The organism is Flavobacteriales bacterium (genome assembly GCA_016712535.1).
In the GTDB taxonomy this organism is placed as follows: Bacteria; Bacteroidota; Bacteroidia; order Flavobacteriales_F; family PHOS-HE28; genus PHOS-HE28.
In genome coordinates this window covers 1268775-1730147 of sequence record JADJQW010000002.1, presented here as the reverse complement: position 1 = coordinate 1730147, position 461373 = coordinate 1268775, and the positions used below count along the sequence as shown (strand labels likewise).

General features: G+C 62.6%; 383 protein-coding genes, 3 tRNA genes, 1 other RNA gene, 3 pseudogenes and 1 riboswitch (2 of these 391 running past the window's edge). Of the genes and pseudogenes, 167 read left to right on the top strand and 223 right to left on the bottom strand.

Translation table 11 applies throughout. The features are described 5' to 3' along the window. The 3 genes in view from IPK70_07080 to IPK70_07070 are tightly spaced (at most 13 nt apart) and all read right to left on the bottom strand, a layout consistent with a single transcriptional unit that may run on beyond the window. Positions 1–572: the beginning of an O-antigen ligase family protein gene (locus IPK70_07080; GenBank protein ID MBK8226922.1), read on the bottom strand. 778 nt of this gene lie to the left of the window's left edge; the window shows 572 of its 1350 coding nt (coding positions 1–572); the start codon lies at positions 570–572; its stop codon lies beyond the left edge, outside the window. 13 nt (positions 573–585) lie between these two features. Further along, entirely contained in the window at positions 586–2235 is a 1650-nt protein-coding gene (locus IPK70_07075) for a CotH kinase family protein (protein MBK8226921.1), read from the bottom strand. Between the two features lie 3 nt (positions 2236–2238). Continuing rightward, positions 2239–2637 carry a hypothetical protein gene (locus tag IPK70_07070; GenBank protein ID MBK8226920.1) on the bottom strand — a complete coding sequence of 133 codons (399 nt, stop codon included), beginning with the start codon at positions 2635–2637 and terminating at the stop codon, positions 2239–2241. A 157-nt stretch (positions 2638–2794) separates the two neighbouring features. Between IPK70_07070 and IPK70_07065 the strand changes: the two genes are divergently transcribed. The 8 genes from IPK70_07065 (at position 2795) to IPK70_07030 (ending at position 10812) form a co-directional block, all read left to right on the top strand. After that, a complete protein-coding gene (locus tag IPK70_07065; protein MBK8226919.1) occupies positions 2795–4231 on the top strand; it encodes an MBOAT family protein in 1437 nt (478 codons plus the stop codon). Between the two features lie 6 nt (positions 4232–4237). After that, positions 4238–5179 (top strand): hypothetical protein, encoded by a 942-nt coding sequence (locus tag IPK70_07060; GenBank protein ID MBK8226918.1) that lies wholly within the window; start codon positions 4238–4240, stop codon positions 5177–5179. A gap of 66 nt (positions 5180–5245) precedes the next feature. After that, positions 5246–6127, top strand: coding sequence for a T9SS type A sorting domain-containing protein (locus IPK70_07055; GenBank protein ID MBK8226917.1), 882 nt, complete (start codon positions 5246–5248; stop codon positions 6125–6127). Beyond that, on the top strand, positions 6124–6918 hold the full coding sequence (locus tag IPK70_07050; GenBank protein MBK8226916.1) for a hypothetical protein: 795 nt from the start codon (positions 6124–6126) through the stop codon (positions 6916–6918). The genes IPK70_07055 and IPK70_07050 overlap by 4 nt, the downstream gene beginning before the upstream one ends. Continuing rightward, the gene (locus IPK70_07045; protein MBK8226915.1) at positions 6900–7688 is read left to right on the top strand and encodes a hypothetical protein; all 789 of its coding nucleotides are present in this window, start codon (positions 6900–6902) and stop codon (positions 7686–7688) included. The genes IPK70_07050 and IPK70_07045 overlap by 19 nt, the downstream gene beginning before the upstream one ends. A gap of 6 nt (positions 7689–7694) precedes the next feature. After that, a complete protein-coding gene (locus IPK70_07040; GenBank protein MBK8226914.1) occupies positions 7695–8480 on the top strand; it encodes a hypothetical protein in 786 nt (261 codons plus the stop codon). A 27-nt stretch (positions 8481–8507) separates the two neighbouring features. Beyond that, positions 8508–9941 (top strand): MBOAT family protein, encoded by a 1434-nt coding sequence (locus IPK70_07035; protein ID MBK8226913.1) that lies wholly within the window; start codon positions 8508–8510, stop codon positions 9939–9941. A 1-nt stretch (position 9942) separates the two neighbouring features. Further along, positions 9943–10812 (top strand): hypothetical protein, encoded by an 870-nt coding sequence (locus IPK70_07030; protein MBK8226912.1) that lies wholly within the window; start codon positions 9943–9945, stop codon positions 10810–10812. A 2-nt stretch (positions 10813–10814) separates the two neighbouring features. Here IPK70_07030 and IPK70_07025 read toward each other — a convergent pair whose 3' ends face one another. Both IPK70_07025 and IPK70_07020 read right to left on the bottom strand, forming a co-directional pair. Then, positions 10815–11948: a glycosyltransferase family 4 protein gene (locus IPK70_07025; protein ID MBK8226911.1), complete on the bottom strand. Its 1134-nt coding sequence runs from the start codon at positions 11946–11948 to the stop codon at positions 10815–10817. A gap of 7 nt (positions 11949–11955) precedes the next feature. Then, positions 11956–12903 (bottom strand): GDP-mannose 4,6-dehydratase, encoded by a 948-nt coding sequence (locus IPK70_07020; GenBank protein ID MBK8226910.1) that lies wholly within the window; start codon positions 12901–12903, stop codon positions 11956–11958. 67 nt (positions 12904–12970) lie between these two features. Here IPK70_07020 and IPK70_07015 point away from each other — a divergent pair, with 67 nt between their 5' ends. Beyond that, positions 12971–13906: a glycosyltransferase family 2 protein gene (locus IPK70_07015; GenBank protein MBK8226909.1), complete on the top strand. Its 936-nt coding sequence runs from the start codon at positions 12971–12973 to the stop codon at positions 13904–13906. Here the strand turns inward: IPK70_07015 and IPK70_07010 are convergent. From IPK70_07010 to aroC, 11 genes are read right to left on the bottom strand one after another with little or no spacing between them, the layout of a single operon-like run. Continuing rightward, the gene (locus IPK70_07010) at positions 13890–16043 is read right to left on the bottom strand and encodes a glycosyltransferase (protein MBK8226908.1); all 2154 of its coding nucleotides are present in this window, start codon (positions 16041–16043) and stop codon (positions 13890–13892) included. The genes IPK70_07015 and IPK70_07010 overlap by 17 nt on opposite strands. Continuing rightward, complete coding sequence (locus tag IPK70_07005; GenBank protein ID MBK8226907.1) at positions 16040–16522, bottom strand: UDP-N-acetylglucosamine 2-epimerase; 483 nt, start codon at positions 16520–16522, stop codon at positions 16040–16042. Before IPK70_07005 ends, IPK70_07010 begins: the two co-directional genes overlap by 4 nt. After that, positions 16497–17129 carry a UDP-N-acetylglucosamine 2-epimerase gene (locus IPK70_07000; protein MBK8226906.1) on the bottom strand — a complete coding sequence of 211 codons (633 nt, stop codon included), beginning with the start codon at positions 17127–17129 and terminating at the stop codon, positions 16497–16499. The genes IPK70_07005 and IPK70_07000 overlap by 26 nt, the downstream gene beginning before the upstream one ends. Then, positions 17126–17695, bottom strand: coding sequence for a serine acetyltransferase (locus tag IPK70_06995; GenBank protein MBK8226905.1), 570 nt, complete (start codon positions 17693–17695; stop codon positions 17126–17128). Before IPK70_06995 ends, IPK70_07000 begins: the two co-directional genes overlap by 4 nt. After that, positions 17692–18636 (bottom strand): glycosyltransferase family 2 protein, encoded by a 945-nt coding sequence (locus IPK70_06990; protein MBK8226904.1) that lies wholly within the window; start codon positions 18634–18636, stop codon positions 17692–17694. The genes IPK70_06995 and IPK70_06990 overlap by 4 nt, the downstream gene beginning before the upstream one ends. Before the next feature lie 15 nt (positions 18637–18651). After that, entirely contained in the window at positions 18652–19668 is a 1017-nt protein-coding gene (locus tag IPK70_06985) for a glycosyltransferase family 2 protein (protein MBK8226903.1), read from the bottom strand. Between the two features lie 25 nt (positions 19669–19693). Then, positions 19694–20695 (bottom strand): glycosyltransferase family 2 protein, encoded by a 1002-nt coding sequence (locus tag IPK70_06980; GenBank protein MBK8226902.1) that lies wholly within the window; start codon positions 20693–20695, stop codon positions 19694–19696. Then, entirely contained in the window at positions 20692–21693 is a 1002-nt protein-coding gene (locus IPK70_06975) for a glycosyltransferase (protein ID MBK8226901.1), read from the bottom strand. Before IPK70_06975 ends, IPK70_06980 begins: the two co-directional genes overlap by 4 nt. A 6-nt stretch (positions 21694–21699) precedes the next feature. After that, positions 21700–22425: a class I SAM-dependent methyltransferase gene (locus IPK70_06970; protein MBK8226900.1), complete on the bottom strand. Its 726-nt coding sequence runs from the start codon at positions 22423–22425 to the stop codon at positions 21700–21702. Then, a complete protein-coding gene (locus tag IPK70_06965; protein ID MBK8226899.1) occupies positions 22422–23498 on the bottom strand; it encodes a glycosyltransferase in 1077 nt (358 codons plus the stop codon). The genes IPK70_06970 and IPK70_06965 overlap by 4 nt, the downstream gene beginning before the upstream one ends. A gap of 22 nt (positions 23499–23520) precedes the next feature. After that, positions 23521–24660: a chorismate synthase gene (aroC, locus tag IPK70_06960; GenBank protein MBK8226898.1), complete on the bottom strand. Its 1140-nt coding sequence runs from the start codon at positions 24658–24660 to the stop codon at positions 23521–23523. Positions 24661–24727: 67 nt separating this feature from the next. On the opposite strand from aroC, the gene IPK70_06955 reads away from it, so the two are divergent. From IPK70_06955 to IPK70_06930, 6 genes are all read left to right on the top strand, one after another. Further along, positions 24728–26005: an imidazolonepropionase gene (locus IPK70_06955; protein MBK8226897.1), complete on the top strand. Its 1278-nt coding sequence runs from the start codon at positions 24728–24730 to the stop codon at positions 26003–26005. Next, complete coding sequence (locus IPK70_06950) at positions 25968–26759, top strand: CPBP family intramembrane metalloprotease (protein ID MBK8226896.1); 792 nt, start codon at positions 25968–25970, stop codon at positions 26757–26759. Before IPK70_06955 ends, IPK70_06950 begins: the two co-directional genes overlap by 38 nt. Before the next feature lie 80 nt (positions 26760–26839). After that, positions 26840–28288 carry a serine/threonine-protein phosphatase gene (locus tag IPK70_06945; GenBank protein ID MBK8226895.1) on the top strand — a complete coding sequence of 483 codons (1449 nt, stop codon included), beginning with the start codon at positions 26840–26842 and terminating at the stop codon, positions 28286–28288. Between the two features lie 75 nt (positions 28289–28363). Continuing rightward, positions 28364–30121: a DUF349 domain-containing protein gene (locus tag IPK70_06940; GenBank protein ID MBK8226894.1), complete on the top strand. Its 1758-nt coding sequence runs from the start codon at positions 28364–28366 to the stop codon at positions 30119–30121. Beyond that, positions 30118–30552 carry an acyl-CoA thioesterase gene (locus IPK70_06935; GenBank protein MBK8226893.1) on the top strand — a complete coding sequence of 145 codons (435 nt, stop codon included), beginning with the start codon at positions 30118–30120 and terminating at the stop codon, positions 30550–30552. Before IPK70_06940 ends, IPK70_06935 begins: the two co-directional genes overlap by 4 nt. Continuing rightward, positions 30549–31094, top strand: coding sequence for a hypothetical protein (locus IPK70_06930; GenBank protein MBK8226892.1), 546 nt, complete (start codon positions 30549–30551; stop codon positions 31092–31094). The genes IPK70_06935 and IPK70_06930 overlap by 4 nt, the downstream gene beginning before the upstream one ends. Here the strand turns inward: IPK70_06930 and IPK70_06925 are convergent. The 6 genes from IPK70_06925 to IPK70_06900 are packed head-to-tail and all read right to left on the bottom strand — an operon-like array spanning position 31091 to position 37485. Then, positions 31091–31396 (bottom strand): hypothetical protein, encoded by a 306-nt coding sequence (locus IPK70_06925; protein MBK8226891.1) that lies wholly within the window; start codon positions 31394–31396, stop codon positions 31091–31093. The genes IPK70_06930 and IPK70_06925 overlap by 4 nt on opposite strands. Then, entirely contained in the window at positions 31393–31671 is a 279-nt protein-coding gene (locus IPK70_06920; GenBank protein MBK8226890.1) for a hypothetical protein, read from the bottom strand. The genes IPK70_06925 and IPK70_06920 overlap by 4 nt, the downstream gene beginning before the upstream one ends. Continuing rightward, positions 31668–33071 carry a radical SAM protein gene (locus IPK70_06915; GenBank protein MBK8226889.1) on the bottom strand — a complete coding sequence of 468 codons (1404 nt, stop codon included), beginning with the start codon at positions 33069–33071 and terminating at the stop codon, positions 31668–31670. The genes IPK70_06920 and IPK70_06915 overlap by 4 nt, the downstream gene beginning before the upstream one ends. Continuing rightward, a complete protein-coding gene (locus tag IPK70_06910; GenBank protein MBK8226888.1) occupies positions 33064–33783 on the bottom strand; it encodes a prolipoprotein diacylglyceryl transferase in 720 nt (239 codons plus the stop codon). Before IPK70_06910 ends, IPK70_06915 begins: the two co-directional genes overlap by 8 nt. Positions 33784–33792: 9 nt before the next feature. Next, positions 33793–36681 carry a gliding motility-associated C-terminal domain-containing protein gene (locus IPK70_06905; GenBank protein ID MBK8226887.1) on the bottom strand — a complete coding sequence of 963 codons (2889 nt, stop codon included), beginning with the start codon at positions 36679–36681 and terminating at the stop codon, positions 33793–33795. 9 nt (positions 36682–36690) lie between these two features. Then, the gene (locus IPK70_06900; GenBank protein ID MBK8226886.1) at positions 36691–37485 is read right to left on the bottom strand and encodes a hypothetical protein; all 795 of its coding nucleotides are present in this window, start codon (positions 37483–37485) and stop codon (positions 36691–36693) included. 62 nt (positions 37486–37547) lie between these two features. Here IPK70_06900 and IPK70_06895 point away from each other — a divergent pair, with 62 nt between their 5' ends. Continuing rightward, positions 37548–37883, top strand: coding sequence for a DHCW motif cupin fold protein (locus IPK70_06895; GenBank protein ID MBK8226885.1), 336 nt, complete (start codon positions 37548–37550; stop codon positions 37881–37883). 91 nt (positions 37884–37974) lie between these two features. Here the strand turns inward: IPK70_06895 and IPK70_06890 are convergent, their stop codons facing one another. Continuing rightward, a complete protein-coding gene (locus IPK70_06890) occupies positions 37975–39057 on the bottom strand; it encodes an iron-containing alcohol dehydrogenase (protein ID MBK8226884.1) in 1083 nt (360 codons plus the stop codon). A gap of 94 nt (positions 39058–39151) precedes the next feature. Between IPK70_06890 and IPK70_06885 the strand changes: the two genes are divergently transcribed. Continuing rightward, positions 39152–41557: a CotH kinase family protein gene (locus IPK70_06885; protein ID MBK8226883.1), complete on the top strand. Its 2406-nt coding sequence runs from the start codon at positions 39152–39154 to the stop codon at positions 41555–41557. A 108-nt stretch (positions 41558–41665) separates the two neighbouring features. Beyond that, positions 41666–43713, top strand: a pseudogene (locus tag IPK70_06880) (dihydrofolate reductase). Positions 43714–43859: 146 nt separating this feature from the next. On the opposite strand, the gene rocD reads toward IPK70_06880, so the two are convergent. The 4 genes from rocD to ffs form a co-directional block, all read right to left on the bottom strand. Further along, positions 43860–45131 (bottom strand): ornithine--oxo-acid transaminase, encoded by a 1272-nt coding sequence (rocD, locus tag IPK70_06875; GenBank protein ID MBK8226882.1) that lies wholly within the window; start codon positions 45129–45131, stop codon positions 43860–43862. 29 nt (positions 45132–45160) lie between these two features. After that, complete coding sequence (locus IPK70_06870) at positions 45161–46279, bottom strand: hypothetical protein (GenBank protein MBK8226881.1); 1119 nt, start codon at positions 46277–46279, stop codon at positions 45161–45163. 107 nt (positions 46280–46386) lie between these two features. Then, positions 46387–46812 (bottom strand): large-conductance mechanosensitive channel protein MscL, encoded by a 426-nt coding sequence (gene mscL / locus IPK70_06865; protein MBK8226880.1) that lies wholly within the window; start codon positions 46810–46812, stop codon positions 46387–46389. 81 nt (positions 46813–46893) lie between these two features. Further along, positions 46894–46992, bottom strand: an RNA gene (gene ffs, locus IPK70_06860) — signal recognition particle sRNA small type. Positions 46993–47064: 72 nt separating this feature from the next. Between ffs and IPK70_06855 the strand changes: the two genes are divergently transcribed. Together IPK70_06855 and IPK70_06850 are read left to right on the top strand one after the other, a co-directional pair. Further along, positions 47065–47874, top strand: a complete 810-nt coding sequence (locus IPK70_06855) for an SDR family oxidoreductase (protein MBK8226879.1) — start codon at positions 47065–47067, stop codon at positions 47872–47874. Between the two features lie 3 nt (positions 47875–47877). Then, positions 47878–48762, top strand: a complete 885-nt coding sequence (locus IPK70_06850; GenBank protein MBK8226878.1) for a bestrophin family protein — start codon at positions 47878–47880, stop codon at positions 48760–48762. Here IPK70_06850 and IPK70_06845 read toward each other — a convergent pair. From IPK70_06845 to IPK70_06765, 17 genes are all read right to left on the bottom strand, one after another. Then, on the bottom strand, positions 48751–50181 hold the full coding sequence (locus tag IPK70_06845; protein MBK8226877.1) for a dicarboxylate/amino acid:cation symporter: 1431 nt from the start codon (positions 50179–50181) through the stop codon (positions 48751–48753). The genes IPK70_06850 and IPK70_06845 overlap by 12 nt on opposite strands. Positions 50182–50238: 57 nt before the next feature. Beyond that, on the bottom strand, positions 50239–51372 hold the full coding sequence (locus tag IPK70_06840) for a glycosyltransferase (protein MBK8226876.1): 1134 nt from the start codon (positions 51370–51372) through the stop codon (positions 50239–50241). An 8-nt stretch (positions 51373–51380) separates the two neighbouring features. Continuing rightward, positions 51381–52310, bottom strand: coding sequence for a glycosyltransferase (locus IPK70_06835; protein ID MBK8226875.1), 930 nt, complete (start codon positions 52308–52310; stop codon positions 51381–51383). Next, positions 52198–53466, bottom strand: a complete 1269-nt coding sequence (locus IPK70_06830) for a glycosyltransferase family 2 protein (protein MBK8226874.1) — start codon at positions 53464–53466, stop codon at positions 52198–52200. Before IPK70_06830 ends, IPK70_06835 begins: the two co-directional genes overlap by 113 nt. Positions 53467–53471: 5 nt before the next feature. Next, positions 53472–54485 carry a sulfotransferase gene (locus IPK70_06825; protein ID MBK8226873.1) on the bottom strand — a complete coding sequence of 338 codons (1014 nt, stop codon included), beginning with the start codon at positions 54483–54485 and terminating at the stop codon, positions 53472–53474. A gap of 32 nt (positions 54486–54517) precedes the next feature. Beyond that, positions 54518–55477: a glycosyltransferase gene (locus IPK70_06820; GenBank protein ID MBK8226872.1), complete on the bottom strand. Its 960-nt coding sequence runs from the start codon at positions 55475–55477 to the stop codon at positions 54518–54520. Further along, on the bottom strand, positions 55474–56223 hold the full coding sequence (locus tag IPK70_06815) for a class I SAM-dependent methyltransferase (protein MBK8226871.1): 750 nt from the start codon (positions 56221–56223) through the stop codon (positions 55474–55476). Before IPK70_06815 ends, IPK70_06820 begins: the two co-directional genes overlap by 4 nt. Positions 56224–56371: 148 nt before the next feature. Further along, the gene (locus tag IPK70_06810; GenBank protein ID MBK8226870.1) at positions 56372–57637 is read right to left on the bottom strand and encodes a phosphotransferase; all 1266 of its coding nucleotides are present in this window, start codon (positions 57635–57637) and stop codon (positions 56372–56374) included. Beyond that, positions 57634–58197: a GNAT family N-acetyltransferase gene (locus IPK70_06805; GenBank protein MBK8226869.1), complete on the bottom strand. Its 564-nt coding sequence runs from the start codon at positions 58195–58197 to the stop codon at positions 57634–57636. Before IPK70_06805 ends, IPK70_06810 begins: the two co-directional genes overlap by 4 nt. A gap of 182 nt (positions 58198–58379) precedes the next feature. After that, positions 58380–59327, bottom strand: a complete 948-nt coding sequence (locus IPK70_06800; protein ID MBK8226868.1) for a hypothetical protein — start codon at positions 59325–59327, stop codon at positions 58380–58382. Then, on the bottom strand, positions 59324–60025 hold the full coding sequence (locus IPK70_06795; protein MBK8226867.1) for a WbqC family protein: 702 nt from the start codon (positions 60023–60025) through the stop codon (positions 59324–59326). Before IPK70_06795 ends, IPK70_06800 begins: the two co-directional genes overlap by 4 nt. Next, positions 60022–61149, bottom strand: coding sequence for a DegT/DnrJ/EryC1/StrS family aminotransferase (locus IPK70_06790; GenBank protein ID MBK8226866.1), 1128 nt, complete (start codon positions 61147–61149; stop codon positions 60022–60024). Before IPK70_06790 ends, IPK70_06795 begins: the two co-directional genes overlap by 4 nt. 14 nt (positions 61150–61163) lie before the next feature. Further along, positions 61164–62135 carry a sulfotransferase gene (locus IPK70_06785; protein MBK8226865.1) on the bottom strand — a complete coding sequence of 324 codons (972 nt, stop codon included), beginning with the start codon at positions 62133–62135 and terminating at the stop codon, positions 61164–61166. 6 nt (positions 62136–62141) lie between these two features. Further along, positions 62142–62984: a sulfotransferase gene (locus IPK70_06780; GenBank protein MBK8226864.1), complete on the bottom strand. Its 843-nt coding sequence runs from the start codon at positions 62982–62984 to the stop codon at positions 62142–62144. Continuing rightward, positions 62984–64246 carry an ABC transporter ATP-binding protein gene (locus IPK70_06775; protein ID MBK8226863.1) on the bottom strand — a complete coding sequence of 421 codons (1263 nt, stop codon included), beginning with the start codon at positions 64244–64246 and terminating at the stop codon, positions 62984–62986. Before IPK70_06775 ends, IPK70_06780 begins: the two co-directional genes overlap by 1 nt. Beyond that, positions 64243–65124, bottom strand: a complete 882-nt coding sequence (locus IPK70_06770) for an ABC transporter permease (GenBank protein MBK8226862.1) — start codon at positions 65122–65124, stop codon at positions 64243–64245. The genes IPK70_06775 and IPK70_06770 overlap by 4 nt, the downstream gene beginning before the upstream one ends. Further along, positions 65121–67544, bottom strand: a complete 2424-nt coding sequence (locus tag IPK70_06765) for a polysaccharide biosynthesis tyrosine autokinase (protein MBK8226861.1) — start codon at positions 67542–67544, stop codon at positions 65121–65123. The genes IPK70_06770 and IPK70_06765 overlap by 4 nt, the downstream gene beginning before the upstream one ends. A gap of 171 nt (positions 67545–67715) precedes the next feature. Here IPK70_06765 and IPK70_06760 point away from each other — a divergent pair, with 171 nt between their 5' ends. The 6 genes from IPK70_06760 (at position 67716) to IPK70_06735 (ending at position 71817) form a co-directional block, all read left to right on the top strand. Further along, positions 67716–67922, top strand: coding sequence for a hypothetical protein (locus IPK70_06760; protein MBK8226860.1), 207 nt, complete (start codon positions 67716–67718; stop codon positions 67920–67922). Between the two features lie 2 nt (positions 67923–67924). Beyond that, positions 67925–68473: an archaeosortase/exosortase family protein gene (locus IPK70_06755; GenBank protein MBK8226859.1), complete on the top strand. Its 549-nt coding sequence runs from the start codon at positions 67925–67927 to the stop codon at positions 68471–68473. Further along, positions 68452–68988 carry a hypothetical protein gene (locus IPK70_06750; protein ID MBK8226858.1) on the top strand — a complete coding sequence of 179 codons (537 nt, stop codon included), beginning with the start codon at positions 68452–68454 and terminating at the stop codon, positions 68986–68988. Before IPK70_06755 ends, IPK70_06750 begins: the two co-directional genes overlap by 22 nt. A 62-nt stretch (positions 68989–69050) precedes the next feature. After that, positions 69051–69695, top strand: coding sequence for an OmpH family outer membrane protein (locus IPK70_06745; GenBank protein MBK8226857.1), 645 nt, complete (start codon positions 69051–69053; stop codon positions 69693–69695). 5 nt (positions 69696–69700) lie between these two features. Beyond that, positions 69701–70249, top strand: a complete 549-nt coding sequence (locus IPK70_06740; GenBank protein MBK8226856.1) for a DUF4924 family protein — start codon at positions 69701–69703, stop codon at positions 70247–70249. Next, positions 70249–71817, top strand: a complete 1569-nt coding sequence (locus IPK70_06735) for a hypothetical protein (GenBank protein MBK8226855.1) — start codon at positions 70249–70251, stop codon at positions 71815–71817. The genes IPK70_06740 and IPK70_06735 overlap by 1 nt, the downstream gene beginning before the upstream one ends. On the opposite strand, the gene IPK70_06730 is transcribed toward IPK70_06735, so the two are convergent. The 8 genes from IPK70_06730 to IPK70_06695 all read right to left on the bottom strand — a co-directional run bounded on the left by IPK70_06730 (position 71818) and on the right by IPK70_06695 (position 81073). Further along, a complete protein-coding gene (locus IPK70_06730) occupies positions 71818–73992 on the bottom strand; it encodes a right-handed parallel beta-helix repeat-containing protein (protein MBK8226854.1) in 2175 nt (724 codons plus the stop codon). It lies immediately after the preceding gene. Further along, on the bottom strand, positions 73976–75571 hold the full coding sequence (locus IPK70_06725) for a CotH kinase family protein (GenBank protein ID MBK8226853.1): 1596 nt from the start codon (positions 75569–75571) through the stop codon (positions 73976–73978). The genes IPK70_06730 and IPK70_06725 overlap by 17 nt, the downstream gene beginning before the upstream one ends. Continuing rightward, positions 75568–75975, bottom strand: a complete 408-nt coding sequence (locus IPK70_06720; protein MBK8226852.1) for a hypothetical protein — start codon at positions 75973–75975, stop codon at positions 75568–75570. The genes IPK70_06725 and IPK70_06720 overlap by 4 nt, the downstream gene beginning before the upstream one ends. Positions 75976–76058: 83 nt before the next feature. Continuing rightward, positions 76059–76565: an ABC transporter ATPase gene (locus IPK70_06715; GenBank protein ID MBK8226851.1), complete on the bottom strand. Its 507-nt coding sequence runs from the start codon at positions 76563–76565 to the stop codon at positions 76059–76061. Between the two features lie 143 nt (positions 76566–76708). Beyond that, positions 76709–77500: a (Fe-S)-binding protein gene (locus IPK70_06710; protein ID MBK8226850.1), complete on the bottom strand. Its 792-nt coding sequence runs from the start codon at positions 77498–77500 to the stop codon at positions 76709–76711. A gap of 106 nt (positions 77501–77606) precedes the next feature. Next, complete coding sequence (locus tag IPK70_06705; GenBank protein MBK8226849.1) at positions 77607–78935, bottom strand: (Fe-S)-binding protein; 1329 nt, start codon at positions 78933–78935, stop codon at positions 77607–77609. After that, on the bottom strand, positions 78932–79966 hold the full coding sequence (locus tag IPK70_06700; protein MBK8226848.1) for an MCE family protein: 1035 nt from the start codon (positions 79964–79966) through the stop codon (positions 78932–78934). Before IPK70_06700 ends, IPK70_06705 begins: the two co-directional genes overlap by 4 nt. 9 nt (positions 79967–79975) lie before the next feature. Beyond that, a complete protein-coding gene (locus tag IPK70_06695; protein MBK8226847.1) occupies positions 79976–81073 on the bottom strand; it encodes an N-acetylmuramoyl-L-alanine amidase in 1098 nt (365 codons plus the stop codon). Between the two features lie 205 nt (positions 81074–81278). Between IPK70_06695 and IPK70_06690 the strand changes: the two genes are divergently transcribed. Both IPK70_06690 and IPK70_06685 read left to right on the top strand, forming a co-directional pair. Continuing rightward, entirely contained in the window at positions 81279–83735 is a 2457-nt protein-coding gene (locus IPK70_06690) for an LPS-assembly protein LptD (protein ID MBK8226846.1), read from the top strand. A gap of 163 nt (positions 83736–83898) precedes the next feature. Next, entirely contained in the window at positions 83899–84444 is a 546-nt protein-coding gene (locus tag IPK70_06685) for a DUF2628 domain-containing protein (protein ID MBK8226845.1), read from the top strand. Between the two features lie 36 nt (positions 84445–84480). Here IPK70_06685 and IPK70_06680 read toward each other — a convergent pair whose 3' ends face one another. Together IPK70_06680 and IPK70_06675 are read right to left on the bottom strand one after the other, a co-directional pair. Further along, complete coding sequence (locus IPK70_06680) at positions 84481–86532, bottom strand: M3 family metallopeptidase (protein MBK8226844.1); 2052 nt, start codon at positions 86530–86532, stop codon at positions 84481–84483. A 447-nt stretch (positions 86533–86979) separates the two neighbouring features. Further along, on the bottom strand, positions 86980–87777 hold the full coding sequence (locus IPK70_06675) for a hypothetical protein (protein MBK8226843.1): 798 nt from the start codon (positions 87775–87777) through the stop codon (positions 86980–86982). 236 nt (positions 87778–88013) lie between these two features. Here IPK70_06675 and IPK70_06670 point away from each other — a divergent pair, with 236 nt between their 5' ends. Next, positions 88014–88436: a hypothetical protein gene (locus tag IPK70_06670; protein ID MBK8226842.1), complete on the top strand. Its 423-nt coding sequence runs from the start codon at positions 88014–88016 to the stop codon at positions 88434–88436. 157 nt (positions 88437–88593) lie between these two features. Here the strand turns inward: IPK70_06670 and IPK70_06665 are convergent, their stop codons facing one another. From IPK70_06665 to IPK70_06655, 3 genes are all read right to left on the bottom strand, one after another. Beyond that, positions 88594–90996, bottom strand: a complete 2403-nt coding sequence (locus tag IPK70_06665; protein ID MBK8226841.1) for a M48 family metalloprotease — start codon at positions 90994–90996, stop codon at positions 88594–88596. A 260-nt stretch (positions 90997–91256) separates the two neighbouring features. After that, positions 91257–93290, bottom strand: coding sequence for a tetratricopeptide repeat protein (locus IPK70_06660; GenBank protein ID MBK8226840.1), 2034 nt, complete (start codon positions 93288–93290; stop codon positions 91257–91259). Between the two features lie 349 nt (positions 93291–93639). Next, entirely contained in the window at positions 93640–95253 is a 1614-nt protein-coding gene (locus IPK70_06655) for a PKD domain-containing protein (GenBank protein ID MBK8226839.1), read from the bottom strand. Positions 95254–95673: 420 nt separating this feature from the next. Between IPK70_06655 and IPK70_06650 the strand changes: the two genes are divergently transcribed. Continuing rightward, positions 95674–96309: a hypothetical protein gene (locus IPK70_06650; GenBank protein MBK8226838.1), complete on the top strand. Its 636-nt coding sequence runs from the start codon at positions 95674–95676 to the stop codon at positions 96307–96309. Between the two features lie 124 nt (positions 96310–96433). Here the strand turns inward: IPK70_06650 and IPK70_06645 are convergent, their stop codons facing one another. From IPK70_06645 to IPK70_06610, 8 genes and pseudogenes are all read right to left on the bottom strand, one after another. Further along, the gene (locus IPK70_06645; protein ID MBK8226837.1) at positions 96434–97588 is read right to left on the bottom strand and encodes a phage tail sheath family protein; all 1155 of its coding nucleotides are present in this window, start codon (positions 97586–97588) and stop codon (positions 96434–96436) included. 295 nt (positions 97589–97883) lie between these two features. After that, entirely contained in the window at positions 97884–100316 is a 2433-nt protein-coding gene (locus IPK70_06640) for a hypothetical protein (protein MBK8226836.1), read from the bottom strand. Between the two features lie 436 nt (positions 100317–100752). Continuing rightward, a complete protein-coding gene (locus IPK70_06635) occupies positions 100753–101871 on the bottom strand; it encodes a hypothetical protein (protein ID MBK8226835.1) in 1119 nt (372 codons plus the stop codon). 3 nt (positions 101872–101874) lie between these two features. Beyond that, positions 101875–102060: pseudogene (locus IPK70_06630) on the bottom strand (helicase). A gap of 20 nt (positions 102061–102080) precedes the next feature. Continuing rightward, a complete protein-coding gene (locus tag IPK70_06625) occupies positions 102081–102911 on the bottom strand; it encodes a hypothetical protein (GenBank protein ID MBK8226834.1) in 831 nt (276 codons plus the stop codon). A 144-nt stretch (positions 102912–103055) separates the two neighbouring features. Next, positions 103056–103778 carry a hypothetical protein gene (locus tag IPK70_06620; protein MBK8226833.1) on the bottom strand — a complete coding sequence of 241 codons (723 nt, stop codon included), beginning with the start codon at positions 103776–103778 and terminating at the stop codon, positions 103056–103058. A gap of 162 nt (positions 103779–103940) precedes the next feature. Further along, complete coding sequence (locus tag IPK70_06615) at positions 103941–104456, bottom strand: hypothetical protein (protein ID MBK8226832.1); 516 nt, start codon at positions 104454–104456, stop codon at positions 103941–103943. A gap of 378 nt (positions 104457–104834) precedes the next feature. Continuing rightward, positions 104835–105230, bottom strand: a complete 396-nt coding sequence (locus IPK70_06610; protein MBK8226831.1) for a hypothetical protein — start codon at positions 105228–105230, stop codon at positions 104835–104837. A gap of 958 nt (positions 105231–106188) precedes the next feature. Between IPK70_06610 and IPK70_06605 the strand changes: the two genes are divergently transcribed. From IPK70_06605 to IPK70_06580, 6 genes are all read left to right on the top strand, one after another. Further along, entirely contained in the window at positions 106189–106806 is a 618-nt protein-coding gene (locus IPK70_06605; GenBank protein MBK8226830.1) for a fibronectin type III domain-containing protein, read from the top strand. Positions 106807–107060: 254 nt separating this feature from the next. After that, positions 107061–108071, top strand: coding sequence for a LamG domain-containing protein (locus tag IPK70_06600; protein ID MBK8226829.1), 1011 nt, complete (start codon positions 107061–107063; stop codon positions 108069–108071). Positions 108072–108429: 358 nt separating this feature from the next. After that, positions 108430–108879 carry a hypothetical protein gene (locus IPK70_06595; GenBank protein MBK8226828.1) on the top strand — a complete coding sequence of 150 codons (450 nt, stop codon included), beginning with the start codon at positions 108430–108432 and terminating at the stop codon, positions 108877–108879. A 12-nt stretch (positions 108880–108891) separates the two neighbouring features. After that, the gene (locus tag IPK70_06590) at positions 108892–109440 is read left to right on the top strand and encodes a cupin domain-containing protein (protein MBK8226827.1); all 549 of its coding nucleotides are present in this window, start codon (positions 108892–108894) and stop codon (positions 109438–109440) included. 206 nt (positions 109441–109646) lie between these two features. Continuing rightward, positions 109647–109883, top strand: coding sequence for a DUF433 domain-containing protein (locus IPK70_06585; protein ID MBK8226826.1), 237 nt, complete (start codon positions 109647–109649; stop codon positions 109881–109883). Continuing rightward, positions 109883–110233 (top strand): DUF5615 family PIN-like protein, encoded by a 351-nt coding sequence (locus tag IPK70_06580; GenBank protein ID MBK8226825.1) that lies wholly within the window; start codon positions 109883–109885, stop codon positions 110231–110233. The genes IPK70_06585 and IPK70_06580 overlap by 1 nt, the downstream gene beginning before the upstream one ends. A 137-nt stretch (positions 110234–110370) precedes the next feature. Here IPK70_06580 and IPK70_06575 read toward each other — a convergent pair whose 3' ends face one another. The 7 genes from IPK70_06575 to IPK70_06545 form a co-directional block, all read right to left on the bottom strand. Next, entirely contained in the window at positions 110371–113100 is a 2730-nt protein-coding gene (locus tag IPK70_06575) for a DNA gyrase/topoisomerase IV subunit A (protein MBK8226824.1), read from the bottom strand. A 7-nt stretch (positions 113101–113107) separates the two neighbouring features. Beyond that, positions 113108–113527 (bottom strand): hypothetical protein, encoded by a 420-nt coding sequence (locus IPK70_06570; protein MBK8226823.1) that lies wholly within the window; start codon positions 113525–113527, stop codon positions 113108–113110. Continuing rightward, positions 113524–114243 carry a hypothetical protein gene (locus IPK70_06565; protein ID MBK8226822.1) on the bottom strand — a complete coding sequence of 240 codons (720 nt, stop codon included), beginning with the start codon at positions 114241–114243 and terminating at the stop codon, positions 113524–113526. The genes IPK70_06570 and IPK70_06565 overlap by 4 nt, the downstream gene beginning before the upstream one ends. Positions 114244–114251: 8 nt before the next feature. Continuing rightward, on the bottom strand, positions 114252–116162 hold the full coding sequence (locus IPK70_06560) for a type IIA DNA topoisomerase subunit B (protein MBK8226821.1): 1911 nt from the start codon (positions 116160–116162) through the stop codon (positions 114252–114254). Between the two features lie 168 nt (positions 116163–116330). Next, entirely contained in the window at positions 116331–119300 is a 2970-nt protein-coding gene (locus tag IPK70_06555; protein ID MBK8226820.1) for a fibronectin type III domain-containing protein, read from the bottom strand. Between the two features lie 262 nt (positions 119301–119562). Then, positions 119563–120039, bottom strand: coding sequence for a phosphohydrolase (locus IPK70_06550; GenBank protein ID MBK8226819.1), 477 nt, complete (start codon positions 120037–120039; stop codon positions 119563–119565). A gap of 91 nt (positions 120040–120130) precedes the next feature. Further along, positions 120131–124582 carry a PKD domain-containing protein gene (locus tag IPK70_06545; protein MBK8226818.1) on the bottom strand — a complete coding sequence of 1484 codons (4452 nt, stop codon included), beginning with the start codon at positions 124580–124582 and terminating at the stop codon, positions 120131–120133. 339 nt (positions 124583–124921) lie between these two features. On the opposite strand from IPK70_06545, the gene IPK70_06540 reads away from it, so the two are divergent. Continuing rightward, complete coding sequence (locus IPK70_06540; GenBank protein ID MBK8226817.1) at positions 124922–126589, top strand: DEAD/DEAH box helicase; 1668 nt, start codon at positions 124922–124924, stop codon at positions 126587–126589. A 243-nt stretch (positions 126590–126832) separates the two neighbouring features. Here the strand turns inward: IPK70_06540 and IPK70_06535 are convergent, their stop codons facing one another. Next, positions 126833–127774, bottom strand: coding sequence for a hypothetical protein (locus IPK70_06535; protein MBK8226816.1), 942 nt, complete (start codon positions 127772–127774; stop codon positions 126833–126835). 451 nt (positions 127775–128225) lie between these two features. Between IPK70_06535 and IPK70_06530 the strand changes: the two genes are divergently transcribed. Beyond that, positions 128226–129533 carry an alkaline phosphatase family protein gene (locus IPK70_06530; GenBank protein MBK8226815.1) on the top strand — a complete coding sequence of 436 codons (1308 nt, stop codon included), beginning with the start codon at positions 128226–128228 and terminating at the stop codon, positions 129531–129533. Positions 129534–129570: 37 nt separating this feature from the next. Then, positions 129571–129903: a four helix bundle protein gene (locus tag IPK70_06525; GenBank protein ID MBK8226814.1), complete on the top strand. Its 333-nt coding sequence runs from the start codon at positions 129571–129573 to the stop codon at positions 129901–129903. A 321-nt stretch (positions 129904–130224) separates the two neighbouring features. On the opposite strand, the gene IPK70_06520 is transcribed toward IPK70_06525, so the two are convergent. Continuing rightward, positions 130225–130704 (bottom strand): winged helix DNA-binding protein, encoded by a 480-nt coding sequence (locus IPK70_06520; protein ID MBK8226813.1) that lies wholly within the window; start codon positions 130702–130704, stop codon positions 130225–130227. Positions 130705–131029: 325 nt separating this feature from the next. Here IPK70_06520 and IPK70_06515 point away from each other — a divergent pair, with 325 nt between their 5' ends. Beyond that, the gene (locus tag IPK70_06515; GenBank protein ID MBK8226812.1) at positions 131030–131767 is read left to right on the top strand and encodes a hypothetical protein; all 738 of its coding nucleotides are present in this window, start codon (positions 131030–131032) and stop codon (positions 131765–131767) included. A 6-nt stretch (positions 131768–131773) separates the two neighbouring features. Here IPK70_06515 and IPK70_06510 read toward each other — a convergent pair whose 3' ends face one another. The 3 genes from IPK70_06510 to IPK70_06500 form a co-directional block, all read right to left on the bottom strand. Further along, entirely contained in the window at positions 131774–132214 is a 441-nt protein-coding gene (locus tag IPK70_06510) for a DUF983 domain-containing protein (protein ID MBK8226811.1), read from the bottom strand. Positions 132215–132369: 155 nt separating this feature from the next. Next, complete coding sequence (gene msrA, locus IPK70_06505) at positions 132370–133038, bottom strand: peptide-methionine (S)-S-oxide reductase MsrA (GenBank protein ID MBK8226810.1); 669 nt, start codon at positions 133036–133038, stop codon at positions 132370–132372. 104 nt (positions 133039–133142) lie between these two features. Further along, positions 133143–133215 (bottom strand) — tRNA-Gly (locus IPK70_06500). 459 nt (positions 133216–133674) lie between these two features. Here IPK70_06500 and IPK70_06495 point away from each other — a divergent pair. The 3 genes from IPK70_06495 to IPK70_06485 all read left to right on the top strand — a co-directional run bounded on the left by IPK70_06495 (position 133675) and on the right by IPK70_06485 (position 135029). Beyond that, positions 133675–134361: a response regulator transcription factor gene (locus tag IPK70_06495; protein MBK8226809.1), complete on the top strand. Its 687-nt coding sequence runs from the start codon at positions 133675–133677 to the stop codon at positions 134359–134361. Between the two features lie 36 nt (positions 134362–134397). Further along, positions 134398–134472, top strand: a tRNA-Pro gene (locus tag IPK70_06490). A gap of 365 nt (positions 134473–134837) precedes the next feature. Continuing rightward, on the top strand, positions 134838–135029 hold the full coding sequence (locus IPK70_06485) for a hypothetical protein (protein MBK8226808.1): 192 nt from the start codon (positions 134838–134840) through the stop codon (positions 135027–135029). 103 nt (positions 135030–135132) lie between these two features. On the opposite strand, the gene IPK70_06480 is transcribed toward IPK70_06485, so the two are convergent. From IPK70_06480 to IPK70_06470, 3 genes are all read right to left on the bottom strand, one after another. After that, positions 135133–135948, bottom strand: coding sequence for a class D beta-lactamase (locus IPK70_06480; protein ID MBK8226807.1), 816 nt, complete (start codon positions 135946–135948; stop codon positions 135133–135135). A gap of 84 nt (positions 135949–136032) precedes the next feature. After that, the gene (locus tag IPK70_06475) at positions 136033–137547 is read right to left on the bottom strand and encodes a sulfatase-like hydrolase/transferase (GenBank protein MBK8226806.1); all 1515 of its coding nucleotides are present in this window, start codon (positions 137545–137547) and stop codon (positions 136033–136035) included. 195 nt (positions 137548–137742) lie between these two features. Next, positions 137743–138504: a DUF3575 domain-containing protein gene (locus IPK70_06470; protein ID MBK8226805.1), complete on the bottom strand. Its 762-nt coding sequence runs from the start codon at positions 138502–138504 to the stop codon at positions 137743–137745. Between the two features lie 163 nt (positions 138505–138667). On the opposite strand from IPK70_06470, the gene IPK70_06465 reads away from it, so the two are divergent. Together IPK70_06465 and IPK70_06460 are read left to right on the top strand one after the other, a co-directional pair. Continuing rightward, the gene (locus IPK70_06465; GenBank protein MBK8226804.1) at positions 138668–139060 is read left to right on the top strand and encodes a rhodanese-like domain-containing protein; all 393 of its coding nucleotides are present in this window, start codon (positions 138668–138670) and stop codon (positions 139058–139060) included. Between the two features lie 11 nt (positions 139061–139071). Beyond that, positions 139072–139536, top strand: coding sequence for a hypothetical protein (locus IPK70_06460; GenBank protein MBK8226803.1), 465 nt, complete (start codon positions 139072–139074; stop codon positions 139534–139536). Positions 139537–139592: 56 nt separating this feature from the next. Here the strand turns inward: IPK70_06460 and IPK70_06455 are convergent, their stop codons facing one another. The 9 genes from IPK70_06455 to IPK70_06415 all read right to left on the bottom strand — a co-directional run bounded on the left by IPK70_06455 (position 139593) and on the right by IPK70_06415 (position 150090). After that, positions 139593–140333, bottom strand: coding sequence for a hypothetical protein (locus IPK70_06455; protein ID MBK8226802.1), 741 nt, complete (start codon positions 140331–140333; stop codon positions 139593–139595). Between the two features lie 91 nt (positions 140334–140424). Then, positions 140425–141483 (bottom strand): hypothetical protein, encoded by a 1059-nt coding sequence (locus tag IPK70_06450; GenBank protein ID MBK8226801.1) that lies wholly within the window; start codon positions 141481–141483, stop codon positions 140425–140427. Next, positions 141470–143908 (bottom strand): hypothetical protein, encoded by a 2439-nt coding sequence (locus IPK70_06445; protein ID MBK8226800.1) that lies wholly within the window; start codon positions 143906–143908, stop codon positions 141470–141472. Before IPK70_06445 ends, IPK70_06450 begins: the two co-directional genes overlap by 14 nt. A gap of 43 nt (positions 143909–143951) precedes the next feature. Further along, a complete protein-coding gene (locus IPK70_06440; protein MBK8226799.1) occupies positions 143952–144953 on the bottom strand; it encodes a DUF4349 domain-containing protein in 1002 nt (333 codons plus the stop codon). Positions 144954–145020: 67 nt separating this feature from the next. Further along, the gene (locus tag IPK70_06435) at positions 145021–146175 is read right to left on the bottom strand and encodes an endonuclease/exonuclease/phosphatase family protein (GenBank protein ID MBK8226798.1); all 1155 of its coding nucleotides are present in this window, start codon (positions 146173–146175) and stop codon (positions 145021–145023) included. A gap of 98 nt (positions 146176–146273) precedes the next feature. After that, positions 146274–147167, bottom strand: a complete 894-nt coding sequence (locus IPK70_06430; GenBank protein MBK8226797.1) for a rhomboid family intramembrane serine protease — start codon at positions 147165–147167, stop codon at positions 146274–146276. 18 nt (positions 147168–147185) lie between these two features. Further along, on the bottom strand, positions 147186–147956 hold the full coding sequence (locus IPK70_06425) for a rhomboid family intramembrane serine protease (GenBank protein MBK8226796.1): 771 nt from the start codon (positions 147954–147956) through the stop codon (positions 147186–147188). Continuing rightward, positions 147956–149782, bottom strand: coding sequence for a DNA mismatch repair endonuclease MutL (mutL, locus tag IPK70_06420; GenBank protein ID MBK8226795.1), 1827 nt, complete (start codon positions 149780–149782; stop codon positions 147956–147958). The genes IPK70_06425 and mutL overlap by 1 nt, the downstream gene beginning before the upstream one ends. Then, a complete protein-coding gene (locus IPK70_06415; GenBank protein MBK8226794.1) occupies positions 149770–150090 on the bottom strand; it encodes a hypothetical protein in 321 nt (106 codons plus the stop codon). The genes mutL and IPK70_06415 overlap by 13 nt, the downstream gene beginning before the upstream one ends. Before the next feature lie 57 nt (positions 150091–150147). Between IPK70_06415 and IPK70_06410 the strand changes: the two genes are divergently transcribed. Beyond that, positions 150148–150609 (top strand): low molecular weight phosphotyrosine protein phosphatase, encoded by a 462-nt coding sequence (locus IPK70_06410; GenBank protein MBK8226793.1) that lies wholly within the window; start codon positions 150148–150150, stop codon positions 150607–150609. After that, positions 150590–151318 carry an SAM-dependent methyltransferase gene (locus tag IPK70_06405; GenBank protein MBK8226792.1) on the top strand — a complete coding sequence of 243 codons (729 nt, stop codon included), beginning with the start codon at positions 150590–150592 and terminating at the stop codon, positions 151316–151318. Before IPK70_06410 ends, IPK70_06405 begins: the two co-directional genes overlap by 20 nt. Here the strand turns inward: IPK70_06405 and IPK70_06400 are convergent, their stop codons facing one another. The 6 genes from IPK70_06400 to IPK70_06375 all read right to left on the bottom strand — a co-directional run bounded on the left by IPK70_06400 (position 151319) and on the right by IPK70_06375 (position 156643). Then, a complete protein-coding gene (locus tag IPK70_06400) occupies positions 151319–152755 on the bottom strand; it encodes a hypothetical protein (GenBank protein ID MBK8226791.1) in 1437 nt (478 codons plus the stop codon). It lies immediately after the preceding gene. 33 nt (positions 152756–152788) lie between these two features. Further along, positions 152789–153619, bottom strand: a complete 831-nt coding sequence (locus tag IPK70_06395) for an FKBP-type peptidyl-prolyl cis-trans isomerase (GenBank protein MBK8226790.1) — start codon at positions 153617–153619, stop codon at positions 152789–152791. A 38-nt stretch (positions 153620–153657) separates the two neighbouring features. After that, complete coding sequence (locus tag IPK70_06390) at positions 153658–153888, bottom strand: FKBP-type peptidyl-prolyl cis-trans isomerase (GenBank protein MBK8226789.1); 231 nt, start codon at positions 153886–153888, stop codon at positions 153658–153660. Between the two features lie 270 nt (positions 153889–154158). Then, entirely contained in the window at positions 154159–155184 is a 1026-nt protein-coding gene (locus IPK70_06385) for a bifunctional oligoribonuclease/PAP phosphatase NrnA (protein ID MBK8226788.1), read from the bottom strand. 41 nt (positions 155185–155225) lie between these two features. Further along, the gene (locus IPK70_06380) at positions 155226–155744 is read right to left on the bottom strand and encodes a hypothetical protein (protein MBK8226787.1); all 519 of its coding nucleotides are present in this window, start codon (positions 155742–155744) and stop codon (positions 155226–155228) included. Positions 155745–155752: 8 nt separating this feature from the next. After that, the gene (locus IPK70_06375) at positions 155753–156643 is read right to left on the bottom strand and encodes a hypothetical protein (GenBank protein ID MBK8226786.1); all 891 of its coding nucleotides are present in this window, start codon (positions 156641–156643) and stop codon (positions 155753–155755) included. Between the two features lie 173 nt (positions 156644–156816). On the opposite strand from IPK70_06375, the gene IPK70_06370 reads away from it, so the two are divergent. Continuing rightward, entirely contained in the window at positions 156817–157236 is a 420-nt protein-coding gene (locus IPK70_06370) for a nucleoside-diphosphate kinase (protein ID MBK8226785.1), read from the top strand. 120 nt (positions 157237–157356) lie between these two features. On the opposite strand, the gene IPK70_06365 is transcribed toward IPK70_06370, so the two are convergent. Together IPK70_06365 and IPK70_06360 are read right to left on the bottom strand one after the other, a co-directional pair. Continuing rightward, the gene (locus IPK70_06365; GenBank protein MBK8226784.1) at positions 157357–159633 is read right to left on the bottom strand and encodes a tail fiber domain-containing protein; all 2277 of its coding nucleotides are present in this window, start codon (positions 159631–159633) and stop codon (positions 157357–157359) included. Positions 159634–159675: 42 nt separating this feature from the next. Continuing rightward, the gene (locus tag IPK70_06360; protein ID MBK8226783.1) at positions 159676–160791 is read right to left on the bottom strand and encodes a hypothetical protein; all 1116 of its coding nucleotides are present in this window, start codon (positions 160789–160791) and stop codon (positions 159676–159678) included. A 626-nt stretch (positions 160792–161417) separates the two neighbouring features. Between IPK70_06360 and IPK70_06355 the strand changes: the two genes are divergently transcribed. Further along, entirely contained in the window at positions 161418–163319 is a 1902-nt protein-coding gene (locus IPK70_06355) for a hypothetical protein (protein ID MBK8226782.1), read from the top strand. Here IPK70_06355 and IPK70_06350 read toward each other — a convergent pair whose 3' ends face one another. Then, positions 163320–169385 carry a PKD domain-containing protein gene (locus IPK70_06350; protein MBK8226781.1) on the bottom strand — a complete coding sequence of 2022 codons (6066 nt, stop codon included), beginning with the start codon at positions 169383–169385 and terminating at the stop codon, positions 163320–163322. It abuts the gene before it with no gap. A gap of 126 nt (positions 169386–169511) precedes the next feature. After that, complete coding sequence (locus IPK70_06345) at positions 169512–170162, bottom strand: alpha/beta hydrolase (GenBank protein MBK8226780.1); 651 nt, start codon at positions 170160–170162, stop codon at positions 169512–169514. Between the two features lie 82 nt (positions 170163–170244). On the opposite strand from IPK70_06345, the gene IPK70_06340 reads away from it, so the two are divergent. Beyond that, positions 170245–171018, top strand: a complete 774-nt coding sequence (locus tag IPK70_06340) for a T9SS type A sorting domain-containing protein (GenBank protein ID MBK8226779.1) — start codon at positions 170245–170247, stop codon at positions 171016–171018. On the opposite strand, the gene hutH is transcribed toward IPK70_06340, so the two are convergent. From hutH to IPK70_06325, 3 genes are read right to left on the bottom strand one after another with little or no spacing between them, the layout of a single operon-like run. After that, positions 171019–172506 carry a histidine ammonia-lyase gene (gene hutH, locus IPK70_06335; GenBank protein ID MBK8226778.1) on the bottom strand — a complete coding sequence of 496 codons (1488 nt, stop codon included), beginning with the start codon at positions 172504–172506 and terminating at the stop codon, positions 171019–171021. It lies immediately after the preceding gene. A 43-nt stretch (positions 172507–172549) separates the two neighbouring features. Continuing rightward, entirely contained in the window at positions 172550–173089 is a 540-nt protein-coding gene (locus IPK70_06330) for a hypothetical protein (protein MBK8226777.1), read from the bottom strand. Between the two features lie 34 nt (positions 173090–173123). Beyond that, positions 173124–174464: a histidine--tRNA ligase gene (locus IPK70_06325; GenBank protein MBK8226776.1), complete on the bottom strand. Its 1341-nt coding sequence runs from the start codon at positions 174462–174464 to the stop codon at positions 173124–173126. A gap of 214 nt (positions 174465–174678) precedes the next feature. Here IPK70_06325 and IPK70_06320 point away from each other — a divergent pair, with 214 nt between their 5' ends. Beyond that, a complete protein-coding gene (locus IPK70_06320) occupies positions 174679–175266 on the top strand; it encodes a heme-binding protein (GenBank protein ID MBK8226775.1) in 588 nt (195 codons plus the stop codon). 52 nt (positions 175267–175318) lie between these two features. On the opposite strand, the gene IPK70_06315 is transcribed toward IPK70_06320, so the two are convergent. Continuing rightward, entirely contained in the window at positions 175319–175534 is a 216-nt protein-coding gene (locus tag IPK70_06315) for a hypothetical protein (GenBank protein MBK8226774.1), read from the bottom strand. Between the two features lie 39 nt (positions 175535–175573). Here IPK70_06315 and IPK70_06310 point away from each other — a divergent pair, with 39 nt between their 5' ends. The 5 genes from IPK70_06310 to IPK70_06290 all read left to right on the top strand — a co-directional run bounded on the left by IPK70_06310 (position 175574) and on the right by IPK70_06290 (position 182810). Then, entirely contained in the window at positions 175574–176659 is a 1086-nt protein-coding gene (locus IPK70_06310; protein ID MBK8226773.1) for a T9SS type A sorting domain-containing protein, read from the top strand. A 111-nt stretch (positions 176660–176770) separates the two neighbouring features. Next, positions 176771–179014 (top strand): T9SS type A sorting domain-containing protein, encoded by a 2244-nt coding sequence (locus IPK70_06305; protein ID MBK8226772.1) that lies wholly within the window; start codon positions 176771–176773, stop codon positions 179012–179014. An 87-nt stretch (positions 179015–179101) separates the two neighbouring features. Further along, entirely contained in the window at positions 179102–180646 is a 1545-nt protein-coding gene (locus IPK70_06300; protein MBK8226771.1) for a T9SS type A sorting domain-containing protein, read from the top strand. Positions 180647–181237: 591 nt separating this feature from the next. Beyond that, positions 181238–181340, top strand: a riboswitch (SAM riboswitch). A gap of 66 nt (positions 181341–181406) precedes the next feature. Beyond that, on the top strand, positions 181407–181931 hold the full coding sequence (locus IPK70_06295; GenBank protein MBK8226770.1) for a hypothetical protein: 525 nt from the start codon (positions 181407–181409) through the stop codon (positions 181929–181931). Positions 181932–182060: 129 nt separating this feature from the next. After that, entirely contained in the window at positions 182061–182810 is a 750-nt protein-coding gene (locus IPK70_06290) for an N-formylglutamate amidohydrolase (GenBank protein MBK8226769.1), read from the top strand. A 161-nt stretch (positions 182811–182971) separates the two neighbouring features. Here IPK70_06290 and IPK70_06285 read toward each other — a convergent pair whose 3' ends face one another. The 3 genes from IPK70_06285 to IPK70_06275 all read right to left on the bottom strand — a co-directional run bounded on the left by IPK70_06285 (position 182972) and on the right by IPK70_06275 (position 185132). Further along, entirely contained in the window at positions 182972–183343 is a 372-nt protein-coding gene (locus IPK70_06285; protein ID MBK8226768.1) for a type II toxin-antitoxin system VapC family toxin, read from the bottom strand. Beyond that, complete coding sequence (locus IPK70_06280; GenBank protein ID MBK8226767.1) at positions 183333–183524, bottom strand: hypothetical protein; 192 nt, start codon at positions 183522–183524, stop codon at positions 183333–183335. Before IPK70_06280 ends, IPK70_06285 begins: the two co-directional genes overlap by 11 nt. 126 nt (positions 183525–183650) lie before the next feature. Continuing rightward, on the bottom strand, positions 183651–185132 hold the full coding sequence (locus IPK70_06275; protein ID MBK8226766.1) for a DUF2779 domain-containing protein: 1482 nt from the start codon (positions 185130–185132) through the stop codon (positions 183651–183653). Between the two features lie 80 nt (positions 185133–185212). On the opposite strand from IPK70_06275, the gene IPK70_06270 reads away from it, so the two are divergent. The 3 genes from IPK70_06270 to IPK70_06260 all read left to right on the top strand — a co-directional run bounded on the left by IPK70_06270 (position 185213) and on the right by IPK70_06260 (position 187235). Further along, positions 185213–185890 carry a hypothetical protein gene (locus tag IPK70_06270; GenBank protein MBK8226765.1) on the top strand — a complete coding sequence of 226 codons (678 nt, stop codon included), beginning with the start codon at positions 185213–185215 and terminating at the stop codon, positions 185888–185890. A 312-nt stretch (positions 185891–186202) separates the two neighbouring features. Next, positions 186203–186487 (top strand): hypothetical protein, encoded by a 285-nt coding sequence (locus IPK70_06265; protein ID MBK8226764.1) that lies wholly within the window; start codon positions 186203–186205, stop codon positions 186485–186487. Positions 186488–186863: 376 nt separating this feature from the next. Further along, a complete protein-coding gene (locus IPK70_06260) occupies positions 186864–187235 on the top strand; it encodes a hypothetical protein (GenBank protein MBK8226763.1) in 372 nt (123 codons plus the stop codon). Between the two features lie 158 nt (positions 187236–187393). Here the strand turns inward: IPK70_06260 and IPK70_06255 are convergent, their stop codons facing one another. From IPK70_06255 to IPK70_06225, 7 genes are all read right to left on the bottom strand, one after another. Further along, a complete protein-coding gene (locus tag IPK70_06255; protein MBK8226762.1) occupies positions 187394–187762 on the bottom strand; it encodes a hypothetical protein in 369 nt (122 codons plus the stop codon). 625 nt (positions 187763–188387) lie between these two features. Then, positions 188388–189257 carry a hypothetical protein gene (locus tag IPK70_06250; GenBank protein MBK8226761.1) on the bottom strand — a complete coding sequence of 290 codons (870 nt, stop codon included), beginning with the start codon at positions 189255–189257 and terminating at the stop codon, positions 188388–188390. Positions 189258–189664: 407 nt separating this feature from the next. Beyond that, complete coding sequence (locus tag IPK70_06245) at positions 189665–190543, bottom strand: glycerol kinase (protein MBK8226760.1); 879 nt, start codon at positions 190541–190543, stop codon at positions 189665–189667. Between the two features lie 25 nt (positions 190544–190568). Further along, complete coding sequence (locus IPK70_06240; protein ID MBK8226759.1) at positions 190569–191444, bottom strand: helix-turn-helix domain-containing protein; 876 nt, start codon at positions 191442–191444, stop codon at positions 190569–190571. Next, positions 191395–192699: a hypothetical protein gene (locus IPK70_06235; GenBank protein ID MBK8226758.1), complete on the bottom strand. Its 1305-nt coding sequence runs from the start codon at positions 192697–192699 to the stop codon at positions 191395–191397. Before IPK70_06235 ends, IPK70_06240 begins: the two co-directional genes overlap by 50 nt. A 50-nt stretch (positions 192700–192749) precedes the next feature. Further along, positions 192750–193088, bottom strand: a complete 339-nt coding sequence (locus tag IPK70_06230) for a hypothetical protein (protein MBK8226757.1) — start codon at positions 193086–193088, stop codon at positions 192750–192752. Between the two features lie 137 nt (positions 193089–193225). After that, positions 193226–193879, bottom strand: a complete 654-nt coding sequence (locus IPK70_06225) for a hypothetical protein (GenBank protein ID MBK8226756.1) — start codon at positions 193877–193879, stop codon at positions 193226–193228. A 231-nt stretch (positions 193880–194110) separates the two neighbouring features. Between IPK70_06225 and IPK70_06220 the strand changes: the two genes are divergently transcribed. Continuing rightward, positions 194111–194869 (top strand): hypothetical protein, encoded by a 759-nt coding sequence (locus tag IPK70_06220; protein ID MBK8226755.1) that lies wholly within the window; start codon positions 194111–194113, stop codon positions 194867–194869. Between the two features lie 3 nt (positions 194870–194872). On the opposite strand, the gene IPK70_06215 is transcribed toward IPK70_06220, so the two are convergent. The 5 genes from IPK70_06215 to IPK70_06195 form a co-directional block, all read right to left on the bottom strand. Beyond that, on the bottom strand, positions 194873–195139 hold the full coding sequence (locus tag IPK70_06215; protein ID MBK8226754.1) for a hypothetical protein: 267 nt from the start codon (positions 195137–195139) through the stop codon (positions 194873–194875). A 608-nt stretch (positions 195140–195747) separates the two neighbouring features. Beyond that, positions 195748–196017: a hypothetical protein gene (locus IPK70_06210; protein MBK8226753.1), complete on the bottom strand. Its 270-nt coding sequence runs from the start codon at positions 196015–196017 to the stop codon at positions 195748–195750. Positions 196018–196146: 129 nt separating this feature from the next. Then, positions 196147–198141: an N-6 DNA methylase gene (locus tag IPK70_06205; GenBank protein ID MBK8226752.1), complete on the bottom strand. Its 1995-nt coding sequence runs from the start codon at positions 198139–198141 to the stop codon at positions 196147–196149. Positions 198142–198147: 6 nt separating this feature from the next. Then, a complete protein-coding gene (locus IPK70_06200; protein MBK8226751.1) occupies positions 198148–200526 on the bottom strand; it encodes a DEAD/DEAH box helicase family protein in 2379 nt (792 codons plus the stop codon). Between the two features lie 936 nt (positions 200527–201462). Next, a complete protein-coding gene (locus IPK70_06195; protein ID MBK8226750.1) occupies positions 201463–202059 on the bottom strand; it encodes a hypothetical protein in 597 nt (198 codons plus the stop codon). 765 nt (positions 202060–202824) lie between these two features. Between IPK70_06195 and IPK70_06190 the strand changes: the two genes are divergently transcribed. Continuing rightward, positions 202825–203442: a fibronectin type III domain-containing protein gene (locus tag IPK70_06190; protein MBK8226749.1), complete on the top strand. Its 618-nt coding sequence runs from the start codon at positions 202825–202827 to the stop codon at positions 203440–203442. A 328-nt stretch (positions 203443–203770) separates the two neighbouring features. Here the strand turns inward: IPK70_06190 and IPK70_06185 are convergent, their stop codons facing one another. The 6 genes from IPK70_06185 to IPK70_06160 form a co-directional block, all read right to left on the bottom strand. After that, positions 203771–207937 carry an ATP-binding protein gene (locus IPK70_06185; GenBank protein MBK8226748.1) on the bottom strand — a complete coding sequence of 1389 codons (4167 nt, stop codon included), beginning with the start codon at positions 207935–207937 and terminating at the stop codon, positions 203771–203773. Positions 207938–208455: 518 nt separating this feature from the next. Continuing rightward, positions 208456–210888 carry a hypothetical protein gene (locus IPK70_06180; GenBank protein ID MBK8226747.1) on the bottom strand — a complete coding sequence of 811 codons (2433 nt, stop codon included), beginning with the start codon at positions 210886–210888 and terminating at the stop codon, positions 208456–208458. 208 nt (positions 210889–211096) lie between these two features. After that, the gene (locus tag IPK70_06175; protein MBK8226746.1) at positions 211097–213829 is read right to left on the bottom strand and encodes a CotH kinase family protein; all 2733 of its coding nucleotides are present in this window, start codon (positions 213827–213829) and stop codon (positions 211097–211099) included. A gap of 395 nt (positions 213830–214224) precedes the next feature. Beyond that, positions 214225–216441, bottom strand: a complete 2217-nt coding sequence (locus tag IPK70_06170) for a hypothetical protein (GenBank protein MBK8226745.1) — start codon at positions 216439–216441, stop codon at positions 214225–214227. A gap of 563 nt (positions 216442–217004) precedes the next feature. Continuing rightward, entirely contained in the window at positions 217005–217457 is a 453-nt protein-coding gene (gene tnpA / locus IPK70_06165) for an IS200/IS605 family transposase (protein ID MBK8226744.1), read from the bottom strand. Positions 217458–217911: 454 nt separating this feature from the next. Next, the gene (locus tag IPK70_06160) at positions 217912–218556 is read right to left on the bottom strand and encodes a hypothetical protein (GenBank protein ID MBK8226743.1); all 645 of its coding nucleotides are present in this window, start codon (positions 218554–218556) and stop codon (positions 217912–217914) included. Positions 218557–218748: 192 nt separating this feature from the next. Between IPK70_06160 and IPK70_06155 the strand changes: the two genes are divergently transcribed. After that, complete coding sequence (locus IPK70_06155; GenBank protein MBK8226742.1) at positions 218749–218943, top strand: hypothetical protein; 195 nt, start codon at positions 218749–218751, stop codon at positions 218941–218943. Positions 218944–219036: 93 nt separating this feature from the next. On the opposite strand, the gene IPK70_06150 is transcribed toward IPK70_06155, so the two are convergent. Continuing rightward, positions 219037–220056 (bottom strand): hypothetical protein, encoded by a 1020-nt coding sequence (locus tag IPK70_06150; protein ID MBK8226741.1) that lies wholly within the window; start codon positions 220054–220056, stop codon positions 219037–219039. 351 nt (positions 220057–220407) lie between these two features. On the opposite strand from IPK70_06150, the gene IPK70_06145 reads away from it, so the two are divergent. Together IPK70_06145 and IPK70_06140 are read left to right on the top strand one after the other, a co-directional pair. After that, positions 220408–220707, top strand: coding sequence for a DUF1761 domain-containing protein (locus tag IPK70_06145; protein MBK8226740.1), 300 nt, complete (start codon positions 220408–220410; stop codon positions 220705–220707). A 39-nt stretch (positions 220708–220746) separates the two neighbouring features. Beyond that, complete coding sequence (locus IPK70_06140; GenBank protein MBK8226739.1) at positions 220747–221229, top strand: acyl-CoA thioesterase; 483 nt, start codon at positions 220747–220749, stop codon at positions 221227–221229. A gap of 6 nt (positions 221230–221235) precedes the next feature. Here the strand turns inward: IPK70_06140 and IPK70_06135 are convergent, their stop codons facing one another. Together IPK70_06135 and IPK70_06130 are read right to left on the bottom strand one after the other, a co-directional pair. Continuing rightward, complete coding sequence (locus IPK70_06135) at positions 221236–221643, bottom strand: hypothetical protein (GenBank protein MBK8226738.1); 408 nt, start codon at positions 221641–221643, stop codon at positions 221236–221238. Between the two features lie 71 nt (positions 221644–221714). Further along, the gene (locus tag IPK70_06130) at positions 221715–222713 is read right to left on the bottom strand and encodes a choice-of-anchor L domain-containing protein (protein MBK8226737.1); all 999 of its coding nucleotides are present in this window, start codon (positions 222711–222713) and stop codon (positions 221715–221717) included. Between the two features lie 409 nt (positions 222714–223122). Here IPK70_06130 and IPK70_06125 point away from each other — a divergent pair, with 409 nt between their 5' ends. The 3 genes from IPK70_06125 to IPK70_06115 all read left to right on the top strand — a co-directional run bounded on the left by IPK70_06125 (position 223123) and on the right by IPK70_06115 (position 227127). Beyond that, a complete protein-coding gene (locus tag IPK70_06125; GenBank protein ID MBK8226736.1) occupies positions 223123–224571 on the top strand; it encodes a Do family serine endopeptidase in 1449 nt (482 codons plus the stop codon). A 170-nt stretch (positions 224572–224741) separates the two neighbouring features. Then, positions 224742–225605, top strand: a complete 864-nt coding sequence (locus IPK70_06120) for an RNA polymerase sigma factor RpoD/SigA (protein ID MBK8226735.1) — start codon at positions 224742–224744, stop codon at positions 225603–225605. Between the two features lie 67 nt (positions 225606–225672). Continuing rightward, entirely contained in the window at positions 225673–227127 is a 1455-nt protein-coding gene (locus IPK70_06115) for a glyceraldehyde-3-phosphate dehydrogenase (GenBank protein ID MBK8226734.1), read from the top strand. A gap of 467 nt (positions 227128–227594) precedes the next feature. On the opposite strand, the gene IPK70_06110 is transcribed toward IPK70_06115, so the two are convergent. The 7 genes from IPK70_06110 to surE are packed head-to-tail and all read right to left on the bottom strand — an operon-like array spanning position 227595 to position 234431. Further along, positions 227595–228221 (bottom strand): hypothetical protein, encoded by a 627-nt coding sequence (locus tag IPK70_06110; GenBank protein ID MBK8226733.1) that lies wholly within the window; start codon positions 228219–228221, stop codon positions 227595–227597. Then, complete coding sequence (locus IPK70_06105; protein MBK8226732.1) at positions 228221–229708, bottom strand: ComEC/Rec2 family competence protein; 1488 nt, start codon at positions 229706–229708, stop codon at positions 228221–228223. The genes IPK70_06110 and IPK70_06105 overlap by 1 nt, the downstream gene beginning before the upstream one ends. 27 nt (positions 229709–229735) lie before the next feature. Beyond that, the gene (locus IPK70_06100) at positions 229736–230938 is read right to left on the bottom strand and encodes a class I SAM-dependent rRNA methyltransferase (GenBank protein ID MBK8226731.1); all 1203 of its coding nucleotides are present in this window, start codon (positions 230936–230938) and stop codon (positions 229736–229738) included. 1 nt (position 230939) lies between these two features. Beyond that, positions 230940–232148: a SpoIID/LytB domain-containing protein gene (locus IPK70_06095; protein ID MBK8226730.1), complete on the bottom strand. Its 1209-nt coding sequence runs from the start codon at positions 232146–232148 to the stop codon at positions 230940–230942. 33 nt (positions 232149–232181) lie between these two features. Further along, the gene (gene lpxB / locus IPK70_06090; protein ID MBK8226729.1) at positions 232182–233336 is read right to left on the bottom strand and encodes a lipid-A-disaccharide synthase; all 1155 of its coding nucleotides are present in this window, start codon (positions 233334–233336) and stop codon (positions 232182–232184) included. Then, on the bottom strand, positions 233336–233665 hold the full coding sequence (locus IPK70_06085; GenBank protein MBK8226728.1) for a hypothetical protein: 330 nt from the start codon (positions 233663–233665) through the stop codon (positions 233336–233338). Before IPK70_06085 ends, lpxB begins: the two co-directional genes overlap by 1 nt. Beyond that, complete coding sequence (gene surE / locus IPK70_06080) at positions 233652–234431, bottom strand: 5'/3'-nucleotidase SurE (protein MBK8226727.1); 780 nt, start codon at positions 234429–234431, stop codon at positions 233652–233654. The genes IPK70_06085 and surE overlap by 14 nt, the downstream gene beginning before the upstream one ends. A gap of 101 nt (positions 234432–234532) precedes the next feature. Here surE and IPK70_06075 point away from each other — a divergent pair, with 101 nt between their 5' ends. The 3 genes from IPK70_06075 (at position 234533) to IPK70_06065 (ending at position 235894) form a co-directional block, all read left to right on the top strand. Then, positions 234533–234910 carry a hypothetical protein gene (locus IPK70_06075; GenBank protein MBK8226726.1) on the top strand — a complete coding sequence of 126 codons (378 nt, stop codon included), beginning with the start codon at positions 234533–234535 and terminating at the stop codon, positions 234908–234910. 235 nt (positions 234911–235145) lie between these two features. Beyond that, a tRNA-Leu gene (locus IPK70_06070) sits at positions 235146–235232 on the top strand. 56 nt (positions 235233–235288) lie between these two features. Next, positions 235289–235894 carry a hypothetical protein gene (locus IPK70_06065; GenBank protein MBK8226725.1) on the top strand — a complete coding sequence of 202 codons (606 nt, stop codon included), beginning with the start codon at positions 235289–235291 and terminating at the stop codon, positions 235892–235894. Here the strand turns inward: IPK70_06065 and IPK70_06060 are convergent. Then, complete coding sequence (locus tag IPK70_06060; GenBank protein ID MBK8226724.1) at positions 235885–236808, bottom strand: peptidoglycan DD-metalloendopeptidase family protein; 924 nt, start codon at positions 236806–236808, stop codon at positions 235885–235887. The genes IPK70_06065 and IPK70_06060 overlap by 10 nt on opposite strands. Positions 236809–237072: 264 nt before the next feature. Between IPK70_06060 and IPK70_06055 the strand changes: the two genes are divergently transcribed. The 5 genes from IPK70_06055 to IPK70_06035 all read left to right on the top strand — a co-directional run bounded on the left by IPK70_06055 (position 237073) and on the right by IPK70_06035 (position 243110). Further along, positions 237073–238824, top strand: coding sequence for a lysophospholipid acyltransferase family protein (locus tag IPK70_06055; protein MBK8226723.1), 1752 nt, complete (start codon positions 237073–237075; stop codon positions 238822–238824). A gap of 200 nt (positions 238825–239024) precedes the next feature. Next, positions 239025–240245 carry an isocitrate dehydrogenase (NADP(+)) gene (locus IPK70_06050; protein MBK8226722.1) on the top strand — a complete coding sequence of 407 codons (1221 nt, stop codon included), beginning with the start codon at positions 239025–239027 and terminating at the stop codon, positions 240243–240245. A 34-nt stretch (positions 240246–240279) separates the two neighbouring features. Further along, positions 240280–241704 (top strand): hypothetical protein, encoded by a 1425-nt coding sequence (locus IPK70_06045; protein ID MBK8226721.1) that lies wholly within the window; start codon positions 240280–240282, stop codon positions 241702–241704. A 111-nt stretch (positions 241705–241815) separates the two neighbouring features. Continuing rightward, positions 241816–242481, top strand: a complete 666-nt coding sequence (gene fsa / locus IPK70_06040) for a fructose-6-phosphate aldolase (protein ID MBK8226720.1) — start codon at positions 241816–241818, stop codon at positions 242479–242481. Positions 242482–242489: 8 nt separating this feature from the next. Beyond that, positions 242490–243110: a threonylcarbamoyl-AMP synthase gene (locus IPK70_06035; protein ID MBK8226719.1), complete on the top strand. Its 621-nt coding sequence runs from the start codon at positions 242490–242492 to the stop codon at positions 243108–243110. On the opposite strand, the gene IPK70_06030 is transcribed toward IPK70_06035, so the two are convergent. Genes IPK70_06030 through IPK70_06020 form a run of 3 tightly spaced genes read right to left on the bottom strand, consistent with a single transcriptional unit; the run spans position 243107 to position 246306 of the window. Beyond that, the gene (locus IPK70_06030; GenBank protein ID MBK8226718.1) at positions 243107–244102 is read right to left on the bottom strand and encodes a PHB depolymerase family esterase; all 996 of its coding nucleotides are present in this window, start codon (positions 244100–244102) and stop codon (positions 243107–243109) included. The two genes, IPK70_06035 and IPK70_06030, sit on opposite strands and share 4 nt — an antisense overlap. Then, on the bottom strand, positions 244102–244341 hold the full coding sequence (locus IPK70_06025) for a hypothetical protein (GenBank protein ID MBK8226717.1): 240 nt from the start codon (positions 244339–244341) through the stop codon (positions 244102–244104). The genes IPK70_06030 and IPK70_06025 overlap by 1 nt, the downstream gene beginning before the upstream one ends. A 27-nt stretch (positions 244342–244368) precedes the next feature. Further along, positions 244369–246306 carry a S9 family peptidase gene (locus tag IPK70_06020; GenBank protein MBK8226716.1) on the bottom strand — a complete coding sequence of 646 codons (1938 nt, stop codon included), beginning with the start codon at positions 246304–246306 and terminating at the stop codon, positions 244369–244371. Between the two features lie 119 nt (positions 246307–246425). Here IPK70_06020 and IPK70_06015 point away from each other — a divergent pair, with 119 nt between their 5' ends. From IPK70_06015 to IPK70_06005, 3 genes are read left to right on the top strand one after another with little or no spacing between them, the layout of a single operon-like run. Continuing rightward, on the top strand, positions 246426–246896 hold the full coding sequence (locus IPK70_06015) for a DUF4920 domain-containing protein (GenBank protein ID MBK8226715.1): 471 nt from the start codon (positions 246426–246428) through the stop codon (positions 246894–246896). Between the two features lie 55 nt (positions 246897–246951). Beyond that, a complete protein-coding gene (locus IPK70_06010) occupies positions 246952–247662 on the top strand; it encodes a phosphatase PAP2 family protein (GenBank protein ID MBK8226714.1) in 711 nt (236 codons plus the stop codon). Beyond that, positions 247659–248585 (top strand): isoaspartyl peptidase/L-asparaginase, encoded by a 927-nt coding sequence (locus IPK70_06005; protein ID MBK8226713.1) that lies wholly within the window; start codon positions 247659–247661, stop codon positions 248583–248585. Before IPK70_06010 ends, IPK70_06005 begins: the two co-directional genes overlap by 4 nt. 10 nt (positions 248586–248595) lie before the next feature. Here the strand turns inward: IPK70_06005 and IPK70_06000 are convergent, their stop codons facing one another. From IPK70_06000 to IPK70_05985, 4 genes are read right to left on the bottom strand one after another with little or no spacing between them, the layout of a single operon-like run. Then, positions 248596–249714: an AI-2E family transporter gene (locus tag IPK70_06000; GenBank protein MBK8226712.1), complete on the bottom strand. Its 1119-nt coding sequence runs from the start codon at positions 249712–249714 to the stop codon at positions 248596–248598. 42 nt (positions 249715–249756) lie between these two features. After that, positions 249757–250041, bottom strand: coding sequence for a DUF3817 domain-containing protein (locus IPK70_05995; protein ID MBK8226711.1), 285 nt, complete (start codon positions 250039–250041; stop codon positions 249757–249759). Positions 250042–250064: 23 nt separating this feature from the next. Then, a complete protein-coding gene (locus IPK70_05990; protein ID MBK8226710.1) occupies positions 250065–250559 on the bottom strand; it encodes a TPM domain-containing protein in 495 nt (164 codons plus the stop codon). Positions 250560–250561: 2 nt separating this feature from the next. Then, positions 250562–251431: a cyanophycinase gene (locus tag IPK70_05985; protein ID MBK8226709.1), complete on the bottom strand. Its 870-nt coding sequence runs from the start codon at positions 251429–251431 to the stop codon at positions 250562–250564. Between the two features lie 172 nt (positions 251432–251603). Between IPK70_05985 and cphA the strand changes: the two genes are divergently transcribed. Continuing rightward, positions 251604–254267: a cyanophycin synthetase gene (gene cphA / locus IPK70_05980; GenBank protein ID MBK8226708.1), complete on the top strand. Its 2664-nt coding sequence runs from the start codon at positions 251604–251606 to the stop codon at positions 254265–254267. Between the two features lie 987 nt (positions 254268–255254). Here the strand turns inward: cphA and IPK70_05975 are convergent. Both IPK70_05975 and IPK70_05970 read right to left on the bottom strand, forming a co-directional pair. Then, positions 255255–255530, bottom strand: coding sequence for a hypothetical protein (locus IPK70_05975; GenBank protein MBK8226707.1), 276 nt, complete (start codon positions 255528–255530; stop codon positions 255255–255257). Between the two features lie 301 nt (positions 255531–255831). Then, positions 255832–256740, bottom strand: a complete 909-nt coding sequence (locus tag IPK70_05970) for a T9SS type A sorting domain-containing protein (protein ID MBK8226706.1) — start codon at positions 256738–256740, stop codon at positions 255832–255834. Positions 256741–256855: 115 nt separating this feature from the next. Here IPK70_05970 and IPK70_05965 point away from each other — a divergent pair, with 115 nt between their 5' ends. Then, on the top strand, positions 256856–257161 hold the full coding sequence (locus IPK70_05965) for a phosphoribosylpyrophosphate synthetase (GenBank protein MBK8226705.1): 306 nt from the start codon (positions 256856–256858) through the stop codon (positions 257159–257161). A gap of 103 nt (positions 257162–257264) precedes the next feature. On the opposite strand, the gene IPK70_05960 is transcribed toward IPK70_05965, so the two are convergent. Further along, on the bottom strand, positions 257265–257750 hold the full coding sequence (locus IPK70_05960) for a hypothetical protein (protein ID MBK8226704.1): 486 nt from the start codon (positions 257748–257750) through the stop codon (positions 257265–257267). A 136-nt stretch (positions 257751–257886) separates the two neighbouring features. Here IPK70_05960 and ppsA point away from each other — a divergent pair, with 136 nt between their 5' ends. Further along, positions 257887–260343 carry a phosphoenolpyruvate synthase gene (gene ppsA / locus IPK70_05955; protein MBK8226703.1) on the top strand — a complete coding sequence of 819 codons (2457 nt, stop codon included), beginning with the start codon at positions 257887–257889 and terminating at the stop codon, positions 260341–260343. 5 nt (positions 260344–260348) lie between these two features. On the opposite strand, the gene IPK70_05950 is transcribed toward ppsA, so the two are convergent. Then, complete coding sequence (locus IPK70_05950; protein MBK8226702.1) at positions 260349–261278, bottom strand: NAD(+)/NADH kinase; 930 nt, start codon at positions 261276–261278, stop codon at positions 260349–260351. Beyond that, positions 261278–262294, bottom strand: a complete 1017-nt coding sequence (locus IPK70_05945) for a membrane protease subunit, stomatin/prohibitin (GenBank protein MBK8226701.1) — start codon at positions 262292–262294, stop codon at positions 261278–261280. Before IPK70_05945 ends, IPK70_05950 begins: the two co-directional genes overlap by 1 nt. A gap of 230 nt (positions 262295–262524) precedes the next feature. Between IPK70_05945 and IPK70_05940 the strand changes: the two genes are divergently transcribed. Further along, positions 262525–263025 (top strand): hypothetical protein, encoded by a 501-nt coding sequence (locus tag IPK70_05940; GenBank protein ID MBK8226700.1) that lies wholly within the window; start codon positions 262525–262527, stop codon positions 263023–263025. A gap of 18 nt (positions 263026–263043) precedes the next feature. After that, positions 263044–263670: a hypothetical protein gene (locus IPK70_05935; protein MBK8226699.1), complete on the top strand. Its 627-nt coding sequence runs from the start codon at positions 263044–263046 to the stop codon at positions 263668–263670. A 145-nt stretch (positions 263671–263815) separates the two neighbouring features. On the opposite strand, the gene IPK70_05930 is transcribed toward IPK70_05935, so the two are convergent. Together IPK70_05930 and IPK70_05925 are read right to left on the bottom strand one after the other, a co-directional pair. After that, positions 263816–265240 carry a hypothetical protein gene (locus IPK70_05930; GenBank protein MBK8226698.1) on the bottom strand — a complete coding sequence of 475 codons (1425 nt, stop codon included), beginning with the start codon at positions 265238–265240 and terminating at the stop codon, positions 263816–263818. Positions 265241–265272: 32 nt separating this feature from the next. Beyond that, the gene (locus IPK70_05925) at positions 265273–266091 is read right to left on the bottom strand and encodes an alpha/beta hydrolase (protein MBK8226697.1); all 819 of its coding nucleotides are present in this window, start codon (positions 266089–266091) and stop codon (positions 265273–265275) included. A 57-nt stretch (positions 266092–266148) separates the two neighbouring features. Here IPK70_05925 and IPK70_05920 point away from each other — a divergent pair, with 57 nt between their 5' ends. Together IPK70_05920 and IPK70_05915 are read left to right on the top strand one after the other, a co-directional pair. After that, positions 266149–266568, top strand: coding sequence for a GNAT family N-acetyltransferase (locus IPK70_05920; GenBank protein MBK8226696.1), 420 nt, complete (start codon positions 266149–266151; stop codon positions 266566–266568). A 40-nt stretch (positions 266569–266608) separates the two neighbouring features. Further along, positions 266609–266824, top strand: a complete 216-nt coding sequence (locus IPK70_05915; GenBank protein ID MBK8226695.1) for an RNA-binding S4 domain-containing protein — start codon at positions 266609–266611, stop codon at positions 266822–266824. Here the strand turns inward: IPK70_05915 and IPK70_05910 are convergent. Together IPK70_05910 and IPK70_05905 are read right to left on the bottom strand one after the other, a co-directional pair. Further along, on the bottom strand, positions 266821–267768 hold the full coding sequence (locus IPK70_05910) for a CPBP family intramembrane metalloprotease (GenBank protein ID MBK8226694.1): 948 nt from the start codon (positions 267766–267768) through the stop codon (positions 266821–266823). The genes IPK70_05915 and IPK70_05910 overlap by 4 nt on opposite strands. Positions 267769–267770: 2 nt before the next feature. Beyond that, positions 267771–268865, bottom strand: coding sequence for a hypothetical protein (locus tag IPK70_05905; protein ID MBK8226693.1), 1095 nt, complete (start codon positions 268863–268865; stop codon positions 267771–267773). Positions 268866–268908: 43 nt separating this feature from the next. Between IPK70_05905 and IPK70_05900 the strand changes: the two genes are divergently transcribed. The 5 genes from IPK70_05900 (at position 268909) to IPK70_05880 (ending at position 273331) form a co-directional block, all read left to right on the top strand. Next, positions 268909–269442: a pyridoxamine 5'-phosphate oxidase family protein gene (locus IPK70_05900; GenBank protein MBK8226692.1), complete on the top strand. Its 534-nt coding sequence runs from the start codon at positions 268909–268911 to the stop codon at positions 269440–269442. After that, positions 269439–270185 (top strand): alpha/beta fold hydrolase, encoded by a 747-nt coding sequence (locus IPK70_05895; GenBank protein MBK8226691.1) that lies wholly within the window; start codon positions 269439–269441, stop codon positions 270183–270185. The genes IPK70_05900 and IPK70_05895 overlap by 4 nt, the downstream gene beginning before the upstream one ends. Positions 270186–270188: 3 nt before the next feature. After that, complete coding sequence (locus IPK70_05890) at positions 270189–270737, top strand: GNAT family N-acetyltransferase (protein MBK8226690.1); 549 nt, start codon at positions 270189–270191, stop codon at positions 270735–270737. A gap of 111 nt (positions 270738–270848) precedes the next feature. Beyond that, positions 270849–272900: a T9SS type A sorting domain-containing protein gene (locus tag IPK70_05885; protein MBK8226689.1), complete on the top strand. Its 2052-nt coding sequence runs from the start codon at positions 270849–270851 to the stop codon at positions 272898–272900. Between the two features lie 20 nt (positions 272901–272920). Continuing rightward, positions 272921–273331 carry a hypothetical protein gene (locus tag IPK70_05880; GenBank protein ID MBK8226688.1) on the top strand — a complete coding sequence of 137 codons (411 nt, stop codon included), beginning with the start codon at positions 272921–272923 and terminating at the stop codon, positions 273329–273331. A 3-nt stretch (positions 273332–273334) separates the two neighbouring features. Here the strand turns inward: IPK70_05880 and IPK70_05875 are convergent, their stop codons facing one another. Beyond that, on the bottom strand, positions 273335–273784 hold the full coding sequence (locus tag IPK70_05875) for a hypothetical protein (protein MBK8226687.1): 450 nt from the start codon (positions 273782–273784) through the stop codon (positions 273335–273337). A 68-nt stretch (positions 273785–273852) separates the two neighbouring features. On the opposite strand from IPK70_05875, the gene IPK70_05870 reads away from it, so the two are divergent. Beyond that, the gene (locus IPK70_05870; protein MBK8226686.1) at positions 273853–274854 is read left to right on the top strand and encodes a tryptophan 2,3-dioxygenase; all 1002 of its coding nucleotides are present in this window, start codon (positions 273853–273855) and stop codon (positions 274852–274854) included. Here the strand turns inward: IPK70_05870 and IPK70_05865 are convergent. From IPK70_05865 to porQ, 3 genes are read right to left on the bottom strand one after another with little or no spacing between them, the layout of a single operon-like run. Next, a complete protein-coding gene (locus tag IPK70_05865; protein ID MBK8226685.1) occupies positions 274851–275654 on the bottom strand; it encodes a hypothetical protein in 804 nt (267 codons plus the stop codon). The two genes, IPK70_05870 and IPK70_05865, sit on opposite strands and share 4 nt — an antisense overlap. An 8-nt stretch (positions 275655–275662) precedes the next feature. Then, positions 275663–276364, bottom strand: a complete 702-nt coding sequence (locus tag IPK70_05860; GenBank protein MBK8226684.1) for a (d)CMP kinase — start codon at positions 276362–276364, stop codon at positions 275663–275665. Positions 276365–276403: 39 nt separating this feature from the next. Further along, on the bottom strand, positions 276404–277444 hold the full coding sequence (gene porQ / locus IPK70_05855) for a type IX secretion system protein PorQ (protein ID MBK8226683.1): 1041 nt from the start codon (positions 277442–277444) through the stop codon (positions 276404–276406). Positions 277445–277752: 308 nt separating this feature from the next. Between porQ and IPK70_05850 the strand changes: the two genes are divergently transcribed. The 4 genes from IPK70_05850 (at position 277753) to IPK70_05835 (ending at position 284253) form a co-directional block, all read left to right on the top strand. Beyond that, the gene (locus tag IPK70_05850; protein MBK8226682.1) at positions 277753–279204 is read left to right on the top strand and encodes a hypothetical protein; all 1452 of its coding nucleotides are present in this window, start codon (positions 277753–277755) and stop codon (positions 279202–279204) included. A 9-nt stretch (positions 279205–279213) separates the two neighbouring features. Continuing rightward, positions 279214–281373 carry an outer membrane beta-barrel protein gene (locus IPK70_05845; GenBank protein ID MBK8226681.1) on the top strand — a complete coding sequence of 720 codons (2160 nt, stop codon included), beginning with the start codon at positions 279214–279216 and terminating at the stop codon, positions 281371–281373. Between the two features lie 251 nt (positions 281374–281624). Further along, complete coding sequence (locus tag IPK70_05840) at positions 281625–282614, top strand: hypothetical protein (GenBank protein ID MBK8226680.1); 990 nt, start codon at positions 281625–281627, stop codon at positions 282612–282614. Positions 282615–282708: 94 nt separating this feature from the next. After that, entirely contained in the window at positions 282709–284253 is a 1545-nt protein-coding gene (locus tag IPK70_05835; protein ID MBK8226679.1) for a hypothetical protein, read from the top strand. Between the two features lie 157 nt (positions 284254–284410). On the opposite strand, the gene IPK70_05830 is transcribed toward IPK70_05835, so the two are convergent. After that, entirely contained in the window at positions 284411–286045 is a 1635-nt protein-coding gene (locus IPK70_05830) for a PKD domain-containing protein (protein ID MBK8226678.1), read from the bottom strand. 297 nt (positions 286046–286342) lie between these two features. Here IPK70_05830 and IPK70_05825 point away from each other — a divergent pair, with 297 nt between their 5' ends. Further along, on the top strand, positions 286343–287515 hold the full coding sequence (locus tag IPK70_05825) for a hypothetical protein (GenBank protein MBK8226677.1): 1173 nt from the start codon (positions 286343–286345) through the stop codon (positions 287513–287515). A gap of 119 nt (positions 287516–287634) precedes the next feature. Here IPK70_05825 and IPK70_05820 read toward each other — a convergent pair whose 3' ends face one another. Further along, positions 287635–289602: a hypothetical protein gene (locus IPK70_05820; GenBank protein ID MBK8226676.1), complete on the bottom strand. Its 1968-nt coding sequence runs from the start codon at positions 289600–289602 to the stop codon at positions 287635–287637. Positions 289603–290357: 755 nt separating this feature from the next. On the opposite strand from IPK70_05820, the gene IPK70_05815 reads away from it, so the two are divergent. From IPK70_05815 to IPK70_05785, 7 genes are all read left to right on the top strand, one after another. Continuing rightward, on the top strand, positions 290358–291620 hold the full coding sequence (locus tag IPK70_05815) for a SprB repeat-containing protein (GenBank protein ID MBK8226675.1): 1263 nt from the start codon (positions 290358–290360) through the stop codon (positions 291618–291620). Next, positions 291620–294568 (top strand): T9SS type A sorting domain-containing protein, encoded by a 2949-nt coding sequence (locus IPK70_05810; GenBank protein MBK8226674.1) that lies wholly within the window; start codon positions 291620–291622, stop codon positions 294566–294568. Before IPK70_05815 ends, IPK70_05810 begins: the two co-directional genes overlap by 1 nt. Positions 294569–294571: 3 nt before the next feature. Further along, entirely contained in the window at positions 294572–296137 is a 1566-nt protein-coding gene (locus tag IPK70_05805) for a T9SS type A sorting domain-containing protein (protein MBK8226673.1), read from the top strand. A gap of 212 nt (positions 296138–296349) precedes the next feature. Continuing rightward, positions 296350–301989 carry a hypothetical protein gene (locus IPK70_05800; GenBank protein ID MBK8226672.1) on the top strand — a complete coding sequence of 1880 codons (5640 nt, stop codon included), beginning with the start codon at positions 296350–296352 and terminating at the stop codon, positions 301987–301989. Between the two features lie 96 nt (positions 301990–302085). Then, positions 302086–302529: a KTSC domain-containing protein gene (locus IPK70_05795; protein MBK8226671.1), complete on the top strand. Its 444-nt coding sequence runs from the start codon at positions 302086–302088 to the stop codon at positions 302527–302529. Positions 302530–302622: 93 nt separating this feature from the next. After that, on the top strand, positions 302623–304575 hold the full coding sequence (locus IPK70_05790) for a PQQ-binding-like beta-propeller repeat protein (GenBank protein MBK8226670.1): 1953 nt from the start codon (positions 302623–302625) through the stop codon (positions 304573–304575). 179 nt (positions 304576–304754) lie between these two features. Continuing rightward, on the top strand, positions 304755–305600 hold the full coding sequence (locus IPK70_05785; protein MBK8226669.1) for a T9SS type A sorting domain-containing protein: 846 nt from the start codon (positions 304755–304757) through the stop codon (positions 305598–305600). Between the two features lie 75 nt (positions 305601–305675). Here the strand turns inward: IPK70_05785 and IPK70_05780 are convergent, their stop codons facing one another. From IPK70_05780 to IPK70_05770, 3 genes are all read right to left on the bottom strand, one after another. After that, on the bottom strand, positions 305676–306188 hold the full coding sequence (locus tag IPK70_05780; protein ID MBK8226668.1) for a hypothetical protein: 513 nt from the start codon (positions 306186–306188) through the stop codon (positions 305676–305678). 132 nt (positions 306189–306320) lie between these two features. Continuing rightward, positions 306321–307643, bottom strand: coding sequence for a glycosyltransferase (locus tag IPK70_05775; protein MBK8226667.1), 1323 nt, complete (start codon positions 307641–307643; stop codon positions 306321–306323). Positions 307644–307662: 19 nt separating this feature from the next. Continuing rightward, on the bottom strand, positions 307663–308700 hold the full coding sequence (locus tag IPK70_05770) for an NAD-dependent epimerase/dehydratase family protein (GenBank protein MBK8226666.1): 1038 nt from the start codon (positions 308698–308700) through the stop codon (positions 307663–307665). A gap of 112 nt (positions 308701–308812) precedes the next feature. Between IPK70_05770 and IPK70_05765 the strand changes: the two genes are divergently transcribed. Then, entirely contained in the window at positions 308813–309418 is a 606-nt protein-coding gene (locus IPK70_05765) for a hypothetical protein (GenBank protein MBK8226665.1), read from the top strand. A gap of 202 nt (positions 309419–309620) precedes the next feature. Then, positions 309621–310208: a T9SS type A sorting domain-containing protein gene (locus IPK70_05760; protein MBK8226664.1), complete on the top strand. Its 588-nt coding sequence runs from the start codon at positions 309621–309623 to the stop codon at positions 310206–310208. Positions 310209–310256: 48 nt separating this feature from the next. Here the strand turns inward: IPK70_05760 and IPK70_05755 are convergent, their stop codons facing one another. Further along, the gene (locus IPK70_05755) at positions 310257–311363 is read right to left on the bottom strand and encodes an MBL fold metallo-hydrolase (protein ID MBK8226663.1); all 1107 of its coding nucleotides are present in this window, start codon (positions 311361–311363) and stop codon (positions 310257–310259) included. A gap of 110 nt (positions 311364–311473) precedes the next feature. Continuing rightward, positions 311474–312826, bottom strand: coding sequence for a hypothetical protein (locus IPK70_05750; protein ID MBK8226662.1), 1353 nt, complete (start codon positions 312824–312826; stop codon positions 311474–311476). A gap of 108 nt (positions 312827–312934) precedes the next feature. Between IPK70_05750 and IPK70_05745 the strand changes: the two genes are divergently transcribed. Further along, entirely contained in the window at positions 312935–313954 is a 1020-nt protein-coding gene (locus IPK70_05745; protein ID MBK8226661.1) for a ThuA domain-containing protein, read from the top strand. On the opposite strand, the gene IPK70_05740 is transcribed toward IPK70_05745, so the two are convergent. The 3 genes from IPK70_05740 to IPK70_05730 are packed head-to-tail and all read right to left on the bottom strand — an operon-like array spanning position 313941 to position 317467. Then, entirely contained in the window at positions 313941–315341 is a 1401-nt protein-coding gene (locus IPK70_05740) for a hypothetical protein (protein MBK8226660.1), read from the bottom strand. The two genes, IPK70_05745 and IPK70_05740, sit on opposite strands and share 14 nt — an antisense overlap. A 27-nt stretch (positions 315342–315368) precedes the next feature. Next, positions 315369–316325: a glycosyltransferase family 2 protein gene (locus tag IPK70_05735; protein MBK8226659.1), complete on the bottom strand. Its 957-nt coding sequence runs from the start codon at positions 316323–316325 to the stop codon at positions 315369–315371. Positions 316326–316348: 23 nt separating this feature from the next. Beyond that, positions 316349–317467, bottom strand: a complete 1119-nt coding sequence (locus tag IPK70_05730) for a hypothetical protein (protein MBK8226658.1) — start codon at positions 317465–317467, stop codon at positions 316349–316351. Positions 317468–317622: 155 nt separating this feature from the next. Here IPK70_05730 and IPK70_05725 point away from each other — a divergent pair, with 155 nt between their 5' ends. The 4 genes from IPK70_05725 to IPK70_05710 all read left to right on the top strand — a co-directional run bounded on the left by IPK70_05725 (position 317623) and on the right by IPK70_05710 (position 322168). Then, positions 317623–319338 carry a hypothetical protein gene (locus IPK70_05725; protein MBK8226657.1) on the top strand — a complete coding sequence of 572 codons (1716 nt, stop codon included), beginning with the start codon at positions 317623–317625 and terminating at the stop codon, positions 319336–319338. 92 nt (positions 319339–319430) lie between these two features. Beyond that, positions 319431–319922: a YajQ family cyclic di-GMP-binding protein gene (locus tag IPK70_05720; protein ID MBK8226656.1), complete on the top strand. Its 492-nt coding sequence runs from the start codon at positions 319431–319433 to the stop codon at positions 319920–319922. A 3-nt stretch (positions 319923–319925) separates the two neighbouring features. Next, a complete protein-coding gene (locus tag IPK70_05715) occupies positions 319926–320858 on the top strand; it encodes a DUF3667 domain-containing protein (GenBank protein ID MBK8226655.1) in 933 nt (310 codons plus the stop codon). A 47-nt stretch (positions 320859–320905) separates the two neighbouring features. Further along, on the top strand, positions 320906–322168 hold the full coding sequence (locus IPK70_05710) for a hypothetical protein (GenBank protein ID MBK8226654.1): 1263 nt from the start codon (positions 320906–320908) through the stop codon (positions 322166–322168). 170 nt (positions 322169–322338) lie between these two features. Here the strand turns inward: IPK70_05710 and IPK70_05705 are convergent, their stop codons facing one another. The 10 genes from IPK70_05705 to IPK70_05660 form a co-directional block, all read right to left on the bottom strand. After that, the gene (locus IPK70_05705) at positions 322339–323064 is read right to left on the bottom strand and encodes an NRDE family protein (GenBank protein ID MBK8226653.1); all 726 of its coding nucleotides are present in this window, start codon (positions 323062–323064) and stop codon (positions 322339–322341) included. Positions 323065–323098: 34 nt separating this feature from the next. Further along, positions 323099–323422, bottom strand: coding sequence for a hypothetical protein (locus tag IPK70_05700; GenBank protein ID MBK8226652.1), 324 nt, complete (start codon positions 323420–323422; stop codon positions 323099–323101). Positions 323423–323472: 50 nt separating this feature from the next. Next, the gene (locus IPK70_05695; GenBank protein ID MBK8226651.1) at positions 323473–324207 is read right to left on the bottom strand and encodes a hypothetical protein; all 735 of its coding nucleotides are present in this window, start codon (positions 324205–324207) and stop codon (positions 323473–323475) included. Next, positions 324197–325117: an endonuclease/exonuclease/phosphatase family protein gene (locus tag IPK70_05690; protein ID MBK8226650.1), complete on the bottom strand. Its 921-nt coding sequence runs from the start codon at positions 325115–325117 to the stop codon at positions 324197–324199. The genes IPK70_05695 and IPK70_05690 overlap by 11 nt, the downstream gene beginning before the upstream one ends. Next, positions 325114–325593, bottom strand: coding sequence for a hypothetical protein (locus IPK70_05685; GenBank protein ID MBK8226649.1), 480 nt, complete (start codon positions 325591–325593; stop codon positions 325114–325116). Before IPK70_05685 ends, IPK70_05690 begins: the two co-directional genes overlap by 4 nt. Beyond that, positions 325590–327149, bottom strand: coding sequence for a DUF4173 domain-containing protein (locus tag IPK70_05680; protein MBK8226648.1), 1560 nt, complete (start codon positions 327147–327149; stop codon positions 325590–325592). The genes IPK70_05685 and IPK70_05680 overlap by 4 nt, the downstream gene beginning before the upstream one ends. 3 nt (positions 327150–327152) lie before the next feature. Then, complete coding sequence (locus IPK70_05675) at positions 327153–327440, bottom strand: transcriptional regulator (GenBank protein MBK8226647.1); 288 nt, start codon at positions 327438–327440, stop codon at positions 327153–327155. Further along, positions 327437–328111: a hypothetical protein gene (locus IPK70_05670; protein ID MBK8226646.1), complete on the bottom strand. Its 675-nt coding sequence runs from the start codon at positions 328109–328111 to the stop codon at positions 327437–327439. Before IPK70_05670 ends, IPK70_05675 begins: the two co-directional genes overlap by 4 nt. A 69-nt stretch (positions 328112–328180) precedes the next feature. Then, entirely contained in the window at positions 328181–328885 is a 705-nt protein-coding gene (locus tag IPK70_05665) for a ZIP family metal transporter (protein MBK8226645.1), read from the bottom strand. Continuing rightward, positions 328882–329610, bottom strand: a complete 729-nt coding sequence (locus IPK70_05660) for a methyltransferase domain-containing protein (protein ID MBK8226644.1) — start codon at positions 329608–329610, stop codon at positions 328882–328884. Before IPK70_05660 ends, IPK70_05665 begins: the two co-directional genes overlap by 4 nt. A gap of 127 nt (positions 329611–329737) precedes the next feature. On the opposite strand from IPK70_05660, the gene IPK70_05655 reads away from it, so the two are divergent. Both IPK70_05655 and IPK70_05650 read left to right on the top strand, forming a co-directional pair. Further along, positions 329738–330304 carry a hypothetical protein gene (locus IPK70_05655; GenBank protein MBK8226643.1) on the top strand — a complete coding sequence of 189 codons (567 nt, stop codon included), beginning with the start codon at positions 329738–329740 and terminating at the stop codon, positions 330302–330304. 11 nt (positions 330305–330315) lie between these two features. Then, positions 330316–330708 carry a DUF1987 domain-containing protein gene (locus IPK70_05650; GenBank protein MBK8226642.1) on the top strand — a complete coding sequence of 131 codons (393 nt, stop codon included), beginning with the start codon at positions 330316–330318 and terminating at the stop codon, positions 330706–330708. Here IPK70_05650 and IPK70_05645 read toward each other — a convergent pair. From IPK70_05645 to IPK70_05625, 5 genes are all read right to left on the bottom strand, one after another. Beyond that, positions 330705–333770, bottom strand: a complete 3066-nt coding sequence (locus tag IPK70_05645) for an ATP-binding cassette domain-containing protein (protein MBK8226641.1) — start codon at positions 333768–333770, stop codon at positions 330705–330707. The genes IPK70_05650 and IPK70_05645 overlap by 4 nt on opposite strands. A gap of 87 nt (positions 333771–333857) precedes the next feature. Then, positions 333858–334280, bottom strand: a complete 423-nt coding sequence (locus IPK70_05640; protein MBK8226640.1) for a hypothetical protein — start codon at positions 334278–334280, stop codon at positions 333858–333860. A 2-nt stretch (positions 334281–334282) separates the two neighbouring features. Beyond that, positions 334283–335176 (bottom strand): hypothetical protein, encoded by an 894-nt coding sequence (locus IPK70_05635; GenBank protein MBK8226639.1) that lies wholly within the window; start codon positions 335174–335176, stop codon positions 334283–334285. A 90-nt stretch (positions 335177–335266) separates the two neighbouring features. Continuing rightward, complete coding sequence (locus IPK70_05630) at positions 335267–336595, bottom strand: sugar MFS transporter (GenBank protein MBK8226638.1); 1329 nt, start codon at positions 336593–336595, stop codon at positions 335267–335269. A 78-nt stretch (positions 336596–336673) separates the two neighbouring features. Then, on the bottom strand, positions 336674–336835 hold the full coding sequence (locus tag IPK70_05625) for a hypothetical protein (GenBank protein ID MBK8226637.1): 162 nt from the start codon (positions 336833–336835) through the stop codon (positions 336674–336676). A 117-nt stretch (positions 336836–336952) separates the two neighbouring features. On the opposite strand from IPK70_05625, the gene priA reads away from it, so the two are divergent. Beyond that, the gene (priA, locus tag IPK70_05620; GenBank protein ID MBK8226636.1) at positions 336953–339403 is read left to right on the top strand and encodes a primosomal protein N'; all 2451 of its coding nucleotides are present in this window, start codon (positions 336953–336955) and stop codon (positions 339401–339403) included. A 2-nt stretch (positions 339404–339405) separates the two neighbouring features. Here priA and IPK70_05615 read toward each other — a convergent pair whose 3' ends face one another. Genes IPK70_05615 through panB form a run of 3 tightly spaced genes read right to left on the bottom strand, consistent with a single transcriptional unit; the run spans position 339406 to position 342393 of the window. Further along, positions 339406–340818, bottom strand: coding sequence for a T9SS type A sorting domain-containing protein (locus IPK70_05615; GenBank protein ID MBK8226635.1), 1413 nt, complete (start codon positions 340816–340818; stop codon positions 339406–339408). A gap of 18 nt (positions 340819–340836) precedes the next feature. Next, positions 340837–341520 carry an RluA family pseudouridine synthase gene (locus IPK70_05610; GenBank protein ID MBK8226634.1) on the bottom strand — a complete coding sequence of 228 codons (684 nt, stop codon included), beginning with the start codon at positions 341518–341520 and terminating at the stop codon, positions 340837–340839. A gap of 54 nt (positions 341521–341574) precedes the next feature. Further along, positions 341575–342393: a 3-methyl-2-oxobutanoate hydroxymethyltransferase gene (gene panB, locus IPK70_05605; GenBank protein ID MBK8226633.1), complete on the bottom strand. Its 819-nt coding sequence runs from the start codon at positions 342391–342393 to the stop codon at positions 341575–341577. Positions 342394–342516: 123 nt separating this feature from the next. On the opposite strand from panB, the gene IPK70_05600 reads away from it, so the two are divergent. Continuing rightward, positions 342517–343605, top strand: a complete 1089-nt coding sequence (locus IPK70_05600) for a DUF4249 family protein (GenBank protein MBK8226632.1) — start codon at positions 342517–342519, stop codon at positions 343603–343605. A gap of 163 nt (positions 343606–343768) precedes the next feature. Then, positions 343769–345670 (top strand): molecular chaperone DnaK, encoded by a 1902-nt coding sequence (gene dnaK, locus IPK70_05595; protein MBK8226631.1) that lies wholly within the window; start codon positions 343769–343771, stop codon positions 345668–345670. Positions 345671–345765: 95 nt separating this feature from the next. On the opposite strand, the gene IPK70_05590 is transcribed toward dnaK, so the two are convergent. Continuing rightward, positions 345766–346509 carry a hypothetical protein gene (locus IPK70_05590; protein MBK8226630.1) on the bottom strand — a complete coding sequence of 248 codons (744 nt, stop codon included), beginning with the start codon at positions 346507–346509 and terminating at the stop codon, positions 345766–345768. A 33-nt stretch (positions 346510–346542) separates the two neighbouring features. Then, the gene (gene nhaC, locus IPK70_05585) at positions 346543–347991 is read right to left on the bottom strand and encodes a Na+/H+ antiporter NhaC (protein MBK8226629.1); all 1449 of its coding nucleotides are present in this window, start codon (positions 347989–347991) and stop codon (positions 346543–346545) included. Between the two features lie 268 nt (positions 347992–348259). Here nhaC and IPK70_05580 point away from each other — a divergent pair, with 268 nt between their 5' ends. The 15 genes from IPK70_05580 to IPK70_05510 all read left to right on the top strand — a co-directional run bounded on the left by IPK70_05580 (position 348260) and on the right by IPK70_05510 (position 374315). After that, on the top strand, positions 348260–348598 hold the full coding sequence (locus tag IPK70_05580; GenBank protein ID MBK8226628.1) for a hypothetical protein: 339 nt from the start codon (positions 348260–348262) through the stop codon (positions 348596–348598). Positions 348599–348624: 26 nt separating this feature from the next. Continuing rightward, complete coding sequence (locus IPK70_05575) at positions 348625–354273, top strand: T9SS type A sorting domain-containing protein (protein MBK8226627.1); 5649 nt, start codon at positions 348625–348627, stop codon at positions 354271–354273. A gap of 296 nt (positions 354274–354569) precedes the next feature. Then, positions 354570–354905, top strand: a complete 336-nt coding sequence (locus IPK70_05570; protein MBK8226626.1) for a hypothetical protein — start codon at positions 354570–354572, stop codon at positions 354903–354905. Between the two features lie 45 nt (positions 354906–354950). Next, positions 354951–363815 carry a T9SS type A sorting domain-containing protein gene (locus IPK70_05565; GenBank protein ID MBK8226625.1) on the top strand — a complete coding sequence of 2955 codons (8865 nt, stop codon included), beginning with the start codon at positions 354951–354953 and terminating at the stop codon, positions 363813–363815. A gap of 341 nt (positions 363816–364156) precedes the next feature. Beyond that, the gene (locus IPK70_05560; GenBank protein ID MBK8226624.1) at positions 364157–365035 is read left to right on the top strand and encodes a transketolase; all 879 of its coding nucleotides are present in this window, start codon (positions 364157–364159) and stop codon (positions 365033–365035) included. Between the two features lie 21 nt (positions 365036–365056). Further along, the gene (locus IPK70_05555) at positions 365057–365485 is read left to right on the top strand and encodes a hypothetical protein (GenBank protein ID MBK8226623.1); all 429 of its coding nucleotides are present in this window, start codon (positions 365057–365059) and stop codon (positions 365483–365485) included. Then, positions 365419–366270 carry a VWA domain-containing protein gene (locus IPK70_05550; GenBank protein MBK8226622.1) on the top strand — a complete coding sequence of 284 codons (852 nt, stop codon included), beginning with the start codon at positions 365419–365421 and terminating at the stop codon, positions 366268–366270. The genes IPK70_05555 and IPK70_05550 overlap by 67 nt, the downstream gene beginning before the upstream one ends. Then, on the top strand, positions 366182–366541 hold the full coding sequence (locus tag IPK70_05545) for a hypothetical protein (GenBank protein ID MBK8226621.1): 360 nt from the start codon (positions 366182–366184) through the stop codon (positions 366539–366541). Before IPK70_05550 ends, IPK70_05545 begins: the two co-directional genes overlap by 89 nt. 33 nt (positions 366542–366574) lie before the next feature. Then, on the top strand, positions 366575–367525 hold the full coding sequence (locus IPK70_05540) for a transketolase family protein (GenBank protein ID MBK8226620.1): 951 nt from the start codon (positions 366575–366577) through the stop codon (positions 367523–367525). A gap of 60 nt (positions 367526–367585) precedes the next feature. Continuing rightward, entirely contained in the window at positions 367586–368173 is a 588-nt protein-coding gene (locus IPK70_05535; protein ID MBK8226619.1) for a sigma-70 family RNA polymerase sigma factor, read from the top strand. Further along, positions 368166–368630: a hypothetical protein gene (locus IPK70_05530; GenBank protein ID MBK8226618.1), complete on the top strand. Its 465-nt coding sequence runs from the start codon at positions 368166–368168 to the stop codon at positions 368628–368630. The genes IPK70_05535 and IPK70_05530 overlap by 8 nt, the downstream gene beginning before the upstream one ends. After that, positions 368627–369133: a hypothetical protein gene (locus IPK70_05525; GenBank protein ID MBK8226617.1), complete on the top strand. Its 507-nt coding sequence runs from the start codon at positions 368627–368629 to the stop codon at positions 369131–369133. Before IPK70_05530 ends, IPK70_05525 begins: the two co-directional genes overlap by 4 nt. 32 nt (positions 369134–369165) lie before the next feature. Further along, positions 369166–370377 carry an aspartate aminotransferase family protein gene (locus IPK70_05520; GenBank protein ID MBK8226616.1) on the top strand — a complete coding sequence of 404 codons (1212 nt, stop codon included), beginning with the start codon at positions 369166–369168 and terminating at the stop codon, positions 370375–370377. A gap of 198 nt (positions 370378–370575) precedes the next feature. Then, complete coding sequence (locus IPK70_05515) at positions 370576–373467, top strand: T9SS type A sorting domain-containing protein (protein MBK8226615.1); 2892 nt, start codon at positions 370576–370578, stop codon at positions 373465–373467. A gap of 95 nt (positions 373468–373562) precedes the next feature. Beyond that, positions 373563–374315 carry a hypothetical protein gene (locus IPK70_05510; GenBank protein ID MBK8226614.1) on the top strand — a complete coding sequence of 251 codons (753 nt, stop codon included), beginning with the start codon at positions 373563–373565 and terminating at the stop codon, positions 374313–374315. 576 nt (positions 374316–374891) lie between these two features. Here IPK70_05510 and IPK70_05505 read toward each other — a convergent pair. From IPK70_05505 to IPK70_05495, 3 genes are all read right to left on the bottom strand, one after another. Then, positions 374892–378755: a T9SS type A sorting domain-containing protein gene (locus IPK70_05505; protein ID MBK8226613.1), complete on the bottom strand. Its 3864-nt coding sequence runs from the start codon at positions 378753–378755 to the stop codon at positions 374892–374894. 129 nt (positions 378756–378884) lie between these two features. Beyond that, positions 378885–380825 carry a hypothetical protein gene (locus tag IPK70_05500; GenBank protein MBK8226612.1) on the bottom strand — a complete coding sequence of 647 codons (1941 nt, stop codon included), beginning with the start codon at positions 380823–380825 and terminating at the stop codon, positions 378885–378887. A gap of 32 nt (positions 380826–380857) precedes the next feature. Next, positions 380858–381595, bottom strand: coding sequence for a copper homeostasis protein CutC (locus IPK70_05495; GenBank protein MBK8226611.1), 738 nt, complete (start codon positions 381593–381595; stop codon positions 380858–380860). A 59-nt stretch (positions 381596–381654) separates the two neighbouring features. Here IPK70_05495 and IPK70_05490 point away from each other — a divergent pair, with 59 nt between their 5' ends. Both IPK70_05490 and IPK70_05485 read left to right on the top strand, forming a co-directional pair. Next, the gene (locus tag IPK70_05490) at positions 381655–383559 is read left to right on the top strand and encodes a sensor histidine kinase (protein MBK8226610.1); all 1905 of its coding nucleotides are present in this window, start codon (positions 381655–381657) and stop codon (positions 383557–383559) included. Positions 383560–383646: 87 nt separating this feature from the next. Next, positions 383647–384879, top strand: coding sequence for a DEAD/DEAH box helicase (locus IPK70_05485; GenBank protein MBK8226609.1), 1233 nt, complete (start codon positions 383647–383649; stop codon positions 384877–384879). Here IPK70_05485 and IPK70_05480 read toward each other — a convergent pair. Beyond that, positions 384876–385451: a peptidylprolyl isomerase gene (locus IPK70_05480; protein MBK8226608.1), complete on the bottom strand. Its 576-nt coding sequence runs from the start codon at positions 385449–385451 to the stop codon at positions 384876–384878. The two genes, IPK70_05485 and IPK70_05480, sit on opposite strands and share 4 nt — an antisense overlap. 259 nt (positions 385452–385710) lie before the next feature. Between IPK70_05480 and IPK70_05475 the strand changes: the two genes are divergently transcribed. From IPK70_05475 to IPK70_05445, 7 genes are all read left to right on the top strand, one after another. Further along, the gene (locus IPK70_05475; protein MBK8226607.1) at positions 385711–386880 is read left to right on the top strand and encodes an acyl-CoA dehydrogenase; all 1170 of its coding nucleotides are present in this window, start codon (positions 385711–385713) and stop codon (positions 386878–386880) included. A 135-nt stretch (positions 386881–387015) separates the two neighbouring features. Then, entirely contained in the window at positions 387016–387795 is a 780-nt protein-coding gene (locus tag IPK70_05470; GenBank protein ID MBK8226606.1) for a polysaccharide export protein, read from the top strand. 1 nt (position 387796) lies between these two features. Next, positions 387797–390127: a polysaccharide biosynthesis tyrosine autokinase gene (locus IPK70_05465; protein MBK8226605.1), complete on the top strand. Its 2331-nt coding sequence runs from the start codon at positions 387797–387799 to the stop codon at positions 390125–390127. A gap of 8 nt (positions 390128–390135) precedes the next feature. Continuing rightward, positions 390136–391479 (top strand): flippase, encoded by a 1344-nt coding sequence (locus tag IPK70_05460; protein MBK8226604.1) that lies wholly within the window; start codon positions 390136–390138, stop codon positions 391477–391479. Beyond that, a complete protein-coding gene (locus IPK70_05455; GenBank protein MBK8226603.1) occupies positions 391476–392747 on the top strand; it encodes a hypothetical protein in 1272 nt (423 codons plus the stop codon). Before IPK70_05460 ends, IPK70_05455 begins: the two co-directional genes overlap by 4 nt. Next, positions 392734–393726, top strand: coding sequence for a hypothetical protein (locus IPK70_05450; GenBank protein MBK8226602.1), 993 nt, complete (start codon positions 392734–392736; stop codon positions 393724–393726). The genes IPK70_05455 and IPK70_05450 overlap by 14 nt, the downstream gene beginning before the upstream one ends. A 19-nt stretch (positions 393727–393745) precedes the next feature. Beyond that, a complete protein-coding gene (locus IPK70_05445) occupies positions 393746–395023 on the top strand; it encodes a hypothetical protein (GenBank protein MBK8226601.1) in 1278 nt (425 codons plus the stop codon). Between the two features lie 43 nt (positions 395024–395066). Here the strand turns inward: IPK70_05445 and IPK70_05440 are convergent, their stop codons facing one another. Continuing rightward, on the bottom strand, positions 395067–397805 hold the full coding sequence (locus tag IPK70_05440; GenBank protein MBK8226600.1) for a T9SS type A sorting domain-containing protein: 2739 nt from the start codon (positions 397803–397805) through the stop codon (positions 395067–395069). Between the two features lie 525 nt (positions 397806–398330). On the opposite strand from IPK70_05440, the gene IPK70_05435 reads away from it, so the two are divergent. After that, a complete protein-coding gene (locus IPK70_05435; GenBank protein MBK8226599.1) occupies positions 398331–399335 on the top strand; it encodes an NAD(P)-dependent oxidoreductase in 1005 nt (334 codons plus the stop codon). A gap of 13 nt (positions 399336–399348) precedes the next feature. Here IPK70_05435 and IPK70_05430 read toward each other — a convergent pair whose 3' ends face one another. Then, entirely contained in the window at positions 399349–399873 is a 525-nt protein-coding gene (locus tag IPK70_05430; GenBank protein ID MBK8226598.1) for a hypothetical protein, read from the bottom strand. 27 nt (positions 399874–399900) lie between these two features. Beyond that, positions 399901–400449, bottom strand: a complete 549-nt coding sequence (locus tag IPK70_05425; GenBank protein ID MBK8226597.1) for a 1-acyl-sn-glycerol-3-phosphate acyltransferase — start codon at positions 400447–400449, stop codon at positions 399901–399903. 316 nt (positions 400450–400765) lie between these two features. Here IPK70_05425 and ftcD point away from each other — a divergent pair, with 316 nt between their 5' ends. Continuing rightward, on the top strand, positions 400766–402427 hold the full coding sequence (gene ftcD, locus IPK70_05420) for a glutamate formimidoyltransferase (GenBank protein ID MBK8226596.1): 1662 nt from the start codon (positions 400766–400768) through the stop codon (positions 402425–402427). Between the two features lie 15 nt (positions 402428–402442). Here ftcD and IPK70_05415 read toward each other — a convergent pair whose 3' ends face one another. Next, complete coding sequence (locus IPK70_05415; protein ID MBK8226595.1) at positions 402443–403060, bottom strand: hypothetical protein; 618 nt, start codon at positions 403058–403060, stop codon at positions 402443–402445. Positions 403061–403179: 119 nt separating this feature from the next. On the opposite strand from IPK70_05415, the gene IPK70_05410 reads away from it, so the two are divergent. After that, a complete protein-coding gene (locus IPK70_05410; protein MBK8226594.1) occupies positions 403180–404166 on the top strand; it encodes an ATP-grasp domain-containing protein in 987 nt (328 codons plus the stop codon). Here the strand turns inward: IPK70_05410 and rdgB are convergent. The 5 genes from rdgB to IPK70_05385 are packed head-to-tail and all read right to left on the bottom strand — an operon-like array spanning position 404151 to position 407977. Further along, on the bottom strand, positions 404151–404735 hold the full coding sequence (gene rdgB / locus IPK70_05405; GenBank protein MBK8226593.1) for an RdgB/HAM1 family non-canonical purine NTP pyrophosphatase: 585 nt from the start codon (positions 404733–404735) through the stop codon (positions 404151–404153). The genes IPK70_05410 and rdgB overlap by 16 nt on opposite strands. A gap of 35 nt (positions 404736–404770) precedes the next feature. Further along, positions 404771–405706 carry a glycosyltransferase family 2 protein gene (locus IPK70_05400; protein MBK8226592.1) on the bottom strand — a complete coding sequence of 312 codons (936 nt, stop codon included), beginning with the start codon at positions 405704–405706 and terminating at the stop codon, positions 404771–404773. Beyond that, positions 405703–406440, bottom strand: coding sequence for a class I SAM-dependent methyltransferase (locus IPK70_05395; protein MBK8226591.1), 738 nt, complete (start codon positions 406438–406440; stop codon positions 405703–405705). Before IPK70_05395 ends, IPK70_05400 begins: the two co-directional genes overlap by 4 nt. Then, entirely contained in the window at positions 406437–406859 is a 423-nt protein-coding gene (locus IPK70_05390; protein ID MBK8226590.1) for an FdtA/QdtA family cupin domain-containing protein, read from the bottom strand. Before IPK70_05390 ends, IPK70_05395 begins: the two co-directional genes overlap by 4 nt. Continuing rightward, on the bottom strand, positions 406856–407977 hold the full coding sequence (locus IPK70_05385) for a DegT/DnrJ/EryC1/StrS family aminotransferase (GenBank protein MBK8226589.1): 1122 nt from the start codon (positions 407975–407977) through the stop codon (positions 406856–406858). Before IPK70_05385 ends, IPK70_05390 begins: the two co-directional genes overlap by 4 nt. Before the next feature lie 122 nt (positions 407978–408099). On the opposite strand from IPK70_05385, the gene IPK70_05380 reads away from it, so the two are divergent. Then, positions 408100–409626 carry a hypothetical protein gene (locus IPK70_05380; protein ID MBK8226588.1) on the top strand — a complete coding sequence of 509 codons (1527 nt, stop codon included), beginning with the start codon at positions 408100–408102 and terminating at the stop codon, positions 409624–409626. On the opposite strand, the gene IPK70_05375 is transcribed toward IPK70_05380, so the two are convergent. Continuing rightward, entirely contained in the window at positions 409584–410411 is an 828-nt protein-coding gene (locus IPK70_05375) for a class I SAM-dependent methyltransferase (GenBank protein MBK8226587.1), read from the bottom strand. The two genes, IPK70_05380 and IPK70_05375, sit on opposite strands and share 43 nt — an antisense overlap. An 89-nt stretch (positions 410412–410500) precedes the next feature. On the opposite strand from IPK70_05375, the gene IPK70_05370 reads away from it, so the two are divergent. The 7 genes from IPK70_05370 to IPK70_05340 all read left to right on the top strand — a co-directional run bounded on the left by IPK70_05370 (position 410501) and on the right by IPK70_05340 (position 418249). Next, positions 410501–411385, top strand: coding sequence for an FkbM family methyltransferase (locus IPK70_05370; protein MBK8226586.1), 885 nt, complete (start codon positions 410501–410503; stop codon positions 411383–411385). Between the two features lie 76 nt (positions 411386–411461). Then, positions 411462–413015, top strand: a complete 1554-nt coding sequence (locus tag IPK70_05365) for a hypothetical protein (GenBank protein ID MBK8226585.1) — start codon at positions 411462–411464, stop codon at positions 413013–413015. Next, complete coding sequence (locus IPK70_05360) at positions 413012–413683, top strand: hypothetical protein (protein MBK8226584.1); 672 nt, start codon at positions 413012–413014, stop codon at positions 413681–413683. The genes IPK70_05365 and IPK70_05360 overlap by 4 nt, the downstream gene beginning before the upstream one ends. Before the next feature lie 31 nt (positions 413684–413714). Next, positions 413715–415061, top strand: coding sequence for a polysaccharide biosynthesis C-terminal domain-containing protein (locus IPK70_05355; GenBank protein ID MBK8226583.1), 1347 nt, complete (start codon positions 413715–413717; stop codon positions 415059–415061). Positions 415062–415203: 142 nt separating this feature from the next. After that, entirely contained in the window at positions 415204–416250 is a 1047-nt protein-coding gene (locus IPK70_05350) for an acyltransferase (GenBank protein MBK8226582.1), read from the top strand. Next, the gene (locus IPK70_05345) at positions 416247–417386 is read left to right on the top strand and encodes a glycosyltransferase family 4 protein (protein ID MBK8226581.1); all 1140 of its coding nucleotides are present in this window, start codon (positions 416247–416249) and stop codon (positions 417384–417386) included. Before IPK70_05350 ends, IPK70_05345 begins: the two co-directional genes overlap by 4 nt. Beyond that, positions 417383–418249, top strand: coding sequence for a glycosyltransferase (locus IPK70_05340; protein ID MBK8226580.1), 867 nt, complete (start codon positions 417383–417385; stop codon positions 418247–418249). Before IPK70_05345 ends, IPK70_05340 begins: the two co-directional genes overlap by 4 nt. Positions 418250–418255: 6 nt before the next feature. On the opposite strand, the gene galE is transcribed toward IPK70_05340, so the two are convergent. From galE to IPK70_05320, 4 genes are read right to left on the bottom strand one after another with little or no spacing between them, the layout of a single operon-like run. Then, on the bottom strand, positions 418256–419296 hold the full coding sequence (gene galE / locus IPK70_05335; GenBank protein ID MBK8226579.1) for a UDP-glucose 4-epimerase GalE: 1041 nt from the start codon (positions 419294–419296) through the stop codon (positions 418256–418258). Beyond that, the gene (locus IPK70_05330) at positions 419286–420491 is read right to left on the bottom strand and encodes a glycosyltransferase (protein MBK8226578.1); all 1206 of its coding nucleotides are present in this window, start codon (positions 420489–420491) and stop codon (positions 419286–419288) included. The genes galE and IPK70_05330 overlap by 11 nt, the downstream gene beginning before the upstream one ends. Next, entirely contained in the window at positions 420488–421936 is a 1449-nt protein-coding gene (locus IPK70_05325; GenBank protein ID MBK8226577.1) for a hypothetical protein, read from the bottom strand. The genes IPK70_05330 and IPK70_05325 overlap by 4 nt, the downstream gene beginning before the upstream one ends. A gap of 55 nt (positions 421937–421991) precedes the next feature. After that, positions 421992–422906: a class I SAM-dependent methyltransferase gene (locus IPK70_05320; protein MBK8226576.1), complete on the bottom strand. Its 915-nt coding sequence runs from the start codon at positions 422904–422906 to the stop codon at positions 421992–421994. Between the two features lie 161 nt (positions 422907–423067). Here IPK70_05320 and IPK70_05315 point away from each other — a divergent pair, with 161 nt between their 5' ends. After that, on the top strand, positions 423068–424030 hold the full coding sequence (locus IPK70_05315) for a glycosyltransferase family 2 protein (GenBank protein MBK8226575.1): 963 nt from the start codon (positions 423068–423070) through the stop codon (positions 424028–424030). 112 nt (positions 424031–424142) lie between these two features. Then, complete coding sequence (locus tag IPK70_05310) at positions 424143–424766, top strand: methyltransferase domain-containing protein (protein ID MBK8226574.1); 624 nt, start codon at positions 424143–424145, stop codon at positions 424764–424766. 9 nt (positions 424767–424775) lie between these two features. Here IPK70_05310 and IPK70_05305 read toward each other — a convergent pair whose 3' ends face one another. Beyond that, on the bottom strand, positions 424776–425237 hold the full coding sequence (locus tag IPK70_05305) for a 23S rRNA (pseudouridine(1915)-N(3))-methyltransferase RlmH (GenBank protein ID MBK8226573.1): 462 nt from the start codon (positions 425235–425237) through the stop codon (positions 424776–424778). Positions 425238–425322: 85 nt separating this feature from the next. Between IPK70_05305 and IPK70_05300 the strand changes: the two genes are divergently transcribed. The 7 genes from IPK70_05300 to IPK70_05270 all read left to right on the top strand — a co-directional run bounded on the left by IPK70_05300 (position 425323) and on the right by IPK70_05270 (position 433223). Then, entirely contained in the window at positions 425323–425721 is a 399-nt protein-coding gene (locus IPK70_05300) for a DUF4783 domain-containing protein (GenBank protein ID MBK8226572.1), read from the top strand. Next, positions 425718–426566 (top strand): carboxylating nicotinate-nucleotide diphosphorylase, encoded by an 849-nt coding sequence (gene nadC, locus IPK70_05295; GenBank protein MBK8226571.1) that lies wholly within the window; start codon positions 425718–425720, stop codon positions 426564–426566. The genes IPK70_05300 and nadC overlap by 4 nt, the downstream gene beginning before the upstream one ends. Positions 426567–426569: 3 nt before the next feature. Further along, the gene (locus tag IPK70_05290) at positions 426570–427529 is read left to right on the top strand and encodes a YihY/virulence factor BrkB family protein (GenBank protein MBK8226570.1); all 960 of its coding nucleotides are present in this window, start codon (positions 426570–426572) and stop codon (positions 427527–427529) included. 38 nt (positions 427530–427567) lie between these two features. After that, entirely contained in the window at positions 427568–430804 is a 3237-nt protein-coding gene (locus IPK70_05285) for a M1 family metallopeptidase (protein MBK8226569.1), read from the top strand. 6 nt (positions 430805–430810) lie between these two features. After that, complete coding sequence (locus IPK70_05280; protein MBK8226568.1) at positions 430811–431230, top strand: DUF2147 domain-containing protein; 420 nt, start codon at positions 430811–430813, stop codon at positions 431228–431230. 335 nt (positions 431231–431565) lie between these two features. After that, positions 431566–432246: a class I SAM-dependent methyltransferase gene (locus IPK70_05275; protein MBK8226567.1), complete on the top strand. Its 681-nt coding sequence runs from the start codon at positions 431566–431568 to the stop codon at positions 432244–432246. Continuing rightward, positions 432243–433223 (top strand): glycosyltransferase, encoded by a 981-nt coding sequence (locus tag IPK70_05270; protein ID MBK8226566.1) that lies wholly within the window; start codon positions 432243–432245, stop codon positions 433221–433223. The genes IPK70_05275 and IPK70_05270 overlap by 4 nt, the downstream gene beginning before the upstream one ends. On the opposite strand, the gene IPK70_05265 is transcribed toward IPK70_05270, so the two are convergent. The 12 genes and pseudogenes from IPK70_05265 to IPK70_05210 all read right to left on the bottom strand — a co-directional run bounded on the left by IPK70_05265 (position 433203) and on the right by IPK70_05210 (position 446483). Further along, a complete protein-coding gene (locus IPK70_05265; GenBank protein ID MBK8226565.1) occupies positions 433203–434699 on the bottom strand; it encodes an oligosaccharide flippase family protein in 1497 nt (498 codons plus the stop codon). The genes IPK70_05270 and IPK70_05265 overlap by 21 nt on opposite strands. A gap of 46 nt (positions 434700–434745) precedes the next feature. After that, the gene (locus IPK70_05260) at positions 434746–435513 is read right to left on the bottom strand and encodes a class I SAM-dependent methyltransferase (protein MBK8226564.1); all 768 of its coding nucleotides are present in this window, start codon (positions 435511–435513) and stop codon (positions 434746–434748) included. Between the two features lie 34 nt (positions 435514–435547). Then, a complete protein-coding gene (locus tag IPK70_05255) occupies positions 435548–436834 on the bottom strand; it encodes a glycosyltransferase (protein ID MBK8226563.1) in 1287 nt (428 codons plus the stop codon). A 6-nt stretch (positions 436835–436840) separates the two neighbouring features. Continuing rightward, entirely contained in the window at positions 436841–439705 is a 2865-nt protein-coding gene (locus tag IPK70_05250) for a hypothetical protein (protein ID MBK8226562.1), read from the bottom strand. 15 nt (positions 439706–439720) lie between these two features. Then, positions 439721–439951 (bottom strand): hypothetical protein, encoded by a 231-nt coding sequence (locus IPK70_05245; protein MBK8226561.1) that lies wholly within the window; start codon positions 439949–439951, stop codon positions 439721–439723. A gap of 33 nt (positions 439952–439984) precedes the next feature. Continuing rightward, entirely contained in the window at positions 439985–441034 is a 1050-nt protein-coding gene (lpxD, locus tag IPK70_05240) for a UDP-3-O-(3-hydroxymyristoyl)glucosamine N-acyltransferase (GenBank protein ID MBK8226560.1), read from the bottom strand. Between the two features lie 3 nt (positions 441035–441037). After that, positions 441038–441595, bottom strand: coding sequence for a DUF2911 domain-containing protein (locus IPK70_05235; GenBank protein MBK8226559.1), 558 nt, complete (start codon positions 441593–441595; stop codon positions 441038–441040). 2 nt (positions 441596–441597) lie between these two features. Then, positions 441598–441963, bottom strand: coding sequence for a hypothetical protein (locus IPK70_05230; GenBank protein ID MBK8226558.1), 366 nt, complete (start codon positions 441961–441963; stop codon positions 441598–441600). A 29-nt stretch (positions 441964–441992) separates the two neighbouring features. Next, positions 441993–442769, bottom strand: coding sequence for an SDR family oxidoreductase (locus IPK70_05225; protein MBK8226557.1), 777 nt, complete (start codon positions 442767–442769; stop codon positions 441993–441995). A gap of 9 nt (positions 442770–442778) precedes the next feature. Then, complete coding sequence (locus IPK70_05220) at positions 442779–442928, bottom strand: hypothetical protein (protein MBK8226556.1); 150 nt, start codon at positions 442926–442928, stop codon at positions 442779–442781. Between the two features lie 71 nt (positions 442929–442999). Continuing rightward, complete coding sequence (locus IPK70_05215) at positions 443000–444994, bottom strand: hypothetical protein (protein ID MBK8226555.1); 1995 nt, start codon at positions 444992–444994, stop codon at positions 443000–443002. A 275-nt stretch (positions 444995–445269) separates the two neighbouring features. Continuing rightward, a pseudogene (locus IPK70_05210) lies at positions 445270–446483 on the bottom strand (HD domain-containing protein). A 296-nt stretch (positions 446484–446779) separates the two neighbouring features. Between IPK70_05210 and IPK70_05205 the strand changes: the two are divergent. Next, a complete protein-coding gene (locus IPK70_05205; GenBank protein ID MBK8226554.1) occupies positions 446780–448333 on the top strand; it encodes a PglZ domain-containing protein in 1554 nt (517 codons plus the stop codon). Positions 448334–448408: 75 nt separating this feature from the next. Continuing rightward, on the top strand, positions 448409–448831 hold the full coding sequence (gene tsaE / locus IPK70_05200) for a tRNA (adenosine(37)-N6)-threonylcarbamoyltransferase complex ATPase subunit type 1 TsaE (GenBank protein MBK8226553.1): 423 nt from the start codon (positions 448409–448411) through the stop codon (positions 448829–448831). A gap of 14 nt (positions 448832–448845) precedes the next feature. On the opposite strand, the gene IPK70_05195 is transcribed toward tsaE, so the two are convergent. After that, positions 448846–450720, bottom strand: coding sequence for a T9SS type A sorting domain-containing protein (locus tag IPK70_05195; GenBank protein ID MBK8226552.1), 1875 nt, complete (start codon positions 450718–450720; stop codon positions 448846–448848). Between the two features lie 151 nt (positions 450721–450871). Here IPK70_05195 and IPK70_05190 point away from each other — a divergent pair, with 151 nt between their 5' ends. The 3 genes from IPK70_05190 (at position 450872) to IPK70_05180 (ending at position 453614) form a co-directional block, all read left to right on the top strand. Continuing rightward, positions 450872–452092, top strand: a complete 1221-nt coding sequence (locus IPK70_05190) for an alanine dehydrogenase (GenBank protein MBK8226551.1) — start codon at positions 450872–450874, stop codon at positions 452090–452092. Positions 452093–452128: 36 nt separating this feature from the next. Further along, the gene (locus IPK70_05185) at positions 452129–452761 is read left to right on the top strand and encodes an ABC transporter ATP-binding protein (protein ID MBK8226550.1); all 633 of its coding nucleotides are present in this window, start codon (positions 452129–452131) and stop codon (positions 452759–452761) included. Between the two features lie 154 nt (positions 452762–452915). Further along, positions 452916–453614 (top strand): FKBP-type peptidyl-prolyl cis-trans isomerase, encoded by a 699-nt coding sequence (locus IPK70_05180; protein MBK8226549.1) that lies wholly within the window; start codon positions 452916–452918, stop codon positions 453612–453614. Between the two features lie 70 nt (positions 453615–453684). Here IPK70_05180 and IPK70_05175 read toward each other — a convergent pair whose 3' ends face one another. Beyond that, positions 453685–453966, bottom strand: a complete 282-nt coding sequence (locus IPK70_05175) for a DUF551 domain-containing protein (protein MBK8226548.1) — start codon at positions 453964–453966, stop codon at positions 453685–453687. Positions 453967–454448: 482 nt separating this feature from the next. Between IPK70_05175 and IPK70_05170 the strand changes: the two genes are divergently transcribed. Continuing rightward, positions 454449–455438 carry an IS110 family transposase gene (locus IPK70_05170; protein MBK8226547.1) on the top strand — a complete coding sequence of 330 codons (990 nt, stop codon included), beginning with the start codon at positions 454449–454451 and terminating at the stop codon, positions 455436–455438. Positions 455439–455511: 73 nt separating this feature from the next. On the opposite strand, the gene IPK70_05165 is transcribed toward IPK70_05170, so the two are convergent. Both IPK70_05165 and IPK70_05160 read right to left on the bottom strand, forming a co-directional pair. After that, positions 455512–457038 carry a hypothetical protein gene (locus tag IPK70_05165; GenBank protein ID MBK8226546.1) on the bottom strand — a complete coding sequence of 509 codons (1527 nt, stop codon included), beginning with the start codon at positions 457036–457038 and terminating at the stop codon, positions 455512–455514. A 66-nt stretch (positions 457039–457104) separates the two neighbouring features. Further along, positions 457105–458175: an alkane 1-monooxygenase gene (locus IPK70_05160; protein MBK8226545.1), complete on the bottom strand. Its 1071-nt coding sequence runs from the start codon at positions 458173–458175 to the stop codon at positions 457105–457107. A 141-nt stretch (positions 458176–458316) separates the two neighbouring features. Between IPK70_05160 and IPK70_05155 the strand changes: the two genes are divergently transcribed. Together IPK70_05155 and IPK70_05150 are read left to right on the top strand one after the other, a co-directional pair. Continuing rightward, complete coding sequence (locus tag IPK70_05155; protein ID MBK8226544.1) at positions 458317–459213, top strand: hypothetical protein; 897 nt, start codon at positions 458317–458319, stop codon at positions 459211–459213. Positions 459214–459432: 219 nt separating this feature from the next. Then, positions 459433–459732, top strand: coding sequence for a response regulator transcription factor (locus IPK70_05150; protein MBK8226543.1), 300 nt, complete (start codon positions 459433–459435; stop codon positions 459730–459732). A 27-nt stretch (positions 459733–459759) separates the two neighbouring features. On the opposite strand, the gene IPK70_05145 is transcribed toward IPK70_05150, so the two are convergent. The 3 genes in view from IPK70_05145 to IPK70_05135 are tightly spaced (at most 17 nt apart) and all read right to left on the bottom strand, a layout consistent with a single transcriptional unit that may run on beyond the window. Then, positions 459760–460578 (bottom strand): hypothetical protein, encoded by an 819-nt coding sequence (locus tag IPK70_05145; protein MBK8226542.1) that lies wholly within the window; start codon positions 460576–460578, stop codon positions 459760–459762. Positions 460579–460595: 17 nt separating this feature from the next. Further along, complete coding sequence (locus IPK70_05140) at positions 460596–460907, bottom strand: M48 family metallopeptidase (GenBank protein MBK8226541.1); 312 nt, start codon at positions 460905–460907, stop codon at positions 460596–460598. Further along, on the bottom strand, positions 460907–461373 hold the final stretch of the coding sequence (locus IPK70_05135; GenBank protein ID MBK8226540.1) for a hypothetical protein. The gene runs 1294 nt beyond the window's last position; the window shows 467 of its 1761 coding nt (coding positions 1295–1761); its start codon lies off the right edge, out of view — the gene reads right to left on this strand; it ends in the stop codon at positions 460907–460909. Before IPK70_05135 ends, IPK70_05140 begins: the two co-directional genes overlap by 1 nt.

Sequence of the window (461373 nt, the reverse complement as noted above, 5' to 3'; positions counted from 1 at the left end):
CCGAAGATGCCCCTGAAACGGCCCATCACGTGCGAGTACTTAGGGCTCATCCATTGCAGCACGAAGCCGAACAACAGGATGAGCACCATGAAGAACACGAGGTTGCGGAAGAAGGGCCAGCCCTGCCGCCGGTAGCAGTACAACACGAAGTTGGGCACTACCAGGAACATGAGCGCGTAGCTGATGGTCTTCTGCAGCGCCATGAACAAATTCGTGCTGAACACCAGCGGGAACAAGCTGTAGAGGAAGAAAGGGATGAAGACCGTGAACACGTTGGAGAGCGGGGCGAAACGGCGGGTCTCCAGCAGGAAGATCGCCGCAACCGCGATCACGTACAGGTTCTTCGCCGTCTTGAACACGTTGAGCATGTAGAACATGTCCTTCTGCATGTCCGATATCACCAGCACGATCAGCATCCCGAAGAGCACCTCTGGCCATAGGTCTCGCGACTTGAAGAAGAACACGGACAGCGGGAGCAGCGCATAGATGGCCTGCTGCAGGTAAAAGCCCGTGGCGACCCAGATCAGGATCACGAGCACAAGCTGCCAATGGCCCCGCACGAAGGCTAGCATGCGCTGACGGTGTTCATGGTGCCTGGAACGAGATCAACTGCTTTCGGGCATGCGCTGGCCGCTCGCGCGCGAAGGCCCGCATCATCTCCACCTCCCGTTCCCACTGCCGCTCATCCGCGGGCTTGCGCCATCGCGCGGTATGCCATGCCATCTCCGGACGCATGGCTGCGGACATGCTGTCGAGCACGGCCAGGCAGCGGTCGGTGGCCAGTGCACCCTCCAGCAGGTCAAGGCCATGCGCAACGAAGCGCGATCGCAGGCCCTCATGGCGCATCATGGCCAGGAACAACCGGGAGAGCGGCACATGCGCTTCGTTCACGGTGGTGAACAGGTCGGTGCTGGCCGGCGCGTTGGCCCCGAATCCCAGGTCGCTGTCACCCATGACCATCCGCCAGCGCCCATCGAGCGGGGCCTTCCCGGGCATGCCGGTGTAGCGCCAGTACTTCACATTCTGACGGGGCCAGTCCATGTTGCCAAGGATCATCTGCGAGGCCATGTACGTGAGGAAGCCATCCACATCGAGCCTTGCTTCAAGGGTATCCACCCAAGCTGGGTCCACAGCATCCCATCGCTCCGTGGCCGCCATCAACCGCGCGAATCGCTTCACGTCCGCGCTGTCGCCCCTGTAGAGCGCATTCTTGTCCTCGATGATGGTGATCCGCTTCGCGCTTGCCCCGTGCCTGCGCGCCAGTTCGCGCTCATCAAGCCGCTGGCGCAAATGATGCACGCCTTGGTAAGCGCCGTTGATGTAGGCCACGCACGTGAGCGACTTGCTCGTGCCGAAAGGAAGGCCTTGGCAAAGCTGATGCTGAAAGGCATCACGCAGCATCGCCTTCACCTGGTCATTGCCTGCGGCGCGCAGCACGAGCGCGAGCGAGCCTTGGCCGTCTCCGTCCGCAAAAGCCGCATGACCCAACGGTTCATTGAACACCAGGCGGTAAGCGTGCTGTGGGAAGCCGCGCGTCATCTGCCCGTTGATCCTCAAGGCGGCATCCGCTTGAAACAGCTCCTCGCCGTCAGGGGCGATCAATTGCAAGCGCGCCTCGCGCTCCCATGCATCGCCGCGGCCGTGGTAGTTGCCGGGGTACTTCCACCATTTAGGGTCGATGGCGTACGAACGCATCAAGGCCTTCGGAAGCCGCAGGATGCCGTTGCCCGGCACTGCGATCCCCCGGTCCTCGCTGAGCAGGCCGTCGGGCTCCATGCTGATCGAGAGCACAGGCAATGAATGCCGCTCGAACAGGTAGGTGCGCATGGCGTAAGGTCCTCGTGCCCGCAGCCCTTCGCTTTGCGCGGCGCGCACAACAAGCGCGCTGGGAAGTCCGGGTCTCGGATGCCGCCATTGCATCGCCGTTGGGGTGGCCAGCGCGCGCGCACCGGCACGGCGGTCGGGAACGGCAGGCATGAGGATCTCGGGGCCTGAACCACGCGCACGTTCGATGTCGTTGGTCGTGGTTGCCCAGAGCCGGTCGCCATGCGTGGCTGAAATGGCGATGGTGGCGCCTTCGGCCACCAGCGCATTCGCCGGTGATATGCGCGGTGGCTCGCCGGGTATGCTGCGCGGCGCAGGCTTGCTCCGCGGCAGGCCCGAAGCGAGCGCTGCGCAAAGCGCGCACCCGCCGATCAGCACCAGCAACGGACGGATGTGCTCGCCTCGCTGCATGGATCAGCGCTGGCCCGAAGCGAAGGCCCAACGCGCAAGCAGGGCGAATGGGACGCCTACGGCGATCGCAACCAATGGGGCGCTGCCGCAACCCAAGCCCAGCACGAGCGCACTGAAGCGGAGTGCGCGCTCCTTGCCCGAACCAGCTTGGCCTCCCATGAGCATGGCGAAGGCCAGAAGAAGCACAGCCAGGGGCAACTGCGCACCGGCAAAGCCACCAGCCAACCCAGCGGCTGCCGCCCACAGCGCGAGCTCCTTCATGCCATCGGTGCCCATGCGACCGCCCACGCGCGCCAGAATAGCGCCCAGCGCGGCAGCGCAAAGGGTCCGGAACAACAGAAGCAGGATATCCTGCGGCGCGAAATGCCCCATGTTGTCCATGACGAAGCCCAGCCAATCCATGTGCGCGGTTTGCCGCCAAAACTAGAGGCAGCGCGGCCAACACCGTCATCCTCCGCCGCGAATAGGTTAACCAATGGTTCGGCATATTTGCCCCTGATTCCCTCAGGGACCGTGCAGCCGCCTTGATCGCGGTTGCTGGCCTTTGCCTTGCGCGCACATGCTCTTCAACACGATCCACTACGCGGTCTTCTTCCCGGTCGTGTTCGCCTTGTATTGGTTCGTGCTGCGCCGAAGGCTGCGCGCGCAGAATCTCATGCTGCTCGCGGCAAGCTATTTCTTCTATGCATGCTGGGACTGGCGCTTCGTGTTCCTACTGGCCTTCTCCACCCTGCTCGATTACTTCAGCGGGCTGCGCGTTCAGGCCGCATCAACCGCTGCCAGCAAACGGATCTGGCTGATCGCGAGCGTTGGCATCAACCTCGGCTTCCTGGGGGTCTTCAAGTACTTCAATTTCTTCGCCGCCTCTTTCGCTGACCTGGCGCGCGCGGCGGGCTACGAGCTTGACCCGGTAGTGATCGATGTGCTGCTTCCGGTCGGCATCAGCTTCTACACCTTCCACGGCCTCTCGTATGTGCTCGACATCTACTATGGTCGAAAGGAGCCCACCACGGACCTGGTGAATTATTCGCTCTTCGTGGCCTTCTTCCCTTTGCTGGTGGCCGGCCCCATTGAGCGCGCTACCCACCTGCTGCCGCAACTCGAGCGGCCCCGCACCTTCAACCGCGGCCTTGCCGTGGATGGTTGCCGCCAATTGCTCTGGGGCCTGTTCAAGAAGATGGTGGTGGCCGACAATGCCGCGCGGTTGCTGAACCCGGTCTTCAACAACCATGAGGAGTTCCAAGCGAGCACCTTGGTCTATGCGGCCGTGCTTTTCGCCTTCCAGATCTATGGCGACTTCAGCGGCTATTCCGACATCGCCCTCGGATCGGCCCGGTTGCTGGGCATCGAGTTGCTGCAGAATTTCGCTTTCCCGTATTTCTCCCGTGACATAGCCGAGTTCTGGAGGCGCTGGCACATCTCGCTCTCCTCGTGGTTCAGGGACTACGTGTACATACCGCTCGGCGGCAACCGGGGCGGGAAATGGATGGCGGTCCGCAATACGGCGGTGATCTTCATCGTGAGCGGATTCTGGCACGGCGCCAATTGGACCTTCCTCGCCTGGGGCGCGCTTCATGCGGCGCTCTTCATGCCCTTGCTTCTCACTGGAAGCAATCGCCGGCACATGGGCGTGGTGGCCGAAGGCCGATGGCTGCCAACGCTGCGAGAGGCCGTGAGCATGCTGCTCACCTTCGGTGCCGTCACGGTCGCATGGGTCTTCTTCAGGGCCAAGAGCATCGGCGAGGCCATCAGCTATCTGTCGCACATGGTGGATCGCAGCCTCTTTTCCGCTCCGGAGCTACTGTCCGCGCGGATGGTCGTGGTGATCGCCTTGCTTCTGCTGGTCGAATGGCGAGGCCGAGCTGACCGCCACGCATTGCAGAGCCTTGGCTTGAACTGGCCACGGTGGGCGCGCTGGGCTTTCTACTATCTGATCATGTTCTTCATCCTCCGCTTCGCCGGGAACACGCAGCAGTTCATCTATTTCCAATTCTGACGTTTCATGCGCTCCTTCCTCATTCGCCTGATGTTCTTCGCCGTGCTGCCATTGGCTGCGGTCACAGCGGCGGCATTCAGGGCCGATGGCACCACTGACGCCTTCTACTTGCGCTTCGCGACGCCGAAGGCCAGCAGCATGGTGCTTGGCACCTCCCGCGCCGCGCAGGGCATAAGGCCCGATGTGCTGGATAGCACCTTGGCGGCCGGTGGATGGCAGGTGAGGTCCTTCAACTACGCGTTCGCCAGGACCTATTCGAACTATGGACCAGTGTACCTCTCCTCTACCCTGCGGAAGCTCGATCGCTCGCGCAACGACGGCGTCTTCATACTCGCAGTCGATCCTTGGAGCTTGGACATGCGGCCAGGCGATGGGGATGGAACCGGTTGGTGCGAGGACCAGAAACCCCTGGCCCGGATGCATACAGTGGCAATGCGGCCCAATCTTGAGTACCTGTTCACCGTGTATGATGCCCCCATCCTCACCGTTCTGCTCCCAAGCGCCCAGCAACGGAGCGACATGGTCCTTCAGGAGAACGGATGGCTCGAGGTGCGGATAGACATGGAACCGCGCAAAGTGGCTTCGCGGGCTGAACAGAAGCTCAAGGAATACCATAATGACGCCGTTGGATCCCGCCTCTCGCCTTTCCGCATGGCCTACCTCCATGCCATGATCGATAGCCTCGCGCATTTCGGAACTCCGCTGCTGGTAAGGTTGCCGGTAGCGGATGAGATGCTGGCGCTCGAGGATGCCACAACGCCGCATTTTGATGCCGTGATGGAGTCCACCGCAAGATCGAAGGGCATTCGGTACTTGAATCTATTGCGGACTCCCCGGAACTGGTCCTATACCGATGGCCATCATCTCGCCGCTGATGAGGCCCGGACGGCGAGCACCCTGATCGCGAACGCGCTGCTCGAAGATCGACGGCGGTCAGGGACCCCATGATGAGGCCGGGAAGGCCTTATTCAAGCGCAGGACAAGCCAGAGCCCGGCTTGCCTAAGTTTGCGCGCATGCTGCGCCGGTACTCCCTGTTCGTCCTGCTGGTGCCAGGCTTCTGCCAGGCGCAGGACATGGTGCTTTCAAGTGGCTCGCTGCGCGTATCGAATGGCACTTCACTGCGCATTGAATCGCCATTGGCTTGGCAGTTGGATGCAGGTGCAGTGGTGATAAACGATGGTCTCATCGACTTGGGCGGCGTGGGCAGCATGAATGAATTGCCCGGAGCACCGATCACCGGTGATGGCATGGAACGCGCCGTCTGGTTGCCCACAGCCCCGCTGGCGAATGCTGAGCCCGGCAACTTGGGGCTCACGCTCACCACTTCCTTTCCCGACGGGGGCTTGGTTGTCGAACGCGGTCACCTTCCACGGGTGGCCGACAATGGCACGCCAGGCATCGGGCGTTGGTTCCGGATCTCCACGCCGGTGCCAACGGCTTCGACGCTTGCCATCAACCTGGAATACGACCCTTTGGAACTCGGGCCCGCACAGCCTTCTGCTCTTTCCTTGTTTGCTGGAAGCAGCCCCACGGGACCGTGGAGCGCTGTACCAACTGCGATCAGTCCACAGCAGGTCCTCAGTGGGAACGCTCCATCACCAGAGGTGTTCATCACCGCCTTCGACTCAGATCTGGTCACGAATGCCTCCGTTGCATCCAACGGAGCTGCTTGGAGCGTATCACCGACCTTGGTCGACGATCGGGTCTGGATTGAATCCCTCAATGGCGGCCCTGTCAAGTACTTGATCCTGTCCGATGCTCACGGGCGCATCGTCCAAGTGGAGAATGAACCGAATGAGCAGCGCACAGCCTTGAACATGCGGCATTTGCCAGCAGGCCTGTATTTGCTGCGCATCAACGGCGAAGAAGGTGCATTCAAACTCCTGAAGCGATGAGGTTGATGGTGCTCCTATTGCCGTTATCGCTCGGCGTGCATTGCGAGGCGCAGTGGGAGGTTCCGGCGCGCATCGAATTAGTTGGCACGGAGGAGTCCGATCGGCAGGTCATCGGATTATCGGCTCCATTGGCACCTGCGGCAGCTGTAAGCGTTGATGCCTCGCGCAGCACCTCTACCACGTACGCCAACGTTGCGGGGACGGCCGTGCTCATGGGCGAATTGGTACCCGCTCCTTCATCCTATGCACCAGGCATGATCGTGAGCATCACGCCTGAGGAGGCCAATGAGGACAGTGTGATGCTGAACTTGAACGGCCTCGGGACGCGGTTGATCACGGATCGCATCGGACTTCCCTTGGACAGCGCGGCACTGCCCATGGGAAAGCCCGTGCGCTTGATCTACGATGGCCAGCACTTCCGAGTGCTCTCTTCGCTGCTCATGCCTTGTCCTTCCGGGTACCACGCAGGCGGACGTGAGTATTGCATTGAATCCGTTCCGAACCCGGACACCACCTTTTATGGCGCGGTCCACGAATGCCGGATGAAGCGTGCCCGCTTATGCACCATGGGCGAATGGGTGAATGCCTGCTTGGCCAACCCAGCTTTCATCGGAACGGTATTGAACCACGAATGGGTGGATAGCGCAGCGAATGATAACGATGGGGCGAAACGGGTGGGCGCGCCCGGTGATGGCATCGTTGGCGGCGCCACCGGGATTGATTGCCTTTATGGGGGCTGGGCAGCCTACAATGTTGGATCATCGCGCTTCCGATGCTGCACGAATCGCTGACCCGCATTCCCGGAGCCTGCCTGCTGGCCCTGCTCACCGCAGCACCGGTTGAGTCACAGGTCATCGTGGATGTACCGGTCGTCCTGTCAGGTCCGCTTGAAGAGCGTGCGATCGATGGCATTGCCGCTCCCACGCATGCCACTTCGGCCATCACCGTCGAGGGATCCGTGCTCTCTTCATACATGTGGGCCACGGCCGCGCAGAGCGACACCATCATCAACCTCAGCACGGCCCCGGCAGTGCTGCAATACGCCGATGGCCTCATCGTGCGCTTCCTCGTTGTATCGGGCCTTTCTGGTGCGCTAGGCATCAGCATTGACGGGCTTCCTGCGCTCCCGCTGCGCAGACCGGACGGGCTTCGCCTCGCGAAAGGGCAGCTCGAGGCGGGCACGGTTGCAGAAGTGCTCCTGGCTAATGGGCAGTTCATCCTCATGAGCGGCAACGAACGCCAATGCCCAGCGGGGTACACTGCGGTGAATGGCGAGTATTGCATCGAGACGAATCCTCCATCGACCACTGGGCTCTGGCAGTGGGCCGTCACCAAATGCGCTTCGATCGGCGGCAATTTGTGCACCTGGGGAGAATACTCCGCCGCTTGCGCGATGGTCGGCAGCCAGCTCGGCGGCATGCATGTGAACTGGGAATGGATCGATGACACCAGCAATCACACCCACGGAGCGGATAGCGCTGGCCGATCGACCTGCATGAGCCAGCGGACCACATTGATCAGCATTGCTGCCAAGGCCCGATGCTGCTTTCATTTGAGGTGAACGATCATGCGCCAGACCCTCACCGCATTGGTATTGACCGGCCTGACCGGCGCCGCGTGCGCTCAAGTGGAGATTGACCACCGCATCGAGCTTGCTGCTCCCTCGGATGCCGAGCGGCAGGTCACAGGCGTCCCCACCTTGGCCGAGCCTTCCGCTCTTCAATCGGCGCAGCAGGAGCAGTCCAATTCGCATCGCGTCGCTCTGGCCAGCCTCGATGCCGCAGTTTGGTCCGCCACCATCAGCACCTTGGCCACTGCGCCGATGGCCGGCACGCACATCGTCCTATTCGCACCGGAGCAGACGCCTGAAGGTGAGCTGCAGCTCCTGTTGAATGGGGCTGGTCCCTTCGCTGTGGTCCATCGGATCGGAGATCCAGTGCTCGGGGAGGAGATCGTGCCCGATGCACCGCTTTCGCTCGTATTCGACGGAGAGCGCTTCCATGCTTTGAGCGGCACGGTGCACCGACCGCGTGAATGCGCTGGGGATCTGGTTGCCGTTTCGGATCAGTTCTGCGTTGAGGCCGCGGAGCGCGAGGCAGCCAGCTTCTTCTTGGCGGCGCGCACCTGTGCTGAAGCGGGAAGGCGGCTCTGCACTTGGGGCGAATGGCATAATGCCTGCAGGCTCAGGGTGGAACTCGGCCTCGCGAACATGATCGGCAATTGGGAGTACACCGACGACACGGCCAACGAGGACAACACCGTGAGGATCATCGGCTATAGCTCGTGCACCATCGCAGGCGGCTTCGTTGTCAGCACTGGCACGCAAGCGTACCGTTGCTGCCTCACGCGATAAGGCCAGGAGCGCATTTCTCGCCAGGGCATGCTGTTCAACTCCCTCGACTTCGCCCTCTTCCTGCCCATTGTATTCCTGGTCCATTGGCTGTTGCTGCGCCGCCTTCAGGCCAGGAACGCATGGCTCCTGTTCGCCAGCTACGTGTTCTATGGCTGGTGGGACCCGCGCTTCCTCAGCCTGATCGCCCTCAGCTCGCTGATCGACTTCTTGGTGGCGAACCAGCTCGGCCGGCATGAGCAGCCGTCCCGGCGCAAAGCCCTGCTATGGACCAGCATCACGGCGAACCTCGGCATGCTCGCCTTCTTCAAGTACCATGATTTCTTCATCTCCAACATCGAGGCCTCGTTCAGCCTGCTCGGGCATCCGCTGCGGCTCCGCCACTTGGACATCATCCTGCCTGTCGGGATCAGCTTCTATACCTTCCAGACGCTCAGCTACACCATCGATGTCTATCGCCGAAGGCTGGAGCCGAGCAAGGACCTGCTCGGATTCCTGGCCTATGTGAGCTTCTTCCCGCAGTTGGTAGCGGGACCCATTGAACGGGCCACCAACCTGCTGCCGCAGTTCAGCAAGCAGCGGGACTTCAGCACTGCGGACGCCGTGGATGGCCTGCGACAGATGCTCTGGGGCCTGGCCAAGAAGGTGCTGGTGGCGGATAGCTGCGCGCCTTATGTGGACTCCATCTTCGATCAGCCCGATGCGAACAGCGGCAGCACCTTGCTGCTGGGCGCGGTGCTCTTCAGCTTCCAGATCTACTGCGACTTCAGCGGGTACAGCGACATCGCGATCGGTTGCGCGCGCCTCTTCGGCTTCGAGCTGATGCGGAACTTCGCCTACCCGTATTTCGCGCGCGACATCGCGGAGTTCTGGCGTCGCTGGCACATCAGCCTGAGCACCTGGTTCCGCGACTACGTGTACGTTCCCTTGGGCGGTAGCCGAGGAAGCATGCCTCTCCGGTTAAGGAACACCCTGATCGTCTTCCTGCTGAGCGGCTTCTGGCACGGGGCCAACTGGACGTTCATCTGTTGGGGAGCCATTCACGCGCTCTACTTCATCCCGTTGCTGATCAGCGGCCGGAATCGCACGAACATCGAGATCGTTGCTCATGGCCGGATGCTGCCCTCGCCCCGGGAAGCGGCATCCATGCTCGCTACCTTCCTCGCCGCAGCGCTGGCCTGGGTATTCTTCCGCGCCAGTGACGTCTCCTCCGCGGTGCACTACATCGGCGGGATCCTGGATGCCTCCTTGTTCACGGTTCCGACGGTGCGCCCCTTGGATGTGGCCGTGATGATCACGGTGCTCGTTTCAGCGGAATGGCTGGGCCGCGCGCACCAGCATCCGCTTCAATTGCTCGCGGCGGTTCCCTGGCGCCCGGTGCGATGGGCGCTCTATTACGCGCTCATCGCATCTGTGATCGCGTTCGCTGGCGCCGAGCAGGAGTTCATCTACTTCCAATTCTGAGATGCGCCTGTTCATCCGCCGAACCCTCCTCTTCTGCCTGCCCATGTTGGCCTGGTTCGCTGTCATGACCATGGTGAACATCAGCCGCATGCGCGCGCCCGGATGGTCATCGCCGACCCAGGTGCTCGCAACCGGCGATTCGCACATCGGCTGCGGCATCGACACCTCAGCGCGCCCTGGAATGCGCAATGTCGCGTTAGCCGCCGAGCCCATTCTGCTGAGCTGGTTGAAGCTCAAGCGCATTGCTGAATGGGGCCGGATCGACACGGTCGTGCTCGGCTTCGGCCCGCACAACCTCTCGGACCTGGACCACCGGCGGTTCAAGCAGCACGGCTGGGCCACCGATCGCCTCATGATGCGCTTGTACCCCTTGGTGAGTACGAAGGAGGCCATGGGCGGGGAATTCCATCCGCGCACCTATTTACGGACCGTGTTCATGCAGGTAGCCGCAAGGCCGCGCAACGACCACCATCAGTACATCGGCGCGTTCAGCGGCCTGCGCAGGCGGTTCACCGCGAACGCCGACTCCGCCACGAAGCGGCACTTCTTCGATGATGATGGGAAACTGGCCCCGGCTTCCAGCTTGGCCCTGAGCTCGCTCGATTCCATCATCGCCCATTGCGCGAAGGAGCGCATCATGCTGTGCCTCGTGTCGACCCCGGTCCACGAGAGCTACCGTTCACGCCTGCCAAGGGAATTCTCGTCGCTTCACGATTCCCTTGCAAGAGAATTCGGTTCGCGAGGAGTCAAGGTCCTCCTCTACTCCGACCTCTTTCCCGGCGACAGCCTCTTCGCCGACTCTGACCACTTGAATGCCAAGGGAGCACGACTGTTCACGCAGAGACTGATGGAGGACATCCGAAAGCGTTGACCCTATCCCGCAGCGCTTGCGCGGAAACGGAGCTCTTCTACGATTCCAAGGATGGAAGCCGCCACCCGTGGCCACGTGAATCGTTCCGCGACGCGCCTCCGTCCCGCGAAGCCCATTGCCGTCCGTTCCGCATTCGGCAATCCGGCCAAGCGCTTGATTGCCGCTAGAAGCGCGGCTTCGTCACCTGGCCGGATCAGCATGCCGTTCGCGCCATCCACCAATTCAGCGCTGGCGCCCACATCACTCACCACAACCGGCCGAGCACGCGCCATGGCCTCAAGCACCACCGTAGGCATGCCCTCGAACCGCGTGGGCAGCACCAGGGCATGGCAGTCCGCATAAAGGCGTTCAAGCTGCTGGTCGTCCACCTTCCCGGCCAAGGTCACATTCGAGGGCAGGCCATCGCGCTCCATCCGGGCCCGCTCAGGTCCGTCGCCAGCGAGGATGAACCGGACGGGTACCCGTGACGCTTGCAATTCGCGCGCAACGTTCAGGAGCAGATCGATGCCCTTGTTGAATGCGAAGCGCCCAACGAAGAGGAAGCTCAGATCATCGCCATCGGCCGGATAGGGGGGCGCATCATCCGGGAGCTGTACGGCGTTGGGCACCACAGCCACGCGGGCCATGGAGCCATGCACCAATCCTTCCAGCATCAGGGTGAGCTTGCCGCCGAGCGAAACCACGCGAGCTGATCGCCGAGCCACGTGCCGCACCAGCCACCGGAACGGAAGACCGATCAGCCGGTCCTTCATCGTGAGCCCTTGGAACATCTCCAAGCCATGCGGCATCACGATCAGCTTCGGGGTGAACCGGCGCATGCCCTGCCAAACGCTGAAGCCCTGCGACAGGACCGCATCCGGCTTGACCTCATCGAGCTTGCGCGCCACGCGCCCGCTGTATCGCCAAAGTTCCCGCAAGTACAAGCGCCGGTGATCCAGGCCCGCAACGGGTTGTTCATCGATGCCGAGTTCTGGATCGAAGACCTTTTCACGATGCGGGTGGATCACGGTCAACCGGATGCCGGGCAAACGAGCGAGGTGCTCGGCCAGCAACCTCGAATGCCGTTGCATGCCGCCCATCGCATGCGGGAACACGCCATCGGTGCAAAGGGCGATGTGCAGGTCGCGAGAGCTCATGATCCGCTCAGGCGCGCGCGCCCTTCCAATCGAGCAGAGGTTCGTTGAGCAGGGAGGCCACGCCCTCATCGATGCCCCAGCGCGGCTCCCAACCCGTGCGGCGCTTGAGCTTGCCGACATCGGCTAGCAGGTGCATGCGCTCCACCTTCCTAACGCGGGCCTCATCCACCTCGATGCTGAGCGGTTCGCCCAGCATGCGTTCAAAGGCCTGCACCACTTCCAGCACGCTGTACTCGATCCCACGGCCGATGTTGAAGACCTCGCAACCGCTGAATCCGCCATCGAGCAAGGCCCTCATCGCGCGCGCCATATCGCTGGTGTGTATGAAATCACGCTTGGGCTCCAGATTGCCAAGCCTCAGGACACGGCTGCCTGCGCGCACCTGCCGCTGGATCTCGGGGATGAGGTGCGGATTGGTCTCGTTCGGACCGAAGGCATTGAAGAAGCGCCCGATGATGGTAGGGATGCCGGTGCGCAGGCAGAATTCGCTCGCTATCCGCTCGGCGGCGAGCTTGGTGATGCCATAGATGTCGAGCGGGCCTGTCGGATGCTCCTCACTCACGGCGCCCTCTGCGATCGGGTAAACCGCGGCCGTGCTCGCAACGAATACCTGGTTCACGCTGCCCGCCGTGGCACAGGCATCGAGCACGTTGATGGTACCGTTGATGTTGATGTCCGCCGCCTCAACCGGATGCGCGTTGCAATAGGGGATGAAGTGGATGGCGGCCAAGTGAAGCACTTGTTGCGGGGCAGCCACGGCGATCGCCCGAAGCACCGCAGCGCGATCCCGTATATCGACGAGAAGGAAGCGCTCATCGGGAACCGGGGCCAGGTCGCGCACGCCGAAGCTCAGGTCATCCAGCACCCAGACCTCCTTGCCAGAAGCCATCAAGTGCTCGCCAAGGGCCGAGCCGATGAATCCGGCACCGCCGGTGATGAGCACGCGTTCCGCCATGCCGCGAAAGTAGGCGGGCGCGTGTAGCCGGCCCCCCTGGCGAAGCGCGGCTACTTTCGCCCGCCCCATGCAGGTCAGCATCGTCCTCCCCTGCTACAACGCCGAGCAGCACCTGAGCCGCTGCCTCGCGTGTCTATTCGCGCAGACGCATCGGCCCTTGGAACTCATCGCCGTTGATGATGGCAGTTCCGACGGGACGGCCGCGCTGCTCGAAGAGGCAGCGCGCTCCGCCCCCTACCCGATGCGCGTGATCAGGCAAGCGAATGCCGGTGCATGCGCGGCGCGCAACAAAGGCCTGGAGGAAGCCACTGGACTGTACATCCAATTCATGGATGCCGATGATGAGATCGCCCCGGACAAGATCCAGCGGCACCTCGGGTTGGCGCTGGCCAATACCGCGTGCGACCTGGTGGTCGGGAGCGCAAGGATCCTGAAGCCCAGCGGCGAGCTGGAGCGGCTTGATATCCTGAGGTCGGGATCGCGCGACCCTTGGATCGACCTGGCTGAGCACCGCATGGGCGGCACGCCGAACAACTTCTGGAAACGCGATGCCGTGCTCCGCGCTGGCGCCTGGGACGTGGCGATGCGCAGCAGCCAGGAGTACGACCTGATGCTTCGCATGCTGGCTTCCGGCGCGCGGGTATGCCACGACCCCGAACCCCGGACCACGGTGCACCTGCAAGCAAGCGGCAGTGTCAGCACCTCCGATCCTGCCGCCAAATGGCGACGCTACATCGAACTGCGCCTTCGGATCATCGCGCACCTGAAAGCCAATAGTCCCGGCGTTGACCTAGCGCCATTCCGCCAAGTCCTCTTCGACAGCATCAGGACTCTCTACCCGTTCTCACCTGGGGAGGCGGTCGCGCTCTACCGCGCCCACTTGCCCCGTGCCTTCTCCCCTGCGGCATCATCCGCCACAGGGAAAGGCTACCTTTTGCTGCATGCGCTCCTCGGCTTCTCGATGGCCAATCGCGTGCGCGGTTGGCTCAGCGGCCTGCGATGAGCAGGCGATAGAGCAGGAGGTTCACACCTGGCAATCGTATGGGCAGCAGGTTGTACCAACGCGTGATGCGCAGCAGGCCGCGCTTGTAGGCTGGGATATCGGCCAGGAGCTCCTGGACCAGAAGCGTGGCCTCCAGTTCGGAGAGCACTCGTGATTCAATGCGGCCGAGCTTGGCATAGAGCAGCATCTGCAGATAGGTCCGGTGAATGATCCCCATGAGCAGTCCGGCTTCGCCAAGCCGCGCGGCATCGGCCAGGAATTTACGGTGGTAGCGCACGGCCGATTCAGCGAAGCTGTTCAGCAACCGGCGTGGATCGAGCACCTTCCGCTCTTCCGCGATGCGGTAATAGCAATCGGGCGCCGTGTCGCGCAGGCGAAAGCGCACGCCGGGCATGAGCAAGGCGCGCGTATGCAGCTCCACGTCCTGGTGGCGGCTGAAGGATTCATCGAAGCCGCCGATGCGCTGCAGGAATGCGCGGTCCCAGATCGGCTGCATGGTCTGCCAGGGCAGCTTGTGCTTGAAGAAATCGGCCAACGCATCGCGCGTGAGGGGCACCCAGCGCTGACCGTGATCCCCGGGCCTTTCACGGAAGACCTCCATGGTGCTAACGGCGAAATGCAGGCCGCTGCCTTCCATGAATGCCAAGCGGCGCTGCACGCAATGCCGCTCCAGCAGGTCGTCGGCATCGAGGAAGATGATGTACGCGCCCCGGGCTTTGGCGATGCCGATGTTGCGGCAATGGTTCGCGCCTTTGTTCTCCGGCAGCGGCGATACGCTGATGCGCGGATCGCTGGCGGACATTCCCTTGAGCATGGCCACGGTGCCATCGGTGCTGGCATCGTCCACCACGATCAGTTCCCAGCCGGGATCGGTCTGCGCCTGCACGGATCGCACCATGTCGCCGATGAATCCCTGCTTGTTGAAGCTGGGCACGATGATGGACACGGCCGGGGCGCCATCCCGGGGCCGTGTGAAAGGAGATTCCTCGGGAAGCGACGGTTCCTTCGCCATGCACGCCTTCACGAGCAGGTATTGCGCATTGAACCGCTCTTTCGTGAAGTGGTCGCGCGCGAAGGCCATCAGCCGATGCACCTCGTCAGCCGATGGTTTCTGCAGGAGGAGCGAATCGTCTGGAGCCAGGACCTGCCCTAGGCCATGGGAGCGCACCATGGCGCTGAAATCACCTACGCAATCGGAGATGGCCACCGGAAGACCGGCGCTCAAGTACTCCGCGAACTTGGTGGGCGACGCCACGCGGTTGGTGATGCGGTCCTCGCGCAGAAGCAACCCCAGGTCGCAATCCTGAAGAATGGCCCTGACCTCCTGGTGCCGCACCCAGCGCCGAGCGACCTGCGCGGGGAAGCGCTCGGCCATGCGCGCGATCACCGGATGCTCCGTGCTCAGGAAGAGCATGCGGCGCCGCGGGTCGGCGGTGAGCCATGGCATGACCACGCGCTCGGCCAACTCGAGGGATTGCCATCCAACGGACGTGCCCGAATAAACGAGCACGGTATCGTCGGCGCTCCATCCCAATTCAGCGCGCAATCCGTTGCGATGCCGCTCGAGCAGCACCTCGACGCTCCTGCCCATGGTACAGGGGATCACCGTGTGCCGCAAGGCGCTGTAACCGCACGTGCGCCGCCAATGATCAACCAGCGACTGGCTCACGGCCATGCGCATATCCGCACGGGCCACCACCTCGCGCTCCAACAGCTCGCACTCATCGATCAGCCGATCATCGTCCACCACGCGGTACTCCCGCCATTCAGCACCGTAGGCAGCGCGCGCATCGAAGCAGACCTCCTGCACCAGCCCCCGGTCGCGCATGCGCAGGCCGAGCGCCGTCGCGAAGATCCCGCGACCGATGATGCCGCTCGGGCGGAGCCAATGGCACACGGCCCAGAGCCAGAGCCAATTCGCTTTCCAATAGTGCTGGCGCGGCACCATGGGCAGCACGAGTGCATCGGGTACACGGCTACGGATCCGGCGGCGAGAGCTCATGTATCCGCGCAGTGACACGAGCGCGACGAGCCGCACGCGCTGGCCGCCCATGGCATTCAAGTGGTCCACCACATCGGTGACCTGGCTCCAATAGACGCCGCTGGGCTGGTCGTTGTAGGTGATGTAGATGATCACAGCCAGCGCATGAGTGCCTCCACCGCGCGTTCGGTGGCATGGCCGTCCCAAAGGTGCGGCACCTTGCCCTTCTTGAACTCATCGCGCTTGATCCGTTCCAAGGAGCGATCCAATTCCTCAAGGTCGAATGTGATGAGTTCGTTGGTTCCCTCCGTGATGGTGATGGGGCGCTCGGTGCTTGGCCGCAAAGTGAGACAGGGTATGCCTCGGAAGGTGGTCTCCTCCTGGATGCCGCCGCTATCGGTGATCACCACGGCGCTGGTGGCTACGAGCTTCTGGAAATCGAAGTAGCCCAACGGATCGCAAAGGATGATGCCGGGCTTGCTGTCCAACCTCTCCGCAAGGCCATGCTGTTGCAGGTTGCGGGCCGTCCTCGGATGCAACGGGAACACCACCGGGAAGCGATCGGCCACCATGCAGACCAGATCCACGACGCGGGCCAACGCAGCCGTCTCATCCACATTGCCAGGGCGGTGCATGGTGATCAGAGCGTGGCCGCCGAGGCGCGATCCGAGGCGCTCCAGCACATCCTGATCGCTGTATGCCTTCATCGTAGGCCACGAGGGTATCGATCATGGTGTTGCCCACCATGCAGATCCGCTCGGGCGCGATGCCTTCAGCGACCAGGTTCTCCGCGCCGCTCGGCTCGGTGGTGAGCAGCAGGCCGGCCATGCGATCGGTAAGGATGCGGTTCACTTCTTCCGGCATGCCCAGGTCGCGGCTGCGCAAGCCGCTCTCCAAGTGCACCAGCGGAAGGTTCAGCTTATTCGCGGCGATGGCAGCAGCCAAGGTGCTGTCCACATCGCCCACCACCATCACGGCATCAGGACGAGATTCGCGCATGACCGGCTCCAGCGCGAGGATCAGATGGCCCATTCGCGCTGCAGGTGACCCATCCGGAACGGACAGCATGCGATCGGGCCGCAGGCCGAATTGATCGAAGAACACGGTGCTCATGCGATCATCGGCATGCTGGCCGGTATGCACCAGCTGCACGGTCAGGCCTTGCTGGCGCGCCACCTCCTTGAGGCGCGTGACCTTCATGAAATTGGGGCGTGTGCCCACAACGACCATCAGCTGCTTCATGATGCTGCGCGCGTGGCGATGATGTACTGGTCGCTGGGAGTGTCACTGATCTTGCGCGCCGGTGCGCCAGCGATTGTGACGCGCCCTTCGGGGAACGATGCGTTGACCACGCTGTTGGCACCTACCACCAGATTAGGACCGAGCACCACGTCGCCGAAGATCTTGGCTCCGGGTCCTATGTAGCAATTGTCGCCTATGCGCGGCGCGGGTTCGGGCGGAGGACCCGGTCGCGTTCCGATCACCACATCGATATGGATACGGCAATTGGCGCCGATGCGCGCATCGGGATGAACGATGATGGTGCCGCGGTGCGCAATGGAAAGCCCTGGCCCGAAGGTGTTCAAGGGGATCTCGAATCCGCAGCGCACGCCCTGCCGGTGCAAGCGCCAGCTCCAAAAGCGGCGCAGCCACGCGTTGGCTCCGGTGTTGTGCAGGTATTCGACCTTGCGCAGCAGGCGCTGGAACCGCCACACCTCATCGTATCGCGTGGGCCGCGCGCCCATTCGCCGCAGTCCGATGCGATCAGCTTCGAGGTAATCGGTGAGGTCCTGTCGCGATCGGATCATCGGCCAATCAAAGCGTCCTTGATGCCCGCCAGACGTTCAGCCCAGCGGAACCCCAGCATGCGGAAAAGGAACAGGTAGATCGCAGAAGTGGCGCGATTGGCCTCGGGAACGAAGCCCTTCGGCAGCAGTTGGTCGAAGGCATCGATGGCGGCGCGCCGGTCATGCGCCGAAAGTACGCGGATGGCCATGAAGAGGTACTGATCAGCTGCCGCGATCACCGCGGCGTTCGCTTCAGCCCCTGATCCGCGGAGGTGGTCGCGCATGGCGCGGCGGAGCTCGATGTACCGCAGCCAGTTCTCGCGCTCGCCGGTGCGGCTGATGGAGCCGCGCGTGCGCTTGAGCACCTCGCAGCCGGGCTCCATGTCCCAAGCGATCACAGCATCGCGCTTCAGCATGCGGAAGAGCAGCTCATAATCCTGGCTGCTGCGCAGGCCTTCATCCCAGCCGCCCGCATCGAGCACGGCTTGCCTCCGGAAAATATTGGCGCTGGTGGTGCCTATGCGCGTTCGCACGAGCGCCATCCACCGATCGCCCTCGAGAGGCCTCACCTCCTCATCGGCGCGCCCGTCCTCGAAACGGTTGATGTAGGCCCCGGCGACCGCATCGGCCTTGTCGCGCTGCGCGATGGCCAGTTGCCGGAGGATCTTCCCGGGTCGCAGCGCATCATCGGCGTCGAGGAACTGCACCCATTCAGCATCGGTGGCGGCCATGCCGGCGTTGCGGGCCGCAGAGGCGCCGCTGCGATCCTGAAGGGCGATCACCCGCAAACGCATGAATGCGTCGTTCGAAATGGACCGCAAGGCCTCCAGCGTCCCATCAGTGCTCGCGTCATCCACCGCGATCACTTCCAGCCCGGCTATGCCCTGATCGTGGACGGAGGCGATGGCGCGCGGCACGAATGCGGCCACGTTATGGCAGGGCATCACCACGGCGGCTTTCATGCCCGCAAAGTAGAACTACCTGATCCGCTCAGTGGGCGGTTCGTAGCGCTTGCCCTTGAGCACTGATGAGAAGAGGTAACGCCATTTGGCTGATGAGGGCTGGTGATCGCGCAGCAGGTAGGCCATCACAGCGGCGGTCCCGAATCGCGGCATCTGGTAACCGAGATCGTCCCATGCCTTCCGGAAAGCAAGATCAATCGCCTCGCTGGTGGAGATGCGCTGCTCCTTCGCTTGGAGCTCAAGCGTGCGCAGGTATCGCCTCAGCGCTCCGATGTCGCCAGCCCGCAGGGGTTCGGGAAAGGCGCCAGCGCTCGGCAGATGCCAGCGGAGTTCCTCTTCGCCATATGGAAGGCCGTGGAACCCGAGCACGGCACGGAACACGCGGCGAAGGCCCGAGAACGGATCATGCGCGGCACTCGCGTTCTGCTCTCCCAAACGATAGCGCACCAGTGGAACGGGGAGGTTCTCCAATCGCGTGGCGGTGAGCAACCGGAGCTGGAAGAGCCAATCCTCACCGTAGCGCGGCCAATCATCCTCGTAGCGGATGCTGTTCTCCAGCAGCGTGCTGCGCCGATAGATGGCCGTGGGCTGGAAGATGGGGATGCGGAAGAGCGACTCCGCTCGGCATTGGTGATCGTGCAGGGGGGAACGCCGGAGGACGCCCGGCTCATGCAGCAGCTCCATCCATGTGCCGCTGGCGCCCACCCTCTGGTTCGTGTCCATGAAACGCACCTGCTGCTGCAGGCGATCACGATGCAGCACGTCGTCGGCATCGGCGCGAACGATGTACTCGCCCGTGGCGGCATCGTGGCCGCGCTGCGCGGCACCAGCCGGGCCCAGATTGCGATCAAGGGCGATGATGCGCATGCGCGGATCGGAATAGGAGCGCAGGATGGCGAGGCTGTCATCCGCGGAGCGGTCATCAACGGCGATCAGCTCGAAATCCGGAAAGGACTGCCCCAGGACGCTGTCGACGCACTCACGGAGCCAAGGCGCCTTGTTGAAGACCGGTATGACGACTGAGAGCTTCATGATTCGGCAAGACCGTGATCGGCGGTCATGGCCCTTTGCCGATGAAGCGTGCGGCGAGGCTCTTGAATAAGTAGGTCAGGCGCGCGGGGTCCCGATGCTCGCTGAGCAAGTAATGCGAGAGTGCCAAACGGGCATCGTCGGTGACGAGCGAGAAGAAGACATCGCTCCAAGCGCGCTCCAGGCGCTTGTCGAAGGCAGCAGCTGGGAACAGGTGCCGCGCCTCATTCATCGCACGCAGGTCCGCGAGCCATTGCTTTAATCCGACCAGCGCGTCGCGCGTCGGCGGCTTCTTGAAGGAACGGAGCCCCATCAGGTGCGATTCCAGCTGGCGGTCCGTGATAGGCACTTCGAGGTTCTTGAACACCTGCCGGAGTATGGTCTCGCGGTATGTCGCCCGCCTGTGGCCATGGCTGCTGTTCTGCTCCCCGCGCCGGTAGAGGATCAACGGTTCGTCGATGTTATCGAAACCGGCATGGGCGATGAGCTTCGACCAGAGGATCCAATCCTCCCCGATCCGCGGCCAATCGTCCTCGAAACGCACTCCATGGTCGCGGAGCGTGCGCGTGCGCATGATGCTGGCGGGCTGCGCGATGGGATTGCCGAAGAGCACCTCGGCGCGGCATTGGTCCATGCCGACCGGGAATCGCCACAGCTCGGTCTCGGCACCGAAGAGCTGAAGGTGACCGCCGCTTGCGCCCAGCTGCAGATTGGCATCCATGAAGGCGACCTGCTTCTCGAAGCGGCCCGGCAGGCAGATATCGTCGGCATCCACCCGGATCATGTATTCGCCCTTGGCCAGGTCCATGGCCCGTTGCGCGGCGCCGGCAGGCCCGAGGTTGCGCTCGCATTGGACCACCCGCAACCGAGGGTCGCGGATCTCGGAGAGCACGGCCATGCTGTTGTCCGTGCTGCGGTCATCGGCCACGATGACCTCGAAATCGCCGTACGATTGCGAGAAGATGCTCTCGAAGCACTCTTTGATGTAGGGCGCTTTGTTGTAGAGCGGTATGACCACGCTGACCCTCATCCGAAGAGGTGATCCCATTTGCGCCGGATGCGGAACATCAACCAGCTATCTGAACGGAGCTGCTCGTCGAGTATCCGCAGCTGCGATCGTTGCTCATCATCGAGCGGCCCGAGGCCGATACCGAGCTTCCGGAACCGTTGCATCATGCTGAAGTCGCGCTGTGAGAAGATCATGAAGTGCCACTTGAGGAGGAATGCCACAGCCATGGAGCGCACCAACGCGCGGTGCTTGGGGCGCAGCGGCACGCCCCTGATGCCCCCGGGCAGGTCATGCCCGATCGCCAGGACGCAAGCCAGGTTGTCAAGGCCCATGTCGGAGCACATCCGGGCAAGGATAGCGGCTTGCTCATCGAGGAAAGCCTTCTTCTGCACGATGGACTTGCTCTCCGCTTGCGCGCGGAATACGGCAAGCTCCCAGGGCACGATTCGGAGCCCAGCGGTCCCCTTGCGGAACAGCACTTGGAGCCAGAGCTCGTAATCCATCACGCAGTGGAGCCGCTCCTCGATCAAACCGGCCTCGCGCACGGCATCCATGCGGTAGAAGGTGCATTGCTGGTTCACATGCGGCGCGGTGAAGAGCTTATCCGGATCGGCAGGGTCATCGACCCCCATGCGGTACTCCGATCCGTCCATCAGCCGCTTAAGCCGAACACCGGTGAGCACAACCAGGCCGGGATCTGATGCGAAGGCCTGTCCGACCTTCAAGAGCGCTCCCGGGAGCAACAGGTCGTCGCTGTTGATCCAGCCGAACACGGCTCCGGTTGCGCGCTCGATTCCTTTGTTGAGCGCATGGCTCTGCCCACGGTCGCGCTCACTGCACCACCAGGCCAGCCTCGCCGCATATGATTCAATGATCGGGACAGAGCCATCCGTGCTTCCGCCATCGACCACCATGTGCTCCAGGTCCGGGTAATCCTGGTCATGCACGGACCTCATGCACTCATCCAGGAAAGCGGCCTGTTGGTAGCTGGGCGTGATGAGCGTGATCCGGGGGAGCATGCTGCACTATTGCGCTTTGCGCGCCTCGGCACTCAGCGCGGTGATCATCACCCAATCGAGCTCAGCGCCCTTCGGGGCCTTGTCCCTTCTCAAGAGCAAGCTGACGAGCGGGTACGATATCCACTTGATCACCGAGCGGAGGGAAGAAGGCATCGGGCGCCGCATCACCCAAAGGCCGATCATCTGGCCGAGACTGGCGTCCCAGCCACCGCTCGCGCGCACTTCGGCTTCGATGAATCCGGCGCCGCGGAGCAGGCGCTCAAGGGCGAACGGCGTGTAGCGATGCTCGTCGTAGGGCGCATCGTGCAATGGCCAAAGGAAGGGCACCGTGATCACCAGGTGCCCACCCGGGCGCAAGACCCTTCCAATCTCCTTCAGCACGGCAAGCGGATCGGGGCAATGCTCCAGGACCTCTGTGGCCATGGCGCAATCCACGCTGGCATCGGGCATCGGGATGCTCAGGCCATCCCAAGTGATGTCGGGCCTGATGGCCTTGTACTTGGCCTCATCATTCACGGGCAGGTCCATGCCGATGTATCGATCGACCTTGCTGCCCTTCAGGATCATCTCGCGGTAGGGCATCACGCCGCAACCTACATCGAGGAAGGTGCCTTGCAGCTTGGGCAGCGCACCGGTCAGCGCTCGCTGGATCGCAGTCCGCACATGATACAGGTCTTGCGTATCCGCATTGAGCGGCATACCGACGAACTGCTTGCGATGCGCGCGGCTCATGCGTTCAGCGCGGCGATGTGCGAGCCACGGACGGGTTCAGGGACCTGCTGCGCCGGCGTAGCCGATTCGTCAGGGCGCCAACCGAGCAACCGGCGAAGCAGGACCTTGATCAAGTAGGTGAGATTGCCAGCCGTGAATCCCGCGCCGTGACGCATGTGGAGGATGGGAGCAACGACCCTGCGGTCGGCGATGAGGAAGAAGAGGCGCCTGTATCGCCGATCCAGTTCGGCCTCGAAGCCATCCTCGGGGAAGTGGCCCGTTTCACGGTTCCAGGCCTTCAGCCGTGCGATCCAGTTCGCAAGGGAGACCACATCGGCCGCATCCGGCACGCGCCTGAAGAGCCGATGAAGCATGAGCTGCAATCGGATCTCCTCCTCTCCCGCTTCGATGCCCAGGATGCGGAAAGCACCAGCATAGATGCGGGCCTTCACCTCCAAGGGATCGTGCCCATGACGCATGTTCTGCTCACCGAAGCGATAGTGCGTCAGGGGCTCCGGAAGATTCGCGAAGCGCATATGCGCCGCGCAGCGCAGCAAGAAGAGGAAATCCATGCCCGGTGCGCGCCAACTCTCGTCACAGCGCAGGGCATTCGCATCGAGCGTGGCTCTGCGGAACATGGTGGTGCCGTAGCAGACCGGGTCACCGAAGAGCAGCTTGCTCCGGCCCAAGCGGTCATCGGCGGGCCATGACCAGAACTCTTGCTTCGACCCGAAGACGCTCATGGCGCTGCCCACCGCATCGATGTCCGGATGGGAATCGAGGAAATCCACCTGGCGGGAGAGGCGCTCTGGCAGCATCACGTCATCGGCATCGAGCACTGCGACGTACTCGCCCTGCGCGGCATCGAATCCACGGTTCGCGGCCGCAGGCCTGCCCGTGTTCCGGTCGCTCCGCATCAGCCTGATGCGCGCATCACCGATCGCGCTCACGCGTTCAGGACCCTGGTCGGTGCTGCCATCATCGATCACGAGCACCTCGAAGTCCTTGTAGTCGCTGGCCAGCACGCTGCGTACGGCTTCCTCCACGAAAGCCCCTTTGTTGAACAGGGTGATGAGGACCGTGACGCGTGGCATGCCCGAATAGCGGGGCAAGTTATCAGACCGCGCCGAGGGCTGCCATCCGTGCAGTCCGCTGCCGCAGCATGTGGTCGGCGAGCACCATGCACGCCATGGCCTCCACGATGGGCACCGCGCGCGGCACCACGCAGGGATCGTGGCGCCCTTTCGCCTCCAACAGCACTTCCTCAAGGTCCTTGTTCACCGTGCGCTGCGCCTTGCCGATGGTGGCGGGCGGCTTGAAGGCCACTTCGAACATCAAGTCCTCTCCGTTGGAGATGCCGCCCAGACTGCCGCCCGCGTGATTGGTGCGAGCCCGGATGGCAGGCCGCAGCACGCGCGCACCCTCGGGAAGGATCCTCCTGTGCTCGTCGGCCCAGCCCAAGCCCAACTCATCGTTGTTCTTGGACCCGCACATGCGTGCACTGGCGAAGCCGCTGCCGATCTGGAAGCCCTTCGCCGCGTTGATCGAGAGCATGGCCTTGGCCAGGTCTGCATCGATCTTATCGAAGACCGGTTCGCCCAGACCAACGGGCATGCCGGTGGCTATGCAGGAGACGATGCCGCCGATGCTGTCGCCTTCGGCGCGCACCTGCTCGATCAGCGCTTTCATGCGACCGGCCACTGCGCCATCCGGGCACCGTGCGTCATTCGCCCATGCGGTGCCGATGTCCGCGGGCAGGGCCTCCATTGCCACATCCCCAACCCTGCTCACGAACGCTTGCACGCCGATCCCTTCGCGCGCGATCAGTTGGCGAGCAATGGCGCCACCCACCACGCAGGCCGCCGTGGTGCGCGCGCTGCTGCGGCCTCCGCCACGGTGGTCGCGCAGGCCGTACTTGCCCTCCCATGTGTAGTCGGCGTGGCCGGGGCGATAGAGGTCCTTCAGCGCATCGTAATCGCTGCTGCGCGCATCGCTGTTGCGGATGAGGAAGGCGATGGGCGTGCCCAAGGTGATGCCCTCGTGGGTCCCGCTGAGCCATTCCACGCGATCGGCCTCCTCGCGTGCGGTTCCCAACGACGTGCTGCCCGGTCTCCGACGATCCAGCTCAAGCTGAACCGCATCAAAATCGAGCTTCAGTCCGGCAGGGCAGCCATCGACCACGCCACCGATGGCCGCACCGTGGCTCTCGCCGAAGGTGGTGAGGCGGAAGAGTCGGCCGATGCTGTTGCCGGGCATGTGAAGGATAACCGTGAATCCGGGTCGGCGAAAGTAGCGGGTGGAGGTGGCTGCCTTTCTTTGCCCCATGCCGCGCCTGCTGATCAAGAACGCTAAAGCGCTCGTGGGCGCTTTCCCTGCAGGCGTTCAGCGCGTGGCCGGTGCCGAGATGGCGAGGCTGCCGATCATCGTCGATGGCTGGATGCTGATCGAAGCAGGACGCATCGCGGCGCTCGGCACCATGAGCGAATTCCCCGGCGTCGCGGATTGGAGCGATCTCACCGTGATCGATGCCAGCGGCCGCTACGTGCTGCCCGGCTGGTGCGACCCGCACACGCATACGGTGTTCGCGGCGCCGCGGGAGGAGGAGTTCGTGGACAAGATCAAGGGCCTGAGCTACCAGGAGATCGCGGCGCGCGGCGGCGGCATCCTCAACAGCGCCGCGAAACTGCGCGCCATGGATGAGGATGAGCTCTTCGAACGGTCGAAGGCGCGCCTGGAGGCGATGATGGCGCAAGGCACGGTGGCCGTGGAGATCAAGAGCGGCTATGGCCTATCGCTGGAAAGCGAGCTGAAGATGCTGCGCGTGGCGAAGCGCTTGGCGGCGGAACTGCCCTTGCAAGTGAAGACCACCTTGCTCGCGGCGCATGCCCTGCCCGCAGAATTCAAGGAAGACCGCGCGGCCTACCTCGACCTCATCTGCGAACAGCTGATCCCGCAGGTAGCCGATGAGCAGCTCGCCGATTTCGTGGATGCATTCTGCGAGACCAACTACTTCACGGTGGCGGAGACGGAGCGCGTGCTCGCGACTGGCTCATCGCATGGCCTTCCAGGGAAAGTGCACGTGAACCAATTCACCAGCATCGGCGGCATCCAAGCAGCCATCGCGCACCGTGCCCTGAGCGTCGACCACTTGGAGGTGATGGAAGCCGCGGACCTGGAGGCCTTGGTCGCGGCCGGTGCAGCTGGCCCCATCCCCACCCTGCTCCCCTCGTGCTCCTTCTTCCTCCGCATTCCCTATGCACCGGCACGCGCGCTCCTTGACAACGGCCTTCCAGTGGCATTAGCCAGCGACCACAACCCCGGCAGCACGCCGAGCGGGAACCTGAACCTGGTGCTGTCCCTCGCCTGCATCCAGCTGCGCATGCTGCCGGAGGAGGCCATCACAGCGCTTACGATCAACGCCGCTGCGGCCATGCAGCTCCAAGACCAGCTTGGCAGCCTCACCGTGGGCAAGCGCGCCTCTTTCATCATCACCCGGGAAGCGCCTTCGCTGGCCTACCTGCCCTATGCCTTCGGCACCGACCATATCGACACCGTGATCATTGATGGAAAGCCCTTCCGGTCCGGAGCAGCGCTCCGATGATTTCCTGAGCACCGACCCCGGACGTCCGCCCAGCCTGGAGTTCAGCATGGGCGTGGCGCTCTTCGGCTTCGCGTTCATGGTCTTCTTCATCGCTCAATCGGTGGTGTTCATCCGCGGGATGATCGCGCGATCGCCCGGATTCGCCGGGCAATCCTTCTCCTTCGACCTGCTCGAGGACCCAGCCTTCAAGGAGCGCATGGTGGAGCTTCAATTCAACGGCGACCTGGTCGGACTCGAATCCGCTTGGAGCGGCGGCATCGGAGCAGCCTTCATCCTGCTCACATGCTGGCTGTGGAAGCGAGACCGGTTCCGTGCCTTGCTCGGATTGCGATTGCCAAGAGCGAAGCAGATGGCCATCTTCATCGGGCTGTTCGCACTGGTGGCCGTGGCCATCGAATTGCTCGCGATGGTGTCCCCGGCGTTCACCACGGATTTCATGAAACAGGTCATCGAGTCCACCACGAACTGGCCAATGCTCGTGGTCGGCGTCGCCATCCTTGGTCCGCTATTCGAGGAATTGCTGCTGCGCGGGCTGCTTTTCGGGGCGGTGCGCCACATCGCGGATGAGCACGTGAGCGTGGCGATCACCGCCGGCGTGTTCGCGCTCATGCACCTGCAGTACAGCCTGCCCATCATGCTGCTGATCCTGCCCATGGGCATCGTGCTGGGCTATGCCCGCGCGCGCACGGGCAGCCTGCTGGTGCCCATAGCGCTGCACATGGCCAACAACGGCCTGAGCATCCTCTGGCCTTGATGCCCAGAGCCTTGGGCCAACCTTGGGCGCCCGAGCCCGTATGAAGCCCCGCCGCAGCCAAGCGCGCGGCCTGTGAGGCTTTGACCAACCGGAACACCAGCGGCTCGCGCAGGATCCTGATCGTGCTCTATGGCACCCTCTTCATGCTGTGCGCGGCACTGATCGGCACCGCTCACTGGCACGAGCTGAAGAGCCAGCGCGAGGAGGCGCTCGAACGGCTTTCAGCCATCGCTGCATCGCTCGCCGATCAGGTGCCCGCTCGTCATGCCGTCCTGCTGCTTGAGAAGTACCCCGCACCGGGGCTCATCATCAAGAACACGCAGGACGCCCGCTATTACGTGGTGCATGAGCAGCTGCGCAAAGCCGCCCTGCGCAACGCCATGGAGCATCCGTTGCTGCTGGTGGCGAAGGATGAGCGCGGACAATTCGTGGTGGTGGCCACATCGGAGGAACAGCCGCGCTTCCGCGCTGCGCATGGATCAGAGACCGGACTGCAGGAACGCTATGAAACCGGAGGCCGCGCGTCCGAAGCGGGTGAATTGCTGGCGGTTGAGCCGCTGCGCGATGAACAGACCGGCGCCCCCACGTCGGTGATCGTGGCGCGCATGGACGAATCGACCGCCGTTTCGGCCGCCCATGCAGCACTCTGGCGCAACATCGCCATCGCGGTGGCGCTCTTCGGCCTGGCCGCCATCGTGCTCTTCCGCTCCGTGGGGCGCTGGGTGCAGGCCACCGAGGCGGACCGCATCGCCCTCGCCTCGCGCAACCTGGACATCACGGACAGCATCGCCTACGCCGGGAAAATCCAGCGCGCGTTGGTGCCACCGCCTTCAGCCTACCGCGACCTCTTCGATGGCGCCTTCGTGATCGATCGGCCCAAGGACCTGGTGAGCGGCGATTTCCACTGGTGCTACCGCATCGGGCCGGATACGTGCATCGTGGCTGCCGGCGACGCTACCGGCCACGGCCTGCCCGGCGCCATGATGGCCGCCATCGGCTGTTCGCTGCTCAATGAGATCGTGCCCGCCAACGTGGATAAGGACCCGGCTGAGCTGCTCACCCTGCTGAATACGCGCCTCGTGACCACCCTGCACCAACAAGGCCAACGCCGCGGAGGAGGCGACGGCATGGACATCGCCTTGTGCCGCATCGATAGGCGCCAGCGCGAGATCCTCTACGCCGGCGCCTTCCGCCCCTTGTATTGGCTGCACGATGGGCAGCTCTCCGTGATCAACGGCGACCGCAAGCCCGTGGGCGGCGCGCACCTCGAGCTCGAGCGCCGATTCACCTGCCACAAGCTGGCGTACCATGCCGGCGATCGCATCTACCTGTTCAGCGATGGCTATGTGGACCAATTCGGCGGTCCTGAGCGCAAGCGCTTCATGGCGGCCCGGCTGCACCAGCTGATCGAAGCCCACCAGCACGAATCCCTCGAGCGCCAGGCCGAACTGCTGGAAGCGGCATTCCTTGAATGGAAAGGCGCCGAAGAGCAGGTGGACGACGTATGCCTGCTGGGCCTCGCTGTGTGAGCCATGACCTCCAAGCGAAAGGCCCCCTCTATATTCGCGACGTCCGGGCCAGAAAGGCCTATCCGCACCGATCGCATGGCCACCAAAGCAGAGCTGCTCGCGCGGCTCGAGGAAATCGTTTCCCAAGAGGATGTCGAAGCTGCCGCCGAAGCGGTGGAAGTGACCAAGGAGGCCTACGAGTCGCTCGTGGCATCGCAGCACCAGCATGCCGGGCAGCCCGAAAGCGAAGCCGCTCCAGCTGATGCCACAGCGGATGGCACAACGCCGACAGCCATTGAATCCGCTCCGCTGCATGACGAGGAGGACAAGCGCTTCAAGCAGCTCCTCGACGCCTACAACCAGCGGGTGAACGAGATCCGTCGCCGCAAGCAGAAGGAAGAGGCTGCGAACCTTGCAGCGAAGCTGGCCGTGATGGAGGAGATGAAGGCCATGATCACCGGTGAAGAGAACATCGGCACGGCCTTCAACAAGCTGAAGGAGCTGCAGGAGCGATGGAAGGCCATCGGATCCGTGCCCGCGCAGGCCTACCGCGAACTCCAGCGCGATTACAGCCACCTCCTCGATGAGTTCTTCTACCACATCCGCATCTACAAGGAGCTCCGCGACCACGACCTGCGCAAGAACACCGGGCTCAAGCAGGCCCTGGTGAGCGATGTCCAGGCACTGGCGCTCATGGATGCCTCCAGTGCCGCATCGGTTCGCGAGATGGAGATCCACATCCGGAAGTACCAGGATGAGTGGCAGCACATCGGCCCCACCGTCAAGGAGGAATGGGAGTCGATCCGCGACGGGTTCTGGAACGCCACGCGCACGGTGTACGACAAGATCAACGAGCACTACCGCGCTCGTCGCTCCGAGCACGAGACCAACCTCGCTGCGAAGCAGGCCCTGGTGGAGAAGGTGCAGGCAATCACCGCCACGATGCAGGCGCAGAGCATGAAGGACTGGAAGGAACTCACCGACCAGGTGCTGGAACTGCAGAACGGCTGGAAGAGCATCGGATTCGCCACCAAGAAGGACAACGAGCGCGTGTGGAAGGAGTTCCGCGACCAATGCAACGCGTTCTTCACCGCCAAGCGCGCCTGGTTCGATGCGCTCAAGGACCAGTACAAGGCCGCTCGCGAGAAGAAGCAGGCCCTGCTCACCGAGGCCATCGCGCTGAAGGACAGCACCGAGTGGAAGCGCACCGCCGACCGCCTCAAGACGCTGCAGCAGCAGTGGAAGGAAGCGGGCAGCGCCGGTCCGCGCGACGAGAACAAGCTCTGGAACAAGTTCCGCGAGGCGTGCGACGCCTTCTTCCAGAACCGCAAGAAGACCTTCGAGCAGCAGGATGCCGAGCAGGCCACGAACGTGCAGGCCAAGGAGGCGCTGCTCGCGGAGATCGAGGCCTTCGAGCACAGCGGCGAGCGCAACAAGGACATCGAGGCGCTGAAGGCCTTCAGCCTGCGCTGGATGAACAGCGGCCGCGTTTCACCGCGCGACTTCGACAAGCTCAACGAGAAGTACCGCGCCGCGCTGGACAAGCACTACGGCAAGCTGAAGGTGGAGGCCGATGAGCGCATGCGGCTGCGCTTCCAAGGCCATGTGGAGGAGATGAAGAGCGGCCCCGACGGCAAGTTCCAGATCGAGCGCGAGAGCCGTTTCGTGAAGCGCAAGATCGAGGAGCTCGAAGGCGAAATGAGGCAGATGGAGCGCAACATGGGCATGTTCAACTTCAAGAGCGCCAGCGGCGAGGCCATGAAGCAGGAGATGCAGAAGAAGATCGACAAGCTCGCCCGCGATGTGGAACGCCTCAAGGGACAGCACCGCGAACTGGTGAAGGAACTCCGGTGAGCACGGCCTCCCCGCTCAAAGTCAGCATCGAGGTCCCAGTGGCCTGGGGCGAGCAGGATGCCTTCGGGCACCTGAACAATGTGGTGTACTTCCGCTATTTCGAGAGCGTGCGCATGCACTACCTCGACCGCATCGGCGTGCTGGACTCGCATGCACGGCATGGCATCGGCGTGATCCTCGCCAGCACCACCTGCGATTTCCGGCGGCCCGTGGAATGGCCCGCCAAGCTCACCGTGCGCTGCGGCTGCACCGCATTAGGGAACACCAGCTTCACCATGGCCTACGAGATCACCACCGAAGACGGCGCCATCGTAGCCGCTGGCACCAGCGTGCAGGTGATGTACGATTACCGCGCTGATGCCAAGGTGCGCGTGCCGGATGCGGTCCGCAATGCGATCGCGCACCTGCAGGGCAATAGCTTCGCCGCATGAGGCAACTACTTCCGCTCGCGCTATTCGCAATGCTCTGGACGGCGTGCGGCACATCTCCTTCTCCTGCCACCGATGCTGCCCCGGACAAGCCGCCAACGGACAGCATGAGCATACACTACAGCGATCTGGTGCTGAAGCTCATGGGCGCGTGGACCGATTCCGTGAGCGAGCCCGGCGCGCTGGTGCACGAGATCTGGCGCCGGACCGATGATGCGTTCTACTCCGGTCTCGGCTTCGTGATGGTGGAGAAGGACACCGTTTTCATAGAACACATTGCTCTCGCCTATGACAGCGCCGGACATGTGAGCTACAATGTGCGCGTGCCCTCGCAGAACGAAGGGGGAACGGTGCGCTTCCCGCTCACCTCATGCATCGGCGATAGCATGGTGTTCGAGAACCCGGCGCACGACTTCCCGCAGCGCATCGCGTACGCCCTGCAAGCCAATGGCGATTGGATCGCGCGCGTGAGCGGCCAGGGCAAGGATGGAGCAATGCGCGGTTTCAGCTACCGATTCAAGCGGGTGGCGCTCGATCGGCCTTAATGGAAGCCGGCCGAGCCGTTGATGCCCTCGGCCACCGAAGCGCCGCCCCAACAAAGGCCGAAGCCGATCACGCCCACCAGCAACGCGCTCAGGGCCCATTGACCCGCCTTCGGGGCATCGCCGTTCAGCAGGATGATGAGCGCGCCCAGCAGGAGCCCGCCGAAGTGAGCCGCCACGGCGATCATCATGAAGATGAGCACGATCATGGAGGCATCGCGGCCATTGGCCAGGCCGATCAGCTCGATGAGCAGCGCATAACCGAGCAGGAGCAGGAGGTTGTTCCGGTGAAGCTTGATGTTCATCCGTGCACGTTGAGATTGACGAGGCCATTGAAGAAGCACAGGCCATGGCCGATGGTGGCCACCAGGATGGAGGCGACGATGTATTGCCAGGCGTCCCGGTTGCGGTCGCCAGTGAAGAAACGGACCAGCCCATATATGAGCAGCGTGCCCGTATGAGCCAAGATGAAGGTCCAGTGCAGCTCCGTGAAGAAGCTCCGCATATGATTCGCGAACACGATGAAGAAGAGCGAATATGCGAGGAGGACGATAAGCTGGATGAGCATCGGGTTCCTCATGCGACGGGGTTTTGCTGCAACTCCGCCAACCGCTTCCGCTGCGCCTCTTCGCGGTAGAAGAGGTTCATGGTCTCGAAGGGGATCGCGTGCATGGTGCGCGGATCGATGATGTGCACGCAGCTGCGCTTGATGGCCCGCACATCGAAGTCGTACGCGTCGATGAAGCGCATGATGATGATGCGGAAGAGGTTCTCGTACCTCAGCTCGGGCGCATCGATATCGGGCAGGCAGCACATGATCCGGTGCAGCGTCTCATGGGCCTTGTCGCTGGGCGTGCCCGTGCTGAAGAGCTTCACCATGTGCTCCTTCAGCCGCGCGTCCTGCTCGTACACGATGGTGTTGCGGCTGTTGTTCAGCAGGTCGTCCGGATCGATCATGCGCGTGAGCGGGAACACCTCGCCGTTCAGCTTCAAGGCATAGCCCATGGCCAGCGCATCGGGGTTGCAGGGCACGGGCACGATGTCCTCGGGCGTGAAGAGCGGGCTCTGATCGAGGATGGCCTGGCGCACCTCGGTGAGGGTGATGCGGTCGGTGGCGGGATCATAGTGCTCCGTGCGTCCGGCGGCCTGCACAGGCTGGAAGGTGACGCCGCGCACGCAGGGCTGCTTCAGCGCGAAGTCGATGATGGCGCCGATCTCGTCATCATTCACGCCCTTCTCCACCGTGACCACGAGCGTGGTGCTCAGATTCAATTCGTTCAAATGCTCCAGCGCCTTCATCCGCATGGCGGAGAGGTCCTCACCGCGCAAGCGTCTCAGCACATCGGGGCGGAACGAATCGAACTGCAGGTAGAGCTCGAAGTCGGGCATGTACGAGGCAAGCCGCTCCGCGAACGCCCTGTCCTTGGCGATGCGGATGCCGTTGGTGTTCACCATCAGATGGCGGATGGGCCGGCGCTTCGCTGCATCGAGGATCTCGAAGAACTGCGGGTGCACCGTGGGCTCACCGCCGCTGAGCTGCACCACATCGGGCTCGCCCTCGTTGCGCACGCAGGCGTCGAGCATGCGCTCCACCTCCTCCACCGTGCGGTGCTTGCCGTGCATTGGCCCGCTGCTGGCGTAGCAGATGGGGCATTCCAGGTTGCAGCGGTCCGTGACCTCGATCAAGGTGAGGCAGCCGTGCTGCTCGTGGTCGGGGCAGATGCCGCAATCGTACGGGCAACCGAAATGGGTCTTCGTGTTGAAGGCGCGCACCATCTCGCCGGGCTTGAGGTAATGGCGGCAGCGCTTGTAGTACTCCACGTCGGTGGCGATGAGCACCTTTTGCGCGCCATGCTCCGGGCAGCGCTTCAGCATGAAGACACGGTCATCCTCGAAGATGACCTTGGCATCGATGCGGCGCAGGCATGCGGGGCATAGGCTCAGCGTGAAGTCGTAGTAGGTGTAGGGGCGCTCAGGCATGGGCGATCAGGCGTTTCGGCCTGGACCAGGCGGGGAAGTAATACAGCAGGCCGAGAAGGCAGGCCCACTGAATGGATGAAAGGCCGAGCGCGATGGCGGGCTGCGGCTTGATGCCATCGACGAGCAAGCGGAAGGCGAGGTAGCCCATCATGAAGAGCTTGAAGCGCACGCCGTTGACCAGCGTCCAGCGCCTTTCGATGGCCAGCAGGCCGAGCCAGAGCGCGCCAAGCCAGAGCATCTCATACAGGTTGGTGGGATGGCGCCGCACCCCATCACCGAGGTCGATGCCCCACGGCAGCTCGGTGGCGATGCCGTAGGTATTGTCCTCAAGGCCGCCGAGCAGGCAGCCGATGCGGCCCACCAGCATGCCCAGGATCAGCGGAAAGGTGAAGAGGTCACCGGTGCTGGTGCGCTCACCAATGATCTTCTTAGTCACTTCCACGCCAATGAGTCCGCCCAGCAATCCGCCCACGACCGTGCGGTTGTTGAAGGCCGCGAAGAGCGCGCGCCAATCCCAACGGAGCAGAGCCGGATCCTCCAGCGCGCCCAAGAGCCGTGACCCGATCAACGCCCCGGCCGCCGCCCCGATGATCACCCACACCCGCTTTTCCTCAGCGACAGCATCGCCCCGCAGCGCACGCAGCCTGGCGAAGTAGGCATATCCGAAGGCGAAGGCACCCACCTCGAAGAGCAAATGAAGGAAATGACGCATGCGGGCGGTTCAGCGCAGCAAGGTCAAGTGCCCGGTGAACTCCCGACCATCGTCGAGGCGCAGCACGTAGTAATAGGTGCCATCGGGTTGATCGGCGCCGCGCCATGTGCTGCGGTAATCGCGCGTCTCGAAGACCGCCTGGCCCCAACGGTTGAAGATGGCCAGCTCGTTGCCGAAGAACTCGATGTTGGGGATCACGAAGGCGTCGTTCATGCCATCGCCGTTCGGGCTGATGACGTTGGGGATCACGATCTCGGCCGGACGGATCACATAAGCATCGCTGATGGTATCGGTGCAGCCATTGGCGGTGGTCACGATCAAGGTGATGGTGTACACGCCGGGATTCGCGTAGGTCCAGTCGATCGTTTGGGCGCTGCCCGTTGCGCCGGTCATGCCCAGGCTCCACCACCACGAGTTGATGGTGCCTCCTCCCCCATTCGAGGCGTCGGCGAACTCGACCGATGTGCCCGGCAGCTGCGGTGAGGGCGGATCGGCGGTGAAGGCGGCTTGCGGGTCCTCGAAGAGCACTGCGTAAGGCACCGATGCGCCTGTGCAGCCGTTCGCATCCGTCACCATTACCGTGTAGCTGCCGCTTGATGTGACCGCTTGTGTGGCCGAATTCCCCCCGGGCTGCCACGCATAGGATGCGAAGGGTTGCGTGGTGCTGAGCACGACCGTCTCACCAACACAGGCCCATGGTTGACCGGTGATCACGGGCACCGGCGGCGCGGGTTGCGTCACGGTCGCCGCGGCCGTGGCCGTGCAGCCGTTCGCATCGATCACCATCACGTTGTAGGTGCCAGCACCCACGCCTGAGAACGAACTCGCTGCCTGGTAGCTGCTTCCACCGTCGATGCTGTACTGCAGGCCATTGCCCGTTGCGATGATGGTGATGGTGCCAGTGGGCGCATTGCAGTTCGATGGCGTCACGTCCACGGTCACGATTGAAGGGCCTGCGGCCTGCTCCACCTGAGCGGTAGCCTGCGCGGTGCATCCATTCGCATCGGTGACGGTGACGGTGTAGCTGCCTGCCGGGAGGCCAGTGGCAGTTGCCGCATTGCCGCCGCTCGGCGCCCAGCTATAGCTCAACGCACCGGTGCCGCCACTCGCGCTGGCCGTGGCTGTTCCATCGTTGCCATTGCAACTCACTGGCGTGGTGCTGGGGATCGAAACCGTGACTGCGCTGACTGGCTGGTTCACCTGCACGACCGTGGTTCCCGTGCAGCCATCGGCATCAATGGCCGTTACGGTGTAGGAGCCTGCGGAAAGACCGTTCACGCTTGAGCCGGTCGCTCCGCCTGGCGACCAAGAGAAGGTGTACGGCGCTGTCCCATCGCTGGCCTCAACGCTCGCGCTGCCCGTGCTGGCACCGAAGCAGGCGACATTATCCACATCAAGCACCTGCACGGAGATGGTTGGGCATGGCGAGCACGCCGGCACATCCGCTGCGGAGTTGATGATGATGCTCGTGCCCGTGGCATCGGTCACTTGGATCGGATAATTCGGCGGGGCGCTGGCGCTGGCTCCGGTGGCCCATGTGGTCCAGCCGGTCACATTCACGGCGCAGCCCGGCGGGAAGAAGCATGCGAGGATGCAAGCGCTGCAATCCTGCACGGTGGTCTGGTGCTGCCAGGTGTACGGCCCGACACCGTTCGCGGCGGAGAGCGTGCCATCATCGTTCACGCACACGCTCAACGGCGCGCAGGGGCTCACCACCATTTGCAGCGTGTCCGATCCGCAAGGCGCGGGCGAAGGCAGTGTGTAGGTGATCACATGCACCCCTGCGCCGGCGGCAGAAGGCGTGAAGGTGCCCGCCAAAGGATCGGTGATGCCCGGCCCGCTCCACGTGCCGCCCGCGATGCTCGCAGTGAGGGTGGCGGCAGGATCATCCGCGCAGAATGTGCCCGACCCAGCGAGCTCCAGGCAGGTGAGGCATTCGCGCGGGGGTGGCGCGCAAGAGCCGATAGCGATGGATACCAGGAAGCCGTTGCCGCAGGCCACCACCTCGCCGTTGTGGTTCACCGCCACATCGTACACCGCGCCGGGCGTGGCCACCGAGCTCACCAACTGCAGGCCAGGGGTGAACTTGTGAACGGCGTTGCCGCTGCCCACATACACGAAGCCGCAGCTATCGAGCACCAGACCGCCGTTCTCCGCGCTGTTGGCGCCGAGCTGGCTCGTGGTGCCGCCGCCGGGTATGGTGGCCGTGGCGATGATGGTGCCGGACTGGATGTCGCGGCGATGCAGCGTGCTGCCATTCTGCGTGTAGATCTCGTTGGTCGTGGCCGCGATGCCGTTGATGCCCATGTTCGTAGGGCCATATCCGGCCACCGCATAGCTGAAGGCGTAAGAGTTGTTGCGACGGTACGGGATGGTCAGGTCAGCATTGAGCGCCCCGATGGTATCGAGCGTCATGAAGTAGTACTTGCCGTTGGCGGAGGCGGCCAGTGCGCGGATCTCGTTCGGATTATTGATGAGGAAGGACGGCGAGACCGCAGCGACATCGGTTGAATTCAGCACGGAGCCGTTGGCCATATCGATCTCGAAGGCGCGCCCGTAGCCGATCGGGAAGAGCGAAGGGCCGAGCGTGAGCCGCGTGCCGCCGAGCATCAGTTGCGTGGCGTTGCAATTGAGCGCCATGCGCCAATACTCATCGAAGAACCCGCCATCCTCGCTCCAGACCTGGTTGCCCGCCGTGCTGATGCGCGCGATCCGCGGATCGGTGCCCGCAGTGATGAAGCAATCGCCGCCCGGATGCGCGATCATGGACCCAAGCCAGTAGTTGGCCGTGTCCCAGGCCGTGGTGTAGGTCCATTGCAGCACGCCGCTGGGATCGTACTTCCGCAGGCGCAGGGGAGAATCGCCGCCGTAGATGTACACGTTCGCGTTGTCGTCCACCTCCACGTCCTAGATGCGATTGGTGTTGGGGAAGGCAGGCGTCACGGTCCACGGATCGATGATCACGGGTCGCGATGCATCGTACGGCGCGAGCACGAATCCGGCAGCATTGCCCCTCAGGCTGAAGCGCACTTCGATGGGCTCCTTGGCCCCATCGGCGTAATGCGCGACCGGCGCATGGTCCACGATCTCGCCGAAAACCGTAGCGATGCGCAACTCTCCTTCGTATCCCATGCGCACGGCATGGGCATCATCCCAGCGCATGCGGATCATCGCGGCATCGGCGCCGGGCCGCAAGTGCAGCGCGTATTTGATGCCGCGCTCCGGATGGATGGTGTATACCGCATCGATGCCTGGATAAAGGCGCTCGTAGCGAAGCTCCTCCCAACCTGCGATGCCCGTGCGGTCGCTCGTGCTGCCATCGGCCTCGAGGTACGCGTAGCTGTGGTGGTCGCTCTTCTTCCCGCTGATGAAGCGCTGCTCGCTCTTGCTTCCCTCCCACCGCATCAGGGCCAGGTCCTGCCGCACGATGGTGCGTGGCTTGTCGCGCTCGCCGCGCTTGCGGTAATGGTTCTTCTCCTTCTCATGCAGGTGGAAGCCCACGCCATCCGCAGCGAAGAGGATCCGCACGGCGCCTTCGTCAACAGCGAACTCGGTGCGCTCCATGCCCAAGCCATCGAACTGACCGTGGTTCTCGATGAAGGCGCGGTCGGTGGTGAAGGAGGCTGACCAGCGCACCGGCGCAATCTGCGCGGCAGATGCAATGGTGATCAACGCGAAGGATGCGGTCTTGATGGCGCGCATGGCAGGCGGGTTCGGGGGCGACCGAAACTAGGTGAAAGCCGCTGATGTAGGTTCGCAGGACCATGAAGCTCCCCTTCGAGGCCATCGACTGGTCTCAGCTGCCAGTCACCACGGTTCCGGGCGCAACAGGAACCGCCACCATGCGCGTCGTTCAGCACGAAGGCCTTCGCATCCGCATGGTGGAATACTCAGCCGATTACCTCGCCGATCATTGGTGCCAGCTCGGGCACCTGGTCTTCGTGCTCGAAGGCGAATTGATCAACGAGCACGAGGACGGCCGTGTGAACGTGCTACAGGCCGGCATGTCCTACCATGTGAGCGATGGCCTCAGTTCGCACCGCTCGCGGACGAATGGGCCGGTGAGGATGATCGTGGTGGATGGGGAGTTTCTGAAATAATCAGAGAACTGGAGAATCAGACATCATTGATGATGGGACGATCACCAACTGATCATCTCATTCCCTGGTCCACTGATTCTCTGAACGCCTTTCACATCCTCCTGTACCACCCCTTGATCCGTTCCCGGTCCAGCACCTTCTGCCAATCGGGTCCGAAGGCGTGGTCCCACATGTGCGGCAGGTTGTAGGCCACTTCGGCCATGGCGCTGATGGTGTCCTCGCTCCAATCCTTGGCGAGGCCTTGCGGGATGTTGACCTTGTTGTGCTTCACCATGCCCTTGAACTCCTGCACGTAGTCGCCATAGACATCCTCGAGCTTGTCGAAGGCGATGCAGTTGGCGATGCAGTGGTGGATCTCGAGCACCTTGCCCAAGCCATAGCTCAGCGCATGGCACACGCCCACCTCGCTGTATGTGAGGCTGAGGCCGCCCATGTAGCTGGCCACCATCAGGGATTCATCGCTCTTCGGGTCGCTGCGGTCCATGCGCAGGAAGACATCCCGGCACATCTCCAGGCTTTTCTCGCTGTACGCCTCCGCGAAGGTGTTCTTCTTGGTGCCGGTGATGGCCTCCACGCTGTGGATGTACGTGTCCATGCCGGTGTAGAACCACTGGTCGGTGGGCACGGTGGCGATCAGGTCAGGGTCGAGCACGATCTGGTCGAAGACGGTCCAGTCGCACTTGAGGCCGAGCTTCTTCACGGGACCGGTGAGCACGGCCGTCATGCTCACTTCCGCGCCTGTGCCGCTGATGGTGGGCACGCCGCAGTGATAGATGCCGGGCTTCTTGATCAAGTTTAGGCCCTGGTACTGCACGCTGCTGCCCTCGTTGGTGAACATGAGCGAGAGCGCCTTCGCCACGTCCATCACGTTGCCGCCGCCGATGCCGATCACGCCGGCGGGCAAGCCGCGCCGCGCGAGGATGTCGTCCCGCAGGCCGTCGATCTGCTCCGTGCTAGGCTCCTTCGCCGTGCTGCAGAAGATCAACTCATCTTCCGCCTGCTTGGGGATGCGCGCGATGAAATCGGCCCTGCCCTGGAAATAATGATCGACGAGGAAGACGAAGAAGCGCTGGTGCTGGTCGCGGTGCGGCTCCAGGATCTCGCCGAGCTTGCCGAAGCTGCCCCGGCCGTAGCAGGTCTTGGTGACGGACTTGAAGTTGCGGAAAAGGTTCATGCGGGTGCGTTGGGCGCAAAGGAAACCGAGGAGTGTCAATACTGTTATGGTTGCTAGTGACAAGCCGCTAGCCCATCCCGATACCTTTGAAGCCATGCGGCGCGCCCCCTTGCTCGAAGCCTTGCTCGCGGCGTGCTGCTGCACGGAGCCGGCATCCGCCCAGTTGCGGATCAGTGAGGTGTGCTCCAACAACCAGGGCATCGATGTGGGCGCCGGCGATTCGCACCCCGACTGGATCGAATTGGTGAACGAGGGCAGCGTCCCCATCGACCTCAGCACCTACTACCTCAGCGACAAGCCGAGCCAGCCCGGCCAATGGCCCTTGCCGCTGATCGCCTTGGCGCCCGGCGGACACGCGCTGCTCATCCGTGGCGATCAGACCTGGCAATTCCCCTTCGGCATCGATGCCGCCGGTGAGCGCATCGTGCTGAGCGATGCCTCGCTGCAGCCGGTGCAGGTGCTCGATGTGCCGGCCATGCGCGGCGACCACAGCGTGGGCTTCGTGGATGGCGCGCTCCGCTTCTTCGATGTGCCAACCCCGGGAGCGGCGAATACCACAACGCCTTACATCGGGTACGCCCCCGTCCCCGTCATTTCTCCGGGCGGCGGCTTCTATCCGAATGGCACCACGGCCAGTGCTTCTGCGGCGTTCGGCACCGTGCATTGGAGCACGACGGGACGCGCGCCGGATGAATCCTCTCCGGTCGCGTCGGGAACGCTCTCGATCGGCGCCACCACCACTGTGCAAGCGCGCAACTACGCAGCGGGCCATCTGGCTTCCGATGCTGCATCGGCCACGTACATCGTGGGAAGCGGCCGCGGTCTGCCCATCGTGGCGCTCGCTGTTGATCCCGACAGCATGTTCAACGAGGAGTTCGGCCTGTACATGCCCGGCCCCAACGCCAGTCCGGAATGGCCGCACTACGGCGCCAACTACTGGGCGGAGCGCGAGCTGCCCGCGCGCTTCGAGTTCTTCGAGGCCGATGGCACGCGCGGCATCGCGCAGGATGTGGGCGTGAGCATCCACGGCGGCAGGCGCTCGCGCACCAACGCGCAGCGGCCGCTGCGGCTCACCGCGCGCGGATCGCTCGGGCCGGAGACCATCCACTACCCGCTGTTCCCCGAACGTCCCACCGTGCGCGACTACAAGCGCGTGATCCTCCGCAATGCAGGCGGCGATTGGTGCCTCGCCAACTTCCGCGACGGGCTCTTCCACCAGACCGCGTTGCACAACGGCCTCGACATCGACGCGCTCGGCTTCCGGCCCGCCGAGTGCTACATCAACGGCGAGTATTGGGGCCTGGTGGAGATCCGCGAACGCATCGACGCCGACCACCTGCATTACAACTACGGCGCTGACACCGACAGCCTGCTGCTCATGGAAGAGGAGAACTGGAGCATCCAGGGCGACACCTCCTACTCACGGGCCCTGCGCGAATTCATACGCACCGCCGACCTGAATGATGAGGCCAACTGGAGCCAGGTGGAGGCACAGCTCGACCTGCACAGCCTCATGGACTACTTCGCGCTGGAGATGATCGCCGGCAACGTGGACTGGCCCAGCAACAACGTGAAGTACTGGAAGCCCTCGGTCGAACAGGGCAAGTGGCGCTACCTGATGTACGACCTCGACGCCACCATGGTGCTCTACGGCTGGATCGAAGAGGACATCGACATGATGTATTGGACCTTCACCCACCGCGCAGGATCCTTCCATACCGAGCTGCTGCGCGGCTTGATGGGCCGCAACGAGTTCAGGCGCCTCTTCCTCAACCGCAAGGCCGACCTGATGAACACCGTGTTCAGCCCCGCGCGCTTCCAAGCCGAAGTGGACCGGATCACCAATGCCTTCGCGCCGGTTATCGAGGATCACTACGATCGTTGGCAATGCTGGTACCAGGCCTACCTCGATCACGCCTTCGGGATCATCCCACATTTCGCCGCCTACCGCGACTCGCACATCCGCCAGCATGTGATCGACTGGTACGGCTTCCCCAATGCGGCACTGCTGCGCTTCGAGTCCTTCCCGCCCGCTGGCGGCACCCTGCAGATCAACACCATCGCGCCCGAACTGCCCTTCGATGGCTGGTACTGGAACGGCAACGACATCGACGTGACGGCCGTGCCCGCCGAGGGCTACGCCTTCAGCCATTGGACCTACGCCGATGACGGCACGCGCGCCACCGATCCGCACCTGCGCCGCTCCTTCCCCGTCGATGGCGATCTGGTGGCGCACTTCCGCCCGATCGATGGCAGCCTGAGCGTGTTCCCGAATCCCACCGATGGAATGGTGAACCTCGGCTTCGATGCCATAGAGGAAGGGAACGCCCGCATCCGGGTCACCGATCCCGCCGGGCGCGTGGTGCTCGAAGGCAGCGTGGCCGTGGGCGAAGGCGTGAACCGGGCCAGCATCGACCTGGGCGCCATGCCTGCCGGGGTGTACATCGTTGCTGTTGAAGCCGATGGCGGTAGGCAGCTCGCGCGCGTGGTGCGACAGTGAGACCAAGCGGATCGCCCCATGCGCAGCTCCATGCACGGCCCGCCACAAGGCCGCGCCGCGCATGGCCCCCGGCTATCTTCGCCGACCGCTGTCCAAAAACCCTTCGCCATGACCCTTTCGCGTCCCTTGCTCCCTGTGCTGTTCGCCCTGCCGCTGCTCTTCGCGTGCAACGAGCCGGTTCCTGAATCCCGGATCAAATTCGAGACCGTCTCCCCCAGCGACTCCGGCTTCTACGAGGCCGATGAATTCGCCGACATCCGCGTGCTGCGGTACCAGATCCCCGGTTGGGAGCAGCTCAGCCTGCAGCAGAAGCAGCTCTGCTACTACCTCAACATGGCCGGGCTCGCCGGCCGCGACATCATGTGGGACCAGAACTACCGGCACAACCTGCGCATCCGCCGGGCACTGGAGGCCATGCTGCTCAACTATCCGGGCTCGCGCGACAGCACCGAATGGAAGGGCTTCGAGACCTACGCCAAGCAGGTCTTCTTCAGCAACGGCATCCACCACCACTACAGCAACGACAAGCATGAGCCCGCTTTCTCGCGCGCGTGGTTCGAGAAGGCGCTTGCCGAGAGCAAGGGATCGCTCACGCCCGAGGCGATGGAAGCCATCTTCAATCCGGCCGTCGATGCCAAGAAGGTGAGCCTCGATGCCAGCAAGGACCTGGTGCTGGCCAGCGCCGTGAACTTCTACGGCGAGGATGTGAGCCAGGGCGAAGTGGAGGCGTTCTACGCGCCGAAGGAATCGATCGCGAGCGATGAGCCCTTGAGCTACGGCCTCAACAGCAAGCTGGTGCGCAATGCCAGCGGTCAGCTTGAAGAGCGCGTGTACAAGGTCGGCGGCCTCTACGGCCCGGCGCTCGAGGAGAGCGTGAAGTGGCTGGAGAAGGCCGTGGGCGTGGCCGAGAACGATGCGCAGAAGAAGGCGCTCGAGCTCCTGATCCAGTATTACCGCACCGGCGACCTCAAGACCTGGGACGACTTCAACGTGGCCTGGGTGAAGGACGTGAACAGCACGGTCGATTACATCCTCGGCTTCGTGGAGGTGTACAATGACCCCATGGGCAAACGCGGCAGCTACGAGGCCATCGTGGAGGTGAACGACCCCGAGGCCACCAAGAACATGGCCGTGATCATGGAGAACGCGCAGTGGTTCGAGGACAACAGCCCGCTATTGCCCGAGCACAAGAAGAAGGACGTGGTGGGCATCACCTACCGCTTCATCAACACCGTGGGCGAGGCAGGCGATGCTTCGCCGAGCACGCCCATCGGCGTGAACCTTCCCAATGCGAATTGGATCCGCGCGGCCCATGGCAGCAAGAGCGTGAGCCTGGGAAACATCAGCGACGCCTACGACAAGAGCAGCGGCAGCAGCACCCTCGAGGTCTTCTGCCACGACTCCACCGAGATCGCCCTGGCCAAGGCGCATGGCGCGCTGGCCGGCAAGCTGCACACCGCCCTGCACGAGGTGGTGGGCCATGCCAGCGGCCAATTGGAGCCGGGCATCGGCGAGACCGACGCCACCCTGAAGAGCTACGCCAGCACCTTGGAGGAAGGCCGCGCCGACCTGGTGGCCCTGTACTACATCATGGACCCCAAATTGGTGGAGCTGGGCGTGATGCCCAGCCTCGAAGTGGGCCACGCGGAGTACGACAGCTACATCCGCAACGGCCTGCTGGTGCAGCTGCGGCGCATCAAGCCCGGCAAGGATGTGGAAGAGGCGCACATGCGCAACCGGATGTGGGTGAGCGCCTGGGCCTATGAGCGTGGATTGGCCGACAGCGTGATCGTGAAGGTGAACCGCGGTGGCGACACCTACTACGACATCCGCGACTACAACAAGCTGCGCGGCATCTTCGGTGAGCTGCTGCGCGAGGTGCAGCGCATCAAGAGCCAGGGCGATTACAAGGCCTGCCAAGCGCTGGTCGAAGGCTATGGCGTGAAGGTAGATCAAGCCATCCACGCCGAGGTGCTGCGACGCGCCGAGAGAAGATCAAGACCAAGCCCTACGCCGGCTTCATCCAGCCCGAGATGGAAGCGGTAGCCGACAAGGACGGCAACATCACCGATGTGACCGTGAGCTACCCGAAGGACTTCCTGGGCCAGATGCTGCGCTACGGAAAGCAATACAGCTACTTGCCGGACGAGAACTGAGCGAACACCGCAGGCAACTTGGAAGGGCGGCTCATGGGCCGCCCTTTCTCATACTGCAAGGCCAAGGGGCATGAGGCGAAAACCCACAACGGTTCTTGGAGACCTTACAGAAGCAAGCGGCATAGCTCTTCTCCCCAAGGGTTCCCTTAAGCGAACTGCCTCACGCTGAGCGCGATGATCGCGCAGGCCTCCAGCACTTGCTCTTCGGTGATCACCAGCGGCGGCGCGAAGCGGATGATATCGCCGTGGGTGGGCTTGGCCAGCAGGCCGTTGTCGCGCAGCAACAAGCAGAGTTCCCAGGCGGTCTTGGGTGAGCCATCGGGCGCGGTGCGCGCTTCGATCACCAGCGCGTTCAGCAGCCCCTTGCCGCGCACCAGCTTCACGAAGGGATAGGCCTCCACGAGCTTCTGCATCTCAGCGCGGAAGATGTGGCCGAGGCGCTCCGCATTGGGCGTGAGGCCTTCGTCCTTCACGATGGCGAGCGCTTCCATGGCGATGCGCGCGCCCATGGGATTGCCGCCGTAGGTGCTGCCGTGCGTGCCGGGGGTGAACACGCCCATGACCTCGTCGCTCGCGAGCACGGCGCTCACGGGGTACATGCCGCCGCTGAGGGCCTTGGCCAGGATCACCGCATCGGGGCGGCGGGCGGGATCCCTCTCTTCATCAGGCACGCTGCAGAGCAAACGTCCGGTGCGCGCGATGCCGGTCTGGATCTCGTCGGCGATGAAGAGCACGTTCCGGGACTTGCACGCGGCGATGGCGCGGGGGATGTAATCGTCGGCGGGCACGTACACGCCCTTCTCGCCCTGGATGGGCTCCACGAGGAAGGCGCACACGTTCGGGTAATCCAAGGCATGCTCCAGTGCCGGGACATCGTCGTAGGGGATCACCTCGAAGCCGGGCGTGAAGGGCCCGAAGCCGCCCTGGCTGTCGGGATCGGTGCTCATGCTCACGATGCTGATGGTGCGCCCGTGGAAGTTGCCCTCGCACACCAGCACCTTGGCCTGTCCGGCCGGGATGCCCTTCTTCTCGTAGCCCCACTTGCGCGCCATCTTGATCGCGGTCTCCACCGCTTCGGCGCCGGTGTTCATCGGCAGCATCTTCTCGTAGCCGAAGCGCTCGCACACGGTCTTCTCGTATTCGCCGAGCACGCTGTTGTAGAAGGCGCGGCTGGTGAGCGTCATGCGCTCGGCCTGCTGCTGCATCACCTTCACCAGGCGCGGGTGGCAATGGCCCTGGTTCACGGCGCTGTAGGCGCTGAGGAAGTCGTAGTAGCGCTTGCCCTCCACGTCCCAAACGAACACGCCCTTGCCGCTGTCGAGCACCACGGGCAGCGGATGGTAGTTGTGGGCGCCATAGCGCTCCTCAAGCTCAATGGCTTGCTGGGTCTTGGAGAAGGTGCGGGTGAGTTGGGGCATGGCCCGCGAAAGTAACGGGACCGCTGCTGCTACATCTCCGGCGCGAAGCCACGCAATCGCTCGGCGATGCGCCGCGCGGCCAGGTCGGTGAGGCGGGCAGCGCCCTCGCGGGCCAGGTCGGCCTTGGCGGCGCGCACCTGCTCGCTGAGGTGGATGCGGCCGGTCTGCGCGTCGATCAGCTGCACCTGCACCTCGAGGTCGCGCTTCAGCAGGTCGTCGTACTTGGTCACCCGGCCGGTGAGCAGGTAGCGCGCGCCGAGCAGCTTGCCGGCCTGCGCCATCTGCTCGTTGTAATTGCCGCTCATCTGGCGGCGCTGCTCGGCCAGGACCACGTCGGTGCTGCCGCGATCGATCAGTTGCAGGAAGGGGTCCTTCAGCGCGAGCAGTTCGCGCTGCACGAGGCCGGCCAGCTCCATGTCAACCGGTCCGCTGCCGATGCTGAAGCCCATGATGCTGCGCTTCTCGTGGGGCTGCTGCACGGGCAGGTAGGCCAAGGTGTAGCGCGCCTTCTCCCGGCAGGCCTCCAGGCGCGCCATCACATCGCGGTGGGCGGCATCGATGGCGGATACGGCAGCGTAGCGCTCATGGGCCTTGCGCCAGAGGCCGAGCTCCTCGGCGCGAAGGCCCTCGCGGTACACCGGTTCGGCTTCGGCCATGCGGATGAGGAAGGGCGCTTCCTTGTGGGCGGGATTGAGCTGCAGGCATTGCCTCGCCAGGGCGATCGCTTCAGCGAAATGGTCGGCGCGCAGCTCGGCTTCGGCTTCCTGGTAGCGCGCATCGGCCTCGCGGGTCTTGGCCTCGATACGGGCATCGTCCACTTCCTGATTCCAGCGCAGATCAATCCCCTTGAGGGCGATGCGCTGCCGGAAGTCCGCGGCGGTCTGGCGGTCGCGGTCGCCCTCCTTCAGACCCGCCACGCGGTAACTCATGATGGCTGCGCTCATGCGGTCATCGAGCAAGCGCTGCGCGGTGCGCGCGTAGCCCTCGCGGGCCAGCAGGCTATTGGGCTTGCGGTCCCAGGCCTCGAGGTAGGCGGCGGCGGCCGATTCCATCTGCGCGGACTGCTCCATCGCCTGCGCCTGTTGCAGCGCCCGCTTCGCGGCACAGCCGCTGAGCAGGAGGGCTAGGGCAAGGATCGCGGGGCGCATGGCAGCGAATGTATTGGCCAAGCATCGTGCCGATGGAAGCGCGATCGGGCCTTGAATGCAACGAGCCCCGCCGTGGTGGCGAGGCTCGCGCAGAAAAAGGCGTGGGACTATTTCTTCAGCGCGTCGCGGATCTCCATCAGGAGCTTCTCCTCGTTCGTGGGACCTGCCGGTGCGGGAGGCGGCTCGGCCTTCTTCATCCGGTTGATGGCCTTGATCACCATGAACATCACGAAGGCGATCACCAGGAACTCGATGGCCACGGTGACGAAGGAGCCCCACTTCACGGCAACCTCGGCAACAGCCGGCACCACGTTCCCGGCCGCATCCGTTGATTCGGCCGCAGCCTTGGTGAGCACGATCTTCTTGTTGTTGAAGTCCACGCCGCCGGTGAGCTGGCCGACCAAGGGCATCACCATGCCGTCGATGAACGCCGAGGTGACCTTGCCGAAAGCGGCGCCCATGACGAAGGCCACGGCCATATCGACCAGGTTGCCCTTCATCGCGAACTCCTTGAATTCCTTCATCATGCCCATGTCTCTGTTGGTTTTGGTTCGGGTCGAAAATAGGTGCGGCTCCGGAACAGGGGCCCGTGCGGTTGAGGCAACAGGAAAAAAGAGGGGCAAGCGATCCGCATCGCACCGCTACAACCGCCTGCCCTTGCTGCCTTCCGGCCCTGGGGGATTCGGCGGGAGCTGGTCGTACGGGACTTGCCCCGGCGCGAATGTAGGGAGCGTGGCATCGATGGCTGCAGTCCGGAACGCAATCGCGCTTCTACCTTGCCCCGCATGGGAAGCTACGCGAAGCGCGTATTGGTGACCGGGGCGAGCAGCGGCTTGGGCAAGGCCATGGCCGAACGCCTGGTGGCGCAAGGGCATTCCGTGGTGGGCACCGGCAGGAGCGTGGATGATGGCGCGGTCGCCAACGGGGTGTTCCTGGTGCGCATGGACATCACCGATGAGGCCTCGGTGCATCGCGGCGTGCAGGAGGCGCTCACACGCATGGGCGGCATCGACGTGCTGGTGAACAACGCCGGGCTCGGCATCCAAGGCCCCGCGCAGGACATTGAACCCGAAATGGCTCTTCGCCTGCTCGACACCAACGTGCTGGGCGCTCATCGCCTCTGCCGTGCCGTGCTGCCCGGGATGCGCGCGCAGAAGAGCGGGCTCATCATCAACATCACCAGCGTGGCGGCCAACTTCGGGCTGCCCTACCGCGCCTTCTACAGCGCGAGCAAAGCGGCCCTGGAGCGCTACGGCGAAGCCTTGGCCATCGAGGAGGAGCGCTTCGGCATCACCGTGGTGAATGTGCAGCCCGGTGAGTTCCGCACGCCGATCGCCGAAGGCCGATTGAGGCCCGAGCGCATCAGTCCGGAGCACGAGCCGGGCTACGCGCGCGCCATGGAACTACTGGGCGGAAGCATGCATTACAGCCGCGACCCCGACGAGCTGGCCCGCGTCGTGGCGCGCATCATCGCCGCGCCGAAGCCCAAGGCCACCTACCTCGTGGCGCAAGGCGTGCAGCGCATCAGCGTGCTGGCGAAGAAGCTGCTGCCGGGCCGGATGTTCCAACGCATGGTCGGCAAGCACTATCAATAGCCGATGGTCTCCTACGACCCCTCCGACTGGTTCAAGGCGCTCGCCCTCCATAAGGCCGACACCTTCCGCAAGCTCTGGCCATGGCTCATCCTCGTGGGCGCCTTCACCTACGGCATCGGCTTCATCGAGCTGCGGCGCATGGGCCTTGGCGATGAGAGCCTGTTGAAGAACCTGCCCGTGATGCACAGCCTGCTGGGCTTCGCGATCAGCATGCTGCTGGTGTTCCGCACCAACACCGCGTACGACCGCTGGTGGGAGGGCCGCAAGCTCTGGGGCCAGCTGGTGAACGCCAGCCGCAACCTCGCCGTCAAGCTCGATGCGCTGCTGCCCGAGGACAAGGACGCGCGCGCCTTCTTCGCCAAGCTGATCCCGCTCTTCGCGCATGAGTTGCGCCTTCACTTGCTGCGCGAGAAGACGCGCCTGGAGCTGGATTCGAAGCCGCACCCGGAGATCCCCGACTTCGACCGCAGCAAGCATGTGCCTATGCAGATCGCGCAGCTCATGACCGCGCGCGTGCGCCGCATGCTGAAGGAAGGCGCGATCTCCGGCGAGCAGCTGCTCACCGTGGACCGCGAGCTGGCGCAGCTGCTCGAGATCTGCGGCGCCTGCGAGCGCATCAAGAACACGCCCATCCCTTACTCGTACAGCAGCTTCATCAAGAAGTTCATCGTGATCTACGTGCTCACCCTGCCCTTCGGCTTCGCGTTCACGCTGGGCTGGATCGCCGTGCCCGTGGTGATGTTCATCTTCTATGTGATGGCCAGCCTCGAGATCATCGCCGAGGAGATCGAGGATCCGTTCGGCAAGGACCAGAACGACCTGCCGATGCAGCGGATCGCGGCCACCATCAAGGGGAACATCGAAGAGGTGCTCGAATCAGGCGCCTGAGGCCGCGGCCTCCTCATCGCGGAAGAGCTGTTCGCCCTGGCTGTGCGCGATGATGCTGCAGCAGGTGGCGTCGCCGGTCACGTTCACCACGGTGCGGCACATGTCGAGCATCCGGTCAACCGGCAGGATGATGGCGATCCACGCCGGGTCGAGGCCGAGCCCCGTGAGCACGATGAAGAGCGTGATGAGGCCCGCACTGGGCACCGCAGCGGCCCCGATGCTCGCGAGCGTGGCGGTGAGGATGACGCCGAGCTGCTGGCCGATCGAGAGATCGACCCAATGGAATTGCGCGAGGAAGATCACGGCCACGGCCTGGTACAGGCTGGTGCCATCCATGTTCACCGTGGCACCGATGGGCAGCACGAAACTCGCCGTGCTCTTGCTCACGCCGATGCGCTCCTCCACGCACTCGATCGTGGCGGGCAAGGTGGCGGCGCTGCTGCTGGTGCTGAAGGCGAGCAGCTGCGCCGGGCTGATGGCCTTGAGGAAGCGCGCGAACACGTTGCGGCGCATCAGCAGCGTCATCACCACGGGATAGACCAGGAAGACCATGAGCGCCAGCCCGATGAGCACGGTGAGGCTGTAGCCGGCCAGCGACTTGAACAACTGGAGCACGGCCGCCGGGTCATCGCCCGCGATGCGCGACACCACGCCGGCCATGAGCGCGAACACGAACCAGGGGGCCGCGCGCATCACCACGTCCACCATCTTCATGAACACCTCGTTGAGGCCGTTCACCAGCGACACCACGGGCGCGGCAGCTGCCGCCGGGACCATGAGCAGCACGATGCCGAAGAAGAGCGCGAAGAAGATCACCTGCAGCATCAGGGCATTGTTGAAGCTGAGGAAGATGTTGCTGGGCACCATGTCCACGAGGAACTGGAGCGGCCCGCCCTGCACCTGCTTCGCCTGCTCCACCTTGCCCATGAGCGCTGGGTCGGGCGGCGAGGCCTTACGCGCTGCGAGCACCTCGGCCACCAATGCGGCATTCGCAGGGTCGCAGCTCACGCAGCGGCCATCCTTGGGCTTGGCCACGCTGGCGGTCTCCTGCACCCAGAGCTCATAGCCGATGCGGTTGCGCAGGCGCTGGCCATCATCCGACCACTCACCGGGCCGGATCACGTTCACCAGCAGCAAGCCCACGCTGATGGCCACCACCGTGGTGGCGAGGTAGAGCGCGAGCATGCGCAGGCCGGTGCGCCCCAGCTTGGCCACATCGCCCAATCCGCTCACGCCGCTGATGATGCTGAAGAGCACCAAGGGGATCGCGATGAGCTTGAGCAGATTGATGAAGATGTCGCCGAAGGGCGCGATCCAATCGAGGGTGAACTCGCTGAAGCCGAGCGTGCTGCTGGCCACAGCCCAGGCGATGCCGGCACCGAGGCCGATGAGGATGCGCAGCGGGAGCGATGCCTTCATGGCGCCAAGATGGGGAAAGGTTGGAAGTTGACCGCTTGGGATCTGTGCGCACCCTGCTCAAGTCCGAGCCGCTCGCTCCAGGATCGCCTGCAAGCGCGCGATGCTGTCCTGCATGCGGTGCTCGCGCTGGACCTTCGCCCTTCCGCTGCGGCCCAATGCCCCCGCCAGCGCGGGGTCGTTCGACAGCCGCTCCATATGCGCCGCCATCGCATCCACATCTCGCTCCTCGCACAACAGCCCATCGCGCTCATGCTCCACCGCATCACCGATTCCCGCATGCTTCGTAGCCACCACAGGGATGCCGGATGCCATGGCCTCCAACACGGCCACCGGCGTGCCCTCACGATCACCGTTGAGCGCGCGCACGCTATGCAGCACGAAAGCACGCGCGCCGCGCAGCAGCGAAGCGACCTCGTCCGGGCTGAGGATCCCCGGCAGCTCCACCCGTCCGGCCAAGGGCGATGAACGCACGCGCTGCACGCAGCTCTCCCATAATGGCCCCTGCCCCACCATGGTGAGCCTCGCGTGGGGCACGCGCATGGCCAGGCGCTCGAACGCGCTCAGGGTGAGGTGCGGAGCCTTCTTGTCAACGAAGCGGCCCACGAACACGAAATGCGGCGGCATGCGCTCGGGATCACCGGATGCGAAACGCTCGGCATCCACTCCGCAACTGTTGCGCATCACTTTCTCGCGCGGGGAGCCCAAGCGCAGCAGTTCCTGCTCCATGTCGCGGCTCACCACCACCAATGCGCTGGACTGCGCGAAGAGCGCCCGGTACCCATCATGGGCCTTGACCACCGCATCGACATGCGCGTCGAAGCCGTGGAAGTGCGCCACCAGCGGCACGCCCGCCAGGGTGCATGGTGCGAGCATCGCGTGCGCCGTGGTGCCATACTCCGCAAGCACCGCATCGATGCGCGCCCGGCGCAGCTCGGCTGCAATGCGCCGCACCAGCACGCCGTCCAGATCGGTGCGCAGCGCCCGAGCAGCGATCAGCTCGCGGAGGTAAGCGAACGCCCCGTTGCCGCGCAGTACCCTGCCATTCACCGCATGCGTGGGCAACTCTCCTCCGGCAAGCACCAATTCCACGCCTTTCAATCGCTCGATGTGCGCGGCGATGAAGGTCTCGCTCCACGCATTCTCCTTCGGCGTTACGATGGCCAAGCGGATCGGAGCTGGCGGCGCGGTCATCCGGGAACTCATGCCACCGCGCCTTCGAGCACGCTTTGCAAGCGTGCGATGCTGTCCTGCACCCGGTGCTCCACTTCCGCCTTCGCTCGTCCGGCCCTTCCCATCCGGCCTGCCATCTCCGCATCGCGCGCGACGAGTTCCATGTTCGTCGCCATGCCCTCCACGTCCGCTTCATCACAGAGGAGGCCATGCACCCCATGCTGCACCACGTCGGCTATTCCTGCATGGCGCGTGGACACCACCGGGATGCCGGTGGCCATGGCCTCTAGCACCGCCAGCGGCGTGCCTTCGCAATCGCCGCTGAGGGCGCGCATGCTGTGCTGCACGAATGCGCGCGCTCCGCGCATCAAGGCAGCGATGTCCTCGGGACCGAGCACACCGGGCAGGTCAACCCGGCCCAAAAGCGGTGCCGAGGCTGCGCGCTGCACGCAGCTCTCCCACAGGGGCCCCTGCCCTACCAGGGTGAGCCTGGCCTCGGGCACGCGCTGCACCACGCGCTCGAAGGCGCTGAGGGTGAGGTGCGGCGCCTTCTTGTCAACGAAGCGGCCCACGGCCACGAAGTGCGGCGGCGCTTGCACGGGATCACCAGCGGTGAATCGCTCCACATCGATGCCGTAGCAGCTGTACACCAGCTTCTCGCGCGGGGCTCCAAGGCGAAGGAGCTGCTGTTCCATGAATCGGCTCACCGCGACGATCGCTTTGGCCTGCGCGAAGAGCGCCCGGTAGCCGCCCTTCTCGTCGATCACCACCTGTTTGTGCGCATCGAAGCCGTGGAAGTGCGCGACCAAGGGAACGCCCGCCCGTTTGCAGGCCTCGCGCATGGCATCAGCCGTGGACCCATACTCTGCCAGCACCACCTCGATGCGTGCCTTGCGCAGCTCGGCTGCGATCCGCCGCGAGAGCAAGCCGCGCTGATCGGTCCGCAGCAGACGCGCCATCACCTGATCGCGCGCAAAGGCGAAGCCACCATGCTGGCGCAGCTCCGGTCCGTTGACCACCCGCCTGGGCAACTCGCCGCCGGATAGGACGAGCTCTACCCCCGCAAGCCGCTCGATGTGCGCGGCGATGAAGGTCTCGCTGTACACATTGTGGCTGGGCGTGGCGATGGCGATGCGCATGGCCGCCAAAGATGGAGATCAGGAAACGCAGCCGGGCATAGGCGCGCATGAGGCGCGGGAAATGCAGCTGCAGCCACCATCTGGCGCGCTGGCGCTGGCTGATCCTTGCATCGGGCAGCTTGCCGGCATGCGAGAGGAACCAGGCCATCTGAGGCCGATCGCTGCTTCGCAGAGCGTCTTCCATGCCCTGCACAATCTGATTCCGCCATCGCGCGATGGCTTCGGGCGCGAGCCGGTCTCCGACCTGTCCGTGCATCACCTCGTAGGCCAGTGCGGTAGCCCGTCGCTCGACCTGCCGGTGCATGCTCGACATGATCCCCGCCTCATGGACATGGCGCTCGCTCATCACGCGGTCCACGTATCCGATCGGTCCTTGAAGGGCGAAGTGGATATTGAGCGCCCAATCACCGAAGGGGGCTTCATGGAATGCGCGCGGCAACGGCATGCCTGCCTCCCAGCGCCAGATCGCACCGGATGTGGGAATGAAGTTGGAAGCGGTCAGCTCTTCCAACGTGAACCGGGGCTTGGCCCTGGACGGCTGAAGGAAAGGCTCGCTCCGCCCATCGGCCCATACGTTCATCGCGTTGTGGAAGGCCATGCCGAGATCCGGCTCCGCCTCGAGCTTCTCCACCATGATGCGCAGCCGATCGGGATCCGTCCAACGGTCGTCGCCGTCGATATGGCAGAGGTAGCGGCCGCGCGCATGCCGCAGGTTGTTGAGGAAGTTGTGCCTGCCCGTGGGCCGCCCATCGATGCGGATCATCTGGTCGCGGCGGTGCAGGAAGAGGCGCATGCGATCGGGGTGCTCCGCCGCATAGCGCTCGGCGATGGCGCGCGTGCCATCGGTGCTGTCATCCTCCCCGAGCAGGACCTCGTAGGCGAAGGGGCATCGCTGCATCAGGATGCCCTCGAGGCAGGCCGCGAGGAATGCTGCGTGCTGGTATGCGGTGACGCTGATGGAGACGAGCGGCTGCACGGCGATCAGCTCAACTGCGGCACGATGCCTTGGAATCGGGCACAGGCCCTGCGGAGGCGCTCTTCGAGCGACGGCTCCAAGGGCACCTCGCGCAACTCGAATTCGTGCGGGCCGGTGTACAGGGGATCCCAAGAGCCGCCCAGGCCCACGATGCGCTCCCCGATGCGGCGATACAGCGCCGCGGGATCATTGCGGAATGCATCGAAGCCGACAGTGAGGTGACATGCATCGGGCAACTCAGCGAATTGCCGCTCAATGGCCGCTTGCGTGCAGATCACCTGACCGGCCACTTGCTCTGCCGGCTCGCACTCCTTGAGCACTTCATACTCGGGAGGCTTTGCCGAATACCACGCACCTTCATCACCATAGTAGGTCATGCGCGCACGCAACAAGGAATGCGCGGCTCGCCATGGCTCACGCGCGATATGCACGAAGAGGACCTTGCCCAGCATGCGGTGCAGCGCGGTTAGATTGTACTGCAGGATGAGCCCTTTTGCGGCGAAGGGCTTATCGAAGGCACACTGGATGTGCGCAATGCCGCGCCTGAAGCCAACGGTGTCGATCAGTGCCTCTTGCTCGGGCGTGATCCACTCGGGTTCCATATTGGGGATGAAGCGCCGCCAGAAGTACCAGAACTCGTTGGGCTGCAGCAAACCCTTGGTCTTGCCCAGCAAAGAGGTGAATGGGATCGTGTAGCTGCTTGCATCGGCCAGCTCATCCTTGAAATTGAAGCGCGGATCAGCGATGAGCTGCTGGATTCGTGCGCCGAGGTACGGGGCAGCATAGAAGCGAGAGAGCAGGTTGCTCGGATAGCACACCTGGCCAGTGCCTGCCAGCCATTGCATGAACAAGGTTGTGCCGCTGCGCGGTGCCGCCACCACGAGGATGATCGGATGCGCAGGCTCAGCGGGAAGCTCGTGCATGCCCGATTCCGCGCCTCCCAATACGGCGTTCAGCTCTGCCAATAGCTGTTCGAGGCCCGCGTTGCGTGCATGTTCCGTTGTGCGCCGTTGACCCATGACCCGTGCCGCCAAAGGTGCGTAAACAAGACTCAGCGGCGGCCACGCAGCCTTCCCACCAAGCGCATCAGACCGGGGCTATGCAGCAGCATCCACCAGCGCCAGCGTTGACGCACGTCAAAACCACGGCCCTTAAAGGTGCCCCAGACCTTAAGCGCTGCATCACGACCGCCTTTCTGATAGGCCAGCTCTATTGCGGTGCGGTTCAGGCCGTTCACCCGCTCATCGATAATGGCTTGCTCTGCAGGTGGAACCATCTCACGGATCGCTTTGAGGCAGGCCACCGTGAAGAGGCCTTTGTCCACCTCGTGCTTCATGGAGATCACTCCCCCAGCGTGACGGCGGCGAACCGCGGTCTTGCGATCGAGGAACGCAATGCGACCCTGCCTGGCTAGATGAACGGAAATGATCCAATCCCCCGCAGGCGCGTTCCAAAGTTCCGGTGGCAGCGGGATCACCCGGTCGCGACGCATGACCAACGTTGCCGTGGGGATGAAATTCTCCATCAACAGATCATCCAGTCCAATGCTAGTTCGGGGGCCAACGATGCCACCCACATCCGGTTGAAAGCTGGTTCGCACACCGTCTGTCTCGCTCCATGCATCACTGAAGCATGCGCTCAGGCTGGCATCGGCCTCCAGCATGGCGACCTGGTCCTTGAGCTTGTGCGGATCCAACCAATAATCGTCCCCTTCGCACATGGCCCAATAGGTTCCCTGAGCGGCTTCGTGAACAAGGCGGGTCACCCGGCCCCGTTCCTTGCTGTACTGGTTCTCGGTCTGGTAGATGGGCCGAACGATCTGCGGATAGCGCTGCTCGTACTCCCGAATGATGTCCGCTGTATCGTCCGTGGAAGCATCGTCGTGGACGATCACCTCGAAGGGGAAGTCCGTCTCCTGCGAAACGAACCCTTCCAGGGCGGCACGGATGTAGGCTCCGTGGTTGTATGCGGTGCAAAGAATAGAGACCTTGGGAGCTGGTGGTCCGCTCATGAACGAATCACGCTCTTCAGGATGAAGATGGGCCTGTTCCGGAACTCGCCGATGGAATCATCGCGCTGGACGTTGCCATCATTGAGATCCACGTATCGAGTGACACCATCACTGACTTCGGCGATACCGATGGCGACCTCTTCCCAATAGCCCTTGATACCCGCCCGGAAGAACTCAATGACCTCACCCTTCGACCCCCTCGGGAACAAAGGCTTCGTGTAATCGGTCTGCCAACTGAAGCCGATCTGCACGATGATGTGATCGGTCTGGCTGGCGAAGGCGTTCATGTTCTCAATGATCTTCTTCCTTGCCTGATTGATGGTGATAGACTTGTCCCCGAAATCATCGCCAACGTGGTGCAGCACGTTCAACAAGAGCACGATATCGAAAGGTGCCTCGGGGACGGGTGCGCCAAAGTCGAGGTACTTCTCCTGGACCACCACCTTGCGGTCGAAGATTCCTGCAGCGCATCGAATGAACTCGGCATGTTCAGCATTGCCTTCATAGCAGATGACCTCGCGTGCGCCTCTTTCGAAAGCCTCAAATGTGAAGTAGCCCGTGTTCGCGCCGATGTCGAGGACGCGCTTGCCTGCAAAATCCAATTTGGACGCGAAATAGTCCAAACGTTGCTCATCGAAACGGTCGTGTGCTTTGCGCAGATCCTCCGGCGCGATAAGACCTTCCAGGAACCGAGGCATCCGCTGATAATGTGAATGCTTGGTCGTTTCGATGTAAAGCGCCTTCATGCGCTCAACCTTGTCTGCAACGTTCGTTTCCCCTGTATCCATGGCATCAACGGCTGCGGGTGTTGCTCCACCCGTTCACAACCGGGCGGAAAGGTACGGCTTGAGCATGCAGCGGACCTCTCGTTGGACCAATACGAACGTGCCTCGATCACGCGGTGATCACCCCTTCCATAAAGCGCGCGGCTGGAAGAAAAAGGTGCTCTGGATCCTCCTTCTTGATCGGGTCGATATCGATCATGACACTGACCAGGATCAACGAATAGGCGAACAACGCCTTGCCAACATCATCCATTCTCGACCACAGCCCATTCCGTTCCAGGATGCCAACCGTTCCGAGGAAGCCAAATCGACGGAACAGAACGGCAAGATCCGCATAGGCGGGACCTGTAGTGCAATGCGCCCAATCGATGAACAAGTATCCGCTATGCCATTGCAGGATGTTATACCGGTGAAGATCACCGTGCAGGAAGGTGAAATGGAGATCAGGGCGAATGCGCTCATTGAACTGTCCGTCGCGCATCAACTTCACCAGATCCAAGATCTTCCGTTGAACCTCGATGGAATAACCCCTGCTGCGGATCGCGGTTTCGAGCCATAGCATGACCATTTCGGCCGAACCGGGCTCCTGGATGCCATGCAACGCCTGGACCAAATACCCGTGATTGAATCCGATGGCAAAGGGGCGTGGAAGGAGATATTGTTCCACTTCCACCGGATCAACCGAGAGCAACGCGACGTAGCCCCGCACCAATGCGTCCACCGCCTGCACTTCCATGTTCGCGATCTCCGGCTCGCGGCCATCCACCTTTTCCATTGTCAGCATGCACACATCGATCCGTTCCGATCTGGCGAAGCATACCATCCTTGGGGCGAGCGGACGAAGCTGGGGCCATCGTTCGATAAAACGCGTGTAGAATCGCGGTTCGTTGCCAAAGAAGCCGCTCGTCGAGATCTTCGTTACGAACGAATATGTGCTTGGGCCTGAACGTCCAACATGCTCATAGAACCCCAGGTTCTGAACCCCGTTCCCTGGGAGCATTGAGTAGGTGGTGTGCACTTCTGCACTGGGATCCCCCATGTGGTCCCTGATCGATCGTTCTATCCGCGAGAGGTTCAGGTCCGTTGCAATGGACATCAATCCGTCGAATGTCCTTCGCGCAGAACCTTGATCGCCACGCCAAGCATGCAGTTGAGCCAGAAGAAGATGCATGTACACGGAGGATGGATGCCTTTCGCATACCTCCTCCATGAACCGCAGCACTGCTCGATCATTCTTCACCTCCCGCAAAAGCAGCGAGATCCGCATGGCATCCTGCGCCAGCATCTCCGGTCGTATCGAACGCTGCAGCACTGAAAGTGCGTTGCTTCCCGGCGTATCGGAAGCGGCCATACCATCTGAGCCCTCTATGGTCATTGACCGGACCAATAACCGGTGCGCTCCACCAGTTCACCGTAGTCCTTGCGTGTGACACCGACCATGATCCGGTCCCAGTACCTGTTCTGCCTGTAATACCAGTTGCGTTGCCGTCCCTCCTCCTTCCAGCCACACTTTCCAACGTAGAGCTTCAATGAAGCTGAATTGTACTCGATCATCGAGCCATCCAGCCTCTCCAAACCAAGTTCTTCGAATGCGTAGCGCATCACCGCCATCACCGTATCGGATCCGTAACCCAGCCCACGGATGTCCTTGTCACCAAGCATCATTCCATGGAACGCGTTGCGATTCTTCCAATCAACGTCCACCATGTTGGCCGTTCCGATCAAACCGTGCTCCACCGTGTGGATCGCGAACCGTTGATGGAGGGACGAAGCCGAAAGGCAATTGAACCACTTGCGCTGATCCTCCATGCTCGTTGGAAAGTGCCAGCCGCCCAGCATCATCTGGATCTCCGGATCGTTAGCCCATTTGTTCAACTGGTCCAGATCCGCCAACTCAATGGCCTTGAGAACCACTTTCTTCCCGTGAATATCCATGATCGATGTTCGTTTCGCTGGAGTGATGCACACTTGGGCGGACAGGTGCCCGCTGAGGCGCTGCAAAATATGCAACCCTACAGGTTGTGCATCAGTGCCTTGCCGAACCGCCCCCTGGTTCAAGAACCGCCGGGCGCTGAATGTTATGTCGCCCGCTGTCCTTTGCAACGCTACCCAAGACATCACTTCATCACCACCTCCAGCACCCGATCCATGTGTTCGGTTCCATAGCGTTGGTCAATGGGCAGGTGCACGATCGAGTCCACCAAGCGCTGTTCGGCAGTGCCTGCCTCTACCGGACCGAGCAGGCCGGGCCAATAGCGTGGCGAATAGATACGGTGGGCGAGCAAACGTTCGCGCAGTGTCCTGTCCTCGGTGAGGAACGGATAGACCATGGGGACCTCAGCACCCGCTGGATCGATGGGAAGGAGATTGCGGTCCTTCAATTCCCGGTGCAACTGGTCCCGGTTCCTCCGTCGTTTCGCGCGCACTTCCGCGTGATCGATGCCGGCCATCATCGCCGTGGTCAGGTGCGACATCGCCCGCATGGGAATACGGTCCAACGCTTCCTCGTGCGCAAGGAAGTACGGATAGCCTTCTTCTGTTCCCTGGTCCACAGCGCGCAGCAGATGCTCTAAGCGATCATAGGAGCGATCCCGTTCCAGGTCGATGATGGAACACGCGCTCGAATAGAGGTATGCACCGTCCGGCGTACCAAAGAATTTCCGGCAGGAATAAAAGGTGTCCACACCCGGCAAGGGCGGAGCATAGAAGCTCTGGGCATTGTCCACGATCAGGTTGCGCCCCACGGCCGCGATCCGCGCTACAGTGCGGTCCTTCAGGCCGAAGTAGTTGGTGTAGAGGAATCCCTCTCCTTCATCGACCCCTTGTGGATCGAACAGGGGGTCCATGGAATCGTCCGATCCGTAGAAGACCAGTTCCACACCACTGCTCCTCAACGGTCCACCAAGAACATCACAGGTGTAGCGAGGGACGTGCAAGCGCCTGTAACCGCGGGAACGAACGACCAAAGCCAGCGCATGCCTGCCCAGGTTCAGCGCCATCGCCTGCGGATGCGGAGGGCTTCCGGACCCGAACTCCATGCCGAAGTATCCGCCGATGGAGCTCATTCCAAGGTATGATCGTTCAACATGCCCTTCAGTTCCGATGGTGCAACGAACATCATGGCATCCAGAATGGACAGGCCTGGTTGAAATTCACCACCGAACTGGGGGTATGCCTTCAGCAAGCTACGCACGAACCACAAGTTGATGCCTCGATCGGCGAAGGCTTCCTTCGAGTAGAGTTCCTTCCCTCCAATCGGGTTCACATATTCGCTGGCCCCTTCCCTGGCGCAGATGTCCAACAGTCGCTCCTGCCCGGTGAGTTTCGAATTCCCGTAGATCGCGGAGCCCGGGATCAACTCGGTCCGGATGTCCAGGTACTCCATGACGACCCGAATACCGCTGATAAGCAACTCCGAGAGGTTCGTACGATCGGGACGCAGGACCTCCTCCACTACCGCTATTGCCGACGCGTGGTGCGGAGCTTTCCCGTAAGCTTGGATCAACGTTCTAAGGAATTTTGACCTCCATGGGGCGTACTCCTTTCCAAGTTCAATAACGTTGATCGCTGTGAACGAACCTGCGCCGCTCAACGGCATGGTGAACATGTGCGGCGCTCCGTTGACCAGGATGCGGTTGCGGTTGATCCAACCCTGCTTGATGAAGCTCACATCGTCGTAGACCACGAAGCGATCCACGGCTTGGAAGAGCTGGAAGTACCCAAGGTAAGGGAACAGGTAAGGCTGCATGATCGCGAGCCTCATGCCATCCGGGATTCCGACACCACGCCGACTTGGCCTCGCGGCCCGGCGACCGCGTTAACGATACTTGCGATCCAGCGTGCGGTCTCCTCTGGCAGGCCCGGATAGAAAGGCAGGCAGAGCGCGCGGTCGGCAGCGTCCTCGGAAACGGGCATCGCTTCGCCGTTCATGTAAGGCAGTTTGTTCAGTGATGGGTAGAAGTACCGCCGCGCGTGAACGCCATTCGCTGCCAAGGCCTCGATCACGCCTTGCCGTTTGGCACCATCACGGAGGAGGATCGGGAAGTAGGCGTGGTTGTACTCGGTACCGGCCGGAACCACCGGGCGCGTGATGTCGGCATCGATGAGCGCTTGCGAGTACACCTCAGCAAGCGCCGCCCGGCTGCGCAGGATATCCGGCATGTGCGGCAGCACGGCCAGGCCCATGGCGGCGTGCACCTCGCTCATCTTGGCGTTCATGCCCAGGGAGAAGTGATCGTCATTCACATGGCCGAAACTGCGCAGGTGGCGGGTGCTGCGCTCGATCTCCGGCGTGTGCACGATGGTAGCACCGCCCTCCACGGTGTGGAAGAGCTTGGTGGCGTGGAAGCTCAAGGTGCTGGCATCACCGTAGGAAGTGATGGGCCTGCCCTTGTAGCGCACATCGAAGGCGTGGGCGGCATCGTAGATCACCTTCAGGCCATGGCGCTTGGCGCTGGCATCGATGGCCTCCACGTCGCAGGGGATGCCGTACACATGCGTTGCGAGGATGGCAAAGGTGCGGGGCGTGATCGCCGCTTCGATCTTTTCCGGGTCAATACAGAGCGTATCGGGTCGGATGTCCACGAAGACCGGCGTGCAGCCTTCCCACAGGATCGCGCTGGTGGTGGCCACGTAACTGAAGGGCGTGGTGATCACCTCGCCTTTCACGCCGAGCGCGCGCATCGCCAATTGGATCGCGAGCGTGCCATTGGCCATCAGCAACAGATGCGGTGCTTCGAGCCGTTCGCGCAGGGCGCCTTCCAAGCGGCGGTGCAAGGGGCCGTTGTTGGTGAGCACGTGGCTCTCGTAGGCCTCATGGAGCAAGGCCATGTATTCTTCCTGCGGAGGAAGGAAGCTGCGCGTGACGTAGATCGGGGTGTCCGCCATGGGGGTCGTGCAAGTTACCGTCCGCCTCTGGATCTGGGCCTCACCTGGCGCGTGATCGGCGAGGACCAGATGCGCTTCAGCGCCCGAAGCGACTCGCCGAGGCGCACGCGCAGCGGGAACAGCGCCATACGCAGGCGATCGGCCGAAGCGATTGCCCACCAGCCCTCCTTGGCATAGCCCCAATGGCGCAGCTGGGCCCCGGCGATGGCATCGATCCAATAGCGATCAATCAGGGTGAAGTGTTGCTGCCAGGTCCGGCGAACAACCGATGCAACGCCCTTCCCTTGCGCAACAAGGCCCTTCTCGCGATGGTGATTCGCAGCGATGGACTCGCAAAGCGCTTCATTGTCGTCGATCCCAAGAAATGCGAAGAGCGCCGCCAGTTGGCCGGGTGTTCCGGATACCAGTTCCTCGTAGCGCACGGTGCAGAAGCGGGGGCCGAACGCGGCGCCGTGGACTTGCGCCATCGCAGTGCTCTGTGCCCATTCTTGTGCAGCGGCTTGCACTGAAGTGCCCGAATGCCCCATGAGGTCGGGAACGGCAAGCATGCTGGAAATGGCAGCGCGCCCATCGCGTACAAGATGGATGCACCTGCTGCCCGGCATCAGCGCGGCGATCGCGGAGAGATGCCGCACGTAAGCCGGATGCTTGTCGAGGATGAGCGTGGCGCCGGGCTTGCGGGCCTGCACGCGAGCATAGACCTGGGCGGCAACTTCATGCAAAGCGCTCATGAACTCTTCGTTGGAGAAGAGCGCTGGCATGCCGAAGGGCCGTTGCGTTCGCTCCAAGCGCCCGGCTTCCTTCGACCATGCGCTGAGGACCGGCGCGAGGTAGGCCGAGAACAAGGTGAGCTCATAATCCAGCGCTGCGACCTGCGGGTGATCGCCCAGCATGCGGCTCAGCCATGTGGTTCCGCTGCGTGGTGAACCCACGATGAAGACCAATCTCGACGGATCCAGGATCGGGTGGTAACGGGCCGTGCTCATGCGCCCCTATGGCTTCGGGTCTTGTTGTGGCGCCGCATCCACGATGTCCAAGGCATGACCGACCATGCCTTCCAAGGCGCGAAGGTCAGGCTCGAAATGCGCATGCAGCAGAGCGGCGAGGTCCGCAGGAATAGCCGACGGATACGCACGTGCGTTGCTGCGGGTAGCGAATGCCGGATGGCCTGCGGGGAAAGTCTCGATCCCCAGCCGGGTAAGCACATCGTTCACGAGGGCCCGCGGATCACGGGTGAGTTCAAGGAAACTTCGCACGAGCAATGCGCTTGCTCCGACATGGTCGATGAAGCGCTCCACTTGTGGTGCGTAAGTGCTGTTGGCCAGATAGGCATGATGCGCGTGGCATGGCTTGCCTTCAAGTTCATCGGCAACGGCCTGCTCAAAGGTCCTTGGATCGTGGAAGCGGTGGTGCTTGCCGCCCTTGAACTGGCGGTACATGTTCCACGCGGAGTAGGCCCTGGACACGGGATCGCGGAGCACTGCCAGGCACAAGGCCTTAGGCAGGTGCCGTGCGATGCGCTGCGCTGCCACCGGCGACATGAGGTAGCTGGGCGATGCTTCCAAGGTGATGTGCCTGCCCATGGCCACGGGCCTGCGCGGGAAACTCTTCCAATACGCGGTGAGGCCTGCCCCGTACCGTTCATCGCTGCTGAAGAAGTCAATCTCCTTCACGGCTGGAGGAATCACCTTCGGATGCTGGCTCAGCAGGTCGAACAGCGTTGTGGTGCCTGCTTTCTGGGCGCCCACGATCACCAGTCCCGGCACCATGCGCGGCATCAGCGGCTGCAATGGCCGCGTGATCGTCAACAGCGCTTTGCCGAGCATGGCTGCCATCACCGCTGCCAGGTGAGCATGGGCCGCACCGCACCGGGCATCTTGCGGAAGGTGGAGCCCGAACGGGCGCCTTCGTGCACATCGAAGCTCAGCACATCCTCCGCCTTGAAGAGGACCCGTCCTTGACGGAAGAAGACCAAGTGGTAACGATAGGTATTGGAGTTGAGCAGCTGCGCGGGTATGGTGCAGGCCACTTTGCTGCGTCCGAGATTCCAGAACCGGGCCGGTTGGCTGGCCGAGAGGTCGTTGCTGAAGGCGATGGCATCGTTGCCGGTGCGCACTTGCAGCCGGATATCGAGGTCGGCGTCGGCGATGCCCAGGTTGTCCAGCTCGATCTCGATGCGGACGGCCGAATCGGTGGTGAAGGCTCCCGAAGGTTCATCGCTGATCGCGCGAACGGAGACCAGGCGCAGGTCCTCCGTTCCAGGGCCCTTCCCTTCGGCCCATTCCTGCGCACTGTGCTGGTGCGTGCTAACGAGCAGGTAATCACGCACCAGTTCATCCGTTGGGCCTTCCGCTCGGAGCCGTCCTTTCTCAAGCCAGATGGCACGGGTGCAAAGGCTCTGCAGGCTCACCAGGTTGTGGCTTACGAAAAGGATGGTGCGCCCACTGGAGGCCACCTCGCGCATGCTGCCCAGGCATTTGCGCTGGAACTCGGCATCGCCCACAGCGAGCACCTCATCCACGATCAGGATCTCCGGATCGAGATGCGCGGCCACGCTGAAGCCGAGGCGCACTTTCATGCCGCTGCTGTAGCGCTTGATCGGTGAATCGAGGTGGTGCTCGATGCCGCTGAAGGCGATGATCTGGTCGAGCTTCCGGTTGATCTCGGCCTTGCGCATGCCGAGGATCGCGCCATTGAGGTAGATGTTCTCACGCCCGGTGAGTTCCGGATGGAAACCCGTTCCCACCTCCAGCAAGCTGCTCACCTTGCCGCGCATGCGGATGGTGCCCTCGGTAGGCAGGGAGATCCGGGAGAGGAGCTTGAGGAGCGTGCTCTTGCCCGCGCCGTTGCGGCCGATGATCCCGAGCATCTCGCCGCGCCGCACCTCGAAGGAGACGCCTTGCAGTGACCAGAAGTAATCGCCCACGCGCTGCTCACCCTCTGGCGCACGTCGCTTCTTGATCGCATCGGTCCGGCCGCGCATGCGACCCCAGAGCGCGGCGGCCTCCTCGGCCAGCAGGTCGCTGCCCATCACGCCGAGGCGGTACCGCTTGCGCAGGTCCTCAACCTGGATCACGAGGTCTTGCTGAGCGCTCATATCACGTCGGCGAAGGAGCGCTCCACGCGCTGGAAGAGGACCAGTCCGATCGTGAGCGCTGCCACCGCCATGCCCGCGCTGTACCACAAGGTGGCCCATTCCATGGGCAGGCCAAGCAGCGCCGCGCGGAAGCCTTCGATCACCGGGGTGAGCGGATTGAGTTCAAGGGCCATGCGGATCTTGCTCCCCGGTACCGTCATGGACAAGGGGAAGATCACCGGGCTGCCGTACATGAGCAGCTGGACCACGAAACCGATGAGCAGGCCGAAATCGCGGAAGCGGGCCGTGAGGGCGCTCACCCCGATGCCTACGCCGAAGCCCATGACCGCAATGATGACAATGAGCACAGGCAGCATGACAACCTCCGGGCCGACCGGCCACGGGTGCTTGCCGAGCACCGCGTAGATGAGGGCGAACGCGAAATAGGCCGTGAGCTGCACGAGGAAGTTGAAGCCCGTGGCCATCACGGTGGCCATGGGCGCCACCAAGCGCGGGAAATACACCTTGGTCATGAGCGCGGCATTGCTCAAAAGGGTCTGCGAAGTGCGGGTGACCACGCCGCTGAAGAAGCCCCAGGGCACCACGGCGCTGAGGTAGAAGAGCAGGGGCGGGATCCCCGATGGGGACATGCGCGCCATGATGCCGAAGACCACGGCGAACATGATGGAGGTGAGCAAGGGTTGCAGCACCTGCCAGGCTGGGCCGATGAGCGTCTGCTTGTACACAGCGAGCAGGTCGCGCCGCACCATCAACATCAACAGGTCGCGGTAGCGCCAGATCTCGCGCAGTTCGATGTTCCACCACGCCCTGTCGGGCCGGACCACCACATCCCATTCATCGGCCTTGCCGGCCAGCGCCTCATGCCTGCTCGTGCTCATTCCGACTGGTTGCTGGCATCGCCCTTGGAGCCTTCCTTCGTTCGGGAGCGCCGGCCATAGCCATAACCGTAGCCATAGCCACTGCCATAGCCATAGGCATAGCGGTAGCCGTAGCCATAATTGGTATTGTAGTAGTACTTGCTCTTCTTCATCCGGACGCCGTTGAGGATGAAGCCCGCGTTGGAGCCAGGATTGGTCTGGAGCACGTCGAGCGCATTGGTCACGTGGTCCTTGCTCGCGAACTGCGTGTTCACGACGAAGAGCGTGCAATCGGCGTAGCGCATCATCAGCAGCGCATCGGTGATGAGGCCCACGGGCGGGGTGTCCACGAACACGTAATCGAACTCCAGGCGCGCCTCATTGAAGAGCTCTTCGAGCCGCTTGCTGAGCACGAGCTCCGAGGCATTGGGCGGCGTAGGGCCGCTGAGCATCACGTAGAAATTCTCGAATTGCGTGGGCAATACCGCATCGCGCCAAGGGAGCTTGCCGATGAGCACGTTGCTCAAGCCGGTGGGGCTGCTCATGCCCAGGCCGGTGGCCACCTTGGGCTTGTGCAGGTCGAGTTCGAGCAGCAGCACGCGCTTGCCGGCCTTGGCCAGGATGGCGCTCAAGTTCACCGAGCAGAAAGTCTTGCCTTCGTTGGGCCGGTAGCTGGTCACCATCACCACCTTGCCGCCATCGGTGCGCCCGGGCACATACTCGAGGTTGGTGCGTACGGTGCGGAAGCTCTCAGTGATGGCGGCTTTGGGATCGCTGTCCACCACTACATAGTTCTGCTCGGCCTTCTCGCTCGCGATGATCTCGCCGTAGATCGGCAGCGGCGTGAGCTCCTTGAGCTGATCGGCGTTCTCGATGCGGTCGTAGAACATCACGCGGATGAAGACCACCAACAGCGCCACCACCACCCCGCCGAGCATGAAGGTGTAGAGGATCTTGGTCTTGTCAGGCCTGATCACGCCCAAGGTGCGCGCAGTCTCGATCACCTTGGTCTGCGGCACGATGCCGGCCCGGGCGATGATGGTGCTGGCGCGCTTCTCCAGCAGGAAGGTGTAAAGGCGCTCGTTCACCGCAAGGCGCCGCTGGATATTGATCATGTCCCGCTGCTTCTTGGGGAGCAGGCGCAGCATCCGCTCATAATCGCCGATCTGGGACTGCACATCGGACATGCGGCCGCTCTTCGCGCTCCGGGCATTCTTGATGTAGGTGAGCAGACTGGCCCGGTCGCGTTGCAGGGTGCTGTCCACCTCTTGCACCGCCATGTTGGCCGCGGTGCCCGAATAGAGCATGGCATTGCGCTCCATCTGCTTCTTCACCAGGCTCGCGAGCATGTCGCGCAGGAACACGTCCTCGATGATGAAGGTGGCCGGGGGCAGCAGGCGCTCATCCTCGCTGTTGAGCACGTAGTCCTCCAAAGCATCGAGCGCCTGCATGTCCAGTTCGAACTGGCGCCGCTGCTTGTCAAAGGTGACCATCTCGTTGAAGAAGAGGCCCTCCTCACGCTCGAGATCGATGACATCCTTGTCTTCCTTGTAGCTGAGCAGTTCATGCTCGTGCTGATCGAGCACCACGGTGACCTCCGCGAGCTGCTTATCGATGTAGCTGATGGTGTTCTCGTTGATGTCGTACTCGCTCTTGAGGGTGTACTTGATGTACTCCGCCGACAGCGAATCAAGGAAGAGCTTGGCGCGCTCAGACACCTCATCCTCGGTGGTCACCTCGAGGATGGTGGTGAACTCCTGGTTGTCCACCTTGATGGACTTGATCCGCTCATTCACCTGCCGCACTCGATCGTGCCGCACGAACTGGTAATCGGTCTGCGCCAATTGCGGCAGGTTCTTCGAGCTCATGTACGGGGAGCGGTCCACCCGGATGATGAAATCCTCATCGCTCTCGTCCGCATCGAAACGGAAGGTCTTCCGCACCACCTCACCGCCCTTGTCGTAGCTGAGCTCGTAATGGTCGATATCGGTGATCTTCAGGTCGATCGGCTTATCGTAGAGCCGCTTGGTGAGCACCTGCATGCTCACCTTGAAGGGCATGTTGCCGTACTGCTGCGTGGTCTTGAAGCGGCCCACGATGAAGTAGGACACGTCGAAATCGAGCTTGTCCAGGGTGCGGTTCACCAAATCGTAGCTGGTGAGCACCCGCTTCTGGTTCACGATGTCGCTGTAGATCCCCACATAGCCGATGCTCTTGTACACCTGGGTCTGGTAGTCGTAGACCTCCCGATCGCGCAACAGGATCTGGGTACGCGCGCCGTAGACATCAGGCAGCTTGTAGCTGTACAGGTACGCCAGGACCGCCGAGACCCCCAAGGCCACCGCCACGAAGTACCAATTCTTGCCGGCGATGCGCAGGAAAGCGCGCACATCCTTGGCATCGACGATGCTGTTGCGCTGCTGGGATTTGGTCGAGGACATCGAACGGGCGCGGGAGGCCTGCCACAGCGCGGCTTGGCGCTTGGAAAAGCGGCCAAATATAGGCGGGGGTTCGTGGAGGATTCCCCGCGCCCGGCATTGGTCGAAAACTGCCTTGCTCTGTTCCGAATGGTTTCGATACTTTTGGCCGCGACCCCAGCATTCCTTCAACTGATGTCCAAGACCCTACGCGCGCTCTTCGTTCTCGGATTGGTCGTGCTTCCCTGCGCCGGCGCATTGCTGGCACAGCCTGTTGGTGGGCCTCCGCCCTGCTGGCCCCCGCCCTGCATCCCGATTGATGGCGGATTGAGCGCATTGCTGGCTGCAGGCCTGCTCTTCGGCGGAGCTAAGGCTGCGCAGCTGCGGCGGCGCGAGCAGTAGGCATGCCCTTGTTTTCCGGCTCATTGAATTGGCGCGACCCGCTCGTACGGTTCGTGGTGGTTGGCGCTGGCCTCTGGCTGGCCTGGCTCGCCGCTTACCATCTGGCCTTGCATCCGTGGGGCGGCCTCGACCGAGCGGTGATCAACAACCTGGTAGGCATCGCCACCGTCGTGCTCGAGGGCCTGGGCTACGAGATGCTGCCCGAGCCCCGGATCGACCTCGAGCGGTACATCGGTGTGCAAGGCGGCAGCCACCTCTGGATCGGTGATGCGTGCAATGGGATCCCGCTCTTCGCGGTCTTCGTGGCCTTCATCATCGCCTTCCCGGGCCCTTGGAAGCACAAGGCCTGGTTCATCCCCGCCGGGATCGCCTTGATCCACTTGCTCAATGCGCTCCGGGTGGCCGTCCTGTGCGTGGTGGTGACCCATGGGATCGGCTGGCTCGAATTCAACCACGATTACACCTTCTATGTGGTGGTCTATGGCGCTGTCTTCGGCCTTTGGTACCTCTGGGTGATGCGGTTCGGCAAATGGAGCGGGCGATCATCATGAGTACGGGCGCCATCCGGGATTTAACCATGCGTACCGGAAGCTCGGTCATCAGTCGCCTTGAAGCGAGGAGACGCACCCTGTTGAGCCTGCTCTGGCTGGCCTTGGCCTCCCTGCTTGGGGCCGCGCGTGAATTCATGGCCGTCAACATCAATTTCCAAATCGACTACCTGGCGAACGCCCGCGACCGGAACTACGCGCATTCGGTCTTCCGTGATTGGGCAGCGGGCTGGGATCTGCAGGACGCTCTGCGGGTCAAATGGCTGACGGCCCTCGTCTTTATGTCCGCCATGGCGGGTCTTTCCATGGGCATGGCGCGAGCCCGCTTCGGGACTCACCGGCATGCCGCCTTCATCCTGATCTGTTTCATCGTCCTCGGCGGCATCGCGGCCGCTTGCCATCTCGCTGCGCCTGTACTCGCGCCGCTGCGGCACGTGGGCATTGCCATCCTGCATGCCCTTCAATACCCGGTGCCTGTGCTCTTGATCTGGGTGCTGAGCTGGATCCGAAAGCACTGAGCACGCGACAGAATGGGGCTACGCCTGGAGGCGAATACCTTCGCGCGCAGCGCCGAAAGCCCATGATCAAACCCCTGCCCACTTTCCTTGTAATCTGGAACCTCGCGCTCACCGGCGTGGTGGCCTGGCTCCTGGTGAGCCGCAATGGTGCGGTGGAAACCTCTAAGCCACCGCAAGAAGAGGTCACGTCAGAAATGATCTCCGCGAATGGTGATAGCAGCGCGATCGAGCACGCCCGCATCGCCTTCTTCCGCATGGACAGCCTTCGCTTGGGCTACGAGCTGATCAAGGAGAAGGACCAGCGCTACATCACTGAAGGGCGCCGATTGGAGGCTGGGCTTCTAGCCGAGCAGGCCAAGGCGCGTGAGCGCTACCAGGAGCTGATGCAGAAGGACCAGACCTACAGCACCAAGGAAGAAATGCAGCGTGACGAGGCCGAGCTGCGCGGGCTGATGGAAAAGCTGCAGGGCATGCAGGCCGATGGCGAGGAACGCCTGGCGCGCATGGAGGCGGAGATGCTGAAGGAGATCGCCGCTGAACTGGAGGAATACCTGAAGGAGTTCAACGCAACGGCCGGATTCGATTACATCTTCAGCGTGCAGGGGGGCGGGCAGATCTGGGTGGGCAACGAGGGCCTCGATCTCACCCAACAGCTGGTCGATGGACTGAACGCGCGCCATCGCGCCGCGAAGGCCGCCAAGCCGTGATCCGGATGAACCCACTCGCCCATCGACTGCAGGAGAACGTTGCCGGCTACGTGATCGGCATGTGGCAGGTGGAGGACCTGATGCGGGCGCTCGACCTCGACATGCGCCGCGTGGAGCAGGAACTCATCGCGAAGGCCGAAGGCGACGAGGAATCGAAGGCCGGGCTCCGTGGCTGGTACACGGAGCTGATCGCCCGAATGCGCGCTGAAGGGATCCAACGGGCAGGCCATCTGGGCGAATTGGAAGAAGTGATGAACGAGCTCGAGCACCTGCACGAGGCGCTACTGGAGGCGATCGAGGACGAGGCCTACCAAGCGCTCTTCGAAAAGGCCAAGGCCGGGATCACCGCCGTGCAGCAGCATGCCGGCGGCGACCCCGAAGGACCGGTGACCAGCGCGCTCACGGCGGTGTACGGCGTGATGATGCTCCGATCGCAAGGCAAGGAGATCAGCCCGGCCACGCTCACGGACGATCGCGCCATCCGTGCCATGCTCGACCAGCTCAGCGCGCATTACCGACAGATGCGCCGTCTTCCAGGCGTCTCCCTGAATTGATGCCCGCAACGCGCCCTTCGGCCCCGGCATGCCCATTGCGCCTGCGCGGCGCCATGCGCGTCCTTTTGCTGCTCACCATCGTATCCGCGCCGGGCCTGCTCGCGGGGCAATCGAGCGTTGATCCCCCCAGCGGTCAAGTGGAGATCCTCAATGCCGACGTGTGGCTCTATGACCAGACGGCCAGCGGCGCGCAACGGCTCCGCGGCAACGTGCGCTTCAAGCATGCCGAAGCGCTGATGCGGTGCGACAGCGCGCTCCTCTTCGCTGATCAGCGCGTGGATGCCTTCGGTCACGTGAGCATCGAGCAGGGCGATTCGCTCCGCGCCGACGCCGACCTGCTGCGCTACAACGGCCAGCAGCGCGCAGCGCGCCTCGAGGGCAATGTGCGCCTGCGTGACCGCAGCATGGAGCTCACAGCTCCCGCGCTCGATTACGACCTGCGCGGCAAGCGTGCCGTTTACAGCCAGGGCGGGCGTATCGTGAACCAGGATGACGGCAGCGTGCTCACCAGCGGCACCGGCACCTATCTCGCTGATCAACGCCGATTCATCTTCGGCAGCAACGTGCTGCTGGAGCACCCCGATCGCCGCATCACCGGCGATACCATGCACTACGCCACGACCACCGGCATCGCGGCCTTCTTCGGGCCCACCGCGATCACGCAAGGCGAGACCGAGATCAGCACCCTCGGCGGCACATACGATACACGCAACGAACGCGCCCGCTTCAACCGCCGGACCCAAGTGCGCAGCAAGGGCCGGATGATCGAGGGCGACAGCCTGCACTACGAGCGCGCTGGCGGGATCGGCTGGGCTTGGGGCCATGTGGCCATCACCGACAGCAGCGGCGACCTGCGCGCCTTGGGAAGCGAAGGCCGTTACAGCGAGCGCGACGAGCGCAGCATGATCACCGGACAAGCCGAGCTGCAGCTGCGCATGGACGACGATACGCTATTCGTGCATGGCGACACGCTCTTCACCGCGCCTGATGGCCCGGGCCGACGCATCACCGCGCGCCGGAGCGTGCGCTTCTTCAAGCGCGACCTGCAAGGCGCTTGCGATACCCTGCTCTTCAGCGATGCCGACAGCCTGATCCGCATGCATCACCGGCCCGTGCTCTGGAACGGCGCCGACCAGATCACCGGAGATACGATCCGCATCGCCCTCAAGGATGGCAAGGCCCACCGGCTGCATGTGCGCGGCAACGGATTCCTGCTCTCGCGCGCCGACAGCAGCCGCTACGATCAAGTGACCGGCACCGTCATGACCGGCTACTTCGTGGAAAATGCGCTCGACCGCCTCGATGTGGAAGGCAATGCCCGCACGGTTTACTTCACACGTGAAGAAAAAGACGGCGCCGATGAGGTCTTCGGTGTGAACCGCGCTGATTGCAGCCGGATCCGCGTGCGCCTGAATGAAGGTGCCATCAGCGACGTGATCTTCCTTGACAAGCCCGATGCGGTGCTCTATCCGATTGACAAGGCGCCGACCGATGAACTGCTCCTGCAAGGCGCAGTGGACCGCAGCGCTGAACGGCCGGTGGATCGGGCAGGGATCTTCATTCCCTGATCAAGGCATCCCGAACATGCGGCGCACCTTCTCATCGAGGACCGCCTCGGTGATGATGGCGCTCTGCTCGTCCGCCTGCTCATCACGCGCATTCGCTTCAAGCACGTTGGTGTAGCGCACCAGTCGTGCGCCGCCGTAGATCGGCTTCTTGCGATAAGCCGCGAAGGCGACACCGTTGCCGGTGAACCGATTGCCCGAAGCGAAGGCGACGCTGAGGTCCTTGGAGACAAGCGCCGCGGCATTCCCATCGAAGCGCGAATCCATAGCCAACACCTGGCTCGCTTCGCCCACACTGATGCCCTTATCCTTCAAATTCGAGAATGTGCAGCCGGTCACGAGGATGCGCGAAGCGCTCACATCGAGGCCATCGCCGTTCGCATCCGCGAGGCCGTTGCGGAAGACCGAGCGATCAACGACTCCTGTGCAGCGGTCCAAGTCCAGCAGATCAGCGTGACCGTTCTCGAAGATGCAATCGCGCAGTTGCACCTCGCCGCCCTTGATGTTCATGAGATCCTCGCCGTGCGACCCGCTAATCACGCAATCCTGCATGATGGTCCCCGCGGCGCCGTGGATGGCGAGCATGCCGCTGGCGTACACGCCGTTGAGCCTGACCTCGCTCCCGCCACTCATCTGCAGGCCTTCAATGCGCACATCGATGCTGCCATCGCCTATGACGGCGAAACTGCCATAGGGGGCTCCGTCCTCCGCAGGCCGGATGAAGACCGGATTGCGCTTGGTGCCGCGCACCTGCAAGGGACCTTGCACCATGACGCTTGCTCCAGCGGCGATCTCGATGCGCGCCCCGGGCTCCATCACTAATGCATGGCCGTAAGGCACCGTAAGGTCGCTGGAGATGAGGTAGCGGCCACGCGGGAACACGAGCGTATCGCCGCGCACGAATGCCTTGGTGCGTTGAGCGATCCGCACGAGGATGGCAGCATCGTCCTCGCCGGGCCAATAGCCGGTGGGCGCTAATCCATGGCTTAGCGATGCATCGCCCGCGTGCCGGGCCAAGGAGGCTTCGAGCCCTTTGATGGGGTCGGCGGCGAGCATCGCGGATCCCAGCAATTCCTCCTGAATCTGTTTCATGCGCGCCTGCGCTACGGCCAACGCTTGGCCTTCAGCCAGAATGGGCAGCCATGCCCGATCGATCGCGGCGAAGCGCTCGCGCACGCGCCAGGCCTCATCACTCAGCTTCGACCAACGCTCGCGAACGTACTGGCGGATCGTGCCATCCACTATCGCCAAGGTGAGTGGATCGCTCATGCGGAACGGGACGGCGGTCCCTGCAACCGGGTTCGCACGGCTCCGTCGGTACAAGGGCACCAAACGTCCGCGTGACCAATCGTAAGCCATCACATGCGCATGATCGAAGGCCGATGGCCCATGCTCGATCCAAGCCATGACCAAGAGCGCACCAGCGGCGCGCGCATCGACCAGGTAAGGAAGCAGATCCGTGCGGCCAGCGGCGAGCTCACCGTATGCCCGTGCAAGCACAGGCGTGAGATCGGTCATCGCCAGCGAATCATCATCGAAGTCGGGGAAGAGGTGGTCCGGTCGTGAAGCGTCGTGGCCGAACTCCGCAAGGGCAGCGCCCGGAAGCCCGCGCTTCTCCAGGAAGTCGTCGTCGATGCGTTCCTCTTTCAGGAAGAGCCCTTGGTCCTTGCCGCAGGCGATGATGCGCACGAAGCTCACCTCCGGGGTGATCAGCCCCAATTCATCCGCAAGGATCTCGAGGTACTTGGCGCGCATGCTTGACACACGTGCTGGAGACAGCACGATATGCCGCTGCGAACGGAACGGCTCTGAACGCTTGAACTTGATGACGAAACCACCGGGCTCCGTTCGCAAGCGGCGCACCTCGACCGAATCGCCAAAGCCTTCCGCCTCGAACCAGTGCGTGTTCCATCCGGGTCCGCGCTCTTCCATAAGGCACGCCTCGGGCGCGCTGGAAATCAAGTAGCGCTCAGCTGTGCCGGAAGCCGTATCAGAGCGCCAATCGAGCAGGGCTGCGTAGCCATCGACCTCATGATGCTCGATGCCTAAGGGCCAATCGCCCGCAAGCCGGTCGGTATCCACGAAGCGGAACCCGACGAAGAGCAGCATGGCCACCATCGCCACGGCCATGAGCCAGGCCCGCGCACCGATCAATCGATGCCTAGCGGACCGGCTCATCGGTGATGGCATTGGTGAGCATGAGCGACGCAGGGATGGATCCGCCGAAATCGATGGTGGCATCGAGCGGCGCAACAACGAGTGCTTGTTTGTCGGCGAGGGGATGATCCTTCCCGCCCTCCTTCGCAACAAGCTCTCGGTGCAGCACGATGGTCGAACCATTCGCGAACGGTTCTGCCTGCACGGCCTCTCCGTTCACCAGCACTTGCTGCGGCCCTTCGGTCCAGTGCAGGCGGATCGGGGCTTCGGCTTCCGAGCGGATGCGCAGCGCCGCGCCGCGATCGACAACCGCCTCGGCACGCTCCAGCCGATCCAGCGTCCGTTCCCAATGCGCAGCGGCTCCATCGCGCAAGCCGGCCACTGATCCGATGACATGCAGCAGCGAGACGCGGTGCACATCCTCCGGCTCCAAGGTGACGTTCCCGAACTTGTTGCGATCGGCAAGCACCGAAGGACCGATGCGCTCGACCACGGCATCGAGCTGACGGTTGAACTCGCCTCCACGATGCAAGCGCTGCATGGCCTCGTGCGCGTAACGGTCGCGCTGCAGGCGCCATTCCGGCATGCGCAGGGTCCACCAGCTCATGGCGTCGTTCACGTAGTAGAGCGGCGCGCCGGGCGGCGCGAAGAGCATGAGCGCATCCCAGAGCACCGGGTAGAAGCGGCCTGTGCGCGGGTTCAGCACGAGCCATTGGTTGTGGTACTGATCGATGTGGGTGGTGTTGATCACCAGCAACGCGGCCTCATAGCGGAGCCAGGCATCCACATCGAGCAGCGCGGCGATGCTGTCCCGGTGAGCGGCCATGGGCAGGGTGTCCTTCTGAAGCGCGGCAATGAGCCGAAGGAGCTTGGCATGCGCGATCGTGCTATCGGCCTTGCTGCTGTACTCCCAGTGCGCGGCATCGGCCCAGAGCGTGCGGCCCTTGGAGAGGGCCCGCCCTTTGATCGGCGGGAAATCGCCTTTGTACACGGGCACCTGCTTCGGCCACAGGTGACGGTTCCGCTCGAAGTCGCCGTCCACCTGCTCGTAGAGCTCCATCACGCCGACGTCCCGGCCATTGATGCGCGCGAAGACCATCTCATCCATCGGCACCGGCACGCCCATGCTGCCCGCCACCCACGCGGCCATGTGGTTGTTCACCAGATTGTGCGCCTTGGGATTGATCACGTTGACGCGGCGGTAAGGCGCCCATGGGTTGCTGCGCTTCATGCTGAGGCGGAAGGACTTCTTGCCCCCGAGGAAATGCGATGGCGTGTACATCCCTCGATAGCGGAAGCGCACCTTGTGTTCCACGCCGTTGTCGAGCAGCCGGGCCCTCACATTGGTGCCACCGCTCCAGGGCAGGTCGGCATTCAGGCTGTCGAGCGCGGCAGGATCGACGCGCAGGTCGATGATGGGGATGCGGTGCTCTCCGGGCTGTTCCGCGAAGCCATCGACCAGCACGTTCGCGACAGCAGCACCAGCAATGCGCGCGGCGCGCGATGGGCCTAGCGAGACCGCGAAGCCCAGGACTGAAAGCAGGATCAGCACCGTGAAGCCGATGCGGAGGATCGCAGCCGGTGAGCTGGGCTTCTTCATCGCTGCTGGCGCGCGCTGAAGAGCAGCGCGAGCAGGATCACCAGCCCGAGGGCCAGTGCGCTGAGATTGCGTCCCATGCCAAGCAGTGAGGCGAAGGCCATCGCAGGGATCCAGAGGCCGCGCGGATGCATGCTGCGGCCCAACAGACCCGCCAGAACGAGCCCTACGGCGATGATGATCGCGGGAATCAGCTCTTCACGGAATGCGCGAAGGAGCACGACCATGGCCGTGCCCGCCATCAGCAAGGGCACGCTCACCAATGGACCGCGGTCAGCCGGACGGAAGCCCCGGTTACAGGCCCAACCCATGAGCGCCAGCGCGGTGAGCAGCACAGTGAACAGCGTGAGCAGCTCCACCCATCCATGGAAGAGCGCCCCTAACCAGCGATCGGCCTCACTGCGCATGCGTGCCCGACGAAGATGGCGGAGCGGCGTGCGCTGCCATGGGCGATCGCCGCCCTACTTATCAAATGACCCTTGGTAGGATCTTACAGGAAGCGCTGCATCCAGCTGCTGCGCAAGGGCACGCGGAAGCGCTCGTTCAGGTCGGACACAGTGCCTACGAGATCGTCGAAGACAACGGTATCGGCGGTGATCGCACCTTCCTTGATCAATTCGGGCAATTCCTGCAAGCGGCAGCTGTGCACCTTGCCATCGCTGCCCTCGAACACCACCACCATGCGATCGGTGAGCATGAGGTTGAGGTCGTGCTCGAGCTGCTTGATGAAGCCCACGCTCTTGTCGATGCTGCAGCCGCTGGCGTTCGCCTGCTCTTCATCGACGGCGATCACGACGAAGCGGTTGTAAAGCACATCGACGCAGGCATCGAGCGGTGCGCCGTGCGCGGCCCACGAATCGGTGAAGGCGGCACCGCGCTCGCGGATGAGCTTCTGCTCGGCCTGGCTAAGGTCGCGCGCGGTCTTGTACGCCCACACGCGGGCATGCACAGGCATGGAGTCGACGGTACGGATGGGGGCGTGTGCTTCGGTCGTCATCGTTCTTCGGTGTTCGTGGTGCAGACGTTTCTCGAAAGGGCATCCGATGCCTGAGTCGAGGCCAAAGTGATTGAAATAAACGCGCCATCGCCCACCGCCGCCCGAACTCATTAACAGTTGTTGGTGGAACAAACGAGCCGGACCTACAGCTCCCCCGCCTCCGCGATCAGCTCCGCCACGTCCTTCACCACCACTTCACCCTCTTTGTTGAAGTGCTTCACGCCATCAGTAAGCATGGTGTTGCAGAAGGGGCAGCCCGCAGCGATGATGTCCGGCTTGGTGCCCAGTGCTTCCTCGCCCCTCTCGTGGTTCACCTCACGCGCGCCGGGCTCTGCTTCTTTGAACATCTGCGCTCCGCCAGCGCCGCAGCACAGGCCGTTCTGCTTGCTGCGCTTCATCTCCACCAGCGCGGCATCGAGCTTCAGGAGCACTTCGCGCGGGGCCTCGTACTCATTGTTGCCGCGACCGAGGTAGCAAGGGTCGTGGAAGGTGATGCGCTTGCCGTTGAAGCCGCCGCCCTGCACCTTGATGCGGCCTTCCTTCAACAGCGCATTGATGAACTGCGTGTGATGCATCACCTCGTAGCTGCCGCCCAACGCCGGGTACTCGTTCTTCAGCGTGTTGAAGCAGTGCGGGCAGGCGGTGACGATGCGCTTCACGCCATAGCCGTTCAGCACGGTGACGTTCTGCAGCGCCTGCATCTGGAAGAGGAACTCATTGCCCGCGCGACGGGCGGGATCGCCGGTGCAGGTCTCCTCTTGGCCCAGCACAGCGAACTTCACCTTGGCCGCATTCAGGATGCGCACGAAGGCCTTGGTGATCTTGCGCGCACGGTCATCGAATGATCCCGCGCAGCCTACCCAGAAAAGCACTTCGGGCACTTCGCCAGAAGCGGTGAAAGCGGCCATGGTGGGGACGGCGAGACTCTGGCTCATGGGGCAATAAGATCGAATGCGGATCCACAAGCTCCAAGGCTCAAGCTCCAAGCTTCAAGCGCGTTGCTTGCAGCTTGAGCCTTGGAGCTTGGTGCTTGAGGCTTGTTCATGAATTCGTCCATTCCATGCGACGATCTGCCCCGAAGGCCCATGGCGCGCCGTTGTTCTCCACGTTGTTGAACATGCTCGTGAGCGCGGGGCGCGTGCTGCTCTCCTCCATCACCTTGTAGCGGCGCATCTCCATGATGATGCTCACCGGATCGATGTTCACCGGACAGGCCTGGGTGCAGGCGTTGCAGGTGGTGCAGGCCCAGAGCTCCTCTTCGCTGATGCGCGAGTGCAGGCTCTGGCCATCGTCCTCCCACTTGCCCTTGGCATCGATGGCCTCGCCCACTTCTTCCAAGCGGTCGCGCGTGTCCATCATGATCTTGCGCGGACTGAGCAACTTGCCGGTGAGGTTGGCGGGGCACTCACTGGTGCAGCGGCCGCACTCGGTGCAGCTGTACGCATCCATCAGGCTCTTCCAGCTCAAGTCGAAAACGTCCTTCGCACCGAAGCGCTCGGGCACTTCCGCGCCAGCGACGGTTCGCGCGGGTGCCGGATCGGGCGGCGGCACGCTGGGGTCGATCATGCTCTTCACCTCACCCGTGATGCGCGGCATGTTGGCGAACTCGGTCCTTGGCGCCAGTTTGCTGTACCACACGTTTGGGAAGGCGAGCAGGATGTGCAGGTGCTTGCTTACCACGAGGTAGTTGAGGAAGCCGAGGATGCCGACGATGTGGAGCCACCAGGCCGTGCGCTCCATGGTGATGAGGGTTGAAGGCTGAAGATTCGAGAGGTTGAGGGTTGAGGCGATCGCGGCGCTGACCGGGAAGGACCCGGCCTGCGTGTAATGCTCGGCGCCGAGGCCCTGCAACACGAAGTCGGCCGCGTTCATGGTGAGGAATGCGCACATGAGCACGATCTCGGTGACGAGGATGATCATAGCGTCCTTCGAGGGCCAGCCTTTCATCTCGGGCTTATGGAAGCGGGGCAGCTGGATGATGGCACGACGGGCGATGAAGACGATGCAAGCCAACAGCACGCCGATGGCCAGGATCTCGAAGCTGCCGATGAGGAAATCATAGAACCCTCCGAGGAAGGCGCCGATGCGATGCGTGCCGAAGAGCCCATCGATGAAGATCTCCAGCACCTCGAGGTTGATGATGATGAAGCCCGCGTAGATGAGGCTGTGCATGATGCCGGCCACCGGGCGGACGACCATCTTGCTCTGTCCAAGGGCGACCCGCGCCATGGTGCTCCAACGCTCGGCCTTGCGGTCGTTGATCGCCTCCGGCTTGCCGAGGTGGATGTTGCGCCCGATCCGGCCCAGGTTGCGCGCGAATAGCGCGATGGCCGCGATGAGGAGGATGCCGAAGACCACTTGCGCGATCATGGCTTCATGCGCTTGTCGTCCTGCAGCGCTTGCTTGATGCGCTGCACATCGCTGTCGGTGAGCTTGGGCAGCTTGTCCTTCTTGCCGAAGAGCGAGAGCTGCACGTAGCGGTTGGGATTGAGGCGGAGATCCTCAAGCAGGAGGTCGAGCTCCTTGCTCGCGCTCTGCAGGTTGGCGTAGAGGGTATCGTTCTTCAGCAGGGCGCCGAGCGATCCCTCTCCTTGCTCCAGGCCGGTCATCACGCCCTTCAGCTTGGTGCTTGTCTCGGCAAGGTCAGCGAGCATCTGCCGGGTGCGCGGGCTCGCGAGGTCGCCGCTGAGGGTATCGAGGTTGGACAAGGTGGAACTGAGGCTGGCGTGGTAGCTATCGAGGTTGGCGGTGACGCGGCGCAGGTTCTCGAGCACGGCGTGGATGGTGACACTCTCGGCGGCCATGAGGGCATCGAGGCGGCGGCTGGTGCTGTTGAGGTTCTCGAGCGTACCGCGGATGCTGGAGAAGCTCGCGTCGATGTCGCCCAACGTGCTATCGTTGAGCAGGTCCTGCATGGTGGTGAGCAACGAGTCGATGTTGGCGAGCATGGCCTCGGCCTTGCGCTTCAGCGGATCGATCTGCTCGCCTACCGCATCGGTGAGACTCAGCTCGGTATTGCCCACAAGCGTGTCGCCGGCCTGCGCGACCTCTGGACTCTTGCCGATGATGATCTGCAGGGCCCGGCTGAAGAGGTCAGCACTGTAGATCTGCACCTTGGTATCCTTGGGCAGCTTCAGTTGGCGCTCATTCAGCTGGAAGCTCACGGCGATGCGGCCACTGCCATCGGGAAGCAGGCCGGTGCCCACCACCTGGCCCACCTTGTAGCCATTGAGGAAGACCGGCGAGGCCGAGTTCACGCCGCTGATGTCATTGTACACCACATGGAACACGTTGCGCTTGGTGAGCACATCGAGGCCGCGCAGGTAATTGATCCCGAAATAGAGCAGCAGCAGCCCGGCGATGGCGATGCCTGCAATGCTGTACTCGCGTTTGATCTTCATGCTCCGCTCCTATCGGCCTTGGGCCAAATTAACCGCTTCCTGCAGATCGATCCGTTGCCCATCGCGGAAGGCCACGATGAAGGCGCCATCGAATCCCTTCTCCTTGCATCGCCGCTGCACCGCTCGGGCTGCATCCAGGCTGACCTCATCGCCCACGGTGTACTTGAAGAGCCCCTGCCCCTTGTGCTCCTCAACACCTTCGAGGCCGTTGAAGTTCTTCGCTTTCGGGTCGATGCGCTTGCTGCTGGTGGCGATCTGCACCTTGAAGCGCACGCTGCTCTCCGTGCGCGGCTTCGGCTCGGGTTCCTTCACCGCCACGCGCGTGCTGTCGGGCTTCGCCTCCTGCGCTGTTTCGGCGGGCAGGCCCTCGACGATGGATTTGTACTCCTTGATGGCCCGGTAGATGGCGCTGGCCATGAAATCCTGCCCCTGCTCCTCCTGGAGGAAATCCTCTTCCGTTGGGTTGGTGAGGAAGCCGAGCTCGATGAGCACCGCCGGCATGGTGGTGTAGCTGATCACGAGGAAACCGGCCTGCTTCACCCCGCGGTCCGGCCGCCCCACGCGGTCCTTGAACTGCTTCTGGATGAGTGAGCTGAGCAGCAGGCTCTGGTCGAGGTGCACGTTCTGCCGCAGGCTCAGTTCGATCTGGCTCTCGGGCCGCTTGGGATCGTAGCCGCCGTACTTCAGCTCATGCCCGTCCTCGAGCAGGATGGCGGCGTTCTCCTTCATGGCCACCTTCATGTTCGCATCGGTCTTGTGCAGGCCCATCACGTAGGTCTCGCAGCCGTGCGGATCCTTGCTGTCGTTGGCGTTGCAGTGGATGCTGAGGAAGATGTCGGCCTTGGCGCGGTTGGCGATCTGGGTGCGCTCCATGAGCTCGATGAAGCGGTCGTCGTCGCGCGTGTAGACCACCTTCACGTCGGGGAAGGCCTCGTTGAGGTACTTGCCCACGAGCTTGGCGACGTTGAGCGAGACGTGCTTCTCGGTGGTCTTGTAGCGGCCGGTGCCCAGGTTGCCGGGGTCCTTGCCGCCATGGCCGGCATCGAGCACGATGGTGCGGATGCGGTGCGGGTCGCGGCCTTGGCCCACGGCTGAAGCCGCGAGCACAACGATCGTTAAAGCGGCAAGCAGAGGGCGTAGCGGTCGTTCCAAGCGGCGCGGAGGGCGATGCGTACTTTTCGCGCCGCTCATCCGCGAGGATTCCCGGACCATGCAGGCACAGCGACGCATCCGGCCCCCGTGGCGCGAAGAAAGAGGCGCCATCAGGGGCGGCAGGTCGGCATCGGTCGCAGTTTTCATCATTTTCCTGTTGATGTGGACGGCCACCGGGGCGCGGGCGCAGAAGCTGAGCGATGAGGTGCGGTACAGCGCGCGCGACAGCATCCGGTACGACCTCGCTGAGCAATCCGTGTACCTCTATGGCGCCGCGAGCGTCCGCTACCTGGGCACGCAGCTCACGGCCGACCGCATCGTGTTCAGCTTCAAGAACGAAGAAGCCATGAGCTTTGGTGCGCCGGACAGCACCGGGGCCATCGCCGGGAAGCCGCGCCTGGTGCAGGATGGCCACACCATCGACGCCGACAGCATCCGGGTGAACCTGAAGACCAAGGTGGGCATCATCCGCGAGGTGCGCACGCAGGAGCAGGAAGCCTGGCTGCATGCCGGACTGAGCAAGCGCCATGCGAACGGCGAGGTGCACAGCCTGCGCGGCAAGCTCACCACCTGCGACCGTCCCAACCCGCATTACCACTTCCAGGTGAGCCGCATGATGGTGATCCCGGACGAGAAGATCATCAGCGGTCCGGCCTACATGAAATTCCGCAAGGTGCCCACGCCCCTGGCCCTCCCCTTCGGCCTCTTCCCTAACAAGAAGGGCGGCAGCAGCGGCGTGCTGATCCCGGTGTGGGGCAACAACCCCGCCCTCGGCTACTTCCTGCTCAATGGCGGCTGGTACCAGCAGCTGGGCGAGCGCGCCGACCTGAGCCTCACCGGCGACATCTACAGCCGCGGGAGCTGGGCCCTGCGCGGCATCACGCGCTACCGCTCGCGCTACCGCTACAGCGGCAACCTGCAGCTCAACCACAGCACCCTGCTCAGCAGCGACCCCGAGTACCCCGACTTCAGCCGGCAGCGCAACTTCTTCGTGAACTGGAGCCATCAGGTGGACGCGCGCTCCAGCCTCACCGACCGCTTCAGCGCCAGCGTCAACCTGGGCACCAGCAACAACTACCGCAACAACTTCAACAGCAACGTCGGCGATTACCTCAGCAACACCTTCCAGAGCAACATCAGCTACGCGCGGCTATGGCCGGGCAAGCCCTACTCCGTGGCCGTGAATGCGCTCCACCGCCAGAACACGCTCAACCGCAGCTTCGACATCACCCTCCCCGCCATCACCTTCAACCTGCAGCGCATCCTCCCGGTGCAGCTGCTGCGCCCCGTCGGTGCCCCATCGCGCTGGTACGATCAGCTCGCGCTCACCTACACCGCCAACCTCGACAACCGGCTCAGCACCACCGAAGAGAATCTCTACCTCGAGAACCTCGGGACCCTGGCGCGCGATGCACGCAACGGCATGCGCCACACCGCCGCCATCACCACCACGCTCAAGAACCGCTTCTTCAGCTTGAACCCGGAGTTCCGCTTCACCGACCGCTGGTACCTCGAGACGCTGCGCCGCACCTACCAGCCGGAGCCCGATACCGTGTTCACCGACACCGTGGGCGGCTTCCGCCGCGCGGGCGAATGGAGCGCGGGCGCCACGCTCACCACCAAGCTCTACGGCATGTACACCTTCCGCGGCGGCGCGGTGCGCGCCATCCGGCATACCATCACGCCCAACGTGGGCCTCAGCTACCGCCCCGATAACAGCACGCGCATCGAAGGGCCCTTCGGCGCCAATGGCTCGCTCGGCACCTACTCGCCTTTCCAGATCGGGATCTATGGCGAACCGAGCGTGGGCGAGAGCGGCTCACTGAATGTGGGCGTGATCCAGAACGTGGAGGCCAAGGTGCGCGACAAGAAGGCCATGCGCGAAGACAGCACCGGGCAAGGCGGCCTCGCGCTCAAGAAGATCAAGCTGCTCGATTTCCTCGGCATCAACAGCAGCTACGACATGCTCAAGGACAGCGTGCGCTGGTCGTCCGTGGCGATCGCGGCGCGCACGCTGATCGCGAACGCGATCAATGTGAACGTGAACAGCACCTGGGATCCCTATGCCGTGGACCTCGATGGCCAGCGCATCAACCGCAGCGAGCGCAGCACAAGCGGCGCATTGGCGCGCATGCTCTACACCAACGTGGCCTTGGGCGTGGAACTGAAGAGCAAGCGCTACGGACAAAGCACCAGCGCGGAGCCGCCGGGCGGTCAGGTGGTGCAGGACAGCGATCCCGCGAAGGGCGCGCGCCAGAGCTTCAGCATGCCGTGGCGGCTGGGCGTGAACTACAGTTACGATGTGAGCCGGTCGTACCGGGAGGGAACGTACACGCAGGACGAGCGCAAGAGCGTGCTCTTCAATGGCGATGTGACCGTGCTGAAGCATTGGAAGCTCGGCGGGCAGAGCGGCTACGACCTCGTGGCCGGGGAATGGACGCCCACCTCGCTGAACCTCTACTGGGACCTGCACTGCTGGGAGTTCAACTTCAACATCACGCCCATCGGACTGCGCAAGAGCTTCATGGTGCGCATCAACGTGAAGGCAAGCATCCTGCGCGACCTGAAGTACGAGCAGCGCCGGCCTTACGGCAACGACAACAATCTGCTGTACTAGAAGCAATCTCAAAATGATCCTTCGGGCTGCGCCTGGGCCTTTTTCGGGCATCCGTCGTTGCTCAACCCTTGCAGAGCATCCAGCTATGCGCGAGTTTCGCGCCTAGGCTGCCCGAAAAATTCCTCCGGCTCGCTACCAAAAACCATTTTGAGATAGCTTCTGAATGGAAGACCAGCTTGAGCCTATTCATCCGGGGCCTTGGGGCGAATTCCCCGACCGCTACTGGAGCACCTACTTCGGCGACGAAGCCACCTATTACCTGTCCGAGCTGGGCCGTTTGCGCCAGGGGCAATCGCTCGATTTCCGCTGGGCGGCCTTCTTCCTGGGCATGCTTTGGATGGTGTACCGCCGCATGTATGTGATCGCCGCGTGCGCTGTGGGGCTCATCCTTTTGCAAAGCACCATCGAGGAAGGCCTTTACGTGCTTCTAGCGCTCGATGAACTCGCACAGAGCATCACCGGCTTGGTCATCTCACTTGCCCTGAACGCCGCGATGGGCTACTACGCCAACCGCGTTTACCTCTGGGATGCGCGGCGCAATATCCGGCAGGTGCTGGTGGAACTGCCGCACGCGCACGAGGCCGAAGTGCTCGCCGCCATTGCCCGTCGTGGCGGCCATAGCGTGGGAGCGGTGTTCGTGTTCCTGGCGCTGTGCTTGGGCGCGGCGCTGGCGTTGACCGTGGGATTGGGCGGTTTCTTCTCGATCTAGTGAGGAGTAGGCTGTGCCTGCACGCCCCCCGACCTGCTACCGCATCCCCCTTTTCTCCAGCAGCGGCTCCACGCGCGGGTCGCGGCCTGTGAAGTCGCGGTAGAGCTGGGCCTCGGGCTTGCTGCCGCCCTGACTGAGCACGGTGGCGCGCAAGCGTTCACCGTTGGCGCGCGTGAGGCCACCGTTCTCCATGAACCACGCGAAGCCGTCGGCATCCATCACCTCGCTCCAGAGGTAGGCGTAGTAATTGGCCGCGTAGCCGGTCCAGGCATGGCTGAAGTAGCAGCTGCGGTAGCGCGGCGGAACCTGCTCGAGGTCGAGGCCGTGCTTGGACAGCGCCGCGTGCTCGAAGGCATCGACATCCTCGACGAGCGGCGCATCGGCCGTCAAACCGTGCCAGGCAAGATCGATGATGGCCGCTGCGAGGTACTCGGTGGTGCGATAGCCCTGGTTGAACGTGCGTGCCTTGCGCAACTTGTCTGCAAGGTCCGCGGGCATCGGCTCACCCGTGCGGTGGTGCCTCGCGTACCGCGCCAGCACCTTCGGGTCCAGCGCCCAGTTCTCATTCACCTGCGAGGGGAACTCCACGAAATCGGTGCTGGTGGCCGTTCCACTGAAGCGCGGGTACTTCTGCGCGCTGAGCATGCCGTGCAGACCGTGCCCGAACTCGTGGAAGAGCGTGATCACATCGTCCCAGCTGAGCAGGCAGGGCTGACCCGCTGCGGGCTTGGTGTAGTTGCACACTTGCGTGATCACGGGCTGCTGGCCCAGCAAGGTGCTCTGGTCAACGAAGGTGCTCATCCACGCGCCGCCGTTCTTGTGGTCGCGCGCGTAGAAGTCCCCGTAGATGAGCCCGATCACGCTTCCATCAGCATCCACGATGTCGAATACGCGCACATCCTCATGGTACACGGGCAGGTCCTTGCGCTCCTTGAAGGAAAGGCCGAATAGCGCATTCGCCGCGAAGAAGACCCCATCGTGCAGCACGCGATCGAATTCGAGGTAGGGCTTCACGGCGGCCTCATCGAAATCGTACTCCGCCTTGCGCACCTGCTCGGCGTAGTAGTCCCAGTCCCAAGCGGCCAAGCGCCGTGGCCCGCTTCCGTTCATGCCCGGCTCCGCATCCATCATGGCTTGCAGCTTCCCGGCTTCCTGGCGGGCATTGGCCACGGCGGCCGGTGCCAGGCGGCCCATGAGCTCCATGGCGTTCGCAGGTTCCTTCGCCATCTGGTCGTCCATCACGTAATGCGCCCAGGAAGCGAAACCGAGGAGCTGCGCCTTCTGCGCGCGCAATTGCGCGAGACGCGCAATGATGGCGCGATTGTCCCACGCGTTGCCGCGGCTGTTGCGCGCCAGGCTGGCTTTCAGGATGCGCTCACGCAGGGCGCGGTCATTCAATTCGGCCAGCACGGGCTGCGTGGTGGTGTTGCGCAGGTCGATGAGCCATCGGCCCTCGTGCCCCTTCTCCTTCGCCGCCAGGGCGGCGGCTTCGATGGCCTCACCTGATAGTCCATCCAGCAGGCGGGCATCGTCAACCAGTACCGCCGAGGCCATGCGCTCCTTGAGGATGTTCTCCTCGAAGCGCGCCACGAGGCGGGCCTCTTCCTCATTCAGCTCCGTCATGCGCTCCTTGCCGGCGGCATCGAGCAGGGCGCCCGCGCGCACGAAACGCGTGTAGCAGCGGTCGAGCAGGCGCACGTCCACGGCATCGAGCTGCAGCGATTCCATGCTGTCACGCAATCGCTTGATGCGCGTGAAGAGGCGCTCATTGAGGGCGATGGCGTCGTAGTGCGTGGCGAGCTTCGGGGCCATGTCGGCCTTCACGGCCTGCAGCACTTCGTTGGTGGCGCAGCCTACGAGGTTGTAGAACACGCTGCTGGCGCGGCTCAGGTCCTGCCCCGCGCGCTCCAGCGCCACGATGGTGTTCTCGAAGGACGGTGGCTCCTCGCAGTTTGCGATGAGGTTCACCTCAGCGCGGTGACGCTTCATGCCCTCGGCCAGCGCCGGACGGAACTGATCATCGCTGATGCGGTCGAAGGGCGGGGCCTGGAAGGGCAGCTGGCTGGTCTGGAGAAGCGGATTGGTCATCGACGTGAAGCGGATGGAGGTGTTCAAGGGCGCATGCCGCGCGACACTCGCAGACCGAGGTCTTCGGATGTGATGGTATGCTTGGTGCGCGCGGACATCGTGGCGCAAATATGCGCGGTGCTGTTGAAGCGAGCGTGCCTCGGTTTGATTGTGTCACCAAGAGGAAATGCTGAACCGCAAACCAGATGGCGCTTGTTCTATTTCAACCTTTTGCTTCGCCAAAAGGTTGAGCCATCCCTTCGCCTACGGCTCGGGAGGCGACGGTGCGCGGGGGAGCCTGCCCCGGGCAAAGACCCGGGGTGGACACCCACCGCACGCGGCACCTGAGAACTCAGATGCACGCTGTCATGTTGTGCCGATCAATCAGGTCGTGATTGTGCGAATCGAGATGAAGCCTGAATGTCGCGAAATCCTGCCACTCGATCCGATCGCGCCGAAAGCGCATCCTCACCACGCGGCGCCGTAGAGCCTGCCGGTCCGCGCGGGGTCCTTCAGGTCGATCCAATGCACGTGGATCGGTTCCTTGTCGTCGGGCCTGCCGTTCCCGTTCTCATCGAGCCGGGCGAACACGTACATGAAGTCGTTCGCGGGATCGTACTCCGATTTCATCACCGACGCATTGGTGGGCACCAGCGCGCCCTTGCGCTGGCCATCGGCACCGAAGTGGTGGATCCGCCGCAGGTCCTTCGTGTTGATGAAGCCGTCCTCGTTGGTGTCCTCATCGTAGGCCGTGACGATGAAGAAGTCGCGGGCCACGGGGGCGCCGTTGAGGGTATCGCGCGAGAAGGCGGGATAGTAGAGCGTCTTGATCAGCACCGGCTTCTCGAAGAAGCGCCGCTGCACCCCACTGGCTATGTCGTAGTGCGCCACATTCACCAGGTTGTAGCCGTAGGCCGCCTCGAAGCCGGGCATCAGGTGGCCGTTCCAGTTGTTCAGCAGGTCATCGTCACCTTCATCGTAGCGGTAATGGAAGCTGTTCGAGCCGATGAAGCTGCGGCCATCGTCCTTGCGGCGGTTCACCTTGTAGAGCGTGACGAGCCGGATGCCGGGCATGCCCGTGAGCAGCACGTTGCTCGGCCGCGTCTCGAAGACCAGGGAGTCCTGAACCAAGCCGCTGGCCGCTGCGGTATCGGCACCGCTTGCCACCGGGCCCACTTGGAAACCCTTCTCCTCCAAGCGCGGGCCGGAGCAGGCGGCAACGAGCAAGGCGATGCCGGAGCAGGCGAGGAAGGCTAGTGGTTTCATGGCGGTGGCGGTGGAAATGTAGGACGACGGGGCGAGGGAGCGCCCCCACTTACAAATCCGGCCGCAAAGCTCGGGCTTGCGCGCGGCGAGACCGTGCGTGGGCCATGTCCGGGTTACATTCGCTGAAGGCCATGATGGAATAGGTAAACACGCACGAAACCGGCGCCCGCCAGCGTTGCGCATCCGACAGCCGCTACCCGATGAAAGACCGAACAAACCTTGTGCTTGCTTCAGTCTTGCTCACCCTTGCGGCGAGCGTGCCGTGCACGGCGCAATCCGATACGAGCCTCGATAGCCTTAGCCTGAAGGCGCGGGACGGCCGGATCCTCTTCCTGCAATATGATTCCATACCGCTCAATCACGAGACATTAGCCTTGCGCTTCAGGGCATCGAATGACCCTGTCCTGGTCGAATACTCGCGGAGGTACAAACGGAAGGACACCTGGTCGGGGGTTCTTGGCGGAATCGGTTTTGGCTTCGTTGGTATCTGGGTCATCAACGAAGCTGCGAATACCGAATTCTACGGAACGGATGGAGCATCGAACGCATGGCGCAGGCTGGTGGTGGGAACCTCCATCTCTTTCTGTACCGCGAGTTTCTTGGCCAGGCGATCCGCGAAGCGTGAAATCGTGCGCGGTGTTGAGCATGTCGTGTACTAGCGCAAGAGCGGCAACGCCAGGCTACCCTCGACCGTTGGGCGCGGCACCCTTAGGCCCCCGCAGGGTGAGCCGCTGATCGCAACCCCGCCACCGAACAACCGCAGCGGTCTGCCATCTTCGGCGAACCTGGGTCAAGGGTTTCTTTCAACAGCCGTGGCTATCTCGGCGCCTTGTCCATGGTCTTATAGAATCTCCTGCTGCTGGGATTCGCACTGAAATACGTCCTGCGGCGCTCGTATCCGGCATGCACTTCACTTCCGGTCGTTAGGTCGTATACCACGGTGAATTGCTTGCCCGTGTATTTGTAAAAGAGCGCATGCGTGCCGATGACCAAACCACCGCCGCCCGGTATCAGGAAACCGAACATGAGCCAACGACCTAGCTTGAAGATGAGCCTGTTCCTGGTCATGAGCACGAAGGACAGCGTGAGGTAGCGGGCATCGTGCCGCTCACCGAATGCGTAAAGCTCATCCCGATCAAGCACGAAGGGCTGCTGGTCATTGGCGAGGAAGGCCTGCAATTGATCCTGATAGAAGCAGAATTCGTTGTATTCCCGTGTGCCTGTACTATCCAGACCGAAGCTGCTCATCGCCTTCACCTTCCGTTTCTTGCTCGAGCTGAGTTGCTCAATTTCCCGGCAGTAACGCGCGTACGCGTGCTGAGGATCAAGAATGCGCGGCTTGCCCAAGGTGTCGAGAATCATGATGAACGGTATAACGACATGCCCGGTCCGCGTCCAAGGGCCTATGATCCAATGGTCATTTGTTTCGAGCAGTTGGGCCGCCACTGTATCGGACATGAGTGCGACGATCATATCCTCCAATCTCGTAACCGTCCGATCCGCCTTAGCTGTTCCAGCCTCATCAGGATCATGGACCACCGCTGGCTGCGTGCGTTCCTGTTCGGCCGGATCCACTTCGACATGCTCGCTCAACAGCGTATCAACCACGTTATTCGCATGCTCAGAGGAATCGGCTGCCATGGACACGGTCGATTCAACGGGCTCGGGAACGAAACCGCTTTCGTTCAGCGCTCTCGCGGCGATGGCGACAGAATGGCGCATGTCGAGATCGTGCTCCGCCGCGGGCAGCATCGCGCAGCGATGGATCACCGATGCGTACAGCTCGAGGCTGGTCATGCGGCCGATGGTGCTATTGAATGCCCGTATGGCAGGGTCGCTGTAGGAGTCCAGTGCAACTGGCATCCGTCCATCCTTGGTATCGTCGGCAATCTCGGCTATTGCGAGCAAGCACTTCACGGACAGCCCGTTGAGGAAGGGGCTGTCAGGGTATTCGCCGAGCAGGCCATTCGCCTGGATCAATGCCAGGGCGAACTCGCCATCGATGAAATAGGTGTAGGCGAGTTCGAAGCCGGCCATGTCGCGCACGATAGCGTACGAGGGGTCATGCGCCAGGATGGTCCAAGCATGCCCATCGCTCAATGCGTGCAGCATGGCGCGCCTTGAATCGATGGCGGGGTGCGTATCGAAAGAAGCATCACGCTGTCCATCCACTGGTGCACGATCTTGAAGCTCCGCATTGAGGATGTCGTCGAAATGCTCCGGCGCCATTCCGAAGAAGGCTCCATCCGGCACATGGGGATAAACCGGTCCTTCGGAGCGTTCAAGCACATCGAACACCCGGCCAGGGTCATGTTTCCCGTAAGGCGAGGAGCGATAAAGGAGGACCCCAGCGCTATCGGCAATGACTTCCTGTTGCCGAGAGCGCCTGTACTTGGTTCGGAGCAACTGCGCGGCGCTCTCCTGCTTGCGCGTCAAGGACTTCATGCGCTTGGAGATGTCGTGGTTAAGCACGAAGGATTCGTACACATCGCCATTCAGGTAATGCTGCACCTCATGGGCCAGGACGAAGGCGAGCTCAGCCCTGCTCTTCAATCTGGCGAGAAGGCCCAGTGTCACGAATATCTTCCCATCGTTGCTCGTGTAGGCGTTCACAGCAGCAGCTCGAATGCAGAAGACCCGCAAACGCGCCCGAAGTGCGGCGTCAGCATGCAGCAAGGTGTCCAGCACCTCGCTCATGTACAAGCTGATCGGGTCATTGTAGAGCACACGGCCGGTGGCGAAGAGGTAACCCATCGCAACGGTGTTGTCCTTGACGAATCGATTCTTGCGCTTTTGCTTGTCCCGCACGGCCTGTTCCTGGGCTTCCAAGTAGTATTCACGCAGGTCCAGTGGCACAGCGCCTGTGCTTTGCAGCGGCTGATAGTCACGGAAGCGCGTATTCGCGTAATGAAGCAGGCTCTGCCTTTCCGGCAATGAACTCATCCTTTCCAGGCTTCTGCGCTCAATTATCAATGCATTGCCGCGCAAGGCATCGGTTCCCCTGCCGATCACCGCGCTCAAGCTGTCGATGGCGACTGTCCTCCAGCCGGCTCCGCTCGCGTAGTGAAGGCGCCCGCTCTCCAAGCGCAGGACTTGCACCGGCCTGCGCGCGCCATTCAAATAGACAAGCGTATCCGGGAATAAGGCCTGCGCAGAGGCGTGAAATGGGGTCCACGCGGCGAGGAGAAGGAGGCATGATGCCTTTGCAAGGAGCTGCATTGAACAAACATAGCGTGGTGCTGTCGCATCATACGCACTGGACGACGGTCCATCGGTTTCGTCGGCGCCTCCGCCTCAGGCCCGAAGGGCCAGGACATTCGTAATCGGATCGCGCGCCCGGATCCTCTTCGCGTGACGCTTGTGCGGTTCGATCGCATCCGGGATCGAAAGGCGCCCCTTACTCATCCAGCCCAGCTCGATCCGCTTGCCTGGCTTGTAGCCTGTGATGAGCGGGTCTAGAGGTCACCGAGAGAGCTTGGTTAAGCGTATGCCACGAAGTACATCTCCATCTCCCCCTTGCCCTTGGCTTGCACTTTACCTCGGGGGGTGAAGACGAATGCAGGTGAATGGTGAACAGGAGTTGGTGTATGGGAGTTGGTGAATGGCGAATAGGTGGTGGCGGGGGCATTTCCATTCACTATTCGCTCTTCACCATTCACCAATCGGTAAGTCGCCTCGCTGATGTTCACCTGCCCCACTTCACCACTGCTCTCCATGCGGCTGGCCGTGTTCACCGTATCGCCCCAGATGTCGTACTGGAATTTCTTCACCCCGACGATACCGGCCACCACGGGGCCTGTGTGGATGCCGATGCGGATCTCGAAATAAGGAAGACCTACCGCGATCCTGCGCGCCTTTCCTTCGGCGATGAAATCGCGCATTTCCAGTGCTGCCTTGATCACATCCGTGGCGTGCGTGGTGTTGGGCGTTGGCAATCCGCCGGCGGCCATGTACGCATCGCCAATGGTCTTGATCTTCTCGATGCCATGCTTCTCCGTGATGCGATCGAATTCGCTGAAGCATTCGTTGAGGTCCTGTACCAGCTGCGTGGGCGTGACCTTCTCGCTCATCGCAGTGAATCCCTTGAAGTCGGTGAAGAGCACGGTGACCTGATCGAGCAGCACCGCCTCGGCCTCGCCCTTCGCCTTCAACTCCTCCGCCACCTTGCCAGGCAGGATGTTCAGCAGCAGTTCATCGCTTCGTTTCCGGGCCTTGCTGATGCGGTTGCGCTGGAATAAGAATGTCACGGCCAGCAGCACCATGAGCCCGAAGCCGCCGATGAACGCGTTGCGCTGCACGTTCCTGCGGCGCAATTCCTCCGCCGCCAGGGCGTCCTTCTTCTCCTGCTCGGCTTGAAGCAAAGCCTCCTTTTTCTCGTACTCGTATTGGAAGCGCTGCCCCATCACGCCACGGCGGTTCTCCTCGCTCGTGGTGCTATCCTTCATGGCCAGGTGGATCTCGTGCATCCGCAGGGCGTCTTCCGCGCGGCCCTGCGCCTTGGATACCTTGTAGAGCAGCTCCGAGGCGATCTGGATGTTCCTCACATTCCCGGTTCCCTGCGCCAGGGCAAGGGCGCGTTCGAAGCAGGCGAGCGCACGCGGCATATCGTCCTTCGCACGCGCGATGCTGCCGAGCCCCATGAGGCTCGTGGCCATGATGTCGTCCATGCCCAGTTCTTCGGCCAAGGCGAAGGACCGCTGGTAGCTTGCCTCGGCTGCGGCCAGTTCACTGCGGCTCTCCTGCAACTCCGCCAGGCTCGAAATCGCCGTGGCCAGCAATGGGCCATTTCCCAGGCTATCGCAGAGGATGATGCTGCGCTCGTAAATCACGCTGGCCCGCAGGGTGTCGCCCAGGATGAAGAGGCTCGAGGCCATGCTGATCAGATACGTCGGCATGTTCTCCGCATCCTCAATCGCCGTGGCGATGGCCAGCGCTTGCTCGTAGTGATCCAACGCGCGTCGTTCGTCGCCGATATCGCTATAGATGTTACCGATGCTGCTCAGGGTGCTGGCCACCAGGGCGCTATCACCGAGTTCCTCCACGATCCGCAGGCTGCGCATCAAGGCTTCCATGGCCTGCGTTTTCTGCCCCAGGTCGTTATGCGCTCGCCCCACATTCCCCAAGGCCAGCGCGTGCAAGCGCTTTTCCTGGCTGGCCTCGAACCACTCGGCCGTCTGCATGAACTTTCCCAGCGCCGTTGCAGGATCGCCGCGTATGCCGTGGGAAACCGCCACCAGGTTCATCCCGTGCGCCATATGCTTCAACAAGCCACTTGCTCTTGCGAAGGCGATTCCTTGCTCGGCGAGCAGCGCAGCGCTGTCCGGCGCGGTGAAGAGGTAACCCCTATGGGCGAGTGCATACAGGGCCTCCAGGCGAGCGGTATCGGGCCTTCCGCTGTGCCTCCATACGGCGAGCAGGCTATCCGCCCTTCTTGCATCCAGCCCCTGGCAGGCGCCATTCAGGCCCACCAGGACCAGCGGCACCAGGCAAAAGGGGCGATAGCTCCTGCGCATTGGGCGAGGGTGCGGGGTTGCAAGGCCAACGGCCTGACGACTGCGACAACGGCCGCTCTGATGAGCAAGCTACATCCTTTCTGTCATGACAACTATCTCCGCAGGCTCTCCGCCTCAGTCCCGAGGCGTCGGGATCCTGCGTGATCGGCTTCGCGCGCCCGGGTCCTCTTCGAGTGACGCTTGTGCGGTTCGATCACATCCGAGATCGAAAGGCGCCCCCTGCTCATCCAGCCCAGCTCGATCCGCTTGCCGGGCTTGTAGCCGGTGAGCGCGTCTAGAGGTTGCCGCAACGAGCTCGATCAAGCGTATGCCACGAAGTACATCTCCCCCTTCGCCTGCGCCTTGCCGTTCACTCTTTCATCACCGCGAGTCGCACCGCATCGCGCGTGCCCAGCTCCAGCACGTAGCGTCCGCTGGTCAGGCCGCGCAGGTCGATGCGCGCGGCGTTGCGGGGCAGCGAGCCCTGCCACGCGATGCGGCCCGCCGCATCGAGCAGGCGCGCCGGGGTGGTTTCGCGCAGGCCCGCCACCACCACTTCCTCGCTGGCCGGCTGCGGGTACAGGCGCAAGCCGAGGGCAGCGGCATCGGCCACGCCCACGGTGCCGAAGTACACCGGCAGGCTCTGGCTGTGGCAGCCGTTGGCGTCGGTGATCACCACGCTGTAGTTGCCGTTCACCACCGGGGTCCATTCCTGCTGCGTGGCACCGGCGATGGGGTCGCCGTTCAGGTACCACTGGTAGCCGCTGGCCGGCGTGCTGCTCACCTGCATGCCCGTATTGGTCACGGTGGGCGCAGGCGGCGGCGGGTTCACCTCGATGGTCACCGTGGTGCTGTTCTGGCATCCGTAGCCATCCGTGCCGTTCACCGTCCACGTGAAATCGCTGGTGGGCCACACCTCCACGCTGGCGCCGCTGGTGCCGCTGATGAAGAGGTTGGGGCTCCAGGTGTACAGCTGCGCGCCCACAGCGATGATGTTGGCCGTGTCGCCGAGGCAAATGATGTTGTTGCCCGCCGAGGCCTGCACGGTGGGCAGCGCGTGCACGGTGAGGATCATGAAGTCGCTGGCCTGGCAGCCGTTCGCATCGGTGACCAGCACGGTGTAGCTCGTGGTCTCCGTGGGCGTCGCGATCGGCGCCGCGATCCCGTCGTTGTTCAATCCGGTGGCTGGGAACCATTGGTAACCGCTGCCGCCGCTGGCCTGCAGCTGCGCGCTCTGGCCCAGGCACACATCCTCGTCCACACCGGCGTTCGCGGGCGGCAGGTCGTGCACGGTGACGTAATCCGGCATCACCAGTGTGTCCGGGCCATCCACCGTCTCCACGATCAGCGTCACATCGAAGCTGCCGCTGCCGGGGTACTGCACCGTGGGGTTCTGCTGGATGCTGCCGCTGGGCACGCCGCCCTCGAAGATCCATTGGTAGCTGCTGGGCGTGTTGATGCTCAGGTCGGTGAAGCTCACCGTGCTGCCCGGGCACACGCTGGGGTCGGCCGCGCTGAAGTTGGCCGCGTGCGCGGTGTAGCTCAGGGTGAGCCCGTTCACATTGGGGTCGCTGCTCCCGCTGCAGCCCCAGCCCGCCACGCAATTGTCCGAGGCGCGCACCCGGCCGTGTATGGTGCCGCCGCCGTAGGCGATGGCCGCCGCCAGCGTGGCGCCGGGCACCGTGCTCGCGGCCGGGATGTAGGTGCACTCCTGGTAGTTGCCGCCCTGGTACAGCACTTCCTCCCAGGCGCTCGCCCCGGTCTGGAACTCGATGCTGATGTCGTTGCCGCCGAAGCCGCTCATCCAGCAGGCCAGCCACTGGCAGCTCAGCTCGCCGGGACCCGTGGTGGGCGGCGTGGCGGTGAAATCGAAGGGCGTCCAGCTGTACACGCCCTGCATCAGCGGCAGGGTCTGCGTGTAGGTGGTCTGGGCCTGCGCTGCGAAGGGGAAGAGCAGCACCGGAAGGAATCGCATCGGGTTCATCGGCAGGGGGTTGGCGCCACCAAAATAGGCGGTGGAGCGGTAGCACCGCCGCTGGTGGCCGGCGCCCACGCGCGAAGCGCCGGCGATGCGCGGCACCAGATGGACGCAGCCGAGGAAGGACGCTCGGCGCAGGCCGAAGCCTGCGCCACGGTCATCGTGCAAGGCGGGAATCAGTATGCCGAGGCCGCAGGGTCGCGGAAGACGGCAGACCCATCGGAGGCGGTTTGCCGGGACGGCGATCGCGGTGCGCTAATATGTTGGTGGAGACCCTGCAGAGAAAAAGAGGTTGAGACCAGCATGCGCGCGCACGCTGCTGTATCCTCAATGGTCCTACATTAGGCAACAAACCTGTGCTGAATTGAGGGAACTCACTGAGCGAAAATTGAATCAGTTCAATTCGATTCCAAAGCACTCTGCAGCATGAAGGACGTACTAGAGTTGCTCAAACCACTCTTCAAACAACCCTGGTTCATCATCACTGGTTCCATGGTTGGCGGCTTTGGAATTGTGAATATGCTCGACTCCCTGATGTTGAGAATACTCAAGGCGCCATGGGCGTTAATTCCCGACTGGTTTAGGCAGCTCCTCGAGCTTTTCCGCTCCTTGGTGCATCCATTATTCGATTTGCTTCTTGGTTGGTTCTCAATTGAGTTGCCGCTGGTTTGGAAGGATTATCTGGCCATGGGGGTGATTGTCATGTTCATGCGGCTGAGGTCTACATCGGTGATTGCCAGGGCTGTGAAAGCTGGTGAGCTCACCTCCTATGAACAGAACTTCTGGACCGGGAAGCTCTTACTCACGAAAGAATCGAATACTCGACAGCGCATCTGCTTCTACCTCGGCCGGTTGGCATACGCACTTTTCTTCTGGCCCATGAAGTTATTCGGAGCAATCGGTCGGTATACAACCCGTAAGGGAAAGAAGATTGGAAAGAACGCTGTAGAGAAACAGGTGATCGAGACACAATATGTGGTTTTCTTTTCGAGCATAGTTTGGGCGCTCGTGATCCTTGTAGCCCTGCTGCTACTGAAAGCTGGAGATATAATCTTGGCATGAGAGTCGCCGGTCAGCTATGAGGTTCGCAGTTGTAACCAAGATGCGGTGCATTGAAGACAGAACAGTGATTTTCATGATCGCGTGTTCACCCACAAGTCAAATGGACTCCCTGCGCTTCGGAAACCTATTGAGCACCGCAGTGCAAGCGGATATGCATCACGATGAACTCGGCAGGTCTTAATGGCGCGAAGCCAATGGTTAGCAGGGTGCCACTGTGAATGTCGATTGAAGGGTTGTTCTCCTTGTCGCACTTCACGAAGTAGGCTTCCTTCGGTGTGCTGCCACAGAAAGCGCCTTTGCTGTAAAGAGCGTGCATGAAAGACCCTGCATGCATGCGCACCTTGGCCCAGGTTGGCTCGTTGTTCGGCTCGAACACCAACCATTTCAGGCCACGCTGCAGGCTCTCTTGAATGTGCAGGCCCGTGCGCCGCACTGGGATGTACTTCCATTCGGAGGCCAAACGGTTGTCGCCCGCCAAGGTGCGCGCACCCCAGATGATATTTCCGTAGGGCACCATCTTGCGAATGGCGTTCACACCAGAAATAGCAAACAGGCCCTGCTCCGCATCGGTCAAGGAGCAAGCCAGCGCACGCACGCCAACAAGCCCAACTTCGATACCAGCGGGCGCCTTCCACACACCACGTTTCGCGTCAGTTCGGGCTATTACACCAGCCACGCAGCCACCAGGCGGGAACTCGCGCACCCGGCCTTCCTGCTGCTTATCGGCCATCATCACGCCTGGGAAATAGATCATGGCATCCGCGGCAGCACCATCGCCACCCAAGGCCTGGCGCAAAGGCGCTGCCCCTTCAGCGGCATCGTTGGCTGTGCGCCATTCGGCAGGTGGGTCCACGAGCAACATGGCACCGCGCTGCGCGCAGAACCGGAGCGCTTCTGCCAGCACCGGCACGGGCACGGATACTTCCGGCGCATAGCGCGGCAGGTGCAGGATGTTGAATGCCGCAGCTCCATCCAGTGAGTTCATAGCGGTAATGGTTGCCATCTTGGCTTGGGCCAATGTGCCGTCCGGCTCATCACCGCTCGGCTCGCGCACCACCAGCGCTTCGGAGCCGCCGTTCTGGAAGAAGTGCAGTACCGCATAGCTCATCGGGCAAGCAACATCCAAGCCGCCGAAGAGGCGCACGTACTCGGCGTGGTTAACTACGCGCTTGGGCTCGTTCACCGGGCCGAGCAAGGCACGGCCCACGAATGCGACCACAGATACCGGTGTGCCGCTGATGGGCCTAGCGCCGCCCGTGGTTTCTTCAATGTACACCATAGCTGGTGGAGCGAGACGATACCGCGCTAGCAGGACCCTGCTGATCTGGTTCTAACACGGTAAAGGAAGGTAGGCCAGAGAATGTTGAAGCTCGGCTTTGGGAAATACCAGAACCCGTGTACCTATATAAAGTGTCCATCGCCAGCAGCCTAGTGCCACCATTTCCGTGGCCGTCTGGCCTACTTGAGACACCATGCTCCGCGCAGCGAGACACTGCGGGACGTCGGAGGTGGTTGGTCGGGACGGCGAGCGCGGTGCGCTGACAGGTTGGTGGAGACGCTGCGAAGCGCTAAATTCAGTCCAGCGCTATGCGGACCACTTGATCCGAGCCATCCATCAATTCAAGGTGTACTAAATACACGCCACTCGCCAACGAACCGCGATCGATCTCCACCCGGTCGGAAAGCACGTTGGCGGACACTTTCATGTTTCGTCCAGAAGCATCAAGCAAATTACACTGCTTCACGTGCATGCCTGCGGGCAAAGGGATCTCGAAGTGGCTGGATGCAGGATTCGGCCTAGCTAAAAGACCGCGGGAGAGCATGCCTTCGTCTGTGCTGTTCGGCGCAGCGCCGCAGAGCACCGCGAAGCCGAATCGTGGGTTCTGATAGGTGCCGTCAATGGTGCCGCCGATCATGATCTCGCAGCCGTGCTGGGCAATGGCCTTTACGCCACCGGTGCCCGGATCCCAGTCGAATGGCACACCCGAATCGGCATCGATGAGGCCGGCGCCATAGATCTCTTGACCGCCTATGCTTGAGAATGAGCCTCCGACGAAGACAGTGTCGCCCATCTGCTCCACCACATTGATGAATCCGGTCACCGAAGGATCCCAGCTGTCAAGTCCGCCAGTGGTAAGGTCGAACCGGGCCAGTCGATTACGCGCCGTACTGGCGATGTTGTTGAAGGAGCCGCCGACGTATAACGAATTCCCCACCGTGGTCAGATCACTCACGCCGTTATCCGGTTGCGGGTCCCAAGGCAGCACTTGGCCATCCGAGGCGCTCAGCAGCGCCAAATAGGAACGCGCCTGTCCGCCGATCGTGTCGAAGTCGCCGCTAACGAAGACGGAATCACCGGACTCGGTGAGTGCTATGGACCTGATCGGCGCATCGGCTCCAGGGTTCCACGCAAGAGCAGCGCCGTTCGTGGTGTTCACGGCGGCGATGTTGCTGCGCAGCTGGCCTCCGGCTTCGGTGAAGTCGCCCCCGATGTACACTACGCCATCGCCTACCGCCAATGCATTGCCTCGATAAACCACGAACTGGTCGCCTCCGAGATCCGGGTTCCATGATGTGACCGTGCCGGCAGGAAGGCTCAAGGCCGCAACATTCTCGCGATTCGTGCCATTGATGGAGTTGAAGTTGCCCGTGAGGTAAAGCGTATTCCCATGCTTCACCATGGCGTTGATGCCATCCGCGGCCGCGCTGATCACCACATTCGGGTTCCAGCTGGTCGCGGCTCCCGTGGTCAGGTCCAAGGCCGCCAGATGAGTCCGGTCCACGCCACCGATGCCCGTGAACGAACCACCTGCGAATACCTTCCCATCCTGGTTGCCCAAGGCTAGCACGGTGCCATAGGCTTTAGGGTCCCAGGCAAGCGCTGTGTTGCTGTTCAGGTCCAACTGAGCAAGGAAGCGCCGTGGCGCACCGCCAGCCGTTGAGAAGTCCCCGCCTACATACACGGTGCTGCCGCTGATGGAGAGCGCATTCACCTCGCTTCCGGTGATGCCCGGATTCCAGCTCGTGGCCTGCCCGTCTGAGAGGTTCAATTGGGCCAGTCTGAAGCGCGATTGCCCGCCGATCGTGTTGAACTCGCCGCCGACGAGGAGCGTGCCCGCATGCACTGCCATGCACTCCACGAAGCTGTTCGCATTCGGGTTCCAAGTGGTGGCCACGCCTATGCCAGACTCGCTGAGCGCGGCGATGCGGTTGCGAGTTTGCCCTCCGATCTGCGTGAACGTCCCGCCCGCGTATATGACACCGGAATTCACGGCAATCGTAATGACCTGCCCGTTCGCCTCCGGCGCCCATGATGTGGGGCTCCCTGTGGTCGCATCGATGGCGGCGATGTTCGTCCTTGTCTGACCTCCAACGGTGCTGATCACGCCTCCGACGTAGAGCACGCCATTGGAATGCACGATTGTTCGTACCGTTCTGGTGGTGGCGGGGCCCGTGATGTTCGGGTCCCAGGGCAGAAGACTGCCAGTGGTGGCATCAACCGCCGCAATCAACGTGCGAGCCTGCCCGCTCACTTGGGTGAAGTTGCCACCGATGTACAGTGTATTCCCTACCAGTGCCATCGTGCGCACGAAGCCGTTCGTGCCAGCATCGAACGGATGCACACTGCCATCGCTGTTCATTCGTGCCACACCTCTTCGCGCCTGGGAGCCGACCCAGTTGAAGTATCCTGCGATGAACCAGCCTCCATTGCCATCGGGTATCACGGCCTCCACACGCTCGTCAGGATGGTCATGCCCCAAGCTCGGTTCCGCCGTCACCGCATCGATGAGTGCGCTGTGAGGTGTTGGCGGCGAGACATGCGTGAAGTTGCCGCCGATGAAGACACGATTGGTCGGTTCATCAACGATGATTGATCGCACTTCACCGTCGGTGTGCCACCAATGCTCAACAAGCGATTGGCAGTTAACGCGATCGGAGTGGAAGAAGGCTCCCGCCAAGAGTGCAGCAGGCACGCAGGTGCGCCATGCTTGTTTCGTGAACGACATGAGGCAAATAGGTCTAATACAAAGCTATTGAAATCCCCAACGCGCGTAGGCTGTGACGGGGCCATGGAACTAGGCCTCCACAGGGTATCCGTCCTCGGGACCCTGACGCACTTTGCCGCTGGGCCGCAGGGTTTCCTGCGGAAGACCTTCTCCTTGTAGTCCGTCAAGCGGTAGGTGTTGAACTCATCATCCTCGCAGGGCCTACCCTGAAGCTAGCCATCGCCATGCCCCCGTATGGGTCTCGCCGCGCGTGGCCTGTGCGTGGTATGCGCAACGTGAGGCACCTTCAACTTCAAGGAAAGGGAACTCCGTGGCGTGTCATCCTCGGGGCCGCAGGGTCGCCGAAGACGGCAGACCCATTGGAGGAGGTTGGCCGGGACGCGATCGCTGTGCGCAGACAGGTTGGTGGAGACCCTGCTGAGAGCTAAGCGGGTTTCTAGTGCCTTCTTCTCTTCAAGATGGTCATGGTGGCCTTCTGAACGACCGTGGTGCAGCGATGCGAACCTCCTGAGCAAATGGCCTCCGTGTCGTAGTAGACACGAAAACGAACTACAGGTGGTGGTCCCTTAGGGAAGGCGTATTTCCCAGACCAAGTCGAAATCCGATCGGGTGCCGACGGAACGCGCTTTGTATCAGGCGGATCCGTTCTAAACGTCAAAGTATCCGTCCTCCTCAGTCCATCGATCGCAATTCGACCACTGATGCACCGCCAACCATAGTTCTTGTACCCCCGGTAATCTTTCGATGAGCAAAGGGAACCATCTGAGACGTTAACGCAGTTGTCAAAATCCGTGAGGAAAGAACCTGAGAAAAGGATCTTCACGGTATCCCCGCTCGCGAAGTAGCTAGGAGACAAGCTGAAGTCGAGAATGGACGTACCATAGGAGACAGGTGTGTTGGGATCCACGAGTTCCGTTGCGAGTGTGTCATACCGATCAATTGGAATGCTTGGCGTGACAACGACTTCCGGCTGAGCTGGCGTGTTAGTCGTCGGATCAACAGTAAGCGCATGCGTCGTATCACCAGTGGAGTTATTAAGCAATGTATCTTGTAGGCAAGTGACCTGTACGCGGAAGCTGGTGTCAGACTGCACGTGGAACGGTAGCCATCCTGTTGGAATGCAATTGGCATGCCCCACCTTCAACTCGATCGAAGCACCCATATCTAGACTGGTGCAATACCGCCCATGTAAACCCGGGATCAACCTGGTTTCAGGATTTCCTTTCTCGCGGATGCTTACAGTAGCGGGTTGCAAAACTTTTCCAGCCATGTCAAAAGGCTCAACACAGAAACGGTACGTGCGGTTTCCCGGTGAGCAGTCCTTCAAGAAGAACAACGCGCAAAAAGCACCTCCTATGCCCAAGACGATCAACGTGGGGCCAAGACTAAATTTGAAAGTGAAGCCAGTTTTACTTACGCCACCTTCTTGCGGGGGCACATTCTGTCGTCGGCGCTCATTAGCTTTCTGATCCCGTATGGAGAGCCACACGCCATAGATCGCGACGATGAGGCAAATGATAATAACTAACCATTTATAATTACAGTCGTCTTGCATGGCTTAGCGGTTTGAGTTAGCCATTGAGTAAATCACTTCCATCGTCCCCACGCTCACCGTCGTCACCCTCCTCAGCAAGTCTATCACCTTCTCCTTGTAGTCCGCGAAGCGGTAGGTGTTGAACTTCTCGGCGATGGTGGGGTCGCTGGGCTTCTTCTCCTTGTACTGGTCCAGCACCCATTCCAGGGCGCTGTTTGAGCATTCGCTTCTCATTTCCATTGCTTCTCGAACTGACTGCGTCGCAGCCACCCGCCCAACCTTGCGCCCATTGGGTGCTGCCGAAAGCGAGCTATGACCGGGTCATTGAACAACCTTATCAACGGTGCGTCAGGTGTTTGGATCTGGGGATAGCCAAAAAGCTTGAGTTTCCATTTCTTCCTGACCAAGAGTGGATGGATGTATTCGCCAAGCCATTGCTGGACCACAGAGCAATACGCGGTGCACATCGCTATATAAAGTCCATCAGTACTTGACTCTATCCACCCTTGCTCTGATTCCGAGACGGTAAGGAATGTCTGAGCTGTTGAGCTGATGTACATCGCATCGGTCTGTACAGCATCCGGTAGCAGAACATTTGAGTGCAAGAGCGCAGTCGCTTCTGCCGAGAGTCTGGTTTGTAGTCGCCGCAAATGCATTCGTAGTTCGGAAGAGTGAATAGTCCCGTAGCGGGTCGCAATTGCTTTCTGGAAACCCGTGATCGAATATTGCTCAGTATCGAATACCATGAACGGTTCTTCTTTTATCGCTTCACGCACAGGACCGAGGAACTCCGCATACGCCATCACCATGCGCCCGAGATGATGTGCGATCAGTGGTCTCGCACGGCGCAGTTCCTTTTCCGTTCTGATATGCACATCAATGAAATAGAACACGAATCCAGCGATACCGGAGGCAGCAATATTGGAAACGAATGCGCTGAGCTTCAAGGACTGCAACAAGGGTTGGTCACCGTCAAGACCAAAGTAGACCCCGACACAAACCGCCAGGAAGACCCACATTTCACGACGAACTGTGGTGAAGTAGCGCAGCACAGCTTTCATCGCGCTGATTTCGACATTAACCCAACAATTGAGACCGCCCCACACTCACCGCACACACCCGCCGTAGCAAGTCTATCAGCTTCCAATTATGGTCCGCGAAGCGGTGGGTGCCGAGCTTCTCGCGAATGGTAAGGGTCGTCGGGTTCATCCGATTGAGCTTTCCCAAGCAAACCATGCCTGGCGCAATTCCTCCATTTCTATAATCAAGCCGTGCACAGCCGCATGCCCCTCATTACCAAGCCAGAAATATTCTGGGGCATGGCCATGACTATCAGCATAGTGCGCAACCGTATCACGAGCTGACGGCGTGTCCATGACCCCATCATGCGCGCCCGTGACACGTTCAATGCACTCCAGCAACGCTATTAGCAGGAGAGTTCGTCGGTATGCCGGGAAAACATGATGCACGCGGAGCAGTCTGAAGAAGTGGAACTCTTGCATACTGGCTACAAGATGCGCAGCGTAGAGCTGAAAATTCGTCCAACGGTCCATAGTGTTGCCACTTTCATCTTTCTGGATCAAGATCAAGCATGGGAGCACTTCATGTCCTTCGAACCGTGTCGGGCTTACTTGTTGAGCGCCGAATGCTTTGATCATGCGCTCGATAAAGACACTAAGATGCTGGCGATGCATATTCCGAAGCAGGGCCTCCTTTCCTGTCAATGCTGTCAGAGATTGTCCAGAAACGATGGCCTCTGACCAATTCGCGCGGATCTCTCTCGTTGCGCGCGCGACGCGATTCGTGAATTGGTAGGCTGATGAACCACCGTACTGTGCAAAGAGCACGACAATGGCGACGATGCTGGATGCGATAATACCTGTGAGCAAGGCAAAAGTCCATTGCGCTGGATCATAGAACGGATTCATCGTATTGTCGTGTTCACGGTGATAATAATCCCTTGCGCACTAAAGCCCACAGAAAACACCCTCTTCAGCAATCCTGTCATCTTCTCCTCATATTCCGCGAAGCGGTAGGTGTTGAACTTCTCGGCGATGGTGGGATCAGTGTACATATGTCAGGCATTGGGGTTATTGATCAAACCTACTTCTCCACTCGCCCATAACTGTCTGGTAGGCGCTTACGACCCGACCGCACTTGACTGGCCAAGTATCGTGATGATCTGGGTTGCGCAAGTCCTGCAGTCGTTCTTCTAGTTCCTTCTCTGATCGGACCATTGGATTGAGCCGCAAGCGGATCCGGTTGTAGATGGTATGTTCTTGATTCACCTGGTCCATTAGAGCCCCAGGCCAAGGTTGTTCCGCTTTGACGGCCTCCTTGTGCTTCTCTGCAAGCCAGTAGGTGAGAGTGAAGTAGTCGGCAAGATTGTTTGACATGGTCTCATCCATGTGCCGAAACTGTTCAGCTGCGGTTGATGATTGCCGCGACGCTCTGGCTTCTGCAAGCGTTGCTACTGTTTGTTCGCGGGTATTCCGCAGTGTGATTAGTTGTAAAATGACGCTGGCAATAATTGCCAGTGCAGCAATGAATGCGCTCCAATCAAATGGACCGGTTCCCAGATTCGCATAATCACAAAGAATCAGCATATGATCAAGGGAATGGATAAGGCCGATCCTTGAGTTTCTCCATCACCACCAGCATCGTTCCCACACTCACCGTCGTCACCCGCTTAAACAAGTCTATCACGGTCTCCATATTGCTCCCGCCACATTCGCGAACCACTCTATCGCGCGTGCGGTCCATTTCTCGGGTTCGTGACGACATGCGCCGAAGATGCCAACGAAGAATGAGGTACCCAAGGCCGAGTTGTTCACTCTTCTCAACAGGCCCGCCTTGGCCTAGGTTTCTGAGCCATAAATCCGAGTGCCGCTCAGCCAAATGCCAAATAGCCGTTGCCGCCTTGCAACCCCACCCCGGGTCAATGCACGGGTCGACACCACCACGGCCCATAGGCCTCTAGGCCTTCAGCCCGCCTCCGCCCCATCCTCCGCATCGCGATGCTCGGTATGGGTAAGGTGGTGGCCATTGCAGTACGGGCAATGGTAAACGCGCATGGCACCGCGCCCAAAGCTCCAGATGCGCTTGGCCTTGGCACGCGCTCCGGCCTCTGAATAGATCACTTTGCCATTGATGCAGCGGGGCGCCGGTGGCGGCGGAAGCACGGCGGGGCGGTGCTTGACCAGATACCGTGACCGATCGAACAAGCGCGTGATGGCGCCCGCGCCGAGCCCCGTCAGGTCATTCTGCGCTTGTTCACGTTCCGCAGGATCCAGGATGCACAGGAGTTCTTCGACCAGTTCGGGCCTTTCTGTCATGAAGCGCCGCACGTGAAGTCGGTAGTCGGCATTCACTTTCTGCATGGCGCCCAACACAGCAAACGGTCGGCCGTTCTCAGCTATTGCCCCCCCTACTCCACCACCACCTCGATGCAAACCCCGGCATAACCCACGCGCACGCGTTCGGGCGGTATGGTGATCCAGGGGCCGGTGAGGTGGCGGCTGGGGCATGGAGGTAGGCGGTGACGTGGTCGGGGCCGCCATCGCCCAAGCGCATGCACGGGGTGATGGGGATGAGGCAGCGCAGCGCGAGGCGTTCGGCCAGCGGTGTTTCGGCCAGCGGCTTGTGGAGCTGGGTGGCCAGGCGGCGCCAAGCGCAGGCGGGCAGCTGCCAGGCGGTGAAGCGCTCGGTGGGATCGAGGCGCAGGCGGTGCGAAACGTGCACTTCGCAGCGGCGGAGTCCGCTGCGCGGGCGGCGCAGTGCTCCATCCGCGCGGTTTCGTTCTTCACCCGAACCATTTTGTTCTTCACCCAAACGGCCTGGTTCTTCATGCAAGCCGTTTCGTTCTTCACTCGAGCGGCTTCGTTCTTCATGCCAGCCATCCTGTTCTTCACCTGCGCGGCATTGTGCTGCGCGCACCCGGCCTGGTTCTTCACGCAAGCCCTGTTGTTCTTCACCCAAGCGGCATTGTTCCGCGCACCAGCGGCCGAGTTCTTCATCCTAGCGGTCTTGTTCTCCGCGCACGCGGTATTGTTCTCTGCTTATGCGGCCCAGTTCTCCGCTTCCGCGGCTGAAGCGCGCGCATTCCCGGAGCGATTGAACCGGCGATCTGTTAAATCCGCTATTCCGGTGCCTGCGCTGCACCCCTTGATGCGCGCGGCTTCCAGCGCATCCGGCTGGGGTTATCAACAGGTCGCGTCAAATCGCGCAAGGCCCGTTCACGAACAAAGCCCCGGTCAGCGATCGAGCCTCCGGGCCAGCGCCGGGACCAACGTCAACCAACGGACCCCGAATCAGCGGATCACCCAAACGAGCAACACCATGCAACTCATCAAAGCTGGAATAAGCCGCTTGAAGACACCCGATGTGGTGGCCAAGAGCGAGTACGTGGAGGGGCAGATGACGGGGAACACCAACTTCCCGACACCCTCACCCACGGTAGCTGAAGTGACCGCTGCCCGTGTCGCCCTCGTGGTCGCCTTGGCGGCTGCCGAGAGCGGCGCGCATGCGGACATTGTGATGAAGAACACGGCGGTGCGCACCCTGCGCGACCTGCTCACCAAGATGGCACGGTATGTCAACAGCGTAGCTGGCGGCGACGTGGACAAGGCGGTGAGCAGCGGTTTCGAGCTGGCCAAGCGCCCCGACCCGGTGGACAGGCTGGAAGCTCCGCTTGACCTCAACGCTCGCATGAGCTCCTACGCAGGCCATATCGACCTGAAGTGGGACCGTGTGCGCGGCGCGCGCATGTACCAGGTGTACATGTGCAGCGGCGACCCCGCCGTGCCAGCCAACTGGCAGGTGGTGGGCGTGTGCAGCAAAGCGAAGCACACCGTGACCGACCTGCCCGCCAACACCTTCTTCAACTTCCGTGTAACCGCTCTCGGCCGTGTGGGCGAAGGCCCTGCGAGCGAAGTGGTAACCGCGAAGGCCGCCTAAGGCCACCCGCGCTAAATGCATTCAACCCTGGCGAAAGCCGGGGTTGTTTGCTTGGGGGGTGTTCGCCGCGGCTCCGTCCAGTTGGTCGCAGGTGTGATCGGTGAGCGCTTCGTGCGAGCGCAGGGGACGCTGCGTGAGATGCTGCTGCGGCAATGTGCGCGCGAACCCCAGAACACGCACAGCGGCGAGAGACAGTACAACGCAAGGTTGTAGTCTTGTGGCACTCAGCAGCGAACGATTGTTACCTTCGTTTCATGAAACAGGCCACTACCCTTATTGCAATTGCGACCTTTTGTACCCTGTTCCTGCAGGATGTCCATGCACAGGTGAATCTGTCAGCTGGACTTGCGGCACATTGGCCATTTACCGGTGACGCCGCAGACTCGAGCGGCAATGGCAACCATGGAGTCGTGAATGGTGCGGTGTTAACCGATGGTGCTGATGGCATCCCGAATACCGCGTACCGATTCAATGGGGCTTCGGACTATATCACCGTGCCAAATTCACCTTCTCTAAATCCTGTTGTATACTCGCTATCAGCACGAATCAAGCCGATGGGATACTATTCCGGAGCGTGTCAAGGAAACGTGATTTTATGGAAAGGCGCTGATACAAGTCCAGGACACTATGGGTTAATCTATGCCGACATGCCTTACGACGCAAACTGTTCGAACTTTGACACGCTTCATCAGAATTTCTATAATGATCATGGCTTCAATATCACTCAAGCAGACACACCCTACATCCAAACCAATCAATGGTATTGTATTCTGTCCACATTTGATGGTGATAGTGTGAGCTTTTACGTGAACGCTGTTCTTCGTTACAGAAAGAATGTCAATGCATTAGGCAGCAATGGCAGTGGGATCTCCATAGGTCGAAACAGCTTCAATAACTACCCATACTGGCTCAATGCGTCGATTGATGATATACGTATCTATGATAGGGTATTGAATGATCAGGAGATTGACGCGCTCTGTGGTTTGATTACAACGACGATTACAGAGAGTAAGGCAACCGTTGATGCGACTGTCCTCGCACCGAACCCAATCCCCATTGGAGGTCGGCTCGTAATGCGAAATATCTCTCTGCCATGGGACAGAATCACCCTGAACAGTCAGGATGGAAGGGAATTGAGGCAGTGGTATGCTAACAGTTCGACGGCGGTCGACTTGGCAGTCGATGGAATCGCGGCCGGAACTTATCTCGTTCAAGTCTGGAAAGGTGCGAGTCAGGTCGTTGTGAAGCAGCTGCTGATACAATGATATCATTTCAGTTCGCCGACGGCTGTGCAGGTTAGCCACCTCCGGAGGCTCTCTGCCACGCCCCCCTTGCGTGATCGGCTCGCGCGTCGGGGTCATCTTCGAGAGCACCGGCGAAGTTCGAGGCGCAGGGTCCACTTTGTGAGACCCTGCTGTGGTGGAAGGGCCGCCCCGCCGCCACCAGCCACGCACGGCGAGACGCTTCGGAGGCGGTTGGTCCGTTACCTTCGGCGAAGGCCTTGCAGAGGTGAAGAGCCAAATCGATACCTTGGTGCGTGGCCAGGCAGCCGCCGATCAGGATAAGCGCAGAGGACCCAGCATTCGCACCCCATCAACCGGGTTCAGCAACCCGAAAAGGACCATGACGATGAAGCTGACCGCACGACACATGATCGCAACGGTGCTGGGCGCATTGGCCTATCTGATACAAGGCGTTGCCATCGGCTTCCTGTTCCTGAACCATGCCTATGAAACCTGCACGAATCCCGGGCTATCGAAAGGCTTGGAGGTTGACTTACGCCTGATCGTCGTAGCGAGCTTGCTGATCAGCTCCTTGTTCGTCTTCGCCTTCGCCCACTGGAGGGACGGGATCACCGGCCGGAAGGGCGCCATCGCCGGGGCCATCATCTTCCTCCTGGCAGGCGGCGCCTTCGATGTGGCTACCTATGCCTCCACCAATCTGTACAATAGCCCGCTCATCATCTTCTACAGTGCCGCAGGAAGCATCATCGGGGGCGCGGTGGTCGGGGCCGTGACGGGCTGGTGGCTGGGCAGGAGGCCAACGAATGCCCAGGCTGGCCCGAAACCTTAGCTCACCGCGCGCATGGCCACTCCAGGAGAGACGATCCGAAATGCGAGGACCGGGCAAAGCATGCGGTTCATCCAGACCCATTCATCTTCCGGTGGAGAGACGCTGGAGATCGATTGTGTGAGCCCACCGACCGGCGTGAAGGAGCCGGAGCACATCCACCCGTTCCAAGAGAACACGTTCAGGATTCGCTCAGGCTCGTGCACCTTCTCTGTCCGCGGGGTCGAGCGCTTGGTGGAAGCCGGCGATTCCATCAGCATTCCGGCCAACACGCCGCACTTCTTCTACAATTCAGGCACCGCCGATTGCCAGTACATTCAGGAGTTCCGTCCCGCCCTGCACATCGAGGATTTCTTCGGGACGTTCTTCGCCCTCGCCAATGATGGCAAGCTCAACAAGCAGGGCATACCGAATCTGCTGCATGGCTCATTGATCATGCTCAAGCATCGGAATGAGATCCGTGTAACACGACCGCCCTGGTTGGCTCAACTCCTGGCGTACTGCATCCTGGCCCCGTTCGGCTGGTTGCTCGGTTACCGTGCGAGCTATCGGTCAGGCAAGTGATGCTGGCGCTCTTCCCCGAAGTTCTTCGTTCCGATCTCCGCAGGGCTACCCAAGATCTAATTGCCGCCTCCGCAGGCTCTCCGCCTCAGGCCAGAAGGGCCGGGCCCCTGCGTGATCGGCTTCGCGCGCCGGGGTCCTCCTCGCGTGATGCTGGCGAGGTATAGCGCCTGCTGCAATCAATACCGTCACTCCCTAACTTTGAACTCATGGAATGGCGCACGCACATTGTTTCCGATAAGGACATCCTGCTGGGCAAGCCGGTGATCAAGGGCACACGCATCTCGGTGGAGCTGATCCTCGAATTGATGGCCGAGGGCTGGACGGAAGCCCAAGTGCTCGAGAGCTACCCGAACATCACGAACGATGACCTGAAGGCGGTCTTCGCCTACCTCCGCGACGGCATGCATCAAGCCATGTACCTGCCCTTGCGCCGCACTGCCTGATGCGCTTCCTGGCCAACGAGAATTTCCCGGACCCGAGTATTCACATCCTGCGTGAAGCAGGTCATGATGTGATGAGCATCCGTTTGGAGGCGCCGGGCATCACGGACCATCAGGTCATCACCATGGCCCAGGCGGAGCACCGCATCATCCTCACGTTCGACAAGGATTATGGCGAGCTGATCTTCAAAAAGGGAATCGAATCGCCTCCTTCAGTGATCTTCCTTCGCTATCGCGGCAGAGACCCCGAAGCGGCTGCCAGGCTGATCGAAGACACACTGTCCGCAGGAACATTGCTCGAAAGTCGCTTCACCGTGATTGAGGAGGACGGTATCCGGCAGCGGATCTATTAGCCGGTTTCCGACGCCTCCGCAGGCCCTCCGCCTCAGACCCGAAGGGCCGGGCCCCTGCGTGATCGGCTTCGCGCGCCGGGTCCTCTCCGGGTGATCCTGGCGAGGTTCACTTGCACCCGCGATCGAATAGCTACCCCCTACTCATCCAGCCCCAGCTCGATCTGCTTGCCGGGCTTGTAGCCGCCGATGAGCGGATCCTCGGGGCTGATCTCTTCGGCGCTGGTGCGCTTGGCGCGCTTCATCTGCTTCATGGGGCTCTCCTCCAAGCCTTCCTCTTCCGGTGCGTCGAGGTTGCCGATCTCGTCGTCGGTGATGAGCATGCCCTGCACCTCTTCCTGCTCCGGGGTGAGGGGGACGAAGACCGGCGAGTTCAGCGTGAGCTCCTTCACCTTGTGCGGCGTGAGGCGGTTGCCGATGGCCTTCACCCCTTTCACGCCGATGAAGCCGGCCAGGTCGATGTCCTCGTCGGCGCGCGCGGTGCTGCGCTTGTCGTAGGCGATGTGCAGCTCGGGCTCGGGCACGAGGCTGTGCAGCACGAGCTTGCTCTGGTCGTGCTCGGTGATGAAGGAGACGGCCTCGCGCGAGGGCTCCACCTGGAAGCGCTTCACGTTGAACTGCTCCTTCTCGCCGTCCCAGTACACGGCGCTCACCACGTCCTTGGGGCTCCACTTCACCACGGTGAGGGCATCGTCGGGGAAGTGGGTGCTGAGAACAAAGGGGAAGAGCTGGTACTTGCCGCTCTTGCTGATGCAAAGGATTCGGTCCTCGCCCTTGAAGCGGCCGAGGTAGCGCCCGTGGCCGGTGTCGTTGAGGCGGCGCACGGTCTCGTCGTACCACACGGGGATGGCGCCGAGGGTGCTGGTGCCGCGCTCCTTCTGGGTCACCTTCTGCACCGCGTAGCGGGTGAGCAGGTTGCCCTTGCTGCCGCGGCCCTTCACCGCCAGCTCCGCGAAGTCCACATCGAACTTGGTCTTGCGCAGGTTGGGCCTCGGCTTCAGCACCACGGTGATCACCTCGCTGGCGCCATCGGGGTTGCAGGTGAAGTATTCCAGGGTGCTGCCGGGCGCGCCGCCGGTGAGGTCGTACTCCTTGTCGCGCGTGACGCCGGTGACCACGAAGCGCTTCATGAAGTAGGGGCCCTTCACGCCGTCCTGGTAGACCATGTGGTAGATGGTGCGCTCGTCGTTCTTCTTGAACACGGCGATGTGCTCGATGCCCTTGCCCACGAATTTCTTGTCGGCCATCCGGGTCACCGTCATGCTGCCGTTGATCCGGAACACGATGATGTCGTCCATCTCCGAGCATTCGGTCACGAGCTCCGCCTCCTTCAGGCTCCAGCCCATGAAGCCCTCCTTGCGGTCCACGTAGAGCTTCTTGTTGGCCACGGCCACCTTGGCGGCCACGATGGTGTCGAAGGGGCGCAATTCGGTCCTGCGCTCGCGGCCCATGCCGTACTTCTTCTTCAGCTCCTTGAAGTAGTCCACCGCGTGGTCCACGATCCGGTCGAGCTTGCCCTGCACCTCGGCGATCTGCTCGGCCAGCTGCTTGATGTGCTCGTCGGCCTTGAAGCTGTCGAACTTCGAGATGCGCTTGATGCGGATCTCCGTGAGGCGCAGGATGTCCTCTTGCGTCACCGGGCGCTTGAGGTCCTGGATGTGCGGCTTCAGGCCCTTCTCGATGAAGCTGAGCACCTCTTCCCAGGTCTCGGCCTCCTCGATCTTCCGATAGACCTTCTTCTCGATGAAGATGCGCTCGAGCGAGGCGAAGTGCCATTGCTCCTCGAGCTCGCTCTTCTTGATCCTCAGCTCCAGCTCCAGCAGCCGCAGGGTGTTCTCCGTGCTGATGCGCAGCAGCTCCTTCACGCTCACGAAGCGCGGCTTGTCGTTCTCGATGACGACGGCGTTGGGCGCGATGCTCACCTCGCAATCGGTGAAGGCGTAGAGCGCGTCGATGGTGGTGTCGGGGCTCACGCCGGCGGCGAGGTGGATGACGATGGACACGGACTCGGCCGTGTTGTCGTCGATGTGGCGCACCTTGATCTTGCCCTTCTCGTTGGCCTTCACGATGCTCTCGATGAGCGAGGCGGTGGTGGTGCCGAAGGGGATCTCGGTGATCTCGAGCGTCTTGGCATCGAGCTTCTGGATGCGCGCGCGGCAGCGCACGCGCCCGCCGCGGCCGCCCTCGTTGTAGTTGCTCACGTCGGCCAGGCCGCCCGTGGGGAAATCGGGCAGCAGCTCGAAGGAGCGCTTGCGCAGCACGGCGATGCTGGCGTCGATGAGCTCGTTGAAGTTGTGCGGCAGCAATTTGCAGCTGAGGCCCACGGCGATGCCTTCGGCGCCCTGCGCCAGCAGCAGCGGGAACTTCACCGGCAGGAAGACCGGCTCCTTGTTGCGGCCGTCGTAGCTGAGCTGCCATTCGGTGGTCTTGGGATTGAAGACCACGTCGCGCGCGAACTTGCTGAGGCGCGCCTCGATGTAGCGCGGCGCGGCGGCGCTGTCGCCGGTGAGGGTGTTTCCCCAGTTGCCCTGGCAATCGATCAGCAGGTCCTTCTGCCCGAGCTGCACCAGCGCATCGCCGATGCTGGCGTCGCCGTGCGGGTGGTACTGCATGGCATGGCCGATGATGTTGGCCACCTTGTTGTAGCGGCCATCGTCCAGGTCGTCCATGGCGTGCAGGATGCGGCGCTGCACGGGCTTGAGGCCATCGTAGAGCGCGGGCACGGCGCGCTCCAGGATCACGTAGCTGGCGTAGTCGAGGAACCAGTCCTTGTACATGCCGCTCACGCTGAAGCCGCCGGACTGTCCGCCAGCGGGCACGTGGCCGAGTCCTTCGGGAGTGCTATCGGGCTTATCGATGTCGTTGCTCATATCGTTCTCACAGGCTTGCGCAGACCTCTTCGGGGCGCGCGGTGTCGGCATTGTTGTACAAGGCCAGCTTCACGCAGAGCGGCGCGCCCAACACGGGGTTGGCGCGGCTGTACTTGAAGCTGTGGCTGTTCGGCGGGTCGGGGTTGATGACCGCGCCAGCACCGGTGACGGTTTCGACTACCTGCACGCTGTAGCCCGTATTGGCGGGCAGCAATTCGCCCTTCACGTGGAAAGCGATCACCTGGTTGACGATGACGCCGCCCGGGATGGTCACGGTCTGCGTGTAGGTGCTGTCGTACACGAACACCGGCGGGCCATCGTAGTCCGCATCGAATGGATTGCTCGTCAATGTGCCGGGGTCGAGCTCGCCTTTGCCGCAGGCGCAGGCCAGCAGGGCGATGCACAGGTAAGTCACCGTCCGTTTCATCGCAAGGGTATGGTCAAGCCGGCCATCCACGTGCCGTGGCCGTTGGCATCGGGCATCCAGACCAGCCCGTCGAAGCGCGCCTTCTCCTTGTCCTCGAACACCGGCGGCGACCGTTTGGAGCGCACCTTCTTCACGTACCACCAGACGGCGCCCGTAGCCACGAGGGCGCCGCCGCTCACCGCCATCATGGTGCGCGACTGACGGAGCTTCCGGTTGGCATCGGGGATCTCCTGCCCCTTCAGGTCGGCGATGCGCGCCGGGTTGGCGCTCTCGCTGTAGGCGGTCTCCAGGTCGTTGATGGCCTGTTGCGCATCCACGGCCTTCCAGGTGCTGACGCCGAACCAAGCGGCTGCGCCCACGGTGAGCAGCGGCGTTCCATACCGCAGCCAGCGATCGTCGCGGCCGAAGCGCTGCGCCTTCTTGTTGTAGGCGATGAACTCCTCGCTGTAGCGCAATTGCACGCGCAGTTCATTCAGCGAACCGGGCTTCACGAGCACGGTGGTGTCCACCATGCGGCGCTCCGGCGCCCAGAGCACGAGTCGGTGCGGCCCTTCCAGGAGCGTGAGCTCGCGATCGCTCATGCGGTGCTTGCCATCGAGCACGTAGGTGCAGGTGGCGTTCGGCTCGCAGAGCACGCGCAAGGTGCCGGTGCCCTGGGCGCGCGCACCGGGGGCGGACAGGCCTGACAGGAGCAGTGCCGCGGAGATGGTGTTCAAGCTGCGCATCATGCCTCCTCCTCCACTTCCTCGAGTTTGCGGGCGATCACCTTCACCGGGTCGATGGCCTGTTCCTCCACCAGGTCCTTCTCCACCTTGAGGTTCTCGATGATGAATTCCTGACGGGCCGGGGTGTTCTTGCCCATGTAGAACTCGAGCAGCTCATGCACGCTGGCGTCCTTGGTGATCATCACCGGCTCCAGGCGGATGTCCTCGCCGATGAAGTGCTTGAACTCGTCGGGGCTGATCTCGCCGAGGCCCTTGAAGCGCGTGATCTCATGGCCCTTGCCGAGCTTGAGGATGGCGCGCTGGCGCTCCTCATCGCTGTAGCAATAGATCGTCTCCTTCTTGTTGCGCACGCGGAAGAGCGGCGTCTGCAGGATGTAGAGGTGGTCGTTCTTCACCACCTCGGGGAAGAACTGGAGGAAGAAGGTCATCAGCAGCAGGCGGATGTGCATGCCGTCCACATCGGCATCGGTGGCGATCACGATGCGGTTGTAGCGCAGGCCGTCCATGCCGTCCTCGATGTCGAGCGCGGCCTGGATCAGGTTGAACTCCTCGTTCTCGTACACCACCTTCTTGGTGAGGCCGTAGCAATTCAGCGGCTTGCCCTTCAGGCTGAAGACGGCCTGGGTCTCCACGTTGCGGCTCTTGGTGATGCTGCCGCTGGCGCTGTCGCCCTCGGTGATGAAGAGGGTGGTGAGCAGCTTGCGCGCATCGTCCTTCTTGCTGTCGGTGAGGTGCACGCGGCAGTCGCGGAGCTTGCGGTTGTGCAGGCTGGCCTTCTTGGCGCGCTCACGGGCCAGCTTCCGGATGCCGCTGAGCTCCTTGCGCTCCCGCTCGTTCTGCTGGATGCGGTCGAGCAGCACTTGCGCGACCTCGGGATGCTTGTGCAGGTAGTTGTCGAGCTCGCGGCCGATGAAGTCGCCCACGAAGGAGCGCATGCTCTGGCCACCGGGCTCGATCTCGAGGCTGCCGAGCTTGGTCTTGGTCTGGCTCTCGAACACCGGCTCGATCACCTTCACGGCCACGGCCGCCACGATGCCCGTGCGCACATCGCCGGCCTCCCAATCCTTCTTGAAGAAATCCTTGATGGTCTTGGCCACCGCTTCGCGGAAGGCGCCCTGGTGCGTGCCGCCCTGCGTGGTGTGCTGGCCGTTCACGAAGCTGTAGTAGTCCTCGCCGTAGTGGTTGGCGTGCGTGATGGCCACTTCGATGTCGTCGCCGCGCAGGTGGATGATGGGGTAGAGCGGCTCGCCGTCCATCCGCTCCGTCAAGAGGTCCTTGAGGCCTTCCTTGCTCTGGTACTTGGTGCCGTTGCAGTAGATGGCCAGGCCGGTGTTCAGGTAGCAGTAGTTCCGGAGCAGCCGTTCGATGTGCGGGTCGCGGAACTGGTAGTTGCGGAACATCTGCTCATCGGGCTCGAACACGACGCGCGTGCCGTTGGGCTCGTCGGTCTTCACCGGCTTGTTGTTCTTGCGCAGCACGCCGCGGTCGAACTCGGCCTTCATCAGCTCGCCGTCGCGCACGCTCTCGATCCTGAAATAGCTGCTCAGCGCGTTCACCGCCTTGGTGCCCACGCCGTTCAATCCCACGCTCTTCTTGAAGGCCTTGCTGTCGTACTTGGCGCCGGTGTTGATCTTGCTCACCACATCGACCACCTTGCCCAGCGGAACGCCGCGCCCGTAATCACGCACGGTGACCCGCGCGCCCTCGATGGTGATGTCCACCTTCTTGCCGTGGCCCATCACGTACTCGTCGATGCAGTTGTCGAGCACCTCCTTCAGCAGGATGTAGATCCCGTCGTCGTAGCTGCTGCCATCGCCCAGCTTGCCGATGTACATGCCCGGCCGCAGGCGGATATGCTCCTTCCAATCGAGTGATCGAATATGCTCCTCCCCGTAGCTCGCGTTGCTCATGCCCTCAGGCCGGATCCCAGCATTGGCGCGGGTTCGCGGCGATGGGCCGAAGGTATCCTGCCACCGTAGGGGCTCACGGCTGTGGAAAACTCCGGTTTTCCACGATCGATGAGGGTTTTCAACACTTCCGGCCCGGCCTGAAGCGCCGTACGGAAGGACTGCAGGGTCCTACGGCAACTGCTCGAGCAAGGTGCTGGTGGGCACGCTGCCGCCGATGTTGGTGAGGATTGGATCGCGGTCGTTGTCCTGACCGGTGTACTTCACGGTGCCGTCGAGGTTCACATCGCTCAGGTGATATCCGGCAATCGTAGCCGTGGGCACGCTGCCGCCGATGGCCGTGAGGATGGGGTCGCGGTCATTGAACTCGCCCGTGTAGCGCAGGGCGGCATCCGTCCACACGTTCCCGGCCCAGAGCGCCATCACGCTGCCGATCGCTTTGCGCGCGTTGGTGCCGTAAGTCGTGGTGCCGCTCTGGGTGAAGTCCACCACGGTGGCCGCGCCGCTCAGGGCGATTCCGCTGCCGGTCATGGCGCCCAAGTGGTTCCGGTGCCGGACGGCCACCCGATAGGTTCCTGCCACAGGACAGAAGCCCAAGGGCGAGGTGCCATCGGGAGCGACCACATCGCCATCGCGCTCCACCAATCCGACCCGCGCTTCCAGCATAGTGTAAGGCGAGCTGTTCTGCCGCAGCTCGACCAGCACCCAATCGACGACGGCGTCGTTGCCCGTGATCAGCAGCCGACTGGCAGAGCAGGTGGTCGGCCCCGTAACGGTGAAGCCCATGGCCGAGTATGGCTCGGTGAGCGGGATGAGGTTCAGCTTGCGCAGGCTATCGAGCATCAGGCCCGTGGCCTGTTCGTACGGACCTTCGAGGAAGACCTTGGGGGCCACCACCGATCGCGGCACGATCTCGCACGGCGCCTCGAGCGTGGTGAAGGTGTGCGATTGCGTGTAGCTCGAGCTACCGCCTTGCGAACCTGCGCCATCGCAGACCGACCGAACCTGCACATCGTAGCTCGTGAGCGGATCGAGCCCCGTGAGCGCGTAGCTGGTGGTGGTGAGGCCGTTCACGTTGGTCCAAGTGGTGAGCGCGCTGGGCTTCCAGCGCAGGTCGTAGCTGATCGCCGTCAGACCGGCGGTCCAGGTGATCTGCGCGCTGTTGTACGTGATGCTGTTGGAGCTGAGCCCCTGCGGCGCGCTGCACGCAGGCGCCTGGTAACTCACGGTGAGCAGATAGCAGACCGACCCATTGTTGGCGCCGTTCCAACCGAAGACCTGCGCGTAATAATCGCCCGGCGCGGCGTTCGCGTACGAGATGGACTCATTGCTCGTGCCTCCTGCTGATGAGGAGGCAAGGATGGTCCCGGCACTGTTGCGCAGGTTCAGATCGAAATCAGCCGGCAAATTGCTCAGGCTCATGTTGATGGTACCCGTCGCGCTCAGCGTGAAACGGAAATAGTCATTGTCGCCTGTCGGGCTGATCAGGCCATTGCGCGACGCGGGCAGCGTGACCACCGTCGCCGCCCCGGTGCTGTTGTTCGGCTCGTAGTTGTCCACGCAAGGGACCGGAGTGGTGAAAAGCGTGCTGGCGCTGTACGCCGAACTGCTTCCGCTGCACACGCTCAGCACTTGGAACTCGTAGGCGGTGTTCTGCGTGAGGCCAGTGAGGCTGTAGGTGGTGCCCGTGAGGCCGGTGACGGTGGTCCATGTGCCGCTGCTCGTCGGCTTCCAGCGGAGGGTGTAATTGCCCAGGCCGAAGTTGGCCCAGCCCAAGGTGGCGCTCACAGCGGTGAGGTTGGTGACGGTGAGCGGCAGCGGCGGGTCGCAACTGGTGCCGCAGGCGGCGAGGCAGCTTGCGCTGTTCACCCGGTTCACGATCAGGGCCGCTGGTTGCGGTCCGAAGCCCAACGAGAGATTGATGCCCGTTCCGCCGATCAGATGGCAATAGCTCATGATGGTGCCGCCGCCGGAGGGAAGTCCCGCATTGGGGCACGAGCCCTCGGTGTAGCCCGCATTCGGCCCGCACCCATCGATCGCGGTGCTGTTGCCGTTCCACACGCAGGCATGCGTATGGCTGCTGCCCAGGTTGTGCCCCGTCTCATGGGTCACCACCATCGTGCTCCAGCTGTAGGTGGGCACATTGCTGTAGCTCGAATTGATCCCGCTGTACGCCATGCGCGCACTGGTGCTGCTGCAGATGGTATTGAGATAGGCCCTTCCGCCGTAGTTGCTCAGCTCAAGCAGGTGCGCGAGGTTGCCGTTGAAGCTGGTCCGGTAGGTGCCGAAGTTGCTGAGCTGCTGGGCGCTGTTGGTCCCGGTGTACGGGCTCGCCTCGGTCCAAACGAAGATCTCCGAGAGCTGCATGTCCACGCCATCATTGTCGAAGAGGATGGCCATCTGATTGAAGAGGCCGGTGAGGTAGCTGGTGACATTGGCCACGCTGCCCTTGTTCTGGAAGAGGTCGTAATCGGCCTCCCAATAGATGTTCAAGCACTTGATGCTCTTGCGCCCACCGATCGGCATCAGCTCTTCCTTGGTGTAGGCTTCCATCCGATCGCTCACGCCGCAGGAGAAGCCGGGGTCGCCGAGAAGGTCCGCATCGCGGTACAGCACATGCCGCCGCTGCGTGTCATTCTCCAGGGGCCCCAGGACACGGCTTCCCTGCGCATCGCTGACGATGCCCATGACGTGATCCGGGAAGATGCTGATCGCAGCCAGCGAGTTCGGGTCGCCGCGCAGCACGCCGCGGTAGTGGATCCCAAGCCCCACATCGGCATGAGCGCCTTTAGCGGATTCGGTGACCGTGAAGCCATCGGCGAAGAGGTCTGCTTGCACAAGGTCGATGATCACCATGCCGGTCCTCGTCGGCAGCTCAAGGGCGATGCGTTCAGCCGGCGCACTCATCAACCTGCTGGCAGCGGCAGCATCGAAGCGCAGCACATCGGCAGCGCGCACGGCCATTGACCAGAGCGCATCAGACTCTGCACCAGCGCGCTCGGGTACCAAGAGCTGCACAGCGGTGAAGGCCTTCCCTTCCGTGCGTGCAACATGGATGCGCTCATGAACGAATCGCACCGGCTCCTGGGCGATCAGGAATGCGGGGAGCAGGAGGAGAAGGGAGGCAAGGATGCGCTTCATGTGTTCAGGGCCAAGGACGGAAAAGTACCAAGACGCGACATGCAATGCCACAAGGCCTCTGTCGCGGTTCGACGAAGCACGATGGAATGGCGTCAGGCTTTGAGCCTGTTTGGGATCTCTTGAACGATGGACTCCGAGGCTATTTTTCGGTCAGACGAAGCCTGAAAATCATCGCGTAGCGGTGTCTACGGGATCATTTTCAGGCGAGGTATGGACGGAAAAGAGCACGGAGGCCGAGTTTGAAGAGATCCAAAACAGGCTCTCAGGCGCGCTTGCTCTCCACCGGCACGCTCATGCGGGCCTTGGCCATCTGCACCAGCTTCTTCATGCGGTGGTAGGCGGCCAGCTGCTTGTTGTAGCGCTTCAGGTCACTGGGGTCCAGCTGCTCCACATGCAGGAGGTCCATCTTGTCCGCGAGGTCGTTGATCTTCACGCGGATGGCCAGCGAGTCCTCCACCACGCGGTCGATGTACTGCTCATAGGTCTCGTCAGCGCGGCGCGTGATCGCGTCCAATGCCTTGAGCACGCGGGGCGGGAAGCCTTTCTTCTCGAGCTCGGCCATGGTCAGCTCCGATCGCTCGAGCACATCGTGCAGGGCGCCGAGCACCTGCTCATCGAATTCCTGTCCGCGCATCATCACACGCATCACATGCAGGATGTAGGGCTTGCCGAAGCGGTCGGTCTGGCCCTTGTGCACCTTGGCGGCGATGCGGATGGCGCTTTCGAGCAGGTGGTCCATGGAGGAGGCGCAAAGTACGGGCGGATGCGTTGCCCCTGAATGAAGCGAGGCCCTCCTTTGAGGGCCTCGCCATGATCCAGTCCTGTTCGGCTCAGCGGGCCAGCGGCACCCGGAGCGTCACGCGCTCGAAGCCATTGTCCAAGCGCACGAACCAGGCTCCGTTGGCCAGTTGCGCGCTGGGCAGCACCTGGCGATTGGCGTTCATGCGGCCCGTGTAGGCTATACGGCCCGTGGCATCCAGCAACTCAACCGTTACCGCTGCCTTGCCGGTGAAGGCGTGCTCCACAACGATGCCCTGCGGGGTGGCCCATGCGCGGTGCTCGGCCTTGGAGGCCGCGGCCACCGAGGTGCTCAGCTCAACCGTGACCTCGCCAATGGCGCTGCTGCTGCACACGCCATCGTCCGTGGTGAGGGTCACCGTGTAGGTGCCCGCTGCAGCATATGCGTGCTGCGCATTCTGATCAGTGCTCTGGTTGCCATCGCCGAAGGTCCAGGCATAGCTGCCGGTGGTGCTCGTAGCCGTGAACTGCACTTGCTGGCCCACCGTCACCACATTATTATCCACCGTGAACGCCGCCACCGGGCCGTTGTTGATGTGCAGCACGAAGCGCGCGACAGCAGGGTCGGCCTCAGCGGCCAAAGTGAAGCCATAGGCCGCACCATTCAGCAGGCTTGCCGTGATGCCCGTCTCCAGGTCCTCTATGGACAGGCAGTTGAGCGAAAGGCCGCCCATCACATCGGCGCTGATCGAGTATGTGCCGGTGATGCCCGCGTTCACGCGGAGCGGGATGCTGATCGCGCCTTCGAGCGGCCCATGCGCATCAATGGCCACCTCGGACCCACCGATGAGGGTGCTCAATTGGGGGGCATCGTCATGCCCGAGCGTGTACTTCAGCACATCCGTGTCATCCAGCCCTTCGCTGCCCGCAAGGAAATGCACCACCGCCTCGTCCCGGAAATCATTCAGGTCGCTGCCGATGCTCAGGCGGATCAGCTCGGGGCCATCGCCGTTCAGGCCGAACATGCCCCCGCTGTTGGTGCTGGCCTTGTCGGCCTCGCTCACCGTGGTGGTCACCGCTGGGCCGTTGGCCTTCAGCAGGAAGCCCTGCATGCTCTGGATGTAGCGCGTGCCCCCGTTGGTGCCGATGTCCGTCACTCGGTCATAAGCCGCGGTATTGCCATTCGCCGGGTTGTAGTAGGTCACGGATTGCGATACATCCGCGCCCAGGCTCATGCCCTCGAAGTCGATCGGGCTCGGCACCGGGTTGCTCACCAGGTTCCAGCCATCGACGGTGGGATTGCCCGTGCTGGTGTGGCTCATGGGAAGCGTGATCGGCGTGCTGGCGATCACCGGCACGTTGTTCTGCAGATCGACCGTGAAGGCCGTGGTGTTCACCAGCCCCGAGCCCGCCCACACCGCGAAGCCCTGCCCGATGGAGAGCGGCTGCAGGTTGCTGCTCACACCCTGCATCCCATCGACGTTGCCCGCGCCGGGGTCCGTCTCATCGTACCAGCGCACGCTCGGCCACAGGATGTTGCTGCCAACCGGGTTATCGAAGTTCGGGAATTGGGATCCCGGATACCCGGCGGTGATGAAATCATCCTGCCAATGCACCACATTCCGGCTGCTGATCGGGCTGCCCAAGAGCATCCAGTTCGTCAGGCCCGCCGGCCGGTAGCGCTCGATCCGCATGTTGCCCAGATAATCCGCTGTGGCCGCAACAGGTCCCAAACGGCCCGTGTAGCCGGCACCGCTGGCCAAGGTGACCTGGTTGGCCGTGCAATCGAAGTCCCCATCGAGCAGATCCAATGATCCTCTGATGCTCAAGGCGCCCGTGAGCGTGGTGCTCACATCGGCGTCGATGGTCAAATCCCAAAGACTCGTGGCGCTGGCGAGGTCGAAGGTGCTGGCCACTGATGGGCTGAGCACCAGCAGGCTGTTATCGTCGGCTGTGAGATCGCCATTGATATCCACCGCATCACCATCGGCTGCCAGGAACACGCTCGCGGCGAGAACGAGCTCGCCACCAGCATCCACGGTAAGGTCATTCACGGTGGTGTTCGCATCGTTGGTCACCACGTCGGGGCTCTGCACGACCATGCTCACCGCGCTGCCGAAGGTCGCGGCGCCGGCCGTGCCAGTTGGCGTATCGCTCCAAATGGGATCCGTGACGTTGCCCGTGGCGCGGCTGTAATAGGCGCACACCGCTGTGGTGATGGTGACATCATCCTCACTCGCTGTGCAGGGTGCGTTGCTGATGGTCCAGCGGAAGACGTAGCTGCCCGGCGTGGTCATGCCGGTGATCGTGGTCGTGGGCGAAGCCGGGGTGGTGATGGTTGCCGCAGGACCGCTCACCTGGCTCCAAAGGCCCGTACCAATGCCCGGTGCATTCGCAGCCATGGTGGCTGTGCCGGGTTGATTGCAGATGCTTTGGTCGGATCCGGCAGCGCTGGTGGTCGGGCTCGGGGTGATGGTGATGGAGACGTCGGCCGTGGAAGGCGTGCAAGGAGCGTTGCTGATGGTCCAGCGCACGACCACTGGCCCTGCTCCTGCCGCATGCGTGAAGGTGGCATTGGGGTCCGCGGCGTTGCTGAATGATCCGGTTCCGCCGCTCACCACGCTCCAAGCGCCCGTGCCATTCACCGGCGTATTGCCGCCCAGGCCGGCCGTAGTGCCATTCTCACAAACGGTCTGGCTGCCGCCCACAGTGGCCGTGGTCGGTGCCGGGGTGATCGTGATGCTCACATCGGCCGTGCTCGGCGGACATGGCGCGGACGTGGAAATCGTCCATCTTACAACGACAGGCCCAGCACCTCCGGTGTGCGTGAATGTGGCATCCGGGTCGGTATTGTTGCTAAAGGTTCCCGAGCCTCCGCTAACCACGCTCCATGCACCGGTGCCAACCCCGGGCGTATTGCCGCCGAGTCCCGTGGTGGTGCCCAGCTCGCAAACAGTTTGCGGGCCGCCGACTGTTGCGGTGGTGGGTGGATCCACTACCGTCACGGTCACATTCGCGCTCTGCGTGCAGGCATTCGCCGAATGGGCCGCGGTAACCGTGTACACCTGCGTCGAAGTGGGCGAGGCCGTGGTCGCGGCCGTGGTCGTACTGCTCAATCCGGTTGCCGGGGTCCAGGTATAGCTAACCGTAGAGGTGTAAGTGAAGGTCAGGCTCCAGCTGCCGAACGTGCCATTATCACCTCCAGCATCGTCGCGGATCAGGAGATCCCAGTCACCATTAAGATTGCCGGTGAAGAGGGAGAGCAACGGTGTTGTTTGCGTGAAGCTGCCCGGCCCTGGCGCCGTTGGCCAATCATCAGGGGTGCCATAGTTCGTTGGAGCATAGAGTCCACTGGCGAGCGTACTGCCAAAGGGCGGGTTGTCCGTCGCAGCAGGTGATCCATCCATGAACGTGAACGTCCGCCCGGTGATGTCGTCGGCATCGCCAGCGTCCGACATCAGGATCACGTTCGTTCCTGTCGGTGATTGCAGCAGGATGTCGATATCATCTGGATAGGTGTGGCCGACTCCGTTGATGGTCACAGACTCCAAGGTGACGCCGCTGGTGGGCAAGCCGCTCACCGCGGTTGTCCATGGGTAAATGGTCGCGTTCACCGGCCCTCCCGTTACCGTGGCCGGACCACCGGAGCTGTTCACGGTGACGCGGGTCAATGAGGTCGAAGTTGAAGCGGCGCTCAGCCCAACGGATCCTCCGTTGCAGATGGTGGCGCTCGAAGGCGTGATGACGGGCAGGCTGGGCCTCCCTGATGGAACGTAGAAATTGTCGACCCGCGCGAAGTCGCCATCCACGTTTCCGTGATTCCAGAGCACACCGATCTGGCCCAGTGCCGTTCCAGTATACGTTGCATCGACCGCCGACCCAGCGGATGTACTCGCGGTGAGCGGATTGCTCCAAGAAGCCTGTTGTCCAAATAACACATTCGCGCCATTGTCCCGGTAGAAAAGCTGCCAGGTGTCCGTGGATGGTGTGTAGGTCACGCGCACGTCCAGGTAGTTCGCACCGAAATCACTGGCACTAACGATGTTGGTCAGGTTCGAGTTGAGGTCGAGGCCGCCATTGTAACGCACCAATCGGATGGCGTCCGTGCCGCCGGATTGACCGAGCACAACAGCGTAGCCTTGTCCTGTGGTCAGGTCGCTGGCAGAACCGGCCAGCACCACGGCCACCCCGTAGTTCGACGCATCGAAGCCACTCGGGTCCGTACGGGTCTGCCGCATGTTGAACGCCCAAGTGAGCACGCAGTTATTCTGATTCAAAGTGGTGCTGTAGCTGCCAGGGGTGGCTTGGGACACGAACTCCCGGCCGGCATTGTTGCTCGGCTCCTGCAACCGCAATTCACTGCCATCCACCGCTGCGCCCGCTGCACCGGTCTCAGTTTCACCCCAACCGCCGCCAACGGTATTGCTATTGGCCCGATTGAACTTATCGGCGATGTCCTGCGCATGCAGGACCATGGGAAGAGCGCATGCGGCTAAAATGGCACAGCGCGCGGCCAATGACCGCAACGAGTTTTGGAGGCACATGGAAAAGGAAGTTGGTTGTCCGTTGGAACAGCACGCAAAATAACGCCAGCCAAGCATGCCACGCAACGGGTTTCCGGTGCCGTTATCAACCGCTGTCAGCGAATTCGTGCACAGCAACCTACATTCGCCCCCGTTCGCCGAAAGGCGCGCACGCCCCAAGCGCCCAGCTTTTCCCCGTGACGGGAGTCACGGATGACCTGTCCAGGCGCGATCTCCCAGCGGAGCATTGAACGCCGGACACGATACCCCGGGGCAATCGAATCACCTCAACAGGTGTGATCAAGGTCAATGGCTTGATTGCACTGCAACATGCTGGCGCCGAGCCTTCGGCGCATACCTATGGAACGTACCACGTTCAACGAACTGGGGCTCATCGAGCCCATTCTCAAAGCCCTTCAAGAAGAAGGCTACACCCACCCCACCCCTATCCAGCAACAGGCCATCCCGCACCTGAATCAAGGACGCGATCTGCTCGGCTGCGCGCAAACGGGCACGGGGAAAACGGCGGCCTTCGCCATCCCGATCCTGCAGGAGCTCCACCAGAAGCCGGCAACTGGGCCCAAGAAGGCGATCCGCGTATTGATCCTCACCCCTACCCGCGAACTGGCCATCCAGATCGGGGAGAGCTTCAGCTCCTATGGCCGCCATCTGAACCTGAAGCACACCGTGATCTTCGGTGGCGTGGGCCAGAAGCCGCAGACCGATGCCCTGCACCGCGGGGTGGACATCGTGGTGGCCACGCCGGGCCGTTTGCTCGACCTCATGGGCCAGGGCTATGTGCACTTGAATGGGCTGGAGATCTTCGTGCTCGATGAGGCCGACCGCATGCTCGACATGGGCTTCATCCACGATGTGAAGAAGGTGATCGCCAAGCTGCCCGCGAAGCGGCAGACGCTCTTCTTCAGCGCGACCATGCCGCCAGAGATCGCCAAGCTGGCCAACAGCATCCTTACCAACCCAGTGAAGGTGGAAGTGGTCCCGCAGAGCACCACCGCCGAGACCATCGATCAGCAAGTGCTCTTCGTGGACCGCACGGACAAGAACAAGCTGCTGCTCCATCTGCTCGAAGGCGAAGCCATCCGCGAAGCGCTGATCTTCACCCGTACCAAGCACGGAGCCAACAAGGTGGCCAAGGTGCTCAACCAGGCCGGCATCGGTGCCGAGGCCATCCACGGGAACAAGAGCCAGAGCGCTCGGCAAAGTGCGCTGAAGAGCTTCAAGGAAGGCAAGCTACGCGCCTTGGTGGCCACGGATATCGCTGCTCGCGGCATCGACATCGACGGCCTCACGCACGTGATCAACTTCGACATCCCGAACATCCCCGAGACCTACGTGCATCGCATCGGCCGCACCGGCCGCGCCGGCGCAAGCGGCAAGGCCCTCTCCTTCTGCGATCATGAGGAGAAGGAGTACTTGCGCGACATCCAGCGACTGATCAAGCGCGAAGTGCCCGTGCTCGCCGACCACCCGTTCGTGATGACCGGCGGGCCGAAGAAGGCCGAGCCCGAAGTGCGCGAGCCGCGCCAGCCACGCGGACCCGGGCGCGGCGGCAACCAGCGATCGCGCTCCGGCGGCGACCGCAACGATGGGCGCCAGCAGCGCGCATCGGCCGGGCGCATCAGCGAACGCCGCGATGGACAGCGCAGCCCGTCGCCGAACGAAGGCCAGCACCGTGAGCAACGCCCCCAGCATGGGCGTTCCAACGAGTCACGCGGCAATCGCCCGCAGCACCCGCGCTCGAATGAGCCGCGCAACGACCGTCCGCAGCAAGCGCGCAATGGCGATCGCCGCAACGACCGTGGGCGGCAACGTCCCGATGGCAATCACGAAAGCCGCCCGCAACAGCCGCGCACCGACAACCGGCCGAGCGAGAACCGCCACAATGCCGGCAAACCCGACTACGCGAAGCTGACCAAGGAGATCTTCGATGAAGAGAGCACGAAGAAGGCACCTAAGAAGCCCGAGGAAAAAGGCTCCGGAATCCTGAAGTGGTTCCGCAAGGGCTGAGCGCATGCGTCGAGCAACAAGGGCCTTCCGGAAGGACGGCCCTTCTACGCCTGAGGCGTGACGTAACAGCAGGGACTCGTTGAATAGAACAGCTCACCCATCAGGCCCTGCCTGCACGCGGGCGTATTGCGCAGGCCCTGAGCGCTGCGCCCGGTCCATGAACGGCGGTTGCGGACCCACGAATCCACGGTCTCAACCATGAAAGAACGATCGCAGCCGCTCCGAAACGCGCTCCGCTCCTGCTCAGCGCACAAGGCGCACCGTGGCGCCATCGTCAGCGCGGAGCAGGTAGAGGCCCGGCGCAAGTCCGTCGAGCTCCAGCACCATGGCGCGGCCCAGCGTGCGCACCGTGCGGCCAGCGTCATCGAGCAGCACGCCGCTCACGGCGCGGCTGAACGCGTAGCCCGTACCGCTCGGGAGCAGGCGCGCGGTGAGCGTGACCGGTGATGGCCGTGGTGCCCCAATGCCGGTCACCGCATCGTTCATCCACAGCGTATAGCTGGTCTCGATGGGCCCGAGCGGCGAGGTGATCGTGGTGCTCACCACTTCGAGCACCGGCCACGGCTCGCCCGCCACGAACCACTGATAGGAGTCGATGTCCTGCGTGATGGTGGCGAAGAGCGACTCGTCGCTCTGCGCGGCGGTGATGTGGATGCGCAGCGCATCCTCCACGCTGCCCCATGGCATCTGCAAGGTACCGTAGGCATCTGCCTCGCCGTTGTAGGTGCCGGTGCGCGTCACGTCGAAGCCCGCCACGGAATAGGTGCCCGCGTAATCGTCTGTCCACGTATTGGTGTAAGTGAAGGGCCAGGCCAGCGCGCGGCGCGTATCGCTGAGCGCCACCACCGTGCCCTGCTCATCACTTCCGTGCACGTAGAGGCCGGTGGCATCCTGGTCGCTGAAGGAGACCACGTTCCATTCCTCGGCGATGCTGGCCACGGGGAACAGCGCGCCACTGGTGGTGGTGGCCGGATCCACCCACTGGATGAAGGTGCTGCTGTCCACGGCGAGCGCGGAGAAGTCCCAGACCTGATCGGGGCCGGTCAGGCCCGGCAGGGCGTATGGACTGTAATTCAGCGCATAGCTCTGGCCAATGGTGAAGCCGTTGGTGGCCTGCGTGAGCGTGGGCTGTGCCGACGTTGCGGCGGCGAGCGAAATGGCAATGGAGAGCGTAAGGAGGCGCATGCAGGGGATATTTCCGACCAAGGTAGCGGCGTGAACAGATGACGGGGCTGATGCGCATCAGCCATTGCGCATGCAGATCCTTGGCATGGCGAGCGCGGGCCGCATGCCTTTGCACGAGTTCCGATCAGCACCTCATTCCGGAAGGCGGGCGCGGCGGCCGGGCGTATCCGTTCAAGAAGAGATCATCCACGTGTTCGAGGAGATCATCCAAGTAGACGATCGGATCATTCACGTGTTAGAGGAGATCATCCTTACCGGCGATCGGATCATCCGAAGGAAGCCGATATCAACCTTGCGTATGATTGAATCATCATGTTGTGCAGGAACCAGCTGGCAGGGAACGGAGCGTCCAATGGGAAAGAACGGCGCCTTCAATGGTCTATCGGGGTCGTCGTGCCACAGGCTTAGCCTGCGCCTACCGGCCCACTCCACCCTCTCCTACCTTGCCCCCATGCGCCATTCCACTTTCTCCATCGCGCTCCTCGCCAGCGCCGCGCTCCCAGCGCAAGCCCCCATCAACGGACCCATGCTAGGCCATGTGGACATGCTGGCCGCCGCCCTGTGGATGCAATGCCAGGAACCATGCGCCGCGCGCATCGAATACTGGAAGGCGAGCAGTCCGGATAGCGTGATGCGCACGCCCGTGCAGGACAGCGAAGCGGCAAAGGCGCATTGCCTCGATTTCAACCTGGACGGCCTGGTTCCTGGCACCGACTACCGGTACCGGCCTATCGTGAACGGCAAGCCGGCCCTGGCCGAGCCCCTCGCATTCCGCACGCAAGCGCTGTGGAAGCACCGCACCGATCCGCCGGCCTTCAGCATGGCGCTAGGCAGCTGCACCTACATCAACGAGCCCGCCTACGACCGTCCCGGCACGCCCTACGGCGGAGGCTATGGCATCTTCGACGCCATCGCAGCGAAGCAACCGGACCTGATGCTCTGGCTCGGCGATAACATCTACCTGCGCGAGCCCGACTGGGGAAGCCGCAGCGGCTACCTGCACCGCTACACCCACACGCGATCAACGCCGGAGCTGCAGAAGCTCCTGCGAACCGGCACGCACTACGCCATCTGGGACGACCACGACTATGGACCGAACGATGCTGACGGCTCGTGGATCAACGGCGACCTTGCGCAGGAAAGCTTCAACCTCTTCTGGCCGAACCCCAGCTGCGGCGCACCAGGCGTAACGGGCGCGATCACCTCCTTCAGCTATGCCGACGCCGATTTCTTCCTGCTCGACGACCGCACGCACCGCACCCGCGCCGACCTGAAGACTTCGCCGACGGCCCTGCTCGGCGACGTCCAGCTCGATTGGCTCATCCGTGCGCTGAAGTACAGCGACGCCGCATTCAAGGTCGTGGCCGTGGGCAGCCAGGTGCTGAACAGCGCTGCCATCTACGAGACCTACGCCAACTTCCCCGCCGAGCGCGACCGGCTCTTGAAACGCATCGACGACGAGGGCATCCGCGGCGTGGTCTTCCTCACCGGCGACCGGCACTTCACGGAACTGAGCGCCGTGAGGCTCAAGGACGGCCGCACACTCTACGACCTCACCTGCTCACCGCTCACCAGCGGCGTGCACAAGCCTAAAGAGACCAATACCAACCGCATCGACGGCACTTTGGTGGAGCAGCGCAACTTCGCGACGCTCACCTTCGCGGGCAAGCGCAAAGAACGGGTGATGACGATACGCGTGTTCGATGCCAGCGGGCAGCAGCTCTGGGAGCGCGCAATCAATGAGGAGCGGAAGCCGTGAGCAAGGGAAGCTCCGATCAGCAGGCTTTGAAGCTCAGATGATCAAGCTTCAACCGGCGCGGATCAAACTCCAAGCGTCAGGATCTCCAGCGATGGCAGCTTGGCGCATCAAAGGATGGAAGACCTATTCACGGCTGACGGTTTTCGCCGCGCGGATCGTGAGCCACGTCCGGAATATGCCGATGTCGCGTGCTGGTCGCCATTGCGCTGGTCAATTCCTTCGCAGTTGCGGTTCCCTTGCGCTGCATTGCAGAGATTCACAGTCGGCCGAGTCCGAAAAGGGCTTCGTGCATGAATGCAAGATCGTGCTGAAGGAATTCAAGGGACCGCGCGAGCCTGCGCATCCAACGCCTTGCGGACCTGATGCCTGAGCTGGATGCGGATCTCCGATGGCTGGCGCAGGAATGCGCAGAGCACAACCGGATCCTCGCGAAGATCATCGCGAACACCTGCAGCAAAGGTCAATGACCAGCGCCCCCTTCTTTGCCTTTCTTGAGCCTGCATTCGGGAGCTAATGCCTGGAGCCTGACCTCTTGAAGTTTGTGCCTTTTGCAAGCTTGAGGCTTGCATTGAATGCCTGGGCCCTGAGGCTAGCACTCCTCGCGCATCGCCACGGCAAACGCCAAGAGAGCCTTCAGGAAAGCACGCGAAGCCCGGAAGAGCGCACGGCTGCGCAGAGAGAAGGAGAGCGCTCACCCGCGCCACGCATCGAGGATGCGGTTCATCGCCTTGGCATCGGCTTCCTTCAGTCCGCTGAGCAGGGATTCGAATCCGCCCTGGCTCTGCGCATCGACGCGCTTGAGCAAGTCGAGGCCCTTGGGCGTGATGCGCACATAAATGACCCGGCGGTCCTCTTCGCAGCGCTCGCGCATCACCAGTCCTTTCACGATGAGCTTGTCGGTGAGCCGCGTGGCATTGGGCGCGCGGTCGATCATGCGCTCCTTCACGCTCTGCGCCTTCATGCGCCCGCCTTCCGACTCCGAGGCGTGCGCGGGATCAAGGGCGCCGCGCAGGATGCGCAGGATGTTGTACTGCTGCGGGCTGATGCCATAGGGCTTGAGGCGCTGCACCTGGTGCGCGCGCAGCCAATTGGCCGTGAACAGCACGTTGAGCATGGCTTTCTGCTGCTCGCTGGTGAAACGGCTCTTCAGCTCTCGATCGATGCCCGGCATATTATTCGGCTTGCGCCAGCGAATGTAGGCGGGTAAACGACCTCGGGGGTACCATCGCTTGGCGCTGTGGTTCTGCATTGAGCCGTGCTGCTTCGCGCTACCCGCGGTGACTTGCCCACGAAAGCACACGGTGAACGGCGTGATGCTCACGCATCGATGGCAACCCGCTTCCCTCCGACGAACGCCATCCAGGCTCATCCGCGCCCATCCGTGGCTGAACTCCCTTCCCAGCGCATGGCAGACCTCTTCCATTCTCCTCATGTGGCGGAGAAGACGCCATTGCCATCGGGACCGTTCTAATTTGGCGCCCCCAAAGAGAACCGTCATGCGTTTCGCCGCCCTTTGCTCTATCGCCTTGCTCGCCGCATGCAGCGGCAGCACCGACGGTCCCGGGGCCGTTAGCACCGATGCGCAGAACACCGCGCCGGTGCCCAACGCCACCCCGCGCGATGCCTGGCAGAAGCCCGAAGCGGTGATCGGCATGATGGGCAACATCGCGCACCTCACCATCGCCGATCTCTTCGCCGACGATGGCTACTGGACCTTCAAGTTCATCGCCGCCGGCGCGAACGTCATCGCTGTGGTGAACGAAGCGGACAAGGCCGCTGCGCTTGAGGCGAAGAAGAAGGAGATGGGCCTCGGCGACGACCGCCTGCGCATCCGCGCGGTGCCGGTGGGCGATCCCGGCATCACCAACGAAGAGGCGGACATGGCCTTCATCGGTCACCGCTTCGTGGGCATCAAGGACAAGACCGATTTCCTGAAGCGCATGCGCGCCGGCATGAAGTACCCGCGCTACCTGGTGATGGTGGAATGGCAGAACCGCCAGACCGCGATGGGGCCGCCGCTGAGCGAGCGCCTTCCCTCCGACCGCATCATGGACCTGGTGGGCGAGCATAGCGAGTACAGCGATGTGGGCGCGCACTCCGACAAGGTCCCCGATCAGGTGGTCTTCCTCATCAACGACTACATGGACCCCGGCGGTGGCGGACAAGCCATCGATGCGGAGCAGATGACCGGCGAAGGTGCCGAGGGGGAGACCATGGAGGTCATTCAAGAGTAGGCGCGATCACGCCTGCGGCAGCTCACTGGCAGCTTTGGCGCGCTCAGCAGCGTAGCGGCGCTCGGCTTCGGTGATGGCCACGCCCTTGTAACGCATGAAGAGGTTGGCCCACATGGTCTTCGACACCGCGTAGAGCCATGGACCGAGGGCTACAAGGCCGAGAGCCACTGATCCGGCCTTCGCGGCGATCGACGCCGATGGCCAGAGCACAAGGGTGGCCACGAAGATGCTGGTGCCCGTGGCCACGGCGAGCGCATAAGCCACGTACATGCCGCCGTAATAGAAGCCGGGCTCGGGCGTGTACTTGCGCTGGCACACCGGACAAGCATCGAGCACATCGCCCACCTTGGAGAGGTGGTAGGGGTTGCTGTCCACGAAGAACTCGCCTTCGCGGCAATGCGGGCACTTGAACCGGAAGATGCTGTGCGCCACGCTGTGCTTCGCCATGCCGCGAAGATGGGCCTTCGGCACCATGCCGTGCGTGACCGCGCTCACCGAACGGGACAGAACCCTGCGCCTGTAGGCGCAATGAACCGGAACCATTGAAGCACGTCTGAAGCTGGTGACACTGATCTTCGGTATGGCGGACGTCATGGACCAGCTCACTTCGGCTTCTTCAGCTTATCGGCGAAAACCTTGCGGAACTTCTCCAGCTTGGGGCGGATCACCATCTGGCAATAGCCCTGCGAGCCGTTCAGCGCGTAATAATCCTGGTGGTAATTCTCGGCTTCGTAGAAGGTGCTGGCCTTCGTCACCTCGGTCACGATCGGCGCGGGGAAGGCACCGCTGGCATCGAGGCGCTTCTTCAGGTCCTCGGCCGTATCGCGTTGCGCATCGGTATGCCAGAAGATGGCCGAGCGGTACTGCGTGCCCACATCGGCGCCCTGGCGGTTGAGCGTGGTGGGATCGTGCGTCTGCCAGAACACCTCGAGGACCTCTGCCAGCGAGACCTGCGCAGGGTCGAAGACGAGCTGCGCCACTTCAGCATGTCCGGTATTTCCCGTGCAAACCTCCTTGTAGCTGGGGTTCTTCACATGGCCGCCCATGTAGCCGCTGGTCACGGAGAGCACGCCCTTCAGTTCAGTGAACACGGCTTCCACGCACCAGAAGCATCCGGCGCCGAGGGTGATGGTATCGGTGGTGGTGCCGGGAGCGGGTTGCATGTCGGTATGGATGGTGGATTCGGGGTTGGCGGAGCTGCAGGCGGAGAACAGGTGCAGGACGAGCAGCACCGGTGCGATGCGCGAGAGGCGATCGGGGAACGATTTCATGGGTTCAGGAGTTCACGCTTGTAGTCGCTTGGTGTTGCGCTGCCTGACTGGGGGGCCTTACGGCACTGGCCGAAAAGCAAGGCCCCAAATGATTCGGGGCCTTGAGCGGGAAACGGGATTCGAACCCGCGACCCTCAGCTTGGGAAGCTGATGCTCTACCAACTGAGCTACTCCCGCTTGTGGCGGCGAATGTAGCATGGAGCGGAACGGCAAGTTCACCAGCTGTTCGAAGTACAGGAGCACAGTTTGAACCGATGAGTCGAAAACACGCTCGTGCTTCTCAAAGAACCGCGTTTCCACCTTTTTCTTCGCCAAAAGAGTGGAGCCAAAAGGCGACCACGATCCAAGTCCAGGCGGCTCGGCTACCACACAGGCTCTACGCACCCCGGCTCGCGGGCCGGGGCAGGCTCGCACGCCGACCGCATGGCCCGCGCGGATCGTGGACACCCACCGCACTCACTTCCTGATCACGAAGTGCTGAGCCGAACTCTGTGGTGCTTGTTCATTTGCCCTCGAGGCAGGTCACTGGCCGATCAAATGCGGTCAAACCGGCCCTGAGGGCTTAACCTACATTTGATCGCGCCTTAACACGGTTGCCGATATCCCCGGGCACCTTTGCCGCCGAAAGAAAAACCCATGTCCGGAGCGATGAACCCCAAGGTGCTGCTGGTGGATGACGAGCCCGATATCATCGAGCTCCTCAAATACAACCTGGAGCGCGAGGGCTTCACGGTATCGTCAGCGCAGAACGGCCGCGATGCGATCAAGGTGGCCAAGGCCGAGCGCCCCGACCTGATCGTGCTGGATATCATGATGCCCGGCATGGACGGCGTGGAGGTGTGCAACCAGCTGCGGCAGATGCCCGAGTTCAAGCGCACGCTGATCACCTTCCTCACAGCGCGCGGCGAGGACTATACGCAGATCGCAGGCTTCGAGGCCGGCGCGGACGACTTCATCACGAAGCCTGTGCGCCCCAAGGTGTTCGTGAGCAAGGTGAAGGCGCTGCTGAAGCGCTCCGGCGCCGAACGTCCGGATGGACAGTTCCTCGAGACCAATGGCGTGCGGGTGGATCTGGAGAAGGTGCTGGTGAAGGTGGGCGAGCAGGAGATGCACCTCCCGAAGAAGGAATTCGAGCTGCTGGTGCTGCTCATGAGCAAGCCCGGCAAGGTCTTCAAGCGCGAGGATATCTACAATCAGGTATGGGGCAGCGAGCTCTTCGTGGGCGACCGCACCATCGACGTGCACATCCGCAAGCTGCGCGAGAAGATCGGCGACGATCGGATCCGCACCGTGAAAGGTATCGGGTACACCTTCGAGGCCTGAACGCCCCTTCGTCTATATTTGGCGCCCTTCCCGCTTCGGGGTGTAGCGCAGCCCGGTTAGCGCGCGTCGTTCGGGACGACGAGGCCGGAGGTTCGAATCCTCTCACCCCGACCGAAGCAAGCCCTGATGACGAAGTCATCGGGGCTTTTCTTCGAATAGGCGAGCCAAGCGCAGCTTGAGCGAGCATAGCAGAAGAGAAGCCTCGAGAGCGCAGCGAGCTTGGATTGCTCCGCCCCCCCCCTGGAGCAAAGCCCGACCGGAGGGAGGGCGGTCCCGGACCGTGCTTGCCCAGTGAACCTCTCGTGTTCCGCGCCCCCGGCCGAAACCGTGGTGACACATCGAACAGCCATTTGCCGCGTTCATCCTCCTGACCGCCGCCATTCCTCCTCTGATCACCGCCGTTCCTCTAATCCGATCGTTCGCACCCGTTTGAAAGGCATCCCTCGGGGTATTCGCCTCGTCTTCTACCCGGAACCATGTCACGCACCTACAAAATAGCGCTCATCCTCAAGAGCAAGAGCAGCTTGCCGGTGTACAAGGACCTGGCGAAGCTCAGCGACCGCGAACTGGACGAACAGGTGCAGGCGCTCATCAGCCGCATGCGCACCAATGAGAGCCGCGTGATCGCGCGCATGGTGCTGCGCCAGCCCACCTTCAGCCTCAATTGAGGCCACTGACGTTCGCGCTCATCGGCTCATTGGATGAGCACTGCACGAGCTTCCGTGAAGACAGGCCGATCTGGACCGGCATTGATGCGGTGGAAGTCCCCGCTCACGGCCACACCCCTTCTGCCCTCAGCACCTTCTTCGCGATCTCGATCCGGTCCTGGGCGAAGGTGGCGTGCGCGGTGTCGTTGGTGCTGATCCGATTGGCGAAGAAGTACGGCGCGCGTTCGGGGGCCTCTACCCAGCCCACGTACCAGCCGATGCTGCCGGCATCGCCCATGGCCCAGCCGGTCTTGGCGCGCATCACATGGCCCAGCGTGTCCTCGCGGAGCATGATGTCCTTGGTGATGGCAGAGGTGCGCGCGCTGAAGGGCAATTGCCCGTCGTGCAGCTTGCGGAGGAAGTCGATCTGCTGGCGCGGCGTGATGCGCAGCCCTCCCCTCACCCAGCATTGATCGAAGCCGCCGGTGGTGTCGGCGTTACCATAGCTCACGGTATCCAGCCATTGCTTGAATCCGGCAGGCCCGATGCGACGCACGGTCTCGCGGTAGTACCAGAACACGCTGGCGTCGTAGGCCTCGCGCAGTGTGAGGTTGCGGTTGGCGGCAGGGCGTCCGTAGTCGCGGCCATCCCACGCGATCACATGCTCCGCATCGGGAAGCGCGCCGGACTCAAGTCCGATGAGCGTTCCCAGGATCTTGAAGGTGCTCGCGGGCAGTGTGGCCGAGTCGCATAGCGCACTATCGATGAAGAGCCATCGACCGGCATGCGCGTCATAGCCTATGAAGGAGCCGTTGAGCAGCTGATCGCTGAACAGGTGAGCGAGATCGTCGCGCAGTTCGTGGGTCACTGGCGGCGCAGAGGCCGGTGGCTGGCCGGAGCACGCAGTGAGGAGCAGGATGATCGGAATCGGGAGACGCATGGCGCGAAGTTGGGTTCCAAGGGCCATGAGCGCTGCCGGCCATGGCCGAGGCTCCGTTCATGCCGGGGCAATCAAGATCGCTCGTCACTCCTTCACCATCCGGATCACTTCCCTTCTTTCCCTTTGTTCAAGCTCGACTGCGTAGATGCCGCGCTTCAGGCCGACCAGCTCCAAGCGCCTCGTTGCCGACTGCTGAAGCACCACCCTACCAAGCGCATCTCGAATCAGCACATCCACAGGCGCATCGCTTGGAGCATCCACAAGCAAGACATCGCTAACGGGGTTGGGTCGGATGCTGAACGAGGTTCCTGCTTGCTGGGCTGGCACGCTGGTGCTCAGGTCGCAGGCATTATTCAGCGCATCAAAGGCGATCTGCTCCGCCTGCGTGAGCCCTCCGAGCAGCAGGTTCGCTTCTTCCCACGGGTCATTGAGCAGGTCGTAGAAGCGCTGCTGCCCGTTATCGAAGTTGATGAGCTTCCACCGCGCATCGCGGATGGCGCTGCCGCTGCTGCCGGTGATGGACACATCGGTGTAGAGGCAGGACCGCACCGATTGCCCGCTCTGCGTGAGCAGGGGCACGAGGCTCCGGCTCTGCTCGTATGCAGGAAGCGCGACGCCGGTGAGTTCCACGATCGTGGCGAAGAGGTCAACGCTGCTCACCAGCGCATCTTCCCGCTCTCCTGCGCGCGTAACGCCGGGGCCGGCCATCACGAAGGGCACGCGCACGCCGCCTTCGTACAGGGTGCCTTTGGCGTGGTTCTGCAGGTATGGCGCTTGGATCACATCCACCTCAGTGCCGTTATCGCCGATGAAGAGGACCACGGTGTTCGCGAGTTCTGCAGGCGTGAGTGCAGCCAGCAGCCGACCGAGCTCATGGTCCACGCTCTCGAGCATGGCCAGGTAGTAGGGCAGCGGATTGGCGTTGATGCTGGCCTGATCGGCGGGCAAGGCGCCCTGGCTGTGCATGCTGAGCGGCGGCAAGTGATAAGGCGTGTGCGGCGCGTTGTACGCCACCCAGCAGAACCACGGAGCCGTCTGCTGGTTGATCCAATCGATGGCCATGTCCGTGATCTTGGTGGTGATGTACTCGGTGCAGGGCGATGTGCTTCCGTTGATGGTAAGCGGCCAGGTGCTGTAGTTGTTCACCGCGCCGCTGAGCAGGCCCGCATAGTGCGGTACGCCCATCACATTCGGATAAGCAGGATCAGGCGTTGAGCCACCCAAGTGCCACTTGCCGATGATGCACGAGGCGTATCCGCTGCCATTGTCGGTGAGGTAGCGGTGCAGCGTGATCTCGTCCGCTGGCAGCAGTGAGAGCTCGCCTGGATTAAGCACCCCGGTCTGGTAGCCGTAGCGGCCGGTGATGATGGTGCTGCGCGTGGGCGAGCACAGCGGGCTGGCCCAAACATTATCGAAGCTGAGCCCTTGCGCCATCAGCGCGCTGAGGTTGGGCATGGTGGCCTTCAGCGGACCGGGCAGATAGCCGGGCACGGGATCCAGGCCCACGTCGTCGGCGATCACGAGCAGGATATTGGGCTGCTGCGCCGTGGAAACGAGGTGGACGAACATCATAGCGACGAGCCCGAGCTTGATTCTCATGAGCCGAAGATGCATGCCAGGGCGTTTGGTTCAACGACGATGCGGAAGTTGCCAATAACAACCGGCTCCGTGCGCATCGCCGCCTGTGATGCCTGCCAATCAAAGGCCCGCGCACCCGCTTGCACATGGTGCGCATGCACCAGAACGGTGAAGGCCCCGGATCGCTCCGAGGCCTTCAAGGAGAGCGCTTCAAGCTCAGAACGCGTAGCCGATGCAGATACCGCCGCGCATGATCGCGAAGACCTTGTTCTCGAAATCGGCCCAGGCCTTGGTGTCGCTCGACCCGGCCTTTGGGTCCGTGAGGATGTCGCCCAGGATGAAGACCTGGATATCCTCGTCGTCCTGGTACTTCTCGATGTTCTGCTGGATCGTCTGGTAATCCTCCAGCTCCAGGTTCGGATCGTTGGTCTCCAGGTGCGCATTGCCCACGGCCATGCCATAGCCGAGGTTGAGGTCCATGTACACGCGCGGGCCGAGAGGGAACTGCGCGCCCAAGGCCAATCCACCGCCGAAGGCCGTGGCGCTGCCATCAGCGTTGGCGCGGATCTTCCCGCCATTCTTCTCATAATCGTAGGGCAGCAGGAAGTTGTAGTCGAAGTAGCGCAGGAAGGCTTCCACATAGAAGCCTTTGAAGGTCTCCTTCGGGTAGAACCGGAAATAGGGGTTCAGGAAGAGGCCCTTCGGCTCGATGTCACCGGTATAGGTCTGCTTCTCGCCATCGATGGTGCCGATGGCCTCGACCTTGATCACATTCGGCAATTTGTAGCCGGCCAGAAGGCCCACCGAGGTCTTGCCGCCGGTCTTCTGCTCGTAGTTCGCGTTGACCGACAGCAGCGCATAGCCGACGAGGTTGGTCTTCACGATGCGCTTCGGTGCGAAGAGGGTGCTGACCGCATCCTGCGCGTTCAGCGGAGCGCTGCCGAAGAGGAGCGCGGTGGCGATGAGGAACTGCTTCATGGTATTTGCGGTTGGACCTGAACAACTGCGAACAGGCCACCGAAAGTAGGCGGAAGCCTGGCATCGGAGCAAGGGCCTTTGTCTGATGAAGCGATTGGTTGCGCCGGACCGCCCATGCGGTGCAGGCTTGCAGGATCGGAATCTTTCAGCAGCTTTGGGCACCATGCGCATCGGCACCGCCGCACTATTCGCCGTCATGGCCTCCCTGTGCTCTGCCCAGTCCGATGGCCTAACAGCGTGGGCAGTGATCGAAGTCACCCCGGAGGAAGTGCTCGCCATGCTCCGGGGCACGGTCTTCCTCGCCGATGTGAACGAGGATTTCACGTATGCGGATGCGCACCTTCCCGGCGCCAAGCTTCTCGTGTACGATGCCATCAAAGCCGACCAGCTTCCGGCCGACAGGGCGCAGCCCATCGTGTTCTATTGCTGGAGCCCCGAATGCCCGGCTGCGCGCATGGCGGCGGAATCGGCCATTAGCCTAGGGTACACGAAGGTGCATTGCATGCCGGCCGGGATCACCGGCTGGCAGGATGCTGGATTGAGGACCGAACCATGAACCGAAGTCCAGTGCGCACTGGATCAACGTCGGTTTTCAAGCTCGCGTGGCTGGTCCCGCTCACCGTCAGCCTCAACAGTTGCTCATACATCGCATCCTTCTATGTATGCAACGCGTCCGGCGCGGACATCATCGTCTCCTACTCACGTCGCTATGAGCATGGATACAACAGGCTCTTCTCCGACTCCCCCACTTTGCATGCGTTCGACGCGAAGCGCAATTCCATCGGCGACGAAATGCCCATTGGCGCGATAGAGCGGGCCGGATTGACGCGCGTAACGGTGACCATTCCGGCCGGCGCCGCGCTACGCACCGGCAGGGAGGTGAATCCTTGGATGTGCGTTCCCGAATGCTTCGCCGACCTCGACCGGCTGTTGATCATTCTAAGCGGAGATACCACAGTCCTCCCTAGCACAACGCTCCACTCCTTCCTTATCGAGTTGGATGGGCAAGATCGCGGTATCGTGATCCGCTGACAATACGGACGCCGATGGCGATCAACCATCGGCGTCCGAGCAATTGGTTATCGGGATCAATCCACCTGTACGATGCGTCGGCCTTGTTGCTGATAAAGTCCCGGGGCGCGCTCATTGCCCACCGGGCGGCCCATCACATCGTAAAGCGGACCGCGCACGGAAGGAGCACGTTGGTGCACCTCGGCGATGCCGGTCTGAGCGTTCTGCAAGGGACTTGCGGAGAGGATGAGCTCATCAATCGCCCAGCCGCCGCTGCCGCCCTCATAAGGCTGGAATCGGATCTGCAGGGTGCCGAAGGGATTGCCCTCCGGGATCACCACATCGCCGAGGCCGGTCAAGGTCACATCGGTCCATGCGGTGGGCACTTGGGCATCGGCTACCTCTTGCAAGGGCTGGGCAACGTCGCCGGTGTAGAGCACCTTGACGCGCTGCGGCCCGTCCTGATAGATGGCGTGACGGAAACGTATGCTGTCGATGCGCACCGGGGCCGTGGCAATCACGTTGAAGACCACGCTATGGTCGGGTCCGGGCTGCACCGGCCAGCCTGCCGTGAAGATGGCATTATCCGCAACCGTCACCGGCAACGGGCAGGTCTGCACGCCGATCCAAGCCGCATTGGTTCCGATGAGCGCACCGCCCAAGGCATCGGGGATGTTGCATGCGCTGCAGCCGGCGTCGCAGTTCAGGATCTCGCTGCACGGGAAATTCAGCCAGCGGTACTCGATTCGGTACTGCTGCCCGTATGCCTGTGAGGACAACGCGAGAAGGGCAGCAAGGAAGAGTCGGTTCAGAGCCATGATGGAGCGTTTTCGCACACCGGTACCCGGCGGTCGGGGCGCTCCTACGGCATCAATCGGCCGAAGGTTCATGCCCGGCGGGCTTCCGCCCTTACTCGTCGCCGGCCGCGGGGTCGAAGAGGCACTGGTACAGGTGGCGCTCGAGCAGGTGGCCCATGGTGGGCAGGCCCTTGTATGCCGCATCACGGTGGTGCGCGGCCAATTCATCGGCGAGCTGCCGGACATTCTCCTCCGGTGCGATCGCATCCGCCTTCATGGCGGCGATCAAGGCGTTCAACCGGCCTTCTGCCAACCGAGCCCGTTTACGCATGAGCGCGCGTTCCTCATTCCGGTACTGCGCGGCGGTGGCAGCGCCGATGGCTTGCTGCGCGAGCTGCACATAGGGCAGGTTCTCCTTGTAGAACTGGGGCAGGTAGCCGCGCAAGCGGCCGTCGTGGCTCTGCTGGTCGAGGTCGATGGCGCGGAAGCGGTACTGCACCTGGTCCACGTCGTGGATGGCATCCACCACGAAGTTGTAGGCGCGCATATCGCCCAGCAGCCGCACGAAGCAGCGCTCGTTGAACTTCACGAACTCCTTGCACAGGCGCACGCTGTTCAGCTTGCCGCCATAGCGCGCGGGATCGGCGATGAAGGCATCGCCCGGCACGCCGATGATGTGCTCCTCAACCAGTGTGGCCCCCTCCACCAGATAGCTGATGCGATATGGCGAGAGCAGGTGCTCGAGCTCCAGTCCGTACACGCGATTGGCATCGGTGCGCTTCACGTAGAAGTAGTCGTGGTTGTCATTGATCTGGTTGATCACCTTCACCCGGAAGGGCTGCGAATTGCCATACGGGCAGAGGTCCACCCCGCCGATCCGCAAATGCTCGATGCGCCGCCCGTCGGCGACGAGCCGCTGGTAGGTCTCCACCAGGCTCTGATCCAGTTCGTCCCGGTCGGCCGGACGATAGAGCACGGTCTGCCACAAGGTGTCCTCGCCATCGGGACCGCGCCTGGGCAGCACGCCATCATGGCGCATCAGGTCGCCATAGGCGATCGGCAATCCACCCGCCCGTCCACCATGCTCCAAGTAGGCTCGCAATCCAGCGCTGACGGGATAGAGGAGCTTCTTCAGCCCTGCGCCAACGAAAGGCTCCTCAGCGGGCAACATGGAAGCTGCGCGCGCCGAGCACTTCGCCCTCAAGCATGGCCGCCTGCAGCGTATAAGCGCCAGGGGGCAGGGCGCTCGTATCGATCCGCAGCTCTGCCGCTGTTCGGCGCACGGCATGCATCACGAGCTTGCCTTGCGCATCGAGCACCTTCAGCTGCAACGCACCGTGCGCCGGCTCGCTGAGCCGCACCGTGATGGCCTCATCCGCAGGCACCGGGAAGACCGCGAATGCCGGATCGCTCGCGTGCTCTTGCACACCGATGAAACCGCTGGCCTTCGCGAAGGCATACTGGCCCTTGTAAAGCGTGTTCACATCGATCCAGCCGGTGCCGTTGGTGGTGCTGCCTGCTGTGAGCACTTGGTCGGGATGGATCTGCCATGGCACGTCGGCGTTGGGCCGCCACACCATCACCATGCCCGTCTCGTCGCCATTGATCAGCGCTTGATCGAACTGGCCCGGCGTTGATCCCAGGTACATGAAGCGCGCGCGCAGCACTGTTCCTTCGGGCCAAAGGCCATCGACGTTCCAGTAGTGCGTGCCGCTCACTTGGGCGATGCTCCAGCCGAGGTCCTCATCGGCTCCGCTCCAGATGTGATCCACCCGGACGAGCGTCGTGTCGGTGAGCGCGGTGGCGTACAGCCGGAACTCCACCCGCGGCAAGGCGCTGGAGAAAGCCACGCCCGGCACCACGCTGATCTCGTGGTCCATGCGCGCCTGATTCAAGCGCTGGTAGCGGTTGAGCACGGCCATCACCGGCTCGAAGGGGCAGCTGACCGAGACTTCCGTGAGCAGTCCGCTCGCGGTGATGGGCGATTCGTGGGTCTGCCCATCGGCGCCGATCAGGGTGAGGTCGAGCGGGGTCTCGCCATGCAGCCCCGTGGTTCCATAGAGCTTCTGACCGATGCGCAGATCGACCAACCAGTTCATGTCGCCTTCCTGCGCGGTGAACGACCTCACCTCGAAGACCGAATAGCCGGGGCTGAAGACCCAATCGTCGAAGAAGGGATGCAGGTCGCGGCCGGTGATCAGCTCCATGGTATCGCGCCACATCTCGGGCGTGATCACGGTATCGGCCAGGCGCATCTGCGATTCGCGCATGGCCTCGCGGAAGAGCGTGTCACCGAGGTAGCCGCGCAGGTTGTGCATCACTGCAGCGCCCTTGTAGTAGGTATGCGTGCCGTAGATGTGCTCATCGGGCATGGGCGAAAGCGCTTGGAAGCCGTCATCATCGCCGTGCGCAGTGGTGAGGATGTCGAGCAGGTTATCCTTCACCTTGTTCACCATGGCCTCACGTCCGTTGAGCCATTCCTCGAAGAGATGGCCGCTGTACTCAGCCGGACCTTCCTTCAGCCACATATGGTTGTGCACGCGCGGTGTCACCTTATCGCCCCACCAATGGTGTCCCAGCTCATGGGCATAGAGGTCTCGGTTCTGTCCCACGGGCTGCCCCGGCATGAAGTCCGGGTAAGCGATGTTGGTGACGATCTCCAAGGCGCCATCGGTGGTGAGCACATAGCCGATCCGGCCATACGGGTACGGTCCGTACCAATGCTCGAGCGCATCGATGCACCCGCCCAGGTCGCCGAACTTGCCCACCATGGCGCTGAGCTGCGTGGGCTTGGCACGGAGCGACACTGGGATGTCGCCGTACGCGCCGGAGTGCGTGTAGTTGTTCTCGGCGTAATTGGCAACGGCGATGGCGCTCACGTGCGTGGGGATCGCATGCGGCAGTTCGTAGCTGCGGATCACGGTATCGCCGCCGAGCTGCACCTCACCGATGAAATCGCCTTGTCCCAGCAGCCAGCGCCCACCCGCGCTCTTCACATGGAAGGTGTACGCCGCGCGCTCCATGAAGCTGTCGAAGCAGGGGTACCACACCTTGCCGAAGTTGGGCGGCACCGTGGTGAGGCCGATGCCCAGGTTGTAGATGTAGTTGCTGGCGAAGTAGAAGCCGCCCCAGCTAGGGTCGCCGATGGGCTGCCCGTGGTAATGCACGGTGAGCTGCTGCTCCTCGCCCACCGTTGGCTCATCCTCAAGCTGCACATCCAGGAATTGGCCGTCGTGCGTGAAGGCGAGCGGGCCATTGGCGCCGATCACGGAGTCCACCGTGAGCGCCACAAGGTCGAAGCGGATGCCTGTTTGGCCCGGCATGCGCGCGGCATAGGTGACGGTGGTGGAGGCCGTGATCGCCTGCCCGGTGTAATCGGTGACATCGAGGCTGATGTCGTAGTGCAGGATGTCGAAGGTGTCGCTGCGCGCGATCGTCTCATCGATCAGGTCGCGCTCATCGGGCGTGAGCGCCTGCGGACGAGGCGGAGCGGCTCCATCGCGCAGCACCAGGCAGCCGTGGATGCGGGGCTGGGCCAGGGCGGTGGCGCAGGAAAGGAAGAGCGTGGAACAGGCGAGCGTGAGTCTTGCTGTCATGGCACTTGATTCGCGCCCGAATCTACGCCGTACCGGCGGGCGCTCATCCCTGCGGCCGCTTGCGGAGCCAGCGCCGCATGAGGACGAAAGCGATCGCCGCGAGCAGGATCACGCTCCAATTGCCGGCCACCAGCAGGAAGAAGCGCAGCAGCATCCGCCAGCCGTTCGCCACGGCCTTGCCCAGCTTGGTGAGGAAGCCCGGCTCGTACCGTTCCACGCCGTGCTCTTTGGCGAGCAGCTCCTGACGCACGCTCTGCCGTTGGTAGATCTCGAGCGTGATCGTACTGTAGTCGATCCGGTCCTGCAGGCTCATGCTGCTCAGCAGAGCGCGGTCGGCCTGCTCCTGCCGGTTCAGCAGTTGCTCTTCCGTGGCGCTGGTCTCCTTCAGCCGCTTGCCCTGCTCATCGATGGCCTTCTCCACCCTGCCGTTGTAGCGTGCGATGCGGCGCTGCTCCAATAGGTTCGCGAGCATCAGCGGGCGCACATCCTCCGCCTTCACGGTGCGGTGATCCAGGAAATCAACGAAGCGCGCAAGCATCTTCAGGGTGGTGTCGAGGCGTCCCACAGGAACGCGCAGCACCGAGTTGCTCACCACGGTGAAGCGTGTGGTCTCCAACAGGCTGTCCTCGCTAACAGGCATGGTGTAGCGCTGATCGACGCGCGTGGTGAGGTGCGCATGCTCCACATGGCCGCCTTGCGCAGCAATGATGTCCTCGATCGAATACGTGGCCTGCACCACATCCTTCACCCTGAACTTGAGATCGGCGGTGCGGATGAAGCGGCGCGTGGTGTCGCCATTGGTTCGCGCGGCGCTCGACGACATGTAGCGCGGGGTAGAATCCGCGGCAGCGGCAACGGACATGTCCGCAAATCCGTTGCTGACGAAACTGAGGGAACGTGAACTGGCCTCCCCTGCAGCCTTCTCTTCTTCGAGCGCGCTTTCATGCTCCGGTACGCTAGCTGATTCGGAATCCGGGGCGCGCTGGCATGCGGGAAAGAAGACGATCAGCGCGATCAATGCGAGAATGGCGGTGGGAAGCTTCATGGGTCCGGGGTGATTGGTTCGCTAACGCATGGATGCGCCTTGCATTGCTGCGATACACCTTCAACGGTCAATCGTTCGATTCCCGCTTCACCGCTACCATCACTGAGAGCCCATGGTGATCGCTCAATTCCTCAGGCAGCCGTTGGAAGTCCCACGACTCAATGGCCTCATCGTGCAGGATGTGATCGATGCGGAGCTTGGGCAATCTGCCGATGTAGGTGCCGCCCAGGCCGCTGCCGCTCTCCACGAAGGCATCGCGCTTATCACCGCGAAGCAGCTGGTAGGCATAGCTCATGGGCACATCGTTGATGTCGCCGCAGAAGACCACCGGATGCGGGCTGGCGCGCATGGCGCTGTCGATCCGGGCCGCTTCGGATGCGCGCCGAACCAATCCGCTCCGCAGCAGCCCAGCGATGCGTCCGCCGTGCTGCTTCAGGAGCTCCGTGCTCGGATCATGCCCGAGCGAATCGAGGAAATCGTAATCGGCGTCGCCGAAGTGCAAGCTGGCCAGGTGCGCATTGAAGACCCGAATGGTGTCGGTCCCCAGCTTGATGTCGCTCCAGATGCAGATGTTGTTCGTCTTCCGGCCGAAGTGCACGCGGCCTCGCCTCGTGATCGGATGCTTGCTGAAGGTGGCGATGCCGTAGTGCTGGTCGTAACGGGCAGTGTGCGTCCAGGCCATGTGCTCCGAACGGCAGCCGAGTTCATGCATGATCGCATCCCGTGTGCGGAAGTAGCGCTTGTCGGTGCTGTGGAAGAACTCCTGCAGGCAGAGGATGCCGGCGTCCTCACGGGCCAGCGCATCGAAGATGGCATCGCGCGTGCGCTCGTTGTCGTCCCAGTTGTAAAGGTCGAAGAGGCGCACGTTCCAACTGAGCAGCTTCACCGGCTCGCCGAGTTCCTCAGTTGGCGGCGCAGCGCTCCCGGCGAGTTGCATGTGGTCCGCGAGATGCCCGTAGCCGATCAGCAGCGCCAAGCCGGAGAGCAGCATGCGCTTACGGCGGAAGAGCAGCCAGTACACCAGGAAGCCCGCATGCGCCAGGAGCTGGAACGGATAAGCGAAGGCCAGCAAGGCCAAGGGCCAGAACGCATGCGGACTGACATGCGGCGCTAAGTAGGTGAGCAGCAGCAGCCCGACCGCGATGCCGTTCGCCCACCACAAAGGCAGGTGCCAACGCGAGGGGCGCTTGGCAGGCTTCGGTTCGTGCTCGGCGGGTTTCATTTATCGTTGTCGACCCTTCGGATCGACGCGGCACCGGAATCACCTTCAAGAATCAACCTTTCATTCTGAGCGAAGCGAAAGAACAACCTTCAGCCAATTCACTTCCCGGCCTTGAAGAGAACATCCTTCTCCTCCTTGCTCAGGCTGTCGTAGCCGCTGCGGCTGATCTTGTCGAGGATGGCATCGATGCGCGCCTGGTGGTCGCGCTTCGCCGCGTTGAAATCAGCATCGCTACGGCGCTTGCCGGAGAAGGGCTTCTCCACGCGCATGCGCGCGCCGCTCTTCCGCTTGAACCGGCCGAAGAAGCGCTCAAGCCCGTTCACGAAGGCCAATGACCAATCCATCGCACCGCTCCTGCGCTTCAGGGCCATGGATGACGCGTAGCCATAGAGCGCGCCTCCGATGTGCGCGAGGTGGCCGCCGCTGTTGGCGCTCTCCTGCACGCTCACGAGGTCGATGAGGAAGAGCACCAGCGCGATCCACTTCAGCCGGACCGTGCCGAAGAGCAGCAGCCGCACCTCATAGTCGGGCCGGTAAGCCGCGATGCCCACGAGCACCGCCATCACGGACGCCGAGGCGCCGTGGATGCTGCTGCCCGCCACCTGGTCCGCGTACACCGGCAGCACGTTGTAGCCGATCAGGTAGAGCGCCAGGCCGCTGAAGCCGCCGAGCAGGTAATTGCCCAGCACGCGCTTGCTGCCGAGCAGGTCCTCGAAGATCCGCCCCATGAACCAGAGCAGCAGCAGGTTGAAGAAGATGTGCCCGAATCCCCAGTGCGTGAACATGTAGGTGACCATCGTCCACGGGCGGAGCATCAAGGCACTGAGGTCGCTCCTGCTCCAGAGCCAGCCCAGGATATCCGGGCCCGGCTGGCGCATGGCCCAGAACGGCAGGTTGATCAGGTGCAGCGCGACGAAAACGGACGCATTCACCAGCACGAGGCGGATCACCATCCCGCCGCTCCGCCACTGCCGCTTCAATTCCTCGAACATGCCGCAAAGTTGGTGCGCTCAGCTCCATGGGCTCAATCGGCGGCGCCAGAGCAGGGCGAGCACAAGTCCCATCAAGCCGCCGCCGAGGTGCGCGAAATGCGCCACGTTATCGCTGCCGCTGCCCATCAGCCCGGCGAAGCCTGCGTAGGTCTCGTAAGCCGCGTAGAGCAGCACGAACCACTTGGCCTTGATGGGCACCGGGAAGAAGATGATCATCAGCTCCACGTTCGGGTACAGGATGCCGAAGGCCGCCAGGATCCCGAAGATGGCTCCGCTCGCGCCCACCATCGGCGTGAAGAGGATGGCCGCCATCTCGTTCATCGCGGCATCGCCGAAGCCTTCACCGCCGCGCCAGAGATTCACCAGCGCGATGCGGCCCTGCTCGCGCACCTGCTCGATATCGGCAACGCTCATCAGCTCCGCCAGCTGGTTGTACTCCCAGGCCTGCACGCCCATGTTGAGCGCCGCGCCGCCCAGGCCGCAGATGAGGTAGAAGTTGAGGAAGCGCTTCGATCCCCAGTGGTACTCGAGCGGCGAGCCGAGCATGAAGAGGCCGAACATGTTCATGAAGATGTGCCCGATGCCGCCGTGCATGAACATGTGCGAGATCAACTGCCAGGGCTCGAAGGCCGGTCCGCCGATGTAGTGCAGCCCGAGCGTGGTGGTGAGCGGGATGCCGAGGAAGATCCCGCCGCTGATGAACATCAGGCCGAAGACGATGGCGTTGATGATCACCAGGTTCTTCACCACGGTGGGCGTGTGCTGCAAGGGTCCGGTGCGGTACTGCATCAGCGTTCGAAGCGCTCGTTAAGGTCGTCCAAAGTGAAGGTGAAGAGCACGGGCTTTCCGCTCGGGGTGCTCGTGGGCTGCTCGCAGCCGAAGAGCCGGTCGATGAGGCCGTGCATCTCGGCGATGCCCAGCACGCGGCCGTGGCGTATGGCCATGCTGCGCGCCATGCTGCGCGCCAGAGCCGGGTGCCGCTCATTCCGCAGGGCGCTGCCCGCAGAGCGCAGCTGCTCGAGCAATTGCTCGATGAGCCGCGCAGGATCCTCATCGGCGCTCTCGGCGGGCATGCCGTTCACCTGCACGGTGCGGCCGCCGAAGAGCTCCAGGTCGAGGCCCATGCAGCGCAGCTCAGGCAGCACCCCCTCGACCAATGCCAGATCGGTGGCGCTCAGCTCCACATGGCGCGGGAAGAGCTCCGTCTGCGTGATGCCCGCTCCTTGCGCGAGCAGGCGGAGGTTGCGCTCATAGAGGATGCGCTCGTGCGCGCGGTGCTGATCGACCACGAGCACGCCGCTGCGCACCTGCGCCACGATGTAGCGTCCGTGCAGCTGGAACACCGGACGGTCGCCGATCGAATCCTCTTCGCGCGAGGGCAGAACCAAGTCGTCCGGCGCCGGACGTGCCGTCATGGTGGCCACGGTCGCTTCTTCCACCGGCGAGGCCATGCCCATGTCGAACAGCTTCTGCCAGCCTTCGGGACTGGGGCGCGGCGGCGAGGTGAACGCGCCGAGGTCACTGGGCCGCCAGGCGGGCACTGTGGCCGCAGAGGCGGCGATCATGGCGGGCTCCGGCTCGAAATCGAGGCTGGGCGTGATGTTGAAGCGGCCCAATGCGCGGCGCACGGCCGCATGCACGATGGCATACACGGCGCGATCGTCGCGGAACTTGATCTCGGTCTTGGTGGGATGGATGTTGATGTCGATCTGCGCGGGATCGATGTCGATGAAGAGGAACCAGCCCGGATAGCTGTCGGAGGAAACGAGTTCCTCGTATGCGCGGCGCACGGCATGCTCGAGGTAGTTGCTGCGGATGAAGCGGCGGTTCACGAAGAAGAACTGCTCGCCGCGCGTGCGCTTCGCGAATTCGGGCTTGCCCACGAATCCCTGCACATGCACGAAGTCGGTGCCCTCCTCCACCGGCACCAGCCGCTCGTCGTGCTTGCGGCCGAAAAGGCCCGTGATGCGCTGGCGCATGGCCGCGCTCCACGACCCATCAGCAGCGCCGGGCTGCAGGTTGAACTCCTCGCGGTCATTGCTCACCAGCCGGAAGGCCACATCGGGATGCGCGAGGGCGATGCGGAAGAACTCGTCGAGCACATGCTTCTGCTCCACGCTGTCGCTCTTGAGGAACTGCCGGCGCGCAGGCGTGTTGAAGAAGAGGCTGCGCACGCTGATGCTGGTGCCGGCCGGACCGGCGATCGGCTCCTGCGCGCGCACGCGGCTCCCCTCGATGAGCACGCGCGTTCCGAGCTCCTGATCGCGCTCGCGCGTTCGCGATTCAACTTGGGCGATGGCCGCGATGCTGGCCAGTGCCTCGCCCCGGAAGCCCTTGGTGCGTATGGCGCTCAGGTCGTCGGCCTGGCGGATCTTGCTGGTGGCGTGCCGCTCGAAGCAGAGGCGCGCGTCGGTGGGGCTCATGCCCTTCCCGTCGTCGATCACCTGGATCAGGGTGCGGCCCGCATCCTTCACGGCGAGCGTGATGCGCGTGGCGCCGGAATCGAGGCTGTTCTCGAGCAATTCCTTCACCACGCTGGCAGGGCGCTGCACCACTTCGCCCGCGGCGATCTGGTTGGCCACATGGTCGGGCAGCAGCCTTATCAGGTCGGCCATGCGCTGGGATCGAGGAGCCCGAAGCCCTTGATGATGAAGTAGAGGATGATGCAGACCATGCCCATGATCGCCACCAGCCGCATCATGCTGGCGCGATCGCCGCCATCGCGCTGCCAGCTGTGCCGCATGCGCGCGCGGAGGTCATCGCGCCGGAGATTGGCCTCCTCCATCCCTTGCGCGCGCGCCCGCTCGATGCGCTCCTTGCGCTCCTCCTCCACCGGATCATAATAGCGCGGCGCATAGTCGAACCCGCGCAGCTTCCGTTGCCGGAAGATCCCAAAGGCGGCGGGCAGCTTGGGCGCTTGCATGGCGGCGAAGGTAACGGGGCCGCCACGCCTTCCCTTCCGGTGCCGACCTTCGCCGCCATGAGGATCCTGCTGGTCTGCCTCGGCAATATCTGCCGATCGCCCATGGCCGAAGGCGTGCTGCGCCATTTGGCCAAGGAGCGCGGCATCGCCCTCAGCACCGATAGCGCAGGCACGGGCGACTACCACGTGGGCGAGCCGCCCGACCGCCGTGCCCAAGCCGCCATGCGCAAGCAGGGCATGGAGATCAGCGACCTGCGCGCCCGGCAGTTCAAGCAATCCGATTACGACCGCTTCGACCTGCTCCTGGCCATGGACGCCGACAACCTTCGGAACATGCGTAGGCTGGCTCCATCGCCCGAGCACGCGACCAAGGCGATGCTCATCATGGACCATGCCCCGCACCATCCGCTGCGCGAAGTGCCCGACCCCTACTACGGAGGCGACGAGGGCTTCGATGAGGTGTTCCGCATGCTGAAGGAAGCCAGCAACCAACTCCTCGATGGCCTTGAGCAGCGCTGAGCACGGCACGCTTTACTTGATGCCCGTCTGGCTCGGTGACCATGGCGGCACGGAGCAAGTGCCGCCGGAGAACATCGCCGTCGCTTCGCGCATCACGCTCTATTTCTGCGAGCATGAGAGGACCGCGCGGCAGATGCTCCGACGCATGGTGCCGTCAATCGATCTGGCCCGCCTCGAATTGCACCGGCTCGACAAGGACAGCACGGTCCAGGAAGCGGATGCGCTATTGCGTCGATTAAGCGGCGGCAGGGACGCTGCCATCATCAGCGAAGCCGGCATGCCCGGCATCGCCGATCCCGGGGCCTTGCTGGTGCGCGCGGCGCACGCCGCTGGGATCACCGTGGTGCCGATGATCGGCCCTTCCTCCCTCCTGCTCGCGCTCGCGGCATCCGGCCTGAATGGGCAGCACTTCACGTTCCATGGATACCTGCCGGTGAAGCCTGCTGAACGCAAGGCCGCGATCAAGCGATTGGAGCAGGAAGCGCAACGCACCGGTGCCGCGCAGCTCTTCATCGAGACGCCTTACCGCAATGACGCCCTCCTCGCCGACCTGTTGGCCACCTGCGCAACTGGCACGGCGCTGTGCGTCGCCATCGACCTCACGCAGCCCGGAGGCAGCGTGGCAACCCGCACGATCGGATCCTGGCGCAAGAGCATACCCGCGCTCGGTAAGCGGCCCGCGGTATTCCTCATCGGATCGCTGAGATGATCAGCCGTTGGGCTGCGTGCAGGGCAAGGCTTCGCCGCTGCCGGGCGCATGAGGTGCCTTCGCGTTGCGCTTCCCTTTGCAGAAGGGGCTGCGGTTGATGAGCCAGCGCAGGCGGAAGTAGAAATCGGCGGCATGCATGTCGCGCTTGCTCACCAGCGGGCCGATGCGATCAGTGCCCACCACGATCCCGTTGAAGCGCACCATGAGGCCCAGCGCGGGGCGTCGCAGGTCGTACTCCTCGATCACGAGCGGCAAGGCCACTTCCATCTGCCGTGCCTCGTAGCGCGCATTGAAGGCGATGCTGTTCGCTCGGCGCAAGCGAAGGCCATCGCGCGCGCTCAGCTGCTGCACCACCGCCGCGCTCAGGTACGCGCCACCGGCGATGCGCTTGTCGAATTGCACGCTGGCCCCCGTGGGCAGGCCTATCCGCATCCCAGGGCTGCGCGTCCAGCGGGTGGCGCTAGCGATGAGGCTGTCCAGGTCGCCTTCATCATCGATGGGCAGGTCGTTGTAATCAGCGATGTCGAGGCCGCCCGCCTGCAATGCACCTGACTGCGCATCGCGGAAGCTCAATCCGCCGAGATCGATGAGCGAAGCACCGAAGCGGTAGTTGTACCGCAACGGCGTGCAACCGCCGCTGCTGCGATGCGGCATGTAGCCATCGGCCTCGTCGTCCGTGCGCGTGTAGGTGATGCCGAGATCGGCGCCGAAGCCGCCGCCGGCTTTCGCCGCTGGCATCGCGAATCCATAGCTCATGGTGGCGGCATGCACGCTGGCGCGCGCTGTGTCGAGCACCGTGTAGTCGATGCCGGAAAAGGAAAGCGCGCCGCCGGCATGCGCTTGCAAGTAGCGTGCATTGATCCCCGCGCTCAGGACCCCGAAGCCTTCCGCCCTCAGCACCCGGCCCAGGTTCACGCCGAATTCCGTCCACGCCGCTCCGACCACGCGAACGCCTTCATCGGAGAATCGGACCCCATGCTGCGGCTCGAAATTCAACCCATTGAAGATGAAGTTGCCCATCGCAGGCGAGAGCCCCGATGCGCTCACGTGGGCCCGGCTGCGCAACCCGAGTCCGACCGTGGTGCGCCCCAGCGCCAACGAAACACCAGGCCCTGCAACGCCAATGGAGACGGTCGCGCGATGCGCATGGCCCGCGCCTGCCGAGCGCATCACCACCACCCCATCGGACATGCCTTGGCGCAACTCGCCCACGAGCCGTTGGTCGCGACCGCTGTAGGCCACGAGGCTGTTCCACGCGTGCACATCAGCGCCGAGGAAGCGGATATCGAGCCAAGGCCATTGGCCGGCGGAGCGCGCCGGATTGACCCACGCGGCATCGGCGCCGGCGTAATTGCTGTGGAGCAGGCCGTGGCGCTCCTGACCGAACGCACTAACGGTGAATAAGAAGAGGACCGGGAGCGTGGATGTTGCGCGCATGGCGCGCTGATACGCTGATGGCGGGGCGATGTTCTAACCGGGCACCGCTTTGGCCACGCTCACCCCATAGCGCACCGGCATGCCGGGCTCCAGGAGCCCTGGGACCCCGCGATCACCGAAGGCCATGCGCGATGGGAAGATGAACTCGCCGTGCTGCCCTTCGCGGAGCAGGCTCACCGCTACCTCCAGCCCTTGAAGCAACTGATCGGGGGTTCCGTAGTCCCATGCGAAATCACCGCCATTCCTGGCCGTGGCGTCAATGGCTCGCCCATCGGCCAGGCCGAAGCCCTCCCAGCGCACGCGCAGCGGATCGCCGAAGGCCCATCGCGCGGTATCGAGGGGCGCACCGCTGATCCGGTAGTGCAGGTCGCTGGTGCCCCAGCGCGTCCACGCGCCGCTGTCCTGTGCCGCATAGGCCTCGATCAGCATGCGCTCGAAGCCTTCGGGGTCGTTGGCCCTGAATCGCGCCCTTCGCTCATCGCTGGCAGCGGGCGTGAGCAGGTCGAGCAGGAGCAGTTCCATGCGCACGGTGAGCGTATCGTGCGGCGGCGGAATGTCCTTGCGCAGGAGCGCGGGCCATGGCCATTGCGAGGCGGGCGCGATCACGCTCATGCTATCGCCGGCATGCAAGCGGCGCAGCACGGGAAGCAAGGCGCCCTCGCGGATCTCCGCGGCGCTGTACCAGCGCTCGGTGCTCCAGTACGATCCCGGCTCATCGTTCAGTCCGGAGGCACGGAAGCGCAGCAGCAGGCTGTCCCCATCCGCCGGCACGCGCTCGCCCTCACCCAAGGCGATGTACCGCAGATGCACCTGATCGCCCACCGCTTTGTATCCCGCATGCGGTGAGCGGGTGCACGCGGCCATGACAGCCGCAGTGATCAACAAGCCGATGCAGCGCATGCTCACTCGCGGATGCCGGCCAGGCCGATGCGGTACACCACCGTGCTGCGCGGAGGCACGCGGTCCTGGTCGCCGATGAGGCCATGGGCGCGGTAGCTGGGGATGATGATGATCGCGCTGTCGCCGACGGAGAGCTGCTGGATCGCCTCGTGCAGCCCGCTCTCCACATTGTCCTCTTCCACCAGGAACCCCTCCGGGCCTTCGGGGGTTGCTCGTGTAGGCCGTGTCGCCATTGAGCAGCTCCATCCGGTAGCGCACCAGGGCCCATTGGCCGGGCTTCACGGCGGCGCCGGGCGCATCGCGCAGCAATTGGTGCCGCACGCCGGTTCCGCTTCGCTGCGGATCGAGCGCGAATCGATTCACGTAGAGGTCGATGTCACGGTCCTCCAGGCGCATCGCATCACGATTGTCGCGGATGAGCTCTTCCTTGGTCGCGGGCTGCTGCTGCACCGGCGCGGGAGCCGAGCCATTGCAGGCGACCAACAGCAGGATAAAAGCGAGCCTCATGGATGCTGGGCGATGAAATCAGGGAGCAGCGCTCGGAATCGCGCGACGGCCTCGGCGAGGGTCTCCTTGGCCTGTCCGCCAGCGGCATTGCGGTGCCCACCGCCATGGAAGTGCTCGCGCACCAGTCCATCAACGGGCAGCTGCCCCTTGCTGCGCAGGCTCACCTTCACCAGATCAGGTCGCTCGATGAAGAGCGCTGCGAGACGGATGCCGCGCATGGAGAGGCCGTAGTTGACGAAACCTTCGGTATCGCCTTGCTGATGATTGAAGCGCTTCAGGTCTTCGAGGCTTAGGGAGATGATCGCCGTGGCGAGCTCGGGCAGCACCGCCATGCGCTCGCTGAGCGTGAAGCCCAGGAGCCGCAGGCGGTCCGGCCGGTTGTCATCGGCGATGGCCTCATGCACATCGGTGATTCGCACGCCGCGCTCCATCAGGCGCGCAGCCACGCGCATCGTGTGCGGGGTGGTGCTGCCGAAGCGGAAGCTCCCGGAATCGGTGACGATGCCCGTGTACAGGCACGTGGCCGCTTCCCGACCGATGCGCTGGCCCCAGCCCAGCGCCTCCACGATGTCATGCACCATCTGGCTGGTGGCGCATGCACCTGTGTCGCTGAAGGAGATCGCCGCGAAATCCTCAGGCTCCTGATGATGATCGATCAGCACGGTGAACGGTGCTGCACGAAGGGCTTCCTCCAGCGTGCCGACGCGATCGCGGCGGTTGAAGTCGAGGCAGATCACCGCATCGGCTTCGCGGATGGCCGCAAGGCATTGTTCGCGCTGCGCATCGCCCGCCAGGGCTTCCTCATAGCCCGGCATCCAGCGCAGGAAGGGCGGGGCTGAATTCGGCAGCAGCACCTGCGCATGGTGACCTGCCGCACGAAGCACATGCATGAAGCCGATCGCTGAGCCGATCGCATCACCGTCCGGATTGTAATGCGTGACCAAGGCCAACCGCCTCGGCGTGCTCAGCAGGTCGCGCAGGCCTCGAAGAGCATCGACCGGCACGGAGGTATCAGCGGACATGGAGGGCAATATAGCCGCAGGGCAACCGGCAGCCGCTGCCTTCAGAATCCGATGCCCGGCGAGGGCATGTGCTCGATCAGGATGCCCACGCAGCCGATGTCGATGTCCGCCTTCTTGCCCTTGCGCTCCGCCGCACCCGGCGCATTCACCTCAACCGCGATGCGCTTGGTGGCGGTGCAGCTGAACTCGATGCTGGACACCATGTCGTGCTCGGTATTGTCCCACAGCACTTTCTCGGTCTCGATCATATCACCCTTGGCCCCCCCGGGCTTGTTGGTGCGGATCTTCTCCACCAGGCGGATGGCCAGGCCTTCACCCAGGATCTTGTCGTCGTAGCAGACGCTGATGCGGTAATCCTGGCCGCGGTACACGATGATGTTCAGCTCGGTCTCCTCCCCGATCTTCACCATGGCGCTTCGGCTCTGGCCGTTCACCGAGAAGCGGGCATCGCCGGAGCGCTCGCAGTTGAAACGATGATAGGTGGGGCACTCGGAGACCTGCGCAAGAGCGAAGGAGGCGCAGGGAAGCGCGAGGGCAAGGAAGAGGGAACGGGGCATCATGTGATCGCTTACGAGTTGGTGGTGTCGCCTTCGGGCTTGGTCCATTCAGCGCGCAAACGATCGATGGCCTGCGCCAGTTCCTGGTATTTCGCCTGCGTGAGCTCGATGGTGACATCCTCGCCGAGGACCATTCGGCCCGATGGCGATGCGCCTTGATGGGCCGAGCGCTTCACTTCGAGCTGGTCGTAGATGGCGCGCACCGCCGCCAGGTCGGTGTACACGGCGGCCACATCGGGCTGGTCGCGCGTGGCCTCCATCATGCCCAGCAGATGATCGAGCGTGACCTTCTGCTCGGCCACGCGGGCCATCAGGGCCTCGCCGCCCCCGAAGGCCTCGATCTGGCGGACCACCAGATGCATGCTCTCCATCCAGCCGCCGGCCAGCACCAGGTGCAGCACGGGGCCCATATCCTCTTGCTGCATGCGCTCATAGGCCCGCTGGTAAGCCTCGTTGCTGATGATCTCCAAAGAGTCGCCGCGGGCCAGGTTCGACTCCAGCCGCACGAAATCCGCATCGGTGAAGGCGGCATCGAGCCCGAGCGAGCTCGCCAGCTTCTTCGAGGTGAGGTAGTAGCGCGCCACATCCACGTTCAGCTTGAAGCTGCTTGCATAGACCAGGTCGGTGGCGTACACGCCGAAATTGACGGCCCGCGCGCGGAGGCTCACGTAGCGGTCCACGTTCGTGGAAGGGTTCATCAGCCGGCGGTGCCCGTCGCCCGCCATCTGACGCACCAGCCCGAAGAGCTCGTTGGGCGTGGGCATCTGGTACATCGAGGTGACGACCGCCTCCTCGCCGCCGATCACCAGGCCGCCGCTTGTGCCGTCGGCCGGCTTCTCTCCGCCGCCACAGGCAGCGAGCATCAGGAACGGGAGCAGCAGGAAGGGCCGGAGAGTGGGCATGGATCGGGGCTTCAGGACGCGGCAACAGCCGCTATCGGGTGACGCAACGAAGGAAGAAGCCCTTGCACCCGCTGGCGGAGAAGGTGTCCGATTACTTTTGCGCCGCTTTTTCAACAACCCTTGGCCGGCGACCGCCCGGGAGCACGGCCAACTAACCGAGGAGACGATAGCGCATGGCGACGAACAGGACATTCACGATGATCAAGCCCGAGGCGGTGGCCGCCGGCAGCATGGGCAAGATCCTGGACATGATCATGGACAATGGCTTCCGCGTGGTGGCCATGAAGTACACGCGGCTCTCGCGGCAGGAGGCCGGCACCTTCTACGCGGTGCACAAGGAGCGCCCCTTCTACGGCGAGCTGGTGGAGTACATGGCCAGCGGCCCCATCGTTGCGGCGATCCTCGAGGGCGACAACGCCGTGCAGCGCTTCCGCGACCTGATCGGCGCCACCGATCCCACGCAAGCCGCCGAGGGCACCATCCGCAAGCGCTTCGCCGAGAGCAAGGCCAAAAACGCCGTGCATGGCAGCGACAGCGACGAGAACGCCGCCATCGAAGGCGCCTTCTTCTTCAGCGGAAGGGAGCAGTTCTAGAGGAAACGTGCGAACGCGCAAGGGTGCGAGAGCATGGCTCTCGCACCCTTGCACTATTGTCGTGAAGCTCATTCCGGAGCGCAGGGCGCTGGGGAGTGAGGAAACCCAGGGGACTAACCGCTACCTCCCCACCTTCACCGCGCGCTTCACCACCGGCTCGCCATCGAGCAAGAGGGTGATGTAGTACACACCGGGCGCCAGGTTCTCGGTGCTCCACTCGTACTGGAACTCACCGGCCTCGCGCTGGCCCTCGCTCAGCACCAAGAGGCTGCGGCCTTCGGCGCTGTTGGCCAACAACTGCATGCGGCCCGCGCGTTCGAGGGTGCAGAACAATGTGGTGCGGTCCGTGAACGGATTGGGCGCGATACGGAGCAGGCGCTCTTGGGCGGGGGTGAGACCTTCCTCATCCACAGCGGAACCGGAACGCTGTTCTGAACCGTCAGGGTTGCCGCAGCAAATGGCCAGCTGCTCTTGGAGCTGGGCAATCTGTGCCTGCTGTTCTTGAAAGCCCGCGACGAGCAGCGGAATCAACTCGGTTGTGCTAAGCCCGAGGAAATCCATCGCATCGGCAGATACGTTTCCATCAGCATCATACGCAGCGGGTTGATGCACTTCGGTGACGAATTGTGGGAAGACTGCTTGCATTTCCTGAGCAAGGAACCCGAATCGATCCCCATACGGAAGTCCGAGCTGTGGGTGGTCATCAGCAAGGTACTGGTATCGCTTAGGGTTCAGTTGCATGAGCATGCTGGTTGCGCCCGAAAGCACCTCAACACCGGTCTTCAAATTCGAATCCGACGGAGAGTATGTGGTACCGGCGATGTAGCATCGGCCAGGGAAATACCCGGACCAGTCATTCGCCCCTGAACCCGCATTCTCGCCATAAACGCTATACCTGAACCCATTGGTGCCACCACCTGTTGCGCGCCCGTACACACCGTACACAGTCGCGTCCGTGGGACCATTGCCCCACAGGTACGCTCCATATGTATCGGTTGTGCCCTGAACGCCATAACCATACACGCCATAAGTTTTGGTAGCCGTTCCGCCGCCGGCCTCGATCAAGCCGTACAGCCCCTTGGCCTCAGTGGTGGTAGCGCCACTGCCGAGATTGACTTTGCCTTTGTTCCCGTACGCAGAAGTCACCGTACCCGCAGTGGTTAACGCGTTGCCTTCGACACCGCCGACAACGACCGTGGTTGAGGCGTTCGCCTCCGCAGTGCCTCGTAAGCCCCAACCCTCTTGCGTTGCTTTGGATACAGAGCCTTGCACCCCTGCGGCATACTGCATGGAGCCGCCTGATGAAGGCACGAGATCCGACTTCACGCCATAAGTCCAGCCGCTCTGGCCTGTCGTGTACTTCACACGCAAGCCTCCGGATATCGGATCCGTGCTGCCATCGTGATCTATGTCCAGCTTGTAGGCCATTGCTGAAGTACCAATGCCAACAAGCCAATCCTTTTCCGGGCAATCATCGTTCGTACCGATGGGAGCCGTAGCGGTCCAAAGACGGTTGGTCGTTTCATCCAACTCCCAATCGCAATCGTCTCCGGCCGGCGGCGTGGGCAAGGTGGCCCATTTCACCACCCCGCGCTCATCGCCGCTGGCGGCATCGTCAACCACCATCACCTTGTAGGTGCCAGTAGCCTCTCCGCTGGCTTCAGGAAGGTCGCGGATGCGCAGGCGCCCGTTCACCATGTCCAGGCGTTCGGTGGGTTCGGTGATGGTATTGTCCGCCAGGTTGGCCGCATAGAAATCGCCCACCCCGATGTGAGGGTCCTCATACCTATTTGGCCACATGCGCATGAACTCCAGGCCCTCTTCGCTCTCAGCGCCGCTGGCCGCGCTGTTGAAGCCGCTGGTGAAGATGAAGCGCATGCGGTCCTTCAAGGTCTCACCGGGGTTGTCGCTCCAATGGATCACCATATCCGTGTAATCCAGTTCACCAGCCTTCTGCCCCACGTAGCCGTGGTCCGCATTGCCCGTGAAGGTGATACCCGTATTCATCCAAGGCCTGTAGCTGACTTCCTGTGCATTGTCCGTAGCCGCCGCTAGATGCAGCAGAGTAAATGGCCCGCGCGCATACGTTAGGTTGCTGAAGAACACATCCACATCGGGGCTCAGCAGCAGATGGCCGAACTTGTCCTGTCCCGGGAATGAGCCGATCTGATAGCTGAGGTCCTGCTGCAGGTACATTCGCCGGATGGCATTGGTGTACCACTCGATCGGCTGATCTGCGTCATGCCGGATCTGCAGCGGGATGGTGCTGGTGCCATCAGCCCCGAACCACTCGAAGCCGGTGATGTTATTCCCCGCAGTATTCCAATCCAATTGTGCGCTCGCATGGAGCGTTATCGTCAAGGCCGCCAGGCAGCCCAGGAACTTATTCTTCTTCATGGTCTTCGTTGTTGTTGTTCAACTTAGAAGACCGGACCTCTGCTAGCGCATCACTACGAAACGAACGTGCCTCCTTGCTTGGCCTTGCAACCGCACCACATACTCCCCGGGCGCCCACCGCTGTATGCGTAGCACCAGCAACTCAGTTGAACTCACCCCATCGGCCATCAGCCTGCCCGTGGCATCGAACACCTGCCAGCGCGTGCCTGCCTCGGCGCGTACCTGCAACAGCTCCGAAGCCGGATTAGGCCACACGGAGGGGCCTGCAAGGTCTGGCTCTGCGATACCGGTGTTGAACTCACATGGCTGCCCAGTCTTCCTAACACACACGCCATCCACAAAGTAGTAGGCTCCAAGCGAGTTGCCTGGTATGATGTGCAGCGTATCCGTCAGCGCATTGCTGAAGAAGTTGCCGATCACCAGGTACTGATAGGCGCTGTCCGCCACGAAGCTGCCGCTCACCAAGGTCCAGTTGGCTGTATCGCTGATAATGGCCATGCTGTGCAAGTGTGCCTGATTGGGAAGCGGCAAGGCGATGTTGCCTGGGCCGGTCCAGGTGCGCAACTCCATGGTGAAGAGCATGCCCATGTTGCTGCAAGCCCAGGTTGGCGCCCAGTAGTTGCCACCGAATGCCACATTGGTGAAAAAGCTCAGATCGTAGTTCTCCCCCACTTCCAATGGCTCCAATAGCTGGCAACCCACATACTCTCGAACGTTCACACCACCTCCAGATGTACCGAAGGCCGCCATACCCACATACGCGTCACCCTGCAGGGCGTACTGGAATCCCATTCCGTTCAGCGGCACCCGAATTAGTGTATCCACGCCGCCTAGCGATCCGGCACAAGCGTGAAAATACTCAGGTGACTGGTTCCAAGCCTCCCAATGCAGCGGCTTGGAAAACCCCAGGAAACCGGTGGTGATGGGGCAGGCGGTATTCTCTTCAAAGCTCGGGTTGGGCACAAGGTTCTGAGAATTGGCAAGGAAAGGTACAACGGACAATAGGCAGCCCAACAGTGGGCTGGTGCTCCTGCTGGGCCACCTATTGTTCATCGTGTAAGGAAACATCGTTTGTTGTTGTTCGAGATGCACCTGTAGTGCTTCGGTCCGATCTCTTCCGCTCCTTTCAAGACATGTTCCGTCGCGGGTTGCGGTCATGCTCCGAAGGTAAAGACCGCCATCGGTGGGCGTGCGCTGCCTGCTCTACGCAGGCATCTCGTGTCAATACTACCCCAGCCCTTGGCACCGGTGTTCACCGGCGCGATTGGGCCGGGGCCGTCGCAAGCGATGCTTGTGGCGGTGCCCGTACCCATGGGCAACACGGGAGCAATTAACCCGCGAGCACAACATAGCGCTGGCGGTTGAGAACACGCTCGTGCTCCGGCGCAATGGCGCGCCTGAGCAGAATACATTGGCGAGTTGGAGAATCAGTCGGCCAGTCGGCCAGTCGGCCAGTCGGCCAGTCGGCCAGTCGGCCAGTCGGCCAGTCGCGCTGCGAATGCAAGAAGGATATGCTCAGGCCGCGCGTTCATGATGACGAATGTAGTCGGCAAATCCATTGTTGTACTGATTGTCCATAACTCGCAGATTGTTCAATTCGAGCTATGCACACATCATTGCAAGGGTGCGTACTCGTGTCGGCGCCGATTAACCGACCAATCGGCCGACGCAATGCTGTCCGTGGAAGAGGTAGCCGGTGCTCCGCTCTACCGATAACCGGGTCGGGCACCTTGCCAGACCACCCTTCCCCCCTACCTTTCGTCTGCCCAACATATCCCGCCGTCATGAAGCAGACCGTTGTCCTTGCCGTTTCCGGATTGATCGCGATCAGCAGTGCTGCGCAGAACGTGGCCATCAACGCCGATGGCGCCGCGCCCGATGCGAGCGCGATGCTCGATGTGGACGTGACCGCGCTGCCCGCCAACAACAAGCGCGGGCTGCTGGTGCCGCGCGTGGCGCTCACCGCAACCAACGTGGCGGCGCCTGTGGTGGGTCCGGCGACCTCCCTGCTCGTGTACAACACGGCCACCGCCGGCGCGGCGCCGAACAACGTGGTGCCCGGCTATTACTACTGGAACGGCACAGCGTGGGTGCGCTTCGCCATCAGCGGCGATGGATGGCTCACCACGGGCAACTACGGCACCGTTGCCGGGACCAATTGGATCGGCACCAACGACGCGGCCGATTGGGTGATCAAGACCGGCGGCATCGCGGCGGCGAACGAGCGCGCACGTGTGCTCAGCGGCGGCAAGGTGGTGGTGAACAACGTGGGCGTGGGCGGCTTCGCCAACGATGTGTTCAGCGTGTACGCCGATGGAACCACCAACGGCACCACCACGAACACCTCGGTGCTGGGCACGCGGGCGATCAACGGATACACGAGCACCGGCTTCGGCGTAGCAGGCTTCACCTCCGGAACGGGGGGCACCACCTTCGGCGTTTATGGCAGCTCGAACGCGGTTTCCGGCACTGCGAACGGCATCCGCGGCGAGGCAACCTTCCATCAGGCCATCCCCATTGCCGCCATCGGGAACGTAGGCGCCACTGCGGTCACCACGGGAACCACGAGCCGCGCCATCTTCGGGCAGCTCAATGGCACCTTGGCGGGCACGGCCGTCGGCATAGGCGTTCAGGCCGTGATCAATGCTACCATGAACACTGGCGATGCCCGGGGCGTGAACGGAACATCGCCCGCGAATGATGGCATCGGCGTGGCGGGCTTCTCCACCATCGCGGCCGCAGCGCTGAACCCGGTGGGCGTCTATGGGCAAGCCGCGGTGAATACCGGCTTCGGCTTGCAAGGGTGGAATACCAATGCGGGCGGGACGGGCGCAGTCTTCACCGGCAACAACGCCGCCACCACTTACCTCGTGGCCGGCACCGGCACGGCGGCCAATGGCACCATCGTCGGGCACTTCGGCTACGGGCGGAACTTCGCCAACGGCATCGGCGTGGTGGGCGTTGGCAACAACAACGCGGCCATCTTCACACCGGCGCAGGGAGCAGGCGTGGTGGGCACGGGCAACCAGTACGGCGTGGTGGGCTTCGCCACGACAACTGTGAACACCAACCCTTTGAACAACAGCGCCGCCAGCGGCGCTGCGGCTTCCGCAGGCGGGTATTTCGAGGTGCAGAATGCCGGCACCGCGCAGACCTGGAGCTATGTGGCGGTGCGCGACAACCTGGGGATCCTGCGCAAGATCATCGGGCCGGGCACGGTGAACACGATCGTGAAGGACCTCGACGGCAATCAGGTGGCCCTCTCGTGCCCCGAAGCGCCTGAGAACCTCTTCCAGGATTATGGCAGCGGGCAACTGCAGAACGGGCGCGCGCGCATCACGCTCGATCCCATCCTCTCGAAGAACATCGTCGTGGATGCGGCGCATCCCTTGCGCGTATTCGTGCAGCTCGAAGGCGACTGCAATGGAGTCTTCGTGACCAACAAGAGCGGCGCTGGCTTCGACGTGGTGGAACTGATGAACGGCACGAGCAATACGCCCTTCACGTGGACGGTGGCCGCCAATCGCGCGGATGAAGTGCTGCCCGACGGAACGGTCTCGCGGTACTCTGCGGAGCGCTTCGCGCGAGCGCCGGGGCCTGTTGCGAAGGAGCAGCAGGCCACGCGCGATGCGCGGGGTGCGCGCAAGCCAGGCGACATGCCCGAGCTCGACGCTCCTCGTCCTTGATCAACGCAATAGCGTGACGTGCCCGATGAAATCGCGGGCATCGCCGTCGCGCTCCACGATCACCTTCCACACGTACACGTCGATCACCGGCTCTGCGCCATCCTTGCGGCCGTCCCAACCCACGTTCCGGTCCTCGGTGCTCCAGATCGCCAGGCCCCAGCGATCGAAGATGGTGAGCTTGTAGCGCCAGCCTTCATAGCCGGCGATGATCGGCCGGAACACCTCGTTGCGGTCGTCGTTGTTCGGGGTGAAGGTGTTGGGGACGAAGATCATCGGGTCGCTGCCCACGGGCTGGATCTTGCAGATCGTATCCGGGCAGGTGAACTCGTTCACCGCCACGAGGCACACGGTGAAGAGGCCGCCATCGGCCGGGAAAAGGTGCAGCGGGTGCGTCTCATCGCTGCCTTCACCATCGCCGAAATCCCAGGTGTAGAGCACGGCGCCCTGGCTCAGGTTGCTGAACTGGATGGCGTTGCGCACGCTCACCAGGGTATCGCCGGTGAAATCCGCGATCGGCGTCGGGTTCACCGTGATCGCGTTCACGGCGATCAGCGTATCGGTGCATCCGCCGGCGCCCGTGGCGATGAGCGTCACCGTGTACTGCCCCGGCTGGGCATAGCTGTGCAAGGGCGCATCGGCGTTGCTCTGACTGCCATCGCCGAAGCGCCAGCGGAACGAGGAAGCGTTGAGCGATTGATTGACGAACTCGATGGGGCGCCCTTCGCACGCGGGCTGCGGCTGGGCAGTGAAGGCAGCCTCCGGCGTGGGATGCACCGTGAAGTCAACGGCGTGCGTATCCGTGCAACCGTACTGGTTCAGTGCCGTGAGCGTTACGGTATAGGTGCCGGGCGCATCGAAGGTGATGGCCGGCTGGTTCAGCAAGGAGGTCTGGCCATTGCCGAGGTCCCACGAATACCCGATGGCGCCTTGCGATGCATTGATCGACTGGATCGTGACCGGCGATACGCAGCTCTGCGCCTGAGAGAGCGTGAAGAGCGCATCCGGCAGCGGATGGGCCACCACGTTCAGGCTCACCGTATCGGCGCAGCCGTTCACGTTCTCGGCGATCATGGTCACCGTGTAGGTGCCTGCCTGCGTGTAGGTGTGGAAGGGCTCTGCCAGGCCGCTGGTATTGCCATCGCCGAAGCTCCACTGGTAGAAACTGGCGCCGGTGCTCTGGTTCGTGAAGGCCACGTCGAGGTCGATACAGCCGTTGTCGGGCATCGGCGTGAATGCGGCCACCGGGGTGATGCTCACATTCACGAATTGGGCGATGGTGGCGGTGCATCCATTGAGCGCGCTCGTGACGGTGAGCGTGACCGGGAAGACCCCGCTGGTGGCGTAGCTGTGCGTGGGTGAGGTGAGCGTGCTGGTGGTCCCATCACCGAAGTCCCACTGCGAGCCGCTGATGCCGGGCGAGGTGTTCGTGAAGGTGAACTCCCCGCCCACGCAAGTGCCCTGAGGCGCCACGCTGAACGCGGGCGAAGGCGCGGGGAACACCGTCACCTCCTGACTGTAGCTGTCATAGCCGCAGCCGAAGGCCTCAAGCGTGACGGTGTAGGTGCCTGGCAGGTTGTAGGTGTGCGAAAGGTCAGCCGCGATGCTCACGTTGCCATCGCCGAGCGTCCAGTACAGCGCGGTATCGCCAGCGGTGATGTGCGTGAGCTCCACAGTGAGCGGCGCGCAGCCTTGCACGGGATCCAGGTTGAAGAAGGAGGTGACCTGATTGGGCAGCACCGTGATCGTGTACTGCGCGGTGTCGCTTCCGCAGGCATTGCTGGCGATGAGCGTGATCGTGTACGGCGTGTTCACCGTGTCGGCCGCGTAGGCGTGCGTGACGATCGTTGCCGCCGAAGTGCTCGTGGCGCCATCGCCGAAGTCCCATTGGAAGCTGTCGGGCAGGCCGAAGCTCACGTTCGCGAAGGGCACCTGGCTGAAGGCGCAGTGCTCATCCACGTTCGGGCCGAAGACCGCAGTGGGCGAAGGCATCACCGTGACATTGATCGTCTGCGCATCCATTCCGCAGGCATTGCTGGCGGTGAGCGTCACGGGGTAGACGATCGCATCCTGCGGATCCATCGGGAAGGTGAAGGGCGGCGGCCATTGAAGGGCGCTTGTCCCCAGCCCGCCGAAGTCCCACCAATAGCTCAGGCCATCGCCCACCGAATTGTTGTCGAAGTCGATCGTGAGCGGGCCGCAACCGTTATCGGTGGAGAGCACGGGTTCCGCATCGGGCACGTCCCACACCAGCACGGTGCTCATGATCGTGTCGGTGCAATTGGCGCCGGTGCTCACCACGAGCGTCACGTCGTAGGATCCGGTTGCCGTGAACACATGGAAAGGCGAATCAGCGATCGAGCCGCCGCCATCTCCGAAGTCCCACTCCGAGCCGCTGTAGTTCGCGCTGGTGTTGGTGAACTGGAAGGGCACATTGGCGCAGGCCACCGGCGCATTGGTGAAGCCCGCCACGGGGAGCGATTGCACGGTGACCGTGGCACCATCGCTATTGCTGCAGCCCGTGAGCGGATCGGTGTAATCGTAGGTGACCGGATTGCCGCCGGGCAGCGCGAGCGTCGGGTCGAAGTTGCCGGCCGCATCCACGCCTGCCCCGCTCCAGGTGCCTCCGGGCGGATCGGCGGTGAGCAGCTGCACGCCGCCATCGAGGCACACGCTGATGTCGGTGCCCGCATCGACCACCGGCAGCGCATTCACCACCACGTTGATCTGGTCCTGCAGGAGGCACGTGGCCGTTCCGAACGAATAGGTGAGCGTGTACGAGCCCGGCACGTTCGTGCTCAAGGAGCCGCCGGCCGTCACTTGCGGAGAACCGCTCCAGGTGCCGCCGATGGGCGAGCCATTCAACTGCAATGCGCCGCTGTTCACGCAGACGCTGGTGTCGTTCCCCGCAAAGGCCGGGTTGATGATGGGCTGGATATCGACCGTGAGCTGATTGCTGGCCGTGCAGCCGTTGCCATCCGTGAAGCTGTAGGTGAGCACGTCAGTGGCCACGCCGTTGGGGGTGATCTCACCGGTGGGCGTCACCGCGATGGTGCTGCCGCTCCAAGTGCCGCCAGCGGGCGCCCCGCTGAGCTGGTACGGGATGGGTTGATCGCAGAGCACCACATCGGGCCCGGCGTTCACGTTGGGCAAGGGGTTCACCGTGGCGCTCACCGTGGCCGAGGAGACGCAGCCGTTCGCATTGTTGAAGGTGTAGGTGAGCGTGTGCGTTCCCTGTGCCGCTGAACCGGGATCGAATTGCCACGGCGGGCCGCTCACGCCGTTGCCCGTCCAGGCGCCGCCGGCCGGATTGCCCACGAGCGCAGTCGGGGCTTCATCGGCGCATTGCGCGAAGGCGGGCATCACGTTCAGCAAGGTCGCCGGGACCACGCTCACCACCACTTGATCGCTGGTGGCGCAAGTGCCCGTTCCATAGTTGTAGGTGACATTGAAATTGCCCGTGTTGCTGGGCGTGAACCATCCGCCCGCGCCAGCGCCCACCCAAGTGCCGCCCGCAGGGCTCCATCCATTGAGTTGCACCGGCGTGTTGCCCTGGCAGATCGTGGCATCGGGCCCCGCATCGGCGAACACCGGCACGGGCTGCACCGTGATGTCCACGGGATCCGAACTGGTGCAACCGTTGGCGTTGGTGTGCGTGTAGGTCAAGGTGACCGTGCCCAATTGACCGGGCGTGGGCGTGAAGACGCCGCCCGCCGTGACACCCGCACCGCTCCAGGTCCCGGGTGCGGGGTTCCCGACGAGGTTCACGGGGATCGCTTGATCGCAGAAGGTCTGGTCAGCGCCCGCATTCACGAGCGGCAAGGGATATACAGTCACCGTCACCGTAGCGCTTCCGGGACAGCCACCGAGATCGCCGCTCACCGTGTAGATCGTGGTCAACGCCGGAGAGGTGGTGAGCGTGGGCCCCGTGCCGATCTGCAAGGCGCCGATGAACCACTGATAGTTCCCTGCGCCATTGGCCGTGAGCATGGTGCTCTGTCCATTGCAGATCGCAGCGCTCGGCGGGTCCACGGTCACGTTCGGCGCAGCGATGACCTGCACATTCACCGTTGCGGCCGGGCCGGTGCAGCCGTTGCTGATGGCCACCACGGAATACACCCCTGCGTTCGCCGCGCTCACGTTGTTGATCGTCACCGAAGGCGAATTGCTGATCACGGCGCCTTGCGGATTCGTCCACTGGAATGTGGCGCCGGGGATGAGCGCCGCGCTCAATGAAAGCGTTTGCCCTGCGCACACCGGGCTGTTGCTGGCCACCACCGGCAGCGGCGGTGCCGATCCGATGGCGAGGTTCTGGTTCACCGTGGCGTTGCCGCACGCATTGGTCACTGTGAGTGAGATGGTCTGGTTGCCAGCGTTCGCGAAGCACACCTGTCCCGGCGATGCGGTATTCGCATTGGCGGGCGCGCCGCCGGGGAAGGTCCAGGCGTAGGTGCTGATCGCGGCGCCGCATGGCTGCACCACGGCCGATGGATTCACGCATTGACCTGCGCAGATGCCGGAGAGCGCGTTCAGGTTCACCTGCGGTGGCGCGTTCACGGTGATCACTTGCTGCACCGGCGCCACGTTGCACGAATTGATGGCGCGGTACTGCACGGTGTAGGTGCCGGGCTCAGTGAACACGAACTGCGGCTCAAGGCTGGCCGCGTTGCCGCTGGCGAAGCTCCACGCCGGACCTCCGCACGCGCTGGCCACGCCATTCAAGGTCCATTCGTGCGTGAGCAGGCAGTTCTGCCCGAAGGTGCTGGTGTTGTCATTCACCGGCTGGAACGGCGCACAACCCACGGCTGGCACCAAGGTGAACGATGGTACAGGCGGCTCTTCCACGCAAACCGTGCGCTGCAGGGTGTGCGTGCCGCAGCTGTTGCCTGTGCGGTCGGTGATGGTGTAGGTGCCGGCCGCGGTGAACTGCACGCCGATGCTGGTGCTGCCATCGGTCCAGAGACCGGGGTTCGCCGGCTGGCCATTGTCGTTGCCGAGCGTTCCGCTCGCGAGGGTCCAGCCTGCCAATGGCGCGATGCTCCAGATGTTGCGCGGCGGGGTGGCGCAGCCTGGAGCGGTGAGGCCGATGCTCTGGTCGGTGAAGGTGACCGTGGTGTTCACGCAGGCCGTGTCCGTGCTCTGCGTGAACTGCGCTACCGGCGTCTCGCTCACGCGGATGGGACCGATCTGCCCTTGCGTTTGATCGCAGGGGTTCTGCGCGGTGAAGGTGACGTTGAGCTGCCCGCCGGGCAGTCCGCAAGTGCTGGTGAGGTAGGTGTGGTTGACCGACGCTGGCGGAGGGTGGTTCAGCGTGATGCTGTTGCCATCGCCGAAGTTGATGATGTAGGTGGTGCCGGGCGAATTGCCGGCCACGCTGTTGATGTAGAAGGGCAGCGTTGCGCCTGTGCAGATGTTCGTATTGGGATCGGTGCTGATGCCGCCGCCTGGATTCGTTCCGAGGAAGACCTGGTACTGCTGCGTGCGCGTGCAGCCGTTGGCGTAGTTCACCGTGTAGGTCATGGTCCACAGCCCTTGGTTGTAGGTGTGGCTCAGGCTCCAGCCCTGCGCGGGGTTCACCACCGGACTGCCATCGCCCCAATTGATCGCGCGCGAGGTGCCGCCTGCGGTCTGATCGGTGAAGCTGAACGGGAAGCTGCCGCTGGGATCGCAGATGCTGAAGGTGGTGAGTCCATTGAACGTGGTGATCTGCTCGGGGCCCGTGCTCGTGAGCGCGGCAGGCGCTGCAGCGTTCACGTTCACGGTGACCTGGTCGGTGTCCGTGCAGCCATCGTCGTCCGTCACGGTGAGCGTGTACACCGTGTTGGTGGTGGGGCTGGCCACCGGGTTGGCGATGGCGGGATCGCTCAGTCCCGCTATTGGGGTCCAGTTGTAGGTGTACGGTGCATTGCCATTGCTGACATTCGAGTTGAGCTGCACAGATGACCCTTCGCAGATGCTCTGCGGATTGTTCGGCGTGGCATTCACGCTCAGGTTGCACGGTTGCGCCCACACCTCGCTGCAAGCGAAGCCTAGGACCGCGAGGGCCAAGGCTTTGGGAATGAAGCTCATGTACGGGCGCAATTCTGCGGGTGCGAAACTACCGGGGCGCTCAAGGCTAGGTTGGGGTCATTGGCCCGGGTTATCAACCGTGCCGCTGTAGATGGACGAACGCTTAGCGGGGTCCGTTGCCTTTAACTAGATCGACGAAAGCGCCTTCTGTATCGCCGAACCGACCTCGCCGGCGCGGTTGAACACCATGAAGTGCCCTCCGCCCCGGATCACCTCTGCTCCTTTAATGGACCCGAAGGGCATCAGCCGGTCCTGGTCGCCGTGGATATGGGCCAATCCCTTCACCGGTTGAGCGGGCCCCTCCCACCCCATCACTGCGGCGATCTGGATGCGCAGCTGCGCCAATGGCATCGCGGAGGTGAAGGCATCGAAGAGCGCGATGTCCTCCGGCGTCTCCAATCCCATTTGGTAGCGCACCACGGGCATCACGCGTTTCATGAAGGCCGGCGTGAGCAGTTTCTCCGCATGCGTGCCGCGCAGCAAGCGGAGGTGCACGGGCATCTCGTGCGGACCCTTCCAACTGCTGATGATGACGGTTCGCGCCGGCTTGGTGATCATGGCCATCTCCTGTGCCACCATGCCGCCCATGCTCACGCCGATGAGGGCATGCGGCTTCGTGGCGTCCACGCGGCGAGCCAGCACCTCGGCGTAGTCGCGGAGCGTGCTGCCATCGGGCATCTGCGGCCAGTCCAGCGCGTGCTTCTCATGGCCGGGCAACTTCAGCTTGCTGAAGAGGCGGCCATCGGCACCTAGGCCGGGGAGCAGGTAGAGATCCATCGCGCAGCAAAGGTTGGGCGTACCCAACGAAGGCAGCGCTTGGGTCCCGTTGCGCGTCATTGCAGCAGACAGCAACCAGCCCATGAACCGACTCCTGCTCTTTGTTGGCCTGTGCAGCGCGGGCCTCGCCCAAGGTCAACTCATCAATGGCAGCTTCGAGCAGAATGGCGTGCAGAGCTTCATGGGCTGGGAATGGACCTGTGAGCAGCCCATTGCATGGAACGAGGCACCAGCTGGGGCGGGCCAATGGTCCGTCTCCAAAGAGTCCGGGCACGCCAAAGGCTGCTTCCCGAATTATCTGTTCCAGCGGTTGAGCGGCGTACAGGATGGGGACCTGCTCACCATCAGCGGCTGGGTGCGTTGCGATGATGATGTGATCTGCCTGGGCGCCTACTTCGGATTGGGCACCGTGAACAACGGCAACTTCCAGCTGGAGGAGAACGTGGGCACGAACCAATTCCCATGGACTTACCTGAGCATCACCGATACCGTTGAGCTCGCAGCCGGTGACACCTCCATCCTCGTGCTCAATGCCGGCTTCATCGGTGGTCCGATCAATCCGAATCCCGGCCATTTCGATGGCTTCAGCATCATGCCGGCGCTCGGCGTTGCGGATGCGGCGAGAAAAACGGCGCACATCCGACAGGATTCAGGCACACTCTACGTCTCGTGCGGGGAAGAGCGGCTGCTCGCGACGAACGTGATGGACCTGACCGGAAGGAACGTCGGAGCGGATATCGTGCGCACGGGACCGTCCAGCTGCCAGTTCAGCACCAGCCACCTGCCGACCGGGACCTATTTCGTGAGCGTTCGGACACCGACGGGCGAGCGCGCGTCGCGCTTCGTGGTGGAGTGATCACGCCAGCTCGCGCACCATCGCCAGCGCCGCCTCCATCGGGCCGTGCATCACTACATCGTCCTTGATGAAGGGCACGCGCTTGCGCAGTCCGGTCACGAGCGCTTCCACGGGCTTCGCGCTGCGCAAGGGCCTGCGGAACTCCAATGCTTGCGCGGCGGTGAGCAGCTCGATGGCGAGCACGCGCTCCACATCGTGCACCACTTGCCAGGTCTTGATCGCCGCTGCGGCGCCCATGCTCACGTGGTCCTCCTGCCCGTTGCTGCTGTCGATGGTATCGACGCTGTTGGGCATGCACCGCTGCTTGTTGGCGCTCACCAGCGAAGCCGCCGTGTACTGCGGGATCATGAAGCCGCTGTTCAAGCCGCTCTTCGCGACCAGGAAGGGAGGCAATCCGCGCTGACCGCTGATGAGCTTGTAGATGCGCCGCTCGCTGATGCTGCCCAGTTCGGCCATGGCGATGGCGAGGAAGTCGAGCGAGAGCGCCAGCGGCTGTCCGTGGAAATTGCCCGCGCTGATGATCAGGTCGTCATCGTCGAAGACCGTCGGGTTGTCGGTGACGGACTCCAATTCGCGCTGCACCACGGTGGCCACGTGCGCGATGGCATCGCGGCTGGCGCCATGCACCTGCGGGATGCAGCGGAACGAATACGGATCCTGCACGTGGTGCTTCTCGCGCAGGGCGATCGCGCTGCCGGCAAGCAGTTCGCGGATGTGCCCGGCCACTTGCGCCTGACCGGGATGCGGGCGCACGGCATGCACGCTGGGATGGAAGGGCTCCATTCTTCCGTCGAAGGCATCGAGCGAGACCGCGGCGATCATGTCGGCGAGGTGCGCGAGGCGCATGCTCTTCACCGTGAGCAGCGCGGCGTAAGCGTTCATGAATTGCGTGCCGTTGAGCAACGCGAGGCCTTCCTTCGGACCAAGCTCCAGCGGCGACCAGCCGAGCTTCTTCAACGCAGCCGCGCTCGTCATGCGCTTGCCGCCCATCACCACTTCGCCGAGGCCGAGCAGCGGCAGCGCAAGATGCGCGAGCGGCGCGAGATCGCCCGATGCGCCGAGCGAGCCGCGCTCGTGCACCACGGGCAGCACGTCGGCATTGTACATGTCGACCAATCGCTGAACGGTGGTGAGCGCCACCGCGCTATGGCCGAAGGCCATGTTCTGCACCTTCAGCACGAGCATGGCGCGCACGATCTCTGCAGGCACGGGATCGCCGCTGCCGCAGGCGTGGCTCATCACCAGGTTCTTCTGCAACTGCGCGAGGTCGCGCTTCGCGATGCTGCGGTCGTGCAAGGCGCCGAAGCCGGTGTTCACGCCGTAGATCGGCGTGTCGCTGTCCTTCAGTTTCTGCAGCAGCCAGGCATGGCTGCGCTTCACGGCGCTCACGGCATCCTTTGCCAGGGCGATGGGTTTGCGTTCGCGCAGGATGGCGTCGAACTCGGCGAGCGAGAGACCGGTGGTGGTGATGACGTGTGGTTTCGGCATCGGGTATTTCTATCAGGGCTCCTTCAGGAATGCGCCATGCGTTTCAGAATTGCACTTCGTACATGTACAAGTGCCCGCGCTTGGGATCCAGGTAGTACAGCGAGCTCTGCTCGCCTTTCCAGACCTGGAAGTCCTTTCGGGGCGTGAACCAATCCGGTGCCCCAGCAGGGACCTCCATCCACTCCTTGGCCCGCTGCAACTTATTGGCGACGACGAAGTCCTCCGCAGCGTCGAAACGCAGCTCCATGAAGAGGGTATACTCCTTCGTCCAGTGCGCTGAAGCCCAATACTCGCCATTGAGCACCTGCATGCCTTCCTCGGGATCGCCTCCTGCCCAATACCGATACGTCTCCAACGCACCCGTGTGATGCCCATCGTCCTCCTCCTCGACCGCATTGCTGGATGCTGGAACGGTATCCACCTCGACTGGAGCAGGGATCGGTACGTCCTGCTTCTTCACGCCAACGGTCTCCGTGGTCGATGGTGTGCATGCAGAGGCAAGGCACAACGCCAGGCAGGACCCCATGAGCATCCGGAGCGAGCCCCAGCCGGGGTGGGTGATCATGGGTTCGGATGCGGGCATCGCTCGGGATCGATCAGGTATGTCGTCCGCACGGTCACAAGGCAAGGAGATCGATCACCGCTTCGATCCGCATCGCATTGCCCTTCTCATTCGCGCCCATCTTCTTCAAGGTCACCAGGCCAGCGTTCATCTCCGTCTCGCCCACGATGGCCACGTACGGGATGCCCTTCTTCTCGGCGTAGGTGAATTGCTTTGGCAGCTTCACTTGGTCGGGATACAGCTCCGCTGCGATGCCCGCTTCGCGCACTTGACGCAGGAGCTTCAGGCAATGCATCGCTTCCTTCTCGCCGAAGTTGGCGAAGAGCAATTGCGTGCTGCCGCCCAGCTCCGCCGGGAACTTGTTCGTCTCCAGCAGCACATCGTAGATGCGGTCCGCGCCGAAGCTGATGCCCACGCCGCTCATGCCCTTGAGGCCGAAGACACCGGTGAGGTCGTCGTAGCGACCGCCGCCGCAGATGCTGCCGGGCATGTTGCCTTCGGCGGCTTTCACTTCGAAGATCGCACCAGTGTAGTAGTCGAGGCCGCGCGCAAGTGTGGGATCGAATTCGAGCGCAGCACTCTTCAAGGCACCCACCGCATCGAAGGTGAAGGAGAGGTCCTTCAGGCCTTGCTGCGCGATGGTAGATGCGGACAACCACTGCTCCAACGCGGGCCGTTGCTCACTCCACGATCCCTTCAACGCGAAGAGCGGCGCGATGCCTTTGATGGCATCATCGCTCACGCCTTTCGCCCGCATCTCCTCCTCCACCTTCTCGCGGCCGATCTTGTCGAGCTTGTCAATCGCCGTGACGATGTCCACCACCTTCTCCGGCTGGCCGCAGACCTCGGCGATGCCACTGAGCACCTTGCGGTCGTTGATCTTAACCACCACCTTCAATCCGAGCGCGGTGAAGACCTCATCGAAGAGCTGCACCAATTCCACTTCGCTCAACAAGCTCGTGCTCCCGATCACATCCGCATCGCACTGGTAGAACTCGCGGTACCTGCCCTTCTGCGGACGATCGGCGCGCCACACCGGCTGGATCTGGTAGCGCTTGAAGGGGAAGGCGAGCTCGTTCTGGTTCTGCACGACGTAGCGCGCGAAGGGAACGGTGAGGTCGTAGCGGAGCGCTTCTGCCGCGAGACTCTTGCTGCCATCTTGCACCGCGCGCTCCAAGTCGGCGCCGCGCTTCAGGATCTTGAAGATCAAGCGATCACCTTCCTCACCATACTTCCCCGTGAGCGTCTCCAGGTGCTCCATGGCGGGCGTTTCCAGCGGCAGGTAGCCGTACTTCTGGAAGACCTTTTCGATGGCGCCGAAGATGTACTTCCGGCGGAGCATCTCCACAGGACCGAAGTCGCGAGTGCCTTTGGGGATGGAAGGCTTGGTGGCCATGTCAAGATTCAAGTATCAAGCATCAAGACTCAAGCATCAAGGATCAAGCTTCAGATTCCAAGGCGCAGGAGGAGAAGGTTGGCGAAGGATCAGCGGCGAAAGTAGCCGTCGTGCGCGTGGCGGGGGTCGCAGCGCTCCATCGCGTGCGTCAAGGAGCTACCGCCGCCCTGCTCCGAACCCGAATGCCCCTTCGTCTGTTCCCCTTCATCCAACCATGAAAACCTTCGCCATCATCGCGCTTGTCCTCGCGGGGCTCTTCGCGCTCTCTCAACTTTGGGCCTACGGACAGGTGCGCAACATCGAGATGTACCCCTGCGAGGTGGTGAAGGCCTACGCGGACTTCGAGGTGCGCCGCTACCATTCGGCCAACTTCATCTACGTGACCATCGATGCCGACAGCTACCGGGGCGGGAGCAGCCGGGGCTTCCGGACCCTGGCGGGCTACATCTTCGGCGGCAACGAAACCGGTCAGAAGATCGCCATGACCAGCCCGGTGGAGATGGAGATGGACGGCCCGATGACCATGAAATTCATGCTGCCCGCCGAGCACGACCCGAAGGACCTGCCGAAACCGGACAACGCCGAGGTGCAGTTCAAGACCGAGGCCGAGCGCACCATGGCGGCCATCATGTTCGGAGGATTCGCCAACGATGCGCGCATCCTGGAGCACAAGGAGAAGCTCTTCGCCGCGCTGGGGCGCGAAGGAATCACGCATACGGGTCAATGGAGCTTCATGGGTTACGATCCGCCCTACCGCCTGGTGGGCCGTCGCAACGAGGTCGTGGTCGAACTGGTGCCCTGAGGATGCTGCGCTGAAGAGGGCGGAATCACCGGGAACCCAGTGCCCGGGCCGTTCAACGCAAGAGCCGCAGCGTGGCCCCGTCTTCGGTGCGCACGGTGCACAGGCCCGGTGAAAGAGCGGCCAAGTCGATGAGCGATTGGCGAAGCAGCGAGCAGCAGCGCAGGATCAGCTCTCGGTGCGCGGGTGGCCGCTCGGAGTGCACTTCCTGCGCCATGCCAGGAGCAGTGCCAGCTGGACAGCGCGCCTCACCGTGGCGCGCTGAGGCCATCGGAAGATCGCGCTAACATTGCCTGCTCGATCCGCACGCATGAACCGCTCCTTCCTCTTCGCCCTCTGTTGCGGCTTCTCCCTCGCTGCCCGGGCCCAATGCCTCATCGGCAACAGCAACGCCCCGGGCTCCGACCCCACCGATGTGGAGATCGGCCAATCGTTCACGCCCACCTGCGCCGGCCTCGTGGAGTACGTGGAGATCTACTGCCTCGAGGGCGGCACCAACCTCGCCGGCCAGCTGAAGATCTATGCCGGCAGCACCGTCACCAGCACGCCCATCCACACCCAGGCGCAGCCCGCCACAGCGGTAAGCGCCAACTCCTACCTGCGCATCTACCTCACTGAAGAGGTCACGGCCACGGCCTTCAGCCAGCTCACCTTCGAGTTGCCCATGAGCCTGGAGATCCCCTTCTCCGGCGGCAACCCCTACCCTGGCGGCCGCATGTTCTACAACGGCACCAACGCCGCGCTCTACGCCAATAGCGACATCCGCTTCAATGTCTCCATCCTCGCCGACTGCGTGCCCACCAACTCTACCCTCGAGGCCTCGGCCTGCCAGTCCTTCCTCTCGCCCAGCGGACAGCAATGGACCAGCAGCGGGCTCTACACCGATACCATCCCCAACGCGCAGGGCTGCGACTCCATCATCACCATCGACCTGGAGGTGATCGACCTCGACACCACGCTCATCGTGGATGGCCTGCTGCTCACCGCCAATGCCACCGGCGTCCAGTACCAATGGCTCGATTGCGACAACGGCAACCAGCCGATCGCCGGCGCCGACCAGCAGAGCTATCTGGTCACCGCTGCGGGCAGCTACGCCGTGCAGGTGAGCGCGGGCGGCTGCAACGAGCAGAGCGCCTGCGTCTTCGTGGCCAGCACGGGGCTCCCCCCCGCGCGCGCTACCGATGCGTTCACCATCGTGCCGAACCCGGCCAGCGGTCCTTTCCTGATCGAAACGCGCATGCCGGGCACGATCCGCATCCACGATGCGCGCGGCCAACTCGTGCTGGTGCACCAAGCACGCGCAGGCCGTCAGACCATCGATGCCGTCCTGGCGCCGGGCGTCTACCTGGTGCGGCTCGATGGCTTGGCCCGCGCGCAGCGGCTGCTGGTGGAGTGAATGCGCCACGGCAACTTCGGGGGTGCAATGGACGTGCGGCGCGAGCGATGATTGCGCAGCGTGAAACGCGGATGCATCCGTGCACGTCACTCAATCCCGACCTTTGAGGGCATGCGGCTCCTCTACTCCCTCGCACCTCTGCTCCTCTCCGGCATCATCCACGCCCAGACCTGGGAGCTGGTGACGCCCATCAAGACCCGCAGCGACCTGACCGCCGTGCGCATGCACAGCCCCACCGATGCCGTCACTATCGACCGCACCTTGGGCTATGTGCTGCGCACCAACGATGCCGGCGACAGCTGGGCGCGCATGCCCTACAACCTGCTCAACGTGCCGCGCAGCCTGTGGATGTGGGATGACCAGCGCGGCATCATCGGTGCCGAGACCGGCCGCTTCTATCGCACCACCGACAACTGGAGCAGCGCCACCTCCGTGGACCTCTTCGGCTTCGGCCACGCCGCCTGCCTCAGCTTCGTGAACGATACCCTGGGCTGGGCGGCGAGCGAGAGCGGCAAGATCGCCCGCACCACCGACGCCGGCGTCAACTGGACCCTGCAGACGAGCGGCACCACCAACGCCATCGTGGGCCTCTATTTCGTGAACGACACCCTCGGCTTCGCGTCGGCCACCGGCGCCATCCTGCTGCGCACCACCAACGGCGGCGACACCTGGACGCCCGTCACCGCGCCCATCACCTACAACATGCGCGGCTTCCACTTCGCCGATGCGCTGAATGGACTCGCTGTGGGCATCGGGGGCGAGATCATCCGCACAAGCGACGCGGGCCTCACGTGGACGGCGCAGACCAGCCCCACCACCAACAGTTTGCTCAGCCTCTTCGCGCGCGGCAACCTGCTGATCGCCGTGGGCAACGGCGGCGTGGTGATGCGCAGCACCAACGGCGGCGATACGTGGAGCGCCCAGATCCTCGAGACCTTCCAGGACCTCTACCACGCGTACGTGGACCCCAGCGGCTTCGGATTGCTCGGCGGCGAAGCGCGCGTGTACCGCACCACCGACCACGGCGCCACCTGGGCGCCGGTGCAGATCGGCACCTACCACACGAAATTGAGCAAATTGAGCTTCGGCACCGACCAGCTGGGCGCCGCTGCAGGGTGGCAGACCATGGGCGGCTATGAGAACGGCGTGATCCGCACCACCGATGGCGGACGCCACTGGACCAACGCGAGCACCGGCAGCGGCACCTGGGTGGGCATCCACCTGCGTGCCAACGGCATCGGCTGGCTCGGCGGCGGCGTGGGCGCCAACCGGCACACCACCGACTACTTCGCCACCAGCACCAATCACCCCGGCCCTAACGTGGCCATCCGCAGCACCTGGGCCTTCAGCGCCACCACGGCGCTGGCCTGCGGCGGCTACATCAACGGCGGCTGCTACCGCACCACCAACGGCGGCAGCACCTGGCCCCTGGTGCTCGATGGCGGCAACATCTTCGACCTCTGGTTCGTGAACGACAACCTCGGCTTCTGCGGCGGCGATGGCGGCGTGCTGGCCCGCACCACCGATGGCGGCGCCACCTGGGAATGGCTGGACCCGCCCAGCAACGCGGCCATCAACAGCCTCTTCTTCCTCAACGACACGCTCGGCTGGTACGCCGGCAACGGCGGCGCGCGCACCACCGACGGCGGCGACACCTGGACGCCGCTCAACGAGCTGCCGCAGTTCACCATGAGCATCTTCTTCACCGATCCCGACACCGGCTATGCCGTGCAGTACAGCGGCTACGTGCTGCGCAGCACCGACGGCGGCGATACATGGGACAACATCGTGCCCGCCCCCTTAGATGTGGGCTTGAACGACGCCGCGCTGGTGGATGGCGCGCTGTTGGCCGTGGGCGACAACGGCGATGTGTTCCGCGCCGCGCTGCAATGCCCGCCCACGCCGCTCGTGCCCACCGTGTTGCAGAGCGGCTCCACGCTGTGCACCGCCTACCGTCCGCAGATCCAGTGGTACCTCAACGCCGAGCCGCTGCCCGATGGCACCGGGTCCTGCATCATCGCCGATGCGCCCGGCAACTACACCGTGGTGGTGACCGATGCGCTGGGCTGCGTAAGCGCGCCCTCGGTGCCCGTGCCGATCATCAGCACCGCGGTGGACGCGCGCGCGACCGATGCGTTCGCGGTGTTCCCGAATCCCACGGGCGGAGCGGTCACGCTCTCTTTCGCGACCGATGGCGCGCATTCCCTGCTGCTCTGCGATGCGCAAGGGCGCGTGCTGCGGAGCGAACGCATGAATGGAACCCGGGCCACGATCTCGCTGGAGGACCTGCCGCGCGGGCTGTACCTGCTGCGTGAAGCGGGGAGCGAAAACGCCGTGCGCGTGGTGATGGAGTGAACTGAGGTACGGGCGTGCACCCACCCAACGCTGCATGCTTGTCGTGCGTGTATACCACGAGTGCGCGCAAACGTGCACCTTCGTGCCATGCGAAGCACAGCTACCCCCGGCCTTTTGCTCCTCACCGCCGTCATGCTCTGCACCAGCCGGGTGCAGGCCCAGCCCGGCACCCTCGACCTCAGCTTCGGAACGAACGGCGAGGCCCTCTTCGACGCGGGCTCGGGGTACGACTGGATGAACGATCTGGTCATTCAGCCTGATGACAAGATCGTGGTGGTGGGCAGCATCGGCGCCATCGGTGGCGGCGCCTTCCAGGATGCCATCATCGTCCGCTTCAATGCCGACGGCACACCCGACACCGATTTCGGCACCAACGGCCAGGTGACCTGGACCGGCACCGGCGGCAATGACCGCCTTGCGGCCGTGGCCATCGATGCACAGGGTCGCATCGTGGCGGCCGGCGAGACGCAAGTGACCGGGGGCGAGACACAGATGTTCGCGTTGCGCCTGCTGGCCGATGGCAGTTTCGACACCAGCTACTCCGGCGACGGCGTGGCCACACGCGCGGGCAGTTCGTTCAACGACGGCAGCTACGCGCGCGATGTGGTCTGCATGGATGACGGCGGCATCATGGTGCTGGGCTACGAGCATTACACGCTCACACAGCCCAACTACAATGCAGTATCGTTCTGGAAGACCACGGCCTCTGGCGGCATCGACCCCAACGTGGGCGGCGGCAGCTCGGCCACCTTCAGCGACCTCTTCGATGATGACCTCTCCGATGTGGGCAACAGCATGGCTATTCGCGCCGACGGGAAATTCGTGGTGGGCACCGTGAGCGGCAATGCACCCAACCAGCGCATGGGCTACGGCACCTTCGGCGCCAACGGCAGCCATCTGACCGCCGATTTCGAGAACACTTACGACCTCACCACCGGCAATGATGCGGCCAACAGCATCGTGCTGATGCCCGATCAGCGCTGCGTGCTGGCCGGCCCTAGCGGTACCCACGCCGCGCTGGTGGGCATCATGCCCAACGCCAGCGGCGACCTCTCGTTCGGCGATCAGGGCGAGGTGATCGTGCAGGTGGGCAGCTCGTCCACTTCTTTATACCAGGCCATCCGGCAGCCCTGGGACAAGGTGCTCATCACAGGAGGCTTCAACCCCGGCAACGGCATGTACCTGGGCCGGTACAACGCCGACGGCACCCCCGACGTGTCCTTTGGCACCAACGGCTTCGCAACGCACCAGCCCGGAGGCGGCTTCGGCGATGGCCGCGCCATCGGCCTCCAGAGCGATGGCCGCATCATCGTTGGCGGTGTACGCTACCTGAGCGGCAGCAACTACGACCTGTTCCTGGTGCGATTCGACAACGATATCGCCACCGCGCTGCCGACCGAAGAGCCGAGTTCGTTCAGCGCCTCACCGAACCCGACCAACGGACAGATCACGCTGTCCTTCGCGACCAGTGGCGCGCATGCCCTGCTGCTCTGCGATGCGCAAGGGCGCTTGCTGCGGAGCGAGCTTAAGAGCGGCCCATCTGCAATGCTTGACCTGCACGAACTGCCCGCCGGGCTGTACCTGCTGCGGGAAGCGGGCGGCGCCGCGGCTGTAAGAGTGGTGAAGGAGTGAGGTGTTGGACGTGGGTGGCCGAAGACGGCGGACCCATGCGGCGGTGGGTGGTTGGGGTGGCGATTGGGGTGGTCCATGAGATTAGTGGAGGCCCTGTGGAAACTGGGCCCGAACTGCCATTGCGTGCGGTGAAAGCCACCTGTTCGGCGCAGGCGCTGGTTTCACAAGTGCTTCTTCGATTGATGAGCAGGCTCTTCATTCAGTGAGAGAACCCATTAATCTTATAATTCTCTTTCCACCTTTTTGGCGGCAAAAAGGTGGAGCCAAAAAGCCGCCACGGCCAAGTCGCTGCCCAACTCGCACAGGCCCGCAGCACGAGCTCCCCGAGTTGGGCGCGCCCGCGCAGGCCGTGGACAGCCACCGCACGCATCCTGCCGCGAGCAAGCACGCGCGAGCTTGATGACGGTCGCCCGCGCGCGCAGCCTGCCGCGAGCAAGCACTCGCGAGTTGGATGACGGACACCATCGCACGCAGCCTTCCGCGAGCAAGCACGCGCGAGCAAGATGACGGACAGCCGCCGCGCGCAGCCTGCCGCGCGCGTGCCGCGACTTCATCATCCTATGGCATTGCGCGACGCGCGCATTACTTTCGCCCCTGCATCCCGAGCGTCCGCTGCAAGGCGGACCCCCAACCGAGCTTCGACGCCACGGTGGGAGAACGATGCGGACCGGCCCGGTCAAAAAAAGTCGAACCAGGGACCGTTGCGCGTCGTGGACCTCCAAGAGGCGGGCGTTCGGGTGCTTCACCAACACCCAACACCATGAGCGAAGCACAGGAAGTCGTTACCGCCCTCATCGATGGCGAGCAGGTCACCGGCCGCATCACCCTCCGCACGGTGCACCGCATCGAGGTCACCATCACCCACCCCTACCGCTGGCTCTTCGCCATCGCCAATGTGCCCGGGTACGCCGCGAAGGGCGTGGGCTACCTCGGGCCCAACGGGCCCCTGCACGCGCAAGAGCTGCTGGCGATGCTGCTCCGCACGGGCCGCTACCTGGAGCAGGCGCTGCCCACGGTGCTCGAGGCGCTGCGCGCCGATGAGCGGCAGCTCGCGCGCTTCACCCTCCTGCTGCGCGACGCCCTGCGCCACTATGCGCCGCTCGATGAGCGCACCCTGCACGCACAGGCCGAACGACTGGAGCTCAGCACGCAAGGGATCCCCCCTCCGCTGACCTGGCAGGAGCCCTACGTGAATGCCCACGCCGAGCACCAAGCCAACGTGCTGCTGTGGCACGCACTGCAAGGGGAAACGGTGGACGTGCGGGCTCATGGCGTCAACGTCTAGTCACGCGCGCGAAGCCACTGACCAGCGCACTATGCCCCGACAGGGTCTCTCGAAGAGGACCCTGTCGATGTGCGATGCGCGAATCCACTGAGCAGCGCACCACTTCATGCACACCGATCAACCGCACCCATGCAACACCCACCGCTCATCCTCCACATCCCGCACGCTTCCACCGTCATCCCGTTCCGCGATGGCTACCTGCTCGACGACGACAGCCTGCGCGCCGAACAGCTCCTCCTCACCGACTGGCATACGGACGAGCTCTTCGGCAACGCGCAGGACATCGCCGTGGTGGCGCCCTTCTCGCGCATCTTCTGCGACCCGGAGCGCTTCGCCGACGATGCGCAGGAAGTGATGGCACAGGTGGGCATGGGGGTATGCTACACGCACACCGACGATGGCCGCGCCATGCGCCGCGTAGAGCCCGCCCTGCGGGAACGGATCCTGCGCAGCTGCTACGCACCGCACCACCAGCGGCTCTCCGACGCCGTGAACGCCGCCCTGGCGCAGCACGGCCGCGCCACCCTCATCGATTGCCACTCCTACCCCGGCCGCCCGCTGCGCCGCGACTTGGACCAGGACCCCGAGCGCCCGGACTACAACATCGGCACCGATGCCTTCCACACGCCGCCGGAACTGGTGGAGGCCGCGCGCGCCTATTTCGCGCAGCAGGGCCATAGCCTGTGGGTGGACCGTCCCTACCGGGGCGCGCTGGTGCCCTTGGAGCACTACCAGCGCGATGCACGGGTGCGCTCCATCATGCTCGAGGTCAACCGGGACCTCTACCTGCAGCCCGGCAGCGATCGCCCATCGGCAGGCTATGCGCGGGTGAAGGCCGTGGTGCAGGGTTTCCTGGAGGTGATGCGGGCGAGGGCCTAGGTGCAGGTCCTCCAAGGCAGGGAGGTCCACGATGCGCAGTGGGCCAACTTGCTGCTGTGGCATGCGCTGCAGGGCGAGGCGGTCAGCGTGCGCGCGTGACTGAGCGCCACATAAGCACCCAACGCGACCGGCATTTCAGATGTCCATCAACCAGGACCCCGTCAAGAATAGACCACCACCTCGAACTCCGGCTTGAGCTTCCCGAAGCTCTTATCGGCCGTGATCAGCGGTATGCCGAGATGAATGGCCGTCGCTGCAATGATGGCATCGGGGAGCTTCAACTTGTGTCGCAGGCGCAGGTCAACCGCGCAATCCTGCACGGCCCGGTGGATCTCTTCCAACTCGCAGCGCAGCAGGAATGCGTGCACCCGATCCAGGTGGTCCGGGTCCTTACCGTGATACACCATGGCCTCCATGCGCACCATGGCGCTGGCCACCACATCCTTGCCAGCTAGCAGCGACGCCAGAGACTTGTCGCCGCCCAGGATGTAGAGCAGGATGTTGGTATCGATGGCTACGCGCTCATTCCTCATCGCGGAGCGCGCGTTGGAACTTCACTGGGTCCTTGTGCAAGGGCGCCGTGCCCACCAGGTCGCTGAAGTCCGCACCGGGTTTGCGCGCTCGCTTGGCTGCGCGTTTCAGCACCGCACCTGCCCGCCTTTTCGGGGTCCTCTTGGTCACTGTGTACACCATCGCCTGCGTGTTGTCGCTCAAAGATAAGTGGAGGCTTCGCGGCAAGGGATCCTCTGAATCGGCGTTCTGTTCAGAAGACATCCTGGAGCGCGCGGGGATACGAGCGCACTGCTCCCCGTGCAGCCGAACGTCGGCGTCCTCCTCACATCACACCCAAGCTACCACGCGCTCCAACACGCCGAGCACCTTCACCATCGCCAGCGTATCCATCCCGCAATAGGCCAGCAGGTCAGCGCGCAGCTGCGCGGGGTCACCTGCATAGTGGCCGTTGAGCTGTTGCAGGAAGAGGCGGCTGGCGGTGTCGCCCTCCTGCACGGCGAGGTCCTGGTAGCTCAAGTCCGGTACCAGCGCGGGCAGCACCACCTTGATGCTCGTGCGGCCATTCATGCCCGGCACCGCGTACCAGCCCGCCTTGAAGGGCGTGTGCAAGTCTCTTACGCGCGTAAGCAATGCAAGCAAGGAATCAGCATGCTGCGGAAGATCGCGCGCCAATTCCTTGATGCGCGAGACCTCGAAGGGCGCATTGTACGCGAGGATGTCGCCCTCCGGACCGATGTCCGCGAGCAGGCGTTGCACGAAGGCCTCGCGCGGATCGCCCGTGCCATCGGCGAGGAAGGCGCTGTGCAGCGGTTCCGCACCTGATGCGTGCTGCACGTGCAGGCTGTACTGGAAGGGCAGTTGCTGGAAGGGCCGCGTGCCGTCGAAGAGCGGCACGGCCGGCATGATCGTCTCGAAGTCGAGGTGATGCAGCGGGTAGCGCAGCTCGCCAAGCCAGCGGCGCAAGGCGTGACGGTCGATCGTGGCGGTGCCGTGCTTCGCGCCGTCCACCTGCCGCTGTTGCGCTGCGGTGAGCGGCTCGCCATCGGGGATATTCTTCAGCAGCAGGATGCCGCGCTGGTAAAGGACCCAATCCCTGCCCATGGCGCGCGTGAGCTCGAACACGCTCCCCTCCTTCGGCACATGCGCCCAGCAATGGTGCATGAAGTCGCATTCGAACGGTGAGGAGCAGTGCGGGCCGATGTCCACCTCCGGGGCTTCGGGCTGTTGGAGCGCGGCCTTGAGCGCGGCGATGCGCGCGGGCACGTCCTTGCGCTCCGCATCCACGAGGTGCTTCACGGTGGTGATGCCGAAGAGCTGACGCACGTCGATGGCGCCCTGCCGCACGTACTGGTTGTTGAGGTGCACGATGCTCACGTCCGCCAATGCGATCCCGCAGCCCTCGATCACATGCGCCTGCAGCGCCGCATCGTGCCATTGGTATTCCTTGGCGCTGGTGCTGCTCTTCACCTCGTAGGCCTTCCAGCCATCGGTGTCCTTCACCAGGATGTCCAGCGCGGCCAGCACGCCCTCGTGCAGGAAGGCGGCCTCGTAGATCACCGGCGCGCCGTCCGCGATGGCGCGCTGCGTGGCGGCAATGGCCGGCGCGAAATCGGTGGGCGACTCCGGCGTGCAGTCCACCCCGCCGGGGAAGAGCTGCTGGGCCAGGAGCCCCACCTCCGTGCCGGTGTCGTAGATGGCCTGGCGCGCCGCATCAACCGGCGGCAGCAGCTCGCGCCGGTGCTTGTACAGCCACAAGGCCTTGGGGCATTGGCGGCCCCGCATGTAGGTGGATTTGGAGAGGAGGTGCATGGGGAATGATCTGCCGGCTCTAATCGTGGGTTCGTCTGCTAAGTTCGCTCCTGACCGGTTGCACCCGTGAACCCAATAGCATGACCATTGAGCAGCGCATTGAACAACTCTTCTCACTCCTCACAGAATGGAGGACATTCCCCAATTATCAGCTCGAACGACGTGTGGACATCTTCTTCGCGCTCTACTTGAAGGACATCCTACGGCACTGCTATTCGGGCCACGAATTCGATTTGATTGTTCCGGAATTCCCGCTCCGGGTCGGCACCATGTATCCCGACGCGCCGAAGCGACAACGAAATCTTTCCGTCAAGGTCGACTATGCGTGCTTCGACAGCAAGCGGAAGGTGTGTGTACTCCTTGAGTTGAAGACTGACCATTCCTCCGTGCGTGCTGATCAACTCGAGAACATGAGGGTGGCAAAGCGGAAGGGGCTTGATGCATTGCTGAAAGGCGCATTGGATTTGAGGAGTGCTTCACGAAGCAAGAGGAAGTACGACGCTTTGATCCAGCAATTCATTGATGCAGGACTGATGGATAAGCGCCTAGAGCTGAACGAAGCTGAGGGTCCACCGTCTAAGGATCGCGCCAACCACAGTATCGAATTGGCGATCATTCAGCCCAGACCAGTCCCAGTTGATTCCTTCCGAAGCATTGATTTCGATGCAGTACGCGATTGCATTCGACTGATGACCGGTGAGGATACGGTGGCGGGGCACCTCTATAAGGCACTTGGAACTTGGCGAACGGCGCCATGAATGCTCGGCCTATACCCCTTGTTTCACGCGAATTGACCAATGTGACCATGAGCGCCATAGGGACCAAATAACATTGACCTTGAATTTGGCAGTACCACCAGAATCCTATCTTGCTCTCACATTCCTGCCATGAAACCCACCCTGACCTATTTGACTTTCTTCCTAACAGCATTTGCCTTCGTGGCTTGCACGGGAAGCGTACCATCAAAAGCCCCCTCTGAACTGATCCTCGGCAAATGGAGGTTCGAGAAGATGAGATTGCCGGAGGCAGCCAAGATTCAAATGAATGAGAGTGATCAAGCTCAATTCGCAATGATGCAGAACCAATTCCAGAGCTTGCGCTACAGTTTCTTCAAGGATGGCACCTATTCAATGGATATGGAGCTCACCGATGAGTTCGGGAGGAACTTGGAGCGCGGATCCTATCAACTCGCGAATGATGGCGCGATCCTCAACACTTCGCCCGATGCGAGTTCCTCAAAGGACAGCAAGAGCAGCAGCTTGCGCATCGTGCTCATCACCGCCGACAGCCTCATACTGGGTGAGGATGATCGCAGCAAGGCCGATCTCATCTTCCTGCGCGAGAAGGAATCCTAGCTCGCACTGCTGCCGATGCGGAGCGGAAGACTCGATGGAGGCGGAGTAGATCGGAGCCCATCCTGCACGCAATAGTCGAACAGCTGGAGCTCAGCATGCGCGCGTGAACGAGCGCAACACGCCCGGCCATTGAACGAACGCCCCGTTGCCGGGTCGCTCGTTCCATACGAGAAGAAGGAAGAAGCAGCGGACGCGCGCTGCTGCTCCACGTACCAAGGGATGCTGCAGCCGGTGCTGCCAACGCGAAGGAGCCGTGCAAGCGCGGCAGGCGGGTGGCGCGGCGCAGCAACCAGCGCACGCTCGCCTCCCCTGTTCAAAACTCGCCGCTGCGCCACCGCTCGCCCGTTGTTCTTTCTGGGCCCCGACTTTGACGCGAATGCCGTCGCTGCCCAGCACCCCCTGCCCGGTGCATGGCCTGGTGCCCTGGGCCCAGGGCGTGTGGCCCATCGTGTGGCGCGGGCCGCACCCCGTGCTGCATTGGGTGTACACCATCCACGTCAAGCCGCCCAACGAGCCGCTGCACATCCACTGGAATGTGAGCCAGGCCGATATCGTGCGCGCCATGCTGGCCCACGCCGCCTTCAGCACCGGCGCCTACGTGCAGCTCGGCCCCATGGTGCGCCGCCGCATCGTGCAGCGCAAGTGGAGCTTCGAGCGCGGCTGCTTCTTCTACCGCATCGAGGGCAGCAGGCCCGGCCGCGAATGGAGCCTGAGCGAAGAGGAACTGAAGGAGCGGGTGAAGGGGTGAGAGGCACGTTCATCCTCGAGGAAAGGGAACTCCATGGTGTGCCATGCTCGAAGCCGCAGGGACGCCGAAGACGGCAGACCCATGCGGAGGAGCTTGGCCGGGACGGCCATTGCGGTGCGCTAGCATGTCGGCGGAGACCTGCAGAGAAGAAATTCCAATCACTTCGCTGCACGCCAAAGAACCAAGTCGAGGTTGATGCGCGCGGTGCCCAGCCGTTTGGCGTATGCCAAGGCGGCTTGCTGGTAAGCGACGCTCTCACTCGGCTTCACGTGCCGGATTCCGGGCCACCTCGGGAGTGACGGGTCCTGCTCGCGGATGCCGAGCGCGACATCCTTGTCCAACGGCACCTCCAGCCATCGAACGGATTGATTGAACGCCTTCGGTGATGATGGGAGCCCGACCTCCCCGGCCAACAAGGTGTTGCAGCACACATCCCGGCAGAAGAGATTCAATGCCTTACGGGCTGCGCCCCAATGCCGCGCTCCGCGTGGAAAGGCCTGCATCAACGCGGCCGTATGCTTGTTCAACCAGCTTTGGTACGCTATGTCTGTAGCTAGTGCACGCCTGAAGGACCGCAGTTCGACCTGCTCTTCGAAGTAACGCCGAGCCGCCTCCACGACCCCGGGCGCGCCCTGATTGCGCAATGCCGAGGGGCCTATGGCGACCTGTGCCACGCGGCGGTGAACGGCCGCTATCAGATCCTCAGTACTGCGCATGGCCTATCAGACTTCCTTGAAGAACATTGCGGCGAACTTGCAGAAGTCCACAATTACGTCCTTGTCCAACTCGAACTCCTTGCGGCTGCCCAAGCAATACTTGAATGTGGGTGCGATCTCCTTGCCTCCAGCCTCGCAAGGTCTTCAGCGAAGGTAGCCATGGCTCCGCATGGGTCTCGCCGCTCATGGGCTTGTGCGTGGTGAGTGGACCCTGAGGCGCCTTCATCCTCGAGGAAAGGGAACTCCAAGGAGTGCCATCCGCGAGACCGCAGGGATGCCGAAGACGGCAGACCCATGCGGAGGGGTTGGTTGAGACGGTGGACTCGGTGCGCTATGGTACTGGTGGAGACCCTGCGGAGACTAAAATCCTCTAAAACCACGGGCAGCCTTTGTCGCGAACATCGGCTGCGGACAACCCCTACATCCAAATCTTCACCTACCCCCCCTTGTTCTCCGCCGCCATCTTCATCAGCTTCAACAGCACCGCCTCGTGCTTCTTGATGTCGCCTTTGATTAGTCGGATTCGGTACTTGGACCAGCGGGTGTCGTAGCCCATATCGTCCAGGTCGGCCTGCTCAATGATCTCATCGGTTGTGGCGGTGCGGGGCAGCGCCAACTCGATGCGCAAGTAGTTCTTCTTGGGTCGGAAGATCACGAAGTTGTGGGGCTGCCCATCCTTCGCGAGGCCGATGTAGAACTTGTTGTACTTCAGGGTGTGACCTGGAGCGAACGTGGAGATCATCTCCAATACCTCATCCGCCATTTTCACGGTGGCCTGAGTGCCCCGCTTGATCCAGTAATCCCGGTCGGTCACTTCGGCTACTTCTTCATCCTCGTCCAGCAGGCCCAGCGGCATCTCGTCCAACACCTTGGTGAAGACCAGGCCGATCTCGTCGCCCACTTTCACGGCGTTCATCTGGATAGCGATGATGGGGATGTGGCCGTTGAAGAGGCCGATCACGTTGAGGAAACGGCTGGTGATGTCCTCGGCGATGAGCACCGCGCAGTGGTCGTATTGGGGATAGCGCCTCCGCTCGATGTCCCAGTACTCGATGGTGCGGATGATGTGCGCCTCGTCCGTTCGCCCCAATTGTAGCTCGATCTCGTAGCGCCGGTTTGTCTCGGAGTCCTGCATCAACAGGTCCAGCCGACCGGCACGGGGTTGGATGCGCTCCTTGTCCTTGATTACCAGATCGCCCAGCCCGATGATCGTGGGGTCCACTGCGATCATCTCCTGCACGATCTTCTCTGTGTAGTGCGGGTGGTTCTTCAGATCGATCTTCTCGGTGCGCTTCAGTGCTTTCATGGTTCCAAGGCATTCATGAACATCTGCTCTTCTAATTGCCTGATCAACTGATCGCTCACACGATTATCTATTGCAATAACCCCTTCTTCCACTTCTGCGCCACCTCCCCCGGCCTCAAACTCAACGAACATCCCTCCATCCTCGCAAGGTCTACGGCGAAGGTAGCCGCCGCCTTGCATCCGCATGGGCCTCGCTGCTCAGGAGCCTGTGCGTGGTGAGCGGACCCTAGGCACTAACATACTCGAGTTGAAGGGACGCCATGGAATGTCATCATCGAGGCCGCAAGGACGCCGAAGACGGCAGACCCAAGCGAAGGTGGGTGGTTGGGCCAGCGATTACGGTGAACAATCATGGTGGAGGAGGCCCAGCTGAGAAAACCAGCGGTTCCAAACGATTCGCGGTAGGAATCACCCAACCTTGATGTTGTACTTCAGCAACTTCCGTGCAAGCACATCATCCAAGTTGGCGAGGTCTTCATTGTTCAGCTCGATCAGCGGGATCTCATGCCTCTGGTAAAGCTCCCGCTTGCGCTTCTTCCTGTCCGCGTAGCCAGGATCATCCTCCAAGCCCCAGAACTCGATGTACACGGCTTGTGGACTGCGAGGACCATGAGGGATGTAGAAATCGCAGTAGCAATCCTCCTCAATGGGGAGCTTACGCTCATAGGCATGCACGATGCCGCATTGGTAGAGGTAGTTGTCGATGAGCATTTCGGCGCGGCTGCGGACCAAATGACCGTCGAGTGTCCGGAGGGTCGCTGGGAATCGCTCACGAAACCCTGGGCCGGCCAAGGAATACCCGCCGGGTTCGTTCTTCACGGGTTCCGTGGAAGGTTGGACAGCATCCAGCAGACGCTTATCCTCCAAAATGCCTCCCGGCCATACGACATAAGTCGCGCCGGTCTCATACTCCATCTCCCGCCCACCGATCGCCTGGCCAAGCTTCGTTACGGACCAACCGGCGGTGTGCTTTTCCTGCCAGCCGAGCTCGGAGAAAATCAGGTTCATCCGTTGGGCTGAGATATTGAAGTGCTTGCCAACGGATGTTGCGTTCAGCCGCTTGCCTTTCCCGTTCGACCGGTCGAAGTTGATGTCCTCAGGCCAGACAATGAACTCACCATACTTCGGGTTGGTGCGGGTTTGTCCGCCTTTGCTGCGGCCCGCATCCGTCAAGACCCATTTGTCGCCGTGGCGGTCGATGAGCCCTAGGCCTTTAAGCTTCGCGAAGAGTTCGCTGGCAGGGATATCCTGTTCCTTGGCGAGGCTGGTGGTGGAGAGGTATTCCATGTGGTGTAGTGTTCAGGCGTTGTGCTCAACGACCGACCTTCTGCTTGTTCAGTACCGCGTTCGATTTCATGAACTTGATGAGCACTTCCTCCAACCGGTTCCGGAGCTCCTTGTCATCAACCCGTATGTAGGCGGCAGATTCCACGATAGGCTCCTTGAACCAGAACTTGTCCTTGTGATCGCGGATGCGCGATCGTATTTCTTGGGCTTGGCCCACATAGATCGGACGCTCACTGATATCGTAAAGGACATAGATCCCGGGTTCACGTGGCCGCTCTTCATCAACATGCGGGTTGAATTCAGTGAAGAAGCCGATGCCCCTGAAAACCTGTTCTCCGCTGGGTGTGATGTCCTGCTTCGTGGTTGTGCTCTCTTCCTTGCGGGGCCGTCCGGGCTTCCTAGCTAGCTTCACTTCTTCCGGCTGAGACTGACGGTACCGCTTCTCCAAAGCGATCTCAAGCCGGTTCATCGTGTCTTGTTGCGGCCGGCTGATCTTGCCCAGTTCGATCATTGAGATGGTCACGGCATTCACTCCTGCGGCATCAGCGACTTGCTGTTGGGTCAATTTCTTATTGGTCCGTTCGGTACGGAGCCAGTTGCCAAAATCCATCTCCTCGGGTGCGGCTTCTTCAAGCTTGAAAGGCCCCAAGACCTTCTCCAGCTTCTGCACCGAAGCAGGGTCGGGCTTGGTCTTGCCGTTCTCCCAATTACCAATGGTCATGCCCGAACATCCCACATGCTTTGCCAAGGCGTCCTGGCTCAGGCCACTCTCTTGCCGCTTATTGCGGATCCAAACCGCAATGCTCTTTGGACGTGCCATGCGTATTACTGATGGATGATGAAGATAGGTGTCAACCCCAGACCCGTACCACGTTCTTGGTAATGAAGAAATACGGATCAATCGGGTGCATTGGCTCCACGATGGAGTAGCTGAACGCAACATCACCAGCGCCAAGCACATTCAAGGGCTGCAAGGAGGCGGCATAGGCCTGCACATGGACCTTGGGCTCAATGTCCGTGATCCGCTCGAAGCGTAGGACCCCATCCTTGATGGAGCCATGCGAGAAGCTGTCCGCCAAGCGAGGGTCGATGGGCTCCGGGCTCGGCTTCTCCTCAATCGTCTTCATGCGGATACTGGATGTTCCAGTGCGAATGGAATATGTCTCGGCACCTGGCCTTAGCACCCTTGAGAAGCGCATCACCACCTGCGTGGTCATACCGTCTAACTTCACATCTGTTGGTAACGCCTTGGGCGGTGTGGAGCGGTCTTCGATGAACACTTGGAACCTGGCCGCATCGAAGCTCCCTTCCACGCCTTGATTGCGAGGATGCAGCTCCGTGCGGGTGATGGAGGTTTGGCGGCCCATCCAGCCAGTGGCATTGGACAAATCCACCTGCTTTCCGGGTTTCAAACTTCCCGGCGGATGCAGGAACAGACGCACTTCGCGGTCCATAGCGAAGTAATTGTCCAGTTGGTGGGGCTTCAGGCAGAGGTGAACCACATTGGGTAGTTGGTGCTGCCGAACCGGCTCGTCGGCTTCGGCGTGGATCACCAATATGGTCGACGGCTGCACCTCGATCGGGCTGCGCATCCGGCGGCGCTGGATGTGCTTGTACACCTTGATGCGGGCAGGGTCGAAGCGCTCAGCGCTATCCCGGCATACGAGCAAGTGCTTCCGGGCGTCATGCATCAGCTTCGTGTCACAATCACCGGTGACGAGCATCCCTGCCTCCAGATTCGCACCGGCTAACGCGCGTGCGGTCAGGTTGTGGCTGCCCACCCACAGCTTCATGGAATTGAAGCCCTCGGCCAGAAGCACCTTGGAGTGCATCAGGGCATAGCCATCCTGCTGAACCTCATCATTCGTTCGGGGCGAGTCGAATCCCAAGTGAATGTAAACGTGCCCCTTCGCCATTTCATGAAGCCCAGCCAAGGCATCAATGTTCGTGGGATACTCCACGCTGGCCACGAAGAAGCCATCCCCATAGGCAATCTTCCGAGCAGCTTTGCTCAAAACGGCAATGCCTGGCGCGGTAGCGTAACACACGGCCGCCTTTAGGCCCAGTTGGGCATGCTCGAACACAGCCTCCCACGCCTGCACCACACTCTTGTGCCCTTCGGCGTCGAAGAACTGGATGTCCTGTACTTTATCCATTGGCGCTTCAATAGCAATGGACAAGGCCATCCTCCCGGTTATCGATCCACTTATTCATACAACGCTGCCAAGGTATTCCGTTGCTTCTGGTAGTTCGCCCGGATGTGAGCATTCCGCAGAAACACGGTCTTGCCATTCTTTGAAATGGCATACCCCCCCTTCCTCGCCAGTACTTCGCTCGGCACCAGCCAGAAGTCCGGTACGTGGTCCAGCAATGCGATCATCCCATTGTAGCTTACCAAAGCGAAGAACAGGTTCTTGGCCTTGGGTAACCTGCCGTTGTTCCCGACGATCCAATCCATCTTGGCCGCAACACCTTTCACCTCGATTATCTGGATGCTCCCATCCTCCTTCTGAATGAGGATATCCACGCCCTTCTTGTTCCCCATGCTCAGGTACGCATTGAGGCCTGCGCGGTGCAACAGGCTCATCATGTGGAACTCGGCTGCCAGGTTCGTGTTGTATCCCTTTGTTGCGTCTCGCTTGGCCATATGCTATCCTATCTAACTATCGATCCTGTGATGAGCTATTTCCGCGATGCTACCCATGCCTCAAGAGTGACCCAGAAATAAAGCCCCTGCATCAACAACGTGAACCCAAAGAGGATGGACGTAGCAATGGCTGAGAAACTGCCCAGCATGCCCAATGTTCCGGTCCATTGCTGCCACAGAATGTAAGCAGTGAAGAGCACTGGCAGCGAAAGCGCCATGAACGCAGCAACGAACAGTATGGCGGCCACAACAGAAACAACCCTTGGCAGCCGGTCCCAAGGCGCTTCAATGAAGTAATCGTAAACGGCGAATGGCAACAAGGCAGACCGCACATCCAGCGCATTCATAATCTCATTATTATGTTCGTACGGATCGGCTTCACCCATGAACTTGCCGAGCACGCTACGCACCTTGAACATTTCATACCCCAGTACAACAAAGTAGAGGCAGCTTGCAGCGTAAAACGGCCCGATCAAGCTGCGGACCAACTGCATGTCGGTGAGGTTGAAGTAGCCCAGATTCAGTTGGCTGATTATGGAGCGTTGGACCAGGATGTACAAAGCCGCAAAGCCAAAAAGCAGCAGAACTGTCCTATTCATCTTGCCATTGAGCAGTTCATGCTTCGCGATCAAGCGATCGATGTAGCGCTGAACATCATCACGTGACATGCTCTCGATAGGAGTGCTCATGGCTCAATAGTACTTCTTGATATTTCCATACGCCCTATCGAGCAGCTCCTGGTCCCGGCGCAACCGGTATTTCATGGCGTGCGGCGCAGGGGCAGCACCTGTACAATGGGGTGCAGTTGCAGAATCCCAGGTCGCCACCCTCGTTTCTTGTCCATGTCCACCTTGCGCAGCCCGCAGAGCCCGACCCACCGACACGGTTGAAGACGGTATAGACTTTGGTTGGCCCACGGCATGGCAACCCTTTCCTTCCCTGACAAGCACACCAAAGTCATCTTCCTTGACCTGGAGTACTACGTACCTCAAACGGACCGTGCCACGCGAGGCTCAGGGGGTATGAGCTATTCGCCGTACAAGGAGGGCCACAAGATCATCGGCGGTGCGTTTCAGACCTATTACAGCAAGTTGCGCGAAGCACAGCCGCCCAAAGCGTTCTGGGAGTGGGAGCTCAAGACGGAGCGGGCGGTACTTGCAGCCATCCTTCGCCATCTGGTGCAAGAGTGGGAGCCTTTACGCCGGACCAAGGATGCCTGCTCACTGGTCCTGTCCGGTATCGGCATCACGCACAGCGATGTACCGGTGCTGATGGCCAGGCTCCTGCACTATCAGTTGGCCAAGGCGGAAGATCTGTTCGGCCTCCTCTATGGTGCACGGTGCATCGACCTATCGACCCTCGCGATCACCCAGTTCAAGGTCACCAGCCCGCACCTGGCGTATCCGAAGTCAAAAGCACACCTCTACCAGAAGTACCAAGTTGGAAGCACCTTGGATAGGGCAACCTCAGTATGGAAACACTATGATGCCCACCAATACGATAGCATTGAGGATCGATGCAGAACCGAAGTAGCCGACTGCATGGACATATACAAGGCGATCATGGCTCGGGCGGCACAGCAGCAAGAGGAGATCAAGAATTACAGGCGGCACATGAAGACATGTGCGAATGGGGTTAGCACGGTGCCCACAAGCACGAGCGGAGCACAGCAGCCTTAGATCCTATTCATAGGCGTGCGTTCCATCCGGCTTCACGAATGCCGTAGCCACCTTCTTCGCGGCTTCCCTGGCCTTTAGGTCGTGCTCAAGCCAAGCCCAAACTTCTCGGATCAAACGGTACGTGCCCCGCTTGCCCTTGTAGGTGGTGCCGTACTTGGTCAAGAAGTTGTTCCGATTCAAGTGGGCTGCCAGTTCCTCGCCGCTCATGGTCATGCCGTGCGAGTGCAGGAAATCGGCCAGTTGGTAGATATAGAGCTTCTTCTGGTTCATGGGATAGTACTGTTAGATGTCCGCTCGGCAGGCCATATAAGCGTGAAGTAGGTCCTAAAGAGCTGGTCAGATTGATCCATTATCGCCGGGGTTCGACGATGTTTCCATTACTGTCCACAGAATATCGTGATCCATCATGCTGCGTGTAAGCCATCTCGAATCCTTCGAGGAACTCCGGTCTTTGCCTCCATAGCTGATCCTGCATGGACACCTGCGCACCAAGGTTGCCGTCGTAACGGAACAAACAAATCCGTTCGACCGACGCAGGACTCAGTGAGCCATTATAAGGTCGAATGATGGTGTGTAGAGGCCAGGTCCAATCATGTGTTCGCATGTTGTCTGGTGCGAACTCGAATAGGGGTCTTTCTCCCGGGCGGACAACGAGTTGAATGACGGCCCATTCCCCGTCCTGGCCCACGGCGAACAGTTGCGTATTGATCACTGCCTGGAAAATGCCCATATCATCAACTCGAAGCGTATACACCTCTCTATTGCATGGTCGCAGACCATTCGCCTTTATTTCCGCAACGTTGCGCGCTTCGGTCAAATGCCAGAAGCGCCCGTGGCTTTGGATGTACTGCTCCAAATCAGTGAAAGTCTATCCTGATTCAAGGGATCTGCTGAACTGCTTGCACGACCTGTTGGGCCGAGTTCATCAACTGACCGTTGAGGCGCACTTCATCATTTTCGTAGTCGAGCGCTTCCACGCGAGAGCGTATTGAATCCCACGCGGTTTGCTTTGAGCTGTGAATTTCAGATTCACCGCTGGACACGCGGTTTGCCGTTCCAGTAGTGGCGGTTGCGACTGAGGCGTGCCAGCCGTGGGGTGCTACCTGTTGCGCAGTCCTGCCTACACTGATGTTGACCAACTTTTTCATTCCTGTGTTGATTGATGACCTGACAAAGCTTACCCGAACACCTCCCCCAGCAAGCTCCCCCACAACGCCTCGGCCTCGTGTTGAGTGGAAAGCTGTGTCGCTTCTGCGAACGGGCCTTCGGATACTAATCTAATCACTAAACTGTTTCGCAAATGAGCGAAGAGCTTGTTCTCGTTGAGCGTTCTTTTCTGCCAGGGAGTTCTTCAACTGTGCGATTTCGTAATCGTAATTTTCAACCTCATTGATAAGCTCTTGCTGTTCCGCAAGTGTTGGAATGGGTACAACTACAGATGAAATTGCCCGGACGCCGAGGGATACGTTTGCTGCTCCCTTCATGAGGGGAACTAATAGGGTGTCCTTGTTGGCCTCCAGGTAGATATGCAGGAATTTGGGCAATAGCTTCGATCGGTCTTTGATTTGCAGTACAGCGATGATTGAAGCCGCTGCGAAGCGACCATTCATATATGTTATCCTCTTGATGCTCGCATGACCATGACCAGTTGATGAAACCAATGGAATGCAAATACAGTCGTCTTCAAACTGATATGATGGAGACGACCTTAGATCTTCGGCGGTAGTGACCAATGGATATCGACCTGGTGTGCTTGAGGATGCAGGTGTTGTTCCTTTGGTAATGGAACACAGTTCACCCAAAGTTGCGGTCTTGTAATTGTGAAGGGATGGCTTGTTTGCCAGATATAACCGAGGTGCAAGTGGTAAGTCACCATCGATGATCTGCTCTCTCGATACCCAACCGTGTTTCGAGGGTTCCGATTGGTATTCTTCTGAGCCGCGAATGCCCCATTTTTGGAGCAAGTCGGGTAAGTCATTCAAGTCGACTGGAGTTCTAAGACTGCCGTCGCTAAATCCATCATTCTCGACCTGGTACATCCATGTGCGCGAAGTGCTGCCACCTTTTCTAAAGATGAGAGCGTAGGTCGCTACGCTTGCATAAGGTTTGAAGCAGAATGGAGGTAGAGCAATTACGGCTTCGAGACGGTTCTCCTCTAAAAGAGTTTTACGGAGTTTTCTACTTGCGGCATCTGGACCTAGTACAACACCTTCGGGTACAACAATACCAGCTCGCCCTTCTGGAGCTAGGTGGTCAATGAACCACTTCAGAAATAGCAATTCGGTACTGCGCGTGTCCAGCTTGTGGTTCAGGTCGCTGAGGATGCTCTCAGCCTGCACCTTGCCGCTGAAGGGCGGGTTGGCCAGCATCACATCCCACAACTGGCCGGGGTAGCCATTGGCAAAGCCGGTAGTGAGCGGGTTGAAATGTGCGACCCGCGCCTGCTTCAGGCGGTGCAGGTACAGGTTGAGGATGCCGATCTTCACCATGTCCGCATCGTTGTCGAAGCCGGTGTAGGCATCGGTCTCTAGGTGCTTCCATTGGGCGGGCTTCAGCAAGCTGCCGTCCACGATGCCGCGGTCCACATCGGCCTTGCGGCTGTGCTGCCGCAGGATATACTGGAAGGCAGCCACCAGAAAGCCTGCCGTGCCCACCGCCGGATCGCAAATGCGCTCGTGCGGTTTGGGATCGACCAAGGTCACGATCGTGTCGATGATGTGGCGCGGGGTGCGGAACTGCCCGTTGGTACCGCTGGCCGCGATCTTGCCCAGCAGGTACTCGTACATGTCGCCCTTCAGGTCGATGCCGTGGTGCTCGCTCAGGTCCATCTCGTGGATGGTCTGCACCACGGCGCGCAGGGTGGGGTAGTCGTAGATCTTCAGCGTGGCGCGGCTGAAGAGGAGCTTGCCGGTCTCCGTCATGCTGGGCAGCTCGTGCAGGTGCTCGATGGCATCGCGCACGGCATCGAAGAGGCCCTTGCCGGTGAGGGTGACGAAGTTGCCCCAGGCGTACTTGCTGCTCGCACCGCTGAAGAGGCGCTTGTGACGCTTGTCCAGCAGGGCCAGCTTCTCATCCTCCTCGGTGAGCATGCGCAAGAAGAGCAGGTAGCTGATCTGCTCGATGCTGGTGGCGGGGTTGTTCACACCACCGCTCCACAGGATGTCCATCAGCTGGTCCACCTTCTGGCGGAGGCCGCTGCTGAAGAAGTTGCTGGGTGTGCTCAGGGTCTGAGCGCTCACCGACTCGGGGTTCTCTTTCACAGGTGCTCGCATGGCACGTCAGGCTTCGCCTTGGGGGTTGATGAGCAAGCTGTTCTGGCGCACAATGATGCTTTGGCGAAGGGCATCGAACACGGCATCGCGCTGCTCGAAGGCCACCAGCGCATCCAGCCCGCCCAGTTGCTGGAACTGGCTCTTGCGGAAGAAGCCCATGTCGCCGTGCAGGAACTGGCTCAGGGCCTCTGGGTCGTCCACGATAAGTTGGGCGGTGGCGGCCAGCCATTTCTGTTCGCGGTAGCGCAGGTCGAAGCGGGCGGCGATGCTGTCCACGGTATCGCCCACGAGGTCGTCCTTGCTGGGCAGCGGTTTCTTGCCCAGGGCGTGGTACACGAAGGCGGGTGTGCTGGCGGGCACGCCGTAGCTCACGATCAGCTTGTCCGGGCTGTAGTACATCTCGGGCTTGTGGTAGAAACCCTCGTTCATGATGCTGTCCACGGCGTCGTCGTCCTCGGCGTTCACCGCCTCCTGCAGGGCGGGTGTTTCGGCGGCGAACTGCTTCAGGTCCTGCTCGAAGTTGCCACGGAAGGTGAGCACATCCACCTTCTCGCCTTCACGGCCCACCACCCGCACGGCAGTGTTCACCAAGGTATCGCGGCCTTCCCACGTGGGCAGGGGCGGCTTGTCGTCGGCGGCCAACTGGCTGGCGGGCACGCTATCCTCCGGTTCGGTGTAGCCGGCGCCGCTGCCCTTCTGCTCGCCTTTAGGTACGGGCACGCTCAGCGGCACGGTGTAGTCGTACTTCTCCTGGAAATACTCGGCCACGGCGCAGAAGTCGATGAGGAAGAAGTTCTTCTTCTCGTACTCGGCATGGCCCACGGTGAAGGTGTAAAGCCGGGTGCCGCGCCCCTTGATCTGGATGTACTCGGTGGGCGAGAAGATGGGCCGCATGAGCACCACGTTCAGGAGGTCGCGGCAGTTGTAGCCGGTGCTGAGCATGTCCACGCTCACGGCAATCCGCTCTGGCCGCTTGCCATCCCGGAAGTCCTTGGCGATGTCCGACGCGCCGGGGATGCGGCTGGTGATGGTGATGGCGCTGCCGGGCATCAGCTCGTTGAGCAACTTGGTGAGGGCCGTGGCGTGGTTCTGGTTCACGGCGAACACGATGCTCTTGCCCAGGGTGCCATCGGGCTGCTTCTGGGCGTTGGCCAGGAAGGCCTCGCACATCAGGCGGTTGCGCGCAGGCACGAAGACCTTGCGCTCCAGGTCCTTCAGCTTGTAGTTCTCCTCCTGCTCGTTGATGGTCACGGTCCACCCGCCATCCTCCAGCGCCTGGGTGGTGACATCGCTGCGCAGGTCGAAGATCTTCGGTAGGCACAGGAAGGGACCCTCGGGGTCGTTCACGGCATCCACCAGGTCGTAACGGAACGTGGGGATGCCCGGCTCGCAGCCGAAGTAGTGGTAGGTGTCGCGCAGTTCGCGGGCTTCGAGGGCCTTGGGGTTCTCGGTGGCCAGCTGCTCCAGGTCCACGTTCTTCAGGTAGGCCTTGGGCGTGGCGGTGAGGCCGATGCGCGTGCCTTGGAAGAACTGCACCACCTCGCGGGCATCGCCGTAGATGCTGCGGTGCGCTTCATCGTTCACTACCAGGTCGAAGAAGAAGGGCGTGAACTCAGTGCGGTAACGGCGGTCCACCTGCAGGCTTTGGAGCGTGGCGACCACTACGCTGGAGCCCAGCAGCTCACCCGGTTTGCGCCGCGCGGTCTTGTACAGCACGGGCTTGTACTCTGGCAGGTAGCGCTCGAAGTCCTCCATGGTCTGCTTGGCCAGTTCGATGCGGTCCACTATGAAGAGTACGCGCTCGGCGTTGCGCGTTTGCAGGAAGCGACGGATGAGCGCGGCGCACAACAACGTCTTGCCCGTGCCAGTGGCCATCTCCAGCAGGAAGCGGCGCTTGTGCTGCGCATCGTACTCCTTACCGATGGCATCCAGCGCACGGATCTGGTAATTGCGGACCGTAATGCCGCTGTTGAACGCGCGCAGGTAGTCCGGCCCGATCACCTCGCTCATGAGCGGGCGGGGCGGCTGCATCTCCTTCAGCAGCAAACGCTCCAGGTCCTGCGGGGAGGGGAAGCGCTCGATGCGGTAGGCGTCGCGGTCCGTGCGGCGGTGGTTCCAGAACCAGTGTTCCGTGCCGTTGCTGAGGATGATGAAGGGCGCTTTCTGGTTCTCGGCATAGCCGCGCGCCTGGTCCTTCGCATCGTATGGATCCAGTTCCGGGTCCTTCGCCTCGACGATGCACAGCGCACCCTTGTGGTTGAGCAGGGTGTAGTCCGAGCGGCCCACTCCAGTGACCTCGTAACGCACCTGCCTGGGATTGTGCAAGTCCCAGCCGGAAGCGTTGAGGGCTTCGTCGATGAGGATGCGGGCGTAGGCTTCGGACATCGTCCGGCAAAGTACCATCGCCTCCACATTCACCAGTAGATCATTCTTGCCAGGGTGAACGCCAGATAACCGGTCGACTTTGGCTGAGACCCGGTTACCACGCCCCAACTAGCCAATACCATGAAGTGGCCGTATGGTCCCACGAGCCGCTGGCACTATGGGTCGAATGAGTTCGAGATCGGAAGCCTTCTGTCAATTCCCCATTGCCCTGAACATTCCACGCAACAACCTAGGCCCGTGCTGCGGACGCGCGAGCTCGTGAGGCGATGCCATCGACCGTCGCAAACAAGAATGCGAGCAAGTCCGAACGGAAAGGCTGGCGATCCCGCACTGGCCAAGAGCACGGTTGTACCTCTTGGCCTGTGACCGCGGAAGCTCAGGGCCGCTAGCCACAAAGCCCAGCGCCGCTCAGCCCAAGGCCAAATACCCAAACCGACTAGTAGGCCTAGGAACAGCCCCAGCTTCCACCAAGGCCAAAGGGCCTCTGGGCCTTCCGGGCTCTCGGGTGGGAAGAAGAGGGTCCACACAGCTTGGTGAGATTCCGGATACGCGGGGCCGCGTTCCAGAAAGAGGGTCCACACAGCTTGGTGAGATTCCGGATACGCGGGGCCGCGTTCCAGAAAGAGGGTCCGCACAGCTTGGTGAGATTCCGGATACGCGGGGCCGCGTTCCAGAAAGAGGGTCCGCACAGCTTGGTGAGATTCCGGATACGCCGGGCCGTGTTCCAGAAAGAGGGTCCGCATAGCTTGGTGAGATTCCGGATACGCCGGGCCGTGTTCCAGAAAGAGGGTCCGCACGGCTTGGTGTGATTCCGGATACGCGGGGCCGCGTTCCAGAAAGAGGGTCCGCACGGCTTGGTGAGATTCCGGATACGCGGGGCCCCACCGCTTCGCGGTGCCCGCGTTCCGGAAGCGCTTGCGCGGGAGTGCAACACCCTTACTCCACCTTCACCAATAGGTGCTTGTTCCACAGGCATGCGGTGATCCGGTCGTCCGGCACTTGGTGCCAGGGGCCGCCGAGCCAGCGGCTGGGGGCATGGAGGTAAGCGGCCATGCGGTCGATGCCGCCATCGGTGAGGCGCAGGCAAGGGCTCACCGGCACAATGGCCACCAGGGCGATCTCCGGGGCTTGTGGCTCTGTGTCGGGCAGGGGGTAGAGCTGGCGCCAGAGGCGGTGGGCCGCACAGGCCGGCAGGTGCCAGCAGGCAAAGCGGTAGGTGTTGGGCAGGCGTTGCTGGTGGCGGGCCAAGTGCTCCTTGTGCACGCGGGCCTCCCACTTGCTGTAGCTCTTGGCCAGGTCATCGGCTTGCCGTTGGCGGCCGGGCGGCAGGGCCAGGAGGCGCTGGCGCATGTGCTCCTTGCATTCAGTTAGCAGCCGGCGCAGGGCCCTGGTCAGGGGCCGTGGCGCCAGCAGGCGTCCGGGCCGGCGGCTCAGGGGCAGCAGCAGGCGGTTCTGGTAATAGAGGTAGAGCTCGGTGTGGGCGGGCACGGGGTTGCGGCATGTCAGCTCCAGGCCCAGGGCAGCGGTGCGCATGGGCGTAAGGAGCGCTTATGAACAGGGGGGTCAACAAGGTGAAAAAACCACAATTGGACGGGTAGTTATCCACGGCGATTGTTGAAACCACCACAGGCACGAGCTGATCAATGCGCATTGGGTGGCAGCGCGGATCTGAGTTTGCGGGTGCCGCGTGCGGTGGGTGTCCACCCCGGGTCTTCGCCCGGGGCAGGCTCCTACGCACGACCGCCTATTGACGGAAATCCCGCTGAATTGACGCGGGGTTCATCAAGGGAAAGGTGGTGAAGGCAGGCCTAAAGGAAAAAGGTCCTGCACTTAAACGAAAAGGGGCTGCACTCAAAAGAAAAGGGGCTGCACTCAAAAGAAAAGGGGCTGCACTGAAAGGAAAAGGCGCTGCACTAAGAAGAAGAGGTGCTGCACTCAACTGAAAAGGTGCTGCTCGAAGAAGAAAAGGTGCTGCACTCAAGAGAGAAGGTGCTGCACAAAACGGAAAAGGTGCTGCACAAGAACCCTAAATCGGCCGCTCCAGGAGGTTGCGGGCCAGTAGCATTCGTCGAATCAGGTATCTGATTTGTTAAAACACTCGCTTGCGCCCGAAAAAAACAGCTAGGCCCCGCGCGGGTTTGCGGCGTTTTCAACAAGAATCTTCCATTTCCGCATTCGGCGCACCCCCGCTTTCCGATTCAACCCCCTGGCCAGCGGGATCCGCCGAACGGATGCGCCGAGGCCAGAGCGAACCAACAGCACTCGGAACCTGAAGGACCACGAACACAAGCAAATGCCATGAAAACGATCAAAGCAGGAGTGGACCGGCTGAACGCCGAGGCACTCATCGCCAAGAGCGAGTACGTGGAGGGCCAGATGACAGGCAATGCCTTCTTCGCCACCCCGAACCCGCCGATCGCCGAAGTCACCGCCGCCCGCGAGGCGCTGGTGACCGCGGTGGCCAATGCCGAGAGCCGCGCAAAGGCGGCGATCGCGCTCCGCAACGAGCGCGCCGCCACCTTGCGAAGCCTGCTGGGCAACCTGGCCATTTACGTGAACAACGTGACCAACGGCAATGTGGAGAAGGCGCTGAGCAGCGGCTTCGAGCTGATCAAACAGCCCGAGCCGAGCACGCACCTGGACCCGCCCGCCGACCTCGATGTGCGCGTAAGCGATTTCGAAGGCTGCGTCGAACTGAAGTGGAAGCTGGTGGACGATGCGCGGATGTACCAGGTGTACATCAACGACACCGACCCCGGCGACCCCACCAAATGGACGATGGTAGCCGTGAGCAGCAAGACCCGCACGCGCATCACCGACCTGGTGCCGGGCAAGTTCTACTCGTTCCGCGTAACGGCCCTGGGCCGTATCGGCGAGGGTCCTGCCAGCGATGTGGTAAGCGGACGCGCGGCCTAGGCCGTGACCCGCAGCCTCACCCGCTGACGGCAGCAGGGTGACACGCTCACAAGCACAAGGCCCCCGGGCCCCGGCACTAGACCGGGGTGCTGGGGGCCTTGGCGTTGGAAGAAAGGGATAAGGAAGCGGCGATTACCAACTGCATCGGTGCGCCGCATGGCCGCACACAGCTACGGGGCGGTGCGCCAATACACCGCCACGCCCACAGGCATCCAGTTGGCGCGCGGCTGGATCTTGGGCCGATGATGATCAGTGCGCATACGGTGATGGTGCGCGATGCAAGGCAGAGCCCCAGCCAAGGTGCTGGGGCATCTTCATTCCTAGGGGGTCAAGCGTACCGGACCGGTGAGGCTGTTCCGGGTTGACCAACTACGCCATGCACGTGCTTGCGACCAGGATTGCGTGCGGCAAGGTGCCCTGTCAGTTGCTTCAGCCATTCAATACGCTGATTGTGGCCCCTTGTCCCAGGATCGCTCACCTGCATGCGTTCCATGGCGCAACAGAAATGATAGAAGTTGTCCTTGTAGTCATCCTCAAGCAGGTACATATCGTTCATCACACGCCTGTAAGCCTTGCCACGGCCATGCATTGAGATTGCACGGCGGAAATGCCCGATGGCCATACTGTAGTACATCATGGGGTCGACACGGGTTGAATAGCGGTCGCCGAGCAGGACCTGGAGTTGCTGCAGTATGGTGGCGCGATGATCGGCGCTCATGCGCTGGAGGATCAGGCACCAATCACCCAAGTGCGATTTGATCTTGCCCAGAACGGAGTGGTTGGCAACGAAACCGGTCCCGTAGAGCTGCGCGCCATCCATGAGGCTGAAGCACGCGTGCAATGCATCGCGGACCACATCGAGCATACCTGCTTGGACATTGGGGGCGATGTGCAGGTTGCTGACGGTGGCTGCCGTGGGCGTGCCGCCAAAACCGAATTGCGCCGTGATGGAAGGGTCGAGCATGCTCCAATTCACGCGTATGCAGACCATGAGCATGCGCATACGCGTGAAGGTGGAGCTCACTTCGCCGATCTCTCCTTCATACATGTCCCGGATGGCGGCACCTGCGATGAGGCCAGCTTTGAGGTAGACTTCGTTCCGAAGGAGCTCGATCTCGCGGACTTCGGGGGAATAGGAGACGAGGGCTGACAGGCGCCAATCCTCGGAGGCACTATGCTGCTGCAGGTGTTCGCGGGCTTTGGCAAGCTGCATGGTGTCCACTCGCCCATTGTAGGCATGCACAGCGTTCACGGCCCAGTCGGATAGGTCGTCAAGGGTGGCCACTGGGAGCGCGGCGCTGCTGCTACGGTTAGCATGCTCAAGCAAAAGGTGCAGCAGCTTCTTCACTTGAAAGACGGCCTGGAACAAGCTGTCAGCCACCAGGTAGGCCTTGGCGGTTGCCAGGATGTGCGCCGTGATATCGCCGAGCACGCTGTGATTGAGCAGTGGTAAGACGTCGATTCCCTCGAACTCGAAGCGCATTGGAATGCGGGGCACAACGATTGGACCGAAGACACGGTCGGCGATGAGGGTGTCCGTGTATTTCGACAGAATGTTCGCCACATGCAGGGCCCTCGGTTTCTCCAACTCCGGTAGAGCATGCACGTCTGCCCAGATGATGCTGGAGAGGAAGGCGAGCCGCCGCCTGCCCCAAAGGGCGATGCTTAAGGCCCGTGCATAAGCTTCCCGGGCAGAACCCATTGCGGGCAGGTTTATCAGTGGCTGTGGAATGCCCAGGCCGCTATAGAACAGCACCGTGCCCAAGTGCTCATGAACGGCACCCTCGAGTGGGATGTGACGGTGCATGGGCGTACGGTTGGCCTGTCCGATTAGATAGAGGTACATCTCAAGACCTGCAAGGTCCTTGGCCTCTATGCCCTTCCGAGCGGTCTTATCCAAGAGGGCCAGGCGATGCACCAGTGCCAATGTGAGCAGTCGCCAATTACCGATGTCCTTGGTACCCAAATGCTGCCACTGCTTCACATAGCGAAGGATGTCCTGGGTGAGCTGCGTCGATACGGCGAGCGCCACTTCGAAGATCTTCATCTTCTCCAGGCAGAGGATTTCCTTCAGCTTGATCTTCACGAATTGATTCATGATATCGCGCCGCATCCGAGTCGCTGGGAGTGCGGCGCCGCGCAGGCAGCCATCCACATCGTCTTCCAGGAGGTGGGTGGCGGCGCGGTATTGCGCCAGTGCGTCGTCGAGCTGCTGGTCGAAGAAATGAAGGTCACCTAAGGTGTGATGGATGCTGGATATGGCCATCGGGCTCAGCTTCCGGTCCTTCCGGTCGGCGTCGCTCATTTGCTGCGCCTGGTTCAGGCGACGGTAGAAATGTTGCTTCACCGGAAGTGATTCGTCGAGGCTGAAGTTCAGCGCAGCCGAATCGAGGTCGCTGATCTTCGTCAGCACAGAGATTTCGTTGTAGAGCTTCGTGTAGAATTGGAAGCCGAAGAGGCCGTTGTCCACTTGACGGATGCTGTTCGCGCTCAGGCGCTGGACGGTGTCGTCCATGAACTTGTGAAAGTCGGGAATCTTATCCACCGCGATGATCTCGGGCGTGAGCTGCAGGTGGAAGAAGCTGAAAGCAGTGCTGTGGTATTTGAATAAGTGGTCGAGCAGGTAGGTGAAGGAGACCAGGTTCTTGTCGTTCAGCGCGCTGTAGTAGCGCGATAGCTCTGAGAGGAAGGGCCGGTAGATGTGGGTGAGCAGGCCATGTGCATGCTGATCGATGGGGCTCAGCCGCAGGTAGAGGCCCTCATTCGCATCTCCGTCAGTACTAGTGACTACGGAACTGGCTGGTACATCAGGATTGAACGGACGACCTGAAATGAAGGCGCCAGTACTGGCCATTCGTTCGATCTGCGCTTTCGTGAGTTCCTGAACGGAACGTTCGAATAGTTGCACTAGCTTCTTGGTGCTGCCATTGCTGCGGAAGGTGAGGTAGATACCAAGGTTCTGTAGGGCCTGTTGAATTGGGAGAACCATGGTGTTTGGCAGCGTGCCCGTTGCGAATAGGGCATCCTGCACGTGTCGCAAGGAGCTGAGCTCGCTTTTCTTCTCCGCGCCCGTCAATTGTTCTTCCGTAAGAATGGCCTCGGCGATGAATCGCTCAACGGTTGAAGCCAGTCCGCGCACCGGCCCATGAGCGTTCGATTGCTCTTCCTTGAGCAGAGTTGGCACATAGATCACCTGGTTGAAGATGCTTCCGAAGAAGGGGTCGCGGTCAGAGGTGTCAGCCTGAACACCGTCATACAGGTCATGTCCTCCGATGAAGATGAACTTGGCCTGGGCCACGTTGAGGAAGTGCTTCAGATTAGCGAAGAGCGTGGCCACTGCTTCTTGTCGCTCGCGATACAGGTCGCTGCCCTTGGGGCCCAGTCCAGGCTGGGTTGCGCCAGGCCCCGCGTCGTCCGTGGGATCCTCGCGTTCCTTGTCCCAAACCGATTTGAATCCGCGTGGCACCAGTTTGTCCAACTCATCGACCACGAAGACGAGGTAGCGCTTGTTGAATTCATGCGCACGGGCATGGTTCACCCTCTTCCTTGGAAACGGATCATTGTCAAGCCGGCCGAAGCGCTCCATGATGTCGATGAGCTCCAGCTCAATCTCCTTGATGCTGGCCATTGGGAAGGCTCTGCGCTTGCGACGGAACATGGAAAGAGGAATGGTAGACGAGGGCGTGATCCCGGTTTGCCGTTCCTCGTCAACGGAAGAGGAAATGCGTTCGATCAGGTCTTGCAGGCGTTCACAGAGGTGATCGAGCGAATGCTCCATGTAATATGGTGATCGCACGCGCTGAAAGCTCTTCACGGCTTTGAATGTCACGATGCCTGCAGCGATTGGCCCACCGATCCTCACCGCTAGATTCATCCAGTTGAGGATGGCCTGCCTGAATTCATGCGTGAATGCATACGGATCATCGACCGGCTTCCAAAGCCAAGTCCACGAGAGCGTATCGGGTGCAAAGAACCAGATAGCTGTTAAGGCGGCAGAAGCGATCGAGAAACGCAGGAAGCGATGCCAATTGTACCTGCGGCTTGATGGACGATTATCCAGCTTAATGAGCGTGCGCAATAGCTCTGTGGCCATCACACGCAGGATGGTTCGCACATCCAGTTCATCCTGCGCCAAGTTCACTTCAATGTCTATGAAAAGCGGGTTGAAGAGCTTTCGCTTTGGGAAGAGGCGCTCCTTTAGGACTTTGAATTGGCGACCCAACCAAGTCGCCGCCTTGATCTCGTTCTCCGCGTAATGAGCATCCTTCAGGTCACGTAGGACCCTCCGCACCATGCTGGTTTTGCCAACCCCGCGGTAACCGCTAACCAGTATTGAACCGCTGCGATTGCTATTGGTGAGCCTTGCGCGCAATTGGCCTTCGACCCGCGTGCGCACCATGTACTTCGGGTCAACCCCATAGGACTTCGGGTAGGGTGAATCGTAGAAGCGGTACCGGGGTAGTTTGATGTAGATGTCTCGGATAATGCTGCGCATTGGATGAGTTGTCGAGGTTAGGATTAGTGAGTCTTGTAGTGCGCTCAATGTTCTCAACACATAGGTAGACGCTGTGTGATTTCGTGGTGGTCGTGTTGGATGGCCAGCCCATGAACGGTGGAGAACTTCTGCGCACGAGTTTGGTCGTGGTTTACATGGGCCGATGAAAATATCGGTTTGCGCGATTCTGTCCGTTCTTTTTCCCTTAAAGGTCTTTGTCGAAGGTATGTAGTCCGGTTTTTCTCATGAGTCTCGCCGCGCATGGGCTAGTCCGTGGCGGGCGGACCCTGCGTCGGCAGACAAGCCTGCGGCACCGTCATCATCGAGGAATGGAAGTTCATGGCGATAATCCTCGAGGCCGCATGAAACCTAGGTCGGCAGACCAAAGCGGAGGTGTTCGTTGGGGCGGCGTTTGCGGAAGTCCCTGCTGGGGCTTAGGCGCTGAAAAGCTGCTGAGACGGAGGCAGCATAGAAACATGCACCCCAGCCCTCACCTTGTCCAGTACAGGTGCCGGTCCCTATCGCAGCCTTGCGCCCTTCGCAAGGGCTTGGGTGCCATCGGCGCAGAGCACAGCGCCGATGAAGAGCCCATGGGGTAGTTCGCTGGCCTCCACGAACCAGCGGCGCGTGCCGTTGAGGCTGCGCTGCAGGATGCATCGGCCGAGCGCATCGAAGAGCTGGAAGCCGGTGGTGGCATCCTGTCCCGACCAGGTGAACCAGGCGCCTGCGGCAAGCTGCTCCACCACCAGCGCCTGCTCCGCCTCCGTGGCTTGAACGGGCGCGGTGAGCGGCATCGCGCCATCGATCTCCGTGAAGTCGATCATCTCGACGTCGCCGCTGCCATAGCCGATGTCATACGGCTGCAGGCAGGTGACTGCGCCGGTCGAGGGGTCCACGCGATGGAAGCGGGCATTCTCCAAGGGCACGCCTTGGTCGATGTTCAGGCTGTAGAGCTGTCCATCGCTGGCCAGGCGCCAGCGCGCGCTCCACGAGTAGTTGCAGCCGGGGGTGTTCACGGGCGTGAGCCAGGTGAACGCATTCGTGCCCAGGTCGAGGCGGTAGGCGCGACCGGGCGACAGCTCGGTGAAGCCGATGAGCACTTGCTGGCCGCCCTCGGTGCGTTCATAGAGGCGGTCGACCGGACCTTGGTTGCCGACGGGGAATTGGTGGATCAGCTCGAATTGCTCTTGTGCGGGGTCGTAGCTGAAGAGCGTGCCCCGATTGTTGATCCCGCCGAAGCGCGCCGTGCCGTAGAGCTTGCCATTGCTGGCGAGCAGCAGGTCCTCATTGATCCAATGCCCTTGGGCGGTGGTGAAGGTGTGCACCAGCTCCACGCTGGGCGCTGCAAGGTCCACCTTGAAGAAGCCGCTGATGGTGCCCGATGAGCCGCCGCAGTAGTACAGGCCGTTGCCCGCGGCGATGAGGCGGGTTATCGGCATCCAGTTCACGGGGAAGGGTGCGATGGAATCGTGCACGCCGGTGGCGAGGTCCCATCGGTACAGAAACCAATTGGGCGAGAGCGGACGGACATCGAAGCCTAAGAGCAGGCTATCGCCCTGGACCAAGGGCATGAAGCCCTGGAAGCCCGCTGAGCGGTCGGCTGTGGCAAGCGTGTCCATGGTGCCGGCCAGCGGATCGTAGCTCAACAGGAATTTCCGGTCCCAGTACGAGGAGGTGATCAGCAGGGCGCTGCCATCCGGGCGCACGGAGAGGTCGTGGCTCACTGTCCCGACCGGCTCGAAGCGGAGCACGTCCAGCGTGTCCATGTCCGCGGCGATCCAATCCCAGCGCCTGAGCTCCTGCTCGGTGTAGTGGTCCACGAGGCTCACGAAATGATACGCGCGCTGCCCCGCGTAATGGAGGCGCGAGGCCAGGTCGACGCCGGTCTGGTCGTGCAGCACGGTAGTGGTGGCGCCCCCGCGGATGTGGCGATGGTAATAGACCTCCTCCGTGCTGTACCCGTTCACGGTCACCAGCAGCGTATCGCTGCCTGCCCAATGGAGGTCGTGGAGGTCCTCGCCCTGCCCTGTGTAATAGTGCAGGTCCACGCGCTGGTTGATCATCGGGTTGATGCGCACCAGGCCGCCCCGCATGCTGGGGCCGCCGCGGATGCAACTCACGTACAGCAGGCCATCGGCGGCGTTGCGGCTCAGCGCCACGGGATAGCTGGGCACTGATGTGGGCGACGCGTTGTACACGAACTCGTACCAGGTATCGACCACGCCCGAGCCGGGCTCATAGCGGTAGATGCGGCCGTTGGTGCCCGTGGCCACCACGCACGCCATCAGGATCGATCCATCCGGCTGCGAGATCATGTCGCGGATGTTGGTGCCTCCTTGCGCGAAGGTCAACTGCAACTCCGTGGTGAGCGAGTTCTGCGCTACGTCATAGCGGTGAACGCTCGATCCACCATAGAGGTAGAGGTGGCCATCGGTGTGCATCAACGTGAGCTGGGTAGTCGGCCAAACAGCAGGCAGGTCGAGCAGATTCGTGTAGGTGCCTGCGGTCGCATCGTAGGAGTACACCACACCCGTTCCGTTCTCGCCGCCTTCGGTCGTGGTGCCCAGGAAGAGGTTATTGCCCAAGTGGTACAGGTCCGGATGCGGCATGGACCCGTTGGACACATCGTTGAAGGCATAGTGCGCCGTGATGGCCCCCAGGGCCGTGTCCGCGCTGAAGAGCGCGCCGCGCAGCCATTCGCCTCCGTCGCCGGTGCCGTAGAGCAGGCCATCGGTGCCCATGGCCAGCCGGCCCCGGCCCAAGAGGTGGGCATCGGCATTGGCCTTGAAGCGCCAGAGCGTGTCGATGGCGCCCGTGGAGCTGTGCCAGCTGTAGTAGTAATAGGTGGTGCCCTCGAGCCACAACGAAGCGAGCCGGACCTGGGCATGCGCCGCACCCATGCACAGATGAAGCACTGCGCCGGCAAGGGCTGGTATGATCCGTTGCGACATGTCTCGCCGATGCAGGTCCGAAGCTATCGAACGGATCGCAACGCCCCGGAGGGAGATCCAAACTCCACATCGGCAGGATGTACCCAATCGCCGCCACTCGCGGACACATCTGCCTGGGTCTCGCTGCGGAGGGCATATGCGCTGCCAAGCGGACCCTGCGGGGATGGAGCCCACGCCGGTCCACTCGCCATTCGCTGGGCCTATCAAGTTACCTCACCACCGTCACATGCCCGTGCAGGATCCATCGTTCCTGCGTGAAGGCATCGCGCACATCGATGCGGTAGAGGTAGACGCCGATGGGCACTTCGTGGCCACCGGCCGTGCCGTTCCACCCTTCGTGGAAGTCGTTGCTGGCGAAGAGCTGCTGGCCCCAGCGATCGAAGAGGCGCAGGTCATAGGCCTCGAGGTCCACGCGGTCGCCCAGCGGGATCCACAGGTCGTTGAACCCATCGTTGTTCGGCGTGAAGGCGTTGGGCACGTAGTAGCCGTGGTCGTGCGGATGGAAGTGCGCGATGATGGTGTCCGGCGCGAAGAAGGTGATGGAAAGCGTGTCCTGCAGCGTGTCGGCGGGCAAGAAGGGGTTGAGGCCACCGCCACGGATCTCCCAGGCGACGAAGTCGAAGTACAGCTTGGGGATGGCCGCGAGGTCGAAGGGCTGCGCTTCGGGCACCGAGGCGGTGACCGGAAAGCTGGAGTAGAGGTGGTCGCCGAGGAGGATCTCGCCACCGCCGTTCGGCACCACATCGAGCACCACGTCGTAGCGGATCTCGGGGGCGAAGTGGGCGATGATCGTGTCGGCGTGCAGGAGCATGAACCACATGGCCGAGTCCGATTCCGAAGGCAGCACCGTGTGGTTGCTGGTGCTCCAATGGCTGAAATCCCAGGTGGGATAGGCTTCTTCCGCGAAATGGAGGTTGGTGCTGTCGAAGTAGGTGCCGCTGAACGGGAAGTCCACGAGGTCCATGGTGTTGAAGTGCACCATGCCGCTGCCGGGCGGGTCCACGAGGATCACGATGTCCCGCGGCTCCACGCCGTAGCAGTTCTCGATGCCTTCCACGATGTACGCGCAGCGCGCGATGAGGAAATCGCGCACTTCCTGCACGTTCGCCGCCCACTCGTCGTAGGTGCCGCCCCAGCGCTGGCAGTGGCGGTCCATCTCCGGGTCGATCAAGGCGATCAGGCTGTCCAGGTGGCCCACGGTGGTTCCGCAGTCGAGCCCGTGGTTGATCAGTTCAGCGTAGCGCGCGAGGTATTGTGACTTGAACTCGTCATTGTCCATCAGCGCGTTGAACATGGCGAAGTGCGTGCTGGCGAAGTTGGTGGCGCTGGGCGTGCCCCCGATGTTCTCGTTGGTGTGGTCGCAGGGATCGTTCAGCGGCGTGCTCTCGGGGAAGCCGAACTCGTTGTGCGGCGACCCCAGGATCCAATCCATGTCCCAGCAGCAATACCCCCACTTCTTGTGATCGCCATCGGGATCCTTCCCCCGCCACCACATGGTGTTGAAGGCGAGCCACGATCCGTTGGCCACGTACTCGTTCAGGATCATGTGGTCGATCATGCTCAAGGTGCTCAGCGAGTCCTTCACCACGGCGTAGTTGGCCGGGTCGCTCATGTCGTTGCCGGTGATGAAGAGGTAGAGCTCCCACCAAGGCGCGGTGCTGCCGTAGTCGGCCCAGATGCTGCCGTACTCCTGGATCAGGTCCACGCTCTCCCCGGGCTGGTCGTAGTAGTACTCGGTGAAGTCGTTGTCGTCCACCTTCTCCCGCGTCTCATACACGCCCCAGTACTGGCCGTTCACGTACACCAGGCAGGGCTCGTAGCTGCGCTCATCGAGCTTCAGGCCGATCACCTGGCTCAGGCTCTGCACGTAGGCATCGCGGATGTGCGCGCCGTTGTATCCGGGGAAATTGTCGCCGGCGGCGCTCTTGAGGATGATGCGCTCGAAGTCGTTGCGGTCGCTCCCGCGGAAGAGCTGGTCCTCGATCTCGTCGTCGTAGCCGAACTCGTCGCGCACGATGTAGTCGATGTTGCGCTGGTCGTTGCTGTTGCTGGTGCCGCCATGCTCGTTGAATTCGCCGAGCGATTCATCCAGCAAGGCCTGCCCCGCATCGAAGTACTCGATGTTGCCCTCGGCGATGGTGGTGTTGCCGCCGTTGTTCAGGATCATGAGCACATCCGCACCTGCGGCGATGCTCCACACCGGGAGGGTGTGCGTTTCGTTGATGAAGTAGGTGCTGGTCTCGATGAAGCTCGGCGGCACGCCCGGCGTTGCGCTGAAGGCCACCGCGCGCACGCACGTGGTGGCGTTCACATTGAACGGACCGGCGTATAGCGTGCTCGTCGCCGTGGGCTCTTCGCCATCAAGCGTGTACCGCACCGTGCATCCAGCGGGCACGGCTATGCTCACGCTCGTGCTCCCGGCGTATCCGCCAGCGACGGGGCTCATCAGGGGCGTTTCGGCGTAGTAGGAGGATGGACCCGCGTTCACCGCTGCGGGCGTGGGTGCGAGGAAGATGCTCCAGGTGGCGGCGCCATCGGCGGTGCGGCCCCAGCTGTGGTTCTTCTGCGTGGGCTGCGTGAACTGGAACGAATCGATCAAGCTCATCGCGGGATCGGACAGCACCACGGACTCCTGATTGGTTTGGGTGAGCTTGAAGTTCGTGTGCGGCATGCCGATGATCACCGCGTTCTTCCCGCTGCACACGATCACCAGATGCCCGTTCGCTCCGATGGAAATGCCGGCGGGCACCGTCCACTTGCCGGGATCGGCATCGTCGTCGCTCAGGTGCCAGCCGCTCAGGTCCACGCTGCTGCCACCGGCGTTGTACAGCTCCACCCAGTCCTCGTACTCGCCGCCCAGGTTGATCAGGTCCCAGTTGGCCGCGCTCACTTCGTTGATCACCACCTGCGCGCGCACCGGTGCTCCGGACCAGATGGCCATGGCCCAACAGGCCAGGATGGAAAGGCGGCGCGGCAGGTGTCTCATCTGTTCATCCCGGACCAGCGGGACCGCAACAGCGGGGGTGGGCACCGGGAAGACGCAGCGGCAGGGTGAAGGGTTGGTCAGCCGAAGCCAACGAAGCAAGGGCAAATCAGAGCGGGATCCGCCTGGTCATGCCGCATGAGGTCGGGTGCAGAACAAAGATGCGCTACTGAAACACGGCCGGGCCTCCCGTCTTCAGGGGCCCGGATTCAACCGTTCACTCGTGCACAAGCACTCCCTTCGGAACGTCGTGTTGGCTTGCGGCAGGCATGCTCATGCGCCGATGGCTAGCGTCGCCGAGGCGTCTCCGCTTCTGCTCTCGGCGCCGTGAACCAGAGAAGAACGCGCCCCACTCACTCCCTCACCACCCTTCTCCCCTCCCCGTTCAGCAGCACCGTGTAGGCGCCCGGCGCCAGCTCAGGCATCGCGATGCTCTGCTGCCCGGAGGGCACACGCGTGTTCAGCACTTCGCGTCCGGCGGCATCGAGCAGGCGCAGCGCTCCCGCTTGCGGCGCATGCAACCACAGCACCTCGTGGAGCAGCACGGCGCGGAAGGCCTCGTGTTGCGCGGCCGGGACGCCGGTGGAGTTGTAGACGAAATCGGCGGAGTTGCTGTAGCAGCCATCGGCATCGACCACCAGCACGGTGTAGGTGCCGTTCTCAGTGGCGGTCCAGCTCTGCTGCGTGCCACCGGGGATGAAGGCGCCATCGAGGTACCATTGGTAGCTCACGCCGGGCGGGTTGACGGTGAGCTCCGATCCGTTCTGCGTGATCACGGGCACGGCGCCGAGGGTGGTGACGCCGAAGCCGCCGCTGTAGCTGAAGTAGGCATCGCTCACCGTGAGCGTGATGCCGGCGGTGCCGGGCACGTTGTCCTGCAGGTTGCTGATGCCGATAGCGAAGGTGGTGGCGTTGAGCTGCTGCACGCTGATGTCGGCATCGGCCACCACGCTCTGGTCGCTGCTGCTCACGGTGGGGCTGCCCACGGGCACTCCGGCGTTGGTGACGATCACGTTCATGGCGGCCAGGCCGATGTCGCGGCAGAAGGCCTGCGGCATGGGGAAGCTGAAGAGGGCATCGTCGTCGCGGTTCAGCACGGCGAAGTCCTCCGGGCCCATGGCGGCGTATTGCGCATCGGCGGTGGCGGCGTTCATGGTGGCCACCAGCGCGAGGGCGATGTCGCCATCGTCGAGCGCATCATCGAGCCCGGTGACGGTGACGTCCTGCGGCACGTTCCAGTTGGCGGTGGTGAAGGTCAGCTGCGCCACGTCGATGCTCGCCTCGGTGTCGTCGCTCACGCTCAGGTCCACCACCACGTTGCCGGTGGGCTGCGTGCCCAGGCGCAGTTGTACCACGCCGGTGGCGCCGGTCTCGTCCACCACGGTGGCGCTGTTGGTGCCGGCCTGCACGCCGGGGAAGCTCACGCCGCTCCACACGCGCGCGTTGATGCCCTGCGTATCGCCCTGGAAGCCGTTGCCCTGCCACACCGCCACGAAGCCGCCGTCGGCGCGCTTCTCCACCGCCGGGTAGGCCTGCACGCCGGGGATGGTGGTGTTGAGCACCTGCACGCCGCTGTTCTGGAAATTGTAGTCGCTGAAGTAGATCCCGCGCACGTTGTAGTTCTCGGTGTCGTTGAGGCTGGTCCAGGTGCCCATCACGATCACGAAGTCGCCGTTGTCGAAGAGGGCGCACTCGCTGGTGTAGTAGGCGTAGCTGCTGCTGAAGACGCCGGTGGGGCCCATGAGCGTGGCGCCGTTGGCATCGAGGATCCAGGCCTGGAACACGTCGGTGCCGTTCACGCCCCACTTGGTGCTGATGAGGATCTCGTCGCTGGCGTTGGTGCTCACGTCGATGCAGTTGAGCGAGCTGTTCTGGTTGTACACCATCGTCTCATTGATCTGCGCGAGCAGGTCGGCATCGAAGGTCTTGCGGTAGATGCGCTGCGGGTAGTTGTCGCGGCCGTAGATGGCCACGAGGGTGCCGTCACTCTTGTACCGGATGTTGGGGTGGTCGTAATCGTTGTTGGCGTCCTCGGTGACGAGCACGGCGGGGCCGGTGAAGCTGTTGGTTCCGAGGTCGTAGCTGCGGATGTTGAGCACGTCGTTGCCGCTGCCGTAGAGCAGGGTGAGCGTGTTGCCGCGCACGGCCATGTCCCACTGCCCGCCGCCACCGAGGGTGAGGGTGGCGCCGAGCGTGTTGTCCGCTTCGAGCACCCGCATGTACAAGCCGCTGGCGGTGTTCCACGCGATGAGGAAGCGGCCGGCGGTCCAGTAGATCACCTTCACCACGTACTGCTCCTGGTAGTTGCTGCCGGTGGCCACGAGCAGCTCGGGGCTGATGGCGATGTGCGCGCTGTTGTAGCGGCGGAAGTAGATGCTGGCATCGCTGCCGTCCTGCTGCCAGCTCTTCCACACCACCACGTAATCGTCGCTGGGCCCCATGGCCAGCTGCGGCAGGTACTGGTCATTGGGCACGTTCTGGTTCACGCGGAACTCGTTGGTGACGGGGTTCCAGATCTGCGCGCCGGCGGCGAAGGGCAGCAGGGCGACGAGGAAGAGGAGAGGGCGCATGGCGGTGGGATTGGCCGAAAGGTGTGCAATTCATCGGCACGCGGCCCGGTTGACTAGCACCTGCGCGTCGAATACCAAGACCTTATTTGCGCCCACGCAGCGTGAAGCTTGCGTGGGTGCTTATGCTTCAGGGGCGTGGATCGTGACGTGGCAGCGCGGCGCCCCAAAGGGGCGCCATGCGATAGCCCGGGGCAACGCCCTGGGCACGGGCCAACGGCCCCGCACAAGCCCTGAAAGGGCGAAATGCCAATCTTGCCTGGGTGCTCATGCTTCGGGGCCGTGATCGGGTTGCGCCCCTTCGGGGCTTAACCAACGATGGGGATGGGTTAGCCCGGTGCGATGCACCGGGCTAACCCATGTTGCCCCGTTGGGGCAATGAGCCAAGGGTGTGCGCCCCAACGGGGCGCAATGCGATAGCCCGGGGCAACGCCTTGGGCACTTCGGGGGCGTGGATCGTGACGTAGCGGCGCGGCGCCCCAACGGGGCGCCATGCGATAGCCCGGGGCAACGCCCTGGGCACGGGCCAACGGCCCCGCACAAGCCCTGAAAGGGCGAAATGCCGTTCAATCCCATACATAGCGTTCGTCGTATTCAAGGTCGTGCTCTTGCAGGAACTTCCTGTATTCATCCTGAAACGTCACCTTACGGTGGTGCTCCGCCTGATCGGCGATGTATTTCTCAAGGGCTGGCCTATGCGACGGACTGATGGAAAAGATGCCGTAGCCGTTCTGCCAATGGAACTGAGCCAATGACGGCGACTTCGTCTTCAACCATTTGGACGACCCGGTCTTGACCTCCTGCACCAGATCCGCAGGCGAGCAGGTGCGGGGGTGCGCGACGAGCAAGTGGATGTGATCCGAAACCGACCCGGCCTTCAACAAGGTGCCTTTGTGGTTCGCGATGATGCCCCCGATGTATGCGCGCAGTTCGTCGCGATGCGCATCAGCGAGCAAGGGCTCCCGGTTCTTGGTGGAGAACACCAGATGCACGAGGATGCGGGCGAGGGATTGCGGCATGGCTCGCGCCCCTTCAGGGCTGGATAATCGCGTCGGGGTCCAGCCACGGGGCGTTGCCCGTGGCTGTCACATGCGGCCCCTTCAGGGCCTGCGCGCTGGTGAGCGCCTTTGGGTTGTGTTGCGTCATCACACACCTGCGGATGTACTCGTGTCCACATCCTGCGCAGCCGGTTCGTGCACCGTCATGGTCGCGCAGCTCTTCTTCATCAACGCAGGGTCTTCGCCGAAGGTAGGCAACGCCTGCCTTCGCATGAGTCTCGCCGTGCCGCAGGTTGCGCGACAGCGAGGCGGAACCTGCGGCGGCCGGCCGATGCGCACCTGCAGTGAAGTCCCGGCCGGGGTTGAAATCCGGTGCGCGGAACAGCGGATGGCGCAGGCAGGATCCTTCGTCAGGTCGCATGGACCTGGTGTGCTGATCGAGTGAGCGTTATGGGAGCATTGTATCGCTGCTGCGCTATTGTTCCAGATGGAAGCTGGTCAATCGCATCTCCACCGCGATCCCACTGCCCGCATAGAACGATTTGTAGGCTCCAATGCCAATATGCCTCACGTAATGCTCCAGCTCATGCGAGGGATTGATGAAACCGGCCTGCAGGTAGAACACCAGATCGCGCACATGCTCGCTGGTGAGCGGGCCGATGGGCGTGTTAAGGTCAAGGTCCTGCGCGGCGAGCACGGTGGCGATGGAATCAATGGAGCCTCCACCGGGCGAGACGAGAATGGTATCGCTCACAGCGGTGACATCCATCCAGGGTGTGCCGTTCTCCGAGACCAGTCGTGGACCGTCGACGCGTACGAAGCGTGAGAAGGCCAGCGATCCGAAGCGCTCGCCCCGGAGCCAGGCGTAAGCGTGGCCGCCGATCACGCTGTCCTGCTGCACGTAGATGCTGTCGCGAATGCTGTTGGGCGTTTCCACACCGCTCACCGGATCGATGTTCACGCCGGTGTACACCCACCAGCTTCCCGGGGTGAAGGGGGCGAATTCCGCTGTCGGGTAAACCGTCGCATCTGGCCCTGCTGGACTGGTCGGGCAGTCTTCCTCCTTCCGGCATGCCGAGAGCAATAGGACCGATGCCATGATGATGATATGCGTACGCATGTGTGTTTGTTTGTATGTGTCGCGGTGGTCGGGGCATAGAACAGCACAGGCACGCCCATATTGCGGAGGAGGCGCGCGGTTCGTCACATCGTGGCGCACGGAACCAAGCGCTTCCGATTGACGGTTTGAGCGCCACCCCTGATTCAGCGCATGATCGAACCGGGTCATCACACCTGAGCACTATCCGTGCCCATGGCAACTGAACCACAGCAGGGCCTCCGGTCATCTGGCACCGTGCTTTCAGGCCTCCAGATCATCTTCATGCGCGCTCTCCAGATCAGCGCTATAGCTGGGAGGCAGTCGATTGCCTTGATGGGCAGGAAGCGCATGCTGCTGCGCAGCCTTGCAGAGGTTGAGCTGATCGCGTGGAATGAAGGCCTTCCGTGATATCGTACGGACCAGAAAAGATCCTGCGCAAGCGTGAGCAAGCTCCGGAGTTCACCGGCACCCGCACGGCCGAAAGCCAGAACCATGAATCCTTCAGCGCACCACGAACCGCAGTGCCAATGCCGATCCGCGATCGCCTTGCGCGCTGAGCAGATAGACACCGGCCCTCAGGCCCGGCAACGGAATGCGCTTCTCCGCGGCACCAAGCGTCCATTCGCCGATGCGGCGGCCCAGGGCATCGGTGAGCCTCAATCGTTGCACGGCGCTCCCCTGTTCGCATCGCACGACCAGCTCGTGCGCGGCAGCATCGTAGCGGGCATCGAAGGCCGGTGCATCGGCGATCGGCTCGACGCCTGTGAGGGTGAAGCGCGGCGTGAATCGGTACACCGTGTTCGGCGCCGGCAGGTTGAAGAGCGTGCTCCAGTTGATGATCGGGAGCGAGTCGAGCGTGGGCGCCAGGGCGTCCTCCGTGAGCCAGAGCTTCTCGTAGATGGAGAGGAAATCGTCGGGCCCGTAGAAGATCCCGCAGTTCGGGCCATCGGTGCCATCATAGACCAGGTCGCTGCCGGAGTTGGGCCCGTAGCGCATCTCGATCACGCCGGTGGCCTGGTAATACCAGATCTGGCAGTTCGCGAAATTGTCCGGCGGCCCGTCCTCCAGCCGCCAGTTGCGCCATTGGGCCTTCAGCACCCGTTCTCCGGCGCTGCCCGTGATCTCGTAGCGCACATCCGATGTGCCATCGATGGCGAGCAGGTCCGTGGTGAGCGCATCGAAGAAGATGGCCGAGCTGTCGTTGTCCACGCGCAGGTATCCCTTGCTGCCGATGATGATGGTCTTCAAGCCGCCCATGGGGAACGGCACATCGTAGAACCAGAGCGTCTCGCCATCGAGCTCGTGCACGAAGTGGAACTCGGACATGCCGTGATCGCAGACGATGCCGCCGGGGAGTTCCGTGTACGGCGCGATGGACTGCTCGAACGAATAGGAATTCTGCGCGTGCATCGGCGCTGCGAGCACCAGGATGAAGAGCCCTGAGAGGACCTTGCTGAATAACTGCCTGCTCACGGCATGCAGGTGATCGGCTTCGTTCATGCTTGTGCTGACTTGCTGCATGCGGGATTCGTTTGCGCCAAATGTGATCCGCGGTCCTTTGCGCGCATGGCCCGAATTGAGGAACGGCTTGGGATCGCTGAGCAGCGCGACCGTCAGGGCCGAAAGGTTCAGCGAAGCGCAAACGCGCCAGTCGGGACCCGCGGCACTGCTACGGAGCTTCCGCAAGCATCCGATGCGCTCCACAGGCCCGTCTGCGCGTACGAGCCCACCGTGCCGCAAGAACCTTGTGCATCGAATGCGGTCTATGGCCGCCATTCCCTAGGTCCGTTCCACCAAACCCATCACCACGGAATTCAACAACGTGAACTTCTTCGCCGTGATCATCGCGACGGTAGCCGCCTTCTGGGCTTCGTGTGGTACAGATTCCTCTTCGGCAAGCACTGGATGAAGGAACTGGGCTTCTCGGAAGAGGAATTGAAGAAAGGCGCCAACATGGGCATGATCTTCGGCAGCACCCTGGCGCTCACTTTCGTGATGGGACTGGGCCTGGCCATGCTCTGGCACACCGAGGACCCAGCGAAGCTCACCTGGAGCGTCGGCTTGATGCACGGCCTATTCATCGGGGTGTGCTTCGTGGCCACGAGCACCGGCATCAATTTCCTGTACCAACGGAAGTCGCTTGCGCCATGGGCTATCGATGCGGGCGATTGAAGTGAGCAAGGATCACGCAAGGCTTCGCACCTTCGCTCCATGGCCCTCGACTACTCCCCCATCCCCGGCAGCATCCTCACCATCCGCTTCCAGGACTGCGACCCCTTCAACCACTTGAACAACGGGCGCTACACGGACTACTTCCTCAATGCGCGCGAGGACCATCTGCTGGAGCATTACGGTCTTGATATCTACAAGATCGCGCGCGAGACGGGGCTGTGCTGGGTGGTGAGCACGAGCCAGATCGCCTACCTGCGCCCGGCCATCACCATGGAGAAGGTGCTCATCGAGACGCAGTTGATCAGCTGGTCGCCCAAGCACGTGCAAGTGGAGATGCGCATGTGGGACGAAGGCCGCAAGGCACTGAAGAGTTTCTGCTGGATGAGCTTCATCCATTTCGACCTGCGCACGGGCAAGGTGGCCTCGCACAACGAAGGATACGTGGAGCTGTTCCAACGCGTGCATGCGCCGGTATCAGAAGAGAGCTTCGATGCACGGCTGACGGCGCTGAAGGCCGGCTGAGGCCCGTTATTCGAAGGTGAAGAAGAAGTAGCGGACAGCGGCCCACTCCTTCGGGATGCCGGCGGCGTAGCCGATGGTGCTGCGCGATGCATTCTCCACGCGGCCATCCTCGTTCACGTACCCGATGGTGCTCCGGCTGCTGTTCTCCACGCGCCCATCGTCGTTCACATAGCCCACGGTGCTGCGGCTGCTGTTCTCGATCCGGCCATCGTCGTTGATGTAGCCGATGGTGCTGCGCGAGGCGTTCTCGATGCGTCCGTCCTTGTTGATGTAGCCCACGGTGCTGCGCGAGGCGTTCTCGATCCGGCCATCGGCATTGATGTAGCCGGTGGTGCTGCGCGAGGCGTTCTCGATGCGCTGGGCCTGTCCGGCCAGGGCGATGAGGGTGAGAAAGGAGAAGAGGAGCTGCCGCATCCGGATGATCGAAATATGCGCGTTGCACCATCAAGAACCGCGCACAGCATCGCGCCATTGCACTTGGCGGCTCACTCCTTCACGAAGCGCACGGGGTGCAGGCCCGCGATGCCGACGGCGTGCGCCACGTACACGCCCTTGCCGAGCGCGTTGGTGCCGACGACGGTGCGCTCGCCACTGATCCGCTCTCGCAGCACGAGGCGTCCGCTGGCATCGAGCACGCGCAGTTCCGCACCGATCGCGTCGGTAGGCGCCAGCACGGTGATGCCCTCGGCTCCGGCGATCACGCGCATCGCTGCGGCGTTCACCTCCGGTACGCGCGTGCTGATATCGTTGCTGCGGAAGCTGAAGGCCTCGAGGAAGACGCCGCTGTCGAAGGCCATGTCGCTCACGTCGGCGATGGCCACCTTGAAGTGGTAGACATCATCGGGCGAGACCTCGGCGAAGACGGTGAGGTTCGTGGTGAAGCCGTCGTAGGTCACATACTGTCCGGCGCCGGCCTCATTATTCACGAAGTAGGAGCTGTTCAGGCCTTCGTTCACGTTGTTGATCGCCACCGGTGTGCCGTCGGGCAGCGCCGCGACATTGGTGGGCGTGGGGAAGCCAGGACCGGTGAGCCAGATGGCGAACACATCATTGAATGCACTGCCCACGAACTCGGGGTACTCCTCGCTGCCGAAGCTGAAGTTGAAGAGCAGCGTATCGCCCGTAGGGATGCAGTCGAACTCGAGCACGCAGGCATCGTAGGTGGGCATGCCGCCCACCGCTGCGGTCAGATCGGGATCGCCCGGGGTGCTGGGGTAATCGGAAGCGAAGTTGCCGACCGGCCCGGCCACCAAGGACGCGGATCCCGTGGTGAGCACCAGGCCCTCTTCGATCTCCATCTCCGAGGCTCCGCTGAACTGCCCCATGGCACTGCCCGCGCAATTCACCGTCACGTTCTGGATGGAGACATTCAGTCCTTCGAGCAATTGCGCCACATCGGATAGGCTCAGGCTGTCGTTGACGGTGAGCTGTGCGTTGGCGGATCCGGCGAGCGTTGCGAATGCGAGCGCGTAGAGCTTCTTCATGGTGCTGCGGTTTGGCGAGGTGAAAGTAGCTGCCCGGACCGATCCGCCAAGATCACTGGGCGAATAGCGCATCAACCATGGTGAACAGCGATCGCCACCGCCCCGAAACAGCGGAGCCGCCCGCTCTTGGAGTGGACGGCCCGCCGACCAGAACTGAATCCGCCAGGCGGCGGACCTTCGCTCGGTGCAAGGGTAGCGCGCAGTGGAGACCTGTGCATCTTTCTACACGGCGAGATTGCCGCTTCGATATACAGGGCTGAGCGGCTCACCGGAGGAGTCCTGATGCATCCGCGATCAACACACCTTAACGCGACAGCGCGTCACTTCCGCGCTGACAGATCGTTGCTTCGTGGTGACAGGCATGCCCTTTGATCGGCGCGCCCAGCAAAACAGAACCAGCATGAAACGTGTGATCGGTCCTCTCCTATTCGGCATCCTCGGCGGGTTCATCGCCCTTTCCATCCATCAGCGCTTCTTCGCGGAGTCGCCTGCCCTTCAATCCGAGCTCCAGCCGGTACCGGGCGCTCCGGTCTCTTACGTGAGCATCCCAACGGTAAGCGGAACGCCTGTGGTTGCGGTGGATTTCACCGAGGCCGCCGAGCGCAGCGTGAACGCCGTGGTGCACGTCACCACCGAGACCACGGTGAACGTGCGCGACCCCTTCGCCGATTTCTTCTGGGGCTACCGGGCGCCCAGCCAGCAGCGCCAGCAGCAGGGCGCCGGGTCGGGCGTGATCATCAGCGCCGACGGCTACATCGTGACCAACAACCACGTGGTGGAAGGCGCTGACAAGATCATGGTGCACCTGAACGACCGTCGCCAATTCGAGGCGCGCATCGTGGGCCGCGACCCCAGCACGGACATCGCCGTCCTCAAGGTGGAAGGCGAAGGACTGGCCACCCTCGGCTACGGCAACAGCGATGAGGTGCGCGTGGGCGAATGGGTGCTGGCCGTGGGCAACCCGATGAACCTCACCAGCACCGTCACCGCCGGCATCGTGAGCGCCAAGGCGCGCAACATCAACCTGCTGCAGTACGATCCCGGCCGGGACGTTTTCCCGATCGAGAGCTTCATCCAGACCGATGCAGCGGTGAACCCCGGCAACAGCGGCGGCGCCCTGGTGAATGCCAGCGGCGAACTGGTGGGCATCAACACCGCCATCGCGAGCAACACCGGCCAGTACACGGGCTACTCCTTCGCGGTGCCGGTGAACATCGTGAAGAAGGTGGCGGGCGACATCGTTGAGTACGGCAGCGTGCAGCGCGCGTACCTCGGCGTGAGCATCCGCGACATGGACCAGCAACTGGCTCAGGAACTTCGCATGGATAAGCCCCGGGGCGTTTACGTGAACGGGCTCACCGATGGCGGCGCGGCGGCGAATGCAGGCCTGGAGAAAGGCGACGTGATCACCCGCGTGGGCAGCATCGCCGTGAACAACGTGCCGCAGCTGCAGGAGCAGGTGGGGAAATTCAAGCCCGGCGACCGCGTGCCGGTGACCGTGCTCCGCGAAGGCGGTGAGCGCGTGGTGGAGCTCACCCTGCGCGGCCGCGAGGGCAGCACTGTTGCGATGAAGACCAGCAAGGCGCCCATGGAGACGCTGGGGGCTGAGCTGCGCGCGGCTACTGCCGAGGAGCTCCGTGCGCTGCGGCTGAAGAACGGCGTGAAAGTGTCGGCGGTGAACGGCGGAAAGTTCCGCGCGAGCGGCATCCGGGAGGGCTTCATCATCACCAGCATCGATCAGCAGCCCGTGAGCGGACCGGCCGATGTGGAGAAGGCATTGGCGAGCAAGCGTGGCGGCGTGCTGGTGGAGGGCGTGTATCCCAACGGAATGAAGGCCTATTATGGACTCGGCCTGTGACGCGTTGGAGCGTGTCGTCCATCATTTCGGAGAAAGCGCGTGGAGGGGCTTGTCCCGTGAAGCAAGAGGCCCCTACCTTCGCCGCCCGTCTTCAGCGCTCGTGCAACTGATTGGCGGTCGTGCCTCTATCTTCATAATCACCTAATACCCAGACGACCGTGGCATCAAGGATGCGTCAACTCAAGATTACCAAGTCGATCACCAACCGGGAAAGCCAGTCGCTGGACAAGTACCTGCAGGAAATCGGCAAGGAAGGCCTGATCACCGCCGACATGGAGGTGGAACTGGCGCGGCGCATCAAAGAAGGTGACGGGAAAGCGCTGGAGAAACTGGTGAAGGCTAACCTGCGCTTCGTGGTCTCGGTGGCCAAGCAGTACCAGAATCAAGGCCTCAGCCTGCCCGACTTGATCAACGAGGGCAACCTCGGCCTGATCAAGGCGGCCCAGCGCTTCGATGAGACGCGCGGCTTCAAGTTCATCAGCTACGCGGTGTGGTGGATCCGCCAGAGCATCCTGCAGGCCTTGGCCGAGCAGAGCCGGATCGTGCGGCTGCCGCTGAACCAGGTGGGCTCGCTGAACAAGATCAACAAGGCCTTCGCGAAGCTCGAGCAGGAATTCGAGCGCCCGCCCAGCGCCGATGAGCTGGCTGCCAGCCTCGATCTGCCGCCCGAGAAGGTCGCCGACACCATGAAGGTGAGCGGCCGCCACATCAGCATGGACGCTCCCTTCGTGGAAGGCGAGAGCAACAGCCTGCTCGATGTGCTGCCCAACAACGACAGCACCCCCGCCGACCGCCTTCTGCTCAACGAATCGCTGAGCAAGGAGATCGAGCGCGCCCTGAGCACCCTCACCGAGCGCGAGCGCGATGTGGTGAAGCTCTTCTTCGGCATCGGCATCAACCACGGCCTTACGTTGGAGGAGATCGGCGCCAAGTTCGACCTCACCCGCGAGCGCGTGCGGCAGATCAAGGAGAAGGCCATCCGGCGATTGCGGCATACCAGCCGCAGCAAACTGCTGAAGGCTTACCTCGGCTAGTCATCGCGCCCCGCCACAAGCGGGGCGCGTTCGTTCGTCACCACCACTTCACTTCCCAACCAATCGAATGGAAACCCTCGAAGCGAAAGCCGGTTACGAAGCCGGCCTGAAGGAATTCGTTGCCCGCGAACGCGCCGCCGTTGAGCTGCTCAGTGCCGCGGGCCAATTGATGTACGGCAAAGGCGTGGAGCTCGTCTTCTTCCGCGACCAGCTGCTCGACATCAGCACCAGCGAGGCGCTCAAGCGCTTCCATTATGCCCAGGACGTGGTGCAGAAGCCGATTGACGTGTTCACCTGCGCCCAGGTGGCCAAGGCCCTGCTCGACATGGACCTGGCGCCCAGCAAGATCGACATCGCCAAGCTCACCTGGGAGTTCACCCAGGGAGGCAAGCGCGACCTCGACAAATTCCTGAGCAACGCGCTCGGGGGATTCATCGGCATCGACAAGCACAAATTCGAGCCGCGCGATGTGGTGCTCTACGGCTTCGGCCGGATCGGGCGCATCGCCGCGCGTGAACTGGTGAAGCAGGCCGGCAAGGGCCAGCAGCTCCGCCTGCGCGCCATCGTCACCCGCACCCTCAGCGACGAGGAGATCGTGAAGCGCGCCGCCCTGCTCCGCAGCGACAGCGTGCACGGCGCATTCAAGGGAAGCGTGGTGGAGGACATCCCCGGCAAGGCGCTCATCATCAACGGCCAGCGCGTGCTCCTGATCGCCGCCAACAATCCGGAGGACATCGACTATACCGTGCACGGCATCAGCAACGCGCTGATCATCGACAACACGGGCGCCTTCACCAAGCGTGAAGCGCTGGGCCGGCACCTGAAGGCCAAGGGCGTCAGCAAGGTGATCCTCACCGCGCCGGGCAAGGAGATGCCCAACATCGTGTACGGCATCAACCACAAGGAGCTCGATGTGGACAATGAGCAGCTCTTCAGCGCCGCCAGTTGCACCACCAACGCCATCTCGCCGGTACTGAAGGTGATGGAGGACCAGATCGGCATCGAGAAAGGCCACATCGAGACCGTGCACGCCTACACCAACGACCAGAACCTGCTCGACAACTACCACAAGAAGCCGCGCCGAGGCCGCAGCGCCGCGATCAACATGGTGATCACCAGCACGGGTGCCGGCAGCGCGGTGACCAAGGCCATCCCGAGCCTCAAGGACAAGCTCACCGCGAATGCCGTGCGGGTGCCAACACCGAACGGATCGCTGGCCATCATGAGCCTGAACCTGAAGCGCCAGGTGACCCGCGACGAAGTGAACGAGCTGATCCGCCACGCCGCGCTCAATGGCGAACTGGTGAACCAGATCCACTACCAGATCGACCCCGAGCTGGTGAGCAGTGACATCATCGGAGATTCCTGCTGCAGCGTATTCGACAGCACCGCCACGATCGTCGGCCCTGACGGAAAGAGCGCTGTGCTCTATGCCTGGTACGACAACGAATTCGGCTACACCAAGCAGGTGATCCGCTTGGCCAAGTTCGTGGCCAAGGTTCGCCGCCTGATCTACTACTGAGCAATCCATCCCTAGCGCGAAGCCTCCAGGAATGGGGGCTTCGTTCGTTATGGCCCACCTCGAACGAACAAGCCCCAGCGGTGAAGCTGGGGCTGCTCATTACGACGGGTCTATAGTTAGGCACGATTGCCCGTCGGGAAAAGCAGGATCACTCCGGACCTACCGCAGCGATCACCAGGACTGCCACGAAACCGGTGATGAAGGCGATGCTGCAAACCCAGTTGACCCGTTGCCAGAATCTTGACGGTTGCAGTTCGCAGCGCAGGAGTTCATTGATGTGTTGCATGGCACAAACCTCTGGAGGTGAAACCGTCAAAAACAGGTGAAAAAACACAGGGGGTACCCTGTGAAAAAACACATTTCCGCGGATCGATTATTGGATTTCCTGACCGCGATTCGAACTCATTCTCGACTCGATCCACCTTGAGGTTGACTATCACAACCTCCTGATAAACTGCCGAATGGAACTACTTAGTCAGGATGAAGGCACCCTGGTCCGCTACGACATGAACTGGTATTCCCAACCTCTCGGCCTCCCGGACCAACTTCCAGCGACTGAGTCCCGAAATGCCAGCGGCCAGCACCCAATGACCCGCTGCGGCATAGCCCTCGACGAACTCGGATCGGACGTATTCCAAGTCGTGGAAAACCACTGCATCGCAATGACCGCTGTCCATCGGCGGGGCATGATCCCCGGAAACGAACAGGACGTCGAAAGCGGATGAACGCCATCGCGAGCCGGCCATGCAAGTGGGGCCGAACAGGCGCAACCGGTCCTGGAAAAGAAGGGCTCCGGAACGAACCACGGTATCCGCTCCGATCGCCCCCATGTGCCTTTCAATCCTCCTCTCCGAATACGGGCTTCGCAGCACGCTGTCGGATTCAGCGATGATCGCCATTTCACGGCCCTTCACCATGGCCGCCATAAGTGCACGGGTATCATCGTACACCACGAAGCTCGCTTCGTCGGCTCGATGCTTCGAACGCGCAGCAGCCAACGCGAGCAGCAGCGCGACGCAACCGATGGACACCAGGCGGGCCCGCCGCCAATGCCAGATCAGCTCAGCTGCGATGGCGGAGATCAGCAGGTACATCACGAGCATATCGAAGGCGCCGACGCGGATGGCCGGGTAGGCAAAGGCAATTGGGCGAACCACGCTGTGATGTCACCTACACCTTTCAAGAGCACCTGCATGCACCATGCGAGCGCATCGCCCAAGAGGGGAACACGGTGCAGCGCGATCAGTGCCACACCGCCGAACACCGCGAGGCTCACACCGGTGACAACCACGAGATTCGCCGGCAGGAACCAGACTGGGAAAGCCTTGAACATCCAGATTGCCAGCGGCGCCGTGAGCAATTGCGCCGAGAAGGAGACCACTGCAAGCGACCACGCATGACGCAGCAGCCAGGGCTTCGGCGACCACAGTACGGCAATGGGCCCATGGAACACGATAATCCCGAGGACGGCAAGGAACGACAGCTGGAAGCCTGCATGGCGCAGCATGGCCGGGTCCCAGATCAATAGGAACAAGCCTGCGGCGAAGAGGCTGTTCAAGTGGTCGGTTCGCCTTCGCCCCATGCCAGCCAATGTGAAAAAGCTGAACATGAAGCTTGCACGGAGCACGCTCGGAGCGGCACCGGTGATGCCCGCGTAGGCCCATAGCGCAAGCAGGATCAACAGCCCACGCGCCACCCGGCTGCCACGGTTCCCTCCCCACCATCCGAGCATGAAGGAGAGCGCGGCGTAGATCAGCCCCACGTGCATCCCCGAGACCGCAAGGACATGGATGGTCCCGCTGCGGGAGAATGCCGTTGACTGCTCGCTGTCCAGATCATCGCGCTGACCCAGCACCAAGGCATTCACCAGCGCTCGTTCCCGAGCTTCGAGGCTGGTGCGTTGGAGCCAGCTGCTCACTGCCTGACGTGACTCGCGGAACACATCACTCCAATGTGGATCATGGCCGGCGATCCGCCATTGCTGCGCAGGAGCAAAAAGTTCCTGGGCGATGCCCCGACTGCGCGCCCATGCCCTGCGATCGAATCCGCCTGGATCCGGAACCCGCTCAATCGGCCGCAATGACGCATCCACGAAGAGCAAGTCACCCACGCCAGGCCATAGTCCTTCGCCTGACAACAAGGTGACCATCGCCTGGCCACGCAGTGCTTCCCACCCATCATGACGAAGGCCGGCTTGCAGCGTGACATCGGCACGGAAAGCTTTGGCCGATGCCCCATTCACCGCCTCAACACGAACCAGATAAGGTCCCTCAGCCGCTACCTCGCTCTGCGCGCCGATGGGATCGCGTCCAGGGTCCCGCAACGACTGCCACGCCAAACCGAATACCAGGTACCACAACGAGAGCACGGCGCCTCGTTGCCAACGGGTGCCGATCGACTGCGGCGCCAGGACCAATAACAAGGCTGGCAGCGATGCAGCGATGACCACAGGCAGCAACGATCCCGGAGGTGGTTCGAGTGCGAAACCCAGGCCAACGCCTATCGCGAACGGCGTTGCCATGCGCACCATGGGAGCACGATGGATGGCGCTCCACGGGCCGTGCAGGTCCGATCCGGTCATGGCGACGAAAAGGTAGCGACCCGGCGCTTACTCCACCTCCAGCACCAAGCACTTCAGGTAGCGCGTCTCCGGAACCGACCAGTGCGGCGCGTGGTCAGGCGGCTGACCACCATCATGCAGCTCTCGCAACCGGCGGCCAGCATCGCGAGCAGCCTCTGCAACCATCTCACGGAATACATCCGGAGACATGTGCTGCGAGCAGCTGCAGGTGATCAGGCGCCCGCCTGCAGGCAAGCAGAGCAAGGCGCGCAGGTTGATCTCCTTGTAGCCGCGGTAGGCGTTGGCCATGGCGCCCTTGCTCTTCGCGAAGGCCGGTGGATCGAGCACGATGGAATCCCATTGCTTCCCGCTGCGGCTCGCCTCGGTCAGGAAATCGAAGACATTGGCCTCGCGGAATGCGCATTGCCCGAACCCGTTCAACCCGGCATTGCGCCCGGCCATCGCCACGGCATCGGCACTGATGTCGAGGCCGAGCACTTCGTGCGCGCCGCCCTTCGCGGCATGCAGCCCGAAGCCGCCCGTATGCGTGAAGCAATCCAGCACCCGTCCCGAGCCGATGAATCGCTGAGCCGCCACGTGATTCTGGACCTGATCCAGGAAGTGCCCGGTCTTCTGACCGCCGGCCACATCCACATGCACGCGCACGGCATGCGCGCCCTCGCCTTCCTCGATCACCAGTTGCGTATTGAAGGGCTTGCCGAAGAAACCCTTGTCCTGCGCCAGTCCTTCCTTCTCCCGGATGGGCACATCATTCCGCAGAAAGATGCCGCTGGGCAAAACGCACTCCTGCAGGGCTTCAAGGATCACATCGCGCCAGCGCTCCATGCCCAAAGTGAGGAACTGGACGGAAAGCACGCGCCTCCCATCAACCGCATCGTGGAAGAGGTCGGCCACGAGCCCCGGCAATCCATCGGCCTCTCCGAATGCCACGCGGCAACTGCGGGAATAACCGAGGCGAGCACGCCGTTGCCATGCCCGGTGGATGCGATCGCGCATAAGGTGCCGGCTCACGCGCTCCTCGGCATTCCACGTGAGCAGGCGCACGCGGATCATGCTGGCCGGATTGATGTATCCCTGGCCGATGGCCCGGCCCTTCGCATCGGTCACGAGCACGACATCACCGGGCGCATAGGCCCCTTCCTCCTTCAGCACCTGGGTAGCATACACCCACGGGTGGCCCAGCAGCACGCGGTCGCCACGGTCATCGATGCGGATGCGTGCCTGGGGCATATCAGTGGGGCTTAGGGCCGGCGCCTCCGTTGATGCGCAAGGAGTCGCCCTCATCCCGGAAGAAATCGAGCGTGCTGAGGTCCACGAGGTGGACGTTCGCGAAATAGTGATGCAGGATATCGGTGTAGGTGCGCCCTGAGCGTGCCATGGCCATGGCTCCTTCCTGGCACAGTCCCACGGCATGCCCGAAGCCCCGGCCGCGGAGCAGCACGTGATCGCCTTCGGCGCTTACCGTGAAGAAGGTGCTCCGCAGCTTAAGGTCCTCGCGCACGTGCTTCAGATGGATGAGCGGCCAGATGCCCTGCATGTAGAGCCCACGGCACTGCGGATCGAAGTTCAAGGCCGCGGAGAGCTGGGCGCTGTCCGTGGCCACGAAGCCGAAACGGCGATCGAGGTAGCCCAGCCATTCGGCGCGGGAGAGCCTGCGCTCCCATGCGGCGTGCGGTGCGCTCAGGCAGAAGGTGTCGCGCACCGCGCGCAGGTAGGGCTCATGCTTGCTCCAAAGGTCCTCGGCGTTCATGGTCTCGCCGCCGCAGTTGCTGTGGAAGGTGGCATGGATCAACTTGATCTCGGAATCCACGATCACCAGGCTGCGGGTGGCATCCACGGCGGCGGCAATGCTGTCGTTTCGGTTGCGGCCATGGTAGACCTGGCAATGCACGCCGTCGCAGAGATCGAAGCCTTCATCCAGGTGCTTCCGCTGATTCGTGAGCGCATAGGTGCGGCTGCTCACGGCTTGCAGCTTGTAATACTCGTGGTGGTGGTCCTTGCCCGCCTCGGCGCTCACCACTCCGGCCACATAGGCTTCGATGGGCATGCGGTTCATCAGGAGCAGCTGCCCGTTGGCGAGTGCGGCTTCCAATCGGCCGGTGTACTCGCGCGGATTCTTGCTGCCTTCGGGCTTCAGCTTGAAACCGCCATCGCCGTATGGCACCACCTCGATCCGCTTGGCAGTGAAGGCCATCGCCAGGGAGCGCGCGGCGATCTCCTTCCCTGCAACCTCGATCCGGAGCCCGTCGGTGCTCTTGAGCTCGCCCATGACCACCCCATCGGCGATCACTTTGCTGGTGCCACGCGTGCTCATCACCAGTGCTTGCTTCAAGGGGCGCTCACGCATCAAGCCGATGCTCAGGGTGCGCTCACCCGATTGCGCCAGCGCTCCCCCAGCCGGCAACGCCAGCAAGGCAACGAGCAATAGCGCGCGGTTCATCGGCGGCGAAACTACCGGGGCGGTCCGCGGGCATCAGCCAGCCCGATGCAGACTTATCCACACGGCAGAAGCCACCTTGGCGCTCGCGCCGGGCCCGCCGAGCTTCGTCTTCAGCGCCTCGAGGTCGTTGAGCATGCGCGACCGATCCGGCCCGTCCCGCAGCAGCTTCTCCAATTCCAAGCTCATGGCATCCACGGTGAGGTCTCCCTGAATGAGCTCGCGCACCACCTCCCGGTCCATGATCAGGTTCACCAGGCTGATGAACTTGATATCGACCAGCCGCCGCGCGATCCACACATTGAGCGCGCCACCGCTGTAGCACACCACCTCCGGCACGCCGAAGAGCGCGGTCTCCAAGGTGGCCGTTCCGCTGGTGACGAGCGCAGCGCGCGCATGGCGGAGCACATCGTAGGTGCGGCCCTTCACCAGCGCGATGCCTGTTCCGCTGATGTGCGCATCGTACGCCTCATCGGGCACCGATGGCGCTGCAGCCAGCACGAAGCGCTGCTCCGGGAAACGCCTCGCCACGGCGGCCATCAGCGGGAGCACGCGGCTGATCTCCTGATGGCGGCTTCCCGGAAGCAAGGCCACTACGGGCCGCCCATCATCACCTGGCAGCGGCGCCAACTCGCTCCTGCCCTCGTACTCGATCGCGTCCAGCAGCGGATGCCCGACGAAATCGACCTTGACACCGTAGCGGGCATACCATCCCTGCTCGAATGGAAGGATGCAGTACATGCGGCTGACCACACGCTTGATCGCATGGACACGGCCCTTCTTCCATGCCCACACCTGCGGACTGATGTAGTAATGCACGGGGATGCCCTTGGCGTGCGCCCACTCCGCGATCCGAAGGTTGAAGCCGGGATAGTCGATCAGCACCAAGGCATCGGGCCTGAAGGACGTGATGTCGCGCTTGCAGGCCTCGATGTTCCGAAGAATCGTCCGCAGGTTCATCAAGACTTGGGTGAAGCCCATGAAGGCCAGCTCGCGGTAATGCTTGGCCAAGACTGCGCCTGCGGCGGCCATGCGATCGCCGCCCCAAGCCCGTACTTCAAGCGGTTCACTCGCTTGTTGGAACAGCGCGCGCAAGAGGTTGCCGCCATGCAGGTCGCCGCTCGCCTCGCCCGCGATCATGTAGATGCGCCTTCCGCTGGCGCCGGAGCTGCTATGCGTTGGCGTCCCCATCACAGCCAGCCGCGATCGGAGAGTTCGTTGAAGATGAATACCGACACGATGTACGCGCCGTAAACGAGCATCGCCACGATCACGCCGCGCATGGCCTGGTGCATGGCCTTGCGATCGAAAAGGAAGAAGAGCGCCGCATCGGCGATGAGGCTGAGGCTCACGATCCGCGGCTGGTAGGCCGCAGTGCCGAGGAACAGGTCGTTCACGAACCATTGGAAATCGTGGTGCGGCCTGATGGCGGTGACGTAGATGCCCCCATAAGCCGCAAAGCCGAGCAAGGGCGCCACCATGCCCAGGAGGAAGCCCGTGAGCCGGCTATCCCACTTCATTCCGCCAGGTGTTCAGTTCCGCGATGGCATGGTGGGCGGTCATGTCGTACTGCGTCGGCACAACGCTCACGTATCCATTCTCCACCGCCCACACATCGGTATCCTCTCCGTGGTCCTGTCCACGGAATTCACCGCGCAGCCAATAGTACTCCTTGCCGCCAGGGTCGTGCCGCGTCTCGAACTCATCCTCCCAATTGGCCTTGGCCTGGCGGCACACGCGCATGCCCTTCAGCGGGGCGCCGGACCCTTTGGGCACATTCACGTTGAGGCAGATGCCTTGCGCCATGCCATGCTGCAGCGCATTGGCCACCACGTTCCGCACTACGGGCCTCACATGCCCGAAGTCGGCTTCGATGCTGTGGTCCATGAGGCTGAAGCCGATACTGGGGATGCCTTCCATGGCGCCCTCGACCGCAGCGCTCATGGTGCCGCTATAGAGGACGTTGATGCTGATGTTGGCGCCGTGGTTGATCCCGCTAACGAGCAGGTCGGGCTTGCGGCCGCCAAGCAGCTTGTAGATCGCGAGCTTCACGCAATCCACCGGCGTACCGGAGCAGCTCCAGGCCTCGGCGCCTGCGACCTGCTCAACTTGCTGCAGGCGCAGGAAGCTGTGGATGGTGATGGCGTGGCCCATGGCGCTCTGGGGCTTATCGGGCGCAACCACCAGCACACGGCCGAAGGCCAGCATTTCCTCGGTAAGCGCACGGATGCCTGGCGCGAAGATTCCATCGTCGTTGGTGACCAGGATGAGCGGGCGTTCAGGCATGGGCCGCAAAGCTATCCGACCCGGAGGGCGCGTGGGCGAAGTTGCAGACTCACTCCGTCACTGAGACATTTACCGGCCGCAGGACCCTTGCTCAACGACTCATGAAGAAAGCCATCCACCCGCCGAACGCCGCGAAGCCATTAGCACCATACACACCAGCGATTGAAGCCGGTGGCCTTCTCTTCATCAGCGGCCAGATCGCCCTCGATCAAGAGGGCCGCTTGCACATGGAAGACATCGCCACGGAGACCCGACAGGTGATGGAGAACATCGGCCATCTGCTGCGCGCGGCTGGCTTGGGGTACGGCAATCTGGTGAAGGTCACGATTTTCCTCAGTGACATGGCCCACTATGCAGCGGTGAATGAGGTGTACGGCAGCTGCTTCACCGATGCGCCCCCGGCGCGTGAAGCGGTTGCTGTGAAGGGCCTGCCACGCGGCGTGAACGTGGAGATCAGCGGCATTGCGGCCCGGGATTGAGCACGGATCGATGCAATCGCTTGAAACCCGTGAGCAGGCACCCACGTTGAACCTGCCTGTCCAAGTAGTTCAAAGGTCAGTCTGAAGAGTCACGTCGCCCCTGTCCGCCTCCGGTGGATGGGGGCTTCGTGCTTCCGGGCCCAGCGCTTGGAACCGGACGACCATGGGCGGGTCCGGCCATTAGCTCGGCTGGAACGCACGACTATATTTGCGCCCCCTGTGCGTAAGGGCACTCACCGGAGTGGCGGAATTGGTAGACGCGCACGTTTCAGGGGCGTGTGACCGTAAGGTTGTAAGGGTTCGAGTCCCTTCTCCGGTACCAGAGAGCGGCTGTGAGGGCCGCTCTTCGTGTTGATGGGCGCAGTTCGCCGATGAGCCATGAGCGAGAAACTCTTCAAGACCCGAAGGCAATGGCAGAATGTGCGGGTGGTGGCCATATCGGCGCCATTCCTGCTATCAGCCGTGGCAGCCATCGGATTCACGTTCGGCCACATCAAGCTCATCATCGGAAGCGCAGGTATCCTGGTCGTGGCTGCGCTGTTGGCCATCGTGCGCGACAGGCAGCGGCCCGCGCAGTACCGGATCACGGATAGTTCCCTGGAGCTGATCAGGGGAAAGGAGCGTGAGAAGCTCTCTGCTGGCGAGATCCTGGATGCGAGCATGATGGAGCGCATCGCGTGCCGTGAGTACGTCCGGCGGAAGGTGCAGAAGCGACTGAAGGAGCAAGGCACGAGCCCACGGGAGAGCATGGCCGAATTCATGCGGTTCTGCACCATCGACGTTGGCCTGCGCTCCTACACGTTCGGGTTGGGCCGATTATTCGTGGACCGCATGGAGAGCTCGCGCCACGACCTGATCCTGCTGCGAGCGACGAATGGATCCGAGTACCTGCTCTCGCCTGATCGCAACCAGGAGATGATCGAGCAGCTCTCGCGCCTCAAGCGCCGGCAAGAGCGGGCTGCATCGGAGCAGGGTCAGTTGTAACGGACGCGCTGCCCCAGCCGGAGCACCGACCGCTGGCTGATGCCGTTGATGCGGCAGAGCGCGGACACACTGGTCCTGTACCGCCTTGCAATCGCCGAGAGCGTGTCGCCGCTGCGCACCACATGGTACTTGCGCGCGCCCAACTGGGCCTTGGCAGCTGCCATGGTCGCGAAGGTGCCCTTGTGGATATCGAAGGTCTTGGCCTTCAAGGTCCCATTCTCAACGTCAACGATCAGCGAGGGGTCGATGGGTTGATCCAGGAAGCGCACTTCGAAATGCAGATGGCTGCCATAGCTGCGGCCGGTGTTGCCTCCTTTCCCCAAGGTGTCTCCGGCCTCTACGATATGCCCCGGCTCGACCAGGCGCTTGCTCAAGTGAGCGTAGAGGGTCTCAAGTCCATTGTGGTGGCGCACTACGACCACATGGCCATAGGACTTGTTGTACTTCGAGATCCGAACAACGCCCGGGAACGCGCTGATCACCGGATCACCGGTCTCCAGCTTCAGGTCCAAGCCATAGTGCATGCGGCCGCGCCGTGGGCCGAAAGGCGATGTGAGGTGACCGGGGCAGGGCATCATGAAATCGTCACCGGTAACGCTCAAGTCGAGGCAGAGCGTGTCATGCACGGCGCGCGCATGCTCCCGATCGAAGATCGTCTCCGTGTTCCAATGGCAGTAGAGGTCGTATCCGGGGATCATCGCCAGCGAATCACCCACATCGCACAGGATGCCGAGGGCCTTGGCTGCGCGTGAAATCTCCAACCGGGCGTGCTCCGGGTTCTCGTCGGGCGTGAGCTCCTCGAAGATGTCGACCCCATCAGGCCCACCGAAGCTCGCCGTGTCCAGCACCTGAGCGCGTACAGCCAAGCCCAGGAACAGGGCGGCTGGAGCGAGGACTGTGCGAAACTTCCGCATGTGATGGCCGCAAAACTATCCGGGCATTCCAGCCCTCCAAGGATCAAGTCTGCCAACTTCTGACAACGCAATGGCGTTATCGATGGGTTGGATCATTGCACCGATGAATCGAAGAGAGGCCCACATGAATCTCGGTTAAGGTTCGTTAATGGTCCTCCCCCAATGGGTTCAGGTCAATCCGTCAATGCACCTGCGTGGCCTGGGTAACACGCATCTTATCAACACGGACTGCCCGGGTTAGGTCGGTCGGTACATTCGCTCGCGATGAAGCGAATCGTGGAACCCGCGGAGTTGGCCAAGGCCAGCCACATGCGCGAAGGCGATCCGCGCATCGCCTTGCTCACCGAGGTGAGCGGCCTGAAGCGCTTGGAGAAGATCTATTCGAACACGGCGCATCTCAGCGACCTGGAGTTCACGGACGCGGTTTTCAAAGAGCTTGACCTGGAGGTCGAGGTGCCCTCCGAAGACCTTGACCACGTGCCCCTGGAAGGCGGCGTGGTCTTCGTGGCCAATCATCCGTATGGCGCGATCGATGGCCTTGCCTTGGTGAAGATCCTAGGCGAAAGGCGGCCCGACCTGAAGGTGATGGCGAATTTCCTGCTACGGCAGCTCGCACCGCTCAGTGATCGTTTCATCGGCGTGAACCCCCTTGAGGGGATCAGCTCGCAGAGCAGCTTCCAAGGCATGAGGCAGGCCTTGGCGCACGTCACTGAAGGACATGCCTTGGGCGTGTTCCCGGCCGGCGAGGTGAGCAGCTGGCGGACGGACGTCCGGTCCGTGGCCGATCCCCGCTGGAAGACCCCGGTGATCAAGATCCTGCAACGCGCCGAAGTGCCCGTCGTGCCGGTCTGGTTCGATGGTGCCAACAGCCTGGTGTTCCAGATGCTGGGCATGATCCACCCCAATCTTCGCACCCTGGTGCTGCCCAACGAGATGCTGCGCATGCGCGGGCGCACCGTGCGCATGCGCATCGGCAAGCCCATCAGCGCGAAGGATGTGGCGGCCTTCGGCAACGCTGAGAACCTGGCCCGCTACCTGCGCGCGAAGACCTACGCCCTGGGCAGCGGCATGCAGGTGAAGCGCGAGCTCTTCGCCCCATTGCGATTCCCGAGCAAGCCGAAGGACCTCGTGGAGCATATCGGCACAGAGGCCTTGACGAAGGAGGTCGCAGGCATCGAGGACCTCCGGATCAACCAGCAAGCCGAGTTCGACCTCTATCTGGCGTCGAGCCACCGCATACCGGGGATCCTTCGCGAGATCGGCCGCTTGCGCGAGCTCACGTTCAGGGCCGCGGGCGAAGGCACCAACAAGGCCATCGACCTCGATGAATTCGACCTCTACTACGAGCACCTCTTCCTGTGGGACCGCGAGAAGCAGCAGCTCGTGGGCGCATACCGCATCGGCGACGGCCGCAAGATCATGGCGCGCTACGGCAAGCGAGGATTCTACACCAGCACCCTCTTCCGCATGGACCGGCCCATGGAGCGCGTGCTCAGGCGCAGCTTCGAGCTCGGCCGCTCCTTCATCTCGCCCGAATACCAGCGCCAGCGGCTCCCGCTCTTCATGCTCTGGCGAGGCCTGCTGCTTCACCTGATCGCCAACCCCGACCAGCACTACCTCATCGGCCCGGTGAGCATCAGCGGAACCTATAGCCGGTTCTCCCGCACGCTCATCATGGAATTCGTGAGGCTCAACCACTACGACCACGAACTGGCGAAGCATGTGCATCCGCGCCACCGCTTCCGCATCAAGCTCGACAAGGCCGATAGCGAGGCCCTGGTGGAAGCCAGCAAGGCGGACCTGAAGAAGATGGACCGCTTGATCGCGGAGATCGACCCGCATGAGACCGCGATGCCCGTGCTGCTCAAGAAGTACCTGCTGCTCAACGCGCGCATCATCGGCTTCAACCGCGATCCCAAATTCAACGATGCCCTCGATGGCCTCATGGTGCTCGACCTCAAAAAGCTGCCCGAGAAGACTGTGGAGGACCTGCGGAAGGGAATGAGCGAGGTTTGATCGCTGGGGCCTTGAGCGGTCGAGGATCGATCATCCAACGCTCAAGAGCTGAAGCGCGCGCACGGCAAGGGATTCAGGTTCTTCAACCTCCGCGGGTAAATTCGCCGCCGCATCCGAATCGCGAAGCCAACCCTCAACCTGCCTTGCCATCCAGGGCTTGACCCGGGACAACCTCCAACCCTCAACCGTCCGCTGAACCCATGCCGAAGATCAAAGTGGCCAACCCTGTAGTCGAGCTCGATGGCGATGAAATGACCCGCATCATCTGGAAGTGGATCAAGGAGCAACTGATCCTCCCGTACGTGGAAGTGCCCATCGAGTACTACGACTTGGGCATGGAAAGCCGCGACAGGACCGACGACAAGGTTACGGTGGAGAGCGCGAAGGCGATCCTGAAGCACAGCGTGGGGATCAAATGCGCGACGATCACGCCCGATGAAGCGCGCGTGAAGGAATTCGGGCTGAAGCAGATGTGGAAGAGCCCCAACGGCACCATCCGCAACATCTTGGGCGGCACCGTGTTCCGCGAGCCCATCGTGATCAGCAACATCCCACGGCTTGTTCCCGGCTGGACGCAGCCCATCGTGATCGGCCGCCATGCCTTCGGTGATCAGTACCGTGCTACGGATGCCGTGATCAAGGGCAAGGGCAAGCTCACCATGACCTTCACCCCTGACGATGGCAGCGAAGCGCAGACGTGGAACGTGTACGACTTCGAGGGCAACGGCGTGGCCCTGAGCATGTACAACACGGATGAGAGCATCGAAGGCTTCGCGCGCAGCTGCTTCAACCTGGCGCTGGCCAAGAAGTGGCCGCTCTACCTGAGCACCAAGAACACCATCCTGAAGAAGTACGACGGCCGCTTCAAGGACATCTTCGAGGAGGTTTACCAGAAAGACTTCAAGGCCGCGTTCCAGGAAGCCGGCATCGTGTACGAGCACCGCTTGATCGACGACATGGTGGCCAGCGCCATGAAGTGGAGCGGCGGCTACGTGTGGGCCTGCAAGAACTATGACGGCGACGTTCAGAGCGATACCGTGGCGCAAGGCTTCGGTTCACTGGGCCTGATGACCAGCGTGCTCATCACCCCCGACGGCAAGACGATGGAAGCGGAAGCCGCGCACGGCACGGTGACGCGCCACTATCGCATGCACCAGCAGGGCAAGCCCACCAGCACCAATCCCATCGCCAGCATCTTCGCGTGGACGCGCGGCCTGGCTTTCCGCGGCAAGCTCGATGGCAACACCGCACTGATCGACTTCGCCAATTCGCTCGAAGCCGTGTGCATCAGGACCGTGGAAAGCGGCAAGATGACCAAGGACCTCGCGGCCTGCATCCATGGAGAGAAGGTGAGCGCCGAGCATTACCTCACCACGGAGAAATTCATGGAGGCGCTGCGGGAGGGTATCGAGCGGGCTTGAGGCAATGGGGCCATCTTAGTGGCCACCGCGTACCATGGCGCACCGCTGGAACCTCGTACTCGCTGCACTGGTTCTGATCACGTGCGCGTGGTTCGGCGTGGGCCATTCCTCTGAGGACGAGTTCCAGCATGTGATCCTGGTCGCGGAGCACTTGCGCGGGAACATGGAGGCCGATGCCATGCCGATTGACTTCCAACGCGCCTGGCGCAGCAACTTGCTCCCGGTCATCGCCGCAGGGGTATTCGAGGCCTGCGCGGCGATCGGCATCTCCAATCCTTTCACGCTCACCTTGCTGCTGCGGCTGATCACCGCCGTGCTCGCGCTTTGGGTGATGCATGGCCTTGTGCGCGCCGTGAAGCCGGAGCTGCGAACCGAGAATCACCAGGCCCTTGATGCGCTCAGCTGGTTCCTCTGGTTCGTGCCGGTGCTGCTGATCCGCTTCTCCGGAGAAGCGTGGAGCGCACTGCTGTTCGCGCGTGGGCTGTCCTTGCTGCTGGGGGAGAAACCGAGGAGCCCTTGGGCCATCGGTGCGTGGTGGGGAGCCGCCGTGATCTGCAGGCCTGCGGTGGCATTGCTGCCGGTGGCTGCTATGCTCTGGCTGCTTCTCGTGAAGAAGGAATCGCGGTCACGCCTGCTTCGGATCGTCGGCGGAGGCGCGGCTGCGATCGCCATCGGCATTGGCGTGGATGCGGTTGCGTACGGCACCTTCACCGTTGCCCTCTGGAACTATGGACTGGCAGCGATGACCGGCGAAGAGGCTTGGCGATTCACCGTGTTGCCATGGTACCAGCACGTGCTCTTCATCGTGAAATACGCAACGCCGCCCGTGGCATTGATGCTCTTTGGCGCCTGCGCTGTCCTCGTCCTCTTGAAACCGAAGCACATTCTGGTGTGGCTGATCCTCCCCTTCCTCATGGCGCATTCCTTCATGCCCATCAAAGAGCCGCGCTTCCTCTTCCCGCTTGCGCCCCTGATGCCCTGGCTCTTGGTGGCCGCGTGGGATGCCCTCTGGGATCGCTGGCCTGTGACGATGAAGCGCGATCTCTGGCTTCGGCTGCTCTTCCCCTTCGCGGCGATCAACCTGCTCGCGCTGGTCGTGGCGGCCCTCACTCCCGCAGGCAACGGACGCGTCGCCCTCGCGAAGGAGATCCGCACGCGCTTCGGCGATGAACGGGTCCGCATCGACCTGATCGGCGATTGGCGGCAATGGATACCTCCCTTCTACCTATCAGCGGGAAGCACTGAGACCATCACCGAGAAGGTCGTCCCCGCGAAATCGAGATCAACCCACCTGGTGCTGGCGCCCGAGAGCAGGAATCTGGATAGCGTGGTGAGCATGGAGCGATTGGCAACCGGGTGCCCGGGCTGGACGCACCGCTACCTCCGTTGGTACGGCTTGGAGGATAGCTACGACCCGCTTGTGCTCTACCAGGTGAAGATCGGGGTGCTGGACCATTGAGCGGCGAGCACGTTCATCCTCCAACCACAGCAACACGCAGCCCTTTCAGCAACTGAAGGGACAATACCTTCGCGGCCGCGCCAACGCACCAACGGCTGCGGCGATCCAAGCATGAAGTTCTTCATCGACACCGCGAGCCTCGCGCAGATCAAGGAAGCCCAGGACCTCGGCGTGCTCGACGGCGTGACGACCAATCCATCGCTCATGGCCAAGGAAGGCATCAGCGGTGAGGACCGCGTGCGCCAGCACTACATCGACATCTGCAGCATCGTTGACGGCCCCGTGAGCGCCGAAGTGATCAGCACCGATCACGCCGGCATCGTGCGCGAAGGCGAGGCATTGGCCGCGCTGCACCCCAACATCGTGGTGAAGGTGCCCATGATCCGCGATGGCGTGAAGGCGCTCAAGCACTTCAGCAGCAAGGGCATCAGGACCAACTGCACGCTGGTGTTCAGCGCTGGCCAGGCCTTGCTGGCGGCGAAGGCCGGCGCCACGTTCGTATCGCCCTTCATCGGCCGTTTGGATGACGTGAGCACCGACGGCGTGCAGCTGATCGAGCAGATCCGCTTGATCTATGACAACTACGGCTATCGCACCGAAGTGCTCGCGGCGAGCATCCGCCACCCCATGCACATCATCCAGTGCGCCGAGGTGGGCGCTGATGTGGCCACCTGCCCGCTGAGCGCGATCACCGCGCTGTTCGACCACCCGCTCACCACCATCGGCCTGGAGAAGTTCCTGGCCGATCACCGCAAGGCCGCAGCCGTGAAGGCCTGAGCGCAGCCGTGCTGGTCGATATCCATCCCACGCATCCTGAGCCGCGCAAGATCAAGGCGGCGGTTGACGCGCTGCGCGCCGGCGAAGTGATCGTGTGCCCAACGGACACGGTGCATGCCTTCGTGTGCAGCGCAGAGAGCGCGCGTGCCGTTGAAGAGCTGGCGCGATTGAAGGGCGGCAAGCGCGGCAAAGCGGAGCTCTCGCTGATCTGCGAGAGCCTGAGCCACCTGAGCGACTACGCGCGAGTGACCGAAACAGCTGCGTACCGCATCGTGAAGCGCGCGCTGCCCGGCCCGTTCACCTTCATCCTGCCGGCCAGCACGGCCATCCCGAAGCTGTTCAAGAACAATCGCAAGACCATCGGGATCCGTGTGCCCGACCACGCCGTGCCGCAAGCCATCGTGAAGGAATTGGGGCACGCGCTCGCCGCCACGAGCGTGCATGATCCGGACACCTTGCTCGACCACACCTCCGAAGCGTGGCGGATCGAGGAGCTCTTCGGCCATCAGCTGGCCATGGTGCTCGATGCAGGTCCGTGCGGGTTGGAGCCGAGCACGGTGATCGACCTCAGCCAAAGCGAGCCCTTGGTGGTGCGCCAAGGCAAGGGCGATCCAAGCGCTGTTCTCTAGTCCTGCGGCATCAGCCCGAACTCGCGCGCGATCGCCCGTGTGCTGTTGAAGCCGATGTCCTTGCCGTTCCAGCCGCCTCTGCCCTCATCATCCTGCGCCAGGCGATGGCCCAATTCCTCGATGCGGTAGAGCACCACGGGCTCAGTGCCCGATGAATCACGGAAGCTCATGCGCACCACAGCAGCACGCGCGTCGACCCGTTCCTTGGCCTCGGGGACGCTGTCGGCCCCGGCAACAGACGTCCATTGCGCCACGAGCGCGCGCGCCAGCCCGAAATCGGCCACCGGGTCACGGACCCCATGAACCACCACGATCCTCGGGTAACGATCAACCGGATCGAGCGCTACCTGACGGACACGCTCGGCCCACTGCACCGGCGTGAGCGCATCGGGATGCACCACCGGCCTTCGATCCGCATCGCCCTTCGCGACTCCCCCATACGGCGCACCCGCCACGATGGCGGCCTGCTGCAGCAGGTCCGGATGGCAGGCCGCCAGGGCCACCGCCATGGCCGCACCCGCAGAAACGCCGTAAGCGCTCACGCGCGCGCGATCGATCGGGAAACGCGCAACCGCATGCTCGATCATCTGCGCAATGGAGAATACCTCGCCGCGCCCAGGGAGCGCGTCGGCCTGCCGGTACCAATTGAAGCAGCGCATCGGGTTGTTGCTGCGCTTCTGCTGCGCGAGGACGAGGTAGGCGCCCGCGCTGTCCGCTATGGCGCCCCAGCCGCTGAGCTTCAGGATCGACTCGGCATCCTGCCCGCAGCCGTGCAGCACCATCACCATGGGCCGCTTGCCTCCGAGCGATTCAGCTCCGTGGGGCGCGCGCACGAACATGCGCAGGTTGCCGGGGTTGTTGCCGAAAGATTGAACCTCGACCAGCGCGGCCCGCTTCCCTCCTTCTGCGTCGCCGATCGCACGGTGCGCGCCTGACAGAAAGGCGAGTGCGCAAAGGCCTTGCTTGATCAGTCCGTTCATGCGCAATGGCATCAGGACCTGGTAGGCCGTCGCGTGACGAGCACCATGATGAAGAGAACGATCGGTGCAGCCAGCGCGATCCAGATGCCAAGGCTCTTCAGCAGGAAAGGCAGGACCATGGTGAACGTGAGACCGAAGGCAGCGATGTAGAGAAAGGGCTTATGGATCTGGCCGCGCTTCCGGTAATCAACGAATAGCAGAAGAAGCGGGATGCAGCCGATGCCTCCGCCAAGCAGCAGCACGAACGCCATCGACAAGGCCAACGGCTCCATCCGGCCTCATTTCAGCAGATGCTCCCGGACAAATGCGATCGTCGCATAGAACTGGAAATCGCTGTTGCCCTTCTTGCGGAAGCCGTGCCCCTCGTCGTTGGCCATGAGGAACCAGACGGTACCGCCCTTCTCCTTGATGCGGTCCTTCATCTGCACGGCCTCGCTGGCGGGCACGCGCGGATCATTCCCGCCCTGCACGATGAAGAGCGGCTTGGTGATCTTCTCCGCGTGATTGAGCGGTGAGATGCCCTCGAGGAAGGCGGCCATCTTCGGATCACGTTCATCGCCGTACTCCACGCGGCGCAGGTCGCGGCGGTAGTCCTCGGTGTTCTTCAGGAAGGTGTTGAAGTTGCTGATGCCCACCACATCGAGCGCGCAACGGATGCGATCGGCGTAGAGCACGCTCACGGCCAGTGTCATGTACCCGCCGTAGCTGCCGCCGGTCACCATCACGCGGTCGGCATCGAGGTCGGGCTGCGCCGCGATCCAGTCGAGCAGCGCGCCGATGTCCTTGACGCTCTCCTCGCGTTTGTAACCGTTGTCCAGATCGAGGAAGGTCTTGCCGTAGCCGCTGGATCCGCGCACGTTGGGGTAGATGATGGCCACGCCCAGCTCGTTCAGGAAGAATTTGTTGCGGCCTTGGAAGCCGGGACGCGATTGCCCCTCGGGCCCGCCGTGGATATTGATGATCACGGGCCGCTTGCCGGTGAACTTCGCGTGCGGCCGATAGAGGTAGCCGCTGATCGTGCGCTTGTCGAACGAAGGCCATTTCACCAGCTCAGGCGCACGCAGGCCGCTCACATCCATGCCGCCGAGCTCGCTCTCCGTCCAACGGAGCAGCTTCTTGCTGGCCAGATCCAGCTCGAACGCATCGCTCGTGCTGGCGTAGGTGGTGAGCGTGAGTCCGAGCGCCCGGCCGTCCTTCGTGAAGCTCAATCCGCCGATGAGGCCAACAGGCATTCCAGGCACTTCCTCGTAAGCGAGCGTGCGCGTGTCGAGGAGGTAGAGCTTCGAGAGGCCGTCCTCGTTGGTGGTGAAGGCCATGCGCGAACGGTCATGCGTGATCTCAACGCCGGCCACATCCCACGGTATCGCAGCCGTGATGGGCGTGAGCTTCTTCGTCTTCATGTCGTAGAAGCAAAGCCGGTTGAACTCACTGTCCTTGTTGCTCGTGAGGAAGATGCCCGTGCCCTCCGCGTTCCAGGCGATGGCGCGGTAGGTGGTGCGCTCGTCCTTCAATGGAAGCAAACGCGTCTTCGCCCCGGTGGCGATGTCGAGCAGAAAGATGCGGCTCTCGTTCACGGAGATCCCTTCGCCCATCAGGAGCTGCTTGTCATCGGCGCTCCAATCGCTGATGCCCCAGCCGCCGCCGCTGTTCTCGGCCACCACGCGGTCGGTCGCCGGATCCAAGGGATCCATCACGCGGATGTCGCGGTCCTTGCCGTTGCGCATGGTGCTGCTGTAGGCGATGCGCTTGCCATCGCGGCTCCACGCCCCTCCCCCGTTCTGCGATCGTTTGCCATCGGTGAGCAGGGTCGCCCTGCCATCCGGGTCCATGCGGTAGAGCTGGCTGAACTCGTTGCCGCCCGCATCCTTGTTGAAGAGGAAGTAACGGCCTCCATTCGGCTCGTAGTTGGCGCCTCCGACCGCATCCTCGTAGAACGTGATCTGCATGCGCGCACCGCCAGGGAACTTCACCTGGTGCAGCTGACTGGTGTTGCCGAAGCGCGTGCTGATGAGCATCTCCTTGCGCACGGGATGCCAAGCCGCGAGCGAGGCCCCTCGTCCTTCCGTGTAGGAGCGCACCTCGCTGACCAGGCTGGCAGGCAATGGAGGGATGCCCTCGACGGTGAGGTTATCGGTGACGGGGATGGTGGGACCTTGGGCCGCCGTGGTCAACGGGAGAAGCGCAAGGGTCAGGAGTTGGAAGGTGATGGCTCGCATGAGGATGGCGGCAAGGTAACCGCCATGCCTTCCGCGTTCAGACCAATTAACGCATCCTGCCGAAGATCATGCCCGAAGCTCCGGCCAAACGGCGATCTTCGCCGCGCAAACCGAACACCATGAAGCCCCTCTGCACCGCTTTCATCGCCGCAACCATCGCACTGGCCTGCAACAATGCGCCTGCAACGGCGCAGGACATCCACAGCTACGGCGCCAGGATCACCGCTGATGGCGCCATCAGCACCGCCGACCTCGCCAAGGCCATGAGCACCGCCGACAGCATGGCCGTGAAGCTCGAGTGCGAGATCATCACCAGCTGCGTGAAGAAGGGCTGCTGGATGACCGTGCAGATGCCCAACGACCAGAAGATGATGGTGCGCTTCAAGGATTACGGCTTCTTCGTTCCCACCAAGGGCCTCGAGGGAAAGCGCGCCGTGCTGCAGGGCTACGCCACCAAGGAAGTGGTGGATGTGGCCACCCTGCGCCACTACGCAGAGGACGCGGGCAAGAGCAAGGAGGAGATCGAGAAGATCACCGAGCCCGAGAACAACCTCATGTTCCTCGCGGACGGCGTGCTGATCACCTTCTGATCGCGTGACGGTGCAGCATGCATCGCGACCAAGGCCCGGGAGTTTCTTCCGGGCCTTGGTCTTTTCGTTGTTCCCGCTCGCCTCAACCGCCCAGACCGCGCACCACCTGCAGCTGGGACGCGAGCTGGCAATCACTGGCGCTGGACTGGGAGTGAACGGCATCGGCCTGCTGCTGCGCCACCAGAACTCCCGGAAGCCGGCACCCGAGATCAACCCGGAGCGCGTAGGTGCGATCGACAGATGGAGCACGCGGCAATGGCATCCGCGCGCGCATCGGGCGAGCAATGTCCTCTTCCTCGGCGCGGTCACTGCTTCGTTCGCGGGCGGCTTCCTGCTGCAAAGCAGCGATCGCCCCTTCGATGCCGCAGCCATCACGGCCGAGAGCTTCCTGCTCACCTCAGGGCTCACGAGCATCGCCAAAGAGCTGGTCCGCAGGCCACGCCCCTATCGCTTCAACCCGGATGTGCCGGACGCCATGCATCACCCACGGGAAGATTTCGTGAGCTTCTGGAGCGGGCACGCAGCCAACACCGCCGCCGTCGGATTCAGTTTGGCCGCGCTCGTGCAGCGTTCCGATGCATCTCCGGAGATGAAGGGCGCGGTCTGGGCCAGCGCGGTGGCTGCACCGGTCTGCATGGGCTACCTGCGCATGCGGGCCGGCAAGCATTTCCTCACCGATGTGTTCGTAGGCGCTGTGGTGGGCACGGCCGTGGGATTGGCGGTCCCCTACTTTCACCGCGAATCCGAATCGGACGAAGAACCATGAGCAAGATCGCCCTGGCCGTGCATGGAGGCGCCGGCACCATCGCCCGTGAACTGATGACGCCCGAGCGCGAGAAAGCCTATCGCGATGCGCTCGAACTCGCCTTGAAACGCGGCCATGCCATCCTCAAGGAGGGCGGCGCAGCGCTCGATGCCGTTGAGGCCGCGGTGCGCGCGCTGGAGGATTCGCCGCACTTCAACGCGGGCCGCGGATCGGTCTTCAATGCCGATGGCCAGCATGAGATGGATGCGAGCCTCATGAACGGCAGCGACCTGCGGGCAGGCGCCGTGGCGGGCGTGCAGAACGTGAAGAACCCGATCAGCCTGGCGCGTCGAGTGATGGAGAAGAGCAGCCATGTGCTCATCAGCGGCATGGGCGCCTTCGAGTTCGCGCACAAGCAGAAGATCGAGCTGGAGGACGACCAGTACTTCTTCGATCAGTTCCGCTACGACCAATGGAAGGAGACCGTGGGCACGGATGTGTACACGCTCGATCACAGCGACAAGGAGAAGAAGTTCGGCACCGTGGGCGCAGTGGCCCTGGATGCGCACGGCCACCTCGCCGCCGCCACCAGCACCGGCGGCATGACGAACAAGAAGTGGCAGCGCATCGGCGACAGCCCCATCATCGGCGCGGGCACCTATGCCAACGACGCCACCTGCGCCGTGAGCTGCACCGGGCATGGCGAGAGCTTCATCCGTGCCGTGGCCGCGCACGATGTGCATGCCCTCATGGCCTACAAGGGCCTCTCACTTCAGGAAGCCGTGCGCGTGGTGGTGCATGAGAAGCTGCCGCCGCTTGATGGCGACGGCGGCCTGATCGCCGTGGACCGCAACGGGAACATCGTCCTCGACTTCAATTGCACGGGCATGTACCGCGGGCAGGTGGGAGCAGATGGAGAGGTGGAGACGGCGATCTTTCGCTAGGCTCTCCCGATCATTGAGCATCCTTCTTCGCCCCTCCGTCCTTCCGCTTGAACCGCAAGTGGAAGCGCTTCTCCTTCGGGGTCTCGATCTCCTCGCCGAGCAGGTAGCCCCACGGCTGCAAGGAGGGCACGCTATCGCACACCACCTTGAGCATGCCCGTGATCGGGATCGCGAGCAGCATGCCTGCCACGCCCCATAACGCGCCGAATCCGATCAGCGCCAGCATGCTAGCCAGCGGATTGATGCTCACGCTGCTGCCCACCACCTTGGGCGTGATGAGGTTATTGTCGAGGAACTGCACGATGAGCACCACGCCGAGCGCCGCTGCGGCGTGCCAGGGCGAGTCGTTGGTGACCAGCGCCACGAAGACCGGGAGCACGCTGCCCACCAGCGCGCCGATGTAAGGCACCACGTTCAGCAAGGCCAGCACGAAACCCAGCAGCACCGCGTACTTCAGGCCGATGAGGCCGAAGCCGATGGAGCAGAGCGCCCCGAAGACCACGCCCACATTGACCACGCCGCGCAGGTACTTGCGCGAGAGCACGCTGATGCGCACCATCACATCGAGCACCGCGCCTTCGCGCGTGGTGCCGAGCCGCGTGAAGAAGGTGCGGAAGCGGTCCTTCAGCAGGAGCAGCAGGAAGACGAAGAACGGGATGGGCACGATGCTCGCGAGGGCGGAGCCCGTTCCCGAGAAGAGCCGCAGGGCCGCCTGCCCGCCGAGGTTCGCCACGTCGCTGAGGTGCGCATTGAACCATTGGATCTGCTCACGGCGGTCGAGGTTGGTCCGGCCCTCCACCCAGTCGAAGAAGGCCTCACCCTTGCTCGCGAACCGCTCCTGCAGCGCGGGGAAGTCCGAACCGAAGCGCGTGAGCTGGAAACCGAGGAAGAAGAAGAGCCCGAGCACGACGACCACCAGCGCCAGCGTGGCGACGAGGGCTCCGGCCCAACGGGGCATCCAGCGCTCCATGCGCCGTGCGAAGGGCAGCAGCAGGAAGGCGAAGAGCCCGGAGACGACCAGCAGGATGAAGAGGTCGCGGCCGAAGTGGAGCACCGTGATGCTCAGGACCACGGCCAGCAGCACGTTCACGAAACGCGCGAGTGCATCACTTCCTGAAGCGAAGGGCATGAGTCGCATCCCGCACCAGCGGGACGCCGAAGGTAGCCGCGTTCAGCGCAGCCACTTGCGCTCCAGCACGAAGGTGCCGAAGGGCAGCACGCTCGCGAGGCCAAGGCCCACGATGCGCTCCGGGTCCCACTTCAATTTGGTGAAGAGCGGTACGGCAGCGACCCAGTAGGCGATGAAGAGCGCGCCATGGGCCCAGCCCACCACCTTCACGGCCATCGGCATTCCGAAGAAATGCTTCAAGGGCATGGCGATGAACAGCAGCAGGATGAAGCTCACGCCTTCGGCGATGGCCACGGTTCGGAAGCGGCGGATGATAGGGTCTTGCATCGGGGCGAAGATCGCCACCGCGATCATGGGATCCTGTTCTCGGGCCGCGCGAGGAAATCGACAATGGAACGGCCTCCGGAGTACAATCCGCCGAAATAGTCCTCTTGCTTGAAGCGCGGAAGCATCTCGTTGTCAACGATGCGCTGGCAGATACTATCGTGCAGGACACGTTCAGTCCCATATCCTGTTGCGATGAATACTTCGCGTCGCGCCTTGCTGAATGCGATGACGACACCATTGTCCTTGTCCTTTTCGCCAACACCGGCTGAATCGCCGAACGCCGTGGCGTATTCCATCGCGCTGCGGCCATTGAAGGTCGCGTGCGAGACAAGGGCGATCTCGTTTCCAGTGATCGCCTCGTGCGCACGGAAGAGACTGTCCAGCTTGCGATGCTGCCCAGGGGTAAGCACTTCTTCCATGTCCAGGACATGCCCGACCGGATGCTCCTTGGTGCATCCGCCTGAAGAAAGCACCAGCAGAAGGAGAAGAAGGCCGACTGGATGGATGGCCTTGGGCATGGTCAATTCCTCACCGGCACCTTCACCGCCGCGAATTGCTTCTGCGCCACGCTGTAGCTGTGCCCTTTGCTGATGATGTGAACCTTCATGCCTTCGATGCTGAAGGGCTCGCCCTCCTCCACATCGGCGTAGTCGCTGTAGGTGATCTCGTGCCCATCGAAGATCATCACCTGTCCGCTGCCGATGGTCTCGAGCATGTCGGCGCCGGTGATCACAACGCCGGTGTCCTCGCCGAGGCCGATGCCGATGGCTGAAGGGTTCGCTGCCACGGCCTGCGTGAGCCGGCTGAATCGCCCGCGCTCCACGAAATGGCTGTCGATGATCACATCCTGGATGAGCGATGCGCCGGTGGTGAGCTTCACGCCGCCCTTGATGAGGCCGCTGGCGCTGTGGCCCTGGTAGATCATGGTGCTGCTCATGCACATGGCGCCGGCGCTGGTGCCCGCGATCACGAAGCCTTCCTCCTGCTCGTAGCGGCGCTTCATCAATTGGAGGAAGGCCGTGCCACCGAAAATGGTCGTCAGCCGCAGCTGGTTGCCGCCGCTCATCATCACCCCATCCGCCTTGGCCAAGCGCTTGATCATCTCGGGCCTCACCTGGCTGCGATCGCGGATATCGAGGATGTCCAGGTCCTTCACGCCCAATTTGCCGAATGCGCCGATGTAATTCTCGGCCACTTCCTCCGGGATGCTGCTCGCGCTGGTGATCACCGCGATGCGGGATGCAGTGCCGCCCATCTCATCGACCACGCGGCGGAGGATGCCCTCCTCGATGAAATTGTGGGTGAAGACCTTGGTGTTGTGCCCCGCTTCGGGCTCTTTGCCCTTGTCCTCGTTGCCGCCGATGGCGATGAGCTTGCCTTTGGGTGTCATTCGTTGCGTTTACCCCCGCCCCCGGCAGCCAAAGTAAAGGATGCGCCCCGCCACGTAATCCCCATGTTGCCGAAGTATGAACAGGGCACCTTGCTATATTGCTCCGGTTGCTGATGGTTAGGGGCTTACCAACCCCCGACCTCATCGACCCCCAACCTTTCAACCTTCGCCGATGCGCATCCTCGAGCTCAAGGCCATGCGTGGCCCCAATTACTGGTCGGTCCGTCGCCACCACCTGATCGTCATGCGCCTCGACATCGAGGACCTGGAGCAGAAGCCCACGGACAAGATCCCCGGCTTCTACGAGCGCATCACTGAGCTGCTGCCCAGCATGGTCAGCCACCGCTGCAGCGAGGACAAGGAAGGCGGCTTCTGGGAACGCGTGAAGCGCGGCACCTGGATGGGCCATGTGATCGAGCACATCGCGCTGGAGATCCAGACGCTGGCCGGCATGGAGACCGGATTCGGACGCACGCGGAGCACGCGCGATGAAGGCGTGTACAACGTGGTCTTCAGCTACATCGAGGAGCCCGTGGGCATGTATGCGGCGAAAGCAGCCGTGCGCATCGCGGAAGCGCTGATCAGCGGTGAGAAGTACGACCTCGCCGAGGATCTTCAGAAAATGCGCGAGCTGCGCGAGGAGTCGCGGCTCGGGCCCAGCACCGGCAGCATCGTGGCAGAGGCCGTATCACGCGGCATCCCCTACCTGCGCTTGAACGGGCAGAGCCTGGTGCAACTCGGCCACGGCATCCACCAGAAACGGATCCGCGCCACCATCACCAGCAAGACCAGCAACATCGGCGTGGAGATCGCGTGCGACAAGGAGGAGACCAAGCAGTTGCTCGAGAGCTACGAGATCCCTGTGCCGAAGGGCCGCGTGGTGCGCACGGAGGAAGGACTTGAAGCTGCTCTGCAGAGCGTCGGCTATCCCTGCGTGATCAAGCCTGTCGGCGGCAACCATGGGCGCGGCGCCACCATCGGGATCAAGACCTTGGAAGAAGCGAAAGTCGCCCTGGCCAAGGCGAAGGAGATCAGCCGCAGCGTGATCGTGGAGCGCTACATCACGGGCCTCGATCACCGCCTGCTCGTGATCAACCACCGTTTCATCTGCGCGGCGAAGCGCACGCCTGCCTGCGTGGTCGGTGATGGCAAGAGCACCATCGCGCAGCTCGCCGATGAAGTGAACAAGGACCCGCGTCGCGGCTACGGCCACGAAAACGTGCTCACGCGCATCGACATCGACGACCACACCCTGAAGCTGCTCGCGCTCAAAGGCCTCACGCCCGAGAGCGTTCCGGCGAAGGACGAGACCGTTTACCTCAAGGCCACCGCCAACCTCAGCACCGGCGGCACCGCCGACGATGTCACTGAAGTGGTCCACCCCTTCAACGTCTTCCTCGCCGAGCGCATCAGCCGTATCATCGACCTCGACATCTGCGGCATCGACATCATGACGGACGACATCAGCCTGCCGCTGAACGAGAGCGGCGGCGCAGTGCTCGAAGTGAACGCCGCGCCCGGCTTCCGCATGCACCTGGATCCCACCGGCGGCATCGGCAAGAACGTGGCGGAACCCGTGGTGGACATGCTCTTCCCGCCGGGCACGCCGAGCCGCATCCCCATCATCGCCATCACGGGCACGAACGGGAAGACCACGACCACGCGCCTGACCAGTCACCTCATGCGCAGCGTGGGCTACAAAGTGGGCATGACCTGCAGCGACGGCGTGTACATCATGAACCGTCTGCTCATGACCGGCGATTGCACCGGCCCGGCCAGTGCGCAATTCGTGCTGAAGGAGCCCGTGGTGGACATGGCCGTGCTGGAGACGGCGCGCGGCGGCCTCGTGCGCAGCGGTCTCGGCTTCGAGCATTGCGATGTGGCCATCGTCACCAACGTGGCGGCGGATCATTTGGGCCTGAAGGACATCCATACGCTGGAAGAACTCGCCCATGTGAAGAGCACCGTGCCGCGCAGCGTCCGCCGCGACGGCTATGCGATCCTGAACGCCGACGACGAACTCGTGATGGCCATGCGCAAGCAGTGCGATTGCAAGATCGCCCTCTTCAGCCTCGATGAGAACAACCGCCTGATCCGCCAGCACTGCAAGCTCGGTGGCCTGGCAGCGATCTACGAGAACGGCTTCGTCACCATCAGCAAGGGCGAATGGAAGCTGCGCATCGAGAAAGCCGTGAACATCCCCATCACCTACGGCGGCAAAGCGGTCTTCAACATCCAGAACGTGCTGCCCGCCGTGCTCGCGGCCTACGTGCAAGGCGTGAAGATCGAAGAGCTGCGCGAGGCGCTATTGACCTTCGTCCCTGGCGCTGCGCAGACGCCGGGCCGCCTGAACCTCTTCCAGTTCAAGAACTTCCAGGTGGTGGTGGACTATGCCCACAACCCGCACGGCTTCGAGGCGCTGGGCAAATTCCTCAGCAAGATCCCCGACAGCCCGAAGGTGGGCGTGATCGCCGGCGTGGGCGACCGCCGCGACGAGGACACCGTGAACCTCGGCCGCCTCAGCGCGCAGATGTTCGATGAGATCATCATCCGCCAGGACCGCAACCTGCGCGGCAAGACCGACGACGAGATCATCGCCCTCATGGTGAAGGGCATCAAGGAGGTGGACCCCAACAAGCCCTACATCATCATCAAGAAGGAAGAAGAGGCGATCCGCCACGCCATCTCAACGGCCAAGCCCGGCAGCTTCCTCACGCTCTGCAGCGATGTGGTGCCCGATGCCCTCGCCCTGGTGCTGAAGCTGAAGGAGGAGGATGAGAAGGTGGCCTTCAGCAAGGAGGATATCCCGAACAGGAATAAGGAGTTGGTGGGGTGAGAATTGGCGTACTGCACAATGGGCTCTCCGCTCAGAGCATTGTTCCTGATCCTCCTAGGTTGTTCTTGGGTCAATAATTCACTTGCCCAAGGCCGGACACGATATGCCTTTTATTTAGAGGCATTGGGCAATGCAGGAAGTCTGGCATCAGCGAACATCGACCGATGCACTGGGTGTGATTCCGTGTCTGCGTTCTCTTTTGCGCAGCGTGTTGGGTTCAGTTTCAGTTTCAATCAATACGACAGCAGACCGGCGTTCCACTTTCCGTTAGAGGTTAGTGGAATCCACGGTCGTGGGCGATGGAAGTTCGAGTACGGGATCGGATACACGGCTTACCTGGGAACTAGTGACCTATCCAGTGATCGGATCCCGGATGATCGCAAATCGAACTATGGGAGTTGGACGGTCTTTCGCGCAGGCATAAGAAGGAACACAAATGGCAGAGGTATTCTGCGCATAGCTCCGCTATTTGTTCTGGAGAATTGGTCGAACGGAAGGTCGCAGCAACTATGGGGCGGCGGTATCGCATGGGGTGGGTACTTCTTTAAACCGCGGCAGGGTAACCGCTGATGGTAGCCCCCCCGCTAGCGCGGATGTTCGCTGGTTCGGATTTGCAATCTGGACCGCATCGCAAGCGTCTTGAATCCGCGCAGCGGTCTGCCGCCTAGGCGACCTGCGCACCGAGGCTCGTCACTCAGCCCGAAGGGCGGGAGGCCGGGCGCGCGTAGCGCGTTGGCCCCGGCCATCCGGGGTCTCACCAAAGCCTTTTGACGATCACCTCAAGTATCCTGAACTGGGTCTTCGCTTTTTCAATGCTCAAGGGCGTTGCGAGTGAAGCATCGACTCGCTCCCGTTGGCGCGGATCTGCGACTCTGGACTTGCCCCGTGCTGAGCGACGCCACGCCCGAATGCACCATCGCCGGTCGGAAATCCGAGCGGCGATGGCGCTGAAGCGACCCAGGCATCGACTGCCCAGCGGTCAATCCATCACTTCTTGCCCGCGTTACGGGTCTTCTTCACCAATCGCTTGTTGCTGCGCGCGGCGCCCGCTTTCGGGATGGTGCTGCTGGGGTGCATGTGACGCTCGCGCTCAAGTTGAGAGCCCGCGCGGTCCTTCGCGGCGCGTGCGTCAGGTTGTCCGGGATGCGGCTTGCTGGTGCTGGTCTTCTTGCGCGGAGCGAACGTGCGCTTGGCGACTTGTCGCCCGGCGAGCAAGGCGTCGGTGGTGGAGGCCTTGCGAGCGGTCTTTTTCGGAGCGGCCATGGTTTCGTCTTTGTCAGGGCCAAGCTAGCACGGTGTCGGTTCGTGAAGACTGACGGATGGCATTTCCCGTGTCTTCAGCGCGGCCACCCATCAACACGCACCACGAGCAAACGCCGACGCGGATCTGCGCTGGACCGGATCCGCGATCCGGATCACGCCAAGCAAGCCTTTCGATCCTTGACCGGGTGTTCCCCGAACCTGCGCAGCGGTCTGCCGCTTCGGCGAACCTGCTCCCGCTAGCGCGGTTATTCGCTGCTTGGGATCTGTTATCCGGACCACACCGAGTAAATATTGACCAGCCTCAATGCTGTACCACCAGCCTATGGCTGCTGAAGAGCCGTCCGTTCGGACCAAGTACGCGCAAGTGGTACAAGCCGGAAGGCTCGTCGCTCAGGTCGATCTGATCGCTCAGCAATTGCCTGAGCAAGCCGCCTCGGCTGTCGAACACTTCCAGAGCGCAAGGCCCAACGACGCCGCTGATGACGAACTGGCCGGTTGACGGATTCGGCGCGATGCTGATGATAGGTGCTGACTGCACATTCTCGATCCGCGTGTAATTCGGGCAGAACGTGTCTCCGTAGATGGGGACACCATGCTCAACGACGCAATTCAGGTGCGTGCCATGCGAAAGCCCCATCTGGCCGTACAGCTCGTTGAAGGGCCCTGTGCATCCGCCGATCCCTTCGATCACATGCGGAATGCCGTTGCCAAAGCCTGGGATCTCCGGGATGATGAATCGCTTTCGGTACGTGCCGTTCACTTCGACGGAATCGATCGCACTGACAACACCCCACTCCTGGTAACCTTCCGCATTGCTCGGGAACGGAATGGTGTCACCGACCTCAGCAGTGAAGTCGTAGATCAGTCGTTCTGAAGCGTTCGCATGACGGGCGTACACCTTTCGCTCGAACTCTCGAACGAACCGTGTTTGACCGTTGAAGAAATAAGAGGTGGTGCATGCATTGGGCGGCGCATTGATGTACGACTCGTAATAAAGGCCATGGCTGACGACCTTCTGGTAAGTCGTATCGTTCATGATGGTATCGCCACTGAGCCAAAAGCTCGTGGTCCAGGTATCCATGCAGATCGCGGTCACCGTGCCGCTAAAGCTGGAGGTCCATACCCGTGCAGGCTCATCGAATAGCGGCACGTGTACTTGCGCCCGAAGAGGAAGTGCGATCACGATGGAGAATAGGGCCAACCAACGCATGCTCGAGCGCATTGTCGACATCGAATATACCCCGCTCTCGCTGACCTGCGATCCGTTGAGCCACAATCCAAGACCTGCGAAAAGTCTTCCACCCCACCGCCCCTACCTTCGAGCCATGCGCCACGCCTACTCCACGCTCTCCGAGGCGGTGAACGACCTGCAGCGCCGCGGCTATACCGATGACCTGATGCTGGCCGAGCATTGCGTGGTGTGCCATGCGCGCGGAGTGAGCTTGGACCCTGCCGAGTTCGAGATCGATGAATTCCACCGCTTCGAGGGGAATTCCGATCCCGAGGATCAGAGCGTGGTCTACGCCATCAGCTCGAAATCGGGCGATGTCAAGGGCATCCTGGTGAATGCGTACGGCCCCGATGCCTCCAGCCTCACGCAGGAGATGGTGCGCAAGTTGGCCACGCACTGAAGGCGGCCCTCTGCCCCTGCACGCAAGGATATCCGCTGCTGCGGATCGGCGCCCGGATCACATCGCAAGCTCCAGGATCCGCGCAAGGCCCGCCGCCAAGTCCTCACGGCCCTAATCGCTTCAGCTGGCTGCCATACGCCGCGGTGATGCCAACGGCCATCAGCGGTCCGAAGACGCCGAGCATGTCCCAAGGCAGGTACAGGTGCGGCGCGAAGATCCCCAGCAGCTGCGCTCCTGCATAGAGGTAGAAGCCGTTGCGCCTTCCGCGCCAGATGCCGATGGCCCCCACCAGGCGCAGCACGGTGCGCAGGAAGAACACGCCCATGAGGGCTGGGCCATGCCCGTGCAGGATGGCGATCATCGCATCGAAGCTGTCCGGGTCCTCGTCGCCGAGCATGGTCCGCGCGTCATCGAAGAGCCCATTGAACTCATCGAAGGGCATCTGCTGCACGGCGAGCATGCCCAGGATGCCGACGCCATAGACCAGCGTGAAGAGGCCGGTGTTGATGAAGGTGGCGATGCCAAGGCCGGCGATCAGGCCGGGACGCTCAACGCTGCCGCTTTCGTCGGGAAGGAAGGTGTTTGCCATGGCTCCGGAATCAGCGGCGCCAATTTACCCGAAGGACCGTGAGCATCGTCACGATGGATTCCCGAAGGACGGATCACCTTGGCTGCGACCTTTAACCGGTGCGCCGCGTATGACGCCCCCGATAAATCGCCGCAAGATGACCGACACCGCTTACCTCAAATGGCTCCACGAAGTCGAACTCTCCGACATCCCCACCGTGGGCGGCAAGAACGCCAGCCTCGGGGAGATGATCCAGAACCTGGGCAAGCTGGGCGTGAAGGTGCCCGGCGGATTCGTGGTCACCGTGGCCAGCTATGAGGCCTTCATCGAATTCAATGGGCTCGATGCCCGGATCCGCGAGCTGATCGACAAGATGGACCCGGAGGATGTGGAGAGCATCCGCCGCGCGGGCCTCGCTGTGCGCGCCCTGGTGAAGAACGGCAAGTTCCCGGAGGCGATCAGCAACGACATCGTGGCGCGCTACCTCGAGATGAGCAAGCAGTACGGGCAGGATGCCACCGATGTGGCCGTGCGCTCATCCGCGACCGCGGAAGACCTGCCCGACGCCTCGTTCGCCGGGCAGCAGGAGACCTACTTGAACGTGCGCGGTCCGGAGGAACTGCTCGTGGCCGTGCGCAACTGCTTCGCCTCGCTCTTCACCGATCGCGCCATCGTGTACCGCCACAACCTGGGCTACGACCACTTCAACATCGGCCTGAGCGTGGGCGTGCAGAAGATGGTGCGCTCCGACCTGGCTTCCTCAGGCGTCGCGTTCTCGCTCGACACCGAGAGCGGCTTCAAGGACGTGGTGCTCGTCAACGGCAGCTACGGCCTGGGCGAAATGGTGGTGCAGGGCAGCGTGAGCCCCGATGAGTTCCTGGTCTTCAAGCCCACGCTCAATGAAGGCTTCAGCAGCATCATCGAGAAGAAGCTGGGCAACAAGGACCGCAAGATGATCTACGGCGTGGAGCCCGGCGAGCCGGTGCTCGTGGTCCCCGTGGAGCGCCCCATGCGCAACCGCTTCTGCCTCACGGATGAGCAGGCGTTGGAGCTTGCCAGGAGCGTGGTCGCCATCGAGAACTACTACAGCGCGAAGAAAGGCGCGTGGTGCCCCATGGACGTGGAGTGGGCGGTGGATGGCTTGAGCAAGCAGCTCTTCATCCTGCAAGCGCGGCCCGAGACCATCCACAGCCGCGGCGATTCCGACAAGGTGGTGGACTACAAGTTGAAACCGAAGGGCGACGAGCGGATCATCGCCAAGGGCATCGCGATCGGCGCGAAGGTGGGCACCGGCAAGGTGCGCATCATGTACAGCCTCGACGGACGCGGCGGCGGCACCGACGGCAAGGACTTCCAGAAGGGCGACGTGCTCGTGACCGACATGACCGATCCCGATTGGGAGCCGATCATGAAGAAGGCGGCGGCGATCGTCACCAACAAGGGCGGCCGGACCTGCCACGCCGCGATCGTGGCGCGCGAGATGGGCGTGCCCGCGATCGTGGGATGCGGCGATGCCACCGAGAAAGTGGAGAACGGCGACGAGATCACCATCAGCTGCTGCGAAGGCGACACCGGTGTGATCTACGCCGGGCATGTGCCGTACATCACCGAGGAAACGCTCTTGAGCGCCATCCCGAAAGTGCGCACGCCCATCATGCTCAACGTGGCTTCGCCCGATATGGCCTTCAAGTTCGCGGGCCTGCCGAACGCCGGCGTGGGCCTGGCGCGCGAGGAGTTCATCATCAACAACTACATCTGCGCGCATCCGCTGGCACTGCTCCAGCACAAGGAACTCGGTGATGTTGCATTGAGCGGCCGCATCAGCTACCTCATCAACGGCTATGAGGACGAGGAGACCTTCTTCGTGAAGAAGCTGAGCTACGGCATCGCCAAGATCGCCAGCGCCTTCTACCCCAACAAGGTCATCGTGCGCTTCAGCGACTTCAAGAGCAACGAGTACAAGAACCTGCTGGGCGGCGAGCACTTCGAACCCAACGAGGAGAACCCGATGATCGGCTGGCGCGGCGCTTCGCGTTACTACAGCGAAGCGTACAAGGAGGCCTTCGGCATGGAGTGCAAGGCCATCAAGCGCGTGCGCGAGAAGATGGGCCTGAAGAACGTGGTGGTGATGGTGCCCTTCTGCCGCACCGTGACCGAACTGAAGAAAGTAGCGGTGGTGATGAAGCAGAACGGACTGGAGCGCGGCAAGGAAGGCCTGGAGGTCTACCTCATGGCCGAGATCCCCAGCAACATCATCATGGCCGATGAGTTCGCACAGTACATCGATGGCTTCTCCATCGGCAGCAACGACCTCACGCAGCTCACCCTCGGCCTCGATCGCGATAGTTCGCTGGTGGCGCACCTCTATGATGAGCGCAACGAAGCGGTGAAGCGCATGCTCCGCATGCTCATCACCAGCGCCAAGAAGACCAAGACCAAGGTGGGCATCTGCGGCCAAGGGCCGAGCGACTTCCCCGACTTCGCGCAATTCCTCGTGGAACTGGGCATCGACAGCATCAGCGTCACGCCGGATTCTCTCCTGCGCACGATCAAGGCGATCGCGGAGGTGGAGGCGAAGGTGCCGGGAGGGAATGGGGTGAAGGCGGAGGCTTAGGTCCTTCAATCCTTTGGCACCACCAATCGCACCTTCTCCTTTGCAAGGCCGATCGTGGCGATCGATCCCGAATTGAACCTCAAATGATCGCTGGCAATGCCATCGGAGAAGATGACACCGCGATCAGGCATGAGCGATTCCACTTGCAGGGTGACCTTGGGGTTGAGCGAGCCCAGTGTGAGGTCGACTTTGGTACGTTGGCTAAGGAAGGGTTCGCGCACCACGAAGAACAGCTCCTCTGCGCCTAATTTCTTGGGCCGTCTTTTCCGCTGCTCCCCGTCGGAAGAGCGAATGATGCCATTGGCCATGTTGAACACCGAACTGAGCCAGCCCGTGCTGCCTGCAGAGGTCGAGACGAGGATGCCCGAGGAGGATTGCTCCTCCGTAACGCCTTTGAAGGAGATACGGTAGCGCGCCGATGTGTGGTCGCTGATCCCGATGAAAAGATCGTTGAAGGCCAACAAGCGTTGTCCATCGTTCAATGCGGCTTGCGCGAGCGGCGCCGTCCGGGTCTCGTACGACCCGGAAACAACCTGGGCCACCGCATCGAGGAAGGTACCGCTGTCGTACGGCAGCAACACACCATCGTAACGCGAAGGATCGGGATTGACGCCGATGATCGGACGACCACCCACGTATTTCGCCGCATTGGCGAGCAGCCCGTCCTGCCCTATCGTGATCACCACCTGGTCATCGCTGAAGATGAAAGCCGGCAAGAAGGACCGCTCGACGAGCTTGTTCTTCAAAACCCGTCCAAGCCCTCGCTGCACGACATCCAGCGCTTGGTGGAACGTGTCGTGTTCCTGCTCGTAATCCTCGAAGTTGCCGCCGGAACGTTCTATGTAGAACTTCGCCTGAAGGCGCGTGTTGAAGCGATCGATGAGCGACTCCAGTCGTGTGCGGCCCTTGATGATGATCGCATACTCGACCCCCATCACTTGCCCTGGCGCTCCTCCAGTAATCGTTCCAACAGGTCGGGGCTGATGTTGAGGTTCCCCACCTTCCCAGCGTTCTCGGCAAGCTCACGGAACGCCAAGGCTATGCTTGAACGAGGGTCCCCGTCGTTCTTCAAAGCCGTCAATATCCGCCAATCGATGTCCTTGTAAGGCTTCAGCATGGTCTCGATGGCATAGCCCTGCGAATCCGCTTCCTTGCGCTCATTGTCGCTCTTCTGATCGATGAGGAGCTTGCGCTGCCCCTCCACCGCAATGTCGGCCTGCACCTTCATCTCACGGAGCTTGCGGTCGTTCTCGGCCTTCTGCACGTCGCTTTCCATGACCTTCTCCGCGATCTGCTTCTTCTTCTGTTCAACCGCGATCTCGGTGTTCAACTCGCTCTCCTTGATCTTCCGTTCCTGCTCGACAGCGAAGTTGCGCCGCTCATAGATGGCCTGATCGGCCTCCTGTTGGAGTCGCTCGCGCGTTTCGGTCTCCAGCGCGCGCGCCATCTCGGAGGAAGCCTTCACCGCCAGCACGCTCACGGCAAGCACCTCGATACCCAATGAAGTCACGGCCTTCGCCTTGGTTATGCCATTGCTGATCTGCTCCTCGATGGCCTTGGCGGAACGGATGGCATCCTTCAGTCCGATGCCATGGATGAAGGAGGCCATGGCCGTCTGTGCCTCATTGATGATCCGTTGATTGAGCTTTTCCAGGTCGTTCTTCTTGTACACTCCGCGACCATCGACGGTGAAATCCAATAGCTCGGCCAGTTGCTTCGCACTGGCAACTTTGTAGCTCACCTGTCCTTGTATGGTCACACTCTGGTGGTCGAGGGTGGTCTCAGCGAAAATGAAGGGCAGGTCATTGCTGCCGAGAGGGATCGCCGCAATGGAACTACTGGGTTCGAAGTAGAAGAAGGACAAACCCCTTCCTTCCTGCACCACCTTGCCGTTCTTGTAGTGGATGACATGCGTCATCGCATCAAAGCTGATGTACTTGATACCGAACATGCGAGGCAAGGTATTGAACGGATTCACTACGGCAAGTCCCCCGCGCGCCCTCACTGCTCCCGATAGCTCGTCGCAATGGAAACCGACCCTATCAGCGTTACCCAGATCCTTTCTCAGGACGATAGGCGGTCGCGGAGGTGGAGGCGAAGGTGCCGGGAGATGGGGTGAGGGTGTAGCAGGCAGCTTGCCATCCGGATGATTCGCCAACTTCGCTGGACATTCCCTGCACCATGGATCTCCTCCACCACATGACCGAGTACTACAAGGGCGAACGGCTAGGCGCCATCTGCTACACGGTGGGCGGCACCGTCTTCCTGCTGCTCGCCTTCGCCATCTGGAAAGTGGCGGAGCCGGGCACCATCACGCGCGGCATGCTGGTGCCCGTGGCAATCGTGGGCTTGCTCGGCGCAGGCGCCGGTCCCCTGCTCCTGCGCAGCAACAACCAGCGGCTGGAACAATTCCCGAAAGAGATCTCGGTCGATGCAGCGGCCTTCCGCGCGAAGGAGGCACCCCGTATGAATGGCGTTCACAAGACCTGGCTGCCATTGAAGATCGCATGGACGGCATTGCTCATCGCCGGGGTCTGCCTGGCCTTCATGGGCGGCACGCCCATTTGGAAGGGCGTGGGCCTCGGGCTGATGCTGATCGGCACCATCGGCCATACAGTGGACGGCATCGCCAGCGAGCGCAGCCGAATCTACCTAGAGCAGCTTACTATCACGGGCCGCTAGCCGCAGAACCGACCGACCTTGTTCCTGATCCACGGCATCCGACGCATCAAGCTCCGTGGGGAGCTTCTGCCCGGGACCTGTGACCATTGCGGCACCGAGGGCAGCGTGCAACTCCTGGTAGTGCAGCCGTACGTGTATCTGTTCTGGATACCTTTCTTCCCGCTGCCCAAGCGCGCGCGTACCGAATGCCTGGCCTGCAAGCATGAGGTGAAGCACAGCAGGTTGGGCCCGATGCACATCGGACTGTTCAATGCATTGAAAGGTGAGAAACGAACGCCGCTCTGGACCTGGATCGGCGCTGGCGTGATGGCCTTCGTGCTGCCATGGTTCATCACGCAGCTCAACCGGAACAGTGCTGACCAGAACGCATTGCTGCTTCACCCGCAGGTCGGCGACATCTGGACGATCAAGCTGAGCGATAAGCGCCACACGCTGCATCGCGTGGAAGAGGTCCGCGCTGATTCGATATTCGTACGTGCTTGCGATCGCGTCGCGGTTGGCGGCTTCATGGCCCAGGTGAAGCTCTCCACCGACTCGACCGTTAGATTCGATGGTGACCGGACAGCGCATGCCCGTGCGGACTTGGCCGATTACGATCGCGGCCCTTTGCGAAGCATCGAGCGGCCCAGCGCCAAGGCACGATGAGGTCGAGGCGCTGCGTTATCCGTGCATGAAAGCCCTTCTGATCCTTGCCCTCATCCTGTTGCTGAGCTCATGCGCCAGCAATTACAGCGTGCGCAAATGCGATGGGCGGCGCGGCGAGCGCGTGCCCATGGGCGTGCTCTGATGGCTAACGCACCACCAGGATGCGCTGCCGCGAGATGACGTTGCCATCCACGTCCGCGACGGTGGCCAGGTAACCGCCGGGCGCGAGGCCATCGATGCTCTGGTTTACAGCGCTGCTCATGGTGCGATCCAGGATCGACCTCCCGGCTGCATCATGGATCATGAGACGTGCGCCGGTTGAGAGACCCGTGATCAGGAAGCCGCCATCCGAAGGATTCGGCACGAACTGAACCGCCGTTGCCTCCACCTCACCGCTCCCGGTGACGATCGGCTCGCAGTTCACGTACTCGATGTAGTTGTTAAAGCCATGCGCGCAGAGGGCACCGTTCAAGTAGAGGCCGTCATCCTCATAGTTGCATGCCAGTCCCGGCAGGTTCGGATAATTGATCACGCCCAGGTATCCTTCGGCATAGCGCGCCACGTAGATCCGTCCATCGGGACCCAGCTTGATGCTGCCATGAGCCCCCGTGATGGGGGTTTCGAGCAGCACGACGCGGCTATCGATGATAGTCTGCGGGTCGCTGCTGCTCAGGTCGAACTGGTAGAGGTAGTTGTGGTCGGTGGAGAAGAAATTGAACGCCTTCCATGTGCCGCCGTAGAGCTTGGTGCCGTCCGGCGAGAAGGCCACCCCGAAATCCCCGCGCGATGGCGGCAAGAGCAGCGTATCGCTCACGGCACCGGTCGCCCGGTTGAACGTGAACAAGGCGAGCACGTCGGAATTCGGGGTATCGCCGGAGCCGTTCCCCGCCAGCGCCAATCGTTCACCGTCGAGGCTGAAGCGCATCTCGCCGCGCGCATTCATGTTCGAGCCGCAGGCCGGGAATGCTGGACCGACCGTGGAGACGATCGGCGTGGGATCCAAGCCGCCTGCAGTGAGCAGGTAAGCGAGGAACTCATTCTGCGGGTAGGCATGCGCCAGGATCCAGACATCGGTGCCGTTGGCATGCCAGGTCGCCGCTACGTGCTCGGAGCTCACGCCGCCCGGGAAAAGCGGATTGCCCGCTGATACCACATCGCCGTAACCGCCCGCAGCGCTCATGTCCACGATGTGGGAACGCAAGTGGCCCGCAGCGGTGCCTTGCACGGTGGTCGTGACGATGTGGAACACGTTCTCTGATGCAGGTTGCTGCACGATGATCACCTGGCTGAGCGAGCCGCTGTTCGCGATGGGCAGCACCCCATTGGGCATCTGCGCATGGTTCCGGTTCCACACTTTCTGACCATTGGTGTAGAAGAGCAGGTCGCCCGAGGGGCCGCTCACCGCCGAGCATCCTTCGAATCCATCATTACCGCCAGTGATCACATCAGGCTGACAGGAATGGAAATCGATGCCGACGTCGTAGCCGAATTGCCAGACCATTCCGTGTGTCTGCGCTTGCGCTTGGAGACTGGGCGCGATGCACGCCAGAAGGACGAAATGGATCCGCATGGTGAATGGTCGAATATAGACGGCCATCCCGCTCAATCGCCCTGCTTCATCCAACGCACGGCATCAAGCACGGCTTGATGCAGGATGTTGCCATGATCGTGGCGAGGCATCACATGCACCCGCACCTGGATCTCCGGGTTCCCTCGAAGCAGACGGGCCAGCCTCTTCGCTCCTTGCACCATCACCTTCCCCTCCTTCCCCACGCCGACCCATACCTGTTTGGGCGCGGAAGCCGGTTGATTCATGAATGCGGCCTCGCGGGCCAGCACCGATCCATTGTCCCACCAAAGGCTCGGGCTCACCACCACGTAACGCGTGAAGAGCTCCGGCCGCTCCATGAGCACCTCCGTTGCCAGCAGCCCGCCCAGCGATTGGCCGATCAACGTGCGCTCACCTGTGGTGCGATACGCCGAATCGATGAATGGGATCAACTCATCACCGAGGAAGTGGATGAAGTTCGCCGAGCCCCCGGTGGTCGGGAACTGCTCCTTGTCCTTCGCGATGGTGGTGGGGTGCGTGAAGTCGCGCTTCCGGTCGGTGTTGACGACCCCAACGACGATGCTCGGCGGGAGCCACGCGATCCAGGGCATGCTGGCGAAATCGACCAGCCCAGCCAGATGGACGAAATCCTCGTCGAGCCCGCCATCGAGCACGTAGATCACGGGATACCGGGCAGCACTGTCCGGCGAGTAATCCATGGGAAGCCTGATGTGCAGCACGCGCTCCTCGCCCAGCGCCGCCGAATGCAGCACGCGCTTCTCACCAAGCACCAGCGGCACCGCCTCCTGCGCAGTCGCAGCAGCGATTGAAAGCATGCCATGCGCGAGCAGGGCGAACAGTGAACAATTCATGCCGAACAGTCCGGCCTGAAAAGTAACAGGCCACAGCTCAGGCGCTTCCTTTGTTGCATGCAACTGCGCACGCTCGCCAACGCGGAGGAGATGCTGCCTCACCTCAACTTGATCCAGCAGCTCACGCCTTCCTTGACCATAGCGGAATACCGATCGCTTCTCGAAGCCATGGTACCGCATCGTTACGCCATGCTCGCCGCCTTCGAGGGCGATGCCTGCCTGGGCCTCAGCGGCTACTGGATCGGGCACAAGCTCTATTGCGGGCGCTATCTCGAGATCGACAACTTCGTGGTGGATGCGAAGCACCGTTCGCATGGCATCGGGCAATTGCTGATGGACGAGCTGATCCGCATCGCGCAACGCGAAGGCTGCGTGCGTGTGATGCTCGATGCCTACTTGGAGAACACGGCGGGCCATCGCTTCTATGAGCGCCATGGCTTCGCGAAGCGCGGCTACCACTTCATCAAGCCGATCTGATGGGCGAGCGGCGGGGCACTATCCGCGCTTCCTTTGCGGCATGGCCACCATCACCATCGAGCTGCGCGGCGAATTCATCGAGCTGAACCAATTGCTGAAGCTCGCCGGCGTGTGCGACAGCGGCGGTCAGGGCAAGCAACTTGTTGCTGAAGGCCGCGTGAAAGTGGATGGCCAAGTGGAGCTGCGCAAGACCAACAAGATCCGCGCAGGGCAGGTGGTGGAGTGCGAAGGAGCGAGGATCGAGGTGGTGGTCTAGATCGCTGCGACTTTGCCGAGCAACGACCGCCGATAGGAGCCATCGAGCATCAGGATGGCGAGGATGACCAAGGCCAGCACGATGAAGCCCGCCAAGCCGACCACCGAGCCCACGAGCGGATGCCCGCCCCACGCGAAGAGCACGGCGCCTCCTGCGCTGCCGTTGATGATGCCGTGCAGCACAGCGGACGACCAGATGCTGGCGCTCCGTGCGCGCGACCAATCGAAGATGAAGGACGCGAGCAGGCAGAACAGCACCATCATGCCGATGCCGATGACCGGGTAGCCCGGATAATTGTGGCCCATGGCGATCAACGGCGCATGCCACAGCCCCCAGAGCACACCCGTGATGCCGATCCGCCGCAGCGTGCTCCACTCTTGCAGCTCCTGGTACAGATAGCCGCGCCAGCCCAATTCCTCGCCGAGCATGAAGACAAGGTTCAAAGAGAAGGCCGAGAGCACGGCCGCCACCTGCACACCTACGAGCAGCAGCCAAGCAGGAATCTCCAGCAGCCAGGCGTTCTTCAACGCGTCAGCCGGTGACGCGCCGAACTGGGCGCTCAACTCGAGCAATGCCGAAGCCAGGCGCGCGGTGCTCACCTCGGCATGGCCGAACAATGCGATGCCCAGCACATCACCGAAGACATGCTGAACCAGCAAATAGAGCGGTGATAGGGAGAGGCCCACGGCGATGGTACCGACGAGGATGCGTCCATTCGTTCCGGCGATGCGCGAACCGAGACCGCTCCACGATCGGCGGTCGAAATGGCGTTGGCAGATGATCGCCGCGATCGCAGGGCCCAGCATGCAGAAAGCGGCAAGCGCCAGGTAGCCGAGCCCGGAGTCCGCGTTGATCCCGAAAAGCCAGCCAAGGCCCGCGAGCAGCCAGGTATAGCCGAAGGCGATGGCGCAGAAGCGCACGATGCGTTGGTTCGTAACGCCCATGCTCACATGCTTGGCCTTGTGACCTTCACATAGTCCAGCTTCAGCACATCATTCCCCGGAAGCGGCTCGCGCAACTGCACGGCACCGGCGCGCTTGCCTCCGCCCATTACCGACCCCGCCTTCAGCGCCGCGTTGCAGCGATCGATGGAGATGCGCGGCGCCGACACCCGCGTGGCGATCACGAAGCCCTCGTCCCACCAGCCGATGCTGCTGAGGTTGAGCTGCCCGCTGATGTAGTCGATCACCGGCGCGCTGATCCTGCCATTCCAGTAGATGCCGCTGAGGTCAACTGCAGCGCGCGGCGGCATGTTCACATGGATGCTGGCCTTGCGCGCGGCATGCTCCACATGGAAGTTCGAGAGCGCGAACTGCTTCACCACGGTGTTGCGCGCAGGCTGGTCCTCCCGGCCGTCGATCGCGGCGCTGAGGAAAAGGTCGTGATCGCAGGGCGCGCCCTCGCTGATGCAATCCGCCATGCGCACGCCGCTGCTGTGCAGCACGCAAAAGGCTTGCGTGGTGCTGGCCGCGCAATACACGCGGCATTGCTCAAGCACTGTGTGATTGCTCTGGCTGTTGCTCCAACTGGCGCCTGGCCAATCGCCTTGCCGCACCACGATGCCGCGCGCCTTGGGGTTCGTGACCAGCACGTTGCTCACGCGCGTCATCAGGCAGAAGCGCAGGTCGATGGCCGCCTCGCCCTGCCCCACGCAGCGCACGTTCTCGATCACGCTGCCCAGCGTGGCTTTGAGGTCGATGGCCTTCTTGCCGCCCTCGATGGCCGCGAAATCGCGGATCGCATAACGGCTGCCCACACGGGCCAACGCATCCTTCTGGTCCTTGATGGCGCGTGTGAAACCGTTGCTGTTGGGGCCGAGCAACAGCTTCGCCCCTGCCCCGTCGATCACCAGCAATTGCGCGTCGGGCAGCACGATGTCGGTGTTGCACTTGTAGACCGCGGCAGCAGAGAACGAAACGCGCGCGGCATCCTTGGGCATCGCTGCGAAGAAGCCGGCGACATCGTTGGCGGGAACGATATAGTCCTTGGCCCATGCATCACACAGCGACAGGAGCAGGATGAACAGCGTGGCGGCGCGCATGCCGCGCAAGCTAGCACGGGCTTCCCGGCGATACTTTGGCGCCATGGCCAAGTTCATGGACCGCCTCGATGACCGGCTCACGGCCTTCATCGCAGCGCAACGGATGTTCTTCGTCGGCACGGCGCCCAACCACGGAAGGGTGAACCTATCGCCCAAAGGGCTCAACACCTTCCGCGTCCTCTCGCCGCAGCTGTCGGGCTATCTGGACCTGACAGGCAGCGGAAACGAAACGGCGGCGCACCTGCGCGAGAACGGGAGGCTCACCTTCATGTTCTGCGCGTTCGAGGGTTCGCCCTTGATCCTTCGACTGTACGGAACCGGCGAGGTGCTGAGGCCTGCCGACGACCGCTGGCATGCGCTGCGCCCTTCCTTCGGCGATGCGATCCCCGGCGAGCGGCAGATCATCTTGCTCCACATAGGATCGGTGCAGACCTCGTGCGGATTCGGGGTGCCCTTGTACAAGCATGCAGGCGAACGGCAGCAACTGATCGACTGGGCGGTGAAGAAGGGCGAGGACGGGGTGCGTGCCTATCAAGCCGAGAAGAACATGCGCAGCATCGATGGACTGCCGGCATGAAGCAATCCCTCCTCCTCATCCACGGTTTCCCTTTGGACGGCAGCTTCTGGCAGGAGCAGCTTGAAGGCCTCTCATCGATAGCTGAGGTGCTCGCGCCTGATCTGCGCGGCTTCGGCGCTGACCGTCGCGAAGTGCCCAGCGCCATGTCCATGGAAGCCTACGCCGATGACCTGCGCGCGCTGCTCGATGCGCACGGCTTGGAGCGCGCCGTGCTCTGCGGCCTGAGCATGGGCGGATACGTGGCAATGGCATTCGCGGATCGTTGGCCGGAGCGCGTGCAAGGGCTGATCCTCTGCAACACCCGATCGACCGCCGACACCGAAGAAGGCAAGGCGGCGCGCGAGCAGACCGCTTCGGATGCGCTGGAAAAAGGCGCCGCCGTGATCGCCCGCGCGATGATCCCGAAGGTGCTCAGTGAACGCACCCGGCGGGAGCAGGCTCAAGCGGCCGCACGCGTTGAAGCGATCATGGCAGGCCAACGGCCTGAAGCCATCGCGGCGGCGTCGCGCGGCATGGCGCTGCGCCCCGATCGCACGCGCGTGCTTCGGGAACTCAACAAGCCCGCCCTGATCGTCACCGGAAGCGATGATGCCTTGATGCCCCTGCCTACCAGCGAAGCCATGCGTGCTGCGTTGCCCGACAGTCGCATGGTGGTGATCGAGGGCGCCGCGCACCTCAGCCCGGTGGAGGCGCCGGAGCGCTTCAATGCAGAGGTGTCAATGTTCCTCAAGCGAATCGCGTGAACCATGCTTGAACTCGATTTCTCCGAATTCCCGGTCCTGCGCACAGACCGCTTGGTGCTGCGCGAGATCACCGCGGCCGATGCGCCCGCGCTCTTCGCCTTGCGCACCGATGAACGCGTGATGCGGCATCTGGCCCGCCCGCGCGCCAGCACTGAGCAGGATGCGGCCGAACTCATCGAACAGATCGCTGAGGGCCGAAGCAATGGGAGCGGCATCACTTGGGGCATCAGCCTTCCCGATTCGCCCAGGCTCATCGGCACGATCGGCTTCTACCGGCTCCGGCCCGAGCATTGCACGGCAGAGGTGGGCTACCTGCTCAGTCCGGATCATTGGCGCAAAGGGTTGATGAGGGAAGCCTTGACCGCTGTGACAGCCCATGGATTCGGCATGGGCTTCTGGCGGATCGAAGCCATCACGGATCCAGCCAACGCTGCATCGCGTGGCTTGCTCGAGCGCAGTGGTTACCGGTACGAGGGAACCTTGCGCGGCAACCTCCACTGGCAAGGCAAGCAACTCGACTCGGCCGTGTACGCCCGCCTGGCCTCGGACTGATGGATCCGTCGGCTGCTTGAAGGCTTCCAAGGAAAGCAGCACAGCCCTCGCCGAGTCTTCGCGAGCCGTTGTGCGCATCGGTTAGCTTGGCGCCCAAACCGATATCCACGAATGCGCGCCCTTTCCGCTCTTCTCCTGGCTTCCATCCCCACGGCGGCCCTCTTCGCCCAATGCCCCGCCGGGCAGATGGAGATCACCATCGAGGTGCTCACCGACGATTGGGGCAACGAGACCTACTGGCAGCTGGTGCCCTTCGGCAACGCATGCAACCAGGCTCCGATCTTCATCGGCGGAAACACCACGGCGCTGGGCTGCGCGAGCGGAGGCACGCAGACCTCGCCCGCAGGCGGCTACGCGAGCAACAGCACCTTCACCGAGGGCCCATGGTGCCTGAACGAGGGCGTGCAGTACAACATCATCAGCATCGATAGCTACGGCGACGGCCAGGCCACCTTCCGCGTGCGGGCCAACGGCGCGGTGATCGGAGAATACGACGAGGATGGCGGCTTCCAGATCTTCACCTTCCTCGTGCAGGAGCCGCTCGCGCTCAACATGGGCGTCACCTCGCTCACCACGCCGCTCTACAACCGCATCGGGCTCGAGACACGCTTCAGCGGAGTGCTGCGCAACTTCGGCTCGGCCACCATCACGGACTTCACGCTCAATGCCGCGCTCGACGGCGACATCGTCTTCACGCAGGACTTCAGCGGCATGAGCATCGGCTCGGGCAACAACTTCGAGTTCCTCACGGCTGATGCGTGGATGCCGGCGGACGTTGGCGCCGCTGTCCTCACCGTTTGGGCGAGCGACCTGAATGGCAGCGCCGACGAGGACCCGGCCAACGATGCGGCTTCGGCCAACCTGTGGGTGAATGCGGCCATCCCTGACCTGGTCCCGCAATACCTCGTGGGAACGCCCGTCGTCACCATCGTGGCCGACGATGACGAGGACCTGCTCACCCCACGCGACCTCGCGTGGCATCCCGATCCAGCGCGCAATGAGATCTGGGCCATCAATAAGGATGTGGCCGGCACCGGTGGCAGCACCGTGCGCTTCTTCAATCCCGGCGAACCGAACCAGACCCATCTCTGGCAGCGCGATCCCAATGCGGGACATTTCATGAGCCTGCCCACCGGCATCGCCATGGGCGACAACGGCAACTTCGCCACCTGCCCGGGCATCTTCGACGCGAACCAGAATGGCGGCGACCCTTTCACCGGTCCCACGCTGTGGAGCGCCGATCCCACCATTTACGCCTTCCCCGGCCAAGGCCCGCTGGGCAGCCACCTGGATATGCTGCATGTGAACCCGCGCAGCCAAGGCATCGCGCACGACCGTTGGAACAGGTACTGGGTGGTGGATGGCCACAACGGCGATGTAGTGCTGAACGACTTCCGCGAGGACCACGGTCCGGGCAACACCTGGCATGGCGATGCGGTGATCCGGCGCTACGGCGGCGTCACCATCGTGCGCGATCCCAACGACCACATCGTGAGCCATTGCGAATTGGACAAGCGCACCGGCTGGCTCTACGTGGTGGACCATGGCAACCAGCGCATCCTGCGCCTCGATACGCGCAGCGGCAGCGTGGATGGCGCCGCATCCTTCGGGCCTTGGGAGAGCTATGTGGAGTACACGCAGATGAGCGGCCACACCTGGGAGACCATCATCACCGCCGGGCTGGTGGAGCCTGCAGGCATCGCGCTCAGCGGCGACCACATGCTGGTGAGCGACCACGCCAGCGGCGAGATCGTGATCTTCGACATCAGTGAAGGCGGCAGCTTCGCGGAGCTGGGTCGCATCCAGACCGGTGCAGCCGGCATCATGGGCATCGAGGTGGGGCCCGACGGCCGCATCTGGTTCGTGAACGCCACCACTTCTTCGCTGGGCGTTATCGACGTTGACCAGAACGTGGGCCTTGCCGAGATCCCGCGCACAGTGCTCTCCTCCTACCCGAATCCGGCCGCAGACAGGATCTTCATCACGCAGGCTCACCTGTTGAACCCTGACGCCCCGGTCGCGCTGCTCGATGCCGCTGGTCGGAGCGCGCTGCAGACCACCGTCCGGGCCGCAGCGGCCGGGATCGATGTATCCGCACTGGCGCCAGGCGCCTACACGCTGAGCATCGGCACGGCCACCGTCCGAATCGCGATAGCGCGCTGAGCCCATCCTAAATTCGCCGCATGAAGCACGCCCTCCTCGCCCTCGCACTCGGCTTCGGTTCTGCCGCCAAAGCCCAAGAGCCCACCAAGCCGGTCACCGAGCAGCAGCCCACTGTTGCGCCTGTGCTCCCGCCCAGGGCCACTCCGCAGACGATGGCCAAGGAACTTGGCCTCACCGATGCGCAAGTAGAGGACCTCAATCGCGTCGACCGCGAATACGGCGACCGCTACCTCGAACTGAACCGCCAGAACCTCGAACAGCAGGCCAAGCGCGCAAGGACGATCGAGCTGCGCGAAAAAAAGCAGGCGGATATCCAGAAGGCGATGACCGCAGAGCAGTGGGCGCAGTGGCAGCAGATGAAGCAGGCCCAGCGCGATGCCTCACTGAAGGCCCGCGAGGAGCGCAAGGCGAAGCCGGCCCATCAGGAATAAAGATCAGCGCAGGAGGATGCACGAGCGGATCTGCATCCGCGTGCGCACCTTGTGATGCCCGATGCGCCCCGGCTGCCAGCGCGGTGCATGCTGCGCCCCGCATTGCATGCGCCGCTCCAGCGATGGGCACCCGCCCTTCACCAATTGCAATTCGCTCACCGATCCATCGCGCTCCACGGTGAAGCGCAGGGTGACGGTTTCGCCGTTGTAACAATCCGCAGCGAGCGTCTCTGAACCGCATTGCGAATCACTCGCGAGCAAGCCCAGCCAGCGCACGGTCTCCACCGTGCATTGGGGCTGGATATCGAGTTCCTTCGGCGCGTACGTCGCAAGGCTGTCGGGCACCGTGCCCAAGCGCTGGGTGCTGCGGCCCACCGGTATCTGGATGCCGATGCCGAATTGCGCGTTGGCCTCCATCACGAAGAGAAGCAGGGCAAGGACCGGGAAGCGCATGACCAAAGTTAGCCCCGCCGCAAAGGCCGCGGCTACATTCGCCGCGATCGCCCGAACGCGCCCCACCGATGAGCAACGTGTACTACCCCGACTACCTGCAGCTCGACAAGATCCTCAACGCGCAGGAGCTGGAGAGCGTGAAGCACGGCGCACCCGCGCACGACGAGATGCTCTTCATCATCATCCACCAGAACTACGAGCTCTGGTTCAAGCAGGTGCTGCACGAGGTGGGCAGCGTAATGGACCTCTTCGCCGATGGGCATGTGGACGATGACGGCGGGGAGCTGAGCATCGCCGTGCACCGCTTGGGCCGCGTGCACAGCATCCTGCAAGTGCTGGTGAAGCAGATCGACATCCTGGAGACCATGACGCCGCTCGACTTCCTCGACTTCCGCGACATGCTGCGCCCCGCGAGCGGCTTCCAGAGCATGCAGTTCAAGATCCTCGAGGCGAAGCTCGGCCTGCGCATGGAGCAGCGCTTCGGCAAGCAGTATTACACCAGCCAATTGAAGCCCGAGCACAAGGCGGAGATCGAAGCGCTCGAGGGCCAGCCCACCTTCTTCGACCTGGTGAACGCCTGGCTGGAGCGCATGCCTTTCTTCGATGCACGCTACTGGCCACAGGGCGAGACACCGTTCTGGGAGCAGCACAAGGCCATCTATTCCGCATCGCTCGTGAAAGGCGAAGAGAGCAACCTCGCGCTTTGGGACAGCCTTTTCGTCACCGGTGAAGGGCGTCGCCTCTCTCCTGCCGCCTCACGCGCTGCCGTCTTCATCATGCTCTACCGCGACGAGCCGATCCTGCAGATGCCCTTCCGCCTGCTGGAGCGCTTGCTCGACATCGATGAAGCGCTGGCCACTTGGCGCTACCGTCACCTCAGCATGGTGCACCGCACCATCGGACTGCGCGTGGGCACCGGCGGCAGCACCGGCAAGAGCTACCTCGCCGGCGCGCTCAACAGCCACCACATATTCCAGGAGATCGCGGACCTGAGCAGCTTCCTCTTCGAGCGGCGCAAGATCCCAGCGCTGCCCGAGGCGCTCCGGAAAGCCATGCGCTTCAGCGCCTAACGCGCGTACCGTTCCATCCTGCCCACCTGCAAGGGCATGCCGTGCGCGCTCTTGCGCCAGATGGCCATGCGCCCGTCAATCACGAACGACTCGTCCATCCATTGCAGCGTGAAACCGGCCTTGCCGCCATCGCGCAGCTCGCCGAAGGGGATGGCGCAGGCGCTCTGATCGAACCACACCACGCGGCCCAGGCTGTCGGCGTAGTAGGTGTTGGCATCGTCAACGAAGCTCAGGACGTATTGCAGGCCATCGGGATCGCGTGGTGACTCCGGCGGCAGGCCCTCGCGCAATCGGCGCGCTTCATCCCAGCCGTGACGGATGGCTTCGAGCCGCGCATGCTTCGGCGGGTGGCGGCGCGTCCCGTGCGGATCGCCGATGGCGCTCTGGGCGGAGAGCGCATCGGCAAGCGCAGCGCCCATGCCGAAGAGCACGAAGCCCGAATAACGGTCGCAGGCCAGTTCATCGCCGGGACGGAGCGATGCGGGATCGATGGTGTGGCCCAGCAGGTGGTGCGCCACTTCGTGCGCGAGGATGCTGATCGCGCTCCAATCGCTGCGCGCGCTGTCGAGCACGGTGGCCATGAACTGCGGATTGTAGGCGATCACGCGCTGCTTGTCCTTCACGTACGCGATGGCCGTGCGCGTCTCGCTGCTGGCGCGCACCACGAAGTTGGGCACCAGTCCGCTGTGGCGCACGATCCGGTACACGGCCTCGCGCGCAGCGGCCTCATCGAGCGTTGGCTGCTGCGCCACGCCTGCATGGACGAACACGGCCAGGAGCAAGGAGATGCCGATGCGCATCGCGTGGGTCATTCGTAGCCCACGGCGGCCAGTTTGCCCAGCACCACATCGAGCGCGCGCTGGAACTGCTCCTCGGCGGTGATGTCGCTGTTGTCGATCTCGATCGCGTCAGCCGCCTTGCGCAAGGGATCGGCGGCGCGCGTGGTATCGTCCAGGTCGCGTTGGGCGATGTTCGCCTGCACGGCCGCGAGATCGACCTCCTGCCCTTTCTGCTTCAACTCGTGATAACGACGCATCGCGCGCACCTCGGGCCGCGCGGTCATGAAGAGCTTCACCTCAGCATCGGGGAACACCACCGTGCCGATATCGCGGCCGTCCATCACCACGCCCTTCGCGCGGCCCATCTCCTGCTGCAAACGCACCAGCTTGGCGCGCACTTCGGGCACCGGGCTCACCAGGGTGACGTGCTGGCTCACCGCCATGCTGCGGATCTCGTGCTCCACGTTGCGGCCGTTGAGCCAGGTGGCGCTGTGGCCGCTCAGGGGATCGTGCTCGAAACGGATACGGATGCCATCGAGCGCGGCCAGCAGCGCGCCGCGATCCAGGACGCCGCCCGGTGCAAGGCCCTGCTCCATCACATGCAGCGCCACCGCCCGGTACATGGCGCCGCTATCGATGTAGGTGTAGCCCAAGTGCGCCGCCAGTTGCTTGGCCAGCGTGCTCTTGCCGCACGACGAGAAGCCGTCTATCGCGATGGTGATGGGGTTCACGGGGGCGAAGATCGCCCTGAGCAACCGTGATCGCAGCGATCAACCCTCCACCTTCTTGAAATCGCTGAAGCGCACCGCGATGGTGATGGTGTTGCGGATGCCCGCGAGGTGCAGCTGGTTGAAGCCGTAGCTGAGATGCACCTTGCTCACGCGCAGCCCGATGCCGAAGCTGAGTCCCACGGCGCCAGTGCGGCTGGACAACGCCATCTCGTAGCGCGTACGGAAATTGTAGCCGAGCCGGATCATGAAGTTCTTGCTCAGCAGGATCTCGGCGCTGGGCACCGCATGCAACAGGGCCTTCTCGGCGTTGGTGGTCTTCTTCACCACCACTTCGCCGGTGGCGGGATCGATCTGGCGGTCGCGCGCGGCATCGGGATAGGTGAGGTCCCAGCGCTGCAGGTTCTCCAGCATCAGGCCCAAGCGGAAGGGAGCGTGCTTGAATTTGTAGGTGATCCCCAGCATCACCTGGGTGGCGAGCTTCTCGCGCTCGCTGGTGAAGCTGCTGGTCTGGTAGCCGATGTTGCGCACCACCGCTGAGAGCGTGACGCCCTTCGAGGGCTTGTGGTAGGTCCCGCCGAGGTCCAGGGCGATGCCGCTGCTGGTATAGGTGTCGAGGCTGCTGGTGATGAACTTCACGTTGGCCCCGATGCTGAAGAGGCTGTCGATGGCGCGACCAGCGCCGATCTGGAACGCATACTCGCCGGCGCGGAATTGGCCGAGCTCGTTGCCCGTGGCGTCGGTGCGGTTGAAGGTGCCATAGTCCACGTACTGCACCGCCCCGCTGAAGGTGGTGCGCAAGCTGTCGAAGTGGTGCGCGTAGCTCGCGTAGCCCACGTTGATCCCCTCGAAGTAAGGCAGCCAGCTGAGCGACACCTGCCGCCCCATCTCCGGATTGAGCAGCGCCGGATTGAAGAGGCCGAGGTTGATGTCGTTGTCCTTCACGGCGATGTAGTTGCCGCCGAGGGCCGAGGCCCGTGCCGAGGCCGGGATGTCGAGCACCCGGAAGACCTGTTGCCCGCCCAATTGGGCGCTGAGCATGCCGGGAATGAAGAGCAGTGGAAGGAGTAGGTTCTTGCGCATCCGGGTGGGCAACGAAGATAGGCGGGGCGTATTGCCCTGCTGGAAAGGCTGAACGCTGAATGAGGAAAGCCGAACGAGCAACGCAGATGTCCGGATGCAGGAGCGCCTTGAGCCAGCTGCTAACCCATGAGCCGACGTTGGCCGTCTTTCAGTCTTCAGCCTTCACCTTCCTGCTCCTCTATGTTCCTGCTTCCCTGTTCAACACCCCTCTGTTGGTAGATGCGCCATGCGGCTTCCCGAGCGCGGGAAGGGGGCCGGGTACTTTTGGTCGCGAGCCAGCGCGATGCTCGCGCGGCGCAAAAGAGCGCATGCTGAACCAACTAGCACTGCTGATCAACGTGATCGGCATCCTGATCGTCGAGGTCCTCACCGGAGGCCCGCTCACCATCAACCAGAACATCCCGGCCACCATGGCGCCCGGCTCCGAGGCCAAAGTCACGGTGTCCATCGAGAAAGGCGAGCTCACCGGCTTCGCGAAGCTGCAGATCGACCTGCCCGAAGGCCTCACCGCCACGGCCATCGAGACCAAGGGCGCCTCCTTCACCTTCGCCGATGGCAAGGCCAAATTCATCTGGATGTCGCTGCCCTCGAGCCCCAGCTTCAAGGTCACCTATACCCTGTCGGCCGCAGCAAGCGCTTCCGGCGTGCAGCGCATCGGCGGCCGCTTCAGCTTCATCGAAGGCAACGAGCGCAAAGTGCAGGAGCTCTCACCATCCACCGTTGACCTTGGCGCACCCGGCGCGGTGGCGGTTGCGGAACCGGTGATCGAGCAAGCGATCCCGGAAGATGCCTCGGCCAACGACATCGTGAGCGCTGCCGGCGCGGCTCCGGTAGGCAAGGTGGCCGTTGCGGTGATCGATAACGCAAGCGGCGTCGCACCCATCCAAGGCGCAGGCGGCGTGAGCGGCACGCGCACCATCACGCCGGTGACCGAGAAGGAAATGCTCGTGGAGGTGGTGGTGAACAAAGGCAGCATCCGCGGATTCGGCAAGCTGCAAGAGGTGGTCCCGGATGGGTTCACGGCCATCGAGAAGAACAGCGCCGAGGCCATCTTCACCACGCAGGGCCGCATCGCCAAGTTCGTTTGGCTCAACCTGCCCGCTGGCAACGAGGTGAAAGTGGTGTACAAGCTGCGCGCGAACGAGCGCCCCGACGGCGAGTACACGATCGATGGCGAATTCGGCTACTTGCTGAATGACGAAACGCAGAAGGCCGTGCTCGGAAGCAGCAAATTCTTCGTGGGCGCGCGCGCGTTCGAGGCCTTGGTGCAAGACCCGGTCAGCATGGGCCAGCAGAGCACTGAAGATCCCGCGCTGGCGCTGAAGCTGAAGGAAGAGGCCGAGCGCAAAGCGAAGGCCGAAGCTGAGGCCGCTGCCAGCGCATCGGCCGCTGAAGCCGAGCGCGCGCGCAAGCAGGCCGCGCAAGAAGCCGCAGCGCAGCGCGTCACCCCGAGCGTGCCAGCTCCGGAGAAGGGCGTCACCTACAAGGTGCAGATCACCGCTGCGCACCGCGAGGTGGGCAAATCGTACTTCAAGGCCCGCCACCAATACAGCGGCGATTTCCAGATCGAGCGCCACCAAGGGTGGATCAAGTACGTGACCGGCGGCTACGTGGAATACAAGGACGCCCGCGACCAGCGCGTGAACTATGTGCAGGCCGGTCACAATTTCCCTGGCCCCTTCGTCACCGCCTACAACAACGGCGACCGCATCACCGTGCAGGAAGCACTCGCCATCAGCAACCAGCGCTGGGTGCAATAACCCTTGGCCATGCGCCGCCCACAGCAGGTCCTGTCCGCATCGATCCGCGCCGCCGCGCTGGCCCTGCTGCTTCCGGCAACGGCGTTCGGCCAGGTCGATTCCACAGCCGTACCTGGCCCTGCCGATAGCACCGCTGCACCGGTAGGGACCGACCCATTGCCACCAGCCGTGGCTGCCCCACCGGCGCCCGCCGCTCCTGCCGCCGCCGCCGAGCCCTGGCTGCGGCCCACCATCGGCTTCGGCGCCGGCATGCTCAGCTTCTATGGCGATGTGGGCAATCAGCACAAGGGCGGCGATCCGCTGGTCACGCGCCTCGGCTACGAAGTGCGCGCCTCGGCCCCGCTCACGCGCTGGCTCGAGGCCGACCTCTACGCCATGCACGGCCGCTTGGGCGTGAACGAGCGCGACTTCACGCGCAACCAGAACTTCGACTCGCGCATCACCGTGGGCGGCCTGCGCCTGCGCTACAACTTCCAGCCGCTGGTGAACCGGGAGCGCGTGGTGGAGCCCTACCTCACCGTGGGCTTCGAGAGCGTGGAGTTCCTCACCAAGACCGACCTCTTCGACGCGCAGGGGCGACGCTACAACTACTGGAGCGATGGCACCATCCGCGACATCGCCGAGGATGCGCCCAACGCCGCGAGCGCCGTGGAGATCCAGCGCGACTACACCTACGAGAGCGATGTGCGCGAGCTCAACCGCGACGGCTTCGGCAAGTACCGCGAGCAGGCCTTCGCCATCCCCGTGGGCGTGGGCGCGCGCATGGACATCGGGCACGGCATCGACCTGCGCATCGGCGCCACCATGCACTTCACCACCACCGACCTCATCGACGGCATCACGGAGAAGAGCCTCGGCGAGCGCGCGGGCAGCACCGGCAACGACCGCTTCCTCTACAGCGGCTTCAGCCTCGGCTACACCATCCCGATGTCGCGCAAGCCGAAGAAGACGCGCTTCCAGACCCCGCTCGACAACAACCAGCTCGATGCCATCGTGCTCACCGACGATGAGGATGGCGACGGCGTGAAGGACTTCGCCGATGCCTGCCCCGGCACACCGCCCGGCGTGAAGGTGGATGCCAAGGGCTGCGCGCTCGATGGCGATGGCGATGGCGTGCCCGACGACCGCGACGATGAGCTCAATTCAGCGCCCGGAGCGCTGGTCGATGGCCGCGGCGTCACCATCACCGATGAGTCGCTGCTGAAATCGTGGCTCGCCTGGAAGGACAGCGGCAACGTGAACATGGTGGCCTCGCGCGTCGAGAGCGTGGGCGGCAACAAGCCCGCCAAGCCGCCCGTGAAGCGCGTGTACGTGGTGAAGGTGGGCACGCACACCGAAGGCATCAGCGAAGAGCTGATCCAGAAGATCCTGAGCATCCCCGATGTGCGCACCATCGAGCGTGGCGATACCACCTTCTATGTGGTGGGCAGCTTCGACGCCATACCAGAGGCCCTGCGCCGCGAACTCGAGCTCAAGGGCATGGGCATCCAGAGCGAAGTGATGGCCGAAGAGGGCGGCCAGCTCATCGACGTGAGCACCGAGAGCGCCGCTGAGCGCGCCAAGATGGCGGGCATGGGCGCCGGCGACGACAGCCGCGACGTGATCATCCGCGTGCAGCTCGGCGCCTTCCGCAACAAGCTCTCGAAGAACATCTTCTCCAAGATCAAGGACCTGGTGGTGATCCAAGGCGACGATGGCCTCACCCGTTACTACACCGGCTCCTTCAAACAGGTGAACCCGGCCGCCAACCACCGCGTGCAGATGCTGCTCGACGGATTCGAAGGCGCCTTCCTCGTGGCCTTCCGTGAAGGCAAGCGCGTGAGCATGAAGGAAGCCGGCGCGCGCGTCACCGGTACGGAGGACCTGCGGACCACGGCAACGACCGGCAGCGTAGCGCGTGAAAAAATCCGCTACCGCATCCAGGTGGCCACCTTCGCCGGCAACGTGCCCATGGACGCCATGGACAAGCTGCTCGGCCTCGGCGACGTGGAGCCCGTGAGCGGTGAGAACACCGTGCGCTACTACTACGGCAGCTTCGTGGAGCGCCAGGAGGCCGCCGACGCCCTCGAGGCCATCAAGCTGAAGGGCTTCACCGACGCCTTCGTCGTCGGCTCCGTCAACGGCAACATCGTGCCGGTTGAGGATGCGGATAGTTTGATCGGGAAGTAGCTTGGGTCGGTTGAGGGTTGATGGGAGCTTGAGCCTTGAGACTCAAGCCTTGAAGCTTCGTGCGCCCTCGCCTTTCCCGCCTATGGTGATCAGCGTGCATTGACCGCCACGTCCGGGACTGCTTCAAGTTGGATTGCCCGATCAACCGGCAACCGATCTCAGCCCGCTGCGTCCACCGGTCGACCTAACCTTCGGGACAACGATTCCGTGTTATACAGCGTCCGCTCAATGACCAAACCAACCCCCTGCCCATGACCCGAAAGAACATCCTTGGCCTAGTGCTCATCGCGATCACGGTCACCGCCACGATCTGGAGCTGCAAGAAGGACGTGGAGGACTCCACGCCCGCCCCAGCATCGGGAACGCCCGCGAGCGAATCGGTCTTCGCTGAGCTATTCGCGGACAACATCGCCGATGCCACGCGCACCTTCAATGTGAATGCGGCGGCAGGCGGCATGTTCATCAGCCCGCGCGGGACGCAATTGGATTTCGAGCCCGGCGCATTCACCTATGAAGATGGCACGCCGGTGACCGGTTCGGTGACGGTTTCGCTGGTGGAGGCCCTGACCGTGGGCGATATGATCTGGCTGAACAAGCAGACCGTGGGCAACGACAACGGCACTTTGCGGATCCTGCGCAGTGGCGGCGCCCTCAACGTATACGCCAACCAGGGCAGCACCCCGGTGCGCATCGCGAATGGCGGCCTCATCGCCAAGATCCCCACCAGCTCGCCCGACCCGGCCATGGCCTTGTTCCGCGGCACCGAGAACAGCGATGGCGCCATGATCTGGGATCCGGTCAACGAACCGATCACCGTTGATTCCGCCTACTACGACAGCACCGATTACACCTACACCTTCCCCTACCAGTTCTACTACAACATCGCCGGGAATACCGACCTGAACTGGCTGAACTGCGACTATTTCGCCAGCTATCCGAATACCACGATAGTCTCCGCGACCATTCCTGCTGGCCAGGCACCGGACAGTACGGCGGTTTGGCTGGCCCTGCCATCGGAGCCTTCAGTCATTTCGATGGGCTATTGGGCGCAGGACCAGCTCTACCAGTGCTGGCAAGCGGTGCCCATCGGCTACCAAGCGGTCGTGGTGGGGCTGAAGCAGGAGGCCAACGGGTACTCCTCGTCCTTCACGCCCATCACCATCACCGCCAACATGGTGGTGCCAATGACCTTCTCGCCCACCACCTTGCAGCAGTTCGTTGATGATGTGAACGCGCTGTGAGCGGCGATCGCTTCCAGGAGCCCCGGCAAGCACCGGGGCTCCTGCATTTCCAGCGGATGGCAACGCTGAAAAAGGAATCGGTACTTTCCTGCCGATGAAGCCGCCACGCCTGGCCCTGGTGCTCACGGGCATCCTGCTGGCGCATGCGGCATCCATCCTCATCTTCCGCTACTTCATCACCATCGATGGGCCGGTGCACGTGCTGCATGGCTCCTTGCTGCCAGCGCCTTGGTCCGGAGCCGCGCACGGAGCGCAGGGCTCCACGTACATCCCCGCGTTGCGTACCCTCGGCAATCTGATCCCGGCGGCGCTCCTGGCCTTCTGCTCGCCGCAACAGGCCCACCACCTCTTCGCCGCGCTGGTCGGTTGTGCGGTCGTGCTGGCAAGCCTCGCCTTCCTCCGCGCCCACGGCACCGCCATCGGCTTGCCCGTCCTGTGGCTCGCCCCTCTCCTCTTCAGCACGCTCTTGATCCTGGGCCTCTTCCATTTCCTGCTCGGCGCGGCGATCGGCTTCGGCACCGTGGCCTGGTGGAAATGGCAGCGGGAGAAACCGATGCTCCGCTGGACGGGCTTGCTGCTCGGTGCCGCGCTTGCCTGGGGCACGCATCGCACCGCACCGCTCCTGCTCTGCGGCTTGTTCCTGCTGAGCTTCGCCATGGAATGGCGGGAACGGCGCAGCTCACCCAACCACGATCGCCGCCCGTGGCTCTTGATCGCCGCCATGATCCTGCTGATCGCTGCCTTCCAATTCAACCGCGTGCTCGGCATCGTGGATGCGCCAACGCCCGGTGCGCTGCCAGGCGATCCCGCATTCCTACTCAAGTCCTTGTTTATCCTGGACCGCTCTCGCGAGCAGGCCCCCGTGTACGGTATCGGTGCGCTCCTCCTCATCGCGGTGGCAGCAGCCGTGCGCGCGCGTTGGCGAAGCGGCCGGAGCATCCACTGGCACGACCTCTTCATCCTCCTCTTCCTCGCGCTGGCAGCAGTGGCCTGGCTCAGCAATTCGCCGCATGGCCGCCGCTTGGTGGGCACGGACCGCGCGCATTGGCTCGCGCTGCTGGCCCTGGTGCTCTGGCTCATCGCCATGGCCGATCACGCGCGCGGCGCAACCTTGCGCATCATCGGCGCCACCGCGGTTTGCGCCATGCTCCTGAACGGGCTGCGCTTGCACCGCGCGGAAAGCGCCTTGGCGCAGCTCGCCGGCCCGCACCGCTCCATGATGCGAGCAAGCGCTGAACTGCGGCCGAACAGCATGGTGCTGGTGGCCTTGGCCGGCACCGATCGTTTGCAGCAGCACATGCCGGCCTTCGCGGCCATGGAGCACAGCGGCATCTTCATCGCGCCGCGCGAATTCCTCCTCTCCACCATTCCGGCAACGGTTCAGGACCCGAACGACTGGTACCGGATCACCCGCGATCCGAATTGGCTGCTCCGGCATTGGCGCAAGGGCATCCCCGCGCAAGTGGATCAGATCCTGGTCCTCGGCAGGAACAAGGACCAATTGGTGAGCAAGCATCCTTGGCCGGTTCTATTGGAAGGACGCTTCCGGCAGAGCTTCGAGAATGATCAGGCGCGGATCTATACGGCGGTGAGTGCGAGGACCACTGTGCAGCATGCTCAAAGTGTGAGCCAGCACTGATGGCACCGATCTAGAAGACCGATTTCGTGCTGCGCAATAGAGTCAGTGCCCGGCAAACGCAATGGCCCAACAAGCAGCGGGATTGTGCCTTGCATCGCGCCCGACGTACGGATGCGCACAAATCATCTTCGGCCCTAAATCCGGCCGAGCGCCACATTCACTCCACTACCACGGCGATCCGCTTCGCCGCATCGCCGCTGCCCAGCTCCAGCACATAGCCGCCCGGCGCGAGGGCACGCACATCGAGGGTGAGCGTTCCGTTGGAGCCGGAGCGCTTGGCCACGGCCACGCGGCCTGTGGCATCGAGCAGCCGCACTTCCGTGCTGGCCGCCGCACCGGTCACGGTGATGGTCTCATCGGCCGGTTGCGGATAGACCCGCAGTCCAACGGCTGCCGCATCGGCCACGCCCACCGTGCCGAAGTACACCGGCGCGCTCGTGCTCTGGCATCCGTTCGCATCGGTGATCACCACGCTGTAGTTGCCGTTCGCCAACGGCGCCCACTCCTGATCGGTGGCACCGGCGATGAGCACGCCATCCAGGTACCACTGATACGTTGCAGCAGCGGTGGAGCTCATGGTCATTCCCAGGTTCGTCACCACCGGAACGGCGGGCGCAGCAAGCACATCGATCGCCACGGTGGTATCGTGCGCGCAACCGAATGCATCGGTGCCATAGACTGTCCATGTGAAATCGCTCGGCGGCCAAGCGCTGATGGCATCGCCGGTGTTGCCGCTGATGAAGAGGTTGGGGCTCCATTGGTAGTTGAGCGCACCCACCGCGCTGAGCGTTGCGGTATCGCCGGGGCACAGGGGATTGTCGTTTGCCGAGGCGATCACCGTGGGCAGCTCGTGCACGGTCACCGTCACGGCATCGTCGTCCTGGCAGCCGTTGGCATCGGTGACCACCACGGTATAAGTGGTGGTCTCAGTGACCGTGACCACCGGGTTGGTGATAGCGGGGTTGCTCAGCCCGGTGCTAGGCGACCATTGGTAGCCGCTGCCTCCTGAGGCTTGGAGCTGTCCGGTCTGCCCGATGCAGACATCCTCATCAGGCCCGGCCGAAGCGATGGGCGGGGCATGAACGACGATGTAGTTGCTCAACTGCAGCTCATCGGGACCGTTGGCGGTCACCACGCTCAGCACCACATCGAAGCTCCCGGCGTTGGGATACAGCACCAGCGGATTCGGATCGGTGCTCGTGGTGGGCACTCCGCCCTCGAAGTACCACACGTAGCTGCTGGGCGAGCCCAGGCTGGCATCGGTGAATTGGACCGAACCGCCGGGGCAGAAGCTCACATCGCTGGCGGTGAAGCTGGCGGCGTGCGCATCGTACTCCAAGGTGAGCCCGCTCACCACCGGGTCGTTGGTGAAGGAGCAGCCTACGCCCGGATAGCACGAATCCTGCACGCGCACGCGGCCGGTGATGGAGCCCGCGCCGGTGGCGATCGCGTTGGTGAGGTTCGTGTTGGAGATGTTCGCCGTGCGGTTGAAGGTGGTGCACTCGGTCACGTTGCCGGTCTCGTAATACACCTGCGTCCATGCGCCCGCGCCGGTCTCCAGTTCGATCCAGATCTTGCTGCTTCCGCCGAAGGCTTGCTGCCAGCAGGCGAGCCAGCCGAAATCGAGCGTGGCGCTGCCGCCCGTGGGCGCCGTGGTGTTCGGGAAGGTGAACTCCACCCAGCTGTTGAGCTGCGAGCCTTGGATGTTCGGCAACGTCTGCGAATACGGGATCTGCGCGCCGGTATGGAGGCAAGTGAACAGGAAGAGGACGGCGGCGATGAGTTTGCGCATGGCGGGCTGTGTGCTAGGTGCAGCGAAATAACGCAATCGCTTCCGGCGGCATGACCGGTTCGTCAATGCGGCGACAATTGACTTTGAAAATACGAAAGCTCCTGCAGGGATTACGCACTCGGGTCCTTGAAGTGCAGGAGCATGAACGCGCGGAGCGCCTGCGTGCCACAGGAGGTCTTGCGCAGGCCCTGGACTGCTGCACGCTGTGTGGCGATGAAGCCCGCACACAGGAGATCTTGAGATGCGCGCGCTTGTGGAGACACTGCTATCCTATGAATCACCTAGATTGCTCACCGGATGTCCAGCCGCTCCGAGCATATCTTCCAGGAATGGATCGAATGCCGCCGCACCATAGCCCGGTTCGATGATTATTTGCTCCGGGTTCGCACGCTGGGCTTTTCCGTATTCGCGCTGTTGTTCACGGGCATCGCCGGGTTGGCGGGCAGCACGGTGAGCGTGGCAGCGCTGAGCCCTGAGGCCCTCTTGTTCGCGCTGCTGACATTGAGCATCTATGTCGGGGCCATTTACGTGCTGGACCGATACTACGAGCGCATGCTGCTCGTGGCCGTATTGCGGGCCTCCAGGTTGGAAGCACTTTCCCTAGAGGGCTTCCGGGTGGGGCTCACCACGGAGATCCATTTCCAGAAGGAGCGCATCAACATGAAGCGCAAACTGGTGTGGAAGGCCTCGCACATGGTGAATGGAGTGTACGTGCTGATTTTCCTGAGCATGTGGGCCCAGTACTACATCGTGGCCAGCAAGCTCGGCGCGCATCAAGGAGGCTTCCTAGCGCTTCTGGCGGGCATGGTCGTCGGCGTATTCGGCATCATCTTCATGGCCCATAGGGAGCTGTCGGAGCCGAATCAATTGATCAGCGAGCGGGCGGAGGTCGTGAGCTCGCCAGTGGTGATGTCCGCTTCGGAGATCGCGAACGCCGTTTCGCGCATCGCTGCGGAGGTGCATGAATGGATGAAGCAGGACAATGCCACCGAACTGCATGTGGTCTCCATCATTTTCGGTGCAAGGCCATTCACGGAGGATCTGGTGGCTTCGATGGAGCGGATGAATGGCGTCCGGTGCTATGTGCATCCGGTGCACATGGAAGCGACGAAGGAGGACAAGTTGCTGGACAATGCCTTTCACAGATTCGGGAAGCTCCGGCAAGGGTCACTGGCAGGCAAGCACGTGCTCATCGTGGATGACCTGGTCGATTCCGGCTCTACGCTGAAAGCCGTGCAAGGCATGGTGGCTGAAGCTGGTCCCAAGGCCGTGCATTCGGCTGTGCTCATCAACAAGTACATCAATGTGGCCGTGAAGGCGGATCATGTGGGACTAGACCTGGGGCTCGACAAGAGATTCCTGGTCGAGAACGGCATCGATGACTATTGGTTGGTGGGTTACGGCATGGATTCGGGGGCATCGTATCGTGAACTGGCTCACGTAGGCTGGATCACGAAGAAGATGGCCTGATGGGCATGAGCCACCGCTGCCTCATCATGAGCAGGTCTCACCTCCTCGGAGCCAGATAGAATGAGCAGCACGCGTGCGACGCTCGTTGCATGCATCGGGATTCAGTCCCCGCACCGGACTCAAAGCCCGTTGCGCACCCGATAGGCGGGTATAAGGCCTTCCAATTGCTGCACAGCGTAGTTCACTTCGCGGTGCGCATCGTGGAACCGCTCCACGGCCTCGTTGTAGGTCTCGTGCGCATAGGAGCCGGTGATGATGTCGCCGAGGCCCTCGATGGTGTTCATCAGGTACATGCCTTCCAGCAGCGCCTTCATGTACGCGTCGTACAGCCGGTTGCGATCGGGAGGCATGCCCAGCGCCTCCATGCGCGCCTTCTCCTTCAGCATCCAAGGGCGGAAATTGTCGTGGATATCCTGCAGCACCACTTGGCCGGTGGCGGCGTTGCGCGAGGTGCCGATGTGGTGCACCCAGCGGTTGCTCGCGGCCATGAAGGCGTTCCATTCGCCGATGTTGGCCTGCTCGGCCGTGAAGACCTCCGCTGCGCGATCGTCCTTCGCTGGATAACCATCGCGCGTGGCGTACGATGCGGGCAGCACGCGTGCGGCCAAAGCATTGCGCGCGGCGTACGCTTCCAATTCCGCATCGAGCAGCTCCTGTGCGTCGCGCAGGTTGCCCAAAGCCAGGACCGTCTGCGTCTTCAGGCGATCCTGTTCCTCCTCGTCCTTGCCTGCTGCTCTACCGGCTAGCTGGGCCGTCATGCCCTCGGCGCTCTTGCGCCAATGCTCGAGCACGGTGCCGAAGCGATCGGCCAGCCGGTTCGTGCGCTTGGGTGCGATGCGCCCCACGCTGTCCATGGCGGCGCCCACCCACGTCTTCAGCGCGGCGCTCGCGCTGCTCACCCGCTTGCTGTTCGCCTCGTTGCTGGCCACGTTGTGGTTGCGGTAGGCTGTTACCAGCGCAGCGGTCCTGGTGTAGTAGTCGGGCTCGAGCCGCTGGAACAACGACCACAGCGCGGCTGCCGATGCATCCTGCTGCGGATAGCCGTCCATGGCCCGATCGAACTCCGCCCATGGAAAGGCCACCATCGCCCGGTACGTGCGCGCGTGCAGCAGGCCGGTGCGGTCGCAGGCCAGGTTGTAGAGATGCACCATGCCGCTGAAGTCCTTCTGCACAGCGCTTTCCGGAGTTCCCTTGAACCAGCGCAAGCGGTCTTCTTTCCAGCAGGCCAAGCGTTGCGGATCACCTTCTTCGTCGCCCGCTTCGATCAGGAGGAAGAGGCGTCCATCGGGACCTGCGCACAAGTCCTCGACATCCTGCTTCATGGGCACATCGGCCCCTTTGAGCGGCTTCCAGGCGTTGCCGTCCCACCGGTAGAGCGCGGTCTTCGCTTCGCTGTACGAGCCGCGCGCCACGTTGCAGACCAAGGTGCCATCGCTCAAATGCACGAAACGGTCAACATGCAATCCATCCATGGCATCGCCCATGGGCGCCCAGGAATTGTTCACGAAGCGGTATGCGCCGGCATCGTTGCTCATGTCACCATCGGCGATGAGCGTGCCGTCGGCATCGAGCAGCAAAGCATGCACCTCCTTGGTGCTGGACGGAAGCGGCAATTCCGTGTACGACTTGCCATCCCAGCGCACGATTACCGATCGCCGCTCCGTTTCGTGCCAGGAGTGGTACCAGATCGCATCGGGCCCCATCGCCACCGGATCGTACATGCTGCTCCAGCCTTTGGGCAAGGCCGGCAAAGTGGACCATGCGCCGTTCACGCGCTGCAGCAGTCCGTGTACATCTTTCTTCGGATTGCCCTCATCCTCGAACGCGAGGTAGAGGTTGCCGAGCCGATCGGTGCAGGCGGCGGTGTACTCACCTTTGGCCGGTGCGCCCTCCGGGTTGGGCTGCTCAACCCAAGCAGCCGTGTGGATGGCCATCCAGGGCACATGGTCCTTGTGGCCAACCAAGAGCAGGTCGCCATTGGGCAGGGTGCAGACGGCCGTGCTTTTCTGGGACCGCGCCTGCTGAGCGCTGAACCCGATGCACGCGATGGTGAAGAACGAGCAAAGGGAATGGCGTGATGAGAGCATCCGGTGCGGTTGAGGCGCACCTGAGGTGATGCGGTGCGGCAAGGTAACCCGTGGATCATGCGCGGGCCCAATGGCGGCTGCGCACTCGCATTGGGATGGGAGTCCACAAGGTCGCAACCTCTTCCTGGATTGCTCCGCGGCCTGCCGGCTTCCGCGGGCGCTCATCCGCGTAGTCGATATCAAGCGCCGCCATCTTCCTGTCACCGAAGAGCCCGCGCGGTCACCACGCATTCGCGCCTCGCATCGGAATCTTACCTCTTCCGCAATAGTGCCTTCCCCGCCACCGTTGCTCCGCTCGGAACGCGCGTGCGCCTTGGAAGCACGGCTTCGCGCAACCGACCATCGCGGGCAGCATCGAAGGCCGGATGGTGCCTGCCGAGAAAATGGAGCGGCTTATCGGTAAGTTGAGTGAGCGCCAATACGACTTGAAGCGAACGGACCTGCGTTGCATGGCCATGCCGCTTGGCCTGCTGCGCGCCACACCAACCGTGCCACTGCGCCTTTTCGAAGGGGGTCATTAATGACCCCCCTGAATATTTGGAGCACCCGGTTCAAGCGCTCAACTTCGTTCTTCCAATACCGATTGTCATGTTCACGCATCACGCATCACGCATCACGCATCACGCATCACGCATCACGCATCACGCATCACGCATCACGCATCACGCATCACGCATCACGCATCGCGATTCAAGGGCTTGAGGGCTTGGCTGCTGGCGCTAATTGCATTCTGCGCGCATGAAGCGGCAGCTCAGATGACCGTCAGCCTCACCCCTTCCAATTACAACGGGTACAACATCACGTGCTTCGGAAAGAAGAATGGCACGATTGACGCGACAGTGAGCGGCGGCACTGCGCCCTACGCATTCTCATGGTCGAACCAGAGCACCGATGAGGACCTTGCCGACCTAGCCTCCGGCTTCTACCGATTGGTGGTCACCGACGCGCTCAATGAGGTTGCCGAAGCAGAGATCACCCTCACCGAGCCGACGGCACTGCGCCTCGCTGCGGCGCCCTTCACCTACCCCAACGGGCTGAACCTGAGCTGCCACGATTGCTACAACGGGAGCATCGACGTGACGGTGACTGATGGCGTTCCACCCTACACCTATGCATGGGACGATAACGCGACAATGGCCGATCGCAGCGGCTTGGGCGCACTCACCTACACCTTGACGGTGACCGATGCGAACGGATGCCAGGTGAACTCCGAGCGCATCACCCTCACACAACCCGAGCGCAGCGATTGGCGGATGGATGGGAACACCGGCACCGACCCGGACCAGCACTACCTCGGCACCAGCGACTCAACGGACTTCGTCTTCAAGAGCAACGGACAAGAACGGCTGCGGCTGCTGGGCAATGGCGAAGTGAAGCTCACCAGCCCCATGCTGAATAACGGTGTGGTGTACATCGATGCCAACGGAGTATTGCGCGGTGGCGGCTTCCCGCCCAGCAAACCGCCCATTGCGCCGGGCCTTTGCCGCGTTCTCGGCGAATACCCGTACTGGGAAACGCGAGGCAACGCCTTCGATGACCTTTGCCCGGAAGAACAACCCGTTCTCGGCACGCGGACGAATCACGCCCTCAGCATCATCACGGCCGATGCCGAGCGCATGATCATCCATACCAACGGCAAGGTGGGCATCGGCACCGCGCCGCCAGCAGGCGCCATCACCAATTGGCGGCTCTACGTCGCGGATGGCATCGCCACGGCCGATGTGCTGGTGAAGCATGCGCCGTGGCCCGATTACGTCTTCGCCGAAGGTTACTCCCTGCTTCCCTTGAACGAGCTCCGTGATTTTCTGCAACGGCACAGGCACCTGCCGCATGTTCCTTCTGCATCGGAACTCGATGCGCAGGGCGGCGTGGCCCTGGCCGAACATGCGCGTGCCCTCACGCGCACCGTGGAAGAGCAAGCGCTCTATATCCTGCAATTGGAAGAGCGTGCCGCCAAAGCAGAAGAACGCCTTGCGCGCTTGGAGCAGCGGTTGAGCACCCTTGAAGCGTCGAAGTGATGCGCGCGCACCAGCAGATACCTGGATTGCTGGCAGCTCTGATCGCCATGAGCGCCACGGCCCAAACGCCCTACCCCGAACTGACCGTACAGGATGTGGCATGGACCGAGGGCACGCACCATTACGCGGTCTCGAACAGAATCCTCTCTCCTGGCGCGCCCAACTTGCCCGCCACCATCTCGGGCACGGCCGATGCCGAATTCGTATCGGCAACCTCGGTGCGCTTGGCGCCGGGCTTCCATGCCGGTGGGCTCAGCGGCGGCGGAAGGTTCAGGGCGCGGATTGATCAGGGCTTGGGCCAAGTGGCCGACCTGATCATCATCCCGCAAGAACCCTATTCGTACATCGCCGACAACATCGTGCATGTGCACAAGTGGGAGAAGCTGGAGCTGGGGCTGAAGCTGCCGCAGGATTATCAAAATGCAATTGACAGCTTCTTCACGCACTACTATTCCGACAGTACCGATATCGACCGTGCAAGCCCATACAACGTAGATGTACAGCATGACCTGAATCCCTACGCAGACGACTCGCTACAACTTGTGATGACCCTGACTGATCCGAATGGCACAAGCCATACGAAATGGGGTTTCTTCATGAAGGAGGCGAAGTGGGCCAGCAGCAACATGATGGCGCTTCTTATGGAAGACTTCGCAGATCCGTTGCATCCTTTTCACGTCCGTTTCCGCTTCGCGCCAAATATTGTGGGCGCATGGCAAGTAGCGCTTTCACTGAGAGCACCATTCACGACTAGCAGTTCCAACGATTTGTTGCCATTTGTTCAGTATAGCGGGTTCAACCTGATTTGTGACCCGCCCCTTGAGGATAACAAAGGCACCCTCCGCGTGAACGAGGCCAACAAACGCACGTTGCAGTTCGAGGCAGGTGAGTCGTTCATGGCCTTGGGCACCAACCTGAATCCTGCCTCCATAGGAACGGGGCTCTGGTGGGACGTGAATAACTACCGCATGCAAAGGGGAGCACTTGATAGTATGCTTCAGGCCATGAGCCAGTTGCACGCCTCCGGCGGCAACTTCATCCGGGTCTTCCTTGGCGACAAATCTTTCGCCCCTGAGAATGTGAACCTCGGCGTATATGACCGATATCGTGATGGCCTTACGTGCGACCTTGATAGTCCAGTCGTTCGCGGGAATGCCCAGTTTCAATGCTGGGCATTCGATCAGGTCGTTGACCGTGCACGGCAACAAGGACTGTACATTCAGTTATGTACTATCCCTTATCCACCTCTCGGCGCCTATGAATCGAACGGGTGGCACAATGACGCCTATCTGAACAGTTTCGTTAAACCGCGCGATCCGATTACGAATCTGTACGACTTGAAAAAGTTCTTCTATTTAGATGGAGATACTTTGAACTTGGACACAGGTTCATTCCGATACTGGAAAAGGCGGTTCAAGTACATCATGAGTCGATGGGGGTATTCCGTGAATGTCCCCATCATTGAACTCTTCAATGAGATCGACCAGATGCTCACATACTCCGACGGAGATTTTACAGGAGGTGGCATTTGCCCCGAGAACAACATTGTTTGGCCGGCTGACCCAGAATTGCGGCCCACAATCGACAAATGGGCTACGGATATTATAAGGTACGTGCGTTCTGCGGCAAATTCCACTGACCCAGCCAATTCCGCCTTGGGTGATTCGTGCAAGCTGTTCACTGCCAGCTATGCGGGAGGTTTTCCGTTCATGCCGGATGCCGAAGAGTATTATACCCTCTATTCGAATCCGGAAATCGACCTCATTGATGCGCACAAAGGGCTGGGTGCGTGGTGGGATATTCACGCGTACTCATCTGGAGTTGACGACTACAGAGGGCTATTCCCGAACGGTCTATCGCGCAAGCCATTCACCCACGGAGAATTCACGCACTATGTGAGCATGCCCGGTTACGGCGGAAATATTGAGAAGATCTTCCACAATTACTGGGTCTCTTTCCACAACGAATTGTGGGCAGCGGCGCTCAGCGGCAAGTATGCAGCAGGCACATCATGGATTTACGGAACTGTTTACTGGTGGCGGCATTCGGTGGAGCAACCGCCAAGCGACTCGAATAACGGCGAACAAAATGGCCCTTTCTCAAAGACCCTTGGTGCAGTGAATAATCTTGACCTCGGCTTGGGCATTCCTTTACCAATCAAGAATCGAAGTGTTCATCACCACTTCCGGCCCTTGGCCGATTTGCTGGCCCATCCGAGTTGGACGGCATACGACTTTTTCAACGGCGACTACACGGCGCACGACTATTACGACGAGACCGATGCCAATCTGATTGACAGCTATTATCTGAAGAGCCTCGACAGCACGATCGCCATCGGCTGGGTACACAACCGCAATTCGTGGGTGAAGAATTACTACTACAACAAGAATACTGACACCACGCAGAACTTCCTGGGTTGCACGGCTCCGGAGGACACAGCCATACTGTTGAGCGGCTTCCTGCCGAACACTGAATACCACATCACTTGGTTCCCGACCTGGCTGGGAAGCTCGATTGTGCCTATTGATACCGTGCGGACTGCGGAAAACGATGGTACACTATTGCTCGACTTGAGCACAGCGCCGCTTGGCGATACGGTCCAGTATTTCTTGGATACTCTTCACGCGGACTACGCGTACATCATCACCCTCGACCCATTCGTCAAAGCGAGACGGCTACCACAAGAGGATGATCCGCCTGCGGTCGAGCACGCCTTGGACTTCACCATGTTCCCGAATCCCGCGCATGACGAACTGGTGCTTGGCCTGCCTGATGACTTGACGATGGATATACTGCTCCTGGATGTAATGGGCCGACGGCTCCGCGCTTGGGCAGGAATTACAGCAACCTCACTCCGTATCTCCTTAGATCCGCTGGCGAGAGGCGCGTACGCCATTCGCGTGACAGACGGCGCTCATTCGAGAACGAAGAAACTCATCATTCACTGAGCCATGAGAACCTACCTGAGTGTGTCGTGTTTGGCATTATTGCTTGCACAAGCGGCAGCCCAACAACCCTTCAGTAAGATTTACCTGTCTGGCGCCTCCTATCAGCTTAATCTCATTGAACTCTCCAGTCAATCCATCGTGATGGGCTGGGGGTGGTACCCGGGCATTTCCCTCTTACAGCCTGACGGGAGCATTTCTCATTCGAAGTGCTTCTATGGAGACTCTGTCTTGAATATGGCTTCGATCAAGAAGTTCTCAAACAACCAGTTCTACTTTGTAACCAGCTATCGAAAGGACTCCTGCTCTGCACTAGGATCCCTAACGCTTCCATTCACACATCCGGCGCTTGGCCGCATGGACTCACTTGGCAACATTGACTACCTCCGGTACTATGACTTGAATGCCGCTTGTGTCAACTTCGCCGGAGACTTGGAACTGATGGCGAATGGGAATGCGGTTGTTTGGGGCCGAGAGGGCCGGTTCTTGGTCTTCGCGACAGATTCTTTGGGGAATCCGCTTTGGGCTAAACGGTTCGACGATCCTGGCTCAATTCGATTCGTGAAGGAGCTTCCTGGGGGCGATCTACTTACTGGGTTCGATGTCGAGGGAATCGGCGCATGCGTTGCCCGCTTGGATGGGAATGGCAATTTCGTTTGGTGTAAGAACTACATGCGGCCTTGGGGTAGGATGCACGACGCCATTATCGAATCCGATTCGTCCTTCATCATTACCGGTTATGCAGGTGCCGCAAGCCATCCGAAGCTCTTCATGATTAAGTTAAATGATGAAGGCATAGTACAATGGTGCCGGGGCTACGATAGCGATCCGTTCCGCTGGTATGTTCCACAATGGTCGAGGATTGAGCGCACACTCGACGGCAACTTCGTGGTATTGGCCACGCTTGGCCAACAAGAAAACGGCAGTTTCTATCGCCCGTACCTGTTCAAAATAGACACGAACGGCGATACTCTGTGGACCAGGTCAATGGGAGCACAAGGCTACACCTACTACACGCGCGATTTGCTAGCACACTCGGACGGCAGTTTCATGTTCAGTGGCATAGTTGAAGGCTCCTTGCCAGACACATGGATGGGCGCACCGTATATCTTCAAGACGGATTCCCTCGGTCATTTCTCCTGCTCCGAGTGGGTGCATCCGGTGCAGTTGCTGGAGCTCTTCCCCACAGACAGCAGTTTTGCATTGACCTCTGTCGATGGGGCCACAGTCCATCCCGCTTTTGCGAGCGATACCACATTCGCGCCTATTGCGGTGTATGACGCATGCGAGGTGGCGAACAGCGTTCCGCCTTATGCGCTCACTAGGGAGAAGCGCATGCGCGTCCGCCCCAATCCCACCCCTGGCCGCGTTACCATCTCCTTCAACGACCCGCTCATGGCCGAGAGCTATTACAGCGTGTACGATGGCATGGGCAAACTCTTGTTCCAGCGCCCTCTCCCCAAAGGCCGGGAGTCGGAGGAGGTGGATCTATCGCGCTTCGGCTCGGGCACCTACGTGGTGCGCTTCACGGATAAAGAGGGGAACTGTTACGAACGGGTGGTGGTGGAGTAGATCCGCAGATGCGGTAGCGATTCCAATCCTTGCCGAGGCCCTGACGCGAATAGTGGCGCTGAGGCACATGCATGTCACGTAGTATTTTCTCTCCCTCTTGCAATAGCCGCTTCCCCGCTTCCGTTGCTCCGCTCGGAACGCGCGTGCGCCTTGGAACCTGCCATTCAGCAGGCAAGCCCGCACCGCTACTTTCACCACCCACATCCCGAACCATGCCTCCTCTGCCTCGCCTTTCGCGTGCGCTCGGCCTCGCCGTGCTGTGCGCTTTCGTGCTTTCCGCCTGCCGCAACAACGAGAAGGGCGCCCGGCCCGATGCCGCCTTCACGCCCTACATCCCCGCCTTCACCGGCGGGCACATCAGCGCGCGCTCGCCCATCATCGTGCGCATCGCCACGGGGCAGCGCTGGCGCGATAGCTCGGCCACGGCCCTGCAGGAGCTCTTCGACCTATCGCCCAGCGTGAAGGGCCGCGTGGAGATGCGCGATGAGCTCACCCTAGCCTTCGTGCCCGATGAGCGATTGGCACAGGACAAGACCTACGCGGTGCGCTTCAAGCTCGGTGATCTGATCGAGGTGCCCAAGGGATTGGAGGACTTCCGCTTCGAGGTGAGCACCTTCAAGCAGGGCATCGATGCGCGCGTGAACGAGATGCAAGCGCTGAGCGCCACCGACCTGAAGTGGCAACGGCTCATCGCCAGCGTGTACACCAGCGACGATGCCACCGGCCAGGACCTCGAAGGCTGCTTCTCCGCGAAGCAGGAGGGCCGCGACCTGCCGCTCACCTGGGAGCATGAGCCCAACGGCCGCTACCACCGCTTCACGGTGGACAGCGTGAAGCGCGGCGATGCGGCCTCGCGCGTGGACATCAGCTGGAATGGCAAAGGCATCGGCAGCACGGATGCTGCAACCCTGCCCTTCGATGTGCCCGCCATCGGTGAGCTCGCGCTGATCAGCGCCACCACCTTCAGCGATGGCGAGCAGTACGCCACCCTCCTCTTCAGCGATCCGCTCGACCCCGCGCAGGACCTGCGCGGCCTGGTGGGCATAGCCGGCGTCGACGACCTGCGCATCGCGCACGATGGCAACAAGCTCGTGCTCTATCCCGCCACGCGCCTCAGCGGCAAGCAGGACGGCTACGTGAGCGCCGGCCTCCGCAACGTGAACGGCCGCGCGCTGGGCAAGGAGGTGAGCGTGGAACTGGTGTTCGAGGAGCTGAAGCCCGCCGTGCGCTTCACTGGCAAGGGCACCATCCTGCCCAGCACCGATGGCCTGCTCCTCCCCTTCCAGGCCGTGAACCTGAAGGCCGTTGATGTGCGCGTGATCAAGGTGCACGAGAGCAACGTAGGCCAGTTCCTGCAGGTGAATGCGCTCGATGGCAACCGTGAACTGGCGCGCGTGGGCCGCCTGGTCTCGCGCAAGACCATCAGCCTGAAGACCGCCGACAGCCCTGACCTGGGCCGCTGGAACACCTACTACCTCGACCTCGCGGACCACATCAAGTCCGAGCCCGGCGCCGTGTACCGCGTGGAGCTCTCCTTCGGTCGACACCAGAGCGTGTACCCCTGCGAGGGCGGTGATCCGGTGGAGCCTCCGCGCGAGAAGAGCTGGGAGGAAGAGCAGGCCGCCTACGATTACCAGCAGGACTACTGGTACTACGACGACTACGAATACTATGACTACGACGAAGGGTACAACTACCAGGAGCGTGAGGACCCCTGCAAGGCCAGCTACTACTTCCGCAACACCACCGCGGCACGCAACATCCTGGCGAGCGACATCGGCCTCATCGCCAAGGTGGGAAACGACGGCAGCATGCTGCTCGCGGTGAGCGACCTGAAGACCGCCAAGCCCTTGAGCGGCGTGAAGCTCGACCTGCTCGACTTCCAGCGCAAGAGCATGGGCCAGACCGTGACCGATGGCGAGGGCCTGGCCACCCTGCCCGCCTCGAAGCACAAGCCCTTCCTGCTCGTGGCGAGCAAAGGCGCGCAGCGCGGCTACCTGAAGCTCGATGATGGCGGATCATTGAGCGTGAGCAGCTACGATGTGGAGGGCGAAGCGATCGAGAAGGGGCTGAAGGGCTTCCTCTACGGCGAGCGCGGCGTGTGGCGCCCCGGCGATTCGCTCTACCTCAGCTTCATGCTCCAGGACCCGAAGAACACCTTGCCGAAGGACCATCCCGTGGTGCTGGAGATCAGCGATCCGCGCGGTCGGCTGGATCAGAAGCATGTGCGCACCACCAGCGTGAACGGGGTTTACGCCTTCCGCTGCGCCACCGTGCCCGATGCGCCCACCGGATACTGGAACGCCGTGGTGCGCGTGGGCGGAACCGCTTTCCACAAGAGCCTGCGCATCGAGACGGTGAAGCCCAACCGCCTCAAGGTGCTGCTTGATTTCCCAGATGGGCCCAGCGGCACCGAAGGCCAGCGACTCAGCGCCGATGGCGATGCGAGCATCAAGCTGCGCTCGCACTGGCTGCATGGCGCGCCAGCCAAGAACCTGAAGAGCCGCGTGACGGTGACCATGACTCACGGCTGGACAGACTTCAAGGGCTACGACAAGTACGAGTTCAACGACCTGCGCACCTGGGTGCCCGATGAGGAGCAAGTGGCCTTCGAGGGCCAACTGAATGAGAAGGGCGAAGCCGAATTCGACCTCGACCTGCACATGGGCCGCAGCGCTCCCGCCGTGGTGCAGACGAACATCGTAACGCGCGTATTCGAGGCCGGCGGCGATGCCAGCATGGACCGCGTGAGCGTGCCCTACTACCCCTACACCAGCTACGTGGGCATCAAGTCGCCCGAATCGCGCAACAACTGGGGCACCTACACCACCGACACCAGCTACCAGTTCAGCATCGCCAGCATCGATGCCAAGGGCAAGCCCATCGCGCAGCACCAATTGAAGGCGCAGGTGTACAAGCTCAATTACAATTGGTGGTGGGATGGCGGGATCACCGGCGCAGCCAGCTACATCTCATCGCCGAGCGTCGAACTGCAGCAGGAGAAGGAACTCACCACCGATGCGAAGGGCAGGACGACCTTCAAGTTCCGCATCGACAGGCCGCAATGGGGCCGCTTCGCCATCCGCATCACCGATCCCGCAAGCGGCCATGCCAGCGCCGTGCAGGTGTACATGGATTGGCCCGGATGGGAAGGCCGCAGCCGCAGGCAGGACCCTGACCAGGCCGCCGTGCTCAGCTTCAATGCCGACAAGGAGAAGTACCAGGTTGGCGACAACTGCACGCTCATCATCCCCAGCGGAGGCACCGGCCGTGCGCTGGTGAGCTTGGAGACCGGCAGCCGCGTGCTCGATGCGGTGTGGGTGGACCTGAAGGCGAAGGAGACCCGCCACTCCTTCCCCATCACCGCCGACATGGCGCCCAACGTGTACGCGCACGTGATGCTCATTCAGCCGCAGGAGCTCACGCGGCCGGAGAAGGAAGGCGGCAAGGGCAACGACCTGCCCATGAGGCTCTATGGCGTGATCCCGATCCTGGTGGAGGACCCGCTCACGCATCTGGCACCCGTGCTCGCCGCGCCGAAAGAGATCAAGACCGATGCGCCTTTCAGCGTGGAGGTGGCGGAGAAGAGCGGAAGGGCCATGACCTACACGCTCGCCATCGTCGATGAAGGACTGCTCGACCTCACGCGCTTCAAGACGCCCGACCCGTGGAACCACTTCTATGCCCGCGAGGCGCTCGGTGTGCGCACCTGGGACCTCTACGACCAGGTGATCGGCGCGTACGGCAGGCAATTGCAGCGCGTGCTCGCCCTCGGCGGAAGCGACGATGCCGGCAAGGGCGATGCGGCGCGCGCCAACCGCTTCAAGCCCGTGGTGCGCTTCGTGGGCCCCTTCAAGCTCGAGCGCGGCAAGAAGGCCAAGCACGACTTCACCATCAGCAACTATGTGGGCAGCGTGCGCATGATGGTGGTGGCCACCGACGGCGACAAGTCATACGGCAACGCTGAACAGGCCGTGCCCGTGCGCAAGCCCTTGATGGTGCTGGCCACACTGCCGCGCGTGCTGGCACCCGGCGAAACAGCGGACCTGCCGGTGACCGTCTTCGCGATGGACCCGAAGGTGAAGGACGTGATCGTGAAGATCGAGCCGAACGAACTGCTGATCCCGGAAGGACCAGCGCAGAAGGCCATCCGCTTCAGCAGCACCGGCGATCAGGTGGTGAGCTTCCGCGTGAAGGTGAAGGAGGCCGTGGGCGTGGCGAAATTGAAGGTGAGCGTGAGCGGCGCCGGTGAGAGCGCGAGCGAGAGGATCGAATTGCAGGTGCGCCAGCCCAACCTGCCGGCCACGGAAGTCACCGAAGCCCTGGTGGATGCCGGCAAGAGCTTCAGCGCAACGCCCGCCGCCCTCGGCGTGCAAGGCACCAACAGCGCGTACCTCGAGATCAGCAGCATCCCGCCGGTTGACATGGGCCGCAGGCTGCAATACCTGCTCGATTATCCGCACGGTTGCCTGGAGCAGACCACCAGCAAGGCCTTCCCGCAGCTCTTCATCGCCAAGGTGATGGAGCTGCCCGTGCGCGGCGAGCAGATGGCGCGCGCCAACGTTGAGGCCGCGCTGCGGAAGATGGTGCAGTTCCAGCGGGCCGATGGCGGCTTCAACTATTGGCCCGGCGGCGACCACTACGACACATGGACCTCGATCTATGCCGGCCACTTCATGGTGGAGGCCGACCGTTCCGGCTACGCCATGCCCGGCAACGTGAAGAGCAATTGGCTCGCCTTCCAGCGCAAGCAGGCGCGCGAATGGAACGGCGTGGTGCAAGAGAGCTGGAGCCGCAATGCCACGCAATTGGTGCAGGCCTATCGCCTCTATGTGCTCGCGCTTGCCAAGGCACATGAGCTGCCCGCCATGAATCGCTTGCGCGAGCAGAGCGACCTCGGCCTGCAAGCGAAGTGGATGCTCGCAGCAGCCTATGCGCACGCCGGTCGCAAGGACGTGGCGCAGCAACTGGTCAACGGCGCTAGCACGCAGGTATCGCCTTACGCCGAACAGTACTGGACCTACGGCAGCGACCTGCGCGACGAGGCCATGATCGTGGACGCCCTCATCGCCATGGGCGAAATGGAGAAGGCCGCACCCGTTGTGCAGCGTATCGCCAAGCGATTGAGCAGCAACGATTGGTGGAGCACGCAGAGCACCGCCTTCGGCCTGCTCGCGGTGAGCCGCCTGGCCGAGAAGAGCCAGCTGGGCAAGGGCATGAACTACGCGATCACCTTGAATGGCAAGCGCACCGAGAAATTCAGCGAGCGCGCCATCAGCCGCATCGACCTGCCCGTGCCGGATGGCAAGGCCAGCGTGAAGATCGAGAACACGGGCAAGGCACTCCTGTATGCGCGCCTGGTGCGCACGGGCACCCCGCTGGCCGGTCAGGAGAAAGCGAGCAGCAGCGGCCTCGGGCTTTCCGTGTCGTACACACTCATGGATGGCACGATCATCGATCCCGCGCGGATCGAGCAAGGCACCGACTTCGTGGCGGTGGTCACCGTGACGCATCCGGGCGTGAGCAACGGCTACCAGCAGCTCGCCCTTTCGCAGCTGTTCCCAAGCGGCTGGGAGATCCGCAACACGCGGCTCGAAGGCACATTGGCCGGTGCAGCGCAAGGTCCCTTCACCTACCAGGACATCCGCGACGACCGCGTGCTCACGTATTTCCACTTGTGGCGCGGGCAGACGCACACCTACCGCGTGCTGCTCAACGCCAGCTACAACGGCAGCTACTACTTGCCGGGCGCGGTGTGCGAGGCCATGTACGACCACACGATCCATGCACGGGGCTTGGGCCGTTGGGTGGATGTGGTGCCCGCAGGCGGTGCAGTGGCGGAGGCTGAATGATCGGGCTTGAACCCTGTTCAGGCCTGGATTCTGGACACGCTTTACGTGAAGCCGGGAAAAGCCGACCTTCGCGGCCGTTTCCGAAATCCGCACGCCATGAAAGAGATCCTGGAAAGCCGCAAACTGCTGGGCGCCACCGCAGGCATCAGCCTGAAAGAGCTGAACCTCCTGTACAAGGGGCTGATGAAGCAGCACCACCCCGACCGCTTCCAAGTGGAGGCTGAGCGCGCCGAGGCGGAGGCCATGAGCCAGCGGATCATCGCAGCCTACAAGTTCCTCGAAGGCATGCATCCGGAGACGCTCTCGGCCCGCGCCGGCGAATTCGAGCAGACCATGACCAGCGGCATCTCCAACTGGGAGTACAAGGGCCAGGTGCTGCGCCTGCACTTCGGTGATGGCAGCACGCATGCTTTCTATGGCGTGCCGCCCAAGACCTACAACAAGTTCGTGGGCACCGATGCCACGCCGCGCTTCGTGCGCCGGCACCTGTTGGGCAACTATGCCCAGCGCAAGGTGACCAGCGCCGTAGCCGCGGAGTAGCGCGCGTCCGTTCGTGCGGATCGTTGCCGGGTGCGGTCCGTTCGGCATAACGGCACATACCTTGTCAGGCCGCACGCCCTAATCCGTACCCCCATGAACGCTTCACTACGCCCGCTCCTCCTCCCCTTCTTCGCCCTACAGCTCATCTCGGCCTTTGCCCAGTTGAGCCCCGTGTGGACCGCAAACACCGGTGCCGTGCAATGGATGCGCACCACGGCAGCAGGAGCCGTGGTCGTTTGCACCGCCGAAGGCCTCAAAGGCGTGGATCCCGCCACGGGCGATGTGTCCTGGACCTTGAAGGAATTGGCCGGAGCCCCCGAGACCGGATACACCGAGGTGGACCGTTCGCCCTTCGTGACCCTCGTGCCCAATGGCCGGCCGGAAGCGCTCTTCATCGTGGAGCCCTTCAGCGGTACGGTGGCCTTCAGCAGCGATGAAGCCGGCATCAGCAACATCACCAGCAAGTATTTCCTCTACGCCAATAACGCCATCGTCCTTGTTGGACAGAAGGCCGATAAGAAAGCGGCGATGGCCTGCGTGGATATGGGCACCGGACAGGTGCGCTGGACCAAGGACGACAGCTTCAGCCGGCTCACCGCCTGCAACAGCGCTGGTCCCGACGCGATCCTGCTGAGCACGCTCTTCTTCGCGTACAAGCTGGATGCGAAGACCGGCGCCGAGCTCTGGAAGAAGAGCCCCGACCCCGCCTTCGAGAAGATGTCGGGCCTCACGGCGTTGCTCGACAAGGGCGGCGCCAACATCAACATGCCCGGCATCGGTGGCGTCTTCATCACCACGCCGCACGCGCCCGATCTCTGCTTCATGGGCATGCAGACCGAGCAGCGCAAGGAATCCACCGATGCGCAGGGCAAGAAGACCGTGACAGTGACGTACAAGACCTTCGTGAATGCCTTCCGCATCGCCGATGGCGGCTATGCCTGGAGCGCGCCGCTGCAGTTCCAGCAGAAGCTGGGCACCTTGGTCCCCTTGAAGAGCGGCCTGCTCGTGGGCGCCGGCGACAACCGGAGCGTCGACCTGCTCGACTATTCGAGCGGAAGCGGCAAGTGGGGCAAGAATGGCAAGGGGATCAACGTGAAGGGGATCCTGGCCGGCGCCGTGGAATTGGGCGACCGCACCCTGCTCACCAGCGGCAAGGACGACGGCGTAGTGACCTTGGTGGACGCCAGCGGCACCGAGGTCTGGAAGAAACCCGTGAAGCTCGATGGCGTGGTGCAGCAAGTGACCATGCTGGGCGGTGACCTGCTCGTGGCCAGTGCTGAGGAAGTGGAGGTGATCGATCTGTCAACGGGCCTCTCCCGGTTGGAGAAGCCCATGAAGGGCGGAGCGGGCCTCGTGACGACCAGCGTAGGGAAGACCTGGGTGGTGAACACGAAGGATGGTCTCTTGTACAACGTGCCCGCGAGCGGCGGTGCGGCCACCGCAGTTAGCACCGCGCCGCTCGCCTTCGAGGGCAAGGAGAAGCCCACGCGCCTGGAGCACACCGATGCGGGGCTCGTGGTGAGCAGCGATCAGAACCTGGCCCTGCTGGGAGCCGATGGAAAGGAGATCTACCGCAAGTATTTCCCGGCACCGCGCGAGAGCGGCCTGGTGCGTGCGCTGAAATATGCCAGCGCCGTGCGGGCCGCCTATTATGCCGCCGCATTCGGGTACACGAGCGCGGCATTCGGCGCGGCGAGCCAGAGCATTCAGGTCACCGATGCCGGCAGTGCCGCCGCACGCGACATCACCGGGGCCGTGAGCGATGTCTATGGTGAAGGGGCACAGATGGCCGCAGGCGCCGCGAAGCGCTTCTTCCAGGAAGCGAACGCGCGGTTCAAGGCCAGCACCAGCACCGCGGGCATCCATTACCTGATGAGCGATGCCGGTAAGGGCAGCTATGTGCTGCATGCGCTGAATAAGAGCGACGGCAGCGTGGTCGGTTCCATCCCTTTGGGCAACGACAAGAACCCCAAGTATGAGGTGGATGCCTTCAGCAACGCCGTTTACCTAGTTGATGGCGGAAGCGTGAAGCTGTTCAAGCTGTGAGCGGTTAGCGGCGCACAAGCAGCACGGCCATCAAGGGCAAGCCTTGGTGGCCGTGCTGCGTTTGAGGAAACGTACGGGGAAGCGCGAGCCGGTTCCACAAGGTGCGGACCCATTGGCGCCTCGTGCTCCTTGCCATTCGGATCGCCCGTATAGCTTTGATGAGACCAACACCCGTCCCCATGCGCAGGACCCTTCTCTCCTATTGTTCGATCGCCCTGCTCCAACTCGCCGCGATCCCTGGCAGCGCCCAACAGGTGTACAAAGGCTTCGGCACCAGCAACAGCACCTTCCTGCTGGGGAATCTCACGGCGCTCCGCACGCAATGCCTCTACCTGCCCGGCGACCTGGTGAATCCGGTGAGCGGTGCGATCACCCGGCTCTACTACCGGTACGGAAGCACGGGGCAGGCCACGGGCGTCACGCTCGGCAACCTCACGATCAAGCTGGGCCTCACCAACGAGGTGGCCTTCGCCGGCGGAAACACCTACTTCACCGGGCTGAGCACCGTGCTCGCATCGGCCTCCTATACGATACCGGCCGGTACCACGGGCGATTGGTTCCCGATCGACCTGCAGACGCCTTTCCTGTACAACTCCAACCGAACGCTCATCATCGAGATCGAATTCCAGACCACCACCGCCGCGGCATTCGGCACGTTCGGCACTACGCCCAACAATGGAAGGAAGCTTTACTCCAACACCAGCGGCACGGTCACGGGCAACACCACGAGCAGCACCTGGCAGGACATGGGCTTCGACCTCGATGTGGGCGCGGGAATCACGCGCGTTGAAAGCGCAAGCGCCGCCTTCTGGCCGAATCCGGCGTCCCATATCCTGAACATCGCGCTCCCCGCCGACCTGTCCGGGAATCTCGAGTTCATCGATGCGCAAGGGCGTACGGTGCTCACAACATCTGTGCAGGGCGCTGCTGCGATCAGCATCGCGCCGCTCGCATCGGGTCCATACACCGTTCGGCTCGCGGGCACGGACCGCAGCCTCATGCTCGGCCGTGTGCTGAAGGAATAGCGAGCGCGGATCTGAAGAACGCGAGCAGGGCCTTCGATGAGAAGGCCCTGCGCTGTTGTTGCGGCAATATCCGGATCAGAATTCCATCGGCTTGTTGCGGCCGGGGGGGATCTTTTCCCGGCGGTGCGTAACAGCCAGGCATCCGCCATCCTTGTCGAAGGCGATGGTTCCAACAGGGCTGTGATAGCCAAAGCCGGCCATGTGGCGCTCCAGTTCAAGGATCACGGCGAACTTCACATGGCGCTTGTGGCGACCAGCCTGGCCCATGGCAGAATACGCTGTGTTCACCACCACCTCCTTGGACAGGTGCTCCGGCTTCTCGAAGCGCAGCAGCACCTCGGTGTTCGCCGGCACGCGCAGGTCGAAGCGGCCCGATTCGTTGACACGAGCGACCTGTACCACGCCATCCACTTCAACGCTCACTGTGGCATCGCGCCAGGTATGGTCCTCCACGTGCATCCAGCCGGTGAGGACCACTTCGTCCTTGTCGGCGCGGTTGGCAGGCGGCGTTGCGGCAGATGCAGCGCCTGCAAGCAGGAATGCGAAGAAGGCAGATGCTTGTTGGAAGGATGGGGAGCGGCTGGCCATGTTGCGGTGTTTGAGCCTGCAACGGCAGGTGTTGCCGGATGGTGCAGCTTCTTCGACAGACGGGGGCGGCGCTTCGGCCAGTGCAGAAGCTGAATGCCTGGGCTGGTTTCAGGCTGCTCACGGCAGCATCCCTCAACCCGCCAGAACCGCCTTCGCGTAGTTCGCCCAGCTCATCGCCTTGGTGGCCTCTACCACATTCTCGCGCGGGATGGGCTTCTCGATGCTCGCATTCATAACGCGCACCATGTCGGTGATGTCATTCGGATTGGCTAGGTAGCCATTGAAGCCATCGGTGATGGTCTCGGGGAAGTGCCCCACACGCGTGGCAACGGCGGGCAGCTTGAAGTTGTAGCTGAGGCTCTCAACGCCGCTGGGAGTCGCCGTCTCGTAGAAGAGCACGATGGTATCGGCCGCTTGGAAGTAGGGTGGGACCTCTTCATTCGGGATGAAACGATCCACCACCAGCACGCGCTCCTTCAGTCCAAAGCGTCCGATCATCGCCAAGGGATCGTAATCGCGCTCATCGTCGGCCTTCTTCAGGAAGAGCTTCTTCAGCGTGCCGAAGACGGCGTTCTTCAGCTTCGTGCTGAGCTTGCTCTGATCCACCGTCTGCCAGAAGCGCTCGCCAACGACCATCAGGCTCACATCATCGCGCTGCTTGGCGAGTTCCGCGAAGGCTTCGATGCAGTGATGAAGCCCCTTGTACTTGCGGATGAAGCCGAAGAAGAGGAAGACATGCTTCCGCAATCCGTGCTGTGACTTCCACGCCTCCATGTCGAAAGCCGGATCGGGCTTGAAGAGGGAATAGATGGGGTGGTAGAGCTTGAGGATGGTCGAAGATCTTAGGTCTTTGGTCTTAGGTCCATGGTCAGTTCTTGCCATGGACCTAAGACCAAAGACCAAAGTCCGCGCTTCTGAGCGCCCATCCAACGTCACCTCAAAGGTCTTCTCCGGCATCAACGCCTTCAGCTCCTCGGCCGTCTTGTATGCGTGAACGATGAAGCTGTGCCCATGCCGCAGCGCCATGCGGGTGAGCCGTGCATCCAGGCTGCTCTGCTCCTTGGCGGCAACGAAATGCAGGTCGAAGAGGACCTCGGCTTGCGTGTGCTTCCGCAAATACTTGGCGATCGTGTTCAGCGGAATGCCCTGCGTGGGGTTGTACCACTGCAGGATCACCTTGTCGGGCTTCAGGTCGGTGATGGCCTTTGCCGTCTTCCACCACGTGCGCGGGTCGTTCCAGTTGGTGAGGTAGCGCACGGGGATGTCGTAGCCCTCGAGGAGATCGCTCCGGCTGGCCTTGTCAACGAACTCGCGCGGGATGATCGCCGGGTACTGCTGCGTCCAGCTCACGATGTTGACCTGTGCGCCTTCATCCTTCAGCGCCCGCGCCAAGGCCGTGTTGTACTGCGCGATGCCGCCCTTGAACTTTGGGCCAGGGCCGAAGCAGACGATCATCGATGACTAAATGAGATGATCATCCGATCCGCATTCTCGCCGCCTCATACACCCTCCGCATCCCTTCTTCAATGGTGATCTTCGCCTTCCACCCAAGATTCTCTTCCACCCAGCTCATGTCGCAATAGCGGCTGTGCACGCCCACGGGTTTGTCGAGCAAGGGTTTGATGGTCGGCTTGTAGCCCGCGAAGCCGGTGAAGACCTCGATGAGTTCCAGGAACGAAGTGAGCCGTCCCATGCCGATGTTGATGGCTCGGCCGTCGCTGATCTTGTCCATGGCCAGGAGCGTGAGGTCGAGCACGTCGTCGATGTGCACGAAATCGCGGCCCTGCTTGCCGGTGCCCCAGACCTCGAAGGGGTTCTCCTTCTTCGCTGCTCGTGCTGCGATGGCCGGCACGGGATAACTGAGGTCCTGATCCTCTCCGTAGCCGCTGAAGGGGCGGATGCAGGTGACATGCACGCCGTAATGGCTCGCGGCGATCTTGGCCAGGAACTCGCCGGTGAGCTTGCTCCAGCCGTACGTCATGTCGGGCTCGCCCATCTTCTTGAAGTCGATGTCGCTCTCCTTCAGCTTGAGCGTGTTGCTCTCGGTCTGCAGGTCGATGGGGTACGCGGCGCTGCTGCTGGGGTACAGGAAACGGCGCGGCTTGTTGCGGCACACGTAGAGGAACATCTCGGCATCGATGCTAAGGTCCTGCGCCACCAGCATGGGATCACCATCGATCTTGCTGCGCCCGCCAACGATGGCGGCGAAATGGAAGATATCGTCGAAGAGCGCCACGTTGAGGCCATAGCGCTTCTGGAAGTATTGCGGGTCCTTGTTCAGCTCGCGCAGCACATCGCGCAGGTCGGCTTGGATGAATAGGAGGCGCTCATCGTCGCCGTAGATGCGCAGCTCGCGGTGCTCGAAGTTGAGGGGCCTGCCGATCCAGGTGTCGGGGTGGGTGCCCACGCTGAGGTCGTCGATGAAGAGCACTTTGGCCCCTTGGGCATGAAGGCGCTTGACCATGTTGCGGCCGACGAAGCCGCAGCCGCCGGTGACGAGGTGTGTTGCCATGGGCGGCAAAGATGGGTGCGGAGCTTGAGCTTGATGCTTGAGGGAGGCTTGGCACCGCCAGCTCGCACAGCCTCGAAGGCCCCGCAGCGGGGCCGTTGATAACTTGGCCACCATGGAAGAAGAGCAAGGTCAGGCACCACCCGTGATCGAACAGCAAGAGGCCCCCAAGCTTCCCCCGGTGCGCTACGAGGATGTGGACCCCTATACGGCTGACCATCGTGATTATCTGCTGATCCAGAGCCGGGTGAACCTGATGGCCATAAGCCAGATGAGCGACCTGAAGGCGAACCTGATGCTCACGCTGAGCGCAGTTCTCCTGCAATTCGCCCTGAGCAAGGTGAGCGACCATGCGCTCACAGGGCCCAAGGCCCACTACTGGGTGATGGTGATCGGCGCGCTGACCACCATCCTGCTGTGCGCGTACGCCACAATGCCCAAATCGCCATCCTTGAAGCGGCGGATCAAGGAGAACGGTCCTTTGCCCAAAGGCTTCAACCTGCTCTTCTTCACCTCCTTCATCACCCTTACGCCGGAGGATTACAAGCAACGCATGCACACGGTGCTCTCGTCGCCGCCACGCACTCACGATGCGATCCTGGACGAATTGCACTCGCACGGCCGGTACATCGCACGCTCGAAGTACAGGCCGCTCCGATTGGCCTACATAGCCTTCCTGCTCACTTGGGTGATCGGCGCAGCGCTCTATGCCATGGCGTGATTCAGTTCGGCGCCGCTCGGACCCAACGCGCGGTTGGAATGGACCTGATCCTGGTGTTCGATGGTTTCAAGCGCGGTGCCTGGCGCTGGTGAACGGCGACGGCGAGCACCCGACCGACCTTGGCCCCGAGGAACCGAATTTCGCGGCCGCGGCAACGAAACTTCATCTTGCCGTGTCTAACGCACCAAACCCGGATCCTAACATGAGAACACTCGCCGCTTCGTTGCTCCTGCTTCCCGCCTTCACGGTGCAGTCGCAGGTCATCAACCAGTCGAACTTCAGCTTCAACCCCAACCTGCTCACCGTACAGGCTGGGACGGAGATCACCATCAACATCGGCGCCACGCACACCTTCACACAGGTGAGTGAGGCCACTTGGAATGCCAACGGCAACACACCGCTCGGAGGCGGATTCAACTTCAATTCGGGCACCCATCAGCTCACCCTCACCGTGCCGGGCACCTACTACTATGTGTGCGTTCCGCACGCCAACATGGGCATGAAGGGCCGGATCGTGGTGGAGGTGAATACCGATGTCGCGGATGCTGAGCCGGTGCCACAATCGCTTGTTTTCCCGAACCCGGCCGATCGCTTCCTGATCGTGGAAGGCACGCAGGGCGGTGAGATGGCCCAGCTCTTCGATGCGCAAGGCCGCGAGGTCCTGCGTCATGCGGTTGCTGCTGAAGGACGCTTGGATGTCACCTCGGTTCCGGCCGGCGCTTATGTGCTGCGCTTGAACGACCAGCGCGGCGGACTGCTCACCGAGCAACGCGTGGTGATCGCGCATTGAGCCCAAGGCCCCATTGAAGCGAAGCGCTGCTCTCCGGAGCGGCGCTTCCTATTTCCGCACCTCGTCCCACCAACGCTCGCTGAGGCTCAGGTCGGGCCCATTCACGATGCGGCCGATGCGGGGCGTGAGCAAGGTGACGCCCAGTTCGCCAGCCTTGATGGAGACCCGCTCGATGGGCTCCTTCCACGCATGCATGGCCAGGCTGAACTTGCCCCAATGGATGGGCATGAGCACCTTGGCCTTCACATCCACCGCGGCCTGCGCGGTCTCCTCGGGCATCATGTGGATGCTGGGCCAGCGCTCGTTGTAGGCGCCGCATTCGAGCAAGGCCAGATCGAATGGCCCGAAGCGCTCGCCCACTTCCTTGAAGGCGGGTGAATAGCCGGAATCGGCGCCGAAATAGACTTTCTTCCGCTGGCCCTCGATCACCCATGAGCCCCACAGCGTGCTGAAGCGATTGGTCAATCCGCGACCGCTGAAGTGGCGCGACGGCGCGAGCGTGAGCTTCACGGGCCCGAGCCCCACGCTCTCCCACCAGTCCTTCTCGGTGATGGAATCCACGGGCACGCCCCAATGCTCCAAATGCGCGCCCACGCCGAGCGGCGCGATGAAGCGCTTATCCTTCAATCGAAGGATGGTCTCATGGTCGAGGTGGTCGTAGTGGTCATGCGATAGCAGCACGAAATCAACCTGCGGCAGAAGATCAACGCGCATATGCTGCAGGTAGTTGAAGCGCTTGGGCCCAGCGAAGCTGAATGTGCTGGCCCGCTCCCCGAAGACAGGATCCGTGAGGAAGGTGATGCCATCGACCTTGATGAGCAGCGACGAGTGCCCGAACCAGCAAATAGCAATGGCGCTGTCGGGCACGCCGGCCCAGGCTACAGGATCGAAATCGGCCGTTGGAATCGTGTCCTTCGGTTCTCGCCCTTCAGCGCCCTTCGCGAATTCCCACAGCACGCCGAGCATGGTGCCGACCGGCATGTCCATATCGGTCTCCACCATGTTCCGGAACTTGCCATCAACCTGATTGGGTGATGCCTTGATGCGCTCCAAGCGCGCGCCATCGGGATCGGCGCCGATGCGCGGAGCGAAGGAGAAGTAGAGCACGAGGGCGAGGCCCAAGGCAGCCAAAAAGCCCAGCAGGATCCAGAGCATGCGTCGGATGAATCGCAAGGGTGAATGAGGAAAGGTCCGGCGCAAAGGTCCGGACCTCTCCCTTCACCCATCCACCGCAGCCACCACCAGACAGCCGCTCGTGTATCGGGCTATTTGGACTTGTACTTCACGGCGCCTTGCGCGAGCAGATGCTCGATGTCGTTGTTGATGCTGAGGATCAGCAGCGATGTGGCCGTGCAGAAGACAGGACTGGTGATGCAATGGTGGCCGTTCCAGCTGCCATCGTTGTTCTGGATGCTCACCAAGCGGCCGGTGGTCTGCTGGTACCAGTCCTTCCAGCCGTTGTCCTTGGCGATCACGAGCGATTCACCGGTCTGCAGGAAGCTGAGGAACTCCTCACCGCCGTTGTTGCCGAACCCGCTGATCACATTCTCCGACTGCGCTTGCACCTTGGCGGTCTCATAAACCTGATATGCGGTGTTCAAGCGTTCAGCATCGGTGCGCGACACCCCGGCCTTCTCAAGCGTCTCCACGTTCATCGGCGCGTTCTTGGCGATCTTCCCTTCCTTCTTCGCCTGGATCACCACTTCATTCAGCTCGCGTGCTTCAGCGGCGCTGTTGCGCGTGCTGCCGCTCACCGCATAGAGGGTGACGCCCGCCGCACGGTCCGTGGCTACAGTGCCCTTGCCTGCATCGAAATTGCTCTTCTGGAAGTCGCGCGCGAGCTTGAGCGATTCATCATCCACATCAGCGCCTTGCGACCTGGCGCTCTCCAGCGCGCTGGCCGCGAAGCTGCTCTGCAGCACGCCGGCCCAGCCATCGCCGCGCTGGCTGCCATCGCTGTTCTGCCCGCGCTGGATCATGTCCACGCAGGTGTTCAGCGCGCGCATGCACCGGAGGCGCTTCGGGTGCTGCTCATCGAGCTTGGCCACCAGATTGCTCAGGAATTGCGCGGTCAGGGCCACATCGATATTGGCGCCGAGCTTGGCCTGGATCTGCGTGCCCTGCAACTGGGTGATGTTGATGGCGTTCTTCGGCGCTGATTCCACTTGCTTGAGCAGGTATTCGGTGGCGCGCGCCAACTGCTGGGCATGCGGACCATCATCGAGCGTGCTGCCCATGCGCATGATCGCCATGGCCACCATGGCCGACGTGGCTGGATCAGTGCTCACCGCGTGCGGGTCGGTGATGTCCTGCCGCGCGTGCGTGCCTGCTCCGTACCCACCATCGTTCGCCTGGGCCTTCACCAGCCAGCTCAACGCACGCTGCTCGCTCTGCAGCACCGCGGCCGGAGCCTCCAGCACGAAGGTGCTATCAAGGCCATCGCCTTCATACACGGTCATGAACACGCATCCCTTGGGCTTGGGCTTGGTGGCGTGGCAGCCGGTCACGTCTCCCGGCCGGACGGAGCCCGACGGACCGGCGGTACGGAAGGAAATCAACAGGGCTGCGATGCCCGCTGCGCCGGCGAACGCGGCGATGACGACGAGATGCTTTCTCATGGCGTTGTGGATTTAGGTCCCCTCCAGTGATGCGGAAGGCGGCCGGTTTGCACACGCGGTACACGGCATTCACTCCCGGGTTCGATCCCGGCCGGAATACCTTCGGCCATGCGGGCACTCGTCCTAATAAGCCTTATCCATGTGATCGCAGCATCGGCCCAGCCGAGAATCCTGCACTTCACGAAGACCTCCGGCTACGATCACGACACGCGCGCGGCCTCCTTCGCGATGTTCCAATCCATCGGCGCTGAATCGGGCTATGCCGTGGATGATGACGCCACGGGCGACCCGTTCAGTGATCCAGCAACGCTCAGCCAGTATGGCATCATCGTGTTCAGCAACACCAGCGGCGACAACATCCTCAATGCGCAGCAACGGGCGAACTTCGAGCAATGGGTGGCTGCTGGCGGCAGCGTGCTCGGCATCCACGCAGCGAGCGACACCTACAGGCACAGCAGCGCCAACGGGGGGAATACGGGCACGTGGGATTTCTACGCCGAGCTGATCGGTGCCAGCGTGCAGGAGGATCCCAATCATGTGAACGGGACTCCGCAGTACGCGCTCTCGCATGCCTCTCCGCATCCTTCGACCGATGATGTGCCCGACCCGTGGCTGAAGAACGAGGAGTACTACTACTGGGAAGGCGGCTACTACGGTCCGGATAATGTGGAAGTGCTGCGCGTGGAAGAAACCGTCGGCCCGAACGGATTGGTGAACACCTACGATGCACCAAGGCCGATGAGCTGGTACCGCGAACTGCCGACCGGTGGCGGAGTCTTCTGCACAGCCCTCGGGCACGCCGTATCGAATTACACGAGCGACACGATCTTCCGCGAGCACATCCTTGATGCGCTCCAATGGCTGGACCAACTGAACGTGCATGTGCTGGAACCGCTGGGATTCAACCAGGCAGGCATCCGGCCTAACCCAGCTGACGACTTCGTGCAGCTCGATCGCGTGGCCGCGGACTACGGAACGCCTTGGCAGTTGGTCGATGCCCAAAGCCGCGTGCATGCACGGGGAACCCTGAGCAGGGGCGCTTCAACCATTTCCATCGGCAGCCTTGACCCTGGCTGCTACCTCTTCATCACGTCCGCTGGTGCGCAACGCTTGGTCATCGCACGATGATGCGCACGGAATCGGCCTGCAGGTAATTCGCCAGTGACCGGTTGATCCAATGCTCAGGATCACCGGTGGCATCGAGGTAGCGCAATGAGCGCGGCGGATCAGCGAGCGGCGGCAACTCAAGGATATCCGTGCTCCTGGTCTTCGCCTCACCGATGCTTGCGTAGCGCGATCGCAACTGCGCGTCGAATCGTGCCAAGCGCCCGCTCAAGAGGTCCGCGGAAACTCGGCCACCGCTTCCTGTGGCCATGCACGTGACCAGCAGCAAACCGAGCACCCATCGCTGCGCGCCCTCGTTGATCAGAGGCCAAGGTCGCGCCGACCGCTTCAGCACTTCCACCCGTAACGACGCGAGCAGCAGCAGCCAACCGGGGAGCAGCACGAGCAAAGCGGCATTCACGGTGCGGTGCTGACCCAGCAACCCGCTTGCCCAAAAAGGCAAGGCCATGCACGCGAAGAACGCAACCCCAAGCACGATCGCGATGGGCAAAGGCCGTGGAAGCCGTTCGCTGAGCACCGGGGAAGCCCGCATCCAAGTGCGGAGGTTGGCAAGGAAAAGCGTGCTAACCAGCAGCAGCACCGGCGAGAGTAGCCAGACGAGCGCGAAGCGTGCGGTCTGCAATGCGGCTCCCGAGAACGTGCGCCCGAGGTCGTGCCGTAGCGGGAAGAGCTCGCCACGCACGGAGTTGCCCGGTGCAAGCGCCATGATCAGGCCCGAGGCGAGCGTAAGGGCGGTGATCAGCAGCATCGGCCCATGCGTGCGACGGTACTTGCGCCAATGGAGAGCGAACAGCACCGAATGCGCCGCCACAACCAGCATCATGTGCAGCTCATTGAAGCCTGCGATCGCAGCGGACAACAAGCCGATGCACCAAGCTCGGGGCCATGAGAAGCGCCAATCGTTGCTCCAGGCCTCGGCGTGCAGCGCGGTCAGCCAGAGGAGCAAGGCCCCGGGCAGCAGATAGCTCACAGCGCCGGTGTACCAATAAACACCCTCGCTGAGATCGGGCATGAGCTGCAGGAAGAGCAGCAGGAAGAACCCAGACCCTAGCGCTGCATCGCGGCTGTGGAGCAGCGGGGCCACTGCACGCAGGAGCCGTCTTGCACCGGCCCATGCACCCAGCATGAGCAACAGCGGCACGCAGCGATACAGCCACAGGCCGGCACCGGTGCCGAGCACCAACGGTCCGCGGAGCATGAACGGATTGCTGCACCATCGCCCGTTCCAGTTCAGGTACTCATCACCGAGCCGAGGGAGCAGGTCCGTGCGCATGCCGATGGCTGCATAGCTGAAATCATCGGCGAAGGGATGGATGAAGCAGCACACCGCCGCGTAACGCGCAAGGGCCAGCACCACCAGCATGGTGATCACGGTGCGCGTTCGCGGCATGCGCCAAAGATGACCAGCGCCAGGGCGTCAGAGGCCCACGCGCTCCTTCACCCGGTAAACATTCCGCTCCGGGCTGTAGCGCCGCACCAGCTCCGCCACGAAGCCCATGGTGAAGAGCTGCACGCCGATGACCATGGCCGTGAGCGCCACGAAGAAGAGCCCCTGATCGCTCACGCGGGGCGCGGCCCTGTCCAGCGCATGCACGAAGTAGAGCTTCTCGCCCACCACCCAGCATGCGCTCAGCAGGCCCACCACGAACATGAGCGTGCCCACGGCTCCGAAGAAGTGCATGGGCTTGCGCCCGAAGCGGAACACGAAGGTGATGGTGAGCAGGTCGAGGAAGCCGTTGATGAACCGATCGAGCCCGAACTTGCTCTTGCCGTACTTGCGCGGATGGTGCTGCACCACCTTCTCACCGATATGCCCGAAGCCCTCCTTCTTCGCGATGAAGGGGATGTACCGGTGCATCTCGCCGAAGACCTCGATGCTCTTAACCACTTCCTTCCGGTAGGCCTTCAGCCCGCAGTTGAAGTCGTGCAGCTTCACGCCGCTCACGCGCCGCGTGGTCCAGTTGAAGAGTTTCGTGGGGATGGTCTTCGTGATCGGGTCGAAGCGCTCCTTCTTCCAGCCGCTCACCAGGTCGTAGCCTTCTTCTCGCACCATGCGGATCAGCTCCGGCAATTCGTCCGGGTCGTCCTGCAGGTCGGCATCCATGGTGATCACCACCTCGCCCTGCGCAGCGATGAAGCCTTCGTTGAGCGCAGGGCTCTTGCCGAAGTTCCTCCCGAAGCGGATCCCTTTCACGCGCGCATCGGCCTTGGCCGCCTTCTGGATCTCCGCCCAGGAGCCGTCGGTGCTGCCATCATCGATCAGGATCACCTCGTAAGCCATGCTCATGCTGGCAAGCACCCGATGCAGCCGATCGATGAGGATCGGCAGCGACTCGCGCTCGTTGAGCAGGGGAACCACGACGGAGACATCCATGCTGCAAGGTTAGCGACCGCGGCTCACAACGTCTTCTGGTAGATCCGGTAGCGCTTCCAGACCGTTCCGCCCAAGCGCTCCAATTCCGCGCGCATGCGGTGGTTGGTCTCCAGCACCAGATGGCTGTCCATGTGCGTGAGCCCACGCTGCCGGGCCGCCTTCATCAGCGCGATGCCGAGCACGCAGGTAAGGCCAAGCCCTTGCAGGTCCGGGCGCACCGCACCAAGGAAGAGGTCGAGCTGCCTGCTCTTCTTCATGGCGCGCAGGATATGCCACCAGCCCAGCGGGAGCAGGCGGCCATTGGCGCGTTGGAGCCCTTCGCTCATGTCCGGCGCGGCCACCACGAAGGCCACCGGGGCATCCTGCGCATCAACGAGCACCTGCACAAAGGCGGGATCGAGGATGGGCATGTATTGCGCAGCTAGCCCGCGCATCTCCTGCTCGCTCATCGGCTCGAAGCCGAAGAGCGCGGTGTAGGTCTCATTCACCAGGCGAAGCACCGGCACGATCCACGGCTTGAGGTCGCTCTTCGACCTGAAGTTCAGCAAGCGGATCCGGCCGTTGCGCAGTGCTCGGCCTGCAATGCGCTCATGGAGCGCCGGGGGCGTCTCCGGGATATCCACGCGGTAGGAGACGGCATCCATGAGCTTCCGGTAACCGCATCGCTCAACCAGGGGCGGCAGCCAAGCTGGGTTCGATGGCGTGGCGATCACCGGCAGGTGCTCGAATCCTTCGACCTGCAAACCCTGCGGATCCTTGTCGCTGAAGCCGAATGGCCCGATGAGACGGTGCATGCCGTGTTCGCGAGCCCAGGCCTCCGCGCGCTCCAAGAGGGATTGCGCAATGAAAGGGCCTTTGGCGCAATCGAGCTGGAAAAAGCGTGCAGTGCGCTCCTTGTGCGCGGCATTGTGGCCTGGATGGATGATGCACATGATCCTGCCAACCGGAACCTCCCCCTGCCAGGCCATGAAGCGGGCCACCTCGCACTTGGCCAAAGTCGAGTTCCGCCGCGGATCGTGGAATGCGCGCTCATCGGCCATCAAGGGCAGCACGCGGTTCGGGCGGTCATTCACCGAGCCCGGCACGCTCAGGTAGTGGGCGAGCGAATCACCCGATTCGAGCTTCTGGATGCGGATGCCCATGCGGGCGAAGGTGGTGGCCGGCAGGGCCAATTGCGAGCAAGAATGGCAAAATACCTGGGCTGGGCCAGATGGTTGGACTTGTGGGCAGCGTGATTAACATTGCCCTGCGTGCCTGATTGCTGTGCGCGGCTAAGAGAAACCCTAAACCCAATCGCATGAAGAAGACCCTACTCACACTGGCAGCTGCATTCGCTTGCACCGCCATGCTGCATGCGCAGCTCACTGTCTATGTGCAGCAACCGCCCTCCTTGGAAGGGCCGCTGGAATTCACCTGGAGCCAATGGGGCGCCATGCCTGACATGAACGACCCGGCCAACAACATCGTCGGTCAGGCCTGCTTCGTGGATGACGGGACCGCAGAGGACAGCTTGGGCTGCAATGCGCTCATCAACGGGGCCAGCATCGCCGGCAAGATCGCAGTGGTCTACCGCGGAGTATGCGAGTTCGGCATGAAGAGCATGAACGCGCAGGATGCAGGGGCCATCGCCGTGGTGGTGATCAATAACCAGCCCGGTGCACCGGTCGTTATGGGAGCCGGGGCTGTCGGACCGAATGTGACCATTCCGGCCGTGATGATCTCGCAAGAGGCCGGTGCGCAGCTTCGCGATGCCATCCTCACTTGTAACGATCTGGAGCTCTTCATCGGGAGTCAGCAAGGCTTCTACCAGTACAACTTGGGCTTTGACGGAGGCGACATCCTGGTGCCTCGCACCGGCGCTATCCACAGCGTGATCCACACCAACGCATCGGAGTACAGTGTTGATCTAGGGGTGAACATCCACAACTACGGGGCGCAGACCATGCCGAACGCACGTGCGCGCTGCGTGATCACCCAGCAACCTGGGGCCAGCGTGGTGTACGACCAGACCTCGGCCAGCGCCGACATCCTCTCGGGCGACAGCCTTTACGTGACATTGCCCACCTTCAGCCAGTCGAGCTATTCTGGCAGTTACGAGATCGTGTACAGCGTCCTCGGAGACCAGCCCGACGAGTTCGCCTCGAATGACACTCGCACGATCAACCTGACCGTGGTGAACGACAAGCTCACTTACGCGCTCTGCGACCCGGCCACCCAAGCCATCCAGAGCAGTACGCACGTGGTCCCCGCCAACAACACCGCCGGCTGGCGGTCTTGCGTGCATTTCCGCGACCCCAACGCATCACGACTAGCAGCCACGGGCTTCTGGTTCACCGCAAGCCGGCCTTCGACCGCCGTCCTCAATGACGAATTGGTGGAGGCCACCCTCTTCGAATGGACTGCAGCAGTCACTGATCCGATCCAACTGCCCGATGGCACGGACCTCTCACCCATCACATTCGGGGTGTACACCTTCACCAGTGACCTCACCAATACCCCGATCTACGTGCCCTTCGACGAGACCGTGACCTTGGTGGACAACACACGCTACCTGCTCTGCCTCGACAGCTACAGCGGCAACGTTTGGCACGGCTGGGCCGGCACGCTCAATTTCGACCGCACGCAAGGCATCGTGGGCGAGCCGATCTCCATGATCCGTGATGCAGGCACCTGGTACAATGGCTTCACCGGCCTCGATGGCGCACCGTCCCTCACCATCGCCGCTGTTGATGCCACAACGATCGGCATTGATGAAGAAGCGATGCTGGAGGCAACGCCCTTCCCGAACCCTACCGCGCACTGGATCCGCATCCCGCTGAAGGGCATCGATGGCGCAGTGGGCTTGAACGCGTTCGACGCCAAGGGCAACAGCGTGATCGAGCAGCGCGCCCAGGTGGGCAGCGATGGCACGCTCACGGTTGACATGACTGGCCTGGCCAATGGAATGTACGTGTTCAAGGTCGCAGCGGATGACGGCCGCACCGCCGAGTTCCGAGTGCAGCTGAACAAATAAGCGCTCCTCTCCTGCAACGAGCGGCCGCATCTTCTGATGCGGCCGCTCGCTTTTCGCGCCTGTCGCATCTTTGGCGCTGCAATCCGGAAACCATGCCCAGCCTGGACATCCTCTCGAAAGTCGACTTGCAGATGCTCGACAATGCCGTGAACGTGGTGAAGCGCGAGATCGACAACCGCTACGACCTGCGCGGCACCAACAGCACCGTGGAGCTCGATAGGAAGGCCCTGACGATCAAGGTGAGCACGGAGGACCACATGAAGCTCGATGCCATCGTGGACATCCTGCTCGAGCGAAGCGGCAAGCAGAAGGTGGATGTGCGCAGCTACGACCTGAAGGAGGAGCCCGTGCCCAGCGGCAAGACCTTGTACCGCATCATCAAGGTGAAGCAGGGCATCGAGCGGGAAACAGCGAAGAAGATCGTGAAGGCCATCAAGGACAGCGGCCTGAAGGTGCAGCCGCAGATCATGGACGACCTGATCCGCGTGAACGGCAAGAAGATCGACGACCTTCAGGCGGTCATGGCCTTGTGCCGCCAGCAGGATTTCGAGCTGCCCCTGCAATTCGAGAACATGAAGAGCTGAAGCATGGCCCGCAAGCGGCAGAAGCGGCCCGAATGCCCCAACTGCGGGCTAGCGCTCCGCACTGAGGACAACTTCTGCGCGCGCTGCGGCCAGGAGAACCACACGCACAAGATCCCGGTGCGGCATTTCATCGTGGACCTTCTGGGGGGTCTGTTCAATTTCGACACGAAGCTGCTGCGCACCCTTCGCGACCTCTTCTGGCCCCCAGGTCTCGCCACGCGCAACTACAACGAGAACAAGCGGGCGCGATACGTGCCGCCGCTCAGGCTATACCTCTTCACCAGCCTCTTGTACTTCGTGGCCATCGCCTGGCTCCCGGAGCCACCGGATGATCCCACGAAGTCGAGCAGCGGCATGCGCTTCACCGCTGGCGCAGACTCAACCACGGAACGCCTCACGGACCTCGCGCGCCAAGGCAGGCTAACGGACGCTGTCATCGACAGCGTGCTGATGGCCGGCGGTGACGAGCCTACCGCTCTCGGTCGGAACCTGCTGCGCTCAGCGATGCATCTGGAGGCTGGTGGCAGCGGGGCATTGGACGAATACACATCAGCCTTGCGCGAGAATTTCGCGAAGGTGATGTTCGTGCTCCTGCCCCTGTTCGCGCTGCTGCTCAAGCTGGTGCATTGGCGCTGGAAGCTCTATTACACGGAGCATCTTGTATTCGCGCTCCATTACCACACGCTGTTCTTCTTGCTGCTGCTTGTGACAGCTTCCATCACGGGACTTCTGTGGTCTGCGTTCGACACCCCATTCGAGCTCACGGCATTGGCAATTGGACTGGGCATTGGCGCGCTGATGCGCATGATGCGCACCGTGTACCGGCGTCCATGGGGAGTCACGATCCTGAAGAGCCTCATCGTGCTGATGGCCTACTCCATCCTTGTTGCGGTTGGTTTCGCCGCAGCAGCCGTGGGAACTATCGCGCTTTCCTAGGCAGCGCATCACCCTCGCCGCACGTCATCCCATCAGAAATCCCGCGTATGAAGGCGAACCTCACCCTCCTCGGCCTGCTGCTCACCGCTATCCTTAAAGCGCAGACCTACTTCTACATCGACCAGATCTCGATTGTGCCGCCGAACCCCACCACTTTGGATGAGGTGAGCATCCAACTCATAGGAAACCTCAGCAGCAGCGGCTCCTACATTGTGAGCGCTGACGCTCAGGTGAATGGCAGCATCGTTGCACTCACAGTGACCGCAGCGAGCACAGGTGGGCTCACGGTCCTTGTCCCCCACACGGAGACCATCTCAGTCGGGCAATTGCCTGCCGGTGATTACACCATCGCATTCACGCTGAACTCGTTCGGGATACTCGATGGTGCACCTGTGCCGCAGCACGCATTCACCGTGACCGGGGGAGACCCATGCTCGAACCTCGAACTTGTCTCGGTGCAATGGCACGCCTTCACAGATACCGCCATCGTGGTGCATGTGCAGAACAGCAACACGGTGAATGAGCTGTTCGATTACCCCAATTTCATACTCTTCGACGCAAGTGGCGACACCTTGGCCAAGGAGACCGTGAACTTCTTCGGCATCGGTGAGGACAGCTGGCATGCGATGCGCGTGATGGACGGGGTGGAGGTTCCTGATTCGCCGTTCAATGGCAGGCTGGAACTGTGGATCGGCTTCACCACGGATATGGCCTGCTCATGGGACCTGGAGTTCGATCTGTGCCCGCCGCCACCTTGCGTGACCGTGTACCCCAGCATCGGGAATCTCGGCGGTGCGCTGATCACCGCCAGTTATGACTGGGTGATCTACAACGGGCCTAGCGTTGCCGCCATGGGCCAGTTCACCTTGGCCGATGCGCAGCAATCCGATGCCGACACGATCTGCCTGCCTCCGGGCGATTACGTGATGGAGGTGAGTCCGCTCGGTCCTCCTGCAGGAGGCAATCCCATGTACATGGTTGCGGCCGATGGCTGGCAGAGCACCGAAGCCTGGCCTGTTTCATGGTCGTTGCCAATCGGGCTCGATTTCGCTGTGCATGAACCTTGCATCGACGGCACCAATGGCATGGCTATGCTGCCGGTGATGAACACCTCAGTGGTCCCGGTTCCGGATGGAATCCTCATCCGGCGATCCGACGGAACCCCTGTGGGGACCGTGCGATTGCTCGATTCGCAGGGCCGAACTCTTCTGAGCGCTTCAGGCTCCGGCAACGAACTTGTGCTTGCGGGCGAATGGACCGGGCTCCTGCTCGTCTCGTTGCCCGAAGGGGTCGCCAAGGTGATCCGCTGAAACGGCGGAACCCGCCTTACGGGGCGGGTTCCTGGTATTCCGGTCTCCAGGCTTACGGGCCTGGAAGGGGGCTTCAAACGCCGTTGGGCCTCGCCCCTTGTGACCGGATATGCCGTTGGTCCCTTACCGGACCTGAACCTGCAACGCGAGCATCGTGCCGGATGTTGCGATCAGCGGATAAAAAAGCGCTCGCGCACCGCAATTCCGGTGGCATGGGTGCGCTCCTCGAAGCGCACCTCACCATCATTGCTTACAAGTATGACCGTTGAGCAGCGCGTGCCATAACCAGGCATGTCGATGCGGATGCTGCTCAACGCGCGCTCGCGTGCAAGGTCGAGGCCGGTGTCGGGGAGTTCCGCATCGCTTGCGCTGCGATCATCCGCAAGAATGCTGAAAAGCGTATCCAATCCGGGCTCCTCTGATTCCAAGACGTCGTGCATGGCGCTCACCGCCCTGCGAACCTTCGGCCAAGGCGTGTTGAGCAATGCGTTGCTCAGGCCATGCACCCCCGGCGGTATGCGTTCATCCGCACCCGAGACATTCGAACGGCAACGGAGGTCCTCCACAGGCCCATGAAGCAGGTTGTAGCCTTCCATCGGTGCATGGTCCAAAGGAGGCTCAGCAAGCAGCGCATCCCGGACCAATAAGCCCCGCGAGGGACCGTTGACCGGTGCACGGCGCAAGTCACGGAAATTGGTCACTGCGGAGAATCGCCCTAGCGTGGTGATGCCCATCCAGGTGCCATGCGCCTTGAGGTCGCGACCGGCGAGTATCAGAGGATGGTCCGTCCAGAAGTGCGCCGGATCAGCCCTGCGATCGAGGAATTCGTCGCGGTTAGCTGCAAGGATGAGCGGGTATCCTGGATGGACCTTGTATGCGAAAGTGATGAGGCACACGCCGCGAATCTACCGGCGCTGGGTCCAAGGGCGTTCAAAGGACCGACTCGCCACGCAGGAACATGACGAAGATGAAGGTCATGAGGAAGTGATGGAAGAGCAGCATGGTTGCTGCGAGCGCCAGGATCTGCTTCCCGCTCCTGGAGAGCTCAGGGAATAGGAGCTTATTGTTGATCGCAATGATCGGCAAGGGGATGGTCGCAAGCAGGAAGGTGATGGCCAGCACCTTGAAGAGCACCACATTCTGCAGCAGACCGAAGAACAAGTGGGCATAATAGAAGATGAAACCCAGTGTGGAGAGTATCCCCAAACGCATGAAGAGGCGGGCCTCGGCGAGCATCTTGGTCTTGTTTTCCATGAGGATGACGCACCGCTTCAACGGGGTTGCGCATCGTCGGTTACACTTTTTCAACAGCCTCGATCCGGAGGAAAAGGCGCGACAACCCTAGACGCGCGCAGTGTTCCAAGGGTTGCCAGACCCGCTCCGGCAGCGAACCATGGCCATGGGTAGTGCTGCGGAACGTAGTTCCGGCCTTGCATCAACGCTTTGGCGCCGGCATCACCCAAGCTGGAAACGCTGGCGAGTGCATTGAGGCCCTCGACACGCAAAAGGGGGTCAATGGTGAAGGACACGATCATGAGCAGAGCGCCGCTGATCAAAAGGGCCCACGAAGCGCCGTCCAATCGGTAATGCAGAGCTCGCGACCGACCCCGGAGGATCACCAGGGCCAGGGTGATCAAACCGATGGAGATCACGCACGGCGCCCACACCGGCCCCACCCACGGCACCGGAATAAGGAACAACAAGTCGCGGCTCATCAGGCTCGATGGCCATCCGAGAAGCACTTTCAGCCATACGTAGTAGAAGATGTCCCATACACCGAAGCCGAAGCAGAACCAAGCGAAGCGCTCCAATGCGGAGCGCGTGAGCAGTGCTGCCGGTGCGAGCAGCATGAGGATGGTGGCAGCCTCACGGACCACCTCTGTTCCGATGAGCGAGCGCTCCATAGGCACCAACGGGAAATCGAAGCCCGACGGGTAGTATAGCGCGCGCAGATACACCACCACGGCGCTCTCCAGGCAGGCCATGGCAACGTAAAAGGCGGTCATCCAGACGAAAGCGCGGCGGATGTCAGGGCGCATGCACGAAGTGGAGATCGGCGAGCAGCCCGCGATGGTCGCTGCCGGGGATTTCGAAGGAGTGGATGGTTGAGGCGCGTATCGGGCCTCGCACGAGCGCATGATCCAGCGGGATGAACGCGAGCGGGCCGATGGAAGGCCAGGTGGCCATGCGTGGATGATTCAATGGACGGAGCCCGCTGTCAGCGCAGAGCCGCCGATAAGCATCGTCCCAATGCACCGTGTTCAAGTCGCCGATGAGCACGGAGGGCAATGCGCTCCGCGCGATCCGATCGGCAAGTGCGCCCAGCTGGGCATTGCGTCGTGCGAACTGGCCCGGGCTGCCCGGCGAAGTGGCATGCGCGATGAGCAAGCGCACCCTTCGGCCATCGGCTTCGACTTCGGCCTCGATGAACGGAGCGCCCGCCAGCACGATCACCCGGGCATTATGAAGCGGCAAGCGGCTGAAGAGCGCAATGCCGTAACAATTGGTGCGCGGCATCACCAGTTGGTAGCTGAAATCCTCACCAAGCCCTTTGCCAAGCGCTGCCGCCCATTGCGGGCTCACTTCCTGCAAGCTCACCAGGTCGGCATCGGCGTGCCTGATGGCCGCGAGCACATCCGCATGCCGCGAATTCGGCTGCAGCACATTCAGGTGCGCGACGCGCAGGTCGGGCGATCCGGTCGCTTCAACCATGTCGAGACCGGGCATGTGCAGCACCGGCAGCAGCATCGCCGATGCCATCGCGGAGGAAAAGGAGGCCCACCACCACCGTTTCCAAAGTACCACGAGCGCCGTGACCCCGAAGCCGATGGCCCACCATAGCGTGAATGCACGCGCCAACATGGTTAGGTACGCATCGGGCGCGAAGGCCAGACCGCAAGTGAGCGCGAGCAGCAGCGAGGAGAAGATGAGCTGACGTCGATGATTCATGGGTTCGCTTGCTGTTCCGCCTCCAGCTTCTGGATCCGCTTCAGCACCAGCAACAACGGCAAGGCGCCGAATACGCCGAAGGAGGCATCGACGCAGCGCCAGAAGAAGGGGATATCGCGAACGGGCGCCCATGCGAATGCCAGCAGCACCACCAAGCCGCAGCTCCACAGTCCCCACTCCACCACCCATTTGTTACGGATCGGATCACGATATGGGCCTATGAAGGCCAGGCCGATCAACACATGCGCGAAGGCGAGCCAGTCAGTGCCGTAGAAGAGGATCGGATAGGTGGCATCGACATGCGCAACGGCATCGGCGGCGTGCGACGCCCATTGGTGAAGAGGGCCGCCGAACGGATCGGTCCAAGCTTGAAGCAGGCCCGTGAGCCGGACCAAGGGCACTGCTGTGAGGCCGCTGAGCACCAGCGCGACCACGAAGCCGGCCAGCCAGCACCGGATGTAGCGCAGGTCCTTCATCGCGGGGCAAGGATCGACTGTTCGTTCAGTGCAGCCATGGTCCTCGCATCAGCCCACGTCCATTCCTGCCATTGCAGGGCATGCATGCGCATCATGAAACGGTCGCGCTTCGCATCGAGCGCATCGCGGAACGCTTGCGGCTCCAGATGATCCACCCATCGCACACGGTTGTTGCGGTGCCGCGCCATCTGCTGCTCCACCAGGTCAAAATTGGCGTAAAGCAGCGGCAACACCTTGTCGCTCATCGCGAGGTAGTTGTCGATGTCAATCTCGCCTGGGTTGCCGTGCTCCAGGTTCACGCGCACGATGAGCCGGTCCCAATCGACGGTGGTGAGGCCGATGAGCACCGCGAACGCCGCCCACGTGTTCACTCGAAGGAGGTAGTAGAGCGTTCTGCGCTCCTTGACTTTGAGGAAGAGGGTGATGAGCCCCACCACCATGAGCAGCAGGAAGACGATCACGCCGATTCGCAGGTAGGCCAGGCCGTGGAAGCTGATGTAATGCCAGTTGCGCAGGAACACCGAGACGCCGAGCACCGCGTTCTGCGCCACCCAGAGCAGGGCCAGCCGCTTCAGCCAGGGATCCCGCTGATAGAAGTTCTGATTGCCGCGGAAGTACCAGAGCACCACCACCATGCTGAGAAGGATGCTGAAGATCAGCGCATAGGTGCCTTCATGCACGAATTGCTTCAGGCTGAAGCCTTCGGGCACCTGGAAGCCGAACCACACCCAGTTGATGTCTATGGCATTCACCACGGCGAGCAAGGGATTCACGAGCACCAGCAGGATCACTGCGCGCCGTCGCTCGCGCTCCAAGGAGTTCATGGATAGCGGCGCCATCCAATGCGGACGCCGCACCCGCATCCGCCGCATGAGGTCATGATGCTGTTCCTCCCATTGCAGCACGAGATTCGGCGCGAAGCGGAAGAGCAGGCCAGCACAAACGAAAGCGCCGAAGAGCCAGAAGAGCACATGCGCCGTGAAGATGACCGAGAAGAACTCCGAGACCGCCTCCCATAGTCCTTCGAGGAACCCGGCAGTGAGGTGATCGAACTTCGGATTGCCCACCCGATAGAGTTGGAAGAAGATGACGAGCACGATCACGGGCAGCACCGTCAATCGCGCCCAGCGCCATCCCGAGCGCGCGGCCGATCGCTCGGGAGCAACAGTGCCGATGCCGTCGAAGGCCGTTATAGGGAGCGTGACATAGTTGCCCAGCGCTTGTCCCATGGCGAAGGGCAGGCTGCGAAGTCCCGGTTCCCCGGCAAGCGCCGCGAACCAGAGCAAGCAAAGTACCGTCGCAATCGGCGCTACGACGCTGTGGTGCACCACCACCATGACCGAGGCGATGAGCACACCCAGCAAGGCCCATCGCGCCGGCCACGAGAGCTTGCTCCAACCCACGCGATGCACGACCAATGCGCTCATCAGCAGCGCGAAGAGGCAGAGGTTGGCGCCAAGCGCAAGCTGATAGAAGAGGCGATCGAAGATGAAGGCAGTTAGCAGAGCGATGATGAGCGTGGACCGCGCTTGGATCCAATTGGCAATGGCATTCATGGGTCAGGGTTTGGGGATGAGGCGCTCGATGGCGTCGAGATGGTCACGGAATGCGCGGCTGCCAGCAGCGGAGGCCTTGTAGCTGGTGTTGGGGCGCTTGCCGATGAATCGCTTGCGCACCTGCACGTACTTCAATTCCTCCAAGGCCGCCAGGTGGCTCGCGAGGTTGCCGTCGGTAACGCTCAACAGCTCCTTCAATTGCGCATGGTCCACCCATTCGTTCACGGCGAGCACGGCCATGATGCCCAAGCGCACCCGGCTCTCGAAGGCCTTATTGAGCTGCTCGATCATGCTTCTGCTCCGCGCTCATGGCGCAGGTACATGAGCCCGCCATAGAAGATGTGCAGCACCCCGAAGCCGAGCGCCCAGAAGAGCAGGCCGGCATCGGCCCAGAAAGCAGCCACCACGCCGAGCGCCATTTCGCTCAGCCCGAGCCATCGGACCTCATCGAGGGTGTACTTCGATGCGTTGAGCAAGGCCACGCCGTAGAACACCAGCGTCGCCGACGGTACCAGATGAACAGCTCCATTCAGGATGAGTGCCAAGGAGAAAAGCCCACCTCCGATCAGCGGGAGAAAGAGGTTCACCGCCATGCGGCGCGCGCTCGCATCCCAAAGGCCCTGGCCTGTTCGCTTGCTCCGCCGCCACGTGAACCACAGCGCCCCTAGCAGCGCCACGAGGAGCACGATGGCCGCATCGGTCATCAGGAAGGCCACATGGTCCCACCAGCGCTGCTCGAAGCCCAGCCCCCCCCCGAATCGGAAGCTGTTCCGATTCAGACCGCCCATATCGGAACCCGACCAAAGCAATGCCTTATGATGCTCGCGCGCCGCGAAGGCCCCGGCCAGCGCCGCAACACCCGCGATCACGCCGCTGAGGCCGCTGAGGCTGAGGAAGCGCGTACTGCGGTCCATGAGCCCACGGATGCGGGCAAGCTCGTCGAGGTGATCCTTCTCGTTCATGAGCAAAGTACTTTGTACTGCAAAGTAACGACATGCGACCGCGATCCGTATGCAGCAGGCGGAAAAAAATCAGTGAACCGCCAGCGCGGCCAGCGCTACCCCAGCGATCACGGCCACGAATCGAGCGGCGTTGAAGCGGTGATCGGGCGCGCTCTCGAAGATGATGGTGGTGCCGATGTGCAGCAGCATGCCGATGGCGAGCCCGAGCATGCGATGCAGGAAGCGGCCGTCCATCCAATCACCGGCGAGCATCCCGCTGCCGATGCCGAGCGGCGCGGCCAACGCGAAGAGCACCAGCATGAGCCAGCTCGATGCCGATGGCACACCGGACCGGAGCAGCACGGTGGCAAGGGCGATGGCCATGGGCACCTTGTGCAGCACCACACCTGCAAGGAAGGGGATGTTGCCCGATACATCCGGGTCGGCGAAGGGCATGCCCTCGGTGAACGAATGAAGGCAGAGGCTCGCGAGCGTTATCCAAGGCAGCGCGTGGCTTTGCCCAGCGTGCATGTGGATGTGCCCGTGCTCGATCCCTTCACTGAAGAACTCCAGCACCACTTGCAGCAGGAAGCCGCCGAGCACCCATGCGCCGATCATGGCACCTTCTTCTTCATAGAGCTCCGGGAGCATGTGCAGGAACACCACGCTCACGAGGAAGGCGCCGCTGAATGAGAGCAGCAATCGCAACCAGCGCTGGTCCGGGCTCAGCAGGCGCACGGCCGCACCGGCCAGCATGGGCAGCGCGAAGAAGATGAGGACGACGATCCAGGTCATGCGAGCGGCTTGCGGGCCCAAAGAACGAAACGGGCGGATCGTCCCGGGTCGAAGGGGAGCGTACCGGGGCCATCGCTCCGGTCAACCACCTGCAATCCGGCCTTCACGACCATGGCCTCGATCTGCGATGGCCGTAAGGCTTGAACACGCTCCTCGAAAGCGTGCGTGCATCCGCCGTCGCTCAGCGTGATCCGTTTCACGAGCACCTCCCCTTCCACCTTGCGCTGCACGTGGAAGGTGAGCCCACCGGCGATGATCGATTCCGACTCCACCAGGTCTCGGAGCACCACGGGCGTGTTCATGAAGTCAAGCACGAAGCGGCCACCTGGAACAAGCATGGCGAATACGGCATCCATCACGCGCTGGTCATCCGCAAGGTCGTCGAAGTACCCCAGGCTGGTGAACAGGCAGCAGATCCCCTCGAATCGTTCGCGGGGCAAGGCTTCACGCATGTCGTGCACCAGGAAATCGCCGTCAGGGACAGCGATCCTCGCTTCCGCGATGCTCTCCTCGGAGATATCGGCACCCGTGACCTGCATGCCTCTTGCGGCGAACCACCGGGCGTGACGCCCACGACCGCACGCCAAGTCGAGAACGCGCGCATTCGGCTGCAGGACCCAACGGGCCAGGATCGCATCCACCCACGCCTCCGCCTCGGCCTCATCGCGGTGACCATAGAGCAGCTTGTAGTACGGGGTGCCGAACCAGTGCTTGTACCAGCCCATCGGAGCGGCGAATGTAACCGGGGGCTTCGGTCAAGGCTGACACCAGCGCGTGGATAACTCCGGGAGCGCTGCAACGGCGGCCAGCACCTGCACAGCCTTGCTTTGTAAGGCTCTCCGACCATCCTGCATGTCCGACCTGCTCGAACGAATTCACGATCTCTATGACGAACTGGAGAAGCACCGCGTGATGCTCTCCTTCAAAGGCGGGCTATCGCCCGACCTGATCACGGTGCTGCTCAATCTGGTGGAGCGAAAGCTCGACGGAATGGAGCCGGACGCGAAGTCGCGCAAGCGTGTGTTCAACGTGGTGGTGGAGTGCCTGCAGAACCTGTATCACCATAACGGGCATCTTCGCGCAGCCAGCGAAGGCATTGAGCCAACCGCCGAGCCGCATGGCGTGGTGATGATCGCTCGCACGGATACCGGCTATTCCGTGCTCACAGGCAACTTCATGCATGGCGGCGACGTGGATCAGCTCAAGAGCCATCTCGACCGGATCAATGCGCTCGATACCGATGCACTGCGCGAATGGTACCGAGCAAAGCTCGCCGATGGGAAATACTCCGAAGCTGGCGGCGGCGGCCTGGGCATGATCGATATCGCACGGCGCAGCGGCGGGAAACTGGGCTATGCATTCGTGCCCTATGACAAGGACAGCGCCTTCTTCAGCCTGAATGTCAACGTGAACACCTAGACCTGAACACCATGGAACCGCTCCAACTCGAAGGAAGCCCAAAGACCCCGCATGTGCATTTCGACCCGGTCACGGGCCTATTGGAGCTCAAGGGCCGCTCCATCCCGGAGAACAGCATCGATTTCTACAAGCCGCTGATCGATTGGATCGAGAGATACAGCCGCACCCCGAATCCGAAGACGGCCCTGCATGTGCAGCTCGAGTACTTCAACACCAGCAGCAGCAAATGCATCCTCGATGTGTTCAAGCGCCTGGAACCCATCCGCAGCGCCGGCAATGAAGTCACGGTGCTCTGGCACTACGAGGCCGATGATGAGGACATGCTCGAGGCCGGGGAGGATTATTCGGGGATCATCAACATCCCGTTCAAGATGATCCAGATCGCCGAAGTGAACGGCGACTAGCGCGATTTGCGCACAGGAACCGGCAGCAGGCGGCCGATCTTCTTGAACAGCTCCATATGCAGGGCACCGCAGAGCATCAGGGTCATGATCCAGATGACCAGCACGTTGGCGGCCAGCGTGCTGATCGGCGCTCCGAAGAGGAGCTTGGCAGGGGCATAGAAATGAGCGCTGAGCAGGCCTCCGCCTTGCGGCTCCATGTAAACGGGGTCGCTCTTGCGGATCAGCTCGCCATCGTGCTCCACGATCACGCGCAGGTCGTTCTTATTGGTCACGATGTCGGCGAGCCCGTCGTTCCGGTGCGCGTCAAGCAGGGCGAAGTACGCCGCTCGCGCCTCGGTCGTGGCTGTCAGCTCGGCAATGCGCTGCTCCTTGGCGCGCTCGGCTTCCTTATACACGCTGCGGTAGTGCTTGGTGAGCAGCTCCAGTGATTCTGCAACGGCCGCGATCGCCGCGGCATTCACCTTTTCCGGCGCGAGCATCGCCAGTTCCGGCACATTGAAGCCTGCTAGCTGGCGCTCTTCCCGGCTCAATTCATCGCGCAAGAGGGCAAGTGAGGCGGCCAGTTCGGGCTCACCGCCTGCGCGGCCATCAACTGCGGCCTGCGCGCGGTCCAAGTGGTTACGGAGCTCGCTCAGCCATAGATCCTTCTTCCAATTGGCGGTCTTCATCCGTTGGTCGAACGCGTAGAATTCACGCTCATAGGGATTCTCCTTGAACTGGGTCACCGCGAGCGCCTCGTAGGCCCAGCGGCTGGCCATCACGTTGCCGATCCAGGGCACGCTCTTCTCCGAGGCGAAGAGCGGGTGCAGGCGATCGAACTTCACGATGATCCCGCTGAAGAGCAGCTGCGGGATGATGAGCACTGGGATGAGGATGTAGATCACTTTGGCGCTGCTGAAGCTCGCGCTCACATTCAGTCCGAGCGCATTGGCGAAACAGCTCGCGCTGAAGAGCACCAGCCAGTGCGCCCAGCCCAGCGATGCGATGCCAAGAACTGCATTGCCCACCAGCACGAAGAGGCCCGTTTGGATGGCCGATATCGCGAAGAGCAGGCCGAGCTTGCTCACCAGGTAGCTGAGCCAGCTGAGGTCGAGGAACTTCTCCCGCGCCAGGATCTTGCGGTCGCGCAGGATCTCTTCCGCGCTCACGGTGAGCCCCAGGAACAGCGCCACGATCACCGCGATGAAGAGGTACTGGGGCATGTTGGCATTGGTGCGGTACACGTAACCGCCATCGCCGGCATAGCGAAGGAAGAACGACATGAAGAAGGCCAGCACGGGCGCTTCGAGCAGGTTGATGAGGACGTACTGCCGGTTGGCCAGCTTGCTGAGCAGGTCGCGCTTGAAGTACACGCGCAATTGGCGCAGCCGTCCGGGGATGGCGAACGTGCTCTTCGGCACGAAGCGCTCATCAGGCACCTGCGCCACGCGCACCGCCATCTGTGCGCGGAACACTTCGTTCCAAGCGTCTGGGCTGATGCGGCGCTGATCGGTCTCGCTTCCGTACTGGTCAACGAGCCGTGCCTCCAGGATCTTGAAGATCTGCTCGGGATTCACGTTGCCGCACGCCGCGCATTGGCCCTGCTCGCTATCGACCTGCCCAGTGACGCGCTTGAAGTACACGACGGCATCGACGGGGTCACCGCAGTAAACGGGGTGCCCCTCCTGGTCCATGAGCAGCAGCTTATCGAACAGCTTGAAGATGTCCGATGAGGGCTGGTGTATGACCACGAAAACGACACGCCCGCGGAGCGCGAGCTCCTTCAGCAGGTCCATGATGTTCTCGCTATCGCGCGAACTCAACCCGCTCGTAGGCTCATCCACGAAGAGCACGCTCGGCTCGCGGATCAGTTCCAGGGCGATGTTCAGCCGCTTGCGCTGGCCACCGCTGATGGTCTTCTCCAGGGGGCTTCCCACCTTGAGGTCCTTCGTCTCGTAGAGTCCCAAGGTCTGCAGCATGCGCAGGGTGCGCTCGGCCACTTGCGCATCTGTCTGGTCACCGAAGCTGAGCTTGGCGTTGAAGAACAGGTTCTGGTAAACGGTGAGCTCCTCGATGAGCAGGTCGTCTTGGCTCACGTGGCCGATCACCCCCCGGATCCGATCGCGCTCACGGTGCACATCGATGCCGTTGATGGTGACGCGGCCGCGCGTTGGCACCAGGTTGCCGTTGAGCAGGTTGAGCAAGGTGCTCTTGCCGCTGCCGCTGCCGCCCATGATGCCGATGAGCTTGCCGCTGGTCTCGGCCAGGTGCAGCTCGTGAAGGCCCATGCGCCCATTCGGGAATTCATACTCGATGCCATCGGCGCGGAACACGATGCGGGGCCGGCCCTGCTTGGCCATGAAAGCCTGCAGGATGTCGCTGTAGTAGATGGGCACCCCGCCAGGAGGCCGCATGCTGCTTCCGTTCTCAAGCACGTAATGGCCGCCAGCGCCCACGCGCTGGCCATTGAGCAGCAATTCGTCACGGCCGCTGTAGCGCATCACATACAGGTGCACGCTTGGCACATGCAGCACGCGGACCTCGCCATCCAGTCCGTGCGCATGCAGGTGCTTGGCCGATACCAGGCCGCAGGTGGCCGCGCTGTTTATGTATAGCAGTTGCTCCGCATCGAGGCGCTGTTCCTCTTCTGCGCATACGAAGGCACGGCAGCGCGCGAATTCAGGCTGCGCGATGTTGAACGTATCAGCCACGATGGCCACGAACTCATCCTCTTGGGGGCTCACGATGCCATCGGCGTGGATGAACTCGAGCAGGTGCATGAGCACCACGAACTTCTGCCGCTGATTGAGCTCCTCGTTCACTTGGGTGCAGATCTTCAGGACCTTCACCGAATTGAGCGAGGTGCGCTTGCGAGCAGCACGACCGGTGCCCATGCCGTGGAAGGCTTGCACGAACGCTTGGTAGCGCGCCATGTGCGCTGCTGCGGTCTCCGGGCTGAATTGCTTGCGCAGGAAGCGCTCGAGGATGGCCGCGTTCTCCGGGCGCGCGCCGAGGCCCACCGCCTCGCCCCTGGCGACGATCGCGAACAGCTGCAATAAGGCCTTGAGTATCTTCTCGCTCATGCGCACCGCCCCAGCCGGGATCCAAGCAGGTCCCAAGAAGAGCGCCCCTCTCAACGGGAGGGGCGCCCAAAGTTCCGGCTGGACGCGCTAGCGCTTGAAGCCGATGAGCATCACAGCGCACCCGCTGCCCGCCTTGCTGGGATCGAGCGTGGCCTCCACCAGTACATCCAGTGTGCTGGCAATGGCCAGGTCCCAATAAGGCGCGTTACGATGGTCCTTGTTGGTGAAGAGCAGGTTGCGCTCCTTGGCCGTGTCGTACACGCTGAAGATCAGGTTCCCATCGGTGTCTCCGCTGCAGGCCGCTACACGGTACGTGGTGCCGCCGAACAACGTGAGGCCGAACTCGGCCACCTCATCGCCCTGCAAGAGCGCGCGGTAGAACTGGCCATCGGGGATGTAATTGGCTGCGATGTGCTGCTCGCAACGGGCCGCTATGCCCTGGCATATGCCCTGAGCGCCAGCGGAGGCGGCGGCGGAGACCAGCAGGAGTGCAAAGAGGGTGCGTTTCATGGTCAAGCGAGAATCATGTTGCGCAAGGCGGCCACCTTGGCGGCGATGGCGGCGAGCTGCTCGGGGCTCACCTCCGCAGTGCTCTTGCTGTTGATGTAGGTGGTCATCTTCGCGGCGTCGGTCACTGGCGCCTCAAACACGTATGTGGTCTTCACGGCTTCCATCTCCTGGCGCAATTCCTTCAGACCCTTCATCAGCGCATCGCTCGCGCCATCGCTGTTGATGCCGTCGACCACCGTGAGAAGGCCATCGAGGGTGCCCTTCTGTTCGCCGATGCGCGCTAAGAGCGCAGGGCTCTTGGCCGCGGCGGGATCCGCCAGCGTGAGGTGCATGCCCTCCACCCATCCGCCAGCAAGCACCCAAGCGCTCACGTCCAGAGCGTCATTCGCCTTCAAGTACTGATCAGCGGCGCGGAAGGCCATGCCGCTGAAGCGCAACAGGCTGTCCTCGCTGCCCATGTTGGCCTTGAACCGTTCAACAAGGGCCTTGTCGAAGGCATTGTTCAATTCAAGCTTGGCGCTGAGCCGTTCAATGGTCTCCAAGGTAGCCAGCGCGCGCTGCGCATCGCGGTGCACGGTGGCGTAGGACATATCGGCCCCGTACACGCCCATCATCATGGCCTGGGCCATCCGGGCGGTCATGGCATCGCCTTTCTCCAGCGGAGCGGTCAGGTCCTTCTGGTACTTGAGGCCCGCCTCCTTGATAGCGATGGCAGCCTGGACCGGAGAAGGCACGCTGAAGAATCTGCCACCGATGCCGATCAGTTCGGATTCTTTATCGGTGGCCTGCGTTGAGAGCGAATCGTTGCCCGGCGTGGAGCCAGGTTCGCCGCCGCCGCAAGCGGCTAGCAGCAGAGCGAATCCCGGCGCGAGCAGGGCAATGCGTTTGGGTTCCATTCGATTCATGGGTGGAGATGCGGTGCCGAAGGTAGAAGCGGCTTCCGCGGGCATTCTGAGCACCGGTGGGCAGTTTTCAACACGGAAGGCCTAGCCGCCCGTGGCCCATGCCCGCAACCGCGAGCCATGAAGGGCATACCAGCCAATGAAGCCGTAGAACGGGACAAGGAGCCAGTATGCGGATTGGGAAGCGGCTGCGCCAGCGCCCGACGACATGGCTGTCCAGACCGGCATGGCCAACGCGCCTCCGAGAATCGCCATGATGAGCAGGGCCGATCCCGTCTTCAGCGCAGAACCGATGCCATCGACCGCCAAGGGCCAGATGGCCGGCCACATCAAGGCATTGCCTAAGCCCAGCAAGGCCACGAAGACCACCGACACCGGGAGGTCGACCCAATTCAGGCGCAATCGCGCGAAGTCCATCACCGGGAACATGGTGGCGCTCTGAGGATCGGATACGAGCACTCCAGCGACACAAGCCAGCGCGCACAACGAAGAAAGCGCCAACGCCCACCGCTGTGACAAGCAGCGCGGGATGAGCGCAATGCCGATCACATAGCCTACAAGCATGGCGGATAGCGTGACGCTGGTGAGCGACTTGGCGATGTCGAGCGGGGTGCCGAGACGCTCAGCGTACACGGCAATGCTGTCTCCGGCCAGAACCTCGGCCCAGACATACACCAAGAGCGCAGCGACCCCGAGCACCAATTGCGGATGCCTCCATGGGGAAGCTCCGTTCCGGGATGCGCCTGTCTCTTCCTCTTGCAAAGGAGGCAACGGTGAAACCCGGATCAGCACCGCAGCGGCCAAGAGGCCTGCACCGAGCACCGTGTACGGCATCACGACCAGGCGTGCCCGCTCATCGAGCAAGAGCGCTCGCGCAGGGCCTTCCAGCGTGAGCAGGTCGGCTTTGAGCTGATCAGCATCGACAAGGATCAACGCCCCCAGGATGAAGGGCGCCACGATACCGCCCAGCTTGTTGCAGATGCCCATGATGCTGATCCTCTTGGCTGCGCTGGCGATCGGCCCGATCACGGTGACGTACGGGTTGCTGGCCGTTTGCAGCACGGCGAGCCCGGTCCCGATGGTGAAGAAGCCCGTAAGGAAGAGGCCTGCCGAACGGGCGTGCGCTGCGGGGATGAACAGGAAGGCACCCACGGCCATCACGGCGAGGCCGAGCGCCATGCCGTTCTTCATGCCAGTTCGCCTCAACAGCACCGAAGCTGGAAGCGCCATCACGAAATAGGAAGCGTAGAATGCGAATGGCACCACGATGCTCGCCTCGAAATCGCTCAGCTCGCAGGCGATGCGCATGAAGGGGATCAGCGGCCCATTCAGCCAGGTCACGAAGCCGAAAAGGAAGAACAGAACGCCCAGGATGATGATGGCCGTTGCCGTGCCGCGCGAATTGGTGCTCATGCGGCGGTGAAAGTACCCGTGGCCTTATCACCATGCCCGGCTCCGTCGGCCCTCCGCCAACATCCACCTGTGCGATCGCTACCAGTTCACGGCCCGCTTGTAATAGCGCGGGAACCGGATCCGCTTGCGCATGGCGTGGTAGTACCGGCTCCACATCGGCGTAGGCTGCTCATATACCGAGGCGCTCAACGTTTCGCTAGGCACCTCTAGCTTCTTCTTGTTTTCCTTCATGCGTGCCATGCCCCCTAGACAATCGAACCGCCTGCTTTGTTGCCCTGGAGAGCAGAACTGAACAAGCACATTGACACTTGCATGACGGATGATCGCCGGGATGCGCTGCGCGATCACCTTTGCCCAATGCCTCGCTTCGCCGATGTGATCCTGCCGCTCGCCGTGCCTGGACGCTTCACGTTCAGCCTGCCAGAAGGAACTGAAGTGAAGTCGGGCATGCGCGTGGCGGTGCCTTTCGGGCGCGGCGGAAAGCTCTACGGCGGGCTCGTGCGCCGGGTGCATGACGAAGCCCCCATCACCAGCACCCGCGAGATCCTCTCCGTGCTCGATGCCGCGCCCATCGTCACCGAGCGGCAATTCCTCTTGTGGGAGCGCATCGCCGAGCACTACCTGTGCACGCTGGGCGAAGTGATGATCGCCGCCTTGCCCGGGCAGCTCACCCTGAGCAGCGAGACGCGCATCGTGGTGAATCCCTTCATCGCGGAAGAGCCGGTGCGAACCGACCGCGCTGGGGTGCTGATCGCCGCGCTCCTTGAACGCGAGGCGTTAAGCATGAAGGAAGCCGGGGAGCTGCTCGGCTTGAAGGACCCCATGCCCGCGGTCAAGCGCCTGATCGATGAAGGCGTGGTGACCGTGGAAGAGGAATTGCGCGAAGCCTGGAAGCCCCGCACCCTGACCTATGTGAAGCTCACTGATGCGGCGCAAAGCGAAGAAGCGCTTCACCAATGGTTCGACAAGCTGGAGAAGAAGGCCCCCAAGCAATTGCACCTGCTCATGCGCTATGTAGAGCTGAGCCGCTGCATGAGCGAACATCCGCTCGAAGTGGAGAAGAACAGACTGCTGCACCTCAGCGGCTCCTCCCCCGCTGCGCTGAAGCCCTTGATCGAGAAAGGCCTCTTCGAGACCTATGAGCGCGAAGCCGGCATGCCCGCGCAAGCGCTCATCGACAAGGCCGGTCCAACGCTCTCCGCCGCGCAAGCATCAGCGCTGGATCAGGTCCGCACCGGGCACGCCGTTAAGGATGTCGTGCTGCTGCGCGGCGTCACCTCTTCGGGCAAGACGGAGATCTACACCACGCTCATCGACGAGGCCGTGCGCGATGGCGGACAAGTGCTCTACCTGCTGCCGGAGATCGCGCTCACCGCGCAGATCATCGAGCGCCTGCGGGCGCGCTTCGGCGAGCTCATCGCAGTTTACCATAGCCGCATGTCCGCGCGTGATCGCGCCGAGCTCTGGATGCGAATGGCCCAGGGCACGGACGCGCCGCCGATCATCGTAGGCGCACGCTCGGCGCTCTTCCTCCCCTTTCGCGGATTGAAGCTGCTGGTGGTCGACGAAGAGCACGATCCCAGCTACAAGCAGCACGAGCCCGCGCCGCGCTACCACGCGCGCGACATGTCCATCGTGCTCGCATCCCTGCACGGCGCCAAGACCATGCTCGGCAGTGCTACGCCCAGCCTAGAGAGCCGGTACAACGCGCACTCGGGCAAATACGCATACGCGGAGCTGCTCTCGCGCTACGGCGACGTCGCCATGCCCATCATCACGTTGGTTGACCTCCGCGATGCCCAGCGCCGCAAGCAGATGCGCGGCCACTTCAGCCAGCCGCTCATCGATGCGATCGATGCCGCGCTGAAGAAGCGCGAGCAGGCCATCCTCTTCCAGAACCGGCGCGGGTACGTGCCCGTGTGGCAATGCGAGAGCTGCGCCTTCGTGCCCAATTGCGACCACTGCGATGTGAGCCTCACCTACCACAAGAAGCTGCATCAGCTGCGCTGCCACTATTGCGGAAGGACCTATCCGCCGCCCACGCAGTGCGCGCAATGCGGCAGCAACCGCTTGCGGATGATCGGCTTCGGCACCGAGAAGATCGAGGAGGAGCTCGCGGGGATCTTCCCGGAGGCGCGCATCGCCCGCATGGACCAGGACACGGTGCGGGGCCGTCAGGCGCTCGACCGTATCCTCACCGGCTTCGCGCAGGGCGCCATCGACATCCTCGTAGGCACGCAGATGGTGACCAAGGGCCTCGACTTCGATCAGGTCACCACCGTGGGCATCCTCAGCGCCGACAGCCTCTTGCGCTTCCCCGACTTCCGCGCGCACGAACGCGGCTTCCAGCTCATGGCCCAAGTGGCGGGCCGCGCGGGCCGAAGGGACAAGCCCGGCAACGTGATCATCCAAGCGCATGAGGTGCGCAATCCCGTGCTCGACCTGGTGACGCGGCACGATGTGGAAGGCTTCTACCAGCGCGAGATCGAGCACCGCCGCACGCACGGATACCCGCCCTTCCTGCGCGTGCTGGCGCTCACCCTCCGCCACCGCAACGAGGAGCGCGTGGCCGCAGCCGCAGCCGATCTGGCCTCAGCGCTGCGCGAGCACTTGGGCGATCGCGTGCTCGGCCCTGACATCCCAGCCGTGGCCTGGGTGAAGGACCGCCACATCCGCAACCTGCTGGTGAAGCTGCGCCGCAGCGCGCATCACGAAGAGAAAGCCTTCGTGCGCGAGTGCATCGATCGCGTGTTCGCCTTGCCCCAGCACCGCGCCGTGCAACTTGTGGCGGATGTGGATCCGGTGTGAGCTCAGCGCTCCACGGCCACGCGCAACGCTGCGCGGCCGCGCGGATCAACCAGCTCGATCAGATACAGGCCTGGCGGAACCGAAGAGGCATCGATCCATGACTCTGATGCACCATCGGGCATGATGCCATGGTGCAACGAACGGCCATCGGAAGCGATCAATCTGAATGACGCGCTGCCATCCGTTGCGGCTCGTGAGATCCGCAAACGACCGCTCGCCGGATTGGGCGCGATGCTCCAGCGGCCATTGTCGTGCTCCTCAACGCCGATCCCTCCGCACGGCCATTGAAGCGCATCGAAGACCCCCTTCGCCAAGAGCAGCGCCGGGAAGGCGCAGCCGTTGTGATCGAGGCCGGAGCCCGCGCTGACCGCCTGCACATCCGGAGCGCCATTGGCCTGCATGGCATCGCGCGCCACGATGCTGTTCTGGTAGAACACATGGTCATCTGCTTCGCAGTAGAACATGCGCAAGCGCGACTGGGGCGTCCAGTCGTAGAGGTCGTTATCGCGCAGCGCCTGGCGGAAGGGATGATCCGGATCATCGATGAAGGCTTGCAGCATGGAAGGCACCAGGATCTGGTTGGGGATCTCGGGCATGATGTCATCCACGACACCGGAGCCATTGTTCCCTTGGAAGAGCGGCGGCAACTCCGTGGCCCAAGGCTCCTGCACCACCTCGTCCACCTCGTCGTAGAGCCACGGGTACACATGGCCATAGGACAAGAGCACGTATGGCAGGTAATACGGCGCGGGGTAGGGCTCATTTGCGATGATCACTTCGGCCTGCACGCCGCTGGCATCGTAAGGCCCGCTGCACGGTGCTGCGGCAGTGACGGTGAACTCATCAGCATGCGCTTCCTGCAGGAGCTTGTGCGTGGCCATGCACGCGTGACCGCCCTGTGAGTATCCGGTGAGGAAGAGCTGCCCATTCAACTCAACGCCCTTCGCCGCGCACAGCTCGCGGGCGGCGCGCAGCGCATCGCGGCCGGCGGTGGCCTCACTGGCAGCGTGCATGTACGGATGCGGTCCGGGGCCATCGCCGAGGCCTAGGTAGTCCGGCAGCACGGCCACATAGCGGAACGCGCTGAGGTAGTAAGCCACGACGATCTCATCGCTGAGGCGCGAGGGCACGCCTTCGCGGTTCAGCACGGTGCCATGCATGTACGCGGCCATGGCATGCGTGCAAGGCGTGTTCACCGGAAGCGCCACCGCCGCGCTGGCGATGGTGGGCTGCCCGAAGGGATCGACCGTGTTGTACACCACGCGATAGGTCTCGATGTCATTGTCCGCACCAGCGATGCCCTGATCGGCCAACTCGGCGATGGTGAATGACGAGATCAGCGAATCGCTGATGAGCACTTGCGCTTGCAGCACGCATGCATTGACCAAGGCGATGGACAGGAACAGACGCTTCATGAGCGGCAAGGTAGCCGCTCATTCCGAAGGTGCAAATCCCGCAGCCGCGCAGAGCGCCGGCCAGATACCCAGCTCCGGTGCTTGGGCTGCTACCCGAATAGATTCTCCGGTGAACGGATGCACGAACCGGATCTCGCGCGCATGGAGCCCGATGCTCCTGTCCTTCTCCCCTCTTCGCGCGCCGTACTTCACATCGCCCTTGATCGCATGGCCCCAAGCTGAGAGCTGCGCGCGGATCTGGTGGAAGGCGCCGCCTTCGGGCATGCACTCCACCAAGCTGTAACGATCGCCCCGTGCAAGCACCTGCACCTGCGTGCGCGACGCCTCATCGCCTTGCACTTCGCTCACGCGTGCCCTCCGATTGGGAGCATCCTGCGCGAGCCGGTGCACCAAAGCCACGGAGCCCTTCTCCTCAACCCGGCCTTCCACGATGGCCCAATAGCGTTTCTCCACACGCCGCTCGCGGAAGAGCGCTTGCAGGGCCTTGTTGGCCTCGGCGGTTCGCGCAAGCAGCACCACGCCGCTCACAGGACGGTCGATGCGGTGCACGAGTTCCAGTGCCGGCTCCTTGCGCTCGATCCGCACCAACGAGAGCAGGTCCTCATCGCCTGTTGGATCGGCTTGCACGGGCACGCCTGCGGGCTTGCGCACGGCAAGCAGCCAAGGGTCGCTGAAGAGAACCGGTATCGATGCTGGGGCCATGATCACACGACAACGGGTCATCCCAGCGAAAGCCGGGACCGGTGCGGCAAAACGCTAGTACTGCTCCTTCGCGCTGGGGAAATCCTTGCTGCGCACATCGCGCACGTAGCCGCCCACGGCATCGGAGATCACCGTGTGCAGATCAGCATAGCGCCGCAGGAAGCGAGGATTGAATTCCTTGTTGATGCCCAGCATGTCGTGCAGCACCAGCACCTGGCCATCGACACCGCCGCCCGCGCCGATGCCGATCACGGGGATGCTCACGCTCTTGGCCACCTCTTCCGCGAGCTTGGCCGGGATCTTCTCGAGCACCAGCGCGAAGCAACCGGCCTCTTCCAGGAGCTTGGCATCCTCACGCAAGCGCTGGGCTTCCATCTCCTCTTTGGCGCGCACCACGTAAGTGCCGAATTTGTAGATGCTCTGCGGCGTGAGTCCCAGATGCCCCATCACGGGGATGCCCGCCGTGAGGATCCGCTCGACGGATCCGATCACCTCACGCCCGCCCTCGAGCTTCACGGCATGCGCGCCGCTCTCCTTCATGATGCGGATGGCGCTGTTGAGCGCGCCCTTGGTGTTGCCTTGATAGGTGCCGAAGGGCAGGTCGACCACGATGAGTGCCCGCTGGCAGCCGCGCACCACGGCGCCTGCATGGTAGATCATCTGATCAAGCGTGATCGGCAAGGTGGTCTCGTGCCCGGCCATCACGTTGCTGGCGCTGTCGCCCACCAGGATCACATCGATGCCCGCCGCATCGACCAAGCGCGCGAGCGAGTAATCATAGGCCGTGAGCATGGCGATGGGCACGCCTCCGGACTTCATTTCCTGCAAGGTGTGCGTGGTGACGCGCTTGGCGTCGGCGGATCCGGTGCTCATGCTTCCATGGATGGGTGGCGAAAGCTAGCCCGCGCCGCTCATGGCCCACAGCAGGCCGTTGGTCAAGCCGATCAGGCTGGGAAGCTCGCGCGGCTATCTTTGGCCGCCTCCATCGGCAACCGCATGCACCGTTCAATCCCCTTCGCGCTCCTGGCCGCCTCCTTGCTCACCGGTTGCAGCACTGAGCTCGACATCAATGAGCCGTACAAGGACATCACCATCGTGTACGGGCTCTTGAACCAGAAGGACTCCGTGCATTTCGTGAAGGTGAACAAGGCCTTCTTGGGCACCGGCAACGCACTCGACATGGCCCAAGTGCGCGACTCCAGTGAATACAGCGGCGAGGCCATCTCCTACGCCAAGGTTTTCCGTGTGAGCAGTTCCGGTGCGCTGCTCGATTCCTTCCCACTGCTGGACACGGTCGTGGTGAACCGCGAGCCGGGCACCTTCTATGCACCGGTGCAGAAGCTCAAGTACTTCGTGTCGCCCTATACCCAGACGATTCCCGCCAGCAACCTCGGAGTGCGGATGTTCCTCTGGCAGGACGACAGCTACCGGCTTGTGATGAACGTGAACGGCAAGACCGTCACCGCCGAGACCCCGATCACCAATGACTTCAAGGTGGACCCAGTGGATCAGGATACAGTGGCCAATGGAGCTCGCGTAGCTCTAAGGAACACAGCGGGCAACAGCTATTCGGATTACGAGTTCAACTGGACATCACGGGCTGATTGCAAGCGCTTCGTGGTGGAGTGGAAGTTCCGATACGATGAAGTGACCGGAACGGACACCGTGGCCCGCAGCATCAGTCAGAAGATCGGCTCTCCGAAAGTCTCGTCCTTCGTGAATGAGGACATGGCGGTGCGTCTTGCCGGAGAGACCTTCTATAGCGCTGTGGAAAGCCAGATCAAGAGCCAGTCGGGTTGGGAGAGCGTGGATCGCCGCATTTTCCGGGGAATCGACTTCGTGGTCTCCGTGGCCAACGACGACCTCCACACCTACTTGACCCTAACCGAGCCCGTAACCGGCATCGTGAATGATAGGCCCGCGTACAGCAACCTCGAGAACGGCATTGGAGTCTGGGGCAGCCGGTATGAGAAGACCACCCGAGGCAAACGATTGAGCACGCAGTCCTTCAATGAACTGATTGACGGCAACTATACGGGCGACCTGCGCTTCTGCTCCCCGCAGGATGGCTTCGTCTGCCCCTGACATGCCAAGCTGACAGCGTTCCATGGCCCCCATTGGCGGGCCTTTCGGTGCATCATGGCAGCTTCTCTCCCTTCTTGTCCGGTGGCATGGTGGTTGATCCTGCCGCGCCGCTGAACAACCTGTCCTACAAACCAACACCGGCGCCGGACCTCGGCGCATACACATGAGCAAGATCATCGGCATCGACCTGGGCACCACCAACAGCTGCGTCTCCGTGATGGAGGGCAACGAGCCTGTGGTGATCGCCAATAGCGAGGGCAAGCGCACCACGCCCAGCATCGTGGCCTTCGTAGAGGGCGGCGAGCGCAAAGTGGGTGACCCCGCCAAGCGTCAGGCCATCACCAACCCGAAGAACACCATCTCCTCCATCAAGCGCTTCATGGGCAATTCCTTCGATGAGTGCGCGAAGGAGATCGCGCGCATGCCCTACACGGTGGAGCGCGGCGCGAGCAACACCCCGCGCGTGGCCATCGGAGACCGGCACTACACCCCGCAGGAGATCAGCGCCATGATCCTGCAGAAGATGAAGAAGACCGCCGAGGATTACCTGGGCACCACGGTGAACGAGGCCGTGATCACTGTGCCTGCCTACTTCAACGATGCCCAGCGCCAAGCCACGAAGGAAGCCGGCGAGATCGCTGGCCTGAAAGTGCGCCGCATCATCAACGAGCCCACGGCGGCAGCGCTCGCCTATGGCCTCGACAAGAAGCACAAGGACCAGAAGATCGTGGTATTCGACTGCGGCGGCGGCACCCACGACGTGAGCGTGCTCGAACTGGGCGATGGCGTGTTCGAGGTGAAGAGCACCGACGGGGACACCCACTTGGGCGGCGACGACTTCGACCAGGTGATCATCGACTGGCTGGCCGAAGAATTCAAGGGCCAATTCAACATCGACCTGCGTAAGGACCCCATGGCCCTTCAGCGCCTGAAGGAGGCTGCCGAGAAAGCGAAGATCGAGCTCAGCTCAACCACCAGCAGCGAGATCAACCTGCCCTATATCATGCCGGTGGATGGCATCCCGCAGCACTTGGTGCGCAGCCTCACCCGCGCCAAGTTCGAGCAGCTCGCGGACAGCCTCATCAAGCGCACCATCGCCCCGTGCGAGAGCGCATTGAAGAACGCCGGCCTCAAGACCACGGACATCGACGAGGTGATCCTGGTGGGCGGCAGCACCCGCATTCCAGCCATCCAGGATGCCGTGAAGAAGTTCTTCGGCAAGGAGCCCAGCAAGGGCGTGAACCCCGACGAAGTGGTGGCCATCGGCGCCGCGATCCAAGGCGGCGTGCTCACCGGCGATGTGAAGGACGTGCTCCTGCTCGACGTGACCCCGCTCAGCCTGGGCATCGAGACCATGGGCGGAGTGATGACCAAGCTCATCGAAGCGAACACCACCATCCCCACCAAGAAGAGCGAGACCTTCAGCACGGCCAGCGACAGCCAGCCCAGCGTGGAGATCCATGTGCTGCAAGGCGAGCGCCCCATGGCCAACGGCAACCGCACCATCGGCCGCTTCCACCTCGATGGCATCCCTCCTGCACCGCGCGGCGTGCCGCAGATCGAGGTCACCTTCGATATCGACGCCAACGGCATCCTGCACGTGGGCGCGAAGGACAAGGCCACCGGCAAGGAGCAGAGCATCCGCATCGAGGCCAGCAGCGGCCTGAGCAAGGAGGAGATCGAGAAGATGAAGAAGGAGGCAGAGGCCAACGCCGATGCCGACAAGAAGGCGCGAGAGACCGTGGACAAGCTCAACGCCGCCGACAGCCTCATCTTCCAGACCGAGAAGAGCCTCAAGGATTACGGCGAGAAGATCCCCGACGAGAAGAAGAAGCCGATCGAAGAGGCGCTCAGCCGGCTGAAGGACGCGCACAAGGCGCAAGACGCTGATGCCTGCGAGAAGCTCATGGGCGAGTTGAACACCGCCTTCCAAGCGGCCAGCCAGGAGATGTACAATGCTGCGCAGCAAGGCCAAGCCAATGGAAACGGCAATGCAGGCAACGCCAGCTCCACCGACTCCGAGGTGAAGGATGTCGATTTCGAGGAAGTGAAGGACAGCAAGTAGGGGTCGGACCTTCCCGACCCGAGGCTTGCGGCAAGCACCAAGCAGCGAGCCCCGCGATCATCGCGGGGCTCGCTCATTCCACTCGGTCGGCCCATTCAGCGCACGGCGTGCACCTTGCCATCGAGGTAATCCTCTTGGCGCACGGTCGCGCCGGCGGGATCGAAGTAGGTCCAGGTTCCGATGCGCGTGGTCTCCAGCGAATGCCTGTCGCATCGTGCGCGGCCTTGGCTTTTCAGCGCCCCACCAGGGTGGTACTCGCTGATGTCGATGAGGCCCTTGGCCTTATCCGCGAGCACGAGCGTGCTGATCGGCCGCCCCTCCGCATCGAAGAGCTCCATGCGGGTATAGCAGCCGCCATTGCGCTGGCGCTCCTCTGCATACCTCAGCACGCCGTTGATATAATGGTCCTTGTAGAGCACCACCTGTCCTTCAGCATAACGGATCTCGGAGCGCGGCTGTCCGTTGGCGTGCCATGAGCGCTGCACGGCGCGCAAATCGTCCGTGCGCCTGAACTCGCGTTCGAGCTGCCCGGTTGGATAGTAATTCTTGTACAGGACAAGGAGCCCATTGTCGTAATAGCCCTTGTGCTTCAGCTGGCCGTCGGGGTACTTGTCCTCCACCGCCCCCGTGCACGGAAAGCCGTTGCAGCGGCGAACGCTGTCTCCGGCGGTGACCGGATTGTACCGTTCGTACGCGTTGAGGTCCGGCGCGGGGTCCTCTCCCGCATCGCCCATCACATAAAGCTCATCAGCGGCCAGCATCAGCGTATCGGGCTGCGCAGCGCAAGCGGTCGTCAGTGAAAGCCCCCCCCAAAGGATGAGCGCTCGTGGCACATTCATCGGGCTGGTTCTACGGCAATGGCCTGCGCTCGGTTACCCGGCCGGCTTCGCGATGCGCGCGATGCGCCAGCCCAAAGCGCCTTGCAGCACCGTCATCAATGGGCTGATCAGGTTGAAGAAGCAGAACGGCAGGTAGGTCATGGTGGCCACGCCGAGCACGCTGCCCATGTACGCCCCGCACGTATTCCAAGGAACCAGCGCACTGGTAACGGTGCCGCTGTCCTCCAGTGTCCGGCTGAGCAATTTGGGATGCAGGCCGCGCTCAGCGAATACCGGCGCGAACATGCGGCCCGGCACCACGATGCTCAAGTACTGGTCCGATGCGGTGGCGTTCACCAGCACGCAGCTGCCCGCCGTAGCCGCGATGAGCGAGCCATCGGTCCGCGCCTTGGTCAGTATGGCCGCTGCAAGTCGCTGCAAGAGCCCGGCACCTTCCATGGCGCCGCCGAAGACCATGGCGCACAGGACGAGCCAGATGGTCTTGAGCATGCCGAACATGCCCTTGGCGCTGAGCAGCTCATCCACGATGGCGCTGCCGGTCTCAATGGTGGCGCCAGAGCCCATGGTGCCGATGATGACCTTATAAAGATGCTGCCACGAGTCGCCGCCGGCTAGATGACTGAGCAAAGGGCGCTGGAAGATGAGCGCTGCTGCTGCGCCTAGCAGCACGCCGATGAAAAGGGCCGGCAAGGCCGGCATTCGCCGCCAGATCATGATCACCACCGCAGCAGGGACCAGGTACAGCCACCAGCCGATCCTGAAGCGCCCATGGATCGCGGCGCGCAATTCCTCCACTCCCGTGATGGCCCCATCCGGAGCGGCGAACAGCCCGATGCCCAGGAAAGCCAACAACGTGATGATGATGCTCGGCACAGTGGTATTGAGCATGTAGCGGATGTGCGAGAACAGATCCGTGCCTGCAACAGCAGGTGCCAGGTTCGTGGTGTCGCTGAGCGGGCTGAGCTTGTCCCCGAAGTAGGCTCCGCTGACTATGGCGCCCGCCACCATGCCCTCGTGGAAGCCCAGGGCCTTGCCGATGCCCATGAGCGCAATGCCCACCGTTGCAGCGGTGCTCCATGATGACCCTGTGGCGAGTGACACCACGCAGCAGACCAGGCAGGCCGCGAACAAGAAGGCCTTGGGCGAGAGCAGCAGCAAGCCGTGATCGATCATGGCCGGCACGATCCCGCTGATGAGCCAGGTGCCAGCCAGCGCACCGATCAGCAAGAGGATGAGGATGGCACCGAGGGCCGTGGTGATCCCACGCACGATGTGGTCGAGCAGTTCGGTGAATGACGATCCGTTGTAAAGGCCGATGCCGATCGCGATTGCCGCAGCGAACAGCAATGCCAGCTGGTTCGGGCCATCGAGCCCGCTGTCGCCGAACACCAGCACATTCTGTGCGAGCAGCGCTACGAGCGCGACCACGGGCAGCAGCGCTTGGAAGATGGATGGGGGCCTTGCCGTCCGGTGTGCGCTCATGCGGCCAATGTACCCGTGGACCGGTAAGCCGGGAAACTCGCGGACGGCCCAGCCCCAAGATTTCCACACCCCTTGCATCACACCATTCGACCCGATACTTTCGGCATCCCCTTACCCTGACCAACCCAGAACCACGGCCTTCGCCTCCGCTTTCCGATACGCCATCCATCTTGCTCTCTGTTGATGTGAAACGCGCTCATGCGCATGATTCACGCTGCTTGGCATGATGGCCCGCTCCCCTCCGAAACCCTAACCAACACCCTTCAACATGAACCTGAACCTTGTCTTGAAAGGAGCGCTGCATGCGAGCGCGCTGGCTGGCCTGCTGCTAGCACAGTCCAGCGCGCATGCACAGAGCATTGCGGTTGACACCGAGACCACGGTGGCGCCTGTGGCGAAACCTGATCTGCCGCCCGCGAATGTGAAGCAATCGAAAGCAGAAGTGAAGACGGCTGCTCCGGTGCCATCACCACAGGCCGGTGAAGGCGGTGCGCTCAGCAATTCAGCCGGTACGCAAACCGCCGGAGCGCCGATGAAGACAGCGCGGCGCACCAGCCCGCACCAGTCCGATCCGGAAGATGCACTCTTGCAAACCCGGGAGCCCTGAACCGAACCCTTGATACCAGAACGAACATGAACATCCTCGATACCTTCAAGCGCATGCCGCAGCGGAGCGCTCCGCTGCTGCTCATCACCATGATGCTCGCGCTCTTTTCTGCGCGCCTGCAGGCCCAAACCGTCACCATCGATGGCGGCAGCACTACGAACGGCGGCCCGTTGAGCATCTTGCAGAATCATGCCGGCGAGTATTTGTACTTCGCATCGGAGATCGGCCAGGACTACACCATCACGCGCATCAACTTCAAGAATGCGATCGCTGGCGGCACCGGCCCCATCGACACGTATGGCAGCGTGAGCCTTTACCTGCGCCACACCGCCAACACTACGCTGCCGACCGCTGTCTATGCGGGCACCGGCGGTTACACGTTGGTGTACAATGGGCCGATGACCTGGAGCAAGAGCGGCTGGAGCGGCGCCAATCTGCAAACGCCCTTCGCATACAGCACAGGATCAGGCAACCTCCAGCTGCTGGTGCTGCGCAGCGAAGCCGTGACGCATCCGGGCGCCGCATTCTATGCGGCGGTCACCGCCGGCGTGAATAGTTGCCGGCGCTACAATAACGCTGCGGCCCCGGTCGTAGGCGTTTCCACGCTCTCGCAATCCACTTTCCGCGCGGCGATCCAACTCATTGGCGAACCCAATTGCAACGGCGCGCCCACTCCTGGCAACACGCTCTTCGTTCAGGGCAGCGGCTGCTCTGGCACCAGCTTCAGCATGAGCCTGGAGAATGCCACACCTGGCCCCGATGTCACCTATCAATGGCAGAGCGCCGATGATGCCGCCTTCACCGTGAACGTCGTGAACCTGGGCACGCACCCGAATCAGTGGGCCACGCAGACCAGCGATACGTACTACCGTTGCCTTGTGAGCTGTCCGAGCAGCCCGCCAGCGGTGGCAAGCAACCCGCTCTTCGTGCCTACGGCACCATCCCACTTGTGCGCATTATGCGCGGCAGGCGTGAACGGCACCAACAATGCCTTCTTTGAGAAGATCGCCAACGTGTCCTACGGCTCGGGCAACACCGTGAACAACAATTCCCTGGATGCCATTGGCGTGTACCAGAACTTCCGTGGGCTCTCCGGAGACGTGCTTGAGAACAACTCTTTTGATGTGACCGTGAGCCTATCTGCTGCAGCGAGCACCGACCAGATCCAGATCTGGTGTGATTGGGACCAGAACGGCATTTTCGCGAACGACCCCTCGGAGCTGATGTACACATCACCCTTGGGCACTGGTCCGTTCACCGCTACGATCCTAGTGCCGTCGGGCGCAACCTTGGGCCGTACCACAATGCGGATTCGCTTGCACGACAATGCGTTCAATCCTGTTTTCGATCCCTGCGGAAGCGGAACCAATTCCTTCGGCGAAGTGGAGGATTATGGCTTGAATGTGCTGCCCGAGCCCACCTGCGGATTGCCTTCCGGCATAGCGGCGAGCACAGCCACGGCCACAACGGCGAACATTTCATGGCTGGCTGCTCCGAGCGCTATCACTTACGATGTGGAGGTGCGTCAAGGCGGTTTGCCCGGCACTGGCGGTGAAACCTTCGCGGGAAGCACGGGTGCGCTTTCCATCGTTGCCACCGGCCTCACCTTCGGACAGAGCTACCAAGTGTACGTGCGCGCCGATTGCGGCGGCGGCAACCTCAGCCCATGGGTCGGACCGATCGCCCATCTGCAGGACTACTGCGTGGCCGACGCGCCCTTCAACAACGACCCGATCATCTCCCAGTTCACCTATGGAGGCATCAATAACAGCAACGCCTCCACCGCGGGCTACCTGAACTTCACGGCGCAGACGGCCTTCGTGGCGCCCGGCGTGCCCACCGCATTCTCCGTGGACCGCACCACCGACTTCGGCCTCGATTCGCTCCTGATCTGGGTGGACCTCAACAATGACATCGATTTCGACGATCCGGGCGAGCTCGTATACACCTCGCCTGCGTTCTTCCCCGATCCGCTCAACGACTTCATCACCATCCCCAACGGCACTTCGCCAGGCGATAAGCGCATGCGCGTGCGCCGGGTGAACATGTCCCCGGGCTTCAGCTGGACCTCGCCTTGCGGAACAGCGCCTTTCGGGCAGACACACGATTACACGGTGAACGTGTGCGGCGCGCCGGTGGCCACCGCAGCCGTGGTGGATGATTGCGTCAACGATGAGTTCACCTTGGAAGTCGATATCACCAGCAATCCTGTTGGAGCGCTGACCATTGAATGGGTGGCCACGCCTGGAGGCCCCGGCAGCCAAGCCGCCGCATTGGGCGTGAACACGCTGCCCGATTTCCAGGCCGGCACAGAGGTGGCCGTCACCGTCACCAACGGCACGGTCTGCGAGCTCGACCTGGGCAGCCACTTCAGCAATTGCCCGGATACGGTGACCTGCGGTACAACCATCACGGTGCCGCACTGCTATGCGAACAACGACCCGCGCGTGTTCACCTACATCGCGAGCGATGACCAGCAGACCCTGACATTGACATTCATCTCAGGAACGATGGACCCGAATGACATCATCCGCGCCTATGCCGGCACGGATGAGGACAACAGCCCCTCCTTGGGCAGCGGCTCGTACCCCGACCTCGGCGCCCCTCAGCTCTCCATCGCTTCAACGAACGATACGCTGATGCTGGTGATCGATTCCGATGGCAGCAACAGCTGCCGCGATGGGCAACAGAGCAACTGGGTATTCGAGGTGGAATGCACGCCCGCTTGCCTTGACCCCGATGCAGGGATCACGGTGAATACGGACTGCGCCACCTACGAATTCACCATTGATGCGGAGATCATCAGCACCGGCAGCGGAACAACCACCACCCTGCGCTATACGGTGAACGGCGGAGACCCCACGGACATCCCCGGCCTGCTTGAGACCGACATCGAGAACCTGGGCCCCTTCGCCATCGACGATGTGGTGAACATCCGCCTGCTGCATGAGAGCAACAGCAGTTGCGACCGCAGCTTCGGCGACTTCACCGATGACAACACCTGCATCCCGGGTGAGGCGTGCGTGGGCGCGATCCTGCTCAGCGTGAACGGGCTAGGCGGTTGCCCGGCCGGCGGAACGCCCGGCAGCAATGCCACAGCCACACAGGATGGCGGCCTCTTCTCCTGCAGCGGCAGCGTTGGCCCCTTCCTGGACAAGTGGTACCGTTTCAATTCAGGGGCCAATAGCGCCATTGCGTACAGCTTCACGTCGTTCGCGTTCACCAGCCTCTTCGTCGAAGTGTTCGAGGGCGGCTGCGCCGGCACCTCCGTGCATTGCGCACTGGGTGCATCGGCCTTGAGCAACTCGTTCGTTGTGACACCGAACACCGATTACTGGTTGCGCATGGCATCAGCGAGCGCGCAAGGCGGCAATTTCACGATCTGCGTGAGCGCGGGCGTGCCTCCGCCCGATCCCTGCGCGAGCATCGCCAACATCAGCGCTTGCGCAGTGAGCACCGGCCCGGTAGCCGTTCCTGCTGGAACCGGCGCATGGAGCAACAACACGCTCGGAGGCCCCTTCCAGACCCCTGGCATCGAGCGCATCTTCACCTTCACGCCCACGATCAGCGGTGTCCACACCATCAATGTCCTTTCATACAGCGGCACGGCTGTTCAATACATCGACTTCTACTGGAAGGTCGTTGGCAGCTGCAACAATGCCGGATGGGCATATCTGGATGATGTGAATGCGATCGGCCCTGTTCCGGGCGATATCGCGAACGGCGGGGTGCCCTTGAACCTGACCGCGGGCAGCACCTATTACATCATGTGGGACGTGGAGGAGACGACCGGGCGCACCGTGGCATTCGAGGTGATCTGCCCGATCCCGCCCCCAGCGAATGATGATTGCGCCGACGCCATCAGCCTGACCCCGGCCCCCGTTTGCGCTCCAGTGGCGGGCACCAACGTCGGAGCTTCGCAATCGGTGGCACCGAGCACCTGCTCCGGCTTCACCAGCACGGTGGCAAATGATGTCTGGTACAGCTTCGTGGCTACCCGGACCTCCCATCGAGTGACTGTGGCAGGCCAAGGAGCATTCGATGCTGTTGTCGACCTGCGCACAGGCGCGTGCAACGGCACGTCTCAGGTCTGCGGAGATGCCACCGTCGACGGCGGAACCGAAGTGCTCACCTTAGGAAGCCTCACCATCGGTGAGACCTACCTGGTGCGCGTCTATGGCTGGGCCGGTGGGACCGGAGCCTTCACCATCTGCGTGGAAGAGCCCGATTGCCTTGGCGCCTTTGGTGGAGCCGCGCTCCCCGGTACCGCATGTGATGATAACGATGCAGGCACGGAGAACGATGTGTACGGCCCCGATTGCGTCTGCGCTGGCACCCCGCCATTCATCTGCACCACGGACCTGGACTTCGTTTACCAGGCCGATGGCAACGACGATCTCACGTGGCAGATCTTCGAGCAAGGCACCAACAACCTGATGCAGAGCGGCGGCGGCGCCCTGATCGGCAGCGGCTCCGAGGCCACTTGCCTGCCTGACGGCTGCTTCTACCTCGTGGTCACTGATGGCGCGGGCGATGGCATCGTGAACGGCGGCTACCTCCTGAGGGTCAACAGCAGCGTGCGCCTGATCGATAACCTCTACGACCAGTACGGCAACGGCGGCTTCACCAGCGGAGCCACCAGCCAGATCGCGAGCAACGAGGGCTTCTGCCTGCCCGTGGGCACCGACCGCCTGATCTACACCAGCTGCGACAAGCTCGACTGGGCGCCATACGCATGCGGCCAAGCCTTCATCGTGGCCAACGCGAATCCGTTGGCGACCGGTTACCAGTTCTGGTTCTATGATCCGAACGGCGGGCTCAGCTTCAAGCGCGCCCAAGCCTCCACGCACTGCTTGCTCAGCACCCTCCCGCTTGCCCAAGGCGTATTGTACAACGTGAAAGTGCGCGCCCTCGTCGGCGGGGTTTACAACAACTGGGGCCCCGCTTGCCGCATGATGCTGAACAACGCTCTGGCATCGTGCCCCCGCACCAAGCTCCTGGACCTGCCCGGCAACCAGTACCTGAGCTGCGGCCAGAGCCGCACGATCGGCTCCACCCAGCTCGTGCATGCACGTCCGGTGAAGCGCCTGGTGAATGATGGCCCACCCTGCGCGAACGCCTTCTGGCAGAATGCCAACCGCTACCAGTTCCGCTTCCGCATACCCGCTGAGAACGTGGTGATCCTGAAGACCAGCGCCACGGGGCAGTACTGGGTGAACACCAACGGCCTCACCTGCGGCAAGACCTACGAGGTGGATGTGCGCGCGAGCTTCAACAACGGCAGCACCTGGTGCGTGACCACGTCGAACCCCAACAGCATCAGCGACCCGCTCTGGGGAGATATGTGCACCCTATCCACCACCTGCAGCTTCGGCATGGCGCAACAGCCAATCGGCGGAACGGCCCCCGAGCAGCGCTTGAGCCTGTACCCGAACCCGAACCAAGGCGACCAATTCACGATCAGCCTGACCAACATCCCCGCGGAGGTGGAGCAGGCCAGCTTGGAACTGTACGATGCGTTCGGCAAGCTGGTGCTCAGCCGCTCGATCGCGGTGGCCGATGGCATGTTGAACGCTCGCATCGACCTGCAGGCGGGCATGGCCACCGGGCTTTACATGGCCACGCTCTCGGCCGGCGACCGGACCTTCACGGAGCGCCTCGTGGTGCAGCCGTGACGGTGGCGCGATGAACCGTTGGCATCGGCGGGGGCTGAATATTCCAGCCCCCGCCATTGCTTTCAAGGCCCAATACGGCGCTTTCGCCATGAGTTGCCTCCGGTGGATAAAAATTTTGTTTTAGGACCGCTGATATCCGAATTCTAATATTGACCACCCGGAATGGCCAATCGCGAACGAATCGCATCCCAGGTGCTCCATGCACCGCCTTGTGCCCGCATCATGCGCGTTCGTGGAAGAGCCTTGGACGCCGGCCTCCCTGTGCAAACATGCTTTCAGCCTAAACCGAGACCCGAATGACCCTAGCCAAACCCCGTCACCGGAAGCACGCCAACAACCTCCGATTCGCTTTCCTCACAGCAGGGTCGCTGCTCCTGGCAAGCGCCAGCATGGCCCAGAGCCGGACCGATGAGGCCACGCCCGAAAGGACCGGCACCGAGCTGCCCGTCCTGGAACAGGATGGCACGGCAGCACCAACGCTGAACCGCGAGGTGAAGCAGGACCTGAGCAAGGTGCCTGCATCGCCCGATGACCCGGCGCGCAAGAGAGAAGAGCCCATGGAAGACAAAGGCCCTGTGCCATTGCAGCCATTCGTTGAGCCAGAACCTTTGGCTGAACCCGTTCCCGAATAAACCCGCCGACCCCTTACCACGCCCCAGACGACAAAACCAAAACCAATGAAGAACCCGAACAATACCCCAGTGCGCACGGCATGGTGGACGAGGATCGCCTCGCTGCTGGCCCTCATGGCGCTGATCGGCTCCGCCGGCGCGCAGACCTTCCACATCGACGCGACCAACGGCGGCAACTTCGATCTGGGCGCCACCTTCGGCGCGAACAACTGGAACATGTCCAGTGGCGCCAACAACCCCTGGGTGATCGGCACGCTGCCAACGGGCGCACCGTTCGCAGGGAACAGCGCCTACGCATCCCAGACCAATAACCCTGCGGATTGGTCCTATAATCTCGCTAATCCATGCGTCAACTACATCTGGCGCGATGTGACGGTGCCCGCTGGTGAGTCAGTGATCACGCTGACCTTCAATTGGCAGGGCCAGGGCGAGAACACAGGCTGGGATGCGCTGCAAGTCTTCACGGCCCCTACTTCCGTGATCCCGGTGGGCCAAGCCACGCACCCTGGTTCCGGCGCGGCCGTGGTGCCGCCCAGCATCGCTGGGGCGACCCACATTTTTCAAACGACGCAAGTGCTGCCATTGGGCGTCGTGAACACCGCGACGCTGAGCCTGCCCCCATCCCTCGCGGGCACCACCTTCCGGCTCATCATATCCTGGAAGAGCGACACCTCATTGGGCACGCAGCCTCCGGTGGCGATTGACAACGTCGTACTGACATCTGCTGTTCCCTCTCTCTACACAGCCAGCGCGCTGGGCGGCCTTTGGAACAGCCCGGCTTCTTGGGTAGGCGGCGTGGTGCCTCCCGGCGGCAACGACATCCTCATCCCTGCGGGCTCCACGATCGTGGTGAACCAGAGCCTCAGTTACGGCAACATCACCGTGGCCGGTAAGATGCAGTGGATCACGACCACCACACCGAGCGCGACGGTCAATACCCTGACCTGCACCAACCTCACCATCGATCCCACGGGCGAGTTCCGCGCGCATGGGCCAACGGGTGCAGGCACCGCAACGACCGGTGGCGCCACGATCAACATCTTCGGCAACTTCACCAACAACGGCTACGCCAACCTGGCCTCGGGAGGCACGGTGCTCTGGTTCCTCGCAACGAGCGGGACGCAGACCTTGGGCGGCACCGGCACTTGGGAAGCCGATACACAGGGTCGGGGCATGATCCAGAACCTGCTCTTCGCCAACCTCGCGAACAACACGGTGTCCACCACGCAGGATCTGGTGACCAACAACCTGGGCGCCACGGCGGGGACGCTCACCACCAACAACAAGCTGCACATCGACAACACCGCGCGCTCGAACGGCGGACTCATCAACCGGAGCATCGCCACGGTGACGGTGAACGCGCACGGCACGCTCTATAACAGTGCGACCCCTCCGACCGTCGCCTTCACCGTCGCGCCAGCAGGCGGTACCACGGCCACCGGTGTGGCGAACATCGATGACCTGACGGGCACGCTTCGTTCCATCACCATCACCAACCCCGGTAACGGATATCGCACGGCGCCGACCGTGACCATCTCCGGCGGCACAGGCAGCGGTGCCACGGCTGTTGCGCACCTTTACAGCAGCTTCATGTATGGCACGGTGTGCCAGAGTCAGAAGAGCGGCGCGGCGACGATTACCGGCGGGGTCAACATCCCCTCCAACCAAGGCGTGTACGTCGGCGTTACGGCGGGCGGCACGGGCTACACCTCCGCTCCGAGCATCGGGGTCTCATTGCCCACCGGCTTCCTCAATCTCATGGAGAACGTAGGCAGCGCCGGCGGCAGCGGTTATACCAGCGCACCCACCGTGACCTTCAGTGGCGGCGGCGCGCTCACGCAAGCCACCGGCACCGCCGTGGTGACCCGGGGCCAGGTGACCTCGGTGAACATCACGGGTGGCGGCACCGGCTATCTCTCTGCTCCGACCATCACCCTGACGGGCGGAGGCGGCGCTGGCGCGGTCTGCGTGTTCAACCCTGCGCACCTGCCCACCTTCAGTGCCACCGTTGATGTGCCCACAGGCATGCTGGTAAGCGTGGCCACGACCAACCCCGGTTTCGGCTACTTGGCGGCTCCGACGGTGAGCCTGAACCCGGCCACCGGTGCGGGCGGCGCCACGGTGAACGCCACCCTGGTTTCGCGTGCGAGCATCTACAATATGATCAACAACTTCTTCGCGCCGGCGCCCACGAACGTGGCCCATACGGAGAGCAGCTTCGTGCCCACCAACCGCCGCGTGAATGCATTCAGCCTCGTGAACGCGGTCGGGATCGGCTACACATTCAGTGGTGATATCACCCTGTACGGCGCGACCCCCTTCACCACCTTCGGTGGCCCGATCTTCATGGGCGGCAACACGCTCGCCTTCGACCACCCCACCTACACTGGGGCCGCTGGCAGCCCGACGCTTTATGTGGACGGTTCGATCAGCTACCGCATGTTCGGCAGCACGGCCGCGCAAACGCGACTCTTCCCCTTCAACAGCTACGACGCGATCGGCGCGGTGAATAACCTGCTGAGCATGGGCTCGGCCACCACCGTGCTCACGGAAGGCAGCACCATCACGCGCGTGAAGGGCACCTTCGTGAGCCTGCCGGTTGGACCAACACCCGGCGCAGTGGGCAGCCGCGCTTTGCGCATCGAGAAATTCGGCGGCCTTTTCGGCAACCTACCAACGCTCCGCTTGTGCTATAATGGCGTTGACGCGTTGACTGGTCTTAGCGATCAGCCGAACCTCTTCGTTGGGTCCTCGGCGACGAACACCGTGGGCAGCTACACCGCTCGCAGCGTAGCGTCAGGTGCCGGTCCCTTGGCCGCCAGCGGCAACCGCACCACCGCGACCACCGCCCCTGGCCCCATCGTGGATGGTGAGGAGTATTACGCTTGGTTCTCGACCATCACACCGTGCAACTCGCAGCCGGTGCCGGGCAACACGCTCAGCACCACCACCAACGCCTGCCCGAGCGTGAATTTCACGCTGAGCCTGCAGAACGTGGTTCCGGGTGGCAGCGTGACCTACCAGTGGCAGAGCGCCGATGACGCGGCCTTCACTGTGAACCTCACGAACCTGGGCACTGCCACCACGCAGGTGACGAACCAGACCGCAGCCAAGTACTACCGCTGCCTGGTGACCTGCACCGCAACCACTGAATTCGATTACAGCACGCCGATCCTGGTGAACATGGGCGGCACCTGCCAGTGCAGCGCATACTGCGCTGTAACGAACAACGGTGACGGCGCATGCATCATCGGTGTTCAGATCAACACCTTGAACAGCACCACGGCGGCCTGCGTGCCGAACCCGGGATACACCCTCCGCGGCGAGACCACCACGCTCCAACGCGGCCTCACCTACCCCATCACGGTGAACGTGAACAACCTGGTGTACGGTGGCGGCATCGTCTCGGTCTGGTTCGACTGGAACAACAACTTCGTCTTCGAGGCGAGCGAGTGGTTCCAGCCCTTCACCACGGGAACCACCGGATCGATCAACGTTCCGGTGCCGCTCACCGCGACGATCGGGACAATCCGCATGCGCGTGCGCAGCCGCGGCCAAGGCAACATCAATGGCGCCGGTGATGGCTGCCTCGCCAGCATGGGCAGCGGCACCTGCGAGGATTTCTGCATCACGATCGAGGATCCCCCTGCCTGCGATGCGCCTCCGGCGGCTAACACCACCCTCTCGAGCGCGAGCGATGTCTGCTCCGGCGCCAACTTCACCTTGAGCTTGCAGAACTCCTATCCATTCTCCGGCATCACCTACCAATGGGAGAGCGCGGATGACGCGGCCTTCACTGTGAACGTGACGCAACTAGGCACCAGCAACACCCAGGTGACGAACCAGACCAGCTCCAAGTACTACCGCTGCGTGGTCACCTGCACCAACCCGGGCGGTGGCCCCACGCCGAGCGCGCCTGTGCTGGTGAACCTGATCACTGACAATTGCGTGTGCGCCGTCTATCCGGCGTTCTACGCCACCAGTGCGGCTGATACGGAGATGGACAGCGTGTACGTGGGCACCTTGGTCCAGGGCGTGAGCACCTGTGCGACGGCGGCACCGGGCACCGGTTCCATCGCTGCGCGCTATAGCAACTGGACCGGCAGCATCGCGGCTGTGAACCTGTACCAAGGAGAGGTGGTGCCCTTCCGCTTGCGCAGCGGCACCTGCGGCGGCAACTTCACCAACGCTTTCCAGATCTTCATCGATTACAACCAGGATGGCGATTGGCTGGATGCCGGCGAGATGACTTACGAGACCCCTGCAGAGGTCGCGCAACCGCATATCGCAACCGGCACCTTCACGGTTCCAGGAAGCGCACCACTAGGCATCACGCGCATGCGCGTGGTGAACGTTGAGGACTGGGTGAGCGGAACCAACTTCGCTCAGACGAACTACACCTGGGGCGAGAGCGAGGACTTCTGCGTGAACATCACGCTGCCTCCGGTAGCCGCAAGCGCGACCGCCGCGATCAACGATAGCTGCTCCACGAGCCGCTATTCGATCACGGTGAATATCGCGGACTTCGGCAGCGGCACTCCGGGCGACATCATTTACACGGTGAACAACGGCACACCGGTGGTGGTGCCTGCAAGCCTAGGCCCCAACCTGATCCCCCCCTCTGGTCCCGGATTCTCACAACCCGACGACATCGTGGCCATCACTGTGACGAATAACACGGTGAGCGACCTCGATATGGGCTCCTTCTACGGCAACTGCCCGATCATCATCACCTGCGACACGCCGCCGACGGAGATCAACCACTGCTACGGGAACAACGACCCGCGCGTGTTCATCTTCATCGCGAGCGATGATCAACGCACCCTCACGATGACCTTCATCGCGGGCACCATGGAACCGAACGACATCATCCGCTTCTATGCCGGAACGGATGAGAATCTCAGCCCCTCCTTGGGCAGCGGTTCTTACGCCGATCTGGGTGCGCCTCAGCTCATCGTTGAATCCACCAACGACACCCTGATGCTCGTGATCGATTCCGATGGCAGCAACAGTTGCCAGGATGCCAACCAGACCAGCTGGCAGTTCGAGGTGATCTGCACGCAGCCCTGCGTGAACCCTGCAGGCACGGCCACCTATGACATCTGCACCAGCACGATTGACGTGAGCCTGGATTTCGACGGCAGCGGCAACTCAGCACGGATCGGCTACATCGTGAACACGAATGACACCGTCTTCATCCCGGGCCTGAACAGCCCCTACCTGGAGAACATCGGGCCCTTCGCTGTGGGTGATGTGGTGAAAGTGCTCCTGCAGAACGAGGATGACCTCGAGTGCGTCGCCAACCTTGGCACCACCACCATCCTGGCCGTACCGGCACCTCCGCTGGTGATCGCTTCTGCCGATCCCACGGTGATCTGCCCCTACGGCAGCACGCAGCTGCAAGCCACAGCCGTGAGCGCGACGCCGCCTGCGGTGCCGGCTTATGCCTTCGAGCAGTTCGTGGGAAGCTATACGCCGATCTCCGGCGGAGTATCGTTCGGCAATACCGCTACGGACGACTCGTACTTCACGAACCCCGCCACTCCGCTGACCAGCGCGGTCACGGGACCCGGAACGCCGATTGGCTTCAACTTCACTTACAACGGCACGGTGTACGACCGGATCGGTGTGCAATCGAACGGCTGGATCAGCTTCGGAAGTTCGAGCCTCACCCCTTCGGTGGCCATGAACACCACGAGCCAATACACGCCGCTTGCCAGCACGGCTGTGACCACACCGACGCACCTGCGCAACCGTGTGGCTGGTTTCGGCGCTGACCTCCAGGCGCAAGCCGGCGCCAGCATCCGGGTGCAGACCCTCGGCAGCAGTCCTAATCAGGTCTGCGTGATCCAGTGGGAGAACTACAAGGACTTCGGTGTCACGGGCCACACGCTCAACTTCCAGATCCGCCTGTACGAGGGCACCAACTTCGTGGAGGTGCACTACGGGACCATGGTTTGGACCGCCGGAATCAACACTGCCCATGTGGGCCTCGGCGGCAGCGCGGCTGCGCAATTCAACAACCGCACGACCACCACGAACTGGAACAGCACGACAGCTGGTGCGACCAATACGGCTTCGTGCTCCTGGTCCACTGCCGCAGCCTACCCCACTGTAGGCCGCGTGTTCCGCTGGCGCTCTCCGGAGATCGCCGGCGCGAGCTACAGCTGGGATCCTGCGGTGTACCTGGACAACGCCTTCATCAGCAACCCGCTGGCCAGCAGCGTGCCCAACACGGAGACCTTCACGGTGACCGCCACCGGCGATGCTTTCCCCTGTGCGGGCGAAGCTGAAGTGCTCGTGACGGTGGATGCCCCGCTGACCATCGCGAGCATCACGCCCTCCACGGCCAGCTACTGCACCGGCGGAAGCGTGCTGCTCACCGCCAACGCTGGCGATGGCGTGGCGCCCTTCACCTACCAGTGGTACGACCCGAGCAACAACACGATGGGCACCGCACAGACGCAATCGGCCAACATCGTAGGCGATTGGACCTGCTTGGTGACCGACGATTGCGGCGCCAGCTTCCTGGCCACCGCATCGGTGAGCTCCATCGAGACGCCTGTGGTGAACGTGACGCCTGACCAGCCTACCTGCGGCGGTTACGACATCGTGCTCACGGCGAACACGGTATCGGGAACCCCGACCAGCTGGCTCTGGAGCGGACCGGCTCCTATTGGCGGCCAGACCACGCAGAGCGTGACGCTGAACGACATCACCAGCGCGAATGACGGGGTGTACAGCGTAGTGGCCACCTTCAATGGCTGCCCCTCTGCGCCTGCAGGCTATACCCTAACTGCGAACCCGGCACCGACCATCACCAGCTTCGGGGCTCAGCCCATCACGGTCTGCCCAGGTGACAACAGCGTTCTGAGCGTGACAGCGACCATGCCGAGCGGCACCTATTGCACCCCGACGTACGGCGCCACAGGCTGCACCTTCCCGGACTATGTAGGGAACGTGACCTTCGCAGGCATCAACCGGACCTCGCTCTGCGATATCGCCGCTGGGTACATCAACTTGAGCACGCCACAGGGCAACGTGGTCGCTGGCTCCACCTATCCCATCAGCGTGACCACGGACGGTGACGATGAGAACCTCTCCGTGTGGATCGACTACAACCGCAACGGCGTCTTTGAGAACACGGAGCGCGTGCTGGAGCGCCTCGCCGTGACGCCGGAACCCCAGACCACGGCCGGCAATGTCACGATTCCCCTCACCGCCTTCAACGGCCCAACACGCATGCGCGTGCGGTGCGTCTATGGACTCACTTATGCCCAGGTGGACCCCTGTGTGCTTGGAGCCTTCGGTGAGACCGAGGACTACGTGATCAACGTTACGGGAGGCGTTGACCAGATCGTGTACTCGTGGACCGGCGGCACCTTCCTGGGCGGTATTGACAATACGCCGAGCGTAACGGCCATCGACATCAATGCCACCACGACCTACAACATCGAGGTGAGCTCGCTGGGCTGCACGGATACCGAAGACATCACCGTTTACTACGGCACCAACGAGGTGAACCTGGAGGTGCAGACCGATGCGAACGGCGACGATATCTCCTACGAGTTCCGCCAGGAGGGCACCAACACCCTCATGTACTACGTGGGCCCCAACACCTTGCCGAACAATGCGGCATGGACGAACGAGAGCTGCCTGCCTGACGGCTGCTACTACTTGGTGGTGATGGATGCGGGCGGTGACGGCATCGTGGGCGGAGGCTATGTGCTGCGTGAAGGCGATGGTACCCAGCGCCGCATCATCGACAACTCCCGCGACATCTTCGGCAACGGCGGATTCACTTCAGGCAGCGTGAGCCAGATTAACGGCAACGAGGGCTTCTGCCTGCCCTTGGGCAGCGACCGCCTGATCTACACCAGCTGCGATAGGCTCGACTGGAAGGTGAGCCCCTGCGGCGGAGAGTTCGTGGTGGCCAATGAGAACACCGACGTGAGCGCTGAATACGGCGTGAACAACGCCAACAGCGGTTACCAGATGTGGTGGTACGCCCCGAACGGCGGATACAGCTTCAAGCGCTTCCAGAGCCACAACACCAGCAATGGACTGCCGGCCAGCGCCACCCGCGCCTGCCACTTCCAGATCAATGCGTGGTTGGGCAACCAGCTTCAGCAGAACGTGTTCTACAACGTGAAGGTCCGCGGTCGCGTGAATGGCATCTATGAATCATGGGGCAGCGCATGCCGCTTCATGGTGAACGATGTGCTGGCACAGTGCCCGCGCACCAAGCTCATGGACCTGCCCGCCAACCAGTACCTGAGCTGCGGCCAGACCCGCACCATCGGAACCACCTCGCTGGTGCATGCCCGGCCGGTACGCCGCATGAATGCCAACTGCAATTGGGTGAGCGCGAACCGCTACCAGTTCCGCTTCCGCCTGCCTGCTGAGAACGTGGTGATCCTGAAGACCAGCGCCACCGGGCAATACTGGGTGAACACCAACGGCCTTGCTTGCAACAAGACCTACGAGGTGGATGTGCGCGCCAGCTTCAACAACGGCAGCACCTGGTGCGTGGTGACCCCGAACCCCAACAGCGTGAGCGATCCGCTCTGGGGCGACATGTGCCTGCTCACCACCACCTGCAGCTTCGGCCTGGCTGAAGAGGGCGGCGATGGCGCTGCGAACGAGGCCCGCGTGGCCCTGTTCCCGAACCCGAACCGCGGCGATCAGGTCATGCTGAACGTGAACAGCGTGGAGGAAGGCGTGGAGACCGTGACCATTGACATCTTCGATGCCTACGGCAAGCGCGCCATCGCCCGCACCATCGCGGTGCAGGATGGATTCGTGAACACCGTGCTCGATCTCAACGGTTCGCTCGCCAACGGCCTTTACATGGTGAGCATCACCGCCGGCAGCCAGAGCTACAACGAGCGCCTGGTGATTCAGAAGTAAGCTCCGACAACGCAATCAACGCAGCCCCCGCGCCTAACAGCGCGGGGGCTGTTGCGTTCAGGAGAACCAGAGCCTGATGCAGGCTGCCCTTCAACTGGACCAGCAACGAGCGGCGCGCAGAACCGCAGGAAAGGCATCGTGGGAAAACAGGAACGGGGGCCTATCAGGCCCCCGCTCCTTGACGAACCGGTCCAAAACCAAAAGCACCGGACGGGGATAAGACAACTCCGGGCACCCTCGGCGTTGCCCGCGAGCATCAGCGTGGTTCGGCTCTTTTCAAAAGTTCTTCACACGGACAAGGCCGCCGAGGCACCCGGCTACTTTTGGCCAGTCTTACGCGCATGCGATCATCACCTGTCGTGGCCACTTCCGCCGCCAGCTCCGTTAGCGAGCTCCAACGCATCGCGTCGCAAGTGCGCCGTGACATTGTCAGGCAGGTGCATGCGTGCCAGAGCGGCCACCCCGGAGGTTCACTGGGCTGCGCCGATTTCTTCACCGCCCTGTACTTCAGCATCCTGCGCCACGATCCCAAGGCGTGGAACATGGACGGACGCGGCCAGGACCTCTTCTTCCTGAGCAACGGTCATATCAGCCCGGTCTGGTACAGCGTGCTGGCGCGGAGCGGCTACTTCCCAGTGAGCGAACTGGCCACCTTCCGCAAGATCAATGGCCGCTTGCAAGGGCATCCCACCACGCACGAAGGCCTGCCCGGCGTGCGCATGGCCAGCGGCTCCCTGGGCCAGGGCCTCAGCGTGGGCATCGGTGCGGCTTTGGCAAAGAAGCTCAACGGCGATAATGCCTTGGTGTACACGCTGCACGGCGACGGCGAGCTGCAGGAAGGCCAGATCTGGGAAGCAGCCATGTTCGCTGCTGGCAAGAAGGTCGATAACCTGATCAGCACCATTGACTGCAACGGTCGCCAGATCGATGGCGACGTGGACGATGTCCTGCCGCTCGGCGACTTGCGCGCCAAATGGCTGGCCTTCGGCTGGGATGTGCTGGAGACCGACGGCAACGATATGGATAAGCTGCTCACCAGCATGGCCGAGGCCAAGCGGCGCACCGGCAAAGGCAAGCCCGTGATGGTGCTGATGCGCACCGAGATGGGACAGGGCGTCGATTTCATGATGAACAGCCACGCCTGGCACGGCATCGCCCCGAACGATGCGCAACTGGCCAGCGCACTGGGCCAGCTCGAAGAGACGTTGGGCGACTACTGAGCCATGCCAGCTCCTCACGGAATGAAGCCCCCTGCGCCTCTGCGCCGGGATGGCATGGGCTTGGCGAAGGTGAGGAACATGCGCACCACCAGCAGCTCCCACGGCATCTTGCTTTTCGTGGCATTGGCCATCACCAGCCTGCTATTCGCTCATCCATCGCGCCTGCTCGCCCAGCAAGAGGCACCCCAGCCGCCGCTCACGCGCATGCTCTTCGTGTTCGATGCCAGCAACAGCATGAACGCCTTCTGGGGCAACCAGCCCAAGATCAACACCGCGCGTGAACTGCTGCTCTCCAGCTTGAAGCGCCTGGAGGGCCAGCCCGACCTCGAGCTTGCGCTGCGCCTCTATGGGCACCAGACACCAATCGCCCCAGGCAAACAGGATTGCGACGACACGCGCTCGAAGTGCCTTTCGCGCCGAATGCCATCCCGGACATCCGCAAGAAGCTGATGGCCACGCGCTGCTTGGGCACCACGCCCATTGCCCGATCGCTGGAGAAAGCCGCCAAGGATTTCCCGGAGCTCGACAAGAGCAAGGGCGCGCGTCCGGTGCGGAACATCATCATCCTCATCACCGATGGCATCGAGGCCTGCGACGAGGATCCCTGCGCCGTGAGCCGCGCCTTGCAGGCCAAGGGCATCGTGCTGAAGCCCTTCGTGATCGGCGTAGGCCTTACGGAGATGGACAGATTCGCCCTGCAATGCGTGGGCAACTACTACGATGCCAGCACACCGGAGCTCTTCGCCCATGTGCTCGACGTGGTGGTGACCCAAGCCCTCAACAGCACCACCGCGCAGATCAGCCTCATGACCGCGGACGGCAAGCCCACCGAGACCGACGTGGCCGTGACGCTCTACGATCAGAAGACCGGGCAGCAGCGCTACCACATGGAGCACACGCTCACCGATCGCGGCCTCCCGGACACGCTCAGCATCGACCCCATCTTCACCTACCGGATCACGGCCCATACGGTTCCGCCGTCGGTGCGGGAGAACGTCACCGTGCGACCCGGCGCATACCATCATCGCTGTGGATGCCGGCATGGGCACGCTGGCTCTGCGCATGGGCAACGGTCCGGCCGATGCGAGCCAGGTAAGCTGCATCGTGCGCCGCAAGGGCGAACCGGGCACCTTGATGGCCATGGACATGGGCCGCAGCCAACGCCTGCGCGTCGGCTCCTACGATCTGGAGGTCCTCACGCTGCCGCGCACGCTGATCACCGATGTGCTGGTTGAGCAGGGCAAGTCAACGGACATCGTGGTGCCCAAATCCGGGGTGCTGAATATTCAAGCCCAGGCGCCAGGGCCAGGCAGCATCTTCCAGAAGCAAGGTGATGAGCTCGTGTGGGTGACAGACCTGGATCCAGGGAACGCGCGCAATCAGTTCCGCCTGCAGCCGGGCATCTACACGGTCACTTACCGCAGCGGATTCGCGCGCCGCACGGAGCTCACGCTGAACAAGGACATCACCATTGAAAGCGGGCGCAGCGCCACCATCAACTTCTAGCCAACACCCTTGCCGAGGCCTCGGCACAGAACCATGAACTACCCCGTGCTCGATCAGAAGGACACCCGCAGCGGCTTCGGTGCCGGGCTGCTCGAACTCGGCCGCAGCAACCCGGATGTGGTGGCGCTCTGCGCGGATCTTACCGGATCGCTGAAGATGGATGCCTTCGAGAAGGAATTCCCGGATCGCTTCTTCCAAGCGGGCATCGCTGAAGCGAACATGATGGGCATCGCTGCGGGCCTCACCATCGGCGGCAAGATCCCCTTCACCGGCACCTTCGCCAATTTCAGCACCGGCCGCGTGTACGACCAGGTGCGACAGAGCATCGCATACGCCGGCAAGAACGTGAAGATCTGCGCCAGCCACGCTGGCCTCACCCTGGGCGAGGATGGCGCCACGCACCAGATCCTCGAGGACATCGGACTGATGCGCATGCTGCCAGGTATGTCCGTGATCGTGCCAGCGGATCACAACCAGACCCGGCAGGCCACCCTCGCCATCGCCGCGCACCAAGGCCCTTGCTACCTGCGCTTCGGCCGCCCGAAGTGGCCCGTATTCATTCCGGCTGAACTGCCCTTCGAGATCGGCAAGGCGCAGGTGCTCGTTGAAGGCGGCGAGGTGACCTTGATTGCCTGCGGGCATTTGGTTTGGCACACGTTGCAGGCGGCAGAGCAACTGGCCAAGGAAGGCGTGAAGGCAGAAGTGATCAACATGCACACCATCAAGCCGCTGGATGCTGAAGCGATCATCGCTTCCGTGGCGAAGACCGGCTGCGTGGTGACCTGCGAAGAGCACAACCGGCACGGCGGATTAGGTGATGCCGTGGCGCAAGTGCTCACCACCGCGCGACCCGCACCGCAGGAATTGGTGGCGGTGTATGACAGTTTCGGCGAGAGCGGGACTCCCGACCAGCTGCTGAAGAAATACGGCCTCATGCCGGCGGACATCGTTGCGGCCGCGCGCCGTGCGATCGCGCGTGCGTGATTGAACCTTCGTGGCCGCGCGCGCTCCAAGGATCACGCAGGCAGCTGCATGAGCGATGAACTGAGCGATGCCGAATTGCTCGCCCTCTTCCGCAAGGAGGAGAGCCGGCACTACGCATTCAACCTGCTCGTGCGCCAGTACCAGCGAAGGCTCTATGCCTTCATCCGCCGCATGGTCACCGACCACGATGAAGCGCAGGATGTTCTCCAAGAGACCTTCATCAAGGCGTGGCACGGCCTGGATGGATTCCGTGCCGAATCGCAGCTCTTCAGCTGGCTCTACCGGATCGCGCACAACGAATGCCTGAACCACCTTCGCAAGGCGAAGCGGCGGGTATTCGTGAGCAACGACGCGGTGATTGAGCGCCTAAGCACCACACTCGACAGCAGCGAGCATTTCAGCGGTGATGCCATCCAGCGCAAGCTGCAGGCGGCGGTGATGCGCCTGCCGGCCAAGCAGCGCGCCGTGTTCACCATGAAGTACTTCGATGCCCTGAAGTACGAGGACATGAGCCGAGTGACGGGCACCAGCGTGGGCGCGCTCAAGAGCAGCTTCCACATCGCCGTGAAGAAGATCGAGAACTGGCTGGTGAACGATCAAACCATTGCGGGCATGCCGCCGTCGAAGCAACCGGATTCCGATGATTGACCCCCACGACACCGATCCGCTGAGCGAGGCGCCCCTCTTGCGCAGCATCCTGAAGGCCGACCCCTTCGTGGTGCCGGATGGCTTCTTCGACCGCTTCCCCATGCAGGTGCAGGCGGCCATCAGCGCGCAACCCTCGGGATGGCGAGCCTTGTTGCAGCGCGTAAGGGAGGCGCACACGGCTTGGCGCGTATCCGCAGCCGCGATCGGCCTTGCACTGGCCGTGTACGTTGTGAAGATCGCCCTGACCGGGGAAGCACGGCCCGCACCGGAATACGCAGCGAATGAACTCTCAGCCGACGACCTGCTGGCCCTTGGCGTGCGCGACGATGACCTCATTGCCGCGCTCCCGGACCTGGGATCGGAACCGGGCTGGGCCAGCTCGCTCAGCGAAGAAGAGCTGAGCGCCTACCTGGAGCAGGATGAACTTGCACTTGACCTGATCATCGAAGAACTATGAAACGCCTTTGCACCTTCGTTCTCGGCGCGCTGCTCCTCGGCACGCCTTGCCTTCTTGCCCAAGGCCCTGACGACGACATGCCTTCCTTGTCCGAGGAGCGCCTCCGCGAGATCAAGGCGCAGAAGTCAGCCTATCTCACCACCAAATTGCGCCTCAGTTCGGAGGAAGCCCAGCAATTCTGGCCGATCTACAATGAGATTGACGATGCCCGCGATGCGATCCGCCGGGAACTGCGTGAGAACATGCGCCCTGCACGCAAGCAAACGGAGACGCTCACCGAATCGGAGGCTCAGCAGATGCTCACCAAAGGACTGCAGATCCGCCAGCGCGAATACGACCTCGAGCGCAGCTCCGTGGAGCGCTTCACCAAGGCCATTGGCCCCGTGAAAACGGTGGAACTGTTCCGAGCGGAGCGCGATTTCCAGCGGGAAGTGCTGCGGCGCCTGCGCGAGCGCATGGACGAGCGGCGCGATGGCCGCGGCGGCCCCATGCGGCGACCATAGACCCGTGTTGCGCACCTTCGCGTCCGATCGAGATGGACGCGCTGCATGCCTCATTCCTGAAGCACCTGGCCCAGACCAGCCCTTCGCCCCTTGCGCTCGACATCGTGCGGGCCGAGGGATGCTGGCTCACCGCGCGCGATGGCAGTCGCCACCTTGACCTCGTGGCCGGCCTGGCCGTGAACAACGTGGGGCACCGCCATCCCCGCGTAGTGGCCGCCATCAAGGAGCAGGCAGACCGGTACCTGCACGTGATCCCTTACGGCGAATTCATCCAAGAGCCGCAGGTGGGCTTCGCTGAGCGCCTGACGGGGCTCCTTCCGAGGGGATTGGATAGCGTGTACTTCGTGAACAGCGGCACAGAGGCTGTGGAGGCCGCTTTGAAACTGGCCAAGCGCGCCACCGGGCGCACCGGGCTCATCGGCTGCCGGAAGAGCTATCACGGCAGTACGCACGGTTCATTGAGCCTCACCGATAATGAAGCGAAGAAGTTCCGCAATCTTCCACTGCTGCCCGGTGTCGATCACATCGCCTTCAACTCCACTGCCGAGTTGGACCGGATCGACGCAGGAACCGCTGCCGTGGTGGTGGAGCCGATCCAGGGCGATGCTGGCGTCCGTGTGCCGGCCCCGGCATGGTTGGCCGCTCTGCGCGCCCGATGCACGGCAACCGGTGCGTTACTGGTATTCGATGAGGTGCAGACCGGCTTCGGGCGCACAGGCAGGAGGTTCGCATTCGAGCACTTCGACGTGGTGCCGGATATCCTCGTCCTGGGCAAGGCGCTGGGCGGAGGCCTGCCAATGGGAGCCTTCATCAGTTCGCCTGAACGCATGGCCCTCCTGAGTCATGATCCGGTGCTGGGGCACATCACCACCTTCGGGGGGCACCCGTTGGCTTGCGCAGCAGGCCTTGCGGCCCTGAATGCCCTGGAGGAAGAGGACCTCACAGCGAACGCGGTCCGCATGGGCTCCCTTTTCAAGCAGCATCTCACGCACCCGTTGATCAAGGAAGTGCGCGGTCTGGGCCTGATGCTGGCGGTTGAACTGGGCGATGCGGGCTTGGTTCAGCGGGTGGTGAACAAGTGCCTTGGCCAGGGTGTCCTTGGATTCTGGTTCCTGAGCTGCCCAACAGCGTTCCGGATTGCTCCGCCTCTCATCATCAGCGAACATGAAGTGCTGCACGCCTGCAAAACCATCAAGCAGGCGCTTGATCAGATCCGTGAATCACCAAGCTCACCGGGATCTTAACAAGGCCTGCTGGCCTCTTGGATCAAGGAAGATTCCTCTCCTGCCCTTGCCTGGCGGGCCTAAGATGAGGTCCGCGCATTCCCGGAACCGGGCAGCGGCATCACCGGCCCAGACAACGGCGTCATTATCCGATCGAAGCCGCGTTTATCTTGCGACCGCCTTTACCGAGGTACAACAGCCCCCAACCGCAGAGGACCCATGAAACGTTCACTACTCAGCAGCCTGGCCACCTTCCTGCTAATCGCCAGCGGCTTCGCACAGCAGGCCCATTGGTGCGAAACCGATCGCCGAATGGCCGAGGAAATGGCCAAGGACCCTGCCTTCGCACAGAAGATGGCGCAGTTCCGATCGGAGATGCGGAATCTGATGGCCACGAACGCCAGCCGCAAGAACCGGGATGTGGTGTACACCGTCCCAGTGGTCTTCCACATCATCCACCTCAATGGCGTGGAGAACATCAGCAATGAGCAAGTGGAGGATGCGATGCTCGTGCTCAACCGCGATTGGGCCAAGCTGAACCCGGATACCACGGAAGTCCATCCCTCCATGGAGGACCGTGTCGCCAACATGGGCGTTCAGTTCAAGCTGGCTACAACGGACCCTGCGGGCATCTGCACCAACGGCATCATCCATTATCAGAGCACCGAGACCCTGCGCGGTGAGAGCACCAGCAAATTGCGCCCTTGGCCCCGCGACAAGTACATGAACGTCTACGTGGTGCGCCAGATCCTTAGCGGAGCCGCTGGCTACTTCACCCCTGGCGGCTGGAGCGTGCTCGATGGGATCGTGATCATCCATCAGTACGTCGGCCGCGCAGGCGTTGCTGGTGGCATCCCTTTCACAGGGAACGAAGGCCTGTCCCGCGCGCTCACCCACGAGGTAGGCCACTACCTGGACCTGGCCCACGTCTGGGGCGAGAACAACGGGATTCCCGGCCCAACAGGCGTGCCATGGGCCATGCAAGCCGATTGCGGCGATGATGGCGTGGAGGACACGCCGATAACGCGCGGTTGGAGCCCGGCCAGCGGTTGCAATGGCCCAGGGCATTCGGATAATACGACCCGCCCTTGGGGCAATTGCGATCAGCAGAGCTTCAAGAGCTACCATGGCCGCTCGATCCCGTTCATCGTTCCATCGATTCCGGTCCGGTACGATTTCGAGGGCGTCACGACCAGCTCGGGATCCATCGACAACCTCTCGGTCATCCCTGCGGTCACGGATTCGCTCGACAGCTTGGATATCCGCATCCCGCTCTCACCGTTCAGCGCAACCGGGGTTTCGGCGAACAGCGCTGTTGCCGGCGCATTCGCCTTCTCGAACTGGGACACGGGCGCGAATGACGGCGAAGCGGATTACGCCAACCTCACGGGCTCGATCAACACCGGCAAGTACTACGAGTTCACGATCAATACGCCGGTGCAGCAGCAGCTGTACTTCTACGGCCTCACCTTCAAGGCCATGCGCAGCGATAACGGCCCGCGCACATTCGCGGTCCGAAGCAGCGCGAATAATTACAGCACCAATATCGCGATGGGCACCGCCACGGGCATCAGCGCTGAGGGCGGAAACGTGGCCTTCTTCACGGGCGATTCGGCGCATGCTGGCACGGTGATCAGCGTGAACCCGGCGAATACAGGCTTCGGTTTGCGCGAGTCTGGCATCACCCTTCGCATCTACGCCTACAACGCTGAAGACCCCAATGGCTACTTCGGCATCGACAGCCTGGTGGTGCTCGGCAAGAGCGGCACCATCGAGAACGTGCAGAACTACATGGAGTACTCCTACTGCTCCATCATGTTCACCGAAGGCCAGCGCGAGCGCGCCCGCACGGCGCTGATCTCTCCGGTGCTTGAGCGCGACAATCTGTGGACGGAGCAGAACCTGATCTCAACGGGCGTGGCCGAAGGGCACGTGCAGCAGTGCGCCCCGATCGCCGATTTCTATGCTCAGGTGGATTATTCCACCTCACCGGGCGGCAGCGCTCCAGCCGTCCCGTTCCCGCCCATGACCTGCATCAACACCAACGTGCGCTTCATCGATAACTCCAGCCGCGCGATACCCACCTCGTGGCAGTGGACATTCCAGGACGGCAACCCGGCAACCTCCACCTCACGCAATCCGATCGTGCAATTCACCTCGCGCGGCTGGAAGACCGTTACGCTCACCGTGGGCAATGATCAAGGCAGCGATTCCGAGACCAAGGACTTCTCGATCTACGCCGGCAACTCCAGTGAAGAGCTGAGCGCGTTCGCGATCGACTTCGAGAATGGCGAGGGCGAGAGCCTCTTCCCGCTGGTAGGCTACAACTATGAGAACAACCACACCTCATGGAAGCGCTTCGAGGGCGGCGGCTATTCGGGCAACGCTTGCGCCCGCCTCAACAGCGGCGATCGCGACCCGCTCGAGCTGATCCGGCCCGATAACATCGGCGATTACGACGACCTGGTCTCTCCGCACATCAACATGACCGGCGCGCCCATCACCCAGCTCAGCTTCCGCTATGCGTACCGCACGAACACGAACGTGACGGCGAACATCACGGAGAAGCTCGTCCTGGAAGTGAGCTCGAACTGCGGCCGTACCTGGGGCCTGCTTGGGACCACCAGCTCCGGTGAAATCACGGGCACCAACCTGGTGACCAATGGTAACTTCGATGAGATGCCGCCGCCCCCTTCCTCATGGAGGCTCAAGACCATGAATCTGCTCAGCTCGCAGCTCGGTGCGAACATGCGTTTCCGCTTCCGCTACATCAGCAGCGGGTATTCCGGCGACCTGTTCATCGACGACATCCAGTTCGGCAGCTCAGCAGTGGGCCTGCAGGAGTGGCTCAGCGAGAATTTCATCTCGGTGTTCCCGAACCCGTCGAACGACCAATTCACCTTGCAGGTGTACGGTATGGGCAGTGATGCCACCGAGGTGACGATCACCGATCTGCGCGGCGCCGTGGTCTATCAGAACACCTACCAGCCCACGGGCAACGACAACATCGAGATCGCAGGCCGCGCCATCGGCCTCAGCGATGGCATGTACCTGGTACGCGCCCAGAACGCGCATGGCCAGAGCGTTCAGAAACTGGTGATGGGACGCTGATCCATTCCGAACCTCAACGGCGCGGCTGCTCCAATGGAGCGGCCGCGTTGCTTTGCGGCATGCCGAATCGACCATCAAGTGCTTTCATCCTGCTCATGGCGTTCGGGTGCACCTCGCCGAATGAGCAGGGCAACCAGCCACAGGAAAGGAATCCGGTGATCGAGGCCCGCGCAATGGCTCTGGCCCTCGAGGGGCTTTGGATGCCTGAGGGCTATTGCCGTTGTTTGGAGCAGCAGCGTTCACCGTTCGCATGCCGGGAGGTGATCACTGATATCCTCGTCATGGAAATGAAGCGCAACGCCGCCGGTGATAGCCTGCGCTGGAGCTGGTACGGCACGCATGAAGGCGGCACGGAGGCCATGCTCGGCTTCGACACCGCGACCAAGGCGTTCAGAAGTCGTCCTTCAGATGACCCGCATAGAGACTGGGGCGAGCTGCTGATCGAGGCGGAACAGGATCCGGACCGGCTTTCGATACGGCGAGGTGGTGATAGCACGCCCATGCTTTTCGTTCGGACCCGCTCAGAGCACGAGGCGATCAACTCGCGCACCCTCGCCGGCCGCTACCTGCGCGCAAGTGATTCGAGCGTGGTGGTCCTTGATGCCGAAGGCAGCATTGCAGGCCTCGTCATGAACCGCTATGAAGTGCTCACGGATTTCGCCTTCGGAATGGAGGATGGCGATATCGTCTTCTTGCACGGTCCTGGTTCGCCTGAGGTCGGTATCGCTCACCGCTTCAAATGGACCGGGAAGCGCCTGCGTTTTGAGAGTCTGCTGCAAGAAGCTGAGCCAGGAACGACCGATACGGCAGCCCGCCTGCATGCGCTCACGCTCGAATGCATCGAGTAGGTCCTTCCACCTCATTCACTCCCATTCGATGAACCCGGGAATGAACTGCATCTGCGGCAAGCGTGCTACTGGCATCACCCTATCCGGAGCCTAGATGCTCGATCAGATCGCGACGCTCGCACCCGGATTGCTGCCATGCTATATGTCCCTCATGGGCGAACCGAGAATACGGGCTGCAGACGACCGCCGCGAGCGACATCGCGCCGGTGCCTGCATCCATCATGGGCGCCTCACCCTCAGAACTGGGATCCCACTTCCGGTGCTGCGCGATCATAGCCGCCGCCCCCGCTGGGGGCTGCCACAGATCCCGGCGCAACATGCCTGGATGGCATGATGCGCTTCTTCTCAGGACTTGATGCGTGCGCGAATCGCCTTCACCTGGGAGGAATCGATCGCGAAACAACGGGCACTTGCATCGGACCGATGGCCATAGCAAGCCATCGCACCACACCTGCTCGAATGCGCGTGCCCGTCGAATCTTCGCATCGGAGCCCTCCGATCCAAACACCTGAAGCCGTCACCCAGAAAGAAGAAGCCCCGGCTTGCGCCGGGGCTTCTTCAATTCCTCAACCTTGATCAGCGCGCCAACTGCACGCGCTGCACGCGGTTCCAATCGGCGGTGCTCACTTGAACGGCATACTGGCCGCTCTGCAAGGCACTCATGTCGATGGTGCCCACGCTTCCCGCCTGGAGATTCGCTGGCGCATCGATCACCGTGCGGCCGCTCATGTCGAGGACACGCACGCGCGCTGCTCCCTGCACGCCACCGAAGCTGATGTAGAGCAGCCCATCCGTCGGGTTCGGGTACAGGCTGAACCCGCTGCCACCAGCCTCCTCGATGCCGACAGCTCCGCAGCCAACCGACCAGCGCAATGGGAGAGGCACCAATCCATCATCGCAGGACCCGGCGGAATTGCTCTGGATCCGGAGCGTGATGGTGTTGGACGCGTTCTGCGAGTTCACCGCGAAACCAGCGAGGTTCCCGCCGTTGTTGCCCTGGTAGATCACCGTCGATCCATCATCCGGACCGTTGTATACGATGATGCGGTCACCAGCGAGCATCGGACCTTGCAGGAACTGGATGGTGGTGGGCACCGGGATCTGCGACACGTACGTGTACCACCGGTCCTCATCGTTCTCATAGCAGTACTCATAGTTGTCGAAGCCACAGGATACGATGTGGCAACTGTCGCTCGGGTAGGTGAGCGAATCGCTCAGGTAAGTGCAACCCGGCTCGCTCAGGTCCGTGACGCCGAAGATCGAGAGGTCGTCTACCTCGTATGGCCCGAAGGTGTAGATACCGATGGCCGTTACGCTCTGGGACTGGCTGGTGATCACGTTCTCGATGGTCATTCCATCTGAACTAGGTGCTGCAGTCACGATCACCTCAGTGGTATAGGAGCGGTGCAGGCAATCAGCGATGAGGTTGTAGCTCACACCAGGAGCAGCGCATCCGGTGCAGGTCACGTTCCATTCCCAGGGATCGTAATTGGTGCTGCCCGTGCATGCGACCGACGGATCGGAGGTGAAGGTCATGTAGAGGTTCTGTCCGGTGCTGGTCACGTTCACCGTCTCGTAGGTGAAGGCCGCGCCCAGGATCGCACTGCCCGCTGGGCCCAGGTTCGTGGTGCCCGCTCCGTGACTGAAGAGGATCGGGCTGCTGGCATCGGGACCATCGTAGATGGTCAGGTCATCCCACGTGTTGCTCTCCACCGTGCCGCGAACGAATGCGAGGTTGATCGTGGCGCCTGGAGTAGGCGCTTCCCAAGCCCAAGCACGGTTGTCGCTGTTCACGTAGCAGTAGGTCTCTGTGAGCGGCGATGATCCGCAGAGGAAGGTGGGGCAGAGCGGGTTCACCAAGCTGCCGGAAGAGATGCTGCAGAGGCCATTGGCTGCATTCACGATGGTCACCGATACAGGGGTACCGCTGGTGAAAGGCCCTACCGTGTAGGTGCCGGCCGCATTCGCGGTAACCTCATCCGCGCCACCGGTGTTGGTGATCTGCATGCTGCTGGCGCTGCCCAGGCTGCTGATGTTCACCGAGACCGAGTACTGGAAGTTGGAGCAATCCTGCACGATGCCGAAGGTGGCCGTAGGCGGCACGCAATCGAGGCAGTCCACCGAGAACTGCACAGGGTTCTGCACCGCGCTCGTGGCGCAATCGGTGAAGCCGTTGGCCAGGATCCGCACCGTCATGCGATGCTGGGGGTTGGTGGTGAAGAAGAAGAGGCCCGTGATGTCCGTGGCGTTGCCGTTACCAGAGTAGATGAGCGGTGCGTTGATGTCGCCACCATCGTATACCTCGACCAGGTCACCGACGAAGACGGTGCCCGCCGTGAAGAGGATGCCGAGCGGGAAGGTGCCGGTGCCCTGGTAGTAATAGCGCACATCGTTGTTGTTCGCGTAGCAATAGCTCACGGTGATCGGCGTGCCGCAGGTGATCAGCTCGGGGCAGGTGCCGGTGTCGGTGAAGTTGCCCTTGGAGATATCACAGAGGCTGTTGCTCTCGTGGGCGAGGGTCACATTCACGATCTCCCCGAAGTTGAAGGGCCCGATGGTGGTGACGCCGAGCGGGAGGCCGGTCTGCGTGGTGGGCGCACCGCCATCAACCGTGTAGATCACCGAAGCAGTGGTGGCATCACCCGTGCTGGTCACGTCCACATCCAGGCTGAACTGGTCGTTGGCGCAATCGTCAACCACGGTCACCGTGCCTTGCGGGATCTCGCAATCGAGGCAGACCACCTCCCACTCCCAGGCGTCGTAGGTGGTGGTGGGGAATGGCCCACCGCATTGCACCGAGCCATCCGAGCTCATCTCCATGAAGATCTGGCCGGTGGTGCTGTAGATCTCGACCCCGTAATAAGTCGTGAGCGCATTGTTGATGGCGCTGCCCACCGGGCCGAGGTTGTACGCCTGCGTATTCGTGTGCTCGAAGACCAGTGTGCCTGTGGCATCAGGGCCATCATAGATCCGCAGGTCGTCGAAGGTGTTGCTCTCAATAGTGCCTCGGATGAACCGCAGCCGCAAGGTGCCCGTGCCGATGCTCTGGTACTCCCAGGTCTGGAAGTCGCTCGGCTCGTAGCAATAGGTCTCAACCAGCGCCGGGGATCCACAGGGGATCAGGTTCGGGCAATCGCCGCCATCGGTGATCACGCCCAGCTCGATGTTGCAATCGGAATCGCTTTCATGCTGCACGAAGACCGAGACGAGGTCGTTGATGGTGAAGGGCCCGAGCGTGGTGATGCCGGCCGCGATCCCGGTCATGGTCACGGGCGTGCCGCCATTCACGGCGTAGACGATGGTCACGGAGCTGCCATCACCTGTGCTGAGCACATCCACGTCCACGCTGAACTGGTTGTTCACGCAGTCATCGACATTGACGGCCGTGGCCTGAGGCAGCTGGCAATTGAGGCATTGCACCTGCCAGTTCCAATTCTGGTAAAGGCCATCAGCGCAAGAGTTGAATGGGCTGGTGATCAATTCCATGTGAAGTGAACCGCTGGAACTGGCCACGAACACATCGCTCAGGTCGAAGTCGCCCTGAGCGGTGTGCTGGAAGAGGATCGGGGCGGTGTTGTCCGTTCCGTCATAGATGGTGAGCAGGTCGTTGAAGCTCGCTTCGATGTTGCCGCTGATGAAATCGAGGATCAGTGAGCCCGAGCCCCCGAGTGAAGTGTAGTTCCACACCTTCGTCTCATCGTTGTTGTAGCAGTAGCCGAAGGATTGCGCTGCCTCGCCGCAGAAGATGTACACCGGGCACTCGCCAGTCTCCACGATCAGGCCGAGGTCCTGGCTGCAGTCCGGATTGGTCTCATGCTCAACCAGGACGGCCACCTCTTCGCCCGGGAAGAAAGGACCCAGTTCCGTGATGCCGGTGCCCACGCCAGGCAGGCTAAGCACCGAACCGAATACATCGTAGGTGATGGTCACCGTGGCGCCATCGCCGGTGGAGATGACATCCACGTTGATCATGAAGAAGCCGCCAGCGCAATCCTCCACCACCGTGGCAAAGGCCAGGACAGGCGAACAATTCCCGAAGAACTGCACGCTGGTTTCGATGCAGGTGCCTGACTCTTGTGTGCAGGCATCATCCACCGTCCAGTGCGGGTAGAGGTCTGCCGTGCTGGTGGCGGTGAAATCCACGATGGCAAAACCCTGCGCCACCACAGGCCCTCCGGGAGCGCCTTCACGAACGGTGATGTAGCCACCGGACTCCAAGCGGAAGCGGTAGGTGGCGCCGCTCTGGATGCCAGTGACCTGCGAGTACTCCGACTCGTAGCTGCAAGTTGAGATGCTGGTGACCGCGCCACCAGCATCCGGGGTGATGGCCCCGCTGGGGAACAGGGTTTCGTTCTGGCAATTCCCTTGAGCAAGGGCTGGTGCCGAAGCTATCAGCGATGAGCCCAGCAAAACGCTGAGCAGGCGTCCAAGTCGAGACATGGTCTTGGTTTTAGGTCCGTTGAGTTGGCGTCGAAGGTAGTTTTTTGAACCTGCCATCTCAGCGCGTTCGAACTACCTGTCAACAACGCTTGTTGGAAGGCTCATTCGTACGTGCCTTGCCGCTAGTCCTCAGGGTCTTGCGTACGCCTTCTTCACCGCCTCAAAGGCAGGCTTCGGGTTGCCTTCGTAATCGATGATGCTCCAGCTAGGGCCGGGCCAGCAGTCGTTGAGCTGCCAGAGCAAGGTGCCCATGCAATGCGGACGGGCATCCAGGTGCGCATCAATGGCCATTTGATATGCCTTGGCCTGAACCCATTGGCTGGCCTGCACGAACTCGCCGAAAGTCTCGGGCCTATCCCCTATCTCATTGTCGATCGCCTCCCAGATGGGCCGGTCGGTCTTGTAGCTGCGCTGCATGCGCTTCACCGTGGAGGAACCGAGGTACAGGCTGTCCGCAGGGTTGTACTTGGCCAGCAGCGCACTATCGGGATAGCTCTGGAAGCCCCACTCGCTCACGAAGCGGCCCACGTTGTTCTTGAAGGAAGAGAAGGTGCTGTCGCCGTGCCAGACGCCCCAGTAGTGGAGGTCGCCTTCGGTGAGGCCCTTGACGTTGCCCCAGTTGCTCACCGGTGATGAGGGCAGGTAATCGAGGCTGCCCATCTCTTCCACCCACTTCGCGAGCGTCTTGTTGAAGAAGTGATCATTCACGGACTCCACCTTCACGGAATCCGCGCCGTGGATGCCATAGCGATCCTGCCAGCCCCAGTTCCGCCATGCCACCGCCAATTCGTTGTTGCCGCAGAAGAGCGCCAACGAAGGATGCACGGAGAGCCGGCGGTACTGTTCCTTCACTTCCTCCCCTACGTTCCTCTCGAACGAGCGGATGTCGAACGGAGCAAGGCTGCCGAGCATGAAGTCCTGCCAGATCATGATGCCCGCGGTATCGCACGCATGCAGGAACTCTTCCGGCGGATACACGCCGCCGGCCCAGATGCGCGCCATGTTCATCCCTGCGCCCTTCATGCTGCGGACGAGATGAAGCCAGGCATCGTTCGCGCTCGGCCCGGGCAGCATACTAGGCGGAACCACGTTGCAGCCTTTGATGAGAACGGGAACGCCGTTCACGATGAACTGAAAGGACTTGCCCGCCGAGTCGGTTTCCTGCGCCAGCGCCACCGTACGTAGGCCAAACTCCTGAGACCACTTGCTCAATAAGCGCGAACCCTGGAGGAGCTGCACTTCCATTGGGAGCGTCGCAGCGCGTCCCATTCGACCCGGCTGCCAGAGGTCAGCGCTGTCCAAGAGGAATCTGACGACGTTGGCCGAGCGGTGCGGCGGTCGCATCGATAGCTGGTGCTTGTCACCCAGCCGCACGATGAGCATGGTGACGGAGTCCGAAAGCGCCGTGGTCTCGATCAGGCAGCTCGCCATGAGGGATTCCGTTCCCGTGTTCAGGAAGGCTCCAGCACGTAGGATGCGGTCATCGCTCCACCCCCTGAGCTCCACGCCCTTCCAGATTCCGCTCGTCACCAGGCGCGGGCAGAAGTCCCAGCCGAACTGGTAGGCTGCCTTACGGATGTAGGGGCTGACACCGCTGGGATCGCTGTCGTGCGGCAGTTGGATACCGTAGGAGTCACGCAGCTTCGCGCCTTCCTTGATCGGGCTGCGGACGATGACCTTCAGCTTATTCTCACCCAGGCGCAGCAAGGGCTTGATGGGCCACTCCCAGGTGCGGAACATGTTGTCGGCCTTGCCGATGAGCGAGTCGTTGAGGTAGACCTCCGCGAAGGTGTCGAGGCCCTTGAAGACGAGATCGAGGTGCTGGTGCCGTAACAGCGTATCGGCTACGAAGAGCGTGCGCCGGTAGATCCAGTCCTCGTTCTCGATCCATTGCACACTGTCGATGTTGCTGCCCTGCATGTAGTCGGGGATCAGCCCGTGCCGCAGCAGATCGGTCTGCACTACGCCAGGGACTTCGGCGCTGCGCCAATCCTCTTTGCCCGCCTGCGTGAAGCTCCATTCTTCGTTAAGCGGGATATGGACCTCCTGTCCGAGAGCAGCAACCCTCAACCCGACCCAACCTGCAACCCCCAACCAACGCCTCATCTGAGCCCCGCTTTCACCAATGCATTCAGCACCCCTTCGATCTTGGCCACGTCAGGTTCCGTCTCGAAGCTGACGCCCACGTTGGTTGAACTCATGGAAGCACCGTGCGAACCAGAGGACTTCGGCTTCTGCGCCGCGAAATGCACTTCGCGCACGCCTGTCCGCCCCACCAGCTCCACCACATTCCGCGGATTGATGCCGCCCGCTGCAGCGATCGTGAGCCGATCACCTGCGCGCTCAACCATCGCTTTCAAAGGCGAAGCGCCATCCATGGCCAGCGTCTCACCGCCAGAAGTGAGGATGCGATGCAGGCCGAGCTCGGTGCAATCATCCACGGACCGCAGCATGTCTGCTGCATGATCGATGGCACGATGGAAAGTGATCTCGCTCTCCGGTGCCAATCGCATCACCTCGCGGAGGAGAGCCACGTCCGGAGCACCTGCCTCCGTCAACCCGCCGGTTACGATGCCCATGGCCCCGCCGCCGAAGACCTCAGCATCGACCAGGATGGCGTGCGCCTCTGCGCCTTTGTACACGAAGCCGCCGGGCGCAGGACGCACCAGCACACGCACGGGAATCTTAACAGCGCCGCGGATCGCATCCACAAGGCCATTGCTGGGCGTAACGCCCCCGCAGGCCAACCAGGTGCATACCTCCACGGTATCCGCACCAGCGGAGGCCGCAGCAACCGCTTCCGCGAACGAGGCCACGCACACCTCCACAGCCACCCGCATGCAGCGAACATAAGCGCCGCCGATGCAACAAGGTGCTGAATGCAACGTAGCAAGGCGCCATGCCCAATCGACCCATAGCCGCTGCGGTACTTGTGCTCGTGCTCCTCACCGGAGCCGGTTCCGCGGCGCACGCCTCAGATACTGGGGACAGCCTGCGGTTCGTGCTCGATGCGGATGCCACGGCCGCAGAGCGCGCCAGAGCGCTTTGCCAGCTTTCGGGCCGCGTATTGGCGCATGATCCCCAAACTGCACTGGCGCACGCCCTCAATGCCGTGCGCATGGCAGAGATGGATGGCGATCAGCTCTTGCTCCACCAGGCGCTGGCCGCGCAGCGCATCGCACAGCTGCGGCTCGGCATGGTTCCCGAGCACCTGAACTCCACGCTCCGCTCGGTGGATATCGCACGGGCGCTCGGCGATGCTGCCTTGTTGAGCAACGATCTGCAGGAGCTATCTCAGTGCTACCGTGCCGCCGACCGTTCGGAGCAGGCCGTGGAGCATGCGCGTCAGGCCTTGGCCATCACCCTTCCCATGCGCGATGCTTCAGCGATTGCCAGAGCCGAGCGATTCCTGATGGAAACCTTGCTCAGGGCGGGGAGGCACGACGAGCTCTTGCGCAGCACCGAACGGTCCCTGGCCAACACGGCCGCGCTGCCCGCCATTGAACAGGCCCGCCTGCGCTGCCTGGTGGCACGCGCGCTGTTGGCTCAGAACAGGTTCAGCGATGCCCTTCCGCACTTGGTCTCGGCACAACGCTCCATCGGTACTGATGGGACTCCGCAGGACCGCTTCGACCTGGCCATGGACATGGTGGCTTGGGCGGCGCAAGCCGGGCGCATCGCGGATGGTGAAGCGCATCTTCGCGAAGCCGAGGAGCTCACGGGCGAATTGCCTGCTGGGAGCACCAGCCTTCAACTGAAACGAGCCCGGTACAGCCTTGCTGCAGCGGCCAAGGATTGGAAGAGTGCCCATGACCTGATGGTGCGCATCGCTCAAGAGAGCGATTCCGCGCAGCGCGCCGGACGGCAGCTGGCATTGGCCGGCATCCTCATGGCGCATGAACAGGATGCCCATGAGCAGGACCGAGACGAACTAGCCGAACGCGCAGCTCGTTCCGAAGCCCAATTGACCGATCAACTCGCCAACAACCGGGCGCTGATCGCTGCCCTTGCGGGATTGGCCGTTCTCAGCGCGGCGCTTCTTGTGCTGGCCCGCCGCCATCAGCGATCCGCCAAGAGGAGCAAGCTGAAGAGCGCTGTGATCGAGAGGCAGAAGGAGGAGATCCACGCCCGCAGCCTCGAGCTGCAGCGCCAGAACATGCGCCTGGCCGACACCCTGATGCGCGAAGAGCGGAACGGCATCGCATTGGGTGAGATGCACCACCGCCTGAAGAACAACCTGCAGGCCATCGACTCACTGCTGCAGATGCAGTGCGGTGCCTTGAGCGACCCTGCGGCTGAGCGCTTGCTGCGCGAAGCCAGCGGGCGGTTGCGCGCCATGGCCCTCGTGCATCAATCCATCTACCGCCTCGGAGACGATAGCGCACTGCCTTTGCGCGAACAGCTCCATGACCTGGCCCGCAATGTCCTGGTGGCCCATGGCCGGCACGACCGCGTATCAGTGTCCATCGACGCGCAGGCCATTGAATTGAGTGCTTCCGAGATGCTGCCGATCAGCCTCATGGTGAACGAGCTGCTCACCAATAGCCTAAAGCACGCCATCGCTCCGGACGCCATCGGCTCCATCCGCATGGTGGCGCGCGCGGAAGGCGCGGCCCTCAGCCTTCGGTATTGCGACGACAGTGCCATGGCAGCGGGTTCACTGCGGGAGGGAAGCTTCGGCATGGAGCTCCTGAGCGCGCTTGCAGGGCAGCTGAACGGCTCCATCACCTGCACACCAGGGCTGCAGACCACCTTCTGCCTGGATCTGGCGCCGGATAGCCTCGCCCTCCGCAAGGCATCCTGAGCGCCCGAACATGGCCGACTATCTTCGGCCCCGCTCAAAGCAGAGCGCACGCGCGCGAACCGATTCCTGCGCAGCCTTCCTCTAAACATGGATTTCCATTCTCTCGGCATCAGCGACGACCTGTTACAGGGCCTCGATGCCATGAACATCAAGGTTCCAACGCCCATCCAGCAGCAAGCGATCCCTGCTGCCTTGGGCCACCGAGACCTCATTGCCTGCGCGCAGACCGGCACCGGAAAGACCGCTGCCTTCCTGCTCCCGCTCATCGATGTGATCACCGGCTACAGGCCGAAGGAGGAAGGCAGCATCCGCGCGCTCGTGGTGGTGCCCACACGCGAGCTCGCCTTGCAGATCGATCAGCAGATGCAGGCCATCGCCTACTACACGCCCATCACGAGCATCCCGCTCTATGGCGGCAGCGATGGCAACACCTTCGACCAGCAGAAGCAGGCGCTCACCAGCGGCGTGGAAGTAGTGGTGGCCACCCCGGGCAAGCTGCTCAGCCACCTCAACCTGGGCTATGTGCCCGTGAAAGGCCTGGAGTTCCTGGTGCTCGATGAGGCCGATCGCATGCTCGACATGGGCTTCATCGACGACATCAAGCGCATCATCAAGTTCCTGCCTGCCGAACGGCAGACCCTGATGTTCAGCGCGACCATGCCCCCCGCCATCCGCGAATTGGCCAAGCAGGTGCTGCACGACCCTGTGGAAATCACCATCGCGCTGAGCAAGCCGGCCGAAGGCGTTGACCAGCAGGCCTACGTGGTGTACGACATGAAGAAGGCCGATGTGCTGGAGAACATCCTGCGCTCCAACGAGGCCACCAGCATCGTGATCTTCGCCGGCCGCAAGGTGGAGGTGAAGAACCTGAACCGGCACCTGCAGAAGCGCGGCTTCAGCTGCAGCGGCATGCACAGCGACCTGGACCAGAGCGAGCGCGAGGCCACCATGCTCGCCTTCCGCAATCGCAAGCTGCGCATCCTGGTGGCCACCGATGTGGTGAGCCGGGGCATCGACATCGATGACATCGACCTGGTGGTGAACTATGATGTGCCGAAGGACCCCGAGGACTATGTGCACCGCGTAGGCCGCACCGCCCGCGCCGCGCGCAAAGGCACGGCCATCACGTTCGTGAACGAGAAGGAGATGCGGGAGTTCGGCCGCATCGAGGCATTGATCGGCTATGAAGTGAAGAAGATGCCCATGCCTGCCGGCCTTCCTCCCGGACCTGCTTACGACCCGCAGGGCGGGAAGCGTGAAAACAGGAACGGCCCCCGCCGAAGCGGAGGCCGAGGGTCCGGTCGTGGCGGCAGGCGCTAACGCTGCACGAACTTGGCCTGATTGGCTTTGAGCACGGCAACGGCATCCCATGCCTTGGCAGCCTTGCCCACGCGCTCAATGGCCACCTTCTGCATCACCACATCCTCGTTCGGCTTGTCGCCGCGGCCACGTGGAACACCCGCAATGGCATCCACAACATCCTGGCCTTGCACCACGTAACCGAAGACCGCATGACGGCCATCGAGGTGCGGGGTGGGCCCGTTGGTGATGAAGAATTGGCTGCCGTTGGTCGCGGGGCCCGCATTGGCCATGCTCAAGGTGCCGGCCCGCGTGTGCTTCAGATCGGGATGGATCTCATCCGCGAAGGCATAACCGGGATTACCGGTGCCTGTGCCCAGCGGGCAGCCGCCTTGGATCATGAAGCCGGGGATCACCCGATGGAAGATCAATCCATCGAAGTACGGCGTGCCTTCCGGCTTCGCGGTGTTCTTCATCTTGCCTTCGGCCAATGCCACGAAGTTGGCCACCGTCATGGGCGCCTTCTCGTGCTCGAATCGGATCAGGATCGCGCCTTTGTTGGTCGTGATGCGGGCGTAAACGCCTTCGGGCAGTGTTTCCACGTTCTTCTTGGTTGTTTGGTCGTCCGCGGACGCGCCATCGCTACTGGAGCAGGCCGCAACAGAGAGGGCCAAGAGCGCGGAACAGAGGTACGTGAGCGGCATGTGGTTGTGAGTATTTGTGTTCACCGATGGGCGGCAAATGTATGAGGACGAGCCACCGCTCTGCGAGGCATGGCCTCCTGATGCCAGAAGACCGAACAATGGTGGGCGCGGCTGGTTTACATTCGCCAGCCCTTGACGGGCCACACACATGCAAGCCACCGACACCCTAGCCGGACTCAACTTCGAACTCAGTGAAGAGCAGCTCGCCGTGCGCGATGCGGCGCGCGATTTCGCGCAGAACGTGCTCAAGCCCGGCGTGATCGACCGCGACCGTGAGCAGCGATTCCCAAAAGAAGAGATCCGCCAACTCGGCGAGCTCGGCTTCCTGGGCATGATGGTGAGCCCCGAGTACGGCGGCGGCGGCATGGACACCATCAGCTATGTGCTGGCCATGGAGGAGATCAGCAAAGTGGATGCGAGCACGAGCGTGGTGATGAGCGTGAACAACAGCCTGGTTTGCTGGGGCCTGGAGCACTTCGCCAATGAAGAGCAGAAGCGCAAGTACCTGGTTCCGCTGGCCAAGGGCGAAGTGATCGGCGCCTTCTGCCTGAGCGAGCCCGAGGCCGGCAGCGATGCCACCAGCCAGCGCACCACGGCCATCGATATGGGCGACCACTATCTGCTGAACGGCACCAAGAACTGGATCACCAACGGCGGATCCGCCAGCACCTATCTGGTGATGGCTCAGACCGATGCGGCGAAAGGGCACAAGGGCATCAATTGCCTGATCGTGGAGAAGGGCATGCCCGGTTTCGTGGTGGGCGCCAAGGAGGATAAGCTCGGCATCCGCGGCAGCGACACCCATACCCTGATGTTCCAGGATGTGAAGGTGCCCAAGGCCAACCGCATCGGCGCCGACGGCTTCGGCTTCACCTTCGCCATGAAGACCTTGAGCGGCGGCCGCATCGGCATCGCTTCACAAGCGCTGGGCATCGCCAGCGGTGCCTATGAACTCGCCTTGGCCTACAGCAAGGAGCGCAAGGCCTTCGGCAAGGCCATCAGCGAGCACCAGGCCATCGCCTTCAAGCTGGCCGACATGGCCACCGAGATCGAGGCCGCGCGCCTGCTCTGCCTGAAGGCCGCCTGGCTGAAGGACAGGCACCTGAACTACGACCAGGCCAGCGCCATGGCCAAGGTCTTCGCCAGTGAGGTGGCCATGCGCACCACGGTGGAGGCCGTGCAGGTGCATGGCGGCTACGGGTACGTGAAAGAGTACCACGTGGAGCGCCTGATGCGTGATGCCAAGATCACCCAGATCTACGAGGGCACGAGCGAGGTGCAGCGCATCGTGATCAGCCGGGGCGTGCTGAAGGGCTGAACCCATCAGGCCATGCTTTCACCGGGCGATCGTTGACGGTCGTTCATCCACAGCGGATAACCGCCGCATTCGCCCCGTCTATATTTGGCCGTGCCTCCAAGGGCCCCGGGCTCAGTGCCCAACACCTCGCACCGCATGCGTTCACCCAACCGGTTCCTGCTCCCGCTGGCGCTGCTGCTCCTGGCCTCCTGCGTGAGCCGCCGCAGCGTCAACTACCTCAACGACCCTTCGCTGACCCCCGGTGCCAGCAAGCTGTTCGAGAACCAGAAATTCGAGTACCGCCTGCAAGTGAACGATGTGCTCAGCATCCGTGTACTGGGCCTCGATGACCAGACGCACCGCTACTTCAACATCGAAGGCCCCGGCGGCGGCATGGGCGTGAACGATGCCATGCTCTACGTGAACGGCTTCTCCGTGGACAAGACCGGCAATGTTCATCTTCCGCAGGTAGGCAAGGTGAAGCTGCAAGGCCTCACCGTCGGCGAGGCGCAGGACCTGGTGCAGCGCAAGATCAACGAGTACTTCACCAACGCCACGGTGATCATGAAGATGGTGAACTGGCGGGTAAGCGTGCTCGGCGCCGTGGGCCGGCCCGGCACCTACATGGTGTACAACAACCAGATCACCATCCTCGATGCGCTCAGCATGGCCGGAGGGCCGCTCGAGCTCGCCGACAAGGGCCATGTTACGCTGATGCGCCAGAGCGACCGCGGCGTGCAGGCCCTGTACGTGGACATGAGCACCACCGATGTGCTGCGCTCGGAATACTACTATCTGCTGCCGAACGATGTCGTCTTCGTCCCTCACCTGCGCGCACGCCCAGCGCGCATCAATCTCGAGATACTCTCCATCATCCTCACCACGCTGAGCACTGCAGCCGTGGTGTTCACGGTGGTGAAGAACAACACCCAATAGCATGGCCGCGCAAGCCTCCGACGTCATCGACCTGCGCGCTGTTGTGCGCAAGATCCTGCGCCGATGGTGGTGGTTCGCCATCACGGGCATCATCGCCGGTGGGCTCGGGGTGGCCTACCTGAAGACCACCCCCAAGACCTACATGGTGAGCGCTCGCATGCTCATGGGCGAAGGCGACCGGGGCTTCGGCGGGCGTCAGGAGGACTTCCTCAAGGGCATGTCGCTGGTGCGCGGCAACTCGCAGCTCGAGGACGACATCGCCCTGCTCACCTCGCGCAGCATGATGGTGAAGACCCTCAACCGCCTCGATTTCGGCGTGAGCTACTACACCACCAAGCGATACCTCACCCAGGAGCAGTACAGCTTCCCGCCCTTCCGCGTGCAACTCGATTCGGTGAGCGTGCAGGTGACCGGTATACCCATCCATGTGAAGGTCGACCGCGCCACAGGCACCTACCGCGTCACGGCCAAGGGGAAGAACGTGATGCTGTACAACGTTCAGAAACAGGAGATCATGGAGGCCTATGTGCCCGAGTACGACTTGGATCAGACCGTGCCCATCGGCGAACCCTTCGTGGGCGACCACCTGAGCTTCCGCATCGAGTTCCCGGAGGACCGGGAATACAGCCCGGAGACCGATTACTTCTTCAAGATCAACAGCCTCGACGCCCAGGTGATGAATTACGGCGGGCGCCTGAGCGTGAGCGAGCCCGATGACAACGGGCACGTCATCTCCCTCACCATGGCGGGCGCCTCGCCATCGAAGGACATCGCCTTCATCAATACATTGATGGACGCCTTCATCGAAACAGCGCTGTACAAGCAGCAGCAGAAGGGCCTGCGCACCATCGACTTCATCGACGATCAGCTCGGCCTGGTGGGCGATTCGCTGCGCCGCGCCGAGAACGAGATGCAGCAGGTGCGCAGCAGCACCAGCATGTTCAATGTCGTGGGCACCGCCGATGCGCTCGCCCAAGAGCGATCGCGGCTGGAGAACGAGCGCAGCAGCATCCAGCGCAGGCGCTCCTATTGCATCAGCGTGCTCGACAAGATCCGCTCGCAGAGCGACATGCGCAACGTGCCCGCCCCTTCATCAAGCGGCATCGACGACCCCGTGCTCAACAACCTCGTGCTCGAGATCACGCGGCTGAGCTCCGACCTGGCCGCGCGCACGGGCACCACCGGGGTGAAGAACGACCCCACCACCATTGCCATGGAGCGCAAGCTCAAGAACCTCACCCAGTCGCTGGAGCAGACCGCTGCCAGCCTGGTGGAGCGCGCGGAGATCGACTACAACGAGATCACCAGCCGCGTCAATTCCATCGGATACCAGCTCGGGCAGATCCCGCGAGAGGAGCGTGAATTGGGCATCAAGCAGCGCAAGCTCGACCTGAGCGGCGGCCTTTACAATTACCTGATGGAGAAGAAGGCTGAAGCGGGCATCGCCATCGCATCGGACCAGGTGGACAAGAGCGTGGTGGACCAGGCAAGGTCCATCGGAGGCGCCATCGGGCCGGACAAGAAGGTGGTGCTCGGCGGCGCGCTGTTGATCGGCCTGTTGCTGCCTGCATTGCTGATCGTCCTGCTCGACTTCTTCAACGACCGCATCAACGACCTCGACGAGCTCAAGCGCCTCACCGCTTTGCCTGTGCTCGCCGTGATCCCGATCAGCAAACGACGCCGCATCACGCCCGACGAGCCCAAGAGCCTGCTGGCCGAATCGTTCCGGACCGCGCGCATCAACCTTCAATACCTCAAGGCCAACGCACCGCGGCAGGTCATCGGCCTTACCAGCGGCACAAGCGGCGAAGGCAAGACCTTCTGCGCCGTGAACCTCGCCACGGTGCTCGCGGTCTCCGGCAAGCGCGTGCTGCTCATCGATGCGGACATGCGCCGGCCGAACGTGAGCCGCACCATGGAACTCCCGGATGGGCCTGGACTGAGCACCTGGCTGATCGGCGAGGCCGATATCGCGGGCATCACCGTGCGCAGCGATGTGCCGGGCCTCGATGTGATCGGTGCCGGCCCTATTCCGCCGAACCCCGGCGAGCTGGCTGAGAGCCCGCGCATGGCCGAGCTCATGACGACCGTTCGCCAGCGCTACGACCACATCGTGGTTGATTCCTCACCCCTGGGACTAGTGAGCGAATTCGTGGTGCTCATGGGCCACCTTGATGTCACCTTGTATGTGGTGCGCGAGCGCTATACGCGCCGCGGATCGCTCCGTACGGTGAACGAATTGGTGAAGTCGGGGCAGCTCGGCCGCGTGGACGTGCTGTTCAACAACGTGCGGGCGGACCGCAACAATGGCTACGGCTACTACACCAAGTAGCCCTGCGCATGCTCAGGTCAGAAGGCGCGCAGAAGATCCTGAAGAACGTATCGTGGCTCTTCGTTGAGCGGATCCTCCGATTGGGCCTCGTGCTGCTCACCGGCGTGGTGGTGGCCCGCGCGCTGGGCGATGAACTCTTCGGTCAGCTCAATTACGCCACCGGCTTCGTTGGCCTCTTCTTCGCGCTCGGCGCCATGGGCATCGATGAGATCCTCGTGCGCGACCTGGTGCGACACCCCGAGAAGCGCGATGAGCTCCTCGGCAGCGCCGCTCTGATGAAGCTCTTCGGCGCGCTTTTGATGGTCCTGCTCGCTACTGCCGGGTCCTTGCTCAAGGGCATGGATGGGCTGACGGTCACCCTCATCATCGTGATCGCCTCTGCTGAGCTGATGCGGCCCGTCGGCGTGATCGAGCAATGGTTCATGTCGCAGGTGAAAGCAGGCCCTGTGGCCAAGGTGCAGATGGCGCAGGCCCTCATCTCCTCTTCCGCGAAGCTCGCACTGGCCTGGGCGGTGCATACCGGTCATGCAGAAGGCCGTCCAGCGCTCATCGGCTTCGCGTGGATGTATGCCTTGGAATATGTAGTGCTGTCTTCGGGCTACCTCACCATATTCAAGCACGATGGCTTGCAATGGCGCCATTGGAAGGCCACGCGCGACATGTCCCTGCGGCTGCTGAGCGAATCGTGGCCCATGCTGATCTACGGCATGGCGCTCTTCGTGCAGGCGCGCATCGATCAGGTGATGATCAAGGACATGCTCACCGCTACCGACGGTGAAGAAGCTGCCTTCGCCGAGGTAGGGCAGTACAGCGTGGCCCTGCGCATGATCGAGGCGCTCGGTTTCCTGCCCATGATCGTGCAGAGCACCCTGGCGCCAGCCATCACCAAGGCCAAGGCAGTCTCACACGCATTGTACACCGACCGATTGCTGAACCAGTACCGCCTCATGTTCGGGCTGTTCCTCGTTACAGCGATCCCGCTGTACCTGCTCGCTGAACCCATCGTGGTGCTGCTCTTCGGGGCTGAATTCGAGCCGGCCGGCGTGCTCCTCGGCCTCTTCGCCATCCGCCTCTTCTTCACCAACATGGGCACCGGCAAGCGCAGCTTCATCACCAACGAGGGGCTCTTCCGCTACTCGCTGCTCACGGCGCTGGTGGGCGTGGCGCTCAACGTGGGCATCAATTGGCTGCTGATCCCCGAATACCGCTCCATCGGCGCCATCTGGGCCACCATCATCTCTTTCTCCGTTAGCATCTTCGTGCTCGACCTCCTCATTCCGCGCACCCGGGAGAACCTTCGCCTGATGCTCACCGGCATATTCACCTTCTGGAAGTTCCATCGCGCCGCATGATTGCGCCCTCCCGCCATCTCGTCCCGCTGAAGCCAGCGCCATACGCCGATCGCGCATGCCCGAAGTGCGGCCAATCGAATCCGCGCGTGCTCGGGGTCGCGTTTCCCGGCATCCACATCCTCGGTGAATACCAGTGCAGCTCCTGCGGCTACCGCTTCTGCCATGACCTGCCTGTTGGCTTCGCGGTGGATTACGACCTCGCCATCGGGATGGATGATGGCGTGCTCCATAATCCCAAGCAGGTGCGCGATTGGGTGCATGGCCCGCTGATGCAGGGCTTCCGCGCGCCCAGCGATGCCGAAGTGCGCATCGAGCGCCGCGTGCTCCGGGAATGCAAGCGCGTGGTGCTGCTGGACACGCTCGATTTCCTCTATGGGCATGTGCTGCTGAAGCTCTGGAACGCGCAGCACTACCTGGATGAGCATCCGGACCTCGGGCTGGTGCTGCTGCTCCCGCGCTCCTTCGAGTGGCTGGTGCCCCCGGGTGTTGCCGAGGTGTGGCTGGTGGACCAGAAGCTCAGCCAGGCGCACGGCTGGTACCGCAGCATCGATCGGCAGGTGAAATCCTTCCTCACTGATTTCGATGAAGTGTGGCTCGGACGGGGATACGCCCATCCCGACAAGAGCGGCATCGACATCGAGCGCTACACGGGCGTGAAGCCGTTCGAGATCGAGCGCTTCGACTCGGAGCCGCCGCACATCACCATCGTGCTCCGCGAGGACCGGCTCTGGTACCGCACGCCGCTGCACAAGGAGAAGCACCGCATCCTGCGCCGCCTGGGCCTCAAGCGCATGGCCGATGCCTATTTCCGATGGGACCAGGAGCGCATGGCCCTGCGTGCCTTCCGATTGGTGCGTGAAGCCATCCCTGCGTGCACGGCCAGCGTTGTGGGCTTGGGCGATCCGTCGCCCATGCCCGCAGGCGCCGTGGACCTGCGCACGCGTGCCATGAACCCGGAGACCGAGCGGTTGTGGTGCCGCGCCTATGCACGAAGCCAGATCGTGGTGGGCGTGCACGGCAGCAACATGCTGCTGCCCACAGCGCTTGCAGGAGGATGCATCGAGATCCTCCCGAACGACCGGCTCGGCAACCTCGCGCAGGATGTGGCCCACCGCCGCCGCGATGCCATGCTTCTTTTCCTCTACCGATTCCTCGATGAGTTCGCAGGTCCGGCCCATGTGGCGCGCCATGCCATCAGCATGCTGCACGACTTCGAGCTCTTCCACCGCAACAACATCTTGAACCCGCCTCAGCATGGACGCCGCTGAAACACCATTCCGCCTGGACACCGCCGTGCTGCTCATCGGCTTCAACCGCGTGGGGCCGCTGCGCCAGGTATTCGATGCGGTGCGCGAAGCGAAGCCGCCACGGCTCTACTTCGCCTGCGACGGGCCGCGCAACGGCGCGGAGCGCATCCGCTGCGAGGAAGTGCGCGCGCTCACCCAGCTGGTCGATTGGCCGTGCGACCTCCGGACCCGCTTCAACGAGCAGAATCTGGGCTTGCGCAAAGGCGTGAGCAGCGCCATCAACTGGTTCTTCGAGAACGAAGAGGAAGGCATCGTGCTGGAGGACGACACCTTGCCTGTGCCCTCCTTCTTCCGCTTCGCGCAGGAGCTGCTCGTGCGCTACCGGCACGATGAGCGCATCTGGGTGATCATGGGCAACAACCTCATGGACGATTGGGCCGGCGCCAAAGAGGGCGACTACTACTTCAGCACGCACGGCTATGGCGCGCCATGGGGCTGGGCCAGCTGGCGCCGCGTGTGGCGGCACTACGATGTGGACATGAAGCAGTGGCCCGCCTTGAAGGAGAGCCCTTTGCTCAAGGACTTCTTCCTCGACCGCCACGAGGAAGAGCTCGCGCAGGAGATCTTCAACCGCGTGCACGAGGGACGCATGAACTCCTGGAGCTACCAGATGGACCTCACGCGCATCGCCAATCACGCGCTCAACATCGTGCCCCACGTGAACCAGATCGACAACATCGGCTTCGATGGCGACGGCACGCACACCACCGGGCCCGATGACCCGCGCAACAAGCGCACGGCGAAGGCGATCGCCTTCCCGCTGAAACATCCGCAGCACATCATGCTCGATGCGCAGCGTGATGCTGAGTACTTCAAGCGCTACATCGGATTCACGCCGATGGAGCGCATGAAGAACACCGTGAAGGATGCGCTCGGCGGGCAGGACGGCCCAGTGGTGCAGGGCATCATCAAGCTGAAGCGCAAGATCAAAGGACACTGAAACCGAGCATCGCGCAGCCGTGATCCGCAAGAGCCAGCTCTTCACCGCCCTCTTCATCCTGGGCTTCCCGGTGTTCGGGTTCGGGACCTATTACGGACTGAAGGGGAGCATCAGCCAGGGCATGATCATCTCTGTCGCACCCTTCGTCGCGATCGTGCTCCTCCATTGGATCGATGCGGTGTACCGGCATGAAGTGCGGCGCGCCGTCACCATCACGGGCTGGCTGGGCCTTGCCTATATCGGCACGCTCGCGGTCTCGCAATTCGTGGCGCTGCGCGGCGGCATACCTGGAGTGCTCACCGGCAATGCGCTGTTGAGCTGCCTGCTGTACGTCATGCCCTTCGCGGCAGCCATCGTGGTGTGCATACACGGCCGGCAAGACCTCGGCTTCGACTTCGGAAAGGTGCTCTTCCTTGGCCTTAGCGCGTTGCTAGCCATCAACGTGCTCGGCTACTTCGGCGGCGTGCGCGCCATCGGCCATGCGTTCGAGGGGCGCGCCAACCTCCCGTTCCTGCGCGGCATCTACACCGGAGCTCACCTGCTCAGCGTGTGGGCCCTGATGCTGCTGGTGCGCATGCGCGGCGCTGCGCAGCGCCCCGTTGCCACCGCATTGGCGTTGGCGGCCCTGGCCATCGGATTCTACCTGATGCTGAAGATCAACAGCCGCTTATCGACCCTCATCTTCCTGCTGCTCACGGCCCTCTTCGTCACCAAGGCCATTAAGGTGGCGCGCGGCCTCTACGCCATCTCCATCTTCACGCTTCCGCTGCTGCTGAGCTTCTCGCTGCTGGTGTACCAGGTGGTGAGCATGCCCTTCTTCGCGGCCATCCTCGGGCGCGTGTCGAAAGAGGACGTCACTTCGTTCAACGGCCGCAGCTACATCTGGGAGGCCATTGGCAATTGGCTGGCCACCGACCGCACCGGACTGCTCTTCGGCAACGGGTACAAGGGGCACTACGCGCTGCGGCTCTATGATCCTGTAGCCGTGCTCTGGGGCACCGATCACAGCTACAACATCCATTCGCATAGCACCTTCGCCGAGGTGCTCGTATCGCAGGGCGTGCTGGGCGTGGTGCTGCTCTATGTCCTATTCTGGAAGGGCTTCAATCACTACCGCGGGGAGTACCTGCGCGGCACCTCCCAAGCCCCGGTCTTCGCTGGCCTCTGCTACCTGCTCTTCATCTGGCAGATCGACATTTTCTGCTACGGCACCGACCTGGGCCACGTGATCCTCTTCAGCATGCTCGCACCGCTCTGCGCGCGCGGCGCCTCAGGTCAGGCGAATGCCCTGAACTGAAGAAGCCCGCTAGAAGCGGGCCTCTCCGGATATCCTGCCTGCGTCAAAGCACGCTGATGCGCTGTTGGCTGCGTTGACCGTCCTGCTCCACCATCACCACGTAGGTGCCCGCGCTCATGTGCTCAGGAAGGCTGAAGCTCGACCGTCCTCCTGCCACGCGACCGCTCCAGACCACCTGGCCCTGCAGGCCCACGAGCTGCACGAAGGCGGGAGCGTTGTCGGCGATTGCGATGGTGACCACCGAGCCGCGCTCCACCGGATTCGGATAGATCAGCCTGCCATCGGCACCGGCAACCGCCATGTCCTCCTCAACCGCGGTGCTCAAGCAATCGCTGTCGTTCTCCTTGATGAGGATGATGGACTTGTAGGGCTGGAGCGTGACGGAGCCGTGGTGCAGGTTGCCATCCACATCGCTCCAGCAGCCTACCAGGTCGAAGTCCTGCGCCGTGGCCAGGTCGTTCACCAGGATGATCTGGCGCTCGAGGGGATTCACGGGCACTGCCTCCACGCGCTCCAGCGACACGTTGTCGAGGTAATAGATGCCATCGGTGTAGCGGCAGGTGAACATGCACACGCCCTGATCCGTGCGGTCGCTCTGGAAGATGTGCTCCACATCGCGGCGCTCCGTGTCGTAGGAATAGGTCCGTTCGCCCACGCGCCATGGCTCATCGGCCTGGCTGTTGGCCTTGAAGCCCACGGTGAACTCGCCCATGATGTCGCTCACCACGCTGAACTTCATGCGGTACCAGGCACCGTTCTGGATGCCGACCGTGGCGCTATGGTTGAGGTTGTGCGTGCCGTAGGTGGCGTTGCTGGTGAAGCTGGTCTTGAGGCAGCCGTTATCGAGCTTCGTGGTATTGTGGGTGATGACGCCCTGGCTGGGCCAGCCGGTCCATCCGCTCACGTTGCTGCCGAAGCTGCTGTTGGGCACCGTGTTGGCTGCGAGCACCTGCGTCACTTCCATGCTGGGCAGGCGGAGCGGGCTTCGGGTGCCCGTTGGGTCCTCGTTGTGGTCGGCCTGCCAGCGCTCCAAGGTGTAGTAGTTGTGCGCGCCGGTGACGGAGTTGCGCAGGTAGATGCTGCGGTCGTTGTAAGGATTGAAGTAGTAGTTGCCCGTGAAGGTGCCGAAGTCCACCCAATTCGCGCTGTACACGTGGTACTGCTGGATGAGCAGCTGGTCCTTGTTGAGGCTGTAGAGGATGTTGTTGCTGTACACGGTGTTGTACGCGGGCACATGGAAAGGCGCAGTGGCGCCGGGGCCGTTGTAGTTGCTGTAGTCGGAGATGAAGAGCTGGATCTGGTTGTTGAAGAGCACATTGTCCTCGATCCGGTTGCCGGTGAATTCCATCGTGTGGTCCACGTACATGCCGGAGCCCTTGCAGTTCATCACGGTGTTGCCCTTCACGAGGATGTTGCGGTTGTACACATTGCCGAAGTAGATGCCCATGCAGATGGGCACGGAGTGGATCCAGCCGATGGCGCTGCTCTCCACATCGCCGCTGAGGTCGCGCACGATGTTGTCGCGGATGATGGCCCCGTCGGTGCTGTCGAAGGTGATGCCGGCGCCGTCGTTCAGGATGGCCATGCTGTTGATCACGACATTGCGCTCCACGATGGCGTTGTTGTTCACGGCGATGCCGCAATAGCCCACGTTCTCCAGGCGGTTGTCGCGCACCACCATGCCGGCGCCGTTGGTGCCGATTCCGAGGTAGCCCATGTTCTGCTCGCCGAGGCCCTTCACCACGGCGATGTTCAGCAGGTTGCAATGCTCCAGGATGGTGTTGTTGTCGAGCAGCGATATGCCAGTGCCATAGGTTCGCTGCACATCGAGGTGATGGAAGTGCTGGTTGTTGCCGGTGCTGTAGATGGCCTGGCGCGTATCGGTGAAGGTGCAGTTCAGGGCCTCCAGTTCGGAGGTGCCGGAGAGCCGCAAGCTGGCCGCGGTGTGGTGGCGCATGTGGATGCCATCGACCTTGATGTGGTGGCGCTGCCAGCCCACGTAGATGCCGTTGTCGAGCACGGCGGCCTCCACTAGCACGTTGTTGGGGTTGGCGTTGCCGGGGCACCAGATGTAGAGCATGCCGGCCGAGCGGTCGTGGAACCATTCGCCGGGGGCATCGAGCAGGGCCAGCTTGTTGCGCAGGTAGTAGCCCAACTGCCAGGTGCCGAGGTTGTTGCCAGTGGCCGTGTGCGTGAGGGTGCTGTTGCTGAAGGCCGATACGTAAGCCGTGTCGTAGCTCCAATTGGTGGTTCGGATCACGGCGGTGGCGCCGGTCCAGTAGCCGCTGGCCTGGTTCAGCTCACTATCGGTGAGGCTGGTGCTGGTGCCTTGGTCCACGCGCAGCCAACCGGTGTTGGGGAAACGCGCGAGCTCCTGCAGGGTGCCATCCGCATAAACGTACTTCACCGCCTCGGTGATGGGCGCCTTCCAGATGTTGCCGCTGTGCTGGGTCCAATTGGTCACGGCCACACTGCCGCTGATGATGGGCTGGGCCCCGGTGCCGTAGCCGCCGACCTGGATCAGGTTGCCGGCGGCGCCGCTGTTCATGATGCTCAGCTTGCCCCGGTACACCCCGCCCCGCTGGAATAAGATGCGGTCGCCCGGCTGGAAGCTGCTGCTGAGCTGGTTGGCCCGGTCGATGGTGCGCCACGCCGTGGCCTGGCTCGTACCGTTGTTGCTGTCGTTGCCCGTGGGCGAGATGTAGTAGGTGGCGCTTCGCACCGTGAGGGCCGTGAGGGCCGTGACGATGAAGAGCAGCTTCCGGGTGTTGAGGAGTCGCATGGGTCGGTGAACTTGGGCCCTTCAACCACCCTGCCCGCGCCAACGTTCGTGAAACTCGACCGGGAAAAGGCCGTTCCCGACGAACGGGGCATTCCACCGACGAACGCTCTTCGCCCTCCGGCGAAAACCAGCGGCGCGCTCCTTCACCATGGCCCATGAGAACCTCTGGACACCTGCGCGCTTCAATCGATGGCAATCGTGTGACTTGCTGCACGTAGGATAGCCAGATTGAGCCACGCATTCGCACGGATTGACACGGATGGATGCGGATGGCTACGAATGGTGCTTGGGTGCATGTACTTCGACGTGGACGAATCACTGAGTTCAGGTCCGTGTTCATCCGGGGCTATCCGTGGCAAAGTCATCTGGCAATAGCGCGCAAGGGGCGCGCAGGTATTCCGCTTGGCCGAACCTTGGGTCCCGGCCTGTCCCTCGCCCAACGCATCTTCGCGGCGCGTCCACCGTTCAAGGCCACGTTGCCGGCCGAAATCGCCGGAGGCCTTGCTCTTGAACATGACCAGCGATATGCGCCTCCTGATCACCGGTGGCTCGGGCTTCATCGGCACCAACCTCGTGGAAGAGTGCCTCGCGCAGGGCATCACCTTGCTCAACCTCGATTGGAATCCGCCGCTGAACCCGATTCATGCCAAGCATTGGCGCGAAGGGGACATCCTCGACGGACCAGCCACGGCGGCCGCCCTGCAGGCCTTCGCGCCCACGCACGTCGTTCACCTTGCCGCCCGAACCGATACCGAGGAGCCCACCGACGTGGACGCCTACCGCCAGAACCATGAGGGCACGCGCCTGCTGCTCGAGGCGGTGAAGCAATGTTCCACGGTGCGCCGCATCGTCGTCACCAGCACGCAGTTCGTTTGCGAGGCAGGCTACCAGCCCCAGCACGACCTCGACTTCAAGCCCTTCACGGTGTACGGCGAATCGAAGCGGCTCACGGAATTGGCCACGCGCGAAGCGGGCCTGTCGTGCGAATGGGTGATCATCCGACCCACCACCATCTGGGGGCCGTGGAGCCTTCGCTACCGCGACGTGATGTTCAAGGTGATGCGCAAGGGACTCTACTTCCATCCCGGCCGGCAGCGCGTGGTGCGCTCCTACGGCTATGTGGGCAATGTGGTGTGGCAGGTCATGCGCATGCTCGAAGCGCCTGCAGAGAAGGTGCACGAGCAAGTGCTCTACGTAGGCGATCCGCCCTTTGACCTGAAGGAATGGGTTGAAGAGGTCTCGAAGCAGCTGGTAGGCAAGCCCGTGCGCTACATACCGAGCTGGCTGGTGCGCCTCTTGGCCATCACCGGCGACGCCTTCAAGGCGATCGGCCTCCCCTTTCCCATCACCAGCGGCCGCTACCGCAGCATGACCAGCGATTACATCACGCCCATGCACCGCACCATCGCCGCCGTGGGCGAAGCCCCCTTCTCCATCGCCCAAGGCGTAAGTGCCATGGTGCGCTGGTACGATAACGATAGCCAGCGGTGGAAGGCGGGCCCAAAAAAGGATGCACGACAGGTGCGATGAGGGCAATTCAAGTTCAGCGCAGCAGCACCTCCTCGATCCCCTCCAACTTCTCATCAGTGAATCCGCCGCTGGCGCGGTGCACGATGCGGCCTTCTCGGTCCACCACGAAGAAGTACGGGATGTCCTTGTCCTTCAGGCCGAGCGCCTGGCGCAATTCATCGGTGTCGTCCTTCACGAACACCACGCGGTCGGCCACTTCGGGCTCGGCGCTCTGGCGGAACTTCTTCAAGCTGGGGGCATAGGCGGCCTTGTTCGCACCGGTGAAGAGCGGCACGAAGTACACCTCGGTCTGGTAGGCGTTGGCGAAGAGGCCGTGCTTGGCCACGAAGCGCAGGTAGGCGGGCTCGTACCAGTCCTCCAGCGCGGGCTGCGCCTTCTGCCCGTAGGCGAGGCCGATCACGATGAAAGGCGTATCGGGGCTTCCAGGCAATTCGATGGTGCTGCCATCGGCACGCTCGCCGTGCATGGTGGGGAAGCGGTCCTGTCCGTGGGCGGCCGTTGCGCAGGCCAGCAGGCTGAAGAGGGCGATGGGCTTCATGCGGGGACCGCTTCGATCATCGTGCCATCAGCGCACGCCATCCTCCGGATTCTTGCCCTTGTGCGGACGGAACCAATCCTTCATGCGCTCGATGTCGGCCTCGGGGTCGCTTGTGAGCGGGAAGGGGGCGGTGATGATCGCGAGCTTGTTGGGGTAATCGAAGGTGGCCAGGATGATGGGCACGCCGGCGCCGGTGGCGATGCGGTGGAAACCGGTCTTCCAATGCGGCTGGTAGCTGCGCGTGCCCTCGGGGGTGATGGCGATCTTCTTGATCGCGCCGCGCTTGAAGAGGTCCACCACGGCATCGACCATGTTGTTGTGCTTGCTGCGGTCCACCGGGAAGCCGCCGAGCCCGCGGAAGAACCAGCCGGTGAGCGGTCCGAAGAGCGAATCCTTGGCGAGGAACTTCACATCGGTGAGGCGGGCGATGCTGCGCACGGCCAGGCCAACCACGAAATCCCAGTTGCTGGTGTGCGGTGCCACCACGATGATGAAGCGGTCGAGCCGGGCGGGGCGCTCATCGCGCAGCTCCCACCCGAGCAGTTTCAGGAACACCAGCTTGTACACCGGGCGCATGGCGGTAAAGATGGCTAGTGTCTCAGCATGCGCAACTGCGACCGGCGTGACATGCACAGGCGAGCAGAGCACCGCAGAGCCTTCAGGTACCGCGTGCGGTGGGTGTCCACGATCCGCGCGGGACAGGCGGTCGGCGTGCCCGAGCGTAGAGCCTGTGCGGTAGCCGAGCCGCCTGGACTTGGATCGTGGTTGATTTTTGGCTCCACCTTTTCATCAAGGAAAAGGTGGAAATGAACTTGCACCCATTCATATCAATCTGAGCCACGAGCAGCTCCCATCCCCCCTCCCATCTTTGCGCCCCAATTCCAAGCCATCCATGTCCAGCCGACTGATCGAATGCGTGCCCAACATCAGCGAAGGCCGCGACCGCGCCAAGATCGACGCCATCGCCTCCGTGGTGGAGACCGTGGAAGGCGTGCGCCTGCTCGATGTGGACCCCGGCAAGGCCACCAACCGCACGGTGATCACCTTCGTGGGCGAGCCGGAAGCGGTATGTGAGGCGGCCTTCCGCCTTGTGAAGAAGGCGCAAGAGCTGATCGACATGCGCAACCACAGCGGCGAGCACCCGCGCTTCGGCGCCACCGACGTATGCCCCTTGGTGCCCATCAGCGGCGTGAGCATGGCGGAATGCGCGGCGCACGCGAAGAAACTGGGCGAGCGTGTGGGCAACGAACTGGGCATCCCGGTTTACCTGTATGAAGCCGCCGCGAGCGAAGAGAAGCGCCGCAACCTGGCCAATAACCGCAGCGGCGAATACGAAGGGCTGCCGAAGAAGCTGAAGGACCCCGCGTGGAAGCCCGACTTCGGCCCGGCCGAGTTCACCGACAGCGTGGCCCGCAGCGGCGCCATCGCCGTCGGCGCGCGCAACTTCCTCGTTGCCTACAACGTGAACCTCAACACCACCAGCACGCGCCGCGCCAACGCCATCGCGTTCGATATCCGCGAGGCGGGCCGCAAGGTGAAGCAGGCCGACGGCAGCGAAGCGCAGGTGCCCGGCAAGCTGAAGAGCGTGAAGGGCATCGGCTGGTTCATCGAGGAGTACGGCATCGCCCAGCTCTCGCTCAACCTCACCGACATCACCGTGACGCCGGTGCACATCGCCTTCGATGAGGCGTGCAAGGCCGCCGATGCGCGCGGCATCCGCGTGACCGGCAGCGAGCTCGTGGGCCTGATCCCGAAGCAGGCGCTGCTCGATGCCGCCGACTTCTACCTCGCGCGCCAGCAGCGCAGCCTGGGCATCGCCGAGCGCGAGAAGATCAAGATCGCCGTGAAGTCCTTGGGCCTTGACGACCTCGCGCCCTTCGACCCGCAGAAGAAGGTGATCGAATACATGCTGCAGGATGCCGGAAGCGAGCGCCTGGTGCGCATGGACCTGAAACGCTTCAGCGAGGAGACCGCAGGCGAGAGCCCGGCGCCCGGCGGCGGCAGCGTTGCGGCTTATGTGGGCGCGCTCGGCGCTGCGCTGGGCACCATGGTGGCGAACCTCAGCGCGCACAAGCGCGGCTGGGACGATCGATGGCAGGAGTTCAGCGAGTGGGCCGTGAAGGGCGAGGCGCTGCGCAACGAACTGCTCTACCTGGTGGATGAGGACACGCGCGCCTTCGACCGCATCATGGCCGCCATGGGCCTGCCGAAAGGGAGCGCCGAGGAGAAGGCCGCGCGCAAGGCCGCGATCGACGAGGCCACCAAGGGCGCGATCAATACGCCGTTGCGCACCATGCAGGTGTGCGTGGAGAGCATGGCGCTGATGAAAGCCATGGCCACGAACGGCCTGCCCGCCAGCGTGAGCGATGCCGGTGTGGGCGCGCTGTGCGCACGGGCGGGCGCATTGGGCGGCTATCTCAATGTGCGCATCAATTGCGCGGGGCTTGATGATGCCGCGTTCAAAGCGGATGTGCTCTCGAAGGCCGATGCGCTGAAAGCACGAGCCGATGCGCTGGAAGCGGAGGTGATGGCCACCACCTTGAGCAAAGTGTAGGAAGAACTGCTGTTCTCAGAACCGCACCGCGATTCCAACCACCGCGCGCTGACTGCTCCAATCCAGTCCGCCGGTCCTGCCGTCGGCATCCATGAAGGGCATGCCGTCATAGCGCTGCACAGCGATCCGCGTCCCGCCCGTGGCCTCGAGGCCGACGAAGCCGCACACCGTATTGGACAGCAGATGCACGTATCGCGCGCCGATGGAATTGCACGCGCTGCGGCCCACCACCGGAAGCGAGATCGCATTGAGCTCCAACGAGAGCGCCGCGGTGCCGATCGCGCCGTGCACCTCGACGAATGCGCGCCCGCCGATCCACGGCCGGTAGGCACCGCTGATCGCGAAGGTGCTGAAGCGGACCTGGTCGATGGCCTTGCCGATGCGGTCGGAGCCGATGCGGTCGTAGTGAACGCCCAAGGAGAACCGCTTGGTGAACGCGTACTGCACGCGGAAGGCGACGGCACCACTGAGGACGGCATTCGCCGAAACACTGTCGGCCGCCTCGTGGATAGTGAGCAGCCCAGCACCCCCGCCGATCGAAGTGAAGAGCTGCTTGCGCGCGATGGCCTGGCCGTGCACCGCGGCGGCGGCTGCACAAGCGATCATCAGGACGAGCGGGCGGAAAGCGGCCATGGAGAAAGCGGGGCGGGCGAAGATCGCGCACGCCATCCACGATCAGAGGTGCGCGAATCATCCCGTAACCGCAATCCGGGCGGGTCATGCCCGTTCCATCTTCGCGCACACACCAGCACATGCCACTTCCTCTGATCGCCGTGGTTCGCGGCGGATACACCGGTGAATCGGTCATCAGCATGCAGAGCGCGGCCCGCATGATGGCCGCCATCGATCGTGCGCGCTTCGACCCGCTCTTCGTGAGCATCTCACGCACCGGCTGGAGCTGCGAATCGCCCGAGGAAGCCCCGGTCGCATTCGACCGCGGTGCCTTCTCCGTTGATCGAGGCCATGGTCCCGAGCGCTTCGCCGGCGCGATGATCGCGATCCACGGAAGCCCCGGAGAGGATGGGCTGCTGCAGGGATACCTGGACCTGGTTGGCGTGCCATATCAGACCGGTGGCGTGCTGTGCATGGCCCTCACCATGAGCAAGCACGGAACAACCGCGCTCCTGCGGCAGCTCGGCTTCGATGTTGCCCCTTCGGCCCTGCTCATGCCGCGCATGCCCGACCTGCACGCACGCGTCGCCAGCATCGGGTTCCCCTGCTTCGTGAAGCCCGACCGAAGCGGCAGCAGCCTCGGCATCAGCAAAGTGAAGTCGGCAGCCGATGTGCAGGCAGCGCTCGACAAGGCGTTCGCCGAATGCGCCACGGTGATGGCCGAGGCGGGAGTCACCGGCCGCGAGCTCACCTGCGGCGTGATCGACCTGGGCGGATCGGCTCGCGCGCTGCCCGTATGCGAGATCGTGCATTCGAAGGAGTTCTTCGACTACGACGCCAAGTACCACGCGAGCGACACGCAGGAGCTGGTGCCCGCGCCGCTGCCTGAAGATGTGACGCGCTTGGTGCAGGAGCGTTCAGCCGCGATCTACACGCTGCTCGAGTGCCGTGGCATGGTGCGCGTGGACCACATCTGGACCGGCGATCGCCTGGTGACCATCGAAGTGAACGCCACGCCGGGCTTCAGCGGAGCCAGCATCTTCCCGAAGATGCTCGAGGTATCAGGCATCGGAGTGGCGGCTGCGGTGAACGGCCTGGTGGAGCAGATGCTTCAGCGCAAAGGCTGAGTGCGGAGGAAATCCGTCGCCGCGCGCATGGCCCGGGCGCGGTGGCTCAACGCGTTCTTCTCCTGAATATCCATCTCAGCGAAGGTGCGCGCGTGCTGCTCCGGCTTGAAGATGGGATCGTATCCGAAGCCACCCGCGCCGCGCGGCGCTTCGATGATCGTCCCATGGACCACGCCCTCGAAACTGCGCTCCTGATTAGTCGCCACGAAAGCGATCACCGTTCGGAACCGGGCCGATCGATCCGCAGCTCCGCGCAATTCATCAAGCAGCTTGCGCATGTTGGCCACGGGATCCTTCGAAGGCCCGGCATAGCGCGCGGAAAGCACGCCGGGCGCGCCATCCAGAGCCATCACTTCAAGGCCGGTATCATCGGCGAGACAGGGAAGGCCCGTGCGTTCGTGCGCGAAGCGGGCCTTTTGCAGCGCGTTCGCCTCCAGCGTATCGCCTGTCTCGGGAAGGTCGAGGGGAAGGTCGGCATCCGTCAAGGAGATCACGTCGATGCCCTTCGGCAACAGCAGCCTGAGCTCGTCCACCTTGCCAGCATTCCCGGTGCAGAGTACCAGCTTCATGACAGGTCGTCCATGGGTCTCCGCTGAACCGAGGCTCAAGCACCGGGAGCGGCCTCACGCTTCTCGCGAACGGTGTACATGGGCTTGCCTTTGTGCATAAGGAAGAGGCGCCCGAGGTATTCACCGATGAGGCCCAGCATGAGCAGTTGGATGCCGGAGAAGACCACGACGGCGGCCATGATGGAGGCCCAGCCCTGGGGCGTATCGGTGAGCAGGCTCTCGATGAAGGCGGTGATGGCCATGATGAATCCAACCAGGCTCACCACGATGCCGATCACGCTGCTCACCCGAAGCGGCATCACCGAGAAGTTGATGAACATGATCAACCAGAGCCGCACGAGCTTTCGCAGCGTGTAGCCGCTGCTCCCTTCAGCGCGGGGGGCGTGCAGCACCTTGAGCTGGCCGATGCGCTGGGTGTTCTCCAGGATGATCCCATCGATGTACGGGTAAGGTCCACCGTATTCCAGCACGCGGTCGCGCAGGAAGCGGTTGATGCAGCGGAAGCTCGACAGGTAGAGGTCCTTGGGCTTGTCGAGCAGAACGTTGGCCACGGCATCGTTGAAGCGGCTGCCCAGGTTGCGGAAGAGCGAATGCTGCTTGCGCTCGTAATACGTGTACACCACATCGAGCTCGGCATGGAGCAAATGGTGCTCGAATAGGCGCTTCACCTCCGAGGGCGGGTTCTGGAAATCGTCGTCGATGTTGATGATGTACTGTCCGTTCGCGGCGGCATAGCCTGCCATCACGGCGTTGTGCTCGCCGAAATTCCGCGCCAGGTCGATGGCGATGATGGGCATGGGCGCTTCCAGGCAAAGGCGCCGGATCGCCTCCCAGCTCTGATCGGGGCTGCAATCATTCACCAGCACCACTTCGACCCCGCCATCGATGCGGAGGCCGGCGAGCTCATGCACCAAGCGCTCGATGCTGGTGGCCCCGTTGTAAACGGGGATGACGATGGAGAGGGAGATCATGGGTGCGGGCGCCGGGCCACCAAGAGCACAGAACCACCGAAGGGCAGCGCCGCCCCGAAGGAAATGAGCCGACGCTCCAGTGCCAAGCATCCCCCGAAGGCCTTATCCACGATCGGATGGAAGGGAGCGACGTCGCTGGCTTCGGGCGATGGCCACAGCTTGCGCCGAAGGGCCATCAACGGGAATAGCAGGGTGTTCCAGTAGGTGGTGCGCAGCACCTCAAAGCCCGCCTCACGGAGCATGGCGCTGGCCTCGCTCCGGTTGAAGCGCTTCACCTGCCCCACCGCCACATCATGGTAGCTCAGCATCCACTGGTAAGCGGCCAGGTTGAGCACCAGGATTCCTCCCGGACGGAGCACCCTATGGAAGCCCCGCAAAGCGGCCTCGCGGTCCATGGGATAGCCGAGCACATCGAGGCTCACCAGCGCATCGCAGGAGGCTTCGGCGAAAGGCAATGCGTCGATGGAGCCTTGCACGACTTGCGCACCGGTCTTGCGGCGCGTGAAAGCACAAGAGGCTTCTGAAAGGTCGATGCCGTGCAGGCGCGCCCCGCGCCGGGCATCACCGATGGCCTTGAGCATGCCGCCCGTTCCGCATCCTGCATCAAGGATGTCAACGGCCTTGGGGGCGTGGCTGTTCAACGCCCAGGTGATCAGTGCGCGCAGCCCACGGTACCACCAGAGCGAGCCCTCGAGCTCATCCATGCGTGCCACTTCCGCATCGGTCATGCTCATGACCGCTTCAGGGCTTCGAACTCGGCACGGTCGCGCAAATAATCGGCTTCGTCATAGGGCTTGTCGCAGAACACGATCACCACCGTATCGGGGCCCTCGAAGGTGAGCTTGTTCCAGATGCCCGGAGGGATGCTGATCCCGCTTCCCGGCGCATCGAGCTTCATCGTCGTGCTGCGCTCCGCATCGTCCAACGCGATGGACACGCTGCCATGAAGGCACACCACGGCTTGCGTGCACCAGCGGTGGGCATGATTGCCGCGCACCCCGCCTGCGGGCACGCCGCTCACAGAGAACACGCGGCGGATGGGCATGTCGAGGCCAGATCCGCCTGTGTCCGGGAATACGGTGAGCGTGCCTTCAGCGCTGGTGAAGCAGCCGAAGCGCAGCACGCGCAGGTCATCGATGGTGGCTTCGGTCATGAGCGCGCAGCAAAGAAATCGTGGACGGAGCTCGCCACACGGTCAGCATCAGCATCGGTCATTTCCGGATAGAGCGGCAAGGAGAGCACGGTGCGTGCAAGGCGCTCGCTCACCGGCATCGGGCCACGCGAGACGCCGAGGTAAGCGGGCTGCGCGTGGACCGGCTCCGGGTAATGGACGCCGGCATGGATGCCCGCGCGAAGAAGATGCGCGCGCAATGAATCGCGCATGGCTTGATCAGCCGCTTCCACCACGAACAGATGATAGGCATGCGCGCAGCCATCGCTCACCATGGGCAGGATAAGCGGCTGGTCCGCGAGCTGGATGAGGTACCGTTGCGCGAGCTGCCTGCGCCGTAATGCGCACGCATCGAGGTGCATGAGCTTCACGCTGAGGATGGCGGCCTGGAGCGGATCGAGCCGGCTGTTCCAACCACGCAGCTCGCTGTGCTGAGGCGCGCGCCAACCATACTGGCGCAAGAGCCGGAGGCGGTCGGCAACCTGCTCATCGTCCGTGAGCACCATGCCAGCATCACCGATGGCGCCGAGGTTCTTGGTGGGATAGAAACTGAAGGCGGCAGCGTGCCCGAAGGTGCCGACCTTCCTGCCCTTCCATTCGGCAGCATGCGCTTGCGCGCAGTCCTCGATCAATCGGAGGCCATGCTCCGCGCAGATCGACTGCAGCGCGCCCAGGTCTGCAGGGTGGCCGTAAAGGTGGACGGCGATGATGGCCTGGGTGCGCGGCGTGATGAGCGCTTCAACGGCCTTCGGGTCGATGGTGCGCGTGCGCGGGTCCACATCGGCGAGCACGGGCGTGGCACCGGACATATCAATCGCCGCGACGGTGGCCACCGCAGTATGCGAAACGGTGATCACCTCATCGCCAGCGCCTAGGCCCAGAGCGCGAATCGCGAGATGCAAAGCGTCGGTGCCATTGTTCACGCCGATGCCGAAGCGGGCTCCATTGTATGCGGCGAAACCGGATTCGAAACGCGACACGGCCTCCCCAAGGATGTAGGCGGGGCCTTCGAGCACTTCGCGGATGGCCGCATCAATCTCGGGGCGGAGCGCCAGATAGGCAGCGCGCGGATCGCTCGTGAGCAAGGGGGACGAAGGCATTCCTGCGGCCGGGGTCGGTGGCGGCGAATCTAGCAGCGGCAGGCGCCCCGCTTCGTCTAATGGCACGACATGGCCTTTTGAGCTAACCTTGCCTCCCCTTCCTTCCGCACCCGCCATTGCCGATGCTGTCCTGGTCCAAGAGCACCGATCTGCTCCAACGGCGGCCCCTTGCGTTCATCCTGATCGCCTTGGCGGCACGAGCCATGTACCTGGTGCTCTCGATGAGCCAACTGGCACCCAATGACCACGCAGGCTGGCTCTTCGTTGAATCGGGGGATGCATCGCTCTACCTCGACCCGATCGACCACCTGATCGAGCATGGCGCCTACAAGGACGATTACCGCATGCCCGGTGTGGGCGCGCCTTATTTCCTGTTCCGGCAGTTCCTTGACCCAACGGCCAGCCGGCAAGCGATGGTGGCCATGCAGTGGCTGCTCTCCGGGATCACGACCTACATCCTCGCCCTGCTGGCATGGCGACTTACCGGACGTCACCTGGCAGGCTTGGTGGTCTATGCCGTATTCCTGGTGAGCGCATACAGCGCGTGGTTCGATTCGGTCATCTCTTCAGACAGCCTGTCCACCTCGGCCATGATCCTGCATGCCTGGCTGCTGCACCGTGCGGTGGCCGAGAAGCGCAAGGACCTGCTGCTGCTGGCGGGCCTCATGATCGCCTGGCTCATCTTCCTGCGCCCGATCAGCTTGCTGCTGCTGGTCCCTGCCGCCTATGTCACCTGGCGGTATTGGGATGACCGGCGCCGGTGGAGCATGGCAGTGCTGGTGCTTTTGCCGTTCCTGGTTCTCGATTCCGTATGGACTATCCGCAATTGGCAGGTCAACCACCGCTTCCGCCCGCTCACCAACCAAGGCTATCAGCCCGACTACTTCATGCGGGAGGTCCGCGGCCATGCCATGCAATTCATTCAGTGCTATGGCGGCGACTACATCTGGTGGAATCCGAGCGCAGACATCCGATGGTTCGGCATATGGAAAGGAGGGGCCGCGCTGGACAATGAGGGCCGTGATGCCAAGGAACCTCCGCCCTATGCGTATGTAGAAGGGTACGACCGCGATAGCCTGATCTGGTTCGGTGAACGCGTGCGCGTAATCGAGAGCGGTGCGCTCACGCCTGAGGATTCGCTTCGGGCCGTTGAAGAAGTGAACGCGCGGTTCGATCGCTTCGCCGCGCTGTACCGCGAAAAGGCTCCTTTCCAATATCATGTGATGAGCCGCCTGCGCATGTTCAGGAACCTCATGGGGCAGCATGGCACCGAATCGATGATCCTACAGCCCTTCGCAGAGCTTCCGCTCGGGCTGAAGCTCTTCAAAATCCTGCAAACGGCCCTCTTCATCACCGTGTACGGCCTTTTCTGGCTTGCCCTGCCGGTGCTCGCATGGCAATGGCGCAAGGAGCGGACGCTGCTCCGTGTGCTGATCCCATCAACGGCGCTCTATCTCACGCTCATCTTCCCGATCGGCCTCCGCATGTGCGAATGGCGTTACCTCGCGCTGCAATTCCCTTTCGTGCTGATGCTATCTGCCTGCCTGGTGCTGGAGGCCTTTTTACGGATGCGCGCGCTGCGCGGTGCCGGCACGGCGAAGCCGGATCAGAGCCGCAGCACCCAAGTGCCCCCCTCCAGCGGCAAGTGATCGAGCGTGGCGGCCGGATTCGCGGCTTTCCAGCGGCGCGCGGTCTCGCGCTCATCATCCCGGTCGCCGTCATCGAGGATCACGGTGGCCCCTCCGGCCAGGTGCGCCTTCAGCAGGGGCATCGCCGGCCAGCGTGCCAGGGGCTGCGTGGTATCCGGCGGACCATCAACCAGCAGGAGATCGATCGGCGCATCCAACGCGAGACGGGAAAGGTCGTACCAGTGCCATTCACGGCCATCGATCATCTGCTTCACCAAGGGCGCGTGCACCACGGTGGCGAAATCGCTGAGGCCGTGATCAGAGAGCAGTTGCCGGCTGCGTTCGGCGTACTTGGCATCGTGCTCCAGCGCGATCACGCGTCCTAGCCCCTTGCGCTTGAAGCAATAGGCCATCACCAGCGTTGAGACGCCACTGCCGGCCTCCACCGCCAAGCGCACGTTCCGCGTGAGGCAATGCGTAGCCACTTCGCGCAACAGGTCAGGTGCCGCTGCCCACGAACGGGTAGCGGGCAAGGGCAGCTCCGGCCGCAACAGCGCATTGAGGCCCATGATGGCTTCGATCTGGTGGAAGGCGCTACGGCCTTCGGCGTATTGCTTGTTGAACACCTGCATGCGGTGGTGCCGGAGGTCGATCAGCAACAGCACGACGAAGGCCGTGGCCAACGCCATGGGCGCGACGAGGCCAACGGTGCCCCAGGCGGCGTGCGCCAGCACCCCAATAGCTGCCACCGCGAACGGTGCGCCCACAGCCACGATGATCCTGTTGCGATTGAAGCGTGGTTCCATGCCAGGTGCTGCAAGTGTAGAGCCTAATGGGAATCACAGGTTGCGAGACCCGCGCCAAGTCCGTTCTTTGCTTCAGACGACCGATCGCGATGAGCGCCCTGAAGGGATTCGCCAAACGCCTGTATGCTGCGCTGCCCTTCAAGCAGCCTCTGTTCACCGCCCTGCGAGCGGTGGTGCCTGTGCCTGAGCCGGTTTACCGGCACTTGCACTTCAAGGGCATCATCACGGTGAAGGTCGATGCCAAGGCCTCTTTCCGGATCAGGCACCACGGCCATCTGATCGAGAATGAGCTCTTCTGGCGGGGCCTCTCCGGCTGGGAGAAGACTTCTTTGGAGCTGTGGACGCGCTTATGCCGCCAATCCCAGGTGATCCTGGACATCGGTGCCAATACCGGTGTTTACGCGCTCGTAGCGAAGGCCGTGGCGCCCAAGGCGGTGATCGCGGCCCTGGAGCCCGTGCCCCGGGTGTTCGTGCGGCTCGAGGACAACATCGCGCTCAACGGCGGCGGGATCACCGCCCTGCGCGCAGCCGCTAGCGACCATAAGGGCAGCGCGGTGCTCTACGATCAGGGCTGGGCCGACCATGTGCTCTCCGTCTCACTTGATCCGGAGTGGAACAAGCAGGATCCGAACCTGACCCCGATCGACGTGCCCTGCCTCACCGTGATGGATGTGCTGTCTGAACTGAAGCAGCCAACGGTGGATCTGGTGAAGATCGACGTGGAGACCTACGAACCCACGGTGCTCCGCGGCTTCGTGGACCTGATCCGCCGCGACAAGCCGACTATGCTGATCGAGTTGCTCAACGACACGGTGGCCCAGCAAGTAGCCGAGCTGGTGGATGGCCTGGGCTATGCCTATTACAACATCGACGATCAGGCCTGGCCACCGCTGCGCACCGAGCGCTTGAGCCGCAGCGCCCACTACAACTTCCTGATCTGCCGACCTGAGGTGGCCGCGAGCATCGGGCTGTGACCCGCCGCTCAGGGGCCATCGGTTTACATTCGCCCGGACCCGATTCTGCGCAGCAGCATCTGGGCCTGAGCCCAGCATGCGCCGTTGCATCGTCATCTTCAGCATGGAGCCTTGGGGCGACATGTGGTACTCCAAGCACCACTATGCCGCTCGGTTGGCGCGTGAGCACGATGTGTACTTCGTGGGCCTCCCCGACCGCTGGCGGTGGACAGACCTGTTCTCCTACCGCGCCAAGGTGAGCCGTGTGCCCGAAGGCGTGCACGTGGTGGAATACCGCAACAACCTGCCGCTCCGATTCCTGAGCCGGTGGCTGAGCGATCGCATCGTCGCCTCCAGCGCACGCAAGGTCCAACAGGTCCTGCCCGATGCGCCATGGGTGCTCTGGTCCTTCTACCCGGCCTCGCTGGCCACCCACCTTAACCGGATGCGGAACGGCAGCAAGCTCATCTACCATGTCGTGGACCCGTACATCGATAGGCCCAACAACCTGGCGGTGGCCCGCGCAGCGGACCTCACGGTGGCCATCAATCCTTGGTACCGCCGCTTCTACGGCCGATTGAACGCGCACTGCATCGAGATCCCGCACGGCGTTCAGCCGGAGCACCGCGTGTTCGATGAATCCGCGGTGCAGGCGCACCGCTCGCGCTGGGGCCGCTTCGCCCTGCTGGCCAGCGGCATGAGCGGATCGGTGAACTATCCCTTGCTGCTGCAGCTGGCGCGCACCAGGCCCGAGATGCCCTTGCTCGTGGCGGGCAAGCGCTTCCCCCTGCCCAAGCACGCGCAAACGCTCAGCGATTCGCTGTTCGCGCTGCCCAATGTCCATCACCTCGATGTGCTGCACCCCGATGCGCTGCGCGACCTGGTGCGCGCCGCTGCGGTGTGCCTGCTCACTTACGAATTCGAGCCGCGCTTGGCCGAGCCCGTGCAAGCCGGACGGACTCCGCTGAAAGTGCTCACCTATCTGGCACAGCATCGGCCGGTGGTCTCCACCAACAACAGCTATGTGCCTGCGCTTGAAGAGAAAGGCTTCTTCAAGGCCGATGACCCCGCCGAGTTCCTGCGCCTGGTCGATGAAGTGCTTGAAGGCAAGCGCATCGTCGATTCCGCCGCTGTTGACCAGTACCTGGATTCGGTGGAGTACGCGCGGCTCGCGGATCGGATCCTGGCTGAGCTTGACGGCGGAGCGCCGGTGCCCGAGCAAGGAGCATCAGCCAAGCCGCGGATCCCAGCAGGGCACCCGGTCATGATCATCTCCAACGAGGCCTGGGAAGGGCCCATGTACAGCAAGCACCGCACGGCATTGGCGCTGGCCGACCGCCGCGTGGTGCTCTTCCTGGATCCGGCGAAGCGCTGGATGCCGATCAATCTGCTTCGCTGGCGGATCTCTGAGCGCAGCACGCCGCAAGGCATCGCCGTCCTCTCCTATTTCAATCCGCTGCCGTTCCTTGGCGGGCGCTTGCGCGGGATGAACGATGCCATCGTGCAATGGCGCCTTCGCCGGTTCCTGCAGCGCACGGGCCGGTATCGCCCGGTGATCTGGACCTTCGACCCGAGCCGCTTGGTGGCGCCGCAACGCCTGATCCCATCGCCACCGTTTACCACTGCGCCGATGACCACCGCCTTGGCGTGAATGAAGAGAGCACGCTGGCAGCGAACGTGCAGCATGTGCTGTGCATCGCCAAGCACCTCATGCCGCGATTCACCGCGCTGAATGCATCGGTGCACCATGTACCTCATGGCCTATCGGCGGAGGACATGGCACCGCCCCTCACCCCTACGGCATACGGAGAAGGCTACGGACTGTACATCGGCAATGTGAATGACAGGCATGATTTCGAATTGTGGCGGAAGCTGATGGAGGCGCACCCCGATATCCACTGGCTGGTGGTTGGGCCGATCCGCGTGAGCGACCCCCATGCGCTAGGCCTGATTGAGCGGGACCCCTTGCCGAACGTGACCTTCACGGGACAGGTTCCCTATGCTGAATTGCGGAGCCTGATCGCCCATTGCGGCTTCGGCTTCCTCTATATGAAGCCCGACCTCGATGCCAATCGCATCTCGAGCCAGAAAGTGGTGCAATTCCTCGCGCAAGGCAAGCCCTTCTTCTGCAGCTGGCTATCGGAGTACGAGGGCCAACCGGAGCTGATCACGATGACCGACTCGCACGCTGACGCCTTGGAGAGGTTCCGTGAATGGCGCCTGCACGGAGAGCCGGCCTCATTCCGAGAGCAGCGTCTTGCACATGCCCGTGAACTGCTCTATGATCACCTCCTGGACCGGTTGCCCTTCACCCTATGACACGCCCAGCATTGCCAGCTGAACGCGCAAGATGAGCCTGAAGCGGAGCATCTTCTTCACCTCGCTCACGCAAGTGCCCACCTTGCTGTTGTACTTCGCAGCGAGCATGCTCATGACCCGGCTGCTCGGCGACCAGGGCCGCGGCGAGTATGCGCTGGTCACCAACCAGGCGGCCTTGTTCGCCCTGCTGCTCTCGCTCAACATCGGGTACGGCATCAGCTACTTCGCGGCAAAGAGCGGCAATGCGCGCGATGTGGTGGGCACGGCCATGGCACTGCTCCTGGCGAACCTGGTGCTCGCACCGGTGCTGCTGGCGGCGGTGCGCGCGGTGCCTGCCGCAAGCGACGTGCTGATGCCGATGCGCGCCGATCACTGGCTCTATTGGGGCTTCGTGTACCTGAGCATCATGCTTTCCTTGCTCAATACGGCCTGCCTATCGATGCTGCTGAGCCAGAAGCGCTTCCGTGAGCTGAACATCTCGAGCATCATCGGGGCCACGGCGAGCGCCCTTGGCTTCGCCGCGCTGTTCATCGTGCGCGACCGGATCCACCCGGACCATATGCTGGCGGCCGTGCTGATCGTCACCATCGCCGGCCAAGCGGTGATCACCGGGCTATCGTGCGTGCTTTACGCCATGCACATCGGCCTGAAACCGGTGCCGGCCTGGAACTGGAGCGTGATCCGCCCCATCCTCGCCTTCAGCATGGTGGGCTACTTGAGCACCTTGGTGAACATGGTCAACTACCGGTTCGACACCTGGGTGGTGAACCACTATCACGGCACGGCCAGCCTTGGGCTCTACGCTGTGGGCGTGGGCCTGGCTCAATTGCTCTTCCATGTGCCTGAGCCCTTCTCCCGTGTGGTGCAGCCCTACCTCTTCGGCGCGCACGATCCGGGGATGCTGGCGCGCTTCAAGGCGGTGGCGCGCATCAACTTCACCACCGTGCTGGCCTTGGCGCTGATCCTGGCGGTGCTTGCACCCTTGGTGGTGACGCTGCTCTTCGGCGAGGTGTTCGCGGGATCGGTGCTGCCCTTGCGGCTGCTGCTTCCCGGAATCGTCCTCAACTGCGCCTTCAAGCTGCTCGCGCAACTGGTGGTGCAGGGCGGGATGCAGCGCATCAACCTCATCGCGGCGGTGATCGGCGCGTGCTGCACCGTCGGCCTCGATTTCGCGCTGATCCCGCGGATGGGGATCGCCGGGGCCGCCATCGCCAGCACCTTGGCGTATGCCTTGGTGCTGGCCATCGTGCTGCATGCCATCCGCTGGCGCATGGGCATCCCTATAGGCGACCTCTTCATCGTCCGAGCCTCCGATATTCGCGCGCTGATCGGCGGGAAACTGCATGCAGCGGAAGACCCAAGCAGCCTTCGACCGTGAGCACCTCGCCCAACCTGGAACCGGCATGGCATCCCGACCAGCACAGCCTTCGTCTTCGCCTTGAAGCCGCCGGAGCCACGCACCATCGCCGCCGCTGATTCGGATTGCCTTGATGATTGACCGCATCGAACCGAAGCCGCGAATGGCCCTGCGCACCATCGATGCGGTGCGCGGGCTTGCAGCATTGGCCGTGGTGCTGTTCCATTACGGAGGGGTCGTGCTCCCTACGCTTGCGCCGCATCCGCTGGAAGGCCTGCTGTCCTTCGGCGAATACGGCGTAGAGGTGTTCTTCGTGCTATCCGGCTTCGTGATCCCTTACAGCATGGTGCGCGGCGGCTACGGTTGGGGAGCATTGGGCCCGTTCATGTGGAAGCGGTACCTCCGCATCGCCCCGCTTGCGTACTTCTCGGCCTTGCTGATGATCGCCTATCACCTGCTGTCCAAGATCCTGCTTGGCCGCCCTGTTCAATCGCACGATTGGCCCGGGATCGATGCCGCTTCGGTCATCGGCAACCTGCTCTTCCATCCGCAGCTCCTCGGCAGCAGCTGGTTCAACTTCGTTTTCTGGACCCTTGCCGTCGAGCTCCAGTTCTACTTCGCCATCGCGTTGACGCTGCCGATGCTGCTGCAGGCCAGGCTTGCCGCATTGAATGCCGCGATCCTGGTCGCCCTGCTGGGCCTGAGCCTGGTGGTGAACGAGGGCTTCATCCTGCACTCCGGGTATTTCATCCTTGGGGTTGCGGCCTTCCTTCATCGCCAAGGCAGCATCGGCGCCCGCGCCTTCGTCGCTGTTTCCGTCGCAACGGTGGCGGCCTTGCTGCTAAGGGATGAATGGGCCCCGGTCGGGCTATCGATCGCTACCACGGGACTGCTGCTCTGGAGGCCGGGCTTGGGATCGCGCTTCACTGATTGGCTCGGGGCCATCAGCTATTGCCTCTACCTGATGCACGTGCCCGTCGGCTATTTCTGCGAGAGCGCCCTGAAGCGGGTGACAGGCCTGCATGAGCTGGCATGGGGCAAGGTGCTGCTTCTCTTCGTGTACACCGGCATCGCGCTCCTCGCCGCCCACCTCCTCTACCGCGTGGCCGAGCGCCCATGGTTGGAGCGATTGAAGCGGATCAGGATCAACGCCGGGCCGGGCCCGACAACGGGAAGGGGAACTCCTGCATCCAACGGTTCACGCCGATGAGCAAGCCGTTGCACGTCCTGCACACCTTCGCGAACAACGCCACGGTGCCTTACCTGAGCTGGTTCGCCGAACGCGCGGCGCGCGAGGGCAACGTGCGCTACTCCTTCGTTAACATGCATCGCGAACGGCCCGCGATGATCGATGAGATGCAGCGATTCGGCTTCGCGTGCGAATGGATCCCGTACGATGACCGCCATCGCAAGAGCGGCCTGCTCCGGGCGTTGCCATCGCTCTATCGGCACATCAGCAAGCACCGCCCGCAGATCGTGCATTGCAACCTGTTCGACGATAGCGTGCCCGGCCTGATCGCTGCGCGCGCGGCCGGCGTGCCCATCCGCGTGATCACCCGGCAGGACACCGGCTTCCACTGGATGCATGCACGGCGCTGGCTCTGGGTCGATCGCTGGAATGCGCGGATGGCCACGGACATCATCACTGTTTCGAATGAGGCTCGCCAGCACTTGATCGACCATGAACGCTTGCCGGCCGCCAAGATCACCATGGTCCACAACGGCATCCCGCCCGGCCCGCACACCGCGCAGGACCCGTCGGCCATGGCCGCTCTGCGGGCGCGCTTCGGCATATCAGGGCATTCACCCGTGATCGGCACCGTTGCGCGCTTCATCCCATGGAAGGGCTATCGCCACATCGTGGACGCTGCGCGGATCATCATCCAACGACACCCGCGCGCGCGCTTCCTGCTCTGCGGCCAAGGCGATCAGGAGCCGGAGGTGCGCCGCTGGATCGAGGAAGCGGGCCTCCAGGACCATGTGGTGCTCACCGGCCGCATCGAGCGCAGCCTGATGCCATCGTTCTATGGAGTTCTCGATGCGTACCTGCATGCGGCCGTGCTCGAGCCCTTCGGCCTGGTTTACGCCGAAGCCATGATGAATGGCGTGCCGGTGGTGAGCACGGATACCGGTGCAGCGCACGATGCCATCACCGACGGGGTGAACGGCATGCTCACCGCAGAGCGCAGCGGTGAAGCGCTCGCCGAGGCGATGGAGCGCCTGCTCGCCGCTGACCGCCGCGCCATCGGAGAGGCCGGCCGCTCCACCGCGCGGCGCATGTACGCTTTCGAAACCATGTGGGAGGGAACGATGGCCGTTTACCGCAACGCGCTCGCACGACGATGAGCCAGCAGCCATTGGTGAGCGTGGTGATGCCGGCGTACAACGCCGAACGGTACATCGCGGAAGCCATCCGCTCCGTGCTGGCGCAATCGTGGGTTAACGTGGAGGTGGTGGTCGTGAACGACGGATCGAAGGATGCCACCGCCCAGGTCGCGCGCAGCATCAACGATCCCCGCGTGCATGTGATCGATAAGCCGAACGGCGGGGTGAGCAGCGCACGGAACAAGGGCATCGATGCAGCGCGCGGCTACGCCATCGCGTTCCTCGATGCGGACGACGCGATGGAGCCGCGTGCGGTGGAATTGAAGATGGAGGCCCTCGCGCGCACCGGAGCGGATTGGGCGTTCAGCGACATGTGGACCTGCGATGCCGCATTGCGGCCTGTCGGGGACCCCGAACGGGGCTCGGACAGCGACCATGCGCGGATCGTCCTCCTTGGAGAAGGACACGCCGTGCCCGGTGCAGGAAGCAACCTGCTCGCGCGCGCGCATTGCTTCGCCGACGGATTGCGCTTCGATACCGCCCTATCGAACGAAGCGGACAAGGACATGGTGCTGGGCCTGGCTTCCCGGTTCAAGGGCGTGCGCGTACCGGAGCCCTTGTTCCGCTACCGCGTGATAGGCGGCAGCATGAGCCACAACATCGCCCTGTTCGAGCGCGACCACCTGCTGATGCTGCGCAAAGCGAAGGAGCGCGGACTGCTCGCCGATGAGGGCTTCGCGCGCGATGTCATGGCGCGCTGCTATTGGGCCATTGGCGGGAGCTGGTGGCGCAATGCGCGACGGCCGCTGAAAGCGCTGCCGTGGATCGCGCGAGCTGCGTTGACCCGACCGGGCCTGGTGATCAACAAGCTGATCGGCCGTTGAGTGCGGTCAGCCATTGGCCTCTTGGAGCAAGCGCTGCTCCCACGCCCAAGCCGTGGACATCATCTCGTTCAGGCTGTGCTCGGCCTTCCATCCCAAGGCCTGCTCCGTGCGGCGCGTATCCGTGTAGATCGCGGCGACATCGCCGGCGCGCCGGGGGCCCATGCGGTAGTTGAGGCGCTGGTGCGCCACTGACTCGAACGCCGTGATCGCTTCCAGCACGCTCACGCCCTGCCCGGTGCCCAGGTTGAAGATGGCATGGTTCGGGGCCATGGGCCCGCGCATGGAATGCTCCAGCGCCTTCACGTGGGCGGTTGCGATGTCAGATACATGCACGTAGTCGCGGATGCACGAACCGTCGCGCGTGTCGTAATCACCGCCATGAACCACCACTTCGGGCATGCGACCCACAGCCACGCGCATGATCACGGGCACCAGGTTCGTGGGCGGATTGATCGGGTCCTCTCCAAGGAGGCCCGAGCGGTGCGCCCCCACCGGGTTGAAGTAGCGGAGGGAAATCGCGTTCAAGCCCGGCATCACTTCGGCATGGGCCTGAACGATGCGCTCGCCCACCTGCTTGGTATGCGCGTAAGGCGACTCAGGCTGGCCCAAAGGCGAATCCTCGCGGACAGGGAGCTCCGCGAGATTGCCATACACGGAGCAGGAGGACGAGAAGATGAAGTGCGGCACACGATGGGCGCCAACAGCCTCGAGCACGTTGAGCAAGGAGATGATGTTGTTCCGGTAGTAGAGCCCCGGCTCTCGCACGGATTCCGGCACCGACTTGAACGCAGCGAAATGGATGACCCCCTTCACCTGGCCTGCTTCATTGAAGGCGCGCAAGGTGGCGTCGCGATCGCATAGATCAACCTGGATGGAGCGCACGCGGCGCCCCGTGACCGCTTCGATGCGGCCATACGTGCGCGGGCTCGAGTTCGCGTGATTGTCCAAGGAGAGCACCGTGAACGGCGTGCGCTCCATGAGCTCGATGATGGTGTGCGAGCCGATGTAGCCCGCGCCCCCCGTGACGATGATCGTGCTATCCTCCATAGATCCGCTGGTAAATGGTGCGAGCGATGCCAAAACTACGGTAGCGCTCCGCCACCGGCCGGATCCGATCGTAGAGCGCACGGCGAGACCCTGAGGTCAGCAGCGCATCGATCCTGTTCACCGCGCGGCGGTAGGCTTCCGCGTTCAATCCATCGAGCACCGCGCCGATGCCATGGCGCTCGATGATCGCGGAATCGTCGGAGATGCCGGGTGTGATGATCACCGGAAGGCCGAGCGCCCAGTACTCGCCATCCTTGATCGGCGTGCAGAGCGCCTTGGTGGGCACCGGCTTCACGGGCGTGAGGGCGAAATCGGCGAGGCCCATCCAATCAGCCACTTCCGCATGCGGCACGGCATGGATGATGAAGATCCCTGGATCCAGGCTGGCGTTGCGCATCATCGGCTCCAGTTCCTCGCGCCGATGCGGCGTGAGCAGCAGCACGCGCAGCCGGCCACCCCAGTGATCGCGCGCTGCACGCAGCAGATCGAAGACCTCCTGCTCCAGGTAGATGCCACCGAATTTCCCGGCGTACACGGCCACCACCTTGTCCTCAAGCCCCCATTGGCGCAGAAGGTCAGGGCGCTTCACGCTGCGCCAATCGAATCGGTCGAGGTCAACGCAAGCCGGCTTCACATCCATGCGTTGACCGAGCAGCACCCCGTATTTCCGGTGCGCATAGTCCTTCATGCCTTCGGCGCAGGCGATCAATCGGCTTGCCCGGCGGCTCTGCAAGCGTTCCAGGGCGAACAACAGTCGATGGGCGATGCCGCCTGGCGGCCACGTGCCGTTCTCCACCATGGCCTCCGCATGCGGCTCGAAGCTGTCAATGACCAGCGGCCTGCCCGCGAGCACTGACAATACCCAACCTAACGCCCCGGCCGGGGTGCACCACGCATGCAGGCATGTGATCCGCTCACGCCGGATCACGCGAAGCAGCCGCAGCAGCACCCGCGCGGCCATCAGCGCGCCACCGACACCGAAACGGGCGTACCGGAAGGGATGATGCACGACCGATGGATCCGTTGAGCGCGGCCGCAGGACGCCAGCGCCTTTCTCCAGTGTGACCAGATGCACCGTGCTTCCCGCCGGGGCCGCTTCGAGCATCAGCCGCACATACGGCATCGTGTAGGCCTGCACGAGCGCCTCATCGTAGCCCCAATAGGTGAGCACCAGTATGCGCTGGGCGGGCTTCATTTCGGACTCTTCGGCGGCGGTGCTTTCGCTCCCGTGCCCATGCGGAATGCCGAGAGCACGAAGCCCATGTTCCGCCTGCGTGTCTCGCGCCGGATCCGCGCCAGGTGGAGCACGATGAATATGCTGCTCATATAGAACGGAACCAGCGGGATCTTGAATCGCACCAAGGCCCCGAAATTCGGCGTGGTGACGCCCACGACGAAGGCGAAGAGCAGCGCGAAGGTGAGCGCCATGAGCACGAGAGGGATCCCTGTGACAACACGGATGGTGAAGAACGGTCCGGCCCGCACCAGGCACCAGATCGTCAGGAGCAGGATCATGGCGTTCTCCAATCCGGCGAGCAGCATCACCACGCTGCGCGACTCCCACAAGTAGGGCCTGAAGAGCGCGGCATTCGTGGCAACCGGGAACTTGCCGACCAAGCCCTGCCAGGTTCCATCGAAGCGGCCCAGCTCGAAGCGGTTCGTCCCGTACTGCTTCTCATCGGAAAGGTCGCGGTGCGTGGCCTCGATCGTCTCCAAGGCCGATCCGAGAGCGAACTTGTCGAGTGCGCCGCTCAGCCGGTTCAGGATGAACAAGGACCCTCCCACCGCCACGGTCGTGGCCAACGGAAGCACCACGAACTTCACCAGCGTGCTGCGGATGCGCACCACGCGGAAGTAGGAGATCCACGCCAAGGTGCAGGGGAGCAGCACCATGAAGATGTACGGCTTGATCAGCACCATGATGAAGGCGCTGAGCACCAGCAGGGCCGAACGCGAGATGTAGTTGCGCCGCTTGAAGAAGATCTCATCCACCGCATGCGCCCAGAGGCAGACCACGCTGAACGTGTAGGTATCCTTGAGGATGGATGAGCCCCAGAAAACCGCGGATGGCATGAAGAGGAAGCCGATGGCCAGGCTCCCGGAGATGCCTGGGAAGTAGCTGACGAAGGTGCGGTAGCCCGCCCACACGCCAAGGTAGGAGAGCACGGCGGTGAGCACCGTCGTGACCAGGTAGCTCTTGAAGGAGAAGATCACGATGATGCTCGTGAGCCGCAGCACAGCGAACGTGCGATCCTCGAAGAACACGTACTGGAACGGCTTCGCCGTGTTCACCGTGTATGCTGACCAGGCGCGCATGGAATTGTCTCCCATCATCTGGTTGAAGTACTCCAAGGTGTCGCTGAACGCGAGGTTGCGCATGGCCAGCGCCGAGTAGTAGTAGGCCGTGGTATCGCCGCCCGGGTAGTAATAGAAGTAGATCAGGCTGAAGGCCATGCCGCCGAGCACCTTGGCCAGGAAGCCCGACAGGTAGTACTTGAATTCCGGCGCGGCCTTGATGAGCCTGTTGCGGCGCCGCGCGAGGACCACGTACAATCCGCCTACCAGCAGGAAGGAGAGCAGCCATTCCCAAGGCTCGATCGAAACGTCGCCGTGGTAGAAGACATAGACGAGCGGTGTCATGGCGATTCGCGGAGCAGCCGCGAAGGTCGGTTCTGCGGACGAGCGGTCATGCGCATCAGACGCGGCGCAGCCAGACGGTGAGTTGCATGCCGGTGCCCGTGAGGCGCATGGCGAGTCGCAGCAGCGGATCGATCAACGCCGGCATGTAGGTAGGGCACACCTCATAGGCATGGTGCGCAACGGCGTACCCGGTGCGCGCGCCATCGCGCTCGAAGCTCTTCAGGCCGAACTCATAGAGATGGAAGGGGCGGTGCATCGGGCTGATGTTCCCCACATAGTCGAGGCCCTGGATGCGGTAGGACGCATTGATCAATCGACCCACCAGCCAGCGCGAGGAGGGCACCTCAACGTGAATGACCCCTCCCGGCGCGAGCCATCGCGATGCCTTGGCGATGGCGGCACTCGGATCATAGAGATGCTCGAGCACGGCCCCGAAGGTGATGAAGTGGAAGCGGCCCTCCTCGTAGTCGAGGTCTTCCAAGCTTCCCAGGCGCAGGCGGTCAGCAGGGATGCCCATGCGCGCGATGGCCCGCTCATGAAAAGGCCCGGATGGCTCGAAACCGTGCGCCTCGAACCCGGATCTCTCCATCGCGATCATGGCCTTGCCCAGGCCAGCACCGATGTCGAGCGCCCTCATGCCCGGCGCGAAGCCAAGGAGCCGCTTCGCCTCTGCGATCTCCGCTTGGAAGTATGATCCGGAAACGGCGAAGTACTCCTCGCGCCAGTAGTCCTCCGGCGGAACGCCGTAATGGTCCTGCAGATCGAAGGGCACCGGCTGCGGGTTGGCGAAGATGAGGGAGCAATCCCTGCACTGCATCACCGTGGTGCAGATGCCCACGCGCTTGCGCGGGAAGGCACCTTGCGGCCGATCGAGCCGCTTGCCCATCACCCGGTGCCGCTGCACTGGCGAACCGCACATGTTGCAACGGTCCACGGCCAGGAAACGGTAGCGCGATACAGGTTTCTCCATCGTCGATCGTGCCGGGACCGGAGCCACGGCATCCGCAAGCATAACGCTTACCTGCCAAAGACGCCCCATTGCACCTTTGGAGGCCCTTGTCCGAATGGCGAAGCAGCGTGCGACGCAGGCCGGGGAATGCCGCAGCCTTACTTTCAGCCGCCTTCGCAAGCATGAACCAAACGGGCCACGCCGCTCCTTTCAAGTTGTGCATCGTGCTGCCGTGCCGCGACGAGCAGGGCGTCGTGAGCGGCACGGCTGGCGTGCTCCTCTCGGAATTGGATACGCTCGAAGCCGCAGGCCTGGCGCACCCGGATAGCTACCTGTGCTGCGTTGACGACGGCAGTCGCGACGGCACGTGGACAGAGATCACGAAACTCGCGGCCGAAACCGGACGGGTTCGCGGCATCAAGCTCAGCGCGCGCTTCGGGCATCCGAATGCACTGATCGCGGGGCTCTTCACCAACAGGCACCAAGCGGACATCCTCATCACCATCGATGCAGACCTCCAGGATGACCATTCGGTGCTGCGCGCCATGCTTGAGCATCACCGCATGGGCAAGCGCGTGGTGTACGGGGTGCGCAATGACCGTAAGGTCGATGGCGGCCTCAAGCGGCTTCTCGCGGGCATGTTCTACCGGGTCATGCATGCCATTGATCATCGCGCTGTTCGGGACCATGCGGATTTCCGCAGCGCCGATTCAGGCGTGATCGCGGATCTGGAGCGTTTCGGCGAGGCCAACCTCTACCTGCGCGGGCTGTTCCCGCTCATCGGATATCCATCGGCTGAAGTGCGTTTCACCCGGCAGGCGCGCCATGCAGGCCGGTCGAAGTATTCCTACCTCAGATTGGCGGGCCTTGCCTGGCAGGGCATCACTTCCTTCTCTACCGCGCCGCTGCGCATGGTCTTCGTGGGCGGATTGCTGATGAGCCTGCTGGCCCTCGCGCTCGGGGCATGGGTGGTGGCCGCACGCCTCACCGGGAACCCGATTGAGGGCTGGGCGAGCATCGCCCTGCTGCTGCTCACCTTCTCCTCCATCAACCTCATCAGCCTGGGCATCATCGGCGAGTATGTGGGGAAGATCTACAAGGAGGTGAAGCAGCGCCCTCGCTACATCATCGAAGCCACTGTGTGAGCGGATGCCTGGCCAAACGACCGCCTTCGCGCCGGATCAATTCGAGTCCATATACCCGGCGGGCGTTGAGCGACATTACTGGAACCGATGCCGCAACCGGGTGATTGACCGCATGCTGCGGAGCATCGGCGCCAACGGCCCCATGATCGAGGTGGGCTGCGGCAAGGGCCTTGTGGTGCTCGACCTGCGGGCCCGCGGCCACGACGTCGTGGGCGTCGATATCGCCAAGATCGAAGTTGCGGCTGGAGCATCGGCGTGGGTGCGGACCGGCACCGAAGCGCTCGCACTCCCCGAGGCTGAAGCGAAGCTCTACCGCACCTTGCTCCTGCTCGATGTGATCGAGCATATCGAGAATCCCACCGGATTCATCGCCCAGCTCCGGAATGCCTTCCCCAAGGCGGAATGGATCGTGGCCACCGTGCCAGCTCGCCAGGAGCTGTTCAGCGAGCACGACACCTTCAATCGGCATTTCCGGCGCTACGATCCGCGAACACTCCGCATGCACATGGATCCATCTGCCCACCCCGGATGGAAGGCCTGCTACTTCTTCCACACGCTTTATCCGTTCGCATGGCTGCAAGCCAGATGGTCTAAGGGGCGCAGGACGTTCTCAGGGCCTAAAGGCCTCGCGAATGCCATTCACGCCGCGCTTGGCTGCGCCTTCTTCCTGGATCACCTTGCACTGCCGGGCCGCTTGTGGGGCACCTCGATCATCTGTGCTGCGCGAATCCGTTGAGCCCCGACCTCAGTGGTGGTAGGGCCGCCGGTTCAGGATCATCAGCGCCCGGTAGAGCTGCTCGGCGAAGAGCACACGAACCAATTGATGCGGGAAGGTCATGGGCGAAAGCGCCAGGATGAGGTCAGCGCGTGCGCGAACGGCATCGGAATGGCCGTAGGCGCCACCCACGGCGAAAGCGATCTGCCGGGTTCCGGAATCGCGCCATGCACCGAGTTTGGCGGCGAATGCCGGGCTGGTGAGCAATTCGCCCCGTTCATCGAGAGCCACCAGACGCTCACCGGGCTTCAGCGCGCCCAGCACGCGCTGCCCCTCTTCAGCGCGCTGCCGCTCGGGATCAGCACCCCGCTCCTCCGGCACGATGATCGATTCAACCTCGGCCATCCGCACCATGCGGCCCAGGTACTCGATCAGCCCGTCGGCAACGAAGCCCCGGTCGGTGCGCCCTACGAACAACAGCCTGATCCTCATGACCTAGTAGTGTTGGTAAATCGTTGTTCACGAGCGAATGACGGTGGCCCGGTTGTTGCAAAATTGGGAGCCAATTCCCGCACGCATGAAACGCCTGTTGCTCTTCACGCTCCTCTTCGTCCCCATGGTCGGTGCTGTGGCGCAAGATGCCGAGAAGGACCGCGTGGTGGACGCCATCAAGATGGGCGACGCGAAAGAGCTGTCCGCCCTCTTCATCGCGAGCATCGATCTCACGGTGAAGGATGCCAGCGATGTGTACAGCAAGGCCCAGGCAGAGCAGATCCTCCGGAAGTTCTTCAATGAGAACCCGCCGGTGGACCTGGTGATCGAGCACAGCGGCGTGAGCAAGAGCGGCGACAAGTACTTCATCGGCATCCTGCGCACGCGAACGGGCTATTTCCGCACCACCTTCTTCCTGAAGAAGGGCGAGTCCGGCTTCCTCGTCAAGCAGCTGCGGATCGAGAACAGCAAGAACGACTTCTGAGCGTGCTCCCCCCAGGCACCGAAGAGCTTATCGCGCGTGCGCTCGCAGAGGACATCGGTGCTGGCGATCATACCACGCTGGCCACCATTCCGGAAGAATCAAAGGGCTCGGCCCGCCTGCTGGTGAAGCAGCCGGGCATCCTCGCCGGCGTCGAATTGGCATCGTCCATCGCGCAGCACTTCGACTCCCGCCTGCAGATCCGCCCGTACCTGATGGATGGCGCGAATGTCACCGTCGGCGATGTGGCCTTCCACCTGATCGGGCCGCAGCGATCGATCCTCACGGTGGAGCGCGTGCTGCTCAACTTCATGCAGCGCCTCAGCGGCATCGCCACGCTCACGCGACGGTACGTGGACGCCGTGGCCGACACGGGCTGCGTGATCCTCGACACGCGCAAGACAACCCCCACCCTGCGCGCGCTGGAGAAATGGGCCGTGCAGCTCGGAGGAGGGGCCAACCATCGGCATGGCCTCTATGACATGATCATGATCAAGGACAACCACCACGACATGCTGGGCGGCATCCCGCAAGCGATCGCGGCTGCACGCGCGTACTTGGACCGCATCCAGCTTGACCTGAAGATCGAGGTGGAGGTGCGGGGTCTGGATGAATTGGAACTGGTGCTTCGCCACGGCGGCGTGGATCGCGTGATGCTCGACAATTTCACCCCGGGCGTGCTCCGGAAGGCGGTTGAGCTGATCAGCGGCCGATTCGAGACTGAAGCATCAGGCGGGATCACCTTGGATACCGTTCGGTCCTTCGCGGAAACGGGCGTCGATTTCATCAGCGTGGGGGCGCTCACGCACAGCGCGCCCAGCCTCGACCTGAGCCTGAAGGCAGCTTGAGCCATGATCGAGCGGCTGCAGCGCAGGATCCTCTATTCCCGGCCTTTCCGGCGGCTGATCGCGTGGGCCTCGAGGATCATCCTGCCCGGCTTCGAGGGATTCAATGTGTACCAGATCGCCCGCTTCTTCATCGGCGCACTCGCCACGGGGCACATCGTCACGCGCGCATCGGCCATCGCCTTCAAGCTCTTCCTCGCCTTCTTCCCGGCGGTGATCGTGCTGCTCACGCTGATCCCTTATGTGCCCATCGCCGATTTCCAGGCGAGGCTGCTCTCCACCTTCCAGGACATGATGCCCCTGGAGGTGTTCAGGTTCATCAACAGCACCCTTGAGGACCTGGTGGTGAAGAAGCACGGCACGTTGCTGTCGGTGAGCTTCCTGGTCGGCCTGTACCTGGCCAGCAACAGCGTCGATGCCATACTCGCCGGCTTCAGCGGAAGCACCAACATCACCAAATGGCATAGCCCGCTGAAGCAGCGGTTGCTGAGCTTGGGGCTCCTGGTGGCGCTCACCGCACTCGCGGTCATCGCCATCCCCTTGCTCACCGTGAGCGGCATCGCCATCCACTGGGTCACTGACCTGGGCCTGATGCCCGGGGGCCTGGTCACCTACGCGCTCTTCGGGGGGAAGTGGATCATCACCATCCTGGTGGTCATCGCGGCGGTCTCGCTGCTGTACAACGCCGGCGATCCCACCGCACGGCGCTTCCGCCTGTTCACGCCGGGGGCCTTGCTGGCGGTGCTGCTGATCCTGATCGTTTCGCAGGCGCTGGCCTACATGTTCAGCAACATCACCAACTACAACGCCCTCTACGGCTCCATCGGCGCCATCCTGGCGGTGCAGTTCTGGATCTACTTCAACATGATCGCGATCCTGGTGGGCTATGAGCTGAACACCAGCATCGCCCGCGCACGGATCCTTCGCCGCACCCGGCTCGAAGTGCGCGAGGCGCCCGCATCCTGAGCGAACGGATACCTTGGCCGGGCACTGCGAACCCGACCATGCACATCCTTCAGACCCTCGCTTGCGTGCTCCTGCTGATCGCCTTCCGCGGCCCTGCGGTGGCGCAGCGCTTCGATGCCACACGCCCGCCCAACACCTTCCGCAACGCGGACAACCCGCATTACTGGAAGAACCGGCCGCCCTTCGAGGGCTATTGGCAGCAGGATGTCCATTACATCATCGATGCGCGGCTCGATGACAGCACCGATGTGCTCACCGCCGAAGCAACGCTGCATTACTGGAACAACTCGCCCGATACGCTGCGGCATGTCTTCTTCCACCTTTATCAGGAAGCATATGTACCCGGCTCCTACAACCTGGATCAGGAGCGGGAGAGCTGGCGATCGCGCATCAACGGTCCATATGCGGGAACACGCGTGCTGAAGCTCAGGCAGGATGATGCGGACCTGCGCACCGAGCAGGACAACACCATCCTGAAAGCGTGGTTGGCCGAACCGCTCCCGCCTGGTGAACGCGCCACCTTCCGCATCGCTTTCAGCACGCATTGGAGCTTCACCGCCTACCGCCGCATGAAGCTCTTCAACGCATGGGGCTGGAAGCACTATGACGGCGTGCATTGGTACCCGCGCATCGCGGTGTACGACCGCACGCACGGCTGGGACACGCAGCAGCACCTGGGCAACGAGTTCTATGGCGACTTCGGCACCTTCGATGTCACCCTCGATCTGCCGCACCACTACATCCTCGACGCCACGGGCGTGCTGCAGAACCCGGGTGAATGCCTCCCAGCGGAACTCAGGGCCAAGCTGGACATCCGCAACTTCAAGGACAAGCCTTGGGACGAGGCCCCGAGCACCGTGATCGAGCCTACAGCCGGCAAGCGCAAGAAGTGGAGATTCCACAGCGAGAACACGCACGACTTCGCCTTCACGGCCGATCCCACCTACCGCATCGGCGAAGCCGAATGGAACGGCGTGAAGTGCATCGCCCTGGCGCAGGAACCGCACGCCAGCCAATGGCAGAACGCCGCTGATTATTGCGCCAAGACGATCAAAGCGCTGAGCGAATCCATCGGCATGTACGCCTACCCGAAGATGATCGTTGCCGATGCGCGCGACGGCATGGAGTACCCGATGCTCACCCTCGACAGCGGCAACGACCCCAACTACCGCGGCCTCTTCGTGCATGAGATCGGGCATAACTGGTTCTATGGCATGGTGGGCAACAACGAGACCTACCGCGCTCTGCTCGACGAGGGCTTCACGCAATTCCTCACCGCCTGGGGGCTGGAGCTGATCGATGGGGATACAATGGTGTCCGAGCCTGCGCGCACAGCGTACGAACGGCGCTACGCTTTGCCCGAACTCGCCCGCGAGAGCGAGGTGTACCACGGCTACCAGCGCGATGCCGTGCGCCTTCGCGTGCCGCCGACCAACACCCATAGCGATGAGTTCGGCTACTGGACCGATCGCGGCTACGGCGGATTCGGCCACGTGTACAGCAAGACCGCGGTGATGCTCTACAACCTGCAGTACGTGCTCGGCGATTCGCTCTTCCAAAGCGCCATGCAGCACTACTTCGACCGTTGGCGCATGTGCCATCCCACGGTGCAGGACATGCGCCAGAGCTTCATCGACCGCACCAAGGCGGATCTCAACTGGTTCTTCGACCAGTGGATCGAGACCGACAAGACCATCGACTACGCCGTGAAGCGCGTCACGCGGCGCCATGGCGACAAGGGCCAGACGATCACGCTCCGGCGCAAGGGCGACATGCAGATGCCCATCGACCTGCACATCACCGCGAAGGATGGGAAGACCTACGGCTACCACGTCCCCAACACCTGGTTCGTGAAGCGCACCGATGCCACCGTGCTGCCGCGCTGGATCGGCTTCGGCGACTTGCGCCGCGATTACACGCTGCAAGTGGACATCCCATCGGGCATCGCCGAGGTGGTGATCGACAGCACCAACCGATTGGCCGACCGCTACAAGCTGAACGACCGGATGCCGCTCCCGCTGGAGGTCGGGTTCGACCACCACATCCGCAATCTGCCCGATCGCCGGATCTACGAAGCCGCCGCGCGCCCCGACCTCTGGTGGAACGGCTATGACGGCGTGAAGGCGGGCTTCCATCTGAACGGCCACTACATGCGGCACAAGCACCGTCTGCACCTGAGTGCTTGGATCAACACCGGCCTGGCGCAGCATCTGCCCGGCCAAGGAGAATCGCCCTTCGGCGACACGCTGAGCACCAGCACCGCGAACCGCTTCGATCGGCTGAGCGTGAACTTCCGCTACGCCAACGGAACCGAGAAACTGCTCCTGGGATCCAGCGTGTTCGTGCATGCACGCGCGCTCGATGGCCTCAACCGCTTCGGCGGCGGCTTCCGCTGGGACCTGCCCAATGGGCGAACCGAGGCACAGGCCGAAGCGCTCTACTTCTGGCGCCGCGACAGCACCGACCTGATCTATCTGCTGCACCCCCAGCAATGGGAATTGAATGCGCTGAATGCCTCCGTGAACGTGAGCCTGCGCCACCGCTACGATAGACGGGGCACGCAAGGCAACTTGCTTCTGGAAGCCCGCAATAGCGCTCCCGGCTCTGCCAAGGGCTACGGCTGGGTGCGCCTCACGGCAATCAACACCAACCGCAAGGGCCGGCTCGAGCTGCGCACGCGCTTCATCGCGCAGTATGGCAGCGGAAGCACTCCGCGTGAGAGCGCGCTCTACCTCGCCGGCGCCTCACCAGAGGAGATGATGGAGAACAAGTACGTGCGCAGCGCTGGCCTGGTGCCCTACGACTGGACCGGATACGGCAGCAACGTGAACCAATTCCAGCACGGCGGCGGCCTCGGCCTTCGCGGCTACGCAGGCTACCTCGCCCCGGAGACCGACGCCGACGGCAATCAAGTGCTCACCTATCTGGGCAACACCGGTGCGGCGGTGAGCGGCGAGCTCGACCTCGACGGCCTCGTACGATTCAGCCCCGGGAAGATCGGCCGCACCCTGCACCTCGATGCCTACCTCTTCGGCGATGCCGGGGTGATGGGCTACCGGCGCGCCGATGGATCGGGCACCGTGCAGGAGCTTGCCTTGCCGCGCGCCGATGCAGGCCTCGGCTTCGCGCTCACCATCAAGCGCTGGGGGCCGCTCACGGACCTGAAGCCCTTGACCATCCGCTTCGACATGCCGCTCATGCTCTCGGCGCTGCCCGCCACAGAGACGGAGCACCTCGCCTTCCGTTACATCTTCGCGATCGGCCGCAGTTTCTGACGCACCATGAAGCACATCCTCACCGCCCTCCTTTTCCTTTGCTCGATCTGCGCGCAAGCGCAACCGCCCAATGCCGGGGTCACCGGCCGATGGACCACCATTGACGACAACACGGGCAAGCCGCGCAGCACGGTGGAGATCACCATCAGCAACGGCACGCTCACCGGCCGCATCGTGGACCTCGCCGACAAGGCCAAGCTGGAGAAGCTGTGCGAGAAATGCCCCGACGACCGCAAGAACAAACGCGTCGTGGGCCTGGAGATCATCCGTGGCATGAAGGCCGATGGCGATGAGTGGGAGGACGGCACCATCCTCGATCCCGAGACCGGCAAGGTGTACGATTGCAAGATCTGGCTGGAAGACGGGAAGCTGCAGGTGCGCGGCTACATCGCGTTCTTCTTCAGGACGCAGACGTGGGTGCGTTGAGCTTAGCGCCTTCTGTCGATTCGTTGCTCAAGATGAAATTCGCAAGGACCAATGCCGAAATGGCATTGCAAAGCTCTCCCGCGGGCTTTCGGATCGGGCGTTCTTGAACTGGTTCGCCCTGTGGAAGACTGGAAGCAAGCCTCCCCGCCCGATCAAGTTCGAACGTCGTGTTGCAGAAGGACTTCAATATGGGAGCGCACACGGTGATCTGCAGAGTGAATGAGGCAGGCACTAGGCTGCGCTTAAGCCCGATCATGGTACTTGGTTCGCGGTGAACCATAGCTCCGGCGCGGTCAGTAGCTTGGCGCCTTGCGCATGACAGGTGCGCAGCATGCATGCACGATCACCGCTCTTACCAAGGTCCACGACCAGATCTGCTCGCGCAGCTCAGGAGCCCCTCTGCCGTGCTCGATGTAGGATGCAACAACGGCGCGGTGGCCCGGGCGCTTAAGCTGCGGCATCCAGCTGCCAAAGTCTGGGGCATCGAGATCAACGACGCGGCTTTGGCCAAGGCTCTCCCCGACCTGGTCCACGGCTGGAGCGCGGACCTTGACCAGACCGACATCGGTGCCATGCTGAAGGACCTGAGCTTCGACCATATCATCGCGGGCGATGTGCTCGAGCATACCGTGAACTACCAGCGCATCACCGCATCACTCTACCGGCATCTCGCCCCTGGAGGTCGCATGATCATCTCCGTGCCCAACTACGGGCATTGGCACACGCTCTGGGCCTTCCTTACGCGAAAGTGGCAGCGCAATGAGCGCGGCATCTTCGACAAGACGCACCGCACGGTGCTCATGTGGCGCAATCTCCGGGAATTCGCTGAGGCTTGCCCTGGATGCCGATGGAACCTGGCCAAACGGAATTTCAGGTTCTTCGAGACCAATAAGCATTGGAAGCTGAACATGCTCGTGACCTATGGGCTCTTTCCGCTGCTGCTCCTCCCGTACGTGAATGACTTCATCACCTTGAGCTACGTGGTGGTGATCGAGAAGCCTGGATCGGCTCGATGAAGGTCTCCATCGCGCTGGCCCTGCACAATGGAGCGGCTCATCTGGATGAGCAGCTGCTGAGCATCCTGCAAGGGTCACGCCTGCCCGATGAATGGGTCATCGTGGATGACGCCTCGACCGATGGCAGCGCAGGAATCGCGATGAGCCGATTGGCGGCTTCCGGCATCGGGCATGCCGTATTGCTGACGAATGAGAAGAACATCGGCGCGACGCTCTCGTTCGCCAAGGCCGCGCGCCATACCACAGGTGATGTCGTCTTGTTCTGCGACCAGGACGACATCTGGCATCCTGATAAGGTCTCGGCTGCCTGCGACCTGTTCGAAGTGAAACCGGCGCTGCTCCTCGCCTACCACGACGGCGACATCATCGACGCGAACGGTGCGCTTGATGGGCGCACCATCTGGGGCACCCGCAAGCATGCGAAGCTCGATGCTGGCGGTCAGCGCGACCGGATGGACGTGGCCGCCAACCCGGACATCAAGGGCTGCACGATGGCGCTGAACGGAGATTTCGTGCGCAAGCTCTTCAACCGAACTCCCGCATCCTTCGCGAACTACTGGGGACACGACCATTGGTGCGCCCTCGTGGCCTGGGGCTCCGGGCCCATAGCGGCCATGCCTCAGCGCCTCATCAAGCATCGCCTCCATGATCGCAATACGTCCGGCGGCACGCGCTTCAATGCCCTGTCGCCCTCCCATTGGCGCAAGCGCTTGCGAATGATGCGCGAGCAAGCCCCCGACCATTTCGTTCAACGCTATTCGATGGCTGCATCGGCGATCAGGAACCACGCACCGGCGCATGACCCGGGAATGGCAGCGGCGCTGGACCGCCATCTCGACATCGCACGCAGGAGGATGGAATTCAAACGGAGGAACCTGTTCCGGCGCACAGCGGGCGCGCTCCGGCTCTGGCATGAAGGCTACTACCAGCGATACGCCAACGGTGCATGGACGCTGCTACGAGACATTCTCGCCTGACCTCCTCATCATCCGCCTCACCATCTCGTCCACCTCCTTCAGCAAGCCCAGCGCATACGCCGCCGGGATGAAGAGCACGGCAACGATCATCGCGCGCAGGGGCAGGTCGAGCAATGGCTTACCGGTAAGCGGGATCCAGGGCGTGATGAAGAGCAGCGCGAGCATCAGCGCAAGCACGAGCAGGAAGCGGCCATCGAAGGGCCAAAGCCGGTAGCGCCACCAAAGGAACCAGGTGCGAAAGGCATTCACGGCGGTGAGCGAGATGAAGGTGGCCCACGCCGCGCCCGTAACGCCCATGCGCTGGATGAGGACATAATTGGCCACGAGGTTGATGAGCACCATGCTCAAGCTGCTGAACGCATCGAGCCAATAGCTGCGCGACATGCTGATCACTGAAGCGCTGAGCCCGATGCTGCTGTTGAGCAGGTAGGCCAGGCCGATGATGAAGGCCACGAGCGCTGCGCCCGTGTAGGAAGGCGGTAAGAGCCTGAAGAGATCCTCCATGCCGGTGAACATGAGCACGAAGAGCAGCCCGCTCGCCAGCCATTGCACGAAGGAGCTGCGCCTGTAGAGCTGTCCCACCGTGGCGGTGTCGCGGCGCTTCCAGGCATCGGCGAGCATGGGCGCGGCCACTTGCTGCAGGGCACGTCCGGGCGCAGCGATCACGCTGCCGAAGTAGAAGGCCACCGCGTAGTGCGCCACCTGCGTGAGCGCCTGATCGCCCAGGATGGCGCCGATCATGATCTGGTCCATGTTGCCCAGGATGATGCCCGCCACGCTGGCTGCGAAGGTGAACACCGTATAGCTGGCCATGCTTGTGCGCAGGCGTCGGGGCAACCACCGCTCGTTCCAACCGATCCGGAGATGCCCTGAGCGCTTCAAGTCGAGCACAAGCGCAAGCGTGCAGAGCAGGAAGACCGAGGTATAGAGCGCCATGAAGCTCCCGAAGGGCAGCTCCAGTTTCCAATGCGCGATGATGAGCGCGGCCTGGAGCGCGCGCAGCACGAACTCCCGGATGAAGGTGGGCTGCACGGTGCGGCGCAAGGAGCGGCTGTAGCTGCGCAGCAGGATGAAGAAGACCTCGGCGAGCACCAGGGGCAGCAGCAGCAAGCCGTAGGTGCCATAAAGCGAACTGCGATCCGCGAAGACCTGGGTGAGCGTTCCGTGGAAGGCCCAGAGCACGACCATGGCCAGCAACGACATCGCCAGTCCGAAGAGAAGCAGCATGGCCAATGCGCCCCGGTGCTTGCGCGCAGCATCACGGAAGTACGGGAAATAGCGGATCACGGTGTTCTCGGCTCCTAGCTGGGCCACCTGCGCAGCGATGGTGGCGATGGAAACGAGCAGGCGCGTGAGGCCGAACTCCTCGGCCGCCAGCACACGCGGATACAGGAACACCACGTTCACGAAGCCCAGGCCGATGCCGAAGTACGCGAGCAGCGTGTTGATCGTGGCCTGCCTGGCGATGATGCCCATCGGCGGAAAAGTACCGTTCACAGCGGCAAGGCCGATCCCGCGGCCATCACCGCCAGAGGAAGCCAGGCAGATGAAGGAAGCGCAATCCGGCGTTCACCGCCCGCAGGGCGGCCAGCTTGAACCGGCCCCATGCGCCACGCTGCTTCGGAGGATCATCCGGGAAGCTGGGCGTCCCGGTCTTCCGCACCACCGGTGCATCCACGATGTCCTTCTCGATCACCACCACGCTATCGTAGAAGTGCATGGAGCGCGCGCTTCGGGTGAATCGATCGACCTTCAACGAGCGCTGCTCCGAGTGCCAGGCATTCAGCTGGTCTATCAGTCCTTTGCATCGCTCAATGAAAGTGCCCGGTCGCCGGTGCCCTCCTTCGTACTGCAGCCAATACGACGTGTGCAGGTCCTCGCACAGGTAGACGCCCCCTGGCTTCACGGCATCGAAAAGCTCGTCGAAGGTGATGTTCTGCTGGCGCATGGTGTGGCCGCCGTCGTCGATCAGGATGTCAATGGGCGGCAGCTCGGCCTTCAAGCGCTGCAGGAATGCCGGATCGGATTGCGAGCCGATATGGATGGTGACCTGTTCCTCTTCCAGCTCCTTGCATCGCGGATTGATGTCCACCCCATGGATCACCGCACCTGGCCCGAAGTACTGCTTCCACATCTGAAGGCTGCCGCCGTGGAATACGCCGATCTCGAGGACCACGACCTCCTTGCCCCGGTAACGGGAGAAATGGCGGTCGTACACCTCGAAGAAGTGCATCCATTTGTGGATCAGCCTTCCGCTGTTCGAATTGAAGTAGCGCTCCAGGTCGTTCATGCGTGCCTTATGCTTCGTGATCGTGACTTCTTGTTCAATTGGACCGGACCGGCTCAAACAGCAAGCGGGCGAAATCGGCTGCCAGCGTGCGCCGGGCGTAGCGTGCATCGGGTGCCGCCAAGGCTTGAGCATCGAAGAGCGCGCGCGCACGGGCGGCATCCTCAGCGCTCGGTTTCACAGGGATCAGGAGGTGCCGGCCATCGAGCACGCGAGCCACGTCGCCATCCTCAGGGCCCACAGCGAGGATTGGCCTGCCGGTGCTGAGGTACTCGTAGAGCTTCGTGGGCAGTATGCCGTGCTGGTTGGCCGTGGTGTTGATGGGCAGCAGGAGCACGCGCGCGCGCGAGATCTCCCGCATCGCCTCCGCGCGCGGGATGCGCCCCATGCGCTCCACATGCTCACCGAGGCCTGCAGCCTGCACGCTGGCGATCACGCTCGCATCAACAGGGCCGATGAACCGGAGCACGAATCGATCGGCGAATGCCTTGTCCTGCGCGCAGAGTCCCGCGAGCAAGCGCCACAAGCCGGGCTGATCCCGGGTAGGGCTCATGGAACCGGAGTGGACGAGCGAGTACGCCTCGTCAACCGGGACAGGTGAGCCCGGCAGGTCCGCGAGGTCGTAGCCGTTGGTGATCACGGCGACATCCTTCGCTCCGAGCTCCTCCAGATCCCTGGCCCACCGCCAACTCACGGTGACAACCTGATCCGCACACGTGAGCACTTCCCGCTCCAAGCGACGATGGCGGCGATCAGCAACGCGCGTGAGGCTCAACTGCTGGTAATAGTCGATGCCCGTCCATGGGTCGCGGAAATCAGCGATCCACTTCACGCCCAGCGCGCGCTTCAGCCCGAGGCCGATCAGGTGCATGCTGTGGGGCGGGCCGGTGGTCACCACGGCATCAACCGGATGATCGCGCAGGTAATCCTTCAAGTACCGGATGGACGGCTTCACCCACCAAACCCGCGCATCAGGCACGAAGCCATTGCTGCGCACCCAGAGTGCGAGCCGTTCTTTCCAGTTCGGCGCGCTGCTTCCCTCCTCCTTCAAAAAGGCGGTCTGGATTCGCTCATCCTTCTTCTTTCCCGTGAAGCGCTTATACAGGCTGAAGGGCTCCGTGATGGGCCGTTTGATCACCTCCAGCTGCGACGGGACATCCCCGAGCAAACCCTCATCCACAGCGGCCATCTCGGGATTGGAGGGCGTGTACACCACCGGCTGCCAGCCATGCTCCGGCAGGTACTTGCACATCTTCAGCCAGCGCTGGCCTCCCACCCCGCCGTTGGGCGGCCAGTAGTAGGTTATCACGAGCACGCGTTTCATCGCGGGCTATGCCTTCATCAGCTTCCGCGCTTCAAGCGCCAGCGTGCCCAAGGCCAGCAAAAGCACCAGCAAGGAGGCACCGAGCATCACGGGCCTGGCTTTCCCAGCGGTGCGGCCTTCCACCTTGAAGGTGACCTTGTGCTCGCCCGCCGGAACGCGCATGGCGCGCAGCACATAGTCCACGCGCCCATGCGGCACGGGTTGATCATCGATGTAGGCCTGCCAATCGGGACCGTACCAGATGGCGCTGAACACCACGAGGCCGCCGTTCCCGGAGCGCACGGTATAGCCGAGCTGGTTGGTGGCGTAGTCATCGAGCGTGACAGAGGCCGAGGGGTCGGCGCTGATCGCCGCATCGCCCAGCTCGGGCTTGAAGCGCTCATCGGCGATCGCTACGCGGGCAGGGTCGATGGTGCCCAGCGCGGTGATCTCCTCATCGGCATTCTTCACCCAGCGCAGCTCGTCCACGAACCAGGCGCTGCCCAAGGCATTCGTATTCAGCAGCGGCGGCCGCTCGTTGCTGTAGATGAGGTGGCGCGCGTTGAGCATGTTGAGCACGCCTTCATCCGCGAGCGCGCTATCGAGGCGCTCCATGGTGGCGCCCGGGCCGAATTGCGCGCCAACGCGCATGATGGCCGGGCGCAAATGGAACTCGATCAGCTCCTGATAGCGCTTCAGCTTGGCGCCGTGGTAGCCGCCGATGCTCTTGTGGAAGTAGCTCACGCGCGAATCGTTGAAGGGATCGCCCATCCAGAGCACGCGGTGATCCGTGGCGCGGCGCAGTGCAGCGAAGCGCTGGAGCTGCTCCTCCTCCTTCGATATCATCTTGTCCTTGCCGCGCGCGTTGCTGCGCGATTCCCGCAAGCGGTCCATGCCCGCCTTGAACAGCTCCTCGGCTCTCGGGTTCCATTCCTGCTGCACGATGGCCATGTCCGCTGCGTTCGGCTTGTGCGGGACCGCATGGGCCTTCTCATCCTCCCAGCTCACGTACTTCCCCTTCTCCTTCTCATTGTTCACGTATCGCTTGTCGATGGTCCATTGATCCGCGATGATCAAGGCGCCCAGCACGGCGATCCCGATTCCCGCAGAGAGCTTGCGCTTGCCCAGCATCCAGATCACCACGGCCCCAGCCAGGATGAACCCGAAACTGCGCCATGCGTCGGCGCTGAGCACGGAGGCCCTGAACTCCTTGAGGCCCTCTACCAGGGCCATCACCTCGGCCTCGGCGGCAGGGCTGGCGTCGATGCGGGCATTGAACTTCTCAAGTTCGGCATCGCTGATCAGATTGAAAAGGCTGGGGACGAGCGCGATCACGAGCACGATCGCGGCGAGGCTGCCGGAGATGATCAGGAAGCGGCGCTCCTTCAGCTTGTCCCAAGCGCCTTCGCGCAGCATGCCGTCGAGCCAGAGGATGCCGAGCACGGGCACCGCCAGCTCGACGATCACGAGGATGATGGTGACCGCGCGGAACTTGCTGTAGCCGGGGACATGGTCGAGGAAGAAGTCGGTGAGCGGCATCAGGTTGCGGCCCCAGCTGAGCATGAGGGTGAGCACCAGCATGGCGAAGAGCGCGTACACGAGCGTATCACGCATGGCCCAGAGACCAACGCCGAGCCAGGCGATCACCAGCACGCCCATGACGATGCTGGCTGAAATTCCCAGGATCGTGGCAGCGCCGGTCGCGGCATCGCGAACCGCATTGTTGTCGATCGCGATCAGCAGCAGCATGAGCAATGCGCCAGCGAGCATCCACCAGCTCTCGCGCCCGCTTCGGCTGGCGGCCATGAGCAGCAGGAGCAGCATGGCCACAGCGCCTACGTACACGGGCCCCGAGGTTCCCGGCTGATCGCCCCAGTAGGCATTGAGGTAGCTGCCGTCCTGGTATTCCTTCATCACGGCATTGCGGAATGCTGCCGGTTGCAGCTTGCGGAAGTCGTCCTGGCTCTGGATCATGGAGGCTGATCCGCCACCCTTCGCATTCGGGATCAGCAGGGTGAAGCTCTCCTGCTTGCCGTAGCTCCAGCCGGTCACGTAATCACGATCGAGTCCGCTGGTCCGGTTGCTGGCAGCAGGGCTTCCATCGGCCTGCATGGTGAGCTCGCTCTTGCCACGCGTGGAAAACGCGCCGTATTCAACCGTGGTCCACAGCACGCCCAGGTTGCACGCCAGCGCGAGGGCAGCGGCACCCAGACCGAGAGCACCGCGCGCGGCCAGGCCGCCGAGCTGCTTCTCACGGATCGAGCGCACCGCTTCGGCAGCTGCGTACAGCACCAGCACGAAGCCCAGGTAATAGGTCACCTGCACGTGATTCATCATCACCTCCAGGCCGAGGAACAGCGCGAGCAGAGCAGCGCCGAGCAGCTTGTTGCCGCGCAGCAGGAGGTGCAGCGCGCCCAGCACCATGGGTGCATAGCCGATCGCGTTCGCCTTGCTGTTGTGGCCGGCTTCGAGAATGGCGAAGAAGTAGGAGCTGAAACCGAAGGCCACGGCACCAACGATGCTGAGCCATGGATCCACGCGCAAGCATCGGAGCAGGATGTACATGCCCAGCAGGTAGAGGAACAGGAAGCTCATGGGCCTGGGCAGGAAGCCATGGAAGGCATCGTCGGCGAAGCGCAGCAGATTCTGCGGCCAGAGCACGGTGATCTGGTATGCGGGCATGCCGCTGAACATGCTGCCGGTCCACAAGGGATCCTCATCCGTGGCCTCACGGTGCTCCATGATCTCCTGGGCCATGCCCTGCCAGTTCTTCAGGTCGCTTTGAACCAGGCGCTTGCCTTCCAGCGCCGGGCTGAAGTAGATGATGCTGAGCGCGTAGAACACGGCCAGCGCCGCCAGCACAGGCAGCAGGTTCTTCCAAAGAGCTTTCATGCGATGACCTGTTGCTTACTTGATCTCTTCGTATTCGGCGTCTATGATGGTGCCGCCCGGCGTCCGGCCACGCTCATTCTTCTGCACTTCCTCGATGCGCACATCACCTACCGGCCGCTTGGCGCTTCTTGGGCCGGCAGCATCCAGAGGAGCGCGCGCGCGGACGATCAAGCGCACCACCCACCACAGCGCGAGCAGGATGAGGATCACTTTGACGGTGCCCGTGAAGCTGGCTTCGGCCATCATGGTCGGCGAAAGTAGGGGCCGGGATGCGAGCAATCAGGCGCCCTTCCGCGCGCGCAGCTCCGCCAATTCCTTCTCCAGCCGATCGATGCGCTTGAGAAGCTCGGGCAGCTTGCGGAACACCACATAGCTGCGGTCGTACGGGCCCTTGTCGAAGGCCGGCGAACCTTGCACGGTCCTGCCATCCGCGATGTCCGAACCGATGCCGCTCTGCGCGGCGATGCGCACCCGGTCGCCGATGGTGAGATGGCCCGCGATGCCTACCTGCCCGCCGATCTGGTTGTGATCCCCGACAACGCTGCTGCCCGCGATGCCGGTCTGCGCCACGATCACATTGTGACGGCCGATCTCAGCATTGTGGCCCACCTGGATCAGGTTGTCGAGCTTGGTGCCCTGCCGGATCACGGTGCTGCCGATGGTGGCGCGGTCGATGGTGGTGTTGGCGCCCACTTCCACATCGTCCTCGAGCACCACGTTGCCCACCTGCGGCATCTTCTCATACACGCCTTGGGCATCGGGCACGAAGCCGAAGCCATCGGACCCGATCACCGCGCCGCTGTGGATCACGCAGCGCGCGCCGATCACCGTCTGGTGGTACACCTTCACGCCGGCGTGGATCCGTGCGCCATCGCTGATGCGGGTGCCATCGCCGATGAAGCAATTGGGGAAGACCTTCACGCCATCGCCCAGCTCCACGTGGTCGCCCACGTAGCTGAAGGCGCCGATGTACACGTTCTTGCCGAGCCTGGCCTTGGGGCTCACGAAGCTGGGCTGCTCGATGCCCTTCTTCTCGTACTGCAATTGGTAGTTGCGCTCGAGCAGCTGCGTGAAGGCCATGCGCGGATCGGTCACCCGGATCAGCGTGAGCGTCTTCGGCAGGGCGCGCGCCGGCGCGAAGTCCTTCGCCACGATGGCGATGGTGGCCTTGGTGCCGTAGATGTACTCGGTGTACTTCGGGTTCGATAGGAAGGTGAGCGTGCCGCCGCGCGCCTCCTCGATCTTCGCCAGGTCGTTCACGAGCACTTGCGGATCTCCGTCAACGACTCCTTCGAGGAGCTCCGCGATCTGCTCAGCGGTGAACTGCATGGCCTACTGGTTCGTGCCCAGCGTGAGGGTCACGCGCGTGCGGTCCCAATCGAGCCAGAGGGCGGTGCCATCCTCCGGCCCATGGATCGTGAACTGCTCGGCGACTTCCGGCAATTGCTCAACAGGCGCGGTGATCATCACCGCATCGAAGGCCGGGTCGCGCTGCGCATTGCCATCGAAGTCAACGCCCCATGGGTACATCTTGCTGTTGAAGTAGACTTCCCAGACCGTCTCACCGGGCAAGGTCCACAGCGTGTACATGCCCTTCTTCACGGGCTTGCCGCCGATCACCAGGTCAGCCGCCAATTCGATGGTGGTGGCCTCGTTGGCGCCGGTGCGCCACACCTTGCCGTAGGGCACAAGTCCGCCGAAGATCTCGCGATCCTTCTTATACGGCCGGCAGTAGGTCACCTTGATGAGCTCCTGCTCACCGCTGAAGTACGAATAGGTGGCCTCAGGGCTGTGCTTCTTGGTGTCGCGCTTCATGAGCATGAAGCCGACGTACAGCAAGCCGCCGACCACGATGATCGCGATCAGGATCCGCTTCAGGGTCTTGGACATGGTCAATGCGCGTGTTCGTTCGTTTCCTCCTTGCTCACTTCCACGCGCACGGTGGCGCTGTCGACCGAGCGCATGATGTGAACCGTTCCATCCTCGATGGCGATGGTGGTATCGCCCTGGAAGCCGCCCTTCTCCAGGTCGGCCACGATCACTTCTACGCGCTCACTGCCGTTGCCCTTGCTGCTGCAACAGGTGCCGCCGTGCCCCCCTTGGCTCGCCCCGGCACGGCAGCTCTGTTCCTGGCTGAAGCTCCCGCCACGGCAATCGCCACCCCCGCAGCGCCCGCAGGTGAGGCAGCAGATGGCCCACCCGAGGCCGAAGCCGATGAGCGCGAAGAGCAGGGTCTTGGCCCAGTTGCCGTTGTCCATGGAATGTGGAATGGGGCGGTGAAAGTAGCTCAGCCCCTGCGATGCACCAGCGTGCTCGCGGCCTGCGCCGTGGGCATCACCACCAGGTCGTTGATGCACACATGCGGCGGGCGCGTGGCGGCGAAGTGGATCAAGTCGGCGATGTCGGCGCCGTTGAGCGGGGTCATGCCCAAGTACACCTGCGTCGCCTTCCGCTCATCGCCGTGGAAGCGCACTTGGCTGAACTCGGTCTCGGCCAGCCCTGGAGCGATCTGCGTGACGCGGATGCCGTGCGGGAGCAGGTCCTGCCGCATGCCCTTGGTGAGCGCATCCACCGCGTGCTTGCTGGCGCAGTACACGTTTCCTTTGGGATACACCTCCTTGCCGGCCACGCTGCCGATGTTGATGATGTGGCCCTTTCCGCGCGCCACCATGCCGGGGATCACCGCCCGGCTCACGTGCAGCAGGCCCTTCACGTTGGTGTCGAGCATGCGGTTCCAATCGTCGAGGCTGCCTTCATAAATGGGATCGAAGCCTGCGGCAAGGCCCGCGTTGTTCACGAGCACATCGATGGACTTCCACTCCTCCGGCAATGAAGCGATCGCGGCCTCAACTGCGGCGTTGTCGCGCACATCGAAATGCAGGGGATGGATGATCGGCGGGCCTTCGATGGTTCCGTGCAAGCCTTCGAGCTCCTTGCGTAAGGCTTCGAGGCGCTCCTTGCGGCGGCCGGTGATGATCACGCGCCAGCCTTCGTTCGCGAAACGACGCGCCGTGGCTTCGCCGAAGCCGGCGGTGGCGCCGGTGATGAGGATGGTCATGGACATTGGGCGAACCTACTTCTTCATCTGCTCGTCCGGAAACTCTGCCCTCATCGCGCGTTCAATCTCCTCCCGCTGCTGCCGACGGCGTTTCCACACGGCGTAGACCTGCAGCGCACCGGCGAGTGCGAAGACAATGAAGCCAAAGAGGAACAGGATGAGCATCGGCCATCAGTGCTTTTCAATGGGTGCCACCCACCTCGGCCACGACAGGTACCACTTTTCCACCGGTGTGCTCAGCGTGATGGAGAATCCTGGTTTCGCGGGTCGTGAGAACCTGATACGCCGCCTGCTCTTTTCAAGGCAATTCTAGTGCATTTGCCTTCACCTAGCGCTTCAAGTAGTGCTTCATACATTTTATAGAGCGATACATCCAGATGCGTGTTCGCAATAACCAGGTCCAAGTGCCAATGAATCATGCGAGGACCTATTTGCGTAATCGTTGCAGCGACTTGACCGATTGTATTTGAGACGGAGCACTCCGCTCCGGGCACCAGTTCGACATCGAAGGGGAATGACAACATGATGTCCTGCCGTTGCGTGAACGGATAAGGGAGCAGTGCGAGCGGATGCCCTTTTCGCGGATCGCGGCCGAATCCCTCGCGGTACAACATATCAATCAGGTCGATGGTAGTGATACCGTCAGCGCCAACCGCAACCATGTTGCTTGCGGGAAGGGCTCGGCCGAATCGGTAAACCTGCTTGGTGCTAGGCCAGATAGCGGTGCTATCGAATGCAAGTGGATTCCACTTCGAATGCGGGGCAATCAGATCGGGCCTGGGCATCCAGTTCAGCCATGTCGCATTCATACTCATGCGCGCCATACCGCTCAAGGTTCCGCGACCGGTTACCTGAACCGTGCGCAAATCATCGCTGAATTCAACCAGCACATGCTCGGTCTGGAGGTTGTCTCTGTGCCGGCGTATCGGCAGCACGGTCCTTTCCGGCGCGCCATCCTTTCGTTCAGTCTCGCTGATCCTCACAAGAAAAGCCGGTTGGCCAGCGAGCCAATAAGGGACCTCATCCAATAGATACGCAGCCTTCGAGGAATTAGGCATGACGTAATGCCAGCGCTCGTCCTCAGCTTTGAACGCAAGGAGTATGGCGTCCACATCTTCGGCGTACAGGGTATCGCTGAACATGCCGGAATAGCGATCGCGTGTGAAGCACGCGTACAAGGGGACATCAAGGATGTTAAAGAGCTGCCGGTACAGCACGACAATCTGCTCGTTGCTCATGACCCGATTGTGAAAGTGGACTCCTACGGATGTTCCGGGCGGCAGCTCGGTTTCCGGCACAACAGCAATGCTGTCCTTGAGGAAGCCCATGATGTCGGCAACGAGCGGGGCAGTTCCCTTGACCACTCTGCGACGTCGTTCAACATGATTAGCGAACGCCTGCCAATTGCGTGCTGGGGAATACTGGAAATAGGGGTATCGATACCTGAACCAGGAGGCGAGATAATCGGGATGATCATGCTCGAACACACGCGTGGAGAAGCAGGGCGCATCGATCAGCCGTTGGCCAAATGGGCTCTTGGCCAACTCCGGTATGTCCGATTTTTTCCAATGCCGGTACACGGTACCGTCAAGTGTATCTGTGGAGAGATGGTTGAATCCACCATAGGTGATAACCTTCATGGGCCTCTTCCTTTTCGCCAAGCTGGTCACGAAGAGGTTCAGGTCACGAATCGGGTGCTGTTCCCGCACATCCCATTGGTCAATCGTCAAACGCCCTTCGATGGATAAGGCCATTGCTACATCCACGATATCTCCGGCGCGGATGCGAGGTCCTTTGTAATGGACAGCGACGTACTGGCTTCGCAAATGCGTGAAGTACTTCGTCTCCCATTCGAATGCCGCGGAATCGAGGTCGATGACCGTACCATCTTCCATGGTGATGCGCGCATCGCAAACCGTGACCTTGCCGCCACCAGCAAACTGTTGCCAAGGAAGAGGGAGTTCGCCTTCGGACAGATCTTCATGAAAAAGCGTCCGCTCCGTGATGATCTCTTGGCTCACGTAGTTCCCGTAATCAAACCCGGCGAGGCGGAAGTTGTTCGGACCGCCAAACTGACGATGGTCCTTCTCAATCCACTGCTCGGCGATCACGATGTCCTTTCGCAGGATGACCGCACCTGTTGGCGAACGCGGAACGTTCGCATCGGATCTGTCAGATGGGCGCGGCCACGCGTAGCTCAGATTCGGGTTTTGTCCATCAGCCTCGAGCATCACGCTAGCGCATACGAAAGCGCCCACTAGGCGCAATTGATGAACTAAGGGTCTCCGGTCCAAGTTTCTATTCATCTTCAAGAGGCTGCTTGATCTGAGGCATTGGCTTTTAGCTGCGGGCCACAGAGAAAAAGTTGTCCTTCGCAAAGGCAGCCTTGCCTTGTGGCGAATGTAATCAAGCCGATGAAGGCACCTTGTTCCGTCAATAAGGACTGCTCCAGTAGCCGGATGCCGACCTTAACCCGGGCGGAACAGACGCTAGTGATGCACTGCGCTCATTGCACCCACCTCGGCCACGCCAAATACCACTTCTCCACGGGCTTGCTCAGCGCGGCGATCCCCAGGTTGTCGCTCGCCTCAGCAATGTCGCGCAGGGTGCCGTCCTTGTAACGGAGCTCGATGCGGTCGTTCGTCGGGTCGTAGGCGTTGTTCACGATGCTGCCGGTGATCACGAAGCGGTCGGCGTCTGCAAGTTCAATCTTCAGGTGGTCGGCTACGCGGCGTTTCAGCGCGGCGATTCGGTCGGTGTCCCAAGAATCGTCCTGCAAGCGGATGTGCAGGTTATGGCGTTGCACCAGGTCGGTGGCCAGGCGCGCCAGCACGGTGTCCGGGTGATCGCACCACACCTTCACGGCGCCCATCACATCGTGGTCGTCGAGCTTCAGGAAATCAGCCAGCACCGCAGGATCCTGGAACGATGCGCGATCATGATCAGCAATGAGGAAACGCATGAGCGCTGGTGATGCGAACACGGCAATGCCGCCCGTGGCGAGCTGCTTGGCGCGTCGCAGCGTCTCCACCAGCATCATCTCGCAGGCCACCACGGCCTTGTGCAGGTACACCTGCCAATACATCAGGCGACGCGCCACAAGGAATTTCTCGATGCTGTAGATGGCCTTCTCCTCCACCACCAGCCGGTCATCCACCACCTGAAGCATCTTGATGATGCGCTCTCCGCCGATCACGCCTTCGCTCACGCCGGTGTAGAAGCTGTCGCGGTTCAGGTAGTCGATGCGGTCCACATCGAGCTGGCTGCTGACGAGCTGGTGCAGGAAACGCTTCGGGTATTCGTCGCGGAAGATGCGGATGCCCAGATCCAGCGCGCCCTTCAACTCCGCGTTGAGCGCGTCCATCACCAGCGCGCTCACATCCTCGTGGCCGATGCCCTCCACCAGGCTGTGCTCCAGCGCGTGGCTGAAAGGACCGTGGCCGACATCGTGCAAGAGGATGGCGATGGCGGCGCCTTGCGCTTCGTCGTCGGTGATCGCATGACCTTTCCCGCGGAGCGTGGCGTCGCTTCGCCCATCAGGTGCATGGCGCCCAACGCATGGTGGAAGCGCGTGTGCAGCGCGCCAGGATAGACCAGGTGGCCCAGCCCCAATTGCTTGATGTAGCGCAAGCGCTGGAACCATGGATGGTCGATCAGCGCCAGCACCTGCGCGTTGGGCACGGTGATGAAGCCGTAGATGGGGTCGTTGAGGATCTTCATGAAATGGGCCGCAGAGGCGCACAGGCGCAGAGGCATAGCAGATCCTGATCGGCTGTCATGAGTTGCTCTGCCGGATAACTAAAGGGTACTGAGGTTGTTTCGCGCCATGCAGGGATGTGCATGGAGGTCGTTTCTCTGCGGCTCTGCGCCTCTGCGGCCATCATTCTGCGGTATGATCAAGGACTACCTTCACGCCCCGAAAGTACAGGGCAACATCCGAGCGCATCGGCCGTTGGCCCTGCATGCGAACCTTCACCCAAGAACCTGCGGCGCCGAAAGGGGCCCTGATCCCGAACATGACCGCCAACATCCTCTGGGCCGACGACGAGATCGACCTGCTGCGCCCGCACGTGCTCTTCCTGCAAGGCAAGGGCTACACCGTGGATACCGTGAACAACGGGCTCGACGCCGTGGAGAAGAGCAAGGCCAAGGAGTACGACATCATCTTCCTCGACGAGAACATGCCCGGCCTCAGCGGGCTGGAGACGCTGAACCGCATCAAGGCCGTACTGCCCCATGTGCCGGTGATCATGATCACCAAGAGCGAAGAGGAGCACATCATGGAAGAGGCCATCGGCGGCAAGATCAGCGACTACCTGATCAAGCCCGTGAACCCCAACCAGATCCTGCTCTCGCTGAAGAAGCACCTCGAGGGCCGCCGCCTGGTGAGTGAGAAGAGCACCAGCAGCTACCAGCAGCAATTCCGCCAGCTTGCCATGCAGCTGGGCGGCCGCATGGGCACCGCGGAATGGACCGAGCTGTACAAGGAGCTGGTGCGCTGGGACCTGGAGCTCACGGGCAGCCAGGACCCCGGCATGGCCGACATCCTGCGCAGCCAATGGAACGAGGCCAACGAGCAGTTCAGCCGCTTCGTGGCCGACCGCTATCCCGATTGGCTCAGCGGCAAGGCCACCGATGCGCCGCTGCAATCGCACCAGCTCTTCAAGGCCAAGGTGGCGCCGCTGATAGATGAGAAGCAGCCGCCGCTCTTCATGGTGCTCATCGACAACCTGCGGCTGGATCAATGGCGCGTGCTGGAGCCCGTGCTCGGCGAGTTCTTCCGCACCGAGGACCAGGGCCTCTTCTACGCCATCCTGCCCACTGCCACGCAATACGCGCGCAACGCGCTCTTCGCGGGCATGATGCCCGCCGAGATCGAGAAGCGCTACCCCGGCAAGTGGATCAACGAGGATGAAGAGGGCAGCAAGAACGCGCACGAGGCCGAGTTCCTCGCCGGGCAGCTGCAGCGCTTGGGCAGGAACGTGAAGCACAGCTACCACAAGATCCTCAACCTGAATGCCGGGAAGAAGCTCGCGGAGAGCCTCGATGAGCTCATGGGCAATCCGCTCAACGTGATCGTGTACAATTTCGTCGACATGCTCAGCCACGCGCGCACCGAGATGGAGGTGATCCGCGAGCTGGCCAGCGATGATGCCGCCTACCGCAGCCTCACCAAGAGCTGGTTCGAGCACAGCCCGCTCATCGACATCCTCAAGGGCATCGCCGAGCGCGGCGGCCGCGTGGTGATCACCACCGATCACGGCACCATCCGCGTCACCGACCCCAGCAAGGTGGTGGGCGACCGCAACACCAACAGCAACCTGCGCTACAAGCACGGCCGCAACCTGAGCTACGAGGACCGCGATGTGCTGGTGATCAAGGATCCCGCCAAGGCCCACCTGCCCAAGGCCAACATGAGCACGGTGTACATCTTCGCAAAGGGCGCGCGCTTCTTCGTGTACCCCAACAACTACAACCACTTCGTCACCTACTTCCGCGACACCTTCCAGCATGGCGGCATATCGCTGGAGGAGATGATCGTGCCGTGGGCGGTGCTGAAGGCGAGGTAGCGCGAATGGATGGTTTAAGGTTGAAGCGGAGCCGGTAAAGGGTTGTTCGTGCGCTGCCCACGAACTTCGCGGGCCATGCCAGCGCAGTATTCGCTTCGCGATGAACGGTCAGCTCCGCAAGTAGCCGCGCAGATCATTGCGGACTTCCCTTTCGCACGCATCTTCGCCCTCCACGGCGATCTAGGCGCCGGAAAGACCACGCTCATCAAGGGTTTCTGCGATGCGCTCGGGGCGCATGACCAGGCGAGCAGCCCCACGTTCTCCATCGTGAACGAGTACCGCTCCGAGCATGGCGGGCCGGTGTACCACTTCGACCTCTACCGCTTGAAGGATGCCGATGAACTGCAAGGCATCGGCTTCACCGAGTACATCGACAGCGGCGCTTACTGCTTCATCGAATGGCCTGAGCTGGCTGCGGACCTGCTTCCTCCGGGCACCTTGCGCCTCACGTTGGAAGTGGCGCCCGATACCGTGCGCACCATCTCCATCAGCCGTTGAGGCGGACGCTGCGATCAGCGCTTCACGAAGCGGAGCACCTGCTGCCCGGCACCATCGCTCACGCGCAACCAGTACACCCCGCTTCGCAGTGGCATGGCGTCGATGTACGCGTTGGGGCCCACCGTGTTCTGCGCGGCCACCGTGCGGCCCACGGCATCCACGATGGTGATGTTCACCGTGCCGCTTGACGAAAGGCCGCGCAGGAACAGCGGTCCCTCTGTGGGATTGGGCCAAGCCGCCAATGTGTTGGAGGCCTGCATCCCGAGTCCGGTGGTGATCACCACCAGCACATCCGAGGTGGCTGTTCCCACGCAGCCCTCCTCACTGGTGTAGCTCACGCTGTAGGAGCCATTCTCCGTGGGTTCATAGCTCTGCCCGTTGGCTCCCAGGATGGGTTCGCCATTCAGCAGCCATTGAATGGTGCCGGTGAATTCCGGGGAGGCGATCAGCGTGTTGCCGACCTGGTCGATCTCCGGCTCGGGCACGTCATCGGAAAGGCCCGTGAACTCGGTGACGAAGAAGCCCCTGTTCGGGATGCGCTCCGTGCAGCTCAGCTCCCATGGCGAGAGGGTGTTCAACCTGCCGCTCACCACGTAGCGGCCATCACCCTGTGCCACGAGCGCATAGCTGAAGCTCTGCAAGGCGCCGGGTGGCTGGACCGGCACCCCGGCGTGGAAACCGTTCAGGTACTCACCATCCACATTGATCTCCGCGATGAAGCCCTTGCCCGTGGCCGCAGCGTTGATCACGGCGGGGCCGAAGGTGGCGGTGCCGGACGTCTGCTCCCCGCAGATATACAGGGTGTTGCCATCGTCCTTCAGGACCAGGCCATAGGCATAGGTGGAGGTCGTGGAGTTGATCGGCCGCATCCACAGCGGGGTGCCATCGGCGTCCATCTTCAGCACGGCGTCGATGCCGTTAGCCAAGGTGGTGTTGGTGATCACATCCGGTCCGAACGTGATGGGCGTGTTGAAGCCGAGGGTGGCGCAGGCGTAGATGTTGTCGGACGGGTCTGTCGCCAGCGGTATGTTGTGCTCAAAGCGGTCGCGGAAGTTGCCATGTGAGCGGTACCAGCGGATGGAATCCAGGTCGGCATTGCAGCGCAGGAAGAAGTTACGGTTCAGGGCAGCTGCCGACGCATCGCCCGGCAGGCTCGGGTCGGTGCCGAAGGCCAGTTCACCGCGGTGCTCGCCAGCAATGATCACATCCCCGTTGCTCAGGCTCACCGCGTTCTTGAACCACAGGTTGGGAAACGCGGTCGTGGGCACGTAGGAGGTGGCGGCCAGTGATGTCTGCGGGACGCCGGCGGTGTCCAAGCTGGCCATCGAGAGATTGCCACTTTGGAAGTACAGCAGTCCGCTGGCGTAGTGCAATAGGGTGGTGCGGCTTGCCCCGCCGGTGCTGGACATGCCCGTGTTGTGAGCCCACACCAGGTTCCCGTCGGGTGAGAGCTTCAGCAGGTAGTTGCGCAAGGCGGTCACGTTCACGGTGGTGTCGCCGACGATGATCGTGCTTGCCGAGGCACGGCCAAGGAAATAGGCATTACCAGCCTCATCGGCGCGGATGCTGAAGGGCTGGAACTGTGGCCCCACCGGGCGTATCCACTGCAGTTCACCGGCGCTGTTGAACTTGTGCACAAAGGCGTTCGAGCTGCCCGCTCCGCCATTGGGTTGCACGGTATCGCCCTGGCACTGCTGCGCGCCGTTGCCATCGTTGAACAGGAACAGGTTGCCCTGGGGGTCGCGGGCCAGGTCCAATGCCCCGGAGAAGCTATTGGCGATGCCGGCGTATCCTCCGCTGCTGGCCCAGGTGAAGCCTTGGGCGCTCACGTGCAAGGCTCCGAGCATGCCGGAGAGGAGCGGGAAGAACAGGTATCGTGACTTGCGCATGGGTAGGGTCGGTTCGTTCGTGGGCAAAACTGCTGCTTCGGTTGCAACCGGGAAATAGAACTTTGGTTAGGGGTGCCGGCCAGCGGACCGATCGCCCGGGATCCCCGCTCGCGTCCTGCTCAGTACCTTCGCGATCCACCTCCGGAACGCCATGAACCCATCCACCGAGCTGCTCAAGCAACTGGCCCGTCAATCGGCCATGCTGCCGCAAGAGCAGGTGATGGAGGTGGGGCGCAAGAAGAAGAACCTCTTCATCGGCATCCCCAAGGAGATCACCTTCCAGGAGCACCGCGTGCCCCTCACCCCTGCCGCCGTGGCGGTGCTGGTGGGCCGCGACCATGAAGTGGTGATCGAGCGTGGCGCCGGTCAGCCCGCGCAGTTCCAGGACAGCGATTACAGTGAGGCCGGAGCCAGCGTTGTTGAAAGCCCGGCTGAGGTGTTCAAGGCCGACCTGATCCTGAAAGTGGCGCCGCCCACGCACGCCGAGATCGAGATGCTGCGCCATAAGCAGACGCTCATCTCCGCCCTGCAGCTCACCGTGCAGCCCAAGGACACGCTGCGCCGCATGATGGAGAAGCGCATGACGGCCGTTGCCTGGGACTTCATCAAGGACCGTGAGGGCATCTACCCGATCATCCGCGCCATGGGCGAGATCGCGGGCAATACCAGCATCCAGATCGCCAGCGAATACCTCAGCGCCGATAAGGGCGGCCCGGGCCTCATGCTCGGCGGCATCAGCGGCGTGGAGCCTGCTGAAGTGGTCATCATCGGCGCGGGCACCGTGGGCGAATTCGCTACGCGCGCCGCCCTGGGCCTTGGAGCCAGCGTGAAGGTCTTCGACAAGAGCATCTACCGCCTGCGCCGCTTGCAGAGCGATCTCGGCCAGCGCATCTGGACGAGCGTCATCCAGCCCGAGGAACTGAAGAAAGCCCTGCGCAATGCCGATGTGGCCATCGGTGCGCTGCGTCCGGAGCAAGGCCGCACGCCCATGGTGGTCACCGAGGAGATGGTGAAGGACATGAAGAGCGGCAGCGTGATCGTTGATGTGAGCATCGACCGCGGCGGCTGCTTCGAGACCAGCGAGGTGACCACGCACACCGACCCCGTGTACAAGCGCTACGGCGTGATGCATTACTGCGTGCCCAACATCGCCAGCCGCGTGCCCCGCACCGCCAGCACCGCGCTCAGCAACATCTTCGGCCCCATGCTCCTGCACATGGGCGATGTCGGCGGCTTCGAGGACCTCATCAAACAGGATCTCGGTGTGCGCCACGGCGTGTACCTCTACAACGGCACCGTCACCAGCCCCATCCTCGGCGAGGCCTTCAAGCTGCCCTACAAGGACCTCGACATCCTGCTGGCCGCATTCTGATCCGAAGCACCCTTCCCTCAGCGCTCCCGCATCGGAATGGAAGTGACCCTCGCCGCCCTCTCGAAGACCTTCGGGCGCGAGGCCGTGATCCGCGAGGCCAGCTTCTCCTTGAGCAGCGGATCCCGCACCGTGATCCTCGGCCCCAACGGCAGCGGCAAGAGCACCTTGCTGCAACTGGTCGCGGGCGCCTTGATGCCCTCCAGCGGGACCATCACGCATGCCGTGGATGCCAAGGCCATCGCTGCGGATAGGGTGTACCGCCACGTGAGCATCGCCGCGCCCTACCTCGGCCTGTACGAGGACCTGAGCCTGAGCGAGTGCATCCGCTTCCATGCGCGCTTCAAGCCCTTCAGGCCTGGCATCGGTGAGGACGGCGTGGCCCGCATGGCCTACCTCGATCACGCCTTGGAGAAACCGGTGCGCCACTTCAGCAGCGGCATGAAGCAGCGCCTGAAGCTCGCGCTTGCCATCCTCAGCAACACGCCGCTGCTGCTGCTCGATGAACCCGCGAGCAACCTCGACGCCGAAGCCATCAGCTGGTTCCGTGCTTTGCTGCGCGAGCATGCCGGCGGGCGCACCCTGGTGGTGGCCAGCAACCGCCAGCCTGCGGAACACGACCTCTGCGATCGGGCATTGGAGCTGCGCGACGGGGTGCCGGTGGCGGTCTGAGGCCTTACCGATGCCGTACCGCTCAGCCTTGGACCCTAAGGCCGCGGGCCGCGAGCCAGCCGATCATCCGGATTGAAGCGAAGCCGCGCCCGCTCCCCCGCCCTACTTTCGCGCCCCCGCACAGCGGACCATAACCCCAATCCGACCAATGACCATGCGCCTTGTCACTCTTTTTGCCGCCACCGCCTTCATCACCGCCTGCTCGCAGGGACAGAAAGGCCGCGTGGCACTCGCCACGGAGATCGATTCGGTGAGCTACGCCATCGGCGCCGACATCGGCACCAACTTCAAGCGCAACAAGCTCGCTGACGTGAACGTGCAGGCCCTGGCCATGGGCCTCGGCGATGCCCTTGACAGCACCGGGCTGATGACCGAGGACGAGGTGAACAAGGTGGTGCAGGGCTACATGATGAAATTGCAGGAGGCCAAGATGGCCGAGGAGCAGGCGAAAGGCGAAGAGAACCGCGTGAAGGGCGAGCAGTTCCTGGCCGAGAATGGCAAGCGCAAGGAAGTGGTTACCACCGCCAGCGGCCTGCAGTACGAGGTCATCAAGATGGGCAGCGGCGCCAAGCCCACGGCAGAGCAGCAGGTGAAGGTGCACTACCATGGCACCCTCATCGATGGGACCGTATTCGACAGCTCGGTTGATCGCGGCGAGCCGATCACTTACGCGGTGAACGGTTTCGTGCGCGGCTGGCAGGAGGCCTTGCAGATGATGCCCATCGGCAGCAAGTGGAAGGTCTACATCCCCAGCGATCTCGGCTACGGCGCACAAAGCGCACCCGGCGGCAAGATCCCTGCGAACAGCACGCTGATCTTCGATCTCGAGCTGCTCGACGTGGTGAAGCAGTAGGCGCAACAGAAATTCCGGAAAGGTGCGAGGCCTCAGGTCTTCGCACCTTTTCGTTTTCTGCCGGTCGAGCCTAACTCCGCTCAGGCCGCTCCGGCAGCGGCATCCAGTGGCTCACCTCTTGGAAGAACCGGTTGCTGGTGCCTTCGCCCAGCCAGAAATGCGGCGGCCCGGCATAACCCGTCTTGCTCGGGTTCTTCGCGAAGAAGTCGTGCGCGAAGCGCATCACCACCACGAGCCGCTCTTCGGTTGCGCCGGTCTTGCCCGGAAGGAACACCGTGTTCTTCGGGAGATAGCAGAGCACGCGCTGGCCATCATCGGGAAGGCGTTCTGAAACGGGCACCCAGCGGCTCACGCGGCCAAGGTAGAAGCGGCGTGCTCATGGGTAGTGCTCAGGTCAAAGCGAAGTCATCCTACGCATGCGGAGTGCTCGATTCGACTCGCATTTCGTGTATCGCCAAGGCGCTTGATTGGCAGGAAGTGAGTGCGTGGGCGTCCACGATCCGCGCGGGACAGGCGGTCGGCGTGCCCGTGCGTAGAGCCGGTGTGGTAGCTGAGCCGCCTGGACTTGGATCGTGGTCGCCTTTTGGCTCCACCTTTTGGCGGAGCAAAAGGTCTCTAGGCTTGCGCTGGTAAATCGCAACCAACTGGAGGAAGCCGAGCAGAGCGTGAGGTGAACCGGGCAAAAGGTCAGGATGAGGTCCTGCTTTCCTATTGGGACCTCACGCTCCTCGGTGTCCAAGGCTCGAATAGAAATTGAGGCTCGCGGCCTGTTAGAGTTCTGAAGCGAAGGACACCTGCTCAGCCCCTTCAGTGGACAACAAACCTAAACCCACCATGAGAACAATCGGGATAGATGTGAGCAAAGCCACCCTGGATGTGGCCCTGCGCGATGAGCGGGGCATCGCTTTAGAGAAGCAGGTGAAGAACTCCCCCGCAGCACTGCGCGGCCTGCTGCGAGCATGGGCCAGGCGCGGGCTGTGCGAGAAGAGCACCTTGGTATGCCTAGAGCCTACGGGCCATTACAGCCTTGGTGTGATCAAGACCTTGCTGGACATGGGCCAGCCCACTTGGATGGCGCACCCCAACGATATCCGCCTGAGCATCGGGATGCAACGGGGCAAGAGCGACAAGGTGGATGCGCGGCGCATCGCCGAGTACGCCTCTCGCTACGCGGACAAGGCGCGCCTGATCACGCCTGCGTTCATGGGCTTTGCCGAGTTGAGGAGCCTCTTGGCCCTGCGTGAGCGCCTCATCAAGCAGCGCGCAGGTCATCGCGCCCAGATGAAGGACAATGTGCTCTACCTGGGCAAGTCGATACGGGCCTTGGTGAGGAGCGAGCTCGAACGGCAGCTCAAGGCCTTGGAGAAATCGCTCCAGAAGCTGGAGAAGACCATCGCAGCCGTGATCGCCGCCAACGAAGAGGTGCAGCGCAAGAAGGCGTTGGCCCAAACCGTAACGGGCATCGGCCCCGTACTGGCCAGTGAACTCATCGCCCACACCGAGGGCTTCACGCGCTTCGAGAACCCACGGCAGCTGGTGTGCTACGTGGGCTGCGCTCCCTTCGAGCGATCATCCGGCAGCAGCGTGCGCGGACGCACTGCCACTTCTGCATGTGCCAATAAGCGCCTAAAGAGCCTGTTGCGCCTAGCCTCGCTCGCAGCGGCTCGCAGCCCCGGAGACCTGCGCGACTACTACCTGCGCAAGCTTGAGCAAGGCAAACGCCCCATCGTCGCCCTCAACAACGTCGCCGGCAAGATCATCCACCACCTCTGGGCAGTGCTCGCCTCCGGGAATCCGTACTCACGCTACTTGCACATGTCATAGAAATAGGAAATCGGATCAGCGCATTCTTCCGTAGGGACCAAAACTGAAATCGCCCAACCGATTCAGCAGGCGCTCATGCCTGCGGCTCCAGCGGCACGGCATCGCCCAGCACCAGATCGAGCGCGAGCTGAACGGCTTGCTTGGCCAGGGCCTTGGTGCGATCATCGCCCTCGGCGAAGAGCTTATCGCTCTCCTTGCGCAGCAGGTAGCCGATCAATTCGCCGTGGATCTCGAGGCCCGTGGCGGTGACCACCCCGTTGCGCGAGTGGCACCAATGCCAGAGCAGGCGCAGGGCGAGGCGCAAGGAGGAACGGTCGTGCAGACGGCTGCCCTGCACCACCCAGGCCTTGCCCTGCCAGCGGAACACCAGGCAGCGCAGGGTCGTGCGGATGGCGGTCACCAGGCTGTCCACGGTGATGGCGCCTTCGGGCCTCCGGATCAGGTCGGCAGGGGCTATGGCGGTATCGCGCTGGTAGCCGAGCTGGTGCGCCAGCGGCATCATCTTGTTGAACTGCGCCATCGCGGCGTTCACGGTATCGGCATGAACGACCATGGTGCCATCGAAGCCGTCGGCGGCCTCGCGCTCCTTGTCGTTGAGCATCTCCTGGTAATCGGCCTTCACGCGCGCGGGATCGAGCGGAGGCAGCACGAAGCTGGGCGCGCCGATGGCATGCGCGCCGCGCCGGTGGCAAACGGCGATGAGGTGCAGCGACAGCGCGCGCAGGAACGGCGCATTGAGGCCCACCGACTCACGGTCGGGGAAGACCGGCGAATCGGGACCGTGGAAGATGGCGATGTGATCGGCGGCGTAGCCCTGCGGGTCGATGCTGAGGCCGGCGGCATGGTGCATCAGCTCGAAGAGGATCTCGTCGGCCTCGAGGGCGCCGGCGAGCGAGTCGATCATCACCGTGGCGCGGATGCTGCCGCGCGGCAGGTCGGCGCACTGCTCCACCTCATCGAGCAGCTGCGTCCAGAGGCGCGCTTCCATGTGCCCTTGCACATCGCGGAGCAGCAGGTAGAGGCCGCCCTGACGCTCGGTGAGCAGCTGCAGCGCATGGGTGCCCAGCAGGGCCAGGTCGAGGAAGGCGGCGGGCGATGGCTCGCCGCGCACCAGCACGCTGGGCTCCAGCACATGCAAGGGGCGCGGACCGATGAGCAGGCGCGTGGTGCTGCGCGGGTTGGCGCGCACGCGGCCCTCGTAGGGGTCGAGGTAGGCGATGTCGGAGCGGGTGGCGCGCTCCAGCACGCGGTGGGCGCGCATCACGCTCCAGGCATCGCCGCAGGTGAAGTTCCACAGGTCGGCCACGTAGCTCTTGGCGCCGGCATTGAGGCCGTTGATGAGCTCGCTGCGCGTGCAGCCACCGATGAGCTCCACGCGACGCTCGAGCAATTGCTCAGGCACGGGGTCGATGCGCCATTCGGTGCTGCGCACGTGCGCGGTATCGGGCAGGTGGGCCACATCGCCCGAGGACAGCGCGGCGCGCCGCTTCTCGCGCAACGGCAACAGGGCCGTGCGCCGCATCTCATAGCGGTCGAGCAGGTTCTCCAGCAACTCCTGCACGCGCGGTCCAAGCGCTCGGTCAACGGTAGCGGCCTCCATCTTCAAATGTGAGCGCGGACTTCTACGCAGGTGCCGCGTGATGGGTTGTGTGGCGCGATGCGGAGGCTATCGAGCCAGCTCCAGGTCGCGTTCCGTTTCGGCCAAAGCGCGCAGGCGCGGGTGCATCACCGCGAAGAAGAGCGGCGGCAGCAGGCTCAGCATCATGGTGCCCGGATAGCCCGTGGGCAACTGGGGCGCAGCGTCGATGCTGTGCAGGGTCTGGTACTTCTTGCTCGCCTTCCAATGGTGATCGCTATGGCGCGTGAGCTCGAAGAGGGTGAGGCGGCCCAGCAGGTGGTCGCTGTTCCACGAGTGCACATGCTCCACGCGGCGGTAATGCCCGTGCGCATCGCGCGTGCGGCGCAAGCCGTAGTGCTCGATGTAGTTCACCGTTTCCAGGAGCAGCGCGCCGATGAGCGCTGCGGCGAGGAAGGCCGCCATCACCTTCCACCCGAGCGCCGCGCCGATCACCGCCACCAAGGCGAATTGCCAGCCCAGCGCCTGCAGCATCTCGTTGCGCCAGCCGTAGGGCGCATGGCCTTCCTTCCGCATCCGCCCGGCCTCGATGCGCCACGCGCTCACGTAACTGAACACGAGGCTGCGCAGCCAGAAGGCCATGAGCCATTCGCCATAGCGCGCGCTGGCGGGATCATCGGGCGTGGCCACGCGCTTATGATGGCCGCGGTTGTGCTCGATGATGAAGTGCATGTAGAGGCTGGTGAGCAGCAGCGCCCGCGCCAGGTCGCGCTCCCAGCGCGTGGGGCGGTGGCCCAGCTCGTGCGCCACGTTGATGCCGTAGATGCCGCAGAGGATGCCCATGCTGGCGATGCGGCCCGCCACCTCCCACCAGGCCAGGCCCGGCTCGCCCACTTGCAGCAGGAAGAGCACCAGCACGCCCCATTGCACCGGCACCAGCACGTACAGGAGCAGGTCGAAGAGCGGATCGTCCTTGGCCACCGCCTCTTCTTCGCGGCTGAGGTTATCGGCACGGCGCGGGATCAGCAGCTCCAGCAAGGGCACCAGCGCGAAGGCGTGCATCGGCAGCGCCCAGGTCCACACGCCATGGGCCGTGAGGCTCACCACGCCCCAGGCCGGCGCCAGGAAGGTGACCAGGTAGCGCAAGGCGCGGAGCCGCATGCGGCGGCGGACAGCAAGGCGCGGCAGGGCGGTTTCCACGAGGGGAAAGGTAGAGAGGCAGGGAAGGCGGCATGAGAAATACAGGGATCACCGTAGCCCTGGTCGCGCGGATCGCCTCACTATTGCGCCAACCAAACGAACATGAACCGATTCTGCACTGCTCTCCTCCTTTCGGCTTGCACCGGCACCGCCGTGGCGCAGACCCTCACCGATGCCAATAGCATCCCCGCTGTGGGCCATGCCGAAACGCGCACCTACTACAACTCGGGCAGCGCCGATGGCTGGAACCTCACCGGCACGGGCAACACCTGGGATGCCACCGGCGTAACGCCCTTCGGCATCACGGCCATGAGCAACTACCGCGCACCGGGCGATAGTCCGTTCGCAGGCAGCTACCCCGGCACCACCTTGTGCGCCCAACGCGTGCAGGACGGCAACACCGAGTGGCGCCACTACATCGTGGATGCCGCGCACGCCGAGATGATCGGCGTGAGCGCCGAAGCCGTGGTGGGCGGTCGCACCTATTGCACCTTCCCTTTCAGCATGGGCAGCACGTTCACCGATAGCTGGACCATCAACGGCAACAACCTCAGCGACACCTATACCTATGTCGCCTCCGGCGAGGTGACGGCACCCTGGGGCACCATCACCGATGTGGTGCTGTTCGAGACCAGCGGCGGCTTCAGCTACTATCTCTACCTGGCCAGCAACCTGCTCGATCCCATCGGCACCTATACGCCCGGCTTCGGCATCGACCTCTGGAAAGTGGAGCTGGGCATGGGCATCGCCGATGCGCCGGCGCTGCGCGTGGGCCTCTGGCCTAACCCCGCCGCGGATGAAGCGGTGCTCTCCATGCCCCATGCGCACGGCTTCTCGTTCACCTTGCTCGATGCCCTTGGCCGCGCAGTGCTCACCCACAGCACCACCGGCGATCGCGCCGTGCTCGATCTGCGCCGCTTCGCCCCTGGCCTGTACCATGTGCTGGCCACCGATGCACGCGGGCAGCGCGCAACGGGCACCTTGGTGGTGGCGCGGTGAGTGTGGCGTTGGCGACCGCTCTTGCCGCCGGGAGAGACCCTCGATCCTCAGTGGGATCCTGAGGAGCATGCCGCACGAAGCCTCTGCCTGCGCAGCAAAGGGCAATCACGGCGCTGCGTGGGATTTCGAGAATGCCGCGCGCAGAATGTGCTTTTTCACAGGGTACCCCCTGTGAAAAAGCACCTGTTTATTCTCCCGGCCGCTGCGGTGCTTCGCACCATGTTCCTGCGCAGCCGCAAGCGCACCCGCCAGCCCACCGCGATCAACGATCGCGACCGGGAGTACCTGCGCCTGCTGCTCACGGTGCCAGAGCCCACGCCGGCCCAGATCGCCGATGCCATGCACCGCAGCGTGAAGACCGTGGAGAAGCGCCGCTACAAGGTGATGCGCAAGCTGGGCGCCAAGACCACCTTGGAATTGTACCTGGCCGCGGTGAGGCGGGGGCTGGTGGAGTGCGGGTGCGGGAAGGGGAAATGCGGGGAGGGGGAAGAGGGTGTGTATAGCGCAGCACCGAAGTAGCGCTCCTACTGAAGAATAAACGTAGACCTATGTAACAGGGCTTAGCCGCCTCACCACAAGACCCTTTGCGGACCATGGTGGGTAGGGCTGACCTAGAGCAAGTTTCTCCAACCAGCGCAATTGCGCGTTGAAATAGGGAGAAAGCGGATGGCCAAAGCCGCAGTTCAGTATTGGGCCTTGGGTTCCTCGCTTCCCATGACCGTATAACATTACTCTCAAGTCATCGTCGAACTCTTCAATCGCGAAAGAACAAGGAAAGTTGTAATAGTATATCGCCAGGCCTGCCTGGGTTGATCCGGCTTCCGTTCGCTTAGCCCTGCTCATTAGGTCCAGCATGGCCGCCTCCACCTCGTTGCGATATTTCTTTGGATCATTCAATGCTGCGTTCGCAGGTTCGATACGATAACGGTCCTTCCTTGAAGCGCACGAAGGGTCCATGATGAAGAACACGACTGGAATAGACAGCGCCTTGTGCATGATCAACTGCGCCATGGCGTCCGTTACGAAATGGTTCCGAGTAAGACCGAACATCGTAATGCGTCGCTGCGCTGATTCAATCCTAGCGATTAGGTCCTTCTCAGAGGCTTCCTTCGTGTGGGTGAAGAAACTGACCATGCCTTCGCCGGGCTCGTTTGCCCCGGGCAGAGTCTTTAGTTTTTCTCGCGATGTGTCCAGCTCCTTCTGAAGTTGATCGCTCCTCCTTTCTGCAGCTGCGATCCTATAACCGTAGATGAACTTGATAACTGTCCAAATGATTCCGGCGGTACTGAAGAACAGGACAAGCGAATAACCCCAATGGTCAATGAAAAGGTTCACCCATTCCTTGAAGTTGCTCGTCGTATTCATTGAAGCTGATTTCTAGCTCACGCAAGTTCGAGTTCCATTGCGCTAAGTTCTTCTTTCATCTCCTCCCACTCCCCCAAATACCCTCGCATCAAGCTCTTCCACAGCTTGCCGTGGTTGGGCACGCGCAGGTGCAGCAGCTCGTGGACGATCACGTAGTCCTGTAAGCGAGGGGGCAGAGAAAGGAGTTCATCGTTGAAGTTCAGGTGCCCGTTAGTAGAGCAGCTCGCCCACTTGCGGCGCATGGGACGGATGCCCAGCCACACCACCTCCACACCGATCTTCTCCGACCAGTCGCGGACGCGTTGTTTGAATTTGGCCTTGGCGTCCATCAGATGCGGTCGGCTTTCTCCAACAACGTGAACAACTCATCCACCAACCGCACCACCGTCATCTCGTCATCCACCTGAGCGAATATCGCGAAAGTCACCTTGGCGCGTAGCTCGCGCAGTTCCTTCTCGCTCGTCTTCCAATGCGGGAAGGCCACGAAGGCGGTCTTGATCTTCCGGCTCACCGCTTCCGCGTCGTTCACCTTCGCATCCAGCAGGGTGCGGTACACGAAGTAGGTGAGGCCGTCGAAGCCTTTCTCGGCCTGCTCCCGCTTGCGGTCCTCGTTCTGTTGCACCAGGCTCAGGAGCTCGTCCAAGGCCTCCTTGGTGCCGGCCTGGCGGTTCTCGAAGCTCTCCTGAACGGCCTTGGCGCGTTCGGCAATGGCGATCAGGAAGGGGTCGTCGCTTTCGTCCTCGGCCTTCTTCTCGATGCTCTTGATCAGGTTGATCACCTTGGTGCCGTCGCCGC

What these genes read in the sequence shown, in the direction of transcription:
- IPK70_07075 (MBK8226921.1), bottom strand. Translation starts at nt 2,235, where the DNA reads ATGCAGCGAGGCGAGCACATCCGTCCGTTGCTGGTGCTGATCGGCGGG.
- IPK70_07070 (MBK8226920.1), bottom strand. Translation starts at nt 2,637, where the DNA reads ATGGATTGGCTGGGCTTCGTCATGGACAACATGGGGCATTTCGCGCCG.
- IPK70_07065 (MBK8226919.1), top strand. Translation starts at nt 2,795, where the DNA reads ATGCTCTTCAACACGATCCACTACGCGGTCTTCTTCCCGGTCGTGTTC.
- IPK70_07060 (MBK8226918.1), top strand. Translation starts at nt 4,238, where the DNA reads ATGCGCTCCTTCCTCATTCGCCTGATGTTCTTCGCCGTGCTGCCATTG.
- IPK70_07055 (MBK8226917.1), top strand. Translation starts at nt 5,246, where the DNA reads ATGCTGCGCCGGTACTCCCTGTTCGTCCTGCTGGTGCCAGGCTTCTGC.
- IPK70_07050 (MBK8226916.1), top strand. Translation starts at nt 6,124, where the DNA reads ATGAGGTTGATGGTGCTCCTATTGCCGTTATCGCTCGGCGTGCATTGC.
- IPK70_07045 (MBK8226915.1), top strand. Translation starts at nt 6,900, where the DNA reads ATGCTGCACGAATCGCTGACCCGCATTCCCGGAGCCTGCCTGCTGGCC.
- IPK70_07040 (MBK8226914.1), top strand. Translation starts at nt 7,695, where the DNA reads ATGCGCCAGACCCTCACCGCATTGGTATTGACCGGCCTGACCGGCGCC.
- IPK70_07035 (MBK8226913.1), top strand. Translation starts at nt 8,508, where the DNA reads ATGCTGTTCAACTCCCTCGACTTCGCCCTCTTCCTGCCCATTGTATTC.
- IPK70_07030 (MBK8226912.1), top strand. Translation starts at nt 9,943, where the DNA reads ATGCGCCTGTTCATCCGCCGAACCCTCCTCTTCTGCCTGCCCATGTTG.
- IPK70_07025 (MBK8226911.1), bottom strand. Translation starts at nt 11,948, where the DNA reads ATGAGCTCTCGCGACCTGCACATCGCCCTTTGCACCGATGGCGTGTTC.
- IPK70_07020 (MBK8226910.1), bottom strand. Translation starts at nt 12,903, where the DNA reads ATGGCGGAACGCGTGCTCATCACCGGCGGTGCCGGATTCATCGGCTCG.
- IPK70_07015 (MBK8226909.1), top strand. Translation starts at nt 12,971, where the DNA reads ATGCAGGTCAGCATCGTCCTCCCCTGCTACAACGCCGAGCAGCACCTG.
- IPK70_07005 (MBK8226907.1), bottom strand. Translation starts at nt 16,522, where the DNA reads ATGCACCGCCCTGGCAATGTGGATGAGACGGCTGCGTTGGCCCGCGTC.
- IPK70_07000 (MBK8226906.1), bottom strand. Translation starts at nt 17,129, where the DNA reads ATGAAGCAGCTGATGGTCGTTGTGGGCACACGCCCCAATTTCATGAAG.
- IPK70_06995 (MBK8226905.1), bottom strand. Translation starts at nt 17,695, where the DNA reads ATGATCCGATCGCGACAGGACCTCACCGATTACCTCGAAGCTGATCGC.
- IPK70_06990 (MBK8226904.1), bottom strand. Translation starts at nt 18,636, where the DNA reads ATGAAAGCCGCCGTGGTGATGCCCTGCCATAACGTGGCCGCATTCGTG.
- IPK70_06985 (MBK8226903.1), bottom strand. Translation starts at nt 19,668, where the DNA reads ATGAAGCTCTCAGTCGTCATACCGGTCTTCAACAAGGCGCCTTGGCTC.
- IPK70_06980 (MBK8226902.1), bottom strand. Translation starts at nt 20,695, where the DNA reads ATGAGGGTCAGCGTGGTCATACCGCTCTACAACAAAGCGCCCTACATC.
- IPK70_06975 (MBK8226901.1), bottom strand. Translation starts at nt 21,693, where the DNA reads ATGCTCCCCCGGATCACGCTCATCACGCCCAGCTACCAACAGGCCGCT.
- IPK70_06970 (MBK8226900.1), bottom strand. Translation starts at nt 22,425, where the DNA reads ATGAGCCGCGCGCATCGCAAGCAGTTCGTCGGTATGCCGCTCAATGCG.
- IPK70_06965 (MBK8226899.1), bottom strand. Translation starts at nt 23,498, where the DNA reads ATGCCACGCGTCACGGTCCTCATCACCCTGTTCAACAAAGGGGCTTTC.
- aroC (MBK8226898.1), bottom strand. Translation starts at nt 24,660, where the DNA reads ATGCCCGGCAACAGCATCGGCCGACTCTTCCGCCTCACCACCTTCGGC.
- IPK70_06955 (MBK8226897.1), top strand. Translation starts at nt 24,728, where the DNA reads ATGCCGCGCCTGCTGATCAAGAACGCTAAAGCGCTCGTGGGCGCTTTC.
- IPK70_06950 (MBK8226896.1), top strand. Translation starts at nt 25,968, where the DNA reads ATGGAAAGCCCTTCCGGTCCGGAGCAGCGCTCCGATGATTTCCTGAGC.
- IPK70_06940 (MBK8226894.1), top strand. Translation starts at nt 28,364, where the DNA reads ATGGCCACCAAAGCAGAGCTGCTCGCGCGGCTCGAGGAAATCGTTTCC.
- IPK70_06930 (MBK8226892.1), top strand. Translation starts at nt 30,549, where the DNA reads ATGAGGCAACTACTTCCGCTCGCGCTATTCGCAATGCTCTGGACGGCG.
- IPK70_06925 (MBK8226891.1), bottom strand. Translation starts at nt 31,396, where the DNA reads ATGAACATCAAGCTTCACCGGAACAACCTCCTGCTCCTGCTCGGTTAT.
- IPK70_06920 (MBK8226890.1), bottom strand. Translation starts at nt 31,671, where the DNA reads ATGAGGAACCCGATGCTCATCCAGCTTATCGTCCTCCTCGCATATTCG.
- IPK70_06915 (MBK8226889.1), bottom strand. Translation starts at nt 33,071, where the DNA reads ATGCCTGAGCGCCCCTACACCTACTACGACTTCACGCTGAGCCTATGC.
- IPK70_06910 (MBK8226888.1), bottom strand. Translation starts at nt 33,783, where the DNA reads ATGCGTCATTTCCTTCATTTGCTCTTCGAGGTGGGTGCCTTCGCCTTC.
- IPK70_06900 (MBK8226886.1), bottom strand. Translation starts at nt 37,485, where the DNA reads ATGCGCGCCATCAAGACCGCATCCTTCGCGTTGATCACCATTGCATCT.
- IPK70_06895 (MBK8226885.1), top strand. Translation starts at nt 37,548, where the DNA reads ATGAAGCTCCCCTTCGAGGCCATCGACTGGTCTCAGCTGCCAGTCACC.
- IPK70_06890 (MBK8226884.1), bottom strand. Translation starts at nt 39,057, where the DNA reads ATGAACCTTTTCCGCAACTTCAAGTCCGTCACCAAGACCTGCTACGGC.
- IPK70_06885 (MBK8226883.1), top strand. Translation starts at nt 39,152, where the DNA reads ATGCGGCGCGCCCCCTTGCTCGAAGCCTTGCTCGCGGCGTGCTGCTGC.
- rocD (MBK8226882.1), bottom strand. Translation starts at nt 45,131, where the DNA reads ATGCCCCAACTCACCCGCACCTTCTCCAAGACCCAGCAAGCCATTGAG.
- IPK70_06870 (MBK8226881.1), bottom strand. Translation starts at nt 46,279, where the DNA reads ATGCGCCCCGCGATCCTTGCCCTAGCCCTCCTGCTCAGCGGCTGTGCC.
- mscL (MBK8226880.1), bottom strand. Translation starts at nt 46,812, where the DNA reads ATGGGCATGATGAAGGAATTCAAGGAGTTCGCGATGAAGGGCAACCTG.
- IPK70_06855 (MBK8226879.1), top strand. Translation starts at nt 47,065, where the DNA reads ATGGGAAGCTACGCGAAGCGCGTATTGGTGACCGGGGCGAGCAGCGGC.
- IPK70_06850 (MBK8226878.1), top strand. Translation starts at nt 47,878, where the DNA reads ATGGTCTCCTACGACCCCTCCGACTGGTTCAAGGCGCTCGCCCTCCAT.
- IPK70_06845 (MBK8226877.1), bottom strand. Translation starts at nt 50,181, where the DNA reads ATGAAGGCATCGCTCCCGCTGCGCATCCTCATCGGCCTCGGTGCCGGC.
- IPK70_06840 (MBK8226876.1), bottom strand. Translation starts at nt 51,372, where the DNA reads ATGACCGCGCCGCCAGCTCCGATCCGCTTGGCCATCGTAACGCCGAAG.
- IPK70_06835 (MBK8226875.1), bottom strand. Translation starts at nt 52,310, where the DNA reads ATGGCGCGTCTGCTGCGGACCGATCAGCGCGGCTTGCTCTCGCGGCGG.
- IPK70_06825 (MBK8226873.1), bottom strand. Translation starts at nt 54,485, where the DNA reads ATGGGTCAACGGCGCACAACGGAACATGCACGCAACGCGGGCCTCGAA.
- IPK70_06820 (MBK8226872.1), bottom strand. Translation starts at nt 55,477, where the DNA reads ATGAGCGGACCACCAGCTCCCAAGGTCTCTATTCTTTGCACCGCATAC.
- IPK70_06815 (MBK8226871.1), bottom strand. Translation starts at nt 56,223, where the DNA reads ATGAAGGCGCTTTACATCGAAACGACCAAGCATTCACATTATCAGCGG.
- IPK70_06810 (MBK8226870.1), bottom strand. Translation starts at nt 57,637, where the DNA reads ATGACCATAGAGGGCTCAGATGGTATGGCCGCTTCCGATACGCCGGGA.
- IPK70_06805 (MBK8226869.1), bottom strand. Translation starts at nt 58,197, where the DNA reads ATGGATATTCACGGGAAGAAAGTGGTTCTCAAGGCCATTGAGTTGGCG.
- IPK70_06800 (MBK8226868.1), bottom strand. Translation starts at nt 59,327, where the DNA reads ATGAGCTCCATCGGCGGATACTTCGGCATGGAGTTCGGGTCCGGAAGC.
- IPK70_06795 (MBK8226867.1), bottom strand. Translation starts at nt 60,025, where the DNA reads ATGAGGCTCGCGATCATGCAGCCTTACCTGTTCCCTTACCTTGGGTAC.
- IPK70_06790 (MBK8226866.1), bottom strand. Translation starts at nt 61,149, where the DNA reads ATGGCGGACACCCCGATCTACGTCACGCGCAGCTTCCTTCCTCCGCAG.
- IPK70_06785 (MBK8226865.1), bottom strand. Translation starts at nt 62,135, where the DNA reads ATGAGCACGGCCCGTTACCACCCGATCCTGGATCCGTCGAGATTGGTC.
- IPK70_06780 (MBK8226864.1), bottom strand. Translation starts at nt 62,984, where the DNA reads ATGGCAGCCATGCTCGGCAAAGCGCTGTTGACGATCACGCGGCCATTG.
- IPK70_06775 (MBK8226863.1), bottom strand. Translation starts at nt 64,246, where the DNA reads ATGAGCGCTCAGCAAGACCTCGTGATCCAGGTTGAGGACCTGCGCAAG.
- IPK70_06770 (MBK8226862.1), bottom strand. Translation starts at nt 65,124, where the DNA reads ATGAGCACGAGCAGGCATGAGGCGCTGGCCGGCAAGGCCGATGAATGG.
- IPK70_06765 (MBK8226861.1), bottom strand. Translation starts at nt 67,544, where the DNA reads ATGTCCTCGACCAAATCCCAGCAGCGCAACAGCATCGTCGATGCCAAG.
- IPK70_06760 (MBK8226860.1), top strand. Translation starts at nt 67,716, where the DNA reads ATGTCCAAGACCCTACGCGCGCTCTTCGTTCTCGGATTGGTCGTGCTT.
- IPK70_06755 (MBK8226859.1), top strand. Translation starts at nt 67,925, where the DNA reads ATGCCCTTGTTTTCCGGCTCATTGAATTGGCGCGACCCGCTCGTACGG.
- IPK70_06750 (MBK8226858.1), top strand. Translation starts at nt 68,452, where the DNA reads ATGGAGCGGGCGATCATCATGAGTACGGGCGCCATCCGGGATTTAACC.
- IPK70_06745 (MBK8226857.1), top strand. Translation starts at nt 69,051, where the DNA reads ATGATCAAACCCCTGCCCACTTTCCTTGTAATCTGGAACCTCGCGCTC.
- IPK70_06740 (MBK8226856.1), top strand. Translation starts at nt 69,701, where the DNA reads ATGAACCCACTCGCCCATCGACTGCAGGAGAACGTTGCCGGCTACGTG.
- IPK70_06735 (MBK8226855.1), top strand. Translation starts at nt 70,249, where the DNA reads ATGCCCGCAACGCGCCCTTCGGCCCCGGCATGCCCATTGCGCCTGCGC.
- IPK70_06730 (MBK8226854.1), bottom strand. Translation starts at nt 73,992, where the DNA reads ATGAGCCGGTCCGCTAGGCATCGATTGATCGGTGCGCGGGCCTGGCTC.
- IPK70_06725 (MBK8226853.1), bottom strand. Translation starts at nt 75,571, where the DNA reads ATGAAGAAGCCCAGCTCACCGGCTGCGATCCTCCGCATCGGCTTCACG.
- IPK70_06720 (MBK8226852.1), bottom strand. Translation starts at nt 75,975, where the DNA reads ATGCGCAGTGAGGCCGATCGCTGGTTAGGGGCGCTCTTCCATGGATGG.
- IPK70_06715 (MBK8226851.1), bottom strand. Translation starts at nt 76,565, where the DNA reads ATGACGACCGAAGCACACGCCCCCATCCGTACCGTCGACTCCATGCCT.
- IPK70_06710 (MBK8226850.1), bottom strand. Translation starts at nt 77,500, where the DNA reads ATGAGCCAGAGTCTCGCCGTCCCCACCATGGCCGCTTTCACCGCTTCT.
- IPK70_06705 (MBK8226849.1), bottom strand. Translation starts at nt 78,935, where the DNA reads ATGATCGCGCAAGTGGTCTTCGGCATCCTCCTCATCGCGGCCATCGCG.
- IPK70_06700 (MBK8226848.1), bottom strand. Translation starts at nt 79,966, where the DNA reads ATGAAGATCAAACGCGAGTACAGCATTGCAGGCATCGCCATCGCCGGG.
- IPK70_06690 (MBK8226846.1), top strand. Translation starts at nt 81,279, where the DNA reads ATGTGGACGGCCACCGGGGCGCGGGCGCAGAAGCTGAGCGATGAGGTG.
- IPK70_06685 (MBK8226845.1), top strand. Translation starts at nt 83,899, where the DNA reads ATGGAAGACCAGCTTGAGCCTATTCATCCGGGGCCTTGGGGCGAATTC.
- IPK70_06680 (MBK8226844.1), bottom strand. Translation starts at nt 86,532, where the DNA reads ATGACCAATCCGCTTCTCCAGACCAGCCAGCTGCCCTTCCAGGCCCCG.
- IPK70_06675 (MBK8226843.1), bottom strand. Translation starts at nt 87,777, where the DNA reads ATGAAACCACTAGCCTTCCTCGCCTGCTCCGGCATCGCCTTGCTCGTT.
- IPK70_06665 (MBK8226841.1), bottom strand. Translation starts at nt 90,996, where the DNA reads ATGCAGCTCCTTGCAAAGGCATCATGCCTCCTTCTCCTCGCCGCGTGG.
- IPK70_06660 (MBK8226840.1), bottom strand. Translation starts at nt 93,290, where the DNA reads ATGCGCAGGAGCTATCGCCCCTTTTGCCTGGTGCCGCTGGTCCTGGTG.
- IPK70_06655 (MBK8226839.1), bottom strand. Translation starts at nt 95,253, where the DNA reads ATGAACCCGATGCGATTCCTTCCGGTGCTGCTCTTCCCCTTCGCAGCG.
- IPK70_06650 (MBK8226838.1), top strand. Translation starts at nt 95,674, where the DNA reads ATGAAGGACGTACTAGAGTTGCTCAAACCACTCTTCAAACAACCCTGG.
- IPK70_06645 (MBK8226837.1), bottom strand. Translation starts at nt 97,588, where the DNA reads ATGGTGTACATTGAAGAAACCACGGGCGGCGCTAGGCCCATCAGCGGC.
- IPK70_06640 (MBK8226836.1), bottom strand. Translation starts at nt 100,316, where the DNA reads ATGTCGTTCACGAAACAAGCATGGCGCACCTGCGTGCCTGCTGCACTC.
- IPK70_06635 (MBK8226835.1), bottom strand. Translation starts at nt 101,871, where the DNA reads ATGCAAGACGACTGTAATTATAAATGGTTAGTTATTATCATTTGCCTC.
- IPK70_06625 (MBK8226834.1), bottom strand. Translation starts at nt 102,911, where the DNA reads ATGAAAGCTGTGCTGCGCTACTTCACCACAGTTCGTCGTGAAATGTGG.
- IPK70_06620 (MBK8226833.1), bottom strand. Translation starts at nt 103,778, where the DNA reads ATGAATCCGTTCTATGATCCAGCGCAATGGACTTTTGCCTTGCTCACA.
- IPK70_06615 (MBK8226832.1), bottom strand. Translation starts at nt 104,456, where the DNA reads ATGCTGATTCTTTGTGATTATGCGAATCTGGGAACCGGTCCATTTGAT.
- IPK70_06610 (MBK8226831.1), bottom strand. Translation starts at nt 105,230, where the DNA reads ATGCAGAAAGTGAATGCCGACTACCGACTTCACGTGCGGCGCTTCATG.
- IPK70_06605 (MBK8226830.1), top strand. Translation starts at nt 106,189, where the DNA reads ATGCAACTCATCAAAGCTGGAATAAGCCGCTTGAAGACACCCGATGTG.
- IPK70_06600 (MBK8226829.1), top strand. Translation starts at nt 107,061, where the DNA reads ATGAAACAGGCCACTACCCTTATTGCAATTGCGACCTTTTGTACCCTG.
- IPK70_06595 (MBK8226828.1), top strand. Translation starts at nt 108,430, where the DNA reads ATGACGATGAAGCTGACCGCACGACACATGATCGCAACGGTGCTGGGC.
- IPK70_06590 (MBK8226827.1), top strand. Translation starts at nt 108,892, where the DNA reads ATGGCCACTCCAGGAGAGACGATCCGAAATGCGAGGACCGGGCAAAGC.
- IPK70_06585 (MBK8226826.1), top strand. Translation starts at nt 109,647, where the DNA reads ATGGAATGGCGCACGCACATTGTTTCCGATAAGGACATCCTGCTGGGC.
- IPK70_06580 (MBK8226825.1), top strand. Translation starts at nt 109,883, where the DNA reads ATGCGCTTCCTGGCCAACGAGAATTTCCCGGACCCGAGTATTCACATC.
- IPK70_06575 (MBK8226824.1), bottom strand. Translation starts at nt 113,100, where the DNA reads ATGAGCAACGACATCGATAAGCCCGATAGCACTCCCGAAGGACTCGGC.
- IPK70_06570 (MBK8226823.1), bottom strand. Translation starts at nt 113,527, where the DNA reads ATGAAACGGACGGTGACTTACCTGTGCATCGCCCTGCTGGCCTGCGCC.
- IPK70_06560 (MBK8226821.1), bottom strand. Translation starts at nt 116,162, where the DNA reads ATGAGCAACGCGAGCTACGGGGAGGAGCATATTCGATCACTCGATTGG.
- IPK70_06555 (MBK8226820.1), bottom strand. Translation starts at nt 119,300, where the DNA reads ATGAAGCGCATCCTTGCCTCCCTTCTCCTCCTGCTCCCCGCATTCCTG.
- IPK70_06550 (MBK8226819.1), bottom strand. Translation starts at nt 120,039, where the DNA reads ATGGACCACCTGCTCGAAAGCGCCATCCGCATCGCCGCCAAGGTGCAC.
- IPK70_06545 (MBK8226818.1), bottom strand. Translation starts at nt 124,582, where the DNA reads ATGTGCCTCCAAAACTCGTTGCGGTCATTGGCCGCGCGCTGTGCCATT.
- IPK70_06540 (MBK8226817.1), top strand. Translation starts at nt 124,922, where the DNA reads ATGGAACGTACCACGTTCAACGAACTGGGGCTCATCGAGCCCATTCTC.
- IPK70_06535 (MBK8226816.1), bottom strand. Translation starts at nt 127,774, where the DNA reads ATGCGCCTCCTTACGCTCTCCATTGCCATTTCGCTCGCCGCCGCAACG.
- IPK70_06530 (MBK8226815.1), top strand. Translation starts at nt 128,226, where the DNA reads ATGCGCCATTCCACTTTCTCCATCGCGCTCCTCGCCAGCGCCGCGCTC.
- IPK70_06525 (MBK8226814.1), top strand. Translation starts at nt 129,571, where the DNA reads ATGATCAAGCTTCAACCGGCGCGGATCAAACTCCAAGCGTCAGGATCT.
- IPK70_06520 (MBK8226813.1), bottom strand. Translation starts at nt 130,704, where the DNA reads ATGCCGGGCATCGATCGAGAGCTGAAGAGCCGTTTCACCAGCGAGCAG.
- IPK70_06515 (MBK8226812.1), top strand. Translation starts at nt 131,030, where the DNA reads ATGCGTTTCGCCGCCCTTTGCTCTATCGCCTTGCTCGCCGCATGCAGC.
- IPK70_06510 (MBK8226811.1), bottom strand. Translation starts at nt 132,214, where the DNA reads ATGGCGAAGCACAGCGTGGCGCACAGCATCTTCCGGTTCAAGTGCCCG.
- msrA (MBK8226810.1), bottom strand. Translation starts at nt 133,038, where the DNA reads ATGAAATCGTTCCCCGATCGCCTCTCGCGCATCGCACCGGTGCTGCTC.
- IPK70_06495 (MBK8226809.1), top strand. Translation starts at nt 133,675, where the DNA reads ATGTCCGGAGCGATGAACCCCAAGGTGCTGCTGGTGGATGACGAGCCC.
- IPK70_06485 (MBK8226808.1), top strand. Translation starts at nt 134,838, where the DNA reads ATGTCACGCACCTACAAAATAGCGCTCATCCTCAAGAGCAAGAGCAGC.
- IPK70_06480 (MBK8226807.1), bottom strand. Translation starts at nt 135,948, where the DNA reads ATGCGTCTCCCGATTCCGATCATCCTGCTCCTCACTGCGTGCTCCGGC.
- IPK70_06475 (MBK8226806.1), bottom strand. Translation starts at nt 137,547, where the DNA reads ATGAGAATCAAGCTCGGGCTCGTCGCTATGATGTTCGTCCACCTCGTT.
- IPK70_06470 (MBK8226805.1), bottom strand. Translation starts at nt 138,504, where the DNA reads ATGAAGCAGTTCCTCATCGCCACCGCGCTCCTCTTCGGCAGCGCTCCG.
- IPK70_06465 (MBK8226804.1), top strand. Translation starts at nt 138,668, where the DNA reads ATGCGCATCGGCACCGCCGCACTATTCGCCGTCATGGCCTCCCTGTGC.
- IPK70_06455 (MBK8226802.1), bottom strand. Translation starts at nt 140,333, where the DNA reads ATGGCTCTGAACCGACTCTTCCTTGCTGCCCTTCTCGCGTTGTCCTCA.
- IPK70_06450 (MBK8226801.1), bottom strand. Translation starts at nt 141,483, where the DNA reads ATGTTGCCCGCTGAGGAGCCTTTCGTTGGCGCAGGGCTGAAGAAGCTC.
- IPK70_06445 (MBK8226800.1), bottom strand. Translation starts at nt 143,908, where the DNA reads ATGACAGCAAGACTCACGCTCGCCTGTTCCACGCTCTTCCTTTCCTGC.
- IPK70_06440 (MBK8226799.1), bottom strand. Translation starts at nt 144,953, where the DNA reads ATGAAGCTTCCCACCGCCATTCTCGCATTGATCGCGCTGATCGTCTTC.
- IPK70_06435 (MBK8226798.1), bottom strand. Translation starts at nt 146,175, where the DNA reads ATGAAACCCGCCGAGCACGAACCGAAGCCTGCCAAGCGCCCCTCGCGT.
- IPK70_06430 (MBK8226797.1), bottom strand. Translation starts at nt 147,167, where the DNA reads ATGTTCGAGGAATTGAAGCGGCAGTGGCGGAGCGGCGGGATGGTGATC.
- IPK70_06425 (MBK8226796.1), bottom strand. Translation starts at nt 147,956, where the DNA reads ATGCAGTACCGCACCGGACCCTTGCAGCACACGCCCACCGTGGTGAAG.
- mutL (MBK8226795.1), bottom strand. Translation starts at nt 149,782, where the DNA reads ATGGCCGACCTGATAAGGCTGCTGCCCGACCATGTGGCCAACCAGATC.
- IPK70_06415 (MBK8226794.1), bottom strand. Translation starts at nt 150,090, where the DNA reads ATGCAAGCGCCCAAGCTGCCCGCCGCCTTTGGGATCTTCCGGCAACGG.
- IPK70_06410 (MBK8226793.1), top strand. Translation starts at nt 150,148, where the DNA reads ATGAGGATCCTGCTGGTCTGCCTCGGCAATATCTGCCGATCGCCCATG.
- IPK70_06405 (MBK8226792.1), top strand. Translation starts at nt 150,590, where the DNA reads ATGGCCTTGAGCAGCGCTGAGCACGGCACGCTTTACTTGATGCCCGTC.
- IPK70_06400 (MBK8226791.1), bottom strand. Translation starts at nt 152,755, where the DNA reads ATGCGCGCAACATCCACGCTCCCGGTCCTCTTCTTATTCACCGTTAGT.
- IPK70_06395 (MBK8226790.1), bottom strand. Translation starts at nt 153,619, where the DNA reads ATGGCCGCGTGCACCCGCTCACCGCATGCGGGATACAAAGCGGTGGGC.
- IPK70_06390 (MBK8226789.1), bottom strand. Translation starts at nt 153,888, where the DNA reads ATGGCGACACGGCCTACACGAGCAACCCCCGAAGGCCCGGAGGGGTTC.
- IPK70_06385 (MBK8226788.1), bottom strand. Translation starts at nt 155,184, where the DNA reads ATGTCCGCTGATACCTCCGTGCCGGTCGATGCTCTTCGAGGCCTGCGC.
- IPK70_06380 (MBK8226787.1), bottom strand. Translation starts at nt 155,744, where the DNA reads ATGATGCCCCGTTCCCTCTTCCTTGCCCTCGCGCTTCCCTGCGCCTCC.
- IPK70_06375 (MBK8226786.1), bottom strand. Translation starts at nt 156,643, where the DNA reads ATGCCCACTCTCCGGCCCTTCCTGCTGCTCCCGTTCCTGATGCTCGCT.
- IPK70_06370 (MBK8226785.1), top strand. Translation starts at nt 156,817, where the DNA reads ATGGCGACGAACAGGACATTCACGATGATCAAGCCCGAGGCGGTGGCC.
- IPK70_06365 (MBK8226784.1), bottom strand. Translation starts at nt 159,633, where the DNA reads ATGAAGAAGAATAAGTTCCTGGGCTGCCTGGCGGCCTTGACGATAACG.
- IPK70_06360 (MBK8226783.1), bottom strand. Translation starts at nt 160,791, where the DNA reads ATGACCGCAACCCGCGACGGAACATGTCTTGAAAGGAGCGGAAGAGAT.
- IPK70_06355 (MBK8226782.1), top strand. Translation starts at nt 161,418, where the DNA reads ATGAAGCAGACCGTTGTCCTTGCCGTTTCCGGATTGATCGCGATCAGC.
- IPK70_06350 (MBK8226781.1), bottom strand. Translation starts at nt 169,385, where the DNA reads ATGAGCTTCATTCCCAAAGCCTTGGCCCTCGCGGTCCTAGGCTTCGCT.
- IPK70_06345 (MBK8226780.1), bottom strand. Translation starts at nt 170,162, where the DNA reads ATGGATCTCTACCTGCTCCCCGGCCTAGGTGCCGATGGCCGCCTCTTC.
- IPK70_06340 (MBK8226779.1), top strand. Translation starts at nt 170,245, where the DNA reads ATGAACCGACTCCTGCTCTTTGTTGGCCTGTGCAGCGCGGGCCTCGCC.
- hutH (MBK8226778.1), bottom strand. Translation starts at nt 172,506, where the DNA reads ATGCCGAAACCACACGTCATCACCACCACCGGTCTCTCGCTCGCCGAG.
- IPK70_06330 (MBK8226777.1), bottom strand. Translation starts at nt 173,089, where the DNA reads ATGCCCGCATCCGAACCCATGATCACCCACCCCGGCTGGGGCTCGCTC.
- IPK70_06325 (MBK8226776.1), bottom strand. Translation starts at nt 174,464, where the DNA reads ATGGCCACCAAGCCTTCCATCCCCAAAGGCACTCGCGACTTCGGTCCT.
- IPK70_06320 (MBK8226775.1), top strand. Translation starts at nt 174,679, where the DNA reads ATGAAAACCTTCGCCATCATCGCGCTTGTCCTCGCGGGGCTCTTCGCG.
- IPK70_06315 (MBK8226774.1), bottom strand. Translation starts at nt 175,534, where the DNA reads ATGGCCTCAGCGCGCCACGGTGAGGCGCGCTGTCCAGCTGGCACTGCT.
- IPK70_06310 (MBK8226773.1), top strand. Translation starts at nt 175,574, where the DNA reads ATGAACCGCTCCTTCCTCTTCGCCCTCTGTTGCGGCTTCTCCCTCGCT.
- IPK70_06305 (MBK8226772.1), top strand. Translation starts at nt 176,771, where the DNA reads ATGCGGCTCCTCTACTCCCTCGCACCTCTGCTCCTCTCCGGCATCATC.
- IPK70_06300 (MBK8226771.1), top strand. Translation starts at nt 179,102, where the DNA reads ATGCGAAGCACAGCTACCCCCGGCCTTTTGCTCCTCACCGCCGTCATG.
- IPK70_06295 (MBK8226770.1), top strand. Translation starts at nt 181,407, where the DNA reads ATGAGCGAAGCACAGGAAGTCGTTACCGCCCTCATCGATGGCGAGCAG.
- IPK70_06290 (MBK8226769.1), top strand. Translation starts at nt 182,061, where the DNA reads ATGCAACACCCACCGCTCATCCTCCACATCCCGCACGCTTCCACCGTC.
- IPK70_06285 (MBK8226768.1), bottom strand. Translation starts at nt 183,343, where the DNA reads ATGAGGAATGAGCGCGTAGCCATCGATACCAACATCCTGCTCTACATC.
- IPK70_06275 (MBK8226766.1), bottom strand. Translation starts at nt 185,132, where the DNA reads ATGCACCTCCTCTCCAAATCCACCTACATGCGGGGCCGCCAATGCCCC.
- IPK70_06270 (MBK8226765.1), top strand. Translation starts at nt 185,213, where the DNA reads ATGACCATTGAGCAGCGCATTGAACAACTCTTCTCACTCCTCACAGAA.
- IPK70_06265 (MBK8226764.1), top strand. Translation starts at nt 186,203, where the DNA reads ATGATGCAGAACCAATTCCAGAGCTTGCGCTACAGTTTCTTCAAGGAT.
- IPK70_06260 (MBK8226763.1), top strand. Translation starts at nt 186,864, where the DNA reads ATGCCGTCGCTGCCCAGCACCCCCTGCCCGGTGCATGGCCTGGTGCCC.
- IPK70_06250 (MBK8226761.1), bottom strand. Translation starts at nt 189,257, where the DNA reads ATGAAAGCACTGAAGCGCACCGAGAAGATCGATCTGAAGAACCACCCG.
- IPK70_06245 (MBK8226760.1), bottom strand. Translation starts at nt 190,543, where the DNA reads ATGGAATACCTCTCCACCACCAGCCTCGCCAAGGAACAGGATATCCCT.
- IPK70_06235 (MBK8226758.1), bottom strand. Translation starts at nt 192,699, where the DNA reads ATGGATAAAGTACAGGACATCCAGTTCTTCGACGCCGAAGGGCACAAG.
- IPK70_06230 (MBK8226757.1), bottom strand. Translation starts at nt 193,088, where the DNA reads ATGGGGAACAAGAAGGGCGTGGATATCCTCATTCAGAAGGAGGATGGG.
- IPK70_06225 (MBK8226756.1), bottom strand. Translation starts at nt 193,879, where the DNA reads ATGAGCACTCCTATCGAGAGCATGTCACGTGATGATGTTCAGCGCTAC.
- IPK70_06220 (MBK8226755.1), top strand. Translation starts at nt 194,111, where the DNA reads ATGGCAACCCTTTCCTTCCCTGACAAGCACACCAAAGTCATCTTCCTT.
- IPK70_06215 (MBK8226754.1), bottom strand. Translation starts at nt 195,139, where the DNA reads ATGAACCAGAAGAAGCTCTATATCTACCAACTGGCCGATTTCCTGCAC.
- IPK70_06210 (MBK8226753.1), bottom strand. Translation starts at nt 196,017, where the DNA reads ATGAAAAAGTTGGTCAACATCAGTGTAGGCAGGACTGCGCAACAGGTA.
- IPK70_06205 (MBK8226752.1), bottom strand. Translation starts at nt 198,141, where the DNA reads ATGCGAGCACCTGTGAAAGAGAACCCCGAGTCGGTGAGCGCTCAGACC.
- IPK70_06200 (MBK8226751.1), bottom strand. Translation starts at nt 200,526, where the DNA reads ATGTCCGAAGCCTACGCCCGCATCCTCATCGACGAAGCCCTCAACGCT.
- IPK70_06195 (MBK8226750.1), bottom strand. Translation starts at nt 202,059, where the DNA reads ATGCGCACCGCTGCCCTGGGCCTGGAGCTGACATGCCGCAACCCCGTG.
- IPK70_06190 (MBK8226749.1), top strand. Translation starts at nt 202,825, where the DNA reads ATGAAAACGATCAAAGCAGGAGTGGACCGGCTGAACGCCGAGGCACTC.
- IPK70_06185 (MBK8226748.1), bottom strand. Translation starts at nt 207,937, where the DNA reads ATGCGCAGCATTATCCGAGACATCTACATCAAACTACCCCGGTACCGC.
- IPK70_06180 (MBK8226747.1), bottom strand. Translation starts at nt 210,888, where the DNA reads ATGTCGCAACGGATCATACCAGCCCTTGCCGGCGCAGTGCTTCATCTG.
- IPK70_06175 (MBK8226746.1), bottom strand. Translation starts at nt 213,829, where the DNA reads ATGGCCATCTGGTCCGGAGCACCGGTGCGCGCGCAGGTGGTGATCAAC.
- IPK70_06170 (MBK8226745.1), bottom strand. Translation starts at nt 216,441, where the DNA reads ATGCGCCCTCTCCTCTTCCTCGTCGCCCTGCTGCCCTTCGCCGCCGGC.
- tnpA (MBK8226744.1), bottom strand. Translation starts at nt 217,457, where the DNA reads ATGCCGCAATCCCTCGCCCGCATCCTCGTGCATCTGGTGTTCTCCACC.
- IPK70_06160 (MBK8226743.1), bottom strand. Translation starts at nt 218,556, where the DNA reads ATGCGTACGCATATCATCATCATGGCATCGGTCCTATTGCTCTCGGCA.
- IPK70_06155 (MBK8226742.1), top strand. Translation starts at nt 218,749, where the DNA reads ATGGCAACTGAACCACAGCAGGGCCTCCGGTCATCTGGCACCGTGCTT.
- IPK70_06150 (MBK8226741.1), bottom strand. Translation starts at nt 220,056, where the DNA reads ATGCAGCAAGTCAGCACAAGCATGAACGAAGCCGATCACCTGCATGCC.
- IPK70_06140 (MBK8226739.1), top strand. Translation starts at nt 220,747, where the DNA reads ATGGCCCTCGACTACTCCCCCATCCCCGGCAGCATCCTCACCATCCGC.
- IPK70_06135 (MBK8226738.1), bottom strand. Translation starts at nt 221,643, where the DNA reads ATGCGGCAGCTCCTCTTCTCCTTTCTCACCCTCATCGCCCTGGCCGGA.
- IPK70_06130 (MBK8226737.1), bottom strand. Translation starts at nt 222,713, where the DNA reads ATGAAGAAGCTCTACGCGCTCGCATTCGCAACGCTCGCCGGATCCGCC.
- IPK70_06120 (MBK8226735.1), top strand. Translation starts at nt 224,742, where the DNA reads ATGCGTCAACTCAAGATTACCAAGTCGATCACCAACCGGGAAAGCCAG.
- IPK70_06115 (MBK8226734.1), top strand. Translation starts at nt 225,673, where the DNA reads ATGGAAACCCTCGAAGCGAAAGCCGGTTACGAAGCCGGCCTGAAGGAA.
- IPK70_06110 (MBK8226733.1), bottom strand. Translation starts at nt 228,221, where the DNA reads ATGTACCTGCTGATCTCCGCCATCGCAGCTGAGCTGATCTGGCATTGG.
- IPK70_06105 (MBK8226732.1), bottom strand. Translation starts at nt 229,708, where the DNA reads ATGACCGGATCGGACCTGCACGGCCCGTGGAGCGCCATCCATCGTGCT.
- IPK70_06100 (MBK8226731.1), bottom strand. Translation starts at nt 230,938, where the DNA reads ATGCCCCAGGCACGCATCCGCATCGATGACCGTGGCGACCGCGTGCTG.
- IPK70_06095 (MBK8226730.1), bottom strand. Translation starts at nt 232,148, where the DNA reads ATGAACCGCGCGCTATTGCTCGTTGCCTTGCTGGCGTTGCCGGCTGGG.
- lpxB (MBK8226729.1), bottom strand. Translation starts at nt 233,336, where the DNA reads ATGGGGACGCCAACGCATAGCAGCTCCGGCGCCAGCGGAAGGCGCATC.
- IPK70_06085 (MBK8226728.1), bottom strand. Translation starts at nt 233,665, where the DNA reads ATGAAGTGGGATAGCCGGCTCACGGGCTTCCTCCTGGGCATGGTGGCG.
- surE (MBK8226727.1), bottom strand. Translation starts at nt 234,431, where the DNA reads ATGCCTGAACGCCCGCTCATCCTGGTCACCAACGACGATGGAATCTTC.
- IPK70_06075 (MBK8226726.1), top strand. Translation starts at nt 234,533, where the DNA reads ATGAAGAAAGCCATCCACCCGCCGAACGCCGCGAAGCCATTAGCACCA.
- IPK70_06065 (MBK8226725.1), top strand. Translation starts at nt 235,289, where the DNA reads ATGAGCGAGAAACTCTTCAAGACCCGAAGGCAATGGCAGAATGTGCGG.
- IPK70_06060 (MBK8226724.1), bottom strand. Translation starts at nt 236,808, where the DNA reads ATGCGGAAGTTTCGCACAGTCCTCGCTCCAGCCGCCCTGTTCCTGGGC.
- IPK70_06055 (MBK8226723.1), top strand. Translation starts at nt 237,073, where the DNA reads ATGAAGCGAATCGTGGAACCCGCGGAGTTGGCCAAGGCCAGCCACATG.
- IPK70_06050 (MBK8226722.1), top strand. Translation starts at nt 239,025, where the DNA reads ATGCCGAAGATCAAAGTGGCCAACCCTGTAGTCGAGCTCGATGGCGAT.
- IPK70_06045 (MBK8226721.1), top strand. Translation starts at nt 240,280, where the DNA reads ATGGCGCACCGCTGGAACCTCGTACTCGCTGCACTGGTTCTGATCACG.
- fsa (MBK8226720.1), top strand. Translation starts at nt 241,816, where the DNA reads ATGAAGTTCTTCATCGACACCGCGAGCCTCGCGCAGATCAAGGAAGCC.
- IPK70_06030 (MBK8226718.1), bottom strand. Translation starts at nt 244,102, where the DNA reads ATGCCATTGCGCATGAACGGACTGATCAAGCAAGGCCTTTGCGCACTC.
- IPK70_06025 (MBK8226717.1), bottom strand. Translation starts at nt 244,341, where the DNA reads ATGGCGTTCGTGCTGCTGCTTGGCGGAGGCATCGGCTGCATCCCGCTT.
- IPK70_06020 (MBK8226716.1), bottom strand. Translation starts at nt 246,306, where the DNA reads ATGCGAGCCATCACCTTCCAACTCCTGACCCTTGCGCTTCTCCCGTTG.
- IPK70_06015 (MBK8226715.1), top strand. Translation starts at nt 246,426, where the DNA reads ATGAAGCCCCTCTGCACCGCTTTCATCGCCGCAACCATCGCACTGGCC.
- IPK70_06005 (MBK8226713.1), top strand. Translation starts at nt 247,659, where the DNA reads ATGAGCAAGATCGCCCTGGCCGTGCATGGAGGCGCCGGCACCATCGCC.
- IPK70_06000 (MBK8226712.1), bottom strand. Translation starts at nt 249,714, where the DNA reads ATGCCCTTCGCTTCAGGAAGTGATGCACTCGCGCGTTTCGTGAACGTG.
- IPK70_05995 (MBK8226711.1), bottom strand. Translation starts at nt 250,041, where the DNA reads ATGCAAGACCCTATCATCCGCCGCTTCCGAACCGTGGCCATCGCCGAA.
- IPK70_05990 (MBK8226710.1), bottom strand. Translation starts at nt 250,559, where the DNA reads ATGCCCAAGGCCATCCATCCAGTCGGCCTTCTTCTCCTTCTGCTGGTG.
- IPK70_05985 (MBK8226709.1), bottom strand. Translation starts at nt 251,431, where the DNA reads ATGACACCCAAAGGCAAGCTCATCGCCATCGGCGGCAACGAGGACAAG.
- cphA (MBK8226708.1), top strand. Translation starts at nt 251,604, where the DNA reads ATGCGCATCCTCGAGCTCAAGGCCATGCGTGGCCCCAATTACTGGTCG.
- IPK70_05975 (MBK8226707.1), bottom strand. Translation starts at nt 255,530, where the DNA reads ATGGCCGCTCCGAAAAAGACCGCTCGCAAGGCCTCCACCACCGACGCC.
- IPK70_05970 (MBK8226706.1), bottom strand. Translation starts at nt 256,740, where the DNA reads ATGCGTTGGTTGGCCCTATTCTCCATCGTGATCGCACTTCCTCTTCGG.
- IPK70_05965 (MBK8226705.1), top strand. Translation starts at nt 256,856, where the DNA reads ATGCGCCACGCCTACTCCACGCTCTCCGAGGCGGTGAACGACCTGCAG.
- IPK70_05960 (MBK8226704.1), bottom strand. Translation starts at nt 257,750, where the DNA reads ATGGCAAACACCTTCCTTCCCGACGAAAGCGGCAGCGTTGAGCGTCCC.
- ppsA (MBK8226703.1), top strand. Translation starts at nt 257,887, where the DNA reads ATGACCGACACCGCTTACCTCAAATGGCTCCACGAAGTCGAACTCTCC.
- IPK70_05950 (MBK8226702.1), bottom strand. Translation starts at nt 261,278, where the DNA reads ATGGGGGTCGAGTATGCGATCATCATCAAGGGCCGCACACGACTGGAG.
- IPK70_05945 (MBK8226701.1), bottom strand. Translation starts at nt 262,294, where the DNA reads ATGTTCGGTATCAAGTACATCAGCTTTGATGCGATGACGCATGTCATC.
- IPK70_05940 (MBK8226700.1), top strand. Translation starts at nt 262,525, where the DNA reads ATGGATCTCCTCCACCACATGACCGAGTACTACAAGGGCGAACGGCTA.
- IPK70_05930 (MBK8226698.1), bottom strand. Translation starts at nt 265,240, where the DNA reads ATGCGGATCCATTTCGTCCTTCTGGCGTGCATCGCGCCCAGTCTCCAA.
- IPK70_05925 (MBK8226697.1), bottom strand. Translation starts at nt 266,091, where the DNA reads ATGAATTGTTCACTGTTCGCCCTGCTCGCGCATGGCATGCTTTCAATC.
- IPK70_05920 (MBK8226696.1), top strand. Translation starts at nt 266,149, where the DNA reads ATGCAACTGCGCACGCTCGCCAACGCGGAGGAGATGCTGCCTCACCTC.
- IPK70_05915 (MBK8226695.1), top strand. Translation starts at nt 266,609, where the DNA reads ATGGCCACCATCACCATCGAGCTGCGCGGCGAATTCATCGAGCTGAAC.
- IPK70_05910 (MBK8226694.1), bottom strand. Translation starts at nt 267,768, where the DNA reads ATGGGCGTTACGAACCAACGCATCGTGCGCTTCTGCGCCATCGCCTTC.
- IPK70_05905 (MBK8226693.1), bottom strand. Translation starts at nt 268,865, where the DNA reads ATGCGCGCCGCCACGCTGTTCATCCTGCTCCTGTCGCTGTGTGATGCA.
- IPK70_05900 (MBK8226692.1), top strand. Translation starts at nt 268,909, where the DNA reads ATGGCCAAGTTCATGGACCGCCTCGATGACCGGCTCACGGCCTTCATC.
- IPK70_05895 (MBK8226691.1), top strand. Translation starts at nt 269,439, where the DNA reads ATGAAGCAATCCCTCCTCCTCATCCACGGTTTCCCTTTGGACGGCAGC.
- IPK70_05890 (MBK8226690.1), top strand. Translation starts at nt 270,189, where the DNA reads ATGCTTGAACTCGATTTCTCCGAATTCCCGGTCCTGCGCACAGACCGC.
- IPK70_05885 (MBK8226689.1), top strand. Translation starts at nt 270,849, where the DNA reads ATGCGCGCCCTTTCCGCTCTTCTCCTGGCTTCCATCCCCACGGCGGCC.
- IPK70_05880 (MBK8226688.1), top strand. Translation starts at nt 272,921, where the DNA reads ATGAAGCACGCCCTCCTCGCCCTCGCACTCGGCTTCGGTTCTGCCGCC.
- IPK70_05875 (MBK8226687.1), bottom strand. Translation starts at nt 273,784, where the DNA reads ATGCGCTTCCCGGTCCTTGCCCTGCTTCTCTTCGTGATGGAGGCCAAC.
- IPK70_05870 (MBK8226686.1), top strand. Translation starts at nt 273,853, where the DNA reads ATGAGCAACGTGTACTACCCCGACTACCTGCAGCTCGACAAGATCCTC.
- IPK70_05865 (MBK8226685.1), bottom strand. Translation starts at nt 275,654, where the DNA reads ATGCGCATCGGCATCTCCTTGCTCCTGGCCGTGTTCGTCCATGCAGGC.
- porQ (MBK8226683.1), bottom strand. Translation starts at nt 277,444, where the DNA reads ATGCGCAAGAACCTACTCCTTCCACTGCTCTTCATTCCCGGCATGCTC.
- IPK70_05850 (MBK8226682.1), top strand. Translation starts at nt 277,753, where the DNA reads ATGCTGAACCAACTAGCACTGCTGATCAACGTGATCGGCATCCTGATC.
- IPK70_05845 (MBK8226681.1), top strand. Translation starts at nt 279,214, where the DNA reads ATGCGCCGCCCACAGCAGGTCCTGTCCGCATCGATCCGCGCCGCCGCG.
- IPK70_05840 (MBK8226680.1), top strand. Translation starts at nt 281,625, where the DNA reads ATGACCCGAAAGAACATCCTTGGCCTAGTGCTCATCGCGATCACGGTC.
- IPK70_05835 (MBK8226679.1), top strand. Translation starts at nt 282,709, where the DNA reads ATGAAGCCGCCACGCCTGGCCCTGGTGCTCACGGGCATCCTGCTGGCG.
- IPK70_05830 (MBK8226678.1), bottom strand. Translation starts at nt 286,045, where the DNA reads ATGCGCAAACTCATCGCCGCCGTCCTCTTCCTGTTCACTTGCCTCCAT.
- IPK70_05825 (MBK8226677.1), top strand. Translation starts at nt 286,343, where the DNA reads ATGTCCAGCCGCTCCGAGCATATCTTCCAGGAATGGATCGAATGCCGC.
- IPK70_05820 (MBK8226676.1), bottom strand. Translation starts at nt 289,602, where the DNA reads ATGCTCTCATCACGCCATTCCCTTTGCTCGTTCTTCACCATCGCGTGC.
- IPK70_05815 (MBK8226675.1), top strand. Translation starts at nt 290,358, where the DNA reads ATGACCGTCAGCCTCACCCCTTCCAATTACAACGGGTACAACATCACG.
- IPK70_05810 (MBK8226674.1), top strand. Translation starts at nt 291,620, where the DNA reads ATGCGCGCGCACCAGCAGATACCTGGATTGCTGGCAGCTCTGATCGCC.
- IPK70_05805 (MBK8226673.1), top strand. Translation starts at nt 294,572, where the DNA reads ATGAGAACCTACCTGAGTGTGTCGTGTTTGGCATTATTGCTTGCACAA.
- IPK70_05800 (MBK8226672.1), top strand. Translation starts at nt 296,350, where the DNA reads ATGCCTCCTCTGCCTCGCCTTTCGCGTGCGCTCGGCCTCGCCGTGCTG.
- IPK70_05795 (MBK8226671.1), top strand. Translation starts at nt 302,086, where the DNA reads ATGAAAGAGATCCTGGAAAGCCGCAAACTGCTGGGCGCCACCGCAGGC.
- IPK70_05790 (MBK8226670.1), top strand. Translation starts at nt 302,623, where the DNA reads ATGAACGCTTCACTACGCCCGCTCCTCCTCCCCTTCTTCGCCCTACAG.
- IPK70_05785 (MBK8226669.1), top strand. Translation starts at nt 304,755, where the DNA reads ATGCGCAGGACCCTTCTCTCCTATTGTTCGATCGCCCTGCTCCAACTC.
- IPK70_05780 (MBK8226668.1), bottom strand. Translation starts at nt 306,188, where the DNA reads ATGGCCAGCCGCTCCCCATCCTTCCAACAAGCATCTGCCTTCTTCGCA.
- IPK70_05775 (MBK8226667.1), bottom strand. Translation starts at nt 307,643, where the DNA reads ATGATCGTCTGCTTCGGCCCTGGCCCAAAGTTCAAGGGCGGCATCGCG.
- IPK70_05770 (MBK8226666.1), bottom strand. Translation starts at nt 308,700, where the DNA reads ATGGCAACACACCTCGTCACCGGCGGCTGCGGCTTCGTCGGCCGCAAC.
- IPK70_05765 (MBK8226665.1), top strand. Translation starts at nt 308,813, where the DNA reads ATGGAAGAAGAGCAAGGTCAGGCACCACCCGTGATCGAACAGCAAGAG.
- IPK70_05760 (MBK8226664.1), top strand. Translation starts at nt 309,621, where the DNA reads ATGAGAACACTCGCCGCTTCGTTGCTCCTGCTTCCCGCCTTCACGGTG.
- IPK70_05755 (MBK8226663.1), bottom strand. Translation starts at nt 311,363, where the DNA reads ATGCTCTGGATCCTGCTGGGCTTTTTGGCTGCCTTGGGCCTCGCCCTC.
- IPK70_05750 (MBK8226662.1), bottom strand. Translation starts at nt 312,826, where the DNA reads ATGAGAAAGCATCTCGTCGTCATCGCCGCGTTCGCCGGCGCAGCGGGC.
- IPK70_05745 (MBK8226661.1), top strand. Translation starts at nt 312,935, where the DNA reads ATGCGGGCACTCGTCCTAATAAGCCTTATCCATGTGATCGCAGCATCG.
- IPK70_05740 (MBK8226660.1), bottom strand. Translation starts at nt 315,341, where the DNA reads ATGCCGCGAACGCGCACCGTGATCACCATGCTGGTGGTGCTGGCCCTT.
- IPK70_05735 (MBK8226659.1), bottom strand. Translation starts at nt 316,325, where the DNA reads ATGGATGTCTCCGTCGTGGTTCCCCTGCTCAACGAGCGCGAGTCGCTG.
- IPK70_05730 (MBK8226658.1), bottom strand. Translation starts at nt 317,467, where the DNA reads ATGGGCATCCGCATCCAGAAGCTCGAATCGGGTGATTCGCTCGCCCAC.
- IPK70_05725 (MBK8226657.1), top strand. Translation starts at nt 317,623, where the DNA reads ATGAAGAAGACCCTACTCACACTGGCAGCTGCATTCGCTTGCACCGCC.
- IPK70_05720 (MBK8226656.1), top strand. Translation starts at nt 319,431, where the DNA reads ATGCCCAGCCTGGACATCCTCTCGAAAGTCGACTTGCAGATGCTCGAC.
- IPK70_05715 (MBK8226655.1), top strand. Translation starts at nt 319,926, where the DNA reads ATGGCCCGCAAGCGGCAGAAGCGGCCCGAATGCCCCAACTGCGGGCTA.
- IPK70_05710 (MBK8226654.1), top strand. Translation starts at nt 320,906, where the DNA reads ATGAAGGCGAACCTCACCCTCCTCGGCCTGCTGCTCACCGCTATCCTT.
- IPK70_05700 (MBK8226652.1), bottom strand. Translation starts at nt 323,422, where the DNA reads ATGGAAAACAAGACCAAGATGCTCGCCGAGGCCCGCCTCTTCATGCGT.
- IPK70_05695 (MBK8226651.1), bottom strand. Translation starts at nt 324,207, where the DNA reads ATGCGCCCTGACATCCGCCGCGCTTTCGTCTGGATGACCGCCTTTTAC.
- IPK70_05690 (MBK8226650.1), bottom strand. Translation starts at nt 325,117, where the DNA reads ATGAATCATCGACGTCAGCTCATCTTCTCCTCGCTGCTGCTCGCGCTC.
- IPK70_05685 (MBK8226649.1), bottom strand. Translation starts at nt 325,593, where the DNA reads ATGAAGGACCTGCGCTACATCCGGTGCTGGCTGGCCGGCTTCGTGGTC.
- IPK70_05680 (MBK8226648.1), bottom strand. Translation starts at nt 327,149, where the DNA reads ATGAATGCCATTGCCAATTGGATCCAAGCGCGGTCCACGCTCATCATC.
- IPK70_05675 (MBK8226647.1), bottom strand. Translation starts at nt 327,440, where the DNA reads ATGATCGAGCAGCTCAATAAGGCCTTCGAGAGCCGGGTGCGCTTGGGC.
- IPK70_05670 (MBK8226646.1), bottom strand. Translation starts at nt 328,111, where the DNA reads ATGAACGAGAAGGATCACCTCGACGAGCTTGCCCGCATCCGTGGGCTC.
- IPK70_05665 (MBK8226645.1), bottom strand. Translation starts at nt 328,885, where the DNA reads ATGACCTGGATCGTCGTCCTCATCTTCTTCGCGCTGCCCATGCTGGCC.
- IPK70_05660 (MBK8226644.1), bottom strand. Translation starts at nt 329,610, where the DNA reads ATGGGCTGGTACAAGCACTGGTTCGGCACCCCGTACTACAAGCTGCTC.
- IPK70_05655 (MBK8226643.1), top strand. Translation starts at nt 329,738, where the DNA reads ATGTCCGACCTGCTCGAACGAATTCACGATCTCTATGACGAACTGGAG.
- IPK70_05650 (MBK8226642.1), top strand. Translation starts at nt 330,316, where the DNA reads ATGGAACCGCTCCAACTCGAAGGAAGCCCAAAGACCCCGCATGTGCAT.
- IPK70_05645 (MBK8226641.1), bottom strand. Translation starts at nt 333,770, where the DNA reads ATGAGCGAGAAGATACTCAAGGCCTTATTGCAGCTGTTCGCGATCGTC.
- IPK70_05640 (MBK8226640.1), bottom strand. Translation starts at nt 334,280, where the DNA reads ATGAAACGCACCCTCTTTGCACTCCTGCTGGTCTCCGCCGCCGCCTCC.
- IPK70_05635 (MBK8226639.1), bottom strand. Translation starts at nt 335,176, where the DNA reads ATGGAACCCAAACGCATTGCCCTGCTCGCGCCGGGATTCGCTCTGCTG.
- IPK70_05630 (MBK8226638.1), bottom strand. Translation starts at nt 336,595, where the DNA reads ATGAGCACCAATTCGCGCGGCACGGCAACGGCCATCATCATCCTGGGC.
- IPK70_05625 (MBK8226637.1), bottom strand. Translation starts at nt 336,835, where the DNA reads ATGGCACGCATGAAGGAAAACAAGAAGAAGCTAGAGGTGCCTAGCGAA.
- priA (MBK8226636.1), top strand. Translation starts at nt 336,953, where the DNA reads ATGCCTCGCTTCGCCGATGTGATCCTGCCGCTCGCCGTGCCTGGACGC.
- IPK70_05615 (MBK8226635.1), bottom strand. Translation starts at nt 340,818, where the DNA reads ATGAAGCGTCTGTTCCTGTCCATCGCCTTGGTCAATGCATGCGTGCTG.
- IPK70_05610 (MBK8226634.1), bottom strand. Translation starts at nt 341,520, where the DNA reads ATGGCCCCAGCATCGATACCGGTTCTCTTCAGCGACCCTTGGCTGCTT.
- panB (MBK8226633.1), bottom strand. Translation starts at nt 342,393, where the DNA reads ATGAGCACCGGATCCGCCGACGCCAAGCGCGTCACCACGCACACCTTG.
- IPK70_05600 (MBK8226632.1), top strand. Translation starts at nt 342,517, where the DNA reads ATGCACCGTTCAATCCCCTTCGCGCTCCTGGCCGCCTCCTTGCTCACC.
- dnaK (MBK8226631.1), top strand. Translation starts at nt 343,769, where the DNA reads ATGAGCAAGATCATCGGCATCGACCTGGGCACCACCAACAGCTGCGTC.
- IPK70_05590 (MBK8226630.1), bottom strand. Translation starts at nt 346,509, where the DNA reads ATGAATGTGCCACGAGCGCTCATCCTTTGGGGGGGGCTTTCACTGACG.
- nhaC (MBK8226629.1), bottom strand. Translation starts at nt 347,991, where the DNA reads ATGAGCGCACACCGGACGGCAAGGCCCCCATCCATCTTCCAAGCGCTG.
- IPK70_05580 (MBK8226628.1), top strand. Translation starts at nt 348,260, where the DNA reads ATGAACCTGAACCTTGTCTTGAAAGGAGCGCTGCATGCGAGCGCGCTG.
- IPK70_05575 (MBK8226627.1), top strand. Translation starts at nt 348,625, where the DNA reads ATGAACATCCTCGATACCTTCAAGCGCATGCCGCAGCGGAGCGCTCCG.
- IPK70_05570 (MBK8226626.1), top strand. Translation starts at nt 354,570, where the DNA reads ATGACCCTAGCCAAACCCCGTCACCGGAAGCACGCCAACAACCTCCGA.
- IPK70_05565 (MBK8226625.1), top strand. Translation starts at nt 354,951, where the DNA reads ATGAAGAACCCGAACAATACCCCAGTGCGCACGGCATGGTGGACGAGG.
- IPK70_05560 (MBK8226624.1), top strand. Translation starts at nt 364,157, where the DNA reads ATGCGATCATCACCTGTCGTGGCCACTTCCGCCGCCAGCTCCGTTAGC.
- IPK70_05555 (MBK8226623.1), top strand. Translation starts at nt 365,057, where the DNA reads ATGAAGCCCCCTGCGCCTCTGCGCCGGGATGGCATGGGCTTGGCGAAG.
- IPK70_05545 (MBK8226621.1), top strand. Translation starts at nt 366,182, where the DNA reads ATGGGCCGCAGCCAACGCCTGCGCGTCGGCTCCTACGATCTGGAGGTC.
- IPK70_05540 (MBK8226620.1), top strand. Translation starts at nt 366,575, where the DNA reads ATGAACTACCCCGTGCTCGATCAGAAGGACACCCGCAGCGGCTTCGGT.
- IPK70_05530 (MBK8226618.1), top strand. Translation starts at nt 368,166, where the DNA reads ATGATTGACCCCCACGACACCGATCCGCTGAGCGAGGCGCCCCTCTTG.
- IPK70_05525 (MBK8226617.1), top strand. Translation starts at nt 368,627, where the DNA reads ATGAAACGCCTTTGCACCTTCGTTCTCGGCGCGCTGCTCCTCGGCACG.
- IPK70_05520 (MBK8226616.1), top strand. Translation starts at nt 369,166, where the DNA reads ATGGACGCGCTGCATGCCTCATTCCTGAAGCACCTGGCCCAGACCAGC.
- IPK70_05515 (MBK8226615.1), top strand. Translation starts at nt 370,576, where the DNA reads ATGAAACGTTCACTACTCAGCAGCCTGGCCACCTTCCTGCTAATCGCC.
- IPK70_05510 (MBK8226614.1), top strand. Translation starts at nt 373,563, where the DNA reads ATGGCGTTCGGGTGCACCTCGCCGAATGAGCAGGGCAACCAGCCACAG.
- IPK70_05505 (MBK8226613.1), bottom strand. Translation starts at nt 378,755, where the DNA reads ATGTCTCGACTTGGACGCCTGCTCAGCGTTTTGCTGGGCTCATCGCTG.
- IPK70_05495 (MBK8226611.1), bottom strand. Translation starts at nt 381,595, where the DNA reads ATGCGGGTGGCTGTGGAGGTGTGCGTGGCCTCGTTCGCGGAAGCGGTT.
- IPK70_05490 (MBK8226610.1), top strand. Translation starts at nt 381,655, where the DNA reads ATGCCCAATCGACCCATAGCCGCTGCGGTACTTGTGCTCGTGCTCCTC.
- IPK70_05485 (MBK8226609.1), top strand. Translation starts at nt 383,647, where the DNA reads ATGGATTTCCATTCTCTCGGCATCAGCGACGACCTGTTACAGGGCCTC.
- IPK70_05475 (MBK8226607.1), top strand. Translation starts at nt 385,711, where the DNA reads ATGCAAGCCACCGACACCCTAGCCGGACTCAACTTCGAACTCAGTGAA.
- IPK70_05470 (MBK8226606.1), top strand. Translation starts at nt 387,016, where the DNA reads ATGCGTTCACCCAACCGGTTCCTGCTCCCGCTGGCGCTGCTGCTCCTG.
- IPK70_05465 (MBK8226605.1), top strand. Translation starts at nt 387,797, where the DNA reads ATGGCCGCGCAAGCCTCCGACGTCATCGACCTGCGCGCTGTTGTGCGC.
- IPK70_05460 (MBK8226604.1), top strand. Translation starts at nt 390,136, where the DNA reads ATGCTCAGGTCAGAAGGCGCGCAGAAGATCCTGAAGAACGTATCGTGG.
- IPK70_05455 (MBK8226603.1), top strand. Translation starts at nt 391,476, where the DNA reads ATGATTGCGCCCTCCCGCCATCTCGTCCCGCTGAAGCCAGCGCCATAC.
- IPK70_05450 (MBK8226602.1), top strand. Translation starts at nt 392,734, where the DNA reads ATGGACGCCGCTGAAACACCATTCCGCCTGGACACCGCCGTGCTGCTC.
- IPK70_05440 (MBK8226600.1), bottom strand. Translation starts at nt 397,805, where the DNA reads ATGCGACTCCTCAACACCCGGAAGCTGCTCTTCATCGTCACGGCCCTC.
- IPK70_05435 (MBK8226599.1), top strand. Translation starts at nt 398,331, where the DNA reads ATGCGCCTCCTGATCACCGGTGGCTCGGGCTTCATCGGCACCAACCTC.
- IPK70_05430 (MBK8226598.1), bottom strand. Translation starts at nt 399,873, where the DNA reads ATGAAGCCCATCGCCCTCTTCAGCCTGCTGGCCTGCGCAACGGCCGCC.
- IPK70_05425 (MBK8226597.1), bottom strand. Translation starts at nt 400,449, where the DNA reads ATGCGCCCGGTGTACAAGCTGGTGTTCCTGAAACTGCTCGGGTGGGAG.
- ftcD (MBK8226596.1), top strand. Translation starts at nt 400,766, where the DNA reads ATGTCCAGCCGACTGATCGAATGCGTGCCCAACATCAGCGAAGGCCGC.
- IPK70_05415 (MBK8226595.1), bottom strand. Translation starts at nt 403,060, where the DNA reads ATGGCCGCTTTCCGCCCGCTCGTCCTGATGATCGCTTGTGCAGCCGCC.
- IPK70_05410 (MBK8226594.1), top strand. Translation starts at nt 403,180, where the DNA reads ATGCCACTTCCTCTGATCGCCGTGGTTCGCGGCGGATACACCGGTGAA.
- rdgB (MBK8226593.1), bottom strand. Translation starts at nt 404,735, where the DNA reads ATGAAGCTGGTACTCTGCACCGGGAATGCTGGCAAGGTGGACGAGCTC.
- IPK70_05400 (MBK8226592.1), bottom strand. Translation starts at nt 405,706, where the DNA reads ATGATCTCCCTCTCCATCGTCATCCCCGTTTACAACGGGGCCACCAGC.
- IPK70_05395 (MBK8226591.1), bottom strand. Translation starts at nt 406,440, where the DNA reads ATGAGCATGACCGATGCGGAAGTGGCACGCATGGATGAGCTCGAGGGC.
- IPK70_05390 (MBK8226590.1), bottom strand. Translation starts at nt 406,859, where the DNA reads ATGACCGAAGCCACCATCGATGACCTGCGCGTGCTGCGCTTCGGCTGC.
- IPK70_05385 (MBK8226589.1), bottom strand. Translation starts at nt 407,977, where the DNA reads ATGCCTTCGTCCCCCTTGCTCACGAGCGATCCGCGCGCTGCCTATCTG.
- IPK70_05380 (MBK8226588.1), top strand. Translation starts at nt 408,100, where the DNA reads ATGCTGTCCTGGTCCAAGAGCACCGATCTGCTCCAACGGCGGCCCCTT.
- IPK70_05375 (MBK8226587.1), bottom strand. Translation starts at nt 410,411, where the DNA reads ATGGAACCACGCTTCAATCGCAACAGGATCATCGTGGCTGTGGGCGCA.
- IPK70_05370 (MBK8226586.1), top strand. Translation starts at nt 410,501, where the DNA reads ATGAGCGCCCTGAAGGGATTCGCCAAACGCCTGTATGCTGCGCTGCCC.
- IPK70_05365 (MBK8226585.1), top strand. Translation starts at nt 411,462, where the DNA reads ATGCGCCGTTGCATCGTCATCTTCAGCATGGAGCCTTGGGGCGACATG.
- IPK70_05355 (MBK8226583.1), top strand. Translation starts at nt 413,715, where the DNA reads ATGAGCCTGAAGCGGAGCATCTTCTTCACCTCGCTCACGCAAGTGCCC.
- IPK70_05350 (MBK8226582.1), top strand. Translation starts at nt 415,204, where the DNA reads ATGGCCCTGCGCACCATCGATGCGGTGCGCGGGCTTGCAGCATTGGCC.
- IPK70_05345 (MBK8226581.1), top strand. Translation starts at nt 416,247, where the DNA reads ATGAGCAAGCCGTTGCACGTCCTGCACACCTTCGCGAACAACGCCACG.
- IPK70_05340 (MBK8226580.1), top strand. Translation starts at nt 417,383, where the DNA reads ATGAGCCAGCAGCCATTGGTGAGCGTGGTGATGCCGGCGTACAACGCC.
- galE (MBK8226579.1), bottom strand. Translation starts at nt 419,296, where the DNA reads ATGGAGGATAGCACGATCATCGTCACGGGGGGCGCGGGCTACATCGGC.
- IPK70_05330 (MBK8226578.1), bottom strand. Translation starts at nt 420,491, where the DNA reads ATGAAGCCCGCCCAGCGCATACTGGTGCTCACCTATTGGGGCTACGAT.
- IPK70_05325 (MBK8226577.1), bottom strand. Translation starts at nt 421,936, where the DNA reads ATGACACCGCTCGTCTATGTCTTCTACCACGGCGACGTTTCGATCGAG.
- IPK70_05320 (MBK8226576.1), bottom strand. Translation starts at nt 422,906, where the DNA reads ATGGAGAAACCTGTATCGCGCTACCGTTTCCTGGCCGTGGACCGTTGC.
- IPK70_05315 (MBK8226575.1), top strand. Translation starts at nt 423,068, where the DNA reads ATGAACCAAACGGGCCACGCCGCTCCTTTCAAGTTGTGCATCGTGCTG.
- IPK70_05310 (MBK8226574.1), top strand. Translation starts at nt 424,143, where the DNA reads ATGCTGCGGAGCATCGGCGCCAACGGCCCCATGATCGAGGTGGGCTGC.
- IPK70_05305 (MBK8226573.1), bottom strand. Translation starts at nt 425,237, where the DNA reads ATGAGGATCAGGCTGTTGTTCGTAGGGCGCACCGACCGGGGCTTCGTT.
- IPK70_05300 (MBK8226572.1), top strand. Translation starts at nt 425,323, where the DNA reads ATGAAACGCCTGTTGCTCTTCACGCTCCTCTTCGTCCCCATGGTCGGT.
- IPK70_05290 (MBK8226570.1), top strand. Translation starts at nt 426,570, where the DNA reads ATGATCGAGCGGCTGCAGCGCAGGATCCTCTATTCCCGGCCTTTCCGG.
- IPK70_05285 (MBK8226569.1), top strand. Translation starts at nt 427,568, where the DNA reads ATGCACATCCTTCAGACCCTCGCTTGCGTGCTCCTGCTGATCGCCTTC.
- IPK70_05280 (MBK8226568.1), top strand. Translation starts at nt 430,811, where the DNA reads ATGAAGCACATCCTCACCGCCCTCCTTTTCCTTTGCTCGATCTGCGCG.
- IPK70_05275 (MBK8226567.1), top strand. Translation starts at nt 431,566, where the DNA reads ATGCACGATCACCGCTCTTACCAAGGTCCACGACCAGATCTGCTCGCG.
- IPK70_05270 (MBK8226566.1), top strand. Translation starts at nt 432,243, where the DNA reads ATGAAGGTCTCCATCGCGCTGGCCCTGCACAATGGAGCGGCTCATCTG.
- IPK70_05265 (MBK8226565.1), bottom strand. Translation starts at nt 434,699, where the DNA reads ATGGGCATCATCGCCAGGCAGGCCACGATCAACACGCTGCTCGCGTAC.
- IPK70_05260 (MBK8226564.1), bottom strand. Translation starts at nt 435,513, where the DNA reads ATGAACGACCTGGAGCGCTACTTCAATTCGAACAGCGGAAGGCTGATC.
- IPK70_05255 (MBK8226563.1), bottom strand. Translation starts at nt 436,834, where the DNA reads ATGAAACGCGTGCTCGTGATAACCTACTACTGGCCGCCCAACGGCGGG.
- IPK70_05250 (MBK8226562.1), bottom strand. Translation starts at nt 439,705, where the DNA reads ATGAAAGCTCTTTGGAAGAACCTGCTGCCTGTGCTGGCGGCGCTGGCC.
- IPK70_05245 (MBK8226561.1), bottom strand. Translation starts at nt 439,951, where the DNA reads ATGATGGCCGAAGCCAGCTTCACGGGCACCGTCAAAGTGATCCTCATC.
- lpxD (MBK8226560.1), bottom strand. Translation starts at nt 441,034, where the DNA reads ATGCAGTTCACCGCTGAGCAGATCGCGGAGCTCCTCGAAGGAGTCGTT.
- IPK70_05235 (MBK8226559.1), bottom strand. Translation starts at nt 441,595, where the DNA reads ATGTCCAAGACCCTGAAGCGGATCCTGATCGCGATCATCGTGGTCGGC.
- IPK70_05230 (MBK8226558.1), bottom strand. Translation starts at nt 441,963, where the DNA reads ATGGACAACGGCAACTGGGCCAAGACCCTGCTCTTCGCGCTCATCGGC.
- IPK70_05225 (MBK8226557.1), bottom strand. Translation starts at nt 442,769, where the DNA reads ATGTCCATGACCATCCTCATCACCGGCGCCACCGCCGGCTTCGGCGAA.
- IPK70_05220 (MBK8226556.1), bottom strand. Translation starts at nt 442,928, where the DNA reads ATGCTCATCCTGTTCCTCTTTGGCTTCATTGTCTTCGCACTCGCCGGT.
- IPK70_05215 (MBK8226555.1), bottom strand. Translation starts at nt 444,994, where the DNA reads ATGCTCGAGGCTGATGGACAAAACCCGAATCTGAGCTACGCGTGGCCG.
- IPK70_05205 (MBK8226554.1), top strand. Translation starts at nt 446,780, where the DNA reads ATGACCGCCAACATCCTCTGGGCCGACGACGAGATCGACCTGCTGCGC.
- tsaE (MBK8226553.1), top strand. Translation starts at nt 448,409, where the DNA reads ATGCCAGCGCAGTATTCGCTTCGCGATGAACGGTCAGCTCCGCAAGTA.
- IPK70_05195 (MBK8226552.1), bottom strand. Translation starts at nt 450,720, where the DNA reads ATGCGCAAGTCACGATACCTGTTCTTCCCGCTCCTCTCCGGCATGCTC.
- IPK70_05190 (MBK8226551.1), top strand. Translation starts at nt 450,872, where the DNA reads ATGAACCCATCCACCGAGCTGCTCAAGCAACTGGCCCGTCAATCGGCC.
- IPK70_05185 (MBK8226550.1), top strand. Translation starts at nt 452,129, where the DNA reads ATGGAAGTGACCCTCGCCGCCCTCTCGAAGACCTTCGGGCGCGAGGCC.
- IPK70_05180 (MBK8226549.1), top strand. Translation starts at nt 452,916, where the DNA reads ATGCGCCTTGTCACTCTTTTTGCCGCCACCGCCTTCATCACCGCCTGC.
- IPK70_05170 (MBK8226547.1), top strand. Translation starts at nt 454,449, where the DNA reads ATGAGAACAATCGGGATAGATGTGAGCAAAGCCACCCTGGATGTGGCC.
- IPK70_05165 (MBK8226546.1), bottom strand. Translation starts at nt 457,038, where the DNA reads ATGGAGGCCGCTACCGTTGACCGAGCGCTTGGACCGCGCGTGCAGGAG.
- IPK70_05160 (MBK8226545.1), bottom strand. Translation starts at nt 458,175, where the DNA reads ATGCGGCTCCGCGCCTTGCGCTACCTGGTCACCTTCCTGGCGCCGGCC.
- IPK70_05155 (MBK8226544.1), top strand. Translation starts at nt 458,317, where the DNA reads ATGAACCGATTCTGCACTGCTCTCCTCCTTTCGGCTTGCACCGGCACC.
- IPK70_05150 (MBK8226543.1), top strand. Translation starts at nt 459,433, where the DNA reads ATGTTCCTGCGCAGCCGCAAGCGCACCCGCCAGCCCACCGCGATCAAC.
- IPK70_05145 (MBK8226542.1), bottom strand. Translation starts at nt 460,578, where the DNA reads ATGAATACGACGAGCAACTTCAAGGAATGGGTGAACCTTTTCATTGAC.
- IPK70_05140 (MBK8226541.1), bottom strand. Translation starts at nt 460,907, where the DNA reads ATGGACGCCAAGGCCAAATTCAAACAACGCGTCCGCGACTGGTCGGAG.